This is a genomic window from Rhizobium sp. MHM7A (assembly GCF_005862215.1).
GTDB classification, from domain to species: Bacteria; Pseudomonadota; Alphaproteobacteria; order Rhizobiales; family Rhizobiaceae; genus Rhizobium; species Rhizobium bangladeshense.
Genome location: NZ_VCHT01000004.1, coordinates 1 through 395,966 on the forward strand (window position 1 = coordinate 1; position 395,966 = coordinate 395,966).

General features: G+C 60.2%; 427 protein-coding genes, 11 tRNA genes and 10 pseudogenes. 273 read left to right on the forward strand and 175 right to left on the reverse strand.

Going from position 1 to position 395,966, the window contains the following annotated elements; all coding sequences use genetic code 11:
• Positions 1–39 precede the first annotated feature (39 nt).
• Entirely contained in the window at positions 40–669 is a 630-nt protein-coding gene (locus FFR93_RS16000; RefSeq protein WP_138393940.1) for a hypothetical protein, read from the reverse strand.
• Positions 662–1,801, reverse strand: a complete 1,140-nt coding sequence (locus FFR93_RS16005; RefSeq protein WP_138393941.1) for an AAA family ATPase — start codon at positions 1,799–1,801, stop codon at positions 662–664. The genes FFR93_RS16000 and FFR93_RS16005 overlap by 8 nt, the downstream gene beginning before the upstream one ends.
• A 320-nt stretch (positions 1,802–2,121) precedes the next feature.
• Between FFR93_RS16005 and FFR93_RS41450 the strand changes: the two genes are divergently transcribed.
• Entirely contained in the window at positions 2,122–2,385 is a 264-nt protein-coding gene (locus tag FFR93_RS41450) for a hypothetical protein (protein WP_246661319.1), read from the forward strand.
• Between the two features lie 498 nt (positions 2,386–2,883).
• On the opposite strand, the pseudogene FFR93_RS41455 reads toward FFR93_RS41450, so the two are convergent.
• A pseudogene (locus tag FFR93_RS41455) lies at positions 2,884–3,000 on the reverse strand (IS5/IS1182 family transposase); the annotation flags it as partial.
• Between the two features lie 68 nt (positions 3,001–3,068).
• Here FFR93_RS41455 and FFR93_RS16015 point away from each other — a divergent pair.
• Entirely contained in the window at positions 3,069–3,392 is a 324-nt protein-coding gene (locus FFR93_RS16015) for a hypothetical protein (protein WP_138393943.1), read from the forward strand.
• Positions 3,393–3,525: 133 nt separating this feature from the next.
• Here the strand turns inward: FFR93_RS16015 and FFR93_RS16020 are convergent, their stop codons facing one another.
• The 6 genes from FFR93_RS16020 to FFR93_RS41460 all read right to left on the reverse strand — a co-directional run bounded on the left by FFR93_RS16020 (position 3,526) and on the right by FFR93_RS41460 (position 7,503).
• Positions 3,526–3,753, reverse strand: a complete 228-nt coding sequence (locus FFR93_RS16020) for a hypothetical protein (RefSeq protein WP_138393944.1) — start codon at positions 3,751–3,753, stop codon at positions 3,526–3,528.
• A 209-nt stretch (positions 3,754–3,962) separates the two neighbouring features.
• Positions 3,963–4,301: a hypothetical protein gene (locus FFR93_RS16025; RefSeq protein ID WP_138393945.1), complete on the reverse strand. Its 339-nt coding sequence runs from the start codon at positions 4,299–4,301 to the stop codon at positions 3,963–3,965.
• Positions 4,302–4,323: 22 nt separating this feature from the next.
• Complete coding sequence (locus FFR93_RS16030) at positions 4,324–4,989, reverse strand: hypothetical protein (RefSeq protein WP_138393946.1); 666 nt, start codon at positions 4,987–4,989, stop codon at positions 4,324–4,326.
• A 2-nt stretch (positions 4,990–4,991) separates the two neighbouring features.
• Positions 4,992–5,597, reverse strand: coding sequence for a hypothetical protein (locus tag FFR93_RS40885; RefSeq protein ID WP_171049195.1), 606 nt, complete (start codon positions 5,595–5,597; stop codon positions 4,992–4,994).
• A gap of 467 nt (positions 5,598–6,064) precedes the next feature.
• Positions 6,065–6,397: a hypothetical protein gene (locus FFR93_RS16040; RefSeq protein WP_138393948.1), complete on the reverse strand. Its 333-nt coding sequence runs from the start codon at positions 6,395–6,397 to the stop codon at positions 6,065–6,067.
• 944 nt (positions 6,398–7,341) lie between these two features.
• Positions 7,342–7,503, reverse strand: coding sequence for a hypothetical protein (locus tag FFR93_RS41460; RefSeq protein ID WP_246661320.1), 162 nt, complete (start codon positions 7,501–7,503; stop codon positions 7,342–7,344).
• On the opposite strand from FFR93_RS41460, the gene FFR93_RS16045 reads away from it, so the two are divergent.
• Positions 7,478–8,248, forward strand: coding sequence for a hypothetical protein (locus FFR93_RS16045; protein ID WP_348640330.1), 771 nt, complete (start codon positions 7,478–7,480; stop codon positions 8,246–8,248). The genes FFR93_RS41460 and FFR93_RS16045 overlap by 26 nt on opposite strands.
• An 18-nt stretch (positions 8,249–8,266) precedes the next feature.
• Here FFR93_RS16045 and FFR93_RS16050 read toward each other — a convergent pair whose 3' ends face one another.
• A complete protein-coding gene (locus tag FFR93_RS16050) occupies positions 8,267–8,926 on the reverse strand; it encodes a recombinase family protein (protein WP_138393950.1) in 660 nt (219 codons plus the stop codon).
• 603 nt (positions 8,927–9,529) lie between these two features.
• Between FFR93_RS16050 and FFR93_RS16055 the strand changes: the two genes are divergently transcribed.
• Positions 9,530–9,982, forward strand: coding sequence for a hypothetical protein (locus tag FFR93_RS16055; protein WP_138393951.1), 453 nt, complete (start codon positions 9,530–9,532; stop codon positions 9,980–9,982).
• Between the two features lie 88 nt (positions 9,983–10,070).
• Here FFR93_RS16055 and FFR93_RS16060 read toward each other — a convergent pair whose 3' ends face one another.
• From FFR93_RS16060 to FFR93_RS16070, 3 genes are all read right to left on the reverse strand, one after another.
• Positions 10,071–10,736: a hypothetical protein gene (locus tag FFR93_RS16060; RefSeq protein ID WP_138393952.1), complete on the reverse strand. Its 666-nt coding sequence runs from the start codon at positions 10,734–10,736 to the stop codon at positions 10,071–10,073.
• Between the two features lie 46 nt (positions 10,737–10,782).
• A complete protein-coding gene (locus FFR93_RS16065) occupies positions 10,783–12,180 on the reverse strand; it encodes a tyrosine-type recombinase/integrase (protein WP_138393953.1) in 1,398 nt (465 codons plus the stop codon).
• A gap of 87 nt (positions 12,181–12,267) precedes the next feature.
• A tRNA-Asn gene (locus FFR93_RS16070) sits at positions 12,268–12,342 on the reverse strand.
• 117 nt (positions 12,343–12,459) lie between these two features.
• Between FFR93_RS16070 and FFR93_RS16075 the strand changes: the two genes are divergently transcribed.
• Positions 12,460–12,777: a PGPGW domain-containing protein gene (locus FFR93_RS16075; RefSeq protein WP_138393954.1), complete on the forward strand. Its 318-nt coding sequence runs from the start codon at positions 12,460–12,462 to the stop codon at positions 12,775–12,777.
• Positions 12,778–12,871: 94 nt separating this feature from the next.
• Positions 12,872–13,159, forward strand: coding sequence for a hypothetical protein (locus FFR93_RS16080; RefSeq protein WP_138393955.1), 288 nt, complete (start codon positions 12,872–12,874; stop codon positions 13,157–13,159).
• Positions 13,160–13,213: 54 nt separating this feature from the next.
• Here the strand turns inward: FFR93_RS16080 and FFR93_RS16085 are convergent, their stop codons facing one another.
• Together FFR93_RS16085 and FFR93_RS16090 are read right to left on the reverse strand one after the other, a co-directional pair.
• Entirely contained in the window at positions 13,214–13,552 is a 339-nt protein-coding gene (locus FFR93_RS16085) for a KTSC domain-containing protein (protein ID WP_064709138.1), read from the reverse strand.
• 108 nt (positions 13,553–13,660) lie between these two features.
• A complete protein-coding gene (locus tag FFR93_RS16090; protein WP_064709137.1) occupies positions 13,661–13,924 on the reverse strand; it encodes a hypothetical protein in 264 nt (87 codons plus the stop codon).
• A gap of 278 nt (positions 13,925–14,202) precedes the next feature.
• Between FFR93_RS16090 and FFR93_RS16095 the strand changes: the two genes are divergently transcribed.
• Positions 14,203–14,276, forward strand: a tRNA-Cys gene (locus tag FFR93_RS16095).
• Between the two features lie 117 nt (positions 14,277–14,393).
• On the opposite strand, the gene FFR93_RS16100 is transcribed toward FFR93_RS16095, so the two are convergent.
• The 17 genes from FFR93_RS16100 to FFR93_RS16180 form a co-directional block, all read right to left on the reverse strand.
• On the reverse strand, positions 14,394–15,530 hold the full coding sequence (locus FFR93_RS16100) for a tyrosine-type recombinase/integrase (RefSeq protein WP_171049197.1): 1,137 nt from the start codon (positions 15,528–15,530) through the stop codon (positions 14,394–14,396).
• The gene (locus FFR93_RS16105; RefSeq protein ID WP_138393957.1) at positions 15,527–15,796 is read right to left on the reverse strand and encodes a hypothetical protein; all 270 of its coding nucleotides are present in this window, start codon (positions 15,794–15,796) and stop codon (positions 15,527–15,529) included. Before FFR93_RS16105 ends, FFR93_RS16100 begins: the two co-directional genes overlap by 4 nt.
• 1 nt (position 15,797) lies before the next feature.
• Positions 15,798–16,220 (reverse strand): hypothetical protein, encoded by a 423-nt coding sequence (locus tag FFR93_RS16110; protein WP_246661321.1) that lies wholly within the window; start codon positions 16,218–16,220, stop codon positions 15,798–15,800.
• A gap of 38 nt (positions 16,221–16,258) precedes the next feature.
• Complete coding sequence (locus FFR93_RS16115) at positions 16,259–16,669, reverse strand: HNH endonuclease (protein WP_138393959.1); 411 nt, start codon at positions 16,667–16,669, stop codon at positions 16,259–16,261.
• Positions 16,670–16,672: 3 nt separating this feature from the next.
• Positions 16,673–16,879 carry a hypothetical protein gene (locus FFR93_RS16120; RefSeq protein WP_138393960.1) on the reverse strand — a complete coding sequence of 69 codons (207 nt, stop codon included), beginning with the start codon at positions 16,877–16,879 and terminating at the stop codon, positions 16,673–16,675.
• Positions 16,876–17,586: a hypothetical protein gene (locus tag FFR93_RS16125; RefSeq protein ID WP_138393961.1), complete on the reverse strand. Its 711-nt coding sequence runs from the start codon at positions 17,584–17,586 to the stop codon at positions 16,876–16,878. The genes FFR93_RS16120 and FFR93_RS16125 overlap by 4 nt, the downstream gene beginning before the upstream one ends.
• On the reverse strand, positions 17,579–17,878 hold the full coding sequence (locus FFR93_RS16130; protein ID WP_138393962.1) for a hypothetical protein: 300 nt from the start codon (positions 17,876–17,878) through the stop codon (positions 17,579–17,581). The genes FFR93_RS16125 and FFR93_RS16130 overlap by 8 nt, the downstream gene beginning before the upstream one ends.
• A 1-nt stretch (position 17,879) precedes the next feature.
• Entirely contained in the window at positions 17,880–18,794 is a 915-nt protein-coding gene (locus tag FFR93_RS16135) for a hypothetical protein (protein WP_138393963.1), read from the reverse strand.
• Entirely contained in the window at positions 18,791–19,918 is a 1,128-nt protein-coding gene (locus tag FFR93_RS16140) for a recombinase RecT (protein ID WP_138393964.1), read from the reverse strand. Before FFR93_RS16140 ends, FFR93_RS16135 begins: the two co-directional genes overlap by 4 nt.
• Complete coding sequence (locus FFR93_RS16145) at positions 19,918–20,199, reverse strand: hypothetical protein (protein ID WP_138393965.1); 282 nt, start codon at positions 20,197–20,199, stop codon at positions 19,918–19,920. Before FFR93_RS16145 ends, FFR93_RS16140 begins: the two co-directional genes overlap by 1 nt.
• On the reverse strand, positions 20,196–21,221 hold the full coding sequence (locus tag FFR93_RS16150) for a hypothetical protein (protein ID WP_138393966.1): 1,026 nt from the start codon (positions 21,219–21,221) through the stop codon (positions 20,196–20,198). Before FFR93_RS16150 ends, FFR93_RS16145 begins: the two co-directional genes overlap by 4 nt.
• Entirely contained in the window at positions 21,214–21,408 is a 195-nt protein-coding gene (locus FFR93_RS16155) for a hypothetical protein (protein ID WP_246661322.1), read from the reverse strand. Before FFR93_RS16155 ends, FFR93_RS16150 begins: the two co-directional genes overlap by 8 nt.
• Positions 21,409–21,506: 98 nt before the next feature.
• A complete protein-coding gene (locus FFR93_RS16160) occupies positions 21,507–21,710 on the reverse strand; it encodes a hypothetical protein (RefSeq protein WP_138393967.1) in 204 nt (67 codons plus the stop codon).
• Between the two features lie 284 nt (positions 21,711–21,994).
• Entirely contained in the window at positions 21,995–22,243 is a 249-nt protein-coding gene (locus tag FFR93_RS16165; protein WP_138393968.1) for a hypothetical protein, read from the reverse strand.
• Positions 22,244–22,252: 9 nt separating this feature from the next.
• Entirely contained in the window at positions 22,253–22,588 is a 336-nt protein-coding gene (locus FFR93_RS16170; protein ID WP_138393969.1) for a hypothetical protein, read from the reverse strand.
• Between the two features lie 10 nt (positions 22,589–22,598).
• A complete protein-coding gene (locus FFR93_RS16175; RefSeq protein WP_138393970.1) occupies positions 22,599–22,796 on the reverse strand; it encodes a hypothetical protein in 198 nt (65 codons plus the stop codon).
• Positions 22,789–23,052: a hypothetical protein gene (locus tag FFR93_RS16180; protein WP_138393971.1), complete on the reverse strand. Its 264-nt coding sequence runs from the start codon at positions 23,050–23,052 to the stop codon at positions 22,789–22,791. Before FFR93_RS16180 ends, FFR93_RS16175 begins: the two co-directional genes overlap by 8 nt.
• Before the next feature lie 172 nt (positions 23,053–23,224).
• On the opposite strand from FFR93_RS16180, the gene FFR93_RS41280 reads away from it, so the two are divergent.
• Positions 23,225–23,554, forward strand: a complete 330-nt coding sequence (locus FFR93_RS41280) for a helix-turn-helix domain-containing protein (RefSeq protein WP_205910742.1) — start codon at positions 23,225–23,227, stop codon at positions 23,552–23,554.
• Positions 23,555–23,677: 123 nt separating this feature from the next.
• On the opposite strand, the gene FFR93_RS16190 is transcribed toward FFR93_RS41280, so the two are convergent.
• The 3 genes from FFR93_RS16190 to FFR93_RS16195 are packed head-to-tail and all read right to left on the reverse strand — an operon-like array spanning position 23,678 to position 25,006.
• Positions 23,678–24,031 (reverse strand): hypothetical protein, encoded by a 354-nt coding sequence (locus FFR93_RS16190; RefSeq protein ID WP_138393972.1) that lies wholly within the window; start codon positions 24,029–24,031, stop codon positions 23,678–23,680.
• A complete protein-coding gene (locus FFR93_RS40890) occupies positions 24,024–24,368 on the reverse strand; it encodes a hypothetical protein (RefSeq protein ID WP_171049198.1) in 345 nt (114 codons plus the stop codon). The genes FFR93_RS16190 and FFR93_RS40890 overlap by 8 nt, the downstream gene beginning before the upstream one ends.
• The gene (locus FFR93_RS16195; RefSeq protein WP_138393973.1) at positions 24,365–25,006 is read right to left on the reverse strand and encodes an XRE family transcriptional regulator; all 642 of its coding nucleotides are present in this window, start codon (positions 25,004–25,006) and stop codon (positions 24,365–24,367) included. The genes FFR93_RS40890 and FFR93_RS16195 overlap by 4 nt, the downstream gene beginning before the upstream one ends.
• Before the next feature lie 94 nt (positions 25,007–25,100).
• Between FFR93_RS16195 and FFR93_RS16200 the strand changes: the two genes are divergently transcribed.
• From FFR93_RS16200 to FFR93_RS16295, 20 genes are all read left to right on the forward strand, one after another.
• The gene (locus FFR93_RS16200) at positions 25,101–25,325 is read left to right on the forward strand and encodes a helix-turn-helix domain-containing protein (protein ID WP_205910743.1); all 225 of its coding nucleotides are present in this window, start codon (positions 25,101–25,103) and stop codon (positions 25,323–25,325) included.
• Positions 25,322–25,831 carry a hypothetical protein gene (locus FFR93_RS16205; RefSeq protein ID WP_138393975.1) on the forward strand — a complete coding sequence of 170 codons (510 nt, stop codon included), beginning with the start codon at positions 25,322–25,324 and terminating at the stop codon, positions 25,829–25,831. The genes FFR93_RS16200 and FFR93_RS16205 overlap by 4 nt, the downstream gene beginning before the upstream one ends.
• Positions 25,828–26,106, forward strand: a complete 279-nt coding sequence (locus tag FFR93_RS16210) for a hypothetical protein (protein WP_138393976.1) — start codon at positions 25,828–25,830, stop codon at positions 26,104–26,106. Before FFR93_RS16205 ends, FFR93_RS16210 begins: the two co-directional genes overlap by 4 nt.
• A gap of 166 nt (positions 26,107–26,272) precedes the next feature.
• On the forward strand, positions 26,273–26,578 hold the full coding sequence (locus FFR93_RS16215; RefSeq protein WP_138393977.1) for a hypothetical protein: 306 nt from the start codon (positions 26,273–26,275) through the stop codon (positions 26,576–26,578).
• Positions 26,579–26,966: 388 nt separating this feature from the next.
• Positions 26,967–27,269 (forward strand): hypothetical protein, encoded by a 303-nt coding sequence (locus FFR93_RS16220; protein WP_138393978.1) that lies wholly within the window; start codon positions 26,967–26,969, stop codon positions 27,267–27,269.
• A 5-nt stretch (positions 27,270–27,274) separates the two neighbouring features.
• A complete protein-coding gene (locus FFR93_RS16225; protein WP_138393979.1) occupies positions 27,275–27,838 on the forward strand; it encodes a hypothetical protein in 564 nt (187 codons plus the stop codon).
• 11 nt (positions 27,839–27,849) lie between these two features.
• Entirely contained in the window at positions 27,850–28,392 is a 543-nt protein-coding gene (locus tag FFR93_RS16230) for a hypothetical protein (RefSeq protein WP_138393980.1), read from the forward strand.
• A 94-nt stretch (positions 28,393–28,486) separates the two neighbouring features.
• The gene (locus FFR93_RS16235) at positions 28,487–29,092 is read left to right on the forward strand and encodes a hypothetical protein (RefSeq protein WP_138393981.1); all 606 of its coding nucleotides are present in this window, start codon (positions 28,487–28,489) and stop codon (positions 29,090–29,092) included.
• Positions 29,089–30,471, forward strand: a complete 1,383-nt coding sequence (locus FFR93_RS16240) for a DUF4942 domain-containing protein (protein WP_138393982.1) — start codon at positions 29,089–29,091, stop codon at positions 30,469–30,471. Before FFR93_RS16235 ends, FFR93_RS16240 begins: the two co-directional genes overlap by 4 nt.
• Positions 30,468–31,049: an MT-A70 family methyltransferase gene (locus FFR93_RS16245; RefSeq protein ID WP_138393983.1), complete on the forward strand. Its 582-nt coding sequence runs from the start codon at positions 30,468–30,470 to the stop codon at positions 31,047–31,049. The genes FFR93_RS16240 and FFR93_RS16245 overlap by 4 nt, the downstream gene beginning before the upstream one ends.
• On the forward strand, positions 31,046–32,491 hold the full coding sequence (locus FFR93_RS16250) for a DnaB-like helicase C-terminal domain-containing protein (RefSeq protein ID WP_138393984.1): 1,446 nt from the start codon (positions 31,046–31,048) through the stop codon (positions 32,489–32,491). The genes FFR93_RS16245 and FFR93_RS16250 overlap by 4 nt, the downstream gene beginning before the upstream one ends.
• A 1,006-nt stretch (positions 32,492–33,497) precedes the next feature.
• Positions 33,498–33,971 (forward strand): hypothetical protein, encoded by a 474-nt coding sequence (locus tag FFR93_RS16260; protein WP_138393986.1) that lies wholly within the window; start codon positions 33,498–33,500, stop codon positions 33,969–33,971.
• Positions 33,968–34,249: a hypothetical protein gene (locus FFR93_RS16265; protein ID WP_138393987.1), complete on the forward strand. Its 282-nt coding sequence runs from the start codon at positions 33,968–33,970 to the stop codon at positions 34,247–34,249. Before FFR93_RS16260 ends, FFR93_RS16265 begins: the two co-directional genes overlap by 4 nt.
• Positions 34,246–34,896 (forward strand): hypothetical protein, encoded by a 651-nt coding sequence (locus FFR93_RS16270; protein WP_138393988.1) that lies wholly within the window; start codon positions 34,246–34,248, stop codon positions 34,894–34,896. Before FFR93_RS16265 ends, FFR93_RS16270 begins: the two co-directional genes overlap by 4 nt.
• Positions 34,896–35,105 (forward strand): LuxR C-terminal-related transcriptional regulator, encoded by a 210-nt coding sequence (locus FFR93_RS16275; RefSeq protein ID WP_138393989.1) that lies wholly within the window; start codon positions 34,896–34,898, stop codon positions 35,103–35,105. The genes FFR93_RS16270 and FFR93_RS16275 overlap by 1 nt, the downstream gene beginning before the upstream one ends.
• Positions 35,102–35,656: a DUF1643 domain-containing protein gene (locus FFR93_RS16280; protein ID WP_138393990.1), complete on the forward strand. Its 555-nt coding sequence runs from the start codon at positions 35,102–35,104 to the stop codon at positions 35,654–35,656. The genes FFR93_RS16275 and FFR93_RS16280 overlap by 4 nt, the downstream gene beginning before the upstream one ends.
• Entirely contained in the window at positions 35,653–36,123 is a 471-nt protein-coding gene (locus tag FFR93_RS16285; RefSeq protein ID WP_246661323.1) for a hypothetical protein, read from the forward strand. Before FFR93_RS16280 ends, FFR93_RS16285 begins: the two co-directional genes overlap by 4 nt.
• Positions 36,120–36,752 (forward strand): hypothetical protein, encoded by a 633-nt coding sequence (locus tag FFR93_RS16290; protein ID WP_138393991.1) that lies wholly within the window; start codon positions 36,120–36,122, stop codon positions 36,750–36,752. Before FFR93_RS16285 ends, FFR93_RS16290 begins: the two co-directional genes overlap by 4 nt.
• Before the next feature lie 4 nt (positions 36,753–36,756).
• Positions 36,757–36,831 (forward strand) — tRNA-Met (locus FFR93_RS40895).
• Between the two features lie 40 nt (positions 36,832–36,871).
• On the forward strand, positions 36,872–37,165 hold the full coding sequence (locus FFR93_RS16295; RefSeq protein WP_138393992.1) for a hypothetical protein: 294 nt from the start codon (positions 36,872–36,874) through the stop codon (positions 37,163–37,165).
• A 76-nt stretch (positions 37,166–37,241) separates the two neighbouring features.
• Here the strand turns inward: FFR93_RS16295 and FFR93_RS16300 are convergent, their stop codons facing one another.
• The 3 genes from FFR93_RS16300 to FFR93_RS16310 are packed head-to-tail and all read right to left on the reverse strand — an operon-like array spanning position 37,242 to position 38,022.
• Positions 37,242–37,565, reverse strand: coding sequence for a hypothetical protein (locus FFR93_RS16300; protein WP_138393993.1), 324 nt, complete (start codon positions 37,563–37,565; stop codon positions 37,242–37,244).
• A 29-nt stretch (positions 37,566–37,594) separates the two neighbouring features.
• The gene (locus tag FFR93_RS16305) at positions 37,595–37,798 is read right to left on the reverse strand and encodes a hypothetical protein (RefSeq protein WP_138393994.1); all 204 of its coding nucleotides are present in this window, start codon (positions 37,796–37,798) and stop codon (positions 37,595–37,597) included.
• A gap of 8 nt (positions 37,799–37,806) precedes the next feature.
• Positions 37,807–38,022, reverse strand: coding sequence for a hypothetical protein (locus FFR93_RS16310; RefSeq protein ID WP_138393995.1), 216 nt, complete (start codon positions 38,020–38,022; stop codon positions 37,807–37,809).
• Between the two features lie 156 nt (positions 38,023–38,178).
• Between FFR93_RS16310 and FFR93_RS16315 the strand changes: the two genes are divergently transcribed.
• The 18 genes from FFR93_RS16315 (at position 38,179) to FFR93_RS16400 (ending at position 52,420) form a co-directional block, all read left to right on the forward strand.
• Complete coding sequence (locus FFR93_RS16315) at positions 38,179–38,544, forward strand: hypothetical protein (RefSeq protein WP_138393996.1); 366 nt, start codon at positions 38,179–38,181, stop codon at positions 38,542–38,544.
• Positions 38,501–39,970 (forward strand): phage terminase large subunit, encoded by a 1,470-nt coding sequence (gene terL, locus FFR93_RS16320; protein ID WP_138393997.1) that lies wholly within the window; start codon positions 38,501–38,503, stop codon positions 39,968–39,970. Before FFR93_RS16315 ends, terL begins: the two co-directional genes overlap by 44 nt.
• A 150-nt stretch (positions 39,971–40,120) precedes the next feature.
• Positions 40,121–41,959, forward strand: a complete 1,839-nt coding sequence (locus FFR93_RS16325) for a phage portal protein (RefSeq protein WP_138393998.1) — start codon at positions 40,121–40,123, stop codon at positions 41,957–41,959.
• Complete coding sequence (locus FFR93_RS16330) at positions 41,956–42,771, forward strand: phage minor head protein (protein WP_138393999.1); 816 nt, start codon at positions 41,956–41,958, stop codon at positions 42,769–42,771. The genes FFR93_RS16325 and FFR93_RS16330 overlap by 4 nt, the downstream gene beginning before the upstream one ends.
• Entirely contained in the window at positions 42,758–42,982 is a 225-nt protein-coding gene (locus FFR93_RS16335; protein ID WP_138394000.1) for a hypothetical protein, read from the forward strand. Before FFR93_RS16330 ends, FFR93_RS16335 begins: the two co-directional genes overlap by 14 nt.
• On the forward strand, positions 42,972–45,398 hold the full coding sequence (locus FFR93_RS16340) for a fibronectin type III domain-containing protein (protein ID WP_138394001.1): 2,427 nt from the start codon (positions 42,972–42,974) through the stop codon (positions 45,396–45,398). The genes FFR93_RS16335 and FFR93_RS16340 overlap by 11 nt, the downstream gene beginning before the upstream one ends.
• Positions 45,399–45,415: 17 nt before the next feature.
• Positions 45,416–46,543 carry a DUF2213 domain-containing protein gene (locus FFR93_RS16345; protein WP_138394002.1) on the forward strand — a complete coding sequence of 376 codons (1,128 nt, stop codon included), beginning with the start codon at positions 45,416–45,418 and terminating at the stop codon, positions 46,541–46,543.
• Positions 46,544–46,555: 12 nt separating this feature from the next.
• Entirely contained in the window at positions 46,556–46,993 is a 438-nt protein-coding gene (locus FFR93_RS16350) for a DUF2190 family protein (RefSeq protein ID WP_138394003.1), read from the forward strand.
• Between the two features lie 15 nt (positions 46,994–47,008).
• Positions 47,009–47,962, forward strand: a complete 954-nt coding sequence (locus FFR93_RS16355; protein ID WP_138394004.1) for a major capsid family protein — start codon at positions 47,009–47,011, stop codon at positions 47,960–47,962.
• Positions 47,963–47,978: 16 nt separating this feature from the next.
• Positions 47,979–48,428 (forward strand): hypothetical protein, encoded by a 450-nt coding sequence (locus FFR93_RS16360; RefSeq protein ID WP_138394238.1) that lies wholly within the window; start codon positions 47,979–47,981, stop codon positions 48,426–48,428.
• Between the two features lie 54 nt (positions 48,429–48,482).
• Positions 48,483–48,689 carry a hypothetical protein gene (locus FFR93_RS16365; protein ID WP_138394005.1) on the forward strand — a complete coding sequence of 69 codons (207 nt, stop codon included), beginning with the start codon at positions 48,483–48,485 and terminating at the stop codon, positions 48,687–48,689.
• Positions 48,689–49,081, forward strand: a complete 393-nt coding sequence (locus FFR93_RS16370) for a DUF4054 domain-containing protein (RefSeq protein ID WP_138394006.1) — start codon at positions 48,689–48,691, stop codon at positions 49,079–49,081. The genes FFR93_RS16365 and FFR93_RS16370 overlap by 1 nt, the downstream gene beginning before the upstream one ends.
• Positions 49,081–49,542, forward strand: a complete 462-nt coding sequence (locus FFR93_RS16375; RefSeq protein ID WP_138394007.1) for a hypothetical protein — start codon at positions 49,081–49,083, stop codon at positions 49,540–49,542. Before FFR93_RS16370 ends, FFR93_RS16375 begins: the two co-directional genes overlap by 1 nt.
• Positions 49,539–49,871, forward strand: a complete 333-nt coding sequence (locus tag FFR93_RS16380) for a hypothetical protein (RefSeq protein ID WP_138394008.1) — start codon at positions 49,539–49,541, stop codon at positions 49,869–49,871. Before FFR93_RS16375 ends, FFR93_RS16380 begins: the two co-directional genes overlap by 4 nt.
• On the forward strand, positions 49,868–50,374 hold the full coding sequence (locus FFR93_RS16385) for a hypothetical protein (RefSeq protein WP_138394009.1): 507 nt from the start codon (positions 49,868–49,870) through the stop codon (positions 50,372–50,374). Before FFR93_RS16380 ends, FFR93_RS16385 begins: the two co-directional genes overlap by 4 nt.
• 24 nt (positions 50,375–50,398) lie before the next feature.
• A complete protein-coding gene (locus tag FFR93_RS16390; protein WP_138394010.1) occupies positions 50,399–51,541 on the forward strand; it encodes a DUF3383 family protein in 1,143 nt (380 codons plus the stop codon).
• A gap of 11 nt (positions 51,542–51,552) precedes the next feature.
• Positions 51,553–51,990 (forward strand): phage protein, encoded by a 438-nt coding sequence (locus FFR93_RS16395; protein ID WP_138394011.1) that lies wholly within the window; start codon positions 51,553–51,555, stop codon positions 51,988–51,990.
• Positions 51,983–52,420, forward strand: a complete 438-nt coding sequence (locus tag FFR93_RS16400; RefSeq protein ID WP_138394012.1) for a phage tail assembly chaperone — start codon at positions 51,983–51,985, stop codon at positions 52,418–52,420. Before FFR93_RS16395 ends, FFR93_RS16400 begins: the two co-directional genes overlap by 8 nt.
• A 174-nt stretch (positions 52,421–52,594) precedes the next feature.
• Here the strand turns inward: FFR93_RS16400 and FFR93_RS16405 are convergent, their stop codons facing one another.
• Complete coding sequence (locus FFR93_RS16405) at positions 52,595–52,915, reverse strand: hypothetical protein (RefSeq protein ID WP_138394013.1); 321 nt, start codon at positions 52,913–52,915, stop codon at positions 52,595–52,597.
• A 57-nt stretch (positions 52,916–52,972) separates the two neighbouring features.
• Here FFR93_RS16405 and FFR93_RS16410 point away from each other — a divergent pair, with 57 nt between their 5' ends.
• The 11 genes from FFR93_RS16410 to FFR93_RS16455 are packed head-to-tail and all read left to right on the forward strand — an operon-like array spanning position 52,973 to position 61,381.
• Positions 52,973–54,625: a tape measure protein gene (locus tag FFR93_RS16410; RefSeq protein WP_138394014.1), complete on the forward strand. Its 1,653-nt coding sequence runs from the start codon at positions 52,973–52,975 to the stop codon at positions 54,623–54,625.
• The gene (locus FFR93_RS16415) at positions 54,625–55,191 is read left to right on the forward strand and encodes a phage baseplate protein (protein ID WP_138394015.1); all 567 of its coding nucleotides are present in this window, start codon (positions 54,625–54,627) and stop codon (positions 55,189–55,191) included. The genes FFR93_RS16410 and FFR93_RS16415 overlap by 1 nt, the downstream gene beginning before the upstream one ends.
• Positions 55,188–55,511 (forward strand): hypothetical protein, encoded by a 324-nt coding sequence (locus FFR93_RS16420; protein WP_138394016.1) that lies wholly within the window; start codon positions 55,188–55,190, stop codon positions 55,509–55,511. The genes FFR93_RS16415 and FFR93_RS16420 overlap by 4 nt, the downstream gene beginning before the upstream one ends.
• Positions 55,511–56,395: a hypothetical protein gene (locus FFR93_RS16425; protein WP_138394017.1), complete on the forward strand. Its 885-nt coding sequence runs from the start codon at positions 55,511–55,513 to the stop codon at positions 56,393–56,395. The genes FFR93_RS16420 and FFR93_RS16425 overlap by 1 nt, the downstream gene beginning before the upstream one ends.
• Positions 56,395–57,057 (forward strand): Gp138 family membrane-puncturing spike protein, encoded by a 663-nt coding sequence (locus FFR93_RS16430; protein ID WP_138394018.1) that lies wholly within the window; start codon positions 56,395–56,397, stop codon positions 57,055–57,057. Before FFR93_RS16425 ends, FFR93_RS16430 begins: the two co-directional genes overlap by 1 nt.
• On the forward strand, positions 57,054–57,419 hold the full coding sequence (locus FFR93_RS16435) for a hypothetical protein (protein WP_138394019.1): 366 nt from the start codon (positions 57,054–57,056) through the stop codon (positions 57,417–57,419). The genes FFR93_RS16430 and FFR93_RS16435 overlap by 4 nt, the downstream gene beginning before the upstream one ends.
• Positions 57,419–58,306 (forward strand): hypothetical protein, encoded by an 888-nt coding sequence (locus tag FFR93_RS16440; RefSeq protein WP_138394020.1) that lies wholly within the window; start codon positions 57,419–57,421, stop codon positions 58,304–58,306. Before FFR93_RS16435 ends, FFR93_RS16440 begins: the two co-directional genes overlap by 1 nt.
• Positions 58,306–59,106, forward strand: a complete 801-nt coding sequence (locus tag FFR93_RS16445; RefSeq protein WP_138394021.1) for a DUF2612 domain-containing protein — start codon at positions 58,306–58,308, stop codon at positions 59,104–59,106. Before FFR93_RS16440 ends, FFR93_RS16445 begins: the two co-directional genes overlap by 1 nt.
• A gap of 12 nt (positions 59,107–59,118) precedes the next feature.
• Complete coding sequence (locus tag FFR93_RS16450) at positions 59,119–60,051, forward strand: hypothetical protein (RefSeq protein ID WP_138394022.1); 933 nt, start codon at positions 59,119–59,121, stop codon at positions 60,049–60,051.
• A 2-nt stretch (positions 60,052–60,053) separates the two neighbouring features.
• Entirely contained in the window at positions 60,054–60,938 is an 885-nt protein-coding gene (locus tag FFR93_RS40900; RefSeq protein ID WP_171049200.1) for a hypothetical protein, read from the forward strand.
• A gap of 2 nt (positions 60,939–60,940) precedes the next feature.
• Complete coding sequence (locus FFR93_RS16455; protein WP_171049201.1) at positions 60,941–61,381, forward strand: DUF4376 domain-containing protein; 441 nt, start codon at positions 60,941–60,943, stop codon at positions 61,379–61,381.
• Here the strand turns inward: FFR93_RS16455 and FFR93_RS16460 are convergent.
• Positions 61,369–62,535 carry an acyltransferase gene (locus tag FFR93_RS16460; RefSeq protein ID WP_171049202.1) on the reverse strand — a complete coding sequence of 389 codons (1,167 nt, stop codon included), beginning with the start codon at positions 62,533–62,535 and terminating at the stop codon, positions 61,369–61,371. The genes FFR93_RS16455 and FFR93_RS16460 overlap by 13 nt on opposite strands.
• Positions 62,536–62,650: 115 nt before the next feature.
• Between FFR93_RS16460 and FFR93_RS16465 the strand changes: the two genes are divergently transcribed.
• The 5 genes from FFR93_RS16465 to FFR93_RS16485 are packed head-to-tail and all read left to right on the forward strand — an operon-like array spanning position 62,651 to position 64,896.
• Entirely contained in the window at positions 62,651–63,244 is a 594-nt protein-coding gene (locus tag FFR93_RS16465; protein ID WP_138394025.1) for a glycoside hydrolase family 19 protein, read from the forward strand.
• Positions 63,244–63,600 (forward strand): hypothetical protein, encoded by a 357-nt coding sequence (locus tag FFR93_RS16470; protein WP_138394026.1) that lies wholly within the window; start codon positions 63,244–63,246, stop codon positions 63,598–63,600. The genes FFR93_RS16465 and FFR93_RS16470 overlap by 1 nt, the downstream gene beginning before the upstream one ends.
• Entirely contained in the window at positions 63,600–63,974 is a 375-nt protein-coding gene (locus FFR93_RS16475) for a hypothetical protein (RefSeq protein WP_138394027.1), read from the forward strand. The genes FFR93_RS16470 and FFR93_RS16475 overlap by 1 nt, the downstream gene beginning before the upstream one ends.
• Positions 63,975–63,978: 4 nt before the next feature.
• A complete protein-coding gene (locus tag FFR93_RS16480) occupies positions 63,979–64,203 on the forward strand; it encodes a hypothetical protein (RefSeq protein WP_138394239.1) in 225 nt (74 codons plus the stop codon).
• Between the two features lie 36 nt (positions 64,204–64,239).
• Entirely contained in the window at positions 64,240–64,896 is a 657-nt protein-coding gene (locus tag FFR93_RS16485) for a hypothetical protein (protein ID WP_138394028.1), read from the forward strand.
• A gap of 15 nt (positions 64,897–64,911) precedes the next feature.
• Here the strand turns inward: FFR93_RS16485 and FFR93_RS16490 are convergent, their stop codons facing one another.
• The 4 genes from FFR93_RS16490 to FFR93_RS16505 all read right to left on the reverse strand — a co-directional run bounded on the left by FFR93_RS16490 (position 64,912) and on the right by FFR93_RS16505 (position 66,218).
• A complete protein-coding gene (locus FFR93_RS16490; protein ID WP_138394029.1) occupies positions 64,912–65,286 on the reverse strand; it encodes a thermonuclease family protein in 375 nt (124 codons plus the stop codon).
• Complete coding sequence (locus tag FFR93_RS16495) at positions 65,283–65,471, reverse strand: hypothetical protein (protein WP_138394030.1); 189 nt, start codon at positions 65,469–65,471, stop codon at positions 65,283–65,285. Before FFR93_RS16495 ends, FFR93_RS16490 begins: the two co-directional genes overlap by 4 nt.
• Positions 65,472–65,697: 226 nt before the next feature.
• A complete protein-coding gene (locus FFR93_RS16500) occupies positions 65,698–65,946 on the reverse strand; it encodes a hypothetical protein (RefSeq protein WP_138394031.1) in 249 nt (82 codons plus the stop codon).
• The gene (locus tag FFR93_RS16505; RefSeq protein WP_171049203.1) at positions 65,940–66,218 is read right to left on the reverse strand and encodes a hypothetical protein; all 279 of its coding nucleotides are present in this window, start codon (positions 66,216–66,218) and stop codon (positions 65,940–65,942) included. Before FFR93_RS16505 ends, FFR93_RS16500 begins: the two co-directional genes overlap by 7 nt.
• 150 nt (positions 66,219–66,368) lie before the next feature.
• Between FFR93_RS16505 and ligD (FFR93_RS16510) the strand changes: the two genes are divergently transcribed.
• The 6 genes from ligD (FFR93_RS16510) to exoR all read left to right on the forward strand — a co-directional run bounded on the left by ligD (FFR93_RS16510) (position 66,369) and on the right by exoR (position 75,967).
• Positions 66,369–67,418, forward strand: coding sequence for a non-homologous end-joining DNA ligase (gene ligD, locus FFR93_RS16510; RefSeq protein WP_138394032.1), 1,050 nt, complete (start codon positions 66,369–66,371; stop codon positions 67,416–67,418).
• Between the two features lie 600 nt (positions 67,419–68,018).
• Positions 68,019–68,684 (forward strand): protein-L-isoaspartate O-methyltransferase, encoded by a 666-nt coding sequence (locus FFR93_RS16515; RefSeq protein WP_171049204.1) that lies wholly within the window; start codon positions 68,019–68,021, stop codon positions 68,682–68,684.
• 264 nt (positions 68,685–68,948) lie between these two features.
• Positions 68,949–69,818 (forward strand): DUF2497 domain-containing protein, encoded by an 870-nt coding sequence (locus tag FFR93_RS16520; RefSeq protein ID WP_138394033.1) that lies wholly within the window; start codon positions 68,949–68,951, stop codon positions 69,816–69,818.
• A gap of 117 nt (positions 69,819–69,935) precedes the next feature.
• Positions 69,936–72,779: a valine--tRNA ligase gene (locus FFR93_RS16525; RefSeq protein ID WP_138394034.1), complete on the forward strand. Its 2,844-nt coding sequence runs from the start codon at positions 69,936–69,938 to the stop codon at positions 72,777–72,779.
• Between the two features lie 397 nt (positions 72,780–73,176).
• Complete coding sequence (locus FFR93_RS16530; protein ID WP_064709133.1) at positions 73,177–74,457, forward strand: OmpP1/FadL family transporter; 1,281 nt, start codon at positions 73,177–73,179, stop codon at positions 74,455–74,457.
• Between the two features lie 715 nt (positions 74,458–75,172).
• Positions 75,173–75,967, forward strand: coding sequence for an exopolysaccharide production regulator ExoR (gene exoR, locus FFR93_RS16540; RefSeq protein WP_138394035.1), 795 nt, complete (start codon positions 75,173–75,175; stop codon positions 75,965–75,967).
• Positions 75,968–76,051: 84 nt separating this feature from the next.
• On the opposite strand, the gene xth is transcribed toward exoR, so the two are convergent.
• Together xth and erpA are read right to left on the reverse strand one after the other, a co-directional pair.
• Positions 76,052–76,843: an exodeoxyribonuclease III gene (xth, locus tag FFR93_RS16545; RefSeq protein WP_064709131.1), complete on the reverse strand. Its 792-nt coding sequence runs from the start codon at positions 76,841–76,843 to the stop codon at positions 76,052–76,054.
• A gap of 224 nt (positions 76,844–77,067) precedes the next feature.
• Complete coding sequence (erpA, locus tag FFR93_RS16550; protein ID WP_064709130.1) at positions 77,068–77,400, reverse strand: iron-sulfur cluster insertion protein ErpA; 333 nt, start codon at positions 77,398–77,400, stop codon at positions 77,068–77,070.
• A gap of 221 nt (positions 77,401–77,621) precedes the next feature.
• On the opposite strand from erpA, the gene FFR93_RS16555 reads away from it, so the two are divergent.
• The 13 genes from FFR93_RS16555 (at position 77,622) to FFR93_RS16615 (ending at position 93,094) form a co-directional block, all read left to right on the forward strand.
• On the forward strand, positions 77,622–78,839 hold the full coding sequence (locus FFR93_RS16555; protein ID WP_064709129.1) for a deoxyguanosinetriphosphate triphosphohydrolase: 1,218 nt from the start codon (positions 77,622–77,624) through the stop codon (positions 78,837–78,839).
• Positions 78,840–78,903: 64 nt separating this feature from the next.
• On the forward strand, positions 78,904–80,661 hold the full coding sequence (argS, locus tag FFR93_RS16560; protein WP_138394036.1) for an arginine--tRNA ligase: 1,758 nt from the start codon (positions 78,904–78,906) through the stop codon (positions 80,659–80,661).
• Between the two features lie 61 nt (positions 80,662–80,722).
• Positions 80,723–83,932 (forward strand): SPOR domain-containing protein, encoded by a 3,210-nt coding sequence (locus FFR93_RS16565; protein WP_138394037.1) that lies wholly within the window; start codon positions 80,723–80,725, stop codon positions 83,930–83,932.
• Positions 83,933–84,042: 110 nt separating this feature from the next.
• On the forward strand, positions 84,043–85,056 hold the full coding sequence (gene nagZ, locus FFR93_RS16570) for a beta-N-acetylhexosaminidase (protein WP_138394038.1): 1,014 nt from the start codon (positions 84,043–84,045) through the stop codon (positions 85,054–85,056).
• Positions 85,057–85,073: 17 nt separating this feature from the next.
• Positions 85,074–85,931 (forward strand): ScpA family protein, encoded by an 858-nt coding sequence (locus tag FFR93_RS16575; protein WP_064709193.1) that lies wholly within the window; start codon positions 85,074–85,076, stop codon positions 85,929–85,931.
• Positions 85,928–86,632, forward strand: coding sequence for an SMC-Scp complex subunit ScpB (gene scpB, locus FFR93_RS16580; RefSeq protein ID WP_138394039.1), 705 nt, complete (start codon positions 85,928–85,930; stop codon positions 86,630–86,632). Before FFR93_RS16575 ends, scpB begins: the two co-directional genes overlap by 4 nt.
• A gap of 185 nt (positions 86,633–86,817) precedes the next feature.
• Positions 86,818–87,009 carry a twin-arginine translocase TatA/TatE family subunit gene (locus FFR93_RS16585; RefSeq protein WP_064709192.1) on the forward strand — a complete coding sequence of 64 codons (192 nt, stop codon included), beginning with the start codon at positions 86,818–86,820 and terminating at the stop codon, positions 87,007–87,009.
• Between the two features lie 50 nt (positions 87,010–87,059).
• Positions 87,060–87,677, forward strand: a complete 618-nt coding sequence (gene tatB / locus FFR93_RS16590) for a Sec-independent protein translocase protein TatB (protein ID WP_138394040.1) — start codon at positions 87,060–87,062, stop codon at positions 87,675–87,677.
• Positions 87,674–88,501 carry a twin-arginine translocase subunit TatC gene (gene tatC / locus FFR93_RS16595; RefSeq protein ID WP_138394041.1) on the forward strand — a complete coding sequence of 276 codons (828 nt, stop codon included), beginning with the start codon at positions 87,674–87,676 and terminating at the stop codon, positions 88,499–88,501. Before tatB ends, tatC begins: the two co-directional genes overlap by 4 nt.
• Before the next feature lie 90 nt (positions 88,502–88,591).
• On the forward strand, positions 88,592–89,875 hold the full coding sequence (gene serS, locus FFR93_RS16600; protein WP_138394042.1) for a serine--tRNA ligase: 1,284 nt from the start codon (positions 88,592–88,594) through the stop codon (positions 89,873–89,875).
• Positions 89,876–89,879: 4 nt separating this feature from the next.
• Positions 89,880–90,653: a 5'/3'-nucleotidase SurE gene (surE, locus tag FFR93_RS16605; RefSeq protein WP_064709122.1), complete on the forward strand. Its 774-nt coding sequence runs from the start codon at positions 89,880–89,882 to the stop codon at positions 90,651–90,653.
• Complete coding sequence (locus tag FFR93_RS16610) at positions 90,650–91,303, forward strand: protein-L-isoaspartate(D-aspartate) O-methyltransferase (protein ID WP_064709121.1); 654 nt, start codon at positions 90,650–90,652, stop codon at positions 91,301–91,303. Before surE ends, FFR93_RS16610 begins: the two co-directional genes overlap by 4 nt.
• Before the next feature lie 186 nt (positions 91,304–91,489).
• Entirely contained in the window at positions 91,490–93,094 is a 1,605-nt protein-coding gene (locus FFR93_RS16615; RefSeq protein WP_138394043.1) for a peptidoglycan DD-metalloendopeptidase family protein, read from the forward strand.
• 90 nt (positions 93,095–93,184) lie between these two features.
• Here FFR93_RS16615 and FFR93_RS16620 read toward each other — a convergent pair whose 3' ends face one another.
• A complete protein-coding gene (locus FFR93_RS16620) occupies positions 93,185–94,057 on the reverse strand; it encodes an ATP-binding protein (protein WP_138394044.1) in 873 nt (290 codons plus the stop codon).
• Between the two features lie 206 nt (positions 94,058–94,263).
• Between FFR93_RS16620 and yajC the strand changes: the two genes are divergently transcribed.
• The 5 genes from yajC to FFR93_RS16645 all read left to right on the forward strand — a co-directional run bounded on the left by yajC (position 94,264) and on the right by FFR93_RS16645 (position 98,986).
• On the forward strand, positions 94,264–94,611 hold the full coding sequence (gene yajC / locus FFR93_RS16625; RefSeq protein ID WP_138394045.1) for a preprotein translocase subunit YajC: 348 nt from the start codon (positions 94,264–94,266) through the stop codon (positions 94,609–94,611).
• A 44-nt stretch (positions 94,612–94,655) separates the two neighbouring features.
• Positions 94,656–97,196 carry a protein translocase subunit SecDF gene (gene secDF / locus FFR93_RS16630; RefSeq protein ID WP_138394046.1) on the forward strand — a complete coding sequence of 847 codons (2,541 nt, stop codon included), beginning with the start codon at positions 94,656–94,658 and terminating at the stop codon, positions 97,194–97,196.
• Positions 97,197–97,200: 4 nt separating this feature from the next.
• Positions 97,201–97,587 carry an Mth938-like domain-containing protein gene (locus FFR93_RS16635; RefSeq protein ID WP_138394047.1) on the forward strand — a complete coding sequence of 129 codons (387 nt, stop codon included), beginning with the start codon at positions 97,201–97,203 and terminating at the stop codon, positions 97,585–97,587.
• A 2-nt stretch (positions 97,588–97,589) separates the two neighbouring features.
• Positions 97,590–98,447 carry a phytoene/squalene synthase family protein gene (locus FFR93_RS16640; protein WP_064709116.1) on the forward strand — a complete coding sequence of 286 codons (858 nt, stop codon included), beginning with the start codon at positions 97,590–97,592 and terminating at the stop codon, positions 98,445–98,447.
• Positions 98,448–98,518: 71 nt separating this feature from the next.
• Positions 98,519–98,986 carry a hypothetical protein gene (locus FFR93_RS16645; protein ID WP_138394048.1) on the forward strand — a complete coding sequence of 156 codons (468 nt, stop codon included), beginning with the start codon at positions 98,519–98,521 and terminating at the stop codon, positions 98,984–98,986.
• A 6-nt stretch (positions 98,987–98,992) separates the two neighbouring features.
• Here the strand turns inward: FFR93_RS16645 and trmFO are convergent, their stop codons facing one another.
• The 3 genes from trmFO to FFR93_RS16660 form a co-directional block, all read right to left on the reverse strand.
• A complete protein-coding gene (gene trmFO, locus FFR93_RS16650; RefSeq protein WP_138394049.1) occupies positions 98,993–100,426 on the reverse strand; it encodes a methylenetetrahydrofolate--tRNA-(uracil(54)-C(5))-methyltransferase (FADH(2)-oxidizing) TrmFO in 1,434 nt (477 codons plus the stop codon).
• 104 nt (positions 100,427–100,530) lie between these two features.
• A complete protein-coding gene (locus FFR93_RS16655) occupies positions 100,531–100,674 on the reverse strand; it encodes a DUF1127 domain-containing protein (RefSeq protein ID WP_004678841.1) in 144 nt (47 codons plus the stop codon).
• Positions 100,675–100,973: 299 nt separating this feature from the next.
• The gene (locus FFR93_RS16660) at positions 100,974–101,120 is read right to left on the reverse strand and encodes a DUF1127 domain-containing protein (RefSeq protein ID WP_004678838.1); all 147 of its coding nucleotides are present in this window, start codon (positions 101,118–101,120) and stop codon (positions 100,974–100,976) included.
• 886 nt (positions 101,121–102,006) lie between these two features.
• Between FFR93_RS16660 and FFR93_RS16665 the strand changes: the two genes are divergently transcribed.
• From FFR93_RS16665 to FFR93_RS16685, 5 genes are all read left to right on the forward strand, one after another.
• The gene (locus tag FFR93_RS16665; RefSeq protein ID WP_138394050.1) at positions 102,007–103,101 is read left to right on the forward strand and encodes a DUF2157 domain-containing protein; all 1,095 of its coding nucleotides are present in this window, start codon (positions 102,007–102,009) and stop codon (positions 103,099–103,101) included.
• Positions 103,098–103,688 carry a GDYXXLXY domain-containing protein gene (locus FFR93_RS16670; RefSeq protein ID WP_064709112.1) on the forward strand — a complete coding sequence of 197 codons (591 nt, stop codon included), beginning with the start codon at positions 103,098–103,100 and terminating at the stop codon, positions 103,686–103,688. The genes FFR93_RS16665 and FFR93_RS16670 overlap by 4 nt, the downstream gene beginning before the upstream one ends.
• 152 nt (positions 103,689–103,840) lie before the next feature.
• Positions 103,841–103,925, forward strand: a tRNA-Leu gene (locus FFR93_RS16675).
• A gap of 203 nt (positions 103,926–104,128) precedes the next feature.
• Positions 104,129–105,616: a trigger factor gene (gene tig, locus FFR93_RS16680; RefSeq protein WP_138394051.1), complete on the forward strand. Its 1,488-nt coding sequence runs from the start codon at positions 104,129–104,131 to the stop codon at positions 105,614–105,616.
• A 166-nt stretch (positions 105,617–105,782) separates the two neighbouring features.
• Entirely contained in the window at positions 105,783–106,208 is a 426-nt protein-coding gene (locus FFR93_RS16685; protein WP_064709110.1) for a nuclear transport factor 2 family protein, read from the forward strand.
• 52 nt (positions 106,209–106,260) lie between these two features.
• On the opposite strand, the gene FFR93_RS16690 is transcribed toward FFR93_RS16685, so the two are convergent.
• From FFR93_RS16690 to map, 8 genes and pseudogenes are all read right to left on the reverse strand, one after another.
• On the reverse strand, positions 106,261–108,036 hold the full coding sequence (locus FFR93_RS16690) for a radical SAM protein (protein WP_138394052.1): 1,776 nt from the start codon (positions 108,034–108,036) through the stop codon (positions 106,261–106,263).
• Between the two features lie 162 nt (positions 108,037–108,198).
• The gene (locus tag FFR93_RS16695) at positions 108,199–109,002 is read right to left on the reverse strand and encodes an endonuclease/exonuclease/phosphatase family protein (RefSeq protein WP_138394053.1); all 804 of its coding nucleotides are present in this window, start codon (positions 109,000–109,002) and stop codon (positions 108,199–108,201) included.
• A 56-nt stretch (positions 109,003–109,058) separates the two neighbouring features.
• Positions 109,059–110,465 (reverse strand): Si-specific NAD(P)(+) transhydrogenase, encoded by a 1,407-nt coding sequence (gene sthA, locus FFR93_RS16700; RefSeq protein ID WP_064709107.1) that lies wholly within the window; start codon positions 110,463–110,465, stop codon positions 109,059–109,061.
• Positions 110,466–110,582: 117 nt separating this feature from the next.
• A pseudogene (locus tag FFR93_RS16705) lies at positions 110,583–110,714 on the reverse strand (JAB domain-containing protein); the annotation flags it as partial.
• Positions 110,715–110,718: 4 nt separating this feature from the next.
• Positions 110,719–111,906: an alpha-hydroxy acid oxidase gene (locus tag FFR93_RS16710; protein ID WP_138394054.1), complete on the reverse strand. Its 1,188-nt coding sequence runs from the start codon at positions 111,904–111,906 to the stop codon at positions 110,719–110,721.
• An 88-nt stretch (positions 111,907–111,994) separates the two neighbouring features.
• On the reverse strand, positions 111,995–112,129 hold the full coding sequence (locus tag FFR93_RS41915; RefSeq protein ID WP_259664714.1) for a hypothetical protein: 135 nt from the start codon (positions 112,127–112,129) through the stop codon (positions 111,995–111,997).
• Positions 112,130–112,195: 66 nt separating this feature from the next.
• Positions 112,196–113,020, reverse strand: a complete 825-nt coding sequence (gene radC / locus FFR93_RS16715; RefSeq protein ID WP_138394055.1) for a DNA repair protein RadC — start codon at positions 113,018–113,020, stop codon at positions 112,196–112,198.
• 7 nt (positions 113,021–113,027) lie between these two features.
• Complete coding sequence (gene map, locus FFR93_RS16720) at positions 113,028–113,864, reverse strand: type I methionyl aminopeptidase (RefSeq protein WP_138394056.1); 837 nt, start codon at positions 113,862–113,864, stop codon at positions 113,028–113,030.
• Positions 113,865–114,101: 237 nt separating this feature from the next.
• Between map and FFR93_RS16725 the strand changes: the two genes are divergently transcribed.
• The 3 genes from FFR93_RS16725 (at position 114,102) to FFR93_RS16730 (ending at position 115,391) form a co-directional block, all read left to right on the forward strand.
• Positions 114,102–114,761: a TetR/AcrR family transcriptional regulator gene (locus FFR93_RS16725; RefSeq protein ID WP_138394057.1), complete on the forward strand. Its 660-nt coding sequence runs from the start codon at positions 114,102–114,104 to the stop codon at positions 114,759–114,761.
• 127 nt (positions 114,762–114,888) lie between these two features.
• The gene (locus FFR93_RS40905; protein ID WP_171049205.1) at positions 114,889–115,062 is read left to right on the forward strand and encodes a hypothetical protein; all 174 of its coding nucleotides are present in this window, start codon (positions 114,889–114,891) and stop codon (positions 115,060–115,062) included.
• Positions 115,059–115,391 (forward strand): DUF6105 family protein, encoded by a 333-nt coding sequence (locus FFR93_RS16730; RefSeq protein WP_138394058.1) that lies wholly within the window; start codon positions 115,059–115,061, stop codon positions 115,389–115,391. The genes FFR93_RS40905 and FFR93_RS16730 overlap by 4 nt, the downstream gene beginning before the upstream one ends.
• On the opposite strand, the gene ruvX is transcribed toward FFR93_RS16730, so the two are convergent.
• Positions 115,328–115,822, reverse strand: coding sequence for a Holliday junction resolvase RuvX (gene ruvX, locus FFR93_RS16735; RefSeq protein ID WP_138394059.1), 495 nt, complete (start codon positions 115,820–115,822; stop codon positions 115,328–115,330). The genes FFR93_RS16730 and ruvX overlap by 64 nt on opposite strands.
• Before the next feature lie 112 nt (positions 115,823–115,934).
• Between ruvX and FFR93_RS16740 the strand changes: the two genes are divergently transcribed.
• The 8 genes from FFR93_RS16740 to gspG all read left to right on the forward strand — a co-directional run bounded on the left by FFR93_RS16740 (position 115,935) and on the right by gspG (position 122,620).
• The gene (locus FFR93_RS16740; protein ID WP_138394060.1) at positions 115,935–116,639 is read left to right on the forward strand and encodes a metal-dependent hydrolase; all 705 of its coding nucleotides are present in this window, start codon (positions 115,935–115,937) and stop codon (positions 116,637–116,639) included.
• Between the two features lie 68 nt (positions 116,640–116,707).
• A complete protein-coding gene (gene gatC, locus FFR93_RS16745; protein WP_138394061.1) occupies positions 116,708–116,995 on the forward strand; it encodes an Asp-tRNA(Asn)/Glu-tRNA(Gln) amidotransferase subunit GatC in 288 nt (95 codons plus the stop codon).
• 57 nt (positions 116,996–117,052) lie between these two features.
• Complete coding sequence (gatA, locus tag FFR93_RS16750; protein WP_138394062.1) at positions 117,053–118,534, forward strand: Asp-tRNA(Asn)/Glu-tRNA(Gln) amidotransferase subunit GatA; 1,482 nt, start codon at positions 117,053–117,055, stop codon at positions 118,532–118,534.
• Positions 118,525–119,010, forward strand: coding sequence for a GNAT family N-acetyltransferase (locus FFR93_RS16755; protein ID WP_138394063.1), 486 nt, complete (start codon positions 118,525–118,527; stop codon positions 119,008–119,010). Before gatA ends, FFR93_RS16755 begins: the two co-directional genes overlap by 10 nt.
• A gap of 26 nt (positions 119,011–119,036) precedes the next feature.
• The gene (locus FFR93_RS16760) at positions 119,037–119,312 is read left to right on the forward strand and encodes a hypothetical protein (RefSeq protein WP_138394064.1); all 276 of its coding nucleotides are present in this window, start codon (positions 119,037–119,039) and stop codon (positions 119,310–119,312) included.
• Between the two features lie 229 nt (positions 119,313–119,541).
• The gene (gene gspD, locus FFR93_RS16765; RefSeq protein ID WP_348640327.1) at positions 119,542–121,695 is read left to right on the forward strand and encodes a type II secretion system secretin GspD; all 2,154 of its coding nucleotides are present in this window, start codon (positions 119,542–119,544) and stop codon (positions 121,693–121,695) included.
• Positions 121,695–122,165 (forward strand): A24 family peptidase, encoded by a 471-nt coding sequence (locus tag FFR93_RS16770; protein ID WP_138394065.1) that lies wholly within the window; start codon positions 121,695–121,697, stop codon positions 122,163–122,165. Before gspD ends, FFR93_RS16770 begins: the two co-directional genes overlap by 1 nt.
• Complete coding sequence (gene gspG / locus FFR93_RS16775) at positions 122,165–122,620, forward strand: type II secretion system major pseudopilin GspG (protein WP_138394066.1); 456 nt, start codon at positions 122,165–122,167, stop codon at positions 122,618–122,620. The genes FFR93_RS16770 and gspG overlap by 1 nt, the downstream gene beginning before the upstream one ends.
• A 9-nt stretch (positions 122,621–122,629) precedes the next feature.
• On the opposite strand, the gene FFR93_RS16780 is transcribed toward gspG, so the two are convergent.
• The 10 genes from FFR93_RS16780 to FFR93_RS16820 form a co-directional block, all read right to left on the reverse strand.
• On the reverse strand, positions 122,630–123,253 hold the full coding sequence (locus FFR93_RS16780) for a prepilin-type N-terminal cleavage/methylation domain-containing protein (protein ID WP_138394067.1): 624 nt from the start codon (positions 123,251–123,253) through the stop codon (positions 122,630–122,632).
• Complete coding sequence (locus FFR93_RS16785; protein WP_138394068.1) at positions 123,250–123,639, reverse strand: prepilin-type N-terminal cleavage/methylation domain-containing protein; 390 nt, start codon at positions 123,637–123,639, stop codon at positions 123,250–123,252. The genes FFR93_RS16780 and FFR93_RS16785 overlap by 4 nt, the downstream gene beginning before the upstream one ends.
• On the reverse strand, positions 123,632–124,105 hold the full coding sequence (locus tag FFR93_RS16790) for a GspH/FimT family pseudopilin (RefSeq protein WP_138394069.1): 474 nt from the start codon (positions 124,103–124,105) through the stop codon (positions 123,632–123,634). The genes FFR93_RS16785 and FFR93_RS16790 overlap by 8 nt, the downstream gene beginning before the upstream one ends.
• Entirely contained in the window at positions 124,102–124,698 is a 597-nt protein-coding gene (locus tag FFR93_RS16795; protein ID WP_171049207.1) for a type II secretion system F family protein, read from the reverse strand. The genes FFR93_RS16790 and FFR93_RS16795 overlap by 4 nt, the downstream gene beginning before the upstream one ends.
• Before the next feature lie 215 nt (positions 124,699–124,913).
• On the reverse strand, positions 124,914–125,210 hold the full coding sequence (locus FFR93_RS40915) for a hypothetical protein (protein WP_171049208.1): 297 nt from the start codon (positions 125,208–125,210) through the stop codon (positions 124,914–124,916).
• Positions 125,211–125,215: 5 nt separating this feature from the next.
• A complete protein-coding gene (locus FFR93_RS16800) occupies positions 125,216–126,829 on the reverse strand; it encodes a GspE/PulE family protein (protein WP_138394071.1) in 1,614 nt (537 codons plus the stop codon).
• 2 nt (positions 126,830–126,831) lie between these two features.
• Positions 126,832–127,650, reverse strand: a complete 819-nt coding sequence (locus tag FFR93_RS16805) for a hypothetical protein (RefSeq protein WP_138394072.1) — start codon at positions 127,648–127,650, stop codon at positions 126,832–126,834.
• Between the two features lie 49 nt (positions 127,651–127,699).
• Complete coding sequence (locus FFR93_RS16810; protein ID WP_138394073.1) at positions 127,700–127,930, reverse strand: hypothetical protein; 231 nt, start codon at positions 127,928–127,930, stop codon at positions 127,700–127,702.
• A gap of 302 nt (positions 127,931–128,232) precedes the next feature.
• On the reverse strand, positions 128,233–128,847 hold the full coding sequence (gspM, locus tag FFR93_RS16815) for a type II secretion system protein GspM (protein ID WP_138394074.1): 615 nt from the start codon (positions 128,845–128,847) through the stop codon (positions 128,233–128,235).
• A complete protein-coding gene (locus FFR93_RS16820; RefSeq protein WP_138394075.1) occupies positions 128,844–129,845 on the reverse strand; it encodes a PilN domain-containing protein in 1,002 nt (333 codons plus the stop codon). Before FFR93_RS16820 ends, gspM begins: the two co-directional genes overlap by 4 nt.
• Before the next feature lie 287 nt (positions 129,846–130,132).
• On the opposite strand from FFR93_RS16820, the gene FFR93_RS16825 reads away from it, so the two are divergent.
• Both FFR93_RS16825 and FFR93_RS16830 read left to right on the forward strand, forming a co-directional pair.
• Complete coding sequence (locus tag FFR93_RS16825; RefSeq protein WP_138394076.1) at positions 130,133–136,327, forward strand: RHS repeat-associated core domain-containing protein; 6,195 nt, start codon at positions 130,133–130,135, stop codon at positions 136,325–136,327.
• A 35-nt stretch (positions 136,328–136,362) separates the two neighbouring features.
• Positions 136,363–136,902, forward strand: coding sequence for a hypothetical protein (locus FFR93_RS16830; protein WP_138394077.1), 540 nt, complete (start codon positions 136,363–136,365; stop codon positions 136,900–136,902).
• Between the two features lie 113 nt (positions 136,903–137,015).
• Here FFR93_RS16830 and FFR93_RS16835 read toward each other — a convergent pair whose 3' ends face one another.
• The gene (locus FFR93_RS16835) at positions 137,016–137,273 is read right to left on the reverse strand and encodes a YjhX family toxin (protein WP_138394078.1); all 258 of its coding nucleotides are present in this window, start codon (positions 137,271–137,273) and stop codon (positions 137,016–137,018) included.
• 311 nt (positions 137,274–137,584) lie between these two features.
• On the opposite strand from FFR93_RS16835, the gene FFR93_RS16840 reads away from it, so the two are divergent.
• Positions 137,585–138,091: a GNAT family N-acetyltransferase gene (locus tag FFR93_RS16840; protein WP_138394079.1), complete on the forward strand. Its 507-nt coding sequence runs from the start codon at positions 137,585–137,587 to the stop codon at positions 138,089–138,091.
• Between the two features lie 44 nt (positions 138,092–138,135).
• Here the strand turns inward: FFR93_RS16840 and FFR93_RS16845 are convergent, their stop codons facing one another.
• Both FFR93_RS16845 and FFR93_RS40920 read right to left on the reverse strand, forming a co-directional pair.
• Positions 138,136–138,510 (reverse strand): VOC family protein, encoded by a 375-nt coding sequence (locus FFR93_RS16845; RefSeq protein WP_138394080.1) that lies wholly within the window; start codon positions 138,508–138,510, stop codon positions 138,136–138,138.
• A gap of 6 nt (positions 138,511–138,516) precedes the next feature.
• Positions 138,517–138,693, reverse strand: coding sequence for a hypothetical protein (locus FFR93_RS40920; RefSeq protein WP_171049209.1), 177 nt, complete (start codon positions 138,691–138,693; stop codon positions 138,517–138,519).
• 270 nt (positions 138,694–138,963) lie between these two features.
• On the opposite strand from FFR93_RS40920, the gene gatB reads away from it, so the two are divergent.
• From gatB to FFR93_RS16870, 5 genes are all read left to right on the forward strand, one after another.
• Positions 138,964–140,466, forward strand: a complete 1,503-nt coding sequence (gene gatB, locus FFR93_RS16850; RefSeq protein ID WP_064709093.1) for an Asp-tRNA(Asn)/Glu-tRNA(Gln) amidotransferase subunit GatB — start codon at positions 138,964–138,966, stop codon at positions 140,464–140,466.
• Between the two features lie 2 nt (positions 140,467–140,468).
• Complete coding sequence (locus FFR93_RS16855) at positions 140,469–140,972, forward strand: GNAT family N-acetyltransferase (RefSeq protein ID WP_138394081.1); 504 nt, start codon at positions 140,469–140,471, stop codon at positions 140,970–140,972.
• Between the two features lie 4 nt (positions 140,973–140,976).
• Positions 140,977–141,450 carry a GNAT family N-acetyltransferase gene (locus FFR93_RS16860; protein ID WP_064709091.1) on the forward strand — a complete coding sequence of 158 codons (474 nt, stop codon included), beginning with the start codon at positions 140,977–140,979 and terminating at the stop codon, positions 141,448–141,450.
• Positions 141,451–141,552: 102 nt separating this feature from the next.
• Positions 141,553–141,951: an NADH:ubiquinone oxidoreductase subunit NDUFA12 gene (locus tag FFR93_RS16865; RefSeq protein ID WP_138394082.1), complete on the forward strand. Its 399-nt coding sequence runs from the start codon at positions 141,553–141,555 to the stop codon at positions 141,949–141,951.
• Positions 141,952–142,068: 117 nt separating this feature from the next.
• On the forward strand, positions 142,069–142,509 hold the full coding sequence (locus FFR93_RS16870; RefSeq protein ID WP_064709090.1) for a DUF2155 domain-containing protein: 441 nt from the start codon (positions 142,069–142,071) through the stop codon (positions 142,507–142,509).
• A 23-nt stretch (positions 142,510–142,532) separates the two neighbouring features.
• Here FFR93_RS16870 and aat read toward each other — a convergent pair whose 3' ends face one another.
• From aat to FFR93_RS16895, 5 genes are all read right to left on the reverse strand, one after another.
• Positions 142,533–143,147 (reverse strand): leucyl/phenylalanyl-tRNA--protein transferase, encoded by a 615-nt coding sequence (gene aat / locus FFR93_RS16875; protein ID WP_064712856.1) that lies wholly within the window; start codon positions 143,145–143,147, stop codon positions 142,533–142,535.
• 7 nt (positions 143,148–143,154) lie between these two features.
• The gene (gene accC / locus FFR93_RS16880) at positions 143,155–144,504 is read right to left on the reverse strand and encodes an acetyl-CoA carboxylase biotin carboxylase subunit (protein WP_064709088.1); all 1,350 of its coding nucleotides are present in this window, start codon (positions 144,502–144,504) and stop codon (positions 143,155–143,157) included.
• A gap of 10 nt (positions 144,505–144,514) precedes the next feature.
• A complete protein-coding gene (accB, locus tag FFR93_RS16885; protein WP_138394083.1) occupies positions 144,515–144,988 on the reverse strand; it encodes an acetyl-CoA carboxylase biotin carboxyl carrier protein in 474 nt (157 codons plus the stop codon).
• A 20-nt stretch (positions 144,989–145,008) separates the two neighbouring features.
• Entirely contained in the window at positions 145,009–145,446 is a 438-nt protein-coding gene (gene aroQ / locus FFR93_RS16890; protein ID WP_064709086.1) for a type II 3-dehydroquinate dehydratase, read from the reverse strand.
• A 162-nt stretch (positions 145,447–145,608) separates the two neighbouring features.
• Positions 145,609–146,367: a DsbA family protein gene (locus FFR93_RS16895; protein ID WP_064712855.1), complete on the reverse strand. Its 759-nt coding sequence runs from the start codon at positions 146,365–146,367 to the stop codon at positions 145,609–145,611.
• Positions 146,368–146,571: 204 nt separating this feature from the next.
• Here FFR93_RS16895 and FFR93_RS16900 point away from each other — a divergent pair, with 204 nt between their 5' ends.
• Complete coding sequence (locus tag FFR93_RS16900; RefSeq protein WP_138394084.1) at positions 146,572–147,729, forward strand: aminotransferase class I/II-fold pyridoxal phosphate-dependent enzyme; 1,158 nt, start codon at positions 146,572–146,574, stop codon at positions 147,727–147,729.
• 40 nt (positions 147,730–147,769) lie between these two features.
• On the opposite strand, the gene FFR93_RS16905 is transcribed toward FFR93_RS16900, so the two are convergent.
• Positions 147,770–149,104 carry a DUF2778 domain-containing protein gene (locus FFR93_RS16905; protein ID WP_138394085.1) on the reverse strand — a complete coding sequence of 445 codons (1,335 nt, stop codon included), beginning with the start codon at positions 149,102–149,104 and terminating at the stop codon, positions 147,770–147,772.
• A 207-nt stretch (positions 149,105–149,311) separates the two neighbouring features.
• Positions 149,312–151,162 (reverse strand): class I poly(R)-hydroxyalkanoic acid synthase, encoded by a 1,851-nt coding sequence (phaC, locus tag FFR93_RS16910; protein ID WP_246661334.1) that lies wholly within the window; start codon positions 151,160–151,162, stop codon positions 149,312–149,314.
• Positions 151,163–151,307: 145 nt separating this feature from the next.
• On the opposite strand from phaC, the gene FFR93_RS16915 reads away from it, so the two are divergent.
• From FFR93_RS16915 to recJ, 5 genes are all read left to right on the forward strand, one after another.
• Positions 151,308–151,721, forward strand: coding sequence for a hypothetical protein (locus FFR93_RS16915; protein ID WP_064709081.1), 414 nt, complete (start codon positions 151,308–151,310; stop codon positions 151,719–151,721).
• Positions 151,722–151,942: 221 nt separating this feature from the next.
• Positions 151,943–153,160, forward strand: coding sequence for an LL-diaminopimelate aminotransferase (locus tag FFR93_RS16920; protein ID WP_064709191.1), 1,218 nt, complete (start codon positions 151,943–151,945; stop codon positions 153,158–153,160).
• A gap of 64 nt (positions 153,161–153,224) precedes the next feature.
• Positions 153,225–154,550, forward strand: coding sequence for a homoserine dehydrogenase (locus FFR93_RS16925; protein WP_064709080.1), 1,326 nt, complete (start codon positions 153,225–153,227; stop codon positions 154,548–154,550).
• 156 nt (positions 154,551–154,706) lie between these two features.
• Entirely contained in the window at positions 154,707–154,952 is a 246-nt protein-coding gene (locus FFR93_RS16930) for a hypothetical protein (RefSeq protein WP_064709079.1), read from the forward strand.
• An 80-nt stretch (positions 154,953–155,032) separates the two neighbouring features.
• Entirely contained in the window at positions 155,033–156,835 is a 1,803-nt protein-coding gene (recJ, locus tag FFR93_RS16935) for a single-stranded-DNA-specific exonuclease RecJ (protein ID WP_138394086.1), read from the forward strand.
• A 47-nt stretch (positions 156,836–156,882) separates the two neighbouring features.
• On the opposite strand, the gene FFR93_RS16940 is transcribed toward recJ, so the two are convergent.
• The 5 genes from FFR93_RS16940 to gloA form a co-directional block, all read right to left on the reverse strand.
• Positions 156,883–156,957: transfer RNA gene (locus FFR93_RS16940), tRNA-Glu, on the reverse strand.
• 175 nt (positions 156,958–157,132) lie between these two features.
• A tRNA-Glu gene (locus FFR93_RS16945) sits at positions 157,133–157,207 on the reverse strand.
• A 74-nt stretch (positions 157,208–157,281) separates the two neighbouring features.
• Positions 157,282–157,356, reverse strand: a tRNA-Glu gene (locus FFR93_RS16950).
• Between the two features lie 199 nt (positions 157,357–157,555).
• Entirely contained in the window at positions 157,556–158,632 is a 1,077-nt protein-coding gene (locus FFR93_RS16955) for a D-Ala-D-Ala carboxypeptidase family metallohydrolase (RefSeq protein ID WP_138394087.1), read from the reverse strand.
• 166 nt (positions 158,633–158,798) lie between these two features.
• Positions 158,799–159,239 carry a lactoylglutathione lyase gene (gloA, locus tag FFR93_RS16960; RefSeq protein WP_138394088.1) on the reverse strand — a complete coding sequence of 147 codons (441 nt, stop codon included), beginning with the start codon at positions 159,237–159,239 and terminating at the stop codon, positions 158,799–158,801.
• A 195-nt stretch (positions 159,240–159,434) separates the two neighbouring features.
• Between gloA and FFR93_RS16965 the strand changes: the two genes are divergently transcribed.
• Positions 159,435–160,013 carry a cold-shock protein gene (locus tag FFR93_RS16965; RefSeq protein WP_064709076.1) on the forward strand — a complete coding sequence of 193 codons (579 nt, stop codon included), beginning with the start codon at positions 159,435–159,437 and terminating at the stop codon, positions 160,011–160,013.
• Position 160,014: 1 nt separating this feature from the next.
• Positions 160,015–160,500, forward strand: a complete 486-nt coding sequence (locus FFR93_RS16970; protein ID WP_138394089.1) for a DUF192 domain-containing protein — start codon at positions 160,015–160,017, stop codon at positions 160,498–160,500.
• 49 nt (positions 160,501–160,549) lie between these two features.
• On the opposite strand, the gene FFR93_RS16975 is transcribed toward FFR93_RS16970, so the two are convergent.
• Positions 160,550–160,626: transfer RNA gene (locus tag FFR93_RS16975), tRNA-Pro, on the reverse strand.
• A 665-nt stretch (positions 160,627–161,291) separates the two neighbouring features.
• On the opposite strand from FFR93_RS16975, the gene FFR93_RS16980 reads away from it, so the two are divergent.
• Together FFR93_RS16980 and FFR93_RS16985 are read left to right on the forward strand one after the other, a co-directional pair.
• Complete coding sequence (locus tag FFR93_RS16980; RefSeq protein WP_064683560.1) at positions 161,292–161,597, forward strand: ETC complex I subunit; 306 nt, start codon at positions 161,292–161,294, stop codon at positions 161,595–161,597.
• 48 nt (positions 161,598–161,645) lie between these two features.
• Positions 161,646–161,722, forward strand: a tRNA-Arg gene (locus tag FFR93_RS16985).
• A gap of 32 nt (positions 161,723–161,754) precedes the next feature.
• Here FFR93_RS16985 and FFR93_RS41285 read toward each other — a convergent pair.
• On the reverse strand, positions 161,755–162,171 hold the full coding sequence (locus FFR93_RS41285; protein WP_205910744.1) for a hypothetical protein: 417 nt from the start codon (positions 162,169–162,171) through the stop codon (positions 161,755–161,757).
• Entirely contained in the window at positions 162,168–163,160 is a 993-nt protein-coding gene (locus FFR93_RS16995) for a hypothetical protein (RefSeq protein ID WP_246661326.1), read from the reverse strand. The genes FFR93_RS41285 and FFR93_RS16995 overlap by 4 nt, the downstream gene beginning before the upstream one ends.
• Between FFR93_RS16995 and FFR93_RS17000 the strand changes: the two genes are divergently transcribed.
• The 7 genes from FFR93_RS17000 to FFR93_RS17035 all read left to right on the forward strand — a co-directional run bounded on the left by FFR93_RS17000 (position 163,154) and on the right by FFR93_RS17035 (position 167,492).
• Complete coding sequence (locus FFR93_RS17000) at positions 163,154–163,414, forward strand: helix-turn-helix transcriptional regulator (protein ID WP_064686677.1); 261 nt, start codon at positions 163,154–163,156, stop codon at positions 163,412–163,414. The genes FFR93_RS16995 and FFR93_RS17000 overlap by 7 nt on opposite strands.
• Positions 163,414–164,469, forward strand: coding sequence for a hypothetical protein (locus tag FFR93_RS17005; protein WP_138394090.1), 1,056 nt, complete (start codon positions 163,414–163,416; stop codon positions 164,467–164,469). Before FFR93_RS17000 ends, FFR93_RS17005 begins: the two co-directional genes overlap by 1 nt.
• Before the next feature lie 609 nt (positions 164,470–165,078).
• The gene (locus tag FFR93_RS17010; protein ID WP_138394091.1) at positions 165,079–165,261 is read left to right on the forward strand and encodes a helix-turn-helix domain-containing protein; all 183 of its coding nucleotides are present in this window, start codon (positions 165,079–165,081) and stop codon (positions 165,259–165,261) included.
• Positions 165,262–165,668: 407 nt separating this feature from the next.
• Complete coding sequence (locus tag FFR93_RS17020) at positions 165,669–165,962, forward strand: hypothetical protein (protein WP_138394093.1); 294 nt, start codon at positions 165,669–165,671, stop codon at positions 165,960–165,962.
• Complete coding sequence (locus tag FFR93_RS17025; RefSeq protein WP_138394094.1) at positions 165,959–166,387, forward strand: hypothetical protein; 429 nt, start codon at positions 165,959–165,961, stop codon at positions 166,385–166,387. Before FFR93_RS17020 ends, FFR93_RS17025 begins: the two co-directional genes overlap by 4 nt.
• On the forward strand, positions 166,387–166,773 hold the full coding sequence (locus FFR93_RS17030; protein ID WP_138394095.1) for a hypothetical protein: 387 nt from the start codon (positions 166,387–166,389) through the stop codon (positions 166,771–166,773). The genes FFR93_RS17025 and FFR93_RS17030 overlap by 1 nt, the downstream gene beginning before the upstream one ends.
• A 2-nt stretch (positions 166,774–166,775) precedes the next feature.
• A complete protein-coding gene (locus tag FFR93_RS17035) occupies positions 166,776–167,492 on the forward strand; it encodes a transcription termination/antitermination NusG family protein (RefSeq protein ID WP_246661335.1) in 717 nt (238 codons plus the stop codon).
• A 153-nt stretch (positions 167,493–167,645) separates the two neighbouring features.
• Here FFR93_RS17035 and FFR93_RS17040 read toward each other — a convergent pair whose 3' ends face one another.
• Positions 167,646–168,092, reverse strand: coding sequence for a cupin domain-containing protein (locus FFR93_RS17040; protein ID WP_138394097.1), 447 nt, complete (start codon positions 168,090–168,092; stop codon positions 167,646–167,648).
• 188 nt (positions 168,093–168,280) lie between these two features.
• A complete protein-coding gene (locus tag FFR93_RS17045; RefSeq protein WP_138394098.1) occupies positions 168,281–168,718 on the reverse strand; it encodes a hypothetical protein in 438 nt (145 codons plus the stop codon).
• Positions 168,719–168,832: 114 nt separating this feature from the next.
• Between FFR93_RS17045 and FFR93_RS17050 the strand changes: the two genes are divergently transcribed.
• The 21 genes from FFR93_RS17050 (at position 168,833) to FFR93_RS17150 (ending at position 191,193) form a co-directional block, all read left to right on the forward strand.
• Positions 168,833–169,306, forward strand: coding sequence for a GPO family capsid scaffolding protein (locus FFR93_RS17050; protein ID WP_138394099.1), 474 nt, complete (start codon positions 168,833–168,835; stop codon positions 169,304–169,306).
• Positions 169,272–170,843: a terminase gene (locus tag FFR93_RS17055; RefSeq protein WP_138394100.1), complete on the forward strand. Its 1,572-nt coding sequence runs from the start codon at positions 169,272–169,274 to the stop codon at positions 170,841–170,843. Before FFR93_RS17050 ends, FFR93_RS17055 begins: the two co-directional genes overlap by 35 nt.
• A complete protein-coding gene (locus FFR93_RS17060; RefSeq protein ID WP_138394101.1) occupies positions 170,843–172,939 on the forward strand; it encodes a hypothetical protein in 2,097 nt (698 codons plus the stop codon). The genes FFR93_RS17055 and FFR93_RS17060 overlap by 1 nt, the downstream gene beginning before the upstream one ends.
• A gap of 13 nt (positions 172,940–172,952) precedes the next feature.
• Positions 172,953–173,264 carry a hypothetical protein gene (locus tag FFR93_RS17065; protein WP_138394102.1) on the forward strand — a complete coding sequence of 104 codons (312 nt, stop codon included), beginning with the start codon at positions 172,953–172,955 and terminating at the stop codon, positions 173,262–173,264.
• Positions 173,265–173,299: 35 nt separating this feature from the next.
• Positions 173,300–174,382, forward strand: a complete 1,083-nt coding sequence (locus FFR93_RS17070) for a hypothetical protein (protein ID WP_171049210.1) — start codon at positions 173,300–173,302, stop codon at positions 174,380–174,382.
• 18 nt (positions 174,383–174,400) lie between these two features.
• Positions 174,401–175,375, forward strand: a complete 975-nt coding sequence (locus FFR93_RS17075; protein ID WP_138394103.1) for a phage major capsid protein — start codon at positions 174,401–174,403, stop codon at positions 175,373–175,375.
• A 21-nt stretch (positions 175,376–175,396) separates the two neighbouring features.
• The gene (locus tag FFR93_RS17080) at positions 175,397–176,182 is read left to right on the forward strand and encodes a hypothetical protein (protein WP_138394104.1); all 786 of its coding nucleotides are present in this window, start codon (positions 175,397–175,399) and stop codon (positions 176,180–176,182) included.
• 67 nt (positions 176,183–176,249) lie between these two features.
• Entirely contained in the window at positions 176,250–176,822 is a 573-nt protein-coding gene (locus FFR93_RS17085; RefSeq protein ID WP_138394105.1) for a hypothetical protein, read from the forward strand.
• A gap of 13 nt (positions 176,823–176,835) precedes the next feature.
• Entirely contained in the window at positions 176,836–177,543 is a 708-nt protein-coding gene (locus FFR93_RS17090; protein WP_138394106.1) for a hypothetical protein, read from the forward strand.
• Positions 177,540–179,363: a hypothetical protein gene (locus tag FFR93_RS17095; protein ID WP_138394107.1), complete on the forward strand. Its 1,824-nt coding sequence runs from the start codon at positions 177,540–177,542 to the stop codon at positions 179,361–179,363. The genes FFR93_RS17090 and FFR93_RS17095 overlap by 4 nt, the downstream gene beginning before the upstream one ends.
• Complete coding sequence (locus FFR93_RS17100; protein ID WP_138394108.1) at positions 179,360–179,758, forward strand: GNAT family protein; 399 nt, start codon at positions 179,360–179,362, stop codon at positions 179,756–179,758. The genes FFR93_RS17095 and FFR93_RS17100 overlap by 4 nt, the downstream gene beginning before the upstream one ends.
• Complete coding sequence (locus FFR93_RS17105) at positions 179,742–180,743, forward strand: tail fiber domain-containing protein (protein ID WP_138394109.1); 1,002 nt, start codon at positions 179,742–179,744, stop codon at positions 180,741–180,743. Before FFR93_RS17100 ends, FFR93_RS17105 begins: the two co-directional genes overlap by 17 nt.
• Positions 180,743–182,968 (forward strand): hypothetical protein, encoded by a 2,226-nt coding sequence (locus FFR93_RS41465; protein WP_246661327.1) that lies wholly within the window; start codon positions 180,743–180,745, stop codon positions 182,966–182,968. The genes FFR93_RS17105 and FFR93_RS41465 overlap by 1 nt, the downstream gene beginning before the upstream one ends.
• Positions 182,956–185,034: a hypothetical protein gene (locus FFR93_RS17115; protein WP_138394110.1), complete on the forward strand. Its 2,079-nt coding sequence runs from the start codon at positions 182,956–182,958 to the stop codon at positions 185,032–185,034. The genes FFR93_RS41465 and FFR93_RS17115 overlap by 13 nt, the downstream gene beginning before the upstream one ends.
• Before the next feature lie 241 nt (positions 185,035–185,275).
• Complete coding sequence (locus FFR93_RS17120; RefSeq protein ID WP_138394111.1) at positions 185,276–186,631, forward strand: hypothetical protein; 1,356 nt, start codon at positions 185,276–185,278, stop codon at positions 186,629–186,631.
• On the forward strand, positions 186,631–186,984 hold the full coding sequence (locus FFR93_RS17125; protein WP_138394112.1) for a hypothetical protein: 354 nt from the start codon (positions 186,631–186,633) through the stop codon (positions 186,982–186,984). The genes FFR93_RS17120 and FFR93_RS17125 overlap by 1 nt, the downstream gene beginning before the upstream one ends.
• Positions 186,981–187,496, forward strand: a complete 516-nt coding sequence (locus FFR93_RS17130; RefSeq protein ID WP_138394113.1) for a hypothetical protein — start codon at positions 186,981–186,983, stop codon at positions 187,494–187,496. The genes FFR93_RS17125 and FFR93_RS17130 overlap by 4 nt, the downstream gene beginning before the upstream one ends.
• 30 nt (positions 187,497–187,526) lie before the next feature.
• Positions 187,527–188,240: a lysozyme gene (locus FFR93_RS17135; protein ID WP_138394114.1), complete on the forward strand. Its 714-nt coding sequence runs from the start codon at positions 187,527–187,529 to the stop codon at positions 188,238–188,240.
• Positions 188,240–188,521: a hypothetical protein gene (locus FFR93_RS17140; protein WP_138394115.1), complete on the forward strand. Its 282-nt coding sequence runs from the start codon at positions 188,240–188,242 to the stop codon at positions 188,519–188,521. The genes FFR93_RS17135 and FFR93_RS17140 overlap by 1 nt, the downstream gene beginning before the upstream one ends.
• 403 nt (positions 188,522–188,924) lie before the next feature.
• On the forward strand, positions 188,925–190,751 hold the full coding sequence (locus FFR93_RS17145; RefSeq protein ID WP_138394247.1) for an SGNH/GDSL hydrolase family protein: 1,827 nt from the start codon (positions 188,925–188,927) through the stop codon (positions 190,749–190,751).
• Between the two features lie 13 nt (positions 190,752–190,764).
• Positions 190,765–191,193, forward strand: a complete 429-nt coding sequence (locus tag FFR93_RS17150) for a DUF1515 domain-containing protein (RefSeq protein ID WP_138394116.1) — start codon at positions 190,765–190,767, stop codon at positions 191,191–191,193.
• Positions 191,194–191,413: 220 nt separating this feature from the next.
• On the opposite strand, the gene FFR93_RS17155 is transcribed toward FFR93_RS17150, so the two are convergent.
• The 6 genes from FFR93_RS17155 to FFR93_RS17180 all read right to left on the reverse strand — a co-directional run bounded on the left by FFR93_RS17155 (position 191,414) and on the right by FFR93_RS17180 (position 193,352).
• On the reverse strand, positions 191,414–191,800 hold the full coding sequence (locus FFR93_RS17155) for a hypothetical protein (protein ID WP_138394117.1): 387 nt from the start codon (positions 191,798–191,800) through the stop codon (positions 191,414–191,416).
• A gap of 5 nt (positions 191,801–191,805) precedes the next feature.
• Positions 191,806–192,180 carry a thermonuclease family protein gene (locus FFR93_RS17160; RefSeq protein WP_138394118.1) on the reverse strand — a complete coding sequence of 125 codons (375 nt, stop codon included), beginning with the start codon at positions 192,178–192,180 and terminating at the stop codon, positions 191,806–191,808.
• Positions 192,180–192,560 carry a hypothetical protein gene (locus FFR93_RS17165; RefSeq protein ID WP_138394119.1) on the reverse strand — a complete coding sequence of 127 codons (381 nt, stop codon included), beginning with the start codon at positions 192,558–192,560 and terminating at the stop codon, positions 192,180–192,182. The genes FFR93_RS17160 and FFR93_RS17165 overlap by 1 nt, the downstream gene beginning before the upstream one ends.
• 66 nt (positions 192,561–192,626) lie before the next feature.
• Complete coding sequence (locus FFR93_RS17170; protein ID WP_138394120.1) at positions 192,627–192,839, reverse strand: hypothetical protein; 213 nt, start codon at positions 192,837–192,839, stop codon at positions 192,627–192,629.
• The gene (locus FFR93_RS17175; protein ID WP_138394121.1) at positions 192,836–193,150 is read right to left on the reverse strand and encodes a hypothetical protein; all 315 of its coding nucleotides are present in this window, start codon (positions 193,148–193,150) and stop codon (positions 192,836–192,838) included. The genes FFR93_RS17170 and FFR93_RS17175 overlap by 4 nt, the downstream gene beginning before the upstream one ends.
• On the reverse strand, positions 193,143–193,352 hold the full coding sequence (locus tag FFR93_RS17180; protein ID WP_138394122.1) for a hypothetical protein: 210 nt from the start codon (positions 193,350–193,352) through the stop codon (positions 193,143–193,145). The genes FFR93_RS17175 and FFR93_RS17180 overlap by 8 nt, the downstream gene beginning before the upstream one ends.
• A gap of 132 nt (positions 193,353–193,484) precedes the next feature.
• Between FFR93_RS17180 and ligD (FFR93_RS17185) the strand changes: the two genes are divergently transcribed.
• A complete protein-coding gene (ligD, locus tag FFR93_RS17185) occupies positions 193,485–194,537 on the forward strand; it encodes a non-homologous end-joining DNA ligase (protein WP_138394123.1) in 1,053 nt (350 codons plus the stop codon).
• On the opposite strand, the gene FFR93_RS17190 is transcribed toward ligD (FFR93_RS17185), so the two are convergent.
• From FFR93_RS17190 to FFR93_RS17205, 4 genes are all read right to left on the reverse strand, one after another.
• Entirely contained in the window at positions 194,522–194,761 is a 240-nt protein-coding gene (locus tag FFR93_RS17190; RefSeq protein ID WP_205910745.1) for an HNH endonuclease, read from the reverse strand. The two genes, ligD (FFR93_RS17185) and FFR93_RS17190, sit on opposite strands and share 16 nt — an antisense overlap.
• 534 nt (positions 194,762–195,295) lie before the next feature.
• The gene (locus FFR93_RS17195; protein ID WP_138394124.1) at positions 195,296–195,586 is read right to left on the reverse strand and encodes a CopG family transcriptional regulator; all 291 of its coding nucleotides are present in this window, start codon (positions 195,584–195,586) and stop codon (positions 195,296–195,298) included.
• Between the two features lie 23 nt (positions 195,587–195,609).
• Positions 195,610–196,101, reverse strand: a complete 492-nt coding sequence (locus FFR93_RS41290; RefSeq protein ID WP_205910746.1) for a hypothetical protein — start codon at positions 196,099–196,101, stop codon at positions 195,610–195,612.
• A gap of 1 nt (position 196,102) precedes the next feature.
• Entirely contained in the window at positions 196,103–197,218 is a 1,116-nt protein-coding gene (locus FFR93_RS17205) for a hypothetical protein (protein ID WP_138394125.1), read from the reverse strand.
• A gap of 214 nt (positions 197,219–197,432) precedes the next feature.
• On the opposite strand from FFR93_RS17205, the gene FFR93_RS17210 reads away from it, so the two are divergent.
• From FFR93_RS17210 to FFR93_RS17220, 3 genes are read left to right on the forward strand one after another with little or no spacing between them, the layout of a single operon-like run.
• Complete coding sequence (locus tag FFR93_RS17210) at positions 197,433–197,654, forward strand: hypothetical protein (RefSeq protein ID WP_138394126.1); 222 nt, start codon at positions 197,433–197,435, stop codon at positions 197,652–197,654.
• Between the two features lie 28 nt (positions 197,655–197,682).
• Positions 197,683–198,267 (forward strand): hypothetical protein, encoded by a 585-nt coding sequence (locus tag FFR93_RS17215; protein WP_138394127.1) that lies wholly within the window; start codon positions 197,683–197,685, stop codon positions 198,265–198,267.
• Positions 198,260–198,469 carry a hypothetical protein gene (locus tag FFR93_RS17220; RefSeq protein ID WP_138394128.1) on the forward strand — a complete coding sequence of 70 codons (210 nt, stop codon included), beginning with the start codon at positions 198,260–198,262 and terminating at the stop codon, positions 198,467–198,469. Before FFR93_RS17215 ends, FFR93_RS17220 begins: the two co-directional genes overlap by 8 nt.
• On the opposite strand, the gene FFR93_RS17225 is transcribed toward FFR93_RS17220, so the two are convergent.
• From FFR93_RS17225 to FFR93_RS41475, 3 genes are all read right to left on the reverse strand, one after another.
• Positions 198,460–198,960 (reverse strand): hypothetical protein, encoded by a 501-nt coding sequence (locus FFR93_RS17225; protein ID WP_138394129.1) that lies wholly within the window; start codon positions 198,958–198,960, stop codon positions 198,460–198,462. The genes FFR93_RS17220 and FFR93_RS17225 overlap by 10 nt on opposite strands.
• 100 nt (positions 198,961–199,060) lie before the next feature.
• On the reverse strand, positions 199,061–199,666 hold the full coding sequence (locus tag FFR93_RS41470; RefSeq protein ID WP_246661328.1) for a site-specific integrase: 606 nt from the start codon (positions 199,664–199,666) through the stop codon (positions 199,061–199,063).
• A gap of 20 nt (positions 199,667–199,686) precedes the next feature.
• A complete protein-coding gene (locus tag FFR93_RS41475) occupies positions 199,687–200,301 on the reverse strand; it encodes an Arm DNA-binding domain-containing protein (protein ID WP_246661329.1) in 615 nt (204 codons plus the stop codon).
• A gap of 140 nt (positions 200,302–200,441) precedes the next feature.
• Between FFR93_RS41475 and FFR93_RS40930 the strand changes: the two genes are divergently transcribed.
• A tRNA-Arg gene (locus tag FFR93_RS40930) sits at positions 200,442–200,511 on the forward strand.
• Between the two features lie 618 nt (positions 200,512–201,129).
• Here the strand turns inward: FFR93_RS40930 and FFR93_RS17235 are convergent.
• Together FFR93_RS17235 and FFR93_RS41920 are read right to left on the reverse strand one after the other, a co-directional pair.
• A complete protein-coding gene (locus FFR93_RS17235; protein WP_138394130.1) occupies positions 201,130–203,280 on the reverse strand; it encodes a choice-of-anchor Q domain-containing protein in 2,151 nt (716 codons plus the stop codon).
• Positions 203,281–203,587: 307 nt separating this feature from the next.
• Positions 203,588–203,719 carry a hypothetical protein gene (locus FFR93_RS41920; protein WP_281407906.1) on the reverse strand — a complete coding sequence of 44 codons (132 nt, stop codon included), beginning with the start codon at positions 203,717–203,719 and terminating at the stop codon, positions 203,588–203,590.
• On the opposite strand from FFR93_RS41920, the pseudogene FFR93_RS42065 reads away from it, so the two are divergent.
• Together FFR93_RS42065 and FFR93_RS41485 are read left to right on the forward strand one after the other, a co-directional pair.
• Positions 203,663–203,863 (forward strand): annotated as a pseudogene (locus FFR93_RS42065) (NADH dehydrogenase ubiquinone Fe-S protein 4); the annotation flags it as partial. The gene FFR93_RS41920 and the pseudogene FFR93_RS42065 sit on opposite strands and share 57 nt — an antisense overlap.
• 607 nt (positions 203,864–204,470) lie before the next feature.
• The gene (locus FFR93_RS41485; protein WP_246661330.1) at positions 204,471–204,608 is read left to right on the forward strand and encodes a hypothetical protein; all 138 of its coding nucleotides are present in this window, start codon (positions 204,471–204,473) and stop codon (positions 204,606–204,608) included.
• A gap of 116 nt (positions 204,609–204,724) precedes the next feature.
• Here FFR93_RS41485 and FFR93_RS41490 read toward each other — a convergent pair whose 3' ends face one another.
• The 3 genes from FFR93_RS41490 to FFR93_RS17260 form a co-directional block, all read right to left on the reverse strand.
• Positions 204,725–204,904 carry a hypothetical protein gene (locus tag FFR93_RS41490; protein WP_246661331.1) on the reverse strand — a complete coding sequence of 60 codons (180 nt, stop codon included), beginning with the start codon at positions 204,902–204,904 and terminating at the stop codon, positions 204,725–204,727.
• A 158-nt stretch (positions 204,905–205,062) separates the two neighbouring features.
• On the reverse strand, positions 205,063–205,374 hold the full coding sequence (locus FFR93_RS17255) for a hypothetical protein (protein WP_082928134.1): 312 nt from the start codon (positions 205,372–205,374) through the stop codon (positions 205,063–205,065).
• Between the two features lie 142 nt (positions 205,375–205,516).
• Positions 205,517–205,957: a DUF3597 domain-containing protein gene (locus FFR93_RS17260; RefSeq protein ID WP_138394132.1), complete on the reverse strand. Its 441-nt coding sequence runs from the start codon at positions 205,955–205,957 to the stop codon at positions 205,517–205,519.
• 244 nt (positions 205,958–206,201) lie between these two features.
• On the opposite strand from FFR93_RS17260, the pseudogene FFR93_RS41495 reads away from it, so the two are divergent.
• Positions 206,202–206,571, forward strand: a pseudogene (locus FFR93_RS41495) (hypothetical protein); the annotation flags it as partial.
• A gap of 61 nt (positions 206,572–206,632) precedes the next feature.
• Here FFR93_RS41495 and FFR93_RS17265 read toward each other — a convergent pair.
• From FFR93_RS17265 to FFR93_RS17280, 4 genes are all read right to left on the reverse strand, one after another.
• Positions 206,633–207,406: an amino acid ABC transporter ATP-binding protein gene (locus FFR93_RS17265; RefSeq protein WP_064709064.1), complete on the reverse strand. Its 774-nt coding sequence runs from the start codon at positions 207,404–207,406 to the stop codon at positions 206,633–206,635.
• A gap of 18 nt (positions 207,407–207,424) precedes the next feature.
• Positions 207,425–208,570: an amino acid ABC transporter permease gene (locus tag FFR93_RS17270; RefSeq protein WP_138394133.1), complete on the reverse strand. Its 1,146-nt coding sequence runs from the start codon at positions 208,568–208,570 to the stop codon at positions 207,425–207,427.
• Position 208,571: 1 nt separating this feature from the next.
• Positions 208,572–209,774 (reverse strand): amino acid ABC transporter permease, encoded by a 1,203-nt coding sequence (locus FFR93_RS17275; RefSeq protein ID WP_138394134.1) that lies wholly within the window; start codon positions 209,772–209,774, stop codon positions 208,572–208,574.
• A gap of 95 nt (positions 209,775–209,869) precedes the next feature.
• Complete coding sequence (locus FFR93_RS17280; protein ID WP_138394135.1) at positions 209,870–210,895, reverse strand: amino acid ABC transporter substrate-binding protein; 1,026 nt, start codon at positions 210,893–210,895, stop codon at positions 209,870–209,872.
• A gap of 346 nt (positions 210,896–211,241) precedes the next feature.
• Between FFR93_RS17280 and FFR93_RS17285 the strand changes: the two genes are divergently transcribed.
• Positions 211,242–212,432, forward strand: a complete 1,191-nt coding sequence (locus FFR93_RS17285) for a cystathionine beta-lyase (protein ID WP_138394136.1) — start codon at positions 211,242–211,244, stop codon at positions 212,430–212,432.
• Positions 212,433–212,575: 143 nt separating this feature from the next.
• Here FFR93_RS17285 and FFR93_RS17290 read toward each other — a convergent pair whose 3' ends face one another.
• Complete coding sequence (locus FFR93_RS17290) at positions 212,576–213,730, reverse strand: FAD-dependent monooxygenase (RefSeq protein WP_138394137.1); 1,155 nt, start codon at positions 213,728–213,730, stop codon at positions 212,576–212,578.
• A 28-nt stretch (positions 213,731–213,758) separates the two neighbouring features.
• Entirely contained in the window at positions 213,759–214,004 is a 246-nt protein-coding gene (locus tag FFR93_RS17295) for a zinc-finger domain-containing protein (RefSeq protein WP_011425183.1), read from the reverse strand.
• A gap of 155 nt (positions 214,005–214,159) precedes the next feature.
• Here FFR93_RS17295 and FFR93_RS17300 point away from each other — a divergent pair, with 155 nt between their 5' ends.
• From FFR93_RS17300 to clpA, 6 genes are all read left to right on the forward strand, one after another.
• Positions 214,160–214,945 (forward strand): alpha/beta fold hydrolase, encoded by a 786-nt coding sequence (locus FFR93_RS17300; protein ID WP_064709058.1) that lies wholly within the window; start codon positions 214,160–214,162, stop codon positions 214,943–214,945.
• Positions 214,946–215,074: 129 nt separating this feature from the next.
• A complete protein-coding gene (gene cysE, locus FFR93_RS17305) occupies positions 215,075–215,908 on the forward strand; it encodes a serine O-acetyltransferase (protein ID WP_064709189.1) in 834 nt (277 codons plus the stop codon).
• Positions 215,909–216,038: 130 nt separating this feature from the next.
• Complete coding sequence (locus FFR93_RS17310) at positions 216,039–216,242, forward strand: DUF3126 family protein (protein WP_008526943.1); 204 nt, start codon at positions 216,039–216,041, stop codon at positions 216,240–216,242.
• A gap of 272 nt (positions 216,243–216,514) precedes the next feature.
• Entirely contained in the window at positions 216,515–216,886 is a 372-nt protein-coding gene (locus FFR93_RS17315; protein WP_138394138.1) for a phasin family protein, read from the forward strand.
• Between the two features lie 273 nt (positions 216,887–217,159).
• Positions 217,160–217,513, forward strand: coding sequence for an ATP-dependent Clp protease adapter ClpS (gene clpS / locus FFR93_RS17320; RefSeq protein ID WP_008526939.1), 354 nt, complete (start codon positions 217,160–217,162; stop codon positions 217,511–217,513).
• 10 nt (positions 217,514–217,523) lie between these two features.
• Positions 217,524–220,013: an ATP-dependent Clp protease ATP-binding subunit ClpA gene (clpA, locus tag FFR93_RS17325; RefSeq protein WP_064709056.1), complete on the forward strand. Its 2,490-nt coding sequence runs from the start codon at positions 217,524–217,526 to the stop codon at positions 220,011–220,013.
• A gap of 75 nt (positions 220,014–220,088) precedes the next feature.
• Here clpA and FFR93_RS17330 read toward each other — a convergent pair whose 3' ends face one another.
• The 4 genes from FFR93_RS17330 to FFR93_RS17345 form a co-directional block, all read right to left on the reverse strand.
• A complete protein-coding gene (locus FFR93_RS17330; RefSeq protein ID WP_064709055.1) occupies positions 220,089–220,514 on the reverse strand; it encodes an HIT family protein in 426 nt (141 codons plus the stop codon).
• Between the two features lie 54 nt (positions 220,515–220,568).
• The gene (locus FFR93_RS17335; protein WP_064709054.1) at positions 220,569–221,759 is read right to left on the reverse strand and encodes a GNAT family N-acetyltransferase; all 1,191 of its coding nucleotides are present in this window, start codon (positions 221,757–221,759) and stop codon (positions 220,569–220,571) included.
• 76 nt (positions 221,760–221,835) lie between these two features.
• Positions 221,836–222,555: a glycerophosphodiester phosphodiesterase gene (locus FFR93_RS17340; RefSeq protein WP_064709053.1), complete on the reverse strand. Its 720-nt coding sequence runs from the start codon at positions 222,553–222,555 to the stop codon at positions 221,836–221,838.
• A complete protein-coding gene (locus FFR93_RS17345; protein WP_064709052.1) occupies positions 222,552–223,022 on the reverse strand; it encodes a RidA family protein in 471 nt (156 codons plus the stop codon). Before FFR93_RS17345 ends, FFR93_RS17340 begins: the two co-directional genes overlap by 4 nt.
• Positions 223,023–223,158: 136 nt before the next feature.
• Between FFR93_RS17345 and FFR93_RS17350 the strand changes: the two genes are divergently transcribed.
• From FFR93_RS17350 to lpxB, 14 genes are all read left to right on the forward strand, one after another.
• Positions 223,159–223,995: a cell envelope integrity EipB family protein gene (locus FFR93_RS17350; RefSeq protein WP_138394139.1), complete on the forward strand. Its 837-nt coding sequence runs from the start codon at positions 223,159–223,161 to the stop codon at positions 223,993–223,995.
• 316 nt (positions 223,996–224,311) lie between these two features.
• Positions 224,312–225,079: a 30S ribosomal protein S2 gene (gene rpsB, locus FFR93_RS17355; protein WP_003573382.1), complete on the forward strand. Its 768-nt coding sequence runs from the start codon at positions 224,312–224,314 to the stop codon at positions 225,077–225,079.
• Positions 225,080–225,314: 235 nt separating this feature from the next.
• Positions 225,315–226,241: a translation elongation factor Ts gene (tsf, locus tag FFR93_RS17360; protein WP_064709050.1), complete on the forward strand. Its 927-nt coding sequence runs from the start codon at positions 225,315–225,317 to the stop codon at positions 226,239–226,241.
• Between the two features lie 95 nt (positions 226,242–226,336).
• Positions 226,337–227,059, forward strand: a complete 723-nt coding sequence (pyrH, locus tag FFR93_RS17365; RefSeq protein WP_064709049.1) for a UMP kinase — start codon at positions 226,337–226,339, stop codon at positions 227,057–227,059.
• 165 nt (positions 227,060–227,224) lie between these two features.
• Entirely contained in the window at positions 227,225–227,785 is a 561-nt protein-coding gene (frr, locus tag FFR93_RS17370) for a ribosome recycling factor (protein ID WP_064709048.1), read from the forward strand.
• 37 nt (positions 227,786–227,822) lie between these two features.
• Positions 227,823–228,566, forward strand: coding sequence for an isoprenyl transferase (locus tag FFR93_RS17375; protein ID WP_064709047.1), 744 nt, complete (start codon positions 227,823–227,825; stop codon positions 228,564–228,566).
• Complete coding sequence (locus FFR93_RS17380) at positions 228,566–229,396, forward strand: phosphatidate cytidylyltransferase (protein ID WP_138394140.1); 831 nt, start codon at positions 228,566–228,568, stop codon at positions 229,394–229,396. The genes FFR93_RS17375 and FFR93_RS17380 overlap by 1 nt, the downstream gene beginning before the upstream one ends.
• 25 nt (positions 229,397–229,421) lie before the next feature.
• Positions 229,422–230,549, forward strand: a complete 1,128-nt coding sequence (gene rseP, locus FFR93_RS17385) for an RIP metalloprotease RseP (protein WP_138394141.1) — start codon at positions 229,422–229,424, stop codon at positions 230,547–230,549.
• Between the two features lie 202 nt (positions 230,550–230,751).
• The gene (bamA, locus tag FFR93_RS17390) at positions 230,752–233,085 is read left to right on the forward strand and encodes an outer membrane protein assembly factor BamA (protein WP_138394142.1); all 2,334 of its coding nucleotides are present in this window, start codon (positions 230,752–230,754) and stop codon (positions 233,083–233,085) included.
• A gap of 50 nt (positions 233,086–233,135) precedes the next feature.
• A complete protein-coding gene (gene lpxD, locus FFR93_RS17395; protein ID WP_064712837.1) occupies positions 233,136–234,200 on the forward strand; it encodes a UDP-3-O-(3-hydroxymyristoyl)glucosamine N-acyltransferase in 1,065 nt (354 codons plus the stop codon).
• Positions 234,193–234,660, forward strand: a complete 468-nt coding sequence (gene fabZ, locus FFR93_RS17400; protein WP_064709042.1) for a 3-hydroxyacyl-ACP dehydratase FabZ — start codon at positions 234,193–234,195, stop codon at positions 234,658–234,660. Before lpxD ends, fabZ begins: the two co-directional genes overlap by 8 nt.
• Positions 234,657–235,475 carry an acyl-ACP--UDP-N-acetylglucosamine O-acyltransferase gene (lpxA, locus tag FFR93_RS17405; protein ID WP_138394143.1) on the forward strand — a complete coding sequence of 273 codons (819 nt, stop codon included), beginning with the start codon at positions 234,657–234,659 and terminating at the stop codon, positions 235,473–235,475. Before fabZ ends, lpxA begins: the two co-directional genes overlap by 4 nt.
• A 3-nt stretch (positions 235,476–235,478) precedes the next feature.
• Positions 235,479–236,360, forward strand: coding sequence for an LpxI family protein (locus FFR93_RS17410; RefSeq protein WP_064709040.1), 882 nt, complete (start codon positions 235,479–235,481; stop codon positions 236,358–236,360).
• Positions 236,357–237,526: a lipid-A-disaccharide synthase gene (gene lpxB / locus FFR93_RS17415; RefSeq protein WP_138394144.1), complete on the forward strand. Its 1,170-nt coding sequence runs from the start codon at positions 236,357–236,359 to the stop codon at positions 237,524–237,526. The genes FFR93_RS17410 and lpxB overlap by 4 nt, the downstream gene beginning before the upstream one ends.
• Before the next feature lie 28 nt (positions 237,527–237,554).
• Here lpxB and gltA read toward each other — a convergent pair whose 3' ends face one another.
• Complete coding sequence (gene gltA, locus FFR93_RS17420) at positions 237,555–238,844, reverse strand: citrate synthase (RefSeq protein WP_064709038.1); 1,290 nt, start codon at positions 238,842–238,844, stop codon at positions 237,555–237,557.
• A gap of 290 nt (positions 238,845–239,134) precedes the next feature.
• On the opposite strand from gltA, the gene FFR93_RS17425 reads away from it, so the two are divergent.
• Positions 239,135–241,561, forward strand: coding sequence for a ComEC/Rec2 family competence protein (locus tag FFR93_RS17425; RefSeq protein WP_138394145.1), 2,427 nt, complete (start codon positions 239,135–239,137; stop codon positions 241,559–241,561).
• Here the strand turns inward: FFR93_RS17425 and lexA are convergent.
• Positions 241,542–242,261: a transcriptional repressor LexA gene (lexA, locus tag FFR93_RS17430; protein WP_064709188.1), complete on the reverse strand. Its 720-nt coding sequence runs from the start codon at positions 242,259–242,261 to the stop codon at positions 241,542–241,544. The genes FFR93_RS17425 and lexA overlap by 20 nt on opposite strands.
• Positions 242,262–242,460: 199 nt before the next feature.
• On the opposite strand from lexA, the gene FFR93_RS17435 reads away from it, so the two are divergent.
• From FFR93_RS17435 to FFR93_RS17505, 15 genes are all read left to right on the forward strand, one after another.
• Positions 242,461–243,357 carry a VOC family protein gene (locus tag FFR93_RS17435; RefSeq protein WP_138394146.1) on the forward strand — a complete coding sequence of 299 codons (897 nt, stop codon included), beginning with the start codon at positions 242,461–242,463 and terminating at the stop codon, positions 243,355–243,357.
• The gene (kdsA, locus tag FFR93_RS17440) at positions 243,354–244,199 is read left to right on the forward strand and encodes a 3-deoxy-8-phosphooctulonate synthase (protein WP_064712832.1); all 846 of its coding nucleotides are present in this window, start codon (positions 243,354–243,356) and stop codon (positions 244,197–244,199) included. The genes FFR93_RS17435 and kdsA overlap by 4 nt, the downstream gene beginning before the upstream one ends.
• Before the next feature lie 140 nt (positions 244,200–244,339).
• Positions 244,340–245,614: a phosphopyruvate hydratase gene (gene eno / locus FFR93_RS17445; RefSeq protein WP_064709034.1), complete on the forward strand. Its 1,275-nt coding sequence runs from the start codon at positions 244,340–244,342 to the stop codon at positions 245,612–245,614.
• Positions 245,615–245,749: 135 nt separating this feature from the next.
• The gene (locus FFR93_RS17450) at positions 245,750–246,070 is read left to right on the forward strand and encodes a septum formation initiator family protein (RefSeq protein ID WP_064709033.1); all 321 of its coding nucleotides are present in this window, start codon (positions 245,750–245,752) and stop codon (positions 246,068–246,070) included.
• A gap of 145 nt (positions 246,071–246,215) precedes the next feature.
• Positions 246,216–247,262: a pyruvate dehydrogenase (acetyl-transferring) E1 component subunit alpha gene (gene pdhA, locus FFR93_RS17455; RefSeq protein ID WP_064709032.1), complete on the forward strand. Its 1,047-nt coding sequence runs from the start codon at positions 246,216–246,218 to the stop codon at positions 247,260–247,262.
• Positions 247,263–247,277: 15 nt separating this feature from the next.
• The gene (locus tag FFR93_RS17460; protein WP_138394147.1) at positions 247,278–248,663 is read left to right on the forward strand and encodes a pyruvate dehydrogenase complex E1 component subunit beta; all 1,386 of its coding nucleotides are present in this window, start codon (positions 247,278–247,280) and stop codon (positions 248,661–248,663) included.
• 14 nt (positions 248,664–248,677) lie between these two features.
• The gene (locus FFR93_RS17465; RefSeq protein ID WP_138394148.1) at positions 248,678–250,027 is read left to right on the forward strand and encodes a pyruvate dehydrogenase complex dihydrolipoamide acetyltransferase; all 1,350 of its coding nucleotides are present in this window, start codon (positions 248,678–248,680) and stop codon (positions 250,025–250,027) included.
• A 19-nt stretch (positions 250,028–250,046) separates the two neighbouring features.
• The gene (locus tag FFR93_RS17470; RefSeq protein ID WP_138394149.1) at positions 250,047–250,688 is read left to right on the forward strand and encodes an SGNH/GDSL hydrolase family protein; all 642 of its coding nucleotides are present in this window, start codon (positions 250,047–250,049) and stop codon (positions 250,686–250,688) included.
• 2 nt (positions 250,689–250,690) lie between these two features.
• On the forward strand, positions 250,691–251,272 hold the full coding sequence (locus FFR93_RS17475; RefSeq protein ID WP_138394150.1) for a GNAT family N-acetyltransferase: 582 nt from the start codon (positions 250,691–250,693) through the stop codon (positions 251,270–251,272).
• 16 nt (positions 251,273–251,288) lie between these two features.
• Complete coding sequence (lpdA, locus tag FFR93_RS17480) at positions 251,289–252,737, forward strand: dihydrolipoyl dehydrogenase (RefSeq protein WP_138394151.1); 1,449 nt, start codon at positions 251,289–251,291, stop codon at positions 252,735–252,737.
• A gap of 76 nt (positions 252,738–252,813) precedes the next feature.
• On the forward strand, positions 252,814–253,068 hold the full coding sequence (locus FFR93_RS17485; RefSeq protein WP_011425215.1) for a GlsB/YeaQ/YmgE family stress response membrane protein: 255 nt from the start codon (positions 252,814–252,816) through the stop codon (positions 253,066–253,068).
• 31 nt (positions 253,069–253,099) lie between these two features.
• Positions 253,100–253,348: a GlsB/YeaQ/YmgE family stress response membrane protein gene (locus FFR93_RS17490; protein ID WP_064709026.1), complete on the forward strand. Its 249-nt coding sequence runs from the start codon at positions 253,100–253,102 to the stop codon at positions 253,346–253,348.
• A 55-nt stretch (positions 253,349–253,403) separates the two neighbouring features.
• Positions 253,404–254,375, forward strand: coding sequence for a lipoyl synthase (lipA, locus tag FFR93_RS17495; protein ID WP_138394152.1), 972 nt, complete (start codon positions 253,404–253,406; stop codon positions 254,373–254,375).
• 285 nt (positions 254,376–254,660) lie between these two features.
• Positions 254,661–255,239, forward strand: coding sequence for an AAA family ATPase (locus FFR93_RS17500; RefSeq protein WP_138394153.1), 579 nt, complete (start codon positions 254,661–254,663; stop codon positions 255,237–255,239).
• Positions 255,240–255,248: 9 nt separating this feature from the next.
• Complete coding sequence (locus FFR93_RS17505; protein WP_138394154.1) at positions 255,249–255,704, forward strand: type II toxin-antitoxin system RatA family toxin; 456 nt, start codon at positions 255,249–255,251, stop codon at positions 255,702–255,704.
• 16 nt (positions 255,705–255,720) lie between these two features.
• Here FFR93_RS17505 and FFR93_RS17510 read toward each other — a convergent pair whose 3' ends face one another.
• Both FFR93_RS17510 and FFR93_RS17515 read right to left on the reverse strand, forming a co-directional pair.
• The gene (locus FFR93_RS17510) at positions 255,721–256,221 is read right to left on the reverse strand and encodes a CinA family protein (RefSeq protein ID WP_138394155.1); all 501 of its coding nucleotides are present in this window, start codon (positions 256,219–256,221) and stop codon (positions 255,721–255,723) included.
• Complete coding sequence (locus tag FFR93_RS17515) at positions 256,218–257,438, reverse strand: bifunctional 2-C-methyl-D-erythritol 4-phosphate cytidylyltransferase/2-C-methyl-D-erythritol 2,4-cyclodiphosphate synthase (RefSeq protein ID WP_138394156.1); 1,221 nt, start codon at positions 257,436–257,438, stop codon at positions 256,218–256,220. Before FFR93_RS17515 ends, FFR93_RS17510 begins: the two co-directional genes overlap by 4 nt.
• Before the next feature lie 142 nt (positions 257,439–257,580).
• On the opposite strand from FFR93_RS17515, the gene dusB reads away from it, so the two are divergent.
• Genes dusB through ntrC form a run of 3 tightly spaced genes read left to right on the forward strand, consistent with a single transcriptional unit; the run spans position 257,581 to position 261,199 of the window.
• A complete protein-coding gene (dusB, locus tag FFR93_RS17520) occupies positions 257,581–258,600 on the forward strand; it encodes a tRNA dihydrouridine synthase DusB (RefSeq protein WP_138394157.1) in 1,020 nt (339 codons plus the stop codon).
• Positions 258,597–259,751 carry a nitrogen regulation protein NR(II) gene (locus FFR93_RS17525; protein WP_064712830.1) on the forward strand — a complete coding sequence of 385 codons (1,155 nt, stop codon included), beginning with the start codon at positions 258,597–258,599 and terminating at the stop codon, positions 259,749–259,751. Before dusB ends, FFR93_RS17525 begins: the two co-directional genes overlap by 4 nt.
• Positions 259,748–261,199 (forward strand): nitrogen regulation protein NR(I), encoded by a 1,452-nt coding sequence (ntrC, locus tag FFR93_RS17530; RefSeq protein ID WP_064709018.1) that lies wholly within the window; start codon positions 259,748–259,750, stop codon positions 261,197–261,199. Before FFR93_RS17525 ends, ntrC begins: the two co-directional genes overlap by 4 nt.
• Positions 261,200–261,517: 318 nt before the next feature.
• Here ntrC and FFR93_RS41925 read toward each other — a convergent pair whose 3' ends face one another.
• Positions 261,518–261,649 carry a hypothetical protein gene (locus tag FFR93_RS41925; RefSeq protein WP_280951283.1) on the reverse strand — a complete coding sequence of 44 codons (132 nt, stop codon included), beginning with the start codon at positions 261,647–261,649 and terminating at the stop codon, positions 261,518–261,520.
• 136 nt (positions 261,650–261,785) lie between these two features.
• Here FFR93_RS41925 and FFR93_RS17540 point away from each other — a divergent pair, with 136 nt between their 5' ends.
• From FFR93_RS17540 to hflX, 6 genes are all read left to right on the forward strand, one after another.
• Positions 261,786–262,775, forward strand: coding sequence for an aldo/keto reductase (locus tag FFR93_RS17540; RefSeq protein ID WP_138394158.1), 990 nt, complete (start codon positions 261,786–261,788; stop codon positions 262,773–262,775).
• A 216-nt stretch (positions 262,776–262,991) separates the two neighbouring features.
• On the forward strand, positions 262,992–265,259 hold the full coding sequence (locus FFR93_RS17545) for a PAS domain-containing sensor histidine kinase (protein ID WP_064709016.1): 2,268 nt from the start codon (positions 262,992–262,994) through the stop codon (positions 265,257–265,259).
• Complete coding sequence (locus FFR93_RS17550; RefSeq protein ID WP_064709015.1) at positions 265,249–266,613, forward strand: sigma-54 dependent transcriptional regulator; 1,365 nt, start codon at positions 265,249–265,251, stop codon at positions 266,611–266,613. Before FFR93_RS17545 ends, FFR93_RS17550 begins: the two co-directional genes overlap by 11 nt.
• Positions 266,614–266,675: 62 nt before the next feature.
• Entirely contained in the window at positions 266,676–267,539 is an 864-nt protein-coding gene (locus FFR93_RS17555) for a D-amino-acid transaminase (protein WP_138394159.1), read from the forward strand.
• A gap of 112 nt (positions 267,540–267,651) precedes the next feature.
• Positions 267,652–267,894, forward strand: coding sequence for an RNA chaperone Hfq (gene hfq, locus FFR93_RS17560; RefSeq protein ID WP_003539403.1), 243 nt, complete (start codon positions 267,652–267,654; stop codon positions 267,892–267,894).
• Between the two features lie 77 nt (positions 267,895–267,971).
• Entirely contained in the window at positions 267,972–269,297 is a 1,326-nt protein-coding gene (gene hflX, locus FFR93_RS17565) for a GTPase HflX (protein ID WP_064709013.1), read from the forward strand.
• Between the two features lie 120 nt (positions 269,298–269,417).
• Here hflX and mazG read toward each other — a convergent pair whose 3' ends face one another.
• Together mazG and FFR93_RS17575 are read right to left on the reverse strand one after the other, a co-directional pair.
• Positions 269,418–270,257: a nucleoside triphosphate pyrophosphohydrolase gene (mazG, locus tag FFR93_RS17570; protein ID WP_064712828.1), complete on the reverse strand. Its 840-nt coding sequence runs from the start codon at positions 270,255–270,257 to the stop codon at positions 269,418–269,420.
• 34 nt (positions 270,258–270,291) lie between these two features.
• Positions 270,292–270,879 (reverse strand): nucleoside deaminase, encoded by a 588-nt coding sequence (locus FFR93_RS17575; RefSeq protein WP_138394160.1) that lies wholly within the window; start codon positions 270,877–270,879, stop codon positions 270,292–270,294.
• Positions 270,880–271,147: 268 nt separating this feature from the next.
• Here FFR93_RS17575 and cysG point away from each other — a divergent pair, with 268 nt between their 5' ends.
• From cysG to FFR93_RS17600, 5 genes are read left to right on the forward strand one after another with little or no spacing between them, the layout of a single operon-like run.
• Positions 271,148–272,584: a siroheme synthase CysG gene (cysG, locus tag FFR93_RS17580; protein ID WP_138394161.1), complete on the forward strand. Its 1,437-nt coding sequence runs from the start codon at positions 271,148–271,150 to the stop codon at positions 272,582–272,584.
• A 2-nt stretch (positions 272,585–272,586) separates the two neighbouring features.
• Entirely contained in the window at positions 272,587–272,901 is a 315-nt protein-coding gene (locus FFR93_RS17585; RefSeq protein ID WP_038688777.1) for a DUF2849 domain-containing protein, read from the forward strand.
• A gap of 8 nt (positions 272,902–272,909) precedes the next feature.
• A complete protein-coding gene (locus tag FFR93_RS17590) occupies positions 272,910–274,580 on the forward strand; it encodes a nitrite/sulfite reductase (protein WP_064709010.1) in 1,671 nt (556 codons plus the stop codon).
• Between the two features lie 11 nt (positions 274,581–274,591).
• Positions 274,592–275,104 (forward strand): DUF934 domain-containing protein, encoded by a 513-nt coding sequence (locus tag FFR93_RS17595; RefSeq protein ID WP_138394162.1) that lies wholly within the window; start codon positions 274,592–274,594, stop codon positions 275,102–275,104.
• A 37-nt stretch (positions 275,105–275,141) separates the two neighbouring features.
• Complete coding sequence (locus tag FFR93_RS17600; protein WP_138394163.1) at positions 275,142–276,353, forward strand: UbiH/UbiF family hydroxylase; 1,212 nt, start codon at positions 275,142–275,144, stop codon at positions 276,351–276,353.
• Here the strand turns inward: FFR93_RS17600 and FFR93_RS17605 are convergent.
• Both FFR93_RS17605 and FFR93_RS17610 read right to left on the reverse strand, forming a co-directional pair.
• Positions 276,321–277,283, reverse strand: coding sequence for an AEC family transporter (locus FFR93_RS17605; RefSeq protein WP_138394164.1), 963 nt, complete (start codon positions 277,281–277,283; stop codon positions 276,321–276,323). The genes FFR93_RS17600 and FFR93_RS17605 overlap by 33 nt on opposite strands.
• 46 nt (positions 277,284–277,329) lie before the next feature.
• Complete coding sequence (locus FFR93_RS17610) at positions 277,330–278,079, reverse strand: cytochrome c biogenesis CcdA family protein (protein WP_064709006.1); 750 nt, start codon at positions 278,077–278,079, stop codon at positions 277,330–277,332.
• 211 nt (positions 278,080–278,290) lie between these two features.
• Between FFR93_RS17610 and FFR93_RS17615 the strand changes: the two genes are divergently transcribed.
• Positions 278,291–278,366, forward strand: a tRNA-Lys gene (locus FFR93_RS17615).
• A gap of 194 nt (positions 278,367–278,560) precedes the next feature.
• Here the strand turns inward: FFR93_RS17615 and FFR93_RS17620 are convergent.
• The 3 genes from FFR93_RS17620 to FFR93_RS17635 form a co-directional block, all read right to left on the reverse strand.
• Positions 278,561–278,875, reverse strand: a complete 315-nt coding sequence (locus FFR93_RS17620) for a hypothetical protein (protein WP_082928133.1) — start codon at positions 278,873–278,875, stop codon at positions 278,561–278,563.
• Positions 278,876–279,107: 232 nt separating this feature from the next.
• Positions 279,108–279,719 (reverse strand): L,D-transpeptidase, encoded by a 612-nt coding sequence (locus tag FFR93_RS17625; RefSeq protein ID WP_138394165.1) that lies wholly within the window; start codon positions 279,717–279,719, stop codon positions 279,108–279,110.
• Positions 279,720–280,034: 315 nt separating this feature from the next.
• Positions 280,035–280,508: a nucleoside deaminase gene (locus FFR93_RS17635; RefSeq protein WP_138394167.1), complete on the reverse strand. Its 474-nt coding sequence runs from the start codon at positions 280,506–280,508 to the stop codon at positions 280,035–280,037.
• A gap of 194 nt (positions 280,509–280,702) precedes the next feature.
• Here FFR93_RS17635 and FFR93_RS40935 point away from each other — a divergent pair, with 194 nt between their 5' ends.
• Together FFR93_RS40935 and FFR93_RS17640 are read left to right on the forward strand one after the other, a co-directional pair.
• The gene (locus FFR93_RS40935) at positions 280,703–280,873 is read left to right on the forward strand and encodes a hypothetical protein (RefSeq protein WP_171049211.1); all 171 of its coding nucleotides are present in this window, start codon (positions 280,703–280,705) and stop codon (positions 280,871–280,873) included.
• Between the two features lie 328 nt (positions 280,874–281,201).
• The gene (locus FFR93_RS17640) at positions 281,202–282,695 is read left to right on the forward strand and encodes an FAD-dependent monooxygenase (RefSeq protein WP_138394168.1); all 1,494 of its coding nucleotides are present in this window, start codon (positions 281,202–281,204) and stop codon (positions 282,693–282,695) included.
• A 20-nt stretch (positions 282,696–282,715) separates the two neighbouring features.
• Here FFR93_RS17640 and FFR93_RS17645 read toward each other — a convergent pair whose 3' ends face one another.
• Positions 282,716–283,423, reverse strand: coding sequence for a hypothetical protein (locus FFR93_RS17645; RefSeq protein WP_138394169.1), 708 nt, complete (start codon positions 283,421–283,423; stop codon positions 282,716–282,718).
• A 280-nt stretch (positions 283,424–283,703) separates the two neighbouring features.
• Here FFR93_RS17645 and FFR93_RS17650 point away from each other — a divergent pair, with 280 nt between their 5' ends.
• The 3 genes from FFR93_RS17650 to FFR93_RS17660 all read left to right on the forward strand — a co-directional run bounded on the left by FFR93_RS17650 (position 283,704) and on the right by FFR93_RS17660 (position 287,631).
• Positions 283,704–285,110 carry an adenylate/guanylate cyclase domain-containing protein gene (locus tag FFR93_RS17650; RefSeq protein WP_138394170.1) on the forward strand — a complete coding sequence of 469 codons (1,407 nt, stop codon included), beginning with the start codon at positions 283,704–283,706 and terminating at the stop codon, positions 285,108–285,110.
• A 420-nt stretch (positions 285,111–285,530) separates the two neighbouring features.
• Positions 285,531–286,526: an ornithine cyclodeaminase family protein gene (locus FFR93_RS17655; RefSeq protein WP_138394171.1), complete on the forward strand. Its 996-nt coding sequence runs from the start codon at positions 285,531–285,533 to the stop codon at positions 286,524–286,526.
• A 133-nt stretch (positions 286,527–286,659) separates the two neighbouring features.
• Positions 286,660–287,631 carry a threonine/serine dehydratase gene (locus tag FFR93_RS17660; RefSeq protein WP_138394172.1) on the forward strand — a complete coding sequence of 324 codons (972 nt, stop codon included), beginning with the start codon at positions 286,660–286,662 and terminating at the stop codon, positions 287,629–287,631.
• 183 nt (positions 287,632–287,814) lie between these two features.
• On the opposite strand, the gene FFR93_RS17665 is transcribed toward FFR93_RS17660, so the two are convergent.
• Both FFR93_RS17665 and FFR93_RS17670 read right to left on the reverse strand, forming a co-directional pair.
• Positions 287,815–289,605 (reverse strand): ABC transporter ATP-binding protein, encoded by a 1,791-nt coding sequence (locus FFR93_RS17665; protein ID WP_064708998.1) that lies wholly within the window; start codon positions 289,603–289,605, stop codon positions 287,815–287,817.
• Positions 289,606–289,818: 213 nt separating this feature from the next.
• On the reverse strand, positions 289,819–290,157 hold the full coding sequence (locus FFR93_RS17670; protein WP_138394173.1) for a hypothetical protein: 339 nt from the start codon (positions 290,155–290,157) through the stop codon (positions 289,819–289,821).
• 592 nt (positions 290,158–290,749) lie between these two features.
• Between FFR93_RS17670 and FFR93_RS17680 the strand changes: the two genes are divergently transcribed.
• Positions 290,750–291,028, forward strand: coding sequence for a DUF982 domain-containing protein (locus FFR93_RS17680; RefSeq protein WP_138394174.1), 279 nt, complete (start codon positions 290,750–290,752; stop codon positions 291,026–291,028).
• Positions 291,029–291,221: 193 nt separating this feature from the next.
• Here the strand turns inward: FFR93_RS17680 and FFR93_RS17685 are convergent, their stop codons facing one another.
• Positions 291,222–292,049 carry a nickel-binding protein gene (locus FFR93_RS17685; protein WP_064708995.1) on the reverse strand — a complete coding sequence of 276 codons (828 nt, stop codon included), beginning with the start codon at positions 292,047–292,049 and terminating at the stop codon, positions 291,222–291,224.
• A gap of 412 nt (positions 292,050–292,461) precedes the next feature.
• Here FFR93_RS17685 and FFR93_RS17690 point away from each other — a divergent pair, with 412 nt between their 5' ends.
• The 3 genes from FFR93_RS17690 (at position 292,462) to FFR93_RS17700 (ending at position 293,237) form a co-directional block, all read left to right on the forward strand.
• Complete coding sequence (locus tag FFR93_RS17690) at positions 292,462–292,719, forward strand: DUF982 domain-containing protein (RefSeq protein WP_138394175.1); 258 nt, start codon at positions 292,462–292,464, stop codon at positions 292,717–292,719.
• A 111-nt stretch (positions 292,720–292,830) separates the two neighbouring features.
• On the forward strand, positions 292,831–293,001 hold the full coding sequence (locus FFR93_RS17695; protein WP_164517744.1) for a hypothetical protein: 171 nt from the start codon (positions 292,831–292,833) through the stop codon (positions 292,999–293,001).
• Positions 293,001–293,237, forward strand: a complete 237-nt coding sequence (locus FFR93_RS17700) for a hypothetical protein (RefSeq protein ID WP_064712820.1) — start codon at positions 293,001–293,003, stop codon at positions 293,235–293,237. The genes FFR93_RS17695 and FFR93_RS17700 overlap by 1 nt, the downstream gene beginning before the upstream one ends.
• A gap of 34 nt (positions 293,238–293,271) precedes the next feature.
• On the opposite strand, the pseudogene FFR93_RS17705 reads toward FFR93_RS17700, so the two are convergent.
• From FFR93_RS17705 to FFR93_RS17725, 5 genes and pseudogenes are all read right to left on the reverse strand, one after another.
• Positions 293,272–293,632 (reverse strand): annotated as a pseudogene (locus FFR93_RS17705) (2-polyprenyl-6-methoxyphenol hydroxylase); the annotation flags it as partial.
• Positions 293,633–293,826: 194 nt separating this feature from the next.
• Positions 293,827–294,375: a nuclear transport factor 2 family protein gene (locus FFR93_RS17710; RefSeq protein WP_064691547.1), complete on the reverse strand. Its 549-nt coding sequence runs from the start codon at positions 294,373–294,375 to the stop codon at positions 293,827–293,829.
• 80 nt (positions 294,376–294,455) lie between these two features.
• Positions 294,456–295,259 (reverse strand): SDR family oxidoreductase, encoded by an 804-nt coding sequence (locus FFR93_RS17715; RefSeq protein ID WP_064712818.1) that lies wholly within the window; start codon positions 295,257–295,259, stop codon positions 294,456–294,458.
• Positions 295,260–295,313: 54 nt separating this feature from the next.
• A complete protein-coding gene (locus FFR93_RS17720; protein ID WP_138394176.1) occupies positions 295,314–295,712 on the reverse strand; it encodes a heme-binding protein in 399 nt (132 codons plus the stop codon).
• 171 nt (positions 295,713–295,883) lie between these two features.
• On the reverse strand, positions 295,884–296,771 hold the full coding sequence (locus FFR93_RS17725) for an AraC family transcriptional regulator (protein ID WP_138394177.1): 888 nt from the start codon (positions 296,769–296,771) through the stop codon (positions 295,884–295,886).
• 542 nt (positions 296,772–297,313) lie between these two features.
• On the opposite strand from FFR93_RS17725, the gene FFR93_RS17730 reads away from it, so the two are divergent.
• Positions 297,314–297,793: a DUF2938 domain-containing protein gene (locus FFR93_RS17730; RefSeq protein WP_138394178.1), complete on the forward strand. Its 480-nt coding sequence runs from the start codon at positions 297,314–297,316 to the stop codon at positions 297,791–297,793.
• A 119-nt stretch (positions 297,794–297,912) separates the two neighbouring features.
• Here the strand turns inward: FFR93_RS17730 and FFR93_RS17735 are convergent, their stop codons facing one another.
• From FFR93_RS17735 to FFR93_RS17745, 3 genes are read right to left on the reverse strand one after another with little or no spacing between them, the layout of a single operon-like run.
• On the reverse strand, positions 297,913–298,554 hold the full coding sequence (locus tag FFR93_RS17735; RefSeq protein WP_138394179.1) for a ThuA domain-containing protein: 642 nt from the start codon (positions 298,552–298,554) through the stop codon (positions 297,913–297,915).
• A gap of 17 nt (positions 298,555–298,571) precedes the next feature.
• Positions 298,572–299,672, reverse strand: a complete 1,101-nt coding sequence (locus tag FFR93_RS17740) for a Gfo/Idh/MocA family oxidoreductase (RefSeq protein WP_138394180.1) — start codon at positions 299,670–299,672, stop codon at positions 298,572–298,574.
• Positions 299,673–299,706: 34 nt separating this feature from the next.
• Positions 299,707–300,906 (reverse strand): ROK family transcriptional regulator, encoded by a 1,200-nt coding sequence (locus FFR93_RS17745; protein WP_138394181.1) that lies wholly within the window; start codon positions 300,904–300,906, stop codon positions 299,707–299,709.
• A 197-nt stretch (positions 300,907–301,103) separates the two neighbouring features.
• On the opposite strand from FFR93_RS17745, the gene FFR93_RS17750 reads away from it, so the two are divergent.
• From FFR93_RS17750 to ugpC (FFR93_RS17765), 4 genes are all read left to right on the forward strand, one after another.
• A complete protein-coding gene (locus FFR93_RS17750; RefSeq protein ID WP_138394182.1) occupies positions 301,104–302,408 on the forward strand; it encodes an extracellular solute-binding protein in 1,305 nt (434 codons plus the stop codon).
• Positions 302,409–302,489: 81 nt separating this feature from the next.
• Positions 302,490–303,428, forward strand: coding sequence for a sugar ABC transporter permease (locus tag FFR93_RS17755; RefSeq protein ID WP_138394183.1), 939 nt, complete (start codon positions 302,490–302,492; stop codon positions 303,426–303,428).
• Positions 303,421–304,269: a carbohydrate ABC transporter permease gene (locus tag FFR93_RS17760; protein WP_138394184.1), complete on the forward strand. Its 849-nt coding sequence runs from the start codon at positions 303,421–303,423 to the stop codon at positions 304,267–304,269. Before FFR93_RS17755 ends, FFR93_RS17760 begins: the two co-directional genes overlap by 8 nt.
• A gap of 23 nt (positions 304,270–304,292) precedes the next feature.
• Positions 304,293–305,366: a sn-glycerol-3-phosphate ABC transporter ATP-binding protein UgpC gene (gene ugpC, locus FFR93_RS17765; protein WP_064708980.1), complete on the forward strand. Its 1,074-nt coding sequence runs from the start codon at positions 304,293–304,295 to the stop codon at positions 305,364–305,366.
• Between the two features lie 159 nt (positions 305,367–305,525).
• On the opposite strand, the gene kdgD is transcribed toward ugpC (FFR93_RS17765), so the two are convergent.
• The 3 genes from kdgD to FFR93_RS17780 form a co-directional block, all read right to left on the reverse strand.
• Positions 305,526–306,452 carry a 5-dehydro-4-deoxyglucarate dehydratase gene (gene kdgD / locus FFR93_RS17770; RefSeq protein ID WP_138394185.1) on the reverse strand — a complete coding sequence of 309 codons (927 nt, stop codon included), beginning with the start codon at positions 306,450–306,452 and terminating at the stop codon, positions 305,526–305,528.
• Between the two features lie 36 nt (positions 306,453–306,488).
• Positions 306,489–307,463, reverse strand: a complete 975-nt coding sequence (locus tag FFR93_RS17775; protein ID WP_138394186.1) for a mannonate dehydratase — start codon at positions 307,461–307,463, stop codon at positions 306,489–306,491.
• Positions 307,464–307,527: 64 nt separating this feature from the next.
• On the reverse strand, positions 307,528–308,238 hold the full coding sequence (locus FFR93_RS17780; RefSeq protein WP_138394187.1) for a FadR/GntR family transcriptional regulator: 711 nt from the start codon (positions 308,236–308,238) through the stop codon (positions 307,528–307,530).
• A 132-nt stretch (positions 308,239–308,370) separates the two neighbouring features.
• Between FFR93_RS17780 and FFR93_RS17785 the strand changes: the two genes are divergently transcribed.
• From FFR93_RS17785 to FFR93_RS17805, 5 genes are read left to right on the forward strand one after another with little or no spacing between them, the layout of a single operon-like run.
• Positions 308,371–309,966, forward strand: a complete 1,596-nt coding sequence (locus FFR93_RS17785; RefSeq protein WP_138394188.1) for an ABC transporter substrate-binding protein — start codon at positions 308,371–308,373, stop codon at positions 309,964–309,966.
• 20 nt (positions 309,967–309,986) lie between these two features.
• Entirely contained in the window at positions 309,987–311,015 is a 1,029-nt protein-coding gene (locus tag FFR93_RS17790) for an ABC transporter permease (protein ID WP_138394189.1), read from the forward strand.
• Complete coding sequence (locus tag FFR93_RS17795) at positions 311,012–311,914, forward strand: ABC transporter permease (RefSeq protein WP_138394190.1); 903 nt, start codon at positions 311,012–311,014, stop codon at positions 311,912–311,914. Before FFR93_RS17790 ends, FFR93_RS17795 begins: the two co-directional genes overlap by 4 nt.
• Entirely contained in the window at positions 311,901–312,776 is an 876-nt protein-coding gene (locus FFR93_RS17800) for an ABC transporter ATP-binding protein (protein WP_138394191.1), read from the forward strand. The genes FFR93_RS17795 and FFR93_RS17800 overlap by 14 nt, the downstream gene beginning before the upstream one ends.
• Positions 312,773–313,516: an ABC transporter ATP-binding protein gene (locus FFR93_RS17805; protein WP_138394192.1), complete on the forward strand. Its 744-nt coding sequence runs from the start codon at positions 312,773–312,775 to the stop codon at positions 313,514–313,516. The genes FFR93_RS17800 and FFR93_RS17805 overlap by 4 nt, the downstream gene beginning before the upstream one ends.
• A gap of 12 nt (positions 313,517–313,528) precedes the next feature.
• Here the strand turns inward: FFR93_RS17805 and FFR93_RS17810 are convergent, their stop codons facing one another.
• Complete coding sequence (locus FFR93_RS17810; RefSeq protein WP_138394193.1) at positions 313,529–314,584, reverse strand: LacI family DNA-binding transcriptional regulator; 1,056 nt, start codon at positions 314,582–314,584, stop codon at positions 313,529–313,531.
• 187 nt (positions 314,585–314,771) lie between these two features.
• Between FFR93_RS17810 and FFR93_RS17815 the strand changes: the two are divergent.
• From FFR93_RS17815 to ugpC (FFR93_RS17835), 5 genes and pseudogenes are all read left to right on the forward strand, one after another.
• A pseudogene (locus tag FFR93_RS17815) lies at positions 314,772–316,305 on the forward strand (hypothetical protein).
• A gap of 65 nt (positions 316,306–316,370) precedes the next feature.
• Entirely contained in the window at positions 316,371–317,630 is a 1,260-nt protein-coding gene (locus FFR93_RS17820) for an ABC transporter substrate-binding protein (RefSeq protein ID WP_064708969.1), read from the forward strand.
• A gap of 11 nt (positions 317,631–317,641) precedes the next feature.
• Positions 317,642–318,679, forward strand: coding sequence for a sugar ABC transporter permease (locus FFR93_RS17825; RefSeq protein ID WP_064708968.1), 1,038 nt, complete (start codon positions 317,642–317,644; stop codon positions 318,677–318,679).
• Complete coding sequence (locus FFR93_RS17830) at positions 318,676–319,725, forward strand: carbohydrate ABC transporter permease (RefSeq protein ID WP_138394194.1); 1,050 nt, start codon at positions 318,676–318,678, stop codon at positions 319,723–319,725. The genes FFR93_RS17825 and FFR93_RS17830 overlap by 4 nt, the downstream gene beginning before the upstream one ends.
• Before the next feature lie 33 nt (positions 319,726–319,758).
• Complete coding sequence (gene ugpC, locus FFR93_RS17835; RefSeq protein ID WP_138394195.1) at positions 319,759–320,838, forward strand: sn-glycerol-3-phosphate ABC transporter ATP-binding protein UgpC; 1,080 nt, start codon at positions 319,759–319,761, stop codon at positions 320,836–320,838.
• Between the two features lie 33 nt (positions 320,839–320,871).
• Here the strand turns inward: ugpC (FFR93_RS17835) and FFR93_RS17840 are convergent, their stop codons facing one another.
• The gene (locus tag FFR93_RS17840) at positions 320,872–321,294 is read right to left on the reverse strand and encodes a hypothetical protein (RefSeq protein WP_138394196.1); all 423 of its coding nucleotides are present in this window, start codon (positions 321,292–321,294) and stop codon (positions 320,872–320,874) included.
• 120 nt (positions 321,295–321,414) lie between these two features.
• Positions 321,415–321,597: a hypothetical protein gene (locus tag FFR93_RS17845; protein ID WP_004673791.1), complete on the reverse strand. Its 183-nt coding sequence runs from the start codon at positions 321,595–321,597 to the stop codon at positions 321,415–321,417.
• 377 nt (positions 321,598–321,974) lie between these two features.
• Here FFR93_RS17845 and FFR93_RS17850 point away from each other — a divergent pair, with 377 nt between their 5' ends.
• The 6 genes from FFR93_RS17850 to FFR93_RS17875 all read left to right on the forward strand — a co-directional run bounded on the left by FFR93_RS17850 (position 321,975) and on the right by FFR93_RS17875 (position 326,806).
• Entirely contained in the window at positions 321,975–322,184 is a 210-nt protein-coding gene (locus tag FFR93_RS17850) for a hypothetical protein (RefSeq protein WP_138394197.1), read from the forward strand.
• A 9-nt stretch (positions 322,185–322,193) separates the two neighbouring features.
• On the forward strand, positions 322,194–322,568 hold the full coding sequence (locus FFR93_RS17855) for a GFA family protein (RefSeq protein ID WP_138394198.1): 375 nt from the start codon (positions 322,194–322,196) through the stop codon (positions 322,566–322,568).
• 213 nt (positions 322,569–322,781) lie between these two features.
• Complete coding sequence (locus tag FFR93_RS17860) at positions 322,782–324,074, forward strand: efflux RND transporter periplasmic adaptor subunit (RefSeq protein WP_138394199.1); 1,293 nt, start codon at positions 322,782–322,784, stop codon at positions 324,072–324,074.
• A gap of 12 nt (positions 324,075–324,086) precedes the next feature.
• Complete coding sequence (locus FFR93_RS17865; protein ID WP_138394200.1) at positions 324,087–324,803, forward strand: ABC transporter ATP-binding protein; 717 nt, start codon at positions 324,087–324,089, stop codon at positions 324,801–324,803.
• Entirely contained in the window at positions 324,793–325,995 is a 1,203-nt protein-coding gene (locus FFR93_RS17870; RefSeq protein ID WP_064712810.1) for an ABC transporter permease, read from the forward strand. The genes FFR93_RS17865 and FFR93_RS17870 overlap by 11 nt, the downstream gene beginning before the upstream one ends.
• 196 nt (positions 325,996–326,191) lie before the next feature.
• Positions 326,192–326,806 carry a GntR family transcriptional regulator gene (locus FFR93_RS17875; RefSeq protein WP_138394201.1) on the forward strand — a complete coding sequence of 205 codons (615 nt, stop codon included), beginning with the start codon at positions 326,192–326,194 and terminating at the stop codon, positions 326,804–326,806.
• Positions 326,807–326,856: 50 nt separating this feature from the next.
• Here FFR93_RS17875 and FFR93_RS17880 read toward each other — a convergent pair whose 3' ends face one another.
• On the reverse strand, positions 326,857–327,669 hold the full coding sequence (locus FFR93_RS17880; RefSeq protein WP_064712809.1) for a ferredoxin--NADP reductase: 813 nt from the start codon (positions 327,667–327,669) through the stop codon (positions 326,857–326,859).
• Positions 327,670–328,013: 344 nt separating this feature from the next.
• Between FFR93_RS17880 and pcsA the strand changes: the two genes are divergently transcribed.
• The 14 genes from pcsA to FFR93_RS17950 all read left to right on the forward strand — a co-directional run bounded on the left by pcsA (position 328,014) and on the right by FFR93_RS17950 (position 344,285).
• Positions 328,014–328,742: a phosphatidylcholine synthase gene (gene pcsA / locus FFR93_RS17885; RefSeq protein ID WP_064712893.1), complete on the forward strand. Its 729-nt coding sequence runs from the start codon at positions 328,014–328,016 to the stop codon at positions 328,740–328,742.
• Positions 328,743–328,752: 10 nt separating this feature from the next.
• Positions 328,753–329,733: a quinone oxidoreductase gene (locus tag FFR93_RS17890; protein ID WP_138394202.1), complete on the forward strand. Its 981-nt coding sequence runs from the start codon at positions 328,753–328,755 to the stop codon at positions 329,731–329,733.
• A 39-nt stretch (positions 329,734–329,772) separates the two neighbouring features.
• The gene (locus FFR93_RS17895; protein ID WP_138394203.1) at positions 329,773–331,341 is read left to right on the forward strand and encodes an ABC transporter ATP-binding protein; all 1,569 of its coding nucleotides are present in this window, start codon (positions 329,773–329,775) and stop codon (positions 331,339–331,341) included.
• Positions 331,331–332,416, forward strand: a complete 1,086-nt coding sequence (locus FFR93_RS17900; RefSeq protein WP_138394204.1) for an ABC transporter permease — start codon at positions 331,331–331,333, stop codon at positions 332,414–332,416. Before FFR93_RS17895 ends, FFR93_RS17900 begins: the two co-directional genes overlap by 11 nt.
• Positions 332,413–333,333, forward strand: a complete 921-nt coding sequence (locus FFR93_RS17905; RefSeq protein ID WP_064712807.1) for an ABC transporter permease — start codon at positions 332,413–332,415, stop codon at positions 333,331–333,333. Before FFR93_RS17900 ends, FFR93_RS17905 begins: the two co-directional genes overlap by 4 nt.
• Positions 333,334–333,382: 49 nt before the next feature.
• Complete coding sequence (locus FFR93_RS17910; protein ID WP_064712806.1) at positions 333,383–334,459, forward strand: BMP family ABC transporter substrate-binding protein; 1,077 nt, start codon at positions 333,383–333,385, stop codon at positions 334,457–334,459.
• A gap of 143 nt (positions 334,460–334,602) precedes the next feature.
• A complete protein-coding gene (gene ytfQ, locus FFR93_RS17915; protein WP_064708949.1) occupies positions 334,603–335,565 on the forward strand; it encodes a galactofuranose ABC transporter, galactofuranose-binding protein YtfQ in 963 nt (320 codons plus the stop codon).
• Between the two features lie 119 nt (positions 335,566–335,684).
• Positions 335,685–337,208: a galactofuranose ABC transporter, ATP-binding protein YtfR gene (gene ytfR / locus FFR93_RS17920; protein ID WP_138394205.1), complete on the forward strand. Its 1,524-nt coding sequence runs from the start codon at positions 335,685–335,687 to the stop codon at positions 337,206–337,208.
• Entirely contained in the window at positions 337,205–338,209 is a 1,005-nt protein-coding gene (locus tag FFR93_RS17925) for an ABC transporter permease (RefSeq protein WP_138394206.1), read from the forward strand. Before ytfR ends, FFR93_RS17925 begins: the two co-directional genes overlap by 4 nt.
• A gap of 5 nt (positions 338,210–338,214) precedes the next feature.
• Entirely contained in the window at positions 338,215–339,183 is a 969-nt protein-coding gene (gene yjfF, locus FFR93_RS17930; RefSeq protein WP_064708946.1) for a galactofuranose ABC transporter, permease protein YjfF, read from the forward strand.
• A gap of 12 nt (positions 339,184–339,195) precedes the next feature.
• Positions 339,196–339,978, forward strand: coding sequence for a FadR/GntR family transcriptional regulator (locus FFR93_RS17935; RefSeq protein WP_064708945.1), 783 nt, complete (start codon positions 339,196–339,198; stop codon positions 339,976–339,978).
• 165 nt (positions 339,979–340,143) lie between these two features.
• The gene (glmU, locus tag FFR93_RS17940; protein ID WP_138394207.1) at positions 340,144–341,505 is read left to right on the forward strand and encodes a bifunctional UDP-N-acetylglucosamine diphosphorylase/glucosamine-1-phosphate N-acetyltransferase GlmU; all 1,362 of its coding nucleotides are present in this window, start codon (positions 340,144–340,146) and stop codon (positions 341,503–341,505) included.
• Positions 341,506–341,615: 110 nt separating this feature from the next.
• Positions 341,616–343,442 carry a glutamine--fructose-6-phosphate transaminase (isomerizing) gene (gene glmS, locus FFR93_RS17945; protein WP_138394208.1) on the forward strand — a complete coding sequence of 609 codons (1,827 nt, stop codon included), beginning with the start codon at positions 341,616–341,618 and terminating at the stop codon, positions 343,440–343,442.
• 135 nt (positions 343,443–343,577) lie between these two features.
• Complete coding sequence (locus FFR93_RS17950) at positions 343,578–344,285, forward strand: DUF502 domain-containing protein (RefSeq protein ID WP_138394209.1); 708 nt, start codon at positions 343,578–343,580, stop codon at positions 344,283–344,285.
• On the opposite strand, the gene recG is transcribed toward FFR93_RS17950, so the two are convergent.
• The gene (gene recG, locus FFR93_RS17955; RefSeq protein WP_138394210.1) at positions 344,282–346,387 is read right to left on the reverse strand and encodes an ATP-dependent DNA helicase RecG; all 2,106 of its coding nucleotides are present in this window, start codon (positions 346,385–346,387) and stop codon (positions 344,282–344,284) included. The two genes, FFR93_RS17950 and recG, sit on opposite strands and share 4 nt — an antisense overlap.
• Before the next feature lie 92 nt (positions 346,388–346,479).
• Here recG and FFR93_RS17960 point away from each other — a divergent pair, with 92 nt between their 5' ends.
• The 3 genes from FFR93_RS17960 to FFR93_RS17970 are packed head-to-tail and all read left to right on the forward strand — an operon-like array spanning position 346,480 to position 350,769.
• Entirely contained in the window at positions 346,480–346,785 is a 306-nt protein-coding gene (locus FFR93_RS17960; protein ID WP_064708940.1) for a succinate dehydrogenase assembly factor 2, read from the forward strand.
• A complete protein-coding gene (gene mfd, locus FFR93_RS17965) occupies positions 346,782–350,285 on the forward strand; it encodes a transcription-repair coupling factor (RefSeq protein ID WP_138394211.1) in 3,504 nt (1,167 codons plus the stop codon). The genes FFR93_RS17960 and mfd overlap by 4 nt, the downstream gene beginning before the upstream one ends.
• 16 nt (positions 350,286–350,301) lie before the next feature.
• Positions 350,302–350,769: an OsmC family protein gene (locus FFR93_RS17970; protein ID WP_138394212.1), complete on the forward strand. Its 468-nt coding sequence runs from the start codon at positions 350,302–350,304 to the stop codon at positions 350,767–350,769.
• Positions 350,770–350,806: 37 nt separating this feature from the next.
• Here the strand turns inward: FFR93_RS17970 and FFR93_RS17975 are convergent, their stop codons facing one another.
• The 3 genes from FFR93_RS17975 to FFR93_RS17985 form a co-directional block, all read right to left on the reverse strand.
• A complete protein-coding gene (locus FFR93_RS17975; protein WP_246661332.1) occupies positions 350,807–351,295 on the reverse strand; it encodes a GrpB family protein in 489 nt (162 codons plus the stop codon).
• A gap of 76 nt (positions 351,296–351,371) precedes the next feature.
• Positions 351,372–352,043: a DsbA family oxidoreductase gene (locus tag FFR93_RS17980; protein ID WP_138394213.1), complete on the reverse strand. Its 672-nt coding sequence runs from the start codon at positions 352,041–352,043 to the stop codon at positions 351,372–351,374.
• 63 nt (positions 352,044–352,106) lie between these two features.
• Positions 352,107–353,909 carry an extracellular solute-binding protein gene (locus tag FFR93_RS17985; protein ID WP_138394214.1) on the reverse strand — a complete coding sequence of 601 codons (1,803 nt, stop codon included), beginning with the start codon at positions 353,907–353,909 and terminating at the stop codon, positions 352,107–352,109.
• Positions 353,910–354,193: 284 nt separating this feature from the next.
• Here FFR93_RS17985 and FFR93_RS17990 point away from each other — a divergent pair, with 284 nt between their 5' ends.
• Positions 354,194–354,859, forward strand: a complete 666-nt coding sequence (locus tag FFR93_RS17990) for an invasion associated locus B family protein (protein WP_064708935.1) — start codon at positions 354,194–354,196, stop codon at positions 354,857–354,859.
• A 151-nt stretch (positions 354,860–355,010) separates the two neighbouring features.
• On the opposite strand, the gene hspQ is transcribed toward FFR93_RS17990, so the two are convergent.
• The 3 genes from hspQ to FFR93_RS18005 form a co-directional block, all read right to left on the reverse strand.
• On the reverse strand, positions 355,011–355,340 hold the full coding sequence (gene hspQ / locus FFR93_RS17995; RefSeq protein WP_064712799.1) for a heat shock protein HspQ: 330 nt from the start codon (positions 355,338–355,340) through the stop codon (positions 355,011–355,013).
• Positions 355,341–355,497: 157 nt separating this feature from the next.
• On the reverse strand, positions 355,498–356,907 hold the full coding sequence (glnA, locus tag FFR93_RS18000; protein ID WP_064708933.1) for a type I glutamate--ammonia ligase: 1,410 nt from the start codon (positions 356,905–356,907) through the stop codon (positions 355,498–355,500).
• 78 nt (positions 356,908–356,985) lie between these two features.
• Positions 356,986–357,324: a P-II family nitrogen regulator gene (locus FFR93_RS18005; RefSeq protein ID WP_003539626.1), complete on the reverse strand. Its 339-nt coding sequence runs from the start codon at positions 357,322–357,324 to the stop codon at positions 356,986–356,988.
• 344 nt (positions 357,325–357,668) lie between these two features.
• Here FFR93_RS18005 and FFR93_RS18015 point away from each other — a divergent pair, with 344 nt between their 5' ends.
• Entirely contained in the window at positions 357,669–359,141 is a 1,473-nt protein-coding gene (locus FFR93_RS18015; RefSeq protein ID WP_138394215.1) for an NAD(P)H-hydrate dehydratase, read from the forward strand.
• Positions 359,142–359,147: 6 nt separating this feature from the next.
• On the opposite strand, the gene FFR93_RS18020 is transcribed toward FFR93_RS18015, so the two are convergent.
• Genes FFR93_RS18020 through uvrA form a run of 3 tightly spaced genes read right to left on the reverse strand, consistent with a single transcriptional unit; the run spans position 359,148 to position 363,357 of the window.
• On the reverse strand, positions 359,148–359,954 hold the full coding sequence (locus FFR93_RS18020) for a DUF72 domain-containing protein (RefSeq protein ID WP_138394216.1): 807 nt from the start codon (positions 359,952–359,954) through the stop codon (positions 359,148–359,150).
• 23 nt (positions 359,955–359,977) lie between these two features.
• On the reverse strand, positions 359,978–360,439 hold the full coding sequence (locus FFR93_RS18025) for a GNAT family N-acetyltransferase (protein ID WP_138394217.1): 462 nt from the start codon (positions 360,437–360,439) through the stop codon (positions 359,978–359,980).
• Positions 360,436–363,357: an excinuclease ABC subunit UvrA gene (gene uvrA / locus FFR93_RS18030; protein ID WP_138394218.1), complete on the reverse strand. Its 2,922-nt coding sequence runs from the start codon at positions 363,355–363,357 to the stop codon at positions 360,436–360,438. The genes FFR93_RS18025 and uvrA overlap by 4 nt, the downstream gene beginning before the upstream one ends.
• A gap of 284 nt (positions 363,358–363,641) precedes the next feature.
• Here uvrA and FFR93_RS18035 point away from each other — a divergent pair, with 284 nt between their 5' ends.
• Entirely contained in the window at positions 363,642–364,154 is a 513-nt protein-coding gene (locus FFR93_RS18035; RefSeq protein ID WP_064708929.1) for a single-stranded DNA-binding protein, read from the forward strand.
• Positions 364,155–364,275: 121 nt separating this feature from the next.
• Here FFR93_RS18035 and FFR93_RS18040 read toward each other — a convergent pair whose 3' ends face one another.
• The gene (locus FFR93_RS18040; RefSeq protein WP_064708928.1) at positions 364,276–364,923 is read right to left on the reverse strand and encodes a MarC family protein; all 648 of its coding nucleotides are present in this window, start codon (positions 364,921–364,923) and stop codon (positions 364,276–364,278) included.
• Positions 364,924–365,161: 238 nt separating this feature from the next.
• Between FFR93_RS18040 and gyrA the strand changes: the two genes are divergently transcribed.
• On the forward strand, positions 365,162–367,969 hold the full coding sequence (gyrA, locus tag FFR93_RS18045) for a DNA gyrase subunit A (RefSeq protein WP_138394219.1): 2,808 nt from the start codon (positions 365,162–365,164) through the stop codon (positions 367,967–367,969).
• Positions 367,970–368,150: 181 nt separating this feature from the next.
• Here the strand turns inward: gyrA and FFR93_RS41930 are convergent, their stop codons facing one another.
• The 3 genes and pseudogenes from FFR93_RS41930 to FFR93_RS18050 form a co-directional block, all read right to left on the reverse strand.
• Positions 368,151–368,285 (reverse strand): hypothetical protein, encoded by a 135-nt coding sequence (locus FFR93_RS41930; RefSeq protein WP_259663786.1) that lies wholly within the window; start codon positions 368,283–368,285, stop codon positions 368,151–368,153.
• Between the two features lie 35 nt (positions 368,286–368,320).
• Positions 368,321–368,476: a hypothetical protein gene (locus FFR93_RS40940; RefSeq protein WP_003539654.1), complete on the reverse strand. Its 156-nt coding sequence runs from the start codon at positions 368,474–368,476 to the stop codon at positions 368,321–368,323.
• 132 nt (positions 368,477–368,608) lie between these two features.
• Positions 368,609–368,900: pseudogene (locus tag FFR93_RS18050) on the reverse strand (hypothetical protein).
• A 91-nt stretch (positions 368,901–368,991) separates the two neighbouring features.
• Here FFR93_RS18050 and coaD point away from each other — a divergent pair.
• The 5 genes from coaD (at position 368,992) to tgt (ending at position 372,908) form a co-directional block, all read left to right on the forward strand.
• A complete protein-coding gene (coaD, locus tag FFR93_RS18055; RefSeq protein WP_138394220.1) occupies positions 368,992–369,486 on the forward strand; it encodes a pantetheine-phosphate adenylyltransferase in 495 nt (164 codons plus the stop codon).
• A gap of 26 nt (positions 369,487–369,512) precedes the next feature.
• Positions 369,513–370,085, forward strand: a complete 573-nt coding sequence (locus tag FFR93_RS18060; protein WP_064708925.1) for a peptidylprolyl isomerase — start codon at positions 369,513–369,515, stop codon at positions 370,083–370,085.
• Positions 370,086–370,113: 28 nt separating this feature from the next.
• Positions 370,114–370,623: a peptidylprolyl isomerase gene (locus FFR93_RS18065; RefSeq protein ID WP_064708924.1), complete on the forward strand. Its 510-nt coding sequence runs from the start codon at positions 370,114–370,116 to the stop codon at positions 370,621–370,623.
• A gap of 71 nt (positions 370,624–370,694) precedes the next feature.
• Positions 370,695–371,777: a tRNA preQ1(34) S-adenosylmethionine ribosyltransferase-isomerase QueA gene (queA, locus tag FFR93_RS18070; RefSeq protein ID WP_138394221.1), complete on the forward strand. Its 1,083-nt coding sequence runs from the start codon at positions 370,695–370,697 to the stop codon at positions 371,775–371,777.
• Entirely contained in the window at positions 371,778–372,908 is a 1,131-nt protein-coding gene (gene tgt / locus FFR93_RS18075) for a tRNA guanosine(34) transglycosylase Tgt (protein WP_138394222.1), read from the forward strand.
• 619 nt (positions 372,909–373,527) lie between these two features.
• Here tgt and FFR93_RS18085 read toward each other — a convergent pair.
• The 6 genes and pseudogenes from FFR93_RS18085 to FFR93_RS18110 form a co-directional block, all read right to left on the reverse strand.
• Positions 373,528–374,592: an acyltransferase gene (locus tag FFR93_RS18085; RefSeq protein ID WP_138394223.1), complete on the reverse strand. Its 1,065-nt coding sequence runs from the start codon at positions 374,590–374,592 to the stop codon at positions 373,528–373,530.
• 102 nt (positions 374,593–374,694) lie between these two features.
• On the reverse strand, positions 374,695–375,123 hold the full coding sequence (locus FFR93_RS18090; RefSeq protein WP_138394224.1) for a DUF4864 domain-containing protein: 429 nt from the start codon (positions 375,121–375,123) through the stop codon (positions 374,695–374,697).
• 90 nt (positions 375,124–375,213) lie between these two features.
• Positions 375,214–376,479: a beta-ketoacyl-ACP synthase II gene (fabF, locus tag FFR93_RS18095; protein ID WP_138394225.1), complete on the reverse strand. Its 1,266-nt coding sequence runs from the start codon at positions 376,477–376,479 to the stop codon at positions 375,214–375,216.
• Between the two features lie 13 nt (positions 376,480–376,492).
• Positions 376,493–376,999, reverse strand: coding sequence for a helix-turn-helix domain-containing protein (locus tag FFR93_RS18100; RefSeq protein WP_138394248.1), 507 nt, complete (start codon positions 376,997–376,999; stop codon positions 376,493–376,495).
• 42 nt (positions 377,000–377,041) lie between these two features.
• Positions 377,042–377,359: pseudogene (locus FFR93_RS41500) on the reverse strand (hypothetical protein).
• Between the two features lie 39 nt (positions 377,360–377,398).
• Positions 377,399–377,587: a hypothetical protein gene (locus FFR93_RS18110; protein ID WP_064712789.1), complete on the reverse strand. Its 189-nt coding sequence runs from the start codon at positions 377,585–377,587 to the stop codon at positions 377,399–377,401.
• Between the two features lie 209 nt (positions 377,588–377,796).
• On the opposite strand from FFR93_RS18110, the gene FFR93_RS18115 reads away from it, so the two are divergent.
• The 6 genes from FFR93_RS18115 (at position 377,797) to FFR93_RS18140 (ending at position 383,485) form a co-directional block, all read left to right on the forward strand.
• Positions 377,797–378,192, forward strand: a complete 396-nt coding sequence (locus FFR93_RS18115; protein ID WP_138394226.1) for a hypothetical protein — start codon at positions 377,797–377,799, stop codon at positions 378,190–378,192.
• Positions 378,193–378,381: 189 nt separating this feature from the next.
• Positions 378,382–379,212, forward strand: coding sequence for a metallophosphoesterase (locus FFR93_RS18120; RefSeq protein ID WP_138394227.1), 831 nt, complete (start codon positions 378,382–378,384; stop codon positions 379,210–379,212).
• Positions 379,209–380,444, forward strand: coding sequence for an ABC transporter ATP-binding protein (locus FFR93_RS18125; RefSeq protein ID WP_138394228.1), 1,236 nt, complete (start codon positions 379,209–379,211; stop codon positions 380,442–380,444). The genes FFR93_RS18120 and FFR93_RS18125 overlap by 4 nt, the downstream gene beginning before the upstream one ends.
• A complete protein-coding gene (locus FFR93_RS18130; RefSeq protein ID WP_138394229.1) occupies positions 380,437–381,360 on the forward strand; it encodes a sugar ABC transporter permease in 924 nt (307 codons plus the stop codon). Before FFR93_RS18125 ends, FFR93_RS18130 begins: the two co-directional genes overlap by 8 nt.
• Entirely contained in the window at positions 381,357–382,193 is an 837-nt protein-coding gene (locus FFR93_RS18135) for a carbohydrate ABC transporter permease (protein WP_138394230.1), read from the forward strand. The genes FFR93_RS18130 and FFR93_RS18135 overlap by 4 nt, the downstream gene beginning before the upstream one ends.
• Positions 382,194–382,219: 26 nt before the next feature.
• Positions 382,220–383,485: an ABC transporter substrate-binding protein gene (locus FFR93_RS18140; protein ID WP_138394231.1), complete on the forward strand. Its 1,266-nt coding sequence runs from the start codon at positions 382,220–382,222 to the stop codon at positions 383,483–383,485.
• Positions 383,486–383,552: 67 nt separating this feature from the next.
• Here the strand turns inward: FFR93_RS18140 and FFR93_RS18145 are convergent, their stop codons facing one another.
• From FFR93_RS18145 to FFR93_RS18160, 4 genes and pseudogenes are all read right to left on the reverse strand, one after another.
• Positions 383,553–384,521 (reverse strand): substrate-binding domain-containing protein, encoded by a 969-nt coding sequence (locus FFR93_RS18145; protein WP_138394232.1) that lies wholly within the window; start codon positions 384,519–384,521, stop codon positions 383,553–383,555.
• A gap of 97 nt (positions 384,522–384,618) precedes the next feature.
• Positions 384,619–385,299 carry a GNAT family N-acetyltransferase gene (locus FFR93_RS18150; protein ID WP_138394233.1) on the reverse strand — a complete coding sequence of 227 codons (681 nt, stop codon included), beginning with the start codon at positions 385,297–385,299 and terminating at the stop codon, positions 384,619–384,621.
• Positions 385,296–385,817, reverse strand: a complete 522-nt coding sequence (locus FFR93_RS18155; protein WP_064712784.1) for a MarR family transcriptional regulator — start codon at positions 385,815–385,817, stop codon at positions 385,296–385,298. The genes FFR93_RS18150 and FFR93_RS18155 overlap by 4 nt, the downstream gene beginning before the upstream one ends.
• Before the next feature lie 117 nt (positions 385,818–385,934).
• A pseudogene (locus tag FFR93_RS18160) lies at positions 385,935–387,097 on the reverse strand (MFS transporter).
• 133 nt (positions 387,098–387,230) lie between these two features.
• Between FFR93_RS18160 and FFR93_RS18165 the strand changes: the two are divergent.
• From FFR93_RS18165 to FFR93_RS41510, 3 genes and pseudogenes are all read left to right on the forward strand, one after another.
• Positions 387,231–388,739 (forward strand): winged helix-turn-helix domain-containing tetratricopeptide repeat protein, encoded by a 1,509-nt coding sequence (locus FFR93_RS18165; protein WP_138394234.1) that lies wholly within the window; start codon positions 387,231–387,233, stop codon positions 388,737–388,739.
• A 144-nt stretch (positions 388,740–388,883) separates the two neighbouring features.
• Positions 388,884–389,072: a hypothetical protein gene (locus tag FFR93_RS41505; RefSeq protein WP_246661333.1), complete on the forward strand. Its 189-nt coding sequence runs from the start codon at positions 388,884–388,886 to the stop codon at positions 389,070–389,072.
• Positions 389,027–389,194, forward strand: a pseudogene (locus FFR93_RS41510) (LysR family transcriptional regulator); the annotation flags it as partial. The gene FFR93_RS41505 and the pseudogene FFR93_RS41510, both read left to right, overlap by 46 nt.
• Positions 389,195–389,322: 128 nt before the next feature.
• Here FFR93_RS41510 and FFR93_RS18175 read toward each other — a convergent pair.
• From FFR93_RS18175 to FFR93_RS18185, 3 genes are all read right to left on the reverse strand, one after another.
• On the reverse strand, positions 389,323–390,003 hold the full coding sequence (locus FFR93_RS18175) for a peroxiredoxin-like family protein (RefSeq protein ID WP_064708906.1): 681 nt from the start codon (positions 390,001–390,003) through the stop codon (positions 389,323–389,325).
• A 73-nt stretch (positions 390,004–390,076) separates the two neighbouring features.
• Positions 390,077–393,322: an adenylate/guanylate cyclase domain-containing protein gene (locus FFR93_RS18180; protein ID WP_138394249.1), complete on the reverse strand. Its 3,246-nt coding sequence runs from the start codon at positions 393,320–393,322 to the stop codon at positions 390,077–390,079.
• Between the two features lie 122 nt (positions 393,323–393,444).
• On the reverse strand, positions 393,445–395,703 hold the full coding sequence (locus FFR93_RS18185; protein ID WP_138394250.1) for a bifunctional diguanylate cyclase/phosphodiesterase: 2,259 nt from the start codon (positions 395,701–395,703) through the stop codon (positions 393,445–393,447).
• Between the last annotated feature and the right edge of the window lie 263 nt (positions 395,704–395,966).

Here is a 395,966-nt window from a genome sequence, read left to right on the forward strand (position 1 = left end):
GGCTCTAAGCAACCCGACCCTACCGGAAATCACCGATGGCTATGAAATCCAGCTACACCACTCCATGGGACACGATCTTTGAACGTCCTCTTTTGATTTGCTATAAATCTTTCCCGCAGAAGCGTAGATGCATTCCAACACCTCAAATGGCTCATCGAAATGTTCGCTGTTGACCGTGATGTCGATGCTCGTGCGGGCGAGTATTGTTTCTGGAGTAAGCGACTGATCTACCTTAGAAAAATGTGAATTTTCCGCTATGAGCCAAGATTCTATTTCCATAATGGCTATTACGATCAACGGATCTACGGCGCCAATAGGCTTATATTTCAGCATCGATTCGAACAATTTTGACATATTCTCCCGCTTGATAGGGCGGACATCACGCAACCCAATGATGTGAGTAAAATCTGCTGCGACAAGCGACGCATACTCCTCACGGATTGTAGACAGCACCTGACTGTCAGAATCACAGTTCAGGATCTGGAAATAAATGTCATGGTTGTCCGGATCGCCAATTTTCCCGTAGTCGATCTTGATGAGCCGATCGCCCTTACCGTTCTTTCGCTCATTTACAATGTAATAGTTTGTTCGGTCAGCTAGCTGCTGAATTGCCTCGCAAGCAAACAACTGTTCGGTTTGGCCCTCGGTGAAGATTGCAACCTTAATCATTCTTCGGAGAACTATTTTCAGTTGCGAGGTCCATCGAAAAGAAATCGAAATTTTGCAACCCAGAGAACTTAAAATCTTCGAACGCTTCGGGACTGCTCTCTCTGTTGAAGGCACGCACTCGATTACCTTCGCGGCTCAAAACAGTCCAATAGTCGACATCGACAGCATTCATGATGAACCGATCATTCGATGTTAGTATGACTTGGGTGTTAGTCTTATTAACTTTTTCGACTAGAAGCTTGATTAATCGTGTAGAACGCTCAAAGTCCAGCCCCTCACCAACGTCGTCTAACAAGATCAATTCAGCGTGACCCGTTAAAATTCCGAGATTCACATGGATGATGATTGCGAGCGCACGGAACATGCCGGTGCTCATCATGTGTTGACCTACCGGTTGATCGATGCCTGCTTCATGGACATGCATCCCAAGGAGCGGCAATAGCAATTGAGGTTGGGGCCTCAAGCCGGGCTGATCACCGAGGCCAACGTAATCAATGTCATAGTTCAGACGTCGCATGTCGGCGACGATCGCTTCATCAAATGACTCTCGAAACCGTTCGTAACCATGACGATAGATTTGCGCTGTTTGATTCTCATCCTTGACATTGACGTCATTCGACGTGAGCGGTCCCGAAACGGGAAACGTCATCGTGGTCTGACCTAATGCGGAACCAAAATGGAAGTGGAACACGGAATCGGCCCACTTGTTTAATGGCTCCAAGAACGGCGTCTGAATCAAGTCCAGCTTGGCATTTACGGCAATCTGATTATCGCGCATTTTAAAGCGAGTGTGCCGGCTATATTCACTCGACCAGATGAGTCCCCGGCTACGGTCGATAAGCATATCTTTGTCGCGGTGAAGCCGCTCGTCTACGACCCGTGAGCCTTCGATCCGCAGATTGTACTCCCAGACGCTGCCCTCGTGCGTGAAACTCGCTTCGAAGTCGCCGTCACTTATTGCCTCCCCGCCAAGTATCAGGCGGGCTAGGCCCGCAATCACATTAAGCGTACGAGACTTTCCTGTAGAGTTGCGGCCGACGATGAGATTAGTCTGCTGTAGCGAGAATGGCTCCAACGTCCACTCCCCAGGCATCCCCACCAACTCTTTGTAGCCGAAACGCGAAAGTTGCATGACATCATCCGGTTGCCAGTAAACAGCTTATTATGCATGAAAAAGTTGCGATATCATATCAATTGATGGCCGTCGCCCGCTAAGCTACCTCGCAACCGGGTTGATCCTGTAGAAGGTGAGTGATGAACAACGCCGTTAGCGTCGGGACACTGGACGGCGGGGACATGTTCACTGCGTGGCGTATCTAGGATTTTCCTTGGGCCGCCGCCAATCGAGCCATCAAATCCATGGGAGCTAGATCGTATCCCGTCGCTCTCTCACCTGACCAGTTGAGACCACAATAGAGGCCATCCTTTTGCAAGCCTGGGAGCCAGCGGTCGATGAATGCCGACAAGGGAATCGGCTCCGGCATGAAAGCGCTGTATGCAGGTACGGTTTTGATGCTCGATTTGGCCCTCGTTTCCGAGGACCAAAACGGCATTGCGGTTTCGCCGGACGCGTTCGTGGAGGTAGGAAAGCCGTCCCTGTCTCTGATGCCCCAGACTTGTGCGCCGTTCAGCACTTCGGAGACGAAGACATCGGCATTGATCGCAGAAATGCTCATCCTGCAACAAGGAGCAGCAAATTCAGATTTCTGCAAGTAAGCGAAACTAGAAAACCCATGCGCCCGCAAGAGACGGCAGCTGACAGGGCTGACTCAAAGCTGCCTTTCGCAGGGAAGCTTGAGCCGGGGCGATTTCGCTGAGGCGGAACAGCGTATTGAAGGGCTTGCTGCCAATCGGGCTTGAAAACCGTGGCCGGGGCCGACGCCCAGAGCAAAACCGCTCAATCATCAATGAAAATATTGTCGCTGCTCGACGGCATGACGTGCCACCCAAGTATGGCAGTCGGAATACTATCTATCGCCGGTTTCGGTGATGGAGCGAAGCCGGGCTATGGGAGACGGTGCGAGCACCTCGGTTCGTGCCCGTGTCTCGGCAGCGGGCGGAAAAGCGGGATTCATAGACGCGCTCTTTGCCGCTCGCGGGGCGGGTTCACCAGCAAGCTTCACTACTTGGCTGGACGGCCGCTTGCCTGCCATCTGACACTTGGCGAGGCAGCCGTTAGGGGCGGCTGTCGCGCCATGACGCACCGGATCGCTAAACCCATAAAATGCCATTTAGACTTATTGATCGTCAACACGAGTACACCACGCCGTTGTTGGGCAACGGTGGCTCGATGACGCGCCATTCGATGTCCGGCACGTCATATCTGTCCATGCGGAGCCTGAATCATGTTTTCGACACGAACGAAAGCGGATAGATGTAGCTGGCGCGGAGGGGTGAGCATGCTCGACGATGATCATGAAACATGGCTGCTGAACGAGGGGCACCAGATCATCGAACAGATTAATGCTAAAGGCTATTCGTGTCTCACCCCTCGCTCGCGGCTGATCTACTGCCTTTGGGCTGCGGACTACGGAATGCGCAATGCGGGCGATCTCGCGACCGCCGCCGACCTACACGCGACGTTCTTAGCCGAAGGGCAGTCCGCAGCGCAGGAACTCGGGCTTCCTCAAGCCAGGGCCGCTTTCTCATTGGCATCTGAGGAACTAGAACGTCAGTATTTTAGTTTATTCGACAATGTCGTCGCTGAGATCAGGGCCGTATAACCAGCGCCGGTTTTGGGTTCACGACCAAGGTTCTATTTACAATTTAGCTGTCTACCCGCGCATTCCTCGATTTCAGCATATGTAGCGGCGTATCGTTCGCGTTGATGCACGAGATACGCGATTGTTGAACCCATCATTCCAGAATCCAGTCGCAGGCTTCCTCAAACCTCGTCGGGTCGTCCTTGAGCATTCCCCTAATGGCCTGCATTGCAGTGCCGATCCGCGTATATGCCGCTGTGATCTGCCATTCTTGCCACTTGTAGAACTGTACGAACCAACGTTCTTTGGGGGCTGTGACGTGCGCAATGCGGAGATCGCGGTTGATCTTGAAGGTGCGGGGGTTGTCTATGGTGGTCGTCATATCTTTGGTGTCCATCTGATTGGAGAACAGCAAGACACAGGGCGTCAGGGACGCGTCCGACTCTCGGAGCAAGGACATTGCCGGCCGACGAAAGGGACGCGCCCCGTGGGCTCCTATGGCCTAAATGCTTGATGTTTGTTCAGGGGTGGTATGGTTCTTCCTGAGCCGCCAACCTGGTTTTCGGGAAAGGTAGCAGTCGCTGCTCTGAGTTAGCCCCTACGATCCTCGCGGACCTTCCAGCCCTTGTTGCCCATGCGGTGCATTCCGGCTTCCATGCCTCGAGCGTACTGATCGCGGGAGATGGTGCACGTTTCGTACATAGCCCGGGCTTGTTCGGCTGTCATGGCGATGCCGTCAACGATCACATCCACAGAGTTGGGGTTATGGGCCGCGAGCATTTCGTCTGCCATGTCACTGCTGACATAGGACGCTTTATGGATCGGGCGGTGCTCCCGATGCAATGCTACAGCCTGCTGTCGGACACGCTCGGCCTCATAAGCTGCGGTCGCGGAGTCGTCGGTGGGGGAGTAGGATACGTAGTTACCCATGTTGATATTCCTCTTCTTTGGTTTAGGCGCGTGAAGCTTCGCGGCTGAGTGCTGCGAGGCGGTCGGAATGGTGTTGGAAGTAGAAGTGAAGGGAACGGCTCGATAGCTTCTCGTGGCCGTGGTTCATTGAAAGGTTGCGACAGGCTTTCATGAGTTCGGGAATGTCGCAGCCCAGCTTGTCGGCAAGGGTGTCATAGGAAACGGCTTGCGCCGCCTCGATTGCAGCAATGAGGGCCACTGCAAATTCGTCAGGATTGGTGGGTTCTAGAGCGTCGTCAGGCCACTTGAAGCCGCCTTTGGTATCTTCGGGTCTCTTCGGTGCAGGAAGGCTGAAGCCATGCTCATCTTGTCCAGCTCGATAAAGGGCCTCTGCCTTCTGTCGGATGGTCTTAGCGTGATATCGGGACCAATATTCCGCGATTGCGTCGAGCCTGTTCGAGATGACTCCAGGCCCGACCGCAGACAGCCCGTGGATTAACTCCAGCCTCACAGAGACGCCCCGTAGAGTGTCCTCGTCTGTACCGAGGCGCGTTGCCAAGGTCTCCCAGTCTGCCGGTTCGTAAGTGACCATCGCGGCCATGATGGCGGTCGCAGTGGCGTGAGGGTTCTCAACGGGACCACCCGTTTCCTTGAAGAGATGCGCGGTGTCCTCGGGTACCGGGGGTGTCGGCGGTACGTAGGTCGCCATACTCATTCACCTACGGGAACGTAAGTTGCACCTGACGACAATCTCAGCCCAGATGCGGCATAACGCTCTGAGAGGGATTGCGCACGGGCGTCGGCCTTCTCGGGTCCGAGTTCTCCATCACGCACCCAGCGATAGCCGGCCTTGACTGTCTGGGAGACCGGGGAAATGCGTATAGCCTTGGATTGCGCAACGCGGGTGTCGATCTGCGTAAAGGGTTCGGCTTGTCGAAGGTCCTCGACAATGAAAGCAGCGGCCTCTCGCTGTGCTTCGCGCTTCATACCCCCAACTTCACGGTCGAGAGCCTCAGCCGTGATTTGGTCTACGACGCTGTTGGTATGCCGCCTCGCGTCGTCCGCCTCTCGCTTCTTCTGCGCTAGCCGATCGTTGTACCCCGGGGGTGTGAGACGTTCGATGGTTCGGCCTGTTTTCTGCGTCCATGCCTTACGAAGAGCCCAGGTGTATTGGGATTTTTCCTTATGGCTTGCGTCGGGCGCGGGTGCGGGCGGGAGTTGGGCGAAGGGGATGCCGGCTTTGATGCACTCGACAAGCCAATTAGGCTGTGTGCGACGGGTCGTTGCGGGCTTTCCGCTGCGTATATTTGACCACATGGTCTTTCCTTTCTGAGATAGAAAAAGGCCCGGATTGCTCCGAGCCCTTGCTGGTGTCGTTTGTCTTGGTTGGTACGCTGGTAGCTGAAGGGACATTCTGTCGAGCTGGGCTTCAGTCAGGCAGCGCCACCATTCAGGTTGTCACCGGGAGGAGACCACCCGGATTGGAACGGGCAAGGCCCTTCACCTTCGGTCAGACCAAAGTTTCAGAGGCCCTACCTAGAAATGGATGTCGGTGATGCCTCTGCATCTTTGGACGGTCTTTACGGTCGTCCTTGGTTCGGGTCCCTCTATTAGGGGTCCCCACACCTTTGAAATTGTTAGGAAGGGTCCTTGCGGACGTTACAGGTAAGACCGGTTGATGGGCTCGGTCTTCGATGCGGGTAGCTTTCCGTGTGGTCTTCCTGAAAGCATTCAGGTCACCATGGTCCACTACAGTGTATATATACCGGAAGAACGATCCGATGTTACCTTTTACCGAGAAGTCTCAGGTTGCGGTGCACCGTCATCTTTGAGAGCCCTGTCAGGCGAATTATGTCCACCTGTCGCAGCGCCGGATTGACGGAGAGCAGCCGGTCAATGACCTCTATGGCTCTCGGTTCCCGCTTGGGTGCGGCCTGCGCTGTCACGTCGGTGCTGAGCATACCCTCGATGTAGGCAAGCCCTGCCGGGGTGATCCAATCGAGATCGTAGCCCACCCCTGTCACCACACGGCGACCATAGCGCATTTTCACGGCCCATTCGGATAGCCTGTGCCTGCTTGAGTATTTCGGACGCTTCTGCGTGGGATCGGAGACCATTGGGACCATCTTGGCTTCTAGCTCTTCGTGGAGCATCCCAAGGCTGGCTAGGGTGGCTCTGGCTTTCCTCGGTCCCATTCCAAGGCGTTTGGCAAGATGGGAGACGGTAAGGTCACCACCTCGGTAAATGGTCGGCTGGGGAACTATGGTGATTTCCCCAGTGGCACCATTGGAAACTTCTGCGCCGGGACTTACCCGCCAATCATTTCCACGGCAGAGCGAAGGATCTGAAAAGTCATCCCCAAGAAACGTGTAAGCGTCGGCGTCACGGTCGCATCGGGCAACCTCAATGTGTCTGGCGATTAGCTCGGGGTGGCCGTTAGCGTTGATTTGGCTACTCTGAAACAAGGACCGAAGCCTTTTCCATTCAACTTCCTTTCTGGTTGTCTGAAGCGTTCTGTGGTGGCCTAGGGATCAGATGAACTCATGTCCCGATGGGACCGATCCCGAGACACGAAGTCCCAAAGATTCGGCGCATGGAATGGCACACGACAGCGCTCAACCCGTCTATCCTGAGAGGACGGCAGGTTTAACAGGCGAGCGCTCGCGTGTGGCATTCGATAATATGCTAGGGGTCACCCTATCCAGTGTTGTATCTAGTGGGTGGGGTATTCCAACCGCTGAAACGCTCAGAGACGAGGGTAATGCTAGGGGGGCACCTATTGGCTACTCATGGGTTGAGCGACCTTGGTAGTGCTAGAGGGCAACCTATCTGCTGAATGTTCCGTGTCTGACGCTGGTCGGTGCGAATTTGGCTGTGCTAGTGGACAACCCATTCGCCAGTTGCATTCTCCGAACACCTCGGCCACCTCGGTAGTGCTAGTGGAGGCCTCATTCGACGATAGTTTGCGTCTCGTGCTAGTGGTCACCCTATTCCAGCGGTAGTGCGCGGTGGACAAAACGCCGGAACCTGTGAGTAATGGTAGGCTAAGGATTACGCACTGTCACCCAAAGTTGCGCGAATCGATAACGTCTTCCATCATTTCCGCATCCTTATCGCTCTGGTGCGCCATGAATTCATTTGACAGGTCCCAAATATCCTTCGAGCAGGCGGAAGGACTCCAGCCGCTGCCGTCACAAATGGCTTTAAAATCGATCTCCGACATCTTACGGGCGCGTCTGTGGGACGCTGTTTACAGTCGAGTTGAGATAGAGATGCGCAAAGAGGCAATGCGTATCGACCTTGGCACTACTTGGAGACAGCTATTTCGAGTCTATTCGGTGAAGAGACTGGGTCGTTTTGCGGACAGTGTTGGTAGGAAGCGGGATAATCTTGTGGACGCGATGCGACCGGTATTCGAACTGGGGCGCTATGAGGAGGTTTTAGGCCTCGTCGAGTGGCTTGCGCGCAACTGCAAGGATCTAACGCTAGCTAGATCCTTTGCCCGCATTATGGAGGAGGAGCGCTGTGCCTACCGTCTGTTGGAGGGGGCTGTGGTGCCAATCTCCTCGGAAGAAGAGGGCCGAGCAATATACGCTGCATTGGACGCGATGCATCGTCCAGGGCTGGGAGGTGCACGGGTGCATCTATTGAAGGCAGGTTCGTCGCTCACAGCGGGGGAGTATGCGGACAGCGTCAGGGAAAGCATTCATGCCGTCGAGTCGGTAGCGCGGTCGCTTACAGGAGAGGCAAGCCTCTTGAAAGCACTGACAGAGATAAGCAAGGGCCACCCCATGCACCCGGCCTTGCGGAGCGGATTCAACAGTATCTATGGATATACCAGCGATGCGAATGGCATACGCCACCCTATGATTGGGGATGAGGCAGCGATGGTCGGAGAGGCGGAGGCTATCTTCATGCTTAGCTCCTGTGCTGCATTTGTAACCTATCTCATTAACGTGACGAACTGACAGGCTATTCCATGGCACCTATTTACCGCCGTGCAACATGTGAGCGCTTGCCCCTTCACGTAATCTACTAGCCACCTTAGCCACCGTCATGCGACTAACGCCTGTCGCCTGTTGGACATCGGTCCAGCTCTTGCCGGCCTTGAGCAGATCAGCGACGAGCTCATTGCGCTTGGTGTTCTCTGGTTTGCCACGGTATTTCGCGGCCTTCTCAGCGGGATTTGCCATGACCTTGGCAACGCCCTCAGCAGCTCGGCGGCGTCTATCCTCATAGTCCTTGCGGCTGATGGCTGCGAGCATGTCTAGCATCATGGAATTGAGAGCATCGAACATGCGGCTGGTGAAATCGTCGGCCTTCACCATGATGTATGAGGTGGGGAGGTCTAGAGCGACGACGCGAATGCGCTTTGCAGTCAGCATGGCCTTAAGCTTGTCCCAGTCCGCTCCCGTCAATCGGCTCAGCCGGTCAACCTGCTCCGTCAGGAGGATGTCGCCCTCGTGGGCCTGCTCGATCAGCTCAAACAACTTTGGTCGCCGTAGTGAGGCACCACTGGCATTCTCCACGTACTCGGCAGCGATCTTAAGTCCGTGCTGGTCAGCAAAGTCTCGCAAGGGCTGTCGGGCACGGGATGCGTCTTGCTCGTTGGTGGAGGCACGGAGATAAGCGCGAACGAAGGTCATGAGAGGCCTCTGGTAAGTTTGAACTGGTAAACACCTACACGGTAAGTTTAGGGCAGTCAACTTATTCTCATTGGCCGCTACAGGAGGCTGGTCTATTAGGGCAAACCCAAAGTATACCAGTGAAAGAACACGCGCGGCAGGTGCTCAATAGAAATTGCTGAGATAAGTCGAACGAGTGAAAGGCCTTGTCGCGCCACTTGAACGTGTTGTGACCCTACGATAAGGGGAAATTGAAGCCCTAGGAAAAGCACCTATGCCATTTTCTGCTACTGTCTTGAACGTATTGATAGCCTCGCCGTCCGACGTATTGGACGAACGAGGTGCCATCGCGCAGAGTTTACACGAGTGGAATTCCCTGCACTCCGCTGATCAAGGAATAATACTGCTTCCGGTGATGTGGGAGACGCATAGCGCCCCGGCGATGGGCGACAGGCCACAAGGATTAATTAACGATCGGGTCGTGCGCACCTGCGACATATTGATTGGATCATTCTGGACACGTCTAGGGTCTCCGACCGGTATTGAGATTAGCGGTACGGTCGAAGAAATAAAGTGGTTTCTCGGTCAAAAGAAGCCTGTAATGTTATACTACTCAAAAAACAGGTGGACATAGATACCGTAGATCTTGAGCAGTACGGGAAGTTAAAGCAATTTAAATCTTCGATAAGGGACAAAGGTATTCAGGAGGAATACAGAGATATACATGAGCTGCGGGAAAAACTCTCACGTCATCTAACCATTGTTTTGCGGGATATGCAGATTGGTCCGGTGATTGATAAGCGTGTCGTAGAGGCAGCGAAGGCGTCTACCCGTGAGCAAGAAGTTGTCCCATCGGCTGCTGCGCATGCCCCTTATCTTGAAGAAAAGACACCGAGATCGTTCCTTATTCGTGGTGGTAACACGGCAGCGATTGAGGGTAAGCTCACAGCGGCTGGCGGCAAGTTAACCTCCCTCCAAACCGGGGGCAAGGCGTGGGTGTTCTCCAATGGCCGTCTCGAAGAAGTGGCTAAATTACTGAAAATTAAACCCGTTATCCGACCCAAGAACGATCTCTAAGTGGTGCAAACGCGCCGAGAAGAGGAGTACCCCGGGGGATAGGCGCGTTTGCTTATTTAATCATGGTGGCTGATAAATTTTTGATATTTTATGCGGGGGTCTCCCACGTCTCGTATCCGTAGCGTTCCATCAGGTCAGAAACGCCTCGGTACCACATCGCTTTCGCGGTGAGCCAACAAGTCAATCCGGTATCGGCCCACTCGTCAGCAACATCTTGCCGCATGGTTTCCGTGGTCGCCTTTGCGAAATCGTACTTGATATGCGCGACGATCTCCCGAACCTTCGGTTGAACTTCGGTCTCCCTATAGAATGCCTTGGCTGCTAGACGGGCCTCTCGTTGCTCTTGGGTCTCGTTGGCGTAGTACTCTGCCCACCGAGCCCGGGCTCTCTCCGACCACTTTGCCCGCTGGGCTGGTGTGGGCTCGGGCCTTACATAGCTTTCCCTGTAGGCTTTCTGCCGCGCCCTACGCTCTTCCTCGGTCAACCGGGGTTTCGCAGGACCGGCTTTCTCACGGTATCGCTCACGATAGCAGGCGTTCAGGTTGTCGCGCCATTCTTCGTCGTGTTTTTTGTAGTTGTAGTATCTTCGCTGTGCGGCAGCGGCGGCCGCCTTGCGGTCCGCTTCAGTGGCGTAGGTCTTTCGGGGTGCCTTGCCCGCTGCTTCCTGCCTTTTGCGATAAGACTTCTGCTGAAGGGCTCGCTTGTGTTCGCGAAGTTCCTCTTCGGTCATGCCAGTTCGTTTCGTGTAGGCCATATTCTCCTTTCATCTTGATTGTCTGTGTCGGTATTGCTGGCGAACGTCAGCCGCCGAAAGCCTTTGCCATGGCAGCACTGGTCACCTGAAGTACGGCTTCATCTCCACCGTAGCCTTCACTAACGCCGGCGTTGGTGTGTCCAAGGATCATGTTCTGAACTTCCAGAGCGACCCCGGCCTTCCTCAGGTTGTCCTTGGCATTGTGCCGGAGCGAATAGAGAACATGCTTAGGGTTCGTCGTGATCAGCCGCATATGCTTCGACATGATGGCGGCGGAGACCGCACCCGCGCCTCCATCTCTGCCATAAGTTGGAAAAAGCATATGCGCTGCGGTGTCCCTATGCCGCTTCGAGGTCTTCGTCAGTTTCAATGCCGTCTTCGCGGCATCCAGCGCCTTGCCAACCAAGGGTACCCATCTTTGCGTGATCTCGTCCTTAACCCGACGGTGGTCGTGCCATTCAATGCGGATATGGGGTATCGGTGAATCGACTCGGACGTCTTCTGCCCGCAGGCCCGTCACCTCTTGGGGTCGGCATCCTGTACCTGCCAGCAGGTCCCAAATTATCTGAACCTCTTCACCAGCGTGACCGTGGATACGCTCGGTGACCTTGCGTAGGACTTCCGCTGGGAGAGGGTCCCGCTTGCTCTTCTTGGTGGCCGTAGGGTCCTTTTTGACCTCAAGGCCCATGAACGGATTACCGCATTCAAGGTCAAATTCCTTGATCGCCATATTGATGATTGCTCGAACCGTGTTCAGGTAGCGCTCTACGCTTTCGGGCTTACGCTTTTTCTCGGTCAGCATGAAGTCGCGCACTGCACGGCCATGCTCTCTCTTAAGGGCGGGTAGTGCAGGGGGCTTGCCATTCAGCGCGGCCTTGAACTCACGGGCGATCAACTGAACCTGTAGAAGCTGCTTCTTCTCCGCTGGCTCCAGCAGATGCTTTTCCTCAATGTAGACCCGCACTGCGTCATCAAAGGTTGGTGCCGGTGCCTTCACTTTCGGGCCGGCTCCCAGCAGGGAAATAACCATGGAGTCGACAGGCGATGTAACGTCAGGGTTGCCTTCGGTATCGAGCGGGTACTTGGCTGCAATCGACGCGATGTACGCGTCACGCTGGATCGATTTGGGGTCGTATCCACCTTCTTCGGAAAAGACAGGCGCTTTGGGATCGATGCCCAGTTCCTCAACGCGGCGTAGAGCTTCCTTGAAATCCATCAAGGCAGTACGGACCATTTCTTGCTGTAGCTGCGGTGCCTTCGCCTTTGTAAGAAGTTTCTCGATCGCCACATGTGTTCTGGAATACGCGGCCATAGCCTGCGCCTCGGTATTTCCCAGAACTTTTTTGATTTCTCGTTTGCCGACCGCAGCCCTCAAACGGGCAGGGACTTGGCGTCGGTACTCGTATGTGCCGGAGGGTGTCTTTGTGACGTACTTCAGATGCATTTAGGGCCCCTTCAAGTACCTTGTTTAGTACCTGAAGGAGCCCCAAAGTCAAGAAACGTAGGCTTTTCAGCGATTCTTGTGAGAAACTGGCTCCCCGGGCCGGATTCGAACCGGCGACCTGTCGATTAACAGTCGAATGCTCTACCGCTGAGCTACCAGGGATCACTGCTTGGCGCGGTGTGAGTGGGCTAATACAAATGCTTGCCCGATTTGCCAAGCGGTTTTTTCAAAAAAATGAAATGAACTTGTATTTGTACGGTCTGTGCCCATCTCTGGGAAATGACAAATAGGAATGAACGCCAAGAGCCAGAGGGCAACCAGAAGCGCAGAGAGCGGGCAGGGCGCTTCGGTATCGACCACGTAAACCACAGGCTTATGCTCGGTTCTTTCAGCATCGGCATGCCCCGCTCACGCATCGGGCGGATGGCAATCGGCACGGCCCTCGTTTTCTGCGGCTTGCTGGGTTTCCTGCCGGTCCTCGGTTTCTGGATGGTGCCGCTCGGCCTCCTGGTGCTCTCGCATGACCTTTCCATCGCCCGCAGGCTTCGGCGCCGGCTGGCAGTCTGGTGGCACAGGCGGGGAAAGCCGGCCGGGTGACGTCGGTCGCGGGAGACGCCATGTGGAACGGCGGATCGCCATCCGTATCGGTACTTATTGGGCTAGAACGCTCCACATTTGTCCAGGTGAGGAAATGAAGCCGTTAGTTATTGCAGTCCTCTCGGTGGCGGCGATTGTCTCAGCCACATCAGCCGAGGCCCAAGCCGTCGACAGCCGCGGTTTTGACGCCAGCGGTATCTGCCGCCGTCCCGAAGGCTGTGTCATCGAGCAAGGCCGAGGCGGCTATAACGGCCCTCGCAACTATCGCAATTTTAACTGCCGTAACGAGCGCGACGGGAGGAACGACCGTGGTCGGGACGATCGTCGCTACCGCTCTCAGAACAGGACCTCCATTGAAAGCGTCGGCATCATCATTGGCTGATCAAGCAGTGCCGGTCGCCGAGTTCGAGCTACATGCATCCGGATGAATGCGATTTTAATTCGATCTCAGTTCGCTTTCCTCAAAAATCCCGCCGTGGCCCCGATCGAGCTCGGTTGCCATCAAGAGACTGCAGGCGGCAAGAAGCAGAACGAGTTTCAGTCCGTGGACTACCAACGAGACCGGTTGCCGACGGGCCGGGGAGACGCGTGACGGCGCGATATAGTACTGGTAATAGAATTGCGGATCATTCGTTTCCAGAAGGTTCTGGTAGACATGCGGCGGAATGTTTGCATGTCTCACCGGCGCGGACCCGGCGAACTTTACGTAGAGATCCCGCGTTTCGGCATCATACGCCGCACGTCCCTGCCTTGCTTTGAGGGCGGCCCATTCCATCGCAGCTCCTATACCCTCCCACGGCGTTAAGATGGCGGGCAGGCGCTCTAAGTCAAGTTAGGAATTTCAAACGCCGCCGATCGTTCTGGCGTCTGCAGCGCGGGCAATTCACCAGGATCTGCCGGCGTCGAAATCTTCGCACTCATCCTCGGTCATCTGGCGGTGAACAAACTCGCCGTCGACGACCTTGCGCATCACGTGCCCCGTGATCGGCATCTTCGTGTTGATGTCGGTGACAGGTTCGGTAACGAGGGCATAGCCCCACTCGTCTTCCCGACCTCCGTTCGCATAGCTCATCGAGATGCGTTTGAGCCTGGCAAGCAGTGAAAAGAAGATGTCTTTGGCGGTCCCGCCGAATGTCGCGTCGTGCATGATTTCTCCCCAGAAAATGGGGATGATCCAAATCTGTTCGCACTACAATCCTAACTTTTTGGGATGATGTCGAAACGGCCCGACTTTATTGGCATCTAGTTACCGGCTATCGATCATCGATCATCATCCGAGCCCAAGCCGACCATCCAGAATTTTCCGCAAACACCTAATCGGAATGAAAAAAGGACCGTATTGAGAATGAAAGGTCTTGCGCTCATTCTAGAGCTGGTCTAAATCGCGGCCACCACACGGTATTTTTAGATATCGGTCACAGGTGAGGCCTCGTGGCGGAGTGGTGACGCAGAGGACTGCAAATCCTTGTACCCCGGTTCAATTCCGGGCGAGGCCTCCAATCAACTTTTCACCCATCGATAAGCATCTGATTTTTCTACGGAATATTTTAGGTGTGGCAATTTGGACTTGAACCGTTCCGCCACACCAAAACGAGGTGTGGCAATCCGTTCCCGGTTCAGCCTTCCGTCCCATCGGCCGCCGGCAGCAATTTCGAGCCGATCCCATCCCACTTAATCTTCTCAACCGTCTGTCTCGCAAGGCGCGCTTTCTCTGCGTTCCGCGTGTAGATCTTCGACGTCTTCGAATCCTTCCACCCGAACATTGCTTCGAGCATGCTGTCAGTCGCTTCATTGTGAGCGACGTCGGTGGCCAGGCCCTTGCGCACCGAGTGTGAGGTGAGGTGCGGCATTCCCGCCTGTCTCCACCAATCGGAGATGCGATTCCCCAATCCCTTCACGCTGAACGGCTTCCCGAACTCGGTGACGAGATAGGTCAAGTCCGTGACCTTGTGCGTTGCCAGCACGGCTTCTAGGATCGGGTGGATGGTGATCTCGATATCCACAGGTGTCCGGTTGCGATTCTTGAACAGGCGGAGCTTGAAAGCGTCTCGGCGGCGATGCTGGGGACCGAGGACGGCGAGATCCGAGACGCGAAGGCCGGTATACATCTGGATCGCGATGTAGAGAGCGGCCTTGGAGCCGGTCCCGTGATGTTCGATGAATTTTGCGATATCGTCGGGCGTGGCCGTCTCATGCCCATCGGTGTGCGCGTTGAAGGGGTCGACAAGGCGCGCAATGTTCACGGTGATGGGCTTGCCTTCCTTCTTGGTATCGAAGACCTGGCGGAGCACCTTCAGGCGCTCGTCGGCCGCAAACGGCGTCGCCTTCTTCCGATCGCGTAGAACCTCGATGTGAGCGACTGCCATCTTACCAAGGGGGATGTCGGCGAATGGGCGATCATCCTTATCCGACAGCGGCTCCTGCCACATGCCCTCCATGATGTTCCGGCGCCGGTCTCGCGTTGTCTGGTCCAAGCTCTCATACGCGTTGCTCCGCATGTACTCCATGCAGAGCCATCGGAACGTGTTGGGCTTCACCACCACCGACAGCGCCTTCGCCTCTACAGCGCGCGCTATAGCCGGTTCTGCGGCCTTTCGTGCCTTCCAGTAGGCCGTCGCAAACTCTTCGGAGTTGATATCATCCGGCAGGCGACAGATGCGCTGCCCGTCGATGCGCAGGTAGAAGCGCATCGTGCCGTGTCGGCTCTTGTTCTTCTCGATATACGGTAGATCGATATTGGCCACGTCTGTCATGCAGACGCCCGCCATTCGTCGCTGTCGCCGGCGTCAGCGTCTTCCCTCTGCTTCGGAATGCCGTCCTCTGGCCATTCTGACATAGCGGCGGCGATCTCAGCGACAAGCCACACCTTTCGGCTATGCCACTTCCTCGGACGGGGTAGGAAACCCTCCTCGACCATCAGATCGACCGTGTTCGCGCTCACGCCTATGGCAAGAGCGACCTCGGACCTATTCAGTCCAAGGCGGGGCACATTGCGGCTCAAGTCAACGGTTGATCCCATGTCATCCCCGCTTTCCACCGGAGAGGTCCACAGGCGCAGGCAAAAGGTTTTGCGATGATACCCGCTCCATAACCGTTTCGCCGCTGGGCAGCAGAATCTGACCGAGGAATGCGGCTTCAAACGACAGGATGCCCGTCTCGATGGCGGTGAGCTGCCCTTTGATCCAGTCGCGCAGAATCGACCAGACGGCTATCCGGCCTTTCTCCAAGGCTCGGCGCTCGTGGTCGACTTTCGACATGCGCATGCGGGATGAGTAGGGGTTCTGCCGCAACCAAGCTGCAGCATAGCCCTTGGCGCTCGCTTCGACCTGCACCATTCGCCCTCGGTATTCGAATTGGATGACGACCTTGCCCTCGGCGAAATCTTCCATGGGCGCGAACTTCGAGCAGCCGAAAGCCTGAATGGTCTTGCGGATATCGTCCATCGCCGATCGGCCTGACGTGCTATTGGAATACGGCAGGCTCATCTCGTCTCCTCTGCCGGCTTGTACAGCGGCCGGGCAGGAAGTGGTGGCTTCTCTATCCGGCGGGCCGATTTCGGCGATTTGGGGAAGCCTGGCGACTTGATCTTGGCGGACGGTCGGATAACGCCAGACGACTTATCCCTCTGGCGGTCCGATTTCCGAATCTTCTGGATATCGCCCTTCGTCTTGAACTTGTTGCAGGTGACGCAGATCGCCCTGCAGTTCTCCAGGCTATTGTCGCCGCCGAGCTGGTCCGCAACGTCGTGGTCGAAGATGACGCCGAGCGAGAGGCTGCAGTTGCAGCGTTGGCCTTCCTTGAAGCCATAGCGCGGCCCAGATGCCTCGCAGCGATGGCCCGACCGGGCGAGGGCTTCCCGCCTCGTCTTGCGGGTGAACTCGGTGCGGCTCATAGCCTACTCCATCATCTGGCGTTTGCACGGGCCGTCGCACCAGAACCTGATATGGTTCTTGCGGCCGGCGAGGCGGGCGTGAAGCATGCCGTCGCACTTCGGGCATCGAACGCAGGCCGATGTCACGCCCTTCTTGATCATCTGGGCTTTCATCTTCATACCGTCGGTGATCGTCGACAGGATCGCCTCTTTGTCGAAGGACAGGCTCATGCTGCCCTCCCGATCTGGTCGATGTTGCCGCGCTCGACGGTGAAGGTGTAGGCGACGACGAAGGGATTCGCCTCCCATGTGCCGGGGCCGTTGATCTCGGTCCAAAGCGAGGCATAGGAGCCGACCGCCGTATCGACGTAGCCGTTCCACCCTCCATCGCGGTATCGCTTCCAGAACCGTAGGCTCAGGTCACCGGGCGCAACCACGCGTGTTACATCCTCGATGCCTTCCGCGATCGCATCCGCCTCGGTGATGTCGTGCAGCTTTTCCACCCGCACGTCGGTGACGGTGAGCGTCAGGCGCGATGCCCAACGGGGCATGTGGATTGATGGACGCCACCGACCGGGCTTCGAGCGATCCCATTCCGCTGCATAAACAGCAGCGTCGTGGTCATCGTCGGGGCGCAATGTCTGCTGGACGCCTTCACTCATCCGATACGCGGTGCGCGGCACGATAGCGTGGTTTTCCTTTACCCACAGACGATCGCCGCGCTTAATCCTGATGTCTAGTTCGCCCGCATAGTTGCCGTAGACGCTGCGCCGCTCGAATGAATGATACGGTGAACCATCGATAGGCCGGATGGTTTTGCGAATGATGCTGATGCCAGGCGCAGGCTGGAACTTCAGTGTGCGCCGCGTTTGCGTCTTGGTCCCGGCGAGGAGGGCTCGGACCATAGGCCCGCTGAACAGAATGGGCCGATCAGTCATTGGCCTTCTCCATTTCGGCTCGGATCGCGGCACGGTTGGCGGCGGAATCCGATTTGAACTTCTGGAGTGCGAGATTGCTCAGCAGCCCTTTGTCCACGAACATGAGGCATTGGCCGTTCGAAAGCTGAAGCTTTGGGATCAACAGATGCAGGATGCTGGAGTCATGATTGCAATCCCGATAGCTGTAGAGGAGATGAGCGAGCCACACCGGGCATTCGTCCTGGTGAAGGCACCGGTCGCAGTATTCCTCCTCGTAGAGCATGCCTTCGGTGCCGTTTGGAAAATACCCCATATCAGCCTCCAAGTTCTTCAACGGAGCAGCCGAGCGCGTCGGAGAAGAAGTCCAGCGCGCCGTTCAGGCTGGCCTGGCGGTTGAAGATCGCCCGCATCGATCGGGAAATCGCCTTGGCTTTCTCCTGGCCGTCGGCGGACATCTTCTTGATCTCCGGCGCCCATTCCTTCTCGATCGCCGACAGAAGTGAGCCGGTCGTTTCCGTGTTTGCGGCAAGCGGCAGGACATCCTTCGCAAAGTCGATCAGGCGCTGCGTTTCAGGATCACGAGCCCCCGGTGACGGCGTGGGGGCGTCACCGTCACCGGAGGTCTCGACCGACACAAGATCCGCCACGGGTGTTTCCGTTGTGTCGGTATTGGTGGGCGCTGCAGAGGAGGGGGACTCCGCAGCGCCGGCAGACGAGGATGAGGGGGGCTCGTCTGCGTCCGGCGAAGCGGCGCCGGATTCGTGTTCTATGATTTCGCCCGTGGTCGGGCCGTGATCTTCATACTCGACGATGTGCGCCGTTTCCTTTTTCAGGGTGGCGACATCGACACCGGTCATTCGACTGAGAAGCTCGGTCATCTGCTCCAGCGCCTCTTGCAGCTCCGGGTCCTCAAGCGCGGTTATTGATTTCGGATACTGCATGTAATCGCCGCCGACCGTCTTGGAGAGGTTGACGATGCCGAGCGCGAGCTTGATCGCCTCGTGCGCTTGGTCCCGGTTCTTCCAGGGGGTCTGGCACTGCTTCAGCACGATGTCGATGATCGCAAACCACTTGCGCACCAGGACGCGGTCCTTCTCCTCGGTGAAGCGGACATAGACGACGGTACCGCGGCGGTAGCTATTGAGGCGCTCGGCGTCGAAGGGTCCAGCCGGAACGAGTCGTCCGCCGTCGATCGTCATGCGCAGCGCAGGGAAATCAGACTTGGTCATGCAGCACCGCCGATACGCTTCTCAGCGCGCTTGCGGATCGCCTTCGCGATTGCCTGGTTGGTTTCACCCTGCGGCTTGCCGTCGAATCGGGCCATGGGGTCGAACTCGGTCCAAACCTCCTCGAGCGATGCCAGGTCGGAGACGACTGCGAGAGCGTCTTCTAGCTTTTCGAAGAAATCGTTGTCGTCGATGATCTCATCCTCGACTGGGGCTTCCGGCTCTTCCGGCTGCTGCCGATCGCTCAATGCGCCGTCGGTCGGCTGATCGGTGACCTCGACCACTTCAGCGTCGTCGACAGGCGGCTTCGGAGGAACTGGCGGCTTTGGCTTCGAAGGCTGCTCATCGCGCGGAGTGATATCCCGCATATCATCGGCATCGGCGATCTCGCGGGCCTCATATTCGTCGCGGATGCCCCCCAGCACGTCGCCGAACAGTTCGCGAAGGCAGTAGCCAGCGGCGCGCCATCCGAACATGCGCTTATAGAAGCGATACCAGGGGGCGTCGTTTGGCTGATCCTTCTTGAAGATCTTGCTGCCATTTTCCCAAACATACTTATCGACGAGTGGGTTATCCTGATAGAGACCTGCCCTTTTGGCATCCTCAACCGTGAAGATGACGGTCTTTTTCTCGCCCGTATCAAGTCGCTCGGCTTCACAGAAGCCGCCGGTACGTTCATCTTCGGAGAGAGCCCTGAATGCTTCTTCAGTGCAGCCCGGAAACTCCTTCTCGTCTTCATCTGACGGCAGAACGCCGGCAGCGCGCAGCATCTTCCGGCTATACGTCGCGTAGCCGAAATTCAGCAATTTGGCCTTACCGGATTGCCTGACGACGTTGATCAGGCCATCTCCGTATAGTGCAGGCTTGCCGTTGATGACGGTGAAGCTGCGAAGCGATACCATCGGCTTCAGGCCAAGCTCTGCGCCAGACATGATCGCGACGGCGACGGCGCTTGCGGCATCATCGCCGGTCTTCTTTCCGATCAACGCCGATGGGGCCAGACCTGCAGAGACGACGGCGCGCGAGATGCGGAATGTCTCCTCGAAGGTCTGAGGCACGATCGCCATGACCTGGCCGCCACCGGCAAGCGCTGGCAAGCTCGATTTCGTTTGCGTCTGGGTGTCCATCAGAAATTCCAATCTTCAGCAGGAGCGGCGGCGGGAGTTTCGGAAGCGACCGGCGCTTCGACGCGGCGGATGACCGTCTTCTCGGCTTTTTCGGATTCAGCCTTGATCTCGACGACATCGACCTCGGTCTCGCCGCGCTTGGTCTCGACGATGACCTTTTCGCCGGGAGAGAGTTCGAGGCCGACCGGAACGAAATAGTCGTAGGTCTTTGTGTCTTCGCCATTCTGCCACTTGAAGCGAACGGCAGCGACCAGGCGCGGCTGGGTGAAAAGATCGGTCATCGTACTGCAGCCTTTTCGGATACGGTGATGCCGGGAATGTTCGTGCGGCCGGCGTCAACGGCGCGCTGCGCGAGCTTCCGAAGGAGATCCTGGCATTCGGGGTGGTTGGACATGTAGCTGGCGAGCGCCACCCAGTCGGTCACCTGGTCGACGACGATCTTGACGCTGACCGATGCAGCCTTGCCGTAAGTCGCGCGGATTTGACCCACTGGTTCAGATGGAGGAGCAGGCTGTGTTTCGACCTTTGGAGCTTCGAGTACAGCGGTCTCGCCTTCCTGATCGCGTGCTGACTTTTCTGCGGCAATGCGGGATTCTTCGGCCTTGCGCTCTTCCTCGCGCCGACGGCGGAGTTTTTCGTTCTCCCAAGCATCAAGCGCGTCCCTTACTGTGTTCGCGCCTTCCTTGGCGGACTTCACAAGCGGCATCCAAAGCTTGTCGATTGCCTTGCCGGCCTCGAGGTGTGGCCGCTTGAGCTCGTCTCGCTTCTTATCGGCGTCGCCAGACAGCTCGTTCAGTCGGTTGCGTAGCGACTGAGCCTTGGAAGCCGTCGCATCGTCGGCGATCTTGGCATAGGCAGCGATACCTTTCAGCGCGGCCTCTATCTGATCTTTGAGCTTTTCGGTCTCATCGATCTCGCCGGAGTTATCACCTATCGTCGGATCTGGGGGTGTGAACTGAGAGGCGACAGTCTTGTCGTCATCCGGCCAGCCCTTGCCTTCGAGAGCGGCGTTATAAGCTTCGTAGGTGACAGGATATCTGCAGCAGAACGTCCAGATCTCGTCGGGACGGATCTCGCGCCCGGCGCGATACGCGACGAGCTGATCCGAGCCCTCGGGATAGAAGATCGCGACCGGCTCGAAAACCTTGTCCCGGTTCTTGGCGCGATAATAACCCTGCTGGGCATCGCCTTCATGGACGGGGAGGGTCTTGCCGATCGCGGCTGGGTTCTTGAGCGCCGCCTGCCACCAGGCCCACGGCCCGACTATCTTTTGCGCCAGAGCGCCGATTGACTGTTCAGCCATGGGAAATGTTCTCCTGATTGATAAGCGCGTCCGTCTTGAGCCTCTGCTCTGTCGGCGCGAAAGAGACGAAGGTGAGGACGCCGACGGCGGCCATGGTTAGGATGAGGGTGATCGCCTTGTTGACCGCGTGGGTGAGGCGGGCGTACTCTTCGATGACTGGCGCAGTGCTGGCGTTGATCGCGTCCACGCGGGCTCGAATGTTGCCGACCGGAGGATATTCCCGCTCTTGCACTCGGCATTCGGATGGAGGGCAACTGCAGCCGAATTGTTTGACGATGCAGTCGGTCATGACGCGCCACCGATTGCTTTCGCCGTCGAGGCGACGCATTCCTTTCGGTAAGCTTCGCGAGCCTGGGAAAGAGCAGTTTCGCGCATGCCCATATCGTAGGGATCGCTTGGGTTCAGACGCTCCCAAGCGGGACGACCTGAAACGCGCTTACGGGATGCCTCGTAAATCTCACGGGCCTTTGCTTCGATTTCCTGTTCCATCGTCTTCCCTCTTGTCTGTGGTTGGATTGGGATTAGTCCCAGACCTCATCGCCAACGCCGCCCATGAATTGGGCATGGCGTTCTTCAGAAGTGCTTGGAGTTACAGGCGGCTTACCTTGGTCGCACCACCAGCAGTCAGCGTCCGAATAGCCTTTGGCGTCATCCGGAACTGGGCCGGGGAATGCGTAGGCGGCGTCTCTTGATCTGATCGCTACCCAGCCTGTGTCGTTGCATTTTCTGCAGATCGGCTTGCTCATCGCGCGTTCCCTCTTGTCTGTGGTTGGTTATGAAGCGGCGAGAGCCTTTTGCGCGACGCTCATCGCTTCTTCCGCGGTCAAGCCGCGGTAATCGTCGGTGGTGGCAATCTCGTGCAGGGCGGCGCGAAGGCGCTTGTTCTCTTCGGTGAGATCGAACACTGCAGCGCTGGCCTCTTGAGCCATCCAACGCGCGCCCATCTCCTGGCTCTCTCCAGCGTCACGCATTCTGGTGACAACCCGCTTGAACATTCCTCGCCAGTCGATACGGTCTGTCATCGTCCCCTCCTATTCCGCCGCTACCAACGACGCCGACGAACTCTCGGCTTTGGCGATGGCGGCACGGGCACGGCATGTTCGGCAGCAGCCACCTTCTAGATCTTCGGCGCCGTCCGTTTCACACGGCATCGAGGCGAATTCTTTCAGAGCCTCCAGCAGATCAGGAGCGGCGGCGATCAGGCGGGCGTTTGCCTCCGGTTCCGGCGGTAGGATATCGCCGTTATGGACGCATACAGCGATTGCTAGGCCGTCGTGGCGAAGAACATTCACGTCTTCGAAGAAGCTCTCTTCCGGAGATTTCGGGTCCACATGCCACGGACCCGGTGTGTGCTTGCTCTCTGTCATCGTTTTCCCCTCACGAATAAATCTGGTCGGCGTCAGTGACGTTCATGGCCGCCCGAGCTTGAGCAGCGAGCTTCGCGCCGTAGCTGAAGCTGAACTCGATGTAGTCTCGGAGGTAGACGGCGTGGGGGCCATCACGGCGTTCTCTGCCGTCGGCGTATTCCTCAGCCGAATATTGCTGCAGGCGCCGGATCTCGAAGAAGTTACGCATAGAGCTGATCCTCTTCGGTGATGCCGAGGATTTCGCGGGCGTAGCGGTATTGGCCGGCGACCATCGAGCGGTAGCCGCGCATGAAGGAGGGTCCTTTGATGGTGTTCGACCGGTCATGCATCTTCTCGAAGCCGATAGCGCCGGTCCGCTGTGCCTCGATCGCCATGTAGGCGTCGCAGTCAGCCAGCGTGCGAGCGGCATTCCAGCGGGCATCGCGCTTGCTCTGCTCGGTCTCGATGTTGCGAATGTGCTGCATGGTCCCGTCCTCTTTGGTGCCGCCGATCCCGTTTCTCTGAGCCCGTGGGCTAGTCAGTCGCGATCGGCTTTATGGACGGATATTATGCGCAAACGGATAAATAGCAATACAAAAAATGCGCAAACGGATAAAATTTATTGCGGACGCGGATAATCCCGGATAATTTCGCGTCATGCAAAATCAACCAGAATTATCCGAAGCGGGCCAATGGTACCGCGACCGAGATGAATGGATTCGCCACATCTTAGGGCGGCCCTATCTTTCAGCAGATTGTCAGCGGGTCGGCATCTTTATCGCGATGCACATGAACCGCCGCGACAATCACACTAAGCACCAGCAGAAGACCATCGCCAAAGACCTCAACTTGAGCCCTACGACGGTTAAACGGGCGGTCGGAAAACTCATCGACGAGGGCTTGATCGACAAGGAGCAAGTGCAGCGCGGACGACGGAATCGTGCCGTCAATCACTACCGTCTAATCTTCGCGTGGGAAGCTCTCTAGGGGTCACTAGCGACCCCTTGCCAAGGGGTCACCAGCGCCCCCCCTAATAACGGTAGGCTTAATAACGGTAATCTATATCCCTTTTCAGATTCTTGCTCTGAGGGGAGTAATTGGAAACGGAGATCAGGGAAGAAATTTTGATAGCTCGGCCCATTTAGCGATGATGGTTACGCCGACCCCAATCATGCCCACGATCGCCGCCACTTTCGCTGTAGTGGGAAGGCTGTCGACTCTGCCCTTTAGTTCCCCGAAGCTGGAGGCGGACGGGAACCCCTCAATTTTTCCCTTAATGTAAGCCATATCGTTGGCAATGCCGTCGAGCTTGCCTTCGATCTTGTCGAATTTCTTTTCTAAGGCTTCTACACGCGCTTCCATGTCATCAAATGTGCCACCTCCGCCGCCGGACTTCAATGCTTTAATCGGCGGAACCATGGCGTCTTCGCCTTTGTTGAACGGAACGATATTATCGCTACTCATCAAACAGGAGCCCTCTTTCCTGTCGCGCATTTTTCTTCGATCGCCACACCTGCACGACATACATCGAGTACATGTCGAGGTGTCCGCAGTCAGTGCAAAGAACCCTCACGCATGCCAAATGCTTGCTTAGGGCAAGGTCAACGACGTTTCCCGGCGTGCTCGCTATCGCGCTTAATCTAGGTACGTAGCCGTCGTTCCAGCCGGTGTCGATGAAGAATCCGTTCGGGCTAGGGCATTTGCCACATTTCAAATCTAGTTGGGTATCTTCAGCGAATTCAATGAATACAGAGGGCGTGATCCATGAAAACTGCGGGTCCAGATATGGCGTCGGTGTCATGCTAATTTCAGACTCCCCTGGATTCCCCCAGCGCGATCAACCCTTTTGAGCTGCGATCGCGGAATAACGGCGAATATCTCGCCGATCCAATCGAGCCCAACGTTCTCGATCGGCGCCGCGTTGAACGACATCAATGTCACCGGAGATCCCTTCATGATCGTCTTGAGGAAGCGCCGGCCGTCGGTGGTTTTGACGGCGGCATCTTCGCCATAAAAAGCGGAGACTGGCTTTTTCTGATCTCGGTAAACGACTACGACATGGCCGTCCTTGTAAACCGGGAGCATAGAATCGCCCCGGACCTCGAGTGCTATCATTTCCTCGGGAAGCGGAAAGGGAACGCTCACCTGGTCGAGGCCTTCTGGTGGAACTTGTTCGAACTCCGGCAGGATCTCGGCGCCTGCGCCAATGAAGCCCATTATCGGTATCGAGTGCCAGGCATCTCCATCAGCGCGTGGTCCTTCATCGACGAGCCGCTCGTACGCTTCGTTGATAGCGTCGCGCCGGTGGCCTTCAGGCTCAGATCCAGTCAGCCATCGGTTCACGGTGGACTGCGAAACTTCGAAATGCTCAGCCAATTGCATCTGTTTCCAGCCGCTGGCTCTCATGATCGCGCGTAATTTTTCCGGGATAGTTGGCATTCTTGGACGCTAGAACGGCGCACGGATAAAGAAAAATGCGTTCGCGGATAAAATGCGCTTGCAAATAATCCGTTTGCGCATAATATCCGTGCGCATGAACGCCATGAAGCACATCCGAAAAAACGTCTTCCGTGTCACCCAGGCAGAGTTCGCCGTGGTGGCCGGTGTCACGCAGGCAACCGTATCGCGTTGGGAAAACGGAGTCGCCCCCTCGCTCGAAGAGATGCAGGCGATCCGCTCGGCTGCGTCCGCACGTGAAATCGACTGGAACGACGCTCTGTTCTTTGATGATCCAGCTGAGGCGGAGACAGCAGCATGACCGCCTTCAAGCCATATCCCGAACTCATCATCGACAACTTCGACGAAGGTACGACGCGCATCACCACCAAGGGCGGTGAAGACGTTTTTGTCGCGATCGCCGGCCGTCCCGAGGACATGCAGCGTTTCGTCGACTGCTGGAACGCCTGCCGCAAGCTGTATGCGCCGGCGGCTCATATCGAGGCGACGGACGCCCGCGTCGAAAAGCTGGAAGTCTTGCGGGCGGAAGCCTGGTCGGCGGCGACGGCGCTGCAGGCGGAGATCGAGAAGCGAGGCGATCATGCTGGTGCCAGCGTCGGCTCCGAATGGACCTATGACATAGCAGCTGCCCCTCGTGACCGCCGCCTCTGGCTGGCGACGAAGTGCGGCAAGCTCTCTGTCACCCGTTGGAATGAAAAGCGTGGAGCTTGGGATGGCCTGGCGGCCGGCGAGCAGCCGATCGCGTGGCAGACCTATGTCGTGCCGGTCCATCCTCACTCCTCCAATGCTGAGGGAATAGCAGCATGAACACGGTTGAAGAGGCTCTCCAGGAAATCTTCCGCACCGCGCTGCGCGTGCCCCTCGGCGATGCTGGCCAGGAAGAGGCAATGTTCGATGCCATCGACCGGCTGCCGGCGCATCACGCGATCCACCGCGTCACGTCTATGGCCTTTCAGTGCGGCGGCTGCGGCCACGCCGGTTTCATCCGAGACACGGTTTTCAATCTCGAAACAGGCGAAGCGGGTTGTCCGAAGTGCGGCAGGGACGGAACGCTTCATCTCCTGAAAGGCGGTGTCGCATGACGTCGACGATCGATGCAGCCCGCCAGATCCAGCGCCCAGCCGTTCAGCCGATGACGTTTCACATCTGCAAGGCATGCAGCAAAACCCTTTCCGTAGCTGAGTTCATTGAGCGTCACTGTGAGGCCTGCGGCCGGGACGTTGAGGTTGTCGCGACAAGGGGGCGGTCATGAGTGATCTCTCGGCCGTCGCAAGAGAACTCATCAAATCCGATCCGGCGCTTGCCGATGAGATTCGGCGGCAGCTTTCCAACTTGCACCTTTCAGGCCTGACGCTTCGCCAGAGGAAGTGCCTGGACTTCATCCGGTCCTACGCTTCCGAGAACGATTGCGCGCCGTCACTGGCGACGATCGCAAAGCACATGGGCCAGGCGTCTCGCAGCAACGTTCACCGGATGGTCATCGCAATCGAAAGTCACGGCTTTATCCAGCGTGGCGCATCCGGCGCCATTTCCATCGTGGAGCAAGCAGCATGAGCGCCTCCGTAGCAATCCAGGGTCTCTGCGCCGCGATGATCATCTTGTGCATGTCGGTCCTGTTGATCGCAGCCATTCGCTTCATGCGAGCTGATCCGGAGGACAGGGTCCTTATCGCTCCGGCCCCCGGAGGGGACAACGTCATTCCATTTCAAAATACCCGCCTGAACGTCGAGGGTTCCAATCTGGTCGTTCGGGCGAACTCACCGTCGAGGGGCGGGAACGCATAACCTTTCCTGACCGCGCATCCCTCTGACACCAATGAAGCTAATCCCAAGGCGGCAGGAGCGCATTCACGGTGTCAGAGAATTTCGTTCAAGAAACCAAGAGAGAAAATCAGGGTCGAAAAGTCATGAGTACGGCAATCGCATCGGAATACGTGAGGCGGATGGTCGAGCGGGAAACCGCCGGCAACGGTGACGTCGAGAATGCGGTGCGGCGGCTGGCTCGCAAGCATGGCCTGTCCTTCTGGCAGATCATGCATCTGAGGGCTGGGAGGGCGAAGGCGATCTCAGTCGACGCCTTCTTCGCCATCCGCACCGCCTACCTCGACTACTGCGAGCAACAGATAAGCGACCTCCGACGGGAGATCGCGGAAGTACGAGGAAACGATGATCGCTTTGAAGATCTGGTGGGTGAAGTTGAAGCTATTGCTGAAAAGGTTCGGCAAGCAAAATCGAAAGGACGGTGACGATAATGGCAGCGCAGATCGGCGATAACAGCAAGGAACTGACCGAGCTGGAAAAGCAGGCTCTGTGGGCTCACCACGTCCGCCGGCGCATTGCCATTCACCACGAGCGAGAAGAGCTGAAGGCAAGCGAAACGGCGGCCAAGAAGGACGCCAAGAACGACGGCATATCCGAGCAGGAGATGAAGGATTTCATCGACTGCATGTTGACCGACGATCCGCAAAAGAAGGTCGATAACTTCAACATGCTGAAGCGGAATCGCATCCGCCTCGGCCTTATCCAAGATGACCGCAAGGGCGACCTTCTCGCCGATCGAGTTACCAACGAGCAGATGATCTTCGCCGCCGGCGTCGAGGCGGGCCTCGCCGGGCTTGATCGGGTGTCGAAGAAATATTCTGCCGGCAGCAGCGAGGACAAGACCTGGCTGTCCGGCTGGGACGACGGCCAGCGCATCGCCCGCGAAAACCTGCAGTCGGCGATGGAAAAGCGCAACGCCGCCAAGGCGTCGAAAACGAACGAGGAACCGCGTGCGACAGGCGACGATCCTTTCTCTCAAGACAAAGAAGACTGAGGAGCATCAGCATGGCATTCGAACGCGCACGTATTCATATCAATGCCGCCTCGGTCGGGACCGGCTTCAAGGTCCGCGTCACGAAACGCAAGGGGCCGGCATGCATCAGCTTCACCCTCACCAAGGCGCTCGCTGCGCAGTTCGGATGGTCCGACGGCGACAAGCTCGAGCTCTTCGTGGGGACCGACAGCGATCACGGACTTCTGCGGTTCCGCAAGAACAACAGCGTGGGCGACGCCCCGGTCTCCTTCAAGAAATCGGCAAAGGGTGACTGGGTTTCAATCCCGATCGGCCACCAGGCGCGATTTGTCGACGAGGCTCAACTGGCCGCTTGGGTGAAGTTCGAGCAGATTGAAGGCGGGTTCGTCGAAGTCGTTCTCCCCCGCTGGGCCGACAAGACCAGACCGGCAAAAGTCGCGGCATCAGTTCCATCCAGCAAGCCCGCCGCTCCTCCCGCACACGCACTTCGTAAGAACGTCACAAGCGACATCATGGGCGATCCTCCAGCTGGACGGCGCGAGATGCTCGAACGCCTCGGTAGCGTCAAAGCCTAACGTCTCTCCCGGTCGGCCGCTGATCCTCCCAAGTGCGGCCGATTTCACTGCCGGAGCGCGAATGCTCCGGACTTTCTCTTCCGCGAGGCGCCATATGACGACCATCTTCGGCTTTGACCCTTCGAAATCCACTGGCTGGTGCGTCTACGATCCAGATCAGCAGAAGGTCGATCGCAACTTCTCCCATATCAAATGCGGTGTCTTTCAGATGCCAGACAAGAGCGACCACTACTACACCGGCGACCAGATCGGCCTGAAGGTCGCGGCGCTCATCCGCGAGCATGGAAGGCCTGATTGGGTCGTGCTCGAGGAGCAGTCGCTCGCCAAGATCGGCAACACCAGCGCCGACGCAATGCTCTATCCATGGATCGCGACGACGGCCATCGTCTCGACGATCGCGAACTTCGGCATCCCTTACGGCACTCTGCCGCCGGCCACATGGCGCAAGAGCTTCTACGGCCAAACCTTCAAGCCGCCTCTCGACAACAAAGGCAAGAAGGACTGGAAGTCCGCCGCGGTGTCCGAATGCGAGCGCATCGGCATCAAGCTCCCTACGCAAAAGGCGCTTGCCCATAACGCCGCTGAGGCCTGCGCCCTGGCGATTTGCTGGGGCGTCCGTGACATGAAGGTCCACGCCGGCCGGTACCAGCAGCCGCTCATGGATCTGCGGATGCAGCGGAACGAGAGGGCGGTGGCATGAACCAGCTGATCACCCGCGCATCGATCGCCGAGATCGCCAGACTTCGGGACGCCGCTCTGTCCGCCTTCCAACGCGCCAGATCGGCTGAGGCCGAAGCAAAGCAGCAGATGGAAGAAGCCGCCGCGATGCTGAAGGTTGCGGCGCCGTTCGCGGCCGGCCTGTTCTCGACCAGAGAAAAGGGCCAGGTCATCACCGACCGGCATTACATCGACGGACGCGTCTGGGATTCGGTGATCCACTCGACCGAGCTCAACCATCTCATGGACAAGAAGGCGAAGGACGAGCTGCGTCAGCAGCTCCTGACCGACGCCCCGGAGTTCACCGAAGAGAACGCCTACGCAACAATCGAGCACTTCATGGCCGAGGCCGGGATGATCTTCCGGCGCGGTATCGCCGAGATGTTCTCGAACCTCGATCGGCGTTTCCGCTCGCACTCGGGCTGGAAGCTCGGAGGCCGTGTCATCCTCGATCGGATGTTCGACGAAAACGGCTGGTGGAACTATCACCGCGATCACCGTTCCACCCTGCAGGACATTGAACGGACCTTCCTCATCCTCGACGGTCGCAAGCCGGTCGCTGATTATGCCGGCATCGTCGGTGAACTGGACAAGGCCCGGCGCCTCGACGGCCGCGGCGCTCGGCAGACGGAGGTGCAGAGCGAATTCTACGCCGTCCGGATCTTCAAGAACGGCAATGCGCACCTGTGGTTCAAGCGTGACGATCTGGTCACGAAGGCCAACCGGATGATCGGCGAATACTATGGCGAGGTCATTCCGGAGGAGCGCAAGCACGAAGACGATGGCGGCTTGCACGAGCCGAAGCGAGAGATGGCGAAGAATTTCGGTTTCTTCCCGACGCCCGACAGCCTGGCAGACAGAACCATCGATCTCGCAAGCCTCCATAGCCGCGACGGCGTTCTGAATGTTCTTGAGCCGTCGGCCGGAACCGGACAGCTTTCCAGGCGGGCTGTCATGGCCGGCGCTGCGGTCGATTGCATCGAATGCCAGCCGCATCTGGCCAAGGACCTGAAGGCCGCCGGCATTTACGGCCGTGTGATCTGCGCCGACTTCCTGGCTCTGAACCCGCGCATAACCGATCTCTATGACCGCATCATCATGAACCCGCCGTTCGATCGCGAGCGGGACATTGACCACGTAATGCACGCCCTGAAGTTTCTCAAAGCTGAGGGCCTGCTGGTCGCGATCATGTCGGCCCACACCGAGTTTGCCGAGAGCCGCAAGGCTGTCGCCTTCCGCGAGCACATCGCCAGGCTCAATGGGGTCTTCTCCGACAACCCGATGAACTCCTTCGCCAGCGTGGGGACCAACGTCAACACGATCACGCTGAAGGTCTGGAAGAGTGGGAGGAAAGTCTGGTGAGGCTCTTCCCCGATCTATGGCCCTTCGGCGACCTGCCGCCGCATTCCTTCGATTTCATCATGGCCGATCCGCCGTGGAAGATGCAGGAGTGGTCGGACAACGGCGACAAATCCAAGTCGACTCAGTCGAAGTACCGGCTGATGCCTCTGGAGGATATCAAGGCGCTACCTGTCTTGGACCTCGCGGCGCCGAACTGCCTCCTGTGGCTCTGGGCAACCAACCCGATGCTGCCGCAGGCTCTTGATGTGCTGCACGCTTGGGGTTTCGAGTTTGCCACCGCTGGATCGTGGATGAAGACGACCCGCAATGGAAAGCAGGCGTTCGGTACTGGCTACATTTTTCGCACTTCTAACGAGCCAATCCTGATCGGCAAGCGAGGCGAGCCGAAGACGACTCGGTCAGTGCGGTCATCGTTCCCTGGTCTGGCGCGGGAACACTCCCGGAAGCCAGAGGAAGGATACCGCGAGGCCGAAAGATTGATGCCGCGCGCTCGCCGGCTGGAACTCTTCTCGCGCACCAACCGGGCCGGCTGGACGACCTGGGGCGACGAGGCTGGAAAATTCGGAGAGGCCGCATGAACGAACTCCCCAACCGCCGTTTGTTCATGGACCGGATCACGGAGGACGATGTCTTCGAAGCCGAGAAGACCGTGCTCGCCTGCATCCTCGCATCGAATGAGCTGATGTCTGAATGCGGCCTTGAATGGTCGGACTTCGTCGAAGGTCTGCATCAGACGGTATTCGACAAGATCGGCGAGCTTGTCGCTGGCCATCAGGTCGCAAATTCGGTGTCGCTAAAGCCGTTCCTTCCCCGCGCAGTCGACAAGCTTCCGTTCACCCCGGCTGAATATGTCGAGAACCTTTTCCTGATCGGCAGCAGTCCTGCGCGCAAAGCACAGTTCGAAGCTTCCCTGCAGATCATCAAGGGCCAGGTCATGGCCAGACAGATCGGGCAGGAAGCCCAGTATATGGCAACGGTGGCCAGCGAAGGGCATGGGCTGCTGACGATCGGCGACGAGATCGAGCAGTTGGAAAGCCGGCTGAAGGAGCTTCGGGCCCGGTTCGCGGAGACGACGGCGATATCCTCCCCCGGGTCATCCTATCTTTCTGCCTTCCAAGCCTCGTCACGGCGCGACGGCGTTATCGGAGTTCCGATCGCACTGCCGGAGATCGCGCGCGTCCTGTCCGAGCCTGTGTTCGAAGCCGGGAACCTCTATGGGCTGCTGTCGTCGTCGGGCGAGGGCAAGTCGAGCTTGACCATGCAGCTCATCTATCACGCTGTGCGCGAAGGTCACCCCGTCCTCTTCCTCTCCTATGACCAGTCGTCGGCCCAGTGCGTCCGTCAGATGATCGCCCAGGTTCACGGAATCGACGTTCGCCAGCAGCGCGAGCCAAGCCGCCTCATGAGCCAGAAGGAGCAGGACCAGTGCGTTTCATTCGCCACATGGATCGATCGGCAGCCCCTCGAAATCATCCGATGCCAGCGGGAAGGGGTGTCGCAGCTCGTCGCCTATTCCCGTCGGTTCATCAAGAAGCGGGCCAACGGCCGGACGCCTTTCCTCGTCATCGACCACATCGGGAAGGTGAAGCCGAAGAACGACAAGCTCTCAGCCGACCGCATCTCGGGCGACGTCACGGCGGAATTGAAGGCCCTGGCGGACGAGACCAGCAGCGCCGTGCTCATCCTCAATCAACGCAACAGCTTCGGCACCCGTCGAGACAACCCGCGTCCGATCGCCGCCGACCTCTACGGCGGGGAAGGGGCGAAGGCCGACTATGACGGGATCCTCTACCTCTACCGGGCTGAGAAATACAAAGCCGAGCGGGAGGCCATCGCCGCCACCGACGCCGATTGGAAGAAGATCCATCGGGTGTTCACCGGAGACCTCGAAGGGATCGCAGAGATCGGCTCGGTCAAATGTCGCTTCGGCGATGCGACCATCAAGGAGCGGGTGCGCTTCGAGGCCCGCTTTACCCGCTACGTCTCCATGCAGCCCGAACGCGAGAGGGAACTCTTTTGAATGTGGCTCTACACCCCCACCACCTCAACATCCTCTCCATCTGCACCGGAGGCGGCGGACTCGATCTCGGCGTCGAGCTGGCAGTTCCAGGCGCTCGAACAGTCTGCATGGTCGAGAGGGAAGCCTTCGCGGTCGCGCAACTGGTATCAGCTATGGAAGCGGGCCTTATGGCTCCAGCGCCTGTGTGGAGCGATGCCAGAACATTCGGCGGCCGCGCGTGGCGTGGAGCAGTGGACGGCGTCATTGGTGGCATCCCGTGCCAGCCGCATAGCCTTGCCGGCAAAAGGCTTGGCACCGAAGACGAGCGCGATCTCTGGTCCGACGCCCGCCGCATCCTTGTCCAGTCTGGCGCGTGGTTCGTCCTCATCGAAAACGTCGGCGGGATGCTGTCAGCGGGGGCTGACGAAATCGCTGGAGCGGAGCGCGTACACCGAGACCTTCGCAAACTTGGTTTCGAGGTGGAGGGAGGACTGTTTAAGGCGCGAGAAGTTGGCGCGACGCACGACCGCCCTCGGGTTTTCATTCTCGGCTTGGCCGACGCCCGCTGCCCGAGATCACAAGGGCGCGAATGGCCAAGACCATCTTCAGAACGGGACCGGAAGGCTCCACTTGGACCAGCTTCCGAATTTCGTCGCGCATCTCTGGCGGACGCCGCAGGCGATGGATGCCGAACGGGGTTCGAATGGAACGTGGGTACCGAAGCCAAAGGCTGGCGACCACTCATTGCGTCATCAGATCGAGAGGTTTCCTTGTTCCCACCCGGCCCGGACGACTCTGAAGGATGGCGAACCACCCTCTCGATCGCGCCGGAGCTTGAACCCGCTTTTCGTCGAGTGGCTGATGGGCTGGCCTCCCGGCTGGACATTGGCCGCGTGGACCGACTTCGCATGCTCGGCAACGGCGTTGTCCCTCTTCAAGCAGCGTATGCGCTCCGCACTCTTGTCACTCGGCTTGCCGCGCGAGGCTCCGCCGGCGCAGCTCGCCTTGTTCGGATGATGGAGGAGGCATGAGCGAGCAGCCCTTCCTCTTCGGCGATGGATGGATCGAGGTGAAGGACGGGAACGATACCGCCCGCGCACTCTTCGATCGCCACTACAGTCGGTACCTCTATGCTGACGGGCGCAAGCCGAAGATCTTCGTTGGTCCGGGCGAGAAACTGGTACTGCTGACGACCGATGCCAAAGCCCTATGCGTCTGGCGTAAGTTTATTTCGGCCGACGGGCAAGACGGCGTCAACTGCGCGATCTTCCGTAATGAGAGCGACCAGCGCGCCAGCGACCTGATGCAGTCTGCCATGACTGTTGCCTGGCAGCGTTGGCCCGGTGAGCGCCTCTACACCTACATCGACACCTATCAGGTTCCTCCGACAATCGTTCGCGGGAACCCAGTCTGGGGCTATTGCTTCCGCAAAGCCGGCTGGCGGTTCTGCGGGGTCTCAAAAACGAGAAAGCTCATCATCATGGAGGCATTTGCAGCATGAACGAATTCGCCGGATATGCTCACCCAATCCCCGGCGGCCGTTGGTGGGCCATGACCCGCTTCGCCAGGGACTCGAGGCCGAAGCCGATCATGGCCGAAGGCGACAAGCCGCTGGTGTTCCCCGACGAGCTTTCCGCCACCAAGGCCGTGCTCCAGCACACACTCGCATACTTCAACGGCCACCTGGTCGCCTCGCGGGAGATCGCCGGCTCTTCGGTCAAAGAGACCCGCCGCGCCGCCGCCGATCGGCTGTTTCAGAAGAACGGGGAGGCGGCATGACCATCGCCAATCAACCCTTCGACGCCGACGCCTACTGCCGCAACGCTGCGGCCATCAGAAACCGCCTGATGAAGCCGCGTAACGCAATCAATGGGCAGAAGGCCATCTCTGCCCCGCGGCCGGTAGAACGCTCGCCAGTGAGACCCGTATTGGCCGAGAGGAATCCATTTCAATTCCACGTCAAGGCCTATCGAGCCTCGTCGGCCTTCGCCAAGACGCCGAAGACCTATCTCATCCGACGGTCTTTGGAACTCGGTTTCACGTTGAAGGAAGTGGTGGGCCCGTTCATCTTCCTCCCATTCGTTATGGCCCGCCGTATGCTGGCATGGGAGTTGCGTGAGAAGTTCGGCCTCACTGAGCTGCAGATCAGCCGTCTGCTGAAGCGTGATCACAGCAGCATCTATCAGCTCTTTACGCACCCCAGGCCCACGGAAGAGGAGGCATCCATGCGCCTCGCCCTGGAGCCTGGGGTAACCTTCCTGCGCTCGTTCCAGAACGCATATCGAAGTGAGGTTCTCTACAGCGAGATAAGCGCCATTTACCGCATTACCAGTCGATCTATCCCCATCCTCGCAGACCGGCTGGGCTTGCAAAGAAGAGACCTGGGCAGCGTGAAAATGCGCGCCAAATGGAAAGAGGTGCGCTGATGCAGGACACGACGATCCACATCACACCGCGCGAAAAGGAGGTCCTGCAGCTTCAGTGCGAAGGCAAGACGGCAGCGGAAATGAGCACGATTCTTTCGCTGTCGGCGCACACGGTGAGAACCTATCAGGCGCGGATCAAGGAAAAGGCCGGAGTCTACAAGGACACGGCCCTCGTCGCCTTCGCTTTCAGGCATGGGTGGGTGGAATGACGGACCTCTTCGGCTTCGATATGCACCGTGACGCTGAGTTCCACGGCAAGAACCGCCTGACGCTGACGCGGCGATGGGGCGGCGGTCCTCAGGCCTGTGTCATCGGCTGCAATCCGTCCACGGCTGATGGCATGAAAGACGACAATACCTCGCGGTGGTGGAACGCCTGGTTCCGCGAGTTCGGATTCGGCGGCTATGACGCCGTCAACCTCTATCCCTTCTGCACCTCCAGCCCAGCCGAATGCCGCAAGATCGTTGCGACGATCGATCATGGGGCGTGGGATGTTCGCGACGACGTCCACTTCGTCAATCTCCCGCATCTGGTCGCCAAGGCGAAGGCAGCACATCAGGTCTTCGTCTGCTGGGGTGCGATCGCCTGGGATCATCTCTGGATAGATCACGTCGTCGAGGAGATCCAATCGGGCGAAGCGCCATATCCGGACCTGTGGTGCTGGGGGACGACGAACCGCGGGGCGCCGAAGCATCCCATGGCGCGCGGCCCCCATCGCATTCCGGCCGATCAGAAAGCTATCCTCTGGAGGGCCGCGTGACCGACCCACACGACCATCCCGAAGCCCTCGCGATCTTCGCAGAATACGGCATTGCTGTCGTGCCGGCGCACGTGATGCCGTCGGTCGGCCAGACGCGAGCGATCGCCACCCTCGACCGAATCAGAAAGCGCCATGGAGACGCACACGCGCGTTTCGTGGTCATGACGCTGGCAGAGACAGCCAACAACAAAGCCTTTGTCGACGAGACGTCCCTATGGGTCGTAAGCGACATGGTGAGGGCGGCGGCCAAGAACTTCCCCGATCTCGTCGACAACAACGTCTCCGCCTGGTTCTCGTTCTTCGACAGTATCCCGCTGGGCTATCTTCAATACTGGGCCTTCGACCTCGATGGCGTGGTCTCCAAACGACATGCCTTGGGCGGCATGATATACGAACGGATGCGGCGGCGGTTCGGCGCGCTGGCGGTCCAACCCGATCTCTTGGACGATAGACGAGGAGCAGCATGATTACCGGACGAGACATTGGAGAGCGCTTTATCCGCGCCGTGCAGATCATGGGCGGCCTTTACTCAGTCGGGCCAAGCCAAAGCCGCGCGGCATGGGTCGAAATTCCATATACCCAGGCAGACAAGAACGGCTGGGGCTCTGAAAGACTGGCGGCAGAGCGGCAAGCTTTCTGGAATTCGATCAACCATTCTCCTAAGCCGTGGGAGATAACCGAAGCTGAAGAAGCTCTCGGCTGGCTGAAATATGTTGAGGATGAGAACGAGCGCCTGTGTCTCACCTCATGGGCAAGATGCATGGCGACGAAGCTGGTTTTCAAGGATTGGTGCAAGCGAGCCGGCATTCATCCTGAGACCGGCCGACGTCGAAAAGAGCGGGCGATCTTACGTATTTTGTTAGCTTTGTCTCGCAAGCCATTCCAGCATAACGAAATAGACGTTTCTGCCCTGTTGCCTGATGCCCCCGAAATCGGTGATAAAGATGTCATCATCGCAGAAAACGTGACGCACTGGCGAGCACCTGACGCAAAGCCTTCAGCCTTTGAGTTTGACGACAGCCTTCGGGACTTCTCATGGGCAGAGGCCCAGAACGAACGCCGGAAGCAGCGCGAAGCGAAACGCAAGGCCGCATAGATCACGCAGGCAGGGCAAACGGTAAGCCGCGCGGCTCATAACCGCGAAACATCCGGTTCAACTCCGGAGCCTGCAACCAACATCACAGCCCGCCCGGTTCGCCGAGGCGGGCTTTTCTTTTGGAGGGGCAATTCCTTTCGGATGCCAAACAATCAGGCCCGCTCCGCGTTTATCACCTGATCGCTCACTCCGGCATTCAAGGCGCCGGCGTTGCTCTGGTCACAGGTAATATCTGGCTGGGGCTTCTCGAATGGCTGCCACACACGATGATCGGCGAGGCAAAGGTGAGGCGGAAGACGACGTTCGCCCAAGACAAAGCCTTGCACATCGCGTGCAAGCTCGCGTGGCTGCTTTGCCTCACCCTGTTCGCCGAGGGCTCGGGTGGCTTGTCATCGGGGGCCTTGTGGCGCTGACGTTCGCCCTATCGTCTCTGCCGGCGTGGTGGCCAGGATGAAAGCTGGTGCGATCTGTGGCGGTCGCTGAAAAAGCTCATACGGCCGCCCGGAAGACGGGTGGGCTTTCTACGACCGCAACAAGATTTGCGTATTCGGCGGGTATGTGCCCCTGCTGGTAGACTGATTCAGGCAGTGGCATCTGCTGAAACGTCTGCAGTAGTTCTGGACCAGGAGGAGCCGCGTAGCCAGCCGCCATCCGTGGAGCAATCAAGCGAAGTGGGCGGATTTGGCCGCCGGCAATGGGCTCGAGCCATATCGGCACTAGCCAGCACCGATTTTGCCAGATCACGTAGTCCATCATCACCACGCCTCCGCCCATCGGTAACATGATTTGTCCGGCTATTTCGATTTGTTCCATTATAGACCCTCTGGTTCATGCCCTGAAAACTACCACCAACCAAAGGAATGGCCGAAGGGGTGGGCGCCTGCGGCGAATGCTCCCGCGGAAGCTAATGTTGCGAGCACGATTTGATAGGTTTCCAATCGGACGCGCTTCTCCAGCAGCACCGGTTCACCCTTCCAGTGCAATCGCCCGTGCTCGTCAAACTGAAAGTGATCGAGTTCATCTATTCCGATTGATCTCAAAGCCATGTTGGTCCTCATCGGGTTTTCTTCAGCGCGTTCAGAATCGCGTTGACGGTATCTGTCTTGATCGCAACGGGGTCGATCTGTACACCGATGACCGTCGAGCAGACTGGGCACAAAAAGGAGACTGAGCTCCATGCGTTGGTACCGAAGTTCTGTCTGGCCTCGATACCTTCAAATTTAACGTAGGGCATGTGGCTGTCGCACTTGGGGCATTTGCCGGTCGTCACTTCTCTCTCCTTTGCTGGTTGCATTAGCAGCAGGCCACACAACGGCGAGTCTGGGAATGGGGCGATCTATCTGTGCGGGTTAAATTCGCAGTTATCCGCAACCTGTGCACATTGTTCGACTTCTCCACAGCGAAATCTAAAATAGATGGAAAGTAGATGGCAGTCGGAAAAAAGACCGGAGGCCGACGGAAGGGCACGCCAAACAAAGCCACAGCGCGCCGTGAGCGCGAGATTGCCAAGGGCGGCACCACTCCACTTGAGTACATGCTCAAGGTGATGAGGAACCCCAAGGCTGACAATGCGAGGCGGGACGATATGGCAAAGGCTGCCGCTCCCTACGTCCATCCGAAGCTCGCATCAATGCAGCATACCGGACGCGGCGGCGGCCCGATCCAGACAGTCGACCTAACCAACGTATCGGAAGAGCAGCTCAATGCACTCGAAGCCATCTTTGGCCCGCTTGCCGCCGGCAGCGGTGATGATGAGGGCAATCCGGGCGGAGAGGGCGAGGAGAGCGGCTGAAGCGGAGCGGGAACGGATCGCCAAGGATGCGGAGCGCATACGGGCGCGCTGCCAAACCCTAGCTGGTTTCGTTCGTGAAGCATGGCATGTGCTGGAGCCGACAGCGAAATATACGCATGGCTGGCACATCGACGCCATCTGCGCGCACCTTGAAGCGGTAACAGACGGCCGGATCAACCGGCTGCTGATCAACGTCCCGCCCGGCTCGTCGAAGTCGCTGCTGGTCTCGGTCATGTGGCAGGCATGGGAGTGGGGGCCGCGTGGTCTCCCGTCCATGCGCTACCTGACCACCTCGTTCAACGATGGTCCGGTCAAGCGCGATACCCGCAAGTGCCGCGACCTGATGCTGTCGGACTGGTACCGGTCGCTCTGGCCTGAGGTCGAGCTCAACCGAACCGGCGAAACGTCGTTCTCGAATACGAAGACCGGCACCCGTGAGGGCGTGCCCTTCGGATCGCTGACGTCTCAGCGCGGCGACCGTCTGGTGATCGACGATCCGCACTCGACCGAGACCGCGGAGTCTGCTGCAGATCGACTGGCGACCACCCGTAAGTTCCGAGAGGGCGCCCAGAACCGGTTGAACGACCAGGAGCGGTCGGCGATCGTCGTCATCATGCAGCGCCTTCACGAGGAGGACATCTCGGGCGTCATCCACGAAGTAGGGATGGAATACGTCCACCTCATGCTGCCGATGGAGTTCGAGCCTGAAAGGGCATGCAGTACGGCGATCGGCTTTCACGATCCTCGCAAGGAGGAGGGAGAGCTCCTCGATCCCGTCAGGTTTCCGCGGGAAGCAGTCGAAAAGCTCAAGCGCGACATGGGCTCATACGCCTATGCCGGTCAATATCAGCAGCGGCCAGCACCTCGCGCCGGCGGCATGTTCCAACGGTCCGATTTCGAGATCGTGGACGCCGTGCCAGCGGGAGGAAAGCGCTGCAGGGCGTGGGATTTCGCGGCAACGCAGCCGAAGCCAGGCAAGCAGCCAGACTGGACCGTCGGCCTGCGGATGTTGAAGGTCAACGGCATATTCTATGTCGAGGACGTCCAGAGGGGCAGATGGTCACCGAATGACGTCGAGAAGACGCTGAAGAATGTTGCCTCGCAGGATGGACAGTCGGTAACCGTCAGGCTGCCGCAGGATCCCGGTGCAGCCGGCAAGGCAGATGCGGCAACCAAGGTTAAACTGCTTGCGGGAAGATCGATCAAGGTCGTGCTCCCGAGCGGGGACAAGGCCACCCGGGCTACGCCTGCATCTGCACAAGCGGAGGCTGGGAATGTGAAGATACTGCGCGGGCCTTGGAACAAGGAATTCCTCGACGAGGTCTGCACGTTCCCGAATGGACAATTCGACGACCAAGTGGACGCCTTTGCGGATGCTCTGAACGAGCTTGCGCTGGGCTCCTCATACACTCTCGCCAACATTTAAGGGTTCCGATGGCCTGTGGAGCTTGTGAAAGGCGCCGGCAGATGATCGCCGAGGCACGGAAGCAGTCCGGCGCAAAGGGTGTGCTGAAGGTCTTGCCGAAGGTCGCTCGGGACGTCGTGAAGAACCCGCCGAACATCAGGAACAAGCGCAATGGGTGATGTGATCCAGCTCCGGGCCAATGACAGCCTGCGCTCGGTCGTTGCTGGCCTTGGCGACCCTTTCCGGGACAAGATGGCGACGGCCGCTTACGGCATCCAGTATATCGACGATTATCAGATCGCCGCGATTTACAAGAGCAACTGGCTCGGCCGGAAGATCGTCGATATCCCCGCCATGGACGCGGTCCGGAAAGGTCGCGACTGGCAGGCCGAACAGGATCAGATCGAGCTTATCGAGGCTGAAGAGAAGCGTCTCGGCTATTGGCAGAAACTGCTTGAGGTGAAGATCAAAGCTCGCCTCTGGGGTGGCGCTGCGCTGTTCATCGGCACCGGCGAGCAGGATCTCATGGAGCCGCTGAGCGTCGAAGGCATGAAGAAGGGCGGGATCAAATATCTCACCGTTCTCGGCCGTCGTGACGTCACAGCCGGGCCGATCGAGCAGAATGTGCTCTCGGAGTTCTATGGTCGGCCAGCCTACTATGAGGTGACCGGCAATGCCTCGATGGTGCGCATCCATCCTTCCAGGATGGCCGTCTTCATTGGTGCGCCTCATGGCGACAATCTGCTCAACTTCGGCGTCAACCAGGGATGGGGTGACAGCATCATCGAGGCCGTCTACTCGGCGATGAAGAACGCCGATGCCACGGCCGCCAACATCGCCAGCCTGGTGTTTGAGGCCAACGTCGACGTTTTCCGCATTCCGGATTTCATGAACAGCCTGTCTGATCCGGCTTATTCGCAGCGGCTGCTCGATCGCTTTATGCTGGCGGCCACGGCGAAGGGCATCAATCGCGCGCTTCTCCTCGACAAGGAGGAGGAATACGACCGCAAACAGATCAATTTCGCCACGCTGCCGGACGTGATGCAAACGTTCCTGCAGATGGCCGCCGGCGCCGCCGACATCCCTGTGACGCGCCTCCTCGGTCAGTCGCCGGCCGGCATGTCCGCCACCGGCGAATCCGACATGAACAACTATTACGACCGGGTTTCATCCATCCAGAGCCTGGAAATGGCGCCGGCGCTTTATCGTCTCGACGAATGCCTTATCCGCTCCGCGCTCGGCAGCCGACCGGAAGAGATCTTCTACGAGTGGTCGCCGCTGAAGCAGATGACCGAGAAGGAGCAGGCTGAAATCGGCAAGATGCACGCCGACACGGCCAATATCCTCGTCACTACTGGTCTATTCACCAGCGAGGAGTTGCGTACCGTCGTCGCCAATCAGCTCGTCGAGAATGGCTTCTATCCCGGCCTTGACCAGGCCATGGAAGACACTGGCGACGATTGGGAAGCCGATCTCGGCGGGGATGAAGGCCAGACGGAAGATCCGGAGAAGCAGGCAACGCAGCGTCAGCAAGCCGCTGACGCTGCGCCGCGCACGCTCTACATCCGCCGCGACGTCGTCAACTCTGCCGACATCAGGAAGTGGGCGAAGGCTCAGGGGTTCGCTACCGTCCAGGATGGTCTGCACGTCACCATCATTCACACGCGGTCGCCGATGGACTGGATCAAGGTCGGGAACGACATCGAGTGGGCTGACAGTGGCAACACGATCAAGATCCTCGCCGGTGGCCCGCGCCTGATGGAGCAGTTTGGCGATGCGGTCGTGCTGCAGTTCGCCAGTTCTCGCCTGACTTGGCGACATGAGGACATCAAGCGCCTCGGCGCCGAAACGGATTATCCGGACTATCAGCCGCATGTCACCATCACGTGGCAGAAGCCTGACGGCATGGACCTGTCGAAGGTCGAGCCGTACCGCGGCGAGATCATTCTCGGGCCGGAAATCTTCGAGGAAGTGAACGATGACTGGAAGGCCGGGATCATCGAAGCATGATGCGCAGCTATTCGCTCGCCAAGCTCGTGGACCGGCCGAAAGGGTCGAAGACAATTCTTCCGCCGGTCAATGTCCGGCTTTCGGCGGAGAAGCAGTATCTGACGGCGCTGCGGGCCATGTTGACGCAGGTTGTCGCGCAGACGCGGACGACGATCATCCCCCTCTATGAGCGGGAGCAGGCGCAGAAACGGGCCGTGCGGGCTATGACGGCAGATGCGGACAGGACGTGGTTTTCGGGACTTGATGCTCTGGTCGCACAGTTAGTGAGGCTGGCATCTGGCACCGTCAATTCGATCCTGGATCTCGAGTCCAAGCGCCATACCGACGCCTTCATGGCGACGGCAAAGCGGGCGCTGGGCATCGATCTCGCGGCCGTGGTGCTGCAAGAGGACTTGGCCGATTACCTGCAGGCCGCCGCGGCACGCAATGCCTCGCTGATCAAGAGCCTGGGCGATGACGTGCTGAAGCGTGTCGAGCAGACCGTCTATGCCAACAGCATTGCCGGCAACTCGGTCACCACGCTGCGCAAGGGCCTGCAGGAGCAGTTCGGCATAGTCGATCGACGGGCAAAGCTGATAGCTCGCGACCAGACAAGCAAGCTAAATGCCGACCTGAACAGAATCCGGCAGGAGCAGGCGGGAGTGACGAGCTACAACTGGATGACGGCCCATGACGAGCGGGTGCGTCCGCTGCATCGGTCACTGGACGGCAAGACATACAAATGGGGCGAGGCGACAGGAGCCGAGCAGGGGTTGCCACCCGGTCAGCCGGTCAATTGCCGCTGTGTGGCTCGGGGAATTGTCGAATTCTGAGAAGCTCTTCGAGCTCGTCGGAGCTGATGCGGTTATCGGCGCTCGCGACTGGCTCGGTATTCTCGATCGCCTGGCGAAGCCTACGGACCTCAGCAGACAGCGCTTCGATCTTGACGTTCTGGTCAAGGATAAGCGTGCGCAGGGCTCGGTAGTGCTCATCGGTCATGGCTCTGTTGTGACGCATTCGAAAAAGGTTGGCAATGCTCGTTAAGACCGTCACCACAGTCGTTGCGACAGATAGCGCCGGCAAGCCCGTCGACGCCATCCCCGTGCGCAATGCAGTGGCAGGCGAAACGGATGCAGCCGGACGCCCGGTGACGCCGATTAGCGTGACGGAAGATCCGCTGGGCATCCCGGTGAGGGTAGTAGCTGGCAAGGCGGCACAGAATAGCGCTGGCCATTGGATTGACAGCCTGCCGATCACCGGGGGAGCGCCGTCGATAGGCGAGACCTCGGGCATCGTCGGCAGCCGCTTTCAGGTGGCCACCGCTGTCGGCACGATTGCTGCCAATACGACGTCCAGGCGGGTTCACTACGCACATCCGCTCGCCGATATCACTGATCTCCAGTGCGTCGACAGCGCGTGGTATATCTCGGACGCCACACTGCAGCCGGCCGCCGCTTCTTCTCGCACGATCAAGCGTTATATCGAATATCCTGACGGCGTGTTCCATCAAGTCCTTTGGTCGGGCGCCAGTTCCAAGCTCATCGACACAGGGTCATTCAAGTCCGATGTCGTGCTTTCTTCTGTAACGGGTCTGCCCCTGGTGATCCCAGCCGGCGCGAAGTTCGCCGAGCGCACGGTCAACCTGACTTCATCGGTCACAAACTTCCCGCTGATCGAGATGCCAGCAAATAACAGCACGCTCGGCCTTGAGGACGGCAATTCTCTCACTGACCAGGGCAATTCAGGCACGATCTCGGCCGATGCTGTCACCACCTCCTTCGGTTCCGTCGCCATCGTCGGTAAGATCGCCAAGGGGCAAACCGGCACGCCAGCGAAGAGCTACATCCTCGTCGGCGACAGCATCATGTTCGGGCAGGGCGACGTTTCTAGTGCGGGCGCTAAGGGTGGAAGCGGGTGGGGTGCTCGCTTGCTCGACGCGACAGGCATGCCGTACCTCAAGATGGCGAAGAAAGGCCAGTCGGCGCAACAGTTTGCAGGAGCTACCGCGAGCGTTGCCGCGCTTCTCAGCCTTCTGTCCTATTCCGACGTGATCTGCGAACACGGCGTCAACGACCTTCGACTTGGCCGCACCGCCGCCCAGATCCTCGCGGACCATCAAACCATCTATGGTCTGTTCGGCACCGCGAATATATTCCAAACAACGATCACGCCGCGGAGCGACACGACGAACGCCTATGCCGACGTAGCTGGCCAGACGCCGAAGACCGATGGCAACATGACGGACCTCACACCGCTCAACACCTCGATCCGGGCTATCCCTGCAAACGTCGACACCGTGCTTGAAGTAGCAGACGCCGCCATGTCGGCCCGGAACAGCAACGTTTGGGGCGGTCCTTTCCCGCCGGTGCTTGACGGCACCCATCCGACATCGGCTAAGGCCGCTGCGATGGCAGCGCTCCTGAGCCTCAATACGACGCCGACGGCGCCGGGCCAAGTGGGCAGCCTGAGCATCACGGGCGCCGGCAGCACGACGCTGGCCTATTCCTTCACCGCACCCTCGACGGGTTCGAACCCGATCACCTATCTCGTCGAGTACAAGAGGACGGTCGACAGTACATGGACGCAGTTCGTGACGGGCTCCTCGGCGCTGACCGGCACGATCACGGGCCTGACAGCGAACACGAGTTATGATGTTCGCGTCACGCCATCGAATGCGGCCGGCAGCGGCTCGGCATCGACCGTCACTCAATCAACCGTCGCGACGTTCCAGCCGCTTGACCTCGGCGCCAACCTCGGCTTCGCGTGGGATACGAACGACACGAGCAAGGTCCTGGCCGATGGCTCGAATAACCTCACTCAGATGGGTGAGAAATATTCGAGCAACGTGCTGGCGATCGGCGGGGCTCCGGCCATCATCACCAACGGTGGCCAGACCGGCAACAAGCGGGTAATCGACTTCCCGGCCGGGGCATACCTGAAGGGCAATGCGTTCGCCGCGCTGCTCGACATTCCGGACGGCAACACGGCCACGTCGCAGTTCACGATCGTTGAGGCCGCGAAGATCCAAGCGGGCGTGACCAACCGCCTGTCGTTCTTCGGTTCGGCTGGAGCGGCGACGAAGGCGAGCTTCTCGATCCGGACGACAACGACGAACCGTGGCCCGTCGGTTATCGAGGTGGATAGCCGCACAGCTGTGACGGCTTTCCAGGCGGTTGTTGAGACGGCCAATTATCACGTCTTCACGACGATCAAGAACGGCACCTCTGTCATCTTCCGGGTCGATGGCGTGCAGGTCGCGTCTGCGACGCTGGCCGGCGACGGAAACTGGAACTTCAACGACTTCTACATCGGCACTTCCTCAGGAACGACAACGCCTGGCACGCCGGCAACTGTTTTCCCGCCGGATGCCTACTCCGGGCTCGTCATTGCCCGCACAGCTCTCTCTGGTGCCGATCTGACGAATGTTGAGGCGTGGGTCGGCGCTACGGCGGGCCTCTGAACAAGCGGGGATAACCCATGCAATTCACCGACGCTGTAACCATCGCGGGAACGCGGCGGACCGACGATGGCTACCTTGTTGCCGAAGCGAAGGCAGTCCGGACCGGCATCCAGCTCTATACGGGTGATGAGGTCGGGAAGCCGGAGATGTCCGTCGTCAGGGTCTATCGCCCGCCAGATTCAGTGTTCTCCGATGCCAGTCTGCAGAGCTTCACTCATGCGCCAGTAACCATGGATCACCCAAAGGACCCGGTGACTGCCGACAACTGGAAGGATTTGGCGGTCGGTGAGGTCAGCACGGCCGCGAAGCGGGACGGAGAGTGGGTCTATCTCCCGCTCATCCTGAAGGACGCAGCAGCGATCAAGGGCGTTGAGGGGGGCAAGCGCGAACTCTCCGCCGGCTATGTCTGCGAACTCGTGTGGGGCGACGGCGTAACGCCGGACGGACAGCAGTTCGATGCACAGCAATCGAACATCAAGATCAACCACCTTGCCGTCGTCGATCGGGCGAGGGCTGGTTCAAAAGCTCGCATTGGTGACAGTGCGATTACCTGGGGCGCCGCCCCGATTTCAACCACTGACAAGGAGACAGTCGACATGACTGAAGCACTTCGGACTGTGGTCGTGGACGGACTGTCGGTTCAGACGACCGACCAGGGCGCCCAGGCCATTGCCAAGCTGCAGAAGGATCTTGAATCCTCCGCAGCCAAGATCACCGCCAACGATGCGGCCCATAGCGCCGCCATCGCCAAGAAGGACGAAGAGATCGGCACCCTCAAGGCCGAGAACCAGAAGCTGAAGGATGCCGCGCCGAAGCCGGCCGATCTCGACAAGCTGGTCGCTGACCGCGCCGCCTTGGTTACCTCGATCAAGGCGATTGACAGTAAGATCGAAGTCTCGGGCGTCTCCGACAGCGATCTCCGCCGCGCCGCGGTAAAGGCCAAGCTCGGCGATGAGATGGTCAAGGATGCGTCCGATGCCGAGATCAGCGGCATGTTCAAGGCAATCGCCAAGGACGTGAAGACGGCCGATCCGTTCGCCGCTGTCGTCAAGGATGGGGCAACCCAGCACGACAGCAATTCCGCAGCCACCGCACACAAGGCCATGACCGATCACCTGACGTCGGCCTGGATGGGCACCAAGTAAGGGAGCAGCCTCATGCCTGCAATTCAGACTACCTATGCTGCCCAGCACGCCCGCTGGGTCGAGGGCATGGTCCTCAACATGGAGCCGAACGTCATCGTCACCCGCGTCGCGGAAGACGTTGAAGGCATCGGCTTCGGCAAGGTCGGCGTACAGGGCACCGCTGACAACCAGGTCGTGGATTCCGAAGCCACGGTCAAGTTCGTCGGTATCGCGGTTCTCGACACCACCCAGCCGACGGGCAAGTACGAGCAGTATTCGAACGTCGCCCTGATGAAGAAGGGCGTCATCGTCGTGCAGGCTTCGGAAGCCGTCGCAGTCGGCGATCCCGTTTACTACACCCCGGCGACCGGCGTCCTTTCGAAGACGTCGACCTCCAACACCCTCATCGCGAACGCTCAGTGGGACACCAGCACCTCCGGTGCCGGCCTCGCTGCCCTTCGCCTCGGCTAACAGGAGCGATCTACAATGAACGCACACATCATGCAGGACGCTCAGCAGGTCGCGATGAGCTTCCTTATCCGTCAGGCCTCGCTCATCGAGCCGACGGTCTATGCGATCCGGTATCAGGACATCCAGTATCAGTCGCTGATCCCTGTCGACACCTCGGCGCCGGAATGGATTCAGTCCGTCACCTACTTCTCCATGGACGGTGTCGGCCAGGCCGCGTGGTTCAATGGCAACGCTCATGACATCCCGAAGGTCGAACTGACCCGCGAGAAGTTCGAGACGGGCGTCAGCATGGCCGCCATCGGCTACGGGTACAATCTCGAGGAGCTTGGCACTGCCCAGCTGCTGGGGATGAACCTCACCGCCGACAAGGCCTCTCTCGCCCGCCGCGTTGCGGAAGAGAAGATCGACAGCGTTGCGTTCGCTGGCGATACTGTCAAGGGTCTCACCGGTCTCGTGAATGCGTCGACGCCGACTGCAACGACGGCGCCGGCGGATGGCACTGGCTCTGCAACCACCTTCGCCAGCAAGACGCCGGATCAGATCCTTCGCGATGTCAACGGCCAGCTGACCGGCATCTTCACCGGTACGCTCGGTGCGGAAATCGCGGATACGGTCCTGTTCCCGTATTCGGTGCTGCTTGATCTGTCGACGCGCCGGATCGACAGCGTCAATCAGACCACCATCCTGGAGTGGATCGAGCGGAACAACATCTATACCCGCACGACCGGCCAGCCGCTGACCATCCGCGGTGTCTTCGGCTATCTCGACACGGCGGGCGCTTCCAGCACCAAGCGCATGGTTGCTTACCGTCGCTCGCCGGAAGTCCTGAAGATGCACATCCCGATGCCGTTCCGGTTCCTGCCGCCCTGGCAGACCGGACCGCTCAAGTTCGACGTGCCGGGCATCTTCCGCGTCGGTGGCGTCGACATCCGCCGTCCGAAGTCCGTCCGCTACCTCGACGGCATCTGAGGGAGCAGCCGACATGATGAAGTTCACAAACACTCAGGCAGGCCCGCGCGGCCTGAATGCCATCTCTGGCCCGGTTCTCGTCGACCCGGGCCAGACAGTCGAGGTCGAGGTCTATGCTCGCGAGCAGCCGCATATCGAAGCGGCTGGCTGGTTCGATGTGAAGGGATCCTACACGGATAACCCCGATGCTTCAGGCCCGGCACTTAAGGCTGTCGCTGCTGATACGGCCTCTGAACTCGAAGGCCTCAAGAAGCAGCTCGCCGAGCGCGATGCCGAACTGGCGAAGCTCAAGGCGCAGCAGGACGAGCCTCCGAAGACGGCAGCCGAGGTGCTCGAAATGGCGAAGGATCAGAACGTGCAGTTCATGTCCTTCAAGGCGGCCGCGTCCAAGCTCCTCGGCGACAAGACCCCGTCCAAGAAGGACGAGATCATCGCTGCTCTCGAAGATCTGGCGACCAAGCCCTGACATCGAACCCCGGCAGGCAACTGCCGGGGCTTCCCCCTTTCGCGGAGAACGGACATGACCACCATCAAGAACGTGACGAATGCGCCGGTATCGATCGGCAGCATGACCATTCGGCCGCAGAGCTCAGCCAGCACAGACCGCTGGCACATCCTGAAGCATTCGGACAATGCCCGCGCCTTGCTTGCGGCGAAGGCGATCGAGGTCACCGAAAATGCCAAGGCTGATACTGCCCCGAAGGTCGAACGGAAGGCCTCGAAGTAATGCCCTACGTCGCCCCGACGCCTGCAACCTTCAAGGCCAGGTATCCTGAATTTGCGGCTGTCTCTGATGCGTTGGTGCAGCTCGTGCTCAATGACGCGATTGACCAGGTGGGCGACACCTGGCTTGAGCGCGACCGGGCGCGGGCGCAGATGCTGCTGGCGGCGCATATCCTGACCATGGAAGGCGAGCCGGGGCGTACCGCCACCGGCAACGGGACATCCGGCGTCGGCATGGTCAAGCGGCGCAAGGTAGGTGATGTGGAAACAGAATTTGCCGGTACCGGATCAGCGGCCGGCGGCTCCGGCAGCATGGCATGGTATGCTTTGTCCGGATATGGACAGCAATATCTCCTGCTTCTCCGGCAGAATTTCCCGCCGATCGCCGCCGTCTGATGTTCTCCATCGGTGTAAAGCGCCGCTCCCTGGTGAAGCTGCCGAAAGGCGTCACCGGGCCAAGCAAGGTCAAGGTCGGCTTTCCCAAGGGGGAGGCGGACCAGGGCAATATCCAGAAGGCGATTTGGAACGAGTTCGGCACGCGCGGCGGCGCTTCCGGCGGCGGCTGGGGCGGTCCTATCCCTGAGCGCCCTTTCATGCGCAACGCCATGCGCGATAACCGCGGCAAATATCGTCAGGCGCTTCGGGCGTCGGCGGCAAAGCTTCTCATAGGCAAGACCAATCTGCGCCAGGTCATGGCGAAGCTCGGGATCGAAGCGCAGGGCGATATCCAAGCGGAAATATCTTCGCTTTCGTCGCCTCCGAACAGCCCCGTCACGATCGCGCTCAAGGGTTCATCCAAGCCGCTGATCGACCAGGGCGAAATGCGCGCCGCTGTCACATGGAAGGTCGACGAATGATCGATGTCGCGATCGCCATAGACGGCGAGGCCGTGAATGTGTCGCTGACGCGGCTCGCGGCCGGCTCTTACAACGCCGACGGCAATTGGGTACCGGGGGCGCCCACCACCTCGACGATCCGGGCCGCCATACAGCCGGTCAGGGGCAACCAGCTCATGGATATGCCGGAGGGCATTCGCACCGAGGCTGGATGGATGGCGTGGAGCCGTTCGGAGATCATCGTCGACGACGAGATCGCCAGTGCCGGCATTACATACCGTGTTCTCTTCACCTGGCCGCGCATGGAAGGCGGCTTCTACCGCGTAGCGCTGGGCAGGAAGACGAAATGACGAATGATGAGGTTCACAGCGCAGTTGTCCGCTGGATCGCGGCTGTGATCAACGCCACGACGATCAAGGCGCATCAGAGCGGGCCATCACCTGCGTTGCCTTATTGCATGGTGAATTTCACAGGCATGGCGCAGGTCAGAGCCCATGAGCAGTTGATCGAATACACGCCGACCGGCCAGACGACACCGGAAGACAAGCCGGAGATCAGCGCTGCTCCGGTGATCGAAGCAGAATGGCGGTTTTCGGTGCATGGCTATGGCTCTGACCCGACTGGCGTCCTTCGCCCGATCGTGTCGGCTTCGAAGATCGCGCAGACCATGGAACCGATGTTCCCGGCGCTGGTCATTCACGACGTCTCCCAGATCCGCAACGTGCCGGACTGGATCAACAACAAGTGGGAGCCTCGCGCTCAGCTTGACCTCATTGTCCGTGGCCTGACCCGCGACGGCTTCATTGTCGACACCATCGACGAGACCAGCTTTGACATCGCTCGGGCTGAATAACCGCAACCAAGAAAGGACGGCAGGATGGCAATCCTACCCTACAACCGCGTCGTCAACGTGACGCTGTCTCGTAACGATGCCTTCCCGAGCCGTCGCGGCTTCGGAACGCAGCTCATTCTTACTACCGTTGCCGTGGCCGGCAAGGTCGACGCCACTCACCGGACGAAGCTCTATGCCTCGATCGAGGAAGTTGCGGCCGATTTCGCGACCACGGCCGACGCTTACAAGGCGGCGCTGTCTGCGTTCTCGCAGAACCCGCGGCCGACGCAGATCAAAATCGGGTACGTCGCCATCGACGGCACGCCGACCTCGGCCGAACTGCAGACGGAGCTGAACACGCTTTATGACGCTGACCAGGACTGGTATTTCATCACCGTCGACACGACGCTCCGCGACCAGGCCTATACCGACGGCCTGATCACTTGGACCGAGGCGAAGAACAAGCTCGCGATCATCGACAGCAACGCGGCGGCCACTCAGAACCCGGCCGACACGACCTCGATCGCGGCCCGCAACAAGGGCGACTTCGAGCGCACCGGCATCTTCTATCACACGGATGCGGCGATGTTCCCAGCTGCTGCCTTGGCAGGTTGGATGTCGACCCGCAACTTCGATGATGCCAACACCGCTTACACCGCAAAGTTCAAGAACCTGAAGGGCATCAGCGCTGTCAACCTCGGTTCCGCGGCCATCTCGGCAATCACCGGCTTTACGCCGGGCGTCGGCCAGTCGGAGTCGGTCGGCCACATGGCCAACACCTACATCGACATCGGCAGCCGCAACTTCGTCGTCGAGGGCTCAACGCTCACCGCCAACGTCTTCCTCGACGAGATCCACACCACCGACTGGATCATCGCCCGCACGGAAGAAGAAAGCCTCGGCATCCTGCTCAACAATGCCCGGGTGCCGTTCACCGATGCCGGCATGCAGATGATCGCCTCGGCGGCCCGGTCGGTGATGCAGCAGGCGACCCGCGCCGGCCTCATCGCCCAGGACCTCGACCCGGAAACGGGAGACTATGCGCCAGCCGTCGAGATCACCGTTCCATCGGTGTTCGACGTTCCGGAAAGCCAGCGGAAGGCTCGTATTGCCCCGGCGATCACTGTCCGCTTCCGCTATGCCGGCGCGGTCCACTACACCACCATCAATTACACCATGACGTTCTAAGGAGCTGACACATGGGAAACTCCACCGCATATTCGATGGTCAATGTGTCGGCCACCTTGGACGGCCAGGCTGTTCAGGGACTTTGGGATGGCGATGACGCGATCGTGGTCACCCGCGGCGCCGACGTCGGCTCTGGCCTGGTCGGCGCCGACGGCTCCGGCATCTTCTCGATCTCGGCCGACAAGTCGGCTCAGATCAGCGTCAAGCTGCAGCACACCAGCCCAACGCACCGCCTTCTTCACCAGAAGCTGAAGCGCCAGCAGGCCCTCGGCTCGGTCGCCGCCGCTTTTCCGTTCTCGTTCATTGACGTCGGGTCGAATGAGGGCGGAACGTCCGATCGCGTCTTCATCATGACGGCGCCGGCGGATTCAAAGGGCAAAGCAGCGGTCGTTCGCGAGTGGGTGCTCTGGACGGCAGACTGGAACCCGGAGATCCCGAACAATGGCTGAGAAGAAAATCAACGGCGTCGAGTATAAGGTCGATCCGCTGCTCGCGACAAAGGCGCTCATCCTGCAGGCCCGCCTCATGCGTGCGGCTGGTCCGTTGGCTTCCAAGATACCGGCAATTCTTGCCTCCCGCAGAGAGGGCGCTTCGACCGAGGAGCGTGCGGCGGCCGATACCGAGGCACTGCTGGCTATCACCGGCGTCTTCGAGGCGATTGCACCGGAAGAGTTTGCATCACTGGTCAAGGACATCGTGGAGATCGCGAAGATCAAGCGCCCGTCCGGCGCCTATGATCCCGTCGACCTCGACGGCGATTTCGTCGGCCGGCTCGGCGACATCATCCCGGTCGCGGTGTTCGTTCTGAAGGAGCAGTTCGGGGATTTTTTCTCCGGCGCCCTGGCGAATGGAACCCGCGCAATGACGGCCAGGGGTTAAGCGAGAGGCAGATCAATAAGATCGCTCCCAATCTGAACATGTGGCTTTGGCGGCCGATCCTTGCGGACCCGCCAATCTACACAATGCGTGACCTGCAGACGTGGGTTACGCTCGTCGACGTCATGGACGCGCATGAGGCGCTCGACCTGAAAGCGGCGATTGCCGAGGCGGTGGTCAAGGAGTGAGCCCATATTTCCGGGCAAGCTCCGCCTGGAGAGCGCAAACGGCAGCTTTCTCAGCGGTCGACATCTTCTTTATCCTGATCTTTTGAGCACCACCACCGGACTGGAACATGGCGCGGCTGTTGCTATCCATCGCAGAGACCTTCTCGGACACATAAGCGGCGACCTTCCCGTCGTCGAGCTTATACCCGCATTCGTCAGCGGTGGCGACGATCTGCCCAAGCTCTCTGGCGAAGATCATGTCCTGATCGTCATCAGCAAGAGCAGGGCCACCAATCATCAGCGCCAGAGCGGCACCAGCGAGAACGCGCATTCCGTAATCCTCCGTTGAGGACAGGAATGTGTCCCTCTTTCAATCGGATTTCAATCTATGATCGTTGATGAGCTAATCGCCATCCTTGGTTATGAGACCAAGGGCGAGGGCGAGCTGAAGAAGTTTCAGCAATCCATCGATCAAACGGCGAAGCGGATTTCGATCTTTGCCGCCGCTGCGGCGACCGCGGCCGCCGGCGCGCTGGCTGCCCTCGGTAAGTCGGTCATCACCACATCGGCGCAGTTCGAGAGCTATGCTGCAACGCTGGAAACGATCGAGGGTAGCGCCGAGAAAGCGAAAAAGGCGCTCGATTGGGTTTCGACCTTCGGCGCCAAGACGCCTTATGAGGTCGGAGAGGTCACCGAGGCGTTTGTCCGGCTGAAGGCATATGGCATCGATCCCACGACGGGTGCTCTGGCCGCCGTCGGCGACGCGTCGAGCGCTATGGGCAAGACCCTCATGCAGGGCGTCGAGGCAATCGCGGACGCTGCGACCGGTGAATTCGAGCGACTGAAGGAATTCGGCATCACCTCGAGCGTTGCCGGCGACCAAGTGACGTTCAAATGGACGAAAAACAGCCAGACGCTATCGAAGACGGTCAAGAAGAACAGCGCCGAAATCATCAAGTTCCTAAAGGATAATTTCGCCGATCGCTTCAATGGGGCGATGCTGCGCCAGTCCAAGACATGGAATGGCATGGTTTCGAACCTCGGAGACGCCTGGACGGGCTTTCTCCGCAAGATCGGGGACGCCGGGTTCTTCGATGCCGTCAAGCGCCAGCTCGGCCGGCTGCTCGACTTCATAGGCGAGCTCAGTTCCAATGGCAGCCTCGATCGGTTCGCCAAGGCGCTCAGCTCTGCATTGGAGACGGGTGTCAACGCAGCCGTCTTCCTGATCGACCGTCTCCGCCGACATTTTCAGTTCCTCTCGGAATGGATCTCGGTCAATCCTGACCTGTTCAAGGCAATCGCGGCAGGCCTCGGCCTCATTGCCGCGGTGAAATTCCCGTTCCTGAGTGGCCTTCTGATCCTCGAAGACATCCTATCGTGGATGGAGGGAGGCGAAAGTGTCATCGGGGACTTTGCCGATGCGCTGTCCAAGCTCACGGGCATCGACGCTGACAAGCTTGGGACGATTATTGCAACACTGGCCGGGGCGACGGCGCTTGCGGCAGCCGCGACCTCTGTCGGGCTGCTGACAGCAGCTCTGAACCCGCTCAGCGCGGCATTGGTCACCCTCGGTGCATCCTTTGCAGGAGCTAAGGTCGCGCTCGATTACTTCGGCGTTGTAAAGGCGGATCTCGACAAGAAAATCGAGGCTACGACTGCCGTTGGCAATCCAAGAGCCCAGCCTGGTTATGTCGAGGGCATGGGCGGCATCTACATGAAGGGCGCGGCCGTCGTCGACCAGCCGCGACCGCCGAACCTTGAAGACTCCATGACCAAGGATGCCTTGGATTGGAAGCTGATGATGCAGAACGCCGAAGGCAACGCGGCGAAGATGGGCGGCGGCGCGCCGGCCAACGCTGTGGTCAATGACAATAAGCAGGACAACCGAAACCAGAGCGTAACGGTCCAGGTCGGCGGCGTCCAGGTCAACGGTGTGCCGAATGCCGGCCCGGCCGTCGGCACTGCAGTCGGCAACGCAGTGGGCCAAGCCGCTGCCGGTGGCGCTCGCGCCTCCCGCTTCGAGAAGGATGATGCGTTCTGATGTCTGTGATCGCCTTTTCCAGCGCCATCGGCCCGGTGGCGATCGACTGCGTCGTCTCTGAGCGTCACAACTCGGAGCTCGACATCACCGAGATCCCGATCGAGACCGGCGCCAAGATCACCGATCATGCCATCGTCGTGCCGAAGCGGATTACGTTGGATGTTGCCGATTACGGCGCCGCTGCCACCTATGCGGCGCTCGTCGCCTTTCAGGAAAGCAGGGTTCCGTTCTCGCTCGTCACCGGCCTGACGATCTACAACAGCATGCTGATCAAGCGGATCGATGCGGACCGCGACGCTGGATCATCCCGCATCCTTCGCTGCCGCTGCGATCTGCAAGAAGTGATCATCGTCAGCACTTCCTACGCCGCTTCACCAGATGGTGACTCCGCCGGCGAACGCGGCAAGGCGGCCGGGACGAAGAGCACCAGGGCGGCGCCCCCGGCTTCAGAGCGCGCCGGTGATGCCGCTACAGCCGACCGCGCGACAGGAACCGTCCAGCGCGGTGATGCGGGCGTGACCACGGCGCCGGCGGACTCGTCCATCCTGAGGAGCCTGTACCAGTGAACGTGTTCAATATCGTCGACTATGCGGATCAGCAGTTCGGCACGATCATCAATAGCCGGCGGGTGACGATCCGCCTTCGCTATAACGCGGCAAGCGACCGCTGGAGCTTCGATCTGTCGATCGACAATCTTCCGGTGCTGGTCGGCCGCCGCATTGTCACGGGCGTCGACTTGCTGGCGCCGTTCGACTTGGGCCTTGGCGCGATGTTCGCCTATGCGGCAACGCCTGGCACAGTTCCCGATCGCGCCGCATTGCCGGCCGGCACGGTCCTGCTGATGCAGGCATCGGAAGATGAGATCGCTGCCGTGGTGGCTGCCTGATGCGCCAGTATCTTCGAAAAGTGCGGGCCACCTTCAATGGCGGCCTGATGATCAACCCGGGCGGGATAAACACCCACGATCTCCGCATCGAGTTTTCGATCGACAAGGATACTTCCTCGTCGCCGAACTCCGCGGAGATCACGATCTTCAACCTGTCGGAAAGCCATCGCAACAGCGTCGGCAAGGAGTTCGACGCCATCACGCTCGAGGCGGGCTATATCCCGCCTGAAGGTGACGGCAATGTCGGCGTGATCTTCAAGGGTGCCGTGCGCGATGTTGAGCATCGGCGGGAAGGCCCGAACATCCTGACGATCATCTCCTGCGGGGATGGATCGAAGGCGCTGCGCCGGGCGACGATATCGAAATCGTTCCCCAAAGGGACGCCGGTCAAGGATGTCGTCGACGAGCTTTCGAAGCAGCTCGAAAAGGAAGGCGTCAGCCGCGGTGAATGGAAATTCCCGAACGATGTCGAGAGCAAGACGTTCAAGCGGCCCTATGCCGTCTGCGGATCCTGCTCACGGGAGTTGGACACGATCGGCCGGGGAAACGGCTTCTACTGGAATATCCAGAACGAAACGATGGAGATCGTGCCGGGTGACGGCTACATCGGCGGCGTGGTGCTGATCACCCCCGAGACCGGCATGATTGGCACGCCGGCGATCACCGACAATGGCGTGCGCGTGACAGCGCTGCTGAACCCTGAGATCCGTCCGAACCGGCGCGTTCAGCTTAAGAGCGACACGCTCGAAATGAACGGCGATGACGGAATGTATCGCGTCACATCCGTGAGCTACTCCGGGAACAACATGGACGGCGATTTCAAGGTCGACATTACCGGGGAAGCGCTCAAGGGCGGCAAGGTGGACGAGGGGATCAAGCGGTAATGGTTGGATATCTCGGCAAGCGCACCAACCAGCAGCGCGATATCACCGGCCAGCAGGCCCAGAGCGAGCGCGAGGCGATGTGGGGACCGATCCCGGGCGAGATCGTCTCGTTCGACCCGGCTACCCAGACGGCAACCGTGCAGCCGAAATACCGGCCGATCCACAATGGCCAAGCGGTCGACATGCCGCAGCTCCTCGAGGTCCCTGTCGACCTTCCCAGGACCGGCAGCGCCGGCATGACCTTCCCGATCCCGGCCGGGACGCGGGTGATGCTCTCGCCGATGATGCGCAGCATGGACAACTATGATGCGGATGACGACGGGGCACCGTTCGATGGCCGCTCATTCCACCTGGCTGATATGCGAGCGACCATCGTCGGCGGTGACAGCGTTTCGGCGCCGCTTGCGAACGTCGACCCGGAAAACACGCATCTGCGCTTTGACGCCGCTGGGGACTATGGCCTGAAGGGCTCACCGGATGGCAAGTTCGAACTGATCGGCAGCGAGGGAAGCATCTTCGATCTACTGATACAGCACGTCGAGCTTTCGTCTGAAGGCTTCACGCTGCTCGGCACCGAAGGCCTCGACCATTCGCCGCGGTATGCTGAGATCGGCGCCGAGCTCGCTGTCATCGCCGGCAAACTGAGGGACATGCAGATATGACGTCGGTTCGCTTCGGCCTGGCGATCGACCAGGCGACCAATGACCTGTTCTTGGAAACAGACGGCAATCTCGCAACCGTGAGCGATGCTGAGGCGGTCGGGCAGCACGTCAGGCAGCGGCTTTCGACCTTCATTGGCGAATGGTTCCTCGACACGAAGGCCGGCGTTCCATGGCTCGATCAGATCCTCGGTAAGACCTACGACCCGGCGCTCGCCGAATCCGTCGTCAAGGCGGAGATCCTGAATACCGACGGCGTGACAGAAATCACATCATTTTCGGTCTCGTTCGACAAGGTCACGCGCGGGCTGATCATCCGCTCTGTCGAGGTCGGGACAATGTTTGATGAAGAGGTTTCTATCTGATGAGCGATTATGGCGTCCTCCCGACAGGCTTCTCTCGCAAGCCCTTGACCACTATCCTCGCCGAGATCGAGGCCGCACTGATCACTGAGTTCGGCCCTGGCGTTATCCAGACACCTCAGTCGCCGCTTGGGCAGATCAACGGGCTTATGTCGGAGATCATCGCCAAGGAATGGGAACTCGCGGAGGATATTTATCAGTCCTACGATCCGGACCAAGCGGAAGGGACCCGGCTCGACACGCTCGGGAGTATCCGCCTTCTTGGCCGCGGGGCTGCCACTGATGAGCAGTACCGGCTTGCTATCACCAACGCCGGCCAAGCCAGGATCGACCTTCAGGACATCACCAGGGCTATAGCGGCGCTTCCGGGCGTAATCTACAGCCATGTCTGGGTGAATGATACTGGTGATATCGACGAGAACGGCATGCCGCCGGGGTCGATTTGCGTTGCGGTGACGGGCGGAGAGGGGGAGGACATCGCCCAGGCGATCCGGCAATATATCGTTCCGGGCGTAACCGTGTTCGGGACCGAGATCGTGGAGAGCGTCGTCGATGGCTTCTGCCGGTCGTTCCGTATCCTTCGCCCGATCGACGTTCCTGTCGAACTGACGATCAGCGTGAGGACCCGCCGGGACATACTTGGCTGCCCGCCGCCAGCAGCTTCCGCGATCAAGGCAGCTTTCTTGGCTGCGATCTACCTTCTGAACGGAGAGGACGTCTCGTTCTACCGGGTTCGGTCCGTCGTCGAGAGCCTGTTCTCAAACGTCGAGGTGGTATCGATCACCGGAGAAAGAGACGGGATACCGCAAGGTACCAATCAGAGCGTCGACATAGCGTTCATTGAGCGGGCATCCCTTGCAGCCGAAGACGTAAACGTGGTGCCTGTCTGATGGCCTGTGTCGATCCTGAAGAATTGGTCGAGGCTGGTGTAAACCGGGTCCTGACGCAGTATCGCGAGAGCCCGAAGCTTCTCCACATGATCCGCACCTACATGCGGAAGGTGGCGGAGGTTCATGCTGCCATCTGCGATCTGCCCGGTTACTTCGACCTGCAAACCGCAGTCGGCGACCAGTTGACGCTGATCGGCAAGCGGATGGGTTTTCCACGCTGCCATTGCGTCTGCGACATCCAACCGGTGTTCGGCTTCGCGTGCGAAGGGCAGCCTTCGATAAGGCCGATTGTCGGCTTCTGCGATGATGCGTCTTGGGAAGGGTGCGGCGAGGACGGTATTTCTGAGATATGCATCAACGACGACGAGATGTATCGGAATCTACTGATCTGCCGCTCGTACCAAATGCAGGCGCGGTATAGCATCGCCGACCTCACGCTGGCCTTGCAGACGCTTTATGGCCCGACCGCTATCGTGCTCGACGCTGGTCATGGCCGGGTGGTGCTGGCGCCGTTCCGGGAGTTGTCGGACGCTGAAACGGCGATTCTGCAAATAGTCCCTCGAGTGCTACCGGTCGCACCTGGGATTGTCACCCGTTGGCACTTCGGAACCTTCAAGGTGTTCGGCTTTGGAGAGGGATGGGGGAGCTTCTGCGAGGACTGGCTGACCGATGGCGCAATCCTTTCTACCGGAGACGATGACCTCCTAGTCACCGAGAACAACGATTTTATCATCACCGGTCCGCTCACCCGAGGGGCCGATTGGATGTGTGAACTCGATCTGAAACCTTATTCCTGCTGAGGAAATCCTGACATGGCAGACTTCAATCTACCGTTCGCATCCAACGGCGAGCGCCGCGAACCTACGGCTGACGAACAGGAGAGCGGCTTCGGCTGCGGGCCGGCGAGCCTCCCGCTCTTCAATTGGATGTTCTATGCGCTACAGGCGGAGATCAACAACGTCATGATCCCCGCCGGCCTCACGCCGAGCAACGGGGACATGACGCAGCTCTATCAGGCGATTGCAGCCATGATTGCTGCTGCGACCGGGGGCGGCGACACGTCCACTTATCTTTTGATGACCCAAGCCCGCGCCCGGCTACCGATCTATCCAGAGGTCCAGAACGTGGACGGGCATTTCGGCGTGACCTCGCCGGGGAGCGGCCAGATCCGCATTCCTGCCGGCGTGACCTTCCAGCACCGCGGAATCTTCCCTCTAACGACCGTGCAGACCGACTTCGCCACGGATGCCAGCAAGACCTATCACTTGCGGTGGAACCCTACAGATGGGTTCGTCCTGAAGGATGTCGCGAACGCGATTTACAATCCCGGCACTCTGCCGGAGACAAGTACGACGTTCGACACCAGCTATGACGACATGTTGGTCGCTCGGATCATCACGAACAGCTCGAACGTCCCGACGATTACCAATCTGGAAAACCGTCAGAGGCTGAAGAAAGAGCTGTCCAAGACGACCTATGAAACAGCCGTCGGCGGCGGCGGAACCGGCCGAGGACCTGATACCGCGCCTATCCAGCCGGTTAATTGGGCTCGCCAGCCGACCTGCAATTGGCAGGAATTCAAAATCGGACCCGGAACAACACACCTTCTCGACGGAGTTGCAAACGTCTGGTTCGAGGCAACCCGCTACACCTGCCGCCCGCAGGTCGTAGGCTTCTACTCCAGCAATTCCATGTCGTCTCAAGGCACCGTCGATGGCAGCTATCGCGTAATTCTGGAGGCTTAAAGATGGCCGACGAACGCATTGAAATCGAAGAGCTGCCGCCGACGAGCACCCAGGCGCGTACTGATATGATCCCCTCTCAGAAAGCGGGCGGAGGAACCGTATTTCTGACTATCGCGCAGATCCTCGGGTTGATCAATTCGACCGACGTTTCAGCGTCTCTGGTTGCCGCGACGTCCGACAACACGATTGCCGACGGGGACGAGCTTCTTTACCTGTCCGCTACCACCGTGAAGAAAGGGCTTTTCTCAGGTTTCATTACGAGCCTATTCAACGGCACGCGGAAGATAGCCAACGGCTTTTTCGAAGCGGATACACTACGCTTTTACAAGGCAGCGACTGCCTTCTATGCGTGGCTCGATGCATCAGGCCTGACTGCGGCGCGAAAGATCACCCTGCCGGATCGCGATGTAACGCTTGGAATGGTGCGTCTATCAACCGGCACGGTCCCAGGTGCGGCTGCTGTCGATTTCGCCGTGCCTGCTGGCGTCCGGCGATTGGTCCTGGCGCTGGCGGCGTTTAGTACAAACGGCACCTCTGTCCCGATTATCCAACTGAAGACAGGGGGGGCGGCCGATACCACAGGATATGCTGGCACTGCAGTTACATTAACCAGCGCCAGCACAACAACTAGCAACATATCTGCCGGCTTCAGCCTTTCCGGTAACGTGGCTGCAGCAACCGTGTACCACGTCCTCATTGAGATTGTTCTCCAGGACAATAACCTATGGGTTGCCGCCATCAAAGGAGCGCTCAGCAACACAGCCGGATTGGCATTGGGCGCGGGCTCGAAGACCCTCGCAGGCGTACTCGATGGGATACGCCTGACCACGGTGGGCGGCACGGAAGTGCCGGACGCTGGCGTTTACACACTCTACGCGGAGTACTGAACATGGTACAGGTTGCGAGCATCTCCCTTACGGGGGAGGTTAAGTATGTCGAGGAAGATTTGCCGGACATGACCCCGGTGCCCACAGCCGATGAGGTCGACATTGAGCGGGACCGGCGTATCGCTGGAGGGTTCACATTCGCTGGTGTTTTGTTTCAGTCCCGACCCGGTGATCGCGAGAATATTGCGGGAGCCTCAACTGCAGCACTCGGTGCGATAATGGCCGGCGCGCAGCCGGGCGATTTGCGGTGGACCGGCCGCGATGTCGATTTCACTTGGATCGCGGCCGACAACTCGGAAATACCCTTGGATGCTCAAGGCATGTTCGCTCTCGGTTCAACGGCCATGGCACACAAGGAAGACCATATCCGCGCGGCTCGGGCGCTGAAGGACATGGACCCGATACCGGTGGATTTCGCGACCAACCCGTCCTACTGGGCGTAGGCAACCGCGGAAGCTTCGCGTGCCGCCGGCCGCCGGTACTTGAAACGCTTCCCTAGATCGCGGAAAGGCTTTTCAAAATAGCGAGTGGAGAGTGTGGCGAGGCCGGCGGAAACAAGCAGCACGGAAGTCCCCACGGCCACGCCGGCCCAGTTCTCGACCCTCGGCACCTGATTGAGAAAATATCCGTGCAGCAGCCCGTTGACCGCCTGATGGTACATGTAGAACGAGTACGAAATCAGGCCCATGAAGACCATAAAGCGAGAGCGCAAGATTTTCCGATAAACACCATCGGTTATGAAAATCCGCACGATGGCATAGGCGAATAGAGCGGATCGAAGGCTGTACGCGCCAGACTCGCCGACCCATTGGACCCCCCACATAAGAGTGACGATTGCGACGCCAGCGATGATATCAAGAAGAACCCGGCGATCGGCAAACCATCGGAGCTTTGGGCTCCGAATGAGGTAGGCAGCAACGACGCCGAACATCAACCCATCAGCTCGGGCAGGTGTCGGGAAGTAGCCGACATAGAAGCTGTAGTGTGCCCAAAGGTAGCTTCGAAGGATCGGCGCCAAGATCAAAAAGGCAAGCGCGATCTTCATCACTGACTTCTTGGGCAAGAAGAAAACCACGAACGGGAAAATCAAGTAAAACTGTTCCTCGACAGCTAGTGACCACGTGATCCCTACCCAGCGCGCTCCGCCTGTGTTCTCAAATGCCATGAAGTAGTTTTGAGTGAATGTCAGGTAAGACCATATCGGCAACTGATCCACCATCAGAAAGGCGTGGAACCATGGTGCCTCGACGGTCTGCCCGATATGCGAGGCGAAGACATAGGTCACCATCAGCAGCAGGTAAACCGGAAGGATTCGGGCTGCTCGCCTTATCCAAAATACCTTGAAATAATTATCGGCACCCCGGTGATCTACGAGTATCCCGCCGATCAGGAAGCCGGATAAGACGAAGAAAAGATCAACGCCGCCCGCGCCGCGAAAGATGAGCCCGAAAAGCGGTTTAGGGATCTGGAATTGAGATTCCGGCGCCATGATACCGAACAGCGTGTGCAGCAGGACGACCATCAGAACCGCGGCACCCCGAATGCCGTCCAACTCCGGCAAGTGTTTGCCGGTCTTAACCCGCTCTGCGTCGTTCACTTGTGCTGTCCCCTGTAGCCCCTGCACCCATAGCGGGTGATCGCTGATTACCATCCAGCCGAAACAACGTCCAGTGCGGGAATAGCACGCCCCCCAAAACAACCCGGAGATTACCATGAACCGAGCGCATTTTTATGCGGGCGTTCGCTCGTCGCTGTTCGGCGGCTCGCTTGCCCAATCACAGGTCGACGGCATGGAAGCCGTACTCGACGAGGCCGGGAAGTCGTTCATCGATCCGCGCAACCTTGCCTATATGCTCGCCACGGCTTTCCATGAGACCGGCCAGACCATGCAGCCGATCCATGAGCGAGGCGGCGCTGATTACTTCTTCCGGATGTACGATCCGAAGGGCCAGCGGCCGACGGTGGCGGCCAGGCTCGGCAACACCCAGAGCGGCGACGGCGTCAAGTATGCCGGCCGTGGCCTCGTCCAGTTGACCGGCCGGCGGAATTACACCCTGTTCGCCAAACTCACCGGCGTCGACCTGGTCAACCGGCCTGATCTGGCGATGGACGACGATATCGCCGTGCGCATCATGTTCGAGGGCATGCAGCGCGGTCTTTTCACCGGAAAGAAACTCGCGGACTATTTCACCTCGAAAAGCTCCGATTGGGTGAATGCCCGTCGGATCATCAACGGCACCGATCGGGCCGACGACATCGCCGACTATGCCAAGCACTTCTACAACGCCCTGCAGGATGCCGCCTGATGCGCCGATCTCAGGAGGCGAAGAGGAGCGGGGAGCCAGGCTGGTCTTGGCGGCGCGCGGTCATATTCCCGCTGATCATATTCGCGTGCTGGCGTCTGATGGTCATGGAAAACGCGCCTGACACGGTCGTTAATCAGACTATCGCGTGGGGCTGGATCATACTGATCATCTCGCTCGCCTTCTTCTACACCGGTTTTGCGACCGCGCAGGATATCGCTGCGATCCTCGCGACGCGGACAGGCCTGCCATATGCTACGCCGCCGGTCGCCGTCGATGGGGAGCCGGTCGGCTATCAGCGGGAACCGTACGAGCCGCCGACCAGGCCTTTCGATCCTCGCGACAACGGGAGCCGATGATGTTCGCCTTTCTCGCCACTCCTCTCGGCCGCTGGGCAGGATCGATCGTCGGCGTTCTTTTGCTGGTCGCGATCATCATCCTCGGCTTCCGCTGGTGGCTCCACGAGCACGACAAAACGCTACTCTCCGGATACGTCCTGCTCTCTGAAAAGACGACGGCCGAGGCAAAGGCTGCAGAGATGGAGCGCCAGCGCAACGTTGCCGCCCAGGCGACAGAAGAGCACCGCAAGCGCCTTGCCGCCGCCGAGGCTTCAGAGCAGGCGGCCAAAGACACCCTCGAACAGGAAATTTCAAATTATGAGCGGACGCTATCCGAAAAGAACCGCGCTTGCGCTGTCACTGCTGCTGATCGTGACTGGCTGCTCCGCCACTGAGCGCCTGAAAAATGCGGCTACCGCGAAAGGACAGGCGCAGGCGGGTGTTCTGCTTCCGGCGCTTCCGGATGATCTCCGGAGGCAAGAGCCACACGCGCCGATCGTGGAAGGGCAGCCGCTGATTTCGATCCTCGCCCGGGAGCGCCAGGCGCTCGATCGGGCGAACGGCAGACAGCAGCGGACGGTCGAATTCTACGACGATATCCAGAAGCGCCTCGGCGCACGATAAAGCAGAGCAGCAAGAGCAAGGGCAGGGCGCAATTAAATGGCGGATGAGATGGTAAACGGCAACGGCAACACATTCGACCCGATGGCCTCCTGGGCTCGATTATCCGAGCGCGTCGAGAACCAAGGCAAAGACATCATCGACCTAAGGTCGAACATGAACACGGGCTTTCAGGGCGTCAATGCCAACTTGGCCGCCCTGTCGAACGAGCTGCGGAGCTCGGGCAAGACGCAATGGCCTGTCATCTGGTCAGCGATCGGTGTTGGCGTCGTGATTCTTTCCGGTCTCGGCTTCATGGCGCTGCAGCCGATCAAGGACAATACCGCTCGCCTCGAGGAGGCAGTTATCCGCGTCTCGGAAAACACCCAAGCATCTTTTGCCAAAGTGAACGAAACGATGGTCACGCAGAAGGAAATGGAATGGCGAACGCAGCGAGGAGCCGAGGATCGAAAGAGGTCGGACGATGCATTGGCGGATCTGCGCACGACGACAGTCAGTCGAAACGAATGGTCGGAGCGCAACCATGCCCGTGACGGAGAGATTGCCGAACTCGGCCGGCGCATTGACGAGCTTCGGCAAGAGGTTGGCTCCGTCTACGGAACGCGTGATGTGATCGTGGATCTGAAGCGGGAGATTAGCGCTTTGCGCCAGCGCGTATTCGAGGTGCGACCGGACGTTCGCCATCAGCCCGATTGAGCTGCAGGTACATCGTTAGTCACACCAGTCGTTGCGTTGGCCCGGGCTCCAGGTCCGGGCGAATCCCTCCCGGAGCAGCTTCTTTCCGATCTCTTCACCGTTCGTTCGATAGATATTGACGAGTGGTCGGTGCGACGGCGTACGGTCCACCGCGCCGCTGAACACGATCCTCAATCCCTTTTCAGCCAAAAGCTCTTTCAGCCTGCCCTTGGCGATCAGCGCCAGCTGCCGTTCCTTGAGGCATTTCGCATGGCTCCCGATCTCCGGCGTGTCTATGCCCGAGACGAACGGAACGCCTTCCCCCAGCAAGCGCATGTTTTGACCATCGCATTTCACGGTGTCGCCGTCGACGGCCGTCAGCGAAGCGCATAGGATCAGTCCAGCAATCATTTCGAATTGCTCCGGCTCTTGATCTCGTCCCAATAGGGATAATGCTCGAAGCACCACCAGCGCGTCTCGACCGTCTTCGACTGGGAAAAGCCGAAGCTTCCCCACTTCGCGCAGCCGGCGACACAGCAATAGTGCTCGGCGATGACGTTCGCTCCCGGCGCCGTCGAATGTCCTTCAATACTCATTGCGGAATGATCCCCTCGTTCCATCTGACGGCCGCCCGCCAGGCCTCGTGTTCACGTTGCCCTGCCGGATCCCGGAAAAACGGCATTGTCTTCGCCGTAACTTCCGATCCGCATCTCGCGCACATGATCCGCGAGTGGGTGTCGTAGACCACCTTCGCACTGCCGCCGCAGCCGCATTTCTTCAGGCTCGGCGTCGTATCGTCCTTCCGGTCCGGCTGCCACCGCATCATTCTCCCCCGACATAAGAGCCAAACCTCAATTTTCCCGCCTTCGCGCCGCAGGATGCGCATTTCAGGTGCGGCTCAATCTCGCTGATCAGCGAAAAATGCATGTGGCTCGGCAAGCTCTCCCTTGCGAATTCCCGGGCCTTGCCGCAGGCGGTGCATTCGGCCATGATGGCGACGTGCTCCGGCGTGACGTTGATATATCCGGGCGACCAGTCCCTGATCTCCTGAAACCGTCGAGCACCTACCATTTCGGCCCTCTTTCCATCGTCATGGCCCGCGGCGCACTCTTCGGCAGATAGGCAATCGCCACGCGGCGGCTGCCGCAGACCGGGCAGCGCATGCGCTGCGAGAGCATGGCGAGCGGAAAATCTCGTCCCCGCGTCGCCACCAGGGTGACCAGATCCAGCCGATGCTTCCATTGGCATTCGCGCACGCTCTTCAGCCCTTCACGTCTTCCCCATGCGCATCTGGCGGTGACATCCCATCCTGCATCCATTGCCTCGCCGATTGTTTCGGCCATGCGCCATCATTCCCCTTTCGAGGTCCTTTCTACCGCACCATTGTTGATTGCTCCGCCCGAGCGATGTTCCTAATATGTTCTCACTTGGCGCTGAGTCAATAATGATTATGGGTCAATTGCTTTTTAAGGTGTTGCTGATGTCATGGCAGGATGACAAAGCCGCCCCGCAAGCCTTCCCAGCCGCTACTCGGTGAAGCGGACGTACCGATCCGCAGCAAGCCGCGCCGGCGACGCGATCCAGCCCAGCCGCAACTCCCACTCGATCCCATGCCGGCGCGCGCTGATCTGTGTCTGGCTCTCCTGAAGCCGCGGCCCCCGAAAGGCCCGCAGTGGGCCTTCGAGGTGAAGTGGGACGGCTACCGCCTGGCCGTGTACAAAGAACCGTCGGGCATCCGGATCCTGACGCGCGGCGGTCATGACTGGACCGATCGCTTCCCGGCGATAGCAGCAGAAGCGAGGCGTCTCCCTGTTTCAACAGCGATATTGGATGGCGAGGCCATCGTGCTTGACGAGCAGGGCCGGTCGGATTTCGGCAAGCTTCAGAGGTCGCTCGGCGGCCGCGGCGGCAATAGAGCATCGCGTGATGCCATCCTAATGGCTTTCGACCTCATCTATTTCGACGGCCATGACATCAGAGCGACAGAACTCAGCTCGCGACGCCATCTCCTCGAGGGGCTCGTGCCGGCCGGCGGCGAGGAGGCCATACGCCTATCGGAGGAAATCGAAGCGGATGGCGACACCCTCTTGCGGATCGCATGCGAACACGGTCTCGAAGGCATCATTGCGAAAGACCGCAACAGTCCCTATCGCGGCGGCCGTGGCGGCGAGTGGCTGAAGATCAAATGCGTGCAGAGCGATGGCTTTGCGATCATCGGCTATGAGAAGTCGACAGCATCGTTCGGGGGCATCGGGCGGCTTCTGCTGGCCGCTCGCAAGGGAAACGAGTTTGTCTATGTCGGTGGAGTGGGAACAGGCTTCAACGAGCGTTCCGCCGCCGAGCTCCGGGAGGAGATGGACAAGCTGACCATCCGCAAGCCCGCCGTCAATACGGGCAGGAAGCGCGACGCAGTCTTCGTCCGCCCGGAGCTTGTTGCCGAGATCCAATACAGGGGCTGGACGCACGACGATAAGCTGCGGCACGCGTCCTATAAAGGTCTGCGCTACCCAGAGGACGATGATGCGGTTTACGAGATTGAATAGGCGATAAGGTGTGGCAGGGTGTGGCAGCCTCCATTGAAAAACAATGGGAATTATTTCAGCCAAAGTGTGGCAATCGGCGGCGCATCTAATTGAAATTGCTCACTTTGCCAATTCCGGGCGAGGCCTCCAAATTCTCCTCGCCGCTGCAAGAATTGCGCAACATCGCTTACTTTCAGGAACGGTTGCTCGGCCCTACGCTTTTAACGGCTTGATGCACACGATCCGCGTCGCCAGACCCGGATTGTGGCGGGCTTCATGCAAGCTACGCCGGCGCTTGCTTCGGCGTTCGATCTGCTCAGGTCCTTTCACCGTCCAGCAACCCGCAGCAGAAGAGGCCGATGAGCGTTGCGACGATAAAGAAATCGAACAGCGTGAAATATTCGAGAATCGCAGACATGGCCTGCTGCTCCTATTCCTCCGCTGCAAATCATAACAAGAAGGGGCAGGGCATTCCACGCTGGTGTTGCCGCGTCTTACCTCCTGTGGCGCGAAAGAGGCGCCTGGCGGATTCTTTTCGCCGACCGCTGCCAAGCCTTGAAACCATCCGTGGCGGAGATTAAGAGACGAGGGACAGGAACCGCTTTTCAAGAGCGAGAGGACATGATGGATTTCGAAGCAGCACGCGCAAAGATGGTCGACACCCAAATCCGCACGACGGATGTTACCTCGCATTCCGTGCTGACGGCTTTTCTCACGGTGCCGCGCGAATCTTTCGTGCCGGAAAAGTCGAAGCTCCTCGCTTATATCGACAACGATGTCGAGATCTCAGCCGCCGCACCGGGTAAGCCGGCCCGCTTCCTGATGGAGGCTTCGCCGCTCGCCAAGCTGCTGCAGCTGGCGGCCATCAGCAAAGACGATTTTGTGCTCGAGGTCGGTTGCGGCACGGGTTACACATCGGCACTGCTGTCGATCCTCGCCGGCTCGGTCATCGCGCTTGAATGCGACGAGGCGCTGGCCGCCGAAGCGAAGGCAAAGCTTGCCGACTATAGCAAGGTCGAGGTCGTGACCGGTCTCCTCGAAAAGGGCTACGCCGCCGGCGCCCCGTATGATCTGATCTTCATCAACGGGGCGGTCGAGGAGGTTCCGGCCGCTCTTCTCGGTCAGTTGCGCGATGGCGGCCGTCTGGTCACGGTTGAAGGTCATGGCAATGCCGCTCGCGCCAAAGTCTTCGTCGCCGAGCGCGGCGCCATTTCGGAGAATGTCTTCTTCAACGCTTCGGTCAAGCCGCTGCCGGGTTTCGTCAAGGCGCGCGAATTCGTTTTCTGACACTCTTCTCCCTCTTCAATCGACGAACGGGCGCCATCGGCGCCCGTTTTTGTCAGTGCTGCCGGAAAGCCTTCACAAACATCATTTATTCTGGCGCAGTCGTTTCCGAATGCTGGCGGCGGGAATCGGGTAACAAAACTGTGCATGGCCGCATTCAATTGATTCGCGATGATTTTTTTCACGTCTGGGGTATTCTAAGGTCGTGGTGATTCGGATGAACGCTCCACACCATCCGGTCGTTGTTTTGGGATAACGGGGATAGATATGGCTCAGCCAAGTGTAGCGCGTGAACCGTCCATGGAAGAAATTCTGGCCTCGATCCGCCAGATCATCGAAAGCAATGAACCCGGCGCCGGCAAGGCGATTTCAGCTTCCGTGCCGCCGGTTTACGGCGCCGACGAGGACGAAAACGGCTCCGAAATCCATCTGACGGTGGATGATACTTATGCCGGCGTGGAGTTTCCCGAACCGGCCATGCGCTCTTCCGATCCGCGTTTCGTCGCCGCCAATTCGGCTGGCATCGCCCCTGAGACAGAAGCTCCGGCCCGCGCGCTGTCGCTTGCCGATGTCGCAGCCCGCGTGCGCGCTGCGTCCGAGCGCAGCGCCGTTCAGGCCGGTCAAGCTCTGCGCGAAATTCCGAGCGGCTTCCGCCAGCCGGAGCCGCAGCCGGCTGTGATGCCGGAGCCACCGCGCGCTAGTCCGCAGCCGCAGCCGACACAGCCTGTTTTCACTGCTGCCGCAGCACCCGTTTCCCCCGATCCCGTCCGGCAGCGGGCCGAACCGGCGATTGCCGAAACACCGCAGGCCGCAGTCGCCGAGCAGGCAGCTGTTGCCGCCGAAACTGTGCCGCCGGTTTTGGAGCCGGCCCGTTCGTCGACCGAGCGTTTCCTGCCGAGCGTTGTCGACGAGGCCCAGCCGACGCTGCTTTCGGAAGATGCCGGTCTGCAGATCAGCCGCTCCTTCGAGGAGCTTGCCGCTGCGATTGACGGTGCCGAGCGTCGCTCGCTGGACGAGATTGCCGAGGACATGCTGCGCCCGATGCTGCGCGAATGGCTTGACGACAATCTGCCGACGCTGGTCGAAAGGCTGGTGCGTGAGGAAATCGAGCGCGTGGCGCGCGGCCCGCGCCGCTGATCGGATTGCTTTTTCATGGAAAAGCCGCTCCGGTCTCCGGGGCGGCTTTTTTATTGACTTGGCCGTGGCCATCCTATTTACAAACCCCCATCCTCGAACCTCGAAATTGGTCAGAAAATGCTCGACAAGACCTATGATTCCGCTGCCGTCGAACCGAAAATCGCCGCGAAATGGGATGATGCGGACGCCTTCCGCGCCGGCGCGAACGCCAAGCCCGGGGCCGAGACCTTCACCATCGTGATCCCGCCGCCGAACGTCACCGGTTCGCTGCATATGGGGCACGCGCTGAACAATACGCTGCAGGATATCATGGTGCGCTTTGAGCGCATGCGCGGTAAAGACGTGCTTTGGCAGCCAGGCATGGATCACGCCGGCATCGCCACCCAGATGGTCGTCGAGCGCAAGCTGATGGAACAGCAGCTGCCGGGCCGTCGAGAGATGGGTCGCGAAGCGTTCATCGACAAAGTCTGGGAGTGGAAGGCGGAATCGGGAGGCCTGATCTTCAACCAACTGAAGCGCCTCGGCGCGTCCTGCGACTGGTCACGCGAACGCTTCACCATGGACGAAGGCTTGTCGGAGGCGGTTCTTGAAGTCTTCGTCAGCCTTTACAAGGAAGGGCTGATCTACAAGGACAAGCGCCTCGTCAACTGGGATCCGAAACTGCTGACGGCGATTTCCGACCTTGAAGTCGAACAGCATGAGATCAAGGGCAATCTCTGGCACCTTCGTTATCCGCTGGAGCCGGGTGTCACCTATCAGTACCCAATTGCTTTTGACGAGGAAGGCAAGCCGACCGAATGGGCAACGCGCGACTATCTGGTTGTTGCGACGACCCGTCCGGAAACGATGCTCGGCGATACCGGTGTTGCGGTCAATCCGGAGGACGAGCGCTATAAGTCGATTATCGGCAAGCATGTCATTCTGCCGATCGTCGGCCGCCGCATTCCGATCGTTGCCGACAACTATGCCGATCCGGCGGCCGGCACCGGCGCCGTCAAGGTGACGCCTGCGCACGACTTCAACGACTTTGAAGTCGGCAAGAGGGCTGGTCTGCGCGCGATCAACATCATGAATATCGACGGCACCATTGCTATAAAGGACAATGAGGATTTCCTCGAAGGCCTCGACAATCCGGCGGCATTGCATGGCGCCTGGGATCGCCTGCAAGGGCAGGACCGTTTCTACGCGCGCAAGGTCATTGTTGAAATTTTCGAAGAGGCGGGCCTCCTCGACAAGATCGAACCGCACAAGCATATGGTCCCGCACGGCGACCGTGGCGGCGTGCCGATCGAGCCGCGGCTGACCGAACAATGGTATGTCGATGCCAAGACGCTGGCCCAGCCGGCGATCGCCTCTGTCCGCGAAGGCCGCACCAGGATGGTGCCGAAGAGCTGGGACAAGACCTATTACGAATGGATGGAGAATATCCAGCCCTGGTGCGTCTCCCGTCAGCTCTGGTGGGGACACCAAATTCCCGCCTGGTACGGGCCGGACGGCCAGGTCTTCGTCGAAAAGACCGAGGAAGAGGCGCTGCAGGCGGCCATCCAGCATTACCTCTCGCATGAAGGGCCGATGAAGGCCTATGTCGAGGACCTGCTCGAAAATTTCAAGCCGGGCGAGATCCTGACGCGGGACGAGGATGTGCTCGACACTTGGTTCTCCTCCGCACTCTGGCCCTTCTCCACGCTCGGCTGGCCGGACAAGACCCCGGAGCTTGCGCGTTATTACCCGACCAATGTGCTCGTCACCGGCTTCGACATCATCTTCTTCTGGGTCGCGCGCATGATGATGATGGGTCTGCATTTCATGAAGGACGAAGACGGCGAGCCGGTTGAACCCTTCAACACGGTCTATGTCCATGCGCTGGTGCGCGACAAGAATGGACAGAAGATGTCGAAGTCGAAGGGCAACGTTATCGACCCCTTGGAGCTGATCGACGAATACGGTGCCGACGCACTGCGGTTCACCCTGGCGATCATGGCGGCGCAGGGCCGCGACGTGAAGCTCGATCCGGCCCGCATCGCCGGCTACCGCAATTTCGGCACCAAGCTCTGGAACGCCACGCGTTTTTCCGAGATGAACGGTGCCAAGAGCGATCCGCACTTCGTGCCGGAGGCGGCCGAGCTTACCATCAATCGCTGGATCCTGACGGAGCTTGCCCGTACGGAACGTGACGTTACGGAAGCGCTTGAAGCCTTCCGTTTCAACGATGCCGCCAGCGCGCTTTACCGCTTCGTCTGGAACGAAGTCTGCGACTGGTATCTCGAGCTCCTGAAGCCGGTCTTCAATGGTGAGGACGAGGGGGCCAAGGCCGAAGCCCAGGCCTGCAGCGCTTATATTCTTGAAGAGATCTACAAGCTGTTGCATCCGTTCATGCCCTTCATGACCGAAGAGCTTTGGGCGCATACCGCCGGCGAAGGCAAAGAGCGCGACACGTTGGTCTGCCATGCCGAATGGCCATCGCCGTCCTATGCCGATGACGCAGCCGCCGACGAGATCAATTGGCTGATTGACCTCGTCTCCGGCATCCGCTCCGTGCGCGCCGAAATGAACGTGCCGCCGTCGGCAACCGCCCCGCTTGTCGTCGTCAAGGCCAACAATCTCACGCGCGAAAGGCTGTTCCGCCATGACGCCGCAATCAAGCGCCTTGCTCGGGTCGAAGCGATATCGCTGGCCGACGACGCGCCGAAGGGGGCGGCCCAGATCGTCGTTGCCGAAGCTACCGCGTGCCTGCCGCTCGGCAATCTGATTGACCTTTCCGCCGAAAAAGCCCGCCTGGAAAAAGCGATTTCCAAAATGGATGGAGAAATCGCCCGCATCAACGGCAAGCTTTCCAACGAGAAGTTCGTCGCCAACGCCAATCCCGAGGTGGTCGAGGCCGAGCGCGAGCGTCTCGACGAGTTGAAGGGGCAGATTGCCAGCTTGAAAACCGCGCATTCCCGCGTGAGTGAAGCCGGATAAGATCTGCAACCAACTTTGCCAATTATATCAAAGGCGCGCCCTCTGTGGGCGCGTCTTTTTTGATCCATCGTGTAGCGATTCGGGCCGTGAACTTGGCTGGATTCAGGCGATCAGCCTGTGGATTGCGGCCGCGCGAGCGCCCGCTCGGCGAAAACTGCCACTGTTGTCCGATTGATACAGCTTCTGCAATGATTGGAATGAAATCCTCTGAGGCGCCCAGAACTCGGACATCATCTGGAATAAAATTTTATTAACCAGATCTTTTGACGTGTCCGTCAATTTCTTTACGTAAGTTGGCCGTCGCAACGATTGGAAGCGCTACCGTGCGGCGCGTTGCCATTTCTGGCGAACACTTACACAGTGTCGTCACATCAATTGCTGGAGTGGGGGAGACACAATGGCATCGCGTATGTTTTCCAAGGGCGTAACGTCGCTCGTTCTTTTTTCGTCGCTTGCCTCGACGTCCTTTGCCGGCGGCCTGGAGCGCGGCGGCTATAACATCGATCAGCTATTCGATACGTCGCCATTCTCATTCCAGTCGGGCGTCACCTACGTGACGCCGCAGCGCAGGCTGAAGGACGTCCGTGACACGGATACTTCGGCAGCTCCAGGGGGCGGCAATCTCAACACCCGTCCAAACAGCGCTGACGAGACCGCGAATTACACTATCCCTTATATTGGCTTCAAGGCTGGCTTCGCCGACACGATCGACTGCCTTGTCGACTATTCCGAGCCCTTCGGCGGGCATACCAATCCCGGTTTGAACTGGGCTGGCGCCAACAACAATATCGAGACGAAGATCGAGACCCGCAACTATGGCGGCACCTGCTCCTATCGTTTCGATGTCGGCCCCGGGCAGCTTCGCTTCATCGGCGGCGCTTTCTATCAGGAAGTCGAGGGCTTCAAGGAACGCCTGGTTTCAACGGTTCCGCTTCTGTTTGGCACGGGCACCGGCATCGGCCGTCTCGATCTCGAAGACAGCGGCTGGGGCTGGCGCGCCGGTCTCGCCTACGAGATTCCGGAATATGCGATGCGCGCGAGCCTCGTCTATAACAGCCGCGTAAAATACGACAATCTGACTGGCACCGTGGACCTGACGCAGGTTTCTGCGCCGATTGCGCCGCTGAATGGCGCTCCGTACGGAAGGGTCACTGACGTCTTCGGCTCTGCAGAGGCGCCGGATTCGCTTGAACTGAAGCTGCAGAGCGGTATCGCTCCGGATTGGCTCGCCTTCGGATCGGTGAAGTGGACGAACTGGAGTGTCCTCCAGTCTGTGCCTTTCTGCCCGACCTCTACGAAGGGCCTTGTCGCCTGCCGATCAGGCGGCGCGACCGAGCTGACCTCGCTTGATCTTCTCTATCGTGATGGCTGGACGATCACCGGAGGTGTTGGCCACAAGTTCAATGAGCAATGGGCGGGTGCCGTCAGCCTGACATGGGACCGCGGCACCAGCCAGGGCTATGGCGCGCAGACGGACAGCTGGACACTGGGCCTCGGCGCTGCCTTCACGCCGACCGAACACATAGAATGGCGCTTTGCCGGTGCGGTGGGCGTGCTGACGAGCGGTTCGTCCGGCGTTGTAACCCGGAACGGCGTCACGTTTGGAGATGATGTCTCCTATTCCTATGGTGACGATCTGGTCGCGGCATTGTCGACCAGCCTAAAGGTTAAGTTCTAATCCGCTGATTTGAAGAATTGAAGAGCCCGGCACTGCCGGGCTCTTCTTTGTCCCATGCCCGTTAATCATGTTATCTCCTGACATGGTTTTGTGACGATTCAGCAACAGTTTTCTGCGACGATTGGCGTATGGTGGCGGCGGGGCGAATTTGTCTACTTCCCGCCACAAAGAGGGCGCAGCGCTATAGGCGGGCAAGGAGATGGCAGGCGTAGGGTGCGTGTAATTAGTAGCATGGGTCGATTTTTTTTCGGGAACAGCAGATCATGCGGCGCGATTTGCGACCATCGTTCGGTTGCGGCCGTTTCGCTTGTTGAACAAGGCTGTTCCCGCCGTAAATCTGGCCTCGCGATGAGATTAGCGATCCATCCATTGTCGGTATTTTCGACCCGCCCGCCTGAGCGGCGCGGCTTAGGCGCAGATGCCGATACTGGTTTCGTCACAATTGCTGTTTACGAAAGCGATAGGGGCGGGAAGGCGAATGCCGCGCCTGCCGAAACAGTGCCAGGCAAATTGCAGTCGGGCCATGCCGGGAGCCGGGTGGTTCTGGATGATATGGTGAAAATTCGGCCTTCCGAAAAAGGCCAATGGGCTGGATGCGACGCGGGTAAAGGGGCCATGGAGCCCGCCGCGGGATCGCTCGCCTCGAAAGAACACATCCGCGGTATGCCCGGCGCCAGCGCCGGCTGCGTGCGATGAACGAAAGAAATCGGTTGAAATGGTAACGTCCGAGTTCAAACTGTTCAAACTCATGCTGGTGAGCATGTGGATGGCAATATCGCTGTCGGGTCCGGTTCACGCTTTCGACATCAAGAGCGACGTCAGCAAGGAGTCCGGTCCTTTCGATCTGTTCAAGTTCGGCTTCAAGGCCTACAAAAACGGTCAGAAGGAGGAGGCGGTCGAAGCCTACAAATACGCCGCTGAAAAGGGCCATACCGGTTCGCGCTGGGCGCTTGCCAATATGTACGCTGACGGCGACGGCGTCACCCAGGATGATTTCGAAGCCTTCAAGATCTATAGTGAGATCGCCCAGCAGGGTGTCGAACCCGGCTCGGAAGATACAGGTTTCTTCGTCAACGCGCTTCTCGCGCTCGCCAATTACTACAAGCACGGTATCGCCGGCAGCCCGGTCAAGATCGATCTTACCCAGGCGCGCCAGCTCTATTTCCAGGTGGCCTCCACCTTTGGCGTTCCCGAAGCACAGTTTCAGCTGGCGCAGATGATGCTGGCCGGCGAGGGCGGCAATGCCAGCCCGCAGCAGGCGAAAAAGTGGTTGAACCAAGCCCGCAAGAGTGGCCATCCCGGCGCCATGGCGGTTTTCGGAAACATTCTTTTCGACGAAGGCCAGACGGCCCGCGGTCTCGCACTGATGACCGCCGCTCTCGACCGCTGCAAGCCTAAAGATTGCAGCTGGATGGAAGCGCTACAGGAGCAGGCCTTCTCGGTCGCCAACGAAGCCGACCGTCGCACCGCAGTTTCGCTGTCGCACGCTATCGCGAGCGGTTCCGACTGAGGCTTTCCATTCAGCGCGCGCGGCATTGAACCCGCGCCTCCTTCATCGCGTGCCTGAACGACGGGCTGCTGCAGGCACGGAAGGTCAGGCTGCAAAATCGAAATAAGCGATGACAGGCACATGATCGGACGGCTTTTCCCAGGCCCGCACATGCTTTTCGATCGCCGCCGACGTCATCCGGTCAGCAGCTTCGGGTGACAGCAGCAGGTGGTCGATGCGGATGCCGTTGTTCTTCGGCCATGCACCCGCCTGATAATCCCAGAAGGAATAGAGCCGCGTCGCATCCGTCGTTGCGCGCACCGCATCGGTCAATCCGAGATTTTCGAGCCTGCGAAATGCCTGCCGCGTCTGCGGCAGAAACAACGCATCGCTTTCCCAGACCCTGGGATCGAAGCAGTCATGCGGTTCGGGGATGACGTTGTAGTCGCCGGCAAGCACCAACATCTCTTCATAGGCCAGCCGTTCGGCTGCGAAGCTCCTCAGACGCTCCATCCATGCGAGCTTGTAGGGATACTTCTCCGTGTCGACAGGATTGCCGTTCGGAAGATAGATGCAGCAGACGCGCAGGATGCGGCTGTCGGGCAGCGTGAACACCGCTTCAAGGAAACGTGCCTGCTCGTCCAGCGGATCCCCGGGCAGGCCGCGGTTGACTTCAAAAGGCGAAGTCTTGGAGAGGATCGCGACGCCGTTGAATCCCTTCTGGCCGTGAGTCTCGACATGATAGCCGAGCGCTTCGATCTCCAGCCGGGGAAAGCCTTCGTCGATCGTCTTGATCTCCTGCAGGCAGACGATATCGGGATCGGAATCCTTGAGCCATTGCGTGAGATTGTCGATGCGCGCCTTGACGCCGTTGATGTTCCAGGTCGCGATCTTCATGGCTCTGTCCCGTCGCTAGAGCATGTCGCGCAAAGGCCTGCGGCCATTTTTGCGATCACGACATGCGGAAAATCAAAGACCTGAAGCGTAGCAAGCGAATCTGACAGCCACACGCTTCAGTGCGCTCCTTTTATCGCGGTCTTTCGCCGCTGGACAAGCCGATAAACCGGCCGGAAGCAGTTCTTCCGCCGGTCGTTGGGGGACAACGCTGTGCGTTCTGATATTCAGATCGAGAAGCTGGTGCCGCAGCCGCAGCTTGCCACCGCGTTCGGGTTCTTGATCTGGAACGATTGGCCAAGCAGATTGTCGACGAAATCGATCTCGGAGCCTGCCATATAGACGAGCGACAGGCTGTCGATCAGCACCTTCGCGTCGTTCTTTTCAACGACGATATCGTCATCCCCAGCGCTGTCGGCAAGGTCGAACTTATAGGAAAAGCCCGAACAGCCGCCGCCTTCGACCGAAACGCGCAACGCGCTTTTGCCGGCCTCCGCACTGATGATCGCGGCGATACGCTTTGCCGCGGCATCCGAAAGAGTTACACTCGTATCCGTCATGTTTCCTCCTGCCGGGGTCAAGATCCGGAGAGAATGGGTTTTGGCACTCAAATGTTCAAACGCCTGATATCAAAGGTACTTAGCATGATCTTCGCGAAAATGCCATGATGCGCCGAAGCGGTCGGCGAACGCCTCTTTGCCGTTTCCTCGGGCTATAGGTATGAAGAGGGCGGAGCGGCGTCAATGGGCAGATGCGGCAACAGGCAGAATGACGGTGAAGAATGACGATTGACAGGCGAGCTTTAGGTTTTGGCGGCAGCGAAAGAGCGGTCTATGCGGCCGACCCATGGACGACGCGTGGGCGTCTCTATCCGGAAGACGGCAGTCCGACGCGCTCCGATTTCCAACGCGACCGCGACCGCATTGTCCATACTACCGCCTTCCGCCGGCTGAAGCACAAGACCCAGGTCTTCATCGCCCAGGACGGCGATCACTACCGCACCCGGCTGACGCATACGATCGAGGTGGCGCAGATTGCACGTGCGCTTGCCCGCGCCCTGAAACTCGACGAAGACCTGGCCGAGGGCGTGGCGCTGGTGCACGATTTCGGCCATACGCCGTTCGGCCATACCGGCGAGGACGCGCTGCACGAGGTGCTGTTGCCTTATGGCGGCTTTGACCACAATGCCCAATCGCTGCGCATCGTGACCAAGCTCGAGCGGCGGTATGCCGAATTCGACGGCATCAATCTCACGTGGGAAAGCCTCGAAGGTCTGGTCAAGCACAATGGTCCGCTACTGACACCAGATGGTGCGGGCACGCGCGGCCCGGTTCCGCAGCCGATCCTCGATTATTGCGAACTGCACGATCTCGAGCTTGCAACCTATGCCAGCCTCGAAGCCCAGGTCGCCGCGATCGCCGACGACATCGCCTATAACACCCATGATATCGACGACGGTCTGCGCTCCGGCTATCTGAGTTTCGACATGCTGGAGGAAATTCCCTTTCTCGCCGGATTGATGGCCGAGGTGAGGGGGCGCTATCCGCATCTGGAGCCGAGCCGTTTCACCCACGAGATCATGCGCCGCCAGATCACCCGCATGGTCGAGGACGTCATCAGCGTCGCGCAGGAGCGCCTTTCGCTTCTTCGTCCTGAAAGTGCTGCCGACATCCGCGGAGCCGACCGGGTTATCGCCACCTTTTCCGAAGACATGGCCGAAACCGACAGGCAGATCAAGGCGATGCTCTTCAAGCGCATCTACCGTAATCCCGATATCATGCGCATCCGCGCCGGTGCTGCCCAGATCGTCACGGATCTCTTTGCCGCCTACATGGCCAATCCCAAGGAGATGCAGAGCCATTACTGGGTCGATCATATTGCGGGGCTCGCCGATGCGCCGAAGGCTCGCCATGTCGGCGACTACCTCGCCGGCATGACCGACACCTATGCGATCAGTGCCCACAGGCGATTGTTTGACCACACTCCGGATTTGCGATAGGCAGCGGTCGCCCGCCGAAGGCCGATTTGCGCTCTTTGGCACAGCCTATGCATGGAAGAGTGCGATGAACCTTTTTACCGACTTCGAAGCCAGGATCAAAACCGCCCTTGAACAGATCGATCTGGTCAGGGAAAAGCGATCTGAGCTCGATTTCGGGCGCATTACGGTCGAACCGCCGCGCGATGCCAGTCATGGCGATGTTGCGACCAACGCTGCGATGGTGCTGGCAAAGCCGCTTGGCACCAATCCTCGTGCCCTTGCTGACGTCATCATCGCCAAACTCAAGGAGGATGCCGACGTCGCCGATGTCTCGGTGGCAGGTCCCGGTTTCATCAACATCCGTCTCGCCGTCGGTTATTGGCAGCGGTTGCTCGCCTCCATCATCGGTGCCGGCACCGACTATGGCCGCTCGACGCTCGGTGAGGGCCGGAAGGTTAATGTCGAATATGTCTCGGCCAATCCGACTGGCCCGATGCATGTTGGTCATTGCCGCGGCGCCGTTGTCGGCGATGCGCTCGCCAACCTGCTCGCCTTTGCCGGATATGGCGTCGAAAAGGAATACTATATCAACGATGCAGGCTCGCAGATCGACGTGCTGGCCCGCTCGGTCTTCCTGCGTTATCGCGAAGCGCTCGGCGAACGGATCGGCGAAATCCCCTCGGGTCTCTATCCCGGAGATTATCTCGTTCCTGTCGGTCAGTCGCTTGCCGCCGATTATGGCGTCCGGCTGCACAATATGCCGGAAGAGGAATGGATGCCGATCGTCAAGGATCGCACGATCGATGCGATGATGGCGATGATCCGCGAAGATCTGGCGGCGCTGAATGTCCACCACGATATCTTCTTCTCCGAGCGCACCTTGCATGCCAACGGTGCGGCAGCCATCCGCACGGCGATCAACGACCTGACCTTCAAGGGCTACGTCTACAAGGGCACGCTGCCGCCGCCGAAGGGCCAGGTTGCAGAGGACTGGGAAGATCGCGAGCAGACGCTATTCCGCTCGACCGAAGTGGGCGACGATATGGACCGGCCGCTGATCAAGTCGGACGGCTCCTACACCTACTTTGCCGCCGACGTCGCCTATTTCAAGAACAAGTTCGACCGCGGCTTCGAGGAGATGATCTACGTGCTCGGCGCCGACCATGGCGGTTACGTCAAGCGCCTGGAAGCGGTTGCGCGCGCCGTCTCGGAAGGTAAGGCGAAGCTGACCGTGCTGCTCTGCCAACTCGTCAAGCTTTACCGGAACGGCGAGCCCGTGAAGATGTCGAAACGCTCCGGCGATTTCGTCACACTCAGGGATGTCGTCGAGGAAGTCGGCCGTGATTCGGTTCGGTTCATGATGCTTTACCGCAAGAATTCCGAACCGCTCGACTTCGATTTCGCCAAAGTGACGGAACAGTCGAAGGACAATCCCGTCTTCTACGTGCAGTATGCGCATGCCCGCTGCATGTCGGTCTTCCGGCAGGCCAGGGAGGCGTTTCCGGACCTCGACGTTTCGCCTGAAGATCTTACCAAAACCGTTGCTGGCATTGGGGATCCGGCCGAATTGCAGTTGGTCGCCAAGCTGGCCGAATTCCCTCGTGTCGTCGAAGCGGCGGCCCAGTCGCAGGAGCCGCATCGCATCGCTTTTTACCTCTATGACCTCGCCAGTTCCTTCCACGCGCACTGGAACAAAGGTAAAGATCAGACGGAATTACGATTTGTTAATGATAAAAACCGAGAATCAAGTATTGCCAGACTTGGGCTGGTGTACGCCGTCGCATCGGTTTTGAAGTCGGGACTTGCCATTACAGGCACTGCCGCACCTGACGAAATGCGATAACGTCACCATTTCCCCACAATGCGCTGGCATTTGAGCGTTGGCGTTTGCGAGTGGGATAGGCATGGCTGAGAAACAACTTGCGTATGATACGCGCGGAAAAGACGATCTGTTTGCTGACGACGATCCGTTGGCCGAACTTGCCCGCATCGTCGGCTTCGAACCGCGTGTTGCAGCAAATACAGTGACCGAGGCCGCGCGCCGCGAACCCGCCTTCAATCTTGAAGACGAACTCGGGCGTGAGTTCGACCGCTACGATTCGCCGCGTCCGCTTGGCGAACTGGACCGGCCGGCCGAGCCGATCGCTGACGACATCACCCCCGAAGATTATGTCGAGCCCGTTCTCGATGCTTCCCCCGTTGCGGTTGACGTGGATGTTCCGGAGCTCGTCTCCGTTGATCCCGTTGCCGCAGAAGAAGCCGCCGAACTCCCTGCAAGGGATTGGGATGCGGCCGCCGACCGGGCAGCCGATCCGCTGCCGCTTTCTGTCGATCCTGCTTCCGAGGTGCCGGTCCAAACCGCTTTTGGCGGCGCCCGCGACCTGATCGAGGAACTCGAACTGTCGATCGGCGCAGCACCGGTCTCTTCGCTGGCGCAGCCAGCCAAGGCCCCGCAATGGTCGGCCGCCAGCATCAGGCTGCCGCTCGCTAACTTCCACGCCCCGAAACGTGAGGAGCCGGTGGCCCCGCCGGCGGCTGTAGTCGAGCCCGCTGTCGAAGCAGTCGGCGAGCCTGCGGCTGAAGCTCCCGCTGATCCGATGGCTGATGCAGCGGTTGCCGATCTTGCCTGGGCAGAGCCGGAGCCCATGATCAAGCAGCCGGCGCCCATTGCGGCTGTCGAACCTGCCGAGGAGTTCGAATCCGTGGCGCCATCCTTCGGCTTTCCCGCCGAGCTCGATCGCCACGATGAGGCAATCGCGCCGCAAGAAACTGCTGAAGCCGAGGAATTCGTTGAAGTTGAGGACGAGCTGGAAGAGTTCAGCTCCGACGCCGGTTTCGACCTCGCGGCCGCCATCGAGGGCGAGATCCAGGCCGACGCCGCGCTGACTGAGGTCGGGCACGAAGTTCCGCATACCGCCGGCACTTTCGATGTCGACGACCTGCTGGCCGACGTCTCGCGCTATCCGGTGCCTCGTCCGGTTTTGCAGCGCGCCAATCTGGCGCCGGTTTCGCCGGAGCCCGCCTCCCTCGGGGCCGCACCGGTTCAGCCCGAGGCGGTCGCGCCCGCACTGGTCTCTGCTGCACCGGTCCTTTCCGCTCCGATCGAAAGGGTGCCTGCCTATACTGCCGAAGCCGCAAGGCCGGTCGCGCCACAGCCTGCCGAGGTCACTCCGCCCCAGCCGGTCGCAACGGTATATTCGCGGGCGCCGCAGCCCACCGCGGAGGCTGATGATCCCTTTGCGGGCCACGATTTCGAACTGGATCTTGCCGGCATCGAGCTGGAACTTGCCGATCTTGATTTCTCCGAAGCAGCAGAGCCTGCGCCGCAGCCAAAGGCGCAGCCGGCACCCGTTGCGCCCCAGGAGGCAGCGCCTGAGCACTTGGAGGCGGCCGTGCCGCCGCAGCCCGCGCCGGCCTTGATTCCCGAACCGCCGGCCGCAGCTCCGGCGCCGGCTTTCAATTGGGCGCCTGCCGCAGAGGCATCTGCCGCTGAATCGACCGAAGACTTGCCGTTTGATCCGGCAATGATCTCCGATCCCGAGGATCGTCCCGAGACAGTGGACGACATGCATGTGCCGGCGCTGCCGCCGGTCGAGCAGCCCGCTCCGGTCGCGAAAACCGCGGATTTCGATTTCGATCTCGATGCAGAGATCGCGAGCTTCTTCGAACCGGCCAAGCCGCGCGAGACGGCGGCGCCCGCCCGCAATATGGCGGCCGCTGCGGCAAAGCCGGCTAAGCCGACCATTGCCGACGGCCTCGATGATTTCGAACGGGCGCTGGAGGAGGATTTCCGCCGCAGCGTACGCGAGCCGGTCGAGCGTCGGGAGACCTCCGAAGTCCGCATCGAGTCGGCAAGCCAGGCCGCAGATTTCAGCCGTGCCCGCTCGATGCGCCGGCTGCTTGCCGGGGCCGTGGTGCTGGTGGTCTTCGCCGGTGTTGGTTATGGCGTCTATTCCTCTGTGTGGAACGGTGAGGGGCTTGGTATTGTCGCTTCCGGCGAGCCGCGCGTGATCACGGCGGACAAAGCGCCGGTCAAGGTCGTTCCGAAAAATCCGGGTGGCAAGACCGTGCCAAACCAGGATAAGGCCGTCTACGACCGCGTCGCGGGTTCTGCCGAGGAGCCGAAGCAGAAGGCTCTCGTTTCCTCGGACGAGGCGCCTGTCGATGTCGTCCAGCGCACTTTGACGCCGGAGACGTTGCCGGAGGATGACGAGAACGTCGGTGCCGACGATCGGGTTACGCCGACGGCGGTTGGTGAGACGGAGGATCCGCGTCTTCTGCCGAACCAGGCTAACGCCGACGACGCTTCCGCAAGCGACGCCGACAAGACGCCGTCCGTTTCGCCGCGCAAGGTACGCACGATGATCGTCAAGCCTGACGGCACCCTGGTCGCCCGCGAGGAGTCTGCGCCGGTCGACCAGCCGGCCCAGTCTGCTCAGCCGATGCCGTCTGCCCAGCCGTCTGTGACGGCGCAATCGGCCTCGACGGCGCCATCGGCTCCGATGGCACCGCCGGTTGCCGGAACGGCTGCGAGCTTCCCGGCAAGCGCCGAAGTCGCTTCCGCCGATGCGCGTTCCGCGGCACCTGTCGAAACCGCGCCGGCACAGCCGTCGCCTGCCGCAACTGCCCCCGCCGCAACCGCCGATGTGCAGCCGGCAAATCCCGCGCCGGCCGATGCGGCGGTGCGGCCGGTCAAGACGACGACGATTGCCGATACGGCTCCGGTTCCGATCGCCCGCCCGGCCGATCAGCCCGTCAATGTGGTCGGAACCGTCACAGAGAAGGGTAATGTCCGCACGCCCGCGCAGCAGCCGACGCAGGTCGCCTCCGCAACGCCGGCCGCCGCCCAGCCGCAGCAAGCCGCATCCGCCGGCGGCTACGGCCTCCAGATCGCTTCGCTGCCGTCGGAGGACGAGGCTAATAAATCCTACGCCAACCTGTCGAAGAAGTTTGCCGGCGTCCTCGGTGGCCGCGCCCATGAGATCCGCAGGGCCGATATTGCCGGCAAGGGCACGTTTTACCGTGTCCGCATCCCGGTCGGCTCCAAGGACGAGGCCGCAGCACTCTGCGAGAAGTATCGTGCCGCGGGTGGAAGCTGCCTGATCTCCCGGTAACTGCAGGTCGTTGAATAGGAGAGCGGTGGGCCGGGTCGGTCCGCCGCTCTTTTTTGTGCATCGTGCCCGGCCTCGCTCGCATTTGGCGGGGCGGCGTCTATGATTCTCGCATGACCGAATCAAAAGCGATGATCCTGGGCTGCAGCGGCCTTTCCCTCACCTCCGAAGAGAAGGCCCTTTACCGTGGAGAACGACCTTGGGGCTTCATCCTCTTCGGACGCAATATCTCCGAAGCATCTCAAATCGCTGATCTCGTCGCTGAACTGCGCGACAGCGTCGGCTGGCATGCACCGGTTCTGATCGACCAGGAGGGGGGGCGCGTCCAGCGCATCCGTCCGCCGGTCTTGCCACGGTATCCCGCAGGCCAGGCGCTGGGTGATCTCTATCGCCGCGATCCTGTGCTCGGGATCCGGGCCGCCTGGGTGATGTCACGGCTGCATGCCTTCGATCTTTCGAGCGTCGGCATCAATGTCGATTGTCTGCCGGTGCTCGATGTGCCGGTCGAAGGAAGCAGCAATGTCATCGGCGACCGTGCCTATGGCGGCGATCCCGACACCGTCATCGCCATGGGACGGGCGGCTGGCGACGGGCTGAAGGCCGGCGGTCTGCTGCCTGTCATGAAGCATATGCCAGGCCATGGTCGCGGCTTTGCAGATTCGCATCTGGAGCTGCCTGTGGTTACCGTCTCGCGCGATGAGCTGGAGGCCCATGATTTCCCGCCCTTTATGGCGATGAAAGACGAACTGATGGCGATGACCTGCCATCTCGTCTTCACATCGATCGACCCTGATAATCCGGCGACGACCTCACGCAAGGTGATCGACGGCATCATCCGTGAGCATATCGGCTTTGGTGGTCTGCTGCTTTCCGACGATAGCTCGATGAACGCGCTTTCCGGCACGATCGGCGAACGGGCAGCGAATATTATTGCAGGCGGATGCGATATCGTGCTGCATTGCAACGGCGATATGGACGAGATGCTGGATGTCGTGGCAAATGTTCCGCCGCTGGCCGGCGCGTCGCTTGCCCGGGCAAATGCGGTCGAGGCAGGCTTCGCCGCGCCGGATGCGGCTGACGAAGCCGGGTTGCGCGCAGAATTTGAGGCGATGTTTGCGATGGTTTGATCGCAGAGGAGCAGGGTGTGAACACGGTTAAGGGCACGGAACGTCCGCAGGCGGCAACGCCGATGGACAAGCTGTGGCAGGATACCAGTGCAGAGCGCGCCAGCCACGAGCCCGCGTTGGTGATCGACGTCGCCGGCTTCGAAGGCCCGCTCGACCTGCTGCTCTATCTCGCCCGCAACCAGAAGGTCGACCTGTCCCGCATTTCCGTATTGGCGCTCGCCGAACAATATCTGCAGTTCGTCGAAAGCGCCCGGCGCATCCGCATCGAGCTTGCTGCCGACTATCTCGTCATGGCGGCATGGCTTGCCTATCTCAAGTCACGCCTGCTTATTCCCCAGCAGGTCAAGGATGACGGTCCCTCCGGCGAGGAAATGGCGGCAACGCTCGCCTTCCGCCTGAAACGCCTAGAAGCCATGCGCCAGGCGGCGGAGGGTCTCGTCAACCGCAACCGCCTCGGCCGCGATATCTTCGCCCGCGGCGCGCCGGAGCATATTCCGGACCGGCAGCAGTCCGCTTACGCGGCGAGCCTTTACGATCTTTTGACCGCATATGCGGCGCTGCGCCAGCGCCACGCCGTTACCCAGGTGACGATCGAGAGGCGCAATGTCTGGTCGCTGACCGACGCCCGCGAACTGTTGACTCAGATGATCGGCGAGGTCGGCGACTGGACGGCGATGGAGCATTATCTGCTGCGCTATCTCGCCGCACCGGAGGAACGCGTCACAGCGATTGCCAGCGCCTTCGCCGCCTCGCTGGAACTGGTGCGCGAGGGTAAACTCGAAATTCGTCAGGACGGCGCCTTTCAGCCGATCTATATGCGCCGCGGTCCCAAGCATGCAACGCTGCAGGTCGTGGAACAGGAGCGGCCGGCTTGATCGATCCCAGAAGCGAAGAGAATTTCGAGGAGGACGGCCGCGACATGCAGGCCGAGATCGAGGCTGAGCGTGTCGCCGAGGCGCTGGTCTTTGCCTCCTCGCAACCGGTTTCCGAAGGTTTTATCGCCGAGCGGCTGCCCAGAAACGCCAATGTGCATGCGATCATGCTGCGACTGAAGGAGCAGTATGCGCCTCGCGGCGTCAATCTGGTGCAAGTCGAGGGCGCCTGGGCCTTCCGCACCGCCGCCGATCTCTCCTTCGTCATCCGCCGCGATGACAATGAGGTGAAGAAGCTTTCGCGCGCCGCGTTGGAGGTGCTGGCGATCATTGCCTATCACCAGCCGGTGACGCGTGCCGAAATCGAGGACATTCGCGGCGTTCAGACCTCGCGCGGCACGCTTGATGTGCTTATGGAAGCCGGCTGGGTGCGGTTTCGCGGCCGTCGGCGTACGCCGGGCCGGCCGGTGACCTTGGGCACGACACGCGATTTTCTCGACCATTTCGGACTGGAAGAGTTGCGCGATCTGCCTGGCCTCGAAGAATTGAAGGGGGCCGGCCTACTGTCAGGCCGCATTCCCGCGAATTTCAACATTCCATCGCCGTCGATGAACGACGAACTGACCGAGGACGAGGATCCGATCACCCAGATGGATCTCGAAGAACTCGGGTTGCTCGCTCCCCGTTCTACCTCCGAAGATTGAAGGACTTCGTCTTGCTTTTGCCATGCATGACGAAAACAATGATGCTCACGATTTTTTGGCGGGTCTGTGGCTTGTCACAAAGGGCGATACCGTGACATTAAGCGCAGTTCAAAGGGCTTGATGTTGGAAACGGTGTCAGAAATTCTTACATCGTGGGAACATCGAAACAGGGAGTTAGAGTGATGATGGGTTCTTTTAGCATGTGGCACTGGCTGATCGTCTTGGTCATCGTGCTGTTGCTGTTCGGTCGCGGCAAGATTCCGGAACTGATGGGCGATGTTGCCAAGGGCATCAAGAGCTTCAAGAAGGGTATGACGGACGAAGACGCGCCGGAAACGGCCAAAACGGTCGATCACAAAGCCGACGAAACCAAGTAATCAAGTCCGGGAAAAGCGCAGCCCCCGCGCTTCCCGTCCAGGAGCCTTGCATGTTGGATATAGGCTGGACCGAACTGTTGGTTATCGCGGTCGTGCTGATCGTCGTTGTCGGTCCGAAGGATTTGCCGCCGATGCTGCGCGCTTTCGGCAAGATGACGCAGCGCGCCCGCAAGATGGCGGGTGAATTCCGTACCCAGTTCGATGAAGCGCTACGTGAATCTGAGCTTGACGATGTCCGCCAGACGATCGGCGACGCACAAAAGCTCAATCCGGTGAACAGCCTGCGCGAGGCGATGAACCCTCTTCGCCAGATGGGCAACGAGATCAAGGCTGACCTGCAGAAGGCGACGGTGGCTTCGGAAAATAAGACCGAGGTGCCGCCGGCTGCCGTCTCGGCCCCGACGCCGTCAATGAGCCTACCCGAAACCCCGCCGCTGGTGCCGGTGACCACACCCGCATCGGAACCCGTCGCCGCAGCGGCTCTCCAGGCCGATACGGTCGCCGAGAAGCCGAAGGCCGTGCGCAAGCCGCGCGCCAAGGCTGTCGATAAGACCGATGCCGCTTCCGCCATTGCGGCGCCCGTGGAAAGGCCAAAGCGCACGGTGGTGGCCAGGAAACCTGCAACGCCCCGGAAGCCGGCGCAGACGAAGAAGAAGGACGAGGCATGAGCGGTGATATCGAAGACAAGCCGCAGCCGTTGATTGAGCACCTGATGGAGCTGCGTACGCGGCTGATGTGGTCGATCGGCGCGTTCTTTATTGCCTTCATCGTGTGCTTCTTTTTCGCCAAGCACATCTTCAACTACCTGGTCTATCCCTATAAGCTCGCTGTCAGCTGGGCCAACCTCGATGTCGAGAAGGCGCAGCTCATCTACACCGCGCCGCAGGAATTCTTCTTCACGCAGGTCAAGGTCGCCATGTTCGGTGGCCTTGTCATCGCTTTTCCGATCATCGCGGCCCAGATCTACAAGTTCGTCGCTCCAGGCCTCTACAAGAATGAACGGGCGGCCTTCCTGCCGTTCCTGATCGCTTCCCCACTTCTGTTCCTCTTGGGCGCCGCGTTAGTCTATTTCTTCTTCACGCCGATGGTCATGTGGTTCTTCCTGTCGATGCAGCAGGCGCCGGGCCAAGACGAGGTAGCAATCTCGCTTCTGCCGAAGGTGTCGGAATATCTGAGCCTGATCATGACGCTGGTCTTCTCCTTCGGCCTCGTCTTCCAGCTGCCTGTTGTCACGACACTACTTGCCCGTGTCGGCCTGCTGACGTCGGAATGGCTCGCCGAAAAGCGTAAATTCGCCATCGTGCTCGCCTTCGTCGTTGCTGCCGTGCTGACGCCGCCGGATCCCTTGTCCCAGATCGGTCTTGCGATACCGGCAATCCTTCTCTACGAGATTTCCATTTACGCGGCACGACTCGTGGAGCGTCAGCGTTCCCAACGGGCACTTGACGAGGCTTCTGGTTCCTCTGACGTCGCCAAGACGGACAGTGTCTGAGCGGTTCCTGACTTTCCCCTGAGGTCTGCCGTTTCCTGTCCGGTCGGTTTCTCCGGCCGGTCATTTCTATTGCAACGAGTTGGAACGACGATGCTCGATATCAAATGGATCCGTGAGAATCCCGAAGCGCTCGATGCCGCCCTTGCCAAGCGCGGTGCGGAACCTCTGGCCCAAAGTCTCGTCGCCCTCGATGAAAAGCGCCGCTCTGCTGTGCAGAAAGCGCAGGATATGCTGTCGCGCCGCAACCTTGCCTCTAAGGAAATCGGCGCGGCGATGGCCCAGAAGAACGGCGAACTCGCCGAGAAGCTGAAGGCCGAGGTGGCCGAACTGAAGACCCTGCTGCCTGCGATCGAGGAGGAAGAACGGCAACTGACGGCCGAACTCAACGACGCGCTTTCGCGCGTCCCGAATGTCCCCTTCGACGATGTTCCGGTCGGCAAGGACGAGCACGACAATGTCGTCACCCGTGTCGTCGGCGAAAAGCCGCGCTGGAACCACACGCCGAAAGAGCACTTCGAAATCGGTGAGGCGCTCGGCTATATGGACTTTGAGCGCGCTGCCAAGCTGTCCGGTGCGCGCTTCACAGTTCTGACAGGACCGCTCGCCAGGCTCGAACGGGCGCTCGGCCAATTCATGATCGATCTCCACACAAGCGAGCACGGCTATACCGAAGTCAGCTCGCCGCTGATGGTCCGCGCTGAAGCGCTGTTCGGCACGGGCAACCTGCCGAAGTTCGAAGAGGATCTCTTCAAGACGACGGATAGCCGCTATCTCATTCCGACCGCGGAGGTGACGCTGACCAATCTGGTGCGCGAGGAAATCCTCGACCAGGAAAAGCTGCCGCTGCGTTTCACGGCGCTGACCCCATCCTTCCGGTCGGAAGCGGGCTCTGCCGGTCGTGACACCCGCGGCATGCTGCGCCAGCACCAGTTCTGGAAATGCGAACTTGTCTCGATCACCGACGCCGAGAGCTCGATCGCCGAGCATGAGAGGATGACCGCCTGCGCGGAGGAGGTGCTGAAGCGCCTCGGGCTGCATTTCCGCACGGTGACCCTTTGCACCGGCGATATGGGCTTTGGCTCGCGCAAGACCTACGATCTCGAAGTATGGCTCCCGGGGCAGAATGCCTACCGGGAAATCTCTTCCTGCTCTGTCTGCGGCGATTTCCAGGCCCGGCGAATGAATGCGCGCTATCGCGGCAAGGACGACAAGAGCAACAAGTTCGTCCACACGCTGAACGGTTCCGGCACCGCCGTCGGCCGCTGCCTAATCGCCGTCCTCGAAAATTATCTGAATGAAGACGGCACCGTCACGATTCCGGACGTTTTGCTGCCTTATATGGGCGGAATGACCAAGATCGAACGGGCGGCCTGAGGCGATGCGCATCCTGCTCACGAATGACGATGGCATCCACGCCGAAGGCCTTGCTGCGCTGGAGCGGATCGCCCGTACACTGTCCGACGATGTCTGGATCGTGGCGCCGGAAACCGATCAGAGCGGCCTGGCGCATTCGTTGAGCCTGTCCGAGCCGTTGCGGCTGCGCAAGATTTCCGACAAACATTTCGCGCTGCGCGGTACGCCGACCGACTGCGTCATCATGGGCATCAGGCAGGTGATGGACATCAAGCCCGATCTCGTTCTCTCCGGCGTCAATTCGGGTTCGAATGTTGCAGACGATGTGACCTATTCCGGCACGATCGCGGGCGCGATCGAGGGCACGATGCAGGGCGTGCGATCCTTTGCACTGAGCCAGGCCTATCTCTATGAGGACGGCGCGCGCATCGTCCCCTGGGAGGTGTGCGAAACGCATGCGCCGGCACTTCTGGAAAAGCTGATGGTGCTGGACCTGCCGGAGGGCACGTTCCTCAATCTCAACTTCCCGAACTGCCGTCCCGACGAGGTCGACGGCGCCGAGGTCACCATGCAGGGCAAGCTCGCCTTCAACCTGCAGGTCGACGCCCGCTCCGACGGCCGGGGATTTCCCTATTACTGGCTCAAGTTCGGCGAACGCGCCGGTGCCTTCGTCGAAGGTACCGATATCCACGCCTTGAAGCATAACAAGATTTCGGTAACGCCTTTGAAACTGGATTTGACCGATTATTCCGTGACGGACCGCGTGGCGCGGGCCCTAGGATACGGAGCACGGGTTTGACGGCAAGACTGGCGGAGAAGGAGGGCTTCGCGGCGCTCGTCCTCAGACTGCGCGCCGAAGGCATCTCCGATCTCGATCTGCTGACGGCGGTCGAGCAGACGCAGCGCTCGTTGTTCGTGCCGCCGCAATTTGCCGAGGACGCCTATTCCAGCCGGACGATACCGATCGAATGCGGCTCCTTCCTGGAAGGCATCGATTTTGTCGTTCGCATTCTGCATCACCTGAAACTCAAACCGGGGCAGCGCGTTCTGGAAGTCGGCACCGGCAGCGGCTTCACCGCCGCTGTCATGGGCCGTCTGGCCGAACGTGTTCTGTCGATCGATCGCTATAAGACGCTAACGACGGCTGCGCAGCGGCGCATGGAATCGCTCGGGCTGCGCAACGTCGTCATCCGCCAGGCCGACGGCAGCGCCGGCATGCAAGGTGAGGGCACTTTCGACCGTATTCTGGTAACCGCTGCATTCAATGCTATGCCGCGCTTTTATAGCGACCAGCTCGTTTCCGGTGGTTCGATGATTGCCCCGCTGATGATTTCCGAGAACGAGTGTCGCATGGTACGGCTGACGAAAACCGGCAGCCGTTTCGAACGCGAAGAACTGTTCGAAGCCCCTTATCTGCCGATCGTACCGCGACTCGCCTCGCTGCTGTAGATGCGCGGTTCGAAAGCTGGCACGCATCCTTTGGCACCATGTTCCAGACACTGCGATTTTTCACCCGTAAGCTATGGTTATCAACTTCTCAAAAATATCGCACTGATTCCAGCGTCTTAACCACGTGGTAATACTAACGCGTTTTAATAGACTCACAAATGGTTGCGTTCTCAGTGGGTCGAGTCAATGCGTTTCAGTCTTTCGCCGAAGTTCGGTAAGTCGGCCGGTAATCTCCTGGTTGTTGGCCTGCTGGCGAGTGCCGCAACGGGCTGCAGTTCCGATGTGACACGGTTCGGCGGCTTGTTTTCCTCCTCGGGGCAGGATCAGATTACCACAAGTTCCATTCCGCGCGGCGGTCGGCAAGGTGATCCGGTGCCGCGCGCCGATCTCGGCGGCCCCGTTGTCGCCAGTCAGTCGGGTTACGGCGGCGGCAATGCTGCGCTGAATCAACCCTATCCGGCGCGCCCCGGGTACGATCCGGTCCCGACGTCGAGCGCCCGCATGGCTTCCTCGCCCGTCTCGATACAGCGCTCCGAACTTGCGGCTCCAACGGCTGCTGCGCCATCCCGCCAGCGGGAGAGAGAAGTCGCGCTCGCCCAGCCTTTCCCGGCTTCGGCGCAGCCTGAAACGGCGCGGCTCGTAGCGCCCGCTGCTCCGAAGCCGGCGCCCGATTCTCTGACGACGGGTACGACGCCGAAGATTTCCGGCTGGTCCGCGACCAACGCGCCTTCCGTCACGCTGCGTCCAGGTGAGAGCATTGCGACCTTATCCCGGCGCTTTGGTGTTCCGGAAAAGGAAATCCTGCGAGTCAATAACCTAAAGGTGGCTTCGGCGGCCAAGGCCGGCCAGGCAATCCTGATCCCGACTTTCAACGGTGGCAATGCCGCCAAGGCGGCTTCGCAGGCGGCCGATCTTTCCAAGCCCGGCAATATGCCAGACCCGGCCAAGGCTCCGGAACAGAAGGTCGCCGTCGTCCCGGGCGCCAATTCCGCACGGGACAAGACCATGGCGAGTGCCGATCCGACCGGCAAGCTTCCGGCTGGCGCTGGCAAGGACCCGAAGGCGTCTGCCGGCAGCTATGTCGTCAAGCAGGGCGATTCCCTGGCAAAGATCGCCAAGGCGACCGGCACTAACATCGACGATCTCAAGACTGCCAATAATCTTTCGGCGAATTCGCTGCGTATCGGCCAGGCTCTGAAAATCCCGAACGGCAGTGCCGACACGGTCAAGACCGCTTCCATCCCGGCTGAGAAGGTCGAGCCGAAACCGGGTGATCCGGCGCCCGCCCAGCAGACTGCGTCGGTTCAGACCGCGTCCGTTCAGCCTGCGCCCTACAAGGCGCCGGTCGCCACCCAGACCGTCGACGAGGTCGAGAAGAAGTCCGACGTCAGTTCCGACGCGCCGGAATCGACCGGCATCGGCAAATATCGCTGGCCGGTTCGCGGCCAGGTCATTGCCGCCTACGGCGCCAACGTCAACGGCAATCGCAACGACGGCATCGACATTTCGGTGCCGCAGGGCACGCCGATCAAGGCTGCCGAAAACGGCGTCGTCATCTATGCCGGCAACGGCCTGAAGGAACTCGGCAATACGGTTCTCGTCCGTCACGACGACGGCACCGTCACTGTCTACGGCAACGCCGACACGTTGAGCGTCGCCCGCGGTCAGAAGATCCAGCGCGGTCAGACCGTCGCCGTCTCGGGCATGAGCGGCGACGTCAAGCAGCCACAGGTCCATTTCGAAGTGCGCAAGGACGCGTCGCCGGTCAACCCGATGACTTTCCTGGAATAGGTAGAGCGTACCAGGGAGCGCAAAAGCCCGGCCACCAGCCGGGCTTTTGTCATTTTCGATCTCTTCGCATAGACTCCGATTCGGAGGCGCCTATGCCCGGTCGATATGAACGCGCAGACGTCCGGCGAGATCCTGGATATATTGCCAGGCGACGCGGCCGGAGCGCGCGCCGCGCGTCGTTGCCCATTCCAGCGCCTCGGCATGCATCTTATTGCGGTCGAGGCCAAGCTTGAAGTGATCGGCATAGCCGTCGATCATGCCGAGATAGTCTTCCTGGCTGCATTTATGAAAGCCGAGCCAAAGACCGAAGCGATCGGACAGCGAGACCTTTTCCTCGACGGCTTCAGATGGATTGATGGCCGTCGACTGTTCGTTTTCCATCATGTGACGCGGCAGAAGATGGCGCCGATTCGACGTGGCGTAGAAGAGCACATTGTCAGGCCGTCCCTCGACGCCGCCGTCGAGTGCAGCCTTCAGCGACTTGTAGGCGGTGTCGTCATGATCGAAGGAGAGGTCGTCGCAGAAGACGATCACACGGTACGGCGTGTCCTTCAGGAGGTCGAGCAGGTTGGGCAGGCTGGCAATATCCTCGCGATGTACCTCGACCAGTTTCAACGGGACGCCGCTTTCGCGCCTGACATCCTCATGCACCGCCTTGACCAGCGATGATTTGCCCATGCCGCGCGCGCCCCAGAGCAGCACGTTATTGGCGACATAACCCTCGGCGAAGCGCACCGTATTCTCATGCAGGATATCGCGCACGTGGTCGACGCCGCGGATGAGCTTCAGCGCCACCCGATTCGGCTTCTTCACCGGCTGCAGATGCTGACGCGACGGCGCCCAAATGAAACAGTCGGCCGCATTCCACTCATTGACGGCAGGTGCCGGCCCGGCTAGACGCTGCACGGCATCAGCGAGCCTTTTCAGCTCGGCAAGCAGGGCGGTGTTGATTTCCTCGGTCATCGCAAGCCTCCTGATTTCTCGCTGCGGCAAGCCGCTTTGATCTTTCGATGCCGCCTACCATGGCCTTTTCCCGGCCGAAAGGTTATGAGGCAGCGGAATCGGTACTCTTTCCGGCTGTTTCTGTTGCATTCATCCAAGCTGCAACTATAGTCCGGCAACCTGAAAAAGCAGGCGGAGTTCCGCCGTAGAAGCCTGAGGAGTTTAGCATGTTCATCACCCCGGCATTCGCCCAGACTGCGACCGATACCGCAACAGGATTCGGCGGTTCCGGTTTCGAAATGATCATCCTTTTCGTGCCGCTTATGGTCGTCTGGTACTTCCTGCTGATCCGGCCGCAACGGGCGCAGGCAAAGAAGCGCGAGGAAACCTTGAAGTCCATTCGCCGCGGCGATCAGATCGTGACGGGCGGTGGTCTCGTCGGCAAGGTGACCAAGGTCGTCGACGACAAGGAAGTCGAAGTCGAAATTGCTGAAGGCGTGCGCGTGCGCATTGTTCGCAGCGGCATTTCGGACGTTCGCGTCAAGGGTGAGCCTGTCAAAGCCGACGCGGCGTAACAAGCGATAACGGCGAAGAGCCGGATCGGAAGATCGTCGAGAGAATGTTGCATTTTTCCCGCTGGAAAACACTTCTGATTTGGCTGGTCGCCCTTGCGGCCATCATCATCGCTGCGCCCAATCTGCTCGGCGAGGCGCAGCGTTCCTCTCTGCCGGGATGGTTGCGAAACAGCCGCGTCACGCTCGGTCTCGACCTGCAGGGCGGCTCGCATATCGTCCTAAAGGTCGAGCGTTCCGATATCGTCAAGGACCGCTTGGAAGAGGCGGTCGCCAAAGTGCGCAACGCGTTGCGGGGCGCCGGCATTCGCTATACCGGCCTGACCGGCAACGGCCAGACCGTCACTGTCCGGGTTACCGATCTGGCCGAGACGCAAAAGGCGGTCGATCTGCTGAAGCCTCTGACCATGGCCGGCGAGCAGTCGGAGCCTGGGATTTCGCTGCAGCAGGGCGCGGAGGGACAGCTTTCGCTGCAGATTTCCGACGCCGGCATTGCCGCCGACATTGCCTCCGCCTGCGGCCGCTCGCTCGATATTGTCGGCCGCCGCCTGGCGCAATCGGGCTACGATCATTTCCTCCTCCGCCCCGATGGCGACGACCGGATCGTCGTCCAGGTGCTGGGATCGGTCGATGCCGAGCGGGTGAAAAACATCCTGAACCAGCGGGCCAAGCTTTCCTTTCATCTCCTCGACGAAAGCATATCCGGACAGGAGGCTCTGAGCGGCCGCTGGCCGGCCACTTCCGAGGTGCTTTATTCGCTCGACGATCCGCCGGTTCCTTATCTGGTCGACCGCATTGGATTCGTCACCGGCAGCAACATGGTCAATGTCGAGCCTGTCGTCGATCCGCAGACCCAGGATACCTCGATCGCCTATCGCCTTGATGCGGAAGGCACGCAGCGGCTGGCGCAGGCGACAACGCAAAATATCGGCAAGCACCTTGCCATCGTCTTTGACGACCAGGTGATGTCGGCGCCGGTCATCGATGCGGCGATCACCGACGGTGAGGGCCGGATTTCGGCAAACTTCTCAGAGGATGGCGTTCGCGATCTTGCGGTGATGTTGCGCGCCGGCGCCTTGCCGGCGACGCTGACGAGCGTCGAGGAGCGCAGCGTCAGCCCGAGCTTCGGCGCCGACTCCATCTTCTCCGGCCTGGTCGCCGGTCTCGTCGCAGTCGTGCTGGTCGCAGCATTGATGATCGCGCTCTACCGCATTCTCGGCGTCATCGCCGTCGTCTCGCTCGTCTTCAATCTGATCTTCATCGTCGCTGCGCTCAGCCTTGCCGGCGCGACACTGACTTTGCCCGGTATTGCGGGCATCGTGCTTATTGTCGGCATGGCGGTCGATGCCAACGTGCTGATCTATGAGCGCATACGCGAAGAGCAAAGAGCCAGCCCCTCCTTTGAGCAGGCCGTCGGCCGCGGCTTTTCGCGCGCTTTCGCAACGATCATTGACGCGAATGCCACGATCTTCATCGCCGCCATCATTCTCCTCTTCCTCGGCAGCGAATCCATTCGCGGTTTCGCAGTCACGCTGGCGGTCGGCATTGCGACGACCGTCATCACTGCTTTCACGCTGACGCGCTCGATTGTCGCCGCCTGGCTGAAAGCGCGCCATCCCAGGCATCTGCCGAAGAGCGTTCTCGCGCATCTTTTCGAGCACGCCAATGTGCGTTTCATGGGGATCCGCCGTTACGTCTTCACCGCGTCGGCAGTGATCTCGCTGATCGCCATGGCGGCATTTGCCACCGTTGGCCTGCAGCTCGGTATCGATTTCACGGGCGGCTCGCTCATCGAGGTGACGGCGAAGCAGGGCAGTGCCGACATCGCCGACCTCAGATTGCGTCTGGATGATCTCAATCTTGGCGAGGTCAGCGTCGAGCCTACGGGCGGGCGATCGAATGCGCGGATTCGCATCGCGTCGCAGGGCGGCGGCGAGAACGCCGAGCAATCGGCGGCCACGCTGGTGCGCGGCGAACTCGAGGCCGATTACGATTTTCGCCGCGTCGAGGTTGTCGGTCCCGCCATCTCGGGCGAATTGACGATGATGGCGACGCTCGGTGTCGCAGCCGCACTCTCGGCCATTCTGATCTACATCTGGATCCGCTTCGAATGGCAGTTCGCAGTCGGCGCCATCATTGCCACGCTGCACGACGTCATCATCATGCTCGGTCTCTTCGTGCTGACCGGCATCGAGTTTAACCTGACGAGCATCGCAGCCATGCTGACGATCGTCGGTTATTCACTGAACGACACGGTCGTCGTCTATGACCGGATGCGCGAGAATCTTCAACGATACAGGAAGATGCCGCTGCCGATCCTGATCGACGCCTCGATCAATCAGACATTGTCGCGCACCGTCCTGACCGCGGCGACGACGCTGCTTGCGCTGCTTGCGCTGTATCTGTTCGGCGGCGACGTCATCCGCTCCTTCTCCTTTGCGATGCTCTTCGGAGTCGCTCTCGGCACTTTCTCTTCGATCTACATCGCTGCTCCCGTATTGATCGTCTTCCGGCTGCGGCAGGAAGGTCCTGACGAAGAAGAGAGCAACAAGACGGATGCCGGTGTAAGATCCGGCACGGTGGTTTGAAAATATGGCAAAAGGCATAGAAATCCGCGCGGCGCATTTTCCCGGCCGGGCTCCGATCGACACATACGGCAATGGCGGTTTCCGTTTTGCCGACATGTCGCATCGCGGCTCGATCCTTTGCCTGCCCTCCGGCATTCACGGTTGGGACATGGATATGTCGAAGCCGCTGTCGCTTGAAAATTTCCGCCGCGTGCTGGAAGAGGCAGCTGAAATTGAGGTTCTGCTCGTCGGTACGGGAACCGAGCTTCGCCGTCTGCCCGACGAATTGAAGCAGGCGCTGAAGACGCGCGGCATCTCTTCCGATCCGATGAGCACGGGTGCCGCGGTGCGCACCTTCAACATTATGCTTTCGGAGCAGCGCGCCGTCGCAGCGGCATTGATTGCGGTCTGACGATGGCTGACGCGAAAATAGCGACCAACCAGGACATCTGCCTGGCGATGCTGCGCGACAATGATCGCGACCGCTATCTCGCCTGTCTCTTGTCGCCGGAGGAGAAGCGCGGTGCGCTAGCGGCCCTTTACGCGTTCAATGCGGAACTCGCCCGCATCCGAGACCTGGTGCATGAGCCGCTGCCTGGCGAGGTGCGCATGCAATACTGGCGCGACCTGCTGGAAGGCAATGCGCATGGCTCGACGGCGGCCAATCCCGTCGCCGCGGCGCTTCTGACGGCGATAGAGGCCCATCGCCTGCCGCGCAAGACGCTGGTTGACATGATCGACGCCCGCACCTTCGACCTCTATGACGATCCGATGGAGACGCGGGTCTCGCTTGAAGGTTATGCCGGCGAAACGGCCTCCGCGCTGATCCAGCTCGCAAGCCTCGTGCTTTCGCCGGAGGAGGCTCCGCGATCGGCGGATGCCGCCGGCCATGCAGGCGTCGCACAAGCGATTGCCGGGCTGTTGCTGCTGATGCCGCTGCATCGCCGCCGCGGCCAGATCTATATTCCGCTGCAGATCCTTTCCGCCACCGGACTTAACCGCGACGCCTTCCTCGCCGGCGAAGACCGGCCGCGCATCTCCGCCGCCATCGAGGCCTTTGCCGGCCTCGGCCTTGAGCATCTGGCAAAGGCGAGAGGGGCAGGGTCGATTCCGCCAGCTCTGTTCCCTGCCTTCCTGCCCGCGACCCTGGCCGAACCGGTGCTCCTCAAGGCGCAGAGGCGGGGGGCTTTCCTGTTCGACCGGCCGCTGCAGTCGCCGCAATGGCGCCGCCAACTTAGAATGGCGCTGGCGGCAGCCCGCAGGAAAATCTGACACAGGTCAAATTCGCGCAAGTCTCGCGCGCTACAAGACCCTCAACACGATCCTTTGAACGGAGACTCGGCGTGGGCATTATCGTCTGGTGCGTTCTTTTCGCCATCGTCATCTTCTTTGCTTTCGTGGCAACACGAATGGCTGCGCAAAACAAGGAGGACAGTCTGCACGACACGGGACTGGCCATCATCGAGTTCGGCCGTGCCTTTCCCAACGAGGCGATCCGCCAGCTGCAGGCGACGAAAAACGGTCAGGCGATCTTCGTGCGCCTGCACGACAACAAGGCCGGCCTCATGCGCAACATGGCGCGCCATTTCTCCTGCCATCTGATCGAGCCCGGCCGTGTGCGTGTCGCAAGCTCGGAGACCGGCAGGGGGTTGGAAATAGAATTTCTAGATGCGCACAGCCACAACGGCAAATTCGAGTTCGCTTCAGCGAAGGAGGCTTCTGAAGTTGCGCTCTGGCTGCTCGGCAACTATATCGCCGAGCCGGATAAGGACCTGGCATCCGGCAATATTTCGGCAGCCAACAAGCAATAGAACAGCTCAGGCGCTTTCGGCAAACGTCGGCGTCTGACCGAGCCAGGCGGCGCAGTCTGCAAGCGCACGACGTGCGATCAACTGCCGCTTCATGATCGTTTTGTCCTTGCCGCGGAAGCGCTTGACGCCCTCGGGTTTGACGATTGAGCCGGGCTCAAGCTCTGGAAATAGCCCGAAATTGATGTTCATCGGCTGAAACGAGCGCTTGCCCGGTTCCTCGTCGGTGACGATGTGCCCGCCAGTGATATGGCCGAGCAGCGAACCGAGGGCTGTCGTAGCCGGCGGCAACAAGATCGCCTCGCCCTTACGTTCGGCGGCTGCGAAACGCCCCGCCATCAACCCGACGCTGGCACTTTCCACATAACCCTCGCAGCCGGTGATCTGGCCGGCAAAGCGCAAGCCTAGCCGCGATTTCAGCGTCAGCGACGGGTCCAGCAATGTGGGAGAATTGATATAGGTGTTGCGATGCAAGCCGCCGAGGCGGGCGAATTCCGCATTTTCCAGCCCTGGAATCATCCGGAAGATTTCCGCCTGCGCGCCGTATTTCAATTTCGTCTGGAAACCGACCATGTTGTAGAGCGTTCCGAGCGCGTTGTCCTGCCGCAACTGCACGACCGCATAGGCCTTTACGGTTGGGTTATGCGCGTTCGTCAGTCCCATCGGCTTCATCGGCCCGTGGCGCAGTGTCTCGCGACCGCGTTCAGCCATGACCTCGATCGGCAGGCAGCCGTCGAAATAAGGCGTGCCTTCCCATTCCTTGAAACCGACCGAGTCCCCCGATATCAGCGCATCGACGAAAGCATTGTACTGCGCTTCGTCCATCGGGCAGTTGATGTAATCCTTGCCCGTGCCGCCGGGGCCGACCTTGTCATAGCGCGACTGGTACCAGCAAATGTTCATGTCGATGCTGTCGCGGTAGACGATCGGCGCGATGGCATCGAAGAAAGCGAGCGAATCCTCGCCCGTTGCCGCCTGGATGGCGCTGGCGAGCGACGGCGCCGTCAGGGGCCCGGTGGCGACGATGGCGAGATCCCAGTCGCTTGGCGGCAGGCCGGTGATCTCTTCACGCATGACTGTGATAAGAGGGTGGTCGTGGATGGCGCGGGTCACGGCATCCGAGAAGCCGTCGCGATCGACGGCGAGCGCACCGCCGGCCGGTACCTGGTGGCGGTCGGCAGCGGCCATGATCAGCGAGCCCGCCATGCGCATTTCCGCGTGGATGACGCCGACGGCATTGCTGGTCGCATCGTCGGAACGGAAGGAATTGGAGCAGACGAGCTCGGCCAGACCGTCGGTCTTGTGCGCATCCGTGCCGCGCACGCCGCGCATTTCATGCAGAATGACGGGAACGCCCGCACTGGCGATCTGCCAGGCGGCTTCCGAACCGGCAAGCCCGCCGCCGACAACGTGGATAGGGGAATAGGAGGAGATCGTGTTCATTCCGGGCTGATATCATGTCGGCGGGTGCGATCCAACACCCCGGAATCAAAAACGGCGCCCTGATGGCGCCGTCTTGAAGCATCGTGCCGTCACCAGGTCCGCAATTAGCGGAACGAGCGGGATGCGATGTTGCGGATGTCGTAGCGGCTAACGCCGATATCGGACAGGGTCTGGTTCGACAGGCTGCCGAGCTCGTTGAGCGTGCGGCGGTAGCTGAGCCAGCTTTTTGCAATGCGGATCGGGTTCATTGTCATCTTCCTCGAACAAATGTCCGCGGGACGGCGGGATCGCCTGTCTCTCTGCGGTTGATGTCTATATAGGCGATGTCGGTCCGATTGTGCAGTGCAAATAAGAGGCGTCTGCCATGCAATTGTGCACTACGATGCTCGCAAATTGAGCGGTGAATACTTTTTAAGCGAGCGAAAGAGCTGAGAAAACCGCAACCGGAGCGGCAGTGGATTGCTTGCAAAAGAAAACGCCCGCTGTGGTGCAGCGGGCGTTTAAATCATTGACGATCTGCTTGGAAGAAAGCAGCGACCGCCTTGAATTAGCGGGAGGAAGCCTCACGGGCAACGCGATGGATGTCCGAACGGTCGATGCCGAGGTCATGCAATTCGCGGTTGGTCATGCGACCGAGTTCCGTAACGGTCTGACGATACTTGCGCCAGTTGTTAAAAGAGCGAGTGATGTTCATGTTAAGCCCCTTTCCGAGGGTTTGATCTGCCAGCAGCCACCGATCGGCGCTGACCTCTATTTGATGGCTGGAATATATGTTGCGGCGCGAAGAACGAAAACAGCCAAGTTTTCAAGTCACCCATGCAAGCTGTGCAATGCTTTACACAATATTACCGCATTTTGATCAACGAATAGGCAAAAGAAATTGGTGGAAGATTCTACGTTTCTCGTGCTCACTCTCGTTGCGATAGGCAAAGCTGCCTCTCCGGCGGATCGAGTCGATGGAGTTTAGCGCCGAGGCGCCAAGCAGCTCATTTATCTCACGCCGCCGAAGCGAGTGATCGCGATACGGTGCCACGGCTTCATGCGGCGGCCGGCACGTCAGGTGGCCTCGCTTTGCGAGCAGCACTGCGGCGCCGATAACGATAAGTTGTTGAATCCCAGGTCGTCCATTCGTCAAATAAAACGCCCGCCGGGGGAGGATCCGGCGGGCGCATTATACTGACTGGCAACTGGGAGGAGGAGTGTTGCCAGTCTATCGCAGCGCGCTTGGGAGGAGGAGTGCGCAGCCGCGAATCTCGTCACGAACAAAAGCATCCGTGGGCGTCCGGAAAACCGGGCCGGGGCGCCATCCCCGTGCTTCGATAGATCGGTAAATAGTATGACTAATCATTTTTTTGCAGTGCAATAAATACATGAGAGGTATGCGAAAAGAGCATGCGTCTCCCTTTGTATGCTCATATTAGCGCTTCCGACGTTAACGGTCGGTTAACGTCTGACCCAAATTAGACCAATGAGGAATTTGCAGTCTATCGCCGGGATGGCGTTTGCGAAGCCGCCTGCTGCGGCTATAACGACGGAAGCCGAAGCGCCGGAACGAGCGTCACGGAAATGAGGAGTGAGGCATGTATCGCGGCAGATTGGAGCGGGATCTCTCGCTCTGGGTGGGAAAGGGGCTGATTGGAGAGGAAACCGCCGGCGCGCTTCTCGCCGAATATGATAGCCGCCCGGCAAGCTTCAGCCTCGGCCGGGTGCTGATGGCGCTGGCGGCGGTGCTGCTTGCCGCGGCCGTCTTGCTGGTCGTCGCGTCCAACTGGGAGGCCATTCCGCGCCTCGTCCGCGTCGGCGCTATCCTCACCCTGATTTGGATTGTACACATTGCCGCCGCCATGATGCTTGCCCGCGGTGCGACAGCGGCCGCAAGCGGGTTGCTGGTCATCGGGGCAATGAGCTTCGGTGGCGCCATCTCGCTGGTCGGGCAAATGTATCATCTCTCGGGCGACGAGCAGACCGTGATGTATCTCTGGTTCGCGATTGCCACGATCTCGGCGATCCTGTTCCGTTCGGGCGCCGTTGTCGTCGTCGCAAGCTTTCTCTCCTGGGCGTCGTTCGCCGTCTATCTCGAGAACCACGAGACGCATTGGATCGGGTTTGATCCCTGGATGGCGCCGATCATGGCGGTGATGACAATCGCGCTGGTGCGTTATACCGGTGCCGAGCGGGCCCGTCATCTCGCCTACTTGCTGCTGGTCGGCTGGCTCGCCTGGCTCTACACGCTTTATGAGGAGATCGCCGTGGCGCTCGCCTTCGCAATCGGCGGTATGGCGGCCTTCGCGCTGACGGCTTTGCCGCACCCTCGTATCGCTTCGCTGATGAGAAGTGCCGGCGCAGCGCCGGCTTTCTACAGCTTCCTCGTCGCCGTAATCGGCTTGCTGCTGCTGCATATCGAGATTGAGCAAGGCTGGCGGCTGGTGGTGCTCGGCGTGGCGACGCTCGCCGCTGCCGTGCTGGCGATCGCTCTACATGGCAGGGATAACGGCGCGGTGCGTTATCTCGCCTATACGACCTTTGCCGTGGAGATGCTCTATCTCGCCTCCGTCACCGTCGGCTCGATCCTCGGCACGTCGAGTCTCTTCCTGTTCTCCGGTCTCGTGGTGGCGCTCGTCGCCTGGCTCGTCATTCGTCTCGAGCGGCGCTTTTCGCGGGAGGCGCGCGCATGAGTTCGTTGATGGCTAGGCTGCAATCCGGCAAAGGATATCTGATTTCGGCGATCATCGTCGCCGGCTTGCAGTCGGTGATCCTCGGCACGATGATCCAGAGCCGTGCATCGATCCTCAGCAGCGGCGCTGAGGTCCTGCTGAAGACCGCCCCGGTTGACCCGCGGGATTTCCTGCGCGGTGATTATGTCGTGTTGAATTACGACATTTCCGCCGTGCCGGTGCAGACGGTCTCCGGCGGCATTCCCGCTGAACCCGGCGAACACACCCTGTGGGTCCGATTGAAGAGGCAGGTGGACGGTTTCTGGACGGTGAGCGAATCGTCTTTCCAGGCGCTGCCGCCGCAGCCGGAGACGGTGATCCTGCGCAGCCAGCCTTTCTATAGTGGCGGGCTCGCGGCCGGCGGCAGCATCCGCGTCGAATACGGCATCGAGCGCTATTACGTTCCGGAAGGTCAGGGCAAACCGATTGAGGAGGCACGCAATGATGGCAACGTCGCCATAGCGGTGCGGGTCTCGCCAGACGGAAGCGCGCAGATACGCAGCCTGCTCGTCGACGGCAAGCCGGTTTACGACGAACCGCTTTATTGATCTCTCAAGCCTTCGGGGGAGGGCGGCTTCTGGGCTTTGAAGACCCTGTCATTTGCCGTTCATTTTTCCTTTGCCTCGACCAAATCGGGTGATATAGAGACGCCGCGCTCCGGAAGGCCTCATGCGCAGGCATAGGCATGCGGTTTGTGAACGCGGGTATGGTGAAATTGGTAGACACGCCAGATTTAGGTTCTGGTGCCGCAAGGCGTGGGAGTTCAAGTCTCTCTACCCGCACCAGGCTGTTTGCAGGGGGAGACTAAGAACTTAGTTGTCCCCAATGACCGAAGGTTGTTCCGAATACTCGGAAGCGAGTGCCGTTCCCCATTTTGGCGGAATGATACAGGAATTGGGAAAAGCCACGCACGGCACGCTGCCGGCGTCGTGCTCATCGAAACGAACGGCGTCTGGGCACGGCCGCCAGGACATGAAGGTAGGAAGACATGCAGGTTATCGAAACGCTCGCTGAAGGGCTGAAGCGCGAAATCAAGGTCGTTATCCCGGCCAAGGACATGGAAGACAAGATGAATGAGCGTCTTGCCGACGTGAAGGACAAGGTCCGCATCAACGGCTTCCGTCCGGGCAAGGTTCCCGCTGCTCACCTGAAGAAGGTCTACGGCAAGTCGATCATGGCCGACCTCGTCAACGAGATCGTCCGCGAACAGCCCGCCGCCATCCTGTCCAGCCGCGGCGAAAAATCCGCCACGCAGCCGGAAATCGCCATGACTGAGGACAAGGACGAGGCCGACAAGATTCTCGCCGCCCAGCAGGATTTCGAATTCACGCTCTCCTACGAAGTGCTGCCGCCGATCGAACTGAGGTCCGTCAAGGGCATCAAGGTCACGCGCGAAGTCATCGATATCTCGGATGACGAAGTCAACGAGCAGGTCCTGAAGGTCGCCGAAAGCGCCCGCTCCTACGAGAGCAAGACCGGCAAGGCCGCCAACGGCGACCGCGTCACCATGGATTATGTCGGCAAGGTCGACGGCGAAGCTTTCGAAGGCGGCACCGATCAGGGCGCCGAGCTGGTAATCGGCTCCAACCGCTTCATCCCGGGCTTCGAAGATCAGCTCGTCGGCGTCAAGGCCGGCGAAGAGAAGACCATCACCGTGACCTTTCCGGCCGACTATCCGGCGAAGAACCTCGCCGGCAAGGAAGCAACCTTCGACATCACGGTCAAGGATGTTGCAGCGCCCGGCGCGGTCGAGATCAACGACGAACTCGCCTCCAAGCTCGGCATCGAATCCGCTGATCGCCTGAAGGAAATCGTCCGCGGCCAGATCGAATCGCAGTACGGCTCGCTGACCCGCCAGAAGCTGAAGCGCCAGATCCTCGACCAGCTGGACGAGATGTACAAGTTCGAGACCCCGGCTTCGCTCGTCGATGCCGAATTTAACGGCATCTGGAGCCAGGTGAACAACGACCTTGCTCAATCTGGCAAGACCTTCGAGGACGAAGACACGACCGAAGAGAAGGCGCGTGAGGAATACAAGACGCTCGCCGAGCGTCGCGTCCGCCTCGGCCTCGTTCTCTCCGAAATCGGCGAAAAGGCTGGCGTCGAAGTCACAGAAGACGAGATGCAGCGCGCGATCTACGATCAGCTGCGCCAGTATCCCGGCCAGGAAAAGCAGATACTCGAATTCTTCCGCAGCCAACCGGGTGCAGCCGCCTCGATCCGCGCACCGATCTTCGAAGAGAAGGTCATCGACCATCTGCTGACCGAAATCGACGTGACCGACAAGAAGGTGACGAAGGAAGAACTGCTCGCTGAGGAAGAAGGCGAAGCCAAGCCTGAGGCCAAGAAGGCCGCTCCGAAGAAGAAGGCGGCGGCCAAGGCCGAGGCTGCAGAGGCTGGCGAGGGCGAGGAAGCCGCCGCTCCAAAAAAGAAGGCTGCTCCGAAGAAGAAGGCTTCTGAGGACAGCGCCGAGTAATCGCCTTCCCGTTCTAGAATTTGAAGGCCCCGCCATCGCGCGGGGCCTTTTCTTTTTGGATTTATCAGGACAGCACATTTCCAACGTCGCCGTCGCATTATCAACAACAGATAGTTGTGATAAGGTACAATGAGGCAGATCTACCGAGTGGCGAGGGGGCTTGAAAATGACTGCAAAGCACGACCTGAAGAAGCTGGTGGAGGAAATCTACACTGTGCGTGATCGCGGCGATATTGAGGGTACGCTGGCGCTGCTCGGCGAGGATTGCACCTTTCGCATTGTCGGCAATACACGGCTGGCGCCTTTTTCGACTGAATCGGGCGGACCTCATGCCTTTCGCCAGGCAATATCGCAGCTCATCACTGCGTGGGATCTATCCAACGTCAGGACAGCCGGCATTTATGTGGACGAGGACGCGCAGGTGGTCTTTGCCCACCGCGATGGCGAGGTCAGGCATATCCCATCGGGCGTGACATTCCGTACGGAATTCGTCGACAAGTTCCATTTCAGGGATGGCAAGCCGGTCAAGATCGTCGAATTCCTCGACACGTTGCAAATGGCCGAGACGAGTCAGATGATCCAAGTCGCTTAAACGGCGGCGAAAAACATCCCATGTGAGGCACTTTAGCGAAAATGGCCACCGCTCAATTCGCGGTCCGTGTCAATTGCGCGACTTTCCTGACATGACTCACGGCTGCGGTTCCGCCTGATGTTTTGGTGAACAGGCTGAGCGTTTCTTCCTCATCATCCGCGACGGGTGTCAGCGCCTGATCCATATAGCTCTTCGACTTCGCATCTCTTGAGATCAGGAAGGCGGAGATCATCAGGCCGATGATCGTGCCGGCGAGCGAAGCATGTTTGCGGATGGTTTCCCTGGCAAAGCGCGGCCAGAAGATCAGCGGGTGTTCGCGCGGAAGCTCCGGACGTCGCTCCGACGGCGTCTTTAAGCGCATGAGGCCGCTTTGCAGCGGATGCACGTTTTCCAGCGGCACGGTCGTTGCGAAGGAGACGAGAACTTTCACAAGTCTTGCCAGCGGCACACCGGTCGCCACGGCGCGGCGCAGCAGCGTCTTCATATGGGCAGGCGAATAATAGAGCGACCAAGCCTCATGGTAGATGTCTTCCCATTCCTGCTTGCTCATTTTGGGGTGGGCGGTGCAGACATGCTCGACATCGTAGATGTTGAGATCGCCGTCCATCTCGACGCCCTTCTTCCACAGGACCTGATGGTCCTCCGAACCGGGCAGCGGCGTCAGGATGAAGAATTCGATGACGTCTAGCGGGAGCTCTTCCTGGATGATGGCAATGTCGCGCCGAATCGATTCCGGCGTGTCGGCGGGGAAGCCCAGAATATAGCCGGCAAGCGTCATGATGCCCTGCGCCTTCCAGGCGAGCAGCATCTTGCGGTATTCGGTGATTTTGTTCTGGTTCTTCTTGGCGGCGGTCAGATTGTCCGGATTGACGTTTTCAAGACCGATGAAGACGCGGGTGACGCCCGCGCGCTTGGATTTCTCGATGAAATTGGGAATTTTGTGGCAGAGCGTGTCGACCTGAATCATCAGGCCGAGCGGAATGCCATCCCGCTCCTTGAGCTCTATCAAGCGGTCAAAGATCGCCTCCCAATCCTTGTTGCGGGCGAAATTGTCGTCGGTGATGAAGAATTTATGGATGCCCTGCGCCCAGTTCATCCGCACCAGCTTCTCGACGTCGTCGGCAGAGCGGAAGCGCGACTTGCGTCCCTGCACATTGATGATGGTGCAGAACGAGCACTGATAGGGACAGCCGCGTCCGGCATCGAAACTCGTGCTGAGCCCGAGCGTACGCTGGATATTGTCCTTCGGCAGGAAGGGAACCGGCGTACCTCCGATGCCGGGAAGGTCGTTCATGAAATTATAGAGCGGCTTCAACTCGCCGGCGGCGGCGTCGCGCAGCACCATCTCCAGCCGCCCTTCGGCCTCGCCGGCGAACATCGAGATGCCCATGTCGCGGCAGGCATCGAGCCCGACCGCCGTGCCGTCGAGCATCGAAAGGCAACCGGACACATGGAAGCCGCCCATCGAAACAGGCAGGCCGGCATTGCGGAACGGGCGGGCGATATCGAGTGCGCGCGGATATTGATTGGACTGGACGCCAACCAGCGCGACCATGCCGAAATTGCCGTGGCGTCTGAACTGGGCGAGCAGCCGAGCGAAATCGATCCGCATATTGGTCTCGTCGAGTACCGTGATGTCGATCGCGACATCTGGCCCGAGCACTTTACGCTCGGCGCATTCGGCAGCGATACCGTAGAGAGCCGCAAGCGAATTGGACGGGATCATTGCCCGCCACCAGCGGATGACGTAGCCGTCATCGTCATAATGCGACGGCTTGATCAGGATGAGCTGAAAACGTCTGCGCGCGGCTTCCGAAGCATGGGACAAGAGTGTCTATCTTTCTTTAGAAACTTCTGCCCGGAGGCAAAACGGCGTTGATGGCACAAATCAGGCACGGCATATCAATGCGATTTATCAGAGTTCAAACTAAGGCGTAAAAATTCGAAACTGCGCGCTAAAGTTTCGCGCAGCATGTCTTCCGTCGATACACTACTCGAGATCGAGCAGCAATGCGCGGTGGTCCGACACCTCGGGCGCCTTGACCACCTCAAATTGGGCAACCTTCACCTCCGGCGTAACCAGCATGTAGTCAGCGAAGCGGCCTTGCTTTGGATAGTAGGAGGTTCGCGTGTCGACGACGCCGTTTCCGGTGACGAGATCGGAAAGACCTAACCTGGCAAGGACCTTGAAGGTCGCGCTGTCGGGCAGCAGGTTGAAGTCGCCGCAGACAACGAGCCCTTCGTCACCGGGCCAGATCCGCCCGATGAGGCCGGCCAGCGCCAAAGCCTGCTTTTCGCGCTCCGCCGTATCGCCCTTGCCGGCGGGATCGCGCAGCCCATGCATATGGGCGATCGTCACAGCGCGAGCGTGTTCATGGCTGAAGAGACGGATGCAATGCGCATTTCGCGGCCTGGGATGTTCACCCCAGCCATCGGCGGAAAAACTGCCATGCACGAAGTCCAGCGCCTGGGCGATAATGGAATGCGATTTGCGGACGAAGGTCGCCAACCCGAATTCCGCGACAATGGCGGCGTCGCCATCGAAAAGCTCACCTCTCGATGTCGGGCAGAAGAAGGCGTCGTGGCCGGGCAGGGCGTCGCCGATCTCCCGGAACAGATCGACGCGCTGCGGCAGCTCCAGCCCCGCATCCCGGTAGAGCGACCATCCGCGATCCGCATTCGGCGCCCTCAGCACCTCCTGCAGGCACAGCACATCGGGATCGGCCTGCCTGACATAGGCGATCAGGGCCTCGTGCAGCCTGCCGTCCCATGCATTCAGCGAAATGATGCGCAAGCTCTCGGCTCCGTCTTGGCTGGCGGAATTAGATGGTGGCGCTGCCGGCGGCGCTTTCAGAGTTCCGACTTGATGTCGCCCATCCGGTTCCAAGCGTCGAGCCCGGCGATCTTATAGGCTTCGGCGAGCGTCGGATAGTTGAAGGTGTTTTCGACGAAATATTCGACCGTGCCCTTCAGATTGAGCACCGCCTGGCCGATATGCACCAACTCCGTGGCGCCTTCGCCGACGATATGCACGCCGAGCAGTCGGCGCGTCTTCAGCGAGAAAATCAGCTTCAGAAGCCCTGTGTCGAGGCCCATGATGTGGCCGCGCGAAGTTTCGCGGAAGCGGGCAATACCGCATTCATAGGGAATGCCGCGCTCCTTCATTTCCTCTTCGGTGAGGCCGCAGGTCGAAATCTCCGGCACCGCATAGATGCCGTAGGGGAAATATTTCTGCGGCTCCTTCGCGACCGCGCCGATCGCCACGCGCGCAGCGATGCGGCCCTGTTCCATTGAGGTCGAGGCAAGGCTTGGAAAGCCGACCACGTCGCCGGCGGCGTAGACGTTGGCAACCGATGTCTGGAAGGTCTCCGGATTGACCTTGAGGCGGCCACGGCTGTCGGCCTCCAGGCCAATGGCCGGAAGGTTCAGCGCGTCGGTCGCCCCCATGCGTCCGGCGGCGAAGAGCACCATGTCGGTCACGAGATGACGGCCGTTGTCGAGCGTCAGCTGAACCTTGCCGCTATCCAGCCGCTCGACCTTCTCAGCCTTCGTGCCGAGCAGCAGTTTCATATTGCGGTCGCGCAGTTGATAGGTGAAATCCTCGACGATTTCCTTATCAATAAAGTCGAGCATGGTCGACTTCGGATCGATTACCGTCACGGCAGTATCGAGCGCCGAGAAGATCGTCGCATATTCGATGCCGATAACGCCGGCGCCGATGACGACCATGGTGCGCGGGAGTTCTTCGATATCAAGCAACTCGTCGCTGTCGAGCACGGTCTTGCCATCAAACGGCATATAGTCTGGCCGAAATGGCTTCGTGCCCACAGCAAGCAGAATGCTGGCGCCGCTGACGGTCATTGCTTCGCCATCATCCTTGATGACCTGCAAGGTGGTGGAATCGATGAAACTCGCTTTGCCGCGCATATGGTGGACACGGTTGCGGGCGAACTGATGCTCGAGCACTTCCACCTCATGGTTGAGCGTAATCAACAGGCGGCGGCGCAGATCTTCCGCACTGATCTCCTGCTTGACGCGATAGGATCGGCCATAGAAGCCGCGCTCGCGCCAGCCCGACAAATTGAGCGCCGTCTCGCGCAGTGTCTTCGAAGGGATGGTGCCGGTATGAACGGACACGCCGCCGACGCGCTTGCCCTGTTCGATGACAAGCACTTTCTTGCCGAGTTTCGCTGCCTGGATCGCGCCGCGGCGCCCCGCGGGACCGCTACCCACCACAACGAGATCGTACTGAAACATCCTCTAGCCTCGGATTGGAAATGGAATCATTTGCGACAAAAATGTCGCTCCACTATCGGTAGCCGGTCAATGTTACTGATTGTTTTACAGCTACAGATTCAGCCGGAGCTGTGCTTTTCAGATCAGCTTCAGGCCTTTCAGACTGACATGGCCGTCCCTGCCGATGATGATGTGGTCGTGAACGGTGATATCAAGTGCCTTCGCCGCGTCGATGATTACTTTCGTCATATCGATGTCAGCGCGCGACGGTTGTTCATGCGTGAGTGATGTAGTCAGTGGAAATATCGGTCACCCTGGTGACCCCGAGTAACGCCATATTGCCATGCAGTTCCTTCTTCAGGATATCCGCCGCTCTTACCACGCCCGGTAGTCCCGCGACGGCTGCAGCATAAAGGAACGGCCTGCCCACGAACACGAAACAGGCACCGAGCGCGAGAGCCTTCATGATATCCGTTCCACGCCGGATGCCGCCGTCGATCATGACGGCACAGCTGTCCCCAACACGTGCCGCAATCTCCGGAAGGACCTGAAGGGGAGATGCGGTGCCGTCGAGCTGGCGGCCGCCATGATTGGAGACGATCACTCCATCCGCCCCGGTATTTGCAGCCCGTGCCGCGTCTTCAGGATGCATGATCCCCTTGACCACGAGCTTGCCGGACCACCGCTTGCGTATCCGCTCCAAGTGGCTCCAATTGAGATGGTCACGCTTGCCGAAATCGCGTGTGACGTTCGAGGAGATGATCGGCGCGCCTCTTGTGGCGTAGGAATTTTCAAAATGCGGAATGCCGTGCCGGACGATCGTGCGCAGGAATGTACCGGTTGTCCAGCGGGGATGCGAGATGCCTTGCCATGCCAAGCGGAGCCCGGGACGCAAAGGCGTCGAGAACCCCGCCCTTACATTATTTTCGCGATTGGGCAGCGTGGCCGTATCCACGGTCAGCAGAAGTGTACCGATGCCGGCCGCAGCGACCCGATCGATGAGAGCGTCGATACGGTCGGGTTCGCCGGGGAGATAGGCCTGAAACCATGCTTGTGGCGAAACCGCAGCTATCTCTTCCAGGGGGATGAGTGACGAACCGCTTATAATCATCGGGATTCCCGATTGGTCCGCTCCTTGCGCGAGCACGATGTCCCCCCGATAGGCCATAAGCGCGCTGATCCCCATCGGCGCGATGCCGAACGGTGCGGCATGGGTCTTGCCAAAGAGGCTGGTCTCGGTGCTGCGCCTTGAGACGTCCCGAAGTACACGAGGCCGAAAGACATAGGCCTGGAACGCCTCAGCGTTATGCCGCAGCGACGCGTTGGTCTCGGTCGCGCCGGCGATATAGCCGAACAGAGGCTTCGGCAGATGTCGCCGTGCCCTCATTTCAAAGTCATCGAGGCAGAGCGCATCGCGGCAGAGCCGGGTCGATCGATCAGTGTTACCGCTGGAGATCGTCATGAAGCTTTATCTTCTCGGTATTTCAGGCGGGTATTGTTCAGCGAGTGGCGGCGCAGGATTGCATAGAATCCCGCGCCAGCGACGGCTGTCAACTCAAGCTTTCCTCAGTCTTTCGTTGCCTCGGATGCTTGCCTGCGATCTCCATGATCGGCGGCAGAATGAGCATCAGCAGCATGCCGAGGGTGAGAAGCAGCAGAGCGCCGCTGATCGGACCGCTGGTCATGATCGTCTCCGTGGAGGGCTTGGGAAGTTGTGCAGTGATCGTGTAGTCGCGTCTCAACGCAGCGGATTACATCAACTTCAGCCCTTTCAGGCTGACATGGCCGTCCTTGCCGATGATGATGTGGTCATGGACGGTGATGTCGAGCGCCTTGGCTGCCTCGATGATCACCTTCGTCATGTCGATGTCGGCGCGCGAGGGCGTCGGGTCGCCGGAGGGATGATTGTGGACGAGGATGATCGCCGTTGCCGAAAGCTCAAGCGCGCGTTTGACCACCTCGCGGGGATAGACCGGCGTATGGTCGACCGTGCCGCGGCCCTGCACCTCGTCAGCGATCAGCACGTTGCGTTTGTCGAGGAAAAGGATGCGGAACTGTTCTCTTGTCTCGTGCGCCATGGCGGCGTGGCAATACTGGATGACCGAGGACCAGGAGGAGAGAACCTGCTTGCTTCTGATCTCGCTCTTCAAAGTCCGGTGAGCGACGGTGGCGATCAGTTTCAGGTCGAGGGCGACATTCCCACCGACGCCCTTCACCTCTGTCAGGAGACCAGCGGGCGCGCCGAAGACGCCGGAGAGGGAGCCGAAGCGTTCGATGAGAGCCTTGGCAATCGGCTTGGTGTCGCGCCGCGGGATCAGCCGGAAAAGCAAGAGTTCGAGGATTTCGTAATCGGCAAGCGCCGTGTCGCCCAGCTCGCGGAAGCGGTCACGCAGCCGCTCGCGATGGCCGTGATAATGTTCCGGTCCGGAGAGCGAGGCGGGTAGGGCGGTCCGGGCGTTCGGCGCGGTGGTTTTTTGCGGCCGGCCACCGAAGAACGAACGTTCGTCGGTAACAGGCTCTTCGGTCTCGAAAGGCAGCTCGTCGTCGGAAGATGTCGCAACAGGCCGCTTCGCCATCGGATCGTCACTTGGCAAGCGGCGGCAGTCCGGGCCGGTCGAGGCCGCCCGGTGACAGTGTGAAGATTTCGCAGCCCTCGGCGGTGACGCCGACCGTGTGTTCATATTGCGCCGAAAGCGAGCGGTCGCGGGTCACGGCCGTCCAGCCGTCGGCAAGGACCTTTACATGCGGTCGGCCGAGATTGATCATCGGCTCGATGGTGAAGATCATGCCTTCACGCAGCTCCGGCCCTTCATTGGCGCGGCCATAATGCAGGATATTCGGCGAATCGTGGAACAGTCGGCCGACACCGTGGCCGCAGAAATCGCGCACCACCGAACAACGCTCCGCCTCCGCATAGGTCTGGATCGCCTCGCCGATCGCGCCGGTGCGGGCGCCGGGCCTGACGGCGGCGATACCGCGCATCAGTGATTCATAGGTGACCTCAAGCAGCCGCTCGGCGGCGCGCTTGATCGTGCCGACCGGATACATCCGGCTCGAATCCCCATGCCAGCCGTCGAGCACGAAGGTAACATCGATATTGACGATATCGCCTTCGCGCAGCGGCTTGTCGTTCGGAATGCCGTGGCAGACGACGTGATTGATCGAGGTGCAGGTGGATTTGGTGTAGCCGCGATAGTTCAGCGTTGCCGGATGCGCGCCGTGATCCATGCCGAAATCGAACACGAACCGATCGATCTCGTCGGTGAGCACGCCGGGCTTGACGATCTCGGCAAGCGCATCAAGGCAGCGCGCGGTCAGCTGGCACGCCTTGCGCATGCCCTCGAAGGCCTGCGCATCGTAAAGCCGGATGGCGCCCGTATTCTTCGGCGGCGCGGAGGAGGCTTCGATATAATTCACCATTGCAGGGCCTTAGCGGAGATTGTTAGATTTGTTCATAATGCAGCTATGCCGGGTTCGTCCATCGCGATCAACCGTCGGCGCGAGATTTCTGGAAGGATTCGCTCCGCCATCCGCGCCCTTCCGCTGGCGAATTTTTAGCGCCGGATGAAATATCCACAATCTTCCCAAGAGGATAGGATTGATCGGATAAGACCTCCCCGCTACTCACCGATTGGTGACAGCGGGGAAGGGTCGATCATGCTGATTGAAGCTGAAAATCTTGAGATTTCGCCTGGGGCCGGCGCTGAGCCGGAACGGCGCGTACGCGATCGCGGTGCCACCGAGCGCGCGATCCTTGCCGCCGCCAAGGGCCTGCTGGCGGAGGAGGGCTTTCAGAATTTCGGCATCAATGCGGTCGCCCGCCGCGCCGGCTGCGACAAGCAGCTGATCTATCGTTACTATGGCGGCCTTGACGGTTTGGTCGAGGCGATCGGCGCGGATCTCGGCACATGGGTCAGAGATCGCATTCCCGAAGATGCCGGCGGCATGTTCATGCTCACCTACGGCGATCTGATGGAGCGGCTGGCGCTTCTCCTGCTCGACGCCTTGAGAAGTGATCCGTTGATGCGCCGCATCCTCGCCTGGGAGGTATCGGAAAATACCGAGCAGGTGAGGCGGCTGTCCGAAGCCCGTTCGAAAGCTCTCGCCCTCTGGCTTGATCGCATGCGCGGTTCGCTGGCGCCGCCGAAGGGCGTGGATGCGGCGGCAGTCAACGCCGTCCTCATCGCGGCGATCCAGCACCTCGTACTTTCCGGTACAGCCTGCGGTCAGTGCGCCGGCCTATCGCTGAAGACGTCAAGGGACTGGGAGAAGGCGGCGACGGCCCTGAAGCGTCTCGTTCGCGGCGTCTACGGCTGACACCCTTCATCCACAGGGGCGGTGCGGCGTTAACCTTAACAAATGCTTTACGTTGCGTGGAGCTGGCTAACCCGACAGTGTGGCGTTCAGCAGAGATGACACGAGTGAGAGCCCCAAGTTGACGTCAATGGGAAGCAAGATCGCAAAAGCCGCGTTTCTGGTGACGGCGATGATGTTCTTCGCAGTCCTGGCGCTGGATATCGCAATTCCCACGCTGGTGCTTTGCGTCATGGCATCGTCGATGTGGCTGGTTTCGCTCGATCTGCCCGTCGCCCGCAAGCAGGGAGGAGAAGCCGCATGAAGTGGTTTCTGATCTTCTGGGCCGGTCCCATCGTCTTTCTGGGCGGATGGTACTGGCTCTCCTATTACGACATGAATTTCGGCATCTTCATTCTGACACGGCAGGTCCATGACCTGACCTTTGAGATTTATGGCGAAGCCCTCGGTGTTCCGCCGGAAACCATCCCGCCGCTTGTTGCCCGCGCCATTGCGGTGGACAGTCTCGTCGTCTTCGCTATCCTGGGCTTCAGAAAGCGCAAGGCGATCGCCGCTTGGTGGAAGGCGCGTCAGGCACTGAATTCGTCGCCGTCAGACCTTGCGAGCGAGGAAAGCCTGTCGAGGGCGCCCTGAAGGATGAAGCTGGCCGCGGCCGAATCGATCCTTTCGGCCCGTTTAGAGCGCGAGACGTCCATTTCGATGAGCGTTCGCTCGGCCGCGACCGTCGAAAGCCGTTCGTCCCAATAGACGAAGGGCAGCGCCGTTTTCTGCTCCATGTTGCGCACGAAGGCGCGCGTCGCCTGCACGCGCGGCCCCGCCGATCCGTCCATATTCATCGGCAGGCCGATGATGAAGCCCGCAACCCTTTCCGCCGTGGCGAAGTCCAGGAGCGCCTGCGCATCGACGGTGAACTTGATGCGACGAATCACCGGACGTGGCGTGGCAAAACGCCGGCCGAGATCGGACATGGAAAGCCCGATCGTTTTGGTGCCGAGATCGAGCCCGGCGATCGCCTGGCCGGGAGCAAGGATCTCGGCCATTTCCTCGATCGTCAGCACCGTCATTGCCGTTTCATCCGTCAAAAGAAATTGAAGCCGCCGCCGCTTTCCTTCGCCGGCGCATGAGATATGTCCTTACCATCGAAATCAGATTTTGCATCACGTAAGGAGAGATTTCATGAAGATCACCTGGCTCGGCCATTCCGCCTTCCGCATCGAGACGGGAACGGCGAAGATCCTGCTCGACCCCTTCCTCAGCCATAACGCCTTATTTTCCGGTCAGGACATCAAGGACGTTTCTGCAGGCATCACCCATATCCTGCTGACCCACGGCCATGGCGACCATGTCGGCGATACCGTGGCGCTTGCCAAGGAAACCGGCGCCGTCGTTCTTGCTAATGCCGATCTCGCCGCCTGGCTCGGCTCCAAGGGCGTCGACAGGATCGAGATGGGCAACACGGGCGGGACGATCACGCTCGGCGGCTTCTCCGCGACCTTTACCAATGCGCTGCATTCCTCCGCCCAGATCACCGAGGACGGCGTCTCGCATGCGCTCGGCAACGCCAACGGTCTGATGCTGCATTTCGAGGACGAAGCCTCGATATTCGCCATGGGCGATACCGACATCTTCTCCGATATGGCGCTGATCAATGAGTTGCACCAGCCCGATATCGGCTTCGTGCCGATCGGCGACCGCTTCACGATGGGTGGCGCGGTGGCAGCACTCGCCTGCCAGCGTTATTTTAACTTCAAGACCGCAATTCCCTGCCACTACGGCACCTTCCCGATCATCGACCAGACGGCCGATAAATTCGTTGCCGGCATGGAGGGATCGAAGACGCAGGCGAGGGCGATGAAGCCTGCCGAGAGCCTGTCGATCTGACGAAACCCCGTTGCACCGGGCGGACATGGCCTTTATAGCGATAGGAAAAATCCTATCCGGAGAATGCCATGTCCGTCGATCTTGCCACCGTGAAGCGCGTCGCCAAACTTGCTCGTATTGCCGTCTCCGAGGATGAGGCAAATCGTATGGTCGGCGAGCTGAACGGCATCCTCGGCTTCGTCGAGCAGCTCTCCGAAGTCAATGTTGATGGCGTCGAAGCGATGACGTCAGTGACCCCGATGGCGATGAAGAAGCGGCCCGACGAGGTGACCGACGGCAACAAGGCGGCGGATATCGTCGCCAATGCGCCCGTCACCGACCATAATTTCTTCCTGGTGCCGAAAGTCGTCGAATAAGGCTTTGAAAGCCCCTTTCGGACCCTGTTGCCATTCCAGATCTGAAGCGAAAACACGATGAGCGAACTCACCAGCCTGACCATTGCCGAAGCCCGCCGGAAGCTGCGCGCCAAGGAAATCACCGCAATCGAACTGACCGAAGCCTATATCTCGGCGATCGATGCGGCCAACGACCGGCTGAACGCCTATGTTAAGGTCACGCCGGATCTCGCTCGTGTCATGGCGAGGAAGTCGGACGAGCGGATCGCCGCCGGAACGGCCGGCGACCTCGAAGGCATTCCGCTTGGAATCAAGGATCTCTTTGCCACGGTCGGCGTTCACACCCAGGCCTGCAGCCATATCCTCGACGGTTTCGAACCGCGTTATGAATCGACAGTCACGCAAAACCTATGGGACGACGGCGCCGTCATGCTCGGCAAGCTTAATATGGACGAGTTCGCGATGGGCTCCTCCAACGAGACGTCCCATTACGGACCGGTGATCAATCCCTGGCGGGCAGGGGGCTCGAACCAGCAGCTCGTCCCGGGCGGCTCCTCCGGCGGCTCGGCGGCAGCTGTTGCCGCGCATCTTTGCGCCGGCGCCACCGCGACCGATACCGGCGGCTCGATCCGACAGCCGGCCGCCTTCACCGGCACCGTCGGCATCAAGCCGACTTATGGCCGCTGCTCGCGCTGGGGCACCGTCGCCTTCGCCTCCTCGCTCGACCAGGCAGGCCCGATCGCTCGTGATGTGCGCGACGCCGCTATCCTTCTGAAATCGATGGCGAGCGTTGATGCGAAGGACACGACATCGGTCGATCTGCCGGTGCCGGATTATGAGGCCGTCCTTGGCCAGTCGCTGAGGGGAATGAAGATCGGCATTCCGAATGAATACCGCGTCGACGGCATGCCCGAGGAGATCGAGACGCTGTGGCGCCAGGGCATTGCCTGGCTGAAGGACGCCGGCGCCGAAATCGTCGATATCTCCCTGCCGCACACCAAATATGCGCTTCCGGCCTATTACATCGTCGCGCCGGCCGAGGCTTCCTCGAACCTCGCGCGATACGACGGCGTGCGCTACGGCCTGCGCGTCGACGGCAAGGATATCGTCGACATGTATGAAAAGACGCGCGCAGCCGGGTTCGGCCAAGAAGTCAAGCGCCGCATCATGATCGGCACCTATGTTCTGTCGGCCGGTTATTACGACGCCTATTATATTCGCGCCCAGAAGGTCCGGACGTTGATCAAACGTGATTTCGAGCTGGCTTTCGACGCCGGCGTCGACGCTATCCTGACGCCGGCAACGCCGTCGTCGGCCTTTGGCGTCGCCGATGAAAACCTCGCCGCCGATCCGGTGAAGATGTACCTGAACGACATCTTCACGGTGACGGTCAACATGGCGGGCCTGCCAGGCATCGCCGTGCCCGCCGGCCTCGACCACAAGGGCCTGCCGCTCGGCCTGCAACTGATCGGCAAGGCGTTCGACGAGGAAACCCTCTTCAAGACCGCCTACGTCATCGAACAGGCTGCCGGCAAGTTTACGCCGGCGAAGTGGTGGTAACGGGCCTCACGATCCGAAAGATTACGCCCGCCGACCATGAAAAGGTCGGCGCCGTCGGCTTCGCCTCTTGGGCCGCAGGCGAGGCTTTCGAGGATTGCTATCGCGATCCTCGTGTGATTGCCAAAGTCAGGCACGAGTTCACCGTTTTTCCGCTAGAGACAAAAGGTGAGATCTTCGCTGCCGAGTTTGACGCGGAGATCGTCGACTGGGGCGCTCGTGAAGGCGAACCCAATTATGTCTCGGATCTCTGGGTGCATCCCGATCATCAGGGCAAGGGTGTGGGCGGGGCACTGCTGTTGCATCTGTGCGAGTTGATGACGGCCGAAGGACTGACGACTGCCCGGATTGACACGCATGCCGGGACGATCCGGCTTTACAAACGCTGCGGTTTTACCATCATCTGGCACGGCATCGAATTCTCCAGGAGCATGGGTGTGCCGCTCGAAAAGGTGCATATGGAGAAGCAGCTAGGCTGAGCGATAGCCGAAACAGGGAGAGCTTCATGGCAGCCAATGATCTTATGCGCCTGATCGAGGCAATCGATCGCCTTGCCGCCGGCGGTTTTGCCATGGGGGCGGATTGGCAGGCGGTTCACGATATTTGTCAGCGCCACGAAGGCGAACAGCCGTTCGACTGGGGCCACGCCCTCTGCCACCGCATCGAGGGCGACGACTGGAATGCCGACTACTGGTATCGCCGCGCCGGCAAGATGCGCGGCACGGGCCCGATGGCCCACGAGTGGGCGGCGATGCGGGCAGAATTGTCCGCTAAGGCTTGAAGCTGAGTCCTGACCGCGCCAGTTTAAGGCGCGATCAGAGTTGGTCATGCTGCAACCTGACTGCCCCGGCCGCAATGGGCTTCTTGTCTCCCGCGTCAAAGGATGCGCTTTGGACGACAGTCTTCAACCTGCTTAAACATCGACTAAAAATTGTGGAAACCTACGGCATTCACAAAAGGCTGGATGCGAAGCGACCACCCCACGCGTAGTATCTTTCCAGACGAAGCGCGTGGACCTTTTCATGAAATCTTTGGTGCCTGTTTGTATTCTCGGCTTGCTTACGCTTGCCGCCTGTAGCTCCACGGATTCAGTTGAGGACGTACTGGCTGTAAAATTGAATGAACTCGATTCCACCGGAAAACCTCTGCCAACGGCTCGCTTCTCTTCGCGCCTGATTGGTGGCGCGCCGGCGGATCAGAATTTCAACGGCGCCATGCACCAGGGAAGCGGCACCTTCGTCTCTTATGGCGCTCCCCCGGTGTCGGTCGGGCAACTGTCCAAAGGGGGAGATGGTTACAGTCTCAATCTTGTCGGGGCGTCTATTGCGGCGGCCGCGAAAAGCGTGCTCGGAGATACGCTCGGGCTGAATTATATCGTCGATCCACGTGTCTCCGGCACCGTAACGTTGCAGACGACAAGCCCCGTGTCTCGGGAGGCACTCCTCGACATTTTTGAGGCGGCGCTATCCGTCAATGGTGCGGTGGTCGTGAAGCGCAGTGACAGCTACCAAGTTGTTCCTTCATCCGAGGCGTTTTCTTCAACGCCACAAGTCAGCGTACCGTCGGTCTCGCCGAAGGGGCCTGGCATCAAGGTGCAGGTGGTCGAGCTCAAATATGTCTCCGCCGAGGAAATGAAGGGTATCCTTGGGCCGATCAGCCGCCAGGGCTCGATCCTGCGGGTAGATGCGACGCGCAATCTCATCATGCTTGCCGGGACCAATAATGATCTCTCGGCCATGCGCGAGGCCATCGGCGTATTCGACGTCGATTGGATGGAGGGAATGTCCGTCGCTCTTCATCCCTTGAAAGCGTCACAGCCCTCTGCCGTCGCCAAAGAGCTCGATACGATCTTTGCCAACGACAGCGGCGGCGGCAAGATCATTCGCTTCATACCGAACGAGCGTCTGAACTCGGTATTGGTGATCACCTCGCGCCCGGCGTACCTGCAGCGCGCTTCAAGCTGGATCCAGAAGCTCGATCGGCTCGCAAGCACCAATGAAGAGCAGCTCTTCGTCTATGACATTCAGAATCGGCCCGCAAAAGAGCTGGCAAAAGTATTGCAGGCCGTTGTCAACGAACAGTCTACCTCGGACGCCGCCGGCCAGTCCGCGAACGCAGTTGCCCCCAATCTTGAACAGGCAACCCTCTCAACAGCAGATGATCAGCCGCAAACCTCCGCAGCGACTGAAGCGGCTGCGCCGAGCGAGCTCGAAGGCTACAGTGCGGAACCGGCCAAGGTCAAAACCTCGATTGTTGCCGATGTCGAAAACAACGCCCTGCTGATTTCCACAACCGCTCGGGAATTTGAGCATGTTCAACAGCTCTTGCGCCAGCTGGATGTCGCCCCGACCCAGGTTCTGCTCGAGGCCGTCATCGCCGAAGTTACATTGAACAACGAGCTGAAGTTCGGCCTTCGGTGGTTTTTCGAAAACGGCAATTTCGGCGTCTCGTTCTCGGATCTTGCGAGTGGGGGCACCCGCATGGCATTTCCCGGCTTCGGCTGGAGCTATGCGACCAACGACATCCGCGTCACGCTGAACGCCCTCTCCAGCATCACAGACGTCAACGTGGTTTCGGCGCCGACACTGATGGCGTTGAACAATCAAAAGGCCACATTGCAGGTCGGCGATCAGGTTCCGATCGTGACGCAGCAGGCCGCAAGCGTGAACGGAGACTCGCCGGTCATCAACTCAATCCAGTTGAAGGATACAGGTATCATTCTGTCGGTTATCCCGCGGGTGAACAGTTCCGGGCGTGTCATGCTCGACATCCAGCAGGAAGTCAGCGACGTCGTGAAGACGACTTCGTCAGGCATCGACTCGCCAACAATTCAACAGCGCAAGGTCTCCACACGCGTGATCGTCAACGACAATGAAAGTTTGGCTCTCGGGGGCTTAATCCAACAGAAAAACAGCATAGGCCGCAGCCAAGTGCCGCTTCTCGGCGATATTCCGTTGTTCGGGAACGCCTTCAAGAACAAGACCGATTCTATCAAGAAGACAGAGCTGTTGATTTTCATCAAACCGCGCATCGTTCGTGACGTGACTGAAGCCCGCGATGTGACGGACGAATTCCGCAGGAAATTGGATTTCCGATCGGACATCCAAAAACGGCGCGGTGGAAAAAACGCCGTTCAACAGGATCTCAAGCGGCTGGCCTATTGATGTTGCTCGTTCCCTTCGCTGTTATCCTTGCCGTCTGTATGCTTGCGGTCAGCTATGTCGACTTTAGACGGCTGGTGATTCCGAACTGGTTGAATGCGATCGTTCTCGTTGTCGGAGCGGCTTTCAAACTCGTGCTGGGGCTTGAGGCATTGGCCCTCGCGATGCTGTTCGGCGCATTTGTCTTTCTGATGTTTTGGACCCTGAGGTACGTATATTGGCGTTTCAGAGGTGTCATCGGTCTCGGCCTCGGGGATGTCAAATTCGCAGGCGCCGCAGCGGTTTGGCTGGATCCGTGGAGCTTTCCCGCCTTTCTGTTCATCGCATCCGCTCTCGCGTTGCTTTATTTCTGCGTCAGCGCCAAGCGAACACCTGACATCGCATTGCTTCGGATTCCCTTCGGGCCGTTTCTGGCCCTTGCGTTATTCGTCACATGGAATTTCAACACCTTTTACAGTCAGGCGATTGGATAATGACCAAATACATTGCGATCGGTAATGAGCAGTCAGCGGATCGCAATCAGGCGACTGAAGGCTTTACACTCGTTGAACTATTGGTCGTACTCGCCATCATCGGCCTGGTTGCCGCTCTCGTGGCGCCGCAGGTGTTGAAGTATCTGGGTTCAGCAAAAGTCGAGACCACAAAAGCTCAGATCAAGAACATCGAAAACGCGATAGAGCTCTACTACATCGATGTCGGCCGTTACCCCACTACCGAGGAGGGGCTAACCGTACTCACGCAGACGCCATCTGACCGCAGTGTCTGGAACGGCCCCTACCTTAAGAAGTCCGGTGTCATCCTGGATGCCTGGGGCACGGCTTATCAGTATAAGAGCCCGGCGGAGGACCGGCCTTATGAGGTAATCTCCCTTGGGCGCGACCGCAAGGCTGGGGGGCAGGGGCAGGACGCAGATCTTCGGAGCGAATAGCTTATTGGCTCACCGCAAGAAGGCTATTCTGGTGGCGGAAACAGGCGCCGTGCCGCGTTTTGCCTCTAAAGTTAACTTGACAGCATAAGGCATCTTTCCCGGACGATTCCATTGGTTCAACCACATCGGAGCGGTTTGGCCGTCGGGGGGCTGCGGCGCATCCATGAACTCAAAATGGGCGTCGACGATATCCTCGATGATGGTAAAGGATACCGGCGCGGGCATCGCTATTCCCAAGCGCCGTGGAGCATCACGCAGCACGATTGAGACGCTTCCGCCATTTTCCTGGAGCTCGATGAGGACGTCCCGAAGAGCAACCTGATCTGTCCCCACTCTCAGCACGGTCGGAAAATGCAACGAATGTGAGGTTCCTTCGAATGCAAGCCGTTTTTCACTGGTGCCCTTAAGAAGATAGACGCTGCGTGCATCGGCGATCGTTTGCTGAAGAAATTCGATTGCGGCGACTATTTCCGTTTGGCCATCGGCACCTTCAGTCAATCTTTTTAGCGGGCGAAACTGCGTGATCGCTCCGATCATGACGGCACTCAGCGCGGCAAGCAGCGCAAGCGTCACCAGCATTTCGACAAGAGTGAACCCTTCTTCGTCCTTCCTTGAGTTTACGGACAGCGTCATGGCTGTTGACCTTGCACCGATGACTTAACCAGAAAGGTCTGACGAAACGCACTGGCTTTTGGTCCGACAGAGATGATGGCAAATGAATCCGAACTGCTTGCCGCTTCTTGTTCGCGTGGCGAGACCATGCGAATTCTCCAACGCAGCAGACCCATTTCTCCTTCTTTCTGCCGTGCGCTGGCGCTTATCAGTTTGGGAATTTCTTCCGCCCGCAATATCTGCACTAATTCCAACATTTCATTTCGTTCAGTCGCGGTTCGGTAACTCCTGACAGCAATTGCCAATGTCTGAGATGCGATGGCCATCGAAATCGCTAGGATGACAAAGGCTATGATCATCTCCAATAGAGTAAAGCCTGCATCGTTCTGCAGTGGCGGATTAATCATCGGACACCGTTGTGGCGGAGCCCGTTAGCCAACTGATCTTGATGCTGATCTCCTTCTCCTTGTCGGTACGGAGCCGGATCTCGCCACCCGACGAGCTTCCATCAGCAAGAAACTGAATGCTCCCCTTGGAGACGGTGGTCGCGGCGTTACGGCCAACTGTCGCGACCATCGACATCGAAGTCGGAATGACGATATCTTCATGTTCGATATCAAAATGCACGGTGCGTGCCGCCGTATCGATCGATAGAGTGGTATCTGACCCTCGCTTGATGGCGACCAATCGAGCCAAGCGCGCGCCTCGAACGATTGAAGACGCGACACTTGCCGTTGTTGACGAACCCGCACGATGAAATTGCGGTACTGCGACGGCGAGAACTATCCCTAATATCGCCAGCACCACAAGCATCTCCATGAGCGTAAAACCAGCGCTCCCGGCATGGCGACTGGCGGAGCTTCGTGCGTTCATTGCGCGCTCAACTCGTTGACGCTGAGAAGCGCCGTCATGACAGAGATGACCAGTCCGCCGACGAGCAGTCCCAGCAGGATCGTTATCGCTGGAGTGATGAGCGAGAGAAGACGGTCGAGGGTCCTTTGGGCCTCAGATCGCAGGATGTTCGATCCATTGGCGAGTACGGCAGGGAGCTTGTTCACCTCGTCTCCGACAGCGGTCAACGACACGATGCTCGGCGGGAATAGTTTGGTCTCCGCTAAGGCCTCGGCAAGGCGCCGCCCTGATATCACCGCTTCGCGGATCGGTGACAACTTCGTTCGGCAAATGGAAATCGTGCAGGCATCTGCAGCCAGCGCCAGGGCTTCGGGCATGGCAACAGCATTTTCGAGTAGCAGCGCTAGGGTCTGTAGGTAGCGGGCCAGCGTCATCTTGATGATGAGTGGCCCCAAAATCGGCATCTTGAGTGCGGTAGCCATCATCAATCGGGAAAGTTCTTGGGCCCGCCATGCAAAAAGAATTCCGGTAAGGGTCAGGACCGACACTGCAACGGGCGGGAAGGCTGGATTTTCAATGAACTTTCCAACTGCCGACAAGACGGCGATCAGCAAGGGGGTCTCTCGCTCCGAGCTCTGGAAGATTGGTTCAAGAGCCGGCACAAGCACGAATGTGACGACGCCGAGCGCTATGATCATCATGACCAGCAGAAAGGCCGGATAGAGAAGCGCATCCATCAACTGCTTGCGTTGATTCTTCCGGCGTTCCAGATCAGAAGCGATTACCGAGAGAACATGCCCCAGCCGGGCCGTTTTCTCCCCACTGGCGATCAGCGACAGAATGTCACCCGGCAGATCATCAAGCGAAGCAGGGACTGGTCTAACGTTAGCCCGGCCGCCACCAAGACCGCCAAATTGCCGAAGAACCGGGCTTGGTCAAAACTCGGCTCTAACTTGGGAAGACGCAGATATGACTGCAAACGTCGATCGCCATAGGGCTGAACGTCGGAAATCGTCACGCCCGGTGAGCGAAGCTTCCGGCGAGCATCGACGATATCTGTAGCTTCGATCGTGCCAGACCGTTTTCGGCCGTCACCAGAAAAAATGCTGTATCCAAATTTAGGCATAGCGACTAATCCGCATCGATGACACGCAAGACTTCGTCCATCGTTGTCAGACCTCTTTCCACCAGTTTTTGCCCGCAATGGCGAAGTGGAACCATGCCGTTCTCGATGGCTATCGCTTCGAGATCTTCTTCGGCGCTGGTCGCGCGCATCTCTTCCTTGAACCGCTCGGAAACCTCCAGGATTTCATAGGTAGCCCTGCGTCCCTTGAAGCCGGTTCCTTCGCAAGCGATGCAGTCGGCTTTGAACGAGAGGTCTCGACAAGCTTCGCAGCATTGCCGCAGAAGCCGCTGGCCGATCACACCTCTGATTGTTGCCGCTAGCAAAAACGGTTCGACTCCCATATCGCGAAGCCGATTGAACGCACCGATCGCGCTGTTCGTATGCAAGGTCGAAAGAACGAGTCGACCAGTGAGTGCTGCCTGAATTGCGATCTCGGCGGTTTCCCGATCGCGAATCTCGCCGACCAGAACAATATCGGGATCCTGCCGCAGAACAGAACGGAGCGCAGTGGCAAACGAAAGGCCGATCGCTGGATCGATCTGCAATTGCGTGATGCCGGCAATGCGATACTCGACCGGATCTTCCACCGAGAAAATCTTCACGCTCGGCCGATTGAGCCCCGACAGGATCGAATAGAGCGTTGTTGTCTTGCCGGATCCGGTCGGGCCGGTCACCAGAATGAGGCCATTCGAGCGCCTCGTCAGATTGTCGAGCTTGCTCGCGGCGGCCGGATCATAACCCAATGATGCCAGATCGAGTTTGATGTTCTCGCGATCGAGAACGCGAAGTGCTGCCGTTTCCCCATGCACCGAAGGCACGACGGAAAGACGGAAGTCGACCTCCTGGCCTCTGACGGCCAAACGCAATCTGCCATCCTGCGGTAGACGACGTTCGGCTATGTTAAGCCGCGCGAGAATTTTCAAACGGCTTACCACACCCGTATGAAGCGATTTGGGCGCATTATCCGTTTCGAGCAGGATACCGTCGCGGCGAAGCCGGATACGGAGCGTCTCTGCCTGCGGCTCCAGATGAATGTCTGTCGCTTTATCGTCGATTGCTCTTTGGACAATCTTCGAGACAAATTTAACAACAGGGGCATCGCGCGCCACATCAAGGAGTCGCTCGAGATCGACATCGAAGGCCCCTTCCTCTACGAGCGACTCATCGAGCGGGGCGTTCGACTCTCGTCGAAGACGGCCGATATGCTCTTCGATGGTGCTTCTCGGCGCCACACCAATTCGCAATGGCAGGTCGAAGAGGTAAGAGACTGCCTCGGTTGTTTGATGATCGAATGGGTCGGCGACAGCTAGGCGAAGATAGTCATCGGCCTTCTCCAGGGGAACGATCGCCTTCTCGATTGCGAAATCCCAGCCCAGCCTTTCGAGCCATTCAAGGCCGTTTCCGGGGAGGCCATCCTCGATGACCTCGAGATCAAGGGAGCTCGCGATCTCTGATGCAATCGTAAGTTCGGGAAGTACGCCCAGTTCCCGAATAACCACGTCCAATGGCTGGCCAGTCTGCCGCCTTGCAGATTTTATTCGCTGAATGGCTTCCGGAGTGACCAACCCGCTATTGACGAGATGAGCGAGAAATTGCTCAGAACGTTCCATCACCTGCATTGTTACAATGCCTCCTTGAGCCAAGAGGCCGCATCAGGTCCCAAGAGGACCCCGCAATCCGAAAGACCGCGCCTTGAAATTGACGAAAGCGGTAACGCGGACACACGGCGATTGGTTTGTCGACCGTCACCGGTCACCACGATTCTGGCATCAGTTGCCCATTCGCCTTGGCTGTTGATTTTTGTCGCCAGCGTATAGGTGCCCGAAAGCTGCAGCCGGTGTCGAATTTCACCGCTAACATCAGTCAGATGAGAGCGGAGGGAGGCAGATGCGAATTCGCGGCTGACAGCGGCGCTGTGGCTATCGACGGTGAATATTTCGCTGATCTGTTCCGGGCTGAACCGCCGCATCTCCGGAAAATCGAGGAGTTCAATCACATCTTCGAAGGGCGCGTGCTTGAAGCCGTATTCCGGCTGCGAATTGGCCGGGGTCGGCGAATTGGAAGATTGCCGAGAGCGAAATAGAATAACTCCGTTGGCGATATCCGTAACTTGTGAGGCGGTCAAGCTTAAGGCCGCCAAGCCGGCTTCTATGGTGGTTAATCCAGCGACATTAAGATCAATGAGACCGGCATGATCGAGAATGCGAAGCGTCACGATCGCGTCGCCAGAGACGCATGACCTTCCACTCGCTTCACCGGCAATGGTTGCGGCCCAGGCGCCGTCGGTTTCAAGCTTCATTGCGATATAAGCATTGATCGCCTCCGCCGTATAGGCAAGCCGGTTTCGCTCGAAACTATGATGGGAGGTCAGAGCGGCGAGACGAGCAGCGGATGAAAACGGGACCAGCAGCGCAGCAAATAACAAAAGAAAGGCGAGCACCGCGAGAAGCGCGAAACCGTCCTCATCAGCGCAATCGTCTGCTCGCCTCTCAGTTTTGTCGGACATCGAGGCCTTCAGCGGGATAGAGGTTGACGACCGCCTGCTGATCTCCGGCGCGCAGGACGACGCTATCAATGTCGATACGGTCGATCGTCCACCCCTCGATCGCGCTGCCGATTGGCAGCCACTGCGCTGGAGCATCTGTGTTGACCGCCAATAGCGCCGATAGGTCAGGGCCAATCTTTCGAATGCCTTCAAGACGAAAGGCGGGAAGCTGCACCGCTGGCGCAGCGACAATCGGCTCGGGAGGAGGTGTTATAGGGACAACAAGGGGGAGAAATTCCCGGCGTGTTGGACTGAATACTGGCCTGGACAAGGTCTCAGGTGAAGTGGACAGGCCTACTGTTGCCCTGGTCTCCAACGCTGGCGGGGCCGAAGGACGAATTGTCCTTTCTTCGGAGGAGTCAGGTGGAGAGATATCGACCGGTATTTCATAAAGTACGAAATTGAAAAGGCAAAGCATGCTGAGTGCAGCAGCGGCACTCAACGTCGTCAGAAAACTCGGGTCAGGGAGCGGAAATCTCATTTGGCTTCTGCCGCTCCTTGCCGACCGCTCGTTGCCGGATTGACCGACCCGTAGATTTCCATGCTTGTCGAGAGCTGAAGCGGCGCCTGAAGCTGTCCCTGTTGGATGGGGTTGGTTGCCCGAATTGTGGCTTTTCGAATGACAAGCGGAGGCCTGGACGTCTCGATGTCGACCATGGCCCTATGGACGGATGATAGGCTTCCCTGGATATCAGCTGCGACGCCAATTACCGGCACGCCGTCGGGTGAAGATTCTGGAAGGACACTGATGGAAATAACGACCGCCCCGGCTTCTCCTGCAATAGCATTGATGCGCTCCTGAAGTCGCGCACGTGTCACGGGCATTGTATCGCCGTGGAGATAGAGGGCAGCGGCAACGTCGGCGGAAATGGCCGTGGATGCCCCATCCAGAGGCCGTCGCGACAATATTGCGTTCAGCTTGCCGAGTTCAAATCGCTTCGTGTCAATGTCGCTCGCCAAGCCGCGCAGCTGGTCTCCTGTAAGCACTGAAATCCAGATGACGCACAATGTGCCTAAGGCGAGCAATCCAAAGGCAACCATCTGCTGCACCCGCTGCGATGCGTTCATCAGTCCGATCAGCAGGTCCGTCATTTCCGCTCGACCTTCAGGCGCATCTCAAAATGCTCGTCTGTTCCGCCAGCCTCGCGCACAACCGGTGACGTAAAACTGGGCTCGCTAAAGAGCTGAGACTCTTCCAGCGGCCCAATCAAGCCCGCCGCCGACTGTGAAAAGCCCGACATGGTCACTGTTTCCTGGTCGATCGACATGTCAGAAAGCCATGCCGTATCCGGCAACTGACGGCTCATCTCTTCCCATATTTGGATGACGGGAACGGACTCATCTTTGCGCCGCCGCGCGGTGTCTAAAGCGGCGACGGCTTTCGCGCGCTCATTGAACGATGCCCGCACTGCGCTTGCCTGCTCTCGCTTTGCGGCGATCTCGTTTTCTAGATCCGATAGTGCGCCCTCGTATCGAAGGACCGCGTGGGCAAGCGTCAGGCCGGCCGCCAAAAGCAGCAGAGATGGGACCATTGCCGCTCGTGTCGAAGGGAACAGGGAAAGAGCAGCTTTCGGCAAAAGCTCGCTGACGGCTCGTCGCGTGAGATGAATGACCGGGCCATCTGAGACGGCGAGCGAGATGCCACCGATCTTTATTTTGGCAGCGGTCAGAGCCGAAATGACCGGATCGAGCAAGGATTTCTTTACAATGGCGTAGGTCGTGCCTTCGGAGGCGTCGCCTGTGATCGGCATAAGATAAACGTCGTCGTGACGAAATGGAGTTGCTGAGATCAAGTCGGCGGCCGCTATGTCCCTGGCCCTCGAGTAGGGAAGCAGGGATCTCGCAATCGTGCGGCGAATATAGCGATCCTCGGCGAGAACTAGCGAGCAGGTTCTGCCACGTCCGAGAATTATTTCGATCTCGGCAAGAGATACTGCTTCCGCCCGCGAGCCATCAGGCCAGATAACGGAAACTCCCGGTCGTCCTATCTCGACGATGGGGTAGCGCTTTCTTTGAGGCCGCAGAAATAACATGCGCCGAATTTCGGCGTACCACCAGTCCCGGAAATCGAGCGCGCTATCGACAATCATGATTGAATAAATTTATGAGAACCGAATCACTGTTTTTGTAGTCGACACAGTAATACGAACTACCACGCGTTGCAGGATTCGAGCGCGTTGCGGCACGCTATCCACAGGCTTTTGGAAGCGTGTAGAAGTGAGTGCCGAACACTGGACCGTTACTGATCTGACACTTCCTGCAATCGTCGCCAGTTGCATTTATTTTGCACTTCGACGTAAGCACTACTTGCATTCGAAAGTGATTACGACTTTAGAATGCGGAAATTTCAGCACGTCTTGATTCATCTGGGGGATTCATGCGTCAGTTTCGTTCGGGTGTTGCAGCTTTTGCTGCAGCGGTTCTCTTTGCGTTGTTTGTTGCGCCGGGCATAAACTCTGCCGTTGTCGGAACCGCCGTTGCGGCCGATGACGGCAAAACCAACGGCAGTGGCTTTGGAAATGGAAGCACGGGGCTCGGCGGGGCGGACACCACTGTTGCGGCACCTTCCGATCTCACTTCCGATCCTGCTGCTGTTTCCCCGCAGCCGGACAAGGCGACCGATCGAACCACGCTTGGAAAGGCTGCCTCGGCGGCGACCGACGGCACTGCCAATGGCGAGACGTCGACCGTTGATGGGCAGACCAAAAATGCAGCAGTGAAATCGGAGGCGACCGAACCTGCCGGCGCCACCACGCTTGCGGCGACGGCCGCGGCCGTTGAACCGGATTCGCCCGCGGTCAATGCACCTGAGAAAGCGTCAGTTCCGCAAATCTCCAGCAATGGGTCTTTTACGCAGCTCATCAGCCTCGACCTGCCGGATTATCACGACGTCGCGCCTAAACTGACGCTTCGTTACGATTCAGCCCGCAAATCTCGTTTTGGCGGTCTCTATCAAGGGTGGCTGGGATATGGCTGGGGGGTCGATGGCCTCGGCGTCATCGAGCGGCCCGGTGCTGGTGTTCAGTCAGGGTCTTCAGACGACCTCTTTATGCTGAACGGCGAAAACCTGGTATTTTGCACTGCTGCGTCTTGGTGCCCGGCCGGAGCCAACCTGACGACCGAGAATGAGTCGTTCCTGCGCATTATTTACGATAACCCTACCAATTCATGGACGGTAACCGACAGAAATGGAGTCGCCTCGAAATACGAGTCGGTGGCGACGATCGCAGGGGTCGACCTGCCGAAAGACGTAATCGCTAACCGTCCCAAAAACTTCGGGCGTTATCTCGTTACCTCGGTTACCGATCCTAATGGACATCAGGTGAGATACACCTATTCCTGCCCGGACCTTCCGATGTGCTATCCGGCGACGATCGATTATGACAGCCACGCACAAATTGTCTTCGGCTATGAGCGTCGTCCAGATTTTCTGCCGATGGCGAATGGATACAGCCTGACTTGGACGACTTACCGGCTCAAATCCGTGTACTACAGTAACACGGTTGAGGGGGGCGTAACCGGCGGCTATACCCTGACATACAATCAGGCGCCTTTTTCCAATGCGTCTCGTCTCATCCGTGTCGACCAATATGGACGAGATGCAGTCATTGATTCGTCCCACAACATCGTTAGCGGCACGCATAAGACCATACGGTCGATGGTCTACGACAACATCAACTACAGCTACACAAGGCTGAATAATCAATTCCCGGCGCCGGCGCCTGTAGATGGCGCCAAACAGCTTTCTTATTTCCTCTCCCGGCAAATCGGCGACCTGAATTTCGACGGCCGAGATGAGTTTTACGGATCCTTTCTCGCCTATCGCTATGATTCGAGTTTGCGTACTTATAGGCCCAACCCCCTCCAGTTCATGGTGATGAACTTCAGTTCAGGAAGCGGCGCTGTCTCTCGGACCGCATCAGTAATGGTGCCGAGGGCAAATCTAACATATGACAACATGCCGGTTCCCAATTACATCGCCGGCCGTTTTACAGGGGGCAAAGCCACCAAGGATTTCGCGTTCACTTACAATACCACCTTTACCGGTAGTAATGATAATGTCACCAAGACGCGCACTAGTGGCATTATTACGACCGACTCCTCGCTGAATGTGTCGGCTTCGCTTTGCCCGGATGCCAATACCACTGTCTGCGGTGCAATTCCCACGAATTACGACAGCACCAATTCTGTCAAGAATGTATCGGTGGACTGGGACAGCGACGGGTACGACCAGCTTTTCAATGTCGGCGATTACATCCGAGGAGTCGCCGACTTTCTGGGCTACGGCCGCGAAGGTTTCATTAGAGGCCAAAATCTCATTGCCAACAAATATGCCGGTGGCAGCACGTTTAATCAGCAGTCTATGGGTATCGATTGCAGTTCCGCCTCATATTACTGCGCACTTGCGGATATGAACGGTGACGGCGCTACCGACGTTGTCAAGGCGACGCCCTCGGGATCGGGGACCTATGCGGCAACGGTCTGGCTCGGGACTGGCTATAGCTTCACCGAGGTTGCAAGCGGCCTAGCACTTGAGGGCACACCGATCTTGCGCGACATGGACAACGATGGCAAGGTTGATGTCGTCGCCGCCAAGGATCGCAGGGATACCGATCCCTTCAAGGACCTCAGAGCCTATGGCCTCTGGTTCGGAAGCTCCGGCAACAGTCTCGTCATCTCGCCTTTCCTGCAGCGCGGCTCCGGTCTGTCGGGTGACTTCAATGGCGATGGCCTTCCCGACTTCGTCGCTTCGCAGACGGATACGGTGATCTCCAATGCCGGTGCGGGCAACCCGAATCTATTGCGGACCGTCACCTTGGAAACGGGTGGGACGATTTCGGTCACCTATGCCCCTTCGACAAGCTTTACCAACAGCTTCATGCCGATTGTCATGCATCCGGTGACGAAGGTGACTGTCAATGACGGACGCGGAAACTCCGCCGCCACCAGCTATTCTTATTCCGGGGGTCTCTACAATCCGCCCTCCCGAAAGTTCCTTGGTTATCGCACCGTCACCACGACCAAGCCGATCCTATCTGGAGATACCGCCGCTCCGATCGTGGTGACGACCTACCGTCAGGATCTGGCCAGTTACGGATTGCCGGAAACAACCGTTTTGCGCAACTCGGCGAACACGGCATCCAAGACAATCAGGGAAACCTACGAGACCAGTACCTCGAAGCCTTATAAGGCCAGAAACACTGCGACGACGACGCAGCTGACGGAAGGCGGGACGACGGCTTACCTGCGGACGGAGCGCAGCTTCGATGCCTACGGCAATGTGACCGGGATCAAGGATCGCGGCCGCACGGTGGATGCCGCCGGCACGGAGAATGTGAATACCATCGGCGACGAGAAGACGACGACCTTCACCTTCGCGCCGAACACCTCCGCTTACATCGTCTCGCTGCCGACTTCGAAGACCGTTCGTCTCGGCGTCGATGCGGCGTCACCGGTCGGCAGCAAAGAGGAATACCTCTATGACGACGCGACGGCTGTTGCGACGCCGCCGGTCAAGGGCAACCTGACGCAGAAGCTCGCCTATATGAGCGTCGGCAGCACACCGAGGGTGTCGTCGACCAGCTATGCCTATGACGCCTATGGCAACCGCATTGCCGAGACCGATGCGCTCGGCAACCGCAGCGAATGGGACTATGACGCCACCTATCACCTGTATCCGGTGGCGGAGCGGGCGCCGCGCTACTTCGCCAATGGCGCCCTGACGGGTGACAGCCGCTTCGTCAGCACGACGAGCTATGATCTGGTCTGCGGTCTGCCGGCCACAAAGACCGACTGGAACGGCATCGTCGAGACCTTCACCTATGACTCCTATTGCCGCCCCTATGGCTATGTGAATGCCGGAACGGGCAATTACCTCAACACCCGCTACGAGAACGAGGGCAGCCCGAGGACGCAGGCGGTGGTGACCTCTTCGCCGCGGACCAACGGGACAGGCGAAGTTTTCAGCCGCACCTATTATGACGGGCTCGGCCGGCCCTGGCAGGTGGAGACGCCCGGGGCGTCTGCCACCGGACCGGTTCGCATCACCGAAACCGCTTATGATGCGCGTGGGAACGTGCAGAAGACGTCACTTGTCCGATTCAAGGCCGCCCCGACCGAGCCTGAGACGATACAATGGACGACCAACAGCTATGACTGGCAGGACCGGGTGATCAAGCAGGTCAATCCCGATACCAGCCAGAAGCTCTACCAATATGCGGCGCAGTCGGCACTTGTCACCGACGTCACCAGGCTGCCGGTGTCGCTGACGGTCATGACCGACGAGGAAAACCATCCGCATCGCAGGTACGCCGACGCGGACGGCAATGTCATTGCCCTGCAGTCGCAGCTCGGCGCGACTTGGGTCACGGAAAACCGCAGCTACGACCCACTCGGGCGGCTGCTGGGAGTGCGCGACCCGAAGGGCGCGCAATGGACCTACACCTACGACCTGCTCGGCACCCGGCTGACGGCAAGCGATCCGGATCTCGGCAACTGGTCCTATGACTATGACGATGCCGGCCGGCTGATCCGCCAGACGGATGCGCGCGGCGCGGTGACGACGATGGCTTACGACCAGATGGGCCGGGTGCTCCGCAAGGAGGTGACGGAGCCGGGTGCGACGGTGCCGACACTGCTGGCCGAGAATACCTATGACGAGCCCGCCGCCACCGGCGAGTCGCACAATGCTGGAATGCTGACCACGGCCGAGAACGCCAATGCGACGATGACCTACACCCGTTTCTATAACGGTGCCGGCGACAAGGTCATCACCCGGGCAGTCATCGACGGCGTAGCGAGCACGATCACCGTCGAGCACGGGCCGACCGGCAAGACCACGGCGATCGGTTATCAGCCTGCCAATATCGTCGTCGGCAAGCGGACCTTGCCCTGGCTCTACAACGACGCCGACCTGCTTTCCAGGATCCCCGGGCTGATCGACTCGACGAGCTATGAGGCCGACGGCCAGACGCAGACGATCAATTACATCAATGGCGTGACGACCAGCTTGACCTATTCGCCGACCCGGCGCTGGCTGGATCGGGTGACGACGGCGAAGAGCACGACGGTGCTGATGGACAATCAGTACAGCCGTGACAAACTCGGCCGGATCAAGACGATCACCGGCCTGGCAGCCAACGACAACTGGACCTATGGCTATGACGATCTCTCTCGTCTGACCGGCGCCGACAATACCGGCGACAACACGCTCGACGAGACCTACAGCTACGACACCAATCACAATCTTCTCTCCCGCAGCCGGATCGGCAGCTATGTCTATCCGACAACGGCATCAGCGATCCGCCCGCATGCGGCAACGCAGATCGGTGCGAAGACCATCGACTATGACGCCAACGGCAACATGGTCTCGGACGGCACTCGCACGCTGAGCTGGGACGGCGCCAACCGGTTGGCGAGCGTCACCCAGAACGGCGCCACGGTGAGCTTCGCCTATGGACCGGACGGCGCCCGGGTGAAGAAGAGCTGGGGCTTCGGCACGACGCTCTATCCCGACGCCAATGTCGAGATCGACCGCTCGACGCCGGGCACGAACATCTACACGCTCTATCCGCATCCCGACGCCAAGATCGTCGTCACATCAGGCTCGACCACGCAGACCAAATCCTTCCTGCACCGCGATCATCTCGCTTCGGTGCGGCAGGTGACCAACGAGAGCGGCTATCGGGTCGAGCAGACCGGTTATGCCGCCTATGGCGAAGCCACCAACTCCAGCTTCCAGACCAAGAAGAGCTATATCGGCGAACGCTTCGATGCCGAAACCGGGCTGATGTATCTCAATGCCAGATACTACGATCCAGCCTTCGGGCGGTTCATCTCGCCCGATGATTGGGATCCGACTAAGGAAGGCGTCGGCACCAATCGCTACAGCTACTCCGAAAACGATCCGATTAATAAGTCAGATCCAAATGGGCATTCTATCAACTACTCCGACAGCTGGGGGCAGCGCTCCAATGCGACTAACGAACATCCACTAAGCTCCGACAGCGGCCTGAAATCCGCAACCAATGTCAGCCTCGGCACCGGCAGTACGGCTGATACCAGAGCTTTTGCTGGCGGTCCTTTCGATGATGCGCCGGACGTAGAAACAGAAGGTGAGATCGGAAATTTCGAGTTCCAGCAGCGTCAATTGGATGAGCAACTGGAAAGAGGAATCATACCTCTTTCACCAGGTTTCTTTCACAAAGAAATGCATGGCTTTGATGTTAAAGGCATCGGCACCGGCGGGCCAATGGCGGGCGGAAGAACGTCCGGGTCGATCGGGCGAGACGGTGAAGCTGCTGTCCGTGCTAAGGTCGACATTGGCGAGAAGCAGAAAATCACTGTGAATGGCAGGGTTCGAATTCCTGACGGGATCACTCGATCAACTCTTTCAGAGGTTAAAAACGTCGGAAGACTGAGTCTTACCCAGCAGCTGAGAGATTACATCGACATCGCGATATCTCGAGGGTTGCGCTTCGATCTGTTCGACCGACCAACGACAAAAAGATCAGGGCCTCTCCAAAGGACAATTGACGAGGGCTTGATAAACCGTAGGGACATAGAGCAGTGACGATTGTGGGAGTGCATTAGATTTGGGAGGATAGAATGAGCGATATTTGGGCCATTCGCGACGCTCGCCTGCTTGAAGAGGAACAACCTATTGTGAAAGACCTGCGCGAGGCAGGCGCGAACATCACCTCGGTTTGGGACTTGGTTAACAGCAGAAGTGGATATCCGAATTTGGTACCGATCTTGATGAAGCATTTGCAATTGCCTTACTCTGATCGAACACGAAGCGGGATTGCCAGGGCTCTAGCGGTTCCCGCGGCCGGCGAATATTGGGACTTCCTTGTTCAGCAATACATCAACGCGAAACAAGGCAAAGGCCCTGTTTTCCCCGATGAGGAAACGGAATTTGTCCTGGGTTTCAAGGAAGGTTTGGCTTGCGCGCTTTCCGGATCAGTAACCGAAGAGAGGCTCCCTGACCTTATTCGATTGGCAAAAGATCCCTCCAATGGAGAAAGCCGCCTCTTGCTGATTGGACCCTTGAGGCGTTCGAAAGCCGCTATCAGCAAAGATGCGGTCGAGGAACTACGACACGATCCGCAGCTCGCTAAAGAAATCAACTCTTGGCGCAAGAAGTAGCGGACGTCGCATCAGGCCAGGAACCACTCGCGTGTGACACACGTCAGCTTGCTCTGAGGCGGAAGTGACCGCGCCCGGTTTAGGGCGCGATCAGAGTGAGTTAGTTACCTGACCTATCTATTGTCCAGCTGTGATCTGACCAGCCTCAGCCCCCGTTCGGTGATCCGGTAGGGCTGGCCGCTTGAAGACTTGATTGCCTTGAGGCGCTTCAGCTTGCGGAAGAGATCGAGGCCGACGCCGGGATAGAGCCAGCCGTCGCGAGTGAAGCAACTGACGTTCTCGATCTTTCTGTTGTCGTCGCGGGTAATTTCGATGCGGCCGCCTTGGGCCATGAGATGCAGGATGCGCTGCTCCGTGCGGGAAATGTCCATATGGTGAGATCCGGTATCGCGCCCGGCAGGGCGCACAAAAACGATCTGGTGCTCGTTCGAACGTCAGGGCTTCGTTTTTTTTGGGGCCATGCGCGCAAGCAGACTTGCGGGCAGGGCCTTTACCGGGTCTCAGGCAGGCTCAACATAAAACACCTCGATAAGCCTTATTATTCAGCGCGGAAAACGCGGTCAAGGGCGCCCTCGCCGGTCAAATCAGGTCGAAAACCACAGTTTCCACGCATCATCGCTTTGGAGCCACTGGTAAATTCCGCGACTCAATGGTCTAGTTGCGGGGTAACGCGGAGGTGTCGTTGATCCACATTCGCAATGCCCGCGACGGGGAAGCGGAGCTGTTGAGCGAGATCGGGCTGAGGGCCTGGCAAAAGGCGATGGCGTCGATCGGCGAATCGGACGCGATGATCGATGCGGCGCGCAACGCCTTTCGCAACTTCGTGGAAAACGACTGGCTGACCATCACCGTCGTTGAGCAGAACGGCCAGGTTGCAGGCTGGGCGGCGCGCGAGGCTCTTGATGAAACCATCTCGGATTTCTGGATCGATCCCGTCTTCACCCGCCAGGGTCTCGGCTCGGCCCTTCTCGAACGCATCGAAAAGGAGATCGCTGAGCAGGGCTTCGAGAAGGCGGCGATGCAGACCCACTCCGGCAATAACGAGGCGATCGGTTTTTTCCGGAAGCACGGCTATGGGATCCAGTGGCTCTCGGTGGCTTACAATCCGAAGCTCGACCGCGACGTGCCGTCGGTCGGGCTAACGAAACAGCTCGTCGCCGGCGGTGGGGGATACGGGCAGGAATTCTGACGTAAGGCAGATGCCGTCGGGCGCGGTTCTCGGCCCATGGCCAACTATTCGGACGTCACGCAAAAGTTGTTGCCTTCAGGATCATTCAAGACCGTGTAGGCATGCGTCTCGCGGACGTATCTCGCGCCAAGCAACAGGAGCCGTTCCACTTCCTTCTCCCGATCCGTAGCGGCGATATCGAGGTGAACACGGTTGCGGGCGGGACGCTCTCCCTGGCGAAGGTGGAAGCAAAGGCGTGTTCCCGGACCCTCGACTATCACGGTCGGGTCCGTTTCAGGTGTCAGTCCCATCGCGGCAAGGCGGGCCAATTCCGCATCGTCATAAGGCATCACTTGATAGCCATCGAGTGCCGCCGCCCAGAAACGAGCGACGCGCGAGGGAATGTCGCAGTCAATGACGATTTCTTTCAGCTTTCCCATGGTGTTCTAAAACCAGTCGGATCTATGCTGGAAAACCCGCTCGAAAGCCGCGCCGCCGATGGCCGGCAGCAAGGCGAAAAGCATCAGCTGTGGTATTCCCTGCAACGTCAACAGGCCGGAAATAGCGAGCGCGACCAACAATCCCGCCAGCGTCCCGGCCAGATAGGGCAGATAAGCCTTCAATAGCGCCTCCATGTGGTGAGGGTCTCAAATCCAGGGCGGTATTTTTGGCTGAAAATAGAGATCATTGTCGTGCCGACAACTGGGCCGGTGGAAATTCGCGTCGATCGCCCGGCTGACGCGGAATCGAGCCGCTGCTGGTGCAAAACGGCCTCGCGGCTCAAGCAGAAGCGGAGGCGGTGCCCCCACTACACAATTCCGCGGAAGCCTTGCACCGGCACGCCATTTCCTTTACCTCACCAATAGAAAAGAACAGCCTGCAAAGAGCATCAGATGACCATTGTCGACGTCCGCACGCCCGATCCGAAACGCTTCATCCCCGGCGCCACCGGTGACTGGGAAGTCATCGTCGGCATGGAAGTCCATGCCCAGGTGCTGTCGAATTCGAAGCTCTTCTCCGGCGCCTCGACGGAATTTGGCAAGCCGCAGAATTCGAACGTATCGCTGGTCGATGCCGCCATGCCCGGCATGCTGCCCGTCATCAACGAGGAGTGCGTCAAGCAGGCCGTGCGCACCGGTCTCGGCCTGAAGGCTCAGATCAACAAGCGCTCGGTGTTCGACCGCAAGAACTATTTCTATCCCGACCTGCCGCAGGGCTATCAGATTTCGCAGTACAAGGATCCGATCGTCGGCGAAGGTAAAATTGTCATTTCGCTCGGGCCGGACCGTCAGGGCCAGTTCGAGGATATCGAGATTGGGATCGAGCGCCTGCACCTGGAACAGGATGCCGGCAAGTCGATGCACGACCAGCACGCGACCATGTCCTATGTTGACCTCAACCGGTCCGGCGTGGCGCTGATGGAGATCGTCTCCAAGCCCGACATGCGCTCATCCGACGAAGCCAAGGCCTATATGACGAAGCTGCGTTCGATCGTTCGCTACCTTGGCACTTGCGACGGTAACATGGATGAAGGCTCCATGCGCGCCGACGTCAACGTCTCCGTGCGTCGTCCGGGCGAGCCCTTCGGCACGCGTTGCGAAATCAAGAACGTCAACTCCATCCGCTTCATCGGCCAGGCGATCGAATATGAAGCTCGTCGCCAGATCGGCATTCTGGAGGATGGGGGCGTGATCGAGCAGGAGACGCGCCTGTTTGATCCGAACAAGGGCGAAACGCGCTCCATGCGCTCGAAAGAGGATGCGCATGACTATCGTTACTTCCCCGATCCGGATCTGCTGCCGCTCGAATTCGACGATGCCTTCATCAAGGCGCTCGAAGCCGATCTGCCGGAGTTGCCCGACGACAAGAAGGAGCGCTTCGTGCGTGAACTCGGCCTGTCGGTCTACGACGCCTCCGTGCTGGTTTCAGAAAAGGCCATCGCCGATTATTTCGAGGCCGTGGCCGCCGGCCGCGACGGCAAGACGGCGGCAAACTGGGTGATCAATGACTTGCTCGGCGCGCTCAACCGCACCGGCAAGGACATCGAACAGACGCCGGTATCGCCGGCCCAACTCGGCTCCATAATCGACCTTATCAAGGCTGGTACCATCTCCGGCAAGATCGCCAAGGACCTTTTCGAGATAGTGTTGACCGAAGGCGGCGATCCCGTCGAGATCGTCGAATCGCGTGGCATGAAGCAGGTAACAGATACCGGCGCGATCGAAAAAGCCGTGGACGAGATCATCGCCGCCAATCCCGAGCAGGTCGAAAAGGTCAAGGCGAAGCCGACCATGGCGGCATGGTTCGTCGGCCAGGTGATGAAGGCGACTGGCGGCAAGGCAAATCCGCAGGCGGTCCAGGCGCTCGTCAAGGCGAAGCTCGGCATCGAGGAATAGCCGTGTATTTCGTCCGCACCGCCGGAGAGCGCGACCTGGAGAAGGTGCGCGCTCTTCTGGTGGAGAGCTTTCACGCCACCTATGACGACCTCCACGGCAAAACAAAGGTGGACGATCTGATCGCCCATCTCTTTACGCCGGCAGCACTGAAGGCGCGGCTGGGGCGCAGAGATGCCGAATTCCTGGTCGCCGATAATGGCCGCAACATTGGCGGCGTAGGTTTTGCGGCGATGTCGCAGGTGCTGACGAAGACGGTCATGCTGCATCTCCTCTATGTCAGCCCCTCGCTGAAGCGCCAAGGCATTGGCCGCGATATCTTCGCCGAGCTCGAAACCTGCTTTCCGGATGCTGAGATCATGCGTCTGGAAGTCGAGCCGCAGAATGCGGCGGCGATCGCCTTCTATCAGACGCATGGGTTTATCGAAGTCGGCCGCAACGAGAACAACGCGGCCGGACAATCCGGCATTCCGTCGCTTATTTTCGAAAAACCGCTCGAAGGACATTGAGGCTGTGGCAGTTGAATTGCGGGATATTCTCATTCGCGAAGCGCGCAGGGAAGATTTGCCGGCGCTTGTGGCGCTGTTTGCCGCCGATACTCTCGGCGGTCACGGCGATACGACGGATGCCGCGGCTTTTGCTGATTATGCCAGGGCCTACGCGGTCATCGAGGCTTCGCCCGACCAGACGCTTTATGTCGCAGAGCGCGGCAGCGAAGTCGTCGGCACATTCCAGACGATGCTCACGACCTCGCTGACAGGCCGCGGTTCTTCGACGATGATCATCGAGGCGGTGCAGACGCGGGCTGAGATGCGCGGGCGGGGCATCGGCACTGGAATGATCGAGTTCGCCATATCAGAGGCAAAAGGCCGCGGCGTGCGGCTGGTGCAATTGACGTCGAATGCCCTACGCAAGGATGCCCATCGTTTCTATGAAAGGCTTGGCTTCAAGCCTTCGCATCTCGGCTTCAAGATGGCCTTGAAATGACCCTTGCCTCTCGTGGAATCGCTGGACAATTCGGCTTGGCGACGGCATAAGCGAGAGGCTAAATTCTGGTTTGGCTCGCACTGGCGGGCACAAGGAAAAGACATGCGGAATCTTGTGGTTCAAATCTTCACCTGGTGGAACAGTCAGACGATAGGCACGCGTTTTGCGACTTGGCGTTTTGGCAAGCGCGTCGGCGAGGATGAATTCGGCAACGTCTATTATGAAGGCGGCATGTCTTCCTACGGCCTGCCGAAGCGCTGGGTGATCTACAAGGGGTATGCCGAAGCCTCCGCCATTCCGCCGGGCTGGCATGGCTGGATGCATCATCGCACCGATGTTCCGCCGTCCAAGGAAAATTACGTCGCCAGGGAATGGCAGAAGGCGCACCGTCCGAACCTCACCGGTTCTCCGCAGGCTTACCGTCCTCCTGGCTCTCTCGCTGTTCCGGGGGAGCGGCCGCGCGTCACCGGCGATTACGACGCCTGGACACCTGGCAACTGAGACGGCGGCCTGACCGGGCGATCGCAAGCTCGGCTTTTGGCCACAATTGACCTTTACCCGCAGGTTGACCGCGCTTGACCGCGGCCATGAACTGAAAATGTCTGGAGACGGGTACATATGAAGCTCTTCACGCGGAACATGGTCCTGCGTGGCGCCGGATCGCTGCTGGCGCTCTCGGCTCTGCTTCCACCGGTTGCGGCATATGCCGCACGCATCGACAATCCGGTTGCCGTCTTTTCCGGCCTCGACAAGATCACCGGCCGCATCACGACGTTCGATGTTTATGTCAATGAGACGGTACAGTTTGGGGCGCTGCAGGTGACGCCGAAGGCTTGCTATTCGCGCGACCAGGCGGAAGCGCAGAAGATCGACGGCTTTGTCGAAGTCGACGAAATCACGCTCGACCGCAAGATCCGTCGCATCTTCACAGGCTGGATGTTTGCCGACAGCCCCGGCCTCAACGCCGTCGAACATCCGATCTACGACGTCTGGTTGAAGGACTGCAAGACAAGTTCGGACGTTCCGGCTCCCGATAACGCCAAGGCGACAGCCCGCTGATTCAGGTCGGTTGGAGCCGGCGTTCAAAACTTAAGGTGTGGCGACTCCATAGCGGCGGCCAATAGCACCGCATAATCTGCCTTGGGGACGTCGATCGCTCCGAACGTCTTCAGGTGCTCGGTGGTGAATTGCGTGTCGAGCAGCGTGAAGCCCCTTTCCCGGAGCCGTTCGACCAGATGCACGAGGCAAATCTTCGAGGCGTCAGTTCGGCGCGAAAACATGCTTTCGCCGAAGAAGGCCGAGCCGAGCGAAACGCCGTAGAGGCCACCAACCAGTTCTTCGCCATCCCAAGCCTCGACCGTATGGGCATGCCCGATTTCGAAGAGCGTTGTGTAGAGCGATTTGATCGTTTGGTTGATCCACGTGCTCGGGCGGCCGGATGTTTCCTCTGCGCAAGCCGCGATCACCCCATCGAAGGCGTGATCGAAACGGATTTCGAACGGTTTCCTGCGAACCGTCTTGGCGAGGCTTTTCGATATGTGGAAATCATCGAGCGGCAGCACGCCGCGCAATTCCGGTTCGACCCAGAAGATCTCCGGGTCGTCGGCGGATTCGGCCATCGGAAAGAGGCCGATGGAATAGGCGCGCAGGAGAATGTCAGGGGTAATGCCTGGTGACTTCCTGCGCGGTCCTGCCATTCCTGTCCTATGCCGCTGGCGTGTTGGCGAGATAATGTTCCAGCCAGTGGATATCGTAGTCGCCGTTGGCGATATCCTGGTTGGAGACGAGTTCCTGGAACAGCGGCAGCGTCGTCTTGATGCCGTCGACGACGAACTCGTCGAGCGCGCGGCGCAGGCGCATCATGCATTCGACGCGGGTGCGGCCGTGCACGATCAGCTTGCCGATGAGGCTGTCGTAGTACGGTGGGATCTTATAGCCCTGATAGGCGCCGGAATCGATGCGCACGCCAAGGCCGCCCGGCGCATGGAAATGCGTGATCGTCCCGGGCGAGGGAACGAAGGTGCGCGGGTCCTCGGCATTGATACGGCATTCGATCGCGTGACCGGAAAAATGTACTTCGTCCTGCGTCACGGAGAGACCGCGGCCGGAGGCGACGCGGATCTGTTCGTGTACTAGGTCGATGCCGGTGATCGCCTCGGTGATCGGATGCTCCACCTGCAGGCGGGTGTTCATCTCGATGAAATAGAACTCGCCGTTTTCGTAGAGGAATTCGATCGTGCCGGCGCCGCGATATTTCAGCTTCTTCATCGCATCGGCGCAGATCTGGCCGATCTTCATGCGCTGCTCGACGTTGAGTGCCGGCGAATTCGCTTCTTCCCAGACCTTCTGATGGCGGCGCTGCAGCGAGCAGTCGCGTTCGCCGAGATGAATGGCATTGCCTTCACCGTCCCCGAAAACCTGGATTTCGATATGGCGCGGCTTGCCGAGATATTTTTCCATGTAGACGGCATCGTTGCCGAAGGCCGCCGCCGCCTCCGTGCGCGCCGTCGACCACGCCTCGATCAAATCGGCCTCGCTCTTGGCGACCTTCATGCCACGTCCGCCGCCGCCGGCGGTTGCCTTGATCAGCACGGGATAACCGATTTCGGCGGCCGTCCTCAGCGCATCCTCTTCGGTCTTCACTTCGCCGTCCGAGCCGGGAACGACGGGAATGCCGAGTTCCAGCGCCGTCGTCTTGGCGGTGATCTTATCCCCCATGATGCGGATATGATCCGCCGTCGGCCCGATGAAGGTGATGCCGTGGGCGTCGAGGATGTCAGCGAACTTGGCGTTCTCGGACAGGAAGCCGTAGCCCGGATGTACGGCGTCGGCGCCGGTGATCTCGCAGGCAGCGACGATCTGATGAATGTTCAGATAGCTGTCACGGGAGGAGGGCGGGCCGATACATACGCTTTCGTCGGCAAGGCGCACATGCATGGCATCGGCATCGGCGGTGGAATGAACCACGACGCAGGCGATGCCGAGTTCCTTGCAGGCCCGGAGCACGCGAAGGGCGATTTCCCCGCGATTGGCGATGAGGATTTTCGAAATCATGGGCTTGGGCCTATTCGATGACGACGAGGGCTTGGCCGTATTCGACGGGATGTCCGTCATCGACGAGAATTTCGGTTACCTTCCCCGATTTCGGCGAGGGAATCTGGTTCATCGTCTTCATCGCTTCGATAATGATCAGTGTTTGGCCTTCCTTGACGGTTGCGCCGATTTCGATGAAGGGACGCGCGCCCGGAGCAGGCGCCATATAGGCGGTGCCGACCATCGGTGCACTGACGACATTGGCCGGGTTCCGGCTGGGCGCTGCGGGCGCGACAGCGGCGGCTGCCGGAGCGGCGGCTGCGGCCGGAGCTGCAAAGGCCGGTGCAGCGACCGGCGCCTGGACGTAATGCGGTGTGCCGCCGCGCGAAACGCGGATGCGCAGATCGTCCTGCTCGACCTCGATCTCCGTCAGATCCGTCTCGTTAAGAATATTGGCGAGATCGCGGATCAGTGCCTGATCGATACCCGATTTCTTTTCAGCCATGGTATTGCCCTGTCTTCTTCTTATGCCGTGATGTTCTTCAGCGCGTGGAGCGCCAGGATGTAGCTGTGAGGCCCGAAGCCGCAGATCACGCCCTTGCATGCCGGCGCGATCATCGACTTGTGGCGGAATTCTTCCCGTGCATGGACGTTGGATATGTGGAGCTCGATGACGGGGATGGAAATAGCGCGGATCGCGTCGTGCAGCGCGACTGACGTATGCGTATAGGCGCCTGCATTGATGGCAACGCCGACGGCCTTTTCGTCGGCCTCGTGGAACCAGTCGACCAGCGTGCCTTCGTGGTTGCTCTGACGGAAGTCGATATCAAAGCCGAGTTCGCGTCCTGCCGCCTTGCAGTCCGCCTCGATGTCCGTGAGCGTCTTGCCGCCATAAATGCCGGGCTCTCGTTTACCCAGCATGTTCAGGTTAGGCCCGTTCAGGACAAAAATCGTTTGCGTCATCGAATGTTCCGTAAAATGCACGACGGCAACCTATAGACTCCACGAGGGCTGAATGAAAGCCCTTACGGGTTGGCCGGCAGGAATCGCGCCACATTTGTCCACATGGCTGAAACGCTTCGAATTTGGCGATTTGATGAGTTGCCGGTCGGCCGCCCGTTTTGGTCAGCAGGCGGTCTTGCCGCAGCTGCGCATGTTCTTGACCTTGGCTTCGAGATCGTCGAGCCCGACGGCGCCAGGGACGAGTTCGTTGCCGATGACATAAGAGGGCGTGCCGCTGATGCCGAGGCTGGAGGCAAGCTGATAGGTCGCCTGAACGATTCCGTCGTTCGGACTCTTTGCCATCTCGGCGCGGATCTTATCCTCGCTAAAGCCGAGAGAACCCGCGACAGCGATCGCACTTTCTTCCGAGGCTCGGCCTTCGCTGCTGAGAAGGGCGACATGGAAGTCGGCATATTTCGCAGGCGCCAGCCTGCGGAAGGCGTCGGCCACTTTGTGGGCGGCAACGGAATCCGGCCCGAGGATCGGGAATTCCTTAAGCACGAAGCGGACGTTCTTGTCCTTCTTCAGCAGCGCCTGCATGTCGGTAAGCGCGTGTCGGCAGTAGCTGCAGTTATAATCGAAGAATTCGACGACCGTGACATCGCCTTTGGGGTTGCCGAGCGTCACGTCATCCTTCGATTCGAAAATTCCGGCGCTGTTCTCTTCGATCGCCATATTCGCCTTCACCAGCCGCGCGGCTTCCTGCTTCTTCTGTAGCGCCTCCTGGACCTCAAGCATGATCTCGGGGTTATCGATCAGATATTGCTTGATGAATTCCCCAAACTCCTTCTTCTGCTGATCGTCGAGCGCTGCGGCTGGAAACGGGAGCGCAATCGATGCGGCAAGCGCCAGTGCGGTGAAGCTTTTCGGGAAGAAGGCCATGATATCCTCGTCATCGGCGATGTGGTCTTGGTCGAGAAAACCTTCGCCGGGTTATGGACTTGAACGCGTCGCGTCAAGGTACGGTGCGTCGAGTTCCGTTCAAACAGGAATTTTCACCCCCGCGCGACCCTCGCGGGATTGTGATGAGCCGATTAATGCGGCAATTGTCTGGCCATTATCGAAGAAGTCGAGCGAGAAGCGATCTTGTTTTCCATATCCAAACGCAGCGAAGTCGAGCCTTTTCATGCCATGGACGTTTTGGCGGAGGCGACGAAGCGGCGGGCAGCCGGCCAGCCCGTCATCTCCATGGCGGTCGGTCAACCCTCGCATCCCGCGCCTCAGGCTGCTCTCGAAGCGGCACGCGCCGCACTTGCCGAAGGCCGGATCGGTTATACCGATGCACTGGGGACGGCGCGGCTGAAATCGGCGCTCGCCTGGCACTACAAGGACCGTCACGGCTTGGACATCGATCCCGCGCGCATCGCGGTAACCACCGGTTCCTCGGCAGGCTTCAATCTTGCCTTTCTGTCGCTTTTCGATGCCGGTGATGCCGTGGCAATCGCAAGACCGGGTTATCCCGCCTATCGCAATATTCTCGGCGCCTTGGGTCTGAACGTTCTCGAGGTGCCGGTGACGGCCGAGACGCACTTCACCCTGACGCCCGAGAGTCTAGAAGCGGCGCAGCAGCAAAGCTGCGTCAGGCTGAAAGGCGTGCTGCTCGCCAGCCCCGCCAATCCAACCGGCACTGTGACCGGCCGCGACGGGCTGAAGGCGCTTGCTGATTATTGCGCCGCCCAGTCCATCGCCTTGATCTCCGATGAAATCTATCACGGGCTGACCTTCGCCGGCGAAGAGGCGAGCGCCCTTGAGCTGACGGACGAGGCGATCGTCATCAACTCCTTCTCCAAATATTACTGCATGACCGGCTGGCGAATCGGCTGGATGGTGTTGCCGGAGCGGCTGGTGCGGCCGATCGAGCGGGTGGCGCAGAGCCTCTATATCTCCCCGCCCGAACTCTCCCAGATCGCAGCGGTAGCCGCGCTTGGCGCAAGCGAAGAGCTCGATCATGTCAAGACGAGCTATGCCGCAAACCGCGAGCTGCTCCTCGACCGCCTGCCCAAGATGGGCCTTGCGCCCGCTTCGCCGATGGACGGCGCCTTCTACGCTTATGTCGATGTCTCGCGCTTCACCAATGACAGCATGGGTTTTGCCAAGCGCATGTTGGCCGAAATCAATGTCGCGGCGACGCCGGGCCTGGACTTCGATCCGCTGGAGGGACATCGAACCCTGCGCCTTTCCTACGCGGGCTCGCAAGGAGAGATAGCCGAGGCGGCGGAGCGGATAGCAGTCTGGCTGAAGTAGGGCTGCGTGGGCAAGCGGCTACTTGCCCACTGCTGCTTAATCAGCTTCCCGAGGAAAACAGTGAAGCGAGTGTCGAAGCCGGCTTGTTGTTCAGCCGCGGAACCACCACCAGCTGCTTGATCTCACCGCGTTTGAAGGCGGCCAGGAAGCGCTTATAATCCTTAAAGGACACGCAGCCGTTGGAATCCCCGTACTTGCCGAGCATATAGGTGTGGGCGAGTAGGCCGACGCGGTCAAAGATGGCGTCCGAGCCTTCGACCGGCGTCAGGCGGATCGCCTCGACACCGTGAAAGAGGCTCTCGCGCATGGTAAGGACATAGGTGTGCGGCGGCGTCGGCCCGCGCATCTTCTTGTCGGCGTAGCGCGGCTTGTCGCGCATCTTGCCGAGACCGGAATGGGCCTCCAACCGTTCGCCATTCGGCAGATAGACGGTGCTGTTTTCGATATCATAGATTGCGACACCTGCCCGCAGCTTCGGCGAAAAGACCGGCTTGTCGTAGCGCGGCACGGCATCGTCCTCGTCGTCTTCGATCGGCGAGTTCGGCTGGGCATAGGCCAGAACAGACCCGGCAGAGCGCTGTGCACCCTTGGCGACCGCTGCCGGTTTGCCAATGAGCCCGTCCGGACGCGCCATCGGCAACGGCACGGAACCTGCGTCGGGTGACAGGACGAGATCGAAGGGTTGATCCTCTGCCGCTGCGACCATCACCGGTGCTGAATCTGTTGTAGGAACTGAGGCGGTCCTGACAGAATCGATCGGCTCGATCGGGGCGGGGGCGATCTGCCGGGGGCCTGCCTCGGCCAGCGCTACCATCGCCTGGAGTTGGGCCGCGGCGACGGATTCCTTTGATGGGACGATGATTCGGTTGGCGTTATCTTCTTCAATCTCTGCCGAGGCGAGCTCGACAGACGGCGGCGCGATCGCATCGTCCTTGCGGAACTTGGCGCTGTCGGAAATCGCGGCAAGGAGGGGTTGCTCGGCAGCCTTGGTGAGCCGATTGTTCTTCGTAAGAGCCGCCAATGCCGTTGCTGCGGCGGCAGTCTTTTCAGCATGCGACTGGATGAGGCTTGCTGTCAGCGGCATCTTTGGCTTCGCGTTGAAGGCGGCCAGCCGGTCACCTTTGCCGACGTGGATCAACCGCTCGAGGCGAGTTGACGGCGCCACCTTCGGGGCGGCCCCGATCTGTGCCAGGCTGTCTGGTGGAGAAAAGTGCCCGGCCACCGAATGCATCGTTGCCAAGGTCGCGATCAGCCATGTTGAGGTTAAAAGTCCGGCGCTGACGACACCGTAAAGAAAGCCGCGAGATTTGCGCGAACGCAAAACAGATCCGCCAAGAGGGGCGACGTTATCCAACGTCCCAACCGCAAACGCCATACTACACTCGTCTTTCAAACTCGCTACGCAGGCCGGCGGCACTGACTGACTAAACTTCGCCGGGGCCGGTAGGGCCGCAGAAGGGCCGAATTTAGGCCGCCTGCGACTTCCGACTGTTTCGCAAGGATGACGAATTATGGTTTCTAATTTGTTTACGTGATATCGCTGTTTCTTACGACGTCGCAAAAACAGAAGCGCGCCGGCTTCTCAGGTGCGTTCCATCACATAACTTCCCGGCGCCTCCTCGATTGCGTTCAGCGCATCGCCGCCGGGTTTGCGCGCGCCAACGCGCCGTCCGTCATGCGTCTCGATCCAGGCCTGCCAGTGCGGCCACCACGATCCCGGCGTCTCGGCGGCCCGCGCGAGCCAGGTCTCATAGTCGCCCTTGGCCGGGCCGCCCGTCCAGAATTGGTATTTCTTCTTGTCGGGCGGGTTGACGACGCCGGCGATATGTCCCGAGCCGGTGACGACGAATTCCACCTTGCCGCCGAAAAACTGGCTGCCGAGGAAGACCGATTTGGCGGGCGCGATGTGGTCTTCGCGGGTGGCGAGATTATAGATCGGGATCTTCACGTCCTTCAGCGATACGCGCTTGCCATCGAGAATCATCTCGTTCTGCGTCAGAGCATTTCGGAGATAGCAGTTTCGCAGGTAGAAGGCGTGGTTTGCCGCCGCCATGCGCGTCGAATCGGCGTTCCAGAACAGGAGATCGAAGGGCAGGGGCTCTTGGCCCTTGAGGTAGCTGTTGACAAAATAAGGCCAGATCAGCTCGGAAGCGCGCAACATGTTGAAGGCCATCGACATCTTCGTGCCGTCGAGATAGCCGGCGGCCCGCATATGCTCTTCGAGGGCTGCAAGCTGCTCCTCGTCGACGAAGACCTTGAGATCGCCGGCATGGGTGAAGTCGACCTGCGTGGTGAAGAGCGTGGCGGTCTTGATGCGTTTGTTTTTCTCCTTGGCATGCAGCGCCAGCGTTGCCGCCAGTAGCGTGCCGCCAACGCAGTAGCCGACGGCGTTGACTTCCTTTTCGCCGGTCGCCTTCTCTATCGTCTCGAGCGCGAAATCGATGCCTTCGCGGGCATAGGCTCCCCAGTCCTTCTCCGCGTGACGCGCGTCCGGGTTGACCCAGGAGATGACGAAGACGGTCTGGCCCTGATCCACGCACCATTTGATAAAGGATTTCTGCGGGTTGAGGTCAAGAATATAGAACTTGTTGATCCAGGGCGGGCAGATCAGCAGCGGCCGCTTCAGAACCGTATCGGTCGAGGCTTCGTACTGAATGATCTGGCAGATATCGTTCTGGGCGATGACCTTGCCCGGCGTCAGCGCCATGTCGCGGCCGACGGCGAATTTGGTCATGTCGGTCTGCCGAAGGCGAAGCTCGCCATTCCCGGCAGCGATGTCCTCGGCGAGCATCTTCATGCCGCGCACCAGGTTCTGGCCTTTGCTTGCAATCGTCTCGCGGTAAAGCTGCGGGTTGGTAGCGATGAAGTTGCTGGGCGAGAGTGCTGCCGTGATCTGCTTCACATAGAAGCTTGCCTTGTGCTTGGTGTGCTCGTCGAGACCGTCGGTCTCCGACACCAGCTTGTCCACCCAGTCGGTCGTGACGAAATAGACCTGGCGGAGAAAGTCGAAGAAAGGATTTTTCTGCCAATCTTCGTCGGCGAAGCGCTTGTCGTTGCGAGTGTCTGGTTCGGGCGGCAGCGGCTCACCCTGCATGCGCTGCATCGAGCGCATCCAGATGCCGAAAAACGATGACATCAGCTCTGTCTGCGCCTCGAAGGTGCGACGGGGATCGGAAATCCAGTATTCGGTGACCTTGGAAAGCGTCTTGACCATATCGGTCATCGGATCGATCACGGTGTCGGTGATCTCGCCGCGTTCGCGCGGCGCAAGCCAGGCCGAGGCGGCTTGCCCGAGATTTTCGAGCGCCCGGGCGAAATTCATCGCCATCGTCTCGGGATCCTTCAACAGATAGGGATCGAGATCGGCCGCGTCGAAACCGGTCTTGTCGCCATTCTTATGGCCGCCACTCTCCTGCTTGCTGTCGGTCACCATTTCCTCCGGCGGCAGCACCCATTTTATCCATTCGTTGTACATCGTGATCGAACGAGAAAACAAGTTCCAGCCGCATCGGCTCGTGCTATTGCTTTGTGGCTACGACAAATTTAACAGTCGAAGCAGTCAGAACTGGATTTGAGGCATGACGAAGAACGGCATTCGGCGCATCGCAACCTTCAACCGCACCGCATTGATCTGCGCCGCGGCGGCGATGACGCTTGCCGGATGCAATCTGACGGCGGAGGAAAAGGCCGCGGCCGCCGCTAGGCGAGCGGCGCCGACCGCCGTCGTCATGCCGGCCACGAAGGGTGAGCCGGTGGAAGGCGGTCTGACGAAATCGCCGGACGGCTACCCGAATTTCGGCGCGCCGCTGACGGCCGCCAATGTCCAGATGAGCGATGAGCAGGCGGCCGAACTGCAGCATCAGTTGACCGCGCTCGCCGCCCGGCGCAAGGCCGGCACGATCTCGGAAGCCGAATATCAGGCCAAGGTCGCCGAAATGCGCCGCCTTGCCGCCGAACACGGTGCGCAGACGCTATCCGAAATCTCCAAATAAACCTTGCCTTTCAGGCAATTTGGACGCAAAGCCTTCCGGATGGATCGGAAGATGCGAATTTCCCGATAATGCGTTGTTGCGCGGCCTTTCCGTCAAAGATTCGCCGCGTGGCTTGGGTCTGATGAATACGGCGCTGCGATTGTGAGGTTCGTGTCGCAGCCGCCGGGAGACGGAACGAACTTCGACCGCGGCCCAAAAGTCGCCTTTCCATGGGGAATGAAATGGAAGAGTTTCACAAAGTCCGGCGTTTGCCGCCTTATGTTTTCGAACAGGTCAACCGTTTGAAAGCAAGCGCGCGAGCGGGCGGCGCCGATATCATCGATCTCGGCATGGGAAACCCTGACCTTCCCACTCCCCAGGCGATCGTCGACAAACTGTGCGAGGTGGTGCAGGATCCGCGCACGCACCGTTATTCCTCCTCCAAGGGTATACCGGGCCTGCGCCGCGCCCAGGCCGCCTATTATGCCCGCCGCTTCGGCGTGAAGCTCAACCCGGATACGCAGGTGGTCGCCACCCTCGGCTCCAAGGAAGGCTTCGCCAATATGGCGCAGGCAATCACCGCGCCCGGCGACGTGATCCTTTGCCCGAACCCCACCTATCCGATCCACGCCTTCGGCTTTCTGATGGCCGGCGGCGTGATCCGCTCGATGTCGGTGGAGCCGGACGAGACCTTTTTCCCGCCGCTTGAGCGCGCGGTCCGGCATTCGATTCCGAAGCCCTTGGCGCTGATCCTCAACTATCCCTCGAACCCGACTGCCTTTGTCGCGACGCTCGATTTCTACAAGGACGTCGTCGCCTTCGCCAAGAAGCACGACATCATCGTGCTCTCGGACCTTGCCTATTCGGAGATCTATTTCGACGGCGCTCCGCCGCCATCGGTCCTCGAAGTGCCGGGCGCGATCGACGTGACGGTCGAGTTCACCTCGATGTCGAAGACCTTTTCCATGCCGGGCTGGCGCATGGGCTTTGCCGTCGGCAACGAGCGGCTGATCGCTGCGCTCACCCGCGTGAAGTCCTACCTCGACTATGGCGCCTTCACGCCCATCCAGGTGGCGGCGACACATGCGCTGAACGGCGATGGTTCCGACATCGCCGAAGTGCGCAACGTCTATAAACGTCGCCGCGACGTCATGGTCGAAAGCTTCGGCAAGGCCGGCTTCGAAGTGCCGCCGCCGGCTGCCACCATGTTCGCCTGGGCGAAGATCCCGGAAAAGTTCCGTCATCTCGGTTCGCTGGAATTCTCCAAGCTGCTGGTCGAGAAGGCCGACGTCGCGGTTGCCCCGGGCATCGGCTTCGGCGAGATGGGCGACGACTATGTCCGTTTGGCGCTTGTCGAAAACGAACACCGCATCCGTCAGGCTGCGCGCAACATCAAGAAGTTCATGTCGACGGCAGATGAGACGATGCATAACGTCATCTCGCTGAACGCTCACCGTTAATTCCAACCGCGAAGACAGCCGCGGAACTGCGGCTGTCTCTCACCAGACATTTCAGGATCGATCCATGGCAGATGCCCTCAAAATCGGCATTGCGGGCTTGGGCACCGTTGGCGCCTCGCTTGTTCGCATCATTCAGCAGAAGAGCAACGAGCTTGCCGTCACCTGCGGGCGTCCGATCACTATCACGGCGGTCTCCGCGCGCGACAAAACACGGGATCGCGGCATCGATCTTTCCGGCGTCACCTGGTTCGACCGGCCCGAGGACCTCGCCGAAAAGGGCGACATCGATGTCTTCGTCGAGCTGATGGGCGGCGCCGAAGGGGCTGCCAACATTTCCGTGCGCGCCGCACTCCAGCGCGGTCTCCATGTGGTGACAGCCAACAAGGCGCTGCTCGCCTATCATGGGGTCGAGCTTGCGACGATTGCGGAAGAAAAGGGATCGCTGTTAAATTTCGAGGCGGCGGTCGCCGGTGGCATCCCGGTCATCAAAGCGTTGCGTGAATCGCTGACGGGCAACGCCGTCTCACGCATCTATGGCATTATGAACGGCACCTGCAATTACATCCTCACCAAGATGGAAAAGGAAGGGCTGTCCTTCGCCGAATGCCTCAAGGAAGCCCAGAGGCTGGGTTATGCCGAGGCTGATCCCGCCTTCGACATCGAGGGCAATGATACCGCCCACAAGCTCGCAATTCTGACAACGCTTGCCTTCGGCAATCGCATCGCGGCTGACGACATTTATCTCGAAGGCATCACCAATATCTCGATCGAGGACATCCACGCCGCCGCCGAACTCGGCTACCGCATCAAGCTGCTCGGCGTTGCCCAGCGCACCGAGACCGGCATTGAGCAGCGCGTGCACCCGACCATGGTCCCGGTCGATTCCGTCATCGCCCAAGTCGACGGCGTCACTAATGCGGTGGCAATCGAATCCGACGTGCTCGGCGAACTGCTGATGGTCGGCCCGGGCGCTGGCGGCAATGCGACGGCCTCGTCCGTGCTTGGCGATATCGCCGATATCGCGAAGAGCCAGCCGGGGGCCCAGCGCGTGCCGGTGCTCGGTCATCCCGCAAAGGCGCTGGAGCCCTACCGCAAGGCGCAGATGCAGAGCCACGAGGGAGGATATTTCATCCGCCTGACCGTGCTCGATCGCACTGGCGTCTTTGCAAGCGTTGCCACACGCATGGCGGAAAACCACATCTCGCTGGAATCGATCGTCCAGCGCTCCAAGCAGCACCTGGCGCCATCGCATCACCAGACGATTATTCTCGTTACCCATGCGACGATGGAGGAGTCGGTGCGCAAGGCGGTCGCCTCAATAAAATCCGAAGGCTATCTTTTCGGCGAGCCGCAGGTAATTCGTATCGAACGGCCAAAAGAAGAAGCCTGAGCATTTCAAGCCCGGAAGCAAAAGCCACCCTGTCTCTGACAGGGTGGCTTTTTCTGTTAATCGTTCCGTCTCCCCTTACGGAAGTTTATATTACCAAATGCCGAAATATTGATATAAATAAAACCATAGATGGTGAGTCGTCGCGTGGAGCATTTCATGAGCAAGGACAGCCATGCCGGGAAGGAGCATGGCTGCCCGAGCAAGGCGCCGCCAGCCCGTCCCGATATGTTTGCAGACATCCTCAAGCCGGTGCGCCGTGACTTTCGTGAAAAGAGCCTTGATGAGGCCCTTGATGACGAAGAGACGCAAGGCCGCAACTGGGCCATCCTGCTGACGCTCTTTTCGTTCTTGTTGGTGCAGATCGGCGGCATCGCGGTGATCGTCTGGCTGATCTTCTGGTAAAAATCCGTGTCTGCAAATCCATCGCTATGTTATCTCCGCTGCTCCTGTAGAAACAGCAGATGAAGTCAGCGGAGTTTGGCATGGCAGATCTCGTCGATCCGGTACAGCGCGCGTTTCTCGGCGTGGAGAAATCCGTACTCGACAATCGTTGGGTTGCAAGACTCGATCAGGCCGGCCAGAACCGCGCGCTCGCCATCTCGCAGATTCACGGGCTGCCGGATCTGATCGCACGGGTTCTCGCAGGACGGGGCGTTCCGGTGGACGAAGCGATCGAATTCCTCGATCCGACGATCCGCAGCCTGATGCCCGATCCGCACACGCTTACCGATTGCGAGAAGGCCGCAATCCGCCTCGTGAATGCAATCGAGCGCGGCGAGAGCGTGGTAATTTTCGGCGACTACGACGTCGACGGCGCTGCCTCCTCGGCGCTGATGTTCCGCTTTCTCAGCCATTTCGGCGTCAGGGCGAACATCTACATCCCCGATCGCATTTTTGAAGGTTATGGCCCAAATCCGGCGGCGATCAACCAGCTGATCGACAATGGCGCCCGGCTCATCGTCACCGTCGATTGTGGGTCCACCAGTCACGAGGCGCTTGCGGCGGCCGCCGCGCGCAATATCGATGTCGTCGTCATCGATCACCACCAGGTGACACATGAACTGCCGCCATGCCATGCACTCGTCAATCCGAACCGTGAAGACGATCTCTCGGGGCAGGGGCATCTTTGCGCAGCCGGTGTCGTGTTCATGGTGCTGGTCGCGACATTGCGGCTGCTGCGCGCGGCCGGCAACAAACGCATCCTGGCGCTCGATCTACTGCAATGGCTTGATATCGTGGCGCTAGCGACGGTCTGCGATGTCGTGCCGCTGAAGGGCCTCAACCGTGCCTATGTGGTGAAAGGGCTGGTCGCTGCCCGGCACCAGAGCAATGCCGGCCTTGCCGCGCTCTTCCGCAAGGCGGGGCTTGCAGGCCCGGTAACTCCTTATCATTTCGGCTTTCTGATCGGCCCGCGCATCAATGCCGGCGGGCGGATTGGTGACGCCGCACTCGGAAGCCGGCTTCTGACGCTCGATGATGCTGGCGAGGCGGAGGTGATCGCGCAGCGCCTCGACGAGCTCAACCGTGAACGTCAGGCAATGGAAGCCATGATGCTGCAGGAGGCGGAAGCCGAGGCGCTTGCCGAATATGGCGACGGCGAGGGCGCCTCCGTCATCGTCACTGCCCATGAGAAGTGGCATCCGGGTATCGTCGGGCTGATCGCGGCGCGGCTGAAGGAGAAATTCAAACGGCCGGCCTTCGCGATCGCCTTCGATCCCTCCGGCCGCGGCACCGGCTCCGGCCGCTCCATCAACGGCTTTGACATGGGCAGGATGGTGCGGGCTGCGGTCGAGGAGGGCATCCTCGTCAAGGGCGGCGGCCATGCCATGGCCGCGGGGCTGACGGTCGAGCGTGCCGATCTCGGCAGGCTGAGGACCTTCTTCACGGAGAAAGCGGCAAGGACCGTGGCGAGTCTCGTCGCCAACGAGACGCTGAAGATAGACGGTGCGATCGGCGCAAGCGGCGCCACCCTTGAACTCATCGACCGTCTGGAGGCCGCCGGCCCCTACGGCTCCGGCCACGCTCAGCCACTGTTTGCCGTACCGGCTCACCGTGTTCGAGATGCACGCCTGGTCGGCGAGAAACATGTGAAGGTGACGCTGGAGGCAATGGACGGATCGCGGCTCGACGGAATCGCCTTCCGAGCCGCCGATACCGGCCTCGGCAATCTTCTCATCAATTCACGCGGCGCGACTGTCCATGTCGCGGGCTCGCTCGGCGCCGAACATTACCAAGGTGCACGTCGCATCCAGCTGCGCATCTGCGACGCAGCGCCGGCAAGATAAACGGCTGCGAGAAACGGTGGCGATTGAGCAATTTAGATGAAATAAAGTGGCACGCCCTAGGGGAGTCGAACCCCTCTTCCCAGAATGAAAATCTGGTGTCCTAACCGATAGACGAAGGGCGCTTCCTTCGTGGTGGCGCCCTTATAGTCAGCACCTTTGAAAGCCGCAAGCGCCAAGGCGCGAAAAAATCACCGTTTTCGCCGATTTTTTTGTGCTGTGGAAAACCATGGCATCACGAGGTGGCGGATAGCCGGAAATACGAACCGGCGAAGGGGCGGCGGCACTGCTTAGGCTCGATGGTACGCCCTAGGGGAGTCGAACCCCTCTTTACAGAATGAGAATCTGTCGTCCTAACCGATAGACGAAGGGCGCAGGCCACTTGCTAAAATAGGCGCGCGCGCTGGCTTCTGCAAGCGGATGCGATGGCTACTAATATGGAGAGAAAGTGGCACGCCCTAGGGGAGTCGAACCCCTCTTCCCAGAATGAAAATCTGGTGTCCTAACCGATAGACGAAGGGCGCTTCCTTCGTGGTGGCGCCCTTATAGTCAGGCACTTTCGATCCCGCAAGCGGCAAATTCGATTTTTCTCAAAAAAATGACAGATATTCCGGCGGCAATGGTAATCTGAGATTACCGCTGCCAAATCAAAGGTTTGCAGAGCCTCCCAGAAGAAGATGAAATTCAGCTGACGTAGGGTGAGGGAACTTCGCGCTCGCGGTTTCAGATCGCTCTTGCAGTGGTCACCGGCGCCCGTTTGCCGCCGCAACCCCAATTCCAGTCGCGGGTCTTGCCGGTGTCGAGATGGACGGAGTCGGTGTGGCAATAGGTGCCGACGCCGCCGCGATCCGGCAAGGAACGAATATAGGCGGCGATATCCCACTTGGACACGCCGTCGATCTGAATGTCCGCGGCCTCACAGCTCTTGTGCATCGATTCGTCAGCGCCGCCGACCATGCGGTTGTGTTCTTCGTTGCGATAACCCGAGGTAACGATGACAGGTCTGCCGAAATGGCTTTCGACCGCCCTGATCACTTTCAGCAGGTCCGGCTTGAAGCAGCCGACTTCGACATGATCATTCTGGACATGCAGCCCGTTTGGCGCAACACGCGTCATTCCGGGCAGGGCCGCCTTGTGCAGAAGGCCGGAAAGGCTGCCGAGCAGGTTCTGCTTCGGTGCGCTGTAGAGGGCGTTTGTCGTCGATGCCGGAATTCCGCCCGTCGCCAGCGAGACTGTCTGTGCGGGCGCAGGCTGCGTGCTGGAATTTTCTGACGATTGCTGTGGCGGCACCGGCGCTGCCGGCTGTCCAGGCGCGGTGGGTTGGCTGTAGACGCTGCTTTTTGCAGGTACCACGCCTTCCGTCGGCCCATAGGCCTGGGGCTGGATGATAGTGGAGGTGCCGTTATTCTGCGGCAGCGGCTGGTGATCCGAAAAGATGCTCATCGCCTGCGCGTTGATCCGTGTCGACTGCATCACGAGCCCGCCAATGTTTGCAGGCGCCGGCATTACCGGATCAGCCGGCGGGACGGCGGCATTCGGATCTCCTGCTACCATCTGCGGCGCTGACTGGGCGCCGGAGACATTGACGAGCCGGGGGTCGGAATAGACTGAACGCGGCGAAGATTTCACGGGCGTCGTTGCGCCAAGCTGGGGCTCTGCGGCTGTCGCCGCCGGAGGCGCCGGAATCGCTGCTGCGGAATCAAGCGCCTTCTTGTTCGATACGCAGCCCGACAGCACCAGCATGGAAGTGGCGATCAGCAATGCGCCCATTATGGGCATCCGCGTCTCAATATTACACAAGCAATCGGTCTCCGGTTGATGCGAAAAACGGCGATGTATTGCCCTCCTCCGCTTCGAGTCACCGGGAGATTGCCTGTGGGGCCGGATCGCGGCAAGCGCCAAGGCGCCGGCCGGACCCGAAATCGCAAAAGCCGCAAGCTTCGCAAAAGCCTTGCGGCCAAAACCCCTACCAGGCGCCGGTATTGCCCATAGAAGCCCAGGGTTCGGCGGCCGGAAGCGGGCTTCCTTTCTGCAGGATTTCTATCGAGATGCCATCTGGCGAGCGCACGAAAGCCATGTTACCGTCGCGCGGCGGCCGGTTGATGGTGACGCCGTTATCCATCAGCTTCTGACAGGTCGCGTAAATATCATCCACCTCATAGGCGAGGTGGCCGAAATTGCGTCCTCCGCTATAATCCTCCGTATCCCAGTTGTAGGTAAGCTCGAGGCAAGGGGCTTTTTCGCTGCGCGCACGGTCGAGATCGTCGCGCGCGGCCAGGAAAACCAGGGTGTAGCGGCCCTTCTCATTCTCGTGGCGGCGAATCTCCTCCAGCCCGAAGAGCGTCGTATAAAAGGCAAGCGAAGCGTCCAGATCTTTGACGCGAACCATCGTGTGGAGATAACGCATTCTATCTACTCCTATATTGGGGCTGGCCCTTTTCGGCTAGCCGTGGTCAGCTTCGGGCAAGCCATCATCATAAAATGTGCATCTGGGAATAACCGAAAACTAGGACTTGCGCTTATCCGTTACCAAGATGTTAATCTTGATTTCAAGAATCAGTTAACCGTAACAGTGTGACGCGTATTCGAGGGGCTGGCGACAATGGCTGATAGGATTTCATCGAACGAATACACTGATCTCGACGAGCTGTCGTCAGAGACGGTCGACCTTGTTGAAATCACCGGTGTCGTCAAGTGGTTCGACGTCGCCAAGGGCTTCGGCTTCATCGTGCCGGACAATGGCATGCAGGATGTTCTCCTGCACGTGACCTGCCTGCGCCGCGACGGTTACCAGACGATCCTCGAGGGAACGCGCATCGTCGCCCTAGTCCAGCGTCGCGAGCGTGGCTACCAGGCTTTCAAGATTCTCTCGATGGACCAATCGACCGCAATTCATCCTTCGCAGCTGCCGCCGGTGCGCACCCATGTGCAGGTCACCGCGACAAGCGGGCTGGAGCGCGCGCTTGTCAAGTGGTTCAACCGCACCAAGGGCTTCGGCTTCCTGACGCGGGGTGAGGGCACGGAAGACATTTTTGTGCACATGGAGACGCTGCGCCGCTTTGGACTGACGGAACTGCGCCCCGGCCAGGTGGTCCTCGTCCGCTTCGGCGACGGCGAAAAGGGCCTGATGGCCGCAGAGATCCATCCCGACGTTCCGAGCCCAGCGAGCCGGTCGCACTGACATGCGCGGCCATATCCTTTTTCATGCGATCGGAAGCGCCATCATGGCGCTTTTTTTCTTGGTGGCTCTGCCGGCTTTGGCTGCGGAGGAGATGCGGTTCGATAAGGAGCCGCTGCTTATTGAGACGACCGCGGGCAAGACGCTGCGTTTCACCGTCGAGGTGGCTGCCACCGGTGATCAGCGCGCCCGCGGGCTGATGTTTCGCAAGTCGATGGCCGATGACGCAGGTATGATCTTTGATTTCGGCGAACCGCGGCGCGTCGCCATGTGGATGGAAAATACCATCCTGCCGCTCGACATGCTTTTCGCCGATACCACTGGCACGATCCGCCACATCAAGGAAAACGCGACGCCCTATTCGCGCGACATCATCGATTCAATGAGTGAAGTGAAATACGTCCTCGAACTGAATGCCGGCGTCGTCAGCAAATTCGGAATCAAGCCAGGCGACCGGATCGTCAGCGCCACGACAACGAAGGCGAAGTGACAGCGCCCAGGCCCGCGGCTAGAAGTTCAAGAATATAAGGATATTTGAATGGTCGGAGTGGAGAGATTCGAACTCCCGACCCTCTGGTCCCAAACCAGATGCGCTACCAGACTGCGCTACACTCCGTGCCGTGATTGGCAGCGGGAATACACGGTTCACTTCGCCGTCGCAACCCATAAATCCAGCTGTGGCCGCAGATTTCTCACCTGACCTGTGGACGCAACACGAAAATCTCGAGCGCCCGTTCGTTTTCTCTGCGGGGCGCAATTCGGCGTTGGTGCTGGGTCGGCCTTAGCCGCGCGCGATCAGGCCGATATATTGGGCATAGCTGATGGCGACATAGAAGAAGGCGGTGATGCCAGCTCCTATCACAATGGCATTGAACTCTGCCGAACGTCTCATCATGCGTATGATCCACTGAAAGCGATTAGGCCGCAAACTAGTGTCCCGGGCTGGATGCGGCAATCAGCTTGTGATCACAACATGAGACAAGTGGTAATATTGCGCAATCGCATGCAAATGGATTGGGACAGATGGCAACGTGATCTGAGGGAAGAATGCGCGCAAGGGTCCGATCTGGCGGCAGCACTATGTTCCCAACGCATTTGGCGCCTCGTCAGTGTGGAGGTAAGGGCGGTGCGCCGATCCGCCTTTTTTCTTGAAAAAACGGGGATTCGCGGATAAGCAAAATTCATCTCTTCGCGTTATCCGTAACGACGAAGCAAAGCCCGGTAACGGGATTGAGACCATGCAAGGCGGGATGTCCCCGCATATTCGGAGATGCCGCAGTCATGTCTGCCAAGATCTATCGTCCTGCTAAGACCGCCATGCAGTCCGGCAAGGCCAAGACCCATCTCTGGGTGCTTGAATTCGATCAGGAGTCGCCGCGCAAGATCGATCCGATGATGGGTTACACCTCCTCCAGCGATACGCGCCAGCAGGTAAAGCTCACCTTCGAAACGCAAGCGCTTGCCGAAGCCTACGCCCAGCGCAACGGCATTGAATACCGCGTTATCGCGCCGAAGGACCCGGCCCGCCAGGTTGTGGCCTATCCGGATAATTTCCGCTATACCCGCACGCAGCCCTGGACGCACTGAGATTTCTCGTCCACATATGCCGTCGTATCCTTGGGTGCGGCAGCAGACGGCCCCTTAGCTCAGCTGGATAGAGCACCTGCCTTCTAAGCAGGTTGTCGCAGGTTCGATTCCTGCAGGGGTCGCCATCTTTTCAAAGATTTAGCTGCACTTGTTCTTCTTACGCCACCTCCGGGGTAACGCTGGGGGTAACGGCGGCGGATTTTCGTTTGTGCTCTTTCAGCTGGGCCTTTGCAATCCTCACGCCCGATCCGTCGAAGCCGAGCGGTCCTTCTTCATTGTCGATAGGCGCCATAAACTGCTCGGCTTCATCTCGGATGTGTGCGCGCAGTCCGGAGGGATTCGACCAGCCCAGCGTGCCCTCGGCGTCGCCCCCGTCCTCATCGTCAGCATCATCGAACTCAAGGTCGTAGAGGCACTGATTGCCGACATACCGCGGCGTGCTTCCGATGGCGGGTTCCAGGTCGCCGTTGTCCTCGAGATCTGGATCCCCGTCGAGGAGATCCAGGAGTGCAATCAATTGCTCTATGCAAGCCTCAACGATTTCACGCTGCAGCTCCTGAACCCGCTGGCTCATACCGCAGCCCTCCCAGCAACGTCAGCCACTGAGTCGACAAACCGAGCGAGTTGACCAAGAGGGCCGGTGTCGAATTTCGTGGCCTTCATGAGCGCGGCTGCAGTGACGGCCAGGGCGTCAGCTTTCATCCCTAGGCCGGCCAGGGTACGAGCTTGGCATTGCGAGACGTCATTGGCTGCCGCTAAGAGGCGAGTATCGGCTTTCGCCACGCGCAGCTTTGCAGCATCAACGCCGGAAACCTGCCGAAGTCGCGAGGTCTCCGCCTCGTATCGTTCGGCGAGTTGGATGCGCAGTTCGCACTCCTTGATGGACTGGATCCTGTACGCTCGATTGCGCGCCAGAGCCTTTTCGGTTCGCCCCTTTGGAGTAGATTGTCTCCACCTTTTAAGAATCTCTCTCTCTTCCTCGGCAGTGCGAACGGCGAAGCAGGTCTTCGAGTTCTCCCGCCGAAACTTGGGCGAAAGCCGCTTCGTCAGCTCGCTTGTATCGCGGACGAGAAAGCGGCCGATGATGTCGCGCTCAGCAGGCACTGTGTATCGACCATCCTGCGCGTTCGCCCCAAGCAGCAACTCCTCCGGTGCCAAGGGCCACTGATGCCGCCACTCGTCCGCGAGCCACTCCAGCTCATCATGAGCCGTTTTCAGTTCCGTGCAGGCAGCATCAAACTTTTGGTACGCAGTCACCAGCTCAGCGTTCTCTGCCTGGACGGCGAGAGCTTGCGTCTGGACAAGATCGGCACCTTGCGCGTCCGGCGCAACGGCGATTGCCGCGGTTGTTGAAGCGGCGGCAAGGCCGAAAAGAAGGGCGCGGCGGGTAGCACAAGGCAAGCCTTCGGCGGCTGCCAGAATCGTTTCGTTCGGCATTTTGAAATCCTTTGTGGTTAATACCAATATTTGTTGGTATCTTAACCATAATCCTGCTACTGGCTTGCGGTCAACAAGAAGTTGGGTATGATACCAAAAAAAATTTGTTTGGAACGCAAATGGCAATCACAGGAAATCAAATGCGGGCGGCACGGTCTCTCGTCGGGTTAGATCAAATTGCGCTTGCCGAAATGGCTGGCGTCAGTGCGAACACTATTCGAAATATGGAGGGCGCAGGAGCCGGGCGAATAAATGTCCGGACGATGACTCTCGATGCGGTAACGGATGCATTAAAGGCAGCGGGGGTCGTTTTCGTGGAAGAGGGCATGAACGACGGCGGGCCCGGCGTACGGCTGACGGCGCGTAGCGAGGAAAAATAATGCAAGACGAGGACAGAAAGACGCCTCCTGGGCATACCGGATTTTTCGCGGTGGACCCGAGAAGATGGACAGAAGCTTGCACTGACGGGATGAATTCCGCCGTCTCCTATCTGATCCTGTGCCGGGGAACTGGTGGCGACAACCGGACTACCTCGTGGTCGGTTATGGCGATCGAGAGATGGACTGGCATTTCGCGACCTCGCGCTCAAGCGGCAATCGATCTTCATATAAAGAAGGGACGGGTGGAGTTGATACGTGGGGGAAGAAACCCACAGTACCGGATCGTAGCGTTCGAGAATGAGGGCACGGACGGTGACCGGAGGATATGGCTTCCCAACACCCTAATTGATGGCGCTGCTAAAGAGGCACCTGCGATCGAACTCATTCGCCAGAACGGCAATGTAAAGGCTCTCGAATTACTGGTCGATCTTTACGAACAGCACTTTCTGGCAACTGAGGGCGGGATCGAGTGGCGTCAAGGCAAAGGCATTCGCGTAGGCTACCACCGAGACAAGGTGGTTGATTGGGGAGAGTTCTCTGTTTGGACATTCACAGCCAATTCGAATGAAACAGCCTGGGCAGATTTCCCGCCGTTCGCCAAGTTTTCAGACTCTTCCGCCTTCTGGGAAGCTTGGCATCTCCTCCGGCATCTGGGCTTGGTCACCAGCGTTGCGCATCTGGTTGAAAGTGACACTGAAGAAGGCGAAGTGATGCACCCGCTTCCATACGATACCGATGGGATGCCCCATGAGAAGGAGATAGCCGAAGCAGCGCACGACGCAGCGTTTTCGATGATGGCCGAATGGCGGCAGGAGCATCCGGATTTTTATTACGCGGATCCGCTTGTGCCACTGCGGCGGCATTTTCAGAAGGTCGAACTCGTAGGGATATTTCGTCTACGTTACTTGCCTCATACGAGAGCGACCGCCGACTGGATGAGGAAGCAATCTGAGTGGGCTGGCATAGCTGATGACTTCCGCGAGCTTGAGGCCGTAGCCGCCGGGAAATCTGTTAGAAATCAGCGACATGCAATATCAAGGGGTGATCAAGGATGATCAATGCTGATCAAGGTAGTTCAATGGGAGATCAACGCCAGTCAAGAGCCGAAGGCGGATACTATCTGACCCAAAAATCTGAAGCAGAGCAGCTAAGTCACGTAACGGCGGAGTGAGGGTAGGAGGGGTATGATAAACGTTCAGCTATATCGACATCTGATCAGGCAAGCGATCGACGGGGAGCGCCGAGCCGGCGGCGAGGAAGCATTGGCTTTGGAAAAGAGAGTGCGTCGCGACGCTGTGCCTCGATCTAACGTGGTGTGGATTAATTTCCGAAGCCCCCCAGTTAAAGATGACGACGCACCAAAACAGAATTTCTGAACACGGCTTCGATGGGTAGGGACGCGCCCCTGTGCGACCCCATTGGCCTGAAGAGCCGACGTGCCTTCCCTCAGATAAAATATTCGTGGAAAAGCGACTTCCTAGTGGCTGATTGGAAAATCATTCCGGGGGCGCCGAGGAGGTTTGTGTGCATTACTTGGAACGAAAAAGGAACGAATTCACTTGTGGATTAAGCTGAGCAGGATGTCTAGGTAGAATCGTGTTATGGTATAACTTGTTATCCAAAGTCGCTACAAAATACCGAGTCAAGGAATGGGGTTCTAACGCATGGTTTATTTGACTGCGAAACAGGTGCAGGAGCGATATCAGATCAGCTCAATGTCTCTCCACCGGTGGCTGAAAAAAGATGAAATGGAGTTTCCCCGTCCAATGGTCATCAACCGACGGAGGCTCTTCGATGAAGCCGACATTGTGGAATGGGAGCGCAGGCGCGCGAAAGAGGCTGCGTGACGGTCACAGCGATTCAGCACGGGCGCTCCAGGTCGCCAAACTCAGAAACGCCCGTGCCGCGGATCATCGATAACGAAAGGATCGCTTTCAATGACGAGGAAAAGCAAAGCACAGGTCTATGGCCGAATCCAGCTTTATGATGGGGACGAGCCGAAGGGATTACCGTTCACAGTGGTCGGCCGCGAGTGGTGGGCTCTTCAGCAACTGATCGAAGCCGGCGAAAAGGGCTGTACGCCTATAGATAACCCCGCGCCTCGTTGGGCACACTATGTCTGGCTTATGCGAGGCAACGGCATTGACGTGGAAACGATCCACGAAACTCACGGCGGACAGTTTCCAGGGTCGCATGCACGGTACGTGCTCCGAACAAAGCTTTCGGTAGTGGATGAGGTCGGGAGCTTGGCGGCGTGACACCAAATCAAGACAAGGTCGACGGCGCCGCAAGGTGGCTATTGGCGGCGACTCATCACATGCCGAACGTTATCTGCATTCTTCGGCAGAGTTTTGGCCTTTCTGCGGTGCAGGCGGCTCAGGCCTGTACCTTGGCAAACAAATATCGCATCGAGGCTCATCAGCTGCAGGACAGTCACGTGACGTCACGTGATGTCACTCGTCATGACGGTTACAATAACGCATTTCGTAACGTTACGCCCGCCATCCTTTCTGCGGATTCCAAGCACCCGCCAAAAGGTGCAGCATGAAGCAGATACTCAATGTCACCAGAAACGATGATGGCCAGTATGAAATCACCGACCAACGCGGGAAGGCCGTCGCTGGTCCGTATGACACCAATGCTGCGGCCTGGGCGGCGCTCGACCGGATCGATCACGAAACGATGCCTGGCAAGCCTCGCAGCAAAAGGAAAGTACTCTGGGGCAAGCCGGAGAAGCCTGCGAAGCGCAAAAGCAAAAAGGTGAGCAAGAGAGAGGTGGCCAGAGACCAGCAGCGGATGAAGGTCAATGCCGCAAAGGCGCCTGGCTGGGTGCGATCCGTCGCCGCGGTTAAGTTCGATCCGGCCGGCGAGCGCGCATACCGGGACCATAAGCTCGGCACTTTCGGAGCTGCTTCCGAGGTGAAGCGGATCGATCCCGCCATGTATCTAGCCGAGAAGGCGAGGGGTAAGTGATGGTCGACGAACTTCCCGAAGACGTGCAGCAGCGCATGATGGAGAAGCTGCTCGGCAAGGTGAATGCCGAGCGGATCAAGACGGCGACGAAGGGCTTCCGGCCGACGCCTGTCATCGTCGCCTACGAGTACTACCAGCTACCAAAGCAGCTCTTTAGGAGCTGGCGGATCGATCGCATCGAGAACGGCCGAAAGGATCAGCACCTCGCAAACTTAGACAAGGAGTCCTGCCTCATTGAGGTCGAAGCACTCAGACGCAAGGGTTTCACCGTCAAGCAGGTGCCGATCGGTCTCGAGCCTACGAAGGCCCAACGCGAACAAGCCCGCTCCGCCGGCCAGAAACGCCGCAGATCAATCATGGACAAGCTGAAGGATATCAAGATTTGAACATGCAGACCCTCAATCGCGCCTTCAACCCTTGCAAGGAAGATCAGTTGGCGAAAGAGACGCGGGCCGAGGAACTCCGGTTTCGTAAGGTTCGCCAGGATGAAGGCAAGGCGGGCGAGTGGAAGCCCGCGGCCGATCTTTGGTTTGCGGTCAAGGCAGCGCCAGGGTCCCAGCGCTCACCGTCGGCGCCGGTCAGTGACGACAGGCCCCCATGTCTGAGCCTTATCGAACGCAACCTTTCCAACGCTGGGTTCGAATCCTTTATGCCGACCTACCGGATCGTCGTGAAGCATCACCGAAATAAGAAGCTGATCGAGCGGCGCTTCCCGATCTTCACGGGGTATGTGTTCGTCAACCTCCCGACACAACTGTTCGTGTCGGTCGAGGCTGTCGAAGGTGTCGGCAAACTCCTGAAGTACCGCCGGGCCTACGGCGACGCTCCCGAGCCGTTCAGCTTCCCGCAAGAGGTGATTGACCGCCTCCGCTACATGGTCTGGGAAGAAGACCAGAAGTACCTGCTGGAGAAGGCCTTACGGATGCGGCAGGAGGAAGTGGATCGCGAGATAGTGGAGATCAAGAAGGCTGCCTCGAGAACCAGCCGCAGGATCCGGAACGCTCAGTATTCCGAGTTGGCCGGTGGCTTGAACCGGAGCCTTCGGGCGCCTTCATCTCGCGCTTTGGTTATGCAAACGATGGAACAGTTGTTGAAATTGGGCTGATCTGCTTGCAAACGCATAACTAGATGGTAATATCTGCGCACTGATTTGGTGGACGTACAGTGCGCAGAGCGCCGGTCCACGCGGATAAGCAGCAATCCGCACGATGGCAGAAATGCGTCCAAGTGGCACCAGCTTAATCTCGCAGCTTGACGTTCAGAGCTTGCCGAGGGGCATTTTGCTAAGTTTGGACCATGTGCACTCTTCACACTGCTCGTGGTATTTTGAAAGCACTCGATAACCAGAGCGAGTTTCGATCTCATACTCATAGTTGGCTGGGACAATTAGCCAGTCATCCCGCTCGAATTCCCGGCCGTTTAGCTTGAAGCTCCCATCAAGCACATATCTATAAACGGGCTCGGTGTGAGCGTGTCGGGGGATGATGGTTCCCGGGTCTATGATTGAGATTAGCTCCAGGCCATAGTAACGAAAATCAACGGGGATAAAGTATTTTTTGAGCTGTGGCTCGTTGAATAGCTTGTGTTTCGTTTTTTTTAGCCAATCGCCTCCCAGGAAATCTTGGCTGCTGACGATTTCGGTAATTTTGGTCGGGTCAATGACCAGCGAGCGGTCCATTTCAAAAGCAAATTCAAGGTCACTCATCAGTTGCCTCCTTAATTGAGATAGTCTGGATCAGGGTGAGTGGCAGTGATAGTCTCCGGTCTTGTTCGGCTTCTTCGTCGTCGGTTAAGGGGCGTGTCAATGGATTCTTGCTCGTCATCGTGATCTCCACACGTCAGATGCGGCTATGACAGGAAGACGCGAGTTTCAGGGCGGAGGCACAAAGGGTATTATACCTCAGCATCCCAGAAGTGCGTCGTGCGGGACCTTATTGGAACGAGGTCACCACCGGCCTTCTCGAGCGCGTCGTACACTACCTCCGGGCTGTCGCCTACATATTGTAGGCTGGTTCCGATATAGAGCGACGATACAATGCCGTCCGTCTGCCACTCTTTAGGAACGGGAATTGGGCCTTGAGACTTCGGGCCGCTGAACCAAACCGGGCCCAAGCCAGGGGTGTTCAGTTTAGCAAGGGTTGTCGGACTTGGCAGCTCCTCTCTGACTAAACTAGCGACCTCTTCCGGTTCCTCCATGACGTAACTTACTATCTTCCAATCGATGCGAGTAACTCCGTGTGGGCTTTCAACGGGCCCGGTACGTCGGATACGAACAACGCGCTCGGCTTCAACCTGCATTTTGTTACCATCGGTAAGAGTCACTTCAACCATTGCCTGCCTCCCTCTCTAACTGGGCTTCCGTCAGGCTACAGCGTCAGGTTGAGCACGTCGAGTTATTCGAAATTGGTAGAGAACACCCCTCCAGCCGATCAGAAGGCCAGGACCATGACAGGCAGACCCACCAAGTTCACTCAATCCCTTGCTGACACCATCTGCGAGAGGATCGCTGATGGGGAAAGCCTCCGCTCAATCTGCCGCGATGACGCGATGCCGGCGAAGTCGACCGTCCTTTCGTGGTTGGCTGATGACGAGAAGTCTGCTTTTCGGACCAAGTATGCGCAGGCGCGCGAGATCCAGGCCGACGGCTTCGTCGACGAGATGGTCGAGATTGCCGACGACGGCACGAACGACTGGATGGAAAAGACGAACGCCGAGGGCGAGACGACCGGCTGGCAGGAGAATGGTGAGGCCATCCGCCGCTCACAGCTTCGCATCGGCACGCGTCAGTGGATCGCCGAAAAGCTGAAGCCGAAGAAGTACGGCGCCAAGGTCGAGCTCGAGCACGGCGTTACGAGTGGCGTGGCTGAGTTGCTGGAAGCGATTAATGGCAAGACCCGCGGACTTCCAAACGGCAGTTGATCAGTTCTCGGACTGGCGCTGGCGGCTGAACAACCTCTACTGGATCACGGATAAGAGCGGCAAACGCGTCCGGTTCGAAATGAACTGGGCGCAGATGACGTTCTTCGAGCAGATGCATTATCTGAATGTGCTGCTGAAGGCTCGCCAGCTCGGGCTGACAACGTTCATCCAGATCTTCATGCTGGACGCCTGCGTCTTCAACCGGGACATCCGCGCCGGCACCATTGCTCACACCCTCGGGGATGCGCAGACCATCTTCCGGGACAAGGTGAAATACCCTTACGACAATCTGCCTGAGGGCATTCGGGAGGCGGTGCCGATCCAGCGGGACAACCAGACTGAACTGCTCCTGGGGAATAACTCAAGCATCCGCGTCGGTACGTCGCTGAGATCCGGCACGCTGCAGTACCTGCATATCTCGGAATATGGGAAGCTCTGCGCGAAGTATCCGGAGAAGGCGAGGGAAGTTAGAACCGGCGCCCTAAACACGGTGCAGGCCGGCCAATTGGTGTTCATCGAAAGCACTGCCGAGGGGCAGGAGGGCCATTTCTACAATCTCTGCGAAGATGCCCAGGTGAAGCATCGCCAGGCCTGGGCGCTCACGCCATTGGATTTCAAGTTTCATTTTTTCCCGTGGTGGAAAGAGCCGCAATATTCGATCGCGCCCGCCGGCGTCATAATCACCGACGCTTTCGCCAAGTATTTCCGCGGTCTCGCAGATCAGGGCATCGAGCTGACGGAGGGACAAAAGGCCTGGTACGCCAAGAAAGCTGAGACGCAGCTCGGGGACATGAAGCGGGAATATCCGTCGTCGCCGGCGGAAGCCTTCGAAGCCAGTGTCGAGGGGGCATATTACGCCGACCAAATGGCGGTGGTGGATGCTGAGGAGCGTCTGGGCGTCTTCCCGCATGTGCGTGGCTATCCGGTGCACACGATATCCGACATCGGCATGGACGACACCAACAGCGTCTGGCTGTTTCAGGTGCTTCCGAGCAGGGTCCGAATGATCGGCTATTTCGAGCACACCGGTACTGGCATGGATGGCATGCTGGACGAGTTGGAGCGCCGAGCTGAAGAGAACGGTTACGTCTATGGCGTCCACAACATGCCGCACGATATCAGGGTAAGGGAGTGGACGCGCGGCGGCATGACGCGCATCGAGATCATGCTGCAGGAGGTCAAGGCTCGAAATCTCGGCACTGTCCGGAAGGTCGAGCGGGCCTATGTGCATGACCGCATCAACGGCACGCGGCGCATCCTGGCGAAGGTCGAGTTTGACCAGGCCGGATGTTCTCAAGGCGTGAAGTGCCTGCGCAATTATCGGAAAGAGTGGGATGAGGATCTTGGCGTGTTCCGCGACGAGCCGCTGCACAACTGGGCATCTCACGGCGCCGACGCCTTCGGCGGCTTGGCGATTATCTTCACCGGTCTCGCTGCAGAACCGCTCAAGCCTGAACCGAAGCCGCTGCCAACGTTCCAGACCATGACATTCAACGACTTCGTCAATTCTACACCGACCTATAGCGAGCACGTTTGATGGACGCAGAAGCCACGACATTGCCGGCCGGTGACCAGAATGATCTGGCGAAGGTTGGCGCGCATTGGCAGCAGGAGATTGAGCGGGCGCAACGCTATTTCAAATCCTGGGTGGATCGCTGCGCCAAGATCGAGAAGATTTACCTGCAGCAGGCGGACCAGCAGAGCGCAAAGCGCAGGTTCCCGATGCTGTGGGCGAATGTCTCGGTTCTGCAGCCGGCCGTCTATGCCAGAGTTCCGCAACCCGTTGTCGAGCGGCGATTCAAGGACTCGCAGCCCGTGGCGCGCATGGGTTCGGAATTGGTGGAACGCAACCTTGCCTTCACCGCCGACGACGCCGATCTGGATTCGGTGATGCGGTCGGTGCGGGATGACTTCCTGCTCTGCGCCCGTGGAACCGTCTGGCTGCGCTACGAGGCGGACTTTGAACCGCTGGATATGGGTATAGAGCCGTCCGATGCACCTGGGATGCCGGACGACGTCTCGCCGCTGGAGCAGATCACCGATGAGCGGGTGTGCATCGACTATGTGCACTGGTCGGACTTCCTGCATTCGCCCGCTCGGCGCTGGAAGGATGTGACATGGGTGGGTCGTCGTGTCTCGATGACGGACGAGGAGTTTGACAGGCGCTTCCCTGATGGGAGGGGCTCCCTTGCGAAGGAGGGCGCCGGATCGAACCACGGAACCAACCAGACGGAGCGGGCCCAGAACGAGGGCAAGGTGTACGTCTGGGAAATCTGGTGCAAGAGCGAGAATTACACGGTCTGGATTGCTGACGGCTGCCCCGCCGCACTCGAGGTCTCTGAGCCACCGCTGAACCTGAAAGGCTTTTGGCCTTGCCCGCGGCCGGCGTTCGGCACCATGGCGACGAGCTCGCTTATTCCCGTCCCGGATTACGTCTACTACCAGCAGCAATGCGACGAGATCGACCTGCTGACACGTCGCATCAACAAGCTCTCGGATCAACTGCGGCTGAAAATCTTCTATCCCTCGGGCGATGGCTCGGTATCGCCGGCAATCGAAAAGGCGATGCGGCCTGAGAACGACACGGTGATGGTGCCGATCCCAGAGTGGGCGGCATTCACGGATAAGGGCGGCTCAAAGGCCATCGTCACATTGCCGATCGACGATGTGCAGAAGGTCATCGTCGCCTGCATCGAGGCGCGGAAGCAGTTGATTGAGGACGTCTATCAGATCACCGGCATATCGGACATCGTGCGCGGCGATACCCAAGCCTCGGAGACAGCGACGGCTCAGCGCATCAAAAGCCAATGGGGCTCCATTCGCATCCGGGACCGCCAGGCTGAGCTTGCCCGCTTTGCCCGTGATATCGTGGCGATTGCCGGCGAGATCATCTGCGATCAGTTCCAGCCGGAAACTCTTATGCTCGTCTCCGGCATCCAGCTTATGACGACGCAGCAGAAGCAGCAGATCCAGATGCAGATGCAGCAAACGCAGATGGTCGCCCAGCAGGCGGCGATGCGCGCGCAGCAGATGGGGCAGCCTGCGCCTCCTCAACCACCACAGCCGCCTATCCCGCCCGAGATTGCGCAGATGATGCAGCAGCCGTCGATCGACGAGGTTGTTCAGCTTCTTCGAAATGACAGCGTGCGCGGTTTTCGGATCGACATCGAGACGGATTCGACAATTGAACCGGACGAAGATGCAGAGAAGCAGCGCCGCATGGAGTTCGTGCAGATGGTTGGCGGCTTCATGCAGCAGGCCGGTGCCATTGCGCAACAGACGCCGATGCTTGTCCCTGTGATGGTCGAGACGTTGTTGTTTGCAGCGCGTGGTTTCCGCGCCGGTCGCCAGTTGGAAAACACGCTGGAGCAGGTGGGCGCGCAACTCTCGCAGGCAGCGACGGCACCCAAGCAGCCGCCGGAACCAACACCGGAGCAGATGATCGATCTGAAAACTGCACAGGTGAAGGCCGGGGCGGAGGAGCGGAAAGCCCAGCTCGGGGTCGCCCAGGCCGAGATCGAACACCGCACCACCGTCGAGCAGGCACGGGGCGACATGGCGATGCAGGCCATGCAGCAGTTGCACGCGGCGCAACAGCCGTCCGCCCAGCAGCAACAGCCCGCCTATCAGTGAAAGAGGCTTGATTATGAGAGAGCGCTATTGCCGCGTCTGTGGTGGTTGGCACCAACTCGACGCTTGGCCGCATAACTGCATCCCGGTGAAGAACCTCGCGCAATCGGATCTGCCGGCACCCCATTTCGTCAGTGACAATATCGATATCCAGTCGATGCACGATGGCCGGCACTACACCTCGAAGGCAAAGCTGCGTTCTGCCTACCGGGCGGCCGGCGTGGTCGAGATCGGCAACGAGAAGCCTCAGCCGATCGAGAAGCCCAAGACGGATCGAAAGGCGATCCGGAATGAACTGCGGCGGGTTCACGCCGAATACAACGCCTGAACGGGCATCAATCCCCGACATAGGAAATCCCCAAGATGGATATGGAAGACCTGAACGAGGCCGGAAACGGCAGCGAAGACATCGGCGCATCCAACGATAAGCCGCTCAGCATTCGCGATAGCTTGAAAGCCGCGATCGACAGCACGGAAACTCCACCGGCCGGCGGCACCGATCGTCAGCGTGATGAGCACGGTCGATTTGCTCCGAAGGATCAGGACAAGACCGGCCAAGCGCCACAGCAGCCCGCTGCGGCTCCGAAGGCAGCGCAGGCGGACGCAGCCGCAAACGCCACTCCTGCCGCTCAGCAGACGGCAGCCGCGACACAGGAGCAGCCACTGACGGCTACATCGCACCGTGTCCCGCCCGGCTGGTCAGCGGAAGCAAAGGCGCATTTCAGTGCGCTGCCGGCGGAAGTCCAGGCCGCGATTTCCAAGCGCGAGCAGGAGGTCGATAACGGCTTCCGCGTCCTTCAGGATTACAAGGGTCTCGAGGAATTCACGCCGATTGTCAGACAGGCCGGCATGACCCATGCCGAGGTGATGCGCAAGGCGATCGACTGGGAGAACGCGCTTATCCGCGATCCCGTCAATACCGTTATCAATGTCGCCCGGATGGCCGGCGTCAATCTTCAGGCCCTTGTGGCCGGTCAGCAGGACCAGATCTTGCAGCGCCGCCCGCAATCGGCCCAGCAACAGCCGACGCCTCAGCCCGTCAACGTCGAGGCTACGGTTGAACAGGTACTTCGGAAAAGGGACACGCAAACTCAAGTCGAAGCGTTCCTTTCCGACCCGGCAAATGTGCACGCCGAAGCCGTTCTTGAAGACATGGTCGCCCTCATCAGCGCGGGGCGCGCATCGTCGCTCAAGGATGCCTACGACGCTGCATGCTGGATGCGCCCCGATATTCGCCAGCAGCTGATCAGCCAGGCTGCACCGGGGAACACAGTTCAAGACCAGAATACCCAGAGGGCAGCAGCGGCAGATCAGGCCCGCCGCGCCTCACGATCGATTTCCGGCTCTTCCGCACCTGGGCCAACCCCGGGCGCCAGCGCCGGTCAGCCAACCTCAATCCGCGAAACCCTTCGCACGGCGATGCACGCCGCGAACGGTCGCGTTTGACCAAAGGAACCATGATCAATGCCTATCTCGCCCAACCTCTCTGAAATCGTCACCACGACGCTGCGCAATCGCAGCGGCACGGTCGCCGACGACGTGACGAAGAACAACGGTCTTCTCTCTCGTCTCAACAGTCGCGGGAAGAAAAAGCCCGTCTCTGGCGGCCGCACCATCGTCCAGGAGCTGCAGTACCAGGAAAACAGCACCTTCAAGCGCTATTCCGGCTACGACATCCTGAACGTCCAGCCTTCCGACGTGATTACCGCCGCCGAATACGACCTCAAGCAGGCCGCGGTCGCCGTCTCCATGTCCGGCCTCGAACAGCTGCAGAACTCGGGCGAGGACGCGGTCCTCGACTTGCTCGAGCAACGCATTGAGAACGCCGAAAGGACGCTGAAGAACAATATCGCCCTCGACTGCTATTCCGACGGCACGGCCGATGGCGGGCGTCAGATCGGCGGCCTGCAGCTGTTGATCTCGACCTCGCCGACCTCGGGCACGGTCGGCGGCATTTCGCGTGCCACCTGGGGCTTCTGGCGTAATCAGAAGTTCTCTGCTTCCGCGGACGGCGGCGCAGCTGCCTCGAGCACGAATATCCAATCCTATATGAACCGGCTCTACATGAGCTGCGTTCGTGGATCGGATTCCCCTGACCTCGTCGTTGCCGACAACAACTTCTTCCGCCTCTACTGGGAATCGCTGCAGGCGATCCAGCGCATCACCTCGGCGGACAAGGGCATGGCCGGCTTCCAGTCCCTGCAATACATGGGCGCCGACGTGATCTTCGACGGCGGCTTCGGCGGCGGCGCGCCTTCGAATCAGATGTTCTTCCTGAACACCGACTACCTGTTCTACCGCCCGCACCGAGACCGCGACATGGCGCCGATCGGCGACGAGCGCATGAACACCAACCAGGACGCCTTCGTGCAACTGATGGGCTTCGCCGGCAACCTCACCATGAACAACGCCTTCCTGCAGGGCGTGTTGTTCGCCTGATCGAACGAAAGGAACAACTCCATGACCATCGCAACTTCCCAGACCGATCGTCTTGGCGCGAACCCGTTCGTCGTCGAAGGCCCGATCGTAGCCGGCTCCGGTATTCCGGGTCCGAATTTCGCCCTCGGCTCCGTTGCTGGCGGCAATAAGGAAGCGGAGTGGGTCTATTGCAAGCTCGTCCTTGCAGCGACCACCACGCTTCAGCCTGGTCAGTGGTTCCAATGGGACCGAGACTATACCGCCTCGCTGCTCACCACGGCCGCCGCCGTCGTAGGCAACCGTTGCGGAGTCTTCACCGGGGCAAGCCAGGCACCAACCCAGTCTGGTGGCCCGGTTCAGGCAATCAGCCTTGCGGCCGGCACTTACTACATCTGGGTCCAGCGTAACGGCGAGGCTCCGGCATTGGTCACCACCGCGACCGCTGCCCTTGTCGTTGCAGAAACCACAGCCACCGCAGGTCTTGCCACTGCGCCGGCATCTCCGACCGCATCGAGCAAGGCAATCCAGGGCGTCAACTTCACCGCTGCCAACCAGACCTTCACCGCCACAACCGTCAACGGTTCCGCGGTTCTGTCGGCCCTCGGCGGCATCACCCCGGAAGGTGGCCCATTCATTGGCGCTGCCATCTCGGGCACCGGCATTCCGGGTTCGACGACCATCTCTGGCATTACCTATACCCCCAGCGGCGTCGTCCAGAGCATCACCATGTCCGCCAACGCGACCGCCAATGGCACCGCCATTACGGTCACGGCAACGGGCGTGCTCGAGGCAACACTGATGCGCCCCTTCATCTCGAAGGTGAACTAACCCTGATCAACGGCGGGCGCTTCGGCGCCCGTTTTCCTTTCCCCGCCATCAACCGCGAGACATCACCATGGCCGACACCAACACTGGAATTTATGCCTCCTTCAGCCTTGAACCGGTCGAACAGACCTTTCTGACGGAGAAGGAAGGGCGACCGATTTTCGCCGATAAGGAATTCGTGCGAATTTTCATCGCCGGTGACAAGCACACCGAAGTTTACCGCGAGGTGACCGAGAACGATAAGCTCCGCTTTTCCGACGCCTACAAGCGCTTCAAGGAAGGCGCTGCCGCGCGCGAGCAGCTGGTCGGAACGCCGCTGGCGCAATGGCCTTATCTGAAGCCCAGCCAGATCAAAGAGCTTGAAGCGATCAACATCTACACGGTCGAGCAGATGGCGGCCCTGTCGGACACCGCGAAGCAGAAGCTTGGCATGGGCGCAAACGAGCTCGTAGCTGCGGCCCGCGGCTACCTGGCGACCGCCGAAAACTCCAGCGCGGCCTCGGCCTTCGCCGCCGAAAACGAACGGCTGAAGGGCGAGGTCAGCCGGCTGCAGGGGCAGATGAAGGAGATGGCGTCTCGCTTTGAAGCGCTCGAAAACGATCGACAGGGCGGCAGCAAGGGCCGCGGTCGCGAAGCAGCCTGATGGAGATCCGCGCATGTCGCTCTTGACGATCATTCAGAACGTGTGCGCGGAAATCGATCTTGACGCGCCGACGGCGGTCATGTCCTCGGCGGATCCTCAGATTGCCCAGTTGCGTATCCTGTCGCAGCGTGCGGGTCGGGATCTGATGCGGGAACATGACTGGTCGGCGCTGATCGTCGTGCGTGATTTCACGGCAACCGGGGTGATCCCGGAGCCGTCCGAACCGCCCGCGGATTGGGATCGGTTCGGCGACAACTCCAAGATCTGGAACACATCGCGCCTATGGCAGCTGAATGGCCCAGTCGAGCCGCAGACCTGGGAACGTAACACCATCATCAACTCCAACCCGGTGCCGCAAATCTGGCGGATGCTGGCCGGCCGGCTGGCGATCTATCCGAACGATTTCGGGGAGAACATCCGGTACGAATACGTGTCGAACTCGTGGGTCGCCGTCAACGGCGGCACGACCTACGCCGCCACCTGGGCCAATGACACGGACACGGCCCGCTTTCCGGAAGAGCTCGTCGAGCTTTCACTGATCTGGCGTTGGAAGCGCGCCAAGGGCCTTGATTACGGGGAAGAGATGGCGAGTTTCGAACGTGCCAAGGAATCCTCGATCGGCTCCGACCGCGCCGCCGCCCCAATGGATATCTCGCTGCCGAACCGAGGGCAGGTCCCGGAGAACTATTGGCCCGGCGTCATCACGGTGCCGAACCCATGACGCGGACACCCGTACCGGCAAGCGCCGGAAAGACCCGCGTCTCTCCCAGCAAGGATTGGATTGCGCCGATAGGCGGATGGCGCACCGACGTCGAGATGGCAGACATGCCGAAGGATGCTGCGTTTCAGCTTGATAACTTCTTTCCGGAGGCCAACCGCGTCCGCGCTCGCTATGGATACCTCGCCTTCGCAACGGGCCTGGGCGGTGATGTGAAGACCGTCATTCCCTATTCCGGTGTCAGCAATCGGCTCTTCGCCGCTGCAGGGGATAAGATTTTCGACGTCACGGCAGGGGGTGCAGTCGGCGCCGCCGTCGTCTCCGGGCAGAGCAGCGCTCATTGGTCCTTCCAGCAATACACCAATCCGGCCGGCCAAGAATATCTGCGGCTGGTGAACGGTCTCGATACACCGCTGCTGTTCAACGGCTCGTCGTGGACCAACAACTACATTGTTGGAAGCGCGGCCCCAGTGACGCAGAACGTCGCGGTCAAGAACGTGCCGTATACGCTGAGCTTCTTCGGCACCGGATCGATCACGCTGTCTGGCGCCCATGCCGGGGTTCTGAACGGAACTGGTGTCGGCAACAGGGTGACGCTCACATTCACGCCCGCCGCCGGCACGCTGGCGCTCACCGTGGCCGGTACCGTGACGAACGCCCAGCTTGAGACCGGCTCAACCGCAACGGCGTATGTCGCGACGACGATGATCACCGGCATTCCGGATTCATCGTTGCTGATCGCTGTGACGGCCTATCGGTCCCGCCTGTGGTTCATCGAAAAGAACTCGACCAACGTTTGGTATCTGGCGACGGATGCCGTCAGCGGCACAGCAACAGTCCTGCCGGTTGGCGGCAACATGAAGTATGGCGGAACGCTGGTGGCGATCAACGTCTGGACCATTCCGGTGTCGACCGGCCTGCAGCAGTGTCTCGTCCTGATGTCATCCGAGGGCGAGGTGATCGTCTTTCAGGGGTCGGACCCGTCAAGCTCGACCAATTGGGGGCTGATCGGCACCTTCAAACTCGGCAGACCGCTGGGCACGAACAGATGCCTGCTGTCGGTTGGCGCTGACCTGGCAATAATGACCACCGACGGGATCGTGCCGATCACCAAGGCCATCCAGCTCGATCGAGGCGCCACCAGTATGGGCGCCATCACCGCAAAGATCGGTCCGACCTGGCGCGAGACCGTGGCGGCTGCCGGCACGACATCGGAGGAGTGGCAGCTGTCGAGTTTCCCGGCTCGCCAGATGGCTATCGTCAACCTGCCTTCGTCGTTTGGACCGTACCAGTATGTGATGAACACCGAGACAGGGGCTTGGTGCCGCTTCGTCGGCATGGGTGCCTCTTGCTGGGCGACGTGGCAAGATCGGCTATTCTTCGGTGGCAGCGATGGCACTGTCTATGAGGCAGAAGCCGGGGCCAACGATAATGGTATGTCGATCGATGCCATCATGGTCGGGGCGTGGAATCGCTTCGGCGATGGTCTTTCGACGAAATTCTCGAAACTGATTGGCGTGACTGCGCAGATCGGAGTCTCGACGCTGATGTATGCCGGGATCTCCGTCGACTATCAGACGAAGATCCCGACTGCGCTGTTGTCGTCGGTGGAAAACAGCACCGCGGCGAAATGGGGAACGGCAATCTGGGGCGTTTCGAAGTTCCCCGGCATATCGCTGGTGCGAAAATTCGCCTCCGCCGGCGGCGCAGGTTCTGCGCTCGCCCCGACAGTTCGTGCATTGATCTCCGGCTCATCCGGTTCTGTTTCGGAAGCTGCCGTCGTGGGCGGCTCGGTGCTTTACGAAAAAGGCGCGCCGCTTTGATCGTCTCGGAACCCCGGGCCGACATCGCGGCGTGGGTCGGGGCAAAGATCGGGGTTTCGTTCGAACCTCCATACACGGCATTGGCCCATGTCGACCGCGGCAGGATCATCGCCGGGTATGTCTTCAACGTCTGGACTGAACATGACGTCGAGGTTTCGCTTGCTGCCGATCGGCTGTCTTTGACGCTCATGCGGGCGGCGTTCCGCTATGTCGTCCAGCAGCTGGGCTGCCGCCGTGCGACGTTCAGGACGCGGGCCGATAACGCGCAGGCTCAGAAGGCGCTCGACAGGCTCGGCGCGAAACTTGAAGGCCGCCAGCGTGGATATTTCGGCGACTGCGATGCGCTGCTCTATGGACTCATGAAAGAGGACTTTCCCTATGGTCTCAACGCCTAAGGCGCCTAAGGCGCCCGATCCCACGCAGACCGCGGCGGCGCAGACTGCGACGAACGTGGATACGGCGATTGCCAATTCCGGCCTGAGCTATGTCAACCAGTACACGCCTGACGGCTCGCTCGAATACAAGGTCACCGGTCATCAGACGATGACCGACCAGAACGGGAAGACATATCAGATCCCAATCCGGTCGGCCTATCAGACCTATTCGCCGGAAAATCAGGCCATCTACGACCAGACGCAGCAGACGCAGCTCGGGTTGGCGAAGCTGGCGAATTCACAGACGGGAAAGATTTCCGGCATCCTCGATACGAATGTCGATCTCAGCTCTGGGAACGTCGACAAATACGTCAACGACCATTGGCAGGGCGGCTTCAACAACCAATGGGATCGCGATCAGGCGAGCTTGGAGCAGAGCCTGGCCGACAAGGGCGTGACAATGGGCTCGGCGGCATATGAGAACGCGATGAGGGATTTTACGACCCGCAAGCAAGCCGCGGCGGATCAATACCTGGGCGACATGTATTCCAACGCGCAGAACTCGATCCTGACCGAGCGAAACCAGCCGCTGAACGAGATTTCCGCGCTGATGTCGGGCTCACAGGTCAATCAGCCTAATTATGTGAACTCGCCGACGACACAGCTTCCCACGGTCGACCAGGCGGGTTTGATCAACGAAAACTACAATCAGAAAATGGGGCAGTACAATCAGGAGGTCGCCAGGTCGAATGCGGCAATGGGTGGTCTGTTCGGCCTCGGCTCGGCACTGCTTGGCGGCTGGGCAATGTCCGATCGGCGGCTGAAGCGCGCCGTCCATCGGATCGGCGAAACAGCGTCTGGTCTGCCAGTCTACGAATACGAATATCTCTGGGGCGGCGGCCGGCAAGTCGGCTTGATGGCCGATGAGGTCGAGACGGTCGCTCCCGGCGCCGTCGCCGTTGGTCCCGGCGGCTTCAAGATGGTCAATTACGCGGGGGTTCTGTGATGGGCTTCATCTTCGGCGGCGATACAGGCCAGACGCAGGCGGATGTCACGGACGCCCGCAAGCGTCTTGCCGCGGCGATGCTGCAACAGGGCACCGATACAAGCCCGATTCAGTCGCCATGGGAAGGCGCGGCGCGCATGGCCCAGGCGCTGATGGGCGGCCTCGCCGTTCGCAATCAGGCAACCCAGCAGCGGGCCGCTGACGCTCAGGCAATCTCCGCCATCACTGGCCAGCCTTACACGCCTCCTGAGCAGCCCAAGGGTTTCTTGTCATCGCTGTTCGGCGGCGGCAACAAGCCATCCAATCCCGGCGCCACGGGCTCGTCTATGCCGAAGGTGGATGCGTCCGGAAATGTTGCCGCCACGCCTACCAGTAGTGAGCTGCCGTCATCCTTTCTTGCCGCGGTCGACAGGACGGAAGGAGCGGGGGATTACGACACCCTCTTCGGACATGCTCAAAAGGATGGGCCATTTGCAGGCACATCCGTTTCCAGCATGCCGATCAGAGACGTCTTGGCCTTCACCGATCCGAGCGGACCCTATGCTCAATATGTCAAGGGCAAGGTTGGTCGTGTCGCCACGCCTGTCGGGAAGTACCAGACAGTCGGCACGACGCTGCGAGGCGCTGTGAATGCCCTTGGTCTTGATCCGAACGCTCCCTATGATAGGGCCACTCAAGATCGGGTGGCGTCTTATCTCGCTCGCCAGCGTCTCGCTTCCTCCGACACACTGCCGGGGAAGATCCAGGCGCTGCGATCTGAGTGGGAGGGCTTCAAGAATATTCCCGATGCCGAAATGGCGCAGATCGTGGCCGATCTTGAATCCGGCGATGTGGCCGCCCCCGCCAGTGCCCAGGTCGCAAGCGCAGCCCCAGCCATCGCTGCACCTCCTTCGCCGATCCAGCCGCCGCCGGTCAACCCTCCTCCAGCACCTCCGACGCCGGGTTATCGCGACCCGATGGTGACGACGGCCGGACGTCCCGACGCTCCACAGCCGCCGCCAGCCGCACCGGGTGAAGTTGCAAGCCTCGACCCTTCGATCGGCATTCCCATGCCTGGCGCTGCTGGGCAGATGCGCGCATCCGATCCGGCGCAGGTTATGCCGCCAGAGGCTGGCCCTCAGGCTGCGCTGCCGCCTCTGCCTGGCCGAGATGTCGGTCCAACTCCTCCTGTTGCCGGCGTTCCCGCTGGTCAGCCGCAATCACAGCAGCCTGCGCCGGTTCGTCTCGCCCAAGCGCTGGACAATGCCCCGCAGCAGGCGCCGAATCCGCTGGCCAACCCGCGCGCTCAGGCTCTGGTGCAGGCGATTATGAACCCGAACGCATCCCCGCAGGTGAAGGCGCTGGCGGCGCAGTCTCTGCAAGCTTTGACGAAACCGACGGAATACGGCTTTCAGGTGCTGCCTGATGGTACTGTGCTGCGCTCCGATCCTCGCAGCGGCACACTCACGCCGGTTTATCGTTCGGAGATGTCGCAGGCCGATCAGGCGAAGCTCGATTTCGAGCGCGAGAAATTCCGTCAGGAGCAGGAAAATCGCGGCACGCTCACAGCAGCAGAGCAAGCGAAAATCGATCTCGAGCGGCAGAAGTCCGATTTCGAAAGGAACAAGCCTGTAGTCGTGCAGCCGGGCGAGACGCTTTTCAGCCCGGGCCAGGATCGCGTCGTCTACCAAGGCACCGGCTATAAGCCGGAAGACGTGTCGAACCTCCGCAAGGAAATCCAGAACCTCCCGACGTACAAATCGTATCAGCAGGCGGCGCCGGTCTACCAGTCGATGATCGACACGGCCAAGACCGACAGCAAGGCATCAGACCTCAACCTCGTTTACGGCTTGGGCAAGATCATGGACCCGAACTCGGTGGTCCGTGAGGGCGAAATGGTCATGGTCAACAACACGGCAAGTCTACCTGATTGGCTCTCAGGCATGATCAACAGCGTCAACGGTGGTCAAAGGCTGACGCCTGAGACACGCCTTGCGGTCCTGAACGAGGCGCGCAGCCGCATGAGCGCCTATCGCGGAGCGCTCGATAACGACATCGGCCAATATCGAGGCATCATCGGCCGGCGCGGTATGAACGAGGCGGATATCCTGCCGACTCTCGGGGACATTGCGGAGGTGCCGAACCTTGCCGCGCCAAAGGCAGACATCGGCCCGGCTCCGGAAGGTGTTCCCGAGGACGTATGGGGCGCAATGACGCCAGCGGAGCGCAAGCTATGGCAGAAATGACACCGGAACAGCAGCGGGCCCTGGCAATCGCGGCCGCGCGTCTGAGGCTTCAGAATCAGCCGCAGGTATCGTCCAGCGGAGAGGGAGGGGCGATCCCATCGCCGAATTCGGCTGCCGCGCCCCCTCAGACCGGCGAAGAGCTGCGAGCCCGGATCTATGCTGATCTCGCCGCTAAGCGAGAAGCCGCGCATAAGGGCCCGGTGCTGGATCGGAATGGATTACCCGCCGACGACGCTCTTTCAGTCGCCAGAACGGGCGTCGGCGGTCTTATCGAAGGTATTCCTATCGCAGGGCCGATTATCCGCGGCGCTACCGAACGATCTGCAGCAGCGACAGTCGCCGCATTCACGGACGAAACTTACGATCAGGTAATGGATCGTTTGAACGAAGCGACCAGAGCTGAAAAGGAAGCGAACCCGATCATCGATAAGGGCGCGCAGATAACCGGCGCCGTTGCCGGGACAATCCCTGCGGTCATGGCTGCACCTGCCGCTTTTGGCGCGGGCGGCGGGAGTTTGCTCCTGCGCTCGGGAATCTCTGCAGGAAGCGGCGCTGCCATTGGGGGAGCAGATGCGGCTGTTCGACATGGTGGAGATCCAACAGCGATCAGGGACGGGGCATATTTGGGTGGCCTATTTGGATTAGGTGGCCCCGTGGCTGGCAAGGTCATCGGCGCTGGAGCCAGGTCGCTGGTCGATGCATTCCGCTCACGAACGGCTGCCAAAGTCGCTGGCATGGACCCGCAGGCGTTCGGTTACTTCCGGCGCGCGGTCACTGATGACGGTCTCGATGCGTCTGCGCTGCCGCGCAGGCTGACGGAAATGGGTCCTGAGGCTATTCCGGCGGATCTGGGCCCGAACCTTCAAAAGCAGGCCGGCGCGCTTGCAGCAACGCCCGGAGAGGCGCAGGCGACGATCCGAAACGCGCTCACCGACCGCCAGGCCAGCGCAAACGCTCGCATTGGTCAAACCATCAATGAGACGATGGGTCCAAACGTTGTTCCCTCGGAAGTCAGGGCCGGAATCGAAGCAAATCAGGATATGTTCAGCCCTCACTATCGCGAAGTCTTCAGGGGAGCCCGCCCTTACGACATGACTCCGATAGCCGAAGCGATGGAAGCTGACATCAGCCGTCTTCGCGGCCCAGCTCAGGCCCGGTTACGGCAGGTTCGCGACATGCTGAATGTTGCGAACTCGAACGTCCTTTCCACAGATCCAGGCGTCATGTTTCAGACGCGCCAGGCGATCGATGGGCTTCTGAAGACGGAAGTTGATCCGAAGGCGATTGCTACACTGATGGAAGCGCGCCAGATGCTCGATGACGGCCTTACCCGTGCCGTTCCTCGCATCAAGGAGCTCGATGCAGGATTTTCTGAGCTGGCCCGTCAGGACGAAGCTCTGACACGTGGTCAGCAAGTCCTCGACAGTGGACGCACAGCGCCGCGCCCCTCCGAATTGGCCGCAGAGGTCGAGCAGGGCGTTCAGCCACAGGGGATGCAGATCGGTCCGTCTGCGGTCCCGCTGCGCCTATCCCAGGGCGCTCGGGCCGAGATCGACCGCATAGTCGGCACGAATTCGAACGACATCGCTGCGATGAACAGGCTGATCAAAGGGGAGGGGGATTGGAACCGCGCTCGTCTCTCCACCCTCTTCGGACCGGAGAAGGCCGATCAGCTTTTTAAGGTACTCGAGAACGAGCGCATCTATGCCGACACGGCTAATACCGTCACGCGCAATAGCGAAACCGCGGCGCGTCTCGCAGCTCAGAACGAGTTGGGTGGGGGTGCCGGTAATTTCGGTGTGAAGGAAGCATTCAAGGCTGGTGGCTTCCTTGGTGCGGCTCGATCGGCGGCTATTGATAAGGCCGACGACATCGTCAAGGCGCTGATATCGAGTAACACCGGCAACGTCACCCGCGAGAGCCTAGCGCGGGCACTTATCGGCGAGCAGCGTGAAAAGCTGGTCGAAGGATTGATGAGAGCTCAGGGGATGGGAACGACGCCCGCGCTAGTCGATCCGGTCGTTAAAGCCCTGCTTCTGAACGCCGGAACCGCGAGGACGCGATGACGGGTCGATCCAGCAAATGACCAAATAGAGGGCGATCACGAATAGGACGCCGACGATAACGCCGCCTCTGAAATCGTCACCAACGACATACTTAAGCGCGTCAACGCCCGATACGACCGCATAAAGCAACGCAGTCGTCGCGAAGATACAAGCGATTTGCAGAACACGGATCATAACGCAACCAATACTACAGGACCTGAGGCCTCGCAATTCGCGGGGCCGTTTCTTTTGGAGATGGTGAATGCCCAGAAATCCATCAACCGGCGTCTATTCCAAGCCGGCCGGCACGACGCCCTCAGTCGGTCAGATTATCGACCCGGTGCCGTGGAACGCGCTAACCACCGATCTCGGCAATGAAATCACCAACTCGCTGCCGCGCGATGGCTCGGCGCCGATGATTTCGCCGTTGAAGATTGCAAGCGGCACGGTTTCGGCTCCTGGCATCGGCTTTGCGTCAGTCCCGCAGACCGGATTGTACCTCAAGGGCGGCGGCCTATTGGGCTTCACGCAGAACGGCGTCGATATCGCGTTCGGCCGCGCATCGGTCTATGCGGCCAAGTCAGGCGATTACACCGCTCTTGCTACGGATGACAACGCCGTGCTGCGGTTCACTGCGGCGGCGACACTCACGCTCACGGCGGCCGCTACCCTCGCTGCCAACTGGGTCATTACCGTGATCGCCGACGGTGGCGACGTAACGGTTGACCCGAACGGTGCTGAGACCATCGACGGCGCGTCCACGCTCGTCATTCCGAACGGAAATTCTGCTTTCATCGTCTGCGGCGGATCGGCGTTCTTCACCGACAAGGTTCTGACCAGGCTTTTAGCCAAAGCCGACAGTTCCGCCGTCGGAAGTTTTGTTGATGGGCTCCTCCTGTCGAACAACGCGTCCAACCCGAACACGCATATTGATTTCGCGGCCGGTTCGGCTCGGTCGGGATCGTCATTCGTCTCCAACGCCAGCAGCTTCACCAAGCGCATCAACGGCACGTGGGCGGTCGGGACAGGCAATGGTGCTCTTGACACCGGCTCGGTCGCCGCCAGCGCCACTTATTTCGCCTACGCGCTGCGTAAGAATTCCGACCTGTCTTTCGACGTGGTTTTCTCGACGTCGGCGACTATCGGCGGCGTGACGACGACGCTGCTCACTGGCTATACCATCGTTAAATGCATTGGTGTGGTTCTCACCAACTCCAGCTCGAATATTCGCGCGTTCTTCATGTTCCCCAACGACGAATATCAATTCGTCACACCGATCATTGATGCCGCGAATATTGCAACAGGGCTGGCTGGCGCTCTTCTGGCGCTGACCGTTCCCAACGGCGTGAAGTCGAAGGCTAAACTACGCTTCATGTTCAATTCTCCATCAACCACAAACTCTGTGCTTGTCCATGATCCTGCCAAAGGCGCGCTTGTCGCTGGTGGCGGAGATCAAGGTGGCGTTGCCGGAACGCCTCAGGTCGCAAGCGGCTTCTCGGTTGGTAACGGAGATATTTGGACAAACACATCCAGGCAGGTTCGTCACGTTGCCGGTGCCGCTGGCGCCCTTTGGGTCTTTAATGACGGTTTCACATTCTCATGTGGGAGGACTGCATAATGCCCTTTGTTTCACGATCGAACGGCGCAATCACCGGGCTTTACGAACAGCGGCAGGATGGGGTGGCAGAAGAGTTCCTGTCGGATGACGATCCTGCCGCCATCGCGTTCCAGACCGCCGGGCCGGCGGTGTTCGCAGTCTCGGCGCGACAATTCCGGCTGATGCTTCGGCGCGCAGGCCTGCTCGATGCGGTCAAGGCATGGGTGGCTCAGCAGGATGGCGAGACGCAGGATGCATTTGAATATAGCGGCACATTCGTGAAGGATAGCCCGATGATGGCGGCTGGATTTGCGGCCATGGGATTCACATCGCAGCAGATCGACGGCTTCTTCGCCGCGGCCGCCCAACTATGAGCGCGTCGATCCTCCGCTACATCGCTTACTGGCCGGCAAACCTCGCGTTCGTGCTGCTCTCCTATCTGCTGTCACCGGTTCTTGCGGCACTGTCGCTCCTGACTGGACCGCGGCTCCCCGGTATCCTGCAATGGTTCTCAACGCTCGATGCCGATCTGGATGGCGGAATAGGGCAGGGCGTCAAAGGCTATCGCGCCGATCTCACCGGCTGGCGTCTTTGGTGGCAGCGGACATGCTGGATCTGCCGAAATCCGGCCCACGGGTGGCAATCGCGTCTCTTGGGAATGCCGGCGGCCGGCACCATCATCATCAAGCAGCAGATCACCGAAACCCCTAAAAATCAGTGGTACGTCATGGAGACGGCCAAGGGCGTCCGGTTCTTCTGCTTCAAGCGTGATCAGCCGCTCATCGGCGGCTTCTACCTCAAAATCTGGCTAGGCTGGGTCAACAAGGCCTACGACGGCCGGAACCATCACTACTCTTTCCAGATCGGCCCGAAGCGCCGGTCGTAACGATCACCCTCACAATTTGGAGCATGCCCAATGGCGCGACAAGTCAACGCCACGACCGAAATTGCGCTCAAGCAGTGGGAGTTTTTCATTCCGTTCGTCTATGACGACGCCGATCCGAAGCCGGGTCTGAAGAAGACACGACTGCGGCCGGGAATGAAGATCCGCGGCACGGCAACACAAGGCTACGGACATACGGGACCGGACGTCTATCCCGGCGCTCCTGAGATCACCGAGGCCCAGGCATTGGCGTGGCTCCGCAATGACCTCGATCCGTGCGAGCGCGCCGTTGCAACGTCGGTGAAAGTCGATCTGACCGATAACCAGTTCGGCGCCCTCGTCATGTTTACTTTCAACGCCGGTGTCCGAGCGTTCAAATCTTCGACGCTGCTGAAAAAGTTGAATGCCGGGAATTATGCGGCCGTGCCTGGCGAGCTGGCGAAGTGGAACAAGACGACGATCGACGGCAAGAAGGTCGTCAGCAACGGCCTGGTGAACCGCAGGGCGGCGGAGGCGGGGCTTTGGGCCAAGGGCGGCTATATCCAGTCCAGCGGCACGCCAGCGCTTCCACAGCGCGCCCCTCTCATCAACGGCAAGGTCGTAAGCACGATCACCGCAGTTTCGTCCACCGGAGCGCTGCAGTTCGTCCCGCATGATGGTCCGCTGGCCTATGCGCTTGCCGGCGTCCTCGTCTTTGCCTGCGTCGTCGGTATCGGCCTGTATGTCTGGGATCGGGTGAAGAACTGATGGACTTCCTCACCAAGCTCATACCGGACAGCTTTAAGCTCCCGGTCGTCCTGGCGCTCGGGCTCGTTCTCGGTGCAGTGGCTTCTTACTACCCGGCGAAATGGATAGGCGCCCGCGAGGAGCGGCGGGCCCAACAGGTCAAAGCGGCCAAGGAAGCGCTCGACCGCATCAACACCCTGGAGAAGAACAATGCGAATTTCAGGAATCTTCCTGCTTTCGAGCGTTGCCGCGTGTTCATGCGCGATAGCGGGCTGCCAGCAGACGAATGCGGTCAACGGTAGCGGCTACCAATTTACCCGCTTCTCCGATCCCAAAGCGGCTTTCATGGCATCGCAAGACCCGACCGCGGGGCCGGCAATTGCTTCAAATAACATCCAATGCCGAAAAGACGCGGCCTGCCGGAAGTAGGCGTCTGGGGAACTCAAAGACCGAAATGCGAGGCAAGACACGATGACGAGCGCACAGGGCGACCGGCAAGCGGCGGTCCGCGGCTATACCGGGACATCACTCAACTACGAAGGCGACTGGTCTGCGCTGTTCGATCAGGTCGGCATTCCAAATGCCGGGGGCTTCAATGGGCGCCTGCTCGCGTGGATCAATCAAGCGCTCGGGACCAGCTACACCGAGATCAACGGCGCGATGGCTGCCTATGCCGTGTCGACTGGCGCGGTGAACTGGTCAAGCATGAACACCGTCCCGACTGGTGGCGGAAGCGGCGATCCCGATCGTTACATGTTCTTCGCAACCCGAAACCGCATGCCGTCGGGCGCCATCCTCACCGCCGCCTCCGGCACGAACTATGTCTGCACCAAGATTGTCGTCAACACACCGCAATACAAGACGCGGACCTTCCGCTTTCACCTCTCCGGCTTCGCCTCTACGGAAGGCGGAAATTCGCCGCAGGAAACGGTTGTCACCGGCACGATCGGTACGCCGGGCAATTCGGTCCTTGTCGATGCCATGTATATGCGCGTTGGCTCAACCTTCACGCAATTGCAGTTCGGCGGCTCCAATAACGTGACCGTTGCCGACCAGACAAACGGCCAGTGGACAGACGCAATCACCATTCCCGACGTTGATCCGGAAAGTGCGATCGAACTCTGGACTTTCTATCATACTGCCGTGGGTGAGAAGATATGGCCTGTCTATCGCATCCAGAAGCACCGCGGTGAACGCGTGTGGGGAGCAAGTGACTTCGCAACTCTGCAAGGGTTCATGTCCACACCGGATGCCGACAGCACCGCCTCGCTCGACACAAGCTATGGTCAGCAGGCCCAGCCACAGTATTACGGCCCGGACTTCATGGTTGCCAAAGGCGACTGGGATGGGAGGCCAGTCGCCCTTGGCTTTGTCGACAGCATCGGCGAGGCGCGCCAGGAATATTCGTCCGCTGCCGATGCGCGCGGCAATCTTGGCTGGTTGCGCCGCTGGCTCGACAAGAGCGGCGGCATCGGCCGAATTCCGCATTGCCTGATCGGCATGCCCGGCGCTGGCTCTGTTCGCGAATATACCGGCAGCGGTTCGTCGATCGCCACCAGGCGAAGAGATGTCGTCCGGGAAATCATTGCCTTCAACGACAATAAATGGCCGTTTACGGTCATTGCAAATCAGATGGGGCAGAACGACACCGCGTCGACTTACGCGCAGTTCTTCACGACCAATTACCGCTCTCTGGTGACCCGCATTCGCGCGGAATATGCCGGCGTCAAAATCGTCGCCTTCCCGCCGCTAGGGCGAACGACGATTACGCGCAGCGTCACTCTTACTTCGGTCGGCACCGTCGTCACGGCAACAATCGCCTCAGGAACCAACGGACTGGTCACCGGACAGACCGTCACTATCTCCGGGGCTACGCAAACCGAATACAACGGGAACGTGGTCATTACGGTCACGGGGCCGACAACCTTCACCTATAATTTCGTGGGATCAGCAACCACTCCCGCCACCGGCACAATCTTGGCGAACGAGCTCGGCCTGCACTCGGAGTATCAGGTTTATGGCGCTAACAATACGTGGCCCGCTGATGGCACCGATGCCTCGGGTAAGTGGCGGCTACACGATGATATCATGGCGCAGACCTCCGCATGCTGCGACGCTGCGATCGATACCTATTCGGCATGGGTATCTCCGACCCGTGGCGGGGGATGGCCCGGCATGCTCGAGCTGCCGAGCACGACCTTGACCGCGCAGGCCGGCACCGACGGGGTCGCGACCTACAATCAGATCGTTGTCGCCGATGCGAGCCTCTTCAGGGCGGAGCAGACGCTGCACATATATTCCGGGCCGGCCGGCATCGCTCGCCTGAGCACGCAGGTCATCGGCAGTATCGCCGGCAACGTCATCACCTATCAAGGATCCAGCGCCGTCGTCATGCCGGTTGGGACAGTGGTCCGCCCGGCGCCGTCGGTCGGGGAGCTTTCGCCGGTATCCTTTATCCATCCGCAGCCCATCATGATCGACCGGATTGCGAATGGCATCGCGCAATCTGAAAAGACCAAATTGATAGTGTAAGGCATCGAAATAGATGACATCGAATGATGATATCCTCCGGGCCCTTGGGCGGGTTGAAGGCAGACTTACCGGGATAGAAGAAAGCGTGGCGCTCCTCCGTGAGGACGTAAGTGACGAAAAGGACAATGCTCACGAAAGCCGGTCGGTGATTCATCGACGGTTGGATGAACAAGCCAAGCAGATTGCACATCTCGACACGACCGTCGCTATAAGCGGAGGCGTTGACGCCACCTTACGAGAGGAGATCAAAGCCCTCAAGGAAACGGTGGACAAGAACCATGCCTCCACTCAACCGGCATTGGAGGATTGGAAAAGGATGAAAGCGATCGGCTACGGGATTTCAGGGCTGATCGCTTTCGCCGGCCTCACAATCGGCGGCATTGTCGCATATATGAGTGACGGTGCGGTGACTTGGGTTCGGCACTGGCTAAAGATCAACTGAACCGTGTCGTGCGCATGGATAAAAAAGCCCCGCCGAGACGGGGCAGTTAGTTGAGGACGAAACCGCGCGTATGGAAGTCAGACGCCTGCGGGCGCAGGAATCTTTGCGCGGTTTCAATGCAATAACGGTTGGCAGTGATCCTGGTTCCTGTGCGATTTCGGGCAGGTTTGATAGGTGTTGATTGGCGTGACCGCAGCTTCGACTGTTTAGCTATGGTCGATTAGTTTTCCAATTCGGCGACCGGATAATAGTGTAGCCATCTGGGATTGCAGAGGTAGTCGTGATGCAGAGAACCACCAAGGGCAAACCCGTATCTTTGGTCAAAGCGCAAGGATTCTGTCGTCACGCCGGCAGGCTCTGTGAGTTGATTCTTCGCCTTAAACCTGATGCAGATGATCCGCTCGCCACCACTTAGCGTCAGTACCTTCGATATGCTCACGTCCCTGATTTCACGCTCATTGTAATAGGTCTTGCGTGCATAATCGATGACAGCTGATCTTTCGGCTGCCGTTGGCGGGATCTGTGTGGAATATACCGGATCGTACGGTTCGGCAGTCCTGCAGCCGGTTAATAGTATCGGGATTGCGAGAATAGTCAGGCGATACATTTGGCTTAGTCGCACCAATCGTTCCTTCGTTTCGGGCTCCAAGTGCGCGCAAAGCCTTCCCGCAGCAGCCTCTTGCCGATTTCTTCGCCGTTCGTTCGATAGATGTTGACGAGCGGGCGATGAGATGACGTGCGATCCACCGCGCCGCTGAACATCACCCTCAAACCTTTTTCAGCCAAAAGCTCTTTCAGCCTGCCCTTGGCGATCAGCGCCAGCTTCCGTTCCTTCATGCACTTAGCATGGCTCCCGATCTCCGGCGTGTCTATGCCCGAGACGAACGGAACTCCTTCCCCAAGCAGTCGCATGTTCTGGCCGTCGCATTTGACTGTGTCGCCGTCGACAGCTGTGAGCGAGGCGCATAGGATCAAGCCCGCGATCATCAATAGCAGGAAGTCCGGACCTGCCGAACCGGACCACCCACCCAGGTGCTCGACGGCGTCGATGTGCAGGTTGTCGGTCGATAGGTGGGCTGCTGCTGCATACCTTGGTTATAGCCTTGTCCGCCGGCAATTAGCGCGTCCCCAATCGCCTGTCTTGCCTGATAATTGCTGTTCCTCATAGACGACTCGCGGGTGAACTCCTGTTGCAGGCAGGCTTTCATTTCAGGTGTATCGCTCTTGACGCCCTGCGCCCAGCAACGCTGGTGCAATTCAAGCGAGAGAGACTTCATCTCCGAGTAAGATAGCTGGTCAACCGGCTTGCTCTGGCAAGCGGTCAGTATGACGGAAATGGCAGCAGCGGCGAAGAACTTGCGAAGCATCAATTTATCCCCAAATTTCGCAACCAGTACTACAGCAAAATCGACCTCGCAATCTCGAGTGACCTTCTAGGGCGCAGTATCCTCTGCGGCCTCGAGTTTCCGTCTCAGCGCCTGTTCCTGCTCATACGTCTTGTGCGGGAAGTGCTCCCAGCACCACCAGCGAGCCGGGATTGCAGGTGAGGGACTGTTTCCCCAGCTTCCCCAATTGTCGCAGCCTTGGTGCTCGCAGTGATGGACGTAGAGGTCTGGCCCCTTCGGCGACCTGTCGATGTCGCTCATTTGACCTCCTGGAGTTGCCAGCCCGCTTTGGGCTTCTGCCAACCGTTCTTCGCGGCGCGAAAATCAGCCTCGGCTTCGGCTTTCTTCCTCGCTTCCATGACGCCAGTCGCCCAGACGGTAATCCGCAGCCGGCCGGCTCTGAAGACAAAACGGCGTTCGCCGAGCTGCTTGCCCGCCGTGTATCCGGCACGAAAACAAGCGCGCGCGGTTGACCGGCTGACGCTGTCGCGAAACGATGGCGGCTGCGACAGCCACCAATCGTTCAGCGCCGTTTCGAAAGGCACGGTCTTTGGTTGGGGACGGTCAAGCATTTACGTCTCGGTCGTAGCTCGGCCGCCAACCGCGTGTGATGCCTCGTCCCATCGCTCCTTCGGTCAGCACTAGCTGCCAGCGAAGGTGACGAATGTCTGCCAGGAGCGTTCCTATCGCCGCTTGCGCATCGCCCTTATGAAAGGCAAGCACCTCAGCTATCTCATCATCAACCATGGCTTCGCCGATCGGCTGCTCGCGCATATCCGTGCTCCATACTCAGTTTTCAGATTGGCGGCCGCCTCGCCGATGTTCTTATTATGTTCACGTGCCCGCATGAGTCAATAATCATTCTTGGTCAATTGCTTTTTAAGGTCGTGCTGATGAAGTGCAGGGATGACAAAGCCGCCTCGCAAGCCTTCCCAACCGCTGCTTGGTGACGCGGACGCACCGCTCCGCAGCCGGCCGCGTAAGAAGCGTGACCCGGCCCAGCATCAGCTCACCCTCGACCCAATGCCCGCGCGCATCGATCCTTGCCTCGCGCTGCTAAAGCCGCGGCCGCCGAAAGGGCGACAGTGGGCGTTTGAGGTGAAATGGGACGGGTACCGCCTGGCCGTTCATATCGAGCCGAAGGGCATCAGGATCCTGACCAGCGGCGGTCATGACTGGACCGACCGTTTTCCTGCCATTGCCGCCGCGGCAAAACGCCTTCCGATCTCGACTGCCATACTGGACGGCGAGGCCGTCGTGTTCGATGAGCTGGGCCGATCGGATTTCGGAAAGCTTCAGCAGTCGCTCGGCGGCCGCGGCGGAAAGCGGACATCGTGGGAATCGGTCTTGATGGCCTTCGACATCCTCTATCTCGATGGCCATGACCTCACCGGGACAGAGCTCACCGCGCGGCGCCATCTCCTCGAGGGGATAGTGCCGGCCGGCGGGGAGGAGGCTATTCGTCTCTCCGAGGAGATCGAAGCGGATGGTGACAAGCTCTTTCGCATTGCCTGTGAGCATGGACTTGAGGGCATCATCGCCAAAGACCGGAACAGCACGTATCGCGGCGGCCGCGGTGGCGAATGGCAGAAGATCAAATGCATCCAGAGCGACGGCTTCGCGATTATTGGCTATCAGCGGTCAAGCTCGGCCTTCGGGAATATCGGCGCGCTGCTCCTGGCCGCGCGGAGAGAGGGCCAGCTGGTCTATGTCGGATCGGTCGGAACTGGCTTTAAAGCAAGCCAGGCATTGGAGCTTCGCGCTGCGATGGACAAGATCAAGGTGTCGGCACCTACAGTGACGTATACCGGCCAGCGCAAGAATCTGATCTGGATTAAACCGAAACTCGTCGCCGAGATTGAATATCGAGCCTGGACGCATGACGGGAAGTTGCGCCATGCGTCTTTTAAGGGGCTGCGGGATCCAGCGGATAATGCCGCGGTTTATGACTTTGGATAGAGGCCGAAAAGCCCGCCAAGCCCCTCGTTCTTTTCATCCTTCGACACCGACGCCAGACCGAGACCGAGCAGTCGGCCGTGAGCGGCATTCCCGCGCCAGTGAAGCGCACGGATGTTGGAGATGTCGTCGGAGCCGCCGAGTGCCTTCGGAATAGGGAAGTGGTCAAGCTCCCAGCCATATTCGCTATCTCGGCGCCCGTAATCGCTGAAAACAGGGTTCCGCACCGACTGCGGCTGTACGTCTTTCAGGCGAGTGAACTATTATAAGAGGCAAGATGACACCTCGGCCAACGTGGAGCACTCTTCATCTACGTTGCAACTTTACTAGGGAGACACCCGGTGAAATCTAGCAAACTAACTCTCGCTCTCAGCGTCGCGATGGTACTTGTCGTTGGAGGCTCGGCCTACGCGGGTGATTACGGTTGCCCAGGGGAAACAGCCAAAGGCAATAACGGCTGGGGCCAAGAAAAACGTGGTGGCAGCGACGGCACCAATAATGGAAGCTTTAGCGGTGCCACAGCCGATACGAAGTCCGCTAGCACTGAGCGGTAACCACAGGGCGAGTTAATTTCTCTGAGGCGGCACTCACACTGCCGCCTTTTTCAATAACCTGAGGCTCACCGTGCGCTTTTGGAAATTAGGGAAACCCGTTGCAACATGACGCGCTATGAAGTCTCAGGCTAGATCGGAGTTTTTTTGCCGGTAACGCATTGATTCGGAAAAGGAGGCATCGCCCGGAATTGAACCGGGGTACAAGGATTATGCATTCCCATCCACCTCGCCATCTTCGTCCAGCTCGTGCACCGGCAAATAGGTGTTCTTCTCCATCCACTCCCGGACGATGAACCTGACGGTGTCGTTGCGCGTCTTCCCGAACTCGCCTGCCAGATCCCGAAGCGCTTCTTCGATATCGTCCTCGAAGGCAATCGACCCTGAGTTTCGCAACAGCAGGGCGGCGCGGCGAAGCATAACCTGAAGATCCGCTAGTGAAAAATCCGCGATCCGATCGGCGGCGTCTTCGAGGACGGCGGGGGTATCAGTCGAGGCCATCAATAAGCCTGCCAACTCGAATGCTAGATCCTAACATCGTTCAAAAGGCCCTTCAGATAACTCTGCTGGGATTTTTTTGCCTGATCTTGAAACTCATAGGATAAGTAAAGGAAGTTCTCAACGGCAACAACGAAAGGTTTATTCTTGTCTGGTGTGGATATTTTTGCAGCTTTATCTAGTATTGTGTTTATAGATCCTTCTAATAAGTGATATTGGTTTGAGGTCTCAGGAATTTTGTAGCTTAGATCCAAAGCCGCGCGTTGAAAATCAAGAAGAGAGGTACGCAGGCTGTCCAGCTCTTCGGGCGAAAGGCGACGTTCCCCCGACGATATTTTCGCGAAATTAATAAGTACTGCGTCAACTGCTTTCGCCGTTTGGTCGAAGCTTTCCAAGCGCGTTTGTGCGCTTTTCCTTGCTTCCGAGCGGAAGTCGACAAAATCGGTCGTAACGATACCGGCGAAAAACGCAAAAAGACTGCTCAGAGCGCAGAGGGCGAGTGTCTGCAGCGATGGCACTTTATTTGTCTCCTTTCACTGTCGCTTCACTTTGTAACCCAGTTTTGTCCGCAGCTTCCTTTAGTAGTGAGCAAGCCTCTGCCCATTTATCATATCCCAAAAGGCGAAGATGCGTAACTACCTGTTCTCGTACGGGGACAATGCATGCGTCATCACCCGTTGCCGCGCTATTGGAAACCTGCAAGTTGCCGAGAACAGCTTCAGTAGATGCCGCTGGACCAACAGTCAGTGCTAGCGCCAGTAGAGCGCTTGCGACCAAGGGCGTGATGTAGCTCGAAACCAGTGACAACGTGCCCGGGGACTGGATATCTATCGCGAGATGTGGTGCATACTCGGCGAGATTCAAGAAAGCACCGGCGCCAAAGGCGTGAATAACGCCTGTTGCCCTGTCAACTTCGCGCGTATTTGCTGCAACGAAATTGAAGAACGCAGGAATTACGGACCCTGACGTGGTGTCGAATTCCGCTGAAGTGACGTCGAATGTTGATGAGAAGCGGTGATCTGTATAGTAGTTCTTGTATGCGGCGTTATAGAAGGCCGCTCTTTCACTCTGCGGGACCAGCAGCAGCGGAGTTGGCTTCCGGAATGCCTCGATCATACGAACCGGCATGTCGACCTTATCTAAGGTACCAATCCACTTGACACGCCTTACGACTATCGGATCACCCGGGTAGCGTTGGACCACAGCGGGGAAGGCACCCGCCGGGCCGTGCTCAAACTCGCCAATATGGACCTTCCCCCCGAAGTTCTGAGGTGGGACGACTACCAGATCTCCTGCGCGAGCATCATCCAAATAAAACTTCAGGACGCGTAGCAGCTGTCCGGTACTGGGATCGTCAGCAGCATTGTCGTATTCGTTCAAATTGTTGGATGGAACCCGCTCTGGGCTTCGGCCGAAATTATGCCAAGCACGAATCTCCTTCGATCTCTGGATGCGGGCAATTAGCTTATCATCATGCACATCGACATGCTCGTCGTGGCGAAACAAACCCGGGAGTTCTGCGCCGACAAATGAAAGCTCGATAAAATCCTGAAACAGTCGGTAGTTAGCCCCTGGACGTGCCAACGCTACAATATGATTATGCGGAATTGGCTTGGTGTTTATGTCGATAATCAAGTCTCTCGAAGCCCCAACGAACGATTGCCCTTGGCTTTGTTACAGCTGAACTTCTACGTGATCAATCTTTAAGATTCACTCCAAGGTTACGACTGTATATGGCCGTGTCGCACCGGCAGATTCACGCTAAAGCACATTAAGCCGGGGATGTTTTCTGTTGACTCTCCCGGCGGGAGATTCAAAATTCTCTCGCAATGCGAGAGGATTATTAACCATGTCCGAACTCGAAGACCTTCTAAGACAGAGAGCTGAGATTGAAGCCAGGATCTTGGAGGTCCGCGCCAGTGAAATCGACAGGCTTAAATTCGATCTCGCCAACATCGCATACCAACTTAGGGAGCTAAACGCTCTCCCTAAAACTCTTGTCGCCGCCTTTACCGATAAAGCGGGCACATTCAATGTGTATCGCACCATGGGTGTGAAGAGACCTCAATAGCGAACGTGCATTCCGCAGGAGGTGCGCCATGAATTTGGCATATCTTGCCCGGGGTGCAGCGTCTGCTGAGCGTGCCAGGGCACGGATGCTGCGTTCCGGTTATACGGTCTGGGGACAAAAGCTCTGGAGCGAGGAGGAGGATTTAATCTGCCGCCTCTTCCACCCAGACTATTTTGCTTTGCGCCAGATCCTTTGCAATCGGACTGACCGGGCGATTCAAGCCAGGTGCCGGAAGCTGGGCCTGGTGAGACCTCGGCAGTCATGGGAGTGGCTGGCTCGTCAAAAGCTTCGAAAGCTCTATCCGGAGGCGACGTACGACGAACTCTGCGCGGCTTTCCCCGACCGTGACCTGCAAAACATCCAGGCGGCGGCTCGCTATTATGGCTTCAAGCGGAAGAAGAAGCCCTACAAGATAACGGGTGTCGTTTCTTTAGATCAATTCCGAAGCCGCTGTTACGACGTCCAATGGACGATGCGGGACGCTGACGAGGAAGCGGGCACAAAGCGATATTTTCAAACCCGCGGCTACCGGAGTAAATATCCTAACTTCAAGGCTATCAGCCGAGGCGTGAAAGCGTTAGGCGGACATATGGAGGTTCAGTGGGATGTTTAGCTCTAAATGGTCTCCACCCCAAGACGATGTTGACAAAGCGGTCCAGCAGCAGGAACGTGAAGCGCCAGCGATGGAGGGCGATATGGGCGACGACAAGGACGACGACAAAAAGGAAACGACTAATAGCGGCGAGAAGCTTCCGCCGCCGCGGGACTGGGATAGCCGCAAGAGCGAGGACCCTAAGCAAAAGGACTACAGGTAAGATAGTAGCGGGACGGCTGCGGCAGCTACTGCGGTGATGACTGGTGTAACGATACCCATTTTGACCGCGGTATCCAGAGCGCCGGCCGTCTTCTCGTTGAGTTCTCGGTTGACTTTCTGGCGGCCGAGTAATTCGACTAAATAGGCCTCAGCGACCTCATGAGCCTCGTTTTCGGGGCGCATCGCCCACTGCCAAAACTCTGGACCACGGCCAGGTAGGTTAATGGCTGCGCGCGACATAGCTCGGACACAAAAAAATGCTCCGATAGCCAACCAGAAGGCAGTTGCTACCATTGCCCAACGCGCGAATTCGAGAAGCGCGTCGTTGCGGAAGAAGCTTGCCGCTCCCGCTGCGCCGGCGGCGATGCCCAGGGTCACATAAAGGCGAAATACCGCCATAGCCTTCTGATCTGTGAAGATAATTAAGTTTACCAGGGCTGTCTGGCGGGCCCTAACGTCATCGAGCGCGATTTTCAGATCATCTATTTTCATTGCAGCAATCCTGCCAGGGCTACGGTGGGAACGGTTCACGGTGTGCGCGGCCACGAACCAAATGAATGTCTCAACTCTGGAACGTGCGACCGAAAAAGAATTAGGATTCCGTCACTTGTTTAACATGACTCGCCCAGGCGATCAGCGCCCGGCGCTTTTCCTCGGCATAGTCGTAGCGATTATAGACGGCCGCTACGCCTTTGATTGATCCTGACCGATGGTTGATCACTGCTTCAACGACATGAACGGGAACACCCAGCCGGGCCATGCCACTCGCCGCGGTGCGTCTTAGATCGTGAAATGTCCAGGCTTCGAGTTCCAGCTTATCCGCCGAGCGTCCCGCCGCCTTTGCCTCTTCTTTGGCTAATTTGAGCATTTCTGCGTCGAGGTTCTTCTTGGCTCGACCGTAGCCAGAGACTTTCGTCACGCCCGTTGTCGTGAAAAGGAAAACGGGCTCTTCGTCCTCGGCGGGTCGGACCTTTGGCAGAGCTTCAATTTCTCGGATTGCTTCGGCCGCAAGGGCGACAAAATGCTCCTTACCGTTCTTCGACCGTTCCGGCGGGATGATCCATTGCTGATCGTTCCCCGAGAGATGCATTTCTGGCCATTGCGCCCCCGACACCTCGCTGCGCCGCTGCGCTGTAAGCAGCAGGAGCCGGACCATTGGTCCGAAGGGATAACCGAGCTTTTCAGAAGCAAGCCACACGAGCCTGATTTCATTGTCTGTCAGGATTCTATCGTGGTCTCCTCGCTTGGCTTGTCGATTTTCTTTTCCATCGGCGAGCTGTCGATGATGTCGCGCTGAACAGCCCAGTTGAAGAACTTCCTGAGCAGCGAAAGAAGCCGGTTCGCAACGATAGGCGCCCGCTCGGCCACCTCGTCCAGATGAACGGCAATCTCCTGCCTAGTAAGGCTCTTCATTCTTCTCTTGCCGAACTTCGGCCGGAAGTCCTTATCGAAGAGACGCTTCCGCTCCTTGATCGTCGAGGATCGGTTTTTCTTCTCGACGTATCGCTTGATAAACTCGTCGATCGCATCGTCAACAATGTCGAGCTTGAGCGTCTTTTGGGATGCTTTGGCTGCCGCGGGATCTCTGCCCTCGGAGACACCACGCAATAGCTTCGAAGCTTCCTCACGGGCCTTCGCCAATGGAAAGAGGGGCAGGGGACCTATCGTAAACTTCTTCGGCTTCCCGTCGAACCTGTAGCGGATGGCCCAGCTCATCATTCCCGAGGGCTGAACGACCAAGTAAAGACCCGGCAGGCCCCCGTCGGGAATCTCTTTGCGAACGTCCGGCTTTTTCAGTGCCTCGATCGCGCGGACGGTAAGGGCCTTTGCCATCTGATTTTCCAGGGTAACGACGGGGTAACGTCGGAGGGGTGATAGGTCGTGATTGCGATTGTTATTATCACGATTGATCACATGCCCTGCAAGGCCTGGATTTAAGCGGATTTAGTGATATCTGTTGATAGCGTTTGATTGGCGGAGTTAGCAGGAATCACCTGCCTTCTAAGCAGGTTGTCGCAGGTTCGATTCCTGCAGGGGTCGCCACAAATTCAACGACTTGAAATGCCCGGTCAGCGGCGCACCGTTCGGCGTCGTCCGGCTATTACGTGTACGGCTGTCGGACGGGCGTCCCCTAGAGAAGAATTGAGAACAGCGGCTGGACCTTCCGCGACCAAACCATCACAGGGCCCATCATCTCGCTGATCAATTGGAATTCCAAGCTCGTCGACGATCAGCAGCTTGCAGCCGCCCAGCTGCGTCTGGAAACGGAGACAACCTGCAAGACGGGTGCGGGATTATTCTTCGACTGATCGAGGTGCCGCCTGCTCACCAGGCAACCTTCCGTTCGACGAATGGACAGAGACCTGGATCCGAGCGCCTGACCGGCGCTTTGCAGTCTGCATCCAGGTCAACCCCTCACGATGAACGGTGACCGCTATTGCCTCGCGCACAGCTGCACCGGACAGGCGGCTGACGCCCAATAAAAATTTCAGCGCGCGGATGAGATCGCCACTCGGGCCATGCCCTCCCGGCTTGCTCATCCACGCGCTGAAGTCGCCGAAGTTTGCGCGCCACGTGGCGGGTTACACTCCACGATCGACATATTTCCGGATTGTTAGCATGATTGTTGCGGCGATCGGACGACCGCCGCAACTCACATAGTTACAGGATTAGATCGCCTGCCCCTAGGTGGACGAGGCCCTGTAATTGGATTTCGAAATCATGAACGCCGTCGCCATTCAGGTCTGCCTGGACAATGGTAGCATCGTGATCGGATCCAGCCCTGTCATCGTAGTGCCAGGCAAGCGCGCCAGCCTTCTTATCGAACAGGGCATTCTCCTGCGCCTGAAAATGGAAGGTTCCATTGCCCTGCGCAGAGCCATTCGCATCTATCGCCGAGAGGTCGATCTTATCGACGCCGTGCTGAAAGTCGGTGATGACGTCGCGGTTCCAGCCCGACCCGGTCTCCGTCGGTGTCTTGAAGGCAAACGTATCCGAGCTGGCGCCGCCGGCCATGACGTCCTTTCCGGCGCCACCAATGATGACGTCCCCGCCGGCACCGCCGAACAGCTTATCCCCGCCGGCGCCGCCATCCAGCTTGTCCGCGCCAGCCCCGCCACGCAGAACGTTGCTGCCACCATTGCCGCCGGTCAGCACGTCGTTGTAGCTGGAGCCAGTCAGGTTTTCGATGCTGACGAACTTGTCACCGGTGGCATGCCCGCCCGATGCGGTCCCAGTCGCCAAATTGACTTTGACCGCCCCGGAGCCCGCATAGCTGGCTGTGTCATTGCCATAACCGCCGTCGAGCACGTCCGCACCGGCGCCGCCTTTCAACACGTCACGACCGCCGAGACCCTTGAAGGTTTCGCTGCCGCCGTTGGACTGACCGGTATGCGGCAGGACGTCGTTGCCATCGGTGCCGATGAATTGCTTCGTCGGCGCGGTCGGCGTTGTCGGCTGCGTCGGCGTGGTTGGTGTTGTCGGTTCCGTCGGCGCGGTTGGCGTTGTCGGCTGCGTCGGCGTGGTTGGCGTTGTCGGTTCCGTCGGCGCGGTTGGCGTCGTCGGTTCCGTCGGCGCGGTTGGCGTTGTCGGTTGCGTCGGCGCCGACGGCGTTCCCGATACCGGGGCGGAGCCGGATTCGTAAGCACCCATATCGACAGTTCCTACGACGCGAGCGTCGCCGTCCAGATCGACCGAGCTGACGCCGTACTTGCTGGTTCCGCTGTCGATCGCCGCCGAGCCGGAGGCGAGGTGGAAGTCGTCGCTCGATGCCCCCACGAATTTCGGGTCGACGCCGAGCTTGTTGCCGCTCGCCGCGCTCGGCATCGCGTTGCCGCCGTCGGTCTTGACCGAGGCCTGGCCGGCCGTGCCGTTGTAAGTGATGTTGTTGGCCCAGACGACGTTGTCGTTGGAGTAGCTGTCGGTCGAGGTGTTGTCGATCGCTGTATTATTCTGGTTCAGCGAGGGATCCGCTACGGCGACGTTGTTGACCCAGGTGTTGTTGCTCGACGCCGAGTTGCTGAGTTCGCCCCTCCAGGTGCCGGTATTCAGCGGGTCCTGGTTGTTGTGGTAGGCGGTGTTGTTTTTCACCGTGACGGAGTCGCTCCAGGTAACCTGAATGCCTTTGCCGCCGTTCTCGTAGACGAGGTTGTTCTCGACCAGGGTCTTAAACGTGTAGTTCGGATAACCGCTCGTCTGGGTGCTCTGGAAATCGTCGATGATGATGCCGTTGCCATCGGTGTGCTCACCGGCCTTTGTGACGTTGTCATGCGAGATGTTGTTCCGCACGATCGTCCGGTAGCCGTCCGTCGAGGTATCGCCGGTGATGTTCCGGTTCTGGTAGATCGAGATGCCCGAGAACCAGCCTGTCGACGCGTTATTGTAGGTCTCGTTGCCTTCGATGCGGATGAAGTCCGACTGGTTGAACTGGATGCCCGACTCCCCGCTGCCGTGGACCTTGTTATTGAGGATCTGGACGTGGTGGACATTGTTCGCTTCGATGCCGTCGCCGTTGGCGCCGCCGATGTCAAAGCCGTTAACGACCACGTAGTTGGCGTTGACACTGATCGCGTTCCAGGAGCCCTCGGGCGGCCGGATCAGTGCCCCGCCGGGCACTTCCGAGCGCAGCGTGATGTTGCCTGCAGCCGAGCCGTCCTTGTCGATGTTGATGGCCTCGTTGTAGGTGCCTGCCTTCACCACGACCTCGTCGCCGGGCTTAAGGTCCGCCGCCATCGCGTCGCTGATCGTGCGAAAAGGAGAGGAGGCACTGCCGTTCCCGCCGCTGCTGCTCGAAGCTACGTAGTATGTTGTCATGGTTCTGTTCCTCAACTTCAGCGTTGTCTAATATTTTGTAGTTAATCATGTGTTGCGGCGGGGTTTATAGGCCGACGTTCTGAAGGGCGCAACAGCACAGAAACAGTAAGTACTTGAGAACAATAGCCATATTGCTGCCACAATATCCGTATCACCCCCAAGTTACATTTTGAAATATTTGCGGAAATCCGATTCGCCCAAATTGGGACAAAATATATATCTCGCTTTCCGCGAATTGTTCTTTCTGCAACTAAAGCGACACCCGCCCATTGAAAAGGTTAGGAAAACCTGATGAACGTGGCTGGAATCATGCCGCCAAGGCGGGATCATCAATTTTTCTGAATTTTTCAATTTTTGGCAGCTTCGCCTTAACGATCGCACTATTCGCAACGGCAATGACAGGGCCAACACCCCTCTCTGAGTTCTTGAATTCGACCATGAGTCGCCGCGTAAGACCCACTCGGCGACGGGTTACACCTCTTCCGCCGGCACATGCCATCAGGTGAAATTCACCTTCGAAACGCAGGCTCCGGCGGAGGCCTATGCGCGGCGCAACGTCATCGAATACGTGTGGCTTGCGCCGTAAGACACTGCCAACGTAGTGGCCTATCTCGAACAATTTCGATGCCAAACCTTGCCGCCCCGGACAGCGCCAGCAGGCCAATCATCTGCGGTTCGGGCTCCTATCGCCTAGATCGTAAAGAAGATTCGCTCGCACAGCCAATCTGCCAACGAGACGGCCGCACCCAATTCCGGCGCGGTCTCTTCGACGGCACATTGAGTGGCACGGCGGCGACTGCTCAATGGCACTCACCCTCGAAGTTGTTCTATGGCGAATGGAAGATCATCTCATTCGCAGATGGTCTTTCTAATGCCGGAGCCATGACGATCTCGGCTGGTTTGGCATCTCTGCACGCAGGTGGAGGGCAGTTTTATGGAATGTTTATTAATGCAGCGCCGACGAGAATAATATTATTAAATGCTGTCCAGTAATCGACGCGGGACGTTTCTTTCGACTGGCGTGACGCGGAAAAGAAAATGACAGAAATTCTGGTGATATCGCCGAAAGGTTGAAACCGCCTGGGATTAGATACGTTTCAACCAGCGCTATACTTTTCCTACCTACAATAGGTGGGATGTTGATGCCGCAGCTGGCGTATACCCTCCCTTTCAGTTCTTTGGAGGCGAGTATGAAAACGAATTTTTCACGCATCGGCGCTGCTGCATTTCTGCTTCATCCGATGAACGACTACGCCGTTGATCTTCCTGCGGGGGCTAAAAGGTTAAGATGGACGAGCTCAAAGCTTTTGCTGACGGCAGGCTTGTGACGGTAGCAATTCTCGATCTGGAAAAGCTTGTGACCGGCCGAATTCGTTTGGAGTTGGAACAACGGCACCATCACCGGTAAAGCCGAGATGTCGGCGGCAAGACGATCGACGTTAAATCAAAAACTCACCTTCAAGGGCGATAAAGCCTGTTCTGCCGGCAAGGGCGAGAAGCCAAGCTGCCATTTTATCGAATCGACGGCGACAAGTTCCGCGAAGTTCGAGATGACATGAAAGTACACGCGGTGTCGACCGTCGGGTAAGGTTCCCGTCATCCACCGCCCCTCATCGAGATTCATTCGGCTGCTCATCGCTGCGGCAATTGCCAGACGGCAAACCGCCAGCCATGGTCGCGCAGCTGACAATGTGGCAGCCGCCAATCGAGAAGCCTTCGCCAAATGACCGGTTTATCCCAGCCTTTGACGTTCCATGGCAGTTTAGAGCCGGTCGCTTCTTCTCAGCGATCCAGGAAATGCTGGAAGTAAACTTCGGGGATGGGGTAGGCATAGACGCCTCTGTCGACGAAGCCGCGTCGATAGAGACAATTTCTGAGCGCCGCGTTGTAATGGAGGCTTCTCGGGTCCGGCGAGCCGCGTCGCCATGAACCGGCCTCTGGCACGCACCGCCCGAGCGCTTTGTCGTATCGGGCGAGGAGGACCGGGTCGGTATCGACCCGAATGCCGCTGTAGGATTGATAGTTTGAAGGAGATTCTGCGGCCGAAATACAGCCCAAGCTAAGCACAACACCAACAACTGCCATCAATCGCATTGGATTTATCTCTCCTAGATCGAATAATTGGAGTTATCTGCCCGGACGTTATTGGTTCCAGCGCCTGCGAGCAAGGCTTAAGACATGGCCGAATGGCTGCCGCCGCAAATGGCGGCAGCCATTCGTCAGCAACGGATCGGGATCAGTCCAGGAGATCGGCCGGCACCTTGCCGCCATTTTCCGAAAGCCGCTTCATCAGCGCCTTGTGCAGCCACATATTCGTTTTTGCGGAATCATTGGTATCGCCGGTATAGCCGAGTTCAGCGGCGAGTTCCTTGCGCTCAGCCAGGCTCGCGTCCATCCCGACCGCTTTCATCAGGTCGACGATCGAGTGACGCCAATCGAGTTTCTGGCCGCTCTTCTTCGCGGCAGCGTCGAGGATGGGCACGATGTCGACTGTCGCCGCGGCTGGGCTTGCGGGCGGCTTGCCTTGGGCGGGAGAGGCCGCAGGCGCCGGGCTGGGCGCGGCCGACGGTGAGGCAGGCGCTTGTGCCGGTTCTATGTTCGGCGCGCTCCCGGCAACGGGTTCGGCTGCCTTCGCTTCTCCGAAGATTGCATGTTTGATTTTGTCGAAAATGCCCATTCTCGAACCTCCACTGTCAATAAATGAGAACATGCTGGAACATGGAATTCGCAATGGGCATATCCAGAAGAGGGGAGGTTTATTTTTGCGGGCTCGCGTCGAGAACGGAGAGCCGACATGACCGCTTTTGGTACAGTCGCTCGCGGCCGCTTAACGGCGATAACGAGGCGGGATCATTCTCCGCCATGGCGCCGGCTCCCAACGCAACGAGAGGAAACACTCGCCAATCCTTCACACGCCCGGCGCATCCCTCGGCGGCCCGAACGGCGTCAACGCCGATGCAGCCGCCAATGCCGGCGGCGACCGCCGCGTCAATGCCGATCTCAATGCACGTGTCGGCGGTTCCCACCGGGGTGATGCCGACGCCACAGCTTCGATTGGCGGCGGCAACGGCGTCAACGCCAAGCTGGCCATCGGCCGTGTGAACGGTAGAGGCGAAGCGGCAGCGACGCGCGCCGCCGATGCGGCTGAGGTGTGCACACTCGAAGCCTTCCGCAGCATGCCTGCCGACCAGCGGCGAAAGATGCTCGTCCGTTGCGCCGATAATTCCGGATCGGGCGGTTCCGACTCCGGTCTGGCTCTGTAATCTGCTGCAGGCGACAGTCTCTCGTTGAACATGAAAGGCCCGCCGAACCGAAAGGGGCGGCGGGTCTTTGACAGGTTCAGTTCCGGGGCTCAGTGCAGGATCTGGCTGAGGAACAGCTTGGTGCGTTCGTGCTGGGGATTGTCGAAGAATTCCGCCGGCGAATTCTGTTCGACTATCTGGCCCTGGTCCATGAAGATGACGCGGTTGGCGACCTGGCGGGCAAAGCCCATTTCGTGTGTGACGCAGAGCATGGTCATGCCTTCTTCGGCCAGACCCACCATGGTGTCGAGCACTTCCTTGATCATTTCCGGGTCGAGCGCCGAGGTCGGCTCGTCGAACAGCATGATCTTCGGGTTCATGCACAGCGACCGGGCGATCGCCACGCGCTGCTGTTGGCCGCCAGAAAGCTGGCCCGGATATTTATTGGCCTGTTCCGGGATCTTGACCCGCCTCAGGAAGTGCATGGCGATTTCTTCCGCCTGCTTCTTCGGCATCTTGCGCACCCAGATCGGCGCCAGCGTGCAGTTTTCGAGGATCGTCAGGTGCGGGAAGAGGTTGAAGTGCTGGAACACCATGCCGACTTCGCGCCTGACTTCATCGATCTTCTTCAGATCATTGGTGAGCTCAGTGCCGTCAACGATGATCTGCCCCTTCTGATGCTCTTCCAGGCGGTTGATGCAGCGGATCATCGTCGATTTGCCCGAGCCGGACGGGCCAGCGATGACGATGCGCTCGCCGCGCATGACCTTCAGATTGATGTCGCGCAGCACGTGGAAATCGCCGTACCACTTGTTCATGTTGACGATCTCGATCGCCACTTCCGTTGCGGAAACGGTGAGTTTTTTTGCTGGAGCTTCAGCCATGATTGTTTTCCCTCATTTTTATCGTTTGTGGCCGGTGTCGAGGTGACGTTCGATGAACGCTGAATAGCGCGACATGCCGAAGCAGAAAAGCCAGAAGGCGAAGCCGGCGAATATCAGTCCCGTCAGTGGCGTTACTGCGGTCGCCCAATTCGGATCGACGAAGTTGAGGCGAACGATGCCGAGAAGGTCGAACATGCTGATGATCGACACCAGCGAGGTGTCCTTGAACATGCCGATGAAGGTGTTGACGATACCAGGGATCACCAGCTTGATTGCCTGCGGCATGATGACCAACCGCATCTTCTGCCAGTAACCCAACCCGAGCGAATCCGCTCCCTCGAACTGCCCCTTGGGAATGGCCTGCAAGCCTCCGCGTACGACCTCCGCCATGTAGGCCGAGGCGAAGATCGAGACCCCGATGATCGCGCGCAGGAGCTTGTCCACCGTCCAGCCGGCCGGCAGGAAAAGCGGCAGCATGACGCTCGCCATGAAGAGGACCGTAATCAGCGGCACGCCGCGGACCACTTCGATGAAGATGATGCAGACCGTGCGGATGACCGGCATCTGCGAGCGCCTTCCGAGCGCCAGGATGATGCCGAGCGGAAAGGAGACAGCGATGCCGACGAAGGAGAGCACCAGCGTTACAAGCAGCCCACCCCAGAGCGGGGTCTCGACGATTTCCAAGCCGAATCCGCCGTAGAGCATGAAGAAGGAAACGATCGGTAGCACGCCGAAGAGCAGGAGCGCGTTGAGGCCTTTGCGTGGTGCCGAAGGGATGAGCATCGGCACTAACAGGAGTACGAAAAGAATGCCGACCAGCGTCGGCCGCCAGCGCTCGTCGAGCGGATAACGTCCAAAAATGAACTGGTCGAATTTGGCATTGACGAAGGCCCAGCATGCACCGTTCCAGCTGTCTGGCTGTATGCCACCCTGCACAGCAGTGGCGCAGAAGGTGCGATCCGGACCGCTCCAAACCGCCTGCACGAAGAGCCAGTCGATCGCGTGCAGGAGGGCCCAACCGACGAAGATAAGCGCCAGCACGGTAAGGATCATGTCCTTGGGCGTCGCGAGAAGATTGCGGCGAACCCAAGCGACCATGCCTTTCTCTCCTGAGGGAGGCGGCTCCGGCGCCAGTATGGCGGTTCTGACGAAACTGTTGCTCATCTTACCTCTCCACCAGCGCCATCTTGGCATTGAACCAGTTCATAAACAGCGATGTCACGATACTGAGGCCGAGGTAAATGACCATCCAAATGAGGATGACCTCGACAGCCTGGCCGGTCTGGTTCAGGGTCGTGCTGCCGACGGCGACGAGATCGGCAAATCCGATGGCGATCGCCAGCGACGAGTTCTTGGTCAGATTGAGATACTGGCTGCTCAGCGGCGGAATGATGATGCGGAAGGCCTGCGGAATGACAACGAGCCGGGTGATCGACGAGGGGTGAAGCCCAAGTGCGGCTGCAGCTTCCGTTTGTCCCTTCGGCACACCGCGAATGCCAGCGCGCACGATCTCGGCGATGAAGGCCGCGGTGTAGAAGGAAAGCGCCAGGAAGAGCGACATGAATTCAGGCCCGACGACGGAGCCGCCGGTGAGGTTGAACTTGCCCGCGACCGGATAATCGAAAGACAGCGGCGCGCCTGCGAGCAGGAAGGCGATAATCGGCAGGCCGATCAGCAGGCCGATCGACGCCCAGATCGTATGGAACGGCTGGCCCGTCGCCGCCTGCCTGCGGTGCGCCCATCGGGCCATGGCGATGACGGCGATGATCGCCACGATGAAGGCTACGCCGACAAGCCAGAAAGTTTCACCGAAAATCGGCTTGGGAAAGGCAAGACCGCGATTGTTCAGATACGACCCGAGCGGCAGATGCAGCGACTCGCGCGCACTCGGCAGAATCGCCAGAACGCCCGAATACCAGAAGAAGATCACGAGCAGCGGCGGGATATTGCGGAAAACTTCGACATAGACCGTGCACAGCTTGGCAATCAACCAGTTCCGCGACAGCCGTCCGATGCCGATGATGAAGCCGATGATGGTGGCGGTGATGATGCCAGTAACGGCTATGAGAATCGTATTCAGCAGGCCGACGACAAGCGCGCGGCCGTAAGTCGAATCGCTTGAATAGGCAATCAGCGACTGACCGACTTCGAAGCCGGCACGGCCATTCAGGAAACCGAAGCCCGACGCGATGTTGGCGCGCGCCAGATTGACGGCAGTGTTGTGCGCGACCCACCAGACGAAGACGACCAGCAGTACGATGGTGAGAACCTGGAAGAAGATGCCCCGAATTGTCGGGTCGTAGAGCACGGACTGAAAACTCCAGCCGCCTCTGGATAAACGTGTTGAATCCAAAGCCTGGTGGGTCATGCTTGGCCAATTCCCCATTATGCTCCTTTTCGGAGCTTTTTTATTGGAGGAGGAAAGGCGGTCGCCCGCCTTTCCGGCTTCATACTTGATGCCGCTCAGCGAACCGGCGGAGCATACTGAATGCCGCCCTTGTTCCACAGGGCGTTAAGGCCACGCGCGATCTTGAGCTGGCTGCTCTCGCCGATGTTGCGCTCGAAGACCTCGCCGTAATTGCCGACGTTCTTGACGATGCTGTAAGCCCAATCGTTGGTGAGGCCCAGATCGGTGCCGATCTTGGTGTCGGCCTCGACGCCGAGGAAGCGCTTGATGTCAGGATTCGGCGAGTTCTTCATGTCGTCGACATTCGCCTGAGTGATGCCGAATTCTTCAGCATTGATCATGGCATAGCCAACCCAGCTGACGATATCGAACCACTGGTCGTCACCCTGACGAACGGCCGGGGCGAGCGGTTCCTTGGAAATGATTTCCGGCAGGATCGTGTGTTCGTCCGGGTTCTTCAGCGTCAGGCGCAATGAGTAGAGACCGGACTGGTCGGTTGTGTAGACGTCGCAACGACCGGCATCGTAGGCGGCATTGACCTCGTCCAGCTTTTCGAAGACGACCGGATTGTACTGAAGGTTGTTTGCCTTGAAATAGTCGGCGAGATTGAGCTCGGTGGTCGTGCCCGACTGCACGCACACGGATGCGCCGGACAATTCCAGTGCCGACTTCACATTCAGGCTCTTGCGCACCATGAATCCCTGGCCGTCATAGTAGTTGACGAAACGGAAATTCAGGCCGAGTGCCGTATCGCGATTGATCGACCAGGTCGTATTGCGGGCGAGCACGTCGATTTCACCGGACTGAAGGGCGGGGAAGCGATTGGCGGCGCTCAGCGGGGTGAACTTCACCTTTGTGGGGTCGCCAAAGACGGCCGCAGCGACGGCCTTGCAGAAATCGACGTCGAAGCCGGCCCAGTTGCCGGAAGCGTCAGGTGCCGCAAAGCCTGCGAGACCGGTGTTGACACCGCACTGAATGAAACCCTTTGCCTTAACATCGCCGAGTGTAGTGGCCGAAGCAGCCGAGGTGCCAAGAGCGAAAACTGCTGCGCCGATTGCGGCGGACAGAAGCTTGTTCTTCATTTTTTTCCCAACCTTTTCCGTTGTATTATTTCTTGTGGGGCGTTCCGGCGGAAAAACTCTGCCACCCCCATCGTCTCGACACCCTCCCGGCGCGAGTACCCTATCACAGTCGCAAATGTCACCATGGTCAAGTGTCGCGATCAATAATTGCGGCAAAATTCAGAATTTTGCCGAATTGAGCCGCATTCGAAGGCGGTTGGCTAGGAAATGGGCGCCTCACTGCGGAAAAATAACGCGAATTTCGAAAATCCAAGCACCTGCGGGATCCCTCTTTGAGGGGTTGACCGGGCTGCCCGAGGCGTCCAAAAGTCTGGCTTTGCGCCCCTCGCCAAAGGCTATCTCCGACATGAAAGACAAAGACAGCTTGCTGCAGACCGCCGGCATCAATACGCGCCTGACCCATATCGGCAACGACCCCTTCGACTATCACGGCTTCGTCAATCCGCCGGTCGTGCATGCCTCAACCGTGCTCTTCCCGAATGCGGCGACGATGGAGAAGCGCTCGCAGAAATACACCTACGGAACGCGCGGCACGCCGACGACGGACGCGCTCTGCGAGGCGATCGACGCACTCGAGGGTTCGGCCGGCACAATCCTCGTGCCTTCTGGGCTGGCGGCTGTGACCATTCCGTTCCTGGGTTTTGCCGCCGCCGGCGATCATGTGCTGGTCGTCGATTCGGTTTACGGCCCCACGCGCCATTTCTGTGATACGATGCTGAAGCGCCTCGGCGTCGAGGTGGAATATTACGATCCGGCGATCGGCGCCGGCATCGAGGCTCTGTTCCGGCCGAACACCAAGATCGTCCATACCGAGGCTCCCGGCTCCAACACTTTCGAAATGCAGGATATTCCGGCGATCTCCGCAGTAGCGCATCGCCACGGCGCCGTGGTCATGATGGACAATACATGGGCAACGCCGCTCTATTTCAGGCCGCTCGATCACGGCGTCGACATCTCCATCCATGCGGCGACGAAATATCCGTCAGGCCATTCCGATATCCTTCTCGGAACGGTATCGGCCAATGCCGAGCACTGGGAGCGGCTCAAGGAGGCGAACGGCGCCCTTGGCATCTGCGGCGCGCCAGACGACGCCTATCAGATCCTGCGCGGATTGCGCAGCATGGGCCTGCGCCTCGAGCGGCATTGGGAAAGCGCGCTTGACATCGCCGAATGGCTGGAGGGCAGGGAGGATGTCGCCCGCGTGCTGCATCCGGCGCTGCCGAGTTTCCCCTCTCACAATATCTGGAAGCGTGATTTCAAGGGCGCCAGCGGTATCTTTTCCTTCGTTCTTGCCGCTGAAAGCCCTCAGAAATTCAGGGCAAGGGCGCATGCCTTTCTCGATGCGCTCAGGATTTTCGGTCTCGGCTATTCCTGGGGCGGCTTTGAGAGCCTCGCGCTGCACGCCAATCTGAACGACCGCAAGATCGCCAAGGCCCCGAAGGAGGGGCCGGTCATCCGCCTGCAGGTCGGCCTTGAAGATGTGGCCGACCTCAAGGCAGATATCGAACGGGGTTTTGCTGCGGCAAACGCCGTCTGAGCAGTTGCGACTAAGCATGTCGCGCAAAGCTGTGCAGCGGTTTTGCGGCAGCGACATGCGTAAAACGAACACCTAAAGCGCAAGGAGCGAATCTGAAAGATCGCGACTTGGGTAATAAGGGCGCTGCGGCTGCTTGCGGCGCCTTACAGCGTGCGCTGGGCCCGGTAGCCGTAGATCCAGTCGAGATCGGCCGCCAGGCTTTGCGGCGGCTTCAGGCCGAGCACCAGATCTCGGCCGATCCGGATCGGCCCCTTCGCATGATAGGCAAATTTGTTGAAGGCGCCGCGCTGACGAAGCTTTGCAATGCGCGGCGCCCGATGCCTTTCGAAGAGCGCCAATGCTTCCGGCACCGGCCGACTCGAAAGAAAAGCGGCAAGTTCATAGGCGTCTTCGATCGCCATGGCCGCTCCCTGGGCGGCAAAGGGCATCATCGCATGCGCGGCGTCGCCGATCAGAACCGTCCTTCGGCCGTCCTGCCACGCGCCCGATGTGGTTTCGAAGAGCGGCCAGAAGGTCAGCTTCCGCTGCTTTTCGAGCATCGACACGATCGCGCTGTTCCAGCCCGAAAGCTGCGCCCGCAGCCGCGCACGCTGCTCTGCCGTCGGCTCGCTTCCCCAGGCCCGCGGCGCGGCATTGCCGGCGGTGATCGCCACCATATTGATACTGCCGGTCTCTTTCAGCGGATAGCAGACGAGATGCGCCGAGCCGCCGAGGAAAGCCGAAACGCTTGTTCGGTCGAGGAAGCCCGGCGCCTCATCTTCGGCAATGGTAAAGCGGTAGGCGATATTGCCGGAAAACCGCGGCAAGGGGCTGCCGGGCACGGACTGCCGGAGCTTCGACCAGACGCCGTCCGCGCCGATGACGATATCGGCAGTTCGTTCGACAGGCGGCGAGCTCGATTCCACCCGCACCCCCAGATGAAGCCGGCAGAGCGGGTCGGCTTCGACCGCAGCCAAAAGCGCAGTCTGCAATGTGGCGCGATGCAGCACGCCATAGGGTGCCCCCCAGCGCTGCCGCGCGAATTTGCCTGCCGGCACGGCTGCAAGCTGGCGCAGCGAACCGCCTGACATCAGCCGGATCGCTTCCGGTTCGAGCCAGACTTTTGAAAGTTCCTCGAGGACGCCGAGTTCTGCCAGGATTCGGGAGGCGTTCGGCGAAAGCTGCAATCCGGCACCGACTTCGGCGAGTTCATCCGTCTGCTCGAAAATCTCGGAGCTGATGCCCCGGCGCGAAAGTGCAAGGGCAACGGTCAGGCCGGCAATGCCGGCGCCGATGATGGCGGCATGTTCGACCGGCATTATCAGTCCGATCCGGATTCTGGACGGTTTACGCCGCCTTCACGTGGAAAACGCATCCGGCCGGATTGGTCTGGCTCGGCTTGAGAGACGCATTATAGCGGTAAAGCGTCGAGCAGTAGGAGCAGACCTTCTCGTTGTCGTCGCCCATGTCGATGAAGATATGCGGGTGGTCGAAAGGAACCGAAGCGCCGGTGCACATGAATTCTTTGACGCCGACTTCGATGACGCGATGACCGCCGTCGTTCTGGAAGTGAGGAATGTTGTGGCCGGCCATGTCGCTCTCCGAATGCTTTGCAAGTGCGCGAACCTTATAAGCCTTCGCCCTAAATGTGTAGAGCCAAAGCGCCGCGCCCGGCACAGTTTTTACCCACAGTTTTGACTTCCCGCCGCGAGGCGGCTCGACTATGGTCGCGCCAAAAGGAAGGCCCGATGAACCTGAATACACCTGCATTTTCAAGCTTCACCCATGACGGATTGAAGATCGCTTTTTTTGACGAGGGCGACCCTTCCGGCGTGCCTGTCTTGTTGATCCATGGCTTTGCCTCGACGGCGAACGTCAACTGGGTGCATCCGGGCTGGCTGAAGACGCTGGGTGATGCCGGCTACCGGGTGATCGCTGTCGACAATCGCGGCCATGGCGCAAGCGACAAGCCGCACGACGCCGAGGCCTATCGCCCTTGGGTCATGGCCGGCGACGCGATCGCCTTGCTCGACCATCTCGGCATCCCTGATGCCAATCTCATGGGCTATTCGATGGGGGCACGCATTTCCGTTTTTGCAGCGCTTGCCAATCCGCACCGGGTCCGCTCTCTGGTGCTCGGGGGCCTCGGCATCGGCATGACCGATGGCGTCGGCGACTGGGACCCGATCGCCGATGCGCTGCTAGCACCGTCGCTGGAGGTCGTGACGCATGACCGCGGCCGCATGTTCCGCGCCTTCGCCGATCAGACGAAGAGCGACCGCACTGCGCTTGCCGCCTGCATTCGCGGCTCGCGCGACCTCGTCGCGCGCTCGGACATGGGCAAGCTCGACATGCCGGCCCTGATCGGCGTCGGCACGAAGGACGACATCGCCGGCTCGCCGCAGGAACTGGCTGCTCTGATGCCCGAAGCCGAAGCGCTCGATATTCCTGGGCGCGATCATATGCTCGCCGTGGGTGACAAGGTTTTCAAGCAGGCAGTGCTGGCCTTCTACGCAAGGGTCGCCGAGGGGTGACATCATCGTGATGCCGAAAAACCATGCTAAAAAACCATGGTGACGGCACCCATTTATGTTATTGGCTTTTTCCACTATATAACTGGCAATCCGAAGACGGCATTCCGGCTGGCAACGAGGAGAGCGGCGATGGTCGCCAAGACAGATATTCGTGCTTTTGAGACTGGCCATCCGCTGAAGGTGATGGATCCCATTTGGGACAGCCTGCGCGAGGAAGCACGCATCGCCGCCGAAAAGGACCCGGTTCTCGCCGCCTTCCTCTACTCAACGGTTATCAATTACCATTCGCTCGAGGAATGCGTCATCCACCGCATCTGCGAACGTCTCGACCATCCCGATATGCAGGCGAACCTGCTGCGTCAGACCTTCGAAGAAATGCTCCTCGATTGGCCGGAGTGGAGCTCCATTCTTCGCGTCGATATCCAGGCGATCTATGACCGCGATCCGGCCTGCCTGCGTTTCATGGAGGCGGTGCTTTATTTCAAGGGATTCCATGCGCTGCAGACGCATCGTCTAGCCCACTGGCTGCTGAACCGCGGCCGGCGTGATTTTGCACTCTATCTGCAGAGCCGTTCCTCCAGCGTATTCCAGACCGATATCAATCCGGCCGCGCGTATCGGCAAGGGCATCTTCCTTGATCACGCCACCGGCCTCGTCGTCGGCGAGACCGCGGTCATCGGCGACAATGTCTCGATCCTGCACGGTGTGACGCTCGGCGGCACCGGCAAGGAGGGCGCCGATCGCCACCCGAAGATCGGCAGCGGCGTCATGATTGGCGCCGGCGCCAAGATCCTCGGCAATATCGAGATCGGTTACTGCTCGCGCGTTGCCGCAGGTTCGGTGGTGCTGAAAGCGGTGCCGCCGAAGAAGACGGTCGCAGGCGTTCCCGCCAAGGTCGTGGGCGAGGCCGGTTGTTCCGAGCCGTCGCGCAATATGGACCAGGTCATTGGCGCGGATATCTGAGCGCTAGTAGAGGTTAGGGAAGGTTGGCAGGAACCGGGCGGCGACAGGCTGAAGTGGCAACCTTGCCTTTACACCGCTGCGTTTCGTGTGCAAGAAGCGGCCAATCAAGACCGCTTACGGAGATGACAGAGTGAAGCCAGAAGAAATCAAGAAGCTCGACGCCTACTTCAAACGTACGCTCAACCCGCAGATTGTCGTCAAGGCACGTCCGCGCAAGAATGATTCTGCGGAAGTCTATCTCGGCGAAGAATTTCTGGGCGTCGTCTATGTCGACGACGAAGACGGCGATCGCTCCTACAACTTTTCGATGGCGATCCTCGACGTCGATCTTTGATCGCGCATGAGACTTGAAGTGGACCGGGCGGTGCCATCCGCCCGGTCTTTTTTTGTTTTTTTGCTGACGAATCAAATTTTTTTTAAAACGCTTGGTTGTGGAGTTGTGATATATATTAGCAAAAACCGTTAAAGACGTACGTTCACCGGCGCGTTGGCTTTGTCTTATTGCTGTAACACAACCTTTGGATGTTTTGCGCCGCACAAGACTACTTGACTATTTGTGCGTTGCGGCTACCCTGCCGCCATCCAACAGCCCAACGGAGGACGGCCATGTTCAACTTTGACGAAGCCAACAAGAAGAGCAAGGAAGCCGTCGACACGGCGCTGAGAACCTATTCTGACACGGCCAAGGGCTTTCAGGCGATCGCCGCCGAAGCTGCTGAATATTCGAAGAAGTCCTTTCAGGATGCGGTAACGCATTTCGAAACGCTGGCGGGCGTCAGGAGCTTCGAGGCCGCTTTCGAGCTGCAGACGAGCTATGTCAAGTCGAGCTATGAGAGCTTCGTTTCCGAAGCGACGAAGCTCGGCGAAATGTACGCCGATCTCGCCAAGTCCGCCTATAAGCCTTACGAGGCTCCGATCGCCGCTGCCGTCGCCAAGACGACCCGGCAGGCGCCGCCGGCAACGCCCGCCGCCGCATGAATTGATTTCGGTAGCGCAACCTGCGCTACGTATTGAAATGCCAAGACCGGCTACGCATTTGTAGCCGGTCTTTTTTTGCTTCCGCTTTCGCCGCAGCGCTGCATGGATCGGCCGGGGACTTTTTTGGTCTTTCCCGTGCATGCCGGCATTTCTTGATTGCAGTGTCTGACAGGGGGCTTAAAATCGGCCTATTATGAACTAAGTTAGTGTTTCAGATATTCGGCGAAAAGCACCCTCCCATGCTCCGTCGGATTGATCGAGGAATGAATGACAATGATCGCAAAGCCGATCCGGATGCAGAACGACAGCGAAAGGAACGGGGACAACGGAAATCGCGGAACCTCGGTCATCACGCGCACCAAGCCGAAGACCAAGAAGCCCAACCTCTATCGCGTGCTGCTTTTGAATGATGACTATACGCCCATGGAATTCGTCATTCACATTCTGGAGCGTTTTTTTCAGAAGGACCGTGAAAGTGCCACCCGCATCATGCTCCATGTCCATAATCACGGCGTCGGCGAGTGCGGAATATTCACATACGAGGTAGCGGAAACGAAGGTCAGCCAGGTGATGGACTTCGCCCGGCAGCACCAGCATCCGCTGCAATGCGTCATGGAAAAGAAGTGAGGATCTGAACGTGCCAACATTTTCGCCTAGCTTAGAGAAGGCGCTCCATCAGGCACTGACCTTTGCCAACGAGCGGCATCATGAATATGCGACGCTCGAGCATCTGCTGCTCGCCCTGATCGACGATGCCGATGCGGCCGCGGTCATGGGTGCCTGCAATGTCGATCTCGACGCGCTGCGCAAGACGCTCGTCGAATATGTCGATAATGAACTCTCCAATCTGATCACCGGTTACGACGAGGATTCCAAGCCGACCTCCGGCTTCCAGCGCGTAATCCAGCGCGCGGTCATCCACGTGCAGTCATCCGGGCGCGAAGAAGTGACCGGCGCCAACGTGCTCGTAGCGATCTTCGCCGAGCGCGAAAGCCACGCCGCCTATTTCCTGCAGGAGCAGGAGATGACCCGCTATGATGCCGTCAACTATATCTCCCATGGCATCGGCAAGCGGCCGGGCGCCTCGGAGGCCCGCACCCCCCGCGGCGCCGAGGAGGAGGCCGAAAGCAAGCCGACGGCGCGCGGCGGCGAGGAAGAGGGCGGCCCGAAGAAGCAGCAGGATGCGCTCAAGGCCTATTGCGTCAATCTCAACGAGAAGGCCAAGGGCGGCAAGATCGACCCACTGATCGGCCGTCATGCCGAGGTGAGCCGCACCATCCAGATCCTGTGCCGCCGTTCGAAGAACAATCCGCTCTATGTCGGTGATCCCGGCGTCGGCAAGACGGCGATCGCCGAAGGTCTTGCCAAGCGCATCGTCGAAGGCAAGGTGCCCGAGGCGCTTGCCGATGCGACGATCTTCTCGCTCGACATGGGCACGCTGCTCGCCGGCACACGCTACCGCGGCGATTTCGAAGAGCGCCTGAAGCAGGTCGTCAAGGAACTGGAAGAATATCCGGGTGCCGTGCTGTTCATCGACGAGATCCATACGGTGATTGGCGCCGGCGCCACATCCGGCGGGGCGATGGATGCATCGAACCTGCTGAAGCCCGCGCTGTCATCAGGCGCCATCCGCTGCATCGGTTCGACCACCTACAAGGAATACCGCCAGTTCTTCGAGAAGGACCGGGCGCTGGTCCGCCGTTTCCAGAAGATCGACGTCAGCGAGCCCTCGATCAATGATGCGATCGAGATCATGAAGGGCCTGAAGCCCTATTTCGAAGAATATCACCACCTGCGCTACTCGAACGACGCCATCAAGTCGGCCGTCGAGCTGTCGGCTCGCTACATCTCCGACCGCAAGCTGCCGGACAAGGCAATCGACGTGATCGACGAAACGGGTGCGGCCCAGATGCTTCTGCCGCCCTCGAAGCGCCGCAAGCTGATCACCGAAAAGGAGATCGAAGCGACGATAGCCACGATGGCGCGCATCCCGCCCAAGACCGTCTCCAAGGACGACGAGGCGGTTCTTGCCAATCTCGAGCAGGAACTGCGCTCGGTCGTCTACGGCCAGGATATTGCTATCGAAGCTCTTTCGACCTCAATCAAGCTGGCGCGTGCCGGTCTTCGCGAGCCGAACAAGCCGATTGGCGCCTATGTCTTCTCCGGTCCGACCGGTGTAGGCAAGACCGAAGTGGCAAAGCAGCTTGCTTCGTCACTCGGCGTCGAGCTCCTGCGCTTCGACATGTCGGAATATATGGAGCGGCATACGGTTTCCCGTCTGCTCGGCGCACCTCCCGGCTATGTTGGTTTCGACCAGGGCGGTCTTCTGACCGATGGCGTGGATCAGCATCCGCATTGCGTGGTCCTGCTCGACGAAATCGAGAAGGCGCATCCGGATATCTACAATATCCTGCTGCAGGTGATGGACCACGGCACGCTGACCGACCATAACGGCAAGAAGATCGACTTCCGCAACGTCATCCTGATCATGACGACGAATGCGGGCGCTTCCGAAATGGCCAAGGCCGCAATCGGCTTCGGCTCGTCCAAGCGCACGGGCGAGGACGAGGAGGCGCTGACCCGTCTTTTCACGCCGGAGTTCCGCAACCGACTCGACGCGATCATTCCCTTCGCGGCCCTGCCAACGGCGGTTATCCACAAGGTCGTGCAGAAGTTCATCATGCAACTGGAGGCCCAGCTTTCCGAAAGGAACGTCACCTTCGACCTGCATGAGGACGCGATCGCTTGGCTCGCCGAAAAGGGTTACGACGAGAAGATGGGCGCCCGCCCGCTGGCTCGCGTGATCCAGGACACGATCAAGAAGCCGCTCGCCAACGAAATCCTCTTCGGCAAGCTGAAGAAGGGCGGCGTTGTCAACGTCACCGTCGGCCCGAAGGAAGATGGCAAGCCCGGCATCCTGCTGGAGGCCATTCCGGATACGGCGCCGATCAAGCCGAAGCCGGAAGCCGAGGTCGTGCATCCCGAAGCCGACGATGAGGATGACGGCGAGCTGAAAACGAAGACGACTCGCAAGACCCGTGCCAAGACGGTTCCGCGGGCCGAGCCCGAGGTCCGCGACGCTCCGAAGAAGGGAAGCGCGGTTCCCAAGGTTCCGCGCAGGAAGTAAGACCTCGTCACCGAATTTGGAAAAGGCCGCGTCACCCGCGGCCTTTTTCGTTTCCCGTGCTGGCAGCGATCCGCGTTACGCCAGCGCGGCCCGAAGTTTTTCAGCATGCGCGGCAAGAACGGCGCCGTCCTCCATCTTGCCGGAATGTGGCCTGAGCGCCGTGCCCTCATGGCGGGGAATGACGTGGAAATGCAGATGGAACACCGTTTGTCCGGCCGCCGGTTCGTTGAATTGGGCGATGAACACACCATCGGCGTCGAAGACGTCCTTGACCGCGTTGGCGACCTTCTGGACAACGGTGATGGCCTGGGTGAGGGTAGTCGGATCGGCATCGAGAATGTTGCGGGAAGGCGCCTTCGGAACGACCAGTACATGGCCCGGCGCCTGCGGCATCACATCCATGAAGGCGACCGTATACTGGTCCTCGTAGATCCGGTGCGAGGGAATTTCGCCGCGCAGGATCTTGGCGAAGATATTGTTATCGTCATAGGCGCTGGTCATCGCGAAATCTCCTCACGTTCCAATTGATCGGGTAGCGCGCTCGCCGGGGCGGCGTCAATCCTCCTGCAGGCGTTCGCCTTTGCGGAAAGGGCTGTGCTCGCTCAGAAGCTCACCCATCTGTTCGACATCGGCACGCTCGCGCGCGAGATAGTCGCCGATCGCCCTGCGGAGCCCGGCATGGGCGACATAATGAGCGGAATGCGTCGTCACCGGCAGGTAGCCGCGCGCTAGCTTGTGTTCGCCCTGCGCGCCGGCTTCGACGCGCTTCAGACCTTTGGAAAGGGCGAAGTCGATCGCCTGGTGATAGCAGACCTCGAAATGCAGGAAGGGGTGGTCCTCGATGCAGCCCCAGTGACGGCCGTAGAGCGTATTGCCGCCGATGAAGTTGATCGCGCCGGCAATATAGCGGCCCTCGCGCTTGGCCATGACGAGCAGGATATCGTCGGCCATGCGTTCGCCAATCAGCGAGTAGAACTTGCGGGTAAGATAAGGCCGGCCCCACTTGCGGCCGCCGGTATCCATGTAGAACTTGAAGAACTGGTCCCAGATCCGCTCTGTCAGGTCGCGCCCGGTCAGCCAGTCGATGCTGATGTCGTTTTCGAGCGCGGCGCGGCGCTCCTTGCGCAACGCCTTGCGTTTGCGCGAAGCGAGCGTCTCCAGAAATTCGTCGTGATTGGCATAACCGGCATTTATGAAATGAAACTGCTGGTCGGTACGGTGCAGATAGCCGTCCATTTCGAAGACGCCGATCTCCTCGTCCGGCACGAAGGTGATATGTGCCGAGGAGATGCCGAGCCGGCGCACGATCTCCTTCAGGCTTTCGGCGATCGCGCTCTGGATCGGTAGCCGTTGCAGCCCCTCGGCGACAAGGAGACGCGGCCCGGTCGCCGGCGTGAACGGGATCGAGCACTGCAGCTTGGGATAATAGCGCCCGCCAGCCCGCTCGAAAGCGTCGGCCCAGCCGTGGTCGAAGACATATTCGCCCTGGCTGTGGCTTTTGAGGTAGCCGGGCAGGGCGCCGATCAGTTCGCCGCGATCTGTCTCGAGTAACAGGTGATGGCCGAGCCAACCCGTTTCGGCCGTGGCAGAGCCGGATTCTTCCAGCGATGATAAAAAAGCGTGCGAAACAAATGGGTTGTACGCAAGTGTGCTGCAAGCCTTCGACGCCCCGGAAAGCCTGGACCAGCTCTCCGGGGAAATCGCGGTGAAGGAGCGTTCTACTCGAATGGATAGTTCATCTGTCATGGGGCAAATGCGAAGCCTGTGGGGGACGGTTCGGCTCTGCCTCAGTCTGCGCATGATCTTGGCCAAAAAGCGAGCGTCAAACGGCCATGCGCGGATCGAAGCCTTCGAAGGTCATCTGGTCTGCATTGGCGAAAGTGCGACGGCGCGCCTCTTCGTCACGCACCGTCCAGGTGATCACCGGAATGCCCTTTTCGCGTTCGCCTGTGATGAAGGCATTCGGCAGGTCACCATAATAATAGGAGATGAAATCGAGGCCGATCTCCATTGCCTCCGCATGTAACCTGAACGCCTCCCGCGTGTTGCCTTCCGCCGTCAATCCGATCGGGTAGGGCGAGCCGAGCGCTTTCAGATCGCGCAGCAGCCAGTGGTCGAAGCTCATCAGCGCAACCTTGCCCTCATAGCCTTCGAGCACTTCGATCACGGATTCGGCGAAACCTTCGTCGTCGGCCTCACGGCCCTTCAGCTCCAGCACCAGCGGTACCTTGCCCTGGACGAGATCGAGGAGCTGGCGGAGCGTCGGCACCTTGTCGCCCGTGCCTCCGATGGCGATCAGCCCGAGTTCTCGGGAGGTGCGCTCGCGGATGTCGCCGTTGAGATTGCACAGACGCTTGAGGTCCTCGTCGTGGAAGATGATCGGCACCGCGTCGGAGGCGTAGTGAAGGTCGCATTCGATCGCAAAGCCGGCTTCGACAGCGCGCGAAAAGGCCGAAAGCGTATTTTCCCAGACAAGCCTGTTGAGGTCGTGATAGCCGCGATGGGCGACTGGCACGTCCTTGATCCAGTCTGCATTGGTCATTCTGCGATTTCCATGATAGCGTCGATCTCGACGGCGGCGTTCAGCGGAAGAGCGGCCATGCCGACGGCAGCGCGTGCATGTTTGCCAACTTCGCCGAGTACGCCGGCGATCAGGTTCGAGGCGCCGTTGATGACGAGATGCTGCTCGACAAAGTCGGGAGCCGAGGCGACGAAGCCGTTCAGCTTGATGACGCGCCGGATGCGGCCAAGATCGCCGCCAAGTGCAGCCTTCGCCTGGGCAAGGATGTTGATGGCGCAGAGTTCGGCGCCGCGCTGGCCAGTCGCAACGTCGATCGTCTTGCCGAGATGGCCGGATATGGCAACCTTGCCGCCTTCGAGCGGCAGCTGGCCGGAGATGTAGAGCAGATTGCCGCTGATGACATAGGGAACGTAATTTGCGGCGGGCGCCGCAGCTTCGGGCAAAGTTATCCCCATCTCACTCAGACGCGCTGCAATTTCATCTGACATTTTCGTCTCCGCTTTTGTTGTCAATGTTTCAAAAATTATGCATCAAGACTAGAATCTTTAATATGACAGGTTCGAGCCTCGATTTGGCCGAAAGCGTTCTTATAACATCGCGGCCGAATCCAACAGGAGTGAATGAATGTTCCGATCGAGTCTTGCCGCTCTGCTTCTTGCAAGCGTTTCCGCCGATGCATGGGCGGGCGCGCCAGCGGCAAGCGCTGCGATTGCAAGCGGCCTCGTCGCCCATCGCGCGGTCTATGATCTGGAATTGAAGGATGCGTCGGACCGCTCCGGCATCGCCTCCATGTACGGCCGCATGGTTTATGAATTCGACGGCAGCTATTGCCAGGGCTTCACCACCAATTTCCGCTTCGTGACTCAGATCGACACCGGCGACAGCGTACGCGTCAGCGATCAGCAGACAAGGACCTTCGAAAACCTGAAGGACCGCAAGTTTACCTTCGACACAAAATCCTTCACCGACGATCAGCTCGACAAGGAGGTCAATGGAGCGGCCGAGAATCAGGCCAATGGCGTCAAGGTCGACCTCAAGCAGCCGGCGAGCCGCGAGTTGCAGCTTGCCGAAAGCCGCTTCCCGACGGAGCATATGCTCGATGTGATCCAGAACGCCAAGGACGGCAAGCGTTTCTTCGAAGCGCGCATTTTCGACGGTTCCGATGACGGCGACAAGTCGCTGGTGACGACGACGATCGTCGGCAAGCAGGAGACGCCCGCTGCCGAGGAGACCGATGCCGGCAACGCCGGCGCCTTCTCGAAGACAGCCTTCTGGCCGGTGACCATCGCCTATTTCAATGAGAGTGCGAAATCGGATTCGGTGCCGGTCTATCGTATGTCGTTCAAGCTCTACGAGAACGGCATCACCCGCGACCTGACGATGGATTATGGCGATTTCGTCCTGACCGGTAAGCTCGCCAAGCTCGAGCTGCTCGATCACAAGGCTGAGGTGTGCAAGTAGGCTGCGGTTCCTCCGCTTCCATACGCCGGCGTCATGCTGGCGCTAACGCCCACGCTAGCGAGCTGAGCCGCGGCATTTGTATGGGCGGGCAGGCGGCGGGCATGCCTTTGTTCCGGATCGCCGCGCGGTGACAGCGAAAGGCCGGCTTTTTTGGGATAAGCCTTGCTTTCGTGGCAAATCGAATGTATGGGCACCGGCATTCCACACGTAAGGCATGGGATCGTCCGGGAGAAATCCGGGCTGTTCCGCCGGTGGCATCCTCGACGAGGGTGCTGTTCGTCTTGCGGAGGTTCAACCGGAAAAGGAGTAACAAGGCATGGCATTGCCTGATTTTTCTATGCGCCAGCTTCTTGAGGCAGGCGTTCACTTCGGCCACCAGACCCATCGCTGGAACCCGAAGATGAAGCCGTATATCTTCGGCGACCGCAACAACATCCACATCATCGACCTGGCGCAGACCGTTCCGATGCTGTCGCGCGCCCTTCAGGTCGTCAGCGACACTGTCGCCCGCGGCGGCCGCGTTCTCTTCGTCGGCACCAAGCGCCAGGCGTCCGAGATTATCGCCGACAGTGCCAAGCGCTCGGCCCAGTACTACGTCAACTCGCGCTGGCTCGGCGGCATGATGACGAACTGGAAGACGATCTCCAACTCGATCCAGCGCCTGCGCAAGCTCGACGAGATCCTCAACGGCGAAGCTCAGGGCTTCACCAAGAAGGAACGCCTGAACCTCGAGCGCGAGCGTGAAAAGCTCGACAAGGCACTCGGCGGTATCCGCGATATGGGCGGCACGCCCGACCTGATGTTCATCATCGACACGAACAAGGAAAAGATCGCAATCGACGAAGCCAAGCGCCTCGGCATTCCCGTCGTCGCCATCATCGATTCGAACTGCGATCCGGATCTGATCGACTATCCGATCCCGGGCAACGACGACGCTTCGCGCGCCATCGCCCTGTACTGCGAGCTGATTTCCCGCGCTGCCATCGACGGTATTGCGCGCCAGCAAAGCTCTTCCGGCCGCGATCTTGGCGCATCCTCCGAAGTTCCGGTCGAGCCGGCTCTCGAGGAAGCAGCCGAAGGCTGATGAAAGCGGGCGGAGCGAAAACTCCGTCGAAGCTTGCATAGACTGGGAAGGCCGCTCGCGACTCATGAAGTTCGGCGGCCTTACCTGTTTCAGGCAGAGGCGTCAGGCGCTCCGCCAGTTAAGTTTAGTTATGACGCGTCTTCATCACGCTGTCATACATACAGGTACATTTCGTGCCTCAATCCGGTGCCGCGCCGCTTTGCGGTCCACCGTTTGAACCGACAAGAGGAAGATAATGAGCGAGATTACGGCTGCAATGGTGAAGGAACTGCGCGAAAAGACAGGCGCAGGCATGATGGACTGCAAGAAGGCGCTTGCTGAAACCAATGGCGACATGGAAGCGGCGATCGACTGGCTGCGCGCCAAGGGCATCGCCAAGGCCGACAAGAAGTCCGGCCGTACCGCCGCCGAAGGCCTCGTCGGGGTTTCGAGCGAAGGCACAAAGGCCGTCGTCGTCGAAGTCAATTCCGAAACCGACTTCGTCGCCCGCAACGATGCCTTCCAGGATCTCGTCCGCGGCATCGCGAAGGTCGCCGTCTCGACGGACGGCACCGTCGAGGCCGTCGCTGCTGCGACCTACCCGGCATCCGGCAAGTCCGTTTCCGACACGATCAAGGATGCGATTGCAACGATCGGCGAGAACATGAACCTGCGCCGTTCGATCGCTCTCTCCGTCGAGAACGGCGTCGTGGCCACCTACATTCACAATGCGGTTTCCGACGGCCTCGGCAAACTCGGCGTTCTCGTCGCGCTGAAGTCGACCGGCGACAAGGAAGCCCTGAACGCAATCGGCCGCCAGGTCGCCATGCACATTGCTGCGACCGCGCCGCTGGCGATCCGCCCGGAAGAAGTCGATGCCGCCGTCGCCGAGCGCGAGCGCAACGTCTTCATCGAGCAGTCGCGCGCTTCGGGCAAGCCCGACAACATTATCGAGAAGATGGTCGAAGGCCGCATGCGCAAGTTCTTCGAAGAAGTCGCTCTTCTCTCGCAGGCTTTCGTCATCAATCCGGATCTCACCGTCGCAGCCGCCATCAAGGAAGCTGAAAAGGTTGTCGGCGCCCCGATCGAAATTGCCGGCATGGCCCGTCTCCTGCTCGGCGAGGGCGTCGAAAAGGAAGAGACCGATTTTGCGGCCGAAGTTGCGGCTGCCGTCAAGGGTTGATCTTTCAGCCATAATTGGGAAAACGCCAGGGCATCGCGTGACAACGCGGTGCCCTTCGTGTATCGGGCATTCACGGCAATTTACGAGGAGCCAAGATGTCTTTAGAGCCTGTCTATAAACGCGTTCTACTCAAGGCTTCCGGCGAAGCGCTCATGGGTGCCCAGGGTTTCGGGATCGATGTCGCGGTGGCGGACCGCATTGCATCTGATATCGCCGAAGCAAGGCATATGGGCGTGGAAGTCGGCGTCGTCGTCGGTGGCGGCAATATCTTCCGCGGTGTCGCAGTCGCGTCCAAAGGCGGCGACCGGGTGACGGGCGACCATATGGGCATGCTCGGCACCATCATCAATGCGCTGGCGCTGGCGACCTCGCTTCGCAAGCTGAATATCGATACGGTGGTGCTTTCGGCCATCTCTATGCCGGAGATCTGTGAGAGCTTTTCGCAGCGAGCAACCCTTTATCATCTGTCGATGGGGCGCGTGGTGATTTTCGCTGGTGGCACCGGCAATCCCTTCTTCACCACCGATTCCGCCGCCGCACTGCGCGCCGCCGAAATGGGCGCGCAAGCGATCTTCAAGGGCACGCAGGTGGACGGTATCTACACCGCCGACCCGAAGAAATATCCCGACGCGACCCGCTTCGACCGCTTGACGCACCAGGAAGTGCTGGACAGGGGGCTTGCAGTGATGGACGTTGCCGCCGTGGCGCTTGCCAGGGAAAATTCCATTCCGATCATCGTCTTCTCGATCCACGAGAAGGGTGGTTTTGGTGAAATCTTGACGGGCGGTGGCCTCAAGACCATTGTCTCCGACAACTGATACAAGTTGCGCCGCGTTTTCGGCGCAGCCATCGCTAGAACATGCTTCAGACTTTAGGTCCGGTTGGCCCGAAATCTGAATCATGTTCTACATTGAATAATTAGAGCGTGAGACGCCCGAAAACCGCTAAAACTATTCGGCATCGCTCTAAACGGGAGCATCGACATGAGTGAAGGTATCGATATCAAGGAATTGAAGCGCCGCATGGACGGCGCGGTCTCCTCGTTCAAGAGCGACATCGCATCGTTGCGCACCGGCCGTGCTTCGGCCAACATCCTGGATCCGGTAACGATCGAGGCCTACGGTTCGCGCGTGCCCTTGAACCAGGTCGCCAACATTACCGTACCCGAGCCCCGCATGCTGACGGTTTCCGTCTGGGACAAGTCGATGGTCAGCGCCGTCGAGCGCGGCATCCGCGAATCCAATCTCGGGCTGAACCCGATCGTCGACGGCCAGAATCTGCGCATTCCGCTGCCGGAGCTGAACGAGGAGCGCCGCAAGTCGCTCGTCAAGGTGGCTCACGACTATGCCGAGAAGAGCAAGGTCGCGATTCGCCATGTTCGCCGCGACGGCATGGACGGCCTCAAGAAAGCCGAAAAGGACGGTGTAATCGGCCAGGACGAGAGCCGTGCGCAATCCGAACGAGTACAGAAGATGACGGACGAAACGATTTCCGAAATCGACCGCTTGCTTGGCGAGAAGGAAAAGGAAATCATGCAGGTCTAGTGGATCTGTGCCTTTGCCTGGAAAGACCGGACGGGAAATGTCGGAATCTATATTTGTGACTGTGCCAGAGCATGTTGCCATCATCATGGACGGCAATGGCCGTTGGGCAAAGCAGCGCGGCTTGCCGCGCACGATGGGCCATCGCAAGGGCGTCGAAGCGGTGCGCGAGACAGTACGCGCCGCCGGCGCCGCCGGCATTAAATATCTCACCCTCTTCGCCTTCTCCTCGGAGAACTGGCGCCGGCCCGAGGCCGAGGTTTCCGATCTGCTCGGTCTGCTCAAGGCTTTCATCCGCCGCGACTTGGCCGAGCTTCATCGCCAGAATGTGCGCATCAAGGTGATCGGCGACCGCCACAGTCTGCGCAGCGACATCCTCGCCCTGCTGCTCGAGGCGGAGGAGACGACCAGGGACAATACGGCGCTGACCCTGGTCATCGCCTTCAACTACGGTTCGCGCGACGAAATCTCGCGCGCCGTGGTGAGCTTGGCGAGGGACGTCGAGGCCGGGCGCCTGAGGGCGCAGGACATCACTCCCGCTCTGATCAACGCCCGCCTCGACACGGCGGGCATCCCCGATCCGGATCTCATCATTCGCACCAGCGGCGAGGAACGACTTTCCAACTTCCTGCTCTGGCAGGCGGCCTATTCGGAATTCATTTTCGTGCCGGAATATTGGCCCGATTTCAGCCCGGAGATTTTCCGCTCGGCGCTGGAAAAGTTCGCCTCCCGCGACCGGCGCTTCGGCGGCCTGTCATCCCAGGCAGCCGCGGTCGGTACCTGATGCAGCAGGAACTGAAACTGCGCATCGTTTCAGGATTGGTTCTCGCGGTCATCGTTCTTGTCGCCACCTGGTATGGCGGCCTTGCCTTCCGCATGCTGGCGGCGGTGATCGGTCTGCTGATCTACTATGAATGGTCGAAAATAACCGGCATTGCGCGTGATTGGGTCGCCAATGTGGTCGGCTGGATTGGCGAAGCGGCGGTTGCCTTCCTCGTGCTTGTCGGCAATTTCGAATTTGCCGCCGGCATGCTGGCCGGCATCACCGCCGTCGGCATAGCGCTGATCATCCTGCATGGCACGAGCCGCTGGCTGCCACTAGGCTTGTTTTATGCGGGCGCCACCGGCCTGGCGCTCGCTGCGATCAGAAGCAACGACCAACCAGGCCTTTACGCGATGCTTTTCGTCTTTGCCGTCGTCTGGGCGACCGATATCCTCGCCTATTTTGTCGGCAGGGCGCTCCGCGGACCGAAGCTTGCCCCATCGATTTCGCCAGGAAAGACATGGTCGGGTGCAATCGGCGGCGCCATTTCCGCTGTTGCCGCCGGCGTCCTTCTCGCTCACTTTCTTTTCCCGGGCTCGGAAGTCGTCGCCGCCGGCGTGGCGCTCGTCCTGTCGGTGTGCAGCCAGTCGGGAGACCTTTTCGAATCCTTTATCAAACGAAAATTCGGCGCCAAGGATTCCAGCCGTCTCATTCCCGGCCATGGCGGCGTCATGGATCGGGTCGACGGACTGATTTTCGCCTGTTTTGCGGCGTTCTTGCTTGCTGGACTATTTTCCGTGATAAAAGGGACCGGCATGGCGTCGCTCGGAGCGGCATTGTTCGGTCTTTGATGACGCAGCCTGACGGAAGGAACTCATGGACGTGATGACAGGCCTATATGCATTCGTGATGGGGAACATCGTCACCTTCATCCTGGTGCTCTCGCTGCTCGTCTTTGTTCATGAGATGGGCCATTACCTGGTCGGGCGGTGGAGCGGCATCCGCATCCTTGCCTTTTCCGTCGGCTTCGGTCCGGAGATATTCGGCTTCACCGACCGCCATGGAACACGCTGGAAGCTCTCCGTGATTCCGCTGGGCGGGTACGTCCGGTTCTTCGGCGACGAGGATGTTTCGAGCAAACCGGACAGCGACAAGCTTGCCGCCATGTCGAAGGAGGACAGGGCGCGCTCCTTTGCCGGCGCCAAGCTCTGGAAACGTGCTGCGACCGTGGCAGCCGGCCCGATCGCAAATTTCCTGCTGGCGATTGCCATCTTCACTGTTCTCTTCACCGTCTATGGCCGCATGATCGCCGACCCGGTCGTAGCCGAGGTCAGGCCGGGGACCTCGGCCGCCGCCGCCGGCATTCTTCCCGGCGATCTCCTGGTTGCCATCGACGGCGGCAAGGTAGAGACCTTCGAAGATGTGCGCCGCTATGTCGGCATGCGCCCGGGCCAGATGGTGGTAGTTACGGTCGAGCGCGGTGGCCAGAAGCTCGATGTACCGATGGTGCCGCAGCGCGTAGAGCAGACCGACCAGTTCGGCAACAAGATGGAAGTAGGCCAGATCGGCATCGTCACCAGCAAGGAAGCCGGCAATTTCCGCCTGCAGACCTACACGCCGCTTCAGGCGCTGCATGAGGGCGTGATCGCCAGCGGGCAAATTGTTACCGGCACTTTCAAATATATCGGCAACATCTTCAACGGGTCGATGCGAGCCGATCAACTGGGCGGCCCGATCCGTGTGGCGCAGGCTACCGGCCAGATGGCGCAGCTTGGCCTGGGGGCGGTGCTGCAGCTTGCCGCTGTGCTGTCGGTTTCGATAGGATTGCTTAACCTGATGCCGGTTCCGGTACTTGATGGCGGCCACCTGATGTTCTATGCGGTGGAAGCGGTCCGAGGAAAACCGCTGGGCGCCAAGGCCCAGGAAATTGCGTTTCGTATAGGCTTGGCGATGATACTGACATTGATGGTTTTCACGACCTGGAACGACATCAGCCTGAGCTGAGGGTAAACGCGTAAGGCAAGGGAATTACTATTTATTTACGATGTTTCAAGGCTGTAGTGGCGAATGGGTCACGCTTGGAAATGAAGTAAACAGAAATTAACGACCTCCCTTGCTTGTATGTCAAAAGCGGGTAAAACGACACACGTGACCGGAATCGGGTTCTCCCGGGGACGGGGACGAGGGAAAAAAGGTAATAGGTGAAATGAAGGCTGGTTCAAGGTTTTTGAACGCAGTATCGGCGGTTGCGCTGTCTGCTGGTGTTGTTGCTTCGGGCGCAGGTGCTTTGACGTTCGTTTCCGCTACGGCCGCTGAGGCCGCGGTCATTCAGCGCATCGATGTGCGTGGCGCAAGCCGCGTTGGCGCGGAAGCCGTCCGGTCGAATCTCACCATCACACCCGGCAAGAGTTTCTCGAACACTGATATCGATAATTCCGTCAAACAGCTTTACGGCACGGGCTACTTCTCCGACGTCAAGATTTCGGTTTCCGGCGGCACTCTCGTCGTCAATGTCCAGGAGGCCCAGCTCGTCAACCAGGTTGTCTTCAATGGCAACCGCAAGATCAAGGATGACAAGCTCGCGACGATCGTTCAGACCCGTGCTGCTGGTCCTTACAGCGACACGCAGATTCAGTCCGACATCCAGGCGATCAAGGACGCCTATGCCGCCACTGGCCGCAGCGAAGTCGAAGTGACGACGCAGGTGGTGCCGCTCGGTGAGGGCCGCGTCAATCTCGCCTTCGTCATCAACGAGGGCGATCGGACTAAGATCGACTCGATCAATTTCGTCGGCAACAACGCCTACAGCGCGGGCCGACTGGCTGCGGTCATCAACACCAAGCGTTCGAACTTCCTTTCGTTCCTGACCCGCAAGGACGTCTACAACGAAGACAAGCTCCACGCCGACGAAGAAGCGCTGCGTCAGTTCTATTACAATCGCGGCTATGCCGACATGCGCATCGTCTCTTCCGATGCGACCTTCGACGAGGCGACCAACAAATACACGCTCACCTTCAACATCGAGGAAGGCCAGCGTTACGACTTCGGGCCGGTGACTGTCCAGTCGACCGTCGAAGGCGTCGGTTCCGATCAGCTGCTGCCGCTCGTGCGCACGAAGGAAGGCCAGGTCTACAGCGCCAAGGAGGTGCAGAAGTCGATCGAAGCGATTTCCGATCAGGTGGCATCCGCCGGTTATCCCTTTGCGCGCGTGACGCCGCGCGGTAACCGCGACCTCAACAACAACACGATCGGCGTCGAATATCTCGTCGATCAGGGCGAGCGCGCCTATGTCGAGCGCATCGAAATCCGCGGCAACAGCCGCACGCGCGACTACGTCATTCGCCGCGAATTCGACATGAGTGAAGGCGATGCTTTCAATCAGCAGATGATCACCAAGGCCAAGCGTCGCCTGGAAGCGCTCGGTTATTTCTCTTCCGTCAATATCTCCACCCAGCCGGGTAGCTCGCCTGACCGGGTCGTTGTGGTGGTCGACGTGCAGGATCAGTCGACTGGTTCGTTCGGGGTCGGCGCGGGTTATGCTGCCGGCGGCGACGGCCTGTTGCTTGAAGCATCGATCGAAGAAAAGAACTTCCTCGGCCGCGGTCAGTACATCCGGATTTCCGCCGGCGGCGGTCAGGAAGGCTCGCGCGCCTACGGCGTCAGCTTCACCGAACCCTATTTCCTCGGTTATCGGCTGGCGGCGGGCTTCGACGTCAACCACAGCGAGACGTCGAGCAACGATGATTATGACTACGAGGAAACCAGCGTCGTTCTGCGCGTCACAGCGCCGATCACCGAAGATCTGGCGACGACCTTCCGTTATAACTACAAGCAGATGAAGTATGACGGCGATACCGCCGACCTTTCGGCCACCTACGCAAACCTGGTGGACGAGAGCCCCTGGACGCGTTCTTCCGTCTCGCAGACGCTGACCTACAACACGCTCGACGACACAGTCCTGCCGCGTGAAGGCATCTATGCGACGGCGACGCATGAAATTGCCGGCCTCGGCGGCGACTCCCAGTTCTACAAGATCTACGGCAAGGCGCGCTATTACCACCTTCTCGCCGACGATGCCGATATTATCGGCTCGCTCTCCGCGTCGGCGGGTTATGTCATTGGCTTCGACAATAACCTGAACGTCTTCGACCAGTTCACCCTGACCAACGCCGATATTCGCGGCTTTGAAAACAAGGGCATCGGTCCGCGCATCAGGGGCAACAACGATGACCCGCTCGGCGGCACGACCTATTTCACGGCGTCTGCTGAAGCCACCTTCCCGATGCCGGGCTTCCCGCGTGACTTCAACCTGCGTGGCGCAGTCTTTGCCGACGCTGGCACGCTCTTCGGCAACGACGTCGAGCTTCTCGGCTCCGACCAGGCTGAAGGCACCAGTGCTTCGCTGCGCGCTTCCGTCGGTGTCGGTGTCGTCTGGCAGTCTCCTTTCGGTGCATTGCGTCTGGATTACGCGATCCCGGTTCTCAAAGAAGACTTCGACAAGACGCAGAACTTCAAGTTTGGCATCAACAACCAATTCTGATATCGGCAGTCCGGAACTGTAAGACTCAATTCCGTTCTGGAGCATTGCCGATGGAGCAAAACGTTTTTTTTCTGCCCCATGAAGGTCTGAAGCTCGCTGAGCTGGTAGAGTTTCTTGGGGCAGAACTCGCCAATTCCGATCACGCAGATGTCGTCGTCCGGTCTGTCGCCCCCATCAGCCGGGCACAGGCGGGCGATGTCTGTTATATTCTCTCGCGTCGTAACCGCGAGGAATTTGCGACATGCGAGGCCTCGGCGGTGATCTGCGACAAGTCGCTCGCCGATCTCGTTCCTCCGCATCTTCCGGTCATCCTCTCGTCCAATCCGCATGCGGCTTTCGCGATGGCGGGCGGTCTGTTCTACCCCGCGGCATTGCGGCCGGTCGTCATTTCGGGTGAGAGCGACATCGCTCCGAGCGCTGTCATCGATCCGAGCGCCAGGCTTGAAAAGGGCGTGATCGTCGAACCGCTGGCCGTCATCGGTGCACATGCGGAGATCGGGGAGGGAACGCGCATCGGCGCGAACTGCGTCATCGGACCGAACGTCAAGATCGGCCGGGATTGCTCGATTGCGGCTGGCGCGAGCGTTCTCTGCGCGCTGATCGGCAACGGCGTCATCATCCACAACGGCGTTCGCATCGGCCAGGATGGTTTCGGTTATGCGCCGGGTCCGCGCGGCATGATCAAGATCGTCCAGATCGGCCGGGTAATCATCCAGGACAATGTCGAGATCGGCGCCAACACCACCATCGACCGCGGCGCCATGGACGATACGGTGATCGGCGAGGGGACCAAGATCGACAATCAGGTGCAGATCGGCCACAACGTTCAGATCGGCCGCCATTGCGCCGTAGTTTCACAGGTCGGCATTGCTGGCAGCACGAAGATCGGCAACGGCGTGCAGATCGGTGGCCAGGTTGGAATCAAGGGGCATGTGACGATCGGTGACGGCGTGCAGATCGCTGCCAAAAGCGGTATCATGACCGATCTTGCAGCCGGCGGACAATATGGCGGCATACCTGCGCGTCCGTTAAAAGACTATTTGAGAGATGCCGCGCAACTGGTGTCGAAAACCAGATCGCAGGGGCGGAAACCTGGAGGCAAGCAAAATGACTGAGGAAGCCACGACAACGCTTTCTTCGGCTGACATCATTGAGATCATGAAGTTGCTGCCGCATCGTTACCCGTTTCTCATGGTCGACAAGATCATTGAGATTGACGGTGACAATACGGCGATCGGCATCAAGAACGTTACGGTGAACGAGCCGCACTTCACCGGTCATTTCCCGGAGTCACCGATCATGCCGGGCGTTCTGCTGATAGAAGGCATGGCTCAGACGGCGGGTGCGATCTGTGCCAAGAAGGAAGGTCAGCCGGGCAACCTCGTCTATTTCATGACCATCGAGAACGCGCGCTTCCGCAAGCCAGTCGTGCCTGGTGATCGCGTCGAATTCCACGTCAAGAAGCACAAGCAGCGCGGCAATATCTGGAAATTCCATTGCGACGCCAAGGTTGATGGCGCGCTTGTCGCCGAGGCCGATATCGGCGCGATGATCGTTCGTAAGGATCAGGCATGAGCAATATCGCCGAAAGCGCCCGTATTCATCCGATGGCCGTCGTCGAAGACGGGGCTACCATCGGCGAGGGCGTGAAAATCGGTCCTTTCTGCCATGTCGGGCCGCATGTTGTCCTGCATGCGCATGTCGAGCTCCTGGGGCATGCGGTCGTCACCGGCCGTACCGTCATCGGCAAGGGCACGCGCATCTTCCCGATGGCCGTCATCGGCGGTGATCCGCAGAGCGTGCATCACGGCGGCGAGGAGACGACGTTGACGGTCGGCGCCAATTGCACGATCCGTGAAGGTGTGACCATGAACACCGGAACGGCCGATTTCGGCGGCCAGACGATCGTCGGCGACAACAACCTTTTCCTAGCCAATTCCCATGTCGCACACGACTGCCGGGTCGGCAATCATGTGATCATGTCGAACAACGTCATGCTCGCCGGCCATGTCGTCATCGAGGATCGCGTGATCCTCGGCGGCGGCTCGGCCGTTCATCAGTTCACCCGTGTCGGCCGCCAGGCCTTCGTCGGCGGCCTGTCGGCGGTGAGCTACGATGTTATTCCCTATGGCATGCTGAACGGCAATCCCGGTGTGCTGAGCGGCCTCAACGTCGTCGGCATGACGCGCGCCGGCATTGATCGCGCCGTCATCCACAGAGTGCGTCGTGCTTATAAGGCGATTTTCGAGGGAACGGCCTCCATCCGCGAAAACGCCGCGGCAATCCGCGAGGAATACTCCGATTGCGAGCAGGTGGTGCAGATCCTCGACTTCATCGCGGCCGATAGCGACCGCGCACTGTCCTCGCCGACGCGAGGGCAGAAGGGCTAGTCCGTGGCTTTACCTAGCGACACCGCTGCGGGCCGGCTGGCGATCATCGCCGGCGGCGGCCTTCTGCCTTCCTATGTCGCCGAAGCCGCGCGCGCGGCCGGGGAAGATCCCATTATCGTTGCGCTGAAGGATGAGAGTGACCGGCGCTGGGAGGACTACGATCACGCCGTCATCGGCATCGGCGATTTCGCCGCCCTCGACGGGCTGTTCAACCGGTATGGCGTCGGGCGCGTGGTAATGTCGGGGAGCGTACACCGCCGGCCGGAATGGCGCGAAGTGCGCCCCACGATGCGTATCCTGATGAAGGTTCCTGCTGCTATTCGCACCCTGCTGTCCGGCGGCGACGATACGGTTTTGCAGATGGTGATCCGGTTGATCGAGGGGAACGGCCGGCGCGTCGTTGGCGCCCATGAGATCGCTCCGGATCTTCTTGCATCAGTCGGACCGCTTGGTGCCGTGGCGCCCGGTGAGGAAGATCGGCGCGATATTGCCTGCGCGGCCGAAGCCGCCGAAATGCTCGGCCGGCTCGATGTCGGGCAGGGTGCCGTCAGCATCGGCGGACGCGTCGTTGCACTGGAGGGGTTGGAAGGCACCGATCAGATGCTGGAGCGTGTCGCGGGGCTCAGGGCCGCCGGGCGTATCTCGCCGCGCCGCCGCGGCGGACTCGTCAAGCTCTGCAAGCCGCAGCAGGATATCCGCGCCGACCTCCCGGCGATCGGTGTTTCCACAATCCTGAACGCCGCGAAAGCCGGCCTTGCCGGCATCGCCGTCGAGGCCGGCCGTTCGCTGGTGCTCGATCGGGCCGCAGTCATCAGCGCCGCCGATGAGGCCCGCCTTTTCGTTTGCGGCATTGATCGCGGCTTACCGGCATGGGGGCTGGAATGAGTGGGGCGCCGCTGAAGATTGCCGTCATTGCCGGGGAGGTGTCGGGTGATCTGCTTGGCGCCGATCTCATCGCCGCGCTCAAGCGCATTCATGCCGGACCGGTGGAACTCGTCGGTGTCGGCGGCGAGGGGCTGCAGGCGGAAGGACTGCGTTCCCTATTCGATTTCTCCGAGCTGTCGATCATGGGCATCACGCAGGTGCTGACGCGGCTGCCAAGGCTGTTCGGCCTGATCCGCCGAACAACGGCGGAGATCATCGCCGCAAAGCCGGATATCCTTCTCATCATCGACAGCCCCGACTTCACCCATCGTGTCGCCAAGCGCGTGCGCACCGCGCTGCCCGACCTTCCTGTCGTTAATTACGTCTGCCCGAGCGTCTGGGCCTGGAAGGAATATCGGGCCAAGCGTATGCTCGGTTATGTCGATCACGTGCTTGCCGTCCTGCCATTTGAACCGGCAACGATGCAGCGCCTGAATGGCCCCGCCACAACCTATGTCGGGCATCGTCTGGTCGCCGACCCAGCGCTGCAGGAGACGCGCCGCCTGCGCGTGGGAAGGCGACCCGGCACCGGCACGATCCTGCTTCTTCCCGGCTCACGCTCCTCCGAAATACAGAAGCTTCTGCCTTATTTCGAGGTCGCAACGAACGAACTTGTCACCCGCAACGGGCCGACACGGTTCGTTCTGCCGACGGTGACGCACAAGGAGGCGCTTGTCCGGAAAATGACGGCGGGATGGGCGGTAAAGCCGGAGATCGTCATCGGCGCGGAAGCAAAATGGAAAGCCTTTGCCGAGGCCGATGCAGCTATGGCGGCGTCCGGAACCGTTATTCTTGAACTTGCCCTAGCCGATGTTCCCGTCGTCTCCGCCTACAAGGTCGACTGGATCATGCGCATGCTGACATCGGGCATCAAGACTTGGACCGGCGCGCTGCCGAACCTGATCGCCGATTATCCGGTCGTGCCGGAATATCTGAACGACATCGTTCGCGGCGCAAGCCTTGCACGGTGGATGGAAAGGCTGTCGGCCGACACCTATCAGCTCAAGGCGATGAAGGAAGGCTACGAGCTCATCTGGCAGCGCATGCAGACGGAAAAGCCGCCGGGCGAACACGCCGCCGAAATCCTTCTCGACGTATTGAAAAAGAAAAAACCCGGCCATTCCTGACCGGGTTTCTTTTTGAGTCCTGAAGCGATCAGCGCTTCGAAACCGGGATGTAGTCGCGCTTCGGTTCGCCGACATAGAGCTGGCGCGGACGGCCGATGCGCTGTTCCGGATCCTCGATCATCTCGTTCCACTGGGCAATCCAGCCGACGGTGCGGGCAAGCGCGAAGAGCACGGTGAACATGGTCGTGGGGAAGCCCAGCGCCTTCAGCGTGATGCCGGAATAGAAGTCGATATTCGGGTAGAGCTTCTTCTCGATGAAATATTCGTCAGTGAGCGCGATGCGCTCCAGCTCCATCGCCACTTCGAGCAGCGGATCGTCCTTGATGCCGAGTTCGCCGAGCACTTCATGCGTCGTCTTCTGCATGATCTTGGCGCGCGGATCGTAATTCTTGTAGACGCGGTGACCGAAGCCCATCAGGCGGAACGGATCGTTCTTGTCCTTGGCGCGGGCGATGTATTCCGGAATGTGGTCGACCGAGCCGATTTCCGTCAGCATGTTGAGCGCCGCTTCGTTGGCGCCGCCGTGAGCGGGGCCCCAGAGGCAGGCGATGCCGGCGGCGATGCAGGCGAACGGGTTGGCGCCCGACGAACCGGCGAGACGGACGGTCGAGGTCGAGGCGTTCTGTTCGTGATCGGCATGCAGAATGAAGATGCGGTCCATCGCGCGGGCAAGCACCGGATTGACAACATATTCCTCGCAGGGAACAGCAAAGCACATGCGCAGGAAGTTCGACGCGTAATCGAGGTCGTTCTTCGGGTAAACGAAGGGCTGGCCGATATGGTACTTGTAGGCCATGGCGGCAAGCGTCGGCATCTTGGCAATCATGCGCAGGCTGGCGACCATGCGCTGGTGCGGATCGGTGATGTCAGTCGAGTCGTGATAGAAGGCCGACAGCGCGCCGACGCAGCCGCACATGACGGCCATCGGATGCGCGTCGCGGCGGAAGCCGGTGAAGAAGCGGGTCATCTGTTCATGCACCATCGTGTGATGCGTGACGCGATAGTCGAAATCCTTCTTTTGCGCAGCGGTCGGCAGTTCGCCGTAGAGCAGGAGGTAGCAGACCTCGAGGAAGTCGCCATGCTCGGCGAGCTGTTCGATCGGATAACCGCGGTGCAGCAGGACACCCTCGTCGCCGTCGATATAGGTGATTTTCGATTCACAGGATGCGGTCGAAGTGAAGCCCGGATCGTAGGTGAAGGAGGCGGTGTTCTTGTAGAGGGCACCGATATCGATGACGCTCGGGCCGATCGTGCCGCTTTTAACGGCAAGGTCGACTGATTTGTCACCGATTTTTATTGTAGCGCTTTGATCCGTCATGCTGATCCTCCGAAATGTCGGTGGCGCCATAAAAGCGCCATAGGGGTTAAGCGTCCTTTCCGATAGCTATATGATCGGGACGCTAATGCCAAGTTACCGTGACGGCATTTTGTGCATTGCGGCAACACCTTTTAGGCACTGCAGCGATGAGCCGCACGCATAGCGGAAGCCGATGATTCAACTGACCTTTTGCCGCTTACGATTTTCCCTCATATTTCAATCGATTATTCTTGCCGGATTTGCGTTAAGGTTGCATTCTGGGGTCTGGGCGGAATGACCTCGGGCGGCGCATGCAGGAAATGACGACAGCCGAATTGCGGCCGAAGGCGGGCGTCGGCCCAGCCGATCCCACGCCTTTTCATACGCCTGCCGCGGGGACGCCGGCAACGACCCAGTCCTCGGTACCTTTACGACACCGGCTGACGGCCGCAATCACCCAATTATCGCGTGCCGGCGTTCGCATGCTGAGCGAGGAGGTGGACTACGGCCGCCTGCTTTTATTCTCGCCGGTTCTCCTCGGCGCCGGCTCCGCCTTCTGGTTTCTGGCGGCGACAGATATTCCGGTCGTTCCATCGCTGCTCGGCCTGTTGACGTTGACGGTTGCGGTTTTCGTCGCGGGCTGCGCACGGCCGGCGTTGCAGACAACGCTTCTAACGCTGGCGCTTATGGTGTGCGGCATGCTCTGCGCTCAGTTCGAGAGCTGGCGGGTCTCCACCGTCATGCTCGATTCATCGGTGACGACGACGGTGACAGGCCGCGTCGAGCGGCGCGAAGGCGACGATCGCGGGCGGTGGCGCTATATTCTTGCCCTCACAGGCACCGCCGAGCCGGAGGTGAAGCGGCCGCCGAGGCGGGTAACCGTCATCGCCCGCGGCGCCGATGTGCCTTTCGAGATCGGTGATATCATCACCGGCAGGGCACGGCTGACGCCGCCGGCAGGCCCGGCGCTGCCCGAACTCAACGATTTTTCCTTCGCGGCTTATTTCGATGGCATCGGTGCAAACGGCTTCTTCTACGGCGCGCCGACGAAGCTCGAAGCGCAGGCGCCGCCGCCGGAGGCGAGATGGAGTTCCGATGCCCTGCTCGAGTGGCTCTATAGGCTGCGTAGCGGCATCGGCGATCGCATACGCGCGATTCTGCCTGGCGACACGGGCGCATTTGCCGCCGCTCTCGTGACGGACGAGCGGCGCGCGATTTCGAACGAGACGACGGACGCACTGCGCCAGTCAGGCCTTGCCCACATTATCGCTATATCAGGCCTCAACATGGCTCTGTCGGCCGGCATCTTCTTCGTCGGCTTTAGGATGCTGCTCAGCCTCTTTCCGGGTGTCGCTCAGGCCTATCCGACCAAGAAGTTTGCCGCCGCCGGAGCGCTCATCGCCGTCACGGCCTATTTTCTGATCTCGGGTTTCGCCGTCTCGGCAGAGCGCGCCTTCATCATGATGGCCATTATGCTGATTGCTGTCTTCTTCGACCGGCCGTCGATCAGCCTGCGCAACGTCGCTCTTTCCGCGCTTGTTATCATTGTGATCTCACCTTCCGAAGTCCTGGGCCCGAGTTTTCAAATGTCCTTTGCCGCGACGCTGGCGCTGGTATCGGCTTATCAGCTGTGGAAGGAACGGCGCGTCGGCGAAAGCGCCCTGCCGAAAATGCCGGCCCTGCGGCTGGCCGCTGCGGTCGCACGCTTTTTCAGCGGCGTTTTCCTGACTTCGCTGATCGGCGGCTTTTCCACGGCGCTGTTTTCGATCGAGCATTTTCATCGCCTGACGGCCTATGGTCTCCCGGCAAACCTCGCGACCATGCCGATCATCTCCTTCATCGTCATGCCGGCCGGGTTGTTGGCGATGCTGCTCATGCCTTTCGGGCTTGATATATTGCCTTGGAAGGTGGTCGGATTCGGCCTCGATCTGGTGATCGTGGTGGCAAAGACGATATCCGGTTGGGGCGGGAATATCGGCGTCGGTCGATTGCCCAGCTGGTATTTCACGCTGGCCGTGGCAGGTTTCCTGCTGATGACCTTGCTGCGGACGCGGCTGCGCCATGTCGGCACCGCTCTCATCGCCGTCTCGACGCTTGCAGTAGTGGTTCTGCCGGCATCCCGGCCGCCGGATCTGGTGATTTCGGAAGACGGCGCGCTCGTCGCGGTCGTCACGCCGGCAGCAATGGCCTCCAATCGCGAAAGGCCGCCGGATTTCATCTTCGATCAGTGGCAGAGGGCGCTCGTTCTGACGGTGCATAATCCGCCGACGATGCTGGATAGTCCTGCGAGCCCGGAGGATAAGGAGAGGCGCCTCAGGCTTTCCCGCGAGCAGCAGAACGAAGCGAAGATCGCGATGCAGGCGGCCGCGGCCGGCGCTGAGGCGGAAAGCTTTTCCTGCCTCAGGAAAGCCTGGTGCATAGCCAAGCTTGCAAACGGTCATATCGTGACCGTCATCGAAAATGCCGCCTATCTCGGCCCTGCTTGCGATGCCGGCGATATTGTCGTAACGTCGGTACGCCTGCGCTTCGCCAGCTGCCGCTCGGGTGCGGCGCTGTTTACCGGCGAAACGCTGCGCAGGACCGGTTCGGTCGAATTGCGTTTCACTGAGAGCGGCCTCGAGGTCGCGACGGCCTTCGATGCATTATCGCGGCCATGGATGCGCCACCGCGCCTATGATTGGCGCAGCAACAGTTTTACCGATTCCGGCCCGTCCAGCGTCAGTGATAGCGGCGGATGAGGCCGACCAGCTTGCCCTGCACCTTGACGCGGTCGGGTCCGAAGATGCGGGTCTCATAGGCCGGGTTGGCGGCTTCCAGGGCGATCGATGCGCCCTTGCGGCGGAAACGCTTCAGCGTTGCTTCCTCGTCGTCGACGAGGGCAACGACGATATCGCCGGGACTTGCAGTGCTGCCGTTACGGATGATCACCGTATCGCCGTCGAAGATGCCGGCGTCGATCATCGAATCGCCCTTGACCTCCAGCGCGTAGTGCTCACCGGAGCCAAGCATATCGGCGGGAACGACGATGTCGTGCGTGTTGTTCTGGATCGCCGAAATCGGAACGCCGGCGGCGATACGTCCCATGACCGGCACGGAGACGGAGTTGCCGTTGTCTGCGACCGCCTTTGCCGCAGCAGGGGCGGCGACCGGCTGGGGCTTGCCGAGGCTGCCCTCGATAACGCTCGGCGAAAAACCGCGGCGCGGTTGAAGACTGGGGCTATAGGCCTCTGGAAGCTTGATCACTTCGAGCGCTCGGGCGCGGTTCGGTAGGCGGCGAATGAAGCCGCGTTCCTCTAGCGCCGTGATCAGGCGGTGGATGCCTGATTTCGAGGCGAGGTCCAGAGCATCCTTCATTTCGTCGAAAGAGGGAGGAACGCCGGATTCCTTCATGCGCTCATGAATGAAAAGGAGAAGCTCCTGTTGTTTGCGCGTGAGCATCGACGTCAGACCCCGTGATTGAAACAAATCCAGAACAGACACTATATGTTCCATATGTGTTCTGCAAGTAGCTAAATTTCCGTAAAACTTCCCGTCAACTCGTTGAGATTTTTATTTTCATTCGCCGGATTTGGCGCGCAAGCCTTGAATTGACCGCGTGCCGTCGCACATCTCATGCCATTTCAGGGAGAGGGACATTATGAAAGACCATTCCGCCAAGCCGCACCCGCTGGATCATGTCGTGTTGCCTGTCGTCAATATAGACCTGGCGCGCGAGAGGCTCGGGAAACTCGGCTTCACCGTTGCCGCCGATGCGCGCCACCCCTTCGGCACGGAGAATGCCTGCGTATTCTTTGCCGACAAGACCTATCTGGAGCCGCTCGGTGTAGCGAGCGTCGAGGAGAGCGAGCTATCGGCGCGGCAGGGTAACGTCTTTACCGCCCACAACCAGGCCTTTCGCTTCCGCTGCGGCGAGGAAGGGCTTTCGGCGATAGCCTTCGGCACCGGGGATTGCGGGCTCGATCATAAGAGTTTCATCGACAAGGGATCGAGCGCCGGCAAGATGCTGGAGTTTAGTCGGACTATGAAAATGCCGGATGGTTCCGAGAGCATCGGGAGCTTCAGACTGGCTTTTGCCGGCGATCTCCGCGCGCCCGATCTCCTTCTCTTTGCCGTCGAGCGCGTCAACCCGTTGCCGGCCGATCGCGGTTCGCTGGAAAGGCATGACAATGGCGTCACCGGCATTGCTGAGGTGGCGCTCTGCGCACCGGAGCCGGCGGCTTTCGCCGCCTTCGTCGGCCTTGCCGCAGCGCAATCGGCAGCCGAGAAAACCGGGTTTGGCGTCAATATCGCGGCCTCGAATGCGAGGATCAGCCTGGTGACGCCGGAGGGGCTGGAGGCCTATTTCGAGACCGCGGTCTCACCCGCCGAGCGCGGACTGCGCGGCCGGGCAATCCTCTTCAATGTCGCCGATCTTGCCGTGACAGAAGCGCATTTGGCTGCTAACGGGGTGACGTATACGCGTAAGAACAACCGCATTCTGGTGAAGCCCGCGCCCGGCCAGGGCACGCTCTTTGCCTTCGAGGAACCACGATGAGCTCCGATACGAATTCCGAAGTCAAGATCGGCGAAGGCGATGGTCAAGTCACCTTTTCCAATACAGGCCGCCTGTCGCTGATCGCCGGCCCCTGCCAGATGGAAAGCCGCGATCATGCCTTCATGGTGGCCGGCACGCTGAAAGAGCTTTGCGGCAAGCTCGGCATAGGCCTCGTCTACAAGAGCTCTTTCGACAAGGCGAACCGCACCTCCCTCTCGGCCGAGCGCGGCATCGGCCTGGAGAAGGGCATGGAGGTCTTTGCCGATCTGAAAAAGGAATTCGGCTTTCCCGTCTTGACCGACGTCCACACCGCCGAGCAATGCGCGGAGGTGGCAAAGATCGTCGATGTCCTGCAGATCCCGGCTTTCCTCTGCCGCCAGACCGACCTTCTGATCGCCGCCGCCAGGACCGGCCGCGCCGTCAATGTCAAGAAGGGCCAGTTCCTCGCACCCTGGGACATGAAGAACGTCCTGAAGAAGCTCAACGCCAGCGGCAATCCAAACGTGCTGCTGTGCGAGCGCGGCGCTTCCTTCGGCTACAATACTTTGGTCTCCGACATGCGCTCGCTGCCGATCATGGCGGCGATGGGCGCTCCCGTTGTCTTCGATGCGACGCATTCCGTTGCCCAGCCGGGCGGGCAGGGCGATTCCTCGGGCGGCCAGCGGGAGTTCGTGGAAACGCTGGCGCGTGCGGCGGTCGCGACGGGAATTGCCGGCGTCTTCCTCGAAACCCATCAGGACCCCGACAACGCACCGTCCGATGGCCCGAATATGGTCTATCTCAGGGACATGCCGCGCCTGCTTGAGAAGCTGCTTGCCTTCGACGCAATCGCCAAGGCCTGACATTCAACAGGCTGACATGATCGTGGTTTAGGCCACGACATAATACCGTTCGAAGGCAGGAAATTGCGGCATTGTAATTTGCACGCCTTCGATTATGACAGGCTTCGAACGACCTATCACCCACCGAGCAGGAAGAACCCATGACTGCAATCACCGATATCATCGCCCGCGAGATTCTCGATAGCCGTGGCAACCCCACCGTCGAAGTCGACGTCTATCTCGAAGACGGCAGCATGGGCCGCGCGGCCGTTCCCTCGGGCGCCTCGACCGGCGCGCACGAGGCGGTCGAGCTGCGCGACGGCGGCAAGCGCTACCTTGGCAAGGGCGTTCAGAAGGCGGTCGATGCCGCCAACACCGAGATCTTCGACGCGATCGGCGGCATCGATGCCGAAAACCAGATCCAGATCGACAACATCATGATCGAACTCGACGGCACGCCGAACAAGTCGCGCCTCGGCGCCAACGCCATCCTCGGCGTCTCGCTCGCTGTCGCCAAGGCTGCCGCCCAGGCATCAGGCCTGCCGCTTTATCGCTATGTCGGCGGCGCTTCCGCCAGCCTGCTGCCGGTGCCGATGATGAACATCATCAATGGCGGCGCCCATGCCGACAATCCGATCGATTTCCAGGAATTCATGATCCTGCCGGTCGGCGCCGATACGATCGCTGAAGCCGTGCGCATGGGGTCGGAAGTCTTCCATACGCTCCGCAAGGAACTTGCCGCGCAAGGCCACAACACCAATGTCGGCGATGAAGGCGGTTTTGCACCGGGCTTGAAGAGCGCGCCCGAGGCCCTGGACTTCATCATGAAGTCGATCGAGAAAGCCGGCTACAAGCCGGGCGACGACATGTGCCTCGGCCTCGACTGCGCCTCGACGGAATTCTTCAAGGACGGCAAATATGTTCTGGAGGGCGAAGGCCGCACGCTCGAATCGGGCGCCATGGCCGAATATTTGGCCGAACTCGCGGGCAAGTATCCGATCATCTCGATCGAGGACGGCATGGCCGAGGACGACTGGGATGGCTGGAAGACGCTGACCGATCTGATCGGCAACAAGACCCAGCTCGTTGGCGACGACCTCTTCGTCACCAACTCGGCCCGCCTTCGCGACGGAATTCGCATGGGTGTCGCCAACTCGATCCTCGTTAAGGTCAACCAGATTGGTTCGCTCACGGAAACGCTCGACGCGGTCAACACGGCGCACAAGGCGGCCTATACCGCCGTCATGTCGCACCGCTCCGGCGAAACGGAAGATTCGACAATCGCCGATCTCGCGGTTGCGACCAACTGCGGTCAGATCAAGACCGGCTCGCTGTCGCGTTCCGACCGTCTTGCCAAGTACAACCAGCTGATCCGCATCGAGGAAGGCCTCGGCCCTCAGGCCCAGTATGCCGGCCGCTCGATCATCAAAGGCTGATCGCTTCTGACTTTCAGCTCCCCGACCCGCGCTTCATGGCGCGGGTTTTTTGTTGCTCGAATTTAGAGTCAACGAACGGTTAATCTCTGCGCGGTATGCTCGAAGAATTGGTAATGCGTTCAAGAGCATACGTGTATGTGGACAAAGCATCATAAGAAGAGAAAGATCGGCCGCTTCGTCGTTCCGGCCATGACGGTCGCCTTCCTCTCCTATTTCGGCTATCATTGCATCCATGGCGATTACGGCCTGCGGGCGACGGAGACGTTCGAGCGCCAGCGCATCGCACGCGAAAAAGAGCTTGCGGTGTTGAAGGCGAAGCGCGAACATCTGGAAAGCCAGGTCGCCCTGCTCAGTGACGGCTCGCTCGACAAGGATATGTTGGACGAAAAGGCGCGATATCAGCTGAATATGTCGCGTGCGGACGAGATCGTCATATTCAATCATTATTCGAATTAACCAGAATCGAGTTAATCGATATTTCGTCTTTGTTGCCAATGGCTTAGCGGCGAATACGAGCCATGCAATTATGGCATTGCTGTGGTCATGTTTCTTCCCTATGGTACGCGCCACCGAGAAACGACAAACCCATAGGGAGGGTTGAATGGCGCCGCGAAAGACCGCGACCGTTTCCAGCCGCAAAACTGCAGCAAAACCAGCAGCCAAAGCATCGAACGGAGGCCCAATAGCCGACTTCGATCGGGATGAGGAACTCAAGGCCTATCGCGAGATGCTACTGATCCGCCGCTTCGAGGAGAAGGCGGGTCAGCTTTATGGTATGGGCTTCATCGGCGGCTTTTGCCATCTCTACATCGGTCAGGAAGCCGTTGTCGTCGGCATGCAGATGGCGCAGAAGGAAGGCGATCAGGTCATCACCGCCTATCGAGACCACGGCCATATGCTTGCTACCGGCATGGAAGCGCGCGGCGTGATGGCGGAACTGACCGGGCGCCGCAGCGGCTATTCCCACGGGAAGGGCGGCTCGATGCACATGTTCTCGAAAGAGAAACATTTCTACGGCGGCCACGGCATCGTCGGCGCCCAGGTTTCACTCGGAACCGGTCTCGCCTTCGCAAACCGCTATCGCGGCAATGACAATGTCGCCATCGCCTATTTCGGCGACGGCGCCGCCAACCAGGGCCAGGTTTACGAGAGTTTCAACATGGCCGCTCTCTGGAAGCTGCCGATCATCTATGTCGTCGAAAACAACCGCTACGCCATGGGCACGTCGACGGCGCGCGCCACGGCGCAGTCGAATTACTCGCTGCGCGGCTCGGGTTTCGGCATCCCCGGCATGCAGGTTGACGGCATGGACGTTCGCGCCGTCAAGGCGGCGGCCGACGAGGCGCTCGAACATTGCCGCTCCGGCAAGGGCCCGATCATCCTCGAGATGCTGACCTACCGTTATCGCGGCCACTCCATGTCCGATCCGGCGAAGTATCGCACCAAGGAAGAAGTGCAGAAGATGCGCTCCGAGCAGGATCCGATCGAGCAGGTGAAGGCGCGCCTCATCGAAAAGGGCTGGGCGTCCGAAGACGATCTGAAGGCGATCGACAAGGATGTCCGCGACATCGTCGCCGACAGCGCCGACTTCGCCCAGGCCGATCCTGAGCCGGATGCATCCGAGCTCTATACCGACATTCTGCTCTAATCGGGGAGGGAACTCATGCCTATCGATATCCTCATGCCCGCCCTCTCTCCGACGATGGAAGAAGGCACTCTGTCCAAATGGCTGAAGCAGGAGGGTGACAAGGTCACCTCAGGCGACGTCATTGCCGAAATCGAAACCGATAAGGCGACGATGGAAGTCGAAGCCGTCGACGAAGGCATTATCGGCAAGCTGCTGGTCGATGCCGGAACCGAAGGCGTCAAGGTCAACACCAAGATTGCCGTGCTGCTGCAGGACGGCGAATCGGCCTCGGATATATCAGCCGCCAAACCGGCAGTCGCCGCCGCACCCCAGGTGCCCCAGGAAGAAAAGCCGACCGACACCGGCTCGGCCTCAGCGCCGCTTCCGGCCGAGCCGAAGGCCGTCATTCCGAACGATCCCGAAATTCCTGCCGGTACCGAAATGGTGTCGATGACCGTGCGCGAAGCGCTTCGCGACGCCATGGCCGAAGAAATGCGCGCCAATGAAGACGTCTTCGTGATGGGCGAGGAAGTCGCGGAATATCAGGGCGCCTACAAGGTCACGCAGGGCCTGCTGCAGGAATTCGGCCCCCGCCGGGTTGTCGATACGCCAATTACCGAGCATGGCTTCGCCGGCGTCGGTGTCGGTGCGGCAATGGCCGGCCTTCGCCCGATCGTCGAATTCATGACTTTCAACTTCGCCATGCAGGCGATCGATCAAATCATCAACTCGGCCGCCAAGACGCTATACATGTCCGGCGGCCAGATGGGTGCGCCGATCGTCTTCCGCGGCCCGAACGGTGCCGCCGCCCGCGTCGCCGCCCAGCACAGCCAGGACTATGCCGCCTGGTACAGCGCCATTCCCGGTCTGAAGGTCATCATGCCCTACACGGCGGCGGACGCGAAGGGCCTGCTGAAGGCGGCAATTCGCGATCCGAACCCGATCATCTTCCTCGAGAACGAATTTCTCTACGGCCAGCACTTCGATGTGCCGAAGCTCGATAACTTCGTGCTCCCGATCGGCAAGGCGCGCATCCATCGTCAGGGCAAGGACGCCACGGTCGTCTCCTTCGGTATCGGCATGACCTATGCAACGAAGGCGGTCGCCGAACTCGAACAGCTCGGCATCGACGTCGAATTGATCGACCTTCGCACAATCCGCCCGATGGACCTTCCCACGGTTATCGAATCGGTGAAGAAAACCGGCCGCCTCATCACTGTCGAGGAAGGTTATCCGCAATCCTCGGTCGGCACCGAAATCGCCACCCGCGTCATGCAGCAGGCCTTCGACTATCTCGATGCGCCGATCCTGACGATTGCGGGCAAGGACGTGCCGATGCCTTACGCCGCCAATCTCGAAAAGTTGGCACTTCCGAATGTCGGCGAAGTTGTCGATGCGGTGAAGGCTGTCTGCTACAAATAAGGGAGGGTATCTCGATGCCGATCAATATCACGATGCCCGCCCTCTCTCCGACGATGGAGGAAGGCAATCTGGCCAAGTGGCTGGTCAAGGAAGGCGACAAGGTCAAGTCTGGCGATGTGATCGCCGAGATCGAGACCGACAAGGCGACGATGGAAGTCGAAGCTGTCGATGAAGGCACTGTTGCCAAGCTCGTCGTTCCCGCCGGCACCGAAGGCGTCAAGGTCAATGCCCTGATCGCCGTTCTTGCCGCCGATGGCGAAGATGTTTCGGCTGCCGCAAGCGGCGCGGGATCCGCCGCTCCCGCCAAGGCAGAGGGCGCAGCTGCGCCGAAAGTCGAAGCTGCGCCGGCGAAGACCGAGGCCGCTCCGGCGCCGGCACCTGCCGCTGCACCCGCGGCCGTTTCGGCTGGTGGCAACCGTACCTTCTCTTCACCGCTCGCGCGCCGTCTGGCCAAGGAAGCCGGCATCGACCTTTCGGCCGTCGCCGGTTCCGGTCCGCATGGCCGCGTGATCAAGAGCGATATCGAAGCCACCCTTGCCGGCGGCGCCAAGCCCGCTCCCGCGCCTGCCGCTGCTCCGGCTCCGCAGGCTGCTGCACCGGCTCCGGCTGCTGCCGCGCCGAAAGGCGCCTCCGAGGATGCCGTGCTTAAGCTGTTCGAGCCGGGCTCCTACGAACTCGTGCCGCATGACGGCATGCGCAAGACGATCGCTCGGCGCCTGGTCGAATCCAAGCAGACGATTCCGCATTTCTACGTCAGCGTTGATTGCGAGCTCGACGCTCTCATGGCGCTGCGCGCCCAGCTCAACGACGCAGCGCCCCGCAAGGACGGCGCTCCGGCCTATAAGCTCTCGGTCAATGATATGGTCATCAAGGCCATGGCGCTGGCGCTGCGCGACGTTCCGGACGCCAATGTGTCGTGGACCGACAACAACATGGTCAAGCACAAGCACGCCGATGTCGGCGTGGCCGTTTCGATCCCCGGCGGCCTGATCACGCCGATCATCCGCAAGGCGGAGCAGAAGACGCTGTCGGTCATCGCCAACGAGATGCGCGATCTCGGCAAGCGGGCCAAGGACCGCAAGCTGAAGCCCGAGGAATATCAGGGCGGCACGAGTTCGGTCTCGAACATGGGCATGATGGGCGTGAAGAACTTCGCCGCCGTCGTCAACCCGCCGCATGCGACGATCCTCGCGGTCGGTGCTGGGGAGCAGCGGGTCGTCGTCAAGAACGGCGAAATGGCCATTGCGTCGGTCATGACGGTCACGCTCTCGACCGACCATCGCTGCGTCGATGGCGCCCTCGGCGCCGAGTTGCTCCAGGCCTTCAAGGGCTACATCGAAAACCCGATGGGCATGCTTGTCTGACAGCGAAGCGGAGGCGGAAATGACCAAGACCGTTCTTTGCTATGGTGACTCGCTTACCTGGGGTTACGACGCCGAGACGATCGGCCGTCATGAGTACAAGAATCGATGGCCGAGCGTGCTTCAGGCAGCGCTCGGCAGCGACGCGCGTGTCATCGCCGAGGGGTTGAACGGCCGCACGACCGCTTTCGACGACCACCTTGCCGATTGCGATCGTAATGGCGCACGCATCCTGCCGACGATCCTGCAGACGCATGCGCCGCTCGACCTCGTCATCCTTCTGCTCGGCACCAACGACATGAAGCCGGTCGTGGCCGGTTCTGCCTTTGCCGCCTGCCAGGGCATCAGCCGGCTCGTGCGGCTGATCCGCAATCACGCCTGGCCTTTCGAATTCGATGGGCCGGAGATCCTGATCGTGGCGCCGCCGGCGATCTGCGCGACGGGCAACGTGCCCTTCGCCGCATCCTTTCCCGGCGGCATCGAGGAATCGGCAAAGCTCGCAACGCTTTATCGCGATCTTGCCGACGAACTCGGTTGTGGCTTTTTCGACGGTAATTCCGTCGCCAAGACTACGCCGATCGACGGAATTCACCTCGATGCGGAAAATACGCGTGCACTCGGACGCGGGCTGGAATCAATCGTGCGGATGATGCTGGGGATCTGAGAGTGACCGCCTTCGTTGCCCTCCGGCAGGCCTCGCGGCGGGATGCCTCGGAGCTGGCAATTCTGGCGGATATTGCCTCGCATGGCTTTGCCTCCTGGCTCTGGTTCGCCGACGTGGCGAAGGGCGTGAGCGACACGCCGCTGGAGCGGGGCAGGCTGAAGATGAGTGAGGAGGAGGCCGTCGGAGGCTGGCGGGACGCGGTGGTCGCCGAGGCCTATGGCGAGGTCGCAGGTGTGGCGATCGGCCATGCGCTGGATGAAGACATAAGCGATATCGAGGTGACCATTCCGGCGACCGAGCCGATGCTCGCCTTGCAGAAGACGGTTGTGGGAAGCTGGTTCATCGGCAGTCTCGGCGTTTACAGCCACCTGCGCGGCATCGGCGTCGGACAGAGGCTGCTGGAGGATCAGATCGAAAGGGCCGATCGGCGGCCCGTCAGTCTGATCACCGCAAGCGACAACGAAGCGGCTTTGTCGCTTTATGGAAGAAACGGATTCTTGGAGGCTGCGCGCGCTGATGCCGTGCCGCTCTTCGAAAACAGCAAGAGGCACGCGTGGGTGCTCATGACCCGCAGCGCAGCGTAACAAAGGCAGGAAACACATGGCTGAATCCTACGACGTCATCATCATCGGCTCCGGGCCCGGCGGCTATGTCGCCGCCATCCGTGCAGCCCAGCTCGGCCTCAAGACGGCGATTGTCGAGCGCGAGCATATGGGCGGCATCTGCCTGAACTGGGGCTGCATACCGACCAAGGCGCTGCTGCGTTCGGCCGAGGTGCTCGACCACTCCAACCATCTCAAGGATTACGGCCTCGTTCTCGAGGGCACCGTCAAGCCGGACGCCAAGGCGGTCGTTGGCCGCTCGCGTGCTGTCTCTGCCCGCCTCAATGCCGGCGTCGGCTTCCTGATGAAGAAGAACAAGATCGACATCATCTGGGGCGAGGCGAAGCTTTCGAAGCCCGGCGAGATCGTCGTCGGCAAGTCTTCTAAGCCTGTCGTCGAACCGCAGCACCCGCTGCCGAAAAACGTCAAGAGCGGCGAGGGCACCTATACCGCCAAGCACATCATCCTTGCGACCGGCGCCCGTCCGCGCGCGCTGCCGGGCATCGAGCCCGACGGCAAGCTGATCTGGACCTATTTCGAGGCGCTGAAGCCGGATGTGCTGCCGAAGTCGCTGATCGTCATGGGCTCGGGCGCGATCGGCATCGAATTCGCAAGCTTCTATCGTTCGATGGGCGTCGACGTCACGGTCGTCGAAGTCATGCCGACCATCATGCCGGTCGAGGACGCCGAAATCACCGCCATCGCCCGCAAGCAGCTGGAAAAGCGCGGTCTCAAGATCTTCACGAGCGCCAAGGTGACCAAAGTCGAGAAAGGGGCGGGCAGCATCACCGCCCATGTCGAGACTGCAGACGGCAAGGTGCAGCAGATCACCGCCGACCGGATGATTTCGGCCGTAGGCGTTCAGGGCAATATCGAAAACCTCGGCCTCGAGGCACTCGGCGTCAAGACCGACCGCGGTTGCGTCGTCGCCGATGGTTACGGCAAGACCAATGTCGCGGGCATCTATGCGATCGGCGACGTCGCCGGCCCGCCGATGCTGGCGCACAAGGCGGAGCATGAGGGCGTCGTCTGCGTCGAGAAGATCGCCGGCCTGCCGAATGTTCATCCCACCGACAAGGGCAAGGTCCCCGGCTGCACCTACTGCGATCCGCAGGTGGCCTCCGTCGGCCTGACCGAAGCCAAAGCCAAGGAGCTGGGCCGCGATATCCGCGTCGGCCGTTTCTCCTTCGCGGCGAACGGCAAGGCGATCGCGCTCGGCGAAGACCAGGGCATGGTGAAGGTGATCTTCGACAAGAAGACCGGCGAGCTGCTTGGCGCCCATATGGTCGGCGCCGAAGTCACCGAACTCATCCAGGGCTTCGTCGTCGCGATGAACCTCGAAACGACCGAGGAAGAGCTGATGCATACGATCTTCCCGCATCCGACCGTGTCCGAGACGATGAAGGAAGCGGTACTCGATGCTTATGGGCGTGTGCTGAACGCGTGAGAATTTCCGGGGGCGCCCTTTTTTGCATGAGTGGGAAGCCGCTCCGGTCGGGTGGAAAAAGCGAAAGGAAATCATCATGTCTATGGAGACGCAGGCGTTGCTGGTGTTTTTGCTGATCGGCCTGGTTGCGGGTTTCCTGGCCAGTCTCGTCGTCGGTGGCGGCGGGTTGATCAGATGCCTGTTGAGCGGCATCATCGGCGCCTTCGTCGGCGGCTATCTGTTCAGCGCGCTCGGCATCTCGCTGGGCATTGAAAATGCGCTGGTGGTGCAGATCATCCATGCCACGGTCGGCGCCATCATCGTGGTGCTGGTTGCCAGGGCGGTCGCATAGGATAAATGGCTCAAGCAAGGGCAGGGCGGGAATGGAAAGCGTAGGCTGGATTTCGGCAATCATCATCGGTGGGCTTGCAGGCTGGCTCGCCGGTAAGCTGATGGACGCGCGATACGGAATTTTCCTGAATATCGTCCTCGGCATCGTCGGCTCGGTCGTCGCCACCGCCATCCTCGCCCAATTTCACGTCCAGCTTGCCGGCGGACGGCTGGGATATTTCGTGACGGGTTTCCTCGGGGCCTGCCTGCTGATATTCCTTGCGCGACTGGTGCGGCGCTGATTGCGACGCGCTTTGGAGACTGTGCCGCATAAGGCGGCGGAAAGCTGATACTGCAATGGTGACTATTCTCGACACGATCAATCCCGACGCCAAACGCGTACGTCATCCGGAGAAGGCGCATCGTCCCGATACCGAGGTCATGCGCAAGCCGGACTGGATCCGCGTCAAGGCGCCGACCTCCAAAGGTTATGCCGAGACGCGCGCCATCGTGAAGGAGCACAAGCTCGTTACCGTCTGCGAGGAGGCAGGCTGCCCGAATATCGGCGAGTGCTGGGACAAGAAGCACGCGACCTTCATGATCATGGGCGAGATTTGTACCCGCGCCTGCGCCTTCTGCAATGTCGCGACCGGCAAGCCGAACGCGCTCGATATGGCCGAGCCCGAAAACGTCGCCAAGGCGGTCCGGGAGATGGGCCTCAGCCACGTCGTCATCACCTCCGTCGATCGTGACGATCTCGAAGACGGTGGCGCCGAGCACTTCGAAAAGGTGATCTGGGCGATCCGTGCCGCCTCGCCGGCAACGACGATCGAGATCCTGACGCCGGACTTCCTGAAGAAGCCGGGTGCGCTGGAGCGCGTCGTCGCCGCCAAGCCCGACGTCTTCAACCACAATATGGAAACGGTTGCCGGCAACTACCTGACGGTTCGCCCCGGCGCCCGCTATTTCCACTCCATCCGCCTGCTGCAGCGGGTGAAGGAGCTCGATCCCACCATGTTCACCAAGTCGGGCATCATGGTGGGCCTCGGCGAGGAGCGCAACGAAGTGCTGCAACTGATGGACGACCTGCGCACGGCCGATGTCGACTTCCTGACGATCGGCCAGTACCTGCAGCCGACCCGCAAACACCACAAGGTTGAGAGCTTCGTCACGCCCGAGGAGTTCAAGTCCTACGAGACGGTCGCCTACAGCAAAGGCTTCCTGATGGTTGCATCTAGCCCGCTGACCCGCTCGTCACACCATGCTGGCGATGATTTTGCCCGGCTGAAGGCGGCGCGCGAGAAGAAGCTGCTGATCGCTGCTGAATAAGGTTGGAGTGCTTGTTTTGTCAGACTGCTGATAAAGCGGCTAACCCACGCTTCGGCTGCTCGGACTCGTCTCACTGCTGCCCGATTCGCGCCGATGGCTGCCCCTCACCCTAACCCTCTCCCTGCAAAAAAACGGGGCGAGGGGACGTGCCCTGCGAGAGGACAGCGAGGGGCGGAGGTCGCGACATATTCCCTTCGCCCCGTTTACGGAGAGGAGGTGCCGGCAGGCGGATGAGGGGCAACCCGCGGCGATCTCCTTGGCGGAGGTGTCGCGTTTGAGGCGACGATGAAAGTCATATCCGGATCAAAATCGACGCTTGCCGAAGCCGACCGTATCCTGGTGATCGGCTGCCCCGGCAGCGGTAAGAGCACGCTTGCAAGAAAGCTCTCGCAAGCGCTCGGCCTTCGCTACATCTCCATGGACCGCGACTTCTACTGGCTGCCGGGTTGGAGAAAGAGGCCGCGCGGCGAGATTGACCGTCTAATGGGCGATGCCGTGGCGGAAGAACGCTGGATCATGGATGGAACCGGCCTCAGCTCCTTCCATCTTCGCCTGCCTCGGGCTGATTTCGTCATTTGGCTTCGCCCGTCAAGATATTCATGCCTCTACGGCGCCGTCTCAAGAACGTTGCGATATTTCGGACGTAACCGTCCCGAACTGCCTGCCGGCTGCCCTGAGCGCCTCTCGCTGGATGCGCTTGCCTATATCTGGAATTTCGAGCGGGACGGCGTGCCACTGATTGAGGCAGCACTTCGGGATCATGCAGCCGGCATCCCCGAACATGGCCCGGATGTGCCGGTTCTTCAGCTAAAATCCCGCCGCCGGATGCGCGAACTCCTTGATCTTCTGGACCGGCCCGCTTAAGTGCCGCCTATGCCGCAATTCGAAACGCACCGTTCCGTCCCGCACACGCCCGACCAGATGTTCGATCTCGTTGCCGATGTCGAGCGCTATCCGGAATTCCTGCCGCTCTGCGAGGCGCTTTCCGTCAAGAGCCGCAGGGAGCGCGACGGCAAGATCCTGCTCGTGGCCGACATGACCGTGGGTTATAAGGCGATCCGCGAGACCTTCACGACCCAGGTGCTTTTGAACCGGGCCGAGCGCGTTATCGAGGTCAAATATATCGATGGCCCGTTCAAATATCTCGAAAATCGATGGCATTTCGGCGAAACGCCGGCTGGCGGCTGCACGATCAATTTTTTCATCGATTATGAGTTCAAGAGCCGCATATTGGGCGCGCTGATGGGCTCTATGTTCGACCGCGCCTTCCGTATGTTCACTGAAGCTTTCGAGACAAGGGCGAACAGGATTTACGTCACGGTGCAATAGACGATCGCAGCCGGGATCAACTGGCGAGGAGAGAATGCACCATCTCCAGCGCCGTCCGCACCGTTGCCAGCCGCACCGCGCTGCGGCCGATATCGCCGTAAAGCATCTTTCGGTGGACGAGTGCGCCGGTCCGCGATTTGGCGGCGAGATGCACGAGCCCGACTGGTTTTTCCGCCGACCCGCCACCGGGGCCTGCAATGCCGGTGACGGCGATGGCGATCGCGGCGCGCGAGCGGAAGAGGGCGCCATGCGCCATCTGCCGGGCGGTCTCTTCGGAAACCGCCCCGAAGCCGAGCAGTGTTTGCTCCTGCACTCCGAGCATCTCGATTTTGGCCGTGTTCGTGTAGGTGACGAAGCCGCGGTCAACGACGGCGGACGAACCCGAAATTTCGGTCAACGCCCCGGCGATCAACCCGCCGGTGCAGGATTCGGCGGTCGAGATCATCAGCCCGGCAGCGGTGAAGTCGCGGATGATCGCCGCGGCTGCCGAATGGATGTCCTCGGGAAAAAGACTCATCGCTTCATTCCCCGATAGACGACGGTCGCCGTGGCGATCGCCGCTATGCCTTCGCGCCGGCCGACGAAGCCGATCTTCTCATTGGTCGTCGCCTTGACCGAGCAGCGTTCGAGATCGATGCCGAGATATTCGGACAGTCTTGCCCGCATGGCCTCGCGATGCGGGCCGATCTTCGGCGCCTCGGCGATCAGCGAGACGTCGGCATTCATGATCGTGCCGCCGCGCTCGCGCACGATCCGGGCGGCATGCTCGATGAATATCTTCGAAGCCGCTCCCTTCCATTGCGGGTCGGACGGCGGGAAGTGATCGCCGATATCGCCGGCGCCGCAGGTGGCAAGCAGCGCGTCGGTCAGCGCATGCAGCGCGACGTCGGCATCCGAATGGCCTTTGAGCTTCTGATCATGCTCAATGAACACGCCGCAGAGTGTCACGCCGTCGCCCGGTTCGAGCTGGTGTACGTCATAACCGTTACCGGTGCGCACGTCGGGAAGCAGCGAGGCCGACAACTTGTCGTCGGCCATGGCGATATCGCGCTTGACGGTCAGCTTGACGTTATCGCCTGTGCCCTCGACGATCGTCACAGGAATGCCGGCCCATTCGGCGATCGAGGCGTCGTCGGTAAAATCGTTTCGCCCGCTCTCCGCTGCCTTCTCGTGCGCGTCGAGGATAGCTGCGAAGGCGAAGGATTGCGGCGTCTGCGCCGCATAGAGGTGCTCGCGCGAGACTGTCGCCAATACGGTGCCGGCGCTGTCGGCGCGTTTCAAGGTGTCGGTGACCGGCATGGCCGGCAGCACCGCCTGCGCGCCGTCGGCAAGGCGCTCGGCAATGCGGTCGAGAAGCCCATGGTCGAAGAAAGGCCGGACCGCATCGTGGATCAGCACATGGCTGACATTCTTGTCCTTGAGGTGTCTGAGGCCGGCAAGCACCGACTGCTGCCTAGTCGCACCGCCACGCACCGTTTCGATCGGTGTCGCCGAGATGATATGGCGAAACGCTCTCGCAAACAGCGCCTCGTCATCGGGGTGAATGACGACGACGATCTCAACTGCAGCTTCCCATGTCATGAAGTTTTCAAGCGTGTGGACGATAACTGGCTTGCCGCCGATCATGCGATATTGCTTGGGGCCTTCCGTGGAGGATCCTGCGCGCTCGCCGCGGCCGGCGGCAACGATGACAATTCCAGCCGATATCGGTTGCTTGGACGGCATTTGCGGCATAAATCCCCTAAATCATGCGGAATTGACCGGAGTCTCTAACCTCTTGCTTTGGCCTTTTCCAGCATCTGCCCAAAAAATATCGATTCCGGCCCGAGCCCCCTTGGCAAAGGCGTGGATCTGTGGCTAAAAATAATGCAGTTCTATGGTGTGCCTGAAAGATAATCATTTGATTTGCAAGAATCTCGCAGCGCCTTTCCGAATCGGGCCCGTGTCCGTGCGGAACCGCGTTGTGCTGGCGCCGATGTCCGGCGTCACGGATATGCCCTTCCGTGAGCTTGCCTGGCGCTTCGGCGCCGGTCTTGTCGTCACCGAGATGGTGGCGAGCCGCGAACTGGTCAATGATACGGCCGAATCCTGGGCGCGGCTGAAGGCTGCCGGTTTCCGGCCGCATATGGTGCAGCTCGCCGGGCGCGAGGCGCACTGGATGGCGGAAGCGGCGAAGATCGCTGCCGATCATGGCGCCGATATCATCGACATCAACATGGGCTGCCCGGCAAAGAAGGTGATCGGCGGGTATTCCGGCTCGGCGCTGATGCGCGATCCCGACCACGCGCTCGGCCTCATCGAGGCGACGGTTAAGGCCGTGGAGATTCCGGTGACGCTGAAGATGCGCCTCGGCTGGGACGAGAATTCGATCAACGCGCCCGACATCGCGCGCCGCGCCGAGGCGGCCGGCATTCAGCTCGTCACCATTCATGGGCGCACCCGCATGCAGTTTTACGAAGGCCGCGCCGATTGGGATGCGATCCGCGCCGTTCGCGGGGTGATCTCCATTCCGCTGATCGCTAATGGCGATGTCGAAACCGCCGGGGATGCGCAGGAGATTCTACGCCGCTCCGGCGCCGATGCCGTCATGATCGGCCGGGGCTGCCAGGGCAGGCCGTGGCATGCCGGTGTGCTCGCCGGAGCGGCGGAACCGCGGCGCGAAGATATTCCCCATATCGCCGTCGAACATTACCGGATGATGCTCGATTTTTACGGCGAGGCGGTGGCGATCCGCCATGCCCGCAAGCATCTCGGCTGGTATCTCGAGCGGTTTGCTCCCGCGGTTGCCGGTGGCGAGAAGGCAGACATCATGACCTCGCGTGACCCGCGCGAGGTAGCGGCGCGCCTTTATGACGCGCTGGCCGCAGGTGCGCTCGACAGCCAGGAGGCGGCATGACGAAGGATATGATATCGCCGCCCGACCATGCCGGCGGAACCGTCGCCATGGCCGTGCTGAACGCCATCCAGAACCCAGTCGTCATGGTCGACGAATCCGGCTTTATCGCCTTCGCCAATTGGGAGGCGGAGGCCTTTTTCGGCGCCAGCGCCTCACATCTGGCACGATACCGGATCTCGACCTTCATTCCCTTCGGCAGTCCGCTGCTCGCCCTGATCGACCAGGTGCGCGAGCGCAAGGCGCCGGTCAACGAATACCGCGTCGACCTGAGTTCGCCGCGCCTCGGCCAGGACAAGCTCGTCGATCTCTACGTCGCCCCCGTGCTCAGCGAGCCCGGCGCCGTCGTGATCGTCTTTCAGGAACGTTCGATGGCCGACAAGATCGACCGGCAGTTGACGCACCGGGCCGCCGCCCGCTCGGTGACCGGTCTCGCCTCAATGCTGGCGCATGAGATCAAGAATCCGCTCTCCGGCATCCGCGGTGCTGCCCAGCTGCTCGAACAATCCGTCATCGATGACGACCGCGCGCTGACGCGGCTGATCTGCGACGAGACGGATCGCATTGTCTCCCTGGTCGACCGCATGGAGGTCTTTTCCGACGAGCGTCCAGTTGACCGCATGCCGGTCAATATCCATTCCGTGCTCGATCACGTGAAGGCGGTCGCCAAGGCGGGATTTGCCCGCAATATCCGCATCACCGAGAGTTACGACCCGTCGCTGCCGGCGGTCTACGCCAATCGCGATCAGCTTGTTCAGGTGTTCCTCAACCTGGTGAAGAACGCCGCCGAAGCCGTCGGGGATCGGCCGGACGGCGAGATCATGCTGACGACGGCCTATCGCCCCGGCATCCGTCTGTCGGTCGCCGGCACGCGTGAAAAGATCTCGCTGCCACTGGAATTCTGCGTCCACGACAATGGCCCCGGCGTGCCGGCCGACCTGTTGCCGCATCTCTTCGATCCCTTCATCACCACCAAGACGAATGGCAGCGGCCTTGGCCTAGCATTGGTCGCCAAGATCATCGGCGATCACGGCGGCATCATCGAATGCGACAGCCAGAACAGCCGCACGACTTTCCGCGTTCTCATGCCGGCGTCGAAGGACGCCTCGCTCGAGGATGCTTCTTCCGCAAGCTCGACAGGACCTTCTCGATGACAGCCACGATCCTCGTTGCAGATGATGATGCGGCCATCCGCACCGTGCTCAACCAGGCTTTGAGCCGCGCCGGTTATGACGTTCGCATCACCTCCAACGCCGCAACCCTCTGGCGCTGGATTTCGGCGGGCGAGGGCGATCTTGTCGTCACCGACGTGGTGATGCCCGATGAAAACGCCTTCGACCTCCTGCCGCGGATCAAGAAGGCCCGTCCCGATCTCCCAGTCCTCGTCATGAGCGCGCAGAACACCTTCATGACCGCCATCAAGGCCTCGGAGAAAGGCGCCTACGACTATCTGCCGAAGCCCTTCGACCTAACCGAGCTGATCGGCATCATCGGCCGGGCGCTGGCCGAGCCGAAGCGCAAGCCCGCCAAGCTCGAAGAGGACATGCAGGATGGCATGCCGCTCGTTGGCCGCTCGGCGGCGATGCAGGAAATCTACCGTGTGCTCGCCCGCCTGATGCAGACCGACCTGACTCTGATGATTACCGGCGAGTCCGGCACCGGCAAGGAGCTCGTCGCCCGCGCCCTTCATGATTACGGCAAGCGCCGCAATGGCCCCTTCGTCGCGATCAACATGGCGGCGATCCCGCGCGACCTGATCGAATCGGAACTCTTCGGCCACGAGAAGGGTGCCTTCACCGGCGCGCAGACCCGCTCGACCGGCCGCTTCGAGCAGGCCGAAGGTGGCACGCTCTTCCTCGACGAGATCGGCGACATGCCGATGGACGCCCAGACGCGGCTTCTGCGCGTGCTGCAGCAGGGCGAATACACCACGGTCGGCGGACGCACGCCGATCCGAACCGACGTGCGTATCGTCGCCGCCACCAACAAGGACCTAAAACAGGCGATCAACCAGGGCCTCTTCCGCGAGGATCTCTACTATCGCCTCAACGTCGTGCCGCTGCGTCTGCCGCCGCTGCGCGACCGCGCCGAGGACATTCCAGATCTGGTGCGCCATTTCATCCAGCAGGCGGAAAAGGAAGGCCTCGGCTCCAAGCGCTTCGATCAGGAAGCGCTGGAACTGATGAAGGCCTATGCCTGGCCGGGCAACGTCCGCGAGCTGGAAAACCTGATCCGCCGCCTGATGGCGCTCTATCCGCAGGATGTCATTACACGCGAGATCATCGATGCCGAGCTGCGCTCGGATGTGCCCGACAGCCCGATCGACAAGGGGCCGATCCGCAACGGCTCGATGACCATCGCTCAGGCGGTCGAGGAGAACATGCGCAGCTATTTCGCAAGCTTCGGCGAAAACCTGCCGCCGCCGGGCCTCTATGACCGTGTGCTGACCGAAATGGAATATCCGCTGATTCTCGCCGCCCTGACTGCGACGCGCGGCAATCAGATCAAGGCGGCCGATCTTCTCGGCCTCAACCGCAACACCTTGCGCAAGAAGATCAGGGAACTCGGGGTATCTGTTTATAGAAGCTCCCGCACCGCCTGAAAAAAGGCGGTGGGCTCCTCGTTTGCCCACCGCCACCTCCTCCCAGTATCCGCCGCTACGGTCGGGAACAGAAATCAATCTATCCGAGCCAGAGTTCGGTTTGTATCTGCGCCGGCAAACAAAAACGCAGTGTCATTTGACAGTCACATAGTATTTGCGGGCTATTGTTTGACGCCGGGCAAATGTCATTGAAGTTGCTGCGGTCGTGGTCACCGCGCCTGTGGATAGGCTGTGGATAACCGGTGGAAGAGAGGGTCGGTCAGTGGGCGAATGCGTCCCAGATTGTGCTTGGATGTTGCCTATCCGTTCCGAATCTCGTCATCTGCCGTTGCTGCTGTCGACTTCCGCCGCAACTGTCGTCGCCAGCATGCCATGGGCGCTCCGACCAAGGTCGTGGAGCGCCCTTTTCTTTGCCACCGGGCTGACCGGCGCTGCGACATGATGTTTCATGGCGGTTCGATTTGTCGGGCTTGGGCTCGCATATCGTTGCTGGTGCCATAGATTACGCGCATCGATCGCCGGTCGATCGCGCGAGGCCGACATCGGTAGCGGTCGACACATGTTCATAATCTCCGGGAGCTGCGTGATGGAATATCGTCGTTTGGGAAAGTCGGGTCTGAAGGTGAGCGAGTTCTCCTTCGGCTCATGGGTTACTTTCGGAAAGCAGGTGAACGGCGGTGACGCCGTCGATCTCATGCGGCTGGCCTATGACAACGGGGTGAACTTCTTCGACAATGCCGAAGGCTATGAAAGCGGTAAATCCGAGATCGTCATGGGCGAGGCTCTCAAATCGCTTGGCTGGAGCCGCGACAGCTTCATCGTCTCGAGCAAGGTTTTTTGGGGAGGCCAGAAACCAACGCAACGCGGCCTCTCGCGCAAGCACGTGACCGACGCCTGCCATGCGGCGCTGAAGCGGCTTCAGGTCGATTACCTGGACCTTTATTTCTGTCACCGCCCGGATATCGACACGCCGATCGAGGAAACCGTCCGGGCCATGCATGATCTCGTCGCCCAGGGGAAGGTGCTCTATTGGGGAACGTCCGAATGGTCCGCACAGCAGTTGACCGAGGCCTATGCGGTTGCCCGGGACCTGCGCATCACGCCGCCCGCCATGGAGCAGCCGCAGTACAACATCTTCGAACGCCAGAAGGTCGAGGCTGATTATCTCCCGCTCTACGACCTGATCGGCCTTGGCACCACAATCTGGTCGCCGCTCGCCTCGGGCGTCCTCACCGGCAAATACAATAACGGCGTGCCCGCCGACAGCCGCATGAACCTGCCCGGCTACGAATGGTTGAAGGAAAAATGGTCGAGCGATTCCGGCCGCGCCCAGCTCAGGCAAGTGGGCGAACTCGCAAAACTCGCGGACGAGATCGGCTTGTCGATCACTCATCTCGCGCTGTTGTGGTGCCTCGCCAATCCGCACGTCTCCACCGTCATTCTCGGCGCCTCGCGCGCCAGCCAACTGCAGGATAATCTCGCGGCCCTCTCACACAGGCACAAGCTGACGGCTGATGTGTTGGAGCGGATCGACCTGATTGCCGGCAACAAACCCGAAGGCCCCCGCCGCTTCTAAACAGTCGCCAAAACTCTGAGGCTGCGGGTGCCGCTTGGCTTGACAACGTGGCGAGGCGCGTTGCATTTTCGCCACAATGCGTTGCTTAGAGGTCACGCAAGGGTTTTAGAGATTTCGCTCCCGATCGAGTCGTTCCGACGCTGGCTCTCCTGAGCCGGCGTTCTTTGGTTTCGATCGGATGGCGGGACGGCGGCGTGCCGTCTGAAGAGAGGCCGAATGACGCAGGATGGGATAGCGCCGGCGGCGGGCGAGGCGGTGACGACGGTGACCGATCGCCGCGCCCTTTTCGCCGTGCCCGGCCTCGTGCTCGCAGGCGGCGCGCTTCTCTGCGCCACCGTGACGCTCTTCGTGCTGCTCGGCCTGACGCCGATCGCGCCGACCTCGCATGTCGTCATCACCTCGGTGATCGTCAATTCCTTCTTCGTCCTGACGCTGCTGGCGCTCATCGCCCGCGAGGTGGCAAGGCTGCTCAAGGCGCGCACACGGGGCAGGGCGGCCGCACGCCTGCACATCCGCATCGTCGTGCTCTTCTCGATCGTCGCGATCACGCCGGCGATTCTCGTCGCCATCTTCGCCAGCATCACGCTGAATGCCGGCCTCGACCGCTGGTTTGCGCTGCGCACCCAGTCGATCGTCAGCTCGTCGCGCAATATCGGCCAGGCCTATATGATGGAGAACGCCAGCTACCTGCAGGGGCAGACGGTCTCCATGGCCAACGACCTGGAGCGCAACCGCGCCCTCTACAGTCTCGACAGGACGGGCTTTGCCGAGCTGATGACGCGCCAGGCGAGGGGCCGCGGTCTGCTTGGCGCCTTCCTTGTCGAAAGCGACGGTTCGGTGGTCGTCCAGGCCGATATCACCACGGAAAAACCGTTGCCGGCCATTCCGCAGGATGCGTTGGAAAAGGCGGCGGCCGGCCAGCCGACGCTCATTCCGCCCGGCGTCACCAACCTCGTCGGCGCCATCATCAAGCTCGATGCCATCCAGGGCACCTTCCTCTATACCGTGCGCGCCGTCGATCCCAAGGTTATGGGCGCCATGCGCATGATGGAGGAAAACGCCACCGAATACCGCTCGATGGAGGCCAACCGCTTTTCGTTGCAGATCGCCTTCGCCGTGCTCTACATCGGCTTCGCGCTGATCGTGCTGCTTGCGGCGATCTGGACCGCGATTGCAGTCGCCGACCGCATCGTCCGGCCGATCCGCCTGCTGATCACGGCGGCCGACAGCGTTGCATCGGGCAATATGGACATCGTCGTGCCGGTGCATGCCGTCGACGGCGACGTCGCCAATCTGTCGCGCACCTTCAACAAGATGATCTCGGAGATCCGCACCCAGCGCGACGAGATCCTCGAGGCCAAGGACGAGGTCGACGACCGCCGGCGCTTCATTGAAGCCGTGCTGTCAGGTGTTACCGCCGCCGTCATCGGCGTCGAGCAGGACCGCCGCATCGCCATCGTCAACAGTTCTGCCGAAACGCTGATGTCGCTATCGGCCGACGAGATGCTCGGCAAGCAGCTGGCCGACATCGCGCCCGAGATCGACCAGGTTCTGACCGAGGCGGCGGTGCGTCATCGCGGCGATTTCCGCAAGCAGATCGCGCTTGTGCGCGGCGGCACGGTGAGGACGCTGAGCGTGCAGGTCACTCGCGAGGAAGTGCGCGACATGAGCGAATCCTACGTGATCACGCTCGACGATATCACCGATCTCGTCATCGCCCAGCGCTCCACCGCCTGGGGTGACGTGGCAAGGCGCATCGCCCACGAGATCAAGAATCCGCTGACGCCGATCCAGCTGTCCGCTGAGCGCATCCAGCGCCGCTACGGCAAGCAGATCAACCAGGACGACCGCACCGTCTTCGACCAGTGCACGGATACGATAATCCGCCAGGTCGGCGATATCGGCCGCATGGTCGACGAATTCTCCGCCTTCGCCCGCATGCCGAAACCGACCAAGGAGGCGAGCGACCTGCGCGATATCCTGCGCGATGCGATCTTCCTGCGCGAAATGGGCAATCATCACGTCACCTTCCAGCAGGAGTTCGGCGATCAGCCGCTGGAGGGCCTGTTCGACAGTCGCATGCTCGGCCAGGCCTTCGGTAATCTCATCAAGAATGCGGTGGAGTCGCTCGAAGCTGTTCCGAGCGACGAACGGGATGAACGCAAGGTGCTTGTCCGTGCCGCGCTCGATGCCGGCCGCGATCGATTCACAGTCGACGTGATCGACAATGGCCGCGGTCTGCCGGTGGAGAACCGCCACAGCATTCTGGAGCCCTACATGACGATGCGCGAGAAGGGCACGGGCCTTGGTCTGGCCATCGTCAAGAAGATCATCGAGGAACATGGCGGGCAGCTGGAGCTGCATGACGCGCCCGCCGATTTCGACCGGGGGAGAGGGGCCATGATCCGCGTGCATCTGCCACGCCTGGATCCGACGCCCGCTGCCCCCGCAGCCAATGACAAGGAAAGCGTTTATGGCCTCTGATATTCTCGTCGTCGATGACGAGCACGATATTCGCGAGATCGTTTCCGGCATTCTCTCGGACGAGGGACACGAGACGCGCACGGCTCATGACAGCGACAGCGCGCTGGCGGCGATATCCGATCGCGTGCCGCGGCTGATCTTCCTCGATATCTGGATGCAGGGCAGCAAGCTCGATGGCCTGTCGCTGCTCGACGAGATCAAGACTCGCCATCCCGATCTGCCCGTGGTGATGATCTCCGGTCACGGCAATATCGAGACCGCCGTCTCGGCGATCAAGCGCGGCGCATTCGATTTCATCGAGAAGCCCTTCAAGGCCGACCGGTTGATCCTGATCGCCGAACGCGCCCTCGAAAATTCCAAGCTCAAGCGAGAGGTCTCCGAATTGAAGCGGCGCACCGGAGACGCCTTGGAACTCATCGGCACTTCGGTTGCCGTCTCGCAGCTGCGCCAGACGATCGAGAAGGTATCGCCGACCAACAGCCGCATTATGATTCTCGGCGCGTCCGGCTCCGGCAAGGAGCTGGTGGCCCGGATGATCCACAAGAAGTCTGCGCGCGCCAATGGCCCCTTCGTCGCGCTGAACGCCGCCAACATCACGCCCGATCGCATGGAAGTGGCGCTCTTCGGCACCGAGGGCACGCCCGGCCAGGCTCGCAAGATCGGCGCACTCGAGGAAGCCCATCGCGGCATCCTTTATCTTGACGAGGTCGGCGAGATGCCGCGTGAGACGCAGAACAAGATCTTGCGCGTGCTGGTCGATCAGCAGTTCGAGCGGGTCGGCGGATCCAAGCGCGTCAAGGTCGATGTCCGCATCATTTCCTCGACGGCCTATAATCTCGAGAGCCGGATCGCCGAAGGCTGGTTCCGCGAGGATCTCTATCATCGCCTGGCCGTCGTGCCGGTACGCGTGCCGCAGCTGGCCGAGCGGCGCGAGGATATTCCCTTCCTCGTCGATCAGCTGATGCGCCAGATTTCCGAGCAGGCCGGCATCCGTCCGCGCCGCATCGGCGACGACGCCATGGCGGTGCTGCAGGCGCATGACTGGCCCGGCAATATCCGCCAGCTGCGCAACAATATCGAACGGCTGATGATCCTTGCCCGCACCGACGGCCCGGATACGCCGATCAGCGCCGACATGCTGCCGACCGATCTCGGCGACATGCTGCCCAAGGTTTCGGCCAAGAACGATTATCACATCATGACGTTGCCGCTGCGCGAAGCCCGCGAGATGTTCGAGAAGGATTATCTGATCGCCCAGATCAACCGCTTCGGCGGCAATATCTCGCGCACCGCCGAGTTCGTCGGCATGGAGCGTTCGGCGCTGCACCGCAAGCTGAAGTCGCTAGGCGTCTGATTTATCGGCGCGGTCCGCCCGCCGCGCCGCGTCTCTCCCACATCCCGAAGACCAGGTTTCCCATGCCGAGAATTGCCTATGTGAACGGCCGCTATGTCAAGCATAGGGATGCCAGCGTGCATATCGAGGACCGCGGCTACCAGTTCGCCGATGGGGTCTATGAGGTCTGCGAGGTCCGTCACGGTTATATCGTCGATCTCACGCGCCACCTGAACCGTCTCGACCGTTCGCTCGGCGAGCTCAGGATCGCCTCGCCGATGAGCCGGGCGGCGCTGACGCAGGTCATCCGCCAAACACTGCGCCGCAACCGCGTCCGCAACGGGCTTTTCTATTTGCAGGTGACGCGCGGCGTCGCCCGCCGGGACCATGTCTTCCCGGCCGAGGGCACGCCTCCCTCGCTTGTGATAACCGCCAAAAGCACCGATCCAAAGATCATCGCCGCCAAGAATGCCAACGGCATCAAGGCGATCACCGTCACCGACAACCGCTGGGATCGCGTCGACATCAAGTCTGTCGGTCTGCTGCCGAATGCCATGGCCCGCCAGCAGGCCAAGGAAGCCGGTGCCCAGGAGGCGATCTATGTCGATGGCGACGGCATGGTAAAGGAAGGGGCGGCGACCAATGTTTGGATTGTCGATTCGAATGGAACGCTGGTGACGCGCCCAGCCGAACACGGAATCCTGCGCGGCATTACTCGCACCACGCTGATGGATGTCGCTGCCAGGCTGGGCTTGAAGATCGCCGAGCGGAACTTCTCCGTTTCCGAGATGCTCGCAGCCCGCGAGGTCTTCCTCACGGCAGCCACAAGTATCTGTTTTCCGGTCATTTCCGTCGATGGTCTGCCTATTGCCAATGGCCATCCCGGCAGCGTCTCGCGGAGAATCCGCGAGGCCTTTTTCGACGTTGCGGAAAAGATTGCGATTTGATACCAAGATTTGCTGGACTGGCGGAATGAGGGTGCTGCCGTGTCTTGCATGGAGAGGTTGATTGATATTCTACCGGCCACGTTAGGTCGGCAATAAAGAAAGAAGCGGCGCGATGGCGGAACGTTCTCAGAATCTGCAGGACTTATTTCTCAATACTGTTCGCAAGCAAAAGATTTCCCTGACAATCTTTCTGATCAACGGCGTGAAACTCACGGGCGTTGTTACCTCCTTTGACAATTTCTGTGTTCTTCTTCGTCGTGACGGACACTCGCAGCTCGTGTATAAGCATGCGATCTCGACGATCATGCCGGGTCAGCCGATGCAGATGTTCGAGAGTGAAGAAGCCGCGTCCTAACAGGATCAGCCGTCATTTCGACACGCGATACCAAGAACGATTCGATAATCCCTGAGGCCGCCAAGCACAGGGACGATATGCGCGCGACCGTTGTCGTGCCGGTTCTGAAGTCGCGCGGTCGCGGCGGCCAGACCGAATCGGCTTCCACCCGCACGCCGGAAAGCCGGCTGGAAGAGGCCACCGGCCTTGCCCAGGCGATTGACCTTGATGTGGTCAACGGTTCGATCGTTCCGGTCAATGATCCGAGGCCGGCGACGCTGCTCGGCACGGGCAAGATCGAGGAGATCAAGGCGCTGCTCGACGAGCGCGATTCGGGTCTCGTCATCGTCGACCATCCGCTGACACCGGTGCAGCAGCGCAATCTTGAAAAGGAATGGAACGCCAAGGTCATCGACCGGACGGGCCTCATCCTCGAAATCTTCGGGCGCCGCGCCTCCACCAAGGAGGGGACGCTGCAGGTCGATCTGGCGCATCTGAATTATCAGAAGGGCCGGCTGGTCCGAAGCTGGACCCACCTTGAACGCCAGCGCGGCGGCGGCGGTTTCATGGGCGGCCCCGGCGAAACCCAGATCGAAGCCGACCGGCGGCTCCTACAGGACCGCATCATCAAGCTCGAACGCGAGCTGGAGCAGGTCGTGCGCACTCGCCAGCTCCATCGGGCCAAGCGCCGCAAGGTGCCGCACCCGATCGTCGCACTCGTCGGCTACACCAATGCCGGAAAATCGACGCTGTTCAACCGAATCACCGGCGCGGGCGTGCTGGCCGAAGACATGCTCTTCGCGACGCTCGATCCGACGCTTCGCCGTATGAAGCTTCCGCACGGACGTACCGTCATCCTGTCCGACACGGTCGGCTTCATCTCAGACCTGCCGACCCATCTCGTCGCCGCTTTCCGCGCCACTTTGGAGGAGGTGCTGGAAGCCGATCTCATCCTGCATGTCCGCGACATGTCCGATCCCGACAACCAGGCTCAAAGCTCCGACGTGATGCGCATTCTCGGCGACCTCGGCATCGATGAGGCCGAAGCGGAGAAGCGGCTGATCGAGGTCTGGAACAAGATCGACCGGCTGGAGCCTGAGGTGCACGACACGATGGTGCAGAGGGCGGCCGGCGCCAGCAACGTCGTCGCGGTTTCGGCCGTCAGCGGCGAGGGCGTCGACACGCTGATGGATGAGATCAGCCGCAGGCTCTCCGGCGTGATGACCGAAACGACGATCCGGCTTCCCGTCGACAAGCTGGCGCTGCTGCCCTGGCTCTACGACCACGCGATCGTCGACGGCCGCGAGGACAATGAGGACGGCTCGATCACCCTCGACCTGCGGCTGTCGGAAACCGAAGCCGCCGAACTCGAGCGCCGCATCGGCAACGGCCCGAAGCCGGCGAAAGAGGATTGGGAGCGGTAGGCGCGCGTTTGGTACTAAGTCGCCGATGGCAGGCGATTTTAGCCCCACCCTCCGTCATCCTCGGTTCAAGGCCGAGGATGACGGAGAGTGGGGATAGCTTCTCGCCAAACCCGGCCTGACCTACCTAGCCACGAGCGCTCTTTCAATCGCCTTGGCCGCCTGCCAGATTTCCTCCATCCGCTCCAGCGTCGCATCCTCCAGCGTCTCGCCTTCCGCTTCAAGAACCTCCTCTATATGATTGAAGCGGCGCCGGAATTTCGTATTCGTTCCGCGCAGCGCCTGCTCCGGATCGGCCTTCACATGGCGGCCGATATTGACGACCGCGAAGATCAGGTCGCCGAGTTCGTCGCTGACCTTCGCGTGGTCTCCCTCTCGGAGTGCGGCCCGCAATTCGCCGATCTCCTCCTCGATCTTGTCGAGGATCGGCTCGGGCGCCGACCAGTCGAAGCCGACCTTGGCGGCGCGTTCCTGCAGCTTCAGCGCTTCGGTCAGCGCCGGAAAGCTACGCTGCACCGAGCCCAGGAACCCGCTCCTGAAATCCTCGGTGATCCCCCGCTTAGCCCGCCGCTCGGCCCGCTCGCGTTTCTCCGCCTGCTTGATCTCGTCCCACTGCCTCTTCACCGCGTCCGGGGTATCGGCTTCCGAGCGGGCAAAGACATGCGGGTGGCGGCGGATCATCTTGGTGGTGATGGCGTTGACCACGTCGCCGAAGGAAAATTCGCCGGCCTCCTCGGCCATGCGGGCATGGAAGACCACCTGCAGCAGCAGGTCGCCCAACTCGTCGCAGAGATCGTCCATATCGCCGCGCTCGATCGCGTCCGAGACCTCATAGGCCTCTTCGATCGTATAGGGCTTGATCGTCTGGAAATTCTGCTCGATGTCCCAGGGGCAGCCGGTTTCTGGATGGCGCAGCGCCGCCATGATCTCGATCAGCCGCGAAATGTCTTTGGAAGGTTCCATGGTGCCTCGGTTCGGCGGCCGTAATTGAGCGGCCTTAGTTCAGCGGAATGTCGTTGGCGCTCTTCGACGACTGGTAGGTGGAAGACAGCGCGTCGTAGCGCGCCTTGATGCGGGCGGTCTGCGCCTCCAGCGCCGTCTTCCGGGAAATCTCCTCGGTTTCGATCAGATCGGCGATGGCAAAACTGTTCCAGAAGGCGTTCTGCCTGCGATAGCCGCCGGGTTCAAGCCCGAAGACCTCCTTCAGGATCTTGAGATCATGCGGAATGGCGAAGGCATCGCGGGAATCCTCATGACTGAAAAAATAGTAGAAATTGTCGAAGCCCGCCCAGGTGATCGCCGACATGCACATGGTGCAGGGTTCGTGCGTCGAAAGGAAGATCAGCTCCTTGGTCGCCGGCTTGTCACCAAGCTCGTAGAACCGCTTCAGCGTATGCACCTCGCCATGCCACAGCGGATTATCGAGCTCGTTATTGGTCTCGGCGACAACGAGTGACAGATCGGATTTGCGCAGGATCGCCGCGCCGAACACCTTGTTGCCCGAGGACACGCCGCGTTCGGTCAGCGGCAGGATATCGTCTTCGATGACCGAGAGCAGGCGGGCAGCGATGGTCTTGTCGGGCATTGGTGTCTCCGGTTTTTCTTCCAGTCTATCGTCTTGGCGGCGCGAGTGAAATGCGACAAACGCCGGTGGACGCCGTTTGTCACAGGCTTTACACTGCACCGCAACAAAGAGAGTGGGAACAGGTGGGTCTCGTCAGCACGGTTGACTTTTCTCAAATCGCCGGAGGCGCGAGCAAAAGAATACGCGCTTGCCGAGGCTTTCGAATTTCTGTTCCTTCAATCGCTTGTCGATCACGGGCATATTCTGGCAACTTCGAAGTGGATTGATGATGTCTCCCAAGACTGAGCAGCTTTCGGTATTTCCAGCCTTCTTTCGCGTGGAAGGCCAGAAGACGGCTGTCTTCGGCAATGGCGACGAGGCCTTCGCCAAGGTGCGGCTGCTGCTCAACACCCGGGCGCAGCTCGTTGCCTATGCCGAGCGGCCGGAAGCCGATTATCATGCCTTCCTGATCGCCAACCGCATCGAGACGGTGCGCACCGGCTTCTCTGCCGGCCAGGTAGAGGGAGCGGCCCTTGTCTTTGCCGCCACCGGCAATGAAGCTGAAGATCGCCGGATCGTCGATGCTGCCCGGGCTGTAAGAATTCCGGCTAACGCCGTCGATCAGCCGGATTACTGCGATTTCTTCACGCCGGCGCTCGTCAACCGCGCTCCCGTCGCCGTTGCGATCGGCACTGAAGGTGCGGGACCGGTTCTGGCGCAGATGATCCGCGCCCAGATCGACCAGCTTCTTTCTCCTTCGCTCGGGCGTCTGGCCGCGCTGGCGACCAATTATCGCAAATCAGTCGAACAGATTGTTCCGCGTGGCGTTTCCCGCCGGGTCTTCTGGCACCGCTTCTTCTCCGGCCCGGTTGCCGACGCGGTCGCCAATGGCAACCTGCCGCAGGCCCACAACGCCGCCGACCGACTGCTCGCTTCGATGGACAAGGTTGCCGGCCATGTCTGGCTGGTCGGCGCAGGTCCTGGGGCTGAGGATCTGCTGACGCTGCGCGCCCAGCGCGTAATGATGGAAGCCGATGTCATCGTTTATGACGCGCTCGTGCCGCAGGCGATCGTCGATATGGGCCGCCGCGACGCCGAGCGGCTTTCCGTCGGCAAGCGCAAAGGCTGTCATTCGAAGTCGCAGGAAGAGATCAACGAGCTGCTCGTCGAACTCGGCCGTCAGGGCAAGCGCGTCGTCCGTCTGAAATCCGGTGATCCGCTGGTCTACGGCCGGGCGGGGGAAGAGATGGCCGCGTTGCGCGCCGCCGGCGTCACCTATGAGGTCGTGCCCGGCATCACCTCGGCCTTCGCCGCCGCTGCCGATTTCGAGCTGCCGCTGACGCTGCGCGGCGTCGCTTCCTCGCTCGTCTTCACCACCGGCCACGATCTCACCGGCGACGTGCTGCCCGATTGGGCAAGCCTCGCAGTCTCCGGCGCGACGATAGCCGTTTATATGGGCCGCACGGTCGCCGCCTCGGTCGCCGAGCGGCTGATGCAGGCCGGCATTCCCTCCGAGACCACGGTTGCCGTTATCGAGAATGCCAGCCGCACTGATCGCCGCCTGCTGCATGGCACGCTCGCCGACCTGCCCGACCTGCAGCATCGCAACGAGCTCACCGGGCCTGTCATGGTCATTATCGGCGATGCGGTCGCCGGCGCCAATTTCGAACTGTCCGAGCCGCTGGTGCGCGAGAACGCCCGGCTCGAGGAATTTGCAAGGAGCTGAATATGGTAGACAAGGTCCTGACCGCCAACCGGCTGACGGACGGCATTGCCGTCTGGCTGGATGCCAACGGCAAATGGTCGACCTCGCTGCAGGAGGCGCTTGTTGCTCGTCACAACGAAGCCGTCGAAGCCTTGGAAGCCATTGGCAAAAAATCCTATGCCGACAATGAGGTCGTTGACGTGGCCGTCGTCGACGTCCAGGAAACCAATGGCATTCTCTGGCCGCTTCGCCTTCGCGAGCGCATCCGCGCGCAAGGGCCGACCATGGAATATGCGCCGGGCTACGCTCCTGCCGATCCCGAATTTATTGCAGTCTGAGGAAGACGATGTACCGTTACGACGAATTTGATCATGCCTTTGTCAGCGAGCGCGTCGAGCAGTTCCGCGACCAGGTTCAGCGCCGCCTTTCCGGCGAGCTTGCCGAGGATGCGTTCAAGCCGCTGCGCCTGATGAACGGCGTCTACCTGCAGCTTCATGCCTATATGCTGCGCATCGCCATTCCCTACGGCACGCTGAGCGCCCGCCAGCTGCGCATGCTCGCCCATATCGCCCGCACTTATGACCGCGGGTATGGCCACTTCACCACGCGCCAGAACCTGCAGTTCAACTGGCCGAAGCTGTCGGAAATCCCCGATGCACTGGCCGACCTGGCGAGCGTCGAAATGCACGCGCTGCAAACCTCGGGCAACTGCATCAGAAACGTCACGGCAGACCACTTCGCCGGTGCCGCCGCCGACGAGATCGCTGACCCCAGGCCCTATGCGGAAATTCTGCGCCAGTGGTCGTCCGTCCACCCGGAATTCTCTTTCCTGCCGCGCAAGTTCAAGATCGCCGTCACCGGCGCGGAGCGCGACCGCGCCGCCATCCAGGTCCATGATATCGGCCTGCACCTGAAGAAGAATGACAAGGGTGAAATCGGCTTTGCCGTCTATGTCGGTGGTGGCCAGGGCCGCACGCCGATGATCGCCAAGTTGATCCGCGACTTCCTGCCGGAGGAAGACCTGCTCTCCTACACCACGGCGATCGTGCGTGTTTACAATCTGCACGGCCGGCGCGACAACAAGTACAAGGCCCGCATCAAGATCCTCGTGCATGAGACGGGTGCCGAGGAACTGGCGCGTCAGGTGGAGGCCGAATTCGCGGCACTCAGGGATAGCGAGCTCAAGTTGCCGGAACAGGATGTCGAGGCGATCGCCGCTTATTTCGCGCCACCGGATCTTCCCGAGCGAGCCGAGGGCTGGGAAAACCTCGCCCGCTGGAAGAAGGCCGATCCGGCTTTCGCCCGCTGGGTTCAGCAGAATGTGCAGCCGCACAAGAACCCCGATTACGGCATGGTGACGATCTCGCTGAAGCCGATCGGCGGCATTCCGGGCGACGCCACCGATGCGCAGATGGATGCCATCGCCGATCTTGCCGAAGAATATGCCTTCGACGAAATCCGCGTCAGCCACGAGCAGAACCTCATTCTGCCGCATGTGGCGCTGGCCGATCTCGAAGCTGTGTATCGCGGCCTCGTCGCCATCAATCTGGCCGAAGCCAATGCCGGCCTGATCACCGATATCATCGCCTGTCCGGGGCTGGATTATTGCGCGCTCGCCAATGCGCGCTCCATCCCCGTGGCGCAGGAAATCTCCCGCCGCTTCGGCAGTCCCGAACGCCAGGCCGAGATTGGCGAGCTGAAGATCAAGATCTCCGGCTGCATCAATGCCTGCGGCCACCACCATGTCGGCCATATCGGCCTGCTCGGTGTGGAGAAGAAGGGCGCCGAACTCTACCAGATCACGCTTGGCGGTTCGGGCGACGAACATACCTCTATCGGCGAGATCATCGGCCGCGGCTTTGAGCCGGACCGGGTGACGGATGCGATCGAGACGATCGTCGACACCTATCTCGGGCTGCGGCTTGATCCATCCGAAACCTTCCTGGCGGCCTATCGCCGCGTCGGGCCGCAGCCTTTCAAAGATGCGCTCTACGGCTCGGCCGCCGAAGCGGCCTAAGGAGGGGTGTGATGACGAAGATCTGGAGAGAATCCGGTTTTGTCGAGAACGATCCGTGGGTGATCGAAACCGACGAGGTGAAGGCGACCGGCGAGCAGAAGCCGCTGCTCAGTGTCGATGAGCTGATCGCCAAGGCCGATGAGAGCAATGATGTCGGCCTCGGCGTGCTGATCAAGCCGGCCGACGACGTGCGCCGGCTTGAGCCCTATCTCTATCGCCTGGAAATCGTGGCGGTTGCCTTTCCGGCTTTTAACGACGGCCGCGCCTTCAGCCATGCCTCGCTGCTGCGTCAGCGCCTGGGTTACACCAATGAGCTGCGCGCCGTCGGCGACGTGCTGATCGACCAGATCCCGCTGATGCTGCGCGTCGGCATCGACAGCTTTGCCGTGACCAACGCCACGGCGCTGAAGCGGCTTGCCGAAAACCGTCTTCCGGCCATTCCCCATCATTATCAGCCGGCGGTGCGTGACGCCGAAGCCGGCAAGGGCTATAGTTGGCGCCGTCAGGCGAAGCCGGCCGCATAAGCGGCCGGTCCGCCTCTTACGATGGCGGAATGATAGCATGAAGACATTCGAAGTGGCGGTGATTGGCGGCGGTCTCGCCGGCACGATCGCCGCAATTGCTCTTGGCCGCGGCGGCCGCAGCGTGGCGCTGGTGGCTCCCGCTGCTGCAAAGGAGGACCGGCGCACCACGGCGCTGATGGATCAATCGATCCGCTTCCTCGATCGCCTGACGCTCTGGGAAAAGCTGCGCCCTGCCGCCGCTCCTCTCACCAGCATGCGCATCATTGACGGAACCGATCGGCTGCTGCGCGCGCCGACCACCACCTTCCGCGCCGCCGAGGTTGGCCTCGATGCCTTCGGCTATAATTTCCCCAACACGGCGCTGACCGAGATTCTCGAAGCGGCCGCGGCCGGCGAGGGCAATATCACCCGCTTCACGGACATGGCCGAATCGATCGACATCTCTGCCGAGAGAGTGTCGATCGCGCTTGCCGGCGGCGAGGTGCTGACGGCCGACTTTGCCGTCGGCGCAGACGGCCGCGGCTCGAAGCTACGCGAGGCGGCTGATATCGGCGTGCGCACCTGGTCCTATCCGCAATCGGCCATGGTGCTGAACTTCGCCCATTCGCTGCCGCATCAGAACATCTCAAGCGAATTCCACACCAAACACGGCCCCTTCACTCAGGTGCCGTTGCCGGGAAGCCGCTCCAGCCTCGTCTGGGTGCAGGATCCCTCCGAGGCGGCCGCGCGCCTGGAGTTGCCGCCGGCCGAACTGGGCTCACTTGTCGAAGCGCAGATGCACTCCATGCTCGGCAAGACAACCATCGAAGAAAGCGTCCAGGTCTGGCCGCTCTCCGGCATGATGGCTCATCGTTTCGGCAAGGGGCGCATCGCACTGATCGGCGAAGCCGCCCACGTCTTCCCGCCGATCGGGGCGCAGGGGCTGAACCTCAGCCTGCGCGATATCATGGTGCTCACCGACATCCTCTGCGACAGGGTGGAACTGCCGGTGCCGGCCGATGCCGGCGAAAGCTTCGACCGCCGCCGCCGCGCCGATATCATAACGCGCACGGCGAGTGTCGATCTTCTCAACCGCTCGCTGCTTTCCGATTTCCTCCCCGTTCAGATGCTGCGCGCCGCCGGCCTGCATATCCTCTCGGCCATTCCGCCACTGCGCAACCTCGTCATGCGCGAGGGCATCGAGCCCGGCCGGGGCTTCCGCGATATTCCGGATTCCTTAAAGGAAAAGCTGAAGCGGAAGAAGGCCTGAGCGGATCGCGATCAGCCAGAGCGAAACGCTCGCCACCGAAAGCACCGTCGTGATCAGGATCGTCGCCGAGGCGCGTTCCTGCCAGACGCCATATTGCTGGCCGATGACGAAGACATTGGTTGCCGTCGGCAGGCAGGCGAGCAGCACGGCCGCCTGGATCCAGACAGGCTCGAAACCGCCGATAACAGTCAGCGCCAGGAACACCGCGATCGGATGCAGGATCAGCTTCGCCGGCACGATATAGGAGATCTCGGCCGGAATCCGCTTGAGCGGCCTCAGAGCCAGCGTCACGCCCATGGCAAAGAGGGCGCAGGGAGCGGCCGCCTGTGCAAGGTAGTCGACGAGGCGCTGGAACGCCAGCGGCTGATCGATGTGGAAGGCGGCAACCGCAAAGCCTGCCGCCGTCGACAGGATGAAGGGATGGAGGCCTACCTTGCGGGCAATATCGGCGGCGAGTCGGCCGGGCGAGCGCTTGTCGTCGCCGGCTGCCGCCATCAGCGCCGGCGCCACGATGAAATGCAGCGCATTTTCGAAGCAGATGATCAGCGCCACCGGCACGGCAGCACCTTCGCCGAGCGCCAGCAGCGCCAGGCCCGGCCCCATATAGCCGATATTGCCGTAGGCGCCGGCAAAGGACTGGATGGTGCATTCATCAAGCGGATTGCCGCGCACGAAACGGCCGATGACAAAGAGAAGGATGAAGACCGCATAGGTCGCCGCGATATCGGTGACGATGAAATCGACCCGCGTCAGCTCTTCGATCGGCGTGCGCGAGACGAGCTTGAAGAACAGCGCGGGCAGGGCGGCATAGATGATGAAGGTATTCAGCCAGCCGAGCGCCTCGGCCGGCTGCTTCGTCGCCTTGGCGGCGGCATAACCGATCAGGATCAGGCCGAAGAACGGCAGCAGCAGGCTGATGATGTCGGCCAAGGGAAAGTCCGGTTTTCGTGGGATGGCTGGCGGGGAAGAATCTCTTCTAGCCGATTTGCATCAGGATCGGAAAGGTCTGCTGGAACCAGATCGCCACATCGCTGACCCAGCCGAACAGGAAGGCGAGGCCGGTCAGGATGAGGAAGACGCCCATCACCTTCTCCACCGTGCCGAGATGGCGGCGGAAGCGCGACAGGAAGCGCATGAAGGCGCCGGAAAAGCCGGCGGCGATCCAGAAGGGAATAGCAAGACCCAGCGAATAGATGGCGAGCAGCCCGGCGCCGGAGCCGACCGTCTCGCGCGAGGCGGCGACCCCGAGGATGGCGCCGAGCACCGGCCCGATGCAGGGCGTCCAGCCGAAGGCGAAGGCAAGGCCCATGACATAGGCGCCCGTCAACGTCGCCGGCTTGCCGCCGGCCTGGAAGCGCGCCTCGCGGGCGAGCAGCCCGATTCGGAAGAGGCCGAGGAAATTCAGCCCCATGACGATGATGATCAGCCCGCCGATCTTGGAGAGCAGATCGAGATGCTGGCGAAGCGCCATGCCGATGCTCGACGCACCGGCGCCGAGCGCCACGAAGACGGTGGCAAAGCCGAGCGTGAAGAGCAGTGCCGAGAAGAGCACGCCGCGCCTGGTATCGGGCGAGACCGCAACCGCGCCGCCGCCGCGGAACTGCTCGACCGAAATGCCGGCCATATAGCAGAGATAGGGAGGGACGAGGGGGAGCACGCAGGGCGAAAGAAAGGATAGCGCCCCTGCCAACAACGCGCTCCACAGGGAAATATCGGCAATCGACACGCATTCTCTCCGGCTGCAATCTGCGCCCTGTTCCTAGCGTCGCAGGCCCGGGATTGCCAATCACCTTTTCGCGTGGCCGAGAAATCTGCCTTTACGCGGGAGAGAAATGTGCCCTACCTTTGCAAAAGCCGAATTTTTCGGTTGACCGCAATGGGTCACCTGCCTATGTTCCGCCCACTTCCAGCCGGGGTGCTTCACACCCGCGGAGAGGGAGAGCGTAGCTCAGCCGGTAGAGCAACTGACTTTTAATCAGTAGGTCTCGGGTTCGAACCCCGACGCTCTCACCAAAAAATCGTCAACGATCAACGGTTTAGATGAGGTAATTGGCGTAAAACTTTACCGCCAATTACCTTGATTTTGCGAATCATAGCGCAAACTTACGGCACACGATTGTCACACGGCACATGGAACGCCTACCGGCAAGGAGAGGCCGGCGGGCGCTCTTGTTGGGGGCCAAGGTTGGTGTTCGCGGCACTGCCGGTTAAAAATCGAAATACACTGTCACACCTGACCGACGACGATAGGGGTAATGGTCGCGATAGCCGTAATAATCGCGACTGCCGTAGTACCGCGGACGATAGCACGAGCCGTAATACCGGCAGTCGCGGTGAGCGTACCGGTGTTTCTTCCAGTGGCCGTACGCATGTCCATTCCCATGACGACGGTAATGGACTAGATCGACGTCGGCGGCGTGCATTGCTACCGATTTCGGCACGACCATCGGCGTGGCGTTTAGCGGCAGGGCGAAAGATGCAGACAAGACCATGGCTGCAAGTGAGGAAAAAAGCATCTTCATCGGCGCATCCTTTCAGGCTGCGATTCTGGGTTAATAAGCATTAACCTCCGATGAACGGCTGCGTGCTTGAAGGGAGACCGGCCGGCGCGCTGCTCGTGTGGGCGCAGGTGGTGCTCGCGCCGGTTGACTACGTCAGCGAAAGCTGGGGATGTTGCGTGGACCTGGGCCAGCGAAAGACAAACCCATGACGGTCGCCAGGGCCCTATTCTGGGGACAATTCGGGAAGGCTCCATCACCGCTGGACGATAACCCGGGTCCCCGGCTGGACCATATCGTAAAGCTCCTCGACATCCTCGCGGTACATCCGGAAGCATCCGCTTGATGCATTGGTGCCGATGGAGGAGGGGTCGTTGGTGCCGTGGATGCGGAGCAGTCCGTCGGCAAGGTAGATTGCGCGGGTTCCTAGCGGATTTGCTGGCCCGGGTTTCACCACTGCCGGGAGACTTGGGTTCTTCTGGCGCATGCTGGCTGTTGGCCGCCATTCGGGATGCATGCGTTTCGACACGACGCGCGTTGTGCCGTACCATTGTTTGCCTTCGCGGCCGACGGCGATGGGGTAGGCAAACTGCTCACCCTCTGACGTCGTGTAGATAAGGGTGTGCTCACGCGTGGCGATGACGATGGTTCCTCTTCCAATTCGCGTAGATGGCTCCCGACGTTCTTGAAAGGGTTCACGATAACCAGGGTCTGGCTCGTAGAAGGGAGGAGGGGGATAGGGGCTGTAAGGGTCATCATAGCCGTAGCCGTCGTATTCGTCGTATCCATCATACGGCGCGTAAACTTGGGCTTGGGCATGGACCGCTATCACAAGCAGGGCCGCCGCAAGGAGAACCAGCAATCTCATTCTTCGCATCCGCTTGTCATACAATCATGATTGGGCCGAATTCTATGGCGGCACTATGGCGGGGTAGGTCTCGATCTGACGGTGATCTTTCGTCGCTCCCGTTCTCCGCTGAGTTCGGGCATCCTGCCCACCAACCCCGACGCTCCCAGCAAATGGCTGGGATCGGTGATGTGTTCTTTGCTGAGCAAGCCTTCGCAAAGCTCAAGGACTGACGGTGCCTCGCCACACGCCTCGACAGATGCGCCCACATCTTCTTCTCGGCCAACTGCATCGCAGCCGCCGTCAACTTCCGGCGCAAATCAATGAGCCGCGAGCCTAAACCCTGCTCAGATGCTTCGGCCAGAATTCCTGGTGGACTTTGGCGGCTTCGTCTTCGAGATCCGTCGGGCCGACCACGGTGACGGTACGCGCGCCGGTCTGCAACACCGCCCGGCTGGGCACGTTCAACCCAATCCCGGCAATCTCGCCGAGCCGCGTTTCGGAGCACGCAAACACCATACGTCCGATCCCCGACCAGTAGATCGCCCCGGAGCACATCGCACAGGGCTCAGTGCTGGTATAGAGCGTGCAATTGGCGAGAAAGGCAGGGTCGTAGTGCTGCGCCGCCAGTTTAATCAGGTTCATCTCGGCGTGGTTTGTCATATCGTGGCCGGTGAAGACGCTGTTTTCGGCGCGCAGGATGATTTCGCCGTCCTTGACCAGGACCGAGCCAAACGGTTCGTCACCGTTTGCCACCGCAGATTTCGAGAGCGCAATCGCGTCGCGCAGAAACGGCTCGTGATCTTCCATGAGATCCTCCAGGGTTAGAGCGGGATGATCTTCCCTCGGATTGGATGGATTTCCAAGCGCCGATAATCAGGTTCAAGATTGATGATCTGCATCGCCTTCAGTGCAGATGCCGACGGGCAGCCCCAGACTTTCATTCTCGGAACCAAAAGCGCCCGCATCGACTTTGACCCTGAGTTACCTTGGAGGTCCCCCTGATGGACAGAACTCCGAAAACGGCCATCCGCGGAATGATGTCGTATGTGCTCGCCCTTCTCGTTCTCGGCATTGTGGCGGGCGCCGTTTACACGATCTACGGCCATCCCACCGATCCATCTGAGCCACCAGCGGCTGAGAGCATCCCGCAGAAGGCGCCGGCTCCGCAGTGAGAGCGAGGTCGCCGTTCGAGAACGAATGGTGGAAGGGAAAGCATTCTGCCGGATCCGGCGCCCACCCGGTCGGGTCGTGTTGAAGCGCCCCCGCTCCACCGCCAGATACTGCGCAAGCGGCGACCAACAGGGCTTTGGAAAGCAAGGCAGAAATTCTGTCGCAAGTCCTTCCCACCAGTAGAGAGCTATATTTATAGGGGGAACAACTTGCGACAGGGTGAAGTCGGCACCCAAGCAGGTATCACGAAATAGACGAGAGTCAGCTGGACCAGGTCGGCCCGCTGTGGCGGATTTTGCTCTCGGGCAGTGTGAACAGAGGAGTTCGCGGATGAGAGACCATGCGGTCGTCATATCAGGGGGAGGGCCGACGGGGCTGATGCTGGCGGGTGAACTCGCCTTGGCGGGCATCGATGTCGCGATCGTCGAACGGCGCGAGAACCAGGAGATCGTCGGTTCGCGTGCCGGCGGTCTGAGTTCGCGCACGCTCGAGGTTCTCGACCAGCGCGGCATCGTCGATCGGTTCCTGGCGGAGGGGCAGATCGCCCAGGTCACCGGATTTGCGGTCACGCGGCTTGACATCAGCGACTTCCCGACGCGGCACAATTACGGGTTGGCCCTGCGGCAGAAGCATATCGAGCGCATCCTGGCCGGCTGGGTCGGTGAGCTGCCGGTGACGGTCCTCCGCGGCCGCGAACTGACCAGTTTCGTGCAGGATGAGACCGGCGTCACCCTCGAACTTTCCGACGGGTCGTCGCTGCGCGCGGGCTATCTCGTCGGCTGCGACGGCGGCCGCAGTCTGGTTCGCAAGATGGCCGGCATCGCCTTTCCGGGATCGGATGCGACGACCAGCAATATTCTCGCCGAGGCAGAGATGAAGGAGGAGCCGCCGCTCGGTGTCCATCGCACAGCGCTCGGCATGCATGCCTTCGGCCGCGAGGAATATGAAATCCGCGACGGCAAGGTGATCTTCGCCAGTGAAGGTCCGATCAACGTCATGGTCCCGGAAAAGACGGCCGGCGGCACAGGCCAGCCGACGCTTGATGATCTCAGGCAAGCGCTCATTGCCGCCTGCGGAACCGATTATGGAATCCACGGCCCGAAGTGGATCTCCAGGTTCACCGACATGTCACGGCAGGCGGAGATCTACCGCAGGGGCAGGGTTCTGCTGGCAGGTGACGCCGCCCATGTGCATTCTCCGGTCGGCGGGCAGGGGCTCAATACCGGTGTGCAGGATGCCGTCAATCTCGGCTGGAAGCTGGCCCAGGTGGTGAAGGGCATATCGCCCGAGGCACTGCTCGACACCTATCATGCCGAACGCCATCCGGTCGCCGCCCGCGTGCTGCGCACGACGATGGCGCAGGTCGCACTGCAACGCACTGATGATCGCAGCGATGCCCTGCGCGACATCGTTCTGGAGCTCCTCGCCCTGGAGGAGGTGCGCAAGACGATTGCCGCCGAGATGTCCGGACTTGGCATTCGTTACGACCTCGGCGAGGGGCACCCGCTGCTCGGCCGCCGCATGCCCGACCTCGACCTGGTCACGACGGACGGCCCCTTGCGTGTCTTTGCGCTGCTGAAAGATGCAAGACCGGTGTTGTTGAACCTTGGGTCGCGCGGTAGCGTCGACACCGGGCCATGGTCAGATCGCGTGCCTCTGGTCCATGCGAGCTATGACGGGCCATGGGAGTTGCCGGCGCTGGGGGCGGTCGCAGCGCCGAGTGCGGTGTTGATCCGGCCGGACGGATATGTGGCCTGGGCGGGCGAGGGGCACCGGAATGGCCTGGACGCAGCGATGAGCACCTGGTTCGGGCCGCCCCGCTGACAGGCGAAAAAGCCGCTGAGCTAGGCGGCCAGCGAAATCGGCGCGCCGTCCGGCATCGGTTTGCCGCGGCGCTCCCACGTCCGGCGGCTGATGCCGAACGCCTCCCAGGGTCGGGTCTGGCTGAAGGCGTTGGCGAGATAGTCGGCTCTGGAAATTGCGCCGGCGCCCCGCCGCTGCTCCTCTTTCCGGCATCGGTCGCGCTGGCGTCTCTTTGCCTTCTGCAGCTTTTCTCTTTTCGCCTTCGGCACGTCGAAGGCGCCGATGGTGCGAATACCGAGCGTGCTGCGTTCGGCATAACTCAGATGCAGGGCGTGGGCGAGCGCGTCTGCGGACAGGGGAGAAAAGCGCAGCTTTGTCCTCTCGTAAATGACTTCCTCTATGGCGGCCTTCCCGGCCCAGGGCAACCATCGCGCCGCCCAGCCGAGTACCACCTCGACAAACCCTTCCCCGAATTCGACAAAAGCGAGGCTGGCGATCACCTCGACATAGATCAGGGCGTCATCCGCCTCCGGCACGATCTCGCCATGACGATGCCGGATCAATTTTTCGATCTCGCGCATCCGGCCGCGAAAATGGTTCCAGCGGCCGCCCCGCATGCGGCGCTGCACGGATTTGTAACCGAGGAGACAATCGCCGATTTTGATCGCGGTAATGTCCCGTGCAAGACCGGCTTCCTCAGCCCGCCCTGCCGATCGACACTGTTCATCCGCGCCGACGAGACGATCCATCGTTTCTCCTTTGCGATCTGCCTCATGAGGCCGAAACGACTGATTGTAGCGGAAGTCGAGGGGGTGATGTTCACTTTTTGTTTGCGGTTTCCACCGATTTTCGCAGTGGTAATGCAACGCAGTAACGGATGATCCGAATACCGGATTTCCGGTTGCGAGATCCCGAGCGAACGGGAGACGAGTGGCACCTCCAAACCCGTTGATTTCTATTGGGAACGACCCGTGTTATCATCCGTCTACCGACGTCATAAGCCGGGTTGCCGGCACAGAGACTGGTCCGATGAGCGAAATGGACGTGCTTTTTGCCAGCCTGCGACAGGCGGCTGACCCGCAGACGGTCGAGTGCATCGAAAACGTCGTCAGGCATGGCGCCGATCACGATCTCAACCGCATCAATGCGCTCGCCTTCGCCGATAAGCATCATCTCGATGAAGAAAAAACCATCGCCGCCTTCCTGCATGCGGCCCGGATCGGCGCATTCGAGATGACCTGGAATGTGCTTTGCCCGGGATGCGGCGGCGTCCTTGACAGCGGGGCAACCCTCAAGGGGGTCAATCAGGACACCTATCATTGTGCCCTCTGTGCGGCCGGATACGAACCGACCCTCGACGAGATGGTTGAGGTCACCTTCACCGTCAGTCCGCGCGTGCGCAGGATCGCCGCCCACGAGCCCGACCGGCTGCCTCCGCTCGAATACTACCGGCAGATTTTCTTCAGCTCCGGCGTCGACTTGCCGGAGGATCTGGAAGCGAAGTTCGACCGCATCCTGCTGGAGATGATCGAGCTCGCGCCGGGGGAGAAGGCGTTCGTGTCGCTGCAGTTGCCGGCGCAATTCGTCATCATCTTCGACGCGGTGACGCATTCGGCCCAGTTCATCGACGTGCAGGGGGAACACACTGATGAACGCCAGAATCTCTCGATGGTGATCAGCCGGGGACATGCGCTGAACGAAACCGTGACGATGCGCCCCGGCTTGCTGCGGCTCACTCTCGAGAACCATACCGATCGCCGGGTGGTGCCGAATGTCTGCGTGGCAGGGGATGACCTGCACCACCTCCTGGGCCGCAGGCGGGCATTTCTGACAGCCAAGCGGTTGCTGACGAACCAGAGCTTCCGCGACATCTACAGGACCGATACGCTCGACGTCGACCAGCGCCTCAAGATCACCAGCCTAACGTTCCTCTTCACCGATCTCAGGGGCTCGACGGCGCTTTACGAACGTGTCGGGGATCTTGCCGCGTTCGATCTGGTGCGGGCGCATTTCCGCGTTCTTCACGAGATCGTCGCCACCGAAGCCGGAGCTGTCGTCAAGACGATCGGCGATGCCGTGATGGCGACTTTTCCGAGCCCGGACCGGGCTGTGGCGGCGGCGCTGAGGATGCGGGAGGCGATGCGCCGGCTGAATGCCGAACACGGCAGCGACGACCTCCTCCTGAAGATCGGCATCCACGAGGGACCGTGCCTCGCCGTCAACTTGAACGACAGGCAGGACTACTTCGGCCAGACGGTCAATATCGCCTCCCGCGTCCAAAGCCTTGCCGACCCGAATGTGATCATGACGACCGAGGCGATCGTCGAGGATATCAATGTCTCGGAGATCCTGCGCGACAGCGGCATCACATCGGCCTCGCGGATGGCGGAGCTTCAGGGCATCGGCAGGGAAGTCAGGATCTTCGCCCTGTCGTGATGCATTTCCGCTTAACGCAGGGATGCAGCCGGAAGTGCGTTCGCGCATTGGCGTTGCGGCAAAGATCGACACGCGGCTTTGCATTGCCGCACCTCGTCTCGTATTGGGTGCTGATCATGGCCGCCGACATGACAGCGGGATCATTCCAGCATGGGCTGCCAGCGAGTGGTTTTGCAGTTGGGGGCGGAGACCGCCGGAACATCTGAATTTCCCCAAAATCCCACATCTTCTGCCGTCTCGCCGATGCAATGATGATTGAACAGATCGAGACAATGATCTCGGGAGACTTGCATGAGCAAGAGCGGCTGTCTTGGTTGGATATGCCGCTCGACGTTCGAACATGCAGCGTTTCGGATCCTGTCTGGCGGGTTTGGGGAGCCAAAGGCCCGTGGCTGAAGCTTGAGAACAAAGAGGCCATTCATGCAAACGCTGCTGCTTAACAAAGAGGACGTCGGCAGTCTGATTCGCATGCGCGAGGTCATCGGTGCAGTCGAAGACGCCTACAAAGCCTTCAACAGCGATCAGGTGGTGCAGCCCGATTATATCGGAATACATCTCCCGTCACCTCGCGGGGAAATGGACTTCAAGCTTGGCTACAACAAGGCCAGTGAAGTGATCTCCATGAAGGCATCTTCCGGAGGTTTCGTCGATAACCCGACGGCTCATGGGGTGCCCAGCGGCATGGGTACGATCCTCCTGTTCGATGCGAGAAGCTGCGCGCTGACCTGCGTCATGGACGGGAGCCTGATCACCGGCCTCCGAACCGGAGCTGCCGGAGCTGTCTCCGTGAAAGCATTGGCGCGACAAAACGCCAGGACAGTCGCTTCGATCGGGACTGGAAACCAGGCGAGAATGCAGATCCGGGCGATCAGTGAGATCATGACGATTGAAAAGATCCATGCCTGGGACAGCCATCCGGATACGCTTGCCAGATACAAGGATGATATCGAGAGCGAGTTCGGCATTTCCGTCGTCACGGCGAATTCCAAAAGGGAAGCCGTTGAGCACGCCGATATCCTGGTTACGACCACTCGTGGGAAAGGGTCGCTTGTGGAAGCGGATTGGATCAAGGCCGGCACGCACATCGTTGCTATCGGCACCGATCAGCGGGGTAAACAGGAACTCGATCCTGAGATATTCAGGAACGCCAAGGTGGTCGTCGATTCAATGGCGCAGTGCGCCGAGAAGGGTGAGACCTGGCATCCGTTGAACAGAAATATCATCGCCAAAGACGACATTCATGGAGAGATCGGCGAGATCTTGCTGGGTAGAAAGCCGGGCAGAGAAGATGATGACGAGGTCACCATTTTCGACTCCACGGGAATGGCTATCCAAGACAATGTTACGGCAAGCAGGATTTACCGGAACGCAATAGACAAGGGCGTCGGAACGTTCTTCGAATTCTTCAGATCCTGACATGGGGATCATGCGCTCTTCCGGTCGCCTTGCAGGCAAAGCCAAGACCTTGCCTCACAAATCAACCATCGATCAGCGCTTTGCGCCATGTTCGGAAGAATGTCGGCCTGACCGCGGAAAGGCGAGGAGCATCATGCGCAACTACCCAACCATTCAGGACATTGGCGAAGCCCGGGAAAGGCTGAAGCCCCACATCAGGCACACGCCGCTGCTGCGTGCGGAGAAAATAGAGAAAGCTGTTGGCTGCCAGCTCTATCTCAAGCCTGAGACGCTGCAGATCACTGGCGCGTTCAAAATCCGCGGCGCTCTCAACAAGGCGCTTTCACTTCCGCGAGAAGAGATTGCAAACGGCGTCATCGCCAGTTCGTCCGGCAACCACGCCCAAGGGCTTTCCTACGCTGCGAGGATGCTCGGCGTGAAAGTGATCCTGGTGCTCCCGGTCACCACGCCGAAAATCAAGATCGCCAACACGCGGGCGCTCGGCGCGGAAGTCATTCTGTTTGACGGTGATACCGCCGCCAGATGGAAAAAGGTCTACGAAATCGCCGAGGAAAACAACTACGCGACCATTCACGGGTTTGAGGATCCCGTTGTCATGGCCGGGCAAGGCACGATCGGATGTGAGATACTGGAGGATCTGGACAATGTGGATACGGTCATCGTGCCGATCGGTGGCGGGGGGCTTATCTCGGGGATCGCCACCGCTATAAAGGAAACGAAACCTTCGGTGCGCATCGTCGGCGCCGAGCCGGCCCTGACGCCGAAGTATTTTCACAGCCGGATCAATAAGGAACGCACATCGTTCCCATTGGGAAATACCATCGCCGACGGCTTGCGAATAAGTGTACCAGGTCAGAACCCCTATCCGATTATCGAAAAATACGTGGACGAGATCGTGCTTGTTGATGACGACCATATCATCGCAGGCATGCGCAGCCTGGCTAAGGATGCGAAGCTCATCGCTGAACCGGCCGCATCGATCGGTATCGGAGCCTTGCTCGCCGGCTCGATAGAAGTCAGGCCGGATGAAAATGTCTGTGCTGTTTTGACTGGCGGGAACTGGGACTTGTGCGACCTGGCCGAGATATACCGGACTGCCGAGTAGTAGGGCGCCAAGATTGCCCTGGGAGGACAGGATCGCGCCGTCGACGCCTCACCGGCGGCCTCAGCCCGGAAAAGCTCGACAGCAGCGCCATTGCCGTCATCCGGGGACAAGCCCGAGCCTGACGCAAAGAGAGGTTGAACCTTGTCAGCCGTCTGAATGGGGCGTCGGCCCCGGCATTGCGGTTTAGGCCACCAGGCCCTTGGTCAGTTCCAGTGCCTGCCGTTCGAACAGCCGGCGATAGATGCCGTTGTTGAGCCGGATTAGCGCCTGGTGGTCGCCCTCTTCGACGATCTTGCCCTTGTCGAAGACCAGCAGCCGATCCAGCGCCCGCACCGTGGACAGCCGATGGGCAATCACCAGCGTGGTGCGGCCGTCCATCAGGCGTTCCATCGCCTGCTGGATCTGCACTTCGCTCTCGCTGTCGAGGCTCGACGTCGCCTCGTCCAGGATCAGGATGGGTGCATCAGCGAGGAAGGCGCGGGCGATGGCGACACGCTGGCGCTCGCCGCCCGACAGCTTGACGCCACGTTCACCGACCATCGTCTCGTAGCCCTTCGGCAGGTTCATGATGAAGTCGTGCGCATTGGCCTGTTTTGCCGCCTGCTCGATCTCGCGCCGTGAGGCGTTCGGTCTGCCATAGGCGATGTTTTCCGCCAGGGTCCGGTGGAACAGGATCGGCTCCTGCTGCACGATGGCGATCTGGCCGCGCAGGCTTGATTGCCTGATCTCGGCGATGTCCTGCCCGTCGATACGGATCGACCCCGAGTTCACGTCATAGAGCCGCTGGATGAGCTTGACGAAAGTGGTCTTGCCCGAGCCCGAATGACCCACAAGGCCGACGCGCTCGCCCGGCTTGATGGTGACTGAAAAGTCCTCATAAAGCGGATTGGGATGGGCGCCATACTGGAAGGTGACGCCATCGAAGACGATCTCGCCCGCGCCGATCGCGATCGGCTTGGCGTTCGGCTTGTCCTCGATGCCGAGCGGCATCTTGTCGAGCAGCACCAGTTCCTCCATGTCGTTGACGGCCCGCTGCAGGTTGCGGATGTCCTGGCCGACATTGCGCAGATAGCCTTGCAGAACGAAGAACATCGCCAGCACGAAGGTGATGTCGCCGGGGCTCGCCAGCCCCTGACGCCACATGATCAGGCCCGTTCCCAAAATGCCGGCCTGCATGGACACCATCATGAAGCCCTGGATCGTGCCGCTCGACGTGCCGCGCTTCCATGTTCTGCGTGTGCGGCTGTCCCATTTGGCCAGCACGTGGCCCAAACGGGCCTCTTCGCGGTTTTCCGCGCCGAAGGCCTTGACCACCGAATTGCAGCTGATTGCATCCGCCAGCGCACCGCCGAGCTTGGTGTCCCAGGCATTGGCAAGTCTTGCCGCTGGCGACACGAAGCCCATGGAAAGTGCTACAGTCACGCCGATATAGATCAGCGACCCAGCACTGACGATCAGGCCCATGATCGGCCAGTAGCTGCCGAGCACGATGCTGGCGCCGACAAGCATGACGATGGACGGCAGCAGAGCGACCAATAGCACGTCGTTGAGCAAGTCGAGCGCCCACATGCCGCGAGTGATCTTGCGCACCGTCGAACCGGCAAAGCTGTTGGCGTGCCAGTCGGTCGAGAAACGCTGCACCTTGTGGAAACCGTTATTGACCACATCGGCCATGATGCGCAGCGTTAGCCGGATGATGGCGTTGAAGATGAACCAGCGCAGCACGACGCTGGTGAGGCCGAGCACCACGACGACGACGAAGGCGCTGAGCGCATCATCGACGGCATTGCCGTCTGCAATGGCATCGACGATCCGGCCGGAAAACACCGGAACCATGACCTCGGCCAGAGTGCTGGCGGCAACCAATACAATGATAACGCCCACCAGCGCTGGCCGGTGGCTCCAATGATGAAAAACAAAGCCGAGCACGTGACGATAAGCATCGGCGCGGAAATCGAGCTTCTTGCGAGTCATTTTAGCCAGTCCGGCCCTAGCGGAAACCGGTCCTCAAAACCGAGAGTTAAAAAGGCACAGCCCGCGCGGAAGACGAAGTAATGCTGTCAGATCAATCGGGCTATGAAGGAAGAGAAAACCGCATGTCGCGCACTCGTAAGGCGGGTCGCGAAGAGATATGACCTAGCGTCGGGACATACCATATGGGGAGGTTTCGATGATTGATGCTGTCATTCAACGCCTCCCTAATGTTGGATCTGATGCGGTGAGCGTTTTGTAGCGAAGCAATTCGCCATTGCCAAGAGGGAATTTACAACCGCAAGGAAAGTGATGCGAAAACGACACAATTGGGGGAGTGGGGAACCTCGTCGTGCAGCCGAGGATTGGTAGCACGGACATGCCGCCCATGGCCTTCACACTAACATCGAAGGCAGCGGTATACCGCCATCCCGTGTCATCGACGACGATACCGAGCCGCTTGCCATGCAGCGATTGCGGCATAGTTCGGTCAACCCAATGCTTCGCAAGCTGGTCGGCTTTATCGATAATCGCATTGATGGTGTTCAGCGGCAAAGAGTGGAAATCAAGGAATCTCTAAAAGGTAGAATTCGTAGTGTTTCGTTCTCTGGCTATGCAGGTGGTCGACCGCCCGGCAATGCCGGCTTCCGGTGCGCCGCCTCTCGTTTGCGCAAACTGGCTTTCAATAGCTGCAGGAGCGAGCATTGCCGGGTCTGAATCCTCCTGCGCAGGCGGGGTTCCTGGAAGTATCCAGCTGATATTGATAATCCTCCCGATCCTGCCTTGCGGACGAGGTGCAGGAAGCCGTGACCGTGGACGCGCCGATCATCGCGCCGGTCGTAATCAATTTGAGGAATCGAACCATCTGAGCTTCTCCTGAGGTTGGTTTTGGCAATCTATCATGCCGGCACAAGCAGATGCGAGGCCGCCGGATCGATAGCGCGCATCCGATTGGAAGTGGCTTCGATATTGAGTGACCGTTCTTCGCCGCACGGGAAAATTCAGGATAACCTGGCGGGACTATTCTGCGATTATGGAAGTAAGTCCGCAGTGTCCGTAGGTCAGTGATTCCCGATTTTGCCTTGAACAAAACGGTGATTTTCAGTAATATAATCCCATAAAAAAGTAATATAAATGGGAGGTTACTATGTCGGAAGCTCGGTTCGAGCCGGTTTTTCTTCATCGTCAGCATTTCGTCGCCGAGATCACGTGTCTCGATGAAATCTTCGATTTTCTCGATGAGTGGCCGCAGGACAAGCGAGGTCTGGCATATGACACGCTGCTGAAGGCGTGCAGGGATACGGCGAAGGGGCATTTTCCCCTCAGCGCCGCGCGCGAGAATTTCCGGCGCTTTCTGAAGATGTCGGGCATGCTCGGAGGCCCGAAATTTGAGCGGATGGGCGATCAAAACATCGGCAATGCTTGAAGGACCAGGCTGGTTTGTGCGATCTGGGGGCCGGGCGCCGCGACGTCATGCGCGCGGGCGCGCCTGGGCTCGGATGCCAGCTGGCAGGTGATCGCCTCTTTGTGGTCGCAACGAGTAGGGCAAGCCTCGGGAGGCGCCAACAGTCTCGGCGGATTTCACCGGATCTCTGCGTGTCGCCCGATCGCGACGCGCTTTAGCCTGGGCCGGCATTGGCCCAGTCGCATCGAAACACCAGCATGGGCTTCGAAAATCCTTTGAGGCGCCGTCGGGTCGCATGGGCGAACAGGTCGCTGGCGCCATATTCCCGGAAGATATTCTCCGACACCAGGATCTGGTCGCTGGCGGCGGCTGCGCAGAGGCGGGCCGCGAGTTGCACGGTCGAGCCGAACAGGTCGTTGCTGTCCTCGACCGGCTCGCCGCAATCGAGCCCGATGCGGATGTGGATGGGCTCGGCATTGCCGCCATTATAATGCTGGAATTCCTGTTGGATCGCCCGGGCGCATGCGACGGCCGCAGTCGTTGCCGCGAAGGCGGCCATGATGCCGTCGCCTGTATGTTTGATCTCCCGGCCGGAATTCTTGCCAATGCATCGGCGCACGATCGCGTCATGGGCTCGCACCAGTTCGGTCGCCATGCGATCGCCGAGGCGTGCCGTCATCTCGGTCGAGCCGACGATATCGGTGAATAGGATCGCCCGGTGGCCGGGATCCATTTGCGCCGACGACTGGCCGGGGGCCGGATCGGGGTCATTTATGCGACCGAGAAAGGCCTCGACCGCCGACAGAGCCACCTCGACGATCTCATTGGCGACAAAACCGTGCGCCTCGCGATGCACGCATTGGACGGTTTCCCGGTCGGGCGCATCCACGAGGCAGAAGGCGGTCCCGCGCCGCTCGTCGAACCAATAAGTAAGGAATTTGACGCCGTATTGATCCTGAATATCGATATCCATGCGATGTGCCTGGGCGACCTCGGCGGGCGAGGTTCCCTTAAGATAATGCCGGTCCATGAAGATTGGCATCGCGCGTCCTCCCAAGTCCGTCGCGTGCAAGAGATGGCATTGTACGATCTGGATGCCTTCCCGTCCACCTTCGGGACAACAATCACGGATCATTACAAAGTGTTGCTTTCGCAAACGCAACGCGTTGCTGCGCTTTCGACAGAATATGCAAGGAAATGGCAGGTTTAATGAGTAGGATTGCTGCGCTAAGTCTGATATTTACCATAATCGGTCGCTTAATGACTGATGACCGGTTCCGGAACCCCTCAAGCAGCTTCAGACGGTCCCCCGTTCTCAAGCGCCCTCCGCCGGAGCCTGCATGGAGAGACACGTCTGTCACGGCCATGATTGGCCAAGATGGAAGGTCGCTGCCACGGCATGCAAATTGCATATTGTCGATTAGCTCGCCGAAATTGGGAAAAGCTGAAGCAAAGTGAGACAGACGGCAAATTTTCGACCGGTCGGCCTAGCCTCGATGGGGCTCGGGCATTATGCCGTTATTAACTCTGTGTGGGATGCTGCCCGCACGCTTCTCCATGACTGGCCGGTCGATGACGGCGAAGAATATTTGGAAGCCGTCAAAGCCTGCCTGGATGCGATTATCGGTGACCTGCCGCCCGACAATGTGCGGGCCGCCTTCATCAGGGCTGCGCAGGAGGCGGGCATCGCCGTCATAGAAGCCGCCGACTGAACAGCGCCCGCGCTCCCCCGATCCCGCATGGTTCCACGAAGCTCGTCCCCGCGCTTGACTTCTCCGGCCAAAGGTCTAGATTAGAACAAAACATGAACATTGGAGATGGTCATGACACATACGGAACAGGTGATTGCCAACGCCCTAGCCCTTGTCGAAGCCTCCCGCGCGGCTCGTGAGCGGGATCAACAGCGCCGCGCCGCCTGGCAGAAAAAGGTGGAACTCAGCCGGCCGCTGCCGCCCTTGCCGCGCCCTGTCCAACTGCCGCTGGCGCTGAACTGATGCTGCCGGCAAAGAGTTTGAAACCCCATCACCCCAAGGCCGGTCAGCTAGGATCCGATGACGCCTGGGAAGTGGAAGCCGTGCTCGCCTGGCATGACGATGACGCCAAGGCGGCGATCCGCTCGCTGCTGGATGACTGCCAGCATCTGCGCCGGCAACTGGCGCTGGCCGAACGTGTGATGAGCCGCGGAATGGCGCGCGGCTGGACGCCGCGATACGAGCGCGACGCGCTTTGAAACGTGCCTGCGGCGATCGGCGCGACCGCGGCCGTCAAGACGGTTGTTCTTCGAAAGCCACTCGAAGGCCGACGGTTACCAGGTAGGCCTCTAGCGCTGAGGCCTCACCGGAGGTGACGATGGCGCCGACATAGCCGTCCGAACGCATGGGCACCTAGTAGCCAGGCTCTGGCGCATAGGCGCCGCGGAAATACCCGCCTTCATCAATGACGCTGCGCCGGCCCGATCCTGTGGATGTGCAGCCCGGGCGCGGCGGCACGGCGGCTTGCTCCACCTCATAATCGACCAGTGTCCAATACGGCCCCTTGATGAGGTCGAACAGGCGCACCGGCTGGCCGGCCGCGCCCCTGAGCGGCATCGGGCGCGCGGTCGCCTGCCAGTAGGTCGCCATGGCGTAATTCGCCGTGATATCGGTGGCGATATCGGTCATGGCGCCGAGGAGCCGCAGGAGGGCGGCTAATCCGTCGGGCTGCCGTTCCTGGTATAGCTCTCCTGGAAGGGCAGAGAAGGCGACGAGCATCTGGGCGATATGGCACAGGATGCCCGCCGCGCCGCTAGAATGGCAAGTGTGGTTCTGACCGGGAAGACGCTAGTCGGCCGGCGTCACACGGGTCCAGAACGCGTTGAACACCACCGAATCGAAGAAAGCCGAGGCACGCACGATCCGGCCGTCGCGCATGTCGAGAAACCAGGCATAGGTGTTTGCGTATGGCTCTCCGTCGCGGGCGATGCCGCGGGCGTCGAAAAAGACGATCACAGTGTCGCCGTCGGCATAAACGTTGCGGATCGTCGGCTTCAGCGGCGCCTTCATTCGGGCATTAAACGGGCGGATCACCTCACGCAGGAAGGCCTCGCGGCTGGGATAGGTCTTCGATGCCAGCGAGTAGCCCTCGATTGTCCAGCGGGCGTCGTCGGCGAGGAGGTCGTAGGGGCTGCCTGTGCCGGCCGCCCAGGCTCCGAAGCCAGCCTCGACGGCTGCCTTGTTGCGGCGTTCGGTTTCGGTCAGAGACTGCGCTGCGGCGCGGGCTTCGAGCCCGCCCAGAGCAAGAATGGTGGCGGCGATGCCGAGGATTGCATTGAAGATGCGCCTGCTCAGGGATTGCGGCCGGCAGGCGGTTGCCGTTGCGGTGTAGGGCATGGTTTCCTCCAGAAGGTCGAGTTGGTGGGTTAGCACCCGCTGGCCGGGTGCCGCTTGCGGGCTCGCGGCCAGAAATCTGCTTAGATCTGGTTTTCCCAAGCTCTCAGCTGATGCTCCTTCAGCATGTCCTCGATGACCTTCGGAACGACATTGCGGAACCTGCCGGTGTCGGCTGGAACGACTTCAATCATCCGGTCGATCATTTCCTTCGGGTCCATCTTACCTTCGGGCGTCGCGAAGAAATCGTCGAAACCCTTTCGCAGATCTGCGCGCTTGGTGAAGTTCTTGCCGTCATCCAGCCAGCGGAACGGATTGTCCGCCATCGTCTCGTTGTAGCCGGTGTAGTAGGCCCCCGGATTGATCGTCTGGATCTTGATGCCATAAGGGGCGAGTTCCTGCTGCAGCGCTTCGGCGATCGATTCCAACGCGTGCTTGGTTGAGACATAGGTGCCCCAGTTAGCCGGGGTGAAGAGGCCGCCCATCGAGGATGTGAAGACCACCTTGCCTTTCTTGCCTTCGCGCACCCATCTCTGGACGACGCCCTGAGTCAGCACCAGCGGCAGAAACACGTTGACTTCGTAGTTCTTGCGAACAAGTTCGATTGGGATTTCCCAGACCGGGCCGGCTTCGCCCATGCCGGCATTGTTCCAAAGAACGTCGATATCCCATCCCTGCGCCTGTTTGATGTCGTAGGGGTCGGTGAGGTCGAGACGCTCGACACGAACGTTCTTCAGACCGAGGGCGGCGACCTCCTCACGCAGTGGCGTCACCTGCGAGGAAACCTGCGTGGTCGCGATGATCCTGTGGCCGTTCTTGGCCATGCCGATGGCGGCGCCCTTGCCGAAGCCGGAGCCCGCGCCAGTGATCAAAATGGTCTTGGTCATGAGACATTCCTTTCGATGGTTTCAGGTTGATCGAAGTCAGGTGTTGGCACAGCATCACGTGACGGCCGCAGCCGCTGCCTGTGCAATTTCGAGATCCTGTGGAACCGCTCCGCCGGAAACGCCAACGGCGCCTATCACAGTGCCGTCGCGGGCAAAGAGCGAGATTCCGCCGGCAAACGGAGTCAGGCCGCCGTTGGATAATTCGAGGGCATGGGCGGGAGCGCCGGGCTTGCAATACTCCCAGACGGCCTCACTTGTCGTTTGAAACAAAACGGCCGTCCGGGCTTTTCCCATAGCCAGGTCGATCGAGCCGAGCACCGCGCCGTCCATTCGGCTGAACGCTTTGAGATGCGCTCCGGCGTCCAGGACGGTGATATTGACCGGCACACCGATCTCATTAGCCCGCGCTTCACCTGCGGCGATGATCCTGCGAGCTTCGTCAGTGGTAATCATCTCCTGTCTCCCTTTTTCGTTCAGGGGCGAGCGCTCCCCGCTCGATGAGGCAGGTGTATAGGCGAAACCGGTTTTGCAGTATTTTCAGCTCTTGCTGCGCTATGTGCAGATCTTGCGGTCCGGCGTGTCGGCATGCACGAACGGCGAACCCATTTCGGCGGGCGAAACCCGCTAGCGGGTGAAGAGCGCGCGGTATTGGCCGGGCGTCAAGCCGGTCATCTTGCGGAAGACGCGGGTGAAATTTGCCTGTGAGCCGAAGCCGGTATCGAGCGCGATCTCCACGAGCGAGGACCGTGCGAGCCGCAGCTTTTCCTTGGCAGCCTCCATCCGTCGCTCCGTGACGTAGCGATGCGGGGTCAGGCCGGTAGCCTTGCGGAACATGCGGGCAAAATGAAAGGGGCTGAGGCAAGCCTCCGCAGCAAGGTCATCCAGCGAGATTTCTGCTGCGATGCGGGCTTCGATGAAATCGAACACGCGTTGCAACCTTCTTGGGCTGACAGTCGGCGCCCGTGCGGCCGGTTGCCAGCGAACAGACGAATAGGTGCTGAGCAGGTGCGCCGCCAGCGCCATTTGCACGCCGTCGAGAAAGAGGCGATCAGTTGGCTCAAGGCTTCTGTTCAACAAGCCCCGAAAGAGCTGGCCGATCTGCAGCACCATGGGATCGGGGACGCCACCCGCATAGGCGAGTTGCACCTTGGCCGGGTCGATGTCGAAGTTTGAAAGCGCGCTCTCACCGACGAGCGACGGCGGCAGGAAGATGTGCAGGGACTCGGGCATGGTACCCATGATTTCCACCGCGCTCTCATGGACACCCGCCGGACATACCCAAGCGACGCCGGGGCGAGCGATTGCCTCTCGCCTGTGGCCATCACCAGTCCACCGGATCTTCGACTGACCCGAGAGCAGGACGGCAATTTCCGTACACTCGAGTGTAAGGTCGACTTGCCAGCCCGGATCGAAATGCCTGAGTTCGACCTGCAACGATGAGCAATCAACGAGCCCACCCACTCGCTCGCTGGTCCGATACTTTCTGTCCCCCTGCGATTCTACCAAAGACATGTCGCATCCACGCCGTGAAGATAGATATAAATTCGAATTGTTCAGTCTCGGCAGGCAGGTTGCCGTGTCGCGCTGCCGGCAATCTGCAATCACCTTTGATTTATTGTATGAATAACTTCCGGGATCGCCGCATTTTGCTCTGAGGTGCCCGAGTATTACGATCAGTATTTTTGGTCGAAATTCAGGGAAGTGCAAGTCCCCTGGCGCCAAGCGCTACCGCATCCTTCTCGCGGCTTCGCCATCAAGCATGTCGGCGGCCATGGATGCCGCTGATCCTACTTTGGGATGGCCGATGGGACATTGCGTGGAGACGACGGCCATCAGGCGAAAGTCCGGCGAAATCCGCGCTGTTCAGCTCGTTCCAGTAGAATGGCATCGCCATTGACCCTCGCGTCTCATGATAGAGCTATGGTGGGTATAAGGGCAATCCGCTGACCTGCCGACTGCAACAGACCAGGTAGCTTGCACCAACGCCATTGCGCTCAAACGCCTGCAATGATCTTCTGGCGCTTCTTCACGTCAACGCTTTCCGGTGATTCCCGATGTTCGATATTCTGTGGCGCGGCCTGGCGATCGGCGCCGGCGCAACCATCCTCATGGACCTCTGGGCAATCGTGCTCACGAAGGTCTTTGGCCAGACGCCGCCGAACTGGGCTCCGGTCGGCCGCTGGTTCTGGCATCTCGGCCGCGGCAAGGTCTTTCATGAGAACATCGCCGATGCCGAGCCCTATGCTCAAGAACTCGCTCTCGGCTGGTTCAGCCACTACGCCGTCGGCATTCTCTATGGCATTATTTTTGCACTCATCATGGGAGAGGGATGGCTCGCCGCACCCACATTTCTTCCCGCCTGGATTTTCGGCATCATCACCGTCGGGGCAGGGTGGTTCCTGCTGCAGCCGGGCCTCGGCCTCGGCTGGGCCGCCTCGAGACATCCGAAGCCGAACAAGGTCCGGTGTTTCAACCTCCTTGCGCATACGGTGTTTGCGCTGGGGCTTTACGGCACGGCGTTGATTTTGCGCTGAGATTGACGCTTGCCCCTCATCCGCCGGCCGGCACCTCTCCCCGTCATAGCGGGGAGAGGGTTAGGGTAGGGGTAGTTAGGGTGAGGGGCAGCCCATTGGCACGTGCGAACAATCCTATTTCACCGCGCCGCCCAATTGGCGCCGCGGCGGAAGATCGTCTTCATCTCCGGCACGTCGAATTCCTTGGCTTGGTGGCCGAGCGATGAGTAGAAGACGCGGCCCTTGCCGTATTTGCGCTTCCAGACGACTGGCATGACGACGCCGTCGATCCAGTAGGCGTGTTCGCCCGTAAACCTGGTCGTCGCCAGAACCTCGTTCGAGGGGTCGACATGCATGTAATATTGCTCCGACCTATAGGGGAAATCGGCAATTCCCTCCATCAGCGGATCGTCGGGGCGGGTGATGTTGACGGTATAGTCGATGATGTTGCCGGGATGGGCGACCCACTGGCCGCCGATGATGAACTGATAGTCGACAGAGTCGCGGAAGGCATCGCCCGCGCCGCCGTGATAGCCGGCAATCCCGACGCCGCTTTCGATGGCGGCAGCGAGGTTCTTGACCTCCTCCTTCTCGATCTTCGACATCGTCATGATCGGCACGACGAGGCTGAGATCATGGACGGAAGGGTCGGCGAGCGCCTCGGTCCCATGTTCGAGATAGACCTTGAAGCCGTCTTCCTCGAGCATGGTCTTGATGATTTCGGCGCATTCCTGCGGCTCGTGCCCGCTCCAGCCACCCCAGACAATCAGTGCTTCACGCATTCTCATTCCTCCTGAAATTATTTCGCCAGCCGTCCGTCGACGATGGACTCGGACAAGGGGGCAGGGCGCTCCGCCACCGTGGTGATCGTCACCGTCCGTCCGGTCTCGGACGCTGTATGGAAGGCTTCCATGACTTCGAGCACGTGCAACGCCAGATCGCCATTGGCTCGGTGCGGCCGGTTCGAGCGGATCGCATGCGCCATATCGGCAACGCCGAGCGAGCGGAAGTTGCCTTCGGCATAGGGCGCGGTGACCGGCTGGTCCTCGAAAGCGCCGCCCTTCTTCAGATATTCCACCGGACCGCCGAACTTGTTGGGATCCGGGACGATAAGCGTGCCTTCGGTGCCGTAGACTTCGAGCGGCACATGCTTGTGGCCGGCGACATCGAAGCTCATGGCGATCTGAACGACCGCGCCGTTGGCAAAAGCCATCATGCCGGCGACATGGGTCGGCACGTGCACGGGAATACGCTCGCCATTGCGCGGCTCACTGGTAACAAGCCGTTCGGCGCGTGGCGTCGTCGCAAAGCCGGCGACCTGTGATACCGGTCCGAGAAGATTGACGAGATCGGTAATGTAGTAAGGGCCCATGTCGAGCATCGGCCCACCACCGACTTCGTAATAGAAAGCCGGGTTCGGATGCCAGCGTTCATGGCCCGGGCACATGAAACTCGCCGAGCCGCCGACCGGTTGGCCGATGACGCCCTGGTCGATCAGGGCGCGCGCCGTCTGGTGGCCGCCGCCGAGGAAGGTATCGGGCGCCGCGCCGATGCGCAAATTCCTCGCCTTGGCGGCGTCCGCCAATTTTTTCCCTTCTGCGAAATTAATCCCGAGCGGCTTTTCCGAATAGGTGTGCTTGCCGGCCTCGAGCGCCTGGAGCGCGACGGCGACATGGGCTTTCGGGATGGTTAGATTGACGATGATTTCGACCTTGGGGTCGGCGAAGAGCTCTTCGACTGTCTTGGCGGGAATGTTGAACTCGCGAGCCTTGGCTTCTGCGAGCTCCCGGTTGAGGTCAGCGACCCCGCGGATATCGAGAATGGGAAAGGAGGCCATCGCGGTGAGATAGGCGCCTGAAATATTGCCGCATCCGATGATGCCGATACCGACTTTGTCCATGAATTCCTCCGTTTGATCTTGCTTGTCTCGCCCGTCAAAGGGCCGGCCCCGTGGTGCTCCAGGGTGATTCGTAGAGTTCGTAGAGCGCCACGGCGGCAGCGCCCTGCGCCCAGAAATCATCGCTCGAATCATCGAAGACGAGTTCGCTCACGCCGCGTAGCGACGGTGGGATGGCAAGCGCATAGGCATCGCGCAGGCTGTTCAAAAACGGTTCGCCGAGAGCCAGGCTGGAGCCGACGAGAATGACGCGCGGCGGCGCAAACAGCGTGACTATATTGGCGATGGTCAATCCCACCGCTTCGCCGGCGCGGATGGCGGAGGCGATCAGCCGGTCGTCATCGGCCTTGATCAGCGCCTGGGCATGGGTCATGCCGCGCCCGAGGCGGATCGCTTCGGCAAAACGTCCGTCGGCCTGCTGTTCGCCAAGGATCGCGCTTTCACCGGCCTGGCTGAAAAGCCGCACTACGCCATTCGGCCCCATGCCGAGCACGAGATCGCCGAGATTGTGGCTGAGGCCGCCGGCGCCGCGAAACAGGCGGTTGCCGTGCAACACGCCGAGCCCCAGCGTCTGTTCCAGCGAAATCAGCACCATATCCTCGAGATCCCTCGCTCTTCCGAACCAATGATGGCCGAGCGTGATGGCATGGGCGTCGCTTTCGACAATGGTCGGCGTCGAGAGCCGCGTTGACATCTCGGCGGCGAAATCGACATTGATGTCGCGAAAGATCGGGCTGCTTCTTATGTAGCCGGTACGATGCTCGATGACGCCGGGAAAGCCGAGGCAGATGCTGTCGACATCTTCGAGCGACAGCCCGGCATCGACGACGCAGCGCCTGACTCCATCCTCGACCAGATCGGCGATGACGCCGATCGGCTGGCGGTCGATGCGAATTGGCAAGGCGAGCTTAGACAGCACGTCGCCGCGGAAATTGGTGACGACGAAGACCATGCGGTTGGCGGCGATCTTGCCCCCGACGACACGCGCGGCATCAGGATTGAGTTCCAGCGCCACGCGTGGCCTGCCACGCACGGCCTCATTGCGGATATCGCCTTCATGACGCGGCAGGATCAGTCCGTCGTCGAGCAGGGAGGCGGTAATGGCGGAAACGGTTGTCGTCGACAGTTCGGTCCGCTCGCTGATCTCGATGCGCGAAATCGGCCCATGGCGCCTGATGGTATCGAGCACGTTCAGGCGATTGATCGCGCGCATCAATTCTGGATCTGCAGTCTTCATGAAAATGAGCCGGCGGTCGTTTCGTGGGCGGAAGCTAGTATTTTTAACGGGTTACGAAATAAATAACGGGCAATCCTGTGCTGCTGTCAAGCGCATTTGACAAAAATAGAGGCAATTGGGTTGACATCGGGCGAAAGCTCCGGTGAATTAATCCGCATTGGGGAAAAATTGTGAGGATGGTCCCCAGGGAGGAAATCATGAACTTTTCAAATAAGGGCGCCATTTTCGGCGGCAGGCGCTTCGCATCCATTGCCGCAGCAGCCGGCATGTTGCTCCTGGGAGCGGGCGCTGCCTCGGCGACAACCGTGGTGAAGTGGCTACACCTCGAGCTCGACCCGAAATTCGTCGCGGCTTGGGAAGACATCGTCAAGAAATACGAAGCTCAGCATCCCGACGTCGACATCCAGATGCAGTTCCTCGAAAACGAGGCATTCAAGGCCAAGCTTCCCACGCTGCTGCAGTCCGACGACGTGCCGGATTTCTTTTACAGCTGGGGCGGCGGCGTCTTGAAGCAGCAGGCCGAGACCGGCGCGCTTCAGGACGTGACGGCGGCACTCGACGCCGATGGCGGCAAGCTGCGCAACGCCTACACGCCTTCATCAGTCAGCGGCCTTACCTTCGACGGCAAGACCTGGGCTATTCCTTATAAGGTCGGATTGGTCAGCTTCTTCTACAACAAGGAGCTCTTCGCAAAGGCCGGCGTGAAGGCCGAGGAGATCAAGAGCTGGGTTGATTTTCTTGAGGCGGTAAAGAAGATCAAGGCGGCGGGAATTGTCCCGATCGCAGGAGGCGGCGGCGACAAGTGGCCGATCCACTTCTACTGGAGCTATCTCGTCATGCGCGAGGGCGGCCAGAAGGTCTTCGAAGCGGCCAAGAACGGCGAAGGCGAAGGTTTCCTTGATCCCGCGATCATCAAGGCTGGCGATGACCTCGCCGAACTCGGCAAACTCGAGCCTTTCCAGCCCGGCTATCTCGGCGCTACCTGGCCGCAGACGCTCGGCGTTTTCGGCGACGGCAAGGCCGCGATGATCCTCGGCTTTGAAAATACCGAGGCCAACCAGCGCAAGAATGCCGGCGACGGCAAGGGGCTCGCGACCGAGAATATCGGGCGTTTCGCATTCCCGACCGTCGAGGGCGGCGCCGGCCAGGCGACAGATACGCTCGGCGGCCTGAACGGCTGGGCCGTCACCAAGAAAGCCTCTAAGGAAGCGATCGATTTCCTTGCGTTCCTGACGAATGCAGAGAACGAGCGGGCAATGGCGAAAGCCGGTATGCTCCTCCCCGTTGCCGTCGGTGCCGGCGATGGCGTCACGAGCCCGCTGCTCGCCGAATCGGCGAAGCAGCTTTCGGGCTCGACCTGGCACCAGAATTTCTTCGACCAGGATCTCGGCGCGGCCGTCGGCCGAGTCGTCAACGATGTGTCGGTGGAGATTGTCTCCGGACAGATGAACTCCAAGGACGGCGCCCAGATGATCCAGGACGCTTTTGAGCTGGAACAGTAACCAGCGCCTGCGAACCCTCCCTGGCGCTCCGTTAAAGCGGGGCGCCAGCATTGCTGCCGATGAGATGCGAAAGCAGGAACCATGGCCAATATTTCAGTCCCAACGATGACATCAGCCGCGAGGCCGGCAATAAGAGCGTCAAACAGGAGAAGTTCGGTCGCCCACGATCGGTTAGCCGTGCTTTTGCTCTTCCTGCCCCCGGCGCTGCTGCTTTTCACGCTCTTCGTCATCTTGCCGATGGGTGAGGCGGCCTGGTACAGCCTCTACAAGTGGAACGGCTACGGCACGCCGAGCGAGTTCATCGGCCTGCGCAATTTCCAGGTTCTGTTCCGCAATGCGGCCTTCACCCAGGCGCTCATCAATAACGGCCTGATCATCGTCATCTCGATCTGCATCCAGGTACCCCTGGCCATCTGGCTTGCCACCATGCTCGCCCACCGCATTCCCGGCGTTGTCGGCTTCCGCCTGATCTTCTTCTTGCCCTATGTACTGGCCGATGTTGCTGCAGGCCTTATCTGGCGTTTCGTCTATGATGGTGATTACGGTCTGTTCGCCGCCGTTTCCAACTTCTTCGGCTTCGCCAATCCTTACGTGCTCGCAGACAAGGATGTGGCGATTTACGCCGTGCTTGGCGTCGTCGTCTGGAAGTATTTCGGCTTTCACATGATGCTGTTCATCGCCGGCCTGCAATCGGTCGATAAGAACGTGCTGGAGGCGGCCGAAATCGACGGCGCCACCGGCTGGCAGAAGTTCCGTTACGTCACCTTGCCGCTGCTCGGTTCCACCTTGCGTCTCTCCATCTTCTTCGCCGTCGTCGGCTCGCTGCAGCTCTTCGACATGATCATGCCGCTGACCGGCGGCGGCCCGTCCAACTCCACCCAGACGATGGTCACCTTCCTCTATACCTATGGCGTCATGCGCATGCAGGTGGGCCTGGGCAGCGCCGTCGGCGTGGTGCTCTTCATCATCTGCGTGACGCTCGCCTTCGGTTACAAAAGGATTTTCATGCGCCATGACTGACATGAGCTCTTCCGTCCGCATGAGCACGTCAACGCGTGTCTATCTCTACGTGTCGCTGAGCCTGATCGCTGCGATCGTACTGGTGCCGCTGCTGACGACGGCGCTCGGCGGCTTCAAGACACTGGGTGACCTGCGCACCAATCCCTTCGGCCTGCCGACGGATTGGCAATGGGCGAACTATACCGACATCCTCTTTGGCGAGCGCTACTGGATGCAGATCGGCAATTCGCTTGTCATCGCAGCGCTGACCGTTCTGCTGACGCTGATCGTCTCGTCGATGGCCGCCTTCGCCTTTGCCCATGTCCGTTTCTTCGGCTCGTCCTTCCTGCTCAACTATTTCCTGCTCGGGCTGATGTTTCCGGCGGCGACCGCGATCCTGCCGCTCTTCATCCGCATTCGTGATCTCGGGCTGTTGAATACCTACTGGGGCGTGGTGCTGCCGCAGGTGGCCTTCGGCCTCGGCATGAGCATCCTTTTGTTCAGGAACTATTTCCGCAATCTCCCGGAGGAGCTGTTCCAGGCGGCCTTCGTCGACGGCTGCGGTTATCTCAGGTTCTTCTGGCACATCTCGCTGCCGCTATCGCGTCCGATCGTCGCCACCGTCAGCATCATCTCCTTTGTCGGCAGCTGGAACAGCTACATCCTGCCGCTCATCATGCTGAACTCGGAATCCAAATACCCTTGGCCGCTCGGCATCATGGTCTATCGCGGCGAATTCGGGACGGAATGGCAGCTGGTGCTCGCCTTCATCACGCTGACCATCCTTCCCACAATCATCGTCTTTTTCGTCGCCCAGAGGCACATCATCGCCGGCTTGACGGCCGGCGCCGTGAAGTCCTGAGCTGAACCATTGGAGGTGCAACCATGGCATCCGTTGAATTGATCGATGTGAGCAAGGCCTACGGCGCGGTCGACGTCATCCACGACATTTCGCTTGCGATCGACGATGGCGAATTCGTCGCGCTGGTCGGCCCGTCCGGCTGCGGAAAATCGACGCTGTTGCGGATGATCGCCGGCCTTGAGGAGATCACTGACGGCGAGATTGCCATCGGCGGCAAAGTCGTCAACGGCATGACGCCGCGCGAGCGCAACATTGCCATGGTATTCCAGTCCTACGCGCTCTATCCGCATATGACGGTGGCCGAAAACATGGGCTTCAATCTGAAGCTCGCCGGCGTCGCCAAACCTCAGATCGAAGCCCGTGTCGCCGAAGCCGCCCGCATGCTCGATCTCGCCAAGCTGCTCGACCGCAAGCCGGCCCAGCTGTCCGGCGGCCAGCGCCAGCGTGTCGCCATGGGCCGCGCCATCGTGCGCAACCCAGCCGTCTTCCTGTTCGACGAGCCCTTGTCCAACCTCGACGCCAAGCTGCGCGTGCAGATGCGCTCGGAAATCAAGACACTGCACCAGAAGGTCAGGACAACTTCGATCTATGTCACCCACGACCAGATCGAGGCGATGACCCTCGCCGACCGCATCGTCGTGCTCAACCAGGGCAGGGTGGAGCAGGCGGGGACACCGCTCGAACTCTATAAGAAACCCGCTAATCTCTTCGTCGCCGCCTTCATCGGCTCACCGGCGATGAACATGCTCGAAGGCACGGTGGATGGCGAAAACGGCGAACCGGCCGCCCGTCTCGACGACGGCACGGCGATCCGCATCGCGCCCGACCGGAAGGTCAGGCGCGGCCAGGCCGTCACCATCGGCCTGCGCCCGGAGCATCTCGTTCCCGGCATATCAGCCGGCACGCCGCTTGCCGGCCGCACCATGCTGGTGGAACCCACAGGCGCCCAGACCCATGTGGTCTTCGACCTTGCCGGACAACAGGTGACGGCGATCGTCGATGGCGAATATCCCGCCCGTTACGGCTCCGTCTTTGAAGCGAGCATCGCCAGCGACCAGGTGCATGTTTTCGACCGCGGGACTGGTGTGGCGCTATAAGCCGGAGCCTCGGCGTAAGGGCGCTGCTCTCCGGCTAGATATATGAACCTGGCGCATGCCCTCATACGGTTGCCGCCACCTGCCGGGGTCGAGACCAGTGGCACGACCCCGGCAAGGTTAGGGTGAGGGGCAACCGACTGGCGCGAACATCTCCGCCCATTATTCGGCCGCAATCCGTTCGACGCCGTTGGCCTGGACGATCTTCTCCAGCAGTGCCAGCTCTTCCGGCGTGAGATCCGTCAGAGGCGGACGAACGGGGCCGGGGTTCTGGCCTAGGACACGAAGCCCGGCCTTGATGATGGAGACGGCATAGCCCCGTTTGCGATTGCGCAGGGCGACGAAGGGGAAGAAGAAGCTTTTCAGTATTTCGTCGACGGTCGGCTGATCGCCGCTGCGCAGGGCGCCATAGAAGCGCTGGGCCAGTGCGGGGACGAAGTTGAAGACCGCGGAGGAATAGGTGGTCACGCCGGCGGCGAAATAGGCCTGGGCATAGACCTCATGGGTCGGCATCCCGCCGACATAGACGAGACGGTCGCCGAGCCGCGTGGTGATCTCGATGACCTTGTCGACATCGCCGACGCCGTCCTTGAAGCCGATCAGGTTGGGGCATTCCTCGGCAAGCCGAGCGATGCTGTCGGCCGTCAGAATGGCGTTGTCGCGATTATAGACGATGACGCCGACGCCAACCGCTTGGCAGACAGCCTTCACATGGGCGATGAGGCCGGCCTGCTCGGCAAACATTAGATAGGGCGGCAACAGCAGCAATCCGTCCGCGCCGGCCCGTTCGGCCGCCTTCGCGATCTCGATGGCAAGCGATGTGCCGTAGCCGGATCCCGAGATGATCGGCGTATTGCCGGCCGAGGCCTTGGCAGCCCGGATGACGGCGGGAATTTCGCTCGGATTGAGGGAGAAGAATTCGCCGGTGCCTCCGGCGGCAAAGAGCGCAGCGGCGTCGTAACCGGCAAGCCACTCGACATGACGGCGGTACTTCGCTTCGTCGAACTTGAGTTCATCGTTGAAATGCGTCACCGGAAACGACAGCAGACCGCTGCCGACGGCCTTTTTCAATTCAATCGGGTTCATCATGACGTCCTATTGCTTAGGTGTTGAAAATCGATTGTCTCAGGCGCTCTCGAGCACTTGCAGAAGTGCCGCGATATAGCCGTAACAAAAGGCAAATGCGGTGGCGGACGGGTCCCTGCCGCTGACGGTCGGCACATGGTCGGGCATCAGCATGTACTTGTAGCCGACTTCCTTGTAGATTCTGGCGGAGCGGACCATGTCCATGTCGCCCTCATCGGGGAAAGTCTCCATGAAGGACAGCTTGCCGCCGCGAATATTGCGGAAGTGGACATTGAATATCTTGTTGCGCTCTCCGAACCAGCGAATGATGTCGTCGATCTCTTCGCGGGGATTTTCGAGCATCTCGCCGATCGAGCCCTGGCAGAAATTGAGGCCGTGATAAGGGTTTTCGCGCATCTGCACGAATTTCTTCAGCCCTTCCACCGTCCCCAGCACGCGCGTGACGCCGCGATAGCCGGGCGGCGTATAGGGATCGTGGGGATGGCAGGCGAGCCTGACGCGATTGCTTGCGGCGACCGGAACGACGCGTTCGAGGAAGTAATCGATCCGCTCCCAATTTTCGTCCTCGGAGAGCACGCCGGCAAGGCCGGGCGCGGCCTGCTGGTCGGTCTTGTCCCATCGGAAGCTCGCATTCATCGAACCGCCGCGTCCCGGTTCGTCGGGCGTGCGCGGAATGCCGATCAGGTTGAGATTGTATTTCACTGCCGGAATGCCGGCCGCCGCGACATTCTCGATCATCTGGCAGACCGCATCGATCTGCCGGTCGCGGTCAGGCCCGGCAAGAAGGATGTCCGGATAGGAGGCTTTCTCGATCGGCTGCGAGGGCAGGGGCAGCTGAATCATGTCGAGGATCAGGCCGAAGCTTTCGACCTTGTCTCGATGGCGTTCGATGTCGGCAAGCGTCCAACTGCTCGGCTTTCCCGGCGGATCGGCGCTGATATGCTTCACGCCCAATTGCGCGAAGATCCGATAGTCGTCATCGTCGCGCGCTGCCACCTGTGTTCCAAGATACATCAGAGACCTCTCAAAAATCATCAATGTCATATGACATAATATGAATCTTAGAGGGTGTCGAGCCCTATTGCTGTTCGGCCAGCATCCGATAGCGTCGCTGGCTTGCCATCAAATGGGCACGCATCGCCTGGCGGGCGCGGTCGGGATCCTGATCGGCGATCGCCGAGAGGATTTCCACATGTTCGGCATGGACCTTTTGAAGATACTCGCGGTCATTGGCCTCCGGCAGCGTCGGAAACTGCCCGCGGGGAATGGCGCGTGGGCCGAAATGGCGCAACACGTCGACATAGAAACGGTTGTTGGTGGCGGCCGCGATCGCCATGTGGAAGGCATAGTCGGCCTCGACCGTCTGCTGTCCCGACTCGATCAGTTGCGCCATTCGGCGGTTGGCCTCTCGGATTGCTGCTTCCTGCTCGGCCGTGCGGCGATAGGCGGCAATCGCAGCCGCTTCACCTTCGGCGGCCAGGCGAAACTCCAACAACTCCAGGGTTTCCGGGATGCTTTTGATCTCCACCGGCGTCAGCGACATGACCGAATGGATCTTCGGATCCGCGACGAAGACACCTTTGCCCTGGATCGGCCTGACGAAACCTGCGGCCCTTAAATCGGCAATCGCCTCGCGCACGACGGTGCGGCTGACGCCGAAAGTCGATTCGAGCTGCGGCTCGGTCGGCAGCTGGTCGCCGACACGCAATTTCCCTGTCTCGATTTGCGCTCGCAACTGATCGATGACCTGCTGCGCCAGTCTTTGCCGACCACGGCCGAGTGTCGTCATTCTCGCTTCCCCAGTTCCTTTGCCTCAAGTCTTCCGCACGGGTCTTGCAAATCGTACCGGACTTCGATAAATCATAATACGACATACGGACGACATAATATGTCTCCTATAGTAATCCAGGGAGGAGTTACAATGAAGCATTTTTCTAAGGGCCTGTTCGTCGGAGCCTTCGTCGGCGCCCTGACGATCGCCGCACCGCTTTCGCACGCAGCCACGCCGAAGGACCAGCTGGTGATCGGGACATCGCTGGCACAGGTCCTGTCGCTTGATCCGCATCAGGCGACCGAGGGCAAGGCCGTCGAGATCATGTCGAACCTTTACGACCGGCTGGTGAACAGCACGCCCGATGGCAAGATCTTGCCGCAGCTGGCCGCGAGCTGGAAGGTCGACGACAAGGGCATCACCTTCACGCTGCGCCAGGCCAATTTCGCCTCCGGCAATCCGGTGACGGCGAAAGATGTCGTCTATTCAATTGGGCGGCTTCTGAAGCTCGACCAGGCTGCTGCGGCGAACCTCAAGCGCGTCGGCTATGACAAGAACAATGTCGACAAGCTCGTTACTGCAGTCGACGATAAGACCGTGCGCATCGACTTTTCCGGTCAGGTGACGGCCGAGATGCTGCTCTACCGGCTCGCGGCATCGACCACCAGTATTGTCGACAGCGTCGAAGTGCAGAAGCATGTCGTCGACAACGACTGGGGAAATGCATGGATGCGCACGCACTCGGCCGGCTCCGGTCCGTTCACCCTGAACCGCTGGTCTCCGAACGAACTTGTCATTCTCGACGCCAACAAGGATTATGTCACCGGCGCTCCGAAGATGAAGCGCGTCATCGTCCGGCATGTTCCGGAAAGCCAGGTCGAGCGGCTAATGCTCGAGCGCGGCGACATCGATATCGCCAGCGCCATGACGGCAGCCGATCTCGCGACCTTCAAGGACAAGCAGGGCTTTACGATCCAGCGCATTCCGACAGGCGGCTTCTACGTGCTGTCGATGAATGCCGGCAACCAGTACCTGTCCAATCCGAAGGTGCGCGAGGCCATTGCCTATGGCATCGACTATAAGGGAATCGAGAAGACGATCATGCGGCCCTACGGTCGGGCAAGAAACGTTCCCGTGCCGGAGAATTTCGAATCTGCGATCCCGAACCCCGACTGGCATCTCGATGTCGAAAAATCCAAGCAGCTGTTGGCCGAAGCAGGGTTCAAGGACGGCTTCTCGCTGACGCTGAAGACGATCGCGCAGACGCCGCGCATCGACCTTGCCACGGCGATCCAGGCGTCGCTCGCCCAGGTCGGCATCAAGATCGACATCCAGCAGGGCAACGGCTCGGAAATCATCGCCGCCCATCGCGCCAGGGATTTCGATCTTCTGATCCCGCAGACCAGCGCCTATATGCCGAACGTGCTCGGTTCGATGGAGCAGTTCTCGTCCAATCCCGACAACTCGAAAGAAGCCAACAATGCCGGCAACTTCGTCTGGCGTTCGGCCTGGGACATCCCGGAGCTGACGGCTCTGACGTCCAAGGCATCCATGGAGGCGGACGCCAAGAAGCGCGGCGAGCTCTATGTCGAGATGCAGAAGTTGTTCGTGGAACAGAAGCCGGCGGTGCTGCCGATGTTCGAGCGTTTCGAGCCGATCGTGCTGTCGAGCAAGGTGCAAGGATATGTGGGGCATCCGACCCAGCTGACGCGTCTCGAGAGCGTCATGAAGTCTGAAGCCCAGTAATACTCCCGAGGCAGCCGATCATGAAGGAACTCTCTGTAGCCGAATTTGGCCGACGTCTGGCGCATCTGCTCGTCAGCCTTTTCATCCTCTTATGTGTGACCTTCGTGATCGGCCGCGTCCTGCCCACGGATCCCGTCGGCGCAATCGTCGGCGAACTCGCCGATCCCGCCGCCTATGCGGCGATGCGGATGCGTCTTGGGCTTGATCTGCCGATCTATCGGCAGTTCTTCCTCTATCTGAACGGGCTGGCGCATGGTGATTTCGGCACGGCCGTGCTCACCGGCAATCCCGTCTCCTCGGACCTCGCTCAGGCCTTTCCGGCGACATTCGAGCTTGCGACGCTGGCGGTGATCATTTCGACCTTCGTCGGCGTTCCGCTCGGCCTGGTCGCAGCACTGTTTCGCGACAGCATGATCGACAAGGTCGCACGTGTTGTCGCCCTCGTCGGCCATTCGATCCCGGTCTTCTGGTTCGGCATCGTCGGGCTCGTCATCTTCTATGCCGGCCTGAACTGGGTCGGCGGGCCGGGCAGGGTCGATGTGTTTTACGAAGGCCTCGTTACCCCGCAGACCGGCCTGCTGTTGATCGACAGCCTCCTGCAGGGCGAAACGGAAATCTTCTGGAACGCGCTCGGCCACATCATTCTTCCTGCCGTCATCCTCGCCTATGCGGCGATGGCCTACATCACCCGCATGACCCGCAGCTTCACGCTTGAGCAGCTGAGTCAGGATTATGTCATCGCTGCCCGTGCCAAGGGTGTCAGCCCGACCGGCACGATCCTGGGCCATGTCCTGCCGAATATCGCGGTGCAGCTCATCACCATTCTCGCAATTTCCTATGGCGGTCTGCTCGAAGGCGCTGTCGTTACCGAGATCGTTTTCTCCTGGCCGGGCATCGGCCAATATATGACGAACGCGCTGATGATCGGCGATATGAACGCCATCGTCGCTGCCACCATCATCGTGGGATTCATCTTCATGTTCCTGAATTTCCTGGCCGACGTCGCCTACGCCGTGCTCGATCCGCGCATGCGGGAGGCAGCGCGATGAGTGACGCCGTCCACAGCGAGATCCGGATCCGTCCGCCAAGTATGCCGAGCCGCGTTGCCGCTTCGTTCGGGCGCGCCGGCCGAAAACTGGCCGACGAGCCGCTTGGCCTTGCCGGCTTCGTTATTCTCGGTCTCCTTTGCGTGGTCGCCATTTTCGCGCCGCTCCTGGCCCCTTACGATCCGACTATCCAGTCGCTCGGCGATGCCCTGCAGCCGCCAAGCCTTGCCCATCTCGCCGGCACGGACGAGTTCGGCCGGGATATTTTGAGTCGCCTGATCTTCGGCACGCGCATCACCATCCAGACGGTGCTGTCGGTATCATTGATCGTCGGTCCGATCGGATTGCTGATCGGCGTCGTCGCCGGGTTCTTCGGCGGCAATACCGATGCTTTCCTGATGCGCGCCACCGATATCGTGCTGTCCTTCCCGTCGCTGATCCTGGCGCTTGCCTTTGCCGCCGCCCTCGGCGCCGGCCTCGGCACAGCGATAATCGCCATCTCGCTCACGGCATGGCCGCCGATCGCAAGGTTGGCACGCGCGGAAGCGCTAGTCGTCAGAAACGCCGATTACGTGGTCGCCGCCCGCCTTTACGGCGCTTCGCCGATACGCATCCTGCTCCTTTACATCGCACCGATGTGCATTCCGTCGGTCATCGTCCGTCTGACCCTCAATATGGCGGGCATCATCCTGACGGCGGCCTCGCTCGGCTTCCTCGGCCTTGGCGCCCAGCCGCCGGCGCCGGAATGGGGCGCGATGATTTCCAACGGCCGCAAGTTCATGCTCGATTACTGGTGGGTCGCCGTCATGCCGGGTATTGCCATCCTGCTTAGCAGCCTTGCCTTCAACATCGTCGGAGATGCTCTGCGCGACATTCTGGATCCCCGCCATGCCAGATCGTGAAATGACAGTTCGTAACAAACAAGCTGGTGATCGCCAGCCCGTTCTTTCGGTCAAGGAGTTGAGCGTCCGTTTTGGGCGAGGGGCTGTGCCCGCCGTCTCCAATGTCAGTTTCGACGTCGGGCGGGAACGTGTCGGCATTGTCGGCGAATCCGGTTCCGGTAAATCGACGACCGGGCGCGCTATCATGCGCCTCCTGCCGCCGGCCGCAGTGGTCTCGGCCGAGCGCCTGGACCTTGCCGGCAGTCCGCTGCTTGCAAAGACCGAACGTCAGATGGGCGCGCTGCGCGGCAAGGACATCGCGCTGATCATGCAGGATCCCCGCTATTCGTTGAATCCGGTGCTGTCGATCGGCAAGCAGATCGCCGAGGCCGCCCGCCTTCACCTCAGCCTGCGCGGCAAGCCGGCGCAGGATGCGGCCCGCTCCATGCTGGAGCGCGTGCGCATCACCGATCCTGATCGGGTGATGGCGCTTTATCCCCATCAGATATCGGGGGGCATGGGCCAGCGCGTGATGATCGCCATGATGCTGCTGGCGCGGCCGAAGCTCGTCATCGCTGACGAACCGACCTCGGCTCTCGATGTCAGTGTGCGAAAGGACGTGCTGCTGCTGCTTGATGAACTGGTGCGCGAGAACAATTCGGGTCTGCTGCTGATCAGCCACGACATTCGTATGGTGGCTGCATTCTGCGAACGCATCATCGTCATGTATGCCGGCCGCATCGTCGAAACGCTGACCAGCCTCGAAGAGGCCCGTCATCCCTATACGCGTGGGCTGATAGCAGCGCTGCCCGACCCCAAGAATCCGGTTCGCAGGCTTGCGGTTCTCGACCGGGCGAAACTCGATCTGGAGGCGGCGCAATGATCGATGTCCGTGATCTCGATGTCGTCTTTTCCTCTGGCAAGAACAGGAATCATGTCGTCAAAGGCATCAGTTTTCAGGTGGGCCAGGGCGAGACGCTCGGCATCGTCGGCGAGTCCGGCTGCGGCAAATCGACGGTGCTGCGCTGCCTCGCCGGCATGGAGGCCGGTTGGACCGGCCAGATCGAGCTTCGCGGCAAGCCGATCGGCAAGAAGCGCTCCCGCGAGGAGCTGACCTCGGCCCAGATGGTGTTTCAGGATCCATATGGATCGCTGCATCCCCGACATCGCATCGGCACCGCGCTCGCCGAGCCGTTACGCGCCATGCGTCACTCCGACATCTGGTCGAAGGTCGAAAGGGCGTTGATCCAGGTAGGCCTGCCGGCAAGCTTCGCAAACCGTTTCCCGCACGAACTTTCCGGCGGCCAGCGCCAGCGCGTGGCGATTGCCCGGGCGCTGATCCTGTCACCGCCCATCCTGCTGCTGGACGAGCCGACATCGGCGCTCGACGTCTCGGTCCAGGCCGAAATCCTCAACCTGCTTGCCGACCAGCGCGAGGAGAAGGGACTGACCTATCTGCTTGTCAGCCACGATCTCGCAGTCATAGCCCATATGTGTGACCGGGTGTTGATCATGAAGGACGGGCGCTTCGTCGACGAACTCACCAAAGAGGATCTGCAGGCCGGCACCACGCATGACGCCTATGCGCGCGAGCTGTTCGAGGCGAGCTTCATCGAAGCATGACGCGTTTGATCGTCACCGGTCCGTGGTTGTGGCATTGGCAGAGCGGACGGGTGCGACGCTGCCCCTTTCGACCAGATGACAGGATAGCTCGACACGGCGGCGCGGCAAGGCAAGGCCGAGCATCATATCGCGCAGGAGGTCGAGCGCGGTGGCGCCGAGTTCTCGCATCGGAATATGCACCGTCGACAGCGGCGGATTGAGAAAGGCCGATTGCGGCAGATCGTCGATGCCCATGACGGAGACGTCCTGCGGCACGGCATAACCCATCGCCTGCAATCCGCGTATGGCGCCGTTGGCGAGACTGTCACCCGCGGTCAGAACGGCGGTGAAGCAAAGGCCCTTGTCGCCAACGAGGCGGGTGATCGCCTCGGCGCCGAGTTCCGGCAGCCAGTCGTCGACCTCGAGTACCAGATCGGCATCGGCCTTCAGCCCATGATGCTGCAGCGCGTCGCGCCAGCCCTCCAGGCGCCGTTCGATCGTCCGCCGTCCCGGCCGCAGCATGAACAGGATGCGTTGATGCCCTGCCTCGATCAGCCGCTCGGCGGCGATGAAGGCGGCCGAGCGGTTGCAGGGCGTCACGCTCGAAAGCCGCATATAGGGATCGTCGCTGTTCACCAGCACGACGGGCTTCCCGAGAGCGGCGGCGGCCGCCAGCATATCCTCGTCGTCGACGGTCAGGATCAGCATGCCGCCGAAACTTGCATCATTGTGCATCTCGGCGATGACACGTGCTTCATCGGACTTGTCGGCGACCGGACGCATCGCCATCTCAATACCGAGGGCGGAGGCGCGCGCGTTCAATCCTTCGAGCACGTGAAGCGTGAACTGGTTGCGGACATAATCGATCATCGCCGCGCCGGAGGCAACGAGCATGACCTTCTTGCCGGCGACACTCGCCGGTAGGGCGTAACTGACCGCGCTTGCGGTTTCCAGCACCAGCTTCCGGATCTCAGGCCTGACGCCCTTTTCGCCGGCGAGCGCGCGCGAGACTGTGCTGATCGACACGCCGCATCGCGCGGCAATGTCGTCGAGCCGTGTGCGCCTGCCCTTTTTCTGCTCCGTGGACATGGGGTCTCCTCGCTCGCTCAAGTTATGCAAAAATCTTTCAGATTGCGCAAATGGCATGCCTGTGCACAATTGTTGTCGAGGAGTCCGCGACAAGCGGCAGAGCATGGGAGGCTTTGAAGATGCGGCTTGACCGCCATCCAATGCGTCGGCGTTTTCTCGGAAAGACCAAAGTCAGAGCGGATTTCAGATGACTGCTGAGCCGCAAGCCCATCTCCGCCGCGAAACGGCTAGGAATAACGCGATCGTCTATTGGCAGCTCGGCCCACTCTCGCAGGCGCGCTATGATGTTGCCGACTGCCCGATGGAAGGCAGCATGGATCCTTTCTTCTTCGTCACCAAGACGAAGAACTTCATTCCGCACGAATATCCTTGCCGCACAGAATTCAAGGCATCCTTCTCCGGCCGAAGACCGCAGCCGGCCGCCGAATTCGAGGCCGCCCGCTGGTGGTTCCCTTTCTCTTCGCCGCGCGTCGATCTCTCCGGCTTCTGGTTTCGCCCGACGCGCATCGGCTGCTGGGCGCGCACCTTCCTCGACGCCCGCACGGCTGGGTCCGCCACGCTTCGCCTCTCGACTTGCGGCGGCGCCATCCTCTTCGTCAACGGTCGCGAGCAGGGCTTCATGGCGCCTTACGAGCGCAATCTGGAAAATCAGCAGTCTTTCGAGGTCGAGCTCTCCCCGGGCCTCAACGAGGTCCGCGTCTATTTCGACGATCTCGCCGAGCGCGACGCCCGCTTCTATTTCCAGCTCGACTATCTCCAAGGACCTGAGGTCGAAACATCGGGGGGGCCGCTCCTATGAACATACGCTACGCCCCGGCCGCTCGGTCGAGCTGTCGGCCATCGCCCGGCTGCTCTGGGGCCGCGGCTGGTACGGCCGGCGAGTCCACGCGCTGCCGCAGCTTGCCGTCTGCATCCGCGATCACGGCCTGCGTTTTCCGGAAGAGCTCGCGGCGATCGCCGCGCACCAGTCCGACAACGCGCAGGAATGGAGATTTTCCCAGGGCGAGAACCGCTTTGCCGCCCTCTATCACTACAAGACACGCGATACCGCGCTCGGCACCATCGCCAATTATCGCCCCGGTGCCTGGGGTTATCAGGAGACGGTGCTGCATTTGCGCTTGGGCCGCCGGCCGGAGGCGCAGATCTGGATCAACCATCCTGGTGAAACCATCCAGTTCGGCTACGGCCGGCCGAGCTTCTGGGGCGGCTGCGGAACCCTGCCGCGCGTGCATCAGTACCGCGATCTGGCCATCCTCGATTTCGATATCCATGAGGGGCAGCCGGATTTCACCCATGCCTGGTTCCCGCTCGAAGCCTTCGACGAGACGGCCGTCGGCGGCAATCTGGCGCTTGCCCGTTGCGGCAGCGGCCTTGCGATGCTGATCGGCAACGGACCGCTTGAGCCGGTGAAGCTGGGGCCTACGACGGATGTCGAGCTGCGCCTGGCCGGCCGCAAAGGCCGCTGGATCGTCCGTCTCTCCGATCTCGAGCGCGAGGGTGATATCGGCAGAATGCGGTCGCGGTTCACCGCCCTCGCAGCACGCCGGGACGCAGCCGGCGCATTGATCATCCTCGATCCGGATTATGGAGAGGTGGTCTTCGAGGAGGATGGCACGGTGCGCGCCGAGGGCCGTATTCTCAGGCCGTCGGACTGGTCTGTGCGGGGAGAAGCGATACATCTGGAGATACCGGGCAGCCAGCCTCGGCGCGCCGCCTCGTAGACGACATGTCCGGCAGGTGGAGGACCGGCCGGGCGCAGGAATTCATCGGTCAAGAGGAGGAGAAAATGACCAGAATGAAATCGATAGGCGCGGCTTTGGCTGCGGTTCTCTTGAGTTCGGTTGCCGCCCAAGCCGGCGACGTGCGCATCATGTGGTATTCCGATGGCGGCGAAGGCGCCGTCATCAAGGACCTGCTGGCACGCTTCTCGAAAGCCAATCCCGACGTCAACGTCATTCTCGACGAAGTCTCCTATGACGTCGTCAAGGAGCAGCTGCCGGTCCAGCTGGAAGCGGGGCAGGGACCGGATATCGCCCGCGTCACCAATCTGAAGGCGCAGGCGCAGCACTGGCTCGATCTTCGCCCGCTCCTCGCCGATGCGAAATATTGGGACGATAATTTCGGCGCCCAGGCCGATTGGATGCGTCCCGACGGTTCGAACGCCATCACCGGCTTCATGACGCAGCTGACGCTCACCGGCGGCTTCGTCAACAAGACGCTGTTCGATCAGGCCGGTGTCGAAATTCCCGGCCCGAAGGCGACCTGGGACGATTGGGCGGCGGCAGCCCGGAAGGTAGCCGACAGCCAGAAGGTCTTCGCCATGGCGATCGACCGCTCTGGCCACCGCGTTTCCGGCCCGAACATCTCCTACGGCGCCAACTATATCGCCGCCGACGGCAAGCCGGCGCCCATCGATCAGGGCGCCAAGGAGTTCCTCAGCCGCTTCGTCAAGTGGAACGAGGACGGCACCGTCAACAAGGACGTCTGGGTCAGCGCTGCCGGCACCACCTATCGCTCTGCCGCCGAAGACTTCATCAATGGCGGTCTTGCCTATTATTATTCGGGCAGCTGGCAGGTTTCTGCCTTCGCCCAGAAGATCGGCGATAGTTTCGACTGGGTCATGGCCGGAAGCCCGTGCGGCACGGTCGCCTGCAGCGGCATGCAGGGCGGCGCCGGCCTCGTCGCCGTCAAGTACACCAAGAACCCGAAGGATGTCGCCAAGGTGATGGATTACCTGGCAGGTGCCGACGTGCAGAAGGAATTTGCCGAGCGCAGCCTGTTCATTCCGGCGCATAAGGGGGTGGCCGCCGGCCAGGTGGACTTCAAGACGGACAATCCGCATGTGCAGGCGGCGCTGAAGGCCTTCGTCGAATCGGCCGGTCAGACGGCCGCGCCTGCGGTGAAGCTGCCGGGCTGGAAATGGTCGGACGCCTATTACAGCGCCATCGTCGCCCGCATCAGCCAGGTCATCGCCGGCGAAATGAAGCTCGACGACGCCTATGCCCGCATCGACGAGGACATCAAGGCCAAGGTCGCCGGCAACTGACGGAAGAGCGGATGGCGGAGAAGACGGTTTCTTCCGAACCGCCGGCGAAAGCCGGTCTGCGGCAGGCGCTCAATGCGCCTGTCCGCCTCTTCATGGGGATGATCGACATTCCCATGCGCGCCTGGCAGAAGCTGACGGGCCTGAATGGCATGGCCGGCGTCTTCCTGGCGCCTAACATGCTGATCTTTTCCGTCTTCGTGCTCCTGCCGCTGGTCATCAACTTCCTCTATTCGACGACGAGCGGCGGCGCCATCTTCCTTCAGAACCGGACCTATGTCGGCGATCAGCAGTACCGCATCCTGTTCGATTGCGGCTCCTATCTCGACCCGTCCACTTGTGCTGCCGACACCTTCTGGGCGGCCGTGCGCAACACCGCCGTCTTCGTCGTCTTCCAAGTGGCGGCGATGCTGATCGCCGCGCTCGCGACGGCTTTGATCCTCAATCGCGAACTTTCCAATCGTGGCTTCTGGCGCGCAGTCTTCTTCTTTCCGGTGCTGCTGTCGCCCGTCGTCGTCGGCCTGATCTGGAAGTGGATCCTGCAGCGTGAAGGCCTGTTGAACTATGCGCTGAGCCCCTTCGGTTTCGAACCCTTCTCCTGGCTGAGCGACCGTTTTTGGGCCTTCTTCTTCGCCGTCTTCGTCTCGGTCTGGGCGCATATGGGCTTTTATGCGCTGATCCTGCTCGCCGGCCTTCAGGCGATCCCGAGGGATCTCTACGAAGCGGCGGCTATGGACAAGGCAAGCCCAACCCGTATCTTCCGGCGCATCACCCTGCCGCTGCTGATGCCCAATCTCATTGTCGTCCTGGTCCTGGCGCTGATCCGCGCCGTGCAGATTTTCGACGAGGTTTTCGTGCTCACTGGCGGCGGGCCCGGAACCAGCACCATGTACATCACCCAGTTTATTTACGAGACCGGCTTTGCGAGTTCGCTGCGCAACCCGGGGCTCGCCTCGGCCGCCTCGATCCTGATGGGCATCGTGCTCGTCATCCTGACGCTGGTGCAGCTCGCCGCCAGCGGCCGCAACGAGAAGAAGGGGAAACGTCTATGAGCGCCGTCGCCACCTTCCTGCTTCGCCGCCGCGGCCGCGGCTGGCACTGGACCGACGTCGTCACCTGGATCTGGCTGATATCAGGCGTCTTCCTGATGTTCGGCCCGGCCGTCTGGCTGGTCTTCTCCTCCTTCAAGACGCCGGCCGCCCTTGCCGAGTTCCCGCCGTCCTTCCTGCCCTATGTCACCGAGCAGGCCGTGGTGCCGGGTTACGACAAACCATTGCCGCTCTACAACGTGACGATGCCGGATGGCAGCACCCACGTGCTCGCCGAAGTCCGCCGCATCGGCATCATGGGCCAGATGATCGATCCGAAACAGCCCGGCGAAATCGTCAAGGTCAACATCAAGGACCGCGCGCCGGTGCGTAAGGTCGAATTCGCCGCCGGCAACTACACAGAGCCTTTCCAGCGCTTCGATTTCTTCCTGTTCCTGCGCAATTCCGTCTTCGTAACTGTTGTGGCGACGGCAATCACGCTGCTGGTCAATTCGATGGCCGCCTTCGCGCTGTCGAAATACCAGTTCCCCGGCCGCACCGCCGTCATGCTGATGATCCTGGCAACGCTGATGGTGCCGCTCTCGGTGATCGTGGTGCCACTCTATTCCGTCATCGGCAGCTTGAACCTTTTCGACAGCCTCTGGGGCGTCATCCTGCCGACCGTCGCCACGCCCACGGGCGTTTTCCTGCTGCGCCAATACATGCTGACGATACCCGACGAGCTGATCGACGCGGCGCGCATGGACAAGGCCAGCGAATGGCAGATCTACTGGCGCATCATCCTGCCGCTATCGGCCCCGGCGCTGGCGGTGCTGGCGATCTTCTCGGTGGTCTGGCGCTGGAACGACTTCCTCTGGCCGCTGATCGTACTGTCGCGCAAGGAGCTCTACACGCTGCAGGTCGGCCTCAACGTCTATGCCGGCGAACTCAATGTGCAATGGCACTATATCCTCGCCATGACCGTCGTCTCGATGATCCCCGTTGTGCTGATCTTCGTTTTCCTGCAGCGCTTCATCACAACGGGCATTGCCGGTTCCGGACTGAAATAGGCCGGCCGATCTAGAAATGAAACAGGAGAGTGCATGAGCGGTCTCGAGCTCAGGAACATCGTCAAGAATTTCGGCGCCGTCGAGGTCATCCGCGATGTCTCGCTCGCCGTCAATGACGGCGAGTTCGTCGCTTTCGTCGGCCCGTCCGGTTGCGGGAAATCGACGCTGCTGCGGCTGATCGCCGGCCTCGACAAACCCACGGGCGGCAGTATCGCCATCGACGGCAAGGACGTCACCGCGATCGGCGCGGCCGACCGCGGCCTTGCCATGGTCTTCCAGTCCTATGCGCTTTATCCGCACATGAGCGTGCGCGAGAATCTGGCCTTCGGGTTGGAGAATACCAAGGTGGCCAAGGCCGAGATCGAAACCCGCATCGCTGATGCCGCCAGGATGCTGGAGATCGACCCGTTTCTGCAGCGCCGCCCGGGCCAGCTCTCCGGCGGCCAGCGCCAGCGCGTCGCAATCGGCCGCGCCATCGTGCGCCGGCCGGATGCCTTCCTGCTCGACGAGCCGCTGTCCAATCTGGACGCCGAACTCAGGGTCAGCATGCGGGCCGAACTCGCCGCGCTCCACGCCCGCCTGAAGGCGACGATGATCTATGTCACCCATGACCAGGTCGAGGCGATGACGCTCGCAAACCGCATCGTCGTCTTGAGAGGCGGCAGGATCGAGCAGGTGGGAACACCGCTGGAACTTTACAACAAGCCGGCCAATCGCTTCGTCGCCGGCTTCATCGGCGCCCCGCACATGAATTTCCTGGAAGGGTCGGTCGTCGGCCACGACGGCGGTTTCACCCAAGTCGAAACTGTCGGCGGCCATCGCCTTTCCGTGATTGCCAGAGAAGCAGGTCCGATAGGCGAGAGGGTCAGCATCGGCATCCGGCCGCAGCACATCACCCTTGCGGATGCAGCCGCCTTAGGCAGGCTGGACACGCGGGTCACCCTTGTCGAGGAACTGGGTTCTGAAACCGTGGTCCACACTGAAGCCGCCGGCAAGAAGCTGATCGCCGTCTTCGCCGGCCAGCAGAGTATGAAGAGAGGCGACAGCCTGCCGCTGCATCTCGACCCCGCCGTGCTGCACCTCTTCGGTGAGGACGGCGGGCGTCTGTCTTGAGCCCTCAGCGTCCATCCACAACGGCGCCATTCGTCAAATCGCAGCTTCGCTCTGCCGTCCGCAAGAAAATCTTATCTGTAGCCAAAGTCTCAGAGCGAAGTAAGCGCAGGCAATTAGCGATGACGGGACAGCAAAAATGAAAAAAACAGATAAAAGACGAAGATCCATCCGGCCTCCATCGAAAAATAACAAAACGTAAATCAGCATGGCAAGGCACAAAGAAAAAACAAATGTTAGCGCAGACCAGAAAAATGGACGTGAATGTACTTGCTTATATTTAAAAATATAAAAGAAATATATCCCGAACATGACTGGTATGGAAAAAACAAACTTTAAAAAAAGTGTTATCAGTCCGATGTCTCCAAAGAACATAGGGACATGGGCCAAAGTCATGCCCACAAAATACGATTGAAAGAGCAGGCCTCTCTGAGGCATTCCGAGATTGAGTTTCTTCATATTCGCTTTCGGGTCGCGTTATAGTCTATGATGCTATCCAAATGCCAGCCCAGCTTCAAGGTCACGAAAAAGCCCGCGCCGGAATGGAGGGCGCGGGCTGAGTTTTACGGTCACGACAGCTTAGTGGCTGTTCTTGTGGCTTTGTTGACCAGCCTTCACATGCTGCTCATGGCTGCCGCCGCGGGTTCCGCTGGACTGCGCGTCGCGGCCGCCTGAAGAGGCGCTGCGGGTATTGGAGTCGTTCTTGTGACTCTGCTGCCCAGCCTTGACGTGCTGTTCATGGGTTCCACCTTGGTTTGCCATTTGGTTTCTCCTTGGTTTTGAACTGAGGCCACGTCGACCTCGTGTTGACAACCTCGCCCCGGCGCATGCGTTCCGCATTTTAACATTTCGTGATCTCGCCGGAAAAGAGGATGAGGAGGCGGGCCGGGCGGGTAGGGAGCTCGTCTGCCATTTCGTTGGCCATCGGAAGAAGGCGGAGAAATTCCGATGTTCTCCAGCACCGCCGCGTCCGCCTGGCGCGGCCCGCAACCTCGCTTCGAAAACCGTCCTTCGGCAAAAAGGTTCCAGGAAAATCAGCCGCATCCGTGCTCGTTCACGGCCCCCGAGACGGCCCCTCGACTCTTTTCAAATGGACGGACCGCTCTAGCTTAAATGGGATCTGATGAAAGGAGAAAACCATGACCGACGCACCGAAAACGGCGACCCCGGCGCGAAGAGTGTTGCGCGGCCGCCCCTACAGTATGAGCGAATTTGCCCGGAAATACCGGTTGGACGATAAGGAGGCCAAGCGCCTCTACGAGAAATTTGGCCCCTCGGCCACGGAGCTCGATCTGCTGATGGCGGCAAAGCGCCGTCCCCCGCGGCTCCCCACCAAACTCGACTCCTGACGGCGGACAATGAGGCTCAGAACGGGAAGCTGCCTTTGCGGAGCGGTCGCCTATCGGGTGGAAGGCGAGCCGCTTCGCGTCGGCCTCTGCCACTGCGCTGATTGCCGCAAATCGAGCGGTTCCGCCTTCGTCTTCTTCGCGCTCTGGCCTCGCTCCGCTTTCTCCCATAGCGGCGAGGTTTCAACTTTCGCCGGCCGCAGCTTCTGCCCCGCCTGCGGCGGCAGGCTTTTCTGCCTTCAGGAGCAGGCGGTGGAAATCCGTCTCGGCTCGCTCGACAATCCCCCGACGGATCTTGAGCCGAACCATGAAGTCTGGGTCAAGCGGCGCGAATCGTGGCTGCATCCACTGCCGGATGCCAGACAATACACAGAGGACACCGACTGACGGGCGATGATTTCTGCCTGTCCGGAGCGCGAAAACGCTGCAGATTTTAGGGCGACAGGCTCCGCCGCGGCAAACTTGACTTTTCTTACCAATATTTCATTTCACCCGTCCGTAATTCCGTGCCACTTCGGCGGCAACGCTAATTCCCGGTTCATCTGCAGTGTGATTAGTTCATTGCAGGGCCGAGGCGGCCACTGACCGATCGAGGATGACATGAACAAAATCGTAAGCGGCGACGAAACCGGAGCAAAGGCCGGCGCGACGCCCGACCTCGCAACGGTTCTTGCCGCGTCGGCAAGGCAGAACAAGCGGGGCCGCTGGCGCGGACGCCTCCTGGTTCTCTTGATCCTTCTCGCTGCTGCTGCGGCTGCTGCTTATTTCTACGTCGGCCGTGGGCAAAGCGAAGTGAGCTACACCACGCAGCCGGCAAAACGCGGCGCGCTGACGGTGCTCGTCACTGCCACCGGTTCGGTGCAGCCGACTGAGCAGGTGGATATATCGAGCGAGCTTTCCGGCACTGTCCGCGACGTTAACGTCGATTATAACAGCACCATCAAGGCGGGCGATGTGCTGGCGCTGCTCGACACCAACAAGCTCGAGGCGGATGTGAAGAGCTCGCGCGCCAAGGTCAATTCGGCCAAGGCGAATGTCGCCAAGGCCAATGCCGATCTCGAATCGGCCAGCACCTCGCTCGAACGGCTGAAGAGCCTTGTCAGGAGCAACGTCTCCACCCAGCAGAGCCTTGACGACGCCACCTATAAATATGATTCCGCCGTCGCCGCCAAACAGATCAACGAAGCCGAGGTTCTCGCCTCAGAGGCCGACCTGCAGCTTGCCGAAGTCAATCTCGCCAAGGCAAAGATCGTCTCGCCAATCGACGGCGTGATCCTCACCCGTTCGGTCAACCCGGGCGCCACCGTCGCAGCCTCGCTTTCGGCGCCCATCCTCTTTACCATTGCCGGCGACCTGAAGAAGATGGAGCTTCAGGTCGATGTCGACGAGGCCGATGTCGGCAAGATCGCCGTCGGCCAGAAGGCGAAGTTTACCGTCGATGCCTATCCCGATCGGTCTTTCCCGGCCGAGATCGAGCAGATCCGCTTCGCCTCCGAAGTGGTCAACAATGTGGTGACCTATAAGGCGGTTCTCTCGGTCGACAATGCCGACCTGCTGCTGCGCCCCGGGATGACGGCCACCGCCGACATCACCGTCGAGGCTGTCAAGGATACGCTGATGGTACCGAACGCCGCGTTGCGTTATGCCCCGCCGCAGGCGGAACGACGCGGCCGCGGCATTCTCGGGATCTTCGGCCCGCCACGCCGACGCGGGGGCGATACCGGCCAGGCGCTGACGGGAGCTCAGCGCCGCGTCTGGGTCCTGCGCAACGGCCGCGCCACGCCCGTCGTCATCGAGGTCGGCTCCTCCGACGGCCAGTTCACCCAGGTGATCTCCGGCGAACTCAAGGAAGATGATGCGCTGGTGACCGACGCCGCCGTGCGGACCAATTAGGCGGAGAGACGGATGGCAAGCCCGCCGCTCATCGAATTCAGGAAGGTCTCGAAAGTCTACGGCGCGGGCGAGGCTGCGATCCGCGCTCTCGATCATGTCGATCTTGCGATCGACGCCCACGAATTCGTGGCGATCATGGGGCCATCGGGCTCCGGCAAATCGACGGCGATGAACATTCTCGGCTGCCTCGACGTGCCCACATCGGGCGATTACATCTTCCAGGGCATCCCCACCAGCGGCTTTGACCGCAGCGGGCTGACGCTGTTGCGCCGCCACATGCTGGGCTTCGTCTTCCAGGGCTTCAATCTCCTGTCGCGCACGTCAGCGGTCGAGAATGTCGAACTGCCGCTGATCTATCGCGGCATGGGGGTGCGCGAGCGGCGCGAACGGGCGCGCGAGGCGCTGGCCCTGGTCGGTCTGTCCGGCCGGGAACATCACAAGACGCAGGAACTGTCCGGCGGCCAGCAGCAGCGCGTCGCCATCGCCCGCGCCATCGTCACCGAGCCGGCGCTGCTGCTCGCCGACGAACCCACAGGCAATCTCGACACGAAGACCAGCGTCGAGATCATGGGCCTGATGACGCGGCTGAACCGCGAGCAGGGCATCACCATTGTCATGGTCACCCACGAGCCTGATATCGCCGCCTATGCCGGGCGGCTGCTGCGCTTCGTCGACGGTAAGCTCGAGACTGAAGTCGAGCACCGCAGGAGGGCGGATCATGTTCTTTGAAACGCTGAAGCTCGCCTTGCGCGCCATCAGCCGCAACATGCTGCGTTCGTTCCTCACCGTTCTCGGCGTCGTCATCGGCGTTGCCGCCGTCATCGCGCTGGTCACGATCGGCAACGGCACGACCGCCCAGGTCTCCACCGAACTGTCGCGTCTCGGCACCAACATGCTGTTCGTCCGGCCCGGCCAGTTCGGCCCCGGCCGGGCGAGCTCCGAGGCCAAGCGCTTCAGCGTCAAGGATGTCGCCGCCATCCGCGACCAGATCGGCGGTCTGAGGGCGGTGGCGCCGCTCAACCAGACGACCGCGACGGTGATCTTTGGCGGCCAGAACCATTCGACTAGCGTCTCCGGCACCACGAACGATTATTTCGTCGCGCAGGACTGGAACCTGGCGCTCGGCCGCATTTTCACTCCAGCCGAGGAGCGCGGCCAGTCCCGCTGCATCGTCGGCGAGACGGTCCGCTCGCAGCTCTTCGGCGCTGGCGATCCGATCGGCCAGCAGATTCGCGTCGGTAAGGTCTCGTGTCCGGTGATCGGGGTGCTCGCCAGGCGCGGCCAGTCGGGCATGGGCACCGACCAGGATGATGTCGTCATCATGCCGGTCAAGGTGTTCCAGCGGCGCATCAGCGGCAACAGCAACGTACCGCAGATCATCATCTCGGCGCGCGACGGCGTCTCCACCGCCAAGGTGCAGGCCGATATCGAAAATCTTTTGCGTGAGCGCCGCAAGATCATTCCCGGCCGGCAGGACGATTTCAACGTCAACGACATGACGCAGATCGCCGAGGCGATGACCGGAACGACGACGCTCCTGACCGGCCTGCTCGGCGCCGTCGCTGCAATCAGCCTGCTCGTCGGCGGCATCGGCATCATGAACATCATGCTGGTTTCCGTCACCGAACGAACCCGCGAAATCGGCATCCGCCTGGCGATCGGCGCGCTCGAAAGCCAGGTGCTCACCCAGTTCCTGGTCGAGGCGGTGGCCCTCTCGCTCTTCGGCGGCATCACCGGCATTGTGCTCGGCCTGAGCCTCGGTCTGGTGGCGGTCACCCTCCTGAAAGTCCCCTTCGTCTTCAGCCCGATGATGGTCGCCGTCGCCTTCCTCTTCTCCGCGGCAATCGGCATGATCTTCGGCTATTTCCCGGCGAGACGAGCAGCGCAGCTCAATCCGATCGAGGCGCTGCGGCACGAGTGAATGGCGGGCTCGGTGTATGGCGGCTTTGGTTGGTCGGCTCCGGTGGTGCTTCGAGAAAGCGTAGCTGTAACAATTGCGGTTCAGCCATGCGGCCTCGGCATCTATTTGTCACTCCCTGGATTCCTGGCGGCGCCTTGTCTTCGTTTCTTCACCGTGCCACAGTGTGATATATCAGTTTGGCGGCGGGATTATCGGCATGCAGACGTCACAAAGCCACCGTGCCTATCTGGCGCTCGAGCATCTGATCGTCACGCTTGTCTTGAAACCCGGCGCGCTTGTCACCGAAAAGCAACTGATCGACATGGCGGGCCACGGGCGAACGCCGGTGCGCGAGGCGATTCAGAAACTCGCCTGGCAGGGGCTGATCCTGGTGAAGCCGCGGGTTGGGCTGCAGGTTGCCGAGATCGCGCCGGAGGATCATGGCAATGTCATGCAGGTGCGCCGTGAGCTGGAGCCGATCGCGGCAAGCCTCGTTGCCGAACATGCAACGGACGAGCAGCGCCTCCGCCTCAGCGATTGCGCCGACGCCATGGAAAAATGCGCCGCCACCGGCGATCTCATTGGCTTCTTCGCCGCCGACAAGGCCTTTGACGAGATACTCGAGGATGTCTGTCCGAATGGCTTCATCACGGCCGCGCTCGGCCCGGTGCAGACGCATTCGCGTCGCCTCTGGTATTCCACCGCAAGCCCCGAGCGCATGGACCGCGCCATCGCGCTGCATGTCACCGTCATCCGGTCCATTCAGCAGGGCAGGCCCGATGATGCCAGTGCGGCCATGGCGGCGTTGATCGACTATCTCGCCCGCAAATAGAAACGGCCCCGTTTCCGGAGCCGCTTGCAGATATGCTCGTCAAAAAAGCGTCAGCCGACGAAGGCGCGCTCGATGACGAATTCGGCCGGCTTGCTGTTGGCGCCCTCATTGAGGCCCGCCTTCTCAAGCAGTTCCTTGGTGTCCTTCAGCATGGCCGAGGAGCCGCAGATCATGCCGCGGTCGATTGCTGGATCAAGCGGCGGCACGCCGAGATCGGTAAAGAGCTTGCCTGACGAGATCAGGTCGGTGATGCGGCCCCGATACTCGAAGTCCTCGCGCGTGACGGTCGCATAATGACGCAGTTTGTCGCCGACGACTTCCTTCAGCAGCTCATCGTTCTGGATCTCGTGCACGAGGTCGAAGCCGTATTTCAGCTCGGCGACATCGCGTGTGGTATGGGTGAGGATGACCTCCTCGAACTTCTCATAAGTTTCGGGATCGCGGATCAGGCTCGCGAAAGGCGCAACGCCGGTTCCCGTCGAGAACATGTAGAGGCGACGGCCGGGCGTCAGCGCATCGAGCACCAGCGTGCCCGTCGGCTTCTTGCGCATCAGCACCTGGTCGCCGGGCTTGATTGCCTGCAGATGCGAGGTCAGCGGGCCGTCCGGTACCTTGATTGAGAAGAATTCAAGCTCTTCGGCCCAGGCAGGGCTGGCGATCGAATAGGCACGGAAGATAGGCTTGCCTGCGACCATCAGGCCGATCATCGCAAATTCGCCGGAACGGAAACGGAAGCCCTGCGGCCGGGTCATCGTAAAGCGGAAGAGCCGGTCGGTGTAATGCGTCACGCTGAGCACCGTCTCGGCGTAGACGCCGGCGGGGATGGACGATGCGAAGTCTTCGGTCTTTGCAGGCGCGTTCATTGCGGTAGAGGATCCCGTTTCGTCGGATGAACTATCGGATGCGAGGCAGATATTACATATCCGGCCCGAATTAAAGGCAATCCATTCCATCCAGCGCTCATGAAGGGAAATATGCGTGTTATTGTCAGGATTCAAGGCGAGCGGAGAATGTCGTAATTCCCGCTGGCGAAGCTCGGCAAAGGATGCATATTAGAGCGGCGCGCCGCGACCGGATGCAGATTTTCGGCAAAAGCGGTGCGACAACAAAGACCTACGGCGTCGAACCCGATTCAGAAACAGGGTCCGGTGATGATGGCGAGAAAAACACGCTTGCCGGGGCGAGCGCGACAGACGGTCGGGGGAATATGAAGATTTTCAACTATAAGCGTGTTCCTTACGCGGAAATGCGCGCCTTTTCCGTTCATATCCTTACGGCGTCCGGTTCCTTCCTTGCCTTTCTCGGCGTCGTTGCTGCCGCCGAGCACCGCTTCATCGACATGTTCTGGTGGCTGGGGCTGGCGCTTCTGGTCGACGGCATCGACGGGCCCATTGCCCGCAAGGTGCGCGTCAAGGAAGTGCTGCCGAACTGGTCTGGCGATACGCTCGACAATATCATCGATTACGTCACTTATGTGCTTCTGCCGGCGTTTGCGCTCTATCAGAGCGGCATGATCGGCGAGCCCTGGTCCTTCGTCGCCGCCGGCATGATCGTCGTCTCCAGCGCCATCTATTATGCCGACATGGGCATGAAGACGGAGGAGTATTTCTTCTCCGGCTTTCCCGTCGTCTGGAACATGATCGTCTTCACGCTGTTCGTCATCGATGCGAGCGCCACGACCGCGCTGATCGTCGTCACGATATCGGTGGTGCTGACCTTCCTGCCGATCAATTTCCTGCATCCGGTTCGCGTGAAAAGGCTGCGCCCGCTCAACCTCGGCGTCTTCTTCCTTTGGTCGGCGCTCGGCGTCTATTCGCTGCTGATGCATTTCGAGATGCCGGAATGGGCGCTCATTCTCTTCATCGTGACCGGGCTCTATCTTTACGTCATCGGCGCGGTGCTGCAATTCTTCCCCTCCCTTGGACGCGAAGCTTAGGACAGGCAAGATGACGAAGACGCATGCGGTTTCATTCTCGAAGACGGGCGGACCTGAGGTTTTCGACTATGTCGACATCGATCTTGCGCCACCCGCGGCAGGCGAGGTGCAGATCCGGCAGGCAGCGATCGGCCTCAACTTCATCGATGTCTACTTCCGCAACGGTACCTATAAGCCGCCGCACCTTCCCTTTGTCACCGGCAAGGAGGGCGCCGGAACCGTGACGGCGGTCGGGCCTGATGTTGCCGATTTCAAGCTTGGCGACCGTGTCGCCTATGCCAGCGCCGACGGCGCCTATAGCGCCGAACGCAATATCGAGGCGCGCCATCTGGTGCATGTGCCAGACGGCATAGAGCTGGAAACGGCGGCGGCGATGATGCTGAAAGGCATGACTGCCGAATATCTCTTGAACCGCACCTTCAAGGTCGGGCCTGAGACAACGCTCCTGTTCCATGCCGCCGCCGGCGGCGTCGGTCTGATTGCCGGCCAATGGGCAAAGGCGCTCGGCGCCACCATCATCGGTACCGCGGGCTCCGAAGACAAGATCGAGCTAGCGCTCGCCCATGGTTACGACCACGTGATCAACTACAAGAGCGATGACTTTGTCGGTCGTGTCCGCGAAATAACCGGCGGCAAGGGCGTCGATGTCGTCTATGATTCGATCGGCCGCGATACTTTTCCACAGTCGCTCGATTGCCTGAAGCCGCGCGGTCTGTTCGCCTCGTTCGGCCAATCCTCCGGGCCGATCGAGAACTTCACCCTGTCCCAGCTGGCGCAGAAGGGGTCACTCTTTGCGACGCGTCCGACGCTCTTCACCTATATCGCCGCGCGCCAGGAATTGGTCGATAGTGCACAAGCGCTATTTGATGTTGTGCAAAGCAACAAAGTGCGTATCAATGTCAACCAAACCTATCCGCTGCGTGAGGTCGGGCGGGCTCACGCGGATCTGGAAGCAAGAAAAACTACGGGAACGACGCTGCTGATTCCATGAGATCCGAACGGACCGGTTGGCAGAAGAAATGAGGGGAACGTGTCTGCATTGAATGTGCCGGATTCCGGTGCGTTGTTATCCATCCAGAAGCTGACGAAGTTTTTCGGTGGCTTTGCCGCCTGCAATGACATCGATCTCGACATAGCGCCGGGCGAAATACATGCACTTCTCGGTGAAAATGGCGCAGGCAAGTCCACTTTGGTCAAGATGCTGTTCGGCGTTCTCGAGCCGACGCACGGGCACATCCTCTGGGAAGGAAGAGAGGTCGCCATCACCTCGCCGGGCGAGGCCCGCAAGCTTGGCATCGGCATGGTCTTCCAGCATTTTTCACTGTTCGAGGCGCTGACGGTCGCCGAAAACATAGCGCTGTCGCTCGACGACGCCATCCCGATCGACAGGATCGCCGAGGAGGCGAGGGCGCTGTCGCTAGCCTACGGCCTGCCGCTCGATCCGCATGCTCATGTCGCCGATCTCTCGGTCGGCGAGCGCCAGCGCATCGAGATCGTCCGGGCGCTGCTGCAGAATCCAAAGCTCATCATTCTCGACGAACCGACCTCGGTTTTGACGCCGCAGGAAGCCGACAAGCTGTTTGAAACGCTGTTCAAGCTGCGCGCCGAGGGGCGTTCGGTTCTTTATATCAGCCATCGGCTGGAGGAGGTGCAGCGCATCTGCGATAGAGCAACGGTGCTGCGCCATGGCCGTGTAACCGGCGCCTGTGATCCGAAGCAGGAAACACCCGCATCGCTCGCCCGCATGATGGTCGGCAGCGAGGTAGCCGCCGTTACGCATCCGGGGCGCAGCGACAAAGGCGAGGTGCAGCTGGCGGTAGTCAACCTTTCGGTCGCTGCCCGCACGCCTTTCGCCATGCCGTTGCGCGAGGTATCGCTGACCGTGCGTTCCGGTGAGATCCTGGCGATTGCCGGTGTGGCGGGCAACGGCCAGAGCGAGCTCTTCGACGTTCTCTCGGGCGAATATCCGGTCGCTTCGCCCGAGGCGATCGTCATTCGCAAGAGACACGTCGGCAATCAGGGAATTACCGCCCGCCGCCTGCTCGGTGCCGGATTCGTGCCGGAGGAACGCCACGGGCACGCCGCCGTCTCTGCCTTGAAACTGTCGGATAATCTCGTCCTTGCCCGCAGCCAGTCGGATCGCAAGGCCTTTCTGGGCCTGCTCGGCATGATCCGCCGCCGGGCTGTGAAATCCGCCGCCAGGCGCATTTCCGAGGCGATGGATGTCCGCAAGAGCGGCGATGATCCGGCCGCCGGCTCTCTTTCCGGCGGAAACCTGCAGAAATTCATCGTCGGCCGCGAACTCGACCGCCAGCCGGCGGTGCTTGTCGTCAATCAACCGACCTGGGGCGTGGATGCCGGGGCGGCAAGCCGCATCCGCCAGGCTTTGGTCGACCTTGCAAAGGCCGGCTCCGCCGTCGTCGTCATTAGCCAGGATCTCGACGAGATCTTCGAGGTCGCGACAGATATTGCCGTCATCTCCGAGGGCCGCCTTTCCAGGCCTTTCCCGGCGAGTGAACTGACGCGCGAAAATATCGGCCTGCTGATGGGCGGCCTGCACGAGAGCGGTTCTGCCGCGGAGGCAGCCCATGCGCATTGAACTGGAAAAACGCCCCGACGTTTCGAAGCTCTTCGGCTTCGTTTCGCCGCTCCTCGCCCTCGTCCTGACGCTCACCTTCGGCGCCATCATGTTCGCCATGCTCGGCAAGGACCCGGCCGCGGCGCTGAGCGCCTTCTTCGTCGAGCCGCTGCTCGAGGTCTGGTCGCTGCACGAACTGGCGATCAAAGCCGCGCCGCTGATCCTGATCGCCGTCGGCCTTGCCGTCTGCTACCGCTCGAACAACTGGAATATCGGCGCCGAGGGACAGTTCACCATCGGAGCCATCACCGGCTCCTATCTGCCGATCGTCTTTTACGACTGGCACTCGCCGCTCGTGTTGCCGCTGATGCTGGTGCTCGGCGCGCTTGGTGGTGCGCTTTTCGCCGCCGTTCCGGCGCTTTTGAAGGCGCATTTCAACACCAATGAGATCCTGACGTCACTGATGCTGGTCTACATCGCCCAGCTTTTCTTGGACTGGCTGGTTCGGGGCGCCTGGCGCGATCCGAAGGGCTTCAACTTTCCCGTTTCGCGCGATTTCGCGCCTGAGGCGGTGCTGCCGGCGATCTGGGAAGAATCTGGCCGCGCTCATTGGGCGTTCGTCTTCGCCATCATTGCGGCGATCGGCGTCTGGTTCATGTTGCGCTATACGTTGAGAGGCTTCGAGATCGTCGTGCTCGGCCAATCGGAAAGGGCAGGGCGCTTCGCCGGCTTCTCCGCGAAGAAGATGATCTGGTTCAGCTTTCTCTTCTCAGGCGCGCTTGCCGGCCTTGCCGGCATCAGTGAGGTCTCCGGCTCGATCGGCCATCTCCAGCCGGCGATCTCTCCCGGCTACGGTTTCACCGCCATCATCGTTGCCTTCCTCGGCCGCCTCAACCCGCTCGGGATCATCGCGTCAGGCCTGGTGCTGGCGCTGACTTATCTCGGCGGCGAGGCCGCACAGCTTTCGATTGGCATTTCCGACAAGGTCACGCGCGTGTTCCAGGGTCTGCTGCTCTTTTTCGTGCTCTCCTGCGATATGCTGATCTATTACAAAATCCGCATTGTCTGGTCGCGGGTCAGGGGCGGGGCGGTATGAGCATCTTCGAAGCCATCCTGCTGACGGTTATCACCGCCTCGACGCCGCTCGTCATTGCAGCCCTCGGCGAACTCGTGACGGAGCGCTCCGGTGTTCTCAATCTCGGCGTCGAAGGCATGATGATCATCGGCGCCGTCGGCGCCTTCGCCGCCGCTCAACTTACCGGATCGGCCTATATCGGCATTGTCGGTGGCATCGTCAGCGGCGCGCTGTTCTCACTGCTCTTCGCCTTCCTGACGCTGACGCTCGTCACCAACCAGGTGGCGACGGGCCTTGCCCTGACGATCCTCGGCCTTGGCGCTTCCGGCATGCTCGGCGAAGCCTTCGTCGGCGCGCCTGGCATCCGGCTTCTGCCGATCGAAATTCCAGTTCTTTCGGCCATTCCTTATGTCGGAACCGTCCTCTTCAAACAGGATCTGATCTTCTACCTGTCGATCCTGCTCGTTATCGGCGTTAACTGGTTCCTCTTCAGGAGTCGAACCGGCCTGAAGATACGCGCCATCGGCGATAATCACGCCTCCGCCCATGCGCTCGGCATCAACGTCATCCGCACGCGTTATCTCGCCGTTATGTTCGGTGGCGCGTGTGCCGGCCTTGCAGGGGCACAACTGTCGCTGATCTATACGCCGCAGTGGACCGAGAATATGTCGTCCGGGCGGGGCTGGATCGCGCTGGCGCTTGTCGTCTTCTCCTCATGGCGGCCTTGGCGGCTGCTGGCCGGCGGTTATCTCTTCGGAGCTGTGACGATCCTGCAGTTGCACGCGCAGGCCTTCGGCATCGGCATTCCGTCGCAGTTCCTGTCGATGCTGCCCTATGCGGCGACAGTTGTGGTCCTCATCATGATCTCGCATAATCGGCGCACGACGATGATCAATACGCCGGCCTCGCTTGGCAAAGCCTTCGTGCCTGACCGGTGAGCAACAACAAAAAAGACGGGTTTCAAACTTCCAACCAACAGGGATCAAAATGAAAAAACTTGCACTTGCTCTCGCAGCGACAGCTGCCCTTGTCCTGAGCATCGGTCCGGCCGCCGAGGCTGCCGAAAAGACCAAGGTCTGCTTCGTCTATGTCGGCACCCGCACCGATGGCGGCTGGACGCAGGCCCATGAAAACGGCCGCCTCCAGGTCGAGAAGGAATTCGCCGACAAGGTCGAAACATCCTTCCTCGAAAGCGTTCCGGAGGGTCCTGATGCCGAACGCGCCATCGAGCGCATGGCCCGTTCCGGCTGCTCGCTTATTTTCACCACATCCTTCGGATACATGGACGCGACTGTCGCCGTCGCCAAGAAGTTCCCGAAGGTGAAGTTCGAGCATGCGACCGGCTTCAAGGCCGCCGACAATGTCGCGACCTACAATTCGCGCTTCTATGAAGGCCGCTACATCAGCGGCATTATCGCCGGGAAGCTGTCGAAGACCGGCACGGCAGGCTATATCGCCTCCTTCCCGATCCCCGAGGTGGTGATGGGCATCAATGCGTTCGAAACCGGCGCCAAGTCGGTCAACCCGAACTTCAAGATGAAGGTCATCTGGGTCAACACCTGGTTCGACCCCGGCAAGGAAGCCGATGCCGCCAAGGCGCTGCTCGACCAGGGCGTCGACATTCTCACCCAGCACACGGACACGACCGCTCCGATGCAGGTTGCCGAGCAACGCGGCGTTAAGGCCTTCGGCCAGGCGTCCGACATGATCAAGGCTGGTCCAAACGTACAGCTCACAGCGATCATCGACACTTGGGGCAATTATTACGTCAAGCGCGTCCAGGCGCTTCTCGACGGCACCTGGAAGTCGGAACAGAGCTGGGATGGCCTGAAGGACGGCATTCTGACAATGGCGCCCTATACCAACATGCCCGATGACGTGAAGAAGCTTGCCGAGGAAACCGAAGCCAAGATCAAATCGGGCGAACTGCATCCCTTCACCGGCCCCATCAACAAGCAGGACGGCACGCCCTGGCTGAAGGCTGGCGAGAAGGCCGATGACGGGACGTTGCTCGGCATGAACTTCTATGTCGAAGGCGTCGACGACAAGCTGCCTGCGCAATAACTTCTGCAGCCAGTTTGCAAATTCAAAGGGCGTCCTGGAGACGCCCTTTTTTCTGCTCATACGCTAAAAAAAGCGATTTACAAAAGTAATACTATATGATTTTTTGACCCTGCGCCGCGAAGGAGCGGCATTGGGAGGATATCATGAAATTGAAGACTGCACTTTTGAGTGCCACGATTCTGGCTGCCTGCATGTTCGGTTCGGCTTCGGCCAACGGCTTGACCGTCGGTTTCTCGCAGATCGGTTCGGAATCGGGCTGGCGCGCGGCTGAAACGACCGTGACCAAGGAGCAGGCCAAGAAGCGCGGCATCGATCTGAAGTTTGCCGATGCGCAGCAGAAGCAGGAAAACCAAATCAAGGCTTTGCGCTCCTTCATCGCCCAGGGCGTCGATGCCATTCTGATCGCTCCGGTCGTCGAGACCGGCTGGGATGACGTTCTGAAGGAAGCCAAGGAAGCCAATATCCCGGTTATCCTTCTCGACCGCACCGTCAAGGCTCCGGACGATCTCTATCTGACGGCTGTCACCTCCGACCTCGTCCATGAAGGCAAGGTTGCCGGCGACTGGCTCGTCAAGACCGTCGGCGACAAGAAGTGCAATGTCGTCGAACTGCAGGGTACGACCGGCTCATCGCCGGCCATCGCCCGCAAGAAAGGCTTCGAAGAGGCCCTCACCGGCCACGACAATCTCAAGATCGTTCGCAGCCAGACCGGCGACTTCACCCGTACCAAGGGCAAGGAAGTCATGGAAAGCTTCCTGAAGGCTGAAAATGGCGGCAAGGATATCTGCGCGCTCTACGCCCACAACGACGACATGGCTGTCGGCGCCATCCAGGCGATCAAGGAAGCCGGCCTGAAGCCCGGCAAGGATATCCTCGTCGTTTCCATCGACGCCGTGCCGGATATTTTCAAGGCGATGTCCGAAGGTGAGGCCAATGCTACGGTCGAACTGACGCCGAACATGGCAGGTCCCGCTTTCGATGCGCTCGAAGCCTATCTGAAGGACAAGAAGGCTCCGCCGAAGTGGATCCAGACCGAGTCGAAGCTCTACACGCCGGCCGACGAGCCGATGAAGGTGTACGAAGAGAAGAAGGGTCAGGGCTACTGATTTGAACCTGGAACCGTACTGGCCCATCATGGGCCGGTACGGAACTGCCGGTGCCGGCCGGGCGTCTTGCCCGGCCTTGGCGCAGGCGCAAGGCGCAATATCAGGAAACAGCAGCCCTCATGGTTCACAATATCGAGAATATTCTCGCAGCCTCGGCCATATCGAAGTTCTTTCCCGGCGCCGTCGCGCTTGACAAGGTCGATTTTACGTTGCGCCGCGGGGAGGTTCATGCGCTTCTCGGCGAGAACGGCGCCGGCAAGTCGACGCTGATCAAATGCATCACCGGGGCCTACCATCGCGATGGCGGCAGCCTGACGCTCGACGGCCAGGAGATCAATCCGGCCAATACGCTCGCCGCCCAGAAGCTCGGCATCGGCACCGTTTATCAGGAAGTCAACCTCCTGGCCAATCTAAGTGTGGCCGAAAACCTGTTTCTCGGACGCCAGCCGCGGCGTTTCGGTATGACTGATGTCCGCGCGATGAACCGCAAGGCGCGCGAACTGCTCGCCGGCTACGGCATCGATATCGACGTCACCGCCGAACTTGGACGTTTCTCCGTCGCCGTCCAGCAGGTGGTCGCCATCGCCCGCGCCGTCGATCTCTCCGGCAAGGTCCTGATATTGGACGAGCCGACGGCGAGCCTCGACAATCAGGAAGTGGCGCTGCTCTTCCGCATCATCGAGGACTTGAAAAAGCGTGGCCTCGGCATCGTCTTCATCACCCATTTCCTCGAGCAGGTCTATGCGATCAGCGACCGCATCACCGTGCTGCGCAACGGCAAACTCGTCGGCACCCGCGACGCCGCCGATCTGCCGCGCCAGGGTCTGATCGCGATGATGCTCGGCCGGGAACTCGCCCAGGCCGAAGAGACGGTCAGGGAACACAGCATCGCCGCGGGCGAGGTCCGCTACCGCTTTTCCGGCTACGGTAAACGCGGCAAAGTCAAGCCTTTCGATCTCGACGTCCGGGCCGGCGAGGTAGTCGGCGTGGCCGGGCTGCTCGGTTCCGGGCGCACCGAAACCGCCGAACTGCTCTTCGGCGTCGAACATGCCGACAGCGGCAGTGCAACGATCGACGGCCAGCCCGTGACCCTTTCCAGCCCGCGCGCCGCGATCGCGAAGGGCTTCGGATTCTGCCCTGAAGACCGCAAGACCGACGGCATCGTCGGCGACCTCTCGATCCGGGAAAACATTGCGCTTGCGCTGCAGGCCCGCCGCGGCTGGACCAGGCCGCTGTCGCGCGCCGAGCAGAATGCGCTCGCCGACCGCTACATCAAGGCGCTCGACATCCGCACGACCGACCGTGAAAAGCCGATCCGGCTGCTTTCCGGCGGCAACCAGCAGAAGGCGATCCTCGCTCGCTGGCTGGCAACCAATCCCAAGTTTCTCATCCTCGATGAACCAACCCGCGGTATCGATGTCGGCGCCCATGCCGAGATCATCCGGCTCATCGAGCAGCTCTGCGCCGAAGGCATGTCATTGATCGTAATTTCCTCGGAACTTGAAGAGCTTGTCGCCTATAGTTCACGTGTCATCGTACTTCGCGACAGGCAGCATATCGCCGAACTCACGGGCGAGCGAATTACTGCCGCCGGTATAGTCGATGCCATCGCGGCCGCCGAGCACAAGAAGGAGGATGCATGAAGTCCTCCTCGAATGCGCTGGGCTATCGCCTGGCGCCGCAATTGATCGCGCTCATTGTGATTCTTCTGCTGAATTTCATAACGTCACCTCAGTTTTTTAATGTGGTGGTTCAGAATGGGCGGCTCTACGGCAGCGTGATTGACGTGCTGAATCGCGGTGCGCCGGTGGCGCTGCTGGCGATCGGCATGACGCTGGTTATTGCTACGAAGGGCATCGATTTGTCCGTCGGCGCGGTCATCGCCATCTGCGGCGCTGTTGCTGCTTCATCCGTCGTTTCTGGAAATTCCGTCACTTACACGATATTCCTGACACTGGCGATCGGGCTTGCCTGCGGCGTCTGGAACGGTTTCCTGGTGGCGGTCCTCAACATCCAGCCGATCATCGCCACCTTGGTGCTGATGGTCGCCGGCCGCGGCATCGCCCAGCTCATCACCGAAGGCGCCATCCTGACCTTCAATGATGACGGCCTGATCTTCTTCGGTAGCGGCTCGATGGCTCTGCTGCCTATGCCCGTCGTCATCTGGCTGCTTGTCGGTCTGCTCGTCATCCTGCTCGTTCGCCGCACGGCGCTCGGCATGCTGCTCGAGGCTGTCGGCATCAACCGCCGCGCCAGCACGCTCTCCGGGATTCAAACGCCGGTGCTGCTGATGGCCGTCTATATGCTGAGCGGGCTCTGCGCCTCGATCGCCGGCATTATCGTCGCGGCCGACATCAAGGGCGCGGATGCCAACAATGCCGGTCTCTGGCTGGAGCTTGACGCCATCCTCGCCGTCGTCGTCGGCGGCAATTCGCTCCTCGGCGGACGATTCAGCATCGTCGGCTCGCTGGTCGGCGCGATGATCATCCAGGCGGTCAACACCGGCATCCTGTCCTCGGGATTCCCGCCTGAATTCAATCTGATCATCAAGGCTGTCATCATTATCGTCATCCTCATCATCCAGTCGCCGGCGGTGCAATCGCTCGCCATCTTCGCCAGCCGCGGGCAGGGCGGAAGGGAGTAGCCGAAATGAACTCCAAATACCTGCCGCTGCTCGCGACCATCGTAATCTTCGTGCTCGCCTATGCCGGCTGCACGCTTCAATATCCGAACATGCTGTCGACCCGCGTTATCGGCAACCTTTTGACCGATAACGCATTTCTCGGTATTGCCGCCGTCGGCATGACCTTCGTGATCATCTCCGGCGGCATCGATCTGTCGATCGGTTCGATCATCGCCTTTACCGGCGTCTTCCTGGCGGTCATCCTGCAGAATACGTCGATCCATCCGCTCCTCGCCTTCGCGCTGGTCCTCGTCATCACCACCGCCTTCGGCGCCGTCATGGGCGCCATCATCCACTATCTCGAAATGCCGGCATTCATCGTCACGCTTGCCGGCATGTTCCTGGCGCGCGGGATCGCCTTTGTGCTGTCGATCGACAGCATTCCGATCAACCACGATTATTATTCGACGCTGACGAGCCTCTATTGGCGGCTGCCCGGAGGCGGGCGGCTGACGCTGATCGGCGCCGTGATGCTTCTGGTCTTTGCCGCCGGCATCTTCATCGCCCACCGGACCCGCTTCGGCACCAACGTCTATGCGCTTGGGGGAGGGCCGCAGACGGCGCGGCTGATGGGTGTGCCGGTCGGACGCACGACGATCCAGATCTATGCGCTGTCGGGCTTTCTCGCCGGTCTATCCGGAATCGTTTTTTCGCTGTACACCTCTGCCGGATATTCTCTTGCTGCAGTCGGCGTCGAACTCGACGCCATCGCTGCGGTGGTCATTGGGGGGACGCTGCTGACCGGAGGAGCGGGATTCGTGGCGGGAACCTTGATCGGCATTCTGATCCAGGGACTCATTCAGACCTACATCACCTTCGACGGCACGCTGTCGAGCTGGTGGACGAAGATTCTGATTGGCCTGCTGCTGTTTGCATTCATACTGATGCAGAAGGCGATCCTGTTCCTTTCAAGCCTGAACAAGAGGTATGCCTGAGGGGGTGATCGTTTGCGCAATAAACTGATCGAGACACGCAAGACAGGGCGCCGAGCCCGTACGAGCCACGCACAGGTGGTCGACGAGCTCGGGAAGGCGATCGTCGCCGGTACCTATCCCGTCGGCTCGATCCTGCCGGGCGATACGGAACTGGCGCAACGCTTCAAGGTATCGCGTACGGTGCTGCGCGAGACGATGAAGACGCTTGCTGCCAAGGGCATGGTGGTTGCCAAGGCGCGGGTCGGCACGCGTGTGACCGAGAAAAACCTCTGGAATATGTTCGACAGCGAAATCATCGCCTGGCACTTCGACAATGGCGTGACCGAAGAATTTCTGCTGCAGCTTTACGATATCCGCCTTGCCGTCGAACCCTTCGCCGCCGGTCTGGTCGCCGAGCGCGCCGATGCCGAGGAAATCGAAATGCTGCGCGGGCTGGCTCAGGAGATGGCGGCGAGCGGGCATACGGCCGACAGCCTGGCACTCGCCGACCTGCGCTTCCACCTGGCAATTGCCGAAGCCTCGCACAATCCCTTCATGCGCACCCTCGGCAGCCTGATCGAAGCGGCCCTGGTCGGCATGTTCCGCATCAGCACGCCCCCCTCCGAAAACGGATTCGCCAATATCGCCGATACCCATATGCGCATCGTCGATGCCATCGTCTCCGGCGACAGCGCCGCCGCTCGGCGTGCGATGGAAGTCGTCATCCTGGACGGACGCGACCACGTGCATGAGGCCTTCGCGGCCCACGGTTCTCCTGTTGTCTTGGGACCGATTTCGCCGGCAATCTCATCCTAGTGACGCTTTGACCCCGCGGCGCATTCGAGCTTTTTAGCCACTCAATGGACGTCGTAGCACCTTGAACTGCCGCGCAATTTCGTCCTGAAATGGATTTCCGATTTCGGGAATTATGCAGTATGAGGCAGAAAAGCCGCCTCATCGCGCGGATTCGCGGAGCACATCATGGAACGCACTTGTCTTGCCGTCATCCTAGCCGCCGGTGACAGCACGCGGATGAAATCCTCGAAATCTAAGGTGCTGCATCCGGTCGCCGGACGGCCGATGATCGCGCATGTGGTCGAGGCGGTCGCCTCCGCGGATATCTCCTCCGTAGCACTGGTCGTCGGCCGCGACGCCGAGAACGTCGCCAAGTCCGCGAGCATCGACGGTGTCGCCATCGAAGCATATCTGCAGCAAGAGCGTCTCGGCACCGGCCATGCGGTGCTGGCGGCACGCGAGGCCATCGCCAAGGGTTATGACGATATCCTCGTCACCTACGGCGACGTGCCGCTGCAGACCGACGGACCGTTGAAAGCCGCCCGCCAGGGCCTCGCCGAAGGCAGCGACGTCGTCGTCATCGGCTTTCACACCGACCGTCCGACCGGCTATGGCCGCCTGCTCGTCAAGGACGGGGAGCTCATCGCCATCCGCGAGGAGAAGGACGCCACCGACGCCGAGCGCGCTGTGACCTGGTGCAACAGCGGACTGATGGCAATCAACGGCAGCAAGGCGCTCGATCTCCTCTCGCGCATCGGCAATGCCAATGCCAAGGGCGAATTTTATCTCACCGACCTCGTCGAGATTGCCCGTTCGCTTGGCGGTCGCGTCACAGCCGTCGATGCCCCTGAAATCGAGATGACCGGCTGCAACAACCGCGCCGAACTCGCTGTTATCGAACGCTTCTGGCAGGAGCGTCGCCGCCGCGAGATGATGCTATCAGGCGTTACCATGATCGCGCCGGAAACGGTGTTCCTCTCCTATGACACCGTCATCGGCCGGGATGCGCTGATCGAGCCGAACGTCGTCTTCGGGCCCGGCTCGGTGATCGACAGCGGCGCCGTCATTCATGCTTTCTCGCATATCGAGGGCGCCCATGTCAGCGAAGGCGCGACCGTGGGCCCCTTCGCGCGGCTGCGGCCGGGTGCGGATCTCGCCAGCGGTTCGAAGGTCGGCAATTTTTGCGAGGTCAAGAACGGCCGGATCGGTGAGGGCGCCAAGGTCAACCATCTCACCTATATCGGCGACGCGGTCGTTGGCGCCGGCAGCAATATCGGCGCAGGCACGATCACCTGCAATTATGACGGCGTCAACAAGAGCGAAACGGTGATCGGCGAAAACGCCTTCATCGGATCCAATTCCTCGCTGGTCGCGCCGGTGACCATCGGCGACGGCGCCTATATCGCCTCCGGCAGCGTTATAACAGCCAACGTGCCGGCCGATGCGCTGGCGCTCGGCCGCGCCCGCCAGGAGATCAAGCCCGGACGCGCGACGTTGCTGCGCGAGCGCGCGCTCGCCATCAAGGCCGCAAAGAAGGGGAAAGGCTGAGGCTGTTTTCCGTAACCGGCGGAAATTGAAAGTGACCGCCGAGGCCATTGAGAAATAAGCCGGAATTGTTAGGACTGGCCTCATTATTGAAGCCTTTATGGGGATATTGCATGTGCGGCATTGTGGGGATCGTCGGAACTCAGCCTGTTGCCGGGCGCCTGGTGGATGCGCTGAAGCGTCTCGAATATCGCGGCTACGATTCCGCCGGTGTCGCCACGATCTATGAGGGGATGATGGATCGCCGCCGCGCCGAGGGAAAGCTTTTCAACCTTGAAAAGCGCCTCGATGCAGAGCCGCTGCCCGGCACCGTCGGCATCGCCCATACGCGCTGGGCTACGCACGGGGTCCCCAATGAGACCAATGCCCACCCGCACTTTGTCGAAGGGGTTGCGGTCGTCCATAATGGCATTATCGAGAATTTCTCCGAACTTCGCGACGAACTGACCGGAGAAGGGGCGGTCTTCGATACCCAGACGGATACCGAAGTGGTCGCGCACCTGATGGCGAAATACCTGCGTGAGGGTCTTGAGCCGCGCGCAGCCATGATCAAGATGCTGAATCGGGTGACCGGCGCCTATGCGCTGGCCGTCATGCTCAAGGCCGTTCCCGACACGATCATGGCCGCTCGTTCCGGCCCGCCGCTCGCCGTCGGCTATGGTCGCGGCGAAATGTTCCTCGGCTCGGATGCGATCGCCCTCTCGCCCTTCACCAACGAGATCACCTATCTCGTCGACGGCGACTGCGCCATCATCACTCGCGACGCCGTCTCCGTCCTGGATTTCACTGGCAAACCGGTCAAGCGCGCGCGCCAGATCTCGCAGGCGACTGCCTATGTCGTCGACAAGGGCAATCACCGCCATTTCATGGAAAAGGAAATCTACGAGCAGCCGGAGGTGATCTCCCATGCGCTCAGCCACTACGTGGATTTCGCGGAAAACACGATCGGTGCCAATGCCGCCGCGATCGATTTCAAGGCGGCAAGCAGCCTTGCGATTTCGGCCTGCGGCACTGCCTATCTTGCAGGCCTTGTCGGCAAATACTGGTTCGAACGTTACGCCCGGCTGCCTGTTGAAATCGATGTCGCCTCCGAATTCCGCTACCGCGAAATGCCGCTCTCGCCATCGCAGGCCGCACTCTTCATCTCCCAGTCCGGCGAGACCGCCGACACGCTGGCGTCGCTTCGTTATTGCCGGGACAACGGCCTCAAGATCGGCGCTGTCGTCAATGTCCGCGAATCGACGATTGCCCGCGAATCCGACGCCGTGTTCCCGATCATGGCCGGGCCCGAGATCGGCGTCGCCTCGACCAAGGCCTTCACCTGCCAGCTTGCCGTCTTGGCGTCGCTGGCGATCGGCGCCGGCAAGGCGCGCGGCACGGTGAACGCGGATGAGGAGAGGGCTCTCGTTCGCCATCTCGCCGAAATGCCGCGGATCATGAGCCGCGTGCTGAACCTCATCCAGCCACAGATGGAAAGCCTGTCGCGCGAACTGTCGAAGTGCAAGGACGTGCTCTATCTCGGCCGCGGCACCAGCTTCCCGCTCGCCATGGAAGGCGCGCTGAAGCTCAAGGAAATTTCCTATATCCACGCCGAAGGATATGCCGCCGGCGAATTGAAGCACGGCCCGATCGCGCTGATCGATGAGAACATGCCGGTCATTGTCATCGCCCCTTATGACCGCTTCTTCGAAAAGACAGTCTCGAACATGCAGGAGGTCGCGGCGCGCGGCGGCCGCATCATTTTCATCACCGATGAAGCCGGTGCGGCGGCCTCGAGACTGCCGACCATGGCGACGATCGTCCTGCCTGTCGTCGACGAAATCATCGCGCCGATGATCTTCTCTCTGCCGATCCAGCTGCTCGCCTATCACACCGCCGTATTCATGGGCACCGACGTCGATCAGCCGCGCAACCTGGCGAAATCCGTGACCGTGGAATAAGCCTGCGGGAGCCGGGTCTCCGCGCCGAAACGTATTGTGCGGCGGATCGAATTCTGGCAATTTTGGTATGCGGACAAGGGGGAAGGGCCGGAGTTCCGGCCTGTCCACGACTGAGATGGAGTTCATCAGGAAGCGATGGCCGACAATGCCCCCAGAATGCCGGTCGCGACCCGGCTGAGGAACAATTTTCTCGCAGGTCTGATCATCTGCGCGCCGATCGCGATTACCATCTGGCTGACGTGGACCTTCATCCACTGGTCGGACAGCTGGGTCAGGCCCTATATTCCGGCGCGCTGGAACCCGGAAAGCTATCTCAATTTCGCCATCCCCGGTTTCGGCCTGCTGATTGCCGTCGTCCTGATCACCGTCGTCGGCTTCCTCGGCAAGAACCTCATCGGCCAGAGCATCGTCCGTTTCGGCGAATCGGTCGTCCAGCGCATGCCGTTAGTGCGCACGATTTACAGAAGCGTGAAGCAGATTTTCGAAACCGTGCTGAAGGAGCAGTCGAATTCCTTCAAGAAGGTCGGTCTGATCGAATATCCCGGTCCCGGCCTCTGGGCGCTGGTCTTCGTTGCCACCGACGCCAAGGGCGAGATTGCCTCGAAGTTCAATGCCATGGGTCAGGACATGGTCGCCGTCTTCCTGCCGCCGACGCCCGTGCCGACAGCCGGTTTTCTCATTTTCGTGCCGCGCGAAAAGATCGTCATGCTCGACATGAGCCCGGAAGACGCCGCCAAGTTCCTGATTTCGGGCGGTCTCGTCGCCCCGGACCATAAACCGTCCGAGCCGAAGCAGAAACATCTGCCGCGGCCGAAGCCGGTGGCGGTTTCAAAGGCAGACTAGCCTGCTCTCAGGAAACGGATCGCCTCGTCGCGGCGGAAGAGATAGAGCAGGGTGCGGACCGCCTGTCCTCTTTCGCTGGTCAATTCCGGATCGCGCTCGATCAGATAGGCAGCGTCCTTGCGGGCGATCTCGAGTAGATCGGCATGTGCCTCGAGGCTGGCGATGCGGAACCCCGGCGTGCCGGATTGCCGCGTGCCGAGCAACTCGCCTTCGCCGCGCAGCTTCAGATCTTCCTCCGCGATTCGGAAACCATCCTCCGTTTCCCGCATGATCGAAAGCCTGGCGTGACCGGTCTCGCCGAGCGGTCCCTTGTAGAGCAGGATGCAGGTCGAGGCCTCGTCGCCTCGCCCGACACGGCCGCGCAGCTGATGCAGCTGCGCCAGCCCGAAGCGTTCGGCGTGTTCGATCACCATGATTGTCGCATCCGGCACGTCGACGCCCACTTCGACGACGGTCGTGGCGACCAGAAGTCGGGTCTCGCCGTTCTTGAAGGCCATCATTGCCGCATCCTTTTCCGCGCCGCTCATGCGACCGTGGATCAGGCCGATATCCGGGCCGAGTGCCGAGACGAGCGTCGCATGCCGCTCTTCGGCCGACATCAGGTCGAGCTCCTCGGATTCTTCGACCAGCGGGCAGATCCAGTAGGCTTTCCTGCCCTCGGCGATCGCGCTCTGCAGCCGCCCGACGATCTCTCCGGTCCGTTCCATCGGCACGGTGATCGTCTGGATCGGCTTGCGGCCGGCCGGTTTCTCGGTCAGCTTGGAAACATCCATATCGCCGAAGGCGGCCAGCACCAGGGTGCGGGGGATCGGCGTCGCCGTCATGACGAGCATATGCGGCGAGATGCCTTTGGCGGTCAGCCGCAGGCGCTGATGCACGCCGAAACGGTGCTGCTCGTCGACGACGGCAAGCATCAGATTGGCGTAACTGACGCTCTCCTGGAACAGGGCGTGCGTACCGATGATGATCTGTGCGGCGCCGGAGGAGATGCGCTCGAGGATCTCCTCGCGCTCGCGTCCCTTGGTGCGCCCGGTCAGCACCTCGATGCCGAGCCCGGCGGAGGCGGCGAATTTCGAGATCGTCGCGTGGTGCTGACGGGCGAGGATTTCGGTCGGCGCCATCAGCACAGCCTGGCCGCCGCTCTCGATCACCGCCGCCATCGCCATCAGCGCCACCAGAGTCTTGCCGGAGCCGACATCGCCCTGCAGCAGCCGCAGCATCCGCTCGGCTCCGGCCATGTCTTTCAAAATGTCGGCGATCGCCTCGTTCTGGCTTGATGTGAGCGAGAAGGGCACCGTCTTCAGGATCATGCTGCTGACGGAGCCGGTCGCATGCACCGGCTGACCCGCCACTTTGCGCAGCCTCTGGCGCACCAGGCTGAGCGATAGCTGACCTGCCAGAAATTCGTCATAGGCGAGTCGCCGGCGGGCAGGGGCTTGCGGGTCGATATCGGCGGGATCGCGCGGCTCGTGCAGCATATGAAAACCGTCACGGATCGACGGAAGGCCCTGTCGCTGTGTCAGCGCAGGGTCGATCCATTCCGGCAGTTCGGGAAAGCGCGGCAGGGCGGCGTCGATGATCTTGCGCAGCGTTTTCGGCGAAAGCCCCGCCGTCAGCGGATAGATCGGCTCGACGAGCGGAAGGCTCTCCGCCTCCTCGGCCCTGACGATATAGTCGGGATGAACCATCGAGGCGCGGCCGTTGAACCAGTCGACCTTGCCGCTGACCGTTACCTCGGCGTCTACAGGCAGTTGCTTTTCCAGCCATGCCGCCTGCCCACGGAAGAACACCAGCGTCAATTCGCCGGTCTCGTCATGCAGGAACACGCGGTAGGGGATATTGCTCTTGCCGCGCGGCGGCGCCTGGTGGCGGTCGACGCGAGCGGTGATCGTTACGATCGCGCCCTGCGGCGCCAGGGCTATCCCCGGCTGGTTGCGCCGGTCGATAAGCGAAAAGGGCGCGTGGAACAAAAGGTCGATGACCCGGCAATCCTCCGCCGTGTCGCGCCCGAGCAGCTTGACCAGCAACTCGGCGATCTTCGGGCCGACGCCCGGAAGGCCCGAAACGGGAGAAAACAGAGGGTCGAGAACGGCGGGGCGCATGCGGCCAAAATGCGACGAACAATGCGGCCTTGGCAAGGCTGACAAGCCGCTTTCGAGGGTCTATAGAGGCGCATCAACAGGAAGGTAATGCCATGACAGGTGTCACACTCACGAGTGCCGGTCTCGACCCGCGCCGCCGCCGAATCCTTTTCCGCTGCTGGCACCGCGGCATCCGCGAAATGGATCTGGTTTTCGGTCAGTTCGCCGAAGCCGAGATTACAAAGCTTTCCGACGCCGAGCTCGACGAATTCGAAACGATCATGGCGGAAGAGGATAATGATCTTCTTCGCTGGATCATGGGAACATGGCCGGTGCCGGAGCGTTTCCAGACTCCGATGTTTGCCCGCCTTGCCGCCTATAAGCCCGATTTCGACAAGCCCCTCAGGACGCCGGAATGATCCCTGGTTTCGATGCGAAGAAGCTTGCGGCCGTTGCCGAGCCGCTGACGATCGGCAATGTGCCTGCGGGCCTCGAGCCGCTGCTGCTCGCCGAACTGGCCCGGGCGGGCGAGCCGGTCGCCTATGTCATGTCGGACGGCCACCGCATGGCCGATCTGGAACAGATGCTCGGCTTCGTCGCCCCCGACATTCCGGTCCTCACCCTTCCGGCCTGGGACTGTCTGCCCTACGACCGCGTCTCGCCGAGCGCCGATACTTCGGCCCGCCGGCTTGCCGCGCTCGGCGGCCTCATCGCCCATCGCAAGAAGCCGCATGCCGCGATCGTGCTGGTCACTGCCAACGCCATGCTTCAGAAGGTGGCGCCCCACGACGTCATCGAGAGCCTGAGCTTTTCCGCCCGTCCCGGCAACCAACTGCGCATGGACGATCTTGCCGGCCGCCTGGAGCGCAACGGCTTCGACCGCGTCGCGACCGTGCGCGAGGTCGGCGAATATGCCGTGCGCGGCGGCATCCTCGATGTCTTCGTGCCGGGTTCAGAAGAGCCGGTGCGCCTCGATTTCTTCGGCGATACGCTGGAGAGTATCCGCAGCTTCGATCCGGCTAGCCAGCGCACGACGGGCCAGGTGCGGTCCCTCGACCTCAACCCGATGAGCGAGGTGACGCTCACGCCTGATACGATCAGTCGCTTCCGCAAGAACTACCTGTCGGCTTTCGGCGCGACGACGCGCGACGATGCGCTCTATCTCGCCGTTTCCGAAGGCCGCCGATACCCCGGCATGGAGCATTGGCTGCCGCTTTTCTACGAGAAGCTCGATACTGTCTTCGATTATTTGAGCGGCTTCCGTATCGTTACCGACCATACTGTGCGTGAGGCGGCGGAGGAGCGCTCCAAGCTGGTCCTCGATTATTTCGATGCCCGCCTGAATTCCGGCCAGCCGGCCAAAGGCCAGATGGCGCAGGGCACGCCCTACAAGCCGGTGGCGCCGGGCCAGCTCTACCTCGACAGCAAGCTCTTCACCAAAACTCTCGACGCACTCGGCGCGATCCGCGTCAGCCCGTTCAACGAGGTCGAGGGCGAGGCGAGGCGTGTCGTCAATGTCGACGCTCGCCAGGGTCAGCGCTGGGCCCGCTCGAATGCCGAGGGCGGCGGCGATGCCGAACGCATCAATATCTTCGACGTCGTCGTCAAGCATATCGCCGACCGACGCGCGGCCGGCGCAAAAGTGCTCGTCACCGCCTGGACCGAGGGCTCGCTCGAACGCCTGCTGCAGGTGCTGAACGAACATGGCCTGGAAAAGGTCAAGCCCGTCGAGGCGCTGAAGGATCTCGGCTCGCTCTCGAAAGGCGAGGCCGCTGCTGCGGTGCTCAATCTCGAATCCGGCTTCGAGGCGGGTGAGCTCGTCGTTATCGGCGAGCAGGATATTCTCGGCGACCGTATGGTGCGCCGCTCCAAGCGCCGCAAGCGCGCCGCCGATTTCATTTCCGAGGTCGCCGGTCTCGACGAGGGCTCGATCGTCGTCCATGCCGAACACGGCATCGGCCGTTTCATCGGGCTCAGGACCATCGAAGCAGCGGGCGCCCCTCATGCCTGCCTCGAACTGCAATATGCCGACGAGGCCAAACTGTTCCTGCCGGTCGAGAATATCGACCTGCTCTCCCGCTACGGCGGCGAGGGCACCGATGCCCAGCTCGACAAGCTCGGCGGTGGCGCCTGGCAGATGCGCAAGGCCAAGCTCAAACGGCGTCTGCTCGACATGGCCGATGCGCTGATCCGCATCGCCGCCGAGCGCCTGACGCGTCATGCGCCGATGCTGACGGCGCCGGACGGCCTGTACGACGAGTTTGCCGCCCGCTTCCCCTATGACGAGACCGAAGACCAGGACAACGCCATCGACGCCGTGCGCTCCGATCTCGGCGCCGGCCGGCCCATGGACCGCCTCGTCTGCGGCGATGTCGGTTTCGGCAAGACCGAAGTGGCCCTGCGCGCCGCTTTCGTTGCAGCAATGAACGGTGTCCAGGTCGCCGTCGTGGTGCCTACGACGTTGCTCGCCCGCCAGCATTTCAAAACCTTTTCCGAGCGTTTCCGCGGCCTGCCTGTGCGTATCCAGCAGGCCTCGCGCCTTGTCGGTTCGAAGGAACTGGCACTGACCAAGAGGGAGGTGGCCGAAGGCAAGACCGATATCGTCGTCGGCACCCATGCGCTGCTCGGCGCCGGCATCAAATTCGCCAATCTCGGTCTGCTGATCATCGACGAGGAACAGCATTTCGGCGTCAAGCACAAGGAGCGGCTGAAGGAGCTGAAGAGCGACGTGCATGTGCTGACCCTATCGGCGACGCCGATCCCGCGTACGCTGCAGCTTGCCATGACCGGGGTGCGCGAGTTGTCGCTGATCACCACGCCGCCGGTCGACCGCATGGCGGTACGCACCTTCATCTCGCCCTTCGACAGCCTGGTCATCCGCGAGACACTGATGCGCGAGCACTATCGCGGCGGCCAGAGCTTCTATGTCTGCCCCCGGCTCGCCGATCTCGCTGACGTGCACGCCTTCCTGCAGTCCGATGTTCCGGAATTGAAGGTTGCCGTCGCGCATGGCCAGATGCCGGCCGGCGAGCTCGAAGACATCATGAACGCCTTCTATGAAGGCCGCTACGACGTGCTGTTGTCCACAACCATAGTCGAATCCGGCCTCGATGTGCCCACGGCCAACACGCTGATCGTCCACCGCGCCGACATGTTCGGCCTAGCCCAGCTCTATCAGCTGCGCGGCCGCGTCGGTCGTTCGAAGGTGCGCGCTTTCGCGCTCTTCACGCTCCCTGTCAACAAGGTGCTGACGGCGACGGCCGAACGCCGGCTGAAGGTGCTGCAGTCGCTCGATACGCTCGGCGCCGGCTTCCAGCTGGCAAGCCACGACCTCGATATCCGCGGCGCCGGCAACCTGCTCGGCGAGGAGCAGTCCGGCCACATCAAGGAGGTCGGCTTCGAGCTCTATCAGCAGATGCTGGAAGAGGCGGTCGCCGAGGTCAAGGGTGTCGACGAGATCTACGATACCGGCTGGTCGCCGCAAATCTCCGTCGGCACGACGGTGATGATCCCCGAGAATTATGTGCCGGACCTACATCTGCGCATGGCGCTGTACCGCCGCCTCGGCGAAATCGGCGAGCTCAAGGAAATCGACGCCTTCGGTGCCGAGATGATCGACCGCTTCGGGCCGATGCCAATCGAGGTTCAGCATCTCCTGAAAATCGTCTACATCAAGTCGCTCTGCCGCACCGCCAATGTCGAGAAACTCGACGCAGGCCCGAAGGGCGTCGTCGTCCAGTTCCGCAACAAGGAATTCCCCAATCCGGCATATCTGGTCGGCTATATCGGCAAGCAGGGCACGATGGCCAAGATCCGTCCCGATCACAGCCTGTTCCTGACCCGCGATCTGCCGACACCGGAAAAACGCCTTCAGGGCGCTGCGGTTATCATGACGCAACTGGCCGAGATGGCGAAGTAAACAGAGGGAGATGTGTATGGCGACATATGGCGCGACGATCGCCTGGGAGCGGAACGGCGAGACTTTCACCGACAACCGCTACAGCCGTGCCCATCGCTGGACCTTCGACGGCGGTATCGAGGTGAGGGCGTCCTCATCCTCTCATGTCGTCCCGCTGCCCTATTCGGCCGAAGACGCCGTTGATCCGGAGGAGGCTTTCGTCGCCTCGCTCTCCAGCTGCCATATGCTTTGGTTCCTGTCGATTGCCGCCAAGCAAGGCTTTTGTGTCGACAGCTACACCGATGCCGCCGAGGGCGTCATGGAGAAGAATGGCCAAGGCCGTTTTGCCATGACCGTGGTGACTCTGAGGCCGCATGTCGTCTTCAGCGGCGAAAAGCAACCTTCGCCGAGCGAGCTCGAGGCCCTGCATCATCGCGCTCACGACGAATGCTTCATCGCCAATTCGGTGAAGACCGAGGTGCGCTGCGTTCCGGTTCTGGGCTGAGCTGTCGCAAAATCGCGTGAAACCAGATTTGGCGGCTTCAATCCGCTGGCGGTTCGGACCAGCCGATTAGCTTTGCCCATTCATTGGCGCCCTCCATCATGATGTCGAACACCGGATCCTTGATGTCGTAGTAGAAATCGACGTCGTCGGGAAAACGTTGGGCAAGCCGCTGCTTGATCAAGGCATAGGCGCTTGCCGCTATCGGATGGGCGCGCAGGAAATCGCGGCAAAGAAGAGAGTATCGCTGATTGAAACGGCCGTTCTCGCGGATGTGCAGATTCGCCGGACGCCCCTTGCTGCGATAGAAGGCCTTGCGCAGTTCGCCTCCCGCCAGATCAAGTCCTGGAGGGCAGTGATCGATGACGATCGGTCTGCGCTCGAAGCCCGCCTCTTCGAATGCGTCGGGATCGACGTCCGCGAGATCGTTTACCGTCAGTTGAATATCGATGATATTCTTGGCGGGAACTCCGGGAACCGCCGTCGAGCCGATGTGGTGCAGATATGCCCCAACGGGCGCTGCTCCCATGATTGCGGATTTGAGGGTCGTGAATTCCTCGACCCAGCTTGCTGCGGCGCCTCGATCTCGATCCGCACGGCGGGACTCAGTTGAGGCCCGATCGCGCCTCGGCCTTCGCCTTGGCAATATCGCGCAATGCGTTCGCGAGCACGTCCGGCGTCTGGGCGCCGCTCACGGCATATTGCTGGTCGAAGATGAAGAACGGCACGCCGTTGACGCCCATCTCTTGCGCTGCCGCGATCTCCGCCACGATCAAATTGCTATCGGCATCGGAAGCAAGTAGCGAGGCGATGACGGCGCCGTCGAGACCGGCTTTCTCGGCAATATCGAGCAGCACTGCGTGGTCGCCGACATTGCGGCCCTCCTCGAAATTCGCCTTGAACAGCGCCGTAACTACCTTGTCCTGCTTCTCGCGGCCTTCGATCATCGCCCAGTGGATCAGCCGATGAGCGTCAAGAGTGTTGGGACCGATCTTGATCGCCTCGAAATCGAAGGCGATGCCGACCTCGCGGCCGTAATCGGTGAGCATCTTGTGCGCCTGCGCCACGCGCTCCTCGCCGCCAAGCTTCTCTGCCAGTGCCTTCTTCTGGTCGACACCTTCCTTGGAATATTCGGGATTGAGCCGGTACGGCCGCCAGTTGATGTCGACGCCGATCTCGTCCTGCACTTCGGCGATGGCGAGCTCCAGCCGCGCCTTGCCGAGATAGCACCAGGGGCAGACGACATCCGAGACGACGTCTATGGTGATACGCTCCATGATGATGTTCCTTATCTCTGTGCGCCTCCGCGGCTGCCATCAGGCGCGGCGGTTCGCTGGTTTTTACTGCACGCTCGCATCCCACCATACCGGCAGCTGATAGCCGCTGAGTGGCACGCTGTCAGGACGGCCGATGCGTTTGCTGCGCGCCACCCATTGCTGGTCCATATGATAAAGCGGCAGCACGTAATGGCTGGAGAGCAACAGCCGGTCATAGGAGCGGACCGCCGCGGTGAAATCCTCCGCTGAGCGCGCTCTGAGCAGATGGTCGATCAGCGTATCGAGATCGGGATCGTTTGCGCCGGCAAAGCTGTCGGTACCCTCGCGTGTGCGAGCAGCCGAAGACCAGCGGCCGAGCTGCTCGTTTCCAGGCGACAAGGACGAGGTGTAGGACTTCATGATCATGTCGTAGTCGAAACTGTTCGTCCGGCTCTGATATTGCGTATCGTCGACGGTTCTGATTGAAGCGGCGATGCCGATCGCCTGCAGCGAACGCTGATAGGCGACGGCGAGCTTCTCCTGGTCGGCGTTCTGCGTCATGATTTCGAAGGCGAGCTGGCGGCCGGAGGCGTCAAGCATCCTGCCGCCCTGGATCGTGTAGCCGCCGTGTTTCAACAATCCGACTGCCTGTTTCAGCACATTACGGTCACGGCCGGAGCCGTCTGTGACCGGCAGCTTATAGGTGCCATCGAGAATATCCGGCGCGATTTTGTTCTTTATCGGCCCGAGCAGGGCAAGCTCCCTCGCATCGGCGGGAACGCCGAAGCTTGAAAGCTCGGAATTCTGCCAGAAGCTCTGCGTGCGTTTGTAGGCGCCGGAGTAGAGGTTCTTGTTCGCCCACTCGAAATCGAATACCAGCGACAGGCCTTCGCGCACCTTCGAATCCGCAAAGATCGGACGGCGCGTGTTGAACACGAAGCCGAGCATGCCGCTCGGCAGTTTCGGCGTGAACACGTCCTTGATCACGGCTCCCGAGCTGACAGCCGGGAAATTATAGGCATTGGCCCAGTGACCGGGATTGCCGTCGGGATAGATGTCGACATCGCCCTTTTTGAAGGCCTCGAAGAGTGTCGTGTCTTGCAGATAATATTGTACGATGATCTGATCGTAATTGTCGGTGCCGACCTTGGCGGGAATATCCTTGCCCCAGTAATTCGGGTCGCGCTCATAGGTGATGCTCTCGCCCGGTTTCACCGCTTTCACCTTATAGGGTCCGGAGCCGACCGGAGGTGTCAGCGAGGTGCGATCGAAGGTTTCGGGATCGATCGCGTGCTTCGGCAGCACCGGGAAAAGGCCGAAAATCAAAGGCGTCTCGCGGTCGGCTTGCTCGTTGAGGGTGAAACGAACACTATGTTCGCCGACCTTCTCCATCTTGTCGACGACTTTCAGGCGGTTCGAGAAGGGAACGCGCCCCTTGTCTCGCAGCAGCTCGAAGGAGAACATCACGTCTTCGGGCGTCACCGGCTGCCCATCCGACCATTTCGCCCTTGGATTGAGGTTGAACTGGATGAAGCTCCTTTCATCATCCGATTCCACCGCCTCCGCAAGCAAGCCGTAGAGCGTAAAGGGCTCGTCACGGGAGCGCTGCATCAGCGATTCGTAGACGAGATTGCCATATTCCGGATCCCACATGCCGCGCGCCGTCGTGCGCATGCTCTTCAGAATGAACGGATTGAGGTTGTCGAAGGTGCCAACGACGCCATAGGTGATCTTGCCGCCCTTCTTCACATCGGGATTGACGTAAGGGAAGTGCTTGTAGTCAGGCGGCAGGGCCGGCTCACCATGCATCGCGATGCCGTGCAAAGGTTCAGCGGCGACAGAACCGCACAGCAGCGTGAAGACGAGAGGGACGATGATCCTGAGCATTCGGCAATCCTTGATCCGTGAAAACGGGCATGATTCATGCCGGAGATTAGCATGGGGTCGACCAATTCCAACACGCGGGGGCGATTTCTTTGCCCGGGAGACGAAATTGCTCCTTAATTCGCCAAAGAAATGCTGGATATCTTGAACGCTGCGATGTAACAGGTGAACCCGAAGTTTCGGGGTCATGCATTTGCCTTATTTTTCCATGAGGTGAGTGCCGAACGACCCGATGGTTGGGGCGGCACGTCGCTGCCCCGAACGGATATCAGGAGACGGAATTCGTTATGATGTTCAAGTCTGAAAAGAAAATGCGGGCAGCACTGTCCGTTCTGGCAGTGATGTTCGGCGCCGCTTCGGCTCCAGTCTCCTCCTTCGCGCAGGACGCGGCGGCGCAGGCCCCGGCCGATGCTCCGGCACAGGCCGCCGGCGCTCCGAAGCTCGGCTGGTACAAGACCTGCAGCAAGCAGGAAGACAACGACATCTGTGTTGTCCAGAACCTGATTCTCGCCAATGGCGGCCAGCTCGTCACGGCTGTTGGCCTGATCTCTGTCTCCGGCAAGATCAACCGCAAGCTCCTGCAGGTCTCGGTTCCCACTGCACGTCTCATTCCTCCCGGCATCAGCATGCAGATCGATGGCGGCAAGGGCCAGAAGCTCGACTACGCCGTCTGCCTGCCGGACAAGTGCACCGCTGAAATTCCGCTGACCGACGCGATGATCGCCAGCCTCAAGAAGGGCAGCGACGTGATCTTCACCTCGATCAACTTCCGTCGCGCTCCGAACCCGATCAAGATCTCGCTCGAAGGCTTCACCGGCGCTTATGACGGCGAACCGGTTTCCGAATCCAAGCTCGCCGAAAGCCAACGCAGCCTGCAGGAAGGCATGCAGAAGAAGGCTGAGGAAGCCCGCAAGAAGCTGGAAGACGCGCAGAAGGCAGCCAAGGCGCAGTAACAACTGCCGCCATATGAGATAGGAACCCGGCTTCGTGCCGGGTTTTTTATTGATGGATATTGATCCTCCTCGGCTTGCGAGAGGGTATTTTGTCAAAAGAAAGGCCTCGCCGGGATTGCGAGGCCTTGTTCATGCGTTCGATCTGACCGACTTAGTGGGCGAAGCTCATCTTGGGTTTGAACTGCCCCGACGGGGCTTGATCGAAAATCTGGTAGATCTGCGGGTTGCGAAGCGGCGTGCCGCTTTCGTCATTCACCAGGTTCTGCTCCGAGACATAAGCGACATACTCGCTTTCGTCATTCTCCGCGAGCAGGTGGTAGAAGGGCTGGTCCTTGCTCGGACGCACCTCGGCAGGAATGGAATTCCACCACTCCTCGGTATTCGCGAACTCTGGATCAACGTCGAAGATGACGCCGCGAAACGGAAATACCTTGTGCCGGACCACTTCGCCGATACTGAACTTTGCTACTCTTTCTTTCATGGTACGACTTCCTTTCATCACCAAATTTGGTGACTGGTGCGGTGCAAATCAAGATTTTTGCACCAGGGCGTCACATGAACGTCATATCCTCCTTCTGCCGTTCATGACCGGGGAGGTGAAAGTCCCGGCGAGCCGGGACTTTCAGTATCGCGGCCAATCAGGCCGAATAATACATGTCGTACTCGACAGGATGCGGCGTCATTTCGAAACGCATCACCTCAGCCATTTTCAGCTCGATGAACGCATCGATCTGGTCGTCGTCGAAGACGCCGCCTGCTGTCAGGAATTTGCGATCCTTGTCGAGGCTTTCGAGCGCTTCACGCAGGCTGCCGCAGACGGTCGGGATCTTCTTCAGTTCCTTAGGCGGCAGGTCGTAGAGATCCTTGTCCATGGCCTTGCCGGGATGGATCTTGTTCTTGATGCCGTCGAGGCCAGCCATCAGCATGGCGGCGAAGGCGAGATAGGGGTTGGCGGTCGGATCCGGGAAGCGGACTTCGACCCGCTTGGCCTTCGGGTTGGAGCCGAACGGAATGCGGCAGGAAGCCGAACGGTTGCGCGCCGAATAGGCGAGCAGGACGGGCGCTTCATAACCCGGCACGAGACGCTTGTAGGAGTTCGTCGACGGATTGGTGAAGGCGTTGATCGCCTTGGCGTGCTTGATGATGCCGCCGATATAGAACAGGCAGGTCTCGGAGAGGCCGGCATATTCGTCCCCGGCGAAAGTCGGCTTGCCGCCCTTCCAGATCGACTGGTGCACGTGCATGCCCGAGCCATTATCACCGAAGATCGGCTTCGGCATGAAGGTCGCGGTCTTGCCGTAAGCGTTCGCCACCTGGTGCACGACATATTTGTAGATCTGCATCTTGTCGGCGTTGCGCACCAGCGTATCGAACTTGATGCCGAGTTCGTGCTGGGCTGCAGCGACTTCATGGTGATGCTTTTCGACGACGACGCCCATCTCGGCGAGCACCGTCAGCATTTCCGAACGCATGTCCTGAGCGCTGTCGACCGGTGGAACCGGGAAATAGCCGCCCTTCACGCGCGGGCGGTGACCAAGGTTGCCGGTTTCGTAATCGGTGTCGTCGTTCGACGGCAGTTCGGTCGAATCGAGCTTGAAGCCGGTGTTGTAGGGATCGGCCTTGTACTTGACGTCGTCGAAGACGAAGAATTCTGCTTCCGGGCCGACGAAAACCGTGTCGCCGATGCCGGATGCCTTGAGATAGGCTTCGGCCTTTTTGGCGGTGCCGCGCGGATCGCGGTTATAGGCCTCGCCGGAGACCGGATCGAGGATGTCGCAGACGATAACCATGGTCGACTGAGCGAAGAACGGATCCATGTGCACCGTTTCGGTGTCGGGCATCAGCACCATGTCGGACTCGTTGATGGCCTTCCAACCGCCGATCGAAGAGCCGTCGAACATCACGCCGTCAGCGAACATGTCCTCGTCGACGCTGGCAACGTCCATCGTGACGTGCTGCAGCTTGCCCTTCGGGTCGGTGAAGCGCAGATCGACGAACTTGACGTCGTTTTCCTGGATCTGCTTCAAAATTTCGCTTGCGGTCGCCATTAAATACCTTCCTCCAATTTGTGATAACAATAGGTTGGCGCGGTGACGGTATCGGACTTTGCGCGCTTGGCAAAGTGGTCAGATGGCATCGATGCCGGTCTCGCCGGTACGGATGCGGATAACCTCTTCGACATTGGAGACGAAGATCTTGCCGTCGCCGATGCGGCCCGTCTGCGCCGCCTTGCGGATCGCGTCGATGACGGCCTCCGCGTTCTCGTCGGCCAGCACCACCTCGACTTTCACCTTCGGCAGGAAATCGACGACATATTCGGCTCCGCGGTAGAGTTCCGTGTGGCCCTTCTGACGACCGAAGCCCTTGGCTTCCGTGACTGTAATACCCTGCAGGCCGACTTCCTGAAGGGCTTCCTTCACTTCGTCCAGCTTGAAGGGCTTAATGATCGCTTCGATCTTTTTCATGAGAAAATGTCTCTCCGCTTCTCCTGTTATGGCAGGGATGTTCCCGCTCGCGGATATGATGCAGATATCGTGCCAGTTTGAAATCCATCTTGTCGAAAAAACACGTCGATTTTCGCCGAACCGGCGCGTCTGCGGGGAATTCGATGTCGATTTGATGAAGAGAGAGGTGGAAAAACATCGATCATCAACGAAAAATCGCTCGGATGCCGAAAAAGTCCGGTTTTTCTCCAGTTGCAGAAGAACATTGCGAGTCGGTTAAAAGGTAGGCAAATGCACAATTTTCACTCTTCCATGCGCAACTCTGGACGGTTGTTTTTTGTGCGTTTTTTGAATTGAATAGGCTGATGAGCAAATATCCCTCAGACCTCCTGGTGACGCCTGCCGAAATGAGCGCCATCGACGCTGCCGCGGCTGCGTCCGGAATCGATTCCTTCAGCCTCATGGAAAGAGCAGGGGCTGCCGCCGCGGCCGCCGCGCTCAGGCTTTATCCGGGGGCGCTGCGGTTCGTCGCGCTCTGCGGTCCCGGCAACAATGGGGGCGACGCCTATGTCGCGGCAAGGCATCTGCGGGAGAGCGGAGCGACCGTGGCGCTTTTTCATCTCGGCGATCCGGCAAAGCTGAAAGGCGATGCCGCCCGCGCGCGGGCCGGCTGCCTGTTGGAGGGACAAGAGATCGGCCTCTACCGGCCGCAAGACGGTGACGTCGTCATCGACGGTTTGTTCGGAGCAGGGCTCGGCCGCGCGGTGCCGGCCGATGTGGCTGACTTGATCAACCGCGTCGCCGAGGCCGGTATCGCAGTGCTCGCCATTGATCTGCCCTCCGGCCTCGATGGCCGCACCGGCAAGGTGCTGGGTGCTGCCTTCCGGGCTTGCAACACCATCACCTTCATGACCCGCAAGCCCGGCCATCTCCTGATGCCGGGCAGGGAGCTTTGCGGCGAGTTGGAGGTCTTCGACATCGGCATTCCCGCTCGGATCATCGGGGCCGAGGCGGGCGGTGCCATCGCCGAGAATACACCTGACGCCTGGAAGGGCGTGCTGCCGGCCGAGCAGCTGGAAACCCACAAATACAAGCGAGGTCATCTGGTCGTTTTCTCGGGCGACGCCGACAAGACGGGGGCTGCGCGCATGTCAGCGATCTCCGGTCTGAAAGCAGGCGCCGGCCTGGTGACGATCGCCGCCTCCGGGGCAGCGATGGCTGCCAATGCCGCGCATCTCACAGCCGTCATGCTGCATGCAGTCGAGGACGAGGCGGACCTTGCTGAGTGGCTCTCCGACAAGCGGTTGCAGACTTTCGTCCTCGGTCCCGGTTTTGGCATCGGCGCGAGAGCCCGCGGCTTCGTCAGCGCGCTTGCCGATCGACGGCTCGTGCTCGATGCCGACGGTATCTCTTCGTTCAAGGACGACCCGCAACAGCTTTTCGGCCTTTTTCGCGGCGAGCCGCGTCTGGTGTTGACGCCGCACGAAGGCGAATTTTCGCGGCTTTTTCCTGACATCGGCGACGACGAAAATCTGGGGAAGGTGGACAAGGCGGCAGCGGCCGCCCGCCGCGCCAATGCCGCGATCGTCTACAAGGGGGCCGATACCGTCATCGCCTCGCCGGACGGGCGCGCGCTCATCAATACCAATGCACCTGCCTGGCTTGCCACCGCCGGTTCCGGCGACGTGCTCGCCGGCATTATCGGCGGATTACTCGCTCAGGGGCTGCCGGCTTTCGAGGCCGCGGCCGCCGGGGTCTGGCTGCATGGAGAGACAGCCCACCGCGCCGGCAAGGGACTGACGGCGGAGGATCTCGCGGCGGCGGTATTGCCGCTTTAACCCGACTTATTGCTCGACCAACTTCTGCAGGGCGATCGCCCCGTGCGGCGCATTGACCTTGCCCTCATGGATCATGAAGGCGAAGACGTCGCGCGGCTCGGCCTTCACTTTCCGATCCTCGTCGATCAGCGGCAGATCGTCCGGAACCTTGCCCTCGGCCCAGCTCTGGAGCCGGTCTGCCCAGGCCTTCAGATCCTTGTCGGGATAACAGGTCGGAATATCGTCCGATCCCTTCTGCAGCCTCGCATAGACGAAATCGGCGGTAACGTCGGCGATCATCGGATATTCGAAATGTTCGGCGCAGACCGGCGCCACCCCATATCTAGCCAGCAGCGCGACGAATTCCGGCACCTTGAAGGAATCGTGCCGCACCTCGACCACATGGCGGAGCGCCAGCCCGTCCTGCTTTGGCGGCAGCAGCTTCAGAAAAGCCTCGAAATCTTCCGGATCGAACTTCTTCGTCGGCGCGAACTGCCAGAGCAGCGGCCCGAGATGGTCGCCGAGTTCGCTGATTCCGGATGTGAGGAAGCGCTCCATCGATTCACCAGCCTCGGCAAGCACTCGCCGATTGGTGACGAAACGCGTCGCCTTCAGCGAAAAGACGAAACCCTCGGGCACATCGGCCGCCCATTTAGCAAAGACCGCCGGCTTCTGCGTGCTGTAATAGGTGCCGTTGACCTCGATGACCTTCAACTGGCGGCTGGCATAATGCAGCTCGTCCTTCTGTTTCAGGTCTTCTGGAAAGAAATGCCCGCGCCAGGGCTCGAAGGTCCAACCCCCGATGCCGGTGCGGATAATGCCGGATTTCGTCATGTCGTCCTCCCTTTGGCAGCCGCTCAGGCGGCAACGATCTCTTTCGTCATGTCGACGAGAACCCATCCTGGCCGATAAGGGTTCGGCCGGCGACCCGTTTCCTGAAAGCCGAAGGCGCTGTAGAGGGCGATGTTCCGCTCCATCAGCGCATTGGTATAGAGCCGGATCTCCGGCAAAACCCATTCCCGCGCCTTGCCTTCCAGCCAGTTGAGCATCGCCAGCCCATGCCCGGCCCCCTGAAAGGACGGCGAGACGGCGATGCTGAACAACATGAGGTGATCGTGATGTCGCTCGAGGACGACAAGGCCTGCCGCTTCGCCGCCGGCCTGCCGCAACCACACCTCGCCGCGTTGGATTCTCGGCCCATAGTCCTCGGTCACAGGGATCGGCGGAGCGCCGAAGAGTTCGGTATAGGGCCGATAGGCGGCTGCCGTCAGCGCCGCGATCGTTTCAAGATCGTCGGGCGACGCCAGCCTCATCGTCATTCCGCCGCGACCGCCTTTTTGGCCGTCCGACGCTCCAGCAATTCCCTCAGGAACTGGCCGGTATAGGAACGCTTTTCCCTGACGATCGCCTCAGGCGTGCCGACGGCCACGATTTCGCCGCCGCCATCACCGCCCTCGGGCCCGAAATCGAGCACCCAGTCGGCCGTCTTGATCACTTCGAGATTGTGCTCGATCACCACCACCGAATTGCCCTGGTTGACCAGTTCATGCAACATTTCGAGCAGCTTGGCGACGTCGTGGAAATGCAGGCCGGTCGTCGGTTCATCGAGAATATACAGCGTGCGTCCGGTCGAGCGCTTCGACAGCTCCTTGGCGAGCTTGACGCGCTGCGCTTCGCCGCCCGAGAGGGTATTGGCCTGCTGGCCGACCTTGATATAACCGAGGCCGACATCCTTCAGCGATTGCAGCTTGTCGCGCACGGCAGGTACCGCTGCGAAGAAATCGACGCCTTCCTCCACCGTCATGTCGAGCACGTCGGCGATCGATTTCTGCTTGAAGGTGACGTCGAGCGTCTCCCGGTTATAGCGCTTGCCGTGGCAGACGTCGCAGGTGACGTAGACATCGGGCAGGAAGTGCATTTCAATCTTGATGACGCCGTCGCCTTGGCACGCCTCGCAGCGTCCGCCCTTGACGTTGAAGGAAAAGCGCCCCGGCTGGTAACCGCGCGCCTTGGCTTCCGGCAAGCCAGCGAACCAGTCGCGGATCGGCGTGAAGGCGCCGGTATAGGTCGCCGGGTTCGAGCGCGGCGTGCGGCCGATCGGCGACTGGTCGATATCGATCACCTTGTCGATATGCTCGAAACCATCGATCCGATCGTGGTCCGCGGGGATTTCACGCGCGCCCATCACACGGCGCGCCGCCGATTTATAAAGCGTCTCGATCAGGAAGGTGGACTTGCCGCCGCCGGAAACCCCAGTCACCGCAGTGAAGACCCCGAGCGGGATCGATGCGGTAACGTTCTTCAGATTGTTGCCGCGTGCGCCGATTACTTTGATCTCGCGGCCCTTCTTCGGCTTGCGTCGCTGCTCGGGAACGGGAACGCCGAGTTCACCAGAGAGATATTTGCCGGTCAGCGACTTCGGATTGTCCATGATGTCCTGCGGCGTGCCGTGGGCGATGATCTGGCCGCCATGGATGCCGGCGGCCGGGCCGATATCGACCACATCATCAGCCGTCAGGATCGCATCCTCGTCATGTTCGACGACGATGACGGTGTTGCCGATGTCGCGCAGGTGCTTCAGCGTGTCGAGCAGCCGGGCGTTGTCGCGCTGATGCAGGCCGATGGACGGCTCGTCGAGCACGTAGAGCACGCCGGTCAGGCCCGAGCCGATCTGCGAGGCGAGCCGGATGCGCTGGCTCTCGCCGCCCGACAGCGTGCCGGAGTTGCGCGACAGGCTGAGATATTCCAGGCCGACATCGTTCAAAAAGCGCAAGCGGTCGCGGATTTCCTTGAGGATGCGGACAGCGATCTCGTTCTGCTTGGCATTGAAGGTCGCCGGCAGCGTCTCGAACCAGTCGCGCGCGATGCGGATCGACATCTCGGTTACTTCGCCGATATGCAGCCTGTTGATCTTCACGGCGAGTGCTTCCGGCTTCAGGCGGTAGCCGTTGCAGGCCGGGCAGGGAGCGGCCGACATGAAGCGCTCGATATCCTCGCGCGCCCAGGCGGAATCGGTTTCCTTCCAGCGGCGCTCGAGATTGGTGATGATGCCTTCGAAATTCTTGTGCGTCGTATAAGAGCGGGCACCGTCGGCGTAGTGGAACTCGATCTTGTCGTCGGTGCCGTTGAGGATGACGTCCTTGGCCTGGTCTGACAGGTCGTTCCAGCGGGTACCGAGCTTGAAGCCATAACGTTTGCCGAGTGCTTCCAGCGTCTGGTTGTAGTAGGGCGAGGTCGATTTGGCCCAGGGCGCGATCGCCCCGTCGCGCAGCGTCCGTTCGGGCTCTGGCACGATCAGGTCGGGATCAATCTTCTGCTGGGCGCCGAGGCCGTCGCAGGTCGGGCAGGCGCCGAAGGGATTGTTGAAGGAGAACAGCCGGGGTTCGATCTCCGGGATGGTGAAGCCCGAAACCGGGCAGGCGAATTTTTCCGAAAACAGCACCCGCTCATGCGTCTCATTCAGCGACTTGTTGGCCGAGCCGCCGGCCGAGGTCTCCTCCGGCGGCAGCGGCTTGTCAGCGAATTCGGCGATCGCCAGCCCGTCGGCGAGCTTGAGGCAGGTTTCGAGGCTATCGGCCAGACGTGCCGACACATCCGGGCGCACGACGATGCGGTCGACCACGACGTCGATGTCGTGCTTGTATTTCTTGTCGAGAACAGGCGCTTCGGCGATCTCGTAGAACTGGCCGTCTACCTTGACGCGCTGGAAGCCTTTCTTCATCAGCTCCGCCAGTTCCTTCTTGTATTCGCCTTTGCGCCCGCGCACGAGCGGCGCAAGAATATAAAGACGGGTGCCCTCGCCGAAAGCGAGGATGCGGTCGACCATCTGGCTGACGGTCTGGCTCTCGATCGGCAGGCCCGTCGCCGGCGAATAGGGAACGCCGACGCGGGCAAAGAGCAGGCGCATATAGTCGTAGATCTCGGTGACGGTGCCAACCGTCGAGCGCGGGTTGCGCGAGGTGGTCTTCTGCTCGATCGAGATCGCCGGAGAGAGCCCGTCGATCTGGTCGACATCGGGCTTCTGCATCATCTCGAGGAACTGCCGGGCATAGGCCGATAGGCTCTCGACATAGCGCCGCTGGCCCTCGGCATAGATGGTGTCGAAGGCGAGCGACGATTTGCCGGAGCCCGAAAGCCCGGTCATGACGATCAGCTTGTTGCGCGGCAGATCGAGATCGATGCTCTTCAGATTGTGCTCGCGCGCGCCGCGGATGGAGATCGTCTTCAGTTCGCTCATCGTCTCTGCTTTGGTTTTCTGGATAACAGCCCTTATTTAGTGATGCCGACGGGCGAGTCGAGGCTGAATATCCTGGATGGCTCAAGGTTTTCGATTCTGTTGACAGGATCATACGGATAAACTAGAACAAATAAAGAACAAAATTCCTGATGGATGCATGCGGCTTTCTGATGGATAAACATGTGGATTAAATGCCGCCCATGCGCATCGGCGGTCCGTGATGGTTTAAGGTGCGCCGATCGATTGAAACGCCGCCGGGCAGGGCGGCAGGCAGGGTGAGAAGCATGGCTGGTAGCGTGAACAAGGTAATTCTGGTTGGAAACGTGGGTGCAGACCCCGAAATCCGCCGCACTCAGGATGGCCGGCCGATCGCCAATCTCCGCATCGCGACTTCGGAGACCTGGCGTGACCGCAATTCCGGCGAACGCCGCGAAAAGACCGAGTGGCACACCGTCGTCGTCTTCAACGAAGGCCTCTGCAAGGTTGTCGAGCAATATGTGAAGAAGGGCGCCAAGCTCTATATCGAAGGTCAGCTGCAGACCCGTAAATGGCAGGACCAGCAGGGCCAGGACCGCTACTCGACGGAAGTGGTGCTGCAGGGCTTCAATTCGACGCTGACCATGCTCGACGGCCGCGGCGATGGCGGCGGCGCAAGCTCCGGCTTCGGCGGCGGCCGCGGCAGCAGCAATAACGATTACGGCGACGACTACGGCGCCCCGTCACCGTCCTCAGCGCCGAGCCGCGGCGGTGGCGGCGGCAACTTCTCGCGCGATCTCGATGACGATATTCCGTTTTGATCGGCCGCCTTGGCTTTATGAGAGCATCTGAGAGCATGATGTCCACGCGGCGTCATGCTCTTTTTCTTTGATGGCAAGGCAGATGAACTAATCGGATCGCCCGGTCCATCTGCCGCCGTTTTCATCGAGGCGTCGCGCTGATGAGATTGAGCGCCGCTTTCGCGCCATCGACGACGAACTGCACTGCAAGGGCTGCAAGGATGACGCCGAGCAGGCGGGTCAGGATCGCCCGGCCGGTGACGCCGAGGAAACGGTCGAGCCTCTCAGCGATCAGCAACATCATGAAGGTCAGCAGCAGAATGGCGGCGATGACGCCGATCAGCTGGGCTTTTTCGACCGAGGTCTCCAGCGTACCGGAAAGCAGGATGGTTGCAGAGATCGCGCCGGGGCCGGCGATCAGCGGCAGGGCGAGGGGAAAGACGGCGATATTTTCGATATGGTCCCTGGTGATCGCCACCTCGGTCGTCTTTTCCTTACGGTCCTGCCGCTTCTCGAACACCATCTCGAAGGCGATCCAGAAGAGCAAGAGCCCGCCGGCGAGGCGGAAGGCGCCGATCGAGATCCCGAGCACGCCGAGCACGCCCGCACCGAACAGGGCGAAGACGGCAAGGATGATGAAGGCGATGGTCGAGCCGCGCAGTGCCACCTGCCGGCGCTCGGCGCGGCTCATGCCGATCGTCAGCCCGAGGAAGAGCGGTGCGAGCCCCGGCGGGTCGATGGTGACGATGAGCGTGGTGAATGCGTTGATCAACTGGTCGGCGCTTGCCATCGTCTCTCCGAAACATCATATGAATGCGTGGTTTTCACGATTGTGAAGCGCCGGTTCCGATTCGGCAAATATCCCGCGACGGCGAGCGGCGGATTTGCCCGGTCCGGCCGCGAAACCTGCACGCTTTACCCTCTTTAAGCCGCAAAAGCCTGTTCAAAAAGGCACTCAGAAAATGGCGCGGGAACAGGCTTTCCGCTATAAATTCGTCAAGTGATTCTAGAAGAGATCGTGATCTGTTTTGACTGAGCAAACACCCCCCGGCGGCGGGAAGCTCCCGCCAGGCATCGAGCCCATCTCCATCATGGAGGAAATGCAGCGGTCGTATCTCGATTACGCCATGAGCGTCATCGTCAGCCGCGCGCTGCCCGACGTGCGCGACGGCCTGAAGCCCGTGCACCGGCGCATTCTCTACGGCATGTCCGAGCTTGGCATTGACTGGAACAAGAAATACGTCAAATGCGCCCGCGTCACCGGCGACGTGATGGGTAAATACCATCCGCATGGCAATGCCGCGATTTATGATGCGCTCGCCCGCATGGCGCAGCCCTGGTCGCTTCGCCTGCCGCTGATTGACGGTCAGGGCAATTTCGGCTCGGTTGACGGCGATCCGCCGGCGGCCGAACGATACACCGAGTGCCGCTTGGAGAAGGCTGCCCATTCGCTGCTCGACGATCTCGACAAGGAAACCGTCGACTTCCGCGACAACTATGACGGCACGCTGTCCGAGCCGGTCGTGGTTCCCGCCAAATTCCCGAACCTGCTCGTCAACGGCGCTGGCGGCATTGCTGTCGGCATGGCCACCAACATTCCGCCGCACAACCTCTCCGAAGTCATCGACGGCTGTATCGCGCTGATCAACGATCCGGCGATCGAGCTGCCGGAACTGATGCAGATCATTCCCGGCCCCGATTTTCCGACGGGCGCCAAAATCCTCGGTCGCGCCGGCATCCGCTCGGCCTACGAGACCGGCCGCGGTTCCGTCATCATGCGTGGCGTTGCCACGATCGAGCCGATGCGCGGCGACCGCGAGCAGATCATCATCACCGAAATTCCCTACCAGGTGAACAAGGCGACGATGATCGAGAAGATGGCTGAACTGGTGCGCGAAAAGCGCGTCGAGGGCATCTCCGATCTGCGCGACGAATCCGACCGGCAGGGTTATCGCGTCGTCATCGAGCTGAAGCGCGACGCCAATGCTGAGGTCATCCTCAATCAGCTTTACCGCTACACGCCGCTGCAGACGTCCTTCGGCTGCAACATGGTAGCGCTGAACGGCGGCAAGCCGGAGCAGCTGACGCTGCTCGACATGCTGCGCGCCTTCGTCTCCTTCCGCGAGGATGTTGTTAGCCGGAGAACGAAATTCCTGCTGCGTAAGGCGCGCGAGCGCGCCCACGTTTTGGTCGGTCTTGCGATCGCCGTCGCCAACATCGACGAAGTCATCCGTGTCATCCGCAAGGCGCCCGATCCGCAGTCGGCGCGTGAGGAATTGATGACGCGCCGCTGGCCGGCTGAAGATGTCGAAAGCCTGATCCGTCTGATCGACGATCCCCGTCACCGCATCAACGAGGACCTCACCTACAACCTCTCGGAAGAGCAGGCGCGCGCTATTCTCGAGCTGCGCCTTGCCCGCCTGACCGCACTCGGTCGCGACGAAATTGGCGATGAACTCAATAAGATAGGCGAGGAAATTCGGGATTATCTCGATATTCTTTCCTCGCGCGTGCGCATCCAGACCATCGTTAAGGAAGAACTCGGCGCCGTCCGCGACGAGTTCGGCACGCCGCGCCGCACCGAGATCGTCGATGGCGGCCTTGAAATGGACGACGAGGATCTGATCGCCCGTGAGGACATGGTCGTCACCGTCTCGCATCTCGGCTATATCAAGCGCGTGCCGCTGGCCACCTACCGCGCGCAGCGCCGCGGCGGCAAAGGCCGCTCCGGCATGACGACACGCGACGAGGATTTTGTTAGCCGGCTATTCGTGGTAAATACCCATACGCCGGTCCTGTTCTTCTCCTCGCGCGGCATCGTCTATAAGGAGAAGGTCTGGCGTCTGCCGATCGGCACCCCGCAATCGCGCGGCAAGGCGCTGATCAACATGCTGCCACTCGAACCGGGCGAGCGCATCACCACCATCCTGCCTTTGCCCGAGGACGAGGCGAGCTGGGACAATCTCGACGTCATGTTTTCGACGACACGCGGAACGGTCCGTCGCAACAAGCTGTCGGACTTCGTCCAGGTCAACCGCAACGGCAAGATCGCCATGAAGCTCGAAGAGGAGGGTGATGAAATCCTCTCCGTAGAGACTTGCACCGATCGGGACGACGTTCTCCTGACCACGGCGCTCGGACAGTGCATCCGCTTCTCCGTTGACGACGTACGCGTCTTTGCCGGACGCAACTCGATCGGTGTGCGCGGCATCAATCTCGGCGAGGGCGACCGCATCATCTCGATGACGATCGTCGGCCATGTCGATGCCGAGCCATGGGAACGTGCCGCCTACCTCAAGCGCTCCGCCGCCGAACGCCGGGCGATAGGCGTTGATGAAGAGGACATTGCTCTCGTCGGCGAAGAGGTCACGGAAGAAGGGCAGCTTTCCGATGAGCGTTACGAAGAACTGAAGGCGCGCGAGCAATTCGTGCTCACCGTGTCCGAAAAGGGCTTCGGCAAGCGCTCCTCCTCCTACGACTTCCGCATATCCGGCCGTGGCGGTAAGGGCATCCGCGCCACCGATACGTCGAAAACGGGTGAGATCGGCGAACTTGTCGCAGCCTTCCCGGTCGATGACGGCGATCAGATCATGCTGGTCTCCGACGGCGGCCAGCTGATCCGAGTGCCGGTCGGCGGCATCCGCATCGCCAGCCGCGCCACAAAAGGCGTCACCATCTTCTCGACGGCCAAGGACGAGAAGGTCGTCTCGGTCGAGCGCATCAGCGAGCCGGAGGAGGATGACACCGAGGAGGCCGTCGATGCGGCCGAAAGCGCCGCCGGCACCGATGAGACGCCGGTCGTCGATGGCGATCCGGGCGGTTCTGCCGAGGAGTAATCGAATGAAAAGGGCGGCTTCGAGCCGCCCTTTTCTGTCAGAGCCTTGCCTCCGAACCGAAGCATTCCGTTGGCTCAAACGGGCTCAATGCCCAATAAAAAAGCCGGACGCTAAGAGCATCCGGCTTTGAAAGGCCCAGGCGGCGAAAGGGTGCCGCTCATGGGAGGGAAAGAGAGGAATGTCAGAACGCGCTATGCTTTTCGTTCAGCGCCTTCAACTCTTCGCCTTCGCGCCGCAGCGCTGAAATCGTCGAGGCCACGGACACTATGAACATGACGCTGATGAGGGCGGTGAGCACTGTCAAGATCGTGAACATAGGCATTCCTTTCCTGGGAGTTGCGTTCTCGCCCCTCAGTACTGACCCAGCACGGCCGTTCGGGCCGAAGCATAGGGGCCATAAACCTTGGAGGTATCGACCTTCTGATCATAAAGAGCGACAGTTGCGGTGAGCATGCCCGTGACCATGACCATCCAGAGCACGTTAATCATCGTAATCTTGCCGGGCATTTTTAGTCCTTCCTGCCGCGCCTTGACGCATTTCTGTGTCGGTTGAGTGAACGCATCCGTTTAAAAATGGTTCCGCCGGATGTTGAGCGGGTGTTTACCAATGGCGATCTGAAGCCTCCTTGAATGTCTCGTTCATCTGGCGTTCAGATTCGAAGCCCGGTTTTTTTCGCACAGGCGGCGTTGGGCGCGCACGATTGCTGAATGTTCGGCAAGCTCCGGCCGCACCCAGCTCACCTCGTGGCGATCGGCGAAATAGCCATAGACCATCTCGGCGGCGAGGGAGAAAACGACGGCAAGCGCAACGAGCACAATCAGCATGGATATGGTGTCTTTCGGGGGCGCCGGATGCAGGGAAGGCATCCGCTTGGTTGATGATCCGAGTTAAGCAGATCCCATCTGAAACGGCCTTGAATGGCATGTTCATCCGCTATTCAGCCAAGCGGCGCGGCCGGGGTAAATCACTTGCGGCAAGTCCGCATCCGTGACAAAAGGCGTCAAAACAACGGCCGGGCCAGATGACGACAGCTTTTTATCCTGGGTCCTTTGACCCGATCACCAACGGGCATGTGGATGTTCTGGTCCAGGCGCTGAACGTCGCCGAAGAAGTCATCGTCGCGATCGGCATCCATCCCGGCAAGGCGCCGCTCTTTTCGTTCGAAGAGAGAGCAGAGCTGATCCGCCTTTCGCTGGCCGAAGCATTGCCCGGAAAGAGCGGCAACATCACTGTCGTCGCCTTCGACAATCTGGTCGTCGATGCCGCCCGCGCCCATGGCGCCACGCTTCTGATACGCGGACTTCGGGACGGCACGGATCTCGACTACGAAATGCAGATGGCCGGCATGAACCGAACGATGGCCCCCGATATCCAGACCATCTTTTTGCCTGCCGGCACGGCTTCGCGGCCCATTACCGCCACATTGGTCCGCCAGATCGCAGCCATGGGCGGCGATGTCAGTGCTTTCGTGCCGGCCGCCGTCTTGCAAGCCCTCAAATCCAAGCGCAAAGCCTAGGCGGATAACGCCGCAACGGAGCTCACATGAAACTCTTCTATCTCGCATTTGCCGGCGTGCTGTATCTCGCCTCCTTCGCGGGGGATGCGTTGGCTCAATCGGCCGATCATTATCTCACCATTCAGCTGAAGAACGGCCCGGTGGTGATCCAGCTGATGCCGGATGTAGCACCAAAGCATGTCGACCAGATCGAGGCGCTCGCCAAGAAGGGCGAATATGACAACGTCGCTTTCCACCGCGTCATCGATGGCTTCATGGCTCAGACCGGCGACGTCAAATACGGCAATATGGAAAAGGGCTTCGATGCCAGCCTCGCCGGCACCGGCTCTTCCGATCTGCCCGACATTCCGGCTGAGTTCTCCAAGACCCCGTTCGTGCGCGGCACCGTCGGCATGGCGCGCTCTCAGGATCCGAATTCCGCCAATTCGCAGTTCTTCATCATGTTCGCAGACGGGTCCTTCCTCAACGGCCAGTACACCGTTGTCGGCAAGGTCGTTTCCGGCATGGAGAACGTCGACAAGATCAAGCGCGGCGAAGGCCAGAACGGCGAAGTCAAGAATCCCGACCGGATGATCAAGGTCACCCTGGGCAAAAAGTAGGTTACGAAAGAAAGAAGAGGAGAAGGCAATGGCCGAGATCAAGGATCCCGAAAACACCGTCATTCTGGAAACCACCAAGGGCAAGGTTGTCATACAACTGCTGCCGCAGGTCGCCCCGGAGCACGTCGCCCGCATCAAGGAACTCGCCCGCGAGAAGGCCTATGACGGCGTCGTCTTCCACCGCGTCATTCAGGATTTCATGGCTCAGACGGGCGATGTCGAATATGGCAAGAAGGGTTCGGAAACCTTCAATCCTGGCCGCGCCGGCATGGGCGGCTCCGCCAAGCCGGATCTGAAGGCTGAATTCTCCGCCACCCCGCACGTTCGCGGCACCTGCTCGATGGCGCGTTCGCAGAACCCGAACTCGGCCAACTCGCAGTTCTTCATCTGCTTCACCGACGCTCCCTGGCTGAACAAGCAGTATTCGGTATGGGGACAGGTGATCGAAGGCATGGACAACGTCGACAAGATCAAGCGTGGCGAGCCGGTCTCCGATCCGGACTCGATCGTCTCCATGCGGGTTGCCGCCGACGTCTGATTGTGATTTCTGCTGAAACCCGCCCTTGCGCGAGAGCGCGGGCGGGTTTCGCTTTGCCTGAAAGTACACTTATGCGCGTTGACCTTTTCGACTTCGATCTGCCCGAGGAGCGCATCGCCTTGCGGCCCGCCGAGCCGCGCGACAGCGCTCGTCTGCTCGTCGTTGATGCAAAAGCGGCAAGCGCGCTGTCGGATCATCGCGTTTCGGATCTGCCATCGTTCTTGCGGCCCGGAGACGCGCTCGTTTTCAACGACACGAAGGTCATTCCCGCCCAACTCGAGGGCATCCGCCATCGCGACGGCGCCGGCGGGCAGCAGGTCTCGGCAACGCTGCACATGCGCGTCGGCCCCAGCCGCTGGAAAGCCTTCGCCAAACCGGGCAAGCGCATCAAGGAGGGCGATCGTATCGCCTTCGGCCACAGCGGCGAAAGCTGCATGATCGGCTCGCTCGATGCGACGGTGGAGGAAAAGGGCGAAGCAGGCGAAGTGATGCTCGCCTTCGATCTTTCCGGTCCGGCCCTCGACGAGGCGATCGCCGCCGTCGGCCATATTCCGCTGCCGCCCTATATCGCCGCCAAGCGCCCCGAGGACGAGCGCGACCGGGCCGACTACCAGACGATCTATGCCCGCGAGGAGGGCGCCGTCGCAGCCCCCACCGCCGGCCTGCATTTCACGCCCGGCCTGTTCGAGGCCCTCGACAAGGCCGGCATCGAACGCCATTTCGTCACGCTGCATGTCGGCGCCGGCACTTTCCTGCCTGTTAAGGCTGATGATACCGACCATCACAAGATGCATCTCGAAAGCGGCTATGTCAGCGCCGACGTCGCATCGCGGCTGAATGCCGTGCGGGAAAGAGGCGGGCGCATCGTCTGTGTCGGCACGACCTCGTTGCGGCTGATCGAGAGCGCCGCCGAGCAGAGTGGAGAGATCAAGCCTTGGGCAGGCGCCACGGGCATCTTCATAACGCCCGGTTACCGCTTCAAGGCAGTCGACATGCTGATGACCAATTTCCACCTGCCGCGCTCGACGCTGTTCATGCTGGTTTCGGCCTTCGCCGGCTTCGAGACCATGCATGCGGCTTATGAACACGCCATTTCCACGGGCTACCGCTTCTACTCCTACGGCGACGCGAGCCTTCTTTTCCGGATAGATTAGATGACAAAGAACTTCCAATTCACGCTTGAGAAGACCGATGCCGGCGCCCGTCTCGGTGAGATTTCCATGCCGCGCGGCACGATCCGCACGCCCGCCTTCATGCCGGTCGGCACGGTCGGAACCGTCAAGGCCATGTATCTCGATCAGGTGCGCGAAACCGGCGCCGACATCATCCTCGGCAACACCTATCACCTGATGCTGCGCCCGACGGCCGAGCGTGTCGCCCGCCTTGGAGGCCTGCACAAGCTGATCCGCTGGGAACACCCGATCCTGACCGACTCCGGCGGTTTCCAGGTCATGTCGCTGTCCGGCCTGCGCAAGCTCGACGAGCAGGGCGTCACCTTCAAGTCGCATGTCGACGGCAGCCTGCATCATATGTCGCCGGAGCGCTCGATCGAGATCCAGGGGCTGCTCGGCTCCGACATCCAGATGCAGCTCGACGAATGCGTGGCGCTGCCGGCCGAGCCGAAGGAGATCGAGCGAGCCATGGAAATGTCGCTGCGCTGGGCGGAGCGCTGCAAGGTCGCCTTCGGCGAGCAGCCCGGCAAGGCGATGTTCGGCATCGTTCAGGGCGGCGATATCCCGGCCCTGCGTATCCGTTCGGCCGAGGAGCTGACCAAGCTCGACCTCAAGGGCTATGCCGTCGGCGGTCTTGCGGTCGGCGAGCCGCAGGACGTGATGCTGAATATGCTGAAAGAGACGCTTCCCGTGCTGCCTGTGGAAAAGCCGCGTTACCTCATGGGCGTCGGCACGCCGGACGATATCCTCAAATCCGTGGCCCGCGGCATCGATATGTTCGACTGCGTCATGCCGACCCGCTCCGGCCGCCATGGCCTGGCCTTCACCCGCCGCGGTAAGGTCAATATCCGCAATGCCCGCCATGCTGAAGATATGCGCCCGCTCGACGAACGGTCGAACTGTCCGGCCTCGCGCGATTATTCGCGCGCCTACCTGCATCACCTCGTCCGCGCCAACGAAGCCCTGGGCGGCATGCTGCTCTCCTGGCACAATCTCGCCTATTACCAGGAACTGATGCAGGGCATACGCAAGGCGATCGCCGAGGGCCGCTTCGCCGATTTCACGGCCGAAACAATGGAGGAATGGGCGAGGGGCGATCTTGACCCTGTCTGATCGCCCGCGCTGTCATACCGTGCCAGACGCGCAAAGGACGCTGTAACACTTTGAATGAACGCATCGGCCCGATGCGCTAGCATCTTGCTGCGGCTTTTCGCCCGGGTGATTCGTCAGCGAGCGGCTGTACAACTCCCGACATCAGCCGGCTTGACGCGGCCAGCTTGAAGATCGCTCCACTGCGGTATTGACGGGTCAGGGCCGCCGATCGATGCCTCAAACGTCGCGCGGTCCACCTTGATAAGCCGTCCGCTCGACGTAATGCCCACCATTTCTTTCTTGTTGACGTAAGCCAAGCTGGCATTCAGCCGGCAGAAAAACCGCTTGCTGCCGTTGGAAACGACCCAGCCGTATCCACCAGCCTTTCCCTTGGTCAGTTTCCGACGGCGAAATTTTGCTGTGCAAGTCTTGAGAAGGATTCCGCCTGCGCAACACCCGACATGGCGGCAAAGCCGATGATGGCTGCGAGCGACCACTTGAATGACATAGGCATTGAGTTTCACCCCGATAGAAGGACATAGGGTCTGTACGTTCGGGGGGTGGCGGACACAACTTCAATCTGCAGAGATGCTTAATCGGGCAAAGCGCGTCGCGACATTTCAGATTTGCTCCTCGCAGTTTAGGCTGCTGATTGAGGAGCCGTAGAAGGTGGATTCGGCGAAACCATCATTTTGAGCTTCTTGCGCACGGGCTCGTCGAAGCAAACGGTGGCGATGCCAGCCACAATGAAAATTGCCATGACGACGACCATCCCGGCTGCTGGAGAGGCAGGAAGGTCGAAGCCCCTCCGCCGCAGCGAATCCAGCAGGCTGAAGATAGGCCCATGCAGAATATAGATCGGATAGGAAAGCCTTCCCAGCCAGCGGAATATCATTTCGATGAAGCCCGTCTGCGTCGTGCGCATTGCAACCCAAACGATTGCCGGGAAAATAACAAGGCATATGAAGAGATCGAAATACGGGAATCCGAGGAATGCGCTGGCCGGAATGTTTGTGATCAGAATCAAACAACCACAGACAAGGAGGCCGGTCATGTTGCCATTGGCAGCAGTCGGTTTCCCGACATTATGTAGCCTGCAGAGGCAGATCCCGAGCGAGAACGAGAACAGCACTCGCGAAAAGCCAAATCCTAAGTAGCCTGGCTGGTGGCCAATATCGAAATTGCCTCCGATCGATGCTCCATATGTGGTGATGCAGGCAGCCCCCAAGGCGATGGTAAGCACGGTTCTGAACGATAGTCTGATCAGAACAAGGGCGAACAGCAATCCGGCCCAGAGCTCGAAGAAGAGCGACCAGCTAGGCCCGTTCAAAGGGAACGGCCCTTCTGGATTTGGGTTTGGGATGAACAGGAGCGCCCTCGGAAGAAGGCCTGCCAGCGGCTCCAGGCCGAATTGAAGCGCATAACTGAGAAGGCCAATCGGAAGCGAAAGAAGATAGAGCGGATAAAGCCGAATGATGCGCTGCAGGAGAAATCCTGCAGGCGAAATCTCTCCCGCCAACAATGGCTTTTCGTATGAATTTGCGAGAACGACGCCGCTCAGAAGAAAGAAGAAGTCTACGCCTAGATAGCTGATATTTGCCGGCAGCGGGCCAAGGGTGCCACCCGTATGCAGGAACATGACCATGATCGCTGCAATTCCCCGCAACGCTTCAAGAGCTGTGAAAAATTGCTTGCCAGTGTTCACGGTAACGACCCTCCGGTGGCTCTTATTACCTTGGGAGGATTTCGAAATTGTTAGCGCAACGTCGCCGTGTAACCGGCCGGCTTCTGACGGCGACACACCGCGTCAGATACCCTTGCTGTCCGCATCGGGCATGATCTGTACGCCGTTGATCCTGTAGGTGCCGTCCGGCTGGCGCGTGATCTGGTAGATCGCCGTCCAGTCCTTGCCGTCGCGGCCAGATATCAGCACCTCGTGATAGATCAGCGCGCCATTGTCGATCGACTGGCTGCGGCCGAAGGCATAATTGCCGGGATGATAGACCGGTTCGTAGCTCTTCTTCACCATGGCGAAGAACAGGTTCTTGTCGGGATACATGGCCTTGATGCCGGGGGCGGCGAAGGAATAGGCTGTTTCGGCATCGTCTTTAAGGAAGGCCTTGATCTGCTCCTCGATCATCGTCCGTGTCGTGTCGATCGGGTCGTCGGCGCGGGCTGAGACGGTGGAGAGGAGGGACGCGGCACACAGGATGAAAACTGCGAAGAAGGCGCGCATGGATTATCTCCGGCTCTATCGGAGAAGATCCCCGACGGCAGCGAAGTGTAGGCGATTTCTGGCGTAATTCCAGCAAAACTGGGCAACGCCTTAAGACCAGCGCCGGAACAGCGCGCTGGCATTGACGCCGCCGAAGCCGAAGCCGTTGGTGATGGCATAATCCATCGCCAGCGGCCGCGCCGTCTTGCCGACGATATCGATGCCCTCTGTGACCGGATCGGCTTCATCAAGGTTGCGGGTTGGGGGCGCGATCTGGTCGCGCAGCGCAAGAATGGTGAAGATTGCTTCCAAACCGCCGGCCGCCCCGAGCAGATGGCCTGTCGCCGATTTCGTCGCGCTGACGGCGATGCCGCCGGCGCGGCCGAAGACCGTCCCGATCGCAGCGATCTCGCCTTTGTCACCGACCGGTGTCGACGTCGCGTGTGCGTTGAGGTGCTTGACCTGTGAAGCCGGAATTTTCGCCTGCCTGAGTGCCGCCTCCATCGCGCGGCGCGCGCCGTCGCCATCTTCGGGGCCTGCGGTCATGTGGTAGGCATCCGCCGCCGTGCCGTAGCCGACGAGTTCGGCAAGCGGTGTAGCCCCGCGGGCCAGCGCGTAGTCCAGCGTTTCAATCACCAGGATACCGGCGCCTTCGCCCATGACGAAACCGTCGCGCGCCGTGTCGAACGGACGCGAGGCAAGCTCCGGTGTTTCATTGAAGCCGGTGGAAAGCGCACGCGCGGCGGCAAAGCCGCCGAGGCTCACCTTGTCGATGCACGCCTCGGCACCGCCGCAGATCGCCACATCGGCTTCGCCGGAGCGGATCAGCCGCGCCGCATCGCCGATCGCTTGGACGCTTGCGGCACAGGCCGTCACCGGCGCGCCGAGCGGCCCCTTGAAACCGTAACGGATACTGACCTGTCCGGCGGCGAGATTGACGAGGAAGGAGGGCACGGTAAAGGGCGATAGCCGCCGCACGCCCCGAGTTTCGCCGATCCGCACCGCTTCGGCGATCGCTGGAAAGCCGCCGACCCCGGAGGCGATGATCGTTGCGGTGCGTTCGCGCGCAGCTTCGTCGGTCGGTATCCAGCCGGCCTGCTTCACCGCTTCCTCCGTCGCCGCCATGGCGAACTGGATGAAGCGGTCCATCTTCTTCTGGTCCTTGGGCGTGATGTAACGGTCGGGGTCGAAGCCAGCCTCGGCATCCTCGACGGCGCGGGGAACAATACCGCCGACCTTGGCTGAGAGCTCGCCGACGACATCCTCCGGCAGCACCCTGAGACCGGATGCGCCGTCGATGAGGCGTTTCCAGGCGGGCTCGACGCCGGTGCCGAGCGGCGAGACAAGTCCCATTCCGGTGACAACGATGCGATCCATGGCATTCTCCTCTCTATGCGTCGATGCCGAGATACCAGGCACGCATGCGGGCGATCCGCTCGTGCACCTCATCGTCGGCTGCGGGGCCAGCAATCAGGCTGGTGTTTTCGGGCGTTACTTCTTCGCCGGTTGCGGCATCGACCAGCACTGTCTTGCGCAATTTGCCGGAAGCGGCGTCGCTGAGCAGAAAGGCGAGATCCTCTTCCGGAATGTGCCGGCTCCCCCAGGAAAACAACGCCATCAACACAGGGAAGAAATCGCGGCCCTTCTCGGTCAGCAGATATTCATAGCGGGCGGGGCGCTGCTGGTAGAGCCGCCGTTCGAACAGGCCCTGGTCCGTCAGATGTTTCAACCGCCGCGTCAGGATGTTCGGGGCCACGCCAAGGCTTTTCTGAAACTCGTCGAAACGCGACAGCCCTTGGAAGGCATCGCGAAGGATCAGAATGCTCCACCAGTCGCCGACGCTGTCGAGCGCGCGCGCTGCCGGGCATTTGAACTGGCTGAAACTCGTCCGCTGCATGGCGGATGTCACTACATTAGTAACTATCATCATGCAAGTCACCTAGGCCAGAAAGCTCCAGGCCGCGCCGCCTTCGAAAAAGCGGGCGAGCAGGATGCCGGTGGCGAGCATGCTGGCCGCGACAAAGATCCTTTCGCCTGATGTGCCGATATAGAGCGACCCGATTGCCGAAGAGAAGAGCGGTGAGGAAGTTCGCCCAGGCCCGGCGTGCGGAAGGGCCGGTCGCTGATGCCTTTGACGAAATGCTACATGCCGTTGGCTAGGATTGCGCGGCGATGAAATGGGGATGTAGGCAATCCAGGGAAAAGGCTTCTTCCGGCCTGTACGAGTGGCGTCAAACGAGAATGTGGCCGGAACTATCCGGCCGGCAAGGGAAGGTTCTGGCCTTTCGCATGCTGCTTAGACGAAGCCCAGCGGCAGGTTCTCCAATTTCCTGTCGGCGCCGTAGTCGCGTTCATGCGGCGAGCGACGGCGGCCGTCACGGCGCGACGAAAGGTCGATTCGGTTTTCGACGAATATACCGTCGGGGTAGGTACCGGTATCATGGCAGTCGGCGTCGATTTTTGGAGCAAGGATTTTCAGGATCATCGGGGGTTCCTCCACGGCGCAGCATCAACACTCGGAAAGCCCGCATGGTTCCGATCATAAACCCGGAATTATTAATAAATTAACCATAACTGCCGGTTGGGTGTCGAGCCCATGCAAACCGACGCGCCATGCATCCGCATTGAAATGCCGCTGTCGTGGAACTCCGGATGCTGATCACCGTTGAACTGGCATGAACACAGGAGGTTCTCATGCAGTTGATCGATACACGCGTGACACAGTCCGGCAACTTCTTCACCGTGGAATTCCTGGGCGAGGGAGGGGAGTCGATTGCCGTCAAAATCGAAAATTCTCACGGCGAGCTCGACAACTCGACGGCGCTCGACCGCGCCAAGGTGATGATGGTTCAGCTGACCGCCTTTCCCGGCCGTGACGCAGACGGCAGCATCAACCGTTACGACGCTTTGAGCAACGGCAACTTCGACGAAGGCAGCAAGGGTCTCGTCGGGCAGCCGAGCGCACGTTCGACCCACGATAGCGAGACGCTGGAAGAGGAGCTGAACGAAGGCCTCGAAGACACCTTTCCGGCAAGTGACCCCGTTTCGGCGACGGTGTCCTCCATTCCCGCCAACGCGCCGCGGCACTGATCTTCGCCCGATCCCGCAGATTGGCCGGCTCCTTCCCGGGGCCGGCTTGCGTCTGCATGACGGATTGATGACAAAACTGAAAAACAGCTGAAAACCTGAGATGTCTGATTGACATGGGAGCCTTCTAGAGAGGGCCGGAGAAGGGAGCGTCCATGACACGCTTCCAAGGTCTCGGAGACGCGCGCCCCCATGAAAATCATTCAGATTACGGACACCCATTTCAGCCCCGGCAAGCCGCATTTCAACGGCAACTGGGCGCCGCTTCTGACCTGGATCGAAGACACCGGCGCCGATCTGATCATCCATACCGGCGATCTCACCGTAGACGGCGCCGACAAGGACGAGGACATCGTCTTCTCAATGGATCTCATGCGCCAGGTATCGATCCCGATGCTGATCGTTCCCGGCAATCACGATGTCGGCCACCTCAAGGGCTCCGACCAGCCTGTCACCGCCGAGCGGCTGACCCGCTGGCGCAGCCTTGCCGGCGCCGATCGCTGGCTGGAGGATGCAGCCGGCTGGCGCTTCATCGGCTTGAACGCGCTGCTTCTCGGCCACGAGGACGACGAGGAGGAGGCGCAGTTCGAATGGCTCGAGCGAGCGCTTGCCGACAGGGGCGGGCGGTGCGTGGCGCTTTTCGCTCATAAGCCGCTGTTCGTGGATGCACCCGATGAAGGCGATACCGGTTACTGGAGCGTTCGGCCGGTTCAGCGCCAGCGGCTCTACGATCTGATCGCTGCCCATGACGTGGCTCTTTTCGCAAGCGGCCACCTCCATTGGGCCTGGCAGGGCGGCTTCGGCAATACTCGGCTGACATGGGGGCCATCGGCCGCCTTCATCATCGATAAGATGGAGCGGGAAATGCCAGGCGAGCGCCTGATCGGCGCCGTTGTCCACGACTTCGATACATCGGTCGAAAGCACGATCGTCGCGGTGCCGGGCATGACCGCGCATGTGCTCGACGACGTCGTCCACGAGGTCTATCCCCAGGCAGTCAAGCAGCGAGAACCGGTGGAATGAGCGCGCTCTCGCTTCGCGGCATCACGAAGTCCTTCGCCGGCAATCAGATCCTCAACGGCGTCAGCCTCGATGTCGATGCCGGCGAATTCATCGCGCTGGTGGGTCCCTCCGGCTGCGGCAAGAGCACGCTCTTGCGCGTCCTGGCCGGCCTCGATCATGCCGACCGCGGCGAGATCCTGATCGGCGGGAATGATATGTCCGGCGTGGCCGCGGCTGACCGAAACATTGCCATGGTCTTTCAGTCCTACGCGCTCTATCCGCATCTGACGGCGTCGCAGAATATTGCGGTGCCCCTGGCGATGCGCCGGCTGTCGAAGATGCAGCGGCTGCCATTCATCGGTTCGTTGCTGCCAGGTCAGCGTGCCACGCGCGCGGCGATCGCCCGCGACGTCCGCGATATGGCGACCTCGCTGAAGATCGACCATCTGCTCGACCGGAAGCCCGGCCAGATGTCGGGCGGCCAGCGCCAGCGCGTGGCGCTCGCCCGCGCCATGGTGCGCCAGCCGAGCGTCTTCCTGATGGACGAGCCGCTTTCCAATCTCGACGCCAACCTGCGCGTCCATGCCCGCGGCGAAATCGTCGACCTTCATCGGCGCGCGGGCGTGCCGACGCTTTATGTCACCCATGATCAGGCGGAAGCGCTGTCGATGGCCGACCGGGTGGCCGTGATGATGGGCGGCCGATTGCTGCAGATCGCAAGACCTGAGGTCATCTATGACGATCCGGCCCATATCGAAGTCGCCCGCTTCATCGGCCAGCCGCGTATCAACCTGCTTCCCGCCTTTTCCGAAAACGGCGTCATCCTCTGCGGTGGCCTGCGGTTGATGCTCGACGATGCACCCACCGGCAAGATGCCGGTCACGCTCGCCATCCGGCCCGAATTCGTCTTTCTTTCCAGGAGCCGGCATGACGGCCTTGCCGCTCGAATTGAGCGCATCGAGTTCCTGGGCTCCGAAGTGATCCTCCATTGCCGGCTCGAAGCGATCGGCGAGACCGTCATCGCCAAGGTTCAGCCCTCTGAAGCGGCAGGCCTTGTCACCGGCGATTCGGTCGGACTTCGCTTGTCGCCTGGCCGTACGCTGATCTTTGCAGAGGACGGCAGCCGGCTGGCCGGTACTGTTGCGACGGGGGATCCCGGGCTCGGCTCTGCCGATGCCGGGCTCGGCTCTGCCGATGCCGGGCCGGACGATAGTATTGCCGACAAAGCACAGCGGGAGCGCGCGCATGGCTAGCGTCATCTCCGTGGCCGTGCCCCGCGATTCCGCTGTTGCGCACAGGCGCAGCGAAGCCCGCATCGCGTGGATGCTGGTTCTGCCGGCGATCGTGCTGCTTTTCCTCTTTGTGCTTTTGCCGGTCACGGCGGTCATTCTGCTCGGCTTCACCGATTTCGAACTCGGTTACGGCAAGTTCCGCTTTATCGGTTTCGAAAATTACGCTCATCTGATCACCGACCGCACATTCCGCAAGTCGCTCTGGAATACGACGGTCTATGCCGCAATCGTCGCGCCCGTCTCGATCCTTCTCGGTCTCGGCATCGCCATGCTGATCGAAAGCGAGACCGCGGCGCGCAGTTTCTTCCGCACCGCCTATTTTCTGCCGGTCGCCTCGCTGATCGTCGCCATGGCGACCGTCTGGCAATACATGTTTCACCCGACCATCGGCCCGCTCAACGCGCTGCTGGCGCTTGTGGGACTGTCCGGCCCGAATTGGCTCGGCAGTTCCGGAACTGTGCTCTACAGCCTTTCGATCATCGGCGTCTGGCAATCTGCCGGCTTCAACATAGTGCTTTTCCTGGCTGGGCTCACCGCGATCCCCCGTGAGCTTTACGCCGCTGCCGAAGTGGACGGCGCCAGATCGTCACTCGACCGCTTCCTGCTGGTGACTTGGCCGATGCTCGGGCCGACGACCCTCTTCGTCATCACCATCAGCATCACCAATGCGGTCAAGGTTTTCGAGACGGTCAAGACCCTGACCGAGGGCGGTCCGAACAAGGCGTCGGAAGTGCTGCTCTTTACCATCTACCAGGAGGGATTCGTCTATCTGCGCGTCGGTTATGCCTCGGCGATGACGGTGGTCTTCCTCCTCATCCTGGTGGTGCTGATGTTCCTGCAGTACCGCGTTATCGACCGGCGGGTGCATTACACATGACGATGAGCGCATTTTCCCTCGGCAGGGTCATCCGCCTCAGCCTGCTTTCCCTCGGGGCCATCGTCTTCCTGGCGCCTTACATCTTCATGATATCGGCGGCCGGCAAGACGCAGAGCGATATCTTCACCTCGTCCTTGTCGCTGATCCCGGCTCATCTCGCCTATGCCGAGAATTTTACCAAGGCCTTGAGCCGCGTGCCGATGGCGCAGCTCCTGTGGAACGGCGTTGTCGTCTGCGGGCTGATCTTCGTCTTTCAGGTGCTGGTGGCGATTCCCTGCGCCTATGCCATGGCGAAGCTGCGTTTCGCTGCTGCCCGCGCCATGATGGTGCTTGTCATGCTCGGTCTGTTGGTGCCGATCCATGCGACGGCGCTGCCGCTCTATGTCGCCTTCGACCGCGCCGCCTTGCTCAACAGCTATGCCGCTCTCGTCGCACCCTTTACCATCTCAGTCTTCGCAATCTTCATGTTCCTGCAGTTCTTTCGCGCCATGCCGGACGACCTCATTCATGCGGCGCGTCTCGACGGCATGTCGGAGCTCGGTATTGTCGCCCGTGTCATCGTGCCGAATGCCTGGCCGGCAGTCACCGCCTTTGCCATCTTCTCAGTCGTAGCCCATTGGAACGACCTCTACTGGCCGCTGATTGTCATCAGCCGGCAGGACTACGCTACGCCGCCGCTTGGCCTGATGTATTTCCGCGCCGCCGAGGCCGGCGACGACTACGGCGCGCTGATGGCGGCGACCCTCATCATTACCCTTCCCCTCGTCATCGCCTTCCTGCTTGCGCAGAAGCGTTTTGTCGAGGGCATCACCATGACCGGTCTCAAAGGCTGACCGGCTTTTATCAAGGAGAATGAGCGATGAAACGTGTCACCCAGCTTCTCGCCGCAGCGGCCCTGTCCTTGGCAATCGCGCTTCCCGCGCGTGCTGAGACGACGCTGACGGTTCATTACCCGATGCCGGGCTTTTTCAAGGACGTGATGGACACGATCTCGAAGAAGTTCATGGAAGAAAACCCCGATATCAAGATCCAGTTCGCCAGCCCCTCGGCAACCTATGAAGAGGGCATCCAGACGATCCTTCGCCAGGTCGGCACCAGCGAAATGCCCGATATCACCTTCATCGGCCTGAACCGCTTGCGCATGCTCGACGAACGCGATGTCGCCGTCGACCTCGGCCCGCTCGTCCAGAAGGACGGCAACATGGCTGAGCAGGGCTTCTCCGATACGATCCTCAAGCTCGCCCAGGTCATGGGCAAGCAGGTGGGTCTCGCTTTCGCGACCTCCAACCCGATCATGTATTACAATGCCGATCTCGTGAAGGCGGCCGGCGGCGATCCGGACAATCCGCCGAAGACCTGGGATGAGGTCATCGCGCTCGGCGGCAAGATCAAGGCGCTCGGCAACGGCGTCGATGGCATCGATTTCCGCTGGCAGGGTGATGACTGGATGTTTTCCGCGCTGCTGTTCGGCGCCGGCGGCAAGATGCTGAGCGAGGACGAAACCAAGGTTGCCTTTAACGGTCCCGAGGGCCAGAAAGCCGTCGAGGTCCTGCATCGCATGGCCACCGAAGGCGGAATGCCTGTTTTCACCAAGCCCGCCGGTGAACAGGCTTTTGCCGCAGGCAAAGTCGGTTTCGAGTTCCAGACAACGGGTGCCTTGCGCAACACGATCAAGAATGTCGGCAACAAGTTCGATCTGCGCACGGCCAAGATCCCGCTGATCGATCCGGTGAACGGCCGTCTCCCCACAGGCGGCAACGCGGTCGTCATCCTGACGCATGACGCAGCCAAGCAGGATGCCGCCTGGAAGTTCGCCAAATTCGCCGCCGGCCCCTACGGCGCCTCCGTCGTCGTCCCCGGCACCGGCTATGTGCCGAACAACGAGCTCGCCGCCAAGTCGCCCGAATATCTCGGCGACTTCTACAAGCAGAACCCGCTGTTCCAGGCGGGCCTCAGCCAGATGCCGGTGATGATCCCCTGGTATGCCTTCCCCGGCTCGAATGGCGTCAAGGTCACGCAGACGATCGTCGACAACCTCTCGCGCATCGTCGATCAGTCGGCTGAACCGAAGGAAGCGCTCGACGACGCGGCCGCCGACGTCGAGGGCATGCTGCCGCGCAGCTGATAGTCCTCTTCCGAATGGCAGGGGCCGCCATGCCGAGCGCGCGGCGGCCCTTTTGTTTTGCCGGGCTTCAGATGGCACGCACCGTGCCGCCGCGGCGAAGCGTATAGGCGACATCGAGATGGCGGGCAGGGGCGGCGTTTTCCGCCATGTCGAGCAGCAGCGAGGCGGCCGTCGCCCCCATGCTGGCATCCGGCATTTCTATGGTTGTCAGCGGCGGATCGATCAGCCGGCCGATGGCGATGCCGTCGAAGCCGGCGACCGAAACATCTCCAGGCACCGAAAGCCCTTCGCGCTTCAGTGCGCCGATGACGCCGAGGGCAAGCAGATCGTTGGAGGCGATGATCGCTGTCGGCGAAAGCGAATTCATCGCCGTGCTGAGATCGAGCTGGTCATAGTCGCCGACGAAGGAGATCTGGATCGCATCAGGCGGTGTCAGGCCGTTCTCGGCCATGGCGTCGAGATAGCCCTGGTAGCGAAGACGGGCGCGGTCGGAGGCGGCGAAATTGCCGGAGAGAAAGAGAATGTGGCGGTGGCCCATGCCTATCAGGAAGGTCGTGAGCCTGCGGCCGGCACCACGATTGTCGGCGGTTACGGCGGCCGGAAACTGCGCCGTCGGCAGATTGTTGAGAAGCACGGTCGGTGGCAGCCTGGCGAGCAGCGCTTCGCTCGTCGACGGGTCGCAGACGGTGAGGATGAGCCCAGTCGGCCGGTCGTTCAGAAGTGCGGCAACGGCATCGGCCTCGAGCGCCGGATCGTAGTTCGACTGTGCGATCAACACGCCATGGCCGGCTACCAGCATGCGATTCTGGATGCTTGCCAGCGACGAGGCAAACACCGGATTGGTGATGCTCGGGATTAAAACGCCGACCACAGGCCTGCGTCCGAACCGCCCGGCGGCGTGATAGCCGAGCTCCGCGGCAGCGCGGCGCACCCTTCGCACCATCAAATCGCTGGCTGGCCCGTTGCGGTTGAGAACCCTGCTTGCGGTCGCCAGCGAACATCCTGCCCGGAATGCGACCTGCTGCAATGTCGCCATCGAAAGCGCCTCGCATCAATCAAATTCATTGCGGCGCTTTAAGGGGTTTCGATGACATTGATCTGACACTTCGCCGCGGGAGCGGGGAGGGCGTCGGTCATGGACGACGTTTGACCACGCGCATGTTCATCTCCGACCGGACCACGAAGCCCTGCGCCTTGTAGAGCGAAATGGCGGATGTGTTCGCTGCGTAGGCATGCAGATAGGCCCGGTCGCCGACGGATGCGATTTGTCCAGCAACGAAACGGAAGAGCAGGGTGCCGAGGCCGCGCCCCTGGAAATCGGGATGGGTACAAAGCCCGCTGAGCTCGATAAAGCCCGTCTGCCGCATACGCTGACCGGCCATGGCCACGAGGCGGCCTTCATGCCTTATCCCCCAAAAGCGGCCAAGGCTCTGGGCACGCAGAGTGAACGGCCCGGGCCTGGTCAAGGTCGCCAGATCAAGCATGTCGGCGGCATCAGCTTCCGTCAGCGGCTGGATGCGGCGATCCGTAATTTTCTCGTGAGGTCGCTCGGCGACCATCTGGGTTACCGAGGCCTCCGCGATGACGACAAGACCTGATGGAACAGCGATCGGTCCAGCCTCGACGAGAAACATGCTCTCTTCGCCGGAGGGTAGATTTTCCAGAGCGTCGAGGCTTTCCGGGCTATCGTCGGCGGAGGCCGCGAAGGGAACGATCGACGGCGGATACCGGCGCGCGCATTTACCGCCTTCGGCGAGATCGGCATGCGCGCTCTGCAGAGCGCTCCAGATCGGCCGGTCGAGCACATGATTCATCGTCCTTCCTCCTGCTGTCCGTCTGAAGGGACGCGCGACGCAGCAACCGTTCTCCGGTGAATGAGCGGCGCCGCCGCAAGCCCATCCTCGATTGCTGCCAATTGCTCGAGGATCGGCCCGTCGAGATCGCCGCAGAGGTCCGCAACCGCAGCCGCGACGCGCGGCCAGATCGTCGTCTTGGAATGATCGACGAGTTCCTGCCCCTTGTCGGTCAGCGACACCAGTCTGCGGCGCTGATCGTCCGGCGCAGGCTGCATATCGACGAAGCCGAGTTCGAGAAGCTGGCCAATGGTCCGCGTCGCACCGGGTTGCGTGATGCCCACCGACTGGGCCAGCTCGCCGATCGTCAGCGGTCCGCCGCGGTCGATCGCGGCAAGGAATGGATATTGGCCGGCCTGAATTCCAAGTCCGGCGCCGTCGATGATCTGCTGCGTATCGGCCTGCAATCTTTCGCCGATGCGCCGGAGCCGGCTGCCAAGGCACAAAAAGCCGAGCGTTCGAACCACATCCTCGACCATGCCGACCTCCAGTTGGATAGCACGTTATATAACGTGTTATATATATCCGGGAAGTGCGATTTCAGGGTCAGGGGATCACCGGCGGCGAAAGCGTTGAATTGACGCGCGGCTGTTCAATCAGCCGCGCCGTTTCTCAGTCCACAGAAGCACCGCCAGGACACTGCTGAGCAGGCCGAGGGATAATGGCAGGCCCTGATGCCCGATCAGCTGCATTGCCAGTCCGGCCGCGGGTGAGCCCGCGATGCCGCCGGTGCCCCAGGCGAAGGCGAAGGCTGCATTGCCGGCGATCAGGGTCTGGCCAGTGAAGCGCTCGCCGAGCTGAATCAGTGACGTGGTGTAGAGCCCGAAGGATACGCCGCCCCAGACGAAAACCAGCGGCCAGACGAGCCAGGTGTCGAAGATGAACGCCAGCGGCAGGCAGCCGCTGAGGCAAGCCAGCACACAGAACAACATGGTCAGAGTCGCGCCGAACCGCTCGGCCGCTCGCCCCAGCAGGATCTGCAGCACGGCATTGCCGGCGACGAAACAGGTGATGAGCGAAGCAATGCGCCCCTCGGCGCTGCCGAGTGCCGCTCCGTAGACGGCGAACAGGGAAAGCAGGATCTGCTCGAAGGCGGCGGCCGTGAAAACCGCAAACAGCAGCAGCGGCGCCAGCCGGAAAAAACCGCCGACCGACGTTGCCTCACCTTCAACAGGCATGTCAGGCAGGCGTGGGGCCACGGCAAGCACGATCAGGCCGCAGGCAAGGAGGGCCGTCACACCAATCATGAAGGGCGGCCAGCCTTCGGTACCGGCGAGGCCAAGGGATAGTGGGCCGACGGCGAAACCAGCCGAAACGATGAATAGAGGCCCATGATGCGGCCGCGGCGCGACGCCGGCGTGATCGTGATCAGCCAGGTTTCGCTGATCACGTACAGCGGATTGGCAAAGAAGCCGAGCAGGAAGCGCAGCGGCATCCAGGCCAAGACGTGCTGGGTCCAGGCGATCGCAACCAGGGTAAGGGCGGCCAGGATCGAACAGAGTACTGCAAGCCGCGATCCGCCTAGCTGTCGCGACAGCGCCGGAATGAGCGGCGCCGATATGATGAAACCCAATGGCGTCATCGCTGCCGAGAGGCCGATCAGACCTGATGTCAGTCCCTGCCGCTCCAGGACGAAGCTCAGCAGTGGATAGGTCAGCCCCTGCGCCACGGCAAACACTGTCACCGTCGCTATAATGCCTATCATCGCCGCCCATGGAATCCGATCCTCGCGCGGTGATGTCGTGCTTGCGGCGGTCATGCAGATCTCCTCTTCAGTCGGGACGGCCGGCCCATGAGCTGAAGTGGGGAATTCTGCGGAATCGGGGGAGCGCCGTAATTAAGCCTAGCCAAAACGTTCTCAAAAACTTCCAAACGGACTATAGATCCGCATCATGCAGGGATTGCGCTTTGCCTTTGGTCCGTTCGTGCTTGATCCGGATGCGGGAACGCTCCTTCGGAACGATGATCCCATCGCCATTAGCCACCGCGGGCTGAAGCTGCTCGCGGCGCTCGTCGGGCGAACAGGCGAAATCCTTGCCAAGACCGAACTGATGGACGCGGCCTGGCCGGGCATGGCGGTCGAGGAAGGCAACCTCACCGTCCAGATCGCGCAGCTGCGCAAGCTGCTCGGCCCGTCCACCGGCGGCGGTGAATGGATCGCAACGGTTCCGCGCATCGGCTACCGCTTCACTGGAGCGGTGCATCGGCTCAGCGGCTTGAAGCGAAAAACCTTGCCGCTGCCTGACAAGCCGTCGATCGCTGTGCTGCCTTTCCTGAATATCGACAACGATCGCGAACAGGAGTCCTTCGTGGACGGGTTGACGGAAGACCTGATCACCGACCTCTCCAGAATGCCCGGTCTGTTCGTCATCGCCCGCAACTCGGTCTTTGCCTATAAGGGCAAGGCGATCGAGGTCCGAGGTATCGCCGACGAGCTCGGTGTGCGCTACCTGTTGGAGGGCAGTGCGAGACGTGCCGCCGGGCGCGTGCGCATCAACGCCAAGCTGATCGACGCGGTAAGCGGGGATCACCTCTGGGCGGAACGCTTCGATCGCGGCCTGGATGATATCTTCGCCGTTCAGGACGAGGTGACGACAAGGATCGTCGAGGCGCTGCTCGGCCGACTGCGCGCACCGCCGCCGCGAAATCGGCCGAAGAGCCTCGATGCCTACGACCTTTGTGTGCGGGCGCGCAAGCTCATGGACGATGCCCCGCAGGCGGCTGAGGAAGCGCATCTGATGCTGACGCGCGCCGTCACCCTCGACCCTGACTATGCCGAGGCCTATCGCTGGCTTGCCATGAACCACTGGATGGGATGGGTTCATAGCGGCGGACCGACGGAATTGGATCGCGACGCTGCTCTGGAACTGGCTCGAAAGGCCGTCTCGATCGATCCCAACGATGCCGGCTGCCGTTGGGTCCTCGCCTATCTGCTTGCTTACGCACGCGATTTCGATGAGGCGGATGCGCAATTCGCCAAGGCAATCGAACTCGACCCGAACGAAGCGGATACATTTGCCGCATTATCCGACGTCACGGTCCTGGCCGGGCGGATTGAGGAAGGTCTCGAGCATGCTCGCAAGGCTTTCCGGCTGAATCCCTTTCCTGCAAGCTGGTATTATCTGGCGCTTGGACAGGCGCAATATGCAGCCGGGCAATATGAGGCCGCTGTCGAGACGCTGCGTCACGACGAAACCTATCGAACAAGCTCCCGTCGTTTCCTGGCGGCAAGCCTGGCGCAGCTCGGCCGGCTCGACGAGGCGCGGGTGGAGACAAAACTCTTCCTTGTCGCCAACCCTGGCTTTTCCAGCCGCCACTGGGCGGCGACCGAACCATTTCGCGACGCCCAGACCCTTGACCATTTCATGGACGGCTACCGCAAGGCAGGCCTTCCGGAATAGACCGCCGCAGCGGTGACTGGCCGACAAGCCGTGGCTTTCGGCTTGAATGATTTGAGGCCAGTCTGCCTATATTGCGACAGGGTAAGGCCGATATCGGATGCGCTGCGGTCCGGGCTCCTGGAAGGCGTGAAGCCGACATTCATGATGAGCGAGGAGATCAACGCGGTTTGTCACGATCAGCTGCTGCCGGGCGATCGAGACGTAACCGCCGCATGGATTGTCGAACAGACGCTGATTCATGACGGCACGCCACATCCCGGCGGGACTTTCCGACTTGGGCGGAATGGCTGGCGAGATCCGGCGCAAACCAGCCTCCACGAGATCGCGAATTGAAGATCAATTCTACCGCCGCCGTGATCCAGGCGGCGTTCGCGGCGAGGGGCGTCGCCCTCGTTCGGAAGGCGCTCGTGGCCCAGGAACTCGACGGCGGCAGGCTGGCTCATCTGTTGCCGGATATCCGCCGGCCGGTAAAGTGGGCCTATTACATCGTTGCTGCAGCCAAGGCGCTGCGCCGGCAGGAGGTTGCGGGCGTTTCACAAGTGGCTGGCTTCGCGTCGCATCTCCTGATGACTTGGCGTCCGGTTCAAATAGCCACGTTCGCCGCGGCTGACATCACATCGCGAGGGGCGGGACCGCCGAAGAGATTTCGGCCACCTTCCTCCACTTCGGTGAAACACCAGCGCACGACGCCATCGCGGTCGAGCAGGAATTCGCCGACAAGCTGGCCATGGCCCGTGGCGATCATCCGCGTGTCATCCTCGGTGAATTCATAACCATCGGCCTTGTCGAGATATTCCACCGCCGCCATCACATCCATAGGCTCTGGCAGCTCGCCCGGCATGTCGATCCGCATTGACGACATCGTGCTCATGCTGACCTTGTAAGGCCATTCGTTCTCGGACTCGGTGAACTCGATATTGGGCAGACCGAAGGCTCTGTGCGATACCCGCTCGGGGTCGGATGCCGCCAGCAAATTGGGAAGCGGATGGTAGCGGAAATAGAGGCGCGCTCGTTCGATCGGCGTATTGACGACCGTCAGGCTGTCGATGCCTTTCTCCTGCAACGCATCGGTGAGTTCGGCCATGGCGGCGATCTGCCGGCGGCAGAAGGGGCAGTGGAGGCCGCGAAACAAGCCAACGAGAACCGGCTTCTGACCGCGAAAATCATCGATGGCGATCTTGCCATGGCGGGTAATCGCATCCAGCACCACGTTGGGCGCGCGATCTCCAGGCTGTAATGGTCTATCGGCGTGGTTCTCCTGCATTGTTAGCTTCTCCCTTTATGTCTCTGAATGTTTAGCCTAATTGATGCAGAGCGACCAATGAGACGCTGAGCCTTTAGTCGAGAAACGGCAAGACGACGAATGTGCCTGGGTCTAGCTTGTGGCGGATGCATACGTCCTGCGCCAGCGCGAAATACCGTTCCGCTTCATCCATGTGGTCGTGTTCAAGGCTCAGTGTCGCTAAGCCATCATAGCACGGAAAGAGCAGTTGCGGCTCGTCAATTTCCTCCGCAACCTCAAGGGCTTCCTCGTAATACTTACGAGCTAGCTTCGGCTGCCCATGGCATTGATGTATCTGCCCGAGCACGATCAGCGGCACGGAGAGATGGTCGCGCTGATCGAGCGCCCGGTCGATTTCCACAGCCCTTTCCGCCGCCGGCACCCCCTCGGCGCCGCAGCGATCGGTGAAGGTGCAGCACGAGACCGCGAGATTGGCGAGAAGACGCGCTTGAAATCCGAGATCGCCGATACGCGTGGCAACCTCCAATCCGCGCCGGCAGATCTTTATGGCATTGGCCGGATCGACGATCGTGTAGAGAACCCCGAGATTGGAATAGGCGCGGCAGGCGGCGCTTTGCAGATCGGCCTTTTCGGCGACTGAGAGGCTGCGCTCTACTTCCTGCACGGCATCGCGGCGGCGTCCGAGCCGCGCAAGCGCTGCCCCCTTGGTGTTCAGCGCCTCGGCCATCGCCCGCGCTGCCTCCCGCCCGGCCTCCGTCGTTCCGTCGACCGGCAGCGATTGCAGGCATTGCAGCGCCTGTGTCGCCCACTCGGCGGCGGCGGCGTGGTCGCCCATGCGGAAGGCGAGGTGGCCGCGTTCCTGCAGGAGATGGGCATGTTCGACTGGCGCATCGATCGCGGCGATCATCGCTTCGGCTTCTGCGCAATGGACCTCCGCCTGATCGCGGCGCCCCGCATCGAGATGGAGGCGGCCCATCTTGCGCAAGATCCTTGCAGCGGCGATCCGATCGTCTTTCTCGCGATGGGCCGCAAGCGCTTGCTGATAGTAGTTCAAGGCGGTGTCGCGCCGGCCGGCGGGACCGCAGAGATCACCGAGGCGCTCCAGTACGGCCGATTGCTCCGGCGTCACCTGTGGCTCGTTGGCGAAGGCCGCAAGCGCCTGACGATAGAGACGCATGGCATCGTCATTGGCGTAAGTCTTGCGCGCCATATCGCCCGCCGCCATCAGATAGCTGGCGCCCTTGGCCCTTTCGGTGGTCAGGCTGAAATGATGGCCAAGCTGCGCCATATGCTCTGCTCGATCCGGCGCCACGCCATATTGGTGTTCCAGCGCCTGGCCGATCCGTCGATGAAGCTCCATGCGCCTTTGCAGCAGAAGATTATGGTAGATGACGTCGTGCATCAGCGTCTGGCTGAAGCGATAACCCGGCGATATCACGGCATCCGGTCCGCGCAGTTCCTCGATGATGTTGGCATCGCAGAGATAGTCCAGCGCCGCATCGACGGCGGCAGGATCGGTCGCGACCGTGCGGAGCAGGGCGGTGTCGAACTTCGGCCCGACGACGGCCGCCTCCTGCGCCAAACGCCTGATCTCCTGGGGCAAGCGGTCGACGCGCGCAAGCAACAGGGCTTGCAGGTTGACGGGTATATCGACATCGGTGTCTTCGGCCGCAACATGCCAGCGCTGGCCGTCATGATGCAGCGTGCCCATGTCGATCAGTCCGCGCAGGATTTCCTCAATGAAAAGCGGATTGCCGCCGGCACGCTCGAGGATGCGCTTGCGCATCGGCACCGGCAACTTGCCTTGACCCTCGCCAAAAAAGGCGGCGAGCAGCTTCTGCCCATCGGCAGCGAGGAGGGGGCCGAGACGCTGCACGGTGACGCTGACGCGATTGGAGTTCAGCGGGTCGGTCTGTGACGTCGGCCGATAGATGGCAAGCAGCATTAGCCGGCTGCGCTCCAGCCGGTCCATCATGAAGCGGAGCACCTCCAGCGAAGCGGAGTCTGCCCAGTGGAGATCCTCGATGACAAGCAGGAGCGGGCCTTGCGCCAGCCGCCGCTCGAAAACCGTCCGGACCGCATGGAAGATCTGGCGCCGCAACTGTTCCGGTTCGATATGCCGTAGCGCGCCATCGGGATCGCCAAGGCCGAGGACATGCAGGAAGAACGGCAAAAGCGCCTCGACATCGTCAGGCCTGAGATCGAGCGAACGGAATCCAGTCGTCAGAAGTTGTCGTATCCTGTCTGGATCGTCGCGCTCGCCGATGCCGTAGGCGCTCCGCACGACCGCAGCAAGTGTGCCGTAGGACTGTTCGCCGAGGGGAGAGCAGGTGGCCTTGCGGATGGCAAGGCCGGGGAAACGGTCCACATTGGCGGCGACTCCGACGAATTCGCTGGCCAGACGCGACTTGCCGATTCCCGCTTCGCCGATCAGGCGGACAAGCTGGGCGGCGCCGCCACAGGCAAGATCAAGGCAGGTCAGCAGGCGCGACAATTCCGCGTCCCGTCCGACCATCGGCGCGTGAAGTCCGAAACTTTCGAGCCCGCGCGCCTTATGCGGCGCTTCGAGCAGCCCGGTTAGCCGATGTACGAGCACGTTTCCACTCTTGCCGCGCAAGGTCTGCGCGCCAAGATTGTCGAAGGCAAAGGCGTGGCGGGTGAGGCGATAGGTCAGCGGACCGACGAGGATATCGTTCTCGCCGGCCATTGATTGCAGGCGTTGGGCGGTGTTCACCGTGTCGCCGGTCACGGAATAGGATTTTGTACTGGCGGCGCCGAAGCCGCCGGTGACGACAGGGCCGCTATTGATGCCGATATGCAGGCGAAGCGGCACGCCGGCGCGCGACTGCCAGCGTGTGCCGACGGCGGTGGCCCGGTCTATCATATCAAGTGCGGCGCCAAGTGCCCGCACCGGATCGTCCTCGTGGGCGACCGGCGCACCGAACAGCGCCAGGAGTGCATCGCCGACGAATTTGTCGACGAAGCCGCCATAGGCTTCCACCGCCCGGGTCATTTCTTCGAACAATTCGTTCTGCAGCACCCGCATGGTTTCGGGGTCAATTTGCTCGCTCAGTGTCGTAAAGCCGCAAAGATCGGCAAAGAGCACCGTCACCGGCCGTCGATCGGCATCACCATCGGATTGAGTCGGTATTGCCGCGGAGGCTGGCTTCGCGGCGGGCTGGGCTTTGCTTGAGATCGATGCGCCGCACTTCGGGCAGAAGGCGAAATCCGCCTGACACGGGTAGCCGCAGGCGGCGCAGGAGAGGGGTTGCCTTGCGCCGCATCGCGGACAGAAAGCAAAACCACTCTGAATATCGAAACCGCAGCCGGCGCATTCCATCGCAGGCATCTCACCAACCCGATGTGCAACGGCCATGGCAGCCGCAGCCGGCGGGCTTCACAATAGAGATAGGATGAACCTGACGACGAAGACCCGCAAGCACAAACAGCCGGCGGCCCACCTTATCTCCCAGCCTCTGCCGTTCCTTTATCCGTCCGACGGCAAAATTCGATCAACTGCTCCGAGGTCATTGGCTGTGCCAGAGCGTAACCTTGCAACAGATGGCAACCGAGATCTTTGAGGATCTTCGCGTGCTCCATCGTCTCCACGCCTTCGGCAACGATGTCGATGTTCTGTGACCGGCCGATTTCGATAATCGAGGAAACCAGACGGCGTTGAGAAGGAGAGGCGATAATCGGTTTCACAATCTCTCGATCGATCTTGAGCCTTCGGGGCTCAAATCGAAGCAAGCTGACGATACTGGCATGTTCCGTGCCGAAATCATCGATTTCGATTTCGATGCCGAGCGCCTTGATTGCAGGAATCACCTCGTTCATAGCCGGCTGAAGCTCGTCGAACGAGATCGTTTCAAGCAGCTCGAAACACAAGCGGCCCCTCGCTGCGCGAAGCTCAGTAAGCTCGGCAAGCAGACTTGCCTGCGCCAGTCGGCGCGCTGAAATATTGACCGAGACTCTTGGGATTTGTATTCCCAAGCTGTCCCATCTCGTCAGCTCGAACAGCGCCTTGTGAAGGATCAGCCTATCCATGTCTCCGCTACGCCCGAGCCTTTCCGCCGCATCAAGAAACGCGCTCGGGCCGAGCAGACCTCTTTGCGGATGATCCCAGCGGGCGAGGGCTTCGACCCCTGCGATCGCCAAGGTATTGGCATCGAACTGCGGCTGAAAGAATGCAACGAGTTCATCGCGTTCGAGCGCTTGGTTGAACTCATTCGCCAAATCTTTCGAACGTATTGCGGCGCTGCGAAGCTCTTCGGTGAAAACGGCCGCGCGGCCGCGACCCGCCTTTTTCGCCTCGTACAGAGCCAGATCGGCATTCAGAAGCAATTGGCCGAGGTCCCGCCGAGCAGGTTCAGCCTCCCAGGCGACACCGACGCTTGCGCCGACCACATATGCTGCTTCATCGATGAAGACGGGCCGCTGGAGCGTATCGACAATCTGTTCGGCCAACTCGCTTGCTTTAGGCCCGGGATTGGCGCTCCAGCTGGCGAAGATGAACTCGTCGCCACCGATCCTGGCCGCGACATCGTTTGGACCGGTCAGATCGACGAGCCGCGAAGCCGTTGTTTGCAGGACGACGTCGCCTCCGGCATGCCCCTTGGTGTCGTTGATCTCCTTGAATCGGTCAAGGTCGATATGAATGAGGATCAAGCAATCTTCCGGAGCGGGTCGCGGCGGTTGCGAGATCATCTGGTCGACGAACCGCCGATTGGGAAGTCCCGTCAGCGCGTCGTGCAGCGACAGGTATTCCAGCCGTTGCCGCGCGCGAACCAGCTTCTTCTTGTGCAGGCGAAGCTTTTCGATGGTTCTTTGGCGCGATCTGGTCAGGAACCCGACCCAGACGATGGGTGCAACGACACAGAAAGCCAACAGGCTCGCATAGAGCTCGAAGGCACCGATTCCGTTTCCTTGGCCCCATCCGTGCTTCGGACGCGCGGCGAGGGTCCATCGGCCGTAGGTCATATCCACATTTGCCACGACCGGCTGCCTCTGAAAGGTCTCCAGGCGCCCGAGAAAAACCTGATTGGACGAAGTCGGCTCCGGTACAGTGCCGATGGCAATCTCAAGATCGGTTGAAGCGAGACCGCTGTCGCCGTAGAGCCTCGGAATGTCTATGATTCCCGAGAGCAGGCCCCAAAAGATCTGGCTGTTTCCGTCGTTGATATAGACAGGGCACCTGACCACGAAAGCCGTTCCGCCCTGGACAAGCTCCACTGGGCCAGTCAAAACGATATTGTGGGTGTTACGCGCCAGCATCGCGGCAGCTCGTTGCTTCTCGTTCTTCCGGTAGTCGAGCCCGATCGCTCTTTGATTTCCTTTTTCCGGATAAACCCACCTGACCACCATGTCCGGCGCAGCAGCGAAGCTTCGCAATTGTGAATCGGGCTGCAGGATCTGTGCTGCGAGCTTGGAAAATTCGTTTTGACCCATCGCGGGATCGACCGCGATGCCCGCCGCCAGGCCTTGCAGCAGTTTCACATTGCTGTTGAGGTTCGTCTGCAGCCGAGATGATATGGTGGCGAGCTCACCGGCGACAATCGAGCGTTCGTTCGCCAGAGCGCGCTCCAGCCGCCAGTTCGTCGCCATCCAGACGACGATGACTGCAATAATGGCCGCAAATATCGCCGGAGCGAAGGCGCTCACGTGGCTGGTTAGGGAGCCCGCGCGGTTGCGCAATATCTTTGGACCTCTTCGAAATTTCATCAGATCGCCGGTGTGGATGATAGAACTCATCCTTGCACAGTTTCTTTAAGGCAACGCTAAATCGACCAGCGACAATTGGGAAACCGAGTACGATCGAATTTCAGTCCGCACGCCATTTACCAGAACGTCGAGAGGCGAGACTGTCGCATCTCTAAGTGGCCCAACTGTCGCATTGCTAAATAGCCGTGGAGAATCTACACCAAGTGCAACATGGGCGTTTGAAGGGTAGGGGATCAGCCGCATTCACGCAAATGCGCCATGAA

What these genes read in the sequence shown, in the direction of transcription:
- FFR93_RS16000 (WP_138393940.1), bottom strand. Translation starts at nt 669, where the DNA reads ATGATTAAGGTTGCAATCTTCACCGAGGGCCAAACCGAACAGTTGTTT.
- FFR93_RS16005 (WP_138393941.1), bottom strand. Translation starts at nt 1,801, where the DNA reads ATGCAACTTTCGCGTTTCGGCTACAAAGAGTTGGTGGGGATGCCTGGG.
- FFR93_RS41450 (WP_246661319.1), top strand. Translation starts at nt 2,122, where the DNA reads ATGAATGCCGACAAGGGAATCGGCTCCGGCATGAAAGCGCTGTATGCA.
- FFR93_RS16015 (WP_138393943.1), top strand. Translation starts at nt 3,069, where the DNA reads ATGCTCGACGATGATCATGAAACATGGCTGCTGAACGAGGGGCACCAG.
- FFR93_RS16020 (WP_138393944.1), bottom strand. Translation starts at nt 3,753, where the DNA reads ATGACGACCACCATAGACAACCCCCGCACCTTCAAGATCAACCGCGAT.
- FFR93_RS16025 (WP_138393945.1), bottom strand. Translation starts at nt 4,301, where the DNA reads ATGGGTAACTACGTATCCTACTCCCCCACCGACGACTCCGCGACCGCA.
- FFR93_RS16030 (WP_138393946.1), bottom strand. Translation starts at nt 4,989, where the DNA reads ATGGCGACCTACGTACCGCCGACACCCCCGGTACCCGAGGACACCGCG.
- FFR93_RS40885 (WP_171049195.1), bottom strand. Translation starts at nt 5,597, where the DNA reads ATGTGGTCAAATATACGCAGCGGAAAGCCCGCAACGACCCGTCGCACA.
- FFR93_RS16040 (WP_138393948.1), bottom strand. Translation starts at nt 6,397, where the DNA reads ATGGTCTCCGATCCCACGCAGAAGCGTCCGAAATACTCAAGCAGGCAC.
- FFR93_RS16045 (WP_348640330.1), top strand. Translation starts at nt 7,478, where the DNA reads ATGGCTTTAAAATCGATCTCCGACATCTTACGGGCGCGTCTGTGGGAC.
- FFR93_RS41460 (WP_246661320.1), bottom strand. Translation starts at nt 7,503, where the DNA reads ATGTCGGAGATCGATTTTAAAGCCATTTGTGACGGCAGCGGCTGGAGT.
- FFR93_RS16050 (WP_138393950.1), bottom strand. Translation starts at nt 8,926, where the DNA reads ATGACCTTCGTTCGCGCTTATCTCCGTGCCTCCACCAACGAGCAAGAC.
- FFR93_RS16060 (WP_138393952.1), bottom strand. Translation starts at nt 10,736, where the DNA reads ATGGCCTACACGAAACGAACTGGCATGACCGAAGAGGAACTTCGCGAA.
- FFR93_RS16065 (WP_138393953.1), bottom strand. Translation starts at nt 12,180, where the DNA reads ATGCATCTGAAGTACGTCACAAAGACACCCTCCGGCACATACGAGTAC.
- FFR93_RS16075 (WP_138393954.1), top strand. Translation starts at nt 12,460, where the DNA reads ATGACAAATAGGAATGAACGCCAAGAGCCAGAGGGCAACCAGAAGCGC.
- FFR93_RS16080 (WP_138393955.1), top strand. Translation starts at nt 12,872, where the DNA reads ATGAAGCCGTTAGTTATTGCAGTCCTCTCGGTGGCGGCGATTGTCTCA.
- FFR93_RS16085 (WP_064709138.1), bottom strand. Translation starts at nt 13,552, where the DNA reads ATGGAATGGGCCGCCCTCAAAGCAAGGCAGGGACGTGCGGCGTATGAT.
- FFR93_RS16090 (WP_064709137.1), bottom strand. Translation starts at nt 13,924, where the DNA reads ATGCACGACGCGACATTCGGCGGGACCGCCAAAGACATCTTCTTTTCA.
- FFR93_RS16100 (WP_171049197.1), bottom strand. Translation starts at nt 15,530, where the DNA reads ATGACAGACGTGGCCAATATCGATCTACCGTATATCGAGAAGAACAAG.
- FFR93_RS16105 (WP_138393957.1), bottom strand. Translation starts at nt 15,796, where the DNA reads ATGGGATCAACCGTTGACTTGAGCCGCAATGTGCCCCGCCTTGGACTG.
- FFR93_RS16110 (WP_246661321.1), bottom strand. Translation starts at nt 16,220, where the DNA reads ATGGACGATATCCGCAAGACCATTCAGGCTTTCGGCTGCTCGAAGTTC.
- FFR93_RS16115 (WP_138393959.1), bottom strand. Translation starts at nt 16,669, where the DNA reads ATGAGCCGCACCGAGTTCACCCGCAAGACGAGGCGGGAAGCCCTCGCC.
- FFR93_RS16120 (WP_138393960.1), bottom strand. Translation starts at nt 16,879, where the DNA reads ATGAGCCTGTCCTTCGACAAAGAGGCGATCCTGTCGACGATCACCGAC.
- FFR93_RS16125 (WP_138393961.1), bottom strand. Translation starts at nt 17,586, where the DNA reads ATGACTGATCGGCCCATTCTGTTCAGCGGGCCTATGGTCCGAGCCCTC.
- FFR93_RS16130 (WP_138393962.1), bottom strand. Translation starts at nt 17,878, where the DNA reads ATGGGGTATTTTCCAAACGGCACCGAAGGCATGCTCTACGAGGAGGAA.
- FFR93_RS16135 (WP_138393963.1), bottom strand. Translation starts at nt 18,794, where the DNA reads ATGACCAAGTCTGATTTCCCTGCGCTGCGCATGACGATCGACGGCGGA.
- FFR93_RS16140 (WP_138393964.1), bottom strand. Translation starts at nt 19,918, where the DNA reads ATGGACACCCAGACGCAAACGAAATCGAGCTTGCCAGCGCTTGCCGGT.
- FFR93_RS16145 (WP_138393965.1), bottom strand. Translation starts at nt 20,199, where the DNA reads ATGACCGATCTTTTCACCCAGCCGCGCCTGGTCGCTGCCGTTCGCTTC.
- FFR93_RS16150 (WP_138393966.1), bottom strand. Translation starts at nt 21,221, where the DNA reads ATGGCTGAACAGTCAATCGGCGCTCTGGCGCAAAAGATAGTCGGGCCG.
- FFR93_RS16160 (WP_138393967.1), bottom strand. Translation starts at nt 21,710, where the DNA reads ATGGAACAGGAAATCGAAGCAAAGGCCCGTGAGATTTACGAGGCATCC.
- FFR93_RS16165 (WP_138393968.1), bottom strand. Translation starts at nt 22,243, where the DNA reads ATGACAGACCGTATCGACTGGCGAGGAATGTTCAAGCGGGTTGTCACC.
- FFR93_RS16170 (WP_138393969.1), bottom strand. Translation starts at nt 22,588, where the DNA reads ATGACAGAGAGCAAGCACACACCGGGTCCGTGGCATGTGGACCCGAAA.
- FFR93_RS16175 (WP_138393970.1), bottom strand. Translation starts at nt 22,796, where the DNA reads ATGCGTAACTTCTTCGAGATCCGGCGCCTGCAGCAATATTCGGCTGAG.
- FFR93_RS16180 (WP_138393971.1), bottom strand. Translation starts at nt 23,052, where the DNA reads ATGCAGCACATTCGCAACATCGAGACCGAGCAGAGCAAGCGCGATGCC.
- FFR93_RS41280 (WP_205910742.1), top strand. Translation starts at nt 23,225, where the DNA reads ATGCAAAATCAACCAGAATTATCCGAAGCGGGCCAATGGTACCGCGAC.
- FFR93_RS16190 (WP_138393972.1), bottom strand. Translation starts at nt 24,031, where the DNA reads ATGAGTAGCGATAATATCGTTCCGTTCAACAAAGGCGAAGACGCCATG.
- FFR93_RS40890 (WP_171049198.1), bottom strand. Translation starts at nt 24,368, where the DNA reads ATGACACCGACGCCATATCTGGACCCGCAGTTTTCATGGATCACGCCC.
- FFR93_RS16195 (WP_138393973.1), bottom strand. Translation starts at nt 25,006, where the DNA reads ATGCCAACTATCCCGGAAAAATTACGCGCGATCATGAGAGCCAGCGGC.
- FFR93_RS16200 (WP_205910743.1), top strand. Translation starts at nt 25,101, where the DNA reads ATGAACGCCATGAAGCACATCCGAAAAAACGTCTTCCGTGTCACCCAG.
- FFR93_RS16205 (WP_138393975.1), top strand. Translation starts at nt 25,322, where the DNA reads ATGACCGCCTTCAAGCCATATCCCGAACTCATCATCGACAACTTCGAC.
- FFR93_RS16210 (WP_138393976.1), top strand. Translation starts at nt 25,828, where the DNA reads ATGAACACGGTTGAAGAGGCTCTCCAGGAAATCTTCCGCACCGCGCTG.
- FFR93_RS16215 (WP_138393977.1), top strand. Translation starts at nt 26,273, where the DNA reads ATGAGTGATCTCTCGGCCGTCGCAAGAGAACTCATCAAATCCGATCCG.
- FFR93_RS16220 (WP_138393978.1), top strand. Translation starts at nt 26,967, where the DNA reads ATGGTCGAGCGGGAAACCGCCGGCAACGGTGACGTCGAGAATGCGGTG.
- FFR93_RS16225 (WP_138393979.1), top strand. Translation starts at nt 27,275, where the DNA reads ATGGCAGCGCAGATCGGCGATAACAGCAAGGAACTGACCGAGCTGGAA.
- FFR93_RS16230 (WP_138393980.1), top strand. Translation starts at nt 27,850, where the DNA reads ATGGCATTCGAACGCGCACGTATTCATATCAATGCCGCCTCGGTCGGG.
- FFR93_RS16235 (WP_138393981.1), top strand. Translation starts at nt 28,487, where the DNA reads ATGACGACCATCTTCGGCTTTGACCCTTCGAAATCCACTGGCTGGTGC.
- FFR93_RS16240 (WP_138393982.1), top strand. Translation starts at nt 29,089, where the DNA reads ATGAACCAGCTGATCACCCGCGCATCGATCGCCGAGATCGCCAGACTT.
- FFR93_RS16250 (WP_138393984.1), top strand. Translation starts at nt 31,046, where the DNA reads ATGAACGAACTCCCCAACCGCCGTTTGTTCATGGACCGGATCACGGAG.
- FFR93_RS16260 (WP_138393986.1), top strand. Translation starts at nt 33,498, where the DNA reads ATGAGCGAGCAGCCCTTCCTCTTCGGCGATGGATGGATCGAGGTGAAG.
- FFR93_RS16265 (WP_138393987.1), top strand. Translation starts at nt 33,968, where the DNA reads ATGAACGAATTCGCCGGATATGCTCACCCAATCCCCGGCGGCCGTTGG.
- FFR93_RS16270 (WP_138393988.1), top strand. Translation starts at nt 34,246, where the DNA reads ATGACCATCGCCAATCAACCCTTCGACGCCGACGCCTACTGCCGCAAC.
- FFR93_RS16275 (WP_138393989.1), top strand. Translation starts at nt 34,896, where the DNA reads ATGCAGGACACGACGATCCACATCACACCGCGCGAAAAGGAGGTCCTG.
- FFR93_RS16280 (WP_138393990.1), top strand. Translation starts at nt 35,102, where the DNA reads ATGACGGACCTCTTCGGCTTCGATATGCACCGTGACGCTGAGTTCCAC.
- FFR93_RS16290 (WP_138393991.1), top strand. Translation starts at nt 36,120, where the DNA reads ATGATTACCGGACGAGACATTGGAGAGCGCTTTATCCGCGCCGTGCAG.
- FFR93_RS16300 (WP_138393993.1), bottom strand. Translation starts at nt 37,565, where the DNA reads ATGGAACAAATCGAAATAGCCGGACAAATCATGTTACCGATGGGCGGA.
- FFR93_RS16305 (WP_138393994.1), bottom strand. Translation starts at nt 37,798, where the DNA reads ATGGCTTTGAGATCAATCGGAATAGATGAACTCGATCACTTTCAGTTT.
- FFR93_RS16315 (WP_138393996.1), top strand. Translation starts at nt 38,179, where the DNA reads ATGGCAGTCGGAAAAAAGACCGGAGGCCGACGGAAGGGCACGCCAAAC.
- terL (WP_138393997.1), top strand. Translation starts at nt 38,501, where the DNA reads ATGATGAGGGCAATCCGGGCGGAGAGGGCGAGGAGAGCGGCTGAAGCG.
- FFR93_RS16325 (WP_138393998.1), top strand. Translation starts at nt 40,121, where the DNA reads ATGGGTGATGTGATCCAGCTCCGGGCCAATGACAGCCTGCGCTCGGTC.
- FFR93_RS16330 (WP_138393999.1), top strand. Translation starts at nt 41,956, where the DNA reads ATGATGCGCAGCTATTCGCTCGCCAAGCTCGTGGACCGGCCGAAAGGG.
- FFR93_RS16340 (WP_138394001.1), top strand. Translation starts at nt 42,972, where the DNA reads ATGCTCGTTAAGACCGTCACCACAGTCGTTGCGACAGATAGCGCCGGC.
- FFR93_RS16345 (WP_138394002.1), top strand. Translation starts at nt 45,416, where the DNA reads ATGCAATTCACCGACGCTGTAACCATCGCGGGAACGCGGCGGACCGAC.
- FFR93_RS16350 (WP_138394003.1), top strand. Translation starts at nt 46,556, where the DNA reads ATGCCTGCAATTCAGACTACCTATGCTGCCCAGCACGCCCGCTGGGTC.
- FFR93_RS16355 (WP_138394004.1), top strand. Translation starts at nt 47,009, where the DNA reads ATGAACGCACACATCATGCAGGACGCTCAGCAGGTCGCGATGAGCTTC.
- FFR93_RS16360 (WP_138394238.1), top strand. Translation starts at nt 47,979, where the DNA reads ATGAAGTTCACAAACACTCAGGCAGGCCCGCGCGGCCTGAATGCCATC.
- FFR93_RS16365 (WP_138394005.1), top strand. Translation starts at nt 48,483, where the DNA reads ATGACCACCATCAAGAACGTGACGAATGCGCCGGTATCGATCGGCAGC.
- FFR93_RS16370 (WP_138394006.1), top strand. Translation starts at nt 48,689, where the DNA reads ATGCCCTACGTCGCCCCGACGCCTGCAACCTTCAAGGCCAGGTATCCT.
- FFR93_RS16375 (WP_138394007.1), top strand. Translation starts at nt 49,081, where the DNA reads ATGTTCTCCATCGGTGTAAAGCGCCGCTCCCTGGTGAAGCTGCCGAAA.
- FFR93_RS16380 (WP_138394008.1), top strand. Translation starts at nt 49,539, where the DNA reads ATGATCGATGTCGCGATCGCCATAGACGGCGAGGCCGTGAATGTGTCG.
- FFR93_RS16385 (WP_138394009.1), top strand. Translation starts at nt 49,868, where the DNA reads ATGACGAATGATGAGGTTCACAGCGCAGTTGTCCGCTGGATCGCGGCT.
- FFR93_RS16390 (WP_138394010.1), top strand. Translation starts at nt 50,399, where the DNA reads ATGGCAATCCTACCCTACAACCGCGTCGTCAACGTGACGCTGTCTCGT.
- FFR93_RS16395 (WP_138394011.1), top strand. Translation starts at nt 51,553, where the DNA reads ATGGGAAACTCCACCGCATATTCGATGGTCAATGTGTCGGCCACCTTG.
- FFR93_RS16400 (WP_138394012.1), top strand. Translation starts at nt 51,983, where the DNA reads ATGGCTGAGAAGAAAATCAACGGCGTCGAGTATAAGGTCGATCCGCTG.
- FFR93_RS16405 (WP_138394013.1), bottom strand. Translation starts at nt 52,915, where the DNA reads ATGCGCGTTCTCGCTGGTGCCGCTCTGGCGCTGATGATTGGTGGCCCT.
- FFR93_RS16410 (WP_138394014.1), top strand. Translation starts at nt 52,973, where the DNA reads ATGATCGTTGATGAGCTAATCGCCATCCTTGGTTATGAGACCAAGGGC.
- FFR93_RS16415 (WP_138394015.1), top strand. Translation starts at nt 54,625, where the DNA reads ATGTCTGTGATCGCCTTTTCCAGCGCCATCGGCCCGGTGGCGATCGAC.
- FFR93_RS16425 (WP_138394017.1), top strand. Translation starts at nt 55,511, where the DNA reads ATGCGCCAGTATCTTCGAAAAGTGCGGGCCACCTTCAATGGCGGCCTG.
- FFR93_RS16430 (WP_138394018.1), top strand. Translation starts at nt 56,395, where the DNA reads ATGGTTGGATATCTCGGCAAGCGCACCAACCAGCAGCGCGATATCACC.
- FFR93_RS16435 (WP_138394019.1), top strand. Translation starts at nt 57,054, where the DNA reads ATGACGTCGGTTCGCTTCGGCCTGGCGATCGACCAGGCGACCAATGAC.
- FFR93_RS16440 (WP_138394020.1), top strand. Translation starts at nt 57,419, where the DNA reads ATGAGCGATTATGGCGTCCTCCCGACAGGCTTCTCTCGCAAGCCCTTG.
- FFR93_RS16445 (WP_138394021.1), top strand. Translation starts at nt 58,306, where the DNA reads ATGGCCTGTGTCGATCCTGAAGAATTGGTCGAGGCTGGTGTAAACCGG.
- FFR93_RS16450 (WP_138394022.1), top strand. Translation starts at nt 59,119, where the DNA reads ATGGCAGACTTCAATCTACCGTTCGCATCCAACGGCGAGCGCCGCGAA.
- FFR93_RS40900 (WP_171049200.1), top strand. Translation starts at nt 60,054, where the DNA reads ATGGCCGACGAACGCATTGAAATCGAAGAGCTGCCGCCGACGAGCACC.
- FFR93_RS16455 (WP_171049201.1), top strand. Translation starts at nt 60,941, where the DNA reads ATGGTACAGGTTGCGAGCATCTCCCTTACGGGGGAGGTTAAGTATGTC.
- FFR93_RS16465 (WP_138394025.1), top strand. Translation starts at nt 62,651, where the DNA reads ATGAACCGAGCGCATTTTTATGCGGGCGTTCGCTCGTCGCTGTTCGGC.
- FFR93_RS16470 (WP_138394026.1), top strand. Translation starts at nt 63,244, where the DNA reads ATGCGCCGATCTCAGGAGGCGAAGAGGAGCGGGGAGCCAGGCTGGTCT.
- FFR93_RS16475 (WP_138394027.1), top strand. Translation starts at nt 63,600, where the DNA reads ATGTTCGCCTTTCTCGCCACTCCTCTCGGCCGCTGGGCAGGATCGATC.
- FFR93_RS16485 (WP_138394028.1), top strand. Translation starts at nt 64,240, where the DNA reads ATGGCGGATGAGATGGTAAACGGCAACGGCAACACATTCGACCCGATG.
- FFR93_RS16490 (WP_138394029.1), bottom strand. Translation starts at nt 65,286, where the DNA reads ATGATTGCTGGACTGATCCTATGCGCTTCGCTGACGGCCGTCGACGGC.
- FFR93_RS16495 (WP_138394030.1), bottom strand. Translation starts at nt 65,471, where the DNA reads ATGAGTATTGAAGGACATTCGACGGCGCCGGGAGCGAACGTCATCGCC.
- FFR93_RS16500 (WP_138394031.1), bottom strand. Translation starts at nt 65,946, where the DNA reads ATGGTAGGTGCTCGACGGTTTCAGGAGATCAGGGACTGGTCGCCCGGA.
- FFR93_RS16505 (WP_171049203.1), bottom strand. Translation starts at nt 66,218, where the DNA reads ATGGCCGAAACAATCGGCGAGGCAATGGATGCAGGATGGGATGTCACC.
- ligD (WP_138394032.1), top strand. Translation starts at nt 66,369, where the DNA reads ATGACAAAGCCGCCCCGCAAGCCTTCCCAGCCGCTACTCGGTGAAGCG.
- FFR93_RS16515 (WP_171049204.1), top strand. Translation starts at nt 68,019, where the DNA reads ATGATGGATTTCGAAGCAGCACGCGCAAAGATGGTCGACACCCAAATC.
- FFR93_RS16520 (WP_138394033.1), top strand. Translation starts at nt 68,949, where the DNA reads ATGGCTCAGCCAAGTGTAGCGCGTGAACCGTCCATGGAAGAAATTCTG.
- FFR93_RS16525 (WP_138394034.1), top strand. Translation starts at nt 69,936, where the DNA reads ATGCTCGACAAGACCTATGATTCCGCTGCCGTCGAACCGAAAATCGCC.
- FFR93_RS16530 (WP_064709133.1), top strand. Translation starts at nt 73,177, where the DNA reads ATGGCATCGCGTATGTTTTCCAAGGGCGTAACGTCGCTCGTTCTTTTT.
- exoR (WP_138394035.1), top strand. Translation starts at nt 75,173, where the DNA reads ATGGTAACGTCCGAGTTCAAACTGTTCAAACTCATGCTGGTGAGCATG.
- xth (WP_064709131.1), bottom strand. Translation starts at nt 76,843, where the DNA reads ATGAAGATCGCGACCTGGAACATCAACGGCGTCAAGGCGCGCATCGAC.
- erpA (WP_064709130.1), bottom strand. Translation starts at nt 77,400, where the DNA reads ATGACGGATACGAGTGTAACTCTTTCGGATGCCGCGGCAAAGCGTATC.
- FFR93_RS16555 (WP_064709129.1), top strand. Translation starts at nt 77,622, where the DNA reads ATGACGATTGACAGGCGAGCTTTAGGTTTTGGCGGCAGCGAAAGAGCG.
- argS (WP_138394036.1), top strand. Translation starts at nt 78,904, where the DNA reads ATGAACCTTTTTACCGACTTCGAAGCCAGGATCAAAACCGCCCTTGAA.
- FFR93_RS16565 (WP_138394037.1), top strand. Translation starts at nt 80,723, where the DNA reads ATGGCTGAGAAACAACTTGCGTATGATACGCGCGGAAAAGACGATCTG.
- nagZ (WP_138394038.1), top strand. Translation starts at nt 84,043, where the DNA reads ATGACCGAATCAAAAGCGATGATCCTGGGCTGCAGCGGCCTTTCCCTC.
- FFR93_RS16585 (WP_064709192.1), top strand. Translation starts at nt 86,818, where the DNA reads ATGGGTTCTTTTAGCATGTGGCACTGGCTGATCGTCTTGGTCATCGTG.
- tatB (WP_138394040.1), top strand. Translation starts at nt 87,060, where the DNA reads ATGTTGGATATAGGCTGGACCGAACTGTTGGTTATCGCGGTCGTGCTG.
- tatC (WP_138394041.1), top strand. Translation starts at nt 87,674, where the DNA reads ATGAGCGGTGATATCGAAGACAAGCCGCAGCCGTTGATTGAGCACCTG.
- serS (WP_138394042.1), top strand. Translation starts at nt 88,592, where the DNA reads ATGCTCGATATCAAATGGATCCGTGAGAATCCCGAAGCGCTCGATGCC.
- surE (WP_064709122.1), top strand. Translation starts at nt 89,880, where the DNA reads ATGCGCATCCTGCTCACGAATGACGATGGCATCCACGCCGAAGGCCTT.
- FFR93_RS16615 (WP_138394043.1), top strand. Translation starts at nt 91,490, where the DNA reads ATGCGTTTCAGTCTTTCGCCGAAGTTCGGTAAGTCGGCCGGTAATCTC.
- FFR93_RS16620 (WP_138394044.1), bottom strand. Translation starts at nt 94,057, where the DNA reads ATGACCGAGGAAATCAACACCGCCCTGCTTGCCGAGCTGAAAAGGCTC.
- yajC (WP_138394045.1), top strand. Translation starts at nt 94,264, where the DNA reads ATGTTCATCACCCCGGCATTCGCCCAGACTGCGACCGATACCGCAACA.
- secDF (WP_138394046.1), top strand. Translation starts at nt 94,656, where the DNA reads ATGTTGCATTTTTCCCGCTGGAAAACACTTCTGATTTGGCTGGTCGCC.
- FFR93_RS16635 (WP_138394047.1), top strand. Translation starts at nt 97,201, where the DNA reads ATGGCAAAAGGCATAGAAATCCGCGCGGCGCATTTTCCCGGCCGGGCT.
- FFR93_RS16640 (WP_064709116.1), top strand. Translation starts at nt 97,590, where the DNA reads ATGGCTGACGCGAAAATAGCGACCAACCAGGACATCTGCCTGGCGATG.
- trmFO (WP_138394049.1), bottom strand. Translation starts at nt 100,426, where the DNA reads ATGAACACGATCTCCTCCTATTCCCCTATCCACGTTGTCGGCGGCGGG.
- FFR93_RS16655 (WP_004678841.1), bottom strand. Translation starts at nt 100,674, where the DNA reads ATGAACCCGATCCGCATTGCAAAAAGCTGGCTCAGCTACCGCCGCACG.
- FFR93_RS16660 (WP_004678838.1), bottom strand. Translation starts at nt 101,120, where the DNA reads ATGAACATCACTCGCTCTTTTAACAACTGGCGCAAGTATCGTCAGACC.
- FFR93_RS16665 (WP_138394050.1), top strand. Translation starts at nt 102,007, where the DNA reads ATGTATCGCGGCAGATTGGAGCGGGATCTCTCGCTCTGGGTGGGAAAG.
- FFR93_RS16670 (WP_064709112.1), top strand. Translation starts at nt 103,098, where the DNA reads ATGAGTTCGTTGATGGCTAGGCTGCAATCCGGCAAAGGATATCTGATT.
- tig (WP_138394051.1), top strand. Translation starts at nt 104,129, where the DNA reads ATGCAGGTTATCGAAACGCTCGCTGAAGGGCTGAAGCGCGAAATCAAG.
- FFR93_RS16685 (WP_064709110.1), top strand. Translation starts at nt 105,783, where the DNA reads ATGACTGCAAAGCACGACCTGAAGAAGCTGGTGGAGGAAATCTACACT.
- sthA (WP_064709107.1), bottom strand. Translation starts at nt 110,465, where the DNA reads ATGTTTCAGTACGATCTCGTTGTGGTGGGTAGCGGTCCCGCGGGGCGC.
- FFR93_RS16710 (WP_138394054.1), bottom strand. Translation starts at nt 111,906, where the DNA reads ATGACGATCTCCAGCGGTAACACTGATCGATCGACCCGGCTCTGCCGC.
- FFR93_RS41915 (WP_259664714.1), bottom strand. Translation starts at nt 112,129, where the DNA reads ATGACCAGCGGTCCGATCAGCGGCGCTCTGCTGCTTCTCACCCTCGGC.
- radC (WP_138394055.1), bottom strand. Translation starts at nt 113,020, where the DNA reads ATGGCGAAGCGGCCTGTTGCGACATCTTCCGACGACGAGCTGCCTTTC.
- map (WP_138394056.1), bottom strand. Translation starts at nt 113,864, where the DNA reads ATGGTGAATTATATCGAAGCCTCCTCCGCGCCGCCGAAGAATACGGGC.
- FFR93_RS16725 (WP_138394057.1), top strand. Translation starts at nt 114,102, where the DNA reads ATGCTGATTGAAGCTGAAAATCTTGAGATTTCGCCTGGGGCCGGCGCT.
- FFR93_RS40905 (WP_171049205.1), top strand. Translation starts at nt 114,889, where the DNA reads ATGGGAAGCAAGATCGCAAAAGCCGCGTTTCTGGTGACGGCGATGATG.
- FFR93_RS16730 (WP_138394058.1), top strand. Translation starts at nt 115,059, where the DNA reads ATGAAGTGGTTTCTGATCTTCTGGGCCGGTCCCATCGTCTTTCTGGGC.
- ruvX (WP_138394059.1), bottom strand. Translation starts at nt 115,822, where the DNA reads ATGACGGTGCTGACGATCGAGGAAATGGCCGAGATCCTTGCTCCCGGC.
- FFR93_RS16740 (WP_138394060.1), top strand. Translation starts at nt 115,935, where the DNA reads ATGAAGATCACCTGGCTCGGCCATTCCGCCTTCCGCATCGAGACGGGA.
- gatC (WP_138394061.1), top strand. Translation starts at nt 116,708, where the DNA reads ATGTCCGTCGATCTTGCCACCGTGAAGCGCGTCGCCAAACTTGCTCGT.
- gatA (WP_138394062.1), top strand. Translation starts at nt 117,053, where the DNA reads ATGAGCGAACTCACCAGCCTGACCATTGCCGAAGCCCGCCGGAAGCTG.
- FFR93_RS16760 (WP_138394064.1), top strand. Translation starts at nt 119,037, where the DNA reads ATGGCAGCCAATGATCTTATGCGCCTGATCGAGGCAATCGATCGCCTT.
- FFR93_RS16770 (WP_138394065.1), top strand. Translation starts at nt 121,695, where the DNA reads ATGTTGCTCGTTCCCTTCGCTGTTATCCTTGCCGTCTGTATGCTTGCG.
- gspG (WP_138394066.1), top strand. Translation starts at nt 122,165, where the DNA reads ATGACCAAATACATTGCGATCGGTAATGAGCAGTCAGCGGATCGCAAT.
- FFR93_RS16780 (WP_138394067.1), bottom strand. Translation starts at nt 123,253, where the DNA reads ATGACGCTGTCCGTAAACTCAAGGAAGGACGAAGAAGGGTTCACTCTT.
- FFR93_RS16785 (WP_138394068.1), bottom strand. Translation starts at nt 123,639, where the DNA reads ATGATTAATCCGCCACTGCAGAACGATGCAGGCTTTACTCTATTGGAG.
- FFR93_RS16790 (WP_138394069.1), bottom strand. Translation starts at nt 124,105, where the DNA reads ATGAACGCACGAAGCTCCGCCAGTCGCCATGCCGGGAGCGCTGGTTTT.
- FFR93_RS40915 (WP_171049208.1), bottom strand. Translation starts at nt 125,210, where the DNA reads ATGCCTAAATTTGGATACAGCATTTTTTCTGGTGACGGCCGAAAACGG.
- FFR93_RS16800 (WP_138394071.1), bottom strand. Translation starts at nt 126,829, where the DNA reads ATGCAGGTGATGGAACGTTCTGAGCAATTTCTCGCTCATCTCGTCAAT.
- gspM (WP_138394074.1), bottom strand. Translation starts at nt 128,847, where the DNA reads ATGACGGACCTGCTGATCGGACTGATGAACGCATCGCAGCGGGTGCAG.
- FFR93_RS16820 (WP_138394075.1), bottom strand. Translation starts at nt 129,845, where the DNA reads ATGATTGTCGATAGCGCGCTCGATTTCCGGGACTGGTGGTACGCCGAA.
- FFR93_RS16825 (WP_138394076.1), top strand. Translation starts at nt 130,133, where the DNA reads ATGCGTCAGTTTCGTTCGGGTGTTGCAGCTTTTGCTGCAGCGGTTCTC.
- FFR93_RS16830 (WP_138394077.1), top strand. Translation starts at nt 136,363, where the DNA reads ATGAGCGATATTTGGGCCATTCGCGACGCTCGCCTGCTTGAAGAGGAA.
- FFR93_RS16835 (WP_138394078.1), bottom strand. Translation starts at nt 137,273, where the DNA reads ATGGACATTTCCCGCACGGAGCAGCGCATCCTGCATCTCATGGCCCAA.
- FFR93_RS16845 (WP_138394080.1), bottom strand. Translation starts at nt 138,510, where the DNA reads ATGGGAAAGCTGAAAGAAATCGTCATTGACTGCGACATTCCCTCGCGC.
- gatB (WP_064709093.1), top strand. Translation starts at nt 138,964, where the DNA reads ATGACCATTGTCGACGTCCGCACGCCCGATCCGAAACGCTTCATCCCC.
- FFR93_RS16865 (WP_138394082.1), top strand. Translation starts at nt 141,553, where the DNA reads ATGCGGAATCTTGTGGTTCAAATCTTCACCTGGTGGAACAGTCAGACG.
- FFR93_RS16870 (WP_064709090.1), top strand. Translation starts at nt 142,069, where the DNA reads ATGAAGCTCTTCACGCGGAACATGGTCCTGCGTGGCGCCGGATCGCTG.
- aat (WP_064712856.1), bottom strand. Translation starts at nt 143,147, where the DNA reads ATGGCAGGACCGCGCAGGAAGTCACCAGGCATTACCCCTGACATTCTC.
- accC (WP_064709088.1), bottom strand. Translation starts at nt 144,504, where the DNA reads ATGATTTCGAAAATCCTCATCGCCAATCGCGGGGAAATCGCCCTTCGC.
- accB (WP_138394083.1), bottom strand. Translation starts at nt 144,988, where the DNA reads ATGGCTGAAAAGAAATCGGGTATCGATCAGGCACTGATCCGCGATCTC.
- aroQ (WP_064709086.1), bottom strand. Translation starts at nt 145,446, where the DNA reads ATGACGCAAACGATTTTTGTCCTGAACGGGCCTAACCTGAACATGCTG.
- FFR93_RS16895 (WP_064712855.1), bottom strand. Translation starts at nt 146,367, where the DNA reads ATGGCCTTCTTCCCGAAAAGCTTCACCGCACTGGCGCTTGCCGCATCG.
- FFR93_RS16905 (WP_138394085.1), bottom strand. Translation starts at nt 149,104, where the DNA reads ATGGCGTTTGCGGTTGGGACGTTGGATAACGTCGCCCCTCTTGGCGGA.
- phaC (WP_246661334.1), bottom strand. Translation starts at nt 151,162, where the DNA reads ATGGTGACCGACAGCAAGCAGGAGAGTGGCGGCCATAAGAATGGCGAC.
- FFR93_RS16915 (WP_064709081.1), top strand. Translation starts at nt 151,308, where the DNA reads ATGACGAAGAACGGCATTCGGCGCATCGCAACCTTCAACCGCACCGCA.
- FFR93_RS16920 (WP_064709191.1), top strand. Translation starts at nt 151,943, where the DNA reads ATGGAAGAGTTTCACAAAGTCCGGCGTTTGCCGCCTTATGTTTTCGAA.
- FFR93_RS16925 (WP_064709080.1), top strand. Translation starts at nt 153,225, where the DNA reads ATGGCAGATGCCCTCAAAATCGGCATTGCGGGCTTGGGCACCGTTGGC.
- FFR93_RS16930 (WP_064709079.1), top strand. Translation starts at nt 154,707, where the DNA reads ATGAGCAAGGACAGCCATGCCGGGAAGGAGCATGGCTGCCCGAGCAAG.
- recJ (WP_138394086.1), top strand. Translation starts at nt 155,033, where the DNA reads ATGGCAGATCTCGTCGATCCGGTACAGCGCGCGTTTCTCGGCGTGGAG.
- gloA (WP_138394088.1), bottom strand. Translation starts at nt 159,239, where the DNA reads ATGCGTTATCTCCACACGATGGTTCGCGTCAAAGATCTGGACGCTTCG.
- FFR93_RS16965 (WP_064709076.1), top strand. Translation starts at nt 159,435, where the DNA reads ATGGCTGATAGGATTTCATCGAACGAATACACTGATCTCGACGAGCTG.
- FFR93_RS16970 (WP_138394089.1), top strand. Translation starts at nt 160,015, where the DNA reads ATGCGCGGCCATATCCTTTTTCATGCGATCGGAAGCGCCATCATGGCG.
- FFR93_RS16980 (WP_064683560.1), top strand. Translation starts at nt 161,292, where the DNA reads ATGTCTGCCAAGATCTATCGTCCTGCTAAGACCGCCATGCAGTCCGGC.
- FFR93_RS41285 (WP_205910744.1), bottom strand. Translation starts at nt 162,171, where the DNA reads ATGAGCCAGCGGGTTCAGGAGCTGCAGCGTGAAATCGTTGAGGCTTGC.
- FFR93_RS17000 (WP_064686677.1), top strand. Translation starts at nt 163,154, where the DNA reads ATGGCAATCACAGGAAATCAAATGCGGGCGGCACGGTCTCTCGTCGGG.
- FFR93_RS17005 (WP_138394090.1), top strand. Translation starts at nt 163,414, where the DNA reads ATGCAAGACGAGGACAGAAAGACGCCTCCTGGGCATACCGGATTTTTC.
- FFR93_RS17010 (WP_138394091.1), top strand. Translation starts at nt 165,079, where the DNA reads ATGGTTTATTTGACTGCGAAACAGGTGCAGGAGCGATATCAGATCAGC.
- FFR93_RS17025 (WP_138394094.1), top strand. Translation starts at nt 165,959, where the DNA reads ATGAAGCAGATACTCAATGTCACCAGAAACGATGATGGCCAGTATGAA.
- FFR93_RS17030 (WP_138394095.1), top strand. Translation starts at nt 166,387, where the DNA reads ATGGTCGACGAACTTCCCGAAGACGTGCAGCAGCGCATGATGGAGAAG.
- FFR93_RS17035 (WP_246661335.1), top strand. Translation starts at nt 166,776, where the DNA reads ATGCAGACCCTCAATCGCGCCTTCAACCCTTGCAAGGAAGATCAGTTG.
- FFR93_RS17040 (WP_138394097.1), bottom strand. Translation starts at nt 168,092, where the DNA reads ATGAGTGACCTTGAATTTGCTTTTGAAATGGACCGCTCGCTGGTCATT.
- FFR93_RS17045 (WP_138394098.1), bottom strand. Translation starts at nt 168,718, where the DNA reads ATGGTTGAAGTGACTCTTACCGATGGTAACAAAATGCAGGTTGAAGCC.
- FFR93_RS17050 (WP_138394099.1), top strand. Translation starts at nt 168,833, where the DNA reads ATGACAGGCAGACCCACCAAGTTCACTCAATCCCTTGCTGACACCATC.
- FFR93_RS17055 (WP_138394100.1), top strand. Translation starts at nt 169,272, where the DNA reads ATGGCAAGACCCGCGGACTTCCAAACGGCAGTTGATCAGTTCTCGGAC.
- FFR93_RS17060 (WP_138394101.1), top strand. Translation starts at nt 170,843, where the DNA reads ATGGACGCAGAAGCCACGACATTGCCGGCCGGTGACCAGAATGATCTG.
- FFR93_RS17065 (WP_138394102.1), top strand. Translation starts at nt 172,953, where the DNA reads ATGAGAGAGCGCTATTGCCGCGTCTGTGGTGGTTGGCACCAACTCGAC.
- FFR93_RS17070 (WP_171049210.1), top strand. Translation starts at nt 173,300, where the DNA reads ATGGATATGGAAGACCTGAACGAGGCCGGAAACGGCAGCGAAGACATC.
- FFR93_RS17075 (WP_138394103.1), top strand. Translation starts at nt 174,401, where the DNA reads ATGCCTATCTCGCCCAACCTCTCTGAAATCGTCACCACGACGCTGCGC.
- FFR93_RS17080 (WP_138394104.1), top strand. Translation starts at nt 175,397, where the DNA reads ATGACCATCGCAACTTCCCAGACCGATCGTCTTGGCGCGAACCCGTTC.
- FFR93_RS17085 (WP_138394105.1), top strand. Translation starts at nt 176,250, where the DNA reads ATGGCCGACACCAACACTGGAATTTATGCCTCCTTCAGCCTTGAACCG.
- FFR93_RS17090 (WP_138394106.1), top strand. Translation starts at nt 176,836, where the DNA reads ATGTCGCTCTTGACGATCATTCAGAACGTGTGCGCGGAAATCGATCTT.
- FFR93_RS17095 (WP_138394107.1), top strand. Translation starts at nt 177,540, where the DNA reads ATGACGCGGACACCCGTACCGGCAAGCGCCGGAAAGACCCGCGTCTCT.
- FFR93_RS17105 (WP_138394109.1), top strand. Translation starts at nt 179,742, where the DNA reads ATGGTCTCAACGCCTAAGGCGCCTAAGGCGCCCGATCCCACGCAGACC.
- FFR93_RS41465 (WP_246661327.1), top strand. Translation starts at nt 180,743, where the DNA reads ATGGGCTTCATCTTCGGCGGCGATACAGGCCAGACGCAGGCGGATGTC.
- FFR93_RS17115 (WP_138394110.1), top strand. Translation starts at nt 182,956, where the DNA reads ATGGCAGAAATGACACCGGAACAGCAGCGGGCCCTGGCAATCGCGGCC.
- FFR93_RS17120 (WP_138394111.1), top strand. Translation starts at nt 185,276, where the DNA reads ATGCCCAGAAATCCATCAACCGGCGTCTATTCCAAGCCGGCCGGCACG.
- FFR93_RS17125 (WP_138394112.1), top strand. Translation starts at nt 186,631, where the DNA reads ATGCCCTTTGTTTCACGATCGAACGGCGCAATCACCGGGCTTTACGAA.
- FFR93_RS17130 (WP_138394113.1), top strand. Translation starts at nt 186,981, where the DNA reads ATGAGCGCGTCGATCCTCCGCTACATCGCTTACTGGCCGGCAAACCTC.
- FFR93_RS17135 (WP_138394114.1), top strand. Translation starts at nt 187,527, where the DNA reads ATGGCGCGACAAGTCAACGCCACGACCGAAATTGCGCTCAAGCAGTGG.
- FFR93_RS17140 (WP_138394115.1), top strand. Translation starts at nt 188,240, where the DNA reads ATGGACTTCCTCACCAAGCTCATACCGGACAGCTTTAAGCTCCCGGTC.
- FFR93_RS17145 (WP_138394247.1), top strand. Translation starts at nt 188,925, where the DNA reads ATGAACACCGTCCCGACTGGTGGCGGAAGCGGCGATCCCGATCGTTAC.
- FFR93_RS17150 (WP_138394116.1), top strand. Translation starts at nt 190,765, where the DNA reads ATGACATCGAATGATGATATCCTCCGGGCCCTTGGGCGGGTTGAAGGC.
- FFR93_RS17155 (WP_138394117.1), bottom strand. Translation starts at nt 191,800, where the DNA reads ATGTATCGCCTGACTATTCTCGCAATCCCGATACTATTAACCGGCTGC.
- FFR93_RS17160 (WP_138394118.1), bottom strand. Translation starts at nt 192,180, where the DNA reads ATGATCGCGGGCTTGATCCTATGCGCCTCGCTCACAGCTGTCGACGGC.
- FFR93_RS17165 (WP_138394119.1), bottom strand. Translation starts at nt 192,560, where the DNA reads ATGCTTCGCAAGTTCTTCGCCGCTGCTGCCATTTCCGTCATACTGACC.
- FFR93_RS17170 (WP_138394120.1), bottom strand. Translation starts at nt 192,839, where the DNA reads ATGAGCGACATCGACAGGTCGCCGAAGGGGCCAGACCTCTACGTCCAT.
- FFR93_RS17175 (WP_138394121.1), bottom strand. Translation starts at nt 193,150, where the DNA reads ATGCTTGACCGTCCCCAACCAAAGACCGTGCCTTTCGAAACGGCGCTG.
- FFR93_RS17180 (WP_138394122.1), bottom strand. Translation starts at nt 193,352, where the DNA reads ATGCGCGAGCAGCCGATCGGCGAAGCCATGGTTGATGATGAGATAGCT.
- ligD (WP_138394123.1), top strand. Translation starts at nt 193,485, where the DNA reads ATGACAAAGCCGCCTCGCAAGCCTTCCCAACCGCTGCTTGGTGACGCG.
- FFR93_RS17195 (WP_138394124.1), bottom strand. Translation starts at nt 195,586, where the DNA reads ATGGCCTCGACTGATACCCCCGCCGTCCTCGAAGACGCCGCCGATCGG.
- FFR93_RS17210 (WP_138394126.1), top strand. Translation starts at nt 197,433, where the DNA reads ATGTCCGAACTCGAAGACCTTCTAAGACAGAGAGCTGAGATTGAAGCC.
- FFR93_RS17215 (WP_138394127.1), top strand. Translation starts at nt 197,683, where the DNA reads ATGAATTTGGCATATCTTGCCCGGGGTGCAGCGTCTGCTGAGCGTGCC.
- FFR93_RS17220 (WP_138394128.1), top strand. Translation starts at nt 198,260, where the DNA reads ATGTTTAGCTCTAAATGGTCTCCACCCCAAGACGATGTTGACAAAGCG.
- FFR93_RS17225 (WP_138394129.1), bottom strand. Translation starts at nt 198,960, where the DNA reads ATGAAAATAGATGATCTGAAAATCGCGCTCGATGACGTTAGGGCCCGC.
- FFR93_RS41475 (WP_246661329.1), bottom strand. Translation starts at nt 200,301, where the DNA reads ATGGCAAAGGCCCTTACCGTCCGCGCGATCGAGGCACTGAAAAAGCCG.
- FFR93_RS17235 (WP_138394130.1), bottom strand. Translation starts at nt 203,280, where the DNA reads ATGACAACATACTACGTAGCTTCGAGCAGCAGCGGCGGGAACGGCAGT.
- FFR93_RS41920 (WP_281407906.1), bottom strand. Translation starts at nt 203,719, where the DNA reads ATGGTCGAATTCAAGAACTCAGAGAGGGGTGTTGGCCCTGTCATTGCC.
- FFR93_RS41485 (WP_246661330.1), top strand. Translation starts at nt 204,471, where the DNA reads ATGAAAACGAATTTTTCACGCATCGGCGCTGCTGCATTTCTGCTTCAT.
- FFR93_RS41490 (WP_246661331.1), bottom strand. Translation starts at nt 204,904, where the DNA reads ATGAATCTCGATGAGGGGCGGTGGATGACGGGAACCTTACCCGACGGT.
- FFR93_RS17255 (WP_082928134.1), bottom strand. Translation starts at nt 205,374, where the DNA reads ATGCGATTGATGGCAGTTGTTGGTGTTGTGCTTAGCTTGGGCTGTATT.
- FFR93_RS17260 (WP_138394132.1), bottom strand. Translation starts at nt 205,957, where the DNA reads ATGGGCATTTTCGACAAAATCAAACATGCAATCTTCGGAGAAGCGAAG.
- FFR93_RS17265 (WP_064709064.1), bottom strand. Translation starts at nt 207,406, where the DNA reads ATGGCTGAAGCTCCAGCAAAAAAACTCACCGTTTCCGCAACGGAAGTG.
- FFR93_RS17270 (WP_138394133.1), bottom strand. Translation starts at nt 208,570, where the DNA reads ATGAGCAACAGTTTCGTCAGAACCGCCATACTGGCGCCGGAGCCGCCT.
- FFR93_RS17275 (WP_138394134.1), bottom strand. Translation starts at nt 209,774, where the DNA reads ATGACCCACCAGGCTTTGGATTCAACACGTTTATCCAGAGGCGGCTGG.
- FFR93_RS17280 (WP_138394135.1), bottom strand. Translation starts at nt 210,895, where the DNA reads ATGAAGAACAAGCTTCTGTCCGCCGCAATCGGCGCAGCAGTTTTCGCT.
- FFR93_RS17285 (WP_138394136.1), top strand. Translation starts at nt 211,242, where the DNA reads ATGAAAGACAAAGACAGCTTGCTGCAGACCGCCGGCATCAATACGCGC.
- FFR93_RS17290 (WP_138394137.1), bottom strand. Translation starts at nt 213,730, where the DNA reads ATGCCGGTCGAACATGCCGCCATCATCGGCGCCGGCATTGCCGGCCTG.
- FFR93_RS17295 (WP_011425183.1), bottom strand. Translation starts at nt 214,004, where the DNA reads ATGGCCGGCCACAACATTCCTCACTTCCAGAACGACGGCGGTCATCGC.
- FFR93_RS17300 (WP_064709058.1), top strand. Translation starts at nt 214,160, where the DNA reads ATGAACCTGAATACACCTGCATTTTCAAGCTTCACCCATGACGGATTG.
- cysE (WP_064709189.1), top strand. Translation starts at nt 215,075, where the DNA reads ATGGTCGCCAAGACAGATATTCGTGCTTTTGAGACTGGCCATCCGCTG.
- FFR93_RS17315 (WP_138394138.1), top strand. Translation starts at nt 216,515, where the DNA reads ATGTTCAACTTTGACGAAGCCAACAAGAAGAGCAAGGAAGCCGTCGAC.
- clpS (WP_008526939.1), top strand. Translation starts at nt 217,160, where the DNA reads ATGATCGCAAAGCCGATCCGGATGCAGAACGACAGCGAAAGGAACGGG.
- FFR93_RS17330 (WP_064709055.1), bottom strand. Translation starts at nt 220,514, where the DNA reads ATGACCAGCGCCTATGACGATAACAATATCTTCGCCAAGATCCTGCGC.
- FFR93_RS17335 (WP_064709054.1), bottom strand. Translation starts at nt 221,759, where the DNA reads ATGACAGATGAACTATCCATTCGAGTAGAACGCTCCTTCACCGCGATT.
- FFR93_RS17340 (WP_064709053.1), bottom strand. Translation starts at nt 222,555, where the DNA reads ATGACCAATGCAGACTGGATCAAGGACGTGCCAGTCGCCCATCGCGGC.
- FFR93_RS17345 (WP_064709052.1), bottom strand. Translation starts at nt 223,022, where the DNA reads ATGTCAGATGAAATTGCAGCGCGTCTGAGTGAGATGGGGATAACTTTG.
- FFR93_RS17350 (WP_138394139.1), top strand. Translation starts at nt 223,159, where the DNA reads ATGTTCCGATCGAGTCTTGCCGCTCTGCTTCTTGCAAGCGTTTCCGCC.
- rpsB (WP_003573382.1), top strand. Translation starts at nt 224,312, where the DNA reads ATGGCATTGCCTGATTTTTCTATGCGCCAGCTTCTTGAGGCAGGCGTT.
- tsf (WP_064709050.1), top strand. Translation starts at nt 225,315, where the DNA reads ATGAGCGAGATTACGGCTGCAATGGTGAAGGAACTGCGCGAAAAGACA.
- pyrH (WP_064709049.1), top strand. Translation starts at nt 226,337, where the DNA reads ATGTCTTTAGAGCCTGTCTATAAACGCGTTCTACTCAAGGCTTCCGGC.
- frr (WP_064709048.1), top strand. Translation starts at nt 227,225, where the DNA reads ATGAGTGAAGGTATCGATATCAAGGAATTGAAGCGCCGCATGGACGGC.
- FFR93_RS17375 (WP_064709047.1), top strand. Translation starts at nt 227,823, where the DNA reads ATGTCGGAATCTATATTTGTGACTGTGCCAGAGCATGTTGCCATCATC.
- FFR93_RS17380 (WP_138394140.1), top strand. Translation starts at nt 228,566, where the DNA reads ATGCAGCAGGAACTGAAACTGCGCATCGTTTCAGGATTGGTTCTCGCG.
- rseP (WP_138394141.1), top strand. Translation starts at nt 229,422, where the DNA reads ATGGACGTGATGACAGGCCTATATGCATTCGTGATGGGGAACATCGTC.
- bamA (WP_138394142.1), top strand. Translation starts at nt 230,752, where the DNA reads ATGAAGGCTGGTTCAAGGTTTTTGAACGCAGTATCGGCGGTTGCGCTG.
- lpxD (WP_064712837.1), top strand. Translation starts at nt 233,136, where the DNA reads ATGGAGCAAAACGTTTTTTTTCTGCCCCATGAAGGTCTGAAGCTCGCT.
- fabZ (WP_064709042.1), top strand. Translation starts at nt 234,193, where the DNA reads ATGACTGAGGAAGCCACGACAACGCTTTCTTCGGCTGACATCATTGAG.
- lpxA (WP_138394143.1), top strand. Translation starts at nt 234,657, where the DNA reads ATGAGCAATATCGCCGAAAGCGCCCGTATTCATCCGATGGCCGTCGTC.
- lpxB (WP_138394144.1), top strand. Translation starts at nt 236,357, where the DNA reads ATGAGTGGGGCGCCGCTGAAGATTGCCGTCATTGCCGGGGAGGTGTCG.
- gltA (WP_064709038.1), bottom strand. Translation starts at nt 238,844, where the DNA reads ATGACGGATCAAAGCGCTACAATAAAAATCGGTGACAAATCAGTCGAC.
- FFR93_RS17425 (WP_138394145.1), top strand. Translation starts at nt 239,135, where the DNA reads ATGCAGGAAATGACGACAGCCGAATTGCGGCCGAAGGCGGGCGTCGGC.
- lexA (WP_064709188.1), bottom strand. Translation starts at nt 242,261, where the DNA reads ATGCTCACGCGCAAACAACAGGAGCTTCTCCTTTTCATTCATGAGCGC.
- FFR93_RS17435 (WP_138394146.1), top strand. Translation starts at nt 242,461, where the DNA reads ATGAAAGACCATTCCGCCAAGCCGCACCCGCTGGATCATGTCGTGTTG.
- kdsA (WP_064712832.1), top strand. Translation starts at nt 243,354, where the DNA reads ATGAGCTCCGATACGAATTCCGAAGTCAAGATCGGCGAAGGCGATGGT.
- eno (WP_064709034.1), top strand. Translation starts at nt 244,340, where the DNA reads ATGACTGCAATCACCGATATCATCGCCCGCGAGATTCTCGATAGCCGT.
- FFR93_RS17450 (WP_064709033.1), top strand. Translation starts at nt 245,750, where the DNA reads ATGTGGACAAAGCATCATAAGAAGAGAAAGATCGGCCGCTTCGTCGTT.
- pdhA (WP_064709032.1), top strand. Translation starts at nt 246,216, where the DNA reads ATGGCGCCGCGAAAGACCGCGACCGTTTCCAGCCGCAAAACTGCAGCA.
- FFR93_RS17460 (WP_138394147.1), top strand. Translation starts at nt 247,278, where the DNA reads ATGCCTATCGATATCCTCATGCCCGCCCTCTCTCCGACGATGGAAGAA.
- FFR93_RS17465 (WP_138394148.1), top strand. Translation starts at nt 248,678, where the DNA reads ATGCCGATCAATATCACGATGCCCGCCCTCTCTCCGACGATGGAGGAA.
- FFR93_RS17470 (WP_138394149.1), top strand. Translation starts at nt 250,047, where the DNA reads ATGACCAAGACCGTTCTTTGCTATGGTGACTCGCTTACCTGGGGTTAC.
- lpdA (WP_138394151.1), top strand. Translation starts at nt 251,289, where the DNA reads ATGGCTGAATCCTACGACGTCATCATCATCGGCTCCGGGCCCGGCGGC.
- FFR93_RS17485 (WP_011425215.1), top strand. Translation starts at nt 252,814, where the DNA reads ATGTCTATGGAGACGCAGGCGTTGCTGGTGTTTTTGCTGATCGGCCTG.
- FFR93_RS17490 (WP_064709026.1), top strand. Translation starts at nt 253,100, where the DNA reads ATGGAAAGCGTAGGCTGGATTTCGGCAATCATCATCGGTGGGCTTGCA.
- lipA (WP_138394152.1), top strand. Translation starts at nt 253,404, where the DNA reads ATGGTGACTATTCTCGACACGATCAATCCCGACGCCAAACGCGTACGT.
- FFR93_RS17500 (WP_138394153.1), top strand. Translation starts at nt 254,661, where the DNA reads ATGAAAGTCATATCCGGATCAAAATCGACGCTTGCCGAAGCCGACCGT.
- FFR93_RS17505 (WP_138394154.1), top strand. Translation starts at nt 255,249, where the DNA reads ATGCCGCAATTCGAAACGCACCGTTCCGTCCCGCACACGCCCGACCAG.
- FFR93_RS17510 (WP_138394155.1), bottom strand. Translation starts at nt 256,221, where the DNA reads ATGAGTCTTTTTCCCGAGGACATCCATTCGGCAGCCGCGGCGATCATC.
- FFR93_RS17515 (WP_138394156.1), bottom strand. Translation starts at nt 257,438, where the DNA reads ATGCCGCAAATGCCGTCCAAGCAACCGATATCGGCTGGAATTGTCATC.
- dusB (WP_138394157.1), top strand. Translation starts at nt 257,581, where the DNA reads ATGGTGTGCCTGAAAGATAATCATTTGATTTGCAAGAATCTCGCAGCG.
- FFR93_RS17525 (WP_064712830.1), top strand. Translation starts at nt 258,597, where the DNA reads ATGACGAAGGATATGATATCGCCGCCCGACCATGCCGGCGGAACCGTC.
- ntrC (WP_064709018.1), top strand. Translation starts at nt 259,748, where the DNA reads ATGACAGCCACGATCCTCGTTGCAGATGATGATGCGGCCATCCGCACC.
- FFR93_RS41925 (WP_280951283.1), bottom strand. Translation starts at nt 261,649, where the DNA reads ATGAAACATCATGTCGCAGCGCCGGTCAGCCCGGTGGCAAAGAAAAGG.
- FFR93_RS17540 (WP_138394158.1), top strand. Translation starts at nt 261,786, where the DNA reads ATGGAATATCGTCGTTTGGGAAAGTCGGGTCTGAAGGTGAGCGAGTTC.
- FFR93_RS17545 (WP_064709016.1), top strand. Translation starts at nt 262,992, where the DNA reads ATGACGCAGGATGGGATAGCGCCGGCGGCGGGCGAGGCGGTGACGACG.
- FFR93_RS17550 (WP_064709015.1), top strand. Translation starts at nt 265,249, where the DNA reads ATGGCCTCTGATATTCTCGTCGTCGATGACGAGCACGATATTCGCGAG.
- FFR93_RS17555 (WP_138394159.1), top strand. Translation starts at nt 266,676, where the DNA reads ATGCCGAGAATTGCCTATGTGAACGGCCGCTATGTCAAGCATAGGGAT.
- hfq (WP_003539403.1), top strand. Translation starts at nt 267,652, where the DNA reads ATGGCGGAACGTTCTCAGAATCTGCAGGACTTATTTCTCAATACTGTT.
- hflX (WP_064709013.1), top strand. Translation starts at nt 267,972, where the DNA reads ATGCGCGCGACCGTTGTCGTGCCGGTTCTGAAGTCGCGCGGTCGCGGC.
- mazG (WP_064712828.1), bottom strand. Translation starts at nt 270,257, where the DNA reads ATGGAACCTTCCAAAGACATTTCGCGGCTGATCGAGATCATGGCGGCG.
- FFR93_RS17575 (WP_138394160.1), bottom strand. Translation starts at nt 270,879, where the DNA reads ATGCCCGACAAGACCATCGCTGCCCGCCTGCTCTCGGTCATCGAAGAC.
- cysG (WP_138394161.1), top strand. Translation starts at nt 271,148, where the DNA reads ATGTCTCCCAAGACTGAGCAGCTTTCGGTATTTCCAGCCTTCTTTCGC.
- FFR93_RS17585 (WP_038688777.1), top strand. Translation starts at nt 272,587, where the DNA reads ATGGTAGACAAGGTCCTGACCGCCAACCGGCTGACGGACGGCATTGCC.
- FFR93_RS17590 (WP_064709010.1), top strand. Translation starts at nt 272,910, where the DNA reads ATGTACCGTTACGACGAATTTGATCATGCCTTTGTCAGCGAGCGCGTC.
- FFR93_RS17595 (WP_138394162.1), top strand. Translation starts at nt 274,592, where the DNA reads ATGACGAAGATCTGGAGAGAATCCGGTTTTGTCGAGAACGATCCGTGG.
- FFR93_RS17600 (WP_138394163.1), top strand. Translation starts at nt 275,142, where the DNA reads ATGAAGACATTCGAAGTGGCGGTGATTGGCGGCGGTCTCGCCGGCACG.
- FFR93_RS17620 (WP_082928133.1), bottom strand. Translation starts at nt 278,875, where the DNA reads ATGAAGATGCTTTTTTCCTCACTTGCAGCCATGGTCTTGTCTGCATCT.
- FFR93_RS17625 (WP_138394165.1), bottom strand. Translation starts at nt 279,719, where the DNA reads ATGAGATTGCTGGTTCTCCTTGCGGCGGCCCTGCTTGTGATAGCGGTC.
- FFR93_RS17635 (WP_138394167.1), bottom strand. Translation starts at nt 280,508, where the DNA reads ATGGAAGATCACGAGCCGTTTCTGCGCGACGCGATTGCGCTCTCGAAA.
- FFR93_RS40935 (WP_171049211.1), top strand. Translation starts at nt 280,703, where the DNA reads ATGGACAGAACTCCGAAAACGGCCATCCGCGGAATGATGTCGTATGTG.
- FFR93_RS17640 (WP_138394168.1), top strand. Translation starts at nt 281,202, where the DNA reads ATGAGAGACCATGCGGTCGTCATATCAGGGGGAGGGCCGACGGGGCTG.
- FFR93_RS17645 (WP_138394169.1), bottom strand. Translation starts at nt 283,423, where the DNA reads ATGGATCGTCTCGTCGGCGCGGATGAACAGTGTCGATCGGCAGGGCGG.
- FFR93_RS17650 (WP_138394170.1), top strand. Translation starts at nt 283,704, where the DNA reads ATGAGCGAAATGGACGTGCTTTTTGCCAGCCTGCGACAGGCGGCTGAC.
- FFR93_RS17655 (WP_138394171.1), top strand. Translation starts at nt 285,531, where the DNA reads ATGCAAACGCTGCTGCTTAACAAAGAGGACGTCGGCAGTCTGATTCGC.
- FFR93_RS17660 (WP_138394172.1), top strand. Translation starts at nt 286,660, where the DNA reads ATGCGCAACTACCCAACCATTCAGGACATTGGCGAAGCCCGGGAAAGG.
- FFR93_RS17665 (WP_064708998.1), bottom strand. Translation starts at nt 289,605, where the DNA reads ATGACTCGCAAGAAGCTCGATTTCCGCGCCGATGCTTATCGTCACGTG.
- FFR93_RS17680 (WP_138394174.1), top strand. Translation starts at nt 290,750, where the DNA reads ATGTCGGAAGCTCGGTTCGAGCCGGTTTTTCTTCATCGTCAGCATTTC.
- FFR93_RS17685 (WP_064708995.1), bottom strand. Translation starts at nt 292,049, where the DNA reads ATGCCAATCTTCATGGACCGGCATTATCTTAAGGGAACCTCGCCCGCC.
- FFR93_RS17695 (WP_164517744.1), top strand. Translation starts at nt 292,831, where the DNA reads ATGACACATACGGAACAGGTGATTGCCAACGCCCTAGCCCTTGTCGAA.
- FFR93_RS17700 (WP_064712820.1), top strand. Translation starts at nt 293,001, where the DNA reads ATGCTGCCGGCAAAGAGTTTGAAACCCCATCACCCCAAGGCCGGTCAG.
- FFR93_RS17710 (WP_064691547.1), bottom strand. Translation starts at nt 294,375, where the DNA reads ATGCCCTACACCGCAACGGCAACCGCCTGCCGGCCGCAATCCCTGAGC.
- FFR93_RS17715 (WP_064712818.1), bottom strand. Translation starts at nt 295,259, where the DNA reads ATGACCAAGACCATTTTGATCACTGGCGCGGGCTCCGGCTTCGGCAAG.
- FFR93_RS17720 (WP_138394176.1), bottom strand. Translation starts at nt 295,712, where the DNA reads ATGATTACCACTGACGAAGCTCGCAGGATCATCGCCGCAGGTGAAGCG.
- FFR93_RS17725 (WP_138394177.1), bottom strand. Translation starts at nt 296,771, where the DNA reads ATGTCTTTGGTAGAATCGCAGGGGGACAGAAAGTATCGGACCAGCGAG.
- FFR93_RS17730 (WP_138394178.1), top strand. Translation starts at nt 297,314, where the DNA reads ATGTTCGATATTCTGTGGCGCGGCCTGGCGATCGGCGCCGGCGCAACC.
- FFR93_RS17735 (WP_138394179.1), bottom strand. Translation starts at nt 298,554, where the DNA reads ATGCGTGAAGCACTGATTGTCTGGGGTGGCTGGAGCGGGCACGAGCCG.
- FFR93_RS17740 (WP_138394180.1), bottom strand. Translation starts at nt 299,672, where the DNA reads ATGGACAAAGTCGGTATCGGCATCATCGGATGCGGCAATATTTCAGGC.
- FFR93_RS17745 (WP_138394181.1), bottom strand. Translation starts at nt 300,906, where the DNA reads ATGAAGACTGCAGATCCAGAATTGATGCGCGCGATCAATCGCCTGAAC.
- FFR93_RS17750 (WP_138394182.1), top strand. Translation starts at nt 301,104, where the DNA reads ATGAACTTTTCAAATAAGGGCGCCATTTTCGGCGGCAGGCGCTTCGCA.
- FFR93_RS17755 (WP_138394183.1), top strand. Translation starts at nt 302,490, where the DNA reads ATGGCCAATATTTCAGTCCCAACGATGACATCAGCCGCGAGGCCGGCA.
- FFR93_RS17760 (WP_138394184.1), top strand. Translation starts at nt 303,421, where the DNA reads ATGACTGACATGAGCTCTTCCGTCCGCATGAGCACGTCAACGCGTGTC.
- ugpC (WP_064708980.1), top strand. Translation starts at nt 304,293, where the DNA reads ATGGCATCCGTTGAATTGATCGATGTGAGCAAGGCCTACGGCGCGGTC.
- kdgD (WP_138394185.1), bottom strand. Translation starts at nt 306,452, where the DNA reads ATGATGAACCCGATTGAATTGAAAAAGGCCGTCGGCAGCGGTCTGCTG.
- FFR93_RS17775 (WP_138394186.1), bottom strand. Translation starts at nt 307,463, where the DNA reads ATGTATCTTGGAACACAGGTGGCAGCGCGCGACGATGACGACTATCGG.
- FFR93_RS17780 (WP_138394187.1), bottom strand. Translation starts at nt 308,238, where the DNA reads ATGACGACACTCGGCCGTGGTCGGCAAAGACTGGCGCAGCAGGTCATC.
- FFR93_RS17785 (WP_138394188.1), top strand. Translation starts at nt 308,371, where the DNA reads ATGAAGCATTTTTCTAAGGGCCTGTTCGTCGGAGCCTTCGTCGGCGCC.
- FFR93_RS17790 (WP_138394189.1), top strand. Translation starts at nt 309,987, where the DNA reads ATGAAGGAACTCTCTGTAGCCGAATTTGGCCGACGTCTGGCGCATCTG.
- FFR93_RS17795 (WP_138394190.1), top strand. Translation starts at nt 311,012, where the DNA reads ATGAGTGACGCCGTCCACAGCGAGATCCGGATCCGTCCGCCAAGTATG.
- FFR93_RS17800 (WP_138394191.1), top strand. Translation starts at nt 311,901, where the DNA reads ATGCCAGATCGTGAAATGACAGTTCGTAACAAACAAGCTGGTGATCGC.
- FFR93_RS17805 (WP_138394192.1), top strand. Translation starts at nt 312,773, where the DNA reads ATGATCGATGTCCGTGATCTCGATGTCGTCTTTTCCTCTGGCAAGAAC.
- FFR93_RS17810 (WP_138394193.1), bottom strand. Translation starts at nt 314,584, where the DNA reads ATGTCCACGGAGCAGAAAAAGGGCAGGCGCACACGGCTCGACGACATT.
- FFR93_RS17820 (WP_064708969.1), top strand. Translation starts at nt 316,371, where the DNA reads ATGACCAGAATGAAATCGATAGGCGCGGCTTTGGCTGCGGTTCTCTTG.
- FFR93_RS17825 (WP_064708968.1), top strand. Translation starts at nt 317,642, where the DNA reads ATGGCGGAGAAGACGGTTTCTTCCGAACCGCCGGCGAAAGCCGGTCTG.
- FFR93_RS17830 (WP_138394194.1), top strand. Translation starts at nt 318,676, where the DNA reads ATGAGCGCCGTCGCCACCTTCCTGCTTCGCCGCCGCGGCCGCGGCTGG.
- ugpC (WP_138394195.1), top strand. Translation starts at nt 319,759, where the DNA reads ATGAGCGGTCTCGAGCTCAGGAACATCGTCAAGAATTTCGGCGCCGTC.
- FFR93_RS17840 (WP_138394196.1), bottom strand. Translation starts at nt 321,294, where the DNA reads ATGAAGAAACTCAATCTCGGAATGCCTCAGAGAGGCCTGCTCTTTCAA.
- FFR93_RS17845 (WP_004673791.1), bottom strand. Translation starts at nt 321,597, where the DNA reads ATGGCAAACCAAGGTGGAACCCATGAACAGCACGTCAAGGCTGGGCAG.
- FFR93_RS17850 (WP_138394197.1), top strand. Translation starts at nt 321,975, where the DNA reads ATGACCGACGCACCGAAAACGGCGACCCCGGCGCGAAGAGTGTTGCGC.
- FFR93_RS17855 (WP_138394198.1), top strand. Translation starts at nt 322,194, where the DNA reads ATGAGGCTCAGAACGGGAAGCTGCCTTTGCGGAGCGGTCGCCTATCGG.
- FFR93_RS17860 (WP_138394199.1), top strand. Translation starts at nt 322,782, where the DNA reads ATGAACAAAATCGTAAGCGGCGACGAAACCGGAGCAAAGGCCGGCGCG.
- FFR93_RS17865 (WP_138394200.1), top strand. Translation starts at nt 324,087, where the DNA reads ATGGCAAGCCCGCCGCTCATCGAATTCAGGAAGGTCTCGAAAGTCTAC.
- FFR93_RS17870 (WP_064712810.1), top strand. Translation starts at nt 324,793, where the DNA reads ATGTTCTTTGAAACGCTGAAGCTCGCCTTGCGCGCCATCAGCCGCAAC.
- FFR93_RS17875 (WP_138394201.1), top strand. Translation starts at nt 326,192, where the DNA reads ATGCAGACGTCACAAAGCCACCGTGCCTATCTGGCGCTCGAGCATCTG.
- FFR93_RS17880 (WP_064712809.1), bottom strand. Translation starts at nt 327,669, where the DNA reads ATGAACGCGCCTGCAAAGACCGAAGACTTCGCATCGTCCATCCCCGCC.
- pcsA (WP_064712893.1), top strand. Translation starts at nt 328,014, where the DNA reads ATGAAGATTTTCAACTATAAGCGTGTTCCTTACGCGGAAATGCGCGCC.
- FFR93_RS17890 (WP_138394202.1), top strand. Translation starts at nt 328,753, where the DNA reads ATGACGAAGACGCATGCGGTTTCATTCTCGAAGACGGGCGGACCTGAG.
- FFR93_RS17900 (WP_138394204.1), top strand. Translation starts at nt 331,331, where the DNA reads ATGCGCATTGAACTGGAAAAACGCCCCGACGTTTCGAAGCTCTTCGGC.
- FFR93_RS17905 (WP_064712807.1), top strand. Translation starts at nt 332,413, where the DNA reads ATGAGCATCTTCGAAGCCATCCTGCTGACGGTTATCACCGCCTCGACG.
- FFR93_RS17910 (WP_064712806.1), top strand. Translation starts at nt 333,383, where the DNA reads ATGAAAAAACTTGCACTTGCTCTCGCAGCGACAGCTGCCCTTGTCCTG.
- ytfQ (WP_064708949.1), top strand. Translation starts at nt 334,603, where the DNA reads ATGAAATTGAAGACTGCACTTTTGAGTGCCACGATTCTGGCTGCCTGC.
- ytfR (WP_138394205.1), top strand. Translation starts at nt 335,685, where the DNA reads ATGGTTCACAATATCGAGAATATTCTCGCAGCCTCGGCCATATCGAAG.
- FFR93_RS17925 (WP_138394206.1), top strand. Translation starts at nt 337,205, where the DNA reads ATGAAGTCCTCCTCGAATGCGCTGGGCTATCGCCTGGCGCCGCAATTG.
- yjfF (WP_064708946.1), top strand. Translation starts at nt 338,215, where the DNA reads ATGAACTCCAAATACCTGCCGCTGCTCGCGACCATCGTAATCTTCGTG.
- glmU (WP_138394207.1), top strand. Translation starts at nt 340,144, where the DNA reads ATGGAACGCACTTGTCTTGCCGTCATCCTAGCCGCCGGTGACAGCACG.
- glmS (WP_138394208.1), top strand. Translation starts at nt 341,616, where the DNA reads ATGTGCGGCATTGTGGGGATCGTCGGAACTCAGCCTGTTGCCGGGCGC.
- FFR93_RS17950 (WP_138394209.1), top strand. Translation starts at nt 343,578, where the DNA reads ATGGCCGACAATGCCCCCAGAATGCCGGTCGCGACCCGGCTGAGGAAC.
- recG (WP_138394210.1), bottom strand. Translation starts at nt 346,387, where the DNA reads ATGCGCCCCGCCGTTCTCGACCCTCTGTTTTCTCCCGTTTCGGGCCTT.
- FFR93_RS17960 (WP_064708940.1), top strand. Translation starts at nt 346,480, where the DNA reads ATGACAGGTGTCACACTCACGAGTGCCGGTCTCGACCCGCGCCGCCGC.
- mfd (WP_138394211.1), top strand. Translation starts at nt 346,782, where the DNA reads ATGATCCCTGGTTTCGATGCGAAGAAGCTTGCGGCCGTTGCCGAGCCG.
- FFR93_RS17970 (WP_138394212.1), top strand. Translation starts at nt 350,302, where the DNA reads ATGGCGACATATGGCGCGACGATCGCCTGGGAGCGGAACGGCGAGACT.
- FFR93_RS17975 (WP_246661332.1), bottom strand. Translation starts at nt 351,295, where the DNA reads ATGGGAGCAGCGCCCGTTGGGGCATATCTGCACCACATCGGCTCGACG.
- FFR93_RS17980 (WP_138394213.1), bottom strand. Translation starts at nt 352,043, where the DNA reads ATGGAGCGTATCACCATAGACGTCGTCTCGGATGTCGTCTGCCCCTGG.
- FFR93_RS17985 (WP_138394214.1), bottom strand. Translation starts at nt 353,909, where the DNA reads ATGCTCAGGATCATCGTCCCTCTCGTCTTCACGCTGCTGTGCGGTTCT.
- FFR93_RS17990 (WP_064708935.1), top strand. Translation starts at nt 354,194, where the DNA reads ATGATGTTCAAGTCTGAAAAGAAAATGCGGGCAGCACTGTCCGTTCTG.
- hspQ (WP_064712799.1), bottom strand. Translation starts at nt 355,340, where the DNA reads ATGAAAGAAAGAGTAGCAAAGTTCAGTATCGGCGAAGTGGTCCGGCAC.
- glnA (WP_064708933.1), bottom strand. Translation starts at nt 356,907, where the DNA reads ATGGCGACCGCAAGCGAAATTTTGAAGCAGATCCAGGAAAACGACGTC.
- FFR93_RS18005 (WP_003539626.1), bottom strand. Translation starts at nt 357,324, where the DNA reads ATGAAAAAGATCGAAGCGATCATTAAGCCCTTCAAGCTGGACGAAGTG.
- FFR93_RS18015 (WP_138394215.1), top strand. Translation starts at nt 357,669, where the DNA reads ATGAGCAAATATCCCTCAGACCTCCTGGTGACGCCTGCCGAAATGAGC.
- FFR93_RS18020 (WP_138394216.1), bottom strand. Translation starts at nt 359,954, where the DNA reads ATGACGAAATCCGGCATTATCCGCACCGGCATCGGGGGTTGGACCTTC.
- FFR93_RS18025 (WP_138394217.1), bottom strand. Translation starts at nt 360,439, where the DNA reads ATGACGATGAGGCTGGCGTCGCCCGACGATCTTGAAACGATCGCGGCG.
- uvrA (WP_138394218.1), bottom strand. Translation starts at nt 363,357, where the DNA reads ATGAGCGAACTGAAGACGATCTCCATCCGCGGCGCGCGCGAGCACAAT.
- FFR93_RS18035 (WP_064708929.1), top strand. Translation starts at nt 363,642, where the DNA reads ATGGCTGGTAGCGTGAACAAGGTAATTCTGGTTGGAAACGTGGGTGCA.
- FFR93_RS18040 (WP_064708928.1), bottom strand. Translation starts at nt 364,923, where the DNA reads ATGGCAAGCGCCGACCAGTTGATCAACGCATTCACCACGCTCATCGTC.
- FFR93_RS41930 (WP_259663786.1), bottom strand. Translation starts at nt 368,285, where the DNA reads ATGTTCACGATCTTGACAGTGCTCACCGCCCTCATCAGCGTCATGTTC.
- FFR93_RS40940 (WP_003539654.1), bottom strand. Translation starts at nt 368,476, where the DNA reads ATGCCCGGCAAGATTACGATGATTAACGTGCTCTGGATGGTCATGGTC.
- coaD (WP_138394220.1), top strand. Translation starts at nt 368,992, where the DNA reads ATGACGACAGCTTTTTATCCTGGGTCCTTTGACCCGATCACCAACGGG.
- FFR93_RS18060 (WP_064708925.1), top strand. Translation starts at nt 369,513, where the DNA reads ATGAAACTCTTCTATCTCGCATTTGCCGGCGTGCTGTATCTCGCCTCC.
- FFR93_RS18065 (WP_064708924.1), top strand. Translation starts at nt 370,114, where the DNA reads ATGGCCGAGATCAAGGATCCCGAAAACACCGTCATTCTGGAAACCACC.
- queA (WP_138394221.1), top strand. Translation starts at nt 370,695, where the DNA reads ATGCGCGTTGACCTTTTCGACTTCGATCTGCCCGAGGAGCGCATCGCC.
- tgt (WP_138394222.1), top strand. Translation starts at nt 371,778, where the DNA reads ATGACAAAGAACTTCCAATTCACGCTTGAGAAGACCGATGCCGGCGCC.
- FFR93_RS18090 (WP_138394224.1), bottom strand. Translation starts at nt 375,123, where the DNA reads ATGCGCGCCTTCTTCGCAGTTTTCATCCTGTGTGCCGCGTCCCTCCTC.
- fabF (WP_138394225.1), bottom strand. Translation starts at nt 376,479, where the DNA reads ATGGATCGCATCGTTGTCACCGGAATGGGACTTGTCTCGCCGCTCGGC.
- FFR93_RS18100 (WP_138394248.1), bottom strand. Translation starts at nt 376,999, where the DNA reads ATGCAGCGGACGAGTTTCAGCCAGTTCAAATGCCCGGCAGCGCGCGCG.
- FFR93_RS18110 (WP_064712789.1), bottom strand. Translation starts at nt 377,587, where the DNA reads ATGATCCTGAAAATCCTTGCTCCAAAAATCGACGCCGACTGCCATGAT.
- FFR93_RS18115 (WP_138394226.1), top strand. Translation starts at nt 377,797, where the DNA reads ATGCAGTTGATCGATACACGCGTGACACAGTCCGGCAACTTCTTCACC.
- FFR93_RS18120 (WP_138394227.1), top strand. Translation starts at nt 378,382, where the DNA reads ATGAAAATCATTCAGATTACGGACACCCATTTCAGCCCCGGCAAGCCG.
- FFR93_RS18125 (WP_138394228.1), top strand. Translation starts at nt 379,209, where the DNA reads ATGAGCGCGCTCTCGCTTCGCGGCATCACGAAGTCCTTCGCCGGCAAT.
- FFR93_RS18130 (WP_138394229.1), top strand. Translation starts at nt 380,437, where the DNA reads ATGGCTAGCGTCATCTCCGTGGCCGTGCCCCGCGATTCCGCTGTTGCG.
- FFR93_RS18135 (WP_138394230.1), top strand. Translation starts at nt 381,357, where the DNA reads ATGACGATGAGCGCATTTTCCCTCGGCAGGGTCATCCGCCTCAGCCTG.
- FFR93_RS18140 (WP_138394231.1), top strand. Translation starts at nt 382,220, where the DNA reads ATGAAACGTGTCACCCAGCTTCTCGCCGCAGCGGCCCTGTCCTTGGCA.
- FFR93_RS18145 (WP_138394232.1), bottom strand. Translation starts at nt 384,521, where the DNA reads ATGGCGACATTGCAGCAGGTCGCATTCCGGGCAGGATGTTCGCTGGCG.
- FFR93_RS18150 (WP_138394233.1), bottom strand. Translation starts at nt 385,299, where the DNA reads ATGAATCATGTGCTCGACCGGCCGATCTGGAGCGCTCTGCAGAGCGCG.
- FFR93_RS18155 (WP_064712784.1), bottom strand. Translation starts at nt 385,817, where the DNA reads ATGGTCGAGGATGTGGTTCGAACGCTCGGCTTTTTGTGCCTTGGCAGC.
- FFR93_RS18165 (WP_138394234.1), top strand. Translation starts at nt 387,231, where the DNA reads ATGCAGGGATTGCGCTTTGCCTTTGGTCCGTTCGTGCTTGATCCGGAT.
- FFR93_RS41505 (WP_246661333.1), top strand. Translation starts at nt 388,884, where the DNA reads ATGAGCGAGGAGATCAACGCGGTTTGTCACGATCAGCTGCTGCCGGGC.
- FFR93_RS18175 (WP_064708906.1), bottom strand. Translation starts at nt 390,003, where the DNA reads ATGCAGGAGAACCACGCCGATAGACCATTACAGCCTGGAGATCGCGCG.
- FFR93_RS18180 (WP_138394249.1), bottom strand. Translation starts at nt 393,322, where the DNA reads ATGGAATGCGCCGGCTGCGGTTTCGATATTCAGAGTGGTTTTGCTTTC.
- FFR93_RS18185 (WP_138394250.1), bottom strand. Translation starts at nt 395,703, where the DNA reads ATGAAATTTCGAAGAGGTCCAAAGATATTGCGCAACCGCGCGGGCTCC.